This is a genomic window from Biostraticola tofi (genome assembly GCF_004343195.1).
Classification (GTDB): domain Bacteria; phylum Pseudomonadota; class Gammaproteobacteria; order Enterobacterales; family Enterobacteriaceae; genus Biostraticola; species Biostraticola tofi.
Window position 1 is genome coordinate 230,686 of sequence record NZ_SMCR01000001.1, and the last position, 461,373, is coordinate 692,058.

Annotated in this window: 398 protein-coding genes, 5 tRNA genes, 1 other RNA gene, 7 pseudogenes, 1 riboswitch and 2 other annotated features (2 of these 414 cut by a window edge); of the genes and pseudogenes, 177 read left to right on the top strand and 234 right to left on the bottom strand. The window is 54.3% G+C overall.

What is annotated here, in order from left to right; all coding sequences use genetic code 11:
- From sapA to fabI, 6 genes are all read left to right on the top strand, one after another.
- Positions 1 to 1,127, top strand: partial view of an ABC transporter substrate-binding protein SapA gene (sapA, locus tag EDC52_RS01025; protein ID WP_407924190.1) — the 3' portion only. It extends 493 nt beyond the left edge of the window; only the last 1,127 of its 1,620 coding nucleotides appear in the window; the start codon falls outside the window, past its left edge; the stop codon is at positions 1,125 to 1,127.
- The gene (gene sapB, locus EDC52_RS01030; RefSeq protein ID WP_131863406.1) at positions 1,124 to 2,089 is read left to right on the top strand and encodes a putrescine export ABC transporter permease SapB; all 966 of its coding nucleotides are present in this window, start codon (positions 1,124 to 1,126) and stop codon (positions 2,087 to 2,089) included. Before sapA ends, sapB begins: the two co-directional genes overlap by 4 nt.
- Complete coding sequence (gene sapC / locus EDC52_RS01035) at positions 2,076 to 2,966, top strand: putrescine export ABC transporter permease SapC (protein ID WP_131863407.1); 891 nt, start codon at positions 2,076 to 2,078, stop codon at positions 2,964 to 2,966. The genes sapB and sapC overlap by 14 nt, the downstream gene beginning before the upstream one ends.
- Positions 2,966 to 3,958, top strand: coding sequence for a putrescine export ABC transporter ATP-binding protein SapD (gene sapD / locus EDC52_RS01040; RefSeq protein ID WP_131863408.1), 993 nt, complete (start codon positions 2,966 to 2,968; stop codon positions 3,956 to 3,958). Before sapC ends, sapD begins: the two co-directional genes overlap by 1 nt.
- 2 nt (positions 3,959 to 3,960) lie before the next feature.
- Positions 3,961 to 4,773, top strand: coding sequence for a putrescine export ABC transporter ATP-binding protein SapF (sapF, locus tag EDC52_RS01045; protein ID WP_131863409.1), 813 nt, complete (start codon positions 3,961 to 3,963; stop codon positions 4,771 to 4,773).
- Between the two features lie 124 nt (positions 4,774 to 4,897).
- Positions 4,898 to 5,686, top strand: a complete 789-nt coding sequence (gene fabI, locus EDC52_RS01050; protein WP_131863410.1) for an enoyl-ACP reductase FabI — start codon at positions 4,898 to 4,900, stop codon at positions 5,684 to 5,686.
- A 95-nt stretch (positions 5,687 to 5,781) separates the two neighbouring features.
- On the opposite strand, the gene EDC52_RS01055 is transcribed toward fabI, so the two are convergent.
- Both EDC52_RS01055 and EDC52_RS01060 read right to left on the bottom strand, forming a co-directional pair.
- A complete protein-coding gene (locus EDC52_RS01055; RefSeq protein ID WP_131863411.1) occupies positions 5,782 to 6,696 on the bottom strand; it encodes a LysR family transcriptional regulator in 915 nt (304 codons plus the stop codon).
- Positions 6,697 to 6,788: 92 nt separating this feature from the next.
- Positions 6,789 to 8,384, bottom strand: coding sequence for a PTS transporter subunit EIIC (locus EDC52_RS01060; protein WP_131863412.1), 1,596 nt, complete (start codon positions 8,382 to 8,384; stop codon positions 6,789 to 6,791).
- Positions 8,385 to 8,636: 252 nt separating this feature from the next.
- Here EDC52_RS01060 and EDC52_RS01065 point away from each other — a divergent pair, with 252 nt between their 5' ends.
- Together EDC52_RS01065 and EDC52_RS01070 are read left to right on the top strand one after the other, a co-directional pair.
- Positions 8,637 to 10,943 carry an FdhF/YdeP family oxidoreductase gene (locus tag EDC52_RS01065; protein WP_131863413.1) on the top strand — a complete coding sequence of 769 codons (2,307 nt, stop codon included), beginning with the start codon at positions 8,637 to 8,639 and terminating at the stop codon, positions 10,941 to 10,943.
- Between the two features lie 135 nt (positions 10,944 to 11,078).
- A complete protein-coding gene (locus tag EDC52_RS01070; RefSeq protein ID WP_131863414.1) occupies positions 11,079 to 13,010 on the top strand; it encodes an exoribonuclease II in 1,932 nt (643 codons plus the stop codon).
- Positions 13,011 to 13,157: 147 nt separating this feature from the next.
- Here the strand turns inward: EDC52_RS01070 and kdgT are convergent, their stop codons facing one another.
- Both kdgT and araD read right to left on the bottom strand, forming a co-directional pair.
- Positions 13,158 to 14,177, bottom strand: a complete 1,020-nt coding sequence (gene kdgT / locus EDC52_RS01075; protein WP_230467923.1) for a 2-keto-3-deoxygluconate transporter — start codon at positions 14,175 to 14,177, stop codon at positions 13,158 to 13,160.
- Positions 14,178 to 14,638: 461 nt separating this feature from the next.
- Entirely contained in the window at positions 14,639 to 15,334 is a 696-nt protein-coding gene (araD, locus tag EDC52_RS01080) for an L-ribulose-5-phosphate 4-epimerase (protein WP_131864069.1), read from the bottom strand.
- Positions 15,335 to 15,653: 319 nt separating this feature from the next.
- On the opposite strand from araD, the gene osmB reads away from it, so the two are divergent.
- Positions 15,654 to 15,872, top strand: a complete 219-nt coding sequence (gene osmB / locus EDC52_RS01085) for an osmotically-inducible lipoprotein OsmB (RefSeq protein WP_131863415.1) — start codon at positions 15,654 to 15,656, stop codon at positions 15,870 to 15,872.
- An 82-nt stretch (positions 15,873 to 15,954) separates the two neighbouring features.
- On the opposite strand, the gene yciH is transcribed toward osmB, so the two are convergent.
- The 4 genes from yciH to EDC52_RS01105 form a co-directional block, all read right to left on the bottom strand.
- A complete protein-coding gene (yciH, locus tag EDC52_RS01090) occupies positions 15,955 to 16,278 on the bottom strand; it encodes a stress response translation initiation inhibitor YciH (protein ID WP_131863416.1) in 324 nt (107 codons plus the stop codon).
- Complete coding sequence (gene pyrF / locus EDC52_RS01095; protein ID WP_131863417.1) at positions 16,268 to 17,014, bottom strand: orotidine-5'-phosphate decarboxylase; 747 nt, start codon at positions 17,012 to 17,014, stop codon at positions 16,268 to 16,270. Before pyrF ends, yciH begins: the two co-directional genes overlap by 11 nt.
- A gap of 112 nt (positions 17,015 to 17,126) precedes the next feature.
- Positions 17,127 to 18,296, bottom strand: a complete 1,170-nt coding sequence (gene lapB, locus EDC52_RS01100; protein ID WP_131863418.1) for a lipopolysaccharide assembly protein LapB — start codon at positions 18,294 to 18,296, stop codon at positions 17,127 to 17,129.
- Positions 18,297 to 18,302: 6 nt separating this feature from the next.
- Positions 18,303 to 18,620: a LapA family protein gene (locus EDC52_RS01105; protein WP_131863419.1), complete on the bottom strand. Its 318-nt coding sequence runs from the start codon at positions 18,618 to 18,620 to the stop codon at positions 18,303 to 18,305.
- A gap of 293 nt (positions 18,621 to 18,913) precedes the next feature.
- On the opposite strand from EDC52_RS01105, the gene EDC52_RS01110 reads away from it, so the two are divergent.
- Entirely contained in the window at positions 18,914 to 19,873 is a 960-nt protein-coding gene (locus EDC52_RS01110; RefSeq protein ID WP_131863420.1) for a sugar-binding transcriptional regulator, read from the top strand.
- Between the two features lie 132 nt (positions 19,874 to 20,005).
- Here the strand turns inward: EDC52_RS01110 and EDC52_RS01115 are convergent, their stop codons facing one another.
- From EDC52_RS01115 to pgpB, 9 genes are all read right to left on the bottom strand, one after another.
- Positions 20,006 to 21,430 (bottom strand): L-fucose/L-arabinose isomerase family protein, encoded by a 1,425-nt coding sequence (locus tag EDC52_RS01115; RefSeq protein ID WP_131863421.1) that lies wholly within the window; start codon positions 21,428 to 21,430, stop codon positions 20,006 to 20,008.
- 18 nt (positions 21,431 to 21,448) lie between these two features.
- Entirely contained in the window at positions 21,449 to 22,936 is a 1,488-nt protein-coding gene (locus EDC52_RS01120) for an FGGY family carbohydrate kinase (protein WP_131864070.1), read from the bottom strand.
- Positions 22,937 to 22,940: 4 nt separating this feature from the next.
- Positions 22,941 to 23,885 (bottom strand): transketolase family protein, encoded by a 945-nt coding sequence (locus EDC52_RS01125; RefSeq protein ID WP_131863422.1) that lies wholly within the window; start codon positions 23,883 to 23,885, stop codon positions 22,941 to 22,943.
- On the bottom strand, positions 23,878 to 24,708 hold the full coding sequence (locus tag EDC52_RS01130) for a transketolase (protein ID WP_131863423.1): 831 nt from the start codon (positions 24,706 to 24,708) through the stop codon (positions 23,878 to 23,880). Before EDC52_RS01130 ends, EDC52_RS01125 begins: the two co-directional genes overlap by 8 nt.
- Before the next feature lie 91 nt (positions 24,709 to 24,799).
- Positions 24,800 to 25,885: an ABC transporter permease gene (locus tag EDC52_RS01135; RefSeq protein ID WP_131863424.1), complete on the bottom strand. Its 1,086-nt coding sequence runs from the start codon at positions 25,883 to 25,885 to the stop codon at positions 24,800 to 24,802.
- Position 25,886: 1 nt separating this feature from the next.
- On the bottom strand, positions 25,887 to 27,407 hold the full coding sequence (locus tag EDC52_RS01140) for a sugar ABC transporter ATP-binding protein (RefSeq protein ID WP_131863425.1): 1,521 nt from the start codon (positions 27,405 to 27,407) through the stop codon (positions 25,887 to 25,889).
- The gene (locus EDC52_RS01145; RefSeq protein ID WP_131863426.1) at positions 27,404 to 28,021 is read right to left on the bottom strand and encodes a DUF2291 family protein; all 618 of its coding nucleotides are present in this window, start codon (positions 28,019 to 28,021) and stop codon (positions 27,404 to 27,406) included. Before EDC52_RS01145 ends, EDC52_RS01140 begins: the two co-directional genes overlap by 4 nt.
- A gap of 51 nt (positions 28,022 to 28,072) precedes the next feature.
- Positions 28,073 to 29,017, bottom strand: a complete 945-nt coding sequence (locus EDC52_RS01150) for a D-ribose ABC transporter substrate-binding protein (RefSeq protein ID WP_131863427.1) — start codon at positions 29,015 to 29,017, stop codon at positions 28,073 to 28,075.
- Positions 29,018 to 29,350: 333 nt separating this feature from the next.
- The gene (pgpB, locus tag EDC52_RS01155) at positions 29,351 to 30,106 is read right to left on the bottom strand and encodes a phosphatidylglycerophosphatase B (protein ID WP_131863428.1); all 756 of its coding nucleotides are present in this window, start codon (positions 30,104 to 30,106) and stop codon (positions 29,351 to 29,353) included.
- Between the two features lie 270 nt (positions 30,107 to 30,376).
- On the opposite strand from pgpB, the gene ribA reads away from it, so the two are divergent.
- Positions 30,377 to 30,973, top strand: a complete 597-nt coding sequence (ribA, locus tag EDC52_RS01160) for a GTP cyclohydrolase II (RefSeq protein WP_131863429.1) — start codon at positions 30,377 to 30,379, stop codon at positions 30,971 to 30,973.
- A 52-nt stretch (positions 30,974 to 31,025) separates the two neighbouring features.
- On the opposite strand, the gene acnA is transcribed toward ribA, so the two are convergent.
- The 3 genes from acnA to topA form a co-directional block, all read right to left on the bottom strand.
- Positions 31,026 to 33,716: an aconitate hydratase AcnA gene (gene acnA, locus EDC52_RS01165; RefSeq protein ID WP_131863430.1), complete on the bottom strand. Its 2,691-nt coding sequence runs from the start codon at positions 33,714 to 33,716 to the stop codon at positions 31,026 to 31,028.
- A 445-nt stretch (positions 33,717 to 34,161) separates the two neighbouring features.
- Positions 34,162 to 35,136, bottom strand: a complete 975-nt coding sequence (gene cysB, locus EDC52_RS01170; protein WP_131863431.1) for an HTH-type transcriptional regulator CysB — start codon at positions 35,134 to 35,136, stop codon at positions 34,162 to 34,164.
- 136 nt (positions 35,137 to 35,272) lie between these two features.
- Complete coding sequence (topA, locus tag EDC52_RS01175) at positions 35,273 to 37,861, bottom strand: type I DNA topoisomerase (RefSeq protein ID WP_131863432.1); 2,589 nt, start codon at positions 37,859 to 37,861, stop codon at positions 35,273 to 35,275.
- Positions 37,862 to 38,277: 416 nt separating this feature from the next.
- Here topA and EDC52_RS01180 point away from each other — a divergent pair, with 416 nt between their 5' ends.
- The gene (locus EDC52_RS01180; protein WP_131863433.1) at positions 38,278 to 38,529 is read left to right on the top strand and encodes a YciN family protein; all 252 of its coding nucleotides are present in this window, start codon (positions 38,278 to 38,280) and stop codon (positions 38,527 to 38,529) included.
- A gap of 13 nt (positions 38,530 to 38,542) precedes the next feature.
- Here EDC52_RS01180 and sohB read toward each other — a convergent pair whose 3' ends face one another.
- Positions 38,543 to 39,589, bottom strand: coding sequence for a protease SohB (sohB, locus tag EDC52_RS01185; protein WP_131863434.1), 1,047 nt, complete (start codon positions 39,587 to 39,589; stop codon positions 38,543 to 38,545).
- Positions 39,590 to 39,868: 279 nt separating this feature from the next.
- Here sohB and EDC52_RS01190 point away from each other — a divergent pair, with 279 nt between their 5' ends.
- A complete protein-coding gene (locus EDC52_RS01190; protein WP_131863435.1) occupies positions 39,869 to 40,630 on the top strand; it encodes a YciK family oxidoreductase in 762 nt (253 codons plus the stop codon).
- Between the two features lie 11 nt (positions 40,631 to 40,641).
- A complete protein-coding gene (cobO, locus tag EDC52_RS01195) occupies positions 40,642 to 41,232 on the top strand; it encodes a cob(I)yrinic acid a,c-diamide adenosyltransferase (protein ID WP_131864071.1) in 591 nt (196 codons plus the stop codon).
- 23 nt (positions 41,233 to 41,255) lie between these two features.
- On the opposite strand, the gene rluB is transcribed toward cobO, so the two are convergent.
- The 3 genes from rluB to rnm form a co-directional block, all read right to left on the bottom strand.
- Positions 41,256 to 42,146, bottom strand: a complete 891-nt coding sequence (gene rluB, locus EDC52_RS01200) for a 23S rRNA pseudouridine(2605) synthase RluB (RefSeq protein WP_131863436.1) — start codon at positions 42,144 to 42,146, stop codon at positions 41,256 to 41,258.
- Positions 42,147 to 42,324: 178 nt separating this feature from the next.
- Positions 42,325 to 42,945: an L-threonylcarbamoyladenylate synthase gene (locus EDC52_RS01205; RefSeq protein ID WP_131863437.1), complete on the bottom strand. Its 621-nt coding sequence runs from the start codon at positions 42,943 to 42,945 to the stop codon at positions 42,325 to 42,327.
- 53 nt (positions 42,946 to 42,998) lie between these two features.
- Entirely contained in the window at positions 42,999 to 43,895 is an 897-nt protein-coding gene (rnm, locus tag EDC52_RS01210; protein WP_131863438.1) for an RNase RNM, read from the bottom strand.
- Between the two features lie 181 nt (positions 43,896 to 44,076).
- Positions 44,077 to 44,181 (top strand) — a sequence feature (Trp leader region).
- Between the two features lie 25 nt (positions 44,182 to 44,206).
- Between rnm and EDC52_RS01215 the strand changes: the two genes are divergently transcribed.
- The 7 genes from EDC52_RS01215 (at position 44,207) to EDC52_RS01245 (ending at position 51,172) form a co-directional block, all read left to right on the top strand.
- On the top strand, positions 44,207 to 45,769 hold the full coding sequence (locus EDC52_RS01215) for an anthranilate synthase component 1 (RefSeq protein ID WP_131863439.1): 1,563 nt from the start codon (positions 44,207 to 44,209) through the stop codon (positions 45,767 to 45,769).
- Positions 45,769 to 46,347 carry a glutamine amidotransferase-related protein gene (locus EDC52_RS01220; RefSeq protein ID WP_131863440.1) on the top strand — a complete coding sequence of 193 codons (579 nt, stop codon included), beginning with the start codon at positions 45,769 to 45,771 and terminating at the stop codon, positions 46,345 to 46,347. Before EDC52_RS01215 ends, EDC52_RS01220 begins: the two co-directional genes overlap by 1 nt.
- 13 nt (positions 46,348 to 46,360) lie before the next feature.
- The gene (trpD, locus tag EDC52_RS01225) at positions 46,361 to 47,359 is read left to right on the top strand and encodes an anthranilate phosphoribosyltransferase (RefSeq protein WP_131863441.1); all 999 of its coding nucleotides are present in this window, start codon (positions 46,361 to 46,363) and stop codon (positions 47,357 to 47,359) included.
- Between the two features lie 3 nt (positions 47,360 to 47,362).
- Positions 47,363 to 48,721 (top strand): bifunctional indole-3-glycerol-phosphate synthase TrpC/phosphoribosylanthranilate isomerase TrpF, encoded by a 1,359-nt coding sequence (gene trpCF / locus EDC52_RS01230; RefSeq protein ID WP_131863442.1) that lies wholly within the window; start codon positions 47,363 to 47,365, stop codon positions 48,719 to 48,721.
- 32 nt (positions 48,722 to 48,753) lie between these two features.
- A complete protein-coding gene (gene trpB / locus EDC52_RS01235) occupies positions 48,754 to 49,944 on the top strand; it encodes a tryptophan synthase subunit beta (RefSeq protein ID WP_131863443.1) in 1,191 nt (396 codons plus the stop codon).
- Entirely contained in the window at positions 49,944 to 50,750 is an 807-nt protein-coding gene (gene trpA / locus EDC52_RS01240) for a tryptophan synthase subunit alpha (RefSeq protein ID WP_131863444.1), read from the top strand. Before trpB ends, trpA begins: the two co-directional genes overlap by 1 nt.
- A gap of 107 nt (positions 50,751 to 50,857) precedes the next feature.
- Positions 50,858 to 51,172 (top strand): BON domain-containing protein, encoded by a 315-nt coding sequence (locus EDC52_RS01245; protein ID WP_131863445.1) that lies wholly within the window; start codon positions 50,858 to 50,860, stop codon positions 51,170 to 51,172.
- A 183-nt stretch (positions 51,173 to 51,355) separates the two neighbouring features.
- On the opposite strand, the gene EDC52_RS01250 is transcribed toward EDC52_RS01245, so the two are convergent.
- The 4 genes from EDC52_RS01250 to tkt all read right to left on the bottom strand — a co-directional run bounded on the left by EDC52_RS01250 (position 51,356) and on the right by tkt (position 55,594).
- The gene (locus EDC52_RS01250; RefSeq protein WP_131863446.1) at positions 51,356 to 52,729 is read right to left on the bottom strand and encodes a PTS ascorbate transporter subunit IIC; all 1,374 of its coding nucleotides are present in this window, start codon (positions 52,727 to 52,729) and stop codon (positions 51,356 to 51,358) included.
- Positions 52,730 to 52,759: 30 nt separating this feature from the next.
- The gene (locus EDC52_RS01255; RefSeq protein WP_131863447.1) at positions 52,760 to 53,032 is read right to left on the bottom strand and encodes a PTS sugar transporter subunit IIB; all 273 of its coding nucleotides are present in this window, start codon (positions 53,030 to 53,032) and stop codon (positions 52,760 to 52,762) included.
- 36 nt (positions 53,033 to 53,068) lie between these two features.
- Complete coding sequence (locus EDC52_RS01260; RefSeq protein WP_131863448.1) at positions 53,069 to 53,521, bottom strand: PTS sugar transporter subunit IIA; 453 nt, start codon at positions 53,519 to 53,521, stop codon at positions 53,069 to 53,071.
- 78 nt (positions 53,522 to 53,599) lie between these two features.
- Complete coding sequence (tkt, locus tag EDC52_RS01265; protein ID WP_131863449.1) at positions 53,600 to 55,594, bottom strand: transketolase; 1,995 nt, start codon at positions 55,592 to 55,594, stop codon at positions 53,600 to 53,602.
- 344 nt (positions 55,595 to 55,938) lie between these two features.
- Between tkt and EDC52_RS01270 the strand changes: the two genes are divergently transcribed.
- Positions 55,939 to 56,676 carry a GntR family transcriptional regulator gene (locus tag EDC52_RS01270; RefSeq protein ID WP_131863450.1) on the top strand — a complete coding sequence of 246 codons (738 nt, stop codon included), beginning with the start codon at positions 55,939 to 55,941 and terminating at the stop codon, positions 56,674 to 56,676.
- 140 nt (positions 56,677 to 56,816) lie between these two features.
- Here the strand turns inward: EDC52_RS01270 and ompW are convergent, their stop codons facing one another.
- On the bottom strand, positions 56,817 to 57,452 hold the full coding sequence (ompW, locus tag EDC52_RS01275; protein WP_131863451.1) for an outer membrane protein OmpW: 636 nt from the start codon (positions 57,450 to 57,452) through the stop codon (positions 56,817 to 56,819).
- 568 nt (positions 57,453 to 58,020) lie between these two features.
- Between ompW and EDC52_RS01285 the strand changes: the two genes are divergently transcribed.
- From EDC52_RS01285 to yciA, 3 genes are read left to right on the top strand one after another with little or no spacing between them, the layout of a single operon-like run.
- Positions 58,021 to 58,797, top strand: coding sequence for a YciC family protein (locus tag EDC52_RS01285; protein ID WP_131863452.1), 777 nt, complete (start codon positions 58,021 to 58,023; stop codon positions 58,795 to 58,797).
- An 18-nt stretch (positions 58,798 to 58,815) separates the two neighbouring features.
- Complete coding sequence (locus tag EDC52_RS01290; RefSeq protein WP_131863453.1) at positions 58,816 to 59,388, top strand: septation protein A; 573 nt, start codon at positions 58,816 to 58,818, stop codon at positions 59,386 to 59,388.
- A 23-nt stretch (positions 59,389 to 59,411) separates the two neighbouring features.
- Positions 59,412 to 59,837, top strand: a complete 426-nt coding sequence (yciA, locus tag EDC52_RS01295; protein ID WP_131863454.1) for an acyl-CoA thioester hydrolase YciA — start codon at positions 59,412 to 59,414, stop codon at positions 59,835 to 59,837.
- A gap of 232 nt (positions 59,838 to 60,069) precedes the next feature.
- Here yciA and EDC52_RS01300 read toward each other — a convergent pair whose 3' ends face one another.
- Positions 60,070 to 60,813 (bottom strand): energy transducer TonB, encoded by a 744-nt coding sequence (locus EDC52_RS01300; RefSeq protein ID WP_230467924.1) that lies wholly within the window; start codon positions 60,811 to 60,813, stop codon positions 60,070 to 60,072.
- A 228-nt stretch (positions 60,814 to 61,041) separates the two neighbouring features.
- Here EDC52_RS01300 and EDC52_RS01305 point away from each other — a divergent pair, with 228 nt between their 5' ends.
- Positions 61,042 to 61,338: a YciI family protein gene (locus tag EDC52_RS01305; RefSeq protein WP_131863456.1), complete on the top strand. Its 297-nt coding sequence runs from the start codon at positions 61,042 to 61,044 to the stop codon at positions 61,336 to 61,338.
- Between the two features lie 627 nt (positions 61,339 to 61,965).
- Here the strand turns inward: EDC52_RS01305 and EDC52_RS01310 are convergent.
- The gene (locus EDC52_RS01310) at positions 61,966 to 62,142 is read right to left on the bottom strand and encodes a YciY family protein (RefSeq protein ID WP_131863457.1); all 177 of its coding nucleotides are present in this window, start codon (positions 62,140 to 62,142) and stop codon (positions 61,966 to 61,968) included.
- Between the two features lie 180 nt (positions 62,143 to 62,322).
- On the opposite strand from EDC52_RS01310, the gene cls reads away from it, so the two are divergent.
- On the top strand, positions 62,323 to 63,783 hold the full coding sequence (cls, locus tag EDC52_RS01315; RefSeq protein ID WP_131863458.1) for a cardiolipin synthase: 1,461 nt from the start codon (positions 62,323 to 62,325) through the stop codon (positions 63,781 to 63,783).
- A gap of 49 nt (positions 63,784 to 63,832) precedes the next feature.
- Positions 63,833 to 64,162, top strand: coding sequence for an HI1450 family dsDNA-mimic protein (locus EDC52_RS01320; protein WP_196237735.1), 330 nt, complete (start codon positions 63,833 to 63,835; stop codon positions 64,160 to 64,162).
- A 117-nt stretch (positions 64,163 to 64,279) separates the two neighbouring features.
- Here the strand turns inward: EDC52_RS01320 and oppF are convergent, their stop codons facing one another.
- The 5 genes from oppF to oppA form a co-directional block, all read right to left on the bottom strand.
- Positions 64,280 to 65,296, bottom strand: coding sequence for a murein tripeptide/oligopeptide ABC transporter ATP binding protein OppF (gene oppF / locus EDC52_RS01325; RefSeq protein ID WP_131863460.1), 1,017 nt, complete (start codon positions 65,294 to 65,296; stop codon positions 64,280 to 64,282).
- On the bottom strand, positions 65,293 to 66,300 hold the full coding sequence (gene oppD / locus EDC52_RS01330) for an ABC transporter ATP-binding protein (RefSeq protein ID WP_131863461.1): 1,008 nt from the start codon (positions 66,298 to 66,300) through the stop codon (positions 65,293 to 65,295). The genes oppF and oppD overlap by 4 nt, the downstream gene beginning before the upstream one ends.
- 11 nt (positions 66,301 to 66,311) lie before the next feature.
- Positions 66,312 to 67,220, bottom strand: a complete 909-nt coding sequence (gene oppC, locus EDC52_RS01335; RefSeq protein WP_131863462.1) for an oligopeptide ABC transporter permease OppC — start codon at positions 67,218 to 67,220, stop codon at positions 66,312 to 66,314.
- Positions 67,221 to 67,236: 16 nt separating this feature from the next.
- A complete protein-coding gene (gene oppB / locus EDC52_RS01340) occupies positions 67,237 to 68,157 on the bottom strand; it encodes an oligopeptide ABC transporter permease OppB (protein WP_131863463.1) in 921 nt (306 codons plus the stop codon).
- Between the two features lie 98 nt (positions 68,158 to 68,255).
- Complete coding sequence (gene oppA / locus EDC52_RS01345; protein WP_131863464.1) at positions 68,256 to 69,893, bottom strand: oligopeptide ABC transporter substrate-binding protein OppA; 1,638 nt, start codon at positions 69,891 to 69,893, stop codon at positions 68,256 to 68,258.
- 1,368 nt (positions 69,894 to 71,261) lie between these two features.
- Between oppA and adhE the strand changes: the two genes are divergently transcribed.
- A complete protein-coding gene (adhE, locus tag EDC52_RS01350; protein ID WP_131863465.1) occupies positions 71,262 to 73,982 on the top strand; it encodes a bifunctional acetaldehyde-CoA/alcohol dehydrogenase in 2,721 nt (906 codons plus the stop codon).
- A 396-nt stretch (positions 73,983 to 74,378) separates the two neighbouring features.
- Here the strand turns inward: adhE and EDC52_RS01355 are convergent, their stop codons facing one another.
- On the bottom strand, positions 74,379 to 74,978 hold the full coding sequence (locus EDC52_RS01355; protein ID WP_131863466.1) for a thymidine kinase: 600 nt from the start codon (positions 74,976 to 74,978) through the stop codon (positions 74,379 to 74,381).
- A 622-nt stretch (positions 74,979 to 75,600) separates the two neighbouring features.
- On the opposite strand from EDC52_RS01355, the gene hns reads away from it, so the two are divergent.
- The gene (gene hns, locus EDC52_RS01360; protein WP_131863467.1) at positions 75,601 to 76,008 is read left to right on the top strand and encodes a histone-like nucleoid-structuring protein H-NS; all 408 of its coding nucleotides are present in this window, start codon (positions 75,601 to 75,603) and stop codon (positions 76,006 to 76,008) included.
- Between the two features lie 327 nt (positions 76,009 to 76,335).
- Here hns and EDC52_RS01365 read toward each other — a convergent pair whose 3' ends face one another.
- The 4 genes from EDC52_RS01365 to rssB all read right to left on the bottom strand — a co-directional run bounded on the left by EDC52_RS01365 (position 76,336) and on the right by rssB (position 80,856).
- Entirely contained in the window at positions 76,336 to 77,343 is a 1,008-nt protein-coding gene (locus EDC52_RS01365; RefSeq protein ID WP_131863468.1) for an NAD-dependent epimerase, read from the bottom strand.
- A 9-nt stretch (positions 77,344 to 77,352) separates the two neighbouring features.
- Entirely contained in the window at positions 77,353 to 78,699 is a 1,347-nt protein-coding gene (locus tag EDC52_RS01370; RefSeq protein WP_131863469.1) for a UDP-glucose dehydrogenase family protein, read from the bottom strand.
- Between the two features lie 46 nt (positions 78,700 to 78,745).
- Positions 78,746 to 79,648, bottom strand: coding sequence for a UTP--glucose-1-phosphate uridylyltransferase GalU (galU, locus tag EDC52_RS01375; RefSeq protein WP_131863470.1), 903 nt, complete (start codon positions 79,646 to 79,648; stop codon positions 78,746 to 78,748).
- A 194-nt stretch (positions 79,649 to 79,842) separates the two neighbouring features.
- Positions 79,843 to 80,856, bottom strand: coding sequence for a two-component system response regulator RssB (rssB, locus tag EDC52_RS01380; RefSeq protein ID WP_131863471.1), 1,014 nt, complete (start codon positions 80,854 to 80,856; stop codon positions 79,843 to 79,845).
- A 459-nt stretch (positions 80,857 to 81,315) separates the two neighbouring features.
- Here rssB and EDC52_RS01385 point away from each other — a divergent pair, with 459 nt between their 5' ends.
- The 6 genes from EDC52_RS01385 (at position 81,316) to EDC52_RS01410 (ending at position 84,498) form a co-directional block, all read left to right on the top strand.
- Positions 81,316 to 81,780, top strand: a complete 465-nt coding sequence (locus EDC52_RS01385) for a YchJ family protein (RefSeq protein WP_131863472.1) — start codon at positions 81,316 to 81,318, stop codon at positions 81,778 to 81,780.
- Between the two features lie 64 nt (positions 81,781 to 81,844).
- Positions 81,845 to 82,693, top strand: coding sequence for a formyltetrahydrofolate deformylase (purU, locus tag EDC52_RS01390; protein WP_131863473.1), 849 nt, complete (start codon positions 81,845 to 81,847; stop codon positions 82,691 to 82,693).
- Positions 82,694 to 82,830: 137 nt separating this feature from the next.
- Positions 82,831 to 82,915: transfer RNA gene (locus EDC52_RS01395), tRNA-Tyr, on the top strand.
- A 42-nt stretch (positions 82,916 to 82,957) separates the two neighbouring features.
- A non-coding RNA gene (locus EDC52_RS01400) (RtT sRNA) lies at positions 82,958 to 83,102 on the top strand.
- A gap of 182 nt (positions 83,103 to 83,284) precedes the next feature.
- Complete coding sequence (gene xthA, locus EDC52_RS01405; RefSeq protein ID WP_131863474.1) at positions 83,285 to 84,091, top strand: exodeoxyribonuclease III; 807 nt, start codon at positions 83,285 to 83,287, stop codon at positions 84,089 to 84,091.
- Positions 84,092 to 84,093: 2 nt separating this feature from the next.
- The gene (locus EDC52_RS01410; RefSeq protein WP_131864072.1) at positions 84,094 to 84,498 is read left to right on the top strand and encodes a pyrimidine (deoxy)nucleoside triphosphate diphosphatase; all 405 of its coding nucleotides are present in this window, start codon (positions 84,094 to 84,096) and stop codon (positions 84,496 to 84,498) included.
- 163 nt (positions 84,499 to 84,661) lie between these two features.
- Here EDC52_RS01410 and EDC52_RS01415 read toward each other — a convergent pair whose 3' ends face one another.
- Together EDC52_RS01415 and EDC52_RS01420 are read right to left on the bottom strand one after the other, a co-directional pair.
- On the bottom strand, positions 84,662 to 86,626 hold the full coding sequence (locus tag EDC52_RS01415; RefSeq protein ID WP_131863475.1) for a DNA topoisomerase III: 1,965 nt from the start codon (positions 86,624 to 86,626) through the stop codon (positions 84,662 to 84,664).
- Between the two features lie 84 nt (positions 86,627 to 86,710).
- Positions 86,711 to 87,262: an NAD(P)H nitroreductase gene (locus tag EDC52_RS01420; RefSeq protein WP_131863476.1), complete on the bottom strand. Its 552-nt coding sequence runs from the start codon at positions 87,260 to 87,262 to the stop codon at positions 86,711 to 86,713.
- 250 nt (positions 87,263 to 87,512) lie between these two features.
- On the opposite strand from EDC52_RS01420, the gene sppA reads away from it, so the two are divergent.
- Positions 87,513 to 89,363, top strand: a complete 1,851-nt coding sequence (gene sppA / locus EDC52_RS01425) for a signal peptide peptidase SppA (protein WP_131863477.1) — start codon at positions 87,513 to 87,515, stop codon at positions 89,361 to 89,363.
- Between the two features lie 131 nt (positions 89,364 to 89,494).
- Entirely contained in the window at positions 89,495 to 90,511 is a 1,017-nt protein-coding gene (gene ansA / locus EDC52_RS01430; protein ID WP_131863478.1) for an asparaginase, read from the top strand.
- Positions 90,512 to 90,554: 43 nt separating this feature from the next.
- Here the strand turns inward: ansA and EDC52_RS01435 are convergent, their stop codons facing one another.
- Together EDC52_RS01435 and msrB are read right to left on the bottom strand one after the other, a co-directional pair.
- Positions 90,555 to 90,830 carry a YeaC family protein gene (locus EDC52_RS01435; RefSeq protein ID WP_131863479.1) on the bottom strand — a complete coding sequence of 92 codons (276 nt, stop codon included), beginning with the start codon at positions 90,828 to 90,830 and terminating at the stop codon, positions 90,555 to 90,557.
- Between the two features lie 49 nt (positions 90,831 to 90,879).
- Positions 90,880 to 91,293 (bottom strand): peptide-methionine (R)-S-oxide reductase MsrB, encoded by a 414-nt coding sequence (gene msrB / locus EDC52_RS01440; RefSeq protein WP_131863480.1) that lies wholly within the window; start codon positions 91,291 to 91,293, stop codon positions 90,880 to 90,882.
- A 343-nt stretch (positions 91,294 to 91,636) separates the two neighbouring features.
- Between msrB and gapA the strand changes: the two genes are divergently transcribed.
- Together gapA and EDC52_RS01450 are read left to right on the top strand one after the other, a co-directional pair.
- Positions 91,637 to 92,635, top strand: a complete 999-nt coding sequence (gene gapA, locus EDC52_RS01445; protein ID WP_165911634.1) for a glyceraldehyde-3-phosphate dehydrogenase — start codon at positions 91,637 to 91,639, stop codon at positions 92,633 to 92,635.
- An 89-nt stretch (positions 92,636 to 92,724) separates the two neighbouring features.
- Complete coding sequence (locus EDC52_RS01450) at positions 92,725 to 93,597, top strand: D-hexose-6-phosphate mutarotase (protein WP_131863482.1); 873 nt, start codon at positions 92,725 to 92,727, stop codon at positions 93,595 to 93,597.
- Between the two features lie 146 nt (positions 93,598 to 93,743).
- Here the strand turns inward: EDC52_RS01450 and EDC52_RS01455 are convergent, their stop codons facing one another.
- Both EDC52_RS01455 and EDC52_RS01460 read right to left on the bottom strand, forming a co-directional pair.
- Complete coding sequence (locus EDC52_RS01455; protein WP_131863483.1) at positions 93,744 to 94,598, bottom strand: aldo/keto reductase; 855 nt, start codon at positions 94,596 to 94,598, stop codon at positions 93,744 to 93,746.
- A gap of 110 nt (positions 94,599 to 94,708) precedes the next feature.
- Positions 94,709 to 95,461, bottom strand: coding sequence for a MipA/OmpV family protein (locus EDC52_RS01460; protein ID WP_131863484.1), 753 nt, complete (start codon positions 95,459 to 95,461; stop codon positions 94,709 to 94,711).
- 426 nt (positions 95,462 to 95,887) lie between these two features.
- Between EDC52_RS01460 and yeaG the strand changes: the two genes are divergently transcribed.
- Together yeaG and EDC52_RS01470 are read left to right on the top strand one after the other, a co-directional pair.
- Positions 95,888 to 97,822, top strand: a complete 1,935-nt coding sequence (yeaG, locus tag EDC52_RS01465) for a protein kinase YeaG (protein WP_131863485.1) — start codon at positions 95,888 to 95,890, stop codon at positions 97,820 to 97,822.
- A gap of 33 nt (positions 97,823 to 97,855) precedes the next feature.
- Positions 97,856 to 99,127, top strand: coding sequence for a YeaH/YhbH family protein (locus EDC52_RS01470; protein ID WP_131863486.1), 1,272 nt, complete (start codon positions 97,856 to 97,858; stop codon positions 99,125 to 99,127).
- A 137-nt stretch (positions 99,128 to 99,264) separates the two neighbouring features.
- Here the strand turns inward: EDC52_RS01470 and EDC52_RS01475 are convergent, their stop codons facing one another.
- Positions 99,265 to 100,656 carry a diguanylate cyclase gene (locus EDC52_RS01475; RefSeq protein ID WP_131863487.1) on the bottom strand — a complete coding sequence of 464 codons (1,392 nt, stop codon included), beginning with the start codon at positions 100,654 to 100,656 and terminating at the stop codon, positions 99,265 to 99,267.
- A gap of 454 nt (positions 100,657 to 101,110) precedes the next feature.
- Here EDC52_RS01475 and EDC52_RS01480 point away from each other — a divergent pair, with 454 nt between their 5' ends.
- Positions 101,111 to 102,841 carry a potassium/proton antiporter gene (locus EDC52_RS01480; protein WP_131863488.1) on the top strand — a complete coding sequence of 577 codons (1,731 nt, stop codon included), beginning with the start codon at positions 101,111 to 101,113 and terminating at the stop codon, positions 102,839 to 102,841.
- A gap of 51 nt (positions 102,842 to 102,892) precedes the next feature.
- Here the strand turns inward: EDC52_RS01480 and EDC52_RS01485 are convergent, their stop codons facing one another.
- Positions 102,893 to 103,327: a MarR family winged helix-turn-helix transcriptional regulator gene (locus tag EDC52_RS01485; RefSeq protein WP_131863489.1), complete on the bottom strand. Its 435-nt coding sequence runs from the start codon at positions 103,325 to 103,327 to the stop codon at positions 102,893 to 102,895.
- 218 nt (positions 103,328 to 103,545) lie between these two features.
- Here EDC52_RS01485 and EDC52_RS01490 point away from each other — a divergent pair, with 218 nt between their 5' ends.
- Positions 103,546 to 104,742, top strand: a complete 1,197-nt coding sequence (locus EDC52_RS01490) for a multidrug effflux MFS transporter (protein WP_131863490.1) — start codon at positions 103,546 to 103,548, stop codon at positions 104,740 to 104,742.
- On the opposite strand, the gene dadX is transcribed toward EDC52_RS01490, so the two are convergent.
- Entirely contained in the window at positions 104,739 to 105,815 is a 1,077-nt protein-coding gene (gene dadX / locus EDC52_RS01495) for a catabolic alanine racemase DadX (protein ID WP_131863491.1), read from the bottom strand. The two genes, EDC52_RS01490 and dadX, sit on opposite strands and share 4 nt — an antisense overlap.
- A 48-nt stretch (positions 105,816 to 105,863) precedes the next feature.
- Positions 105,864 to 107,162, bottom strand: coding sequence for a D-amino acid dehydrogenase (locus tag EDC52_RS01500; RefSeq protein WP_131863492.1), 1,299 nt, complete (start codon positions 107,160 to 107,162; stop codon positions 105,864 to 105,866).
- Positions 107,163 to 107,459: 297 nt separating this feature from the next.
- On the opposite strand from EDC52_RS01500, the gene EDC52_RS01505 reads away from it, so the two are divergent.
- Positions 107,460 to 108,995, top strand: a complete 1,536-nt coding sequence (locus EDC52_RS01505; RefSeq protein WP_131863493.1) for a SpoVR family protein — start codon at positions 107,460 to 107,462, stop codon at positions 108,993 to 108,995.
- A 49-nt stretch (positions 108,996 to 109,044) separates the two neighbouring features.
- On the opposite strand, the gene fadR is transcribed toward EDC52_RS01505, so the two are convergent.
- Complete coding sequence (gene fadR / locus EDC52_RS01510; protein ID WP_131863494.1) at positions 109,045 to 109,764, bottom strand: fatty acid metabolism transcriptional regulator FadR; 720 nt, start codon at positions 109,762 to 109,764, stop codon at positions 109,045 to 109,047.
- Positions 109,765 to 109,945: 181 nt separating this feature from the next.
- Between fadR and dsbB the strand changes: the two genes are divergently transcribed.
- On the top strand, positions 109,946 to 110,476 hold the full coding sequence (gene dsbB / locus EDC52_RS01515) for a disulfide bond formation protein DsbB (protein ID WP_131863495.1): 531 nt from the start codon (positions 109,946 to 109,948) through the stop codon (positions 110,474 to 110,476).
- Between the two features lie 18 nt (positions 110,477 to 110,494).
- On the opposite strand, the gene EDC52_RS01520 is transcribed toward dsbB, so the two are convergent.
- The 4 genes and pseudogenes from EDC52_RS01520 to EDC52_RS01535 all read right to left on the bottom strand — a co-directional run bounded on the left by EDC52_RS01520 (position 110,495) and on the right by EDC52_RS01535 (position 113,196).
- Positions 110,495 to 110,947, bottom strand: a complete 453-nt coding sequence (locus EDC52_RS01520; protein WP_131863496.1) for a YcgN family cysteine cluster protein — start codon at positions 110,945 to 110,947, stop codon at positions 110,495 to 110,497.
- Between the two features lie 105 nt (positions 110,948 to 111,052).
- Positions 111,053 to 111,709 carry a fumarylacetoacetate hydrolase family protein gene (locus EDC52_RS01525; protein ID WP_131863497.1) on the bottom strand — a complete coding sequence of 219 codons (657 nt, stop codon included), beginning with the start codon at positions 111,707 to 111,709 and terminating at the stop codon, positions 111,053 to 111,055.
- 83 nt (positions 111,710 to 111,792) lie between these two features.
- Positions 111,793 to 112,836: pseudogene (locus EDC52_RS01530) on the bottom strand (lytic murein transglycosylase).
- Positions 112,837 to 112,932: 96 nt separating this feature from the next.
- Positions 112,933 to 113,196, bottom strand: coding sequence for a YcgL domain-containing protein (locus EDC52_RS01535; RefSeq protein ID WP_131863498.1), 264 nt, complete (start codon positions 113,194 to 113,196; stop codon positions 112,933 to 112,935).
- A gap of 135 nt (positions 113,197 to 113,331) precedes the next feature.
- Here EDC52_RS01535 and minC point away from each other — a divergent pair, with 135 nt between their 5' ends.
- From minC to minE, 3 genes are read left to right on the top strand one after another with little or no spacing between them, the layout of a single operon-like run.
- Positions 113,332 to 114,009 carry a septum site-determining protein MinC gene (gene minC, locus EDC52_RS01540; RefSeq protein ID WP_131863499.1) on the top strand — a complete coding sequence of 226 codons (678 nt, stop codon included), beginning with the start codon at positions 113,332 to 113,334 and terminating at the stop codon, positions 114,007 to 114,009.
- A 22-nt stretch (positions 114,010 to 114,031) separates the two neighbouring features.
- Entirely contained in the window at positions 114,032 to 114,844 is an 813-nt protein-coding gene (gene minD / locus EDC52_RS01545; protein ID WP_131863500.1) for a septum site-determining protein MinD, read from the top strand.
- Positions 114,845 to 114,850: 6 nt separating this feature from the next.
- The gene (gene minE / locus EDC52_RS01550) at positions 114,851 to 115,120 is read left to right on the top strand and encodes a cell division topological specificity factor MinE (protein ID WP_131863501.1); all 270 of its coding nucleotides are present in this window, start codon (positions 114,851 to 114,853) and stop codon (positions 115,118 to 115,120) included.
- A gap of 126 nt (positions 115,121 to 115,246) precedes the next feature.
- Here minE and rnd read toward each other — a convergent pair whose 3' ends face one another.
- From rnd to EDC52_RS01575, 5 genes are all read right to left on the bottom strand, one after another.
- Positions 115,247 to 116,392: a ribonuclease D gene (rnd, locus tag EDC52_RS01555; protein WP_131863502.1), complete on the bottom strand. Its 1,146-nt coding sequence runs from the start codon at positions 116,390 to 116,392 to the stop codon at positions 115,247 to 115,249.
- Positions 116,393 to 116,475: 83 nt separating this feature from the next.
- The gene (gene fadD, locus EDC52_RS01560) at positions 116,476 to 118,161 is read right to left on the bottom strand and encodes a long-chain-fatty-acid--CoA ligase FadD (RefSeq protein WP_131864073.1); all 1,686 of its coding nucleotides are present in this window, start codon (positions 118,159 to 118,161) and stop codon (positions 116,476 to 116,478) included.
- A 113-nt stretch (positions 118,162 to 118,274) separates the two neighbouring features.
- Positions 118,275 to 118,874, bottom strand: a complete 600-nt coding sequence (locus EDC52_RS01565) for a Slp family lipoprotein (protein WP_131863503.1) — start codon at positions 118,872 to 118,874, stop codon at positions 118,275 to 118,277.
- A gap of 59 nt (positions 118,875 to 118,933) precedes the next feature.
- A complete protein-coding gene (tsaB, locus tag EDC52_RS01570) occupies positions 118,934 to 119,635 on the bottom strand; it encodes a tRNA (adenosine(37)-N6)-threonylcarbamoyltransferase complex dimerization subunit type 1 TsaB (RefSeq protein WP_131863504.1) in 702 nt (233 codons plus the stop codon).
- Between the two features lie 82 nt (positions 119,636 to 119,717).
- Positions 119,718 to 121,619: an ATP-dependent DNA helicase gene (locus EDC52_RS01575; RefSeq protein WP_131863505.1), complete on the bottom strand. Its 1,902-nt coding sequence runs from the start codon at positions 121,617 to 121,619 to the stop codon at positions 119,718 to 119,720.
- Positions 121,620 to 121,744: 125 nt separating this feature from the next.
- Between EDC52_RS01575 and EDC52_RS01580 the strand changes: the two genes are divergently transcribed.
- Positions 121,745 to 122,095: a RidA family protein gene (locus tag EDC52_RS01580; RefSeq protein WP_131863506.1), complete on the top strand. Its 351-nt coding sequence runs from the start codon at positions 121,745 to 121,747 to the stop codon at positions 122,093 to 122,095.
- Positions 122,096 to 122,182: 87 nt separating this feature from the next.
- Here EDC52_RS01580 and EDC52_RS20305 read toward each other — a convergent pair.
- A pseudogene (locus EDC52_RS20305) lies at positions 122,183 to 122,413 on the bottom strand (YoaH family protein); the annotation flags it as partial.
- A gap of 149 nt (positions 122,414 to 122,562) precedes the next feature.
- Here EDC52_RS20305 and pabB point away from each other — a divergent pair.
- From pabB to EDC52_RS01600, 3 genes are all read left to right on the top strand, one after another.
- Complete coding sequence (gene pabB, locus EDC52_RS01590) at positions 122,563 to 123,942, top strand: aminodeoxychorismate synthase component 1 (RefSeq protein ID WP_131863508.1); 1,380 nt, start codon at positions 122,563 to 122,565, stop codon at positions 123,940 to 123,942.
- Positions 123,939 to 124,547: a CoA pyrophosphatase gene (locus tag EDC52_RS01595; RefSeq protein ID WP_131863509.1), complete on the top strand. Its 609-nt coding sequence runs from the start codon at positions 123,939 to 123,941 to the stop codon at positions 124,545 to 124,547. Before pabB ends, EDC52_RS01595 begins: the two co-directional genes overlap by 4 nt.
- Positions 124,548 to 125,083: 536 nt before the next feature.
- The gene (locus EDC52_RS01600; RefSeq protein WP_131863510.1) at positions 125,084 to 126,448 is read left to right on the top strand and encodes an L-serine ammonia-lyase; all 1,365 of its coding nucleotides are present in this window, start codon (positions 125,084 to 125,086) and stop codon (positions 126,446 to 126,448) included.
- A gap of 62 nt (positions 126,449 to 126,510) precedes the next feature.
- Here the strand turns inward: EDC52_RS01600 and EDC52_RS01605 are convergent, their stop codons facing one another.
- The gene (locus tag EDC52_RS01605; RefSeq protein WP_131863511.1) at positions 126,511 to 128,070 is read right to left on the bottom strand and encodes a TerC family protein; all 1,560 of its coding nucleotides are present in this window, start codon (positions 128,068 to 128,070) and stop codon (positions 126,511 to 126,513) included.
- Positions 128,071 to 128,592: 522 nt separating this feature from the next.
- Between EDC52_RS01605 and manX the strand changes: the two genes are divergently transcribed.
- From manX to EDC52_RS01625, 4 genes are all read left to right on the top strand, one after another.
- Positions 128,593 to 129,558 carry a PTS mannose transporter subunit IIAB gene (gene manX / locus EDC52_RS01610; RefSeq protein WP_131863512.1) on the top strand — a complete coding sequence of 322 codons (966 nt, stop codon included), beginning with the start codon at positions 128,593 to 128,595 and terminating at the stop codon, positions 129,556 to 129,558.
- A 95-nt stretch (positions 129,559 to 129,653) separates the two neighbouring features.
- A complete protein-coding gene (locus EDC52_RS01615) occupies positions 129,654 to 130,454 on the top strand; it encodes a PTS mannose/fructose/sorbose transporter subunit IIC (RefSeq protein WP_131863513.1) in 801 nt (266 codons plus the stop codon).
- A gap of 11 nt (positions 130,455 to 130,465) precedes the next feature.
- Positions 130,466 to 131,311: a PTS mannose transporter subunit IID gene (locus tag EDC52_RS01620; protein ID WP_131863514.1), complete on the top strand. Its 846-nt coding sequence runs from the start codon at positions 130,466 to 130,468 to the stop codon at positions 131,309 to 131,311.
- 93 nt (positions 131,312 to 131,404) lie between these two features.
- Positions 131,405 to 131,866: a DUF986 family protein gene (locus EDC52_RS01625; RefSeq protein WP_131863515.1), complete on the top strand. Its 462-nt coding sequence runs from the start codon at positions 131,405 to 131,407 to the stop codon at positions 131,864 to 131,866.
- A 233-nt stretch (positions 131,867 to 132,099) separates the two neighbouring features.
- Here EDC52_RS01625 and rlmA read toward each other — a convergent pair whose 3' ends face one another.
- Together rlmA and ftsI are read right to left on the bottom strand one after the other, a co-directional pair.
- The gene (rlmA, locus tag EDC52_RS01630) at positions 132,100 to 132,927 is read right to left on the bottom strand and encodes a 23S rRNA (guanine(745)-N(1))-methyltransferase (protein WP_131863516.1); all 828 of its coding nucleotides are present in this window, start codon (positions 132,925 to 132,927) and stop codon (positions 132,100 to 132,102) included.
- A gap of 78 nt (positions 132,928 to 133,005) precedes the next feature.
- Positions 133,006 to 134,736, bottom strand: a complete 1,731-nt coding sequence (gene ftsI, locus EDC52_RS01635; protein ID WP_131863517.1) for a peptidoglycan glycosyltransferase FtsI — start codon at positions 134,734 to 134,736, stop codon at positions 133,006 to 133,008.
- Between the two features lie 212 nt (positions 134,737 to 134,948).
- Here ftsI and EDC52_RS01640 point away from each other — a divergent pair, with 212 nt between their 5' ends.
- Positions 134,949 to 135,689 (top strand): polyphenol oxidase family protein, encoded by a 741-nt coding sequence (locus EDC52_RS01640; protein WP_131863518.1) that lies wholly within the window; start codon positions 134,949 to 134,951, stop codon positions 135,687 to 135,689.
- A gap of 192 nt (positions 135,690 to 135,881) precedes the next feature.
- Here EDC52_RS01640 and cspE read toward each other — a convergent pair whose 3' ends face one another.
- The 7 genes from cspE to kdgR all read right to left on the bottom strand — a co-directional run bounded on the left by cspE (position 135,882) and on the right by kdgR (position 139,748).
- A complete protein-coding gene (cspE, locus tag EDC52_RS01645; protein WP_005968829.1) occupies positions 135,882 to 136,091 on the bottom strand; it encodes a transcription antiterminator/RNA stability regulator CspE in 210 nt (69 codons plus the stop codon).
- Positions 136,092 to 136,114: 23 nt separating this feature from the next.
- Entirely contained in the window at positions 136,115 to 136,249 is a 135-nt protein-coding gene (locus EDC52_RS01650; protein WP_131863519.1) for a DUF2627 domain-containing protein, read from the bottom strand.
- A 616-nt stretch (positions 136,250 to 136,865) separates the two neighbouring features.
- Complete coding sequence (locus tag EDC52_RS01655) at positions 136,866 to 137,852, bottom strand: MBL fold metallo-hydrolase (RefSeq protein WP_131863520.1); 987 nt, start codon at positions 137,850 to 137,852, stop codon at positions 136,866 to 136,868.
- Between the two features lie 114 nt (positions 137,853 to 137,966).
- A complete protein-coding gene (locus EDC52_RS01660) occupies positions 137,967 to 138,245 on the bottom strand; it encodes a YebO family protein (protein ID WP_131863521.1) in 279 nt (92 codons plus the stop codon).
- Between the two features lie 82 nt (positions 138,246 to 138,327).
- On the bottom strand, positions 138,328 to 138,471 hold the full coding sequence (locus EDC52_RS20210; RefSeq protein ID WP_131863522.1) for a PhoP/PhoQ regulator MgrB: 144 nt from the start codon (positions 138,469 to 138,471) through the stop codon (positions 138,328 to 138,330).
- 166 nt (positions 138,472 to 138,637) lie between these two features.
- Positions 138,638 to 138,880 carry a DUF2766 family protein gene (locus tag EDC52_RS01670; protein WP_131863523.1) on the bottom strand — a complete coding sequence of 81 codons (243 nt, stop codon included), beginning with the start codon at positions 138,878 to 138,880 and terminating at the stop codon, positions 138,638 to 138,640.
- 76 nt (positions 138,881 to 138,956) lie between these two features.
- Entirely contained in the window at positions 138,957 to 139,748 is a 792-nt protein-coding gene (gene kdgR / locus EDC52_RS01675; RefSeq protein ID WP_131863524.1) for a DNA-binding transcriptional regulator KdgR, read from the bottom strand.
- A gap of 216 nt (positions 139,749 to 139,964) precedes the next feature.
- Between kdgR and EDC52_RS01680 the strand changes: the two genes are divergently transcribed.
- Positions 139,965 to 141,338, top strand: coding sequence for an MFS transporter (locus tag EDC52_RS01680; RefSeq protein WP_131864074.1), 1,374 nt, complete (start codon positions 139,965 to 139,967; stop codon positions 141,336 to 141,338).
- 108 nt (positions 141,339 to 141,446) lie between these two features.
- Here EDC52_RS01680 and htpX read toward each other — a convergent pair whose 3' ends face one another.
- The 4 genes from htpX to EDC52_RS01700 all read right to left on the bottom strand — a co-directional run bounded on the left by htpX (position 141,447) and on the right by EDC52_RS01700 (position 145,956).
- On the bottom strand, positions 141,447 to 142,328 hold the full coding sequence (htpX, locus tag EDC52_RS01685) for a protease HtpX (RefSeq protein WP_131863525.1): 882 nt from the start codon (positions 142,326 to 142,328) through the stop codon (positions 141,447 to 141,449).
- A 250-nt stretch (positions 142,329 to 142,578) separates the two neighbouring features.
- Complete coding sequence (prc, locus tag EDC52_RS01690) at positions 142,579 to 144,621, bottom strand: carboxy terminal-processing peptidase (RefSeq protein ID WP_131863526.1); 2,043 nt, start codon at positions 144,619 to 144,621, stop codon at positions 142,579 to 142,581.
- A gap of 19 nt (positions 144,622 to 144,640) precedes the next feature.
- Positions 144,641 to 145,363, bottom strand: a complete 723-nt coding sequence (gene proQ, locus EDC52_RS01695) for an RNA chaperone ProQ (protein WP_131863527.1) — start codon at positions 145,361 to 145,363, stop codon at positions 144,641 to 144,643.
- A 95-nt stretch (positions 145,364 to 145,458) separates the two neighbouring features.
- Positions 145,459 to 145,956, bottom strand: a complete 498-nt coding sequence (locus EDC52_RS01700) for a GAF domain-containing protein (RefSeq protein ID WP_131863528.1) — start codon at positions 145,954 to 145,956, stop codon at positions 145,459 to 145,461.
- A 230-nt stretch (positions 145,957 to 146,186) separates the two neighbouring features.
- On the opposite strand from EDC52_RS01700, the gene yebS reads away from it, so the two are divergent.
- From yebS to EDC52_RS01725, 5 genes are all read left to right on the top strand, one after another.
- On the top strand, positions 146,187 to 147,437 hold the full coding sequence (gene yebS, locus EDC52_RS01705; RefSeq protein WP_131863529.1) for a membrane integrity lipid transport subunit YebS: 1,251 nt from the start codon (positions 146,187 to 146,189) through the stop codon (positions 147,435 to 147,437).
- Positions 147,409 to 150,039, top strand: a complete 2,631-nt coding sequence (locus EDC52_RS01710; RefSeq protein WP_165911635.1) for a PqiB family protein — start codon at positions 147,409 to 147,411, stop codon at positions 150,037 to 150,039. The genes yebS and EDC52_RS01710 overlap by 29 nt, the downstream gene beginning before the upstream one ends.
- Before the next feature lie 210 nt (positions 150,040 to 150,249).
- Positions 150,250 to 150,495: a DUF1480 family protein gene (locus tag EDC52_RS01715; RefSeq protein WP_131863531.1), complete on the top strand. Its 246-nt coding sequence runs from the start codon at positions 150,250 to 150,252 to the stop codon at positions 150,493 to 150,495.
- Between the two features lie 248 nt (positions 150,496 to 150,743).
- The gene (locus tag EDC52_RS01720; protein ID WP_131863532.1) at positions 150,744 to 150,935 is read left to right on the top strand and encodes a YdfD/YebW family protein; all 192 of its coding nucleotides are present in this window, start codon (positions 150,744 to 150,746) and stop codon (positions 150,933 to 150,935) included.
- Positions 150,936 to 150,988: 53 nt separating this feature from the next.
- Positions 150,989 to 151,480, top strand: a complete 492-nt coding sequence (locus EDC52_RS01725) for a hypothetical protein (RefSeq protein WP_131863533.1) — start codon at positions 150,989 to 150,991, stop codon at positions 151,478 to 151,480.
- A 626-nt stretch (positions 151,481 to 152,106) separates the two neighbouring features.
- Here the strand turns inward: EDC52_RS01725 and EDC52_RS01735 are convergent.
- From EDC52_RS01735 to ftnA, 4 genes are all read right to left on the bottom strand, one after another.
- Positions 152,107 to 152,451, bottom strand: a complete 345-nt coding sequence (locus EDC52_RS01735; RefSeq protein WP_131863535.1) for a YebY family protein — start codon at positions 152,449 to 152,451, stop codon at positions 152,107 to 152,109.
- 37 nt (positions 152,452 to 152,488) lie between these two features.
- Positions 152,489 to 153,376 carry a copper homeostasis membrane protein CopD gene (gene copD / locus EDC52_RS01740; RefSeq protein WP_131863536.1) on the bottom strand — a complete coding sequence of 296 codons (888 nt, stop codon included), beginning with the start codon at positions 153,374 to 153,376 and terminating at the stop codon, positions 152,489 to 152,491.
- Entirely contained in the window at positions 153,377 to 153,757 is a 381-nt protein-coding gene (gene yobA, locus EDC52_RS01745) for a CopC domain-containing protein YobA (protein WP_131864075.1), read from the bottom strand. It lies immediately after the preceding gene.
- A gap of 238 nt (positions 153,758 to 153,995) precedes the next feature.
- The gene (ftnA, locus tag EDC52_RS01750) at positions 153,996 to 154,511 is read right to left on the bottom strand and encodes a non-heme ferritin (RefSeq protein ID WP_131863537.1); all 516 of its coding nucleotides are present in this window, start codon (positions 154,509 to 154,511) and stop codon (positions 153,996 to 153,998) included.
- A 376-nt stretch (positions 154,512 to 154,887) separates the two neighbouring features.
- Here ftnA and EDC52_RS01755 point away from each other — a divergent pair, with 376 nt between their 5' ends.
- Positions 154,888 to 155,115, top strand: coding sequence for a DNA polymerase III subunit theta (locus EDC52_RS01755; RefSeq protein WP_131863538.1), 228 nt, complete (start codon positions 154,888 to 154,890; stop codon positions 155,113 to 155,115).
- A gap of 344 nt (positions 155,116 to 155,459) precedes the next feature.
- Positions 155,460 to 156,128 (top strand): exodeoxyribonuclease X, encoded by a 669-nt coding sequence (gene exoX, locus EDC52_RS01760; protein ID WP_131863539.1) that lies wholly within the window; start codon positions 155,460 to 155,462, stop codon positions 156,126 to 156,128.
- Between the two features lie 36 nt (positions 156,129 to 156,164).
- Here the strand turns inward: exoX and EDC52_RS01765 are convergent, their stop codons facing one another.
- Positions 156,165 to 158,213 (bottom strand): S9 family peptidase, encoded by a 2,049-nt coding sequence (locus EDC52_RS01765; protein WP_131863540.1) that lies wholly within the window; start codon positions 158,211 to 158,213, stop codon positions 156,165 to 156,167.
- 119 nt (positions 158,214 to 158,332) lie between these two features.
- Positions 158,333 to 159,121 carry a YebF family protein gene (locus EDC52_RS01770; RefSeq protein WP_131863541.1) on the bottom strand — a complete coding sequence of 263 codons (789 nt, stop codon included), beginning with the start codon at positions 159,119 to 159,121 and terminating at the stop codon, positions 158,333 to 158,335.
- Between the two features lie 235 nt (positions 159,122 to 159,356).
- On the opposite strand from EDC52_RS01770, the gene purT reads away from it, so the two are divergent.
- The gene (purT, locus tag EDC52_RS01775) at positions 159,357 to 160,535 is read left to right on the top strand and encodes a formate-dependent phosphoribosylglycinamide formyltransferase (RefSeq protein WP_131863542.1); all 1,179 of its coding nucleotides are present in this window, start codon (positions 159,357 to 159,359) and stop codon (positions 160,533 to 160,535) included.
- A gap of 65 nt (positions 160,536 to 160,600) precedes the next feature.
- Here purT and EDC52_RS01780 read toward each other — a convergent pair whose 3' ends face one another.
- On the bottom strand, positions 160,601 to 161,242 hold the full coding sequence (locus tag EDC52_RS01780) for a bifunctional 4-hydroxy-2-oxoglutarate aldolase/2-dehydro-3-deoxy-phosphogluconate aldolase (RefSeq protein WP_131863543.1): 642 nt from the start codon (positions 161,240 to 161,242) through the stop codon (positions 160,601 to 160,603).
- Positions 161,243 to 161,429: 187 nt separating this feature from the next.
- Entirely contained in the window at positions 161,430 to 162,905 is a 1,476-nt protein-coding gene (zwf, locus tag EDC52_RS01785) for a glucose-6-phosphate dehydrogenase (RefSeq protein WP_131863544.1), read from the bottom strand.
- Positions 162,906 to 163,231: 326 nt separating this feature from the next.
- On the opposite strand from zwf, the gene EDC52_RS01790 reads away from it, so the two are divergent.
- Positions 163,232 to 164,101: a MurR/RpiR family transcriptional regulator gene (locus tag EDC52_RS01790; RefSeq protein WP_131864076.1), complete on the top strand. Its 870-nt coding sequence runs from the start codon at positions 163,232 to 163,234 to the stop codon at positions 164,099 to 164,101.
- 192 nt (positions 164,102 to 164,293) lie between these two features.
- Complete coding sequence (pyk, locus tag EDC52_RS01795) at positions 164,294 to 165,736, top strand: pyruvate kinase (protein ID WP_131863545.1); 1,443 nt, start codon at positions 164,294 to 164,296, stop codon at positions 165,734 to 165,736.
- A gap of 60 nt (positions 165,737 to 165,796) precedes the next feature.
- On the opposite strand, the gene lpxM is transcribed toward pyk, so the two are convergent.
- The 3 genes from lpxM to znuA form a co-directional block, all read right to left on the bottom strand.
- Entirely contained in the window at positions 165,797 to 166,756 is a 960-nt protein-coding gene (lpxM, locus tag EDC52_RS01800; RefSeq protein ID WP_131863546.1) for a lauroyl-Kdo(2)-lipid IV(A) myristoyltransferase, read from the bottom strand.
- A 115-nt stretch (positions 166,757 to 166,871) separates the two neighbouring features.
- Positions 166,872 to 168,197 (bottom strand): murein DD-endopeptidase MepM, encoded by a 1,326-nt coding sequence (gene mepM, locus EDC52_RS01805; protein WP_131863547.1) that lies wholly within the window; start codon positions 168,195 to 168,197, stop codon positions 166,872 to 166,874.
- 12 nt (positions 168,198 to 168,209) lie between these two features.
- A complete protein-coding gene (gene znuA / locus EDC52_RS01810) occupies positions 168,210 to 169,178 on the bottom strand; it encodes a zinc ABC transporter substrate-binding protein ZnuA (protein ID WP_407924192.1) in 969 nt (322 codons plus the stop codon).
- A gap of 115 nt (positions 169,179 to 169,293) precedes the next feature.
- Between znuA and znuC the strand changes: the two genes are divergently transcribed.
- Positions 169,294 to 170,052, top strand: coding sequence for a zinc ABC transporter ATP-binding protein ZnuC (gene znuC, locus EDC52_RS01815; RefSeq protein WP_131863549.1), 759 nt, complete (start codon positions 169,294 to 169,296; stop codon positions 170,050 to 170,052).
- Positions 170,045 to 170,830, top strand: a complete 786-nt coding sequence (gene znuB, locus EDC52_RS01820) for a zinc ABC transporter permease subunit ZnuB (protein WP_131863550.1) — start codon at positions 170,045 to 170,047, stop codon at positions 170,828 to 170,830. The genes znuC and znuB overlap by 8 nt, the downstream gene beginning before the upstream one ends.
- Positions 170,831 to 170,841: 11 nt before the next feature.
- Here the strand turns inward: znuB and ruvB are convergent, their stop codons facing one another.
- The 6 genes from ruvB to aspS form a co-directional block, all read right to left on the bottom strand.
- On the bottom strand, positions 170,842 to 171,840 hold the full coding sequence (ruvB, locus tag EDC52_RS01825; RefSeq protein ID WP_131863551.1) for a Holliday junction branch migration DNA helicase RuvB: 999 nt from the start codon (positions 171,838 to 171,840) through the stop codon (positions 170,842 to 170,844).
- An 8-nt stretch (positions 171,841 to 171,848) separates the two neighbouring features.
- Positions 171,849 to 172,466: a Holliday junction branch migration protein RuvA gene (gene ruvA, locus EDC52_RS01830; RefSeq protein WP_131863552.1), complete on the bottom strand. Its 618-nt coding sequence runs from the start codon at positions 172,464 to 172,466 to the stop codon at positions 171,849 to 171,851.
- Between the two features lie 94 nt (positions 172,467 to 172,560).
- The gene (ruvC, locus tag EDC52_RS01835; RefSeq protein WP_131863553.1) at positions 172,561 to 173,082 is read right to left on the bottom strand and encodes a crossover junction endodeoxyribonuclease RuvC; all 522 of its coding nucleotides are present in this window, start codon (positions 173,080 to 173,082) and stop codon (positions 172,561 to 172,563) included.
- A 40-nt stretch (positions 173,083 to 173,122) separates the two neighbouring features.
- The gene (locus tag EDC52_RS01840; protein WP_131863554.1) at positions 173,123 to 173,866 is read right to left on the bottom strand and encodes a YebC/PmpR family DNA-binding transcriptional regulator; all 744 of its coding nucleotides are present in this window, start codon (positions 173,864 to 173,866) and stop codon (positions 173,123 to 173,125) included.
- A gap of 23 nt (positions 173,867 to 173,889) precedes the next feature.
- A complete protein-coding gene (gene nudB, locus EDC52_RS01845; RefSeq protein ID WP_131863555.1) occupies positions 173,890 to 174,333 on the bottom strand; it encodes a dihydroneopterin triphosphate diphosphatase in 444 nt (147 codons plus the stop codon).
- On the bottom strand, positions 174,333 to 176,123 hold the full coding sequence (aspS, locus tag EDC52_RS01850) for an aspartate--tRNA ligase (RefSeq protein ID WP_131863556.1): 1,791 nt from the start codon (positions 176,121 to 176,123) through the stop codon (positions 174,333 to 174,335). Before aspS ends, nudB begins: the two co-directional genes overlap by 1 nt.
- A 286-nt stretch (positions 176,124 to 176,409) precedes the next feature.
- On the opposite strand from aspS, the gene EDC52_RS01855 reads away from it, so the two are divergent.
- From EDC52_RS01855 to EDC52_RS01885, 7 genes are all read left to right on the top strand, one after another.
- Positions 176,410 to 176,979 (top strand): hydrolase, encoded by a 570-nt coding sequence (locus EDC52_RS01855; protein WP_131863557.1) that lies wholly within the window; start codon positions 176,410 to 176,412, stop codon positions 176,977 to 176,979.
- Positions 176,980 to 177,009: 30 nt separating this feature from the next.
- On the top strand, positions 177,010 to 177,828 hold the full coding sequence (locus EDC52_RS01860; protein WP_131863558.1) for a DUF72 domain-containing protein: 819 nt from the start codon (positions 177,010 to 177,012) through the stop codon (positions 177,826 to 177,828).
- 101 nt (positions 177,829 to 177,929) lie between these two features.
- Complete coding sequence (locus tag EDC52_RS01865) at positions 177,930 to 178,325, top strand: MAPEG family protein (RefSeq protein WP_131863559.1); 396 nt, start codon at positions 177,930 to 177,932, stop codon at positions 178,323 to 178,325.
- 97 nt (positions 178,326 to 178,422) lie between these two features.
- Positions 178,423 to 179,166, top strand: coding sequence for a carboxy-S-adenosyl-L-methionine synthase CmoA (cmoA, locus tag EDC52_RS01870; protein WP_131864077.1), 744 nt, complete (start codon positions 178,423 to 178,425; stop codon positions 179,164 to 179,166).
- On the top strand, positions 179,163 to 180,134 hold the full coding sequence (gene cmoB / locus EDC52_RS01875; protein ID WP_131863560.1) for a tRNA 5-methoxyuridine(34)/uridine 5-oxyacetic acid(34) synthase CmoB: 972 nt from the start codon (positions 179,163 to 179,165) through the stop codon (positions 180,132 to 180,134). Before cmoA ends, cmoB begins: the two co-directional genes overlap by 4 nt.
- Positions 180,135 to 180,238: 104 nt before the next feature.
- Positions 180,239 to 181,189, top strand: coding sequence for an ROK family protein (locus EDC52_RS01880; RefSeq protein WP_131863561.1), 951 nt, complete (start codon positions 180,239 to 180,241; stop codon positions 181,187 to 181,189).
- Between the two features lie 442 nt (positions 181,190 to 181,631).
- Positions 181,632 to 182,357, top strand: coding sequence for a helix-turn-helix transcriptional regulator (locus EDC52_RS01885; RefSeq protein WP_131863562.1), 726 nt, complete (start codon positions 181,632 to 181,634; stop codon positions 182,355 to 182,357).
- 147 nt (positions 182,358 to 182,504) lie between these two features.
- On the opposite strand, the gene cutC is transcribed toward EDC52_RS01885, so the two are convergent.
- On the bottom strand, positions 182,505 to 183,251 hold the full coding sequence (gene cutC, locus EDC52_RS01890; protein ID WP_131864078.1) for a copper homeostasis protein CutC: 747 nt from the start codon (positions 183,249 to 183,251) through the stop codon (positions 182,505 to 182,507).
- A 97-nt stretch (positions 183,252 to 183,348) separates the two neighbouring features.
- On the opposite strand from cutC, the gene EDC52_RS01895 reads away from it, so the two are divergent.
- Complete coding sequence (locus tag EDC52_RS01895; protein WP_131863563.1) at positions 183,349 to 184,491, top strand: MalY/PatB family protein; 1,143 nt, start codon at positions 183,349 to 183,351, stop codon at positions 184,489 to 184,491.
- On the opposite strand, the gene EDC52_RS01900 is transcribed toward EDC52_RS01895, so the two are convergent.
- Positions 184,488 to 185,048, bottom strand: a complete 561-nt coding sequence (locus EDC52_RS01900; RefSeq protein WP_131863564.1) for a VOC family protein — start codon at positions 185,046 to 185,048, stop codon at positions 184,488 to 184,490. The two genes, EDC52_RS01895 and EDC52_RS01900, sit on opposite strands and share 4 nt — an antisense overlap.
- A gap of 371 nt (positions 185,049 to 185,419) precedes the next feature.
- Here EDC52_RS01900 and EDC52_RS20215 point away from each other — a divergent pair, with 371 nt between their 5' ends.
- Both EDC52_RS20215 and argS read left to right on the top strand, forming a co-directional pair.
- Positions 185,420 to 185,542, top strand: a complete 123-nt coding sequence (locus EDC52_RS20215) for a hypothetical protein (RefSeq protein WP_268990333.1) — start codon at positions 185,420 to 185,422, stop codon at positions 185,540 to 185,542.
- 231 nt (positions 185,543 to 185,773) lie between these two features.
- A complete protein-coding gene (gene argS / locus EDC52_RS01905) occupies positions 185,774 to 187,504 on the top strand; it encodes an arginine--tRNA ligase (RefSeq protein WP_131863565.1) in 1,731 nt (576 codons plus the stop codon).
- A gap of 169 nt (positions 187,505 to 187,673) precedes the next feature.
- On the opposite strand, the gene murJ (EDC52_RS01910) is transcribed toward argS, so the two are convergent.
- The 4 genes from murJ (EDC52_RS01910) to rimJ all read right to left on the bottom strand — a co-directional run bounded on the left by murJ (EDC52_RS01910) (position 187,674) and on the right by rimJ (position 199,914).
- On the bottom strand, positions 187,674 to 189,209 hold the full coding sequence (gene murJ / locus EDC52_RS01910) for a murein biosynthesis integral membrane protein MurJ (protein ID WP_131863566.1): 1,536 nt from the start codon (positions 189,207 to 189,209) through the stop codon (positions 187,674 to 187,676).
- A gap of 140 nt (positions 189,210 to 189,349) precedes the next feature.
- The gene (locus EDC52_RS01915) at positions 189,350 to 197,920 is read right to left on the bottom strand and encodes a GH36-type glycosyl hydrolase domain-containing protein (protein WP_131863567.1); all 8,571 of its coding nucleotides are present in this window, start codon (positions 197,918 to 197,920) and stop codon (positions 189,350 to 189,352) included.
- Positions 197,921 to 198,411: 491 nt separating this feature from the next.
- Positions 198,412 to 199,317, bottom strand: a complete 906-nt coding sequence (locus EDC52_RS01920; protein ID WP_131863568.1) for a Gfo/Idh/MocA family protein — start codon at positions 199,315 to 199,317, stop codon at positions 198,412 to 198,414.
- Positions 199,318 to 199,329: 12 nt separating this feature from the next.
- Positions 199,330 to 199,914 (bottom strand): ribosomal protein S5-alanine N-acetyltransferase, encoded by a 585-nt coding sequence (gene rimJ / locus EDC52_RS01925; protein WP_131863569.1) that lies wholly within the window; start codon positions 199,912 to 199,914, stop codon positions 199,330 to 199,332.
- Between the two features lie 171 nt (positions 199,915 to 200,085).
- Between rimJ and mdtH the strand changes: the two genes are divergently transcribed.
- The 3 genes from mdtH to EDC52_RS01940 all read left to right on the top strand — a co-directional run bounded on the left by mdtH (position 200,086) and on the right by EDC52_RS01940 (position 202,807).
- Entirely contained in the window at positions 200,086 to 201,291 is a 1,206-nt protein-coding gene (mdtH, locus tag EDC52_RS01930; protein ID WP_131863570.1) for a multidrug efflux MFS transporter MdtH, read from the top strand.
- Between the two features lie 100 nt (positions 201,292 to 201,391).
- Positions 201,392 to 202,039 carry a glutaredoxin 2 gene (gene grxB / locus EDC52_RS01935; protein ID WP_131863571.1) on the top strand — a complete coding sequence of 216 codons (648 nt, stop codon included), beginning with the start codon at positions 201,392 to 201,394 and terminating at the stop codon, positions 202,037 to 202,039.
- A 204-nt stretch (positions 202,040 to 202,243) separates the two neighbouring features.
- Positions 202,244 to 202,807, top strand: a complete 564-nt coding sequence (locus EDC52_RS01940) for a lipoprotein (RefSeq protein ID WP_131863572.1) — start codon at positions 202,244 to 202,246, stop codon at positions 202,805 to 202,807.
- A 12-nt stretch (positions 202,808 to 202,819) separates the two neighbouring features.
- On the opposite strand, the gene EDC52_RS01945 is transcribed toward EDC52_RS01940, so the two are convergent.
- The 3 genes from EDC52_RS01945 to ghrA are packed head-to-tail and all read right to left on the bottom strand — an operon-like array spanning position 202,820 to position 205,143.
- Complete coding sequence (locus tag EDC52_RS01945) at positions 202,820 to 203,368, bottom strand: TorD/DmsD family molecular chaperone (RefSeq protein ID WP_131863573.1); 549 nt, start codon at positions 203,366 to 203,368, stop codon at positions 202,820 to 202,822.
- A 43-nt stretch (positions 203,369 to 203,411) separates the two neighbouring features.
- Complete coding sequence (locus EDC52_RS01950) at positions 203,412 to 204,149, bottom strand: phosphatase (protein ID WP_131863574.1); 738 nt, start codon at positions 204,147 to 204,149, stop codon at positions 203,412 to 203,414.
- 52 nt (positions 204,150 to 204,201) lie between these two features.
- Positions 204,202 to 205,143, bottom strand: coding sequence for a glyoxylate/hydroxypyruvate reductase GhrA (gene ghrA / locus EDC52_RS01955; RefSeq protein ID WP_131863575.1), 942 nt, complete (start codon positions 205,141 to 205,143; stop codon positions 204,202 to 204,204).
- Positions 205,144 to 205,355: 212 nt separating this feature from the next.
- Between ghrA and EDC52_RS01960 the strand changes: the two genes are divergently transcribed.
- Positions 205,356 to 205,445 (top strand) — tRNA-Ser (locus tag EDC52_RS01960).
- Positions 205,446 to 205,535: 90 nt separating this feature from the next.
- Here the strand turns inward: EDC52_RS01960 and phoH are convergent.
- Positions 205,536 to 206,327: a phosphate starvation-inducible protein PhoH gene (phoH, locus tag EDC52_RS01965; RefSeq protein WP_196237736.1), complete on the bottom strand. Its 792-nt coding sequence runs from the start codon at positions 206,325 to 206,327 to the stop codon at positions 205,536 to 205,538.
- Between the two features lie 627 nt (positions 206,328 to 206,954).
- Between phoH and putA the strand changes: the two genes are divergently transcribed.
- Together putA and EDC52_RS01975 are read left to right on the top strand one after the other, a co-directional pair.
- Positions 206,955 to 210,917 carry a trifunctional transcriptional regulator/proline dehydrogenase/L-glutamate gamma-semialdehyde dehydrogenase gene (gene putA / locus EDC52_RS01970; protein ID WP_131863576.1) on the top strand — a complete coding sequence of 1,321 codons (3,963 nt, stop codon included), beginning with the start codon at positions 206,955 to 206,957 and terminating at the stop codon, positions 210,915 to 210,917.
- Positions 210,918 to 211,067: 150 nt separating this feature from the next.
- Complete coding sequence (locus EDC52_RS01975) at positions 211,068 to 211,316, top strand: CsbD family protein (RefSeq protein WP_131863577.1); 249 nt, start codon at positions 211,068 to 211,070, stop codon at positions 211,314 to 211,316.
- Positions 211,317 to 211,641: 325 nt separating this feature from the next.
- Here EDC52_RS01975 and otsA read toward each other — a convergent pair whose 3' ends face one another.
- Both otsA and otsB read right to left on the bottom strand, forming a co-directional pair.
- Positions 211,642 to 213,021, bottom strand: a complete 1,380-nt coding sequence (gene otsA / locus EDC52_RS01980; protein WP_131863578.1) for an alpha,alpha-trehalose-phosphate synthase — start codon at positions 213,019 to 213,021, stop codon at positions 211,642 to 211,644.
- Complete coding sequence (otsB, locus tag EDC52_RS01985; RefSeq protein ID WP_131863579.1) at positions 213,018 to 213,806, bottom strand: trehalose-phosphatase; 789 nt, start codon at positions 213,804 to 213,806, stop codon at positions 213,018 to 213,020. The genes otsA and otsB overlap by 4 nt, the downstream gene beginning before the upstream one ends.
- 1,086 nt (positions 213,807 to 214,892) lie before the next feature.
- On the opposite strand from otsB, the gene rcsA reads away from it, so the two are divergent.
- Positions 214,893 to 215,525 (top strand): transcriptional regulator RcsA, encoded by a 633-nt coding sequence (gene rcsA / locus EDC52_RS01990; RefSeq protein WP_131863580.1) that lies wholly within the window; start codon positions 214,893 to 214,895, stop codon positions 215,523 to 215,525.
- 68 nt (positions 215,526 to 215,593) lie between these two features.
- Here rcsA and dsrB read toward each other — a convergent pair whose 3' ends face one another.
- Positions 215,594 to 215,791: a protein DsrB gene (gene dsrB, locus EDC52_RS01995; protein ID WP_131863581.1), complete on the bottom strand. Its 198-nt coding sequence runs from the start codon at positions 215,789 to 215,791 to the stop codon at positions 215,594 to 215,596.
- Positions 215,792 to 215,950: 159 nt separating this feature from the next.
- Between dsrB and yodD the strand changes: the two genes are divergently transcribed.
- From yodD to EDC52_RS02015, 4 genes are all read left to right on the top strand, one after another.
- The gene (gene yodD / locus EDC52_RS02000; protein ID WP_131863582.1) at positions 215,951 to 216,184 is read left to right on the top strand and encodes a YodD family peroxide/acid resistance protein; all 234 of its coding nucleotides are present in this window, start codon (positions 215,951 to 215,953) and stop codon (positions 216,182 to 216,184) included.
- A gap of 539 nt (positions 216,185 to 216,723) precedes the next feature.
- Positions 216,724 to 217,539, top strand: a complete 816-nt coding sequence (locus tag EDC52_RS02005; RefSeq protein ID WP_131863583.1) for a mannosyl-3-phosphoglycerate phosphatase-related protein — start codon at positions 216,724 to 216,726, stop codon at positions 217,537 to 217,539.
- A gap of 53 nt (positions 217,540 to 217,592) precedes the next feature.
- On the top strand, positions 217,593 to 218,813 hold the full coding sequence (locus tag EDC52_RS02010; protein WP_131863584.1) for a glycosyltransferase family protein: 1,221 nt from the start codon (positions 217,593 to 217,595) through the stop codon (positions 218,811 to 218,813).
- A gap of 142 nt (positions 218,814 to 218,955) precedes the next feature.
- Positions 218,956 to 219,366 (top strand): helix-turn-helix domain-containing protein, encoded by a 411-nt coding sequence (locus EDC52_RS02015; protein WP_131863585.1) that lies wholly within the window; start codon positions 218,956 to 218,958, stop codon positions 219,364 to 219,366.
- 75 nt (positions 219,367 to 219,441) lie between these two features.
- Here EDC52_RS02015 and EDC52_RS20220 read toward each other — a convergent pair whose 3' ends face one another.
- The 9 genes from EDC52_RS20220 to EDC52_RS02055 form a co-directional block, all read right to left on the bottom strand.
- Positions 219,442 to 219,573, bottom strand: coding sequence for a hypothetical protein (locus EDC52_RS20220; protein ID WP_268990334.1), 132 nt, complete (start codon positions 219,571 to 219,573; stop codon positions 219,442 to 219,444).
- 349 nt (positions 219,574 to 219,922) lie between these two features.
- Positions 219,923 to 221,020 (bottom strand): FAD:protein FMN transferase ApbE, encoded by a 1,098-nt coding sequence (gene apbE / locus EDC52_RS02020; RefSeq protein ID WP_131863586.1) that lies wholly within the window; start codon positions 221,018 to 221,020, stop codon positions 219,923 to 219,925.
- 310 nt (positions 221,021 to 221,330) lie between these two features.
- Complete coding sequence (locus EDC52_RS02025) at positions 221,331 to 221,531, bottom strand: hypothetical protein (protein WP_230467926.1); 201 nt, start codon at positions 221,529 to 221,531, stop codon at positions 221,331 to 221,333.
- Between the two features lie 216 nt (positions 221,532 to 221,747).
- Positions 221,748 to 221,909 (bottom strand): YqaE/Pmp3 family membrane protein, encoded by a 162-nt coding sequence (locus EDC52_RS02030; RefSeq protein ID WP_131863587.1) that lies wholly within the window; start codon positions 221,907 to 221,909, stop codon positions 221,748 to 221,750.
- Between the two features lie 153 nt (positions 221,910 to 222,062).
- Complete coding sequence (locus EDC52_RS02035; RefSeq protein WP_131864080.1) at positions 222,063 to 222,260, bottom strand: con-10 family general stress protein; 198 nt, start codon at positions 222,258 to 222,260, stop codon at positions 222,063 to 222,065.
- A 599-nt stretch (positions 222,261 to 222,859) separates the two neighbouring features.
- Positions 222,860 to 223,126, bottom strand: coding sequence for a hypothetical protein (locus EDC52_RS02040; RefSeq protein ID WP_131863588.1), 267 nt, complete (start codon positions 223,124 to 223,126; stop codon positions 222,860 to 222,862).
- 242 nt (positions 223,127 to 223,368) lie between these two features.
- Positions 223,369 to 223,776, bottom strand: coding sequence for a hypothetical protein (locus EDC52_RS02045; protein ID WP_131863589.1), 408 nt, complete (start codon positions 223,774 to 223,776; stop codon positions 223,369 to 223,371).
- 277 nt (positions 223,777 to 224,053) lie between these two features.
- Complete coding sequence (locus EDC52_RS02050; RefSeq protein WP_131863590.1) at positions 224,054 to 224,278, bottom strand: YgdI/YgdR family lipoprotein; 225 nt, start codon at positions 224,276 to 224,278, stop codon at positions 224,054 to 224,056.
- 408 nt (positions 224,279 to 224,686) lie between these two features.
- Positions 224,687 to 224,983 carry a hypothetical protein gene (locus EDC52_RS02055; protein WP_131863591.1) on the bottom strand — a complete coding sequence of 99 codons (297 nt, stop codon included), beginning with the start codon at positions 224,981 to 224,983 and terminating at the stop codon, positions 224,687 to 224,689.
- Between the two features lie 211 nt (positions 224,984 to 225,194).
- Between EDC52_RS02055 and EDC52_RS19815 the strand changes: the two genes are divergently transcribed.
- Positions 225,195 to 225,341: a hypothetical protein gene (locus EDC52_RS19815; protein ID WP_165911636.1), complete on the top strand. Its 147-nt coding sequence runs from the start codon at positions 225,195 to 225,197 to the stop codon at positions 225,339 to 225,341.
- Positions 225,342 to 225,483: 142 nt separating this feature from the next.
- On the opposite strand, the gene EDC52_RS20010 is transcribed toward EDC52_RS19815, so the two are convergent.
- From EDC52_RS20010 to EDC52_RS02070, 4 genes are all read right to left on the bottom strand, one after another.
- Entirely contained in the window at positions 225,484 to 225,642 is a 159-nt protein-coding gene (locus EDC52_RS20010; RefSeq protein WP_230467927.1) for a YnfU family zinc-binding protein, read from the bottom strand.
- Between the two features lie 275 nt (positions 225,643 to 225,917).
- Positions 225,918 to 226,367 carry an ECs1072 family phage-associated protein gene (locus EDC52_RS02060; protein ID WP_165911637.1) on the bottom strand — a complete coding sequence of 150 codons (450 nt, stop codon included), beginning with the start codon at positions 226,365 to 226,367 and terminating at the stop codon, positions 225,918 to 225,920.
- A 267-nt stretch (positions 226,368 to 226,634) separates the two neighbouring features.
- Entirely contained in the window at positions 226,635 to 228,332 is a 1,698-nt protein-coding gene (cysI, locus tag EDC52_RS02065) for an assimilatory sulfite reductase (NADPH) hemoprotein subunit (RefSeq protein WP_131863593.1), read from the bottom strand.
- A 326-nt stretch (positions 228,333 to 228,658) separates the two neighbouring features.
- Complete coding sequence (locus EDC52_RS02070; protein ID WP_131863594.1) at positions 228,659 to 230,098, bottom strand: aminotransferase-like domain-containing protein; 1,440 nt, start codon at positions 230,096 to 230,098, stop codon at positions 228,659 to 228,661.
- A 401-nt stretch (positions 230,099 to 230,499) separates the two neighbouring features.
- Here EDC52_RS02070 and EDC52_RS02075 point away from each other — a divergent pair, with 401 nt between their 5' ends.
- The 3 genes from EDC52_RS02075 to EDC52_RS02085 are packed head-to-tail and all read left to right on the top strand — an operon-like array spanning position 230,500 to position 233,105.
- Positions 230,500 to 231,924, top strand: coding sequence for a cytochrome ubiquinol oxidase subunit I (locus EDC52_RS02075; protein ID WP_131863596.1), 1,425 nt, complete (start codon positions 230,500 to 230,502; stop codon positions 231,922 to 231,924).
- 1 nt (position 231,925) lies between these two features.
- A complete protein-coding gene (gene cydB, locus EDC52_RS02080; RefSeq protein WP_131863597.1) occupies positions 231,926 to 232,933 on the top strand; it encodes a cytochrome d ubiquinol oxidase subunit II in 1,008 nt (335 codons plus the stop codon).
- 19 nt (positions 232,934 to 232,952) lie between these two features.
- Positions 232,953 to 233,105, top strand: a complete 153-nt coding sequence (locus EDC52_RS02085) for a DUF2474 domain-containing protein (protein ID WP_131863599.1) — start codon at positions 232,953 to 232,955, stop codon at positions 233,103 to 233,105.
- 42 nt (positions 233,106 to 233,147) lie between these two features.
- Here EDC52_RS02085 and EDC52_RS02090 read toward each other — a convergent pair whose 3' ends face one another.
- Entirely contained in the window at positions 233,148 to 234,374 is a 1,227-nt protein-coding gene (locus tag EDC52_RS02090) for an MFS transporter (RefSeq protein ID WP_131863600.1), read from the bottom strand.
- Between the two features lie 1,126 nt (positions 234,375 to 235,500).
- On the opposite strand from EDC52_RS02090, the gene EDC52_RS20385 reads away from it, so the two are divergent.
- The 3 genes from EDC52_RS20385 to EDC52_RS02100 all read left to right on the top strand — a co-directional run bounded on the left by EDC52_RS20385 (position 235,501) and on the right by EDC52_RS02100 (position 236,473).
- Positions 235,501 to 235,671, top strand: a complete 171-nt coding sequence (locus EDC52_RS20385) for an endonuclease toxin domain-containing protein (protein ID WP_407924193.1) — start codon at positions 235,501 to 235,503, stop codon at positions 235,669 to 235,671.
- A gap of 46 nt (positions 235,672 to 235,717) precedes the next feature.
- Positions 235,718 to 236,032, top strand: a complete 315-nt coding sequence (locus EDC52_RS02095) for a contact-dependent growth inhibition system immunity protein (protein ID WP_131863601.1) — start codon at positions 235,718 to 235,720, stop codon at positions 236,030 to 236,032.
- 153 nt (positions 236,033 to 236,185) lie between these two features.
- Entirely contained in the window at positions 236,186 to 236,473 is a 288-nt protein-coding gene (locus tag EDC52_RS02100; RefSeq protein WP_131863603.1) for a site-specific integrase, read from the top strand.
- On the opposite strand, the gene EDC52_RS02105 is transcribed toward EDC52_RS02100, so the two are convergent.
- Positions 236,452 to 236,541 (bottom strand) — tRNA-Ser (locus EDC52_RS02105). The genes EDC52_RS02100 and EDC52_RS02105 overlap by 22 nt on opposite strands.
- A gap of 92 nt (positions 236,542 to 236,633) precedes the next feature.
- Here EDC52_RS02105 and mtfA point away from each other — a divergent pair.
- A complete protein-coding gene (gene mtfA, locus EDC52_RS02110; RefSeq protein WP_131864081.1) occupies positions 236,634 to 237,428 on the top strand; it encodes a DgsA anti-repressor MtfA in 795 nt (264 codons plus the stop codon).
- Positions 237,429 to 237,588: 160 nt separating this feature from the next.
- Positions 237,589 to 237,664 (top strand) — tRNA-Asn (locus EDC52_RS02115).
- Positions 237,665 to 238,002: 338 nt separating this feature from the next.
- Here EDC52_RS02115 and EDC52_RS02120 read toward each other — a convergent pair.
- The 3 genes and pseudogenes from EDC52_RS02120 to EDC52_RS02130 all read right to left on the bottom strand — a co-directional run bounded on the left by EDC52_RS02120 (position 238,003) and on the right by EDC52_RS02130 (position 239,594).
- On the bottom strand, positions 238,003 to 238,293 hold the full coding sequence (locus EDC52_RS02120) for a DUF1330 domain-containing protein (protein ID WP_131863605.1): 291 nt from the start codon (positions 238,291 to 238,293) through the stop codon (positions 238,003 to 238,005).
- 104 nt (positions 238,294 to 238,397) lie between these two features.
- Positions 238,398 to 239,018: pseudogene (locus tag EDC52_RS02125) on the bottom strand (aldo/keto reductase); the annotation flags it as partial.
- A 3-nt stretch (positions 239,019 to 239,021) separates the two neighbouring features.
- Positions 239,022 to 239,594, bottom strand: a complete 573-nt coding sequence (locus tag EDC52_RS02130) for a flavodoxin family protein (RefSeq protein ID WP_230467944.1) — start codon at positions 239,592 to 239,594, stop codon at positions 239,022 to 239,024.
- Between the two features lie 136 nt (positions 239,595 to 239,730).
- Here EDC52_RS02130 and EDC52_RS02135 point away from each other — a divergent pair, with 136 nt between their 5' ends.
- The 5 genes from EDC52_RS02135 to EDC52_RS02155 all read left to right on the top strand — a co-directional run bounded on the left by EDC52_RS02135 (position 239,731) and on the right by EDC52_RS02155 (position 244,004).
- Positions 239,731 to 240,636 (top strand): LysR family transcriptional regulator, encoded by a 906-nt coding sequence (locus tag EDC52_RS02135; protein WP_131863608.1) that lies wholly within the window; start codon positions 239,731 to 239,733, stop codon positions 240,634 to 240,636.
- 168 nt (positions 240,637 to 240,804) lie between these two features.
- Positions 240,805 to 240,912, top strand: a riboswitch (TPP riboswitch).
- Entirely contained in the window at positions 240,903 to 241,514 is a 612-nt protein-coding gene (locus tag EDC52_RS02140) for a YkoF family thiamine/hydroxymethylpyrimidine-binding protein (protein WP_131863609.1), read from the top strand. Its footprint overlaps the riboswitch before it by 10 nt.
- Positions 241,515 to 241,538: 24 nt before the next feature.
- Complete coding sequence (locus EDC52_RS02145) at positions 241,539 to 242,291, top strand: ABC transporter permease (protein WP_131863611.1); 753 nt, start codon at positions 241,539 to 241,541, stop codon at positions 242,289 to 242,291.
- Complete coding sequence (locus EDC52_RS02150) at positions 242,284 to 243,027, top strand: ABC transporter ATP-binding protein (protein WP_131863613.1); 744 nt, start codon at positions 242,284 to 242,286, stop codon at positions 243,025 to 243,027. Before EDC52_RS02145 ends, EDC52_RS02150 begins: the two co-directional genes overlap by 8 nt.
- Entirely contained in the window at positions 243,024 to 244,004 is a 981-nt protein-coding gene (locus EDC52_RS02155) for an ABC transporter substrate-binding protein (protein WP_131863614.1), read from the top strand. The genes EDC52_RS02150 and EDC52_RS02155 overlap by 4 nt, the downstream gene beginning before the upstream one ends.
- Before the next feature lie 82 nt (positions 244,005 to 244,086).
- Here EDC52_RS02155 and EDC52_RS02160 read toward each other — a convergent pair whose 3' ends face one another.
- Positions 244,087 to 244,701 (bottom strand): TetR/AcrR family transcriptional regulator, encoded by a 615-nt coding sequence (locus EDC52_RS02160; RefSeq protein ID WP_196237737.1) that lies wholly within the window; start codon positions 244,699 to 244,701, stop codon positions 244,087 to 244,089.
- Between the two features lie 104 nt (positions 244,702 to 244,805).
- Here EDC52_RS02160 and EDC52_RS02165 point away from each other — a divergent pair, with 104 nt between their 5' ends.
- The 7 genes and pseudogenes from EDC52_RS02165 to EDC52_RS02200 all read left to right on the top strand — a co-directional run bounded on the left by EDC52_RS02165 (position 244,806) and on the right by EDC52_RS02200 (position 251,637).
- Entirely contained in the window at positions 244,806 to 245,813 is a 1,008-nt protein-coding gene (locus EDC52_RS02165; protein WP_131863616.1) for an NAD(P)-dependent oxidoreductase, read from the top strand.
- Between the two features lie 511 nt (positions 245,814 to 246,324).
- On the top strand, positions 246,325 to 247,059 hold the full coding sequence (gene aztA, locus EDC52_RS02175; RefSeq protein WP_131863618.1) for a zinc ABC transporter ATP-binding protein AztA: 735 nt from the start codon (positions 246,325 to 246,327) through the stop codon (positions 247,057 to 247,059).
- On the top strand, positions 247,059 to 247,922 hold the full coding sequence (gene aztB, locus EDC52_RS02180; RefSeq protein WP_131864083.1) for a zinc ABC transporter permease AztB: 864 nt from the start codon (positions 247,059 to 247,061) through the stop codon (positions 247,920 to 247,922). Before aztA ends, aztB begins: the two co-directional genes overlap by 1 nt.
- Positions 247,923 to 247,954: 32 nt before the next feature.
- Positions 247,955 to 248,905: a zinc ABC transporter substrate-binding protein AztC gene (gene aztC, locus EDC52_RS02185; protein WP_131863619.1), complete on the top strand. Its 951-nt coding sequence runs from the start codon at positions 247,955 to 247,957 to the stop codon at positions 248,903 to 248,905.
- A gap of 37 nt (positions 248,906 to 248,942) precedes the next feature.
- Positions 248,943 to 250,193 (top strand): zinc metallochaperone AztD, encoded by a 1,251-nt coding sequence (gene aztD, locus EDC52_RS02190; RefSeq protein WP_131863621.1) that lies wholly within the window; start codon positions 248,943 to 248,945, stop codon positions 250,191 to 250,193.
- Positions 250,194 to 250,325: 132 nt separating this feature from the next.
- Positions 250,326 to 250,475 (top strand): annotated as a pseudogene (locus EDC52_RS02195) (oligogalacturonate-specific porin KdgM family protein); the annotation flags it as partial.
- A 193-nt stretch (positions 250,476 to 250,668) separates the two neighbouring features.
- Complete coding sequence (locus tag EDC52_RS02200) at positions 250,669 to 251,637, top strand: LysR family transcriptional regulator (protein WP_131863625.1); 969 nt, start codon at positions 250,669 to 250,671, stop codon at positions 251,635 to 251,637.
- Here the strand turns inward: EDC52_RS02200 and mdcH are convergent.
- The 8 genes from mdcH to mdcA form a co-directional block, all read right to left on the bottom strand.
- A complete protein-coding gene (gene mdcH / locus EDC52_RS02205) occupies positions 251,603 to 252,505 on the bottom strand; it encodes a malonate decarboxylase subunit epsilon (protein WP_131863626.1) in 903 nt (300 codons plus the stop codon). The two genes, EDC52_RS02200 and mdcH, sit on opposite strands and share 35 nt — an antisense overlap.
- A 20-nt stretch (positions 252,506 to 252,525) precedes the next feature.
- Complete coding sequence (locus EDC52_RS02210) at positions 252,526 to 253,134, bottom strand: malonate decarboxylase holo-ACP synthase (protein WP_131863627.1); 609 nt, start codon at positions 253,132 to 253,134, stop codon at positions 252,526 to 252,528.
- A gap of 2 nt (positions 253,135 to 253,136) precedes the next feature.
- Positions 253,137 to 254,099 carry an AEC family transporter gene (locus tag EDC52_RS02215; RefSeq protein WP_131863629.1) on the bottom strand — a complete coding sequence of 321 codons (963 nt, stop codon included), beginning with the start codon at positions 254,097 to 254,099 and terminating at the stop codon, positions 253,137 to 253,139.
- 132 nt (positions 254,100 to 254,231) lie between these two features.
- Complete coding sequence (gene mdcE / locus EDC52_RS02220; RefSeq protein WP_131863631.1) at positions 254,232 to 255,035, bottom strand: biotin-independent malonate decarboxylase subunit gamma; 804 nt, start codon at positions 255,033 to 255,035, stop codon at positions 254,232 to 254,234.
- Positions 255,032 to 255,865, bottom strand: a complete 834-nt coding sequence (locus EDC52_RS02225; protein ID WP_131863633.1) for a biotin-independent malonate decarboxylase subunit beta — start codon at positions 255,863 to 255,865, stop codon at positions 255,032 to 255,034. Before EDC52_RS02225 ends, mdcE begins: the two co-directional genes overlap by 4 nt.
- A complete protein-coding gene (gene mdcC, locus EDC52_RS02230; RefSeq protein WP_131863635.1) occupies positions 255,858 to 256,157 on the bottom strand; it encodes a malonate decarboxylase acyl carrier protein in 300 nt (99 codons plus the stop codon). Before mdcC ends, EDC52_RS02225 begins: the two co-directional genes overlap by 8 nt.
- Before the next feature lie 51 nt (positions 256,158 to 256,208).
- Positions 256,209 to 257,084: a triphosphoribosyl-dephospho-CoA synthase gene (locus EDC52_RS02235; RefSeq protein WP_131863637.1), complete on the bottom strand. Its 876-nt coding sequence runs from the start codon at positions 257,082 to 257,084 to the stop codon at positions 256,209 to 256,211.
- Positions 257,084 to 258,739 (bottom strand): malonate decarboxylase subunit alpha, encoded by a 1,656-nt coding sequence (gene mdcA / locus EDC52_RS02240; RefSeq protein WP_131863638.1) that lies wholly within the window; start codon positions 258,737 to 258,739, stop codon positions 257,084 to 257,086. Before mdcA ends, EDC52_RS02235 begins: the two co-directional genes overlap by 1 nt.
- Positions 258,740 to 259,115: 376 nt before the next feature.
- Between mdcA and EDC52_RS02245 the strand changes: the two genes are divergently transcribed.
- Complete coding sequence (locus tag EDC52_RS02245) at positions 259,116 to 260,714, top strand: ABC transporter substrate-binding protein (protein ID WP_131863640.1); 1,599 nt, start codon at positions 259,116 to 259,118, stop codon at positions 260,712 to 260,714.
- 155 nt (positions 260,715 to 260,869) lie between these two features.
- On the opposite strand, the gene EDC52_RS02250 is transcribed toward EDC52_RS02245, so the two are convergent.
- Together EDC52_RS02250 and EDC52_RS02255 are read right to left on the bottom strand one after the other, a co-directional pair.
- Positions 260,870 to 261,301 (bottom strand): OsmC family protein, encoded by a 432-nt coding sequence (locus EDC52_RS02250; protein WP_131863642.1) that lies wholly within the window; start codon positions 261,299 to 261,301, stop codon positions 260,870 to 260,872.
- A 116-nt stretch (positions 261,302 to 261,417) separates the two neighbouring features.
- Positions 261,418 to 262,602 carry a benzoate/H(+) symporter BenE family transporter gene (locus EDC52_RS02255; RefSeq protein WP_131863644.1) on the bottom strand — a complete coding sequence of 395 codons (1,185 nt, stop codon included), beginning with the start codon at positions 262,600 to 262,602 and terminating at the stop codon, positions 261,418 to 261,420.
- Positions 262,603 to 262,885: 283 nt separating this feature from the next.
- On the opposite strand from EDC52_RS02255, the gene ssuE reads away from it, so the two are divergent.
- On the top strand, positions 262,886 to 263,449 hold the full coding sequence (gene ssuE / locus EDC52_RS02260; RefSeq protein WP_131863645.1) for an NADPH-dependent FMN reductase: 564 nt from the start codon (positions 262,886 to 262,888) through the stop codon (positions 263,447 to 263,449).
- Between the two features lie 485 nt (positions 263,450 to 263,934).
- Here ssuE and EDC52_RS02265 read toward each other — a convergent pair whose 3' ends face one another.
- Both EDC52_RS02265 and EDC52_RS02270 read right to left on the bottom strand, forming a co-directional pair.
- The gene (locus EDC52_RS02265; RefSeq protein ID WP_131863647.1) at positions 263,935 to 265,041 is read right to left on the bottom strand and encodes an NADH:flavin oxidoreductase; all 1,107 of its coding nucleotides are present in this window, start codon (positions 265,039 to 265,041) and stop codon (positions 263,935 to 263,937) included.
- A 91-nt stretch (positions 265,042 to 265,132) separates the two neighbouring features.
- Entirely contained in the window at positions 265,133 to 265,939 is an 807-nt protein-coding gene (locus tag EDC52_RS02270; RefSeq protein WP_131863649.1) for an SDR family NAD(P)-dependent oxidoreductase, read from the bottom strand.
- Between the two features lie 188 nt (positions 265,940 to 266,127).
- Here EDC52_RS02270 and EDC52_RS02275 point away from each other — a divergent pair, with 188 nt between their 5' ends.
- The 4 genes from EDC52_RS02275 to EDC52_RS02290 all read left to right on the top strand — a co-directional run bounded on the left by EDC52_RS02275 (position 266,128) and on the right by EDC52_RS02290 (position 270,397).
- Positions 266,128 to 266,742, top strand: a complete 615-nt coding sequence (locus EDC52_RS02275) for a TetR/AcrR family transcriptional regulator (protein WP_131863651.1) — start codon at positions 266,128 to 266,130, stop codon at positions 266,740 to 266,742.
- Between the two features lie 232 nt (positions 266,743 to 266,974).
- Positions 266,975 to 267,778, top strand: a complete 804-nt coding sequence (locus EDC52_RS02280; RefSeq protein WP_230467929.1) for a DeoR/GlpR family DNA-binding transcription regulator — start codon at positions 266,975 to 266,977, stop codon at positions 267,776 to 267,778.
- A 534-nt stretch (positions 267,779 to 268,312) separates the two neighbouring features.
- Positions 268,313 to 269,104 carry a histidinol-phosphatase gene (gene hisN, locus EDC52_RS02285; protein WP_131864085.1) on the top strand — a complete coding sequence of 264 codons (792 nt, stop codon included), beginning with the start codon at positions 268,313 to 268,315 and terminating at the stop codon, positions 269,102 to 269,104.
- A 117-nt stretch (positions 269,105 to 269,221) separates the two neighbouring features.
- Complete coding sequence (locus tag EDC52_RS02290; protein ID WP_131863653.1) at positions 269,222 to 270,397, top strand: MFS transporter; 1,176 nt, start codon at positions 269,222 to 269,224, stop codon at positions 270,395 to 270,397.
- Positions 270,398 to 270,499: 102 nt separating this feature from the next.
- On the opposite strand, the gene EDC52_RS02295 is transcribed toward EDC52_RS02290, so the two are convergent.
- Positions 270,500 to 271,675: a serine hydrolase domain-containing protein gene (locus EDC52_RS02295; RefSeq protein WP_230467930.1), complete on the bottom strand. Its 1,176-nt coding sequence runs from the start codon at positions 271,673 to 271,675 to the stop codon at positions 270,500 to 270,502.
- A 369-nt stretch (positions 271,676 to 272,044) separates the two neighbouring features.
- Between EDC52_RS02295 and EDC52_RS02300 the strand changes: the two genes are divergently transcribed.
- From EDC52_RS02300 to EDC52_RS02325, 6 genes are all read left to right on the top strand, one after another.
- Positions 272,045 to 272,827, top strand: a complete 783-nt coding sequence (locus EDC52_RS02300) for a FadR/GntR family transcriptional regulator (protein WP_131863654.1) — start codon at positions 272,045 to 272,047, stop codon at positions 272,825 to 272,827.
- An 81-nt stretch (positions 272,828 to 272,908) separates the two neighbouring features.
- On the top strand, positions 272,909 to 274,420 hold the full coding sequence (locus EDC52_RS02305) for an ABC transporter substrate-binding protein (protein ID WP_131863655.1): 1,512 nt from the start codon (positions 272,909 to 272,911) through the stop codon (positions 274,418 to 274,420).
- Between the two features lie 81 nt (positions 274,421 to 274,501).
- Positions 274,502 to 275,449: an ABC transporter permease gene (locus tag EDC52_RS02310; RefSeq protein ID WP_131863656.1), complete on the top strand. Its 948-nt coding sequence runs from the start codon at positions 274,502 to 274,504 to the stop codon at positions 275,447 to 275,449.
- Positions 275,446 to 276,318, top strand: a complete 873-nt coding sequence (locus EDC52_RS02315) for an ABC transporter permease (protein ID WP_131863657.1) — start codon at positions 275,446 to 275,448, stop codon at positions 276,316 to 276,318. Before EDC52_RS02310 ends, EDC52_RS02315 begins: the two co-directional genes overlap by 4 nt.
- An 18-nt stretch (positions 276,319 to 276,336) precedes the next feature.
- On the top strand, positions 276,337 to 278,121 hold the full coding sequence (locus tag EDC52_RS02320) for a gamma-glutamyltransferase family protein (protein WP_131863658.1): 1,785 nt from the start codon (positions 276,337 to 276,339) through the stop codon (positions 278,119 to 278,121).
- 14 nt (positions 278,122 to 278,135) lie between these two features.
- Positions 278,136 to 279,974, top strand: a complete 1,839-nt coding sequence (locus EDC52_RS02325) for an ABC transporter ATP-binding protein (protein WP_131863659.1) — start codon at positions 278,136 to 278,138, stop codon at positions 279,972 to 279,974.
- A 176-nt stretch (positions 279,975 to 280,150) separates the two neighbouring features.
- Here the strand turns inward: EDC52_RS02325 and EDC52_RS02330 are convergent, their stop codons facing one another.
- The 11 genes from EDC52_RS02330 to mqo all read right to left on the bottom strand — a co-directional run bounded on the left by EDC52_RS02330 (position 280,151) and on the right by mqo (position 292,221).
- Positions 280,151 to 281,701, bottom strand: coding sequence for a class I adenylate-forming enzyme family protein (locus tag EDC52_RS02330; protein WP_131863660.1), 1,551 nt, complete (start codon positions 281,699 to 281,701; stop codon positions 280,151 to 280,153).
- Positions 281,698 to 282,483, bottom strand: coding sequence for a VOC family protein (locus tag EDC52_RS02335; protein ID WP_131863661.1), 786 nt, complete (start codon positions 282,481 to 282,483; stop codon positions 281,698 to 281,700). The genes EDC52_RS02330 and EDC52_RS02335 overlap by 4 nt, the downstream gene beginning before the upstream one ends.
- A gap of 9 nt (positions 282,484 to 282,492) precedes the next feature.
- Positions 282,493 to 282,909, bottom strand: a complete 417-nt coding sequence (locus EDC52_RS02340; RefSeq protein WP_131863662.1) for a PaaI family thioesterase — start codon at positions 282,907 to 282,909, stop codon at positions 282,493 to 282,495.
- Between the two features lie 65 nt (positions 282,910 to 282,974).
- Complete coding sequence (locus EDC52_RS02345; protein ID WP_131863663.1) at positions 282,975 to 283,991, bottom strand: quinone oxidoreductase family protein; 1,017 nt, start codon at positions 283,989 to 283,991, stop codon at positions 282,975 to 282,977.
- A gap of 13 nt (positions 283,992 to 284,004) precedes the next feature.
- On the bottom strand, positions 284,005 to 284,985 hold the full coding sequence (locus EDC52_RS02350) for an ABC transporter substrate-binding protein (protein WP_131863664.1): 981 nt from the start codon (positions 284,983 to 284,985) through the stop codon (positions 284,005 to 284,007).
- A gap of 11 nt (positions 284,986 to 284,996) precedes the next feature.
- Positions 284,997 to 285,758 (bottom strand): ABC transporter permease, encoded by a 762-nt coding sequence (locus tag EDC52_RS02355; protein WP_131863665.1) that lies wholly within the window; start codon positions 285,756 to 285,758, stop codon positions 284,997 to 284,999.
- Between the two features lies 1 nt (position 285,759).
- Positions 285,760 to 286,527, bottom strand: coding sequence for an ABC transporter ATP-binding protein (locus EDC52_RS02360; RefSeq protein WP_131863666.1), 768 nt, complete (start codon positions 286,525 to 286,527; stop codon positions 285,760 to 285,762).
- A 3-nt stretch (positions 286,528 to 286,530) separates the two neighbouring features.
- On the bottom strand, positions 286,531 to 287,244 hold the full coding sequence (locus tag EDC52_RS02365; protein WP_131863667.1) for a GntR family transcriptional regulator: 714 nt from the start codon (positions 287,242 to 287,244) through the stop codon (positions 286,531 to 286,533).
- A 419-nt stretch (positions 287,245 to 287,663) separates the two neighbouring features.
- A complete protein-coding gene (gene lpxL, locus EDC52_RS02370; protein ID WP_131863668.1) occupies positions 287,664 to 288,587 on the bottom strand; it encodes an LpxL/LpxP family Kdo(2)-lipid IV(A) lauroyl/palmitoleoyl acyltransferase in 924 nt (307 codons plus the stop codon).
- Between the two features lie 421 nt (positions 288,588 to 289,008).
- Positions 289,009 to 290,229, bottom strand: coding sequence for a zinc metallochaperone GTPase ZigA (gene zigA / locus EDC52_RS02375; RefSeq protein WP_131863669.1), 1,221 nt, complete (start codon positions 290,227 to 290,229; stop codon positions 289,009 to 289,011).
- Positions 290,230 to 290,556: 327 nt separating this feature from the next.
- Positions 290,557 to 292,221, bottom strand: coding sequence for a malate dehydrogenase (quinone) (gene mqo / locus EDC52_RS02380; RefSeq protein WP_131863670.1), 1,665 nt, complete (start codon positions 292,219 to 292,221; stop codon positions 290,557 to 290,559).
- 974 nt (positions 292,222 to 293,195) lie between these two features.
- Between mqo and frdA the strand changes: the two genes are divergently transcribed.
- The 5 genes from frdA (at position 293,196) to EDC52_RS02405 (ending at position 298,109) form a co-directional block, all read left to right on the top strand.
- Positions 293,196 to 295,010, top strand: coding sequence for a fumarate reductase (quinol) flavoprotein subunit (gene frdA, locus EDC52_RS02385; protein WP_131863671.1), 1,815 nt, complete (start codon positions 293,196 to 293,198; stop codon positions 295,008 to 295,010).
- Positions 295,003 to 295,737, top strand: a complete 735-nt coding sequence (locus EDC52_RS02390) for a succinate dehydrogenase/fumarate reductase iron-sulfur subunit (RefSeq protein ID WP_131863672.1) — start codon at positions 295,003 to 295,005, stop codon at positions 295,735 to 295,737. Before frdA ends, EDC52_RS02390 begins: the two co-directional genes overlap by 8 nt.
- Positions 295,738 to 295,753: 16 nt before the next feature.
- A complete protein-coding gene (frdC, locus tag EDC52_RS02395) occupies positions 295,754 to 296,149 on the top strand; it encodes a fumarate reductase subunit FrdC (protein WP_131863673.1) in 396 nt (131 codons plus the stop codon).
- Between the two features lie 14 nt (positions 296,150 to 296,163).
- The gene (gene frdD, locus EDC52_RS02400) at positions 296,164 to 296,523 is read left to right on the top strand and encodes a fumarate reductase subunit FrdD (protein WP_131863674.1); all 360 of its coding nucleotides are present in this window, start codon (positions 296,164 to 296,166) and stop codon (positions 296,521 to 296,523) included.
- A gap of 131 nt (positions 296,524 to 296,654) precedes the next feature.
- Complete coding sequence (locus EDC52_RS02405; RefSeq protein WP_131863675.1) at positions 296,655 to 298,109, top strand: DASS family sodium-coupled anion symporter; 1,455 nt, start codon at positions 296,655 to 296,657, stop codon at positions 298,107 to 298,109.
- 69 nt (positions 298,110 to 298,178) lie between these two features.
- On the opposite strand, the gene tssE is transcribed toward EDC52_RS02405, so the two are convergent.
- The 22 genes from tssE to EDC52_RS02515 all read right to left on the bottom strand — a co-directional run bounded on the left by tssE (position 298,179) and on the right by EDC52_RS02515 (position 331,257).
- Entirely contained in the window at positions 298,179 to 298,604 is a 426-nt protein-coding gene (gene tssE / locus EDC52_RS02410; protein WP_131863676.1) for a type VI secretion system baseplate subunit TssE, read from the bottom strand.
- Between the two features lie 7 nt (positions 298,605 to 298,611).
- On the bottom strand, positions 298,612 to 299,148 hold the full coding sequence (gene tssJ, locus EDC52_RS02415) for a type VI secretion system lipoprotein TssJ (protein ID WP_131863677.1): 537 nt from the start codon (positions 299,146 to 299,148) through the stop codon (positions 298,612 to 298,614).
- Positions 299,129 to 300,208, bottom strand: coding sequence for a type VI secretion system baseplate subunit TssG (gene tssG, locus EDC52_RS02420; protein WP_131863678.1), 1,080 nt, complete (start codon positions 300,206 to 300,208; stop codon positions 299,129 to 299,131). Before tssG ends, tssJ begins: the two co-directional genes overlap by 20 nt.
- Positions 300,172 to 301,938 carry a type VI secretion system baseplate subunit TssF gene (gene tssF, locus EDC52_RS02425; protein WP_131863679.1) on the bottom strand — a complete coding sequence of 589 codons (1,767 nt, stop codon included), beginning with the start codon at positions 301,936 to 301,938 and terminating at the stop codon, positions 300,172 to 300,174. The genes tssG and tssF overlap by 37 nt, the downstream gene beginning before the upstream one ends.
- A 201-nt stretch (positions 301,939 to 302,139) precedes the next feature.
- Positions 302,140 to 303,741 (bottom strand): type VI secretion system protein TssA, encoded by a 1,602-nt coding sequence (gene tssA / locus EDC52_RS02430; protein WP_131863680.1) that lies wholly within the window; start codon positions 303,739 to 303,741, stop codon positions 302,140 to 302,142.
- 54 nt (positions 303,742 to 303,795) lie between these two features.
- Entirely contained in the window at positions 303,796 to 307,071 is a 3,276-nt protein-coding gene (locus tag EDC52_RS02435) for an ImcF-related family protein (RefSeq protein WP_131863681.1), read from the bottom strand.
- On the bottom strand, positions 307,068 to 308,267 hold the full coding sequence (locus tag EDC52_RS02440) for a hypothetical protein (protein WP_131863682.1): 1,200 nt from the start codon (positions 308,265 to 308,267) through the stop codon (positions 307,068 to 307,070). Before EDC52_RS02440 ends, EDC52_RS02435 begins: the two co-directional genes overlap by 4 nt.
- Before the next feature lie 3 nt (positions 308,268 to 308,270).
- The gene (locus EDC52_RS02445) at positions 308,271 to 308,528 is read right to left on the bottom strand and encodes a PAAR domain-containing protein (protein ID WP_131863683.1); all 258 of its coding nucleotides are present in this window, start codon (positions 308,526 to 308,528) and stop codon (positions 308,271 to 308,273) included.
- A gap of 93 nt (positions 308,529 to 308,621) precedes the next feature.
- The gene (locus EDC52_RS02450) at positions 308,622 to 309,578 is read right to left on the bottom strand and encodes a formylglycine-generating enzyme family protein (protein ID WP_131863684.1); all 957 of its coding nucleotides are present in this window, start codon (positions 309,576 to 309,578) and stop codon (positions 308,622 to 308,624) included.
- 216 nt (positions 309,579 to 309,794) lie between these two features.
- Complete coding sequence (locus EDC52_RS02455) at positions 309,795 to 310,748, bottom strand: formylglycine-generating enzyme family protein (protein WP_230467931.1); 954 nt, start codon at positions 310,746 to 310,748, stop codon at positions 309,795 to 309,797.
- A 9-nt stretch (positions 310,749 to 310,757) separates the two neighbouring features.
- Entirely contained in the window at positions 310,758 to 313,169 is a 2,412-nt protein-coding gene (locus EDC52_RS02460) for an ATPase (RefSeq protein WP_131863685.1), read from the bottom strand.
- A 17-nt stretch (positions 313,170 to 313,186) separates the two neighbouring features.
- Positions 313,187 to 315,694, bottom strand: a complete 2,508-nt coding sequence (locus EDC52_RS02465) for a type VI secretion system Vgr family protein (protein WP_131863686.1) — start codon at positions 315,692 to 315,694, stop codon at positions 313,187 to 313,189.
- A 2-nt stretch (positions 315,695 to 315,696) separates the two neighbouring features.
- Positions 315,697 to 318,468 carry a type VI secretion system ATPase TssH gene (tssH, locus tag EDC52_RS02470; RefSeq protein WP_131863687.1) on the bottom strand — a complete coding sequence of 924 codons (2,772 nt, stop codon included), beginning with the start codon at positions 318,466 to 318,468 and terminating at the stop codon, positions 315,697 to 315,699.
- Positions 318,469 to 318,697: 229 nt separating this feature from the next.
- Complete coding sequence (locus EDC52_RS02475) at positions 318,698 to 319,189, bottom strand: Hcp family type VI secretion system effector (RefSeq protein ID WP_131863688.1); 492 nt, start codon at positions 319,187 to 319,189, stop codon at positions 318,698 to 318,700.
- Between the two features lie 12 nt (positions 319,190 to 319,201).
- A complete protein-coding gene (locus EDC52_RS02480; RefSeq protein WP_131863689.1) occupies positions 319,202 to 320,914 on the bottom strand; it encodes an OmpA family protein in 1,713 nt (570 codons plus the stop codon).
- Between the two features lie 11 nt (positions 320,915 to 320,925).
- Positions 320,926 to 321,591, bottom strand: a complete 666-nt coding sequence (tssL, locus tag EDC52_RS02485) for a type VI secretion system protein TssL, short form (protein ID WP_131863690.1) — start codon at positions 321,589 to 321,591, stop codon at positions 320,926 to 320,928.
- Positions 321,588 to 322,937, bottom strand: a complete 1,350-nt coding sequence (gene tssK, locus EDC52_RS02490) for a type VI secretion system baseplate subunit TssK (RefSeq protein ID WP_131863691.1) — start codon at positions 322,935 to 322,937, stop codon at positions 321,588 to 321,590. Before tssK ends, tssL begins: the two co-directional genes overlap by 4 nt.
- A gap of 35 nt (positions 322,938 to 322,972) precedes the next feature.
- Positions 322,973 to 324,517, bottom strand: coding sequence for a type VI secretion system contractile sheath large subunit (gene tssC / locus EDC52_RS02495; RefSeq protein WP_196237738.1), 1,545 nt, complete (start codon positions 324,515 to 324,517; stop codon positions 322,973 to 322,975).
- A gap of 16 nt (positions 324,518 to 324,533) precedes the next feature.
- Positions 324,534 to 325,031, bottom strand: a complete 498-nt coding sequence (tssB, locus tag EDC52_RS02500; protein WP_131863693.1) for a type VI secretion system contractile sheath small subunit — start codon at positions 325,029 to 325,031, stop codon at positions 324,534 to 324,536.
- A gap of 1,235 nt (positions 325,032 to 326,266) precedes the next feature.
- Complete coding sequence (locus EDC52_RS02505) at positions 326,267 to 327,688, bottom strand: DUF3999 family protein (protein ID WP_131863694.1); 1,422 nt, start codon at positions 327,686 to 327,688, stop codon at positions 326,267 to 326,269.
- Complete coding sequence (locus EDC52_RS02510) at positions 327,688 to 330,573, bottom strand: DUF2339 domain-containing protein (RefSeq protein ID WP_131863695.1); 2,886 nt, start codon at positions 330,571 to 330,573, stop codon at positions 327,688 to 327,690. The genes EDC52_RS02505 and EDC52_RS02510 overlap by 1 nt, the downstream gene beginning before the upstream one ends.
- A 261-nt stretch (positions 330,574 to 330,834) precedes the next feature.
- Positions 330,835 to 331,257, bottom strand: coding sequence for a TraR/DksA C4-type zinc finger protein (locus tag EDC52_RS02515; RefSeq protein ID WP_131863696.1), 423 nt, complete (start codon positions 331,255 to 331,257; stop codon positions 330,835 to 330,837).
- Positions 331,258 to 331,879: 622 nt separating this feature from the next.
- Between EDC52_RS02515 and EDC52_RS02520 the strand changes: the two genes are divergently transcribed.
- On the top strand, positions 331,880 to 333,175 hold the full coding sequence (locus EDC52_RS02520) for an NCS2 family permease (RefSeq protein WP_131863697.1): 1,296 nt from the start codon (positions 331,880 to 331,882) through the stop codon (positions 333,173 to 333,175).
- 68 nt (positions 333,176 to 333,243) lie between these two features.
- Here the strand turns inward: EDC52_RS02520 and EDC52_RS02525 are convergent, their stop codons facing one another.
- Positions 333,244 to 333,735, bottom strand: coding sequence for a GNAT family N-acetyltransferase (locus EDC52_RS02525; protein WP_131863698.1), 492 nt, complete (start codon positions 333,733 to 333,735; stop codon positions 333,244 to 333,246).
- An 831-nt stretch (positions 333,736 to 334,566) separates the two neighbouring features.
- Here EDC52_RS02525 and EDC52_RS02530 point away from each other — a divergent pair.
- The 3 genes from EDC52_RS02530 to EDC52_RS02540 are packed head-to-tail and all read left to right on the top strand — an operon-like array spanning position 334,567 to position 336,971.
- The gene (locus tag EDC52_RS02530; RefSeq protein WP_131863699.1) at positions 334,567 to 335,001 is read left to right on the top strand and encodes a GNAT family N-acetyltransferase; all 435 of its coding nucleotides are present in this window, start codon (positions 334,567 to 334,569) and stop codon (positions 334,999 to 335,001) included.
- Entirely contained in the window at positions 334,994 to 335,680 is a 687-nt protein-coding gene (locus EDC52_RS02535) for a helix-turn-helix transcriptional regulator (RefSeq protein WP_131863700.1), read from the top strand. The genes EDC52_RS02530 and EDC52_RS02535 overlap by 8 nt, the downstream gene beginning before the upstream one ends.
- A 10-nt stretch (positions 335,681 to 335,690) precedes the next feature.
- Positions 335,691 to 336,971 (top strand): cytosine permease, encoded by a 1,281-nt coding sequence (locus EDC52_RS02540; protein WP_131863701.1) that lies wholly within the window; start codon positions 335,691 to 335,693, stop codon positions 336,969 to 336,971.
- A 63-nt stretch (positions 336,972 to 337,034) separates the two neighbouring features.
- Here EDC52_RS02540 and EDC52_RS02545 read toward each other — a convergent pair whose 3' ends face one another.
- Positions 337,035 to 337,655: a DNA-3-methyladenine glycosylase family protein gene (locus EDC52_RS02545; RefSeq protein WP_131863702.1), complete on the bottom strand. Its 621-nt coding sequence runs from the start codon at positions 337,653 to 337,655 to the stop codon at positions 337,035 to 337,037.
- Positions 337,656 to 337,823: 168 nt separating this feature from the next.
- On the opposite strand from EDC52_RS02545, the gene EDC52_RS02550 reads away from it, so the two are divergent.
- Positions 337,824 to 338,774, top strand: a complete 951-nt coding sequence (locus EDC52_RS02550) for an L-lactate dehydrogenase (protein WP_131863703.1) — start codon at positions 337,824 to 337,826, stop codon at positions 338,772 to 338,774.
- An 813-nt stretch (positions 338,775 to 339,587) separates the two neighbouring features.
- On the opposite strand, the gene EDC52_RS02555 is transcribed toward EDC52_RS02550, so the two are convergent.
- Both EDC52_RS02555 and EDC52_RS02560 read right to left on the bottom strand, forming a co-directional pair.
- Complete coding sequence (locus EDC52_RS02555) at positions 339,588 to 339,947, bottom strand: DUF496 family protein (RefSeq protein WP_131863704.1); 360 nt, start codon at positions 339,945 to 339,947, stop codon at positions 339,588 to 339,590.
- Positions 339,948 to 340,071: 124 nt separating this feature from the next.
- Positions 340,072 to 341,151: an FUSC family protein gene (locus tag EDC52_RS02560; RefSeq protein WP_131863705.1), complete on the bottom strand. Its 1,080-nt coding sequence runs from the start codon at positions 341,149 to 341,151 to the stop codon at positions 340,072 to 340,074.
- A 661-nt stretch (positions 341,152 to 341,812) separates the two neighbouring features.
- On the opposite strand from EDC52_RS02560, the gene EDC52_RS02565 reads away from it, so the two are divergent.
- The 3 genes from EDC52_RS02565 to EDC52_RS02575 are packed head-to-tail and all read left to right on the top strand — an operon-like array spanning position 341,813 to position 345,558.
- Positions 341,813 to 342,562, top strand: coding sequence for a gluconate 2-dehydrogenase subunit 3 family protein (locus EDC52_RS02565; RefSeq protein ID WP_131863706.1), 750 nt, complete (start codon positions 341,813 to 341,815; stop codon positions 342,560 to 342,562).
- Between the two features lie 6 nt (positions 342,563 to 342,568).
- Positions 342,569 to 344,335, top strand: a complete 1,767-nt coding sequence (locus tag EDC52_RS02570) for a GMC family oxidoreductase (protein WP_131863707.1) — start codon at positions 342,569 to 342,571, stop codon at positions 344,333 to 344,335.
- Positions 344,332 to 345,558 (top strand): c-type cytochrome, encoded by a 1,227-nt coding sequence (locus tag EDC52_RS02575; protein WP_131863708.1) that lies wholly within the window; start codon positions 344,332 to 344,334, stop codon positions 345,556 to 345,558. Before EDC52_RS02570 ends, EDC52_RS02575 begins: the two co-directional genes overlap by 4 nt.
- Before the next feature lie 663 nt (positions 345,559 to 346,221).
- Here the strand turns inward: EDC52_RS02575 and EDC52_RS02580 are convergent.
- On the bottom strand, positions 346,222 to 348,282 hold the full coding sequence (locus EDC52_RS02580; protein WP_131863709.1) for a carbon starvation CstA family protein: 2,061 nt from the start codon (positions 348,280 to 348,282) through the stop codon (positions 346,222 to 346,224).
- Between the two features lie 952 nt (positions 348,283 to 349,234).
- On the opposite strand from EDC52_RS02580, the gene sbcB reads away from it, so the two are divergent.
- Positions 349,235 to 350,656: an exodeoxyribonuclease I gene (gene sbcB / locus EDC52_RS02585; protein WP_131863710.1), complete on the top strand. Its 1,422-nt coding sequence runs from the start codon at positions 349,235 to 349,237 to the stop codon at positions 350,654 to 350,656.
- A gap of 281 nt (positions 350,657 to 350,937) precedes the next feature.
- Here the strand turns inward: sbcB and EDC52_RS02590 are convergent, their stop codons facing one another.
- Together EDC52_RS02590 and EDC52_RS02595 are read right to left on the bottom strand one after the other, a co-directional pair.
- A complete protein-coding gene (locus EDC52_RS02590; protein WP_131863711.1) occupies positions 350,938 to 352,302 on the bottom strand; it encodes an APC family permease in 1,365 nt (454 codons plus the stop codon).
- Positions 352,303 to 352,566: 264 nt separating this feature from the next.
- Positions 352,567 to 353,397 carry an SDR family oxidoreductase gene (locus tag EDC52_RS02595; RefSeq protein WP_131863712.1) on the bottom strand — a complete coding sequence of 277 codons (831 nt, stop codon included), beginning with the start codon at positions 353,395 to 353,397 and terminating at the stop codon, positions 352,567 to 352,569.
- 185 nt (positions 353,398 to 353,582) lie between these two features.
- Positions 353,583 to 353,704, top strand: a sequence feature (His leader region).
- 37 nt (positions 353,705 to 353,741) lie between these two features.
- Between EDC52_RS02595 and hisG the strand changes: the two genes are divergently transcribed.
- The 8 genes from hisG to hisIE are packed head-to-tail and all read left to right on the top strand — an operon-like array spanning position 353,742 to position 360,817.
- Positions 353,742 to 354,641: an ATP phosphoribosyltransferase gene (gene hisG / locus EDC52_RS02605; RefSeq protein WP_131863713.1), complete on the top strand. Its 900-nt coding sequence runs from the start codon at positions 353,742 to 353,744 to the stop codon at positions 354,639 to 354,641.
- Positions 354,642 to 354,648: 7 nt separating this feature from the next.
- Positions 354,649 to 355,962: a histidinol dehydrogenase gene (gene hisD / locus EDC52_RS02610; RefSeq protein ID WP_131863714.1), complete on the top strand. Its 1,314-nt coding sequence runs from the start codon at positions 354,649 to 354,651 to the stop codon at positions 355,960 to 355,962.
- Positions 355,959 to 357,053, top strand: coding sequence for a histidinol-phosphate transaminase (gene hisC, locus EDC52_RS02615; protein ID WP_131863715.1), 1,095 nt, complete (start codon positions 355,959 to 355,961; stop codon positions 357,051 to 357,053). The genes hisD and hisC overlap by 4 nt, the downstream gene beginning before the upstream one ends.
- On the top strand, positions 357,050 to 358,117 hold the full coding sequence (hisB, locus tag EDC52_RS02620) for a bifunctional histidinol-phosphatase/imidazoleglycerol-phosphate dehydratase HisB (protein ID WP_131863716.1): 1,068 nt from the start codon (positions 357,050 to 357,052) through the stop codon (positions 358,115 to 358,117). Before hisC ends, hisB begins: the two co-directional genes overlap by 4 nt.
- A complete protein-coding gene (hisH, locus tag EDC52_RS02625) occupies positions 358,117 to 358,707 on the top strand; it encodes an imidazole glycerol phosphate synthase subunit HisH (protein WP_131863717.1) in 591 nt (196 codons plus the stop codon). Before hisB ends, hisH begins: the two co-directional genes overlap by 1 nt.
- A gap of 3 nt (positions 358,708 to 358,710) precedes the next feature.
- Positions 358,711 to 359,451: a 1-(5-phosphoribosyl)-5-[(5-phosphoribosylamino)methylideneamino]imidazole-4-carboxamide isomerase gene (hisA, locus tag EDC52_RS02630; protein WP_131863718.1), complete on the top strand. Its 741-nt coding sequence runs from the start codon at positions 358,711 to 358,713 to the stop codon at positions 359,449 to 359,451.
- Positions 359,433 to 360,209: an imidazole glycerol phosphate synthase subunit HisF gene (gene hisF, locus EDC52_RS02635; RefSeq protein ID WP_131863719.1), complete on the top strand. Its 777-nt coding sequence runs from the start codon at positions 359,433 to 359,435 to the stop codon at positions 360,207 to 360,209. Before hisA ends, hisF begins: the two co-directional genes overlap by 19 nt.
- On the top strand, positions 360,203 to 360,817 hold the full coding sequence (gene hisIE / locus EDC52_RS02640) for a bifunctional phosphoribosyl-AMP cyclohydrolase/phosphoribosyl-ATP diphosphatase HisIE (RefSeq protein WP_131863720.1): 615 nt from the start codon (positions 360,203 to 360,205) through the stop codon (positions 360,815 to 360,817). The genes hisF and hisIE overlap by 7 nt, the downstream gene beginning before the upstream one ends.
- A 186-nt stretch (positions 360,818 to 361,003) precedes the next feature.
- Here the strand turns inward: hisIE and EDC52_RS02645 are convergent, their stop codons facing one another.
- The 19 genes and pseudogenes from EDC52_RS02645 to EDC52_RS02740 all read right to left on the bottom strand — a co-directional run bounded on the left by EDC52_RS02645 (position 361,004) and on the right by EDC52_RS02740 (position 387,238).
- Positions 361,004 to 362,536: a hypothetical protein gene (locus EDC52_RS02645; RefSeq protein WP_131863722.1), complete on the bottom strand. Its 1,533-nt coding sequence runs from the start codon at positions 362,534 to 362,536 to the stop codon at positions 361,004 to 361,006.
- 448 nt (positions 362,537 to 362,984) lie between these two features.
- On the bottom strand, positions 362,985 to 364,391 hold the full coding sequence (gene gndA, locus EDC52_RS02650) for an NADP-dependent phosphogluconate dehydrogenase (RefSeq protein WP_131863724.1): 1,407 nt from the start codon (positions 364,389 to 364,391) through the stop codon (positions 362,985 to 362,987).
- Between the two features lie 138 nt (positions 364,392 to 364,529).
- Complete coding sequence (locus EDC52_RS02655) at positions 364,530 to 365,672, bottom strand: glycosyltransferase family 4 protein (protein WP_131863726.1); 1,143 nt, start codon at positions 365,670 to 365,672, stop codon at positions 364,530 to 364,532.
- 631 nt (positions 365,673 to 366,303) lie between these two features.
- Positions 366,304 to 367,320: a UDP-glucose 4-epimerase GalE gene (gene galE, locus EDC52_RS02660; RefSeq protein WP_131863728.1), complete on the bottom strand. Its 1,017-nt coding sequence runs from the start codon at positions 367,318 to 367,320 to the stop codon at positions 366,304 to 366,306.
- Between the two features lie 42 nt (positions 367,321 to 367,362).
- Positions 367,363 to 368,259 carry a sugar phosphate nucleotidyltransferase gene (locus tag EDC52_RS02665; RefSeq protein WP_131863730.1) on the bottom strand — a complete coding sequence of 299 codons (897 nt, stop codon included), beginning with the start codon at positions 368,257 to 368,259 and terminating at the stop codon, positions 367,363 to 367,365.
- Between the two features lie 317 nt (positions 368,260 to 368,576).
- On the bottom strand, positions 368,577 to 369,950 hold the full coding sequence (gene cpsG, locus EDC52_RS02670) for a phosphomannomutase CpsG (protein ID WP_131863731.1): 1,374 nt from the start codon (positions 369,948 to 369,950) through the stop codon (positions 368,577 to 368,579).
- A 12-nt stretch (positions 369,951 to 369,962) separates the two neighbouring features.
- The gene (locus EDC52_RS02675; protein WP_131863732.1) at positions 369,963 to 371,384 is read right to left on the bottom strand and encodes a mannose-1-phosphate guanylyltransferase/mannose-6-phosphate isomerase; all 1,422 of its coding nucleotides are present in this window, start codon (positions 371,382 to 371,384) and stop codon (positions 369,963 to 369,965) included.
- 65 nt (positions 371,385 to 371,449) lie between these two features.
- Positions 371,450 to 372,469, bottom strand: a complete 1,020-nt coding sequence (locus EDC52_RS02680) for an acyltransferase family protein (protein WP_131863734.1) — start codon at positions 372,467 to 372,469, stop codon at positions 371,450 to 371,452.
- A gap of 27 nt (positions 372,470 to 372,496) precedes the next feature.
- Entirely contained in the window at positions 372,497 to 373,921 is a 1,425-nt protein-coding gene (locus tag EDC52_RS02685; RefSeq protein WP_131863735.1) for a glycoside hydrolase family protein, read from the bottom strand.
- 28 nt (positions 373,922 to 373,949) lie between these two features.
- Entirely contained in the window at positions 373,950 to 375,383 is a 1,434-nt protein-coding gene (wbaP, locus tag EDC52_RS02690) for an undecaprenyl-phosphate galactose phosphotransferase WbaP (protein ID WP_131863737.1), read from the bottom strand.
- Positions 375,384 to 375,473: 90 nt separating this feature from the next.
- A complete protein-coding gene (locus EDC52_RS02695; protein ID WP_131863739.1) occupies positions 375,474 to 376,526 on the bottom strand; it encodes an acyltransferase in 1,053 nt (350 codons plus the stop codon).
- Between the two features lie 90 nt (positions 376,527 to 376,616).
- Positions 376,617 to 377,732 (bottom strand): glycosyltransferase family 4 protein, encoded by a 1,116-nt coding sequence (locus EDC52_RS02700; protein ID WP_131863740.1) that lies wholly within the window; start codon positions 377,730 to 377,732, stop codon positions 376,617 to 376,619.
- A gap of 7 nt (positions 377,733 to 377,739) precedes the next feature.
- Positions 377,740 to 378,903 carry a glycosyltransferase gene (locus EDC52_RS02705; RefSeq protein WP_131863741.1) on the bottom strand — a complete coding sequence of 388 codons (1,164 nt, stop codon included), beginning with the start codon at positions 378,901 to 378,903 and terminating at the stop codon, positions 377,740 to 377,742.
- A 569-nt stretch (positions 378,904 to 379,472) separates the two neighbouring features.
- Positions 379,473 to 380,939 (bottom strand): murein biosynthesis integral membrane protein MurJ, encoded by a 1,467-nt coding sequence (gene murJ, locus EDC52_RS02715; protein ID WP_131863745.1) that lies wholly within the window; start codon positions 380,937 to 380,939, stop codon positions 379,473 to 379,475.
- Between the two features lie 16 nt (positions 380,940 to 380,955).
- Positions 380,956 to 382,104 (bottom strand): glycosyltransferase family 4 protein, encoded by a 1,149-nt coding sequence (locus tag EDC52_RS02720; protein WP_131863747.1) that lies wholly within the window; start codon positions 382,102 to 382,104, stop codon positions 380,956 to 380,958.
- A gap of 34 nt (positions 382,105 to 382,138) precedes the next feature.
- Entirely contained in the window at positions 382,139 to 383,395 is a 1,257-nt protein-coding gene (locus EDC52_RS02725) for an O-antigen polymerase (RefSeq protein ID WP_131863748.1), read from the bottom strand.
- Positions 383,396 to 383,482: 87 nt separating this feature from the next.
- Entirely contained in the window at positions 383,483 to 385,654 is a 2,172-nt protein-coding gene (locus EDC52_RS02730) for a polysaccharide biosynthesis tyrosine autokinase (protein WP_131863750.1), read from the bottom strand.
- 15 nt (positions 385,655 to 385,669) lie between these two features.
- A pseudogene (locus tag EDC52_RS02735) lies at positions 385,670 to 386,100 on the bottom strand (arsenate reductase/protein-tyrosine-phosphatase family protein).
- Position 386,101: 1 nt separating this feature from the next.
- Positions 386,102 to 387,238, bottom strand: a complete 1,137-nt coding sequence (locus EDC52_RS02740; RefSeq protein WP_131864088.1) for a polysaccharide export protein — start codon at positions 387,236 to 387,238, stop codon at positions 386,102 to 386,104.
- Positions 387,239 to 388,287: 1,049 nt separating this feature from the next.
- Between EDC52_RS02740 and EDC52_RS02745 the strand changes: the two genes are divergently transcribed.
- Positions 388,288 to 389,871 carry a TerC family protein gene (locus EDC52_RS02745; RefSeq protein ID WP_131863751.1) on the top strand — a complete coding sequence of 528 codons (1,584 nt, stop codon included), beginning with the start codon at positions 388,288 to 388,290 and terminating at the stop codon, positions 389,869 to 389,871.
- 117 nt (positions 389,872 to 389,988) lie between these two features.
- Here EDC52_RS02745 and asmA read toward each other — a convergent pair whose 3' ends face one another.
- From asmA to udk, 3 genes are all read right to left on the bottom strand, one after another.
- Positions 389,989 to 391,824: an outer membrane assembly protein AsmA gene (asmA, locus tag EDC52_RS02750; protein WP_131863753.1), complete on the bottom strand. Its 1,836-nt coding sequence runs from the start codon at positions 391,822 to 391,824 to the stop codon at positions 389,989 to 389,991.
- A gap of 42 nt (positions 391,825 to 391,866) precedes the next feature.
- Positions 391,867 to 392,448, bottom strand: a complete 582-nt coding sequence (gene dcd / locus EDC52_RS02755) for a dCTP deaminase (protein WP_131863755.1) — start codon at positions 392,446 to 392,448, stop codon at positions 391,867 to 391,869.
- 99 nt (positions 392,449 to 392,547) lie between these two features.
- Positions 392,548 to 393,189 carry a uridine kinase gene (udk, locus tag EDC52_RS02760; RefSeq protein WP_131863757.1) on the bottom strand — a complete coding sequence of 214 codons (642 nt, stop codon included), beginning with the start codon at positions 393,187 to 393,189 and terminating at the stop codon, positions 392,548 to 392,550.
- Between the two features lie 252 nt (positions 393,190 to 393,441).
- Between udk and EDC52_RS02765 the strand changes: the two genes are divergently transcribed.
- The gene (locus tag EDC52_RS02765) at positions 393,442 to 394,119 is read left to right on the top strand and encodes a phosphatase PAP2 family protein (RefSeq protein ID WP_131863759.1); all 678 of its coding nucleotides are present in this window, start codon (positions 393,442 to 393,444) and stop codon (positions 394,117 to 394,119) included.
- On the opposite strand, the gene EDC52_RS02770 is transcribed toward EDC52_RS02765, so the two are convergent.
- Complete coding sequence (locus EDC52_RS02770; protein WP_131863761.1) at positions 394,116 to 394,298, bottom strand: hypothetical protein; 183 nt, start codon at positions 394,296 to 394,298, stop codon at positions 394,116 to 394,118. The two genes, EDC52_RS02765 and EDC52_RS02770, sit on opposite strands and share 4 nt — an antisense overlap.
- Before the next feature lie 32 nt (positions 394,299 to 394,330).
- A complete protein-coding gene (apbC, locus tag EDC52_RS02775; protein WP_131863763.1) occupies positions 394,331 to 395,443 on the bottom strand; it encodes an iron-sulfur cluster carrier protein ApbC in 1,113 nt (370 codons plus the stop codon).
- A gap of 141 nt (positions 395,444 to 395,584) precedes the next feature.
- Between apbC and metG the strand changes: the two genes are divergently transcribed.
- Together metG and EDC52_RS02785 are read left to right on the top strand one after the other, a co-directional pair.
- Entirely contained in the window at positions 395,585 to 397,621 is a 2,037-nt protein-coding gene (gene metG, locus EDC52_RS02780) for a methionine--tRNA ligase (protein ID WP_131863764.1), read from the top strand.
- A gap of 382 nt (positions 397,622 to 398,003) precedes the next feature.
- On the top strand, positions 398,004 to 399,206 hold the full coding sequence (locus tag EDC52_RS02785; protein WP_131863766.1) for an MFS transporter: 1,203 nt from the start codon (positions 398,004 to 398,006) through the stop codon (positions 399,204 to 399,206).
- Here EDC52_RS02785 and EDC52_RS02790 read toward each other — a convergent pair.
- The 6 genes from EDC52_RS02790 to EDC52_RS02815 form a co-directional block, all read right to left on the bottom strand.
- Positions 399,154 to 400,074: a dihydrodipicolinate synthase family protein gene (locus EDC52_RS02790; RefSeq protein WP_131863767.1), complete on the bottom strand. Its 921-nt coding sequence runs from the start codon at positions 400,072 to 400,074 to the stop codon at positions 399,154 to 399,156. The genes EDC52_RS02785 and EDC52_RS02790 overlap by 53 nt on opposite strands.
- Before the next feature lie 102 nt (positions 400,075 to 400,176).
- Positions 400,177 to 400,962 (bottom strand): dual specificity protein phosphatase family protein, encoded by a 786-nt coding sequence (locus EDC52_RS02795; protein ID WP_131863769.1) that lies wholly within the window; start codon positions 400,960 to 400,962, stop codon positions 400,177 to 400,179.
- A gap of 12 nt (positions 400,963 to 400,974) precedes the next feature.
- Positions 400,975 to 402,036: an MBL fold metallo-hydrolase gene (locus EDC52_RS02800; protein WP_131863771.1), complete on the bottom strand. Its 1,062-nt coding sequence runs from the start codon at positions 402,034 to 402,036 to the stop codon at positions 400,975 to 400,977.
- Positions 402,037 to 402,065: 29 nt separating this feature from the next.
- On the bottom strand, positions 402,066 to 403,802 hold the full coding sequence (locus EDC52_RS02805; protein ID WP_131864089.1) for an ABC transporter permease: 1,737 nt from the start codon (positions 403,800 to 403,802) through the stop codon (positions 402,066 to 402,068).
- 4 nt (positions 403,803 to 403,806) lie between these two features.
- Positions 403,807 to 404,799, bottom strand: a complete 993-nt coding sequence (locus EDC52_RS02810) for an ABC transporter substrate-binding protein (protein WP_131863772.1) — start codon at positions 404,797 to 404,799, stop codon at positions 403,807 to 403,809.
- Complete coding sequence (locus tag EDC52_RS02815) at positions 404,789 to 405,916, bottom strand: ABC transporter ATP-binding protein (protein ID WP_131863774.1); 1,128 nt, start codon at positions 405,914 to 405,916, stop codon at positions 404,789 to 404,791. The genes EDC52_RS02810 and EDC52_RS02815 overlap by 11 nt, the downstream gene beginning before the upstream one ends.
- Positions 405,917 to 406,083: 167 nt before the next feature.
- On the opposite strand from EDC52_RS02815, the gene EDC52_RS02820 reads away from it, so the two are divergent.
- From EDC52_RS02820 to sanA, 5 genes are all read left to right on the top strand, one after another.
- Positions 406,084 to 406,491, top strand: coding sequence for a CidA/LrgA family protein (locus EDC52_RS02820; RefSeq protein ID WP_131863776.1), 408 nt, complete (start codon positions 406,084 to 406,086; stop codon positions 406,489 to 406,491).
- Positions 406,488 to 407,183, top strand: coding sequence for a CidB/LrgB family autolysis modulator (locus EDC52_RS02825; RefSeq protein ID WP_131863777.1), 696 nt, complete (start codon positions 406,488 to 406,490; stop codon positions 407,181 to 407,183). Before EDC52_RS02820 ends, EDC52_RS02825 begins: the two co-directional genes overlap by 4 nt.
- Before the next feature lie 87 nt (positions 407,184 to 407,270).
- Complete coding sequence (cdd, locus tag EDC52_RS02830) at positions 407,271 to 408,263, top strand: cytidine deaminase (protein ID WP_131863779.1); 993 nt, start codon at positions 407,271 to 407,273, stop codon at positions 408,261 to 408,263.
- A gap of 95 nt (positions 408,264 to 408,358) precedes the next feature.
- Positions 408,359 to 410,056: an NAD-dependent malic enzyme gene (locus tag EDC52_RS02835; protein ID WP_131863780.1), complete on the top strand. Its 1,698-nt coding sequence runs from the start codon at positions 408,359 to 408,361 to the stop codon at positions 410,054 to 410,056.
- A gap of 181 nt (positions 410,057 to 410,237) precedes the next feature.
- A complete protein-coding gene (gene sanA, locus EDC52_RS02840; protein WP_131863781.1) occupies positions 410,238 to 411,134 on the top strand; it encodes an outer membrane permeability protein SanA in 897 nt (298 codons plus the stop codon).
- Positions 411,135 to 411,184: 50 nt separating this feature from the next.
- Here sanA and mglC read toward each other — a convergent pair whose 3' ends face one another.
- From mglC to EDC52_RS02875, 7 genes are all read right to left on the bottom strand, one after another.
- Positions 411,185 to 412,195, bottom strand: a complete 1,011-nt coding sequence (gene mglC, locus EDC52_RS02845) for a galactose/methyl galactoside ABC transporter permease MglC (protein WP_131863783.1) — start codon at positions 412,193 to 412,195, stop codon at positions 411,185 to 411,187.
- A 17-nt stretch (positions 412,196 to 412,212) separates the two neighbouring features.
- Positions 412,213 to 413,733, bottom strand: a complete 1,521-nt coding sequence (mglA, locus tag EDC52_RS02850) for a galactose/methyl galactoside ABC transporter ATP-binding protein MglA (RefSeq protein ID WP_131863785.1) — start codon at positions 413,731 to 413,733, stop codon at positions 412,213 to 412,215.
- A gap of 69 nt (positions 413,734 to 413,802) precedes the next feature.
- A complete protein-coding gene (mglB, locus tag EDC52_RS02855; RefSeq protein WP_131863787.1) occupies positions 413,803 to 414,801 on the bottom strand; it encodes a galactose/glucose ABC transporter substrate-binding protein MglB in 999 nt (332 codons plus the stop codon).
- Positions 414,802 to 415,005: 204 nt separating this feature from the next.
- Positions 415,006 to 416,046, bottom strand: coding sequence for an HTH-type transcriptional regulator GalS (gene galS, locus EDC52_RS02860; RefSeq protein WP_131863789.1), 1,041 nt, complete (start codon positions 416,044 to 416,046; stop codon positions 415,006 to 415,008).
- 526 nt (positions 416,047 to 416,572) lie between these two features.
- Positions 416,573 to 417,724: a DUF418 domain-containing protein YeiB gene (gene yeiB, locus EDC52_RS02865; RefSeq protein ID WP_131863790.1), complete on the bottom strand. Its 1,152-nt coding sequence runs from the start codon at positions 417,722 to 417,724 to the stop codon at positions 416,573 to 416,575.
- Between the two features lie 64 nt (positions 417,725 to 417,788).
- Positions 417,789 to 418,448, bottom strand: a complete 660-nt coding sequence (folE, locus tag EDC52_RS02870; RefSeq protein ID WP_131863792.1) for a GTP cyclohydrolase I FolE — start codon at positions 418,446 to 418,448, stop codon at positions 417,789 to 417,791.
- A 134-nt stretch (positions 418,449 to 418,582) separates the two neighbouring features.
- Entirely contained in the window at positions 418,583 to 419,707 is a 1,125-nt protein-coding gene (locus EDC52_RS02875; RefSeq protein WP_131863793.1) for a YbfB/YjiJ family MFS transporter, read from the bottom strand.
- Between the two features lie 103 nt (positions 419,708 to 419,810).
- Between EDC52_RS02875 and ptrR the strand changes: the two genes are divergently transcribed.
- From ptrR to fghA, 3 genes are read left to right on the top strand one after another with little or no spacing between them, the layout of a single operon-like run.
- Positions 419,811 to 420,761, top strand: a complete 951-nt coding sequence (ptrR, locus tag EDC52_RS02880; protein WP_131863795.1) for a putrescine utilization regulator PtrR — start codon at positions 419,811 to 419,813, stop codon at positions 420,759 to 420,761.
- A 27-nt stretch (positions 420,762 to 420,788) separates the two neighbouring features.
- Positions 420,789 to 421,913, top strand: coding sequence for an S-(hydroxymethyl)glutathione dehydrogenase/class III alcohol dehydrogenase (locus tag EDC52_RS02885; protein ID WP_131863796.1), 1,125 nt, complete (start codon positions 420,789 to 420,791; stop codon positions 421,911 to 421,913).
- Positions 421,914 to 421,931: 18 nt separating this feature from the next.
- On the top strand, positions 421,932 to 422,780 hold the full coding sequence (fghA, locus tag EDC52_RS02890) for an S-formylglutathione hydrolase (protein ID WP_131863798.1): 849 nt from the start codon (positions 421,932 to 421,934) through the stop codon (positions 422,778 to 422,780).
- A 72-nt stretch (positions 422,781 to 422,852) separates the two neighbouring features.
- On the opposite strand, the gene EDC52_RS02895 is transcribed toward fghA, so the two are convergent.
- The 4 genes and pseudogenes from EDC52_RS02895 to EDC52_RS02905 all read right to left on the bottom strand — a co-directional run.
- On the bottom strand, positions 422,853 to 423,962 hold the full coding sequence (locus EDC52_RS02895; protein WP_131863800.1) for an oxidoreductase: 1,110 nt from the start codon (positions 423,960 to 423,962) through the stop codon (positions 422,853 to 422,855).
- Positions 423,963 to 424,106: 144 nt separating this feature from the next.
- Positions 424,107 to 425,639: an amino acid permease gene (locus EDC52_RS02900; RefSeq protein ID WP_131863801.1), complete on the bottom strand. Its 1,533-nt coding sequence runs from the start codon at positions 425,637 to 425,639 to the stop codon at positions 424,107 to 424,109.
- Between the two features lie 147 nt (positions 425,640 to 425,786).
- Positions 425,787 to 425,933 (bottom strand): hypothetical protein, encoded by a 147-nt coding sequence (locus EDC52_RS19820; RefSeq protein ID WP_165911638.1) that lies wholly within the window; start codon positions 425,931 to 425,933, stop codon positions 425,787 to 425,789.
- Positions 425,934 to 425,935: 2 nt separating this feature from the next.
- A pseudogene (locus EDC52_RS02905) lies at positions 425,936 to 426,043 on the bottom strand (LysR family transcriptional regulator); the annotation flags it as partial.
- 89 nt (positions 426,044 to 426,132) lie between these two features.
- On the opposite strand from EDC52_RS02905, the gene nfo reads away from it, so the two are divergent.
- A complete protein-coding gene (gene nfo, locus EDC52_RS02910) occupies positions 426,133 to 426,978 on the top strand; it encodes a deoxyribonuclease IV (RefSeq protein ID WP_131863805.1) in 846 nt (281 codons plus the stop codon).
- A 505-nt stretch (positions 426,979 to 427,483) separates the two neighbouring features.
- On the opposite strand, the gene fruA is transcribed toward nfo, so the two are convergent.
- The 3 genes from fruA to fruB are packed head-to-tail and all read right to left on the bottom strand — an operon-like array spanning position 427,484 to position 431,295.
- Positions 427,484 to 429,214 carry a PTS fructose transporter subunit IIBC gene (fruA, locus tag EDC52_RS02915; RefSeq protein ID WP_131863807.1) on the bottom strand — a complete coding sequence of 577 codons (1,731 nt, stop codon included), beginning with the start codon at positions 429,212 to 429,214 and terminating at the stop codon, positions 427,484 to 427,486.
- A gap of 15 nt (positions 429,215 to 429,229) precedes the next feature.
- Positions 429,230 to 430,168 (bottom strand): 1-phosphofructokinase, encoded by a 939-nt coding sequence (fruK, locus tag EDC52_RS02920; RefSeq protein WP_131863808.1) that lies wholly within the window; start codon positions 430,166 to 430,168, stop codon positions 429,230 to 429,232.
- Positions 430,165 to 431,295 carry a fused PTS fructose transporter subunit IIA/HPr protein gene (fruB, locus tag EDC52_RS02925; RefSeq protein ID WP_131863810.1) on the bottom strand — a complete coding sequence of 377 codons (1,131 nt, stop codon included), beginning with the start codon at positions 431,293 to 431,295 and terminating at the stop codon, positions 430,165 to 430,167. Before fruB ends, fruK begins: the two co-directional genes overlap by 4 nt.
- A gap of 475 nt (positions 431,296 to 431,770) precedes the next feature.
- Between fruB and yeiP the strand changes: the two genes are divergently transcribed.
- From yeiP to yejF, 8 genes are all read left to right on the top strand, one after another.
- Complete coding sequence (gene yeiP / locus EDC52_RS02930; protein ID WP_131863811.1) at positions 431,771 to 432,343, top strand: elongation factor P-like protein YeiP; 573 nt, start codon at positions 431,771 to 431,773, stop codon at positions 432,341 to 432,343.
- Positions 432,344 to 432,346: 3 nt separating this feature from the next.
- Positions 432,347 to 433,327, top strand: a complete 981-nt coding sequence (locus EDC52_RS02935) for a CobW family GTP-binding protein (RefSeq protein ID WP_131863813.1) — start codon at positions 432,347 to 432,349, stop codon at positions 433,325 to 433,327.
- Positions 433,328 to 433,381: 54 nt separating this feature from the next.
- Positions 433,382 to 434,095: a phosphatase PAP2 family protein gene (locus EDC52_RS02940; RefSeq protein WP_131863815.1), complete on the top strand. Its 714-nt coding sequence runs from the start codon at positions 433,382 to 433,384 to the stop codon at positions 434,093 to 434,095.
- 407 nt (positions 434,096 to 434,502) lie between these two features.
- Complete coding sequence (gene mepS / locus EDC52_RS02945) at positions 434,503 to 435,090, top strand: bifunctional murein DD-endopeptidase/murein LD-carboxypeptidase (RefSeq protein ID WP_131863817.1); 588 nt, start codon at positions 434,503 to 434,505, stop codon at positions 435,088 to 435,090.
- A 602-nt stretch (positions 435,091 to 435,692) separates the two neighbouring features.
- On the top strand, positions 435,693 to 437,501 hold the full coding sequence (locus EDC52_RS02950) for an extracellular solute-binding protein (protein ID WP_131863818.1): 1,809 nt from the start codon (positions 435,693 to 435,695) through the stop codon (positions 437,499 to 437,501).
- 16 nt (positions 437,502 to 437,517) lie between these two features.
- Complete coding sequence (locus EDC52_RS02955) at positions 437,518 to 438,615, top strand: microcin C ABC transporter permease YejB (RefSeq protein WP_131863820.1); 1,098 nt, start codon at positions 437,518 to 437,520, stop codon at positions 438,613 to 438,615.
- The gene (locus tag EDC52_RS02960) at positions 438,612 to 439,637 is read left to right on the top strand and encodes an ABC transporter permease (protein WP_131863822.1); all 1,026 of its coding nucleotides are present in this window, start codon (positions 438,612 to 438,614) and stop codon (positions 439,635 to 439,637) included. Before EDC52_RS02955 ends, EDC52_RS02960 begins: the two co-directional genes overlap by 4 nt.
- A gap of 2 nt (positions 439,638 to 439,639) precedes the next feature.
- Positions 439,640 to 441,238, top strand: coding sequence for a microcin C ABC transporter ATP-binding protein YejF (gene yejF / locus EDC52_RS02965; protein WP_131863824.1), 1,599 nt, complete (start codon positions 439,640 to 439,642; stop codon positions 441,236 to 441,238).
- A gap of 4 nt (positions 441,239 to 441,242) precedes the next feature.
- Here yejF and EDC52_RS02970 read toward each other — a convergent pair whose 3' ends face one another.
- The 3 genes from EDC52_RS02970 to rsuA all read right to left on the bottom strand — a co-directional run bounded on the left by EDC52_RS02970 (position 441,243) and on the right by rsuA (position 444,085).
- Positions 441,243 to 441,587 (bottom strand): YejG family protein, encoded by a 345-nt coding sequence (locus EDC52_RS02970; RefSeq protein ID WP_131863826.1) that lies wholly within the window; start codon positions 441,585 to 441,587, stop codon positions 441,243 to 441,245.
- A gap of 540 nt (positions 441,588 to 442,127) precedes the next feature.
- Positions 442,128 to 443,330, bottom strand: coding sequence for a Bcr/CflA family multidrug efflux MFS transporter (locus EDC52_RS02975; RefSeq protein WP_131863828.1), 1,203 nt, complete (start codon positions 443,328 to 443,330; stop codon positions 442,128 to 442,130).
- A 35-nt stretch (positions 443,331 to 443,365) separates the two neighbouring features.
- Positions 443,366 to 444,085, bottom strand: a complete 720-nt coding sequence (rsuA, locus tag EDC52_RS02980; RefSeq protein ID WP_131863830.1) for a 16S rRNA pseudouridine(516) synthase RsuA — start codon at positions 444,083 to 444,085, stop codon at positions 443,366 to 443,368.
- Positions 444,086 to 444,385: 300 nt separating this feature from the next.
- On the opposite strand from rsuA, the gene EDC52_RS02985 reads away from it, so the two are divergent.
- A complete protein-coding gene (locus tag EDC52_RS02985; RefSeq protein ID WP_131863832.1) occupies positions 444,386 to 446,146 on the top strand; it encodes a DEAD/DEAH box helicase in 1,761 nt (586 codons plus the stop codon).
- A 212-nt stretch (positions 446,147 to 446,358) separates the two neighbouring features.
- On the top strand, positions 446,359 to 446,643 hold the full coding sequence (gene rplY / locus EDC52_RS02990) for a 50S ribosomal protein L25 (RefSeq protein WP_131863834.1): 285 nt from the start codon (positions 446,359 to 446,361) through the stop codon (positions 446,641 to 446,643).
- A 114-nt stretch (positions 446,644 to 446,757) separates the two neighbouring features.
- Here rplY and yejK read toward each other — a convergent pair whose 3' ends face one another.
- Positions 446,758 to 447,768 carry a nucleoid-associated protein YejK gene (gene yejK, locus EDC52_RS02995; RefSeq protein ID WP_131863836.1) on the bottom strand — a complete coding sequence of 337 codons (1,011 nt, stop codon included), beginning with the start codon at positions 447,766 to 447,768 and terminating at the stop codon, positions 446,758 to 446,760.
- Between the two features lie 184 nt (positions 447,769 to 447,952).
- Here yejK and EDC52_RS03000 point away from each other — a divergent pair, with 184 nt between their 5' ends.
- The 3 genes from EDC52_RS03000 to EDC52_RS03010 all read left to right on the top strand — a co-directional run bounded on the left by EDC52_RS03000 (position 447,953) and on the right by EDC52_RS03010 (position 450,139).
- Positions 447,953 to 448,180: a YejL family protein gene (locus tag EDC52_RS03000; RefSeq protein ID WP_131863838.1), complete on the top strand. Its 228-nt coding sequence runs from the start codon at positions 447,953 to 447,955 to the stop codon at positions 448,178 to 448,180.
- A 28-nt stretch (positions 448,181 to 448,208) separates the two neighbouring features.
- Positions 448,209 to 449,984 carry an LPS biosynthesis-modulating metalloenzyme YejM gene (yejM, locus tag EDC52_RS03005; protein ID WP_131863839.1) on the top strand — a complete coding sequence of 592 codons (1,776 nt, stop codon included), beginning with the start codon at positions 448,209 to 448,211 and terminating at the stop codon, positions 449,982 to 449,984.
- A gap of 78 nt (positions 449,985 to 450,062) precedes the next feature.
- A tRNA-Pro gene (locus EDC52_RS03010) sits at positions 450,063 to 450,139 on the top strand.
- A gap of 494 nt (positions 450,140 to 450,633) precedes the next feature.
- Here EDC52_RS03010 and leuE read toward each other — a convergent pair.
- Both leuE and pagP read right to left on the bottom strand, forming a co-directional pair.
- The gene (leuE, locus tag EDC52_RS03015; RefSeq protein WP_131863840.1) at positions 450,634 to 451,272 is read right to left on the bottom strand and encodes a leucine efflux protein LeuE; all 639 of its coding nucleotides are present in this window, start codon (positions 451,270 to 451,272) and stop codon (positions 450,634 to 450,636) included.
- 99 nt (positions 451,273 to 451,371) lie between these two features.
- A complete protein-coding gene (pagP, locus tag EDC52_RS03020; protein ID WP_407924194.1) occupies positions 451,372 to 451,971 on the bottom strand; it encodes a lipid IV(A) palmitoyltransferase PagP in 600 nt (199 codons plus the stop codon).
- Positions 451,972 to 452,285: 314 nt separating this feature from the next.
- Between pagP and EDC52_RS03025 the strand changes: the two genes are divergently transcribed.
- Complete coding sequence (locus tag EDC52_RS03025; RefSeq protein ID WP_131863842.1) at positions 452,286 to 453,464, top strand: alpha/beta hydrolase; 1,179 nt, start codon at positions 452,286 to 452,288, stop codon at positions 453,462 to 453,464.
- Positions 453,465 to 454,162: 698 nt separating this feature from the next.
- Here the strand turns inward: EDC52_RS03025 and EDC52_RS03030 are convergent.
- Entirely contained in the window at positions 454,163 to 454,495 is a 333-nt protein-coding gene (locus EDC52_RS03030; RefSeq protein WP_131863843.1) for a DUF202 domain-containing protein, read from the bottom strand.
- Positions 454,492 to 454,875, bottom strand: a complete 384-nt coding sequence (locus tag EDC52_RS03035) for a YidH family protein (protein WP_131863844.1) — start codon at positions 454,873 to 454,875, stop codon at positions 454,492 to 454,494. Before EDC52_RS03035 ends, EDC52_RS03030 begins: the two co-directional genes overlap by 4 nt.
- A gap of 254 nt (positions 454,876 to 455,129) precedes the next feature.
- Here EDC52_RS03035 and EDC52_RS03040 point away from each other — a divergent pair, with 254 nt between their 5' ends.
- Positions 455,130 to 455,981 carry an oxidoreductase gene (locus tag EDC52_RS03040; RefSeq protein ID WP_131863845.1) on the top strand — a complete coding sequence of 284 codons (852 nt, stop codon included), beginning with the start codon at positions 455,130 to 455,132 and terminating at the stop codon, positions 455,979 to 455,981.
- Positions 455,982 to 456,122: 141 nt separating this feature from the next.
- Here the strand turns inward: EDC52_RS03040 and cbl are convergent, their stop codons facing one another.
- The 4 genes and pseudogenes from cbl to EDC52_RS03060 form a co-directional block, all read right to left on the bottom strand.
- Complete coding sequence (cbl, locus tag EDC52_RS03045; RefSeq protein WP_131863846.1) at positions 456,123 to 457,079, bottom strand: HTH-type transcriptional regulator Cbl; 957 nt, start codon at positions 457,077 to 457,079, stop codon at positions 456,123 to 456,125.
- A gap of 175 nt (positions 457,080 to 457,254) precedes the next feature.
- A pseudogene (cuyB, locus tag EDC52_RS03050) lies at positions 457,255 to 457,978 on the bottom strand (cysteate racemase).
- A complete protein-coding gene (gene cuyA / locus EDC52_RS03055; protein ID WP_131863847.1) occupies positions 457,978 to 458,988 on the bottom strand; it encodes a D-cysteate sulfo-lyase in 1,011 nt (336 codons plus the stop codon). The pseudogene cuyB and the gene cuyA overlap by 1 nt, the downstream one beginning before the upstream one ends.
- A 20-nt stretch (positions 458,989 to 459,008) precedes the next feature.
- Positions 459,009 to 459,179 carry a hypothetical protein gene (locus EDC52_RS03060; RefSeq protein WP_131863848.1) on the bottom strand — a complete coding sequence of 57 codons (171 nt, stop codon included), beginning with the start codon at positions 459,177 to 459,179 and terminating at the stop codon, positions 459,009 to 459,011.
- A gap of 548 nt (positions 459,180 to 459,727) precedes the next feature.
- Between EDC52_RS03060 and EDC52_RS03065 the strand changes: the two genes are divergently transcribed.
- Both EDC52_RS03065 and EDC52_RS03070 read left to right on the top strand, forming a co-directional pair.
- On the top strand, positions 459,728 to 460,732 hold the full coding sequence (locus EDC52_RS03065) for an ABC transporter substrate-binding protein (RefSeq protein ID WP_131864090.1): 1,005 nt from the start codon (positions 459,728 to 459,730) through the stop codon (positions 460,730 to 460,732).
- A 23-nt stretch (positions 460,733 to 460,755) separates the two neighbouring features.
- On the top strand, positions 460,756 to 461,373 hold the 5' portion of the coding sequence (locus EDC52_RS03070; protein WP_131863849.1) for an ABC transporter ATP-binding protein. It continues 219 nt past the right edge of the window; the window shows 618 of its 837 coding nt (coding positions 1–618); it begins with the start codon at positions 460,756 to 460,758; its stop codon lies beyond the right edge, outside the window.

Here is a 461,373-nt window from a genome sequence, read left to right on the forward strand (position 1 = left end):
TCAAAGCGCCTGATGCCTCGTTCCTTTGGCATATCGCCACCCACTATGCGCCGGTGCTGTCGGCGGAATATGCCGCCCGGCTTGCGGCGGCGGACCATCAGGAAAAAATGGACCGCGAGCCGGTAGGCACCGGTCCATTCATGTTGAACGAATACCGGGCGGGCGAGTTTATCCGTCTGACACGCCATCCCCACTACTGGAAGGGAATTCCGCGAATGCATCAGGTGGTAGTGGATATGGGCAGCGGCGGCATCGGCCGGCTGTCCCGACTGCTGACCGGCGAATGCGATGTGCTGGCTTATCCCGCCGCCAGCCAGTTGTCAATATTACGCGATGATCCCCGCCTGCGGCTGACGCTGCGACCGGGCATGAACATTGCCTACCTGGCGTTCAATACCCGCAAGCCACCGCTGGACGATGTCCGGGTACGTCATGCCATCGCCCTGTCGATCAACAACCCGAGGCTGATGCAGTCAATCTATTACGGCACCGCCGAGACCGCGGCCTCTATCCTGCCGCGTGCTTCCTGGGCCTACGATAATGATGCCCAGGTAACCGAGTACAATCCGACCAAAGCCCGTGAGATCCTTCACTCTCTCGGCCAGGACAAGCTGCAGCTTACGCTGCTGGTGCCGACCGCATCGCAGTCCTATAATCCCAGCCCGCTCAAAACCGCTGAGCTGCTGCAGGCCGATCTGGCCCAGGTGGGGATTACGCTCACGATCCGCCCGGTGGAAGGCCGGTTTCAAGAGGCCCGGCTGACGGCGATGAACCACGATCTTACTCTGGCCGGCTGGTCGACGGACAGCAATGACCCGGACAGTTTTTTCCGGCCGCTGCTGAGCTGCGCGGCATTACGTTCGCAGACCAATTATGCCCATTGGTGCAATCCTGAGTTCGACCAACTGCTGCAAACTGCGCTGCTGTCCCAGCAATTGGCCGGCAGGATGGAAACCTATCGGCAGGCGCAGAACATGCTGGCCGATCAACTCCCGGTGCTGCCGCTGGCATCGTCTCTGCGTCTGCAGGCCTATCGCTACGATATCAAAGGCCTGGTGCTGAGCCCGTTCGGCAACGCGTCTTTCGCCGGGGTATCCCGCGATGCGAAACCGGAGTCCCAGCCATGATTATCTTTACTCTGCGCCGGCTACTGCTGCTGGTCATCACGCTTTTTGCCTTGACGCTGGTCGGTTTCAGCCTGAGCTACTTCACTCCCCACGCTCCGCTCGGCGGCGCCTCGCTCGGGGATGCCTATGCGTATTACCTGCAAAGCCTGATGCAGTGGAATTTCGGCGTGTCGAGCATTGATGGCCAGCCGATCAACCAGCAGTTGAAAGAGGTGTTCCCGGCCACCATGGAGCTTTGCGTACTGGCGTTTGTCCTGGCCCTTACCATCGGTATCCCGCTGGGTATCGTCGCCGGCATCATGCGCAACAAATGGCAGGACATCACCATTAGCTGGTTTGCCCTTATCGGTTTGTCGATGCCGGTATTCTGGTTGGCACTGCTGCTGACGCTTTATTTCGCCCTGCACCTGGGATGGCTACCGGTGGCCGGCCGTTTCGATTTGCTTTATCAGGTGAAACCGGTCACCGGGCTTGCCTTGATCGATGCCTGGCTTTCCGACTCAGCCTATCGTCAGGAGATGATTACCAGCGCCCTTAGCCATATGGTGCTGCCGATCACCGCCCTGGCGGTGGCACCGACCACCGAAGTGATTCGCCTGATGCGCGTCAGTACCAGCGACGTGGTGGGCCAGAACTATATCAAAGCCGCGGCGACCCGCGGCCTGTCGCCGCTGACGATCATTCGCCGCCATGTGCTGCATAATGCGCTGCCGCCGGTTATCCCCAAACTGGGGCTGCAGTTTTCCACGATGCTGACGCTTGCCATGATAACCGAAATGGTCTTTAGCTGGCCCGGTCTCGGCCGCTGGCTGGTTATCGCTATTCGCCAGCAGGATTATGCCGCTATTTCGGCCGGCGTCATGGTGGTCGGCGCCCTGGTGGTGTGCATCAATGTGCTGTCGGACATCATCGGCGCCCTGGCCAACCCACTGCGCCATAAGGAGTCATATGCCCTCAGATAATGTCTATGGCGAAAAGCGCATGCCCAGCCCGCTGCTGCACATCTGGCGAATTTTTTACCATGATGCGACGTCGATGATCGGCCTGTACGGTTTTCTCATCCTGGTGCTGCTGTGCCTGTTCGGCTCCTGGATTGCGCCCTATTCCCTGTCACAGCAATTTCTCGGCTACCAGCTGCTGCCGCCCTCCTGGTCACGCTATGGCGATGTGTCGTTTTTCCTCGGTACCGACGATCTGGGGCGGGACGTGTTAAGCCGGCTGCTGGCTGGGACCGCACCGACGTTTGGCTCCGCGCTGCTGGTCACCCTGGCCGCTGCCGCTCTCGGCCTGGCGCTGGGGGTGATAGCGGGCATCACCAAAGGCTTGCGTTCCGCGGCGCTAAATCACATTCTGGACACGCTGCTGTCGATCCCTTCATTGCTGCTGGCCATTGTCGTGGTGGCATTTCTCGGCCCCAAGCTTGAGCATGCGATGCTGGCGGTGTGGCTGGCGTTGTTGCCGCGCATTGTCCGCACCGTTTACACCGCCGTTCACCATGAACTGGAGAAGGAATATGTCCTGGCAGTGCGAATGGATGGTGCGACCATGCCGCACATTCTGCGCTATGCGGTGTTGCCCAACATCGCCAGTGTCCTGGTGGCCGAATTTACCCGTGCCCTGTCGATGGCGATTCTGGATATCGCCGCCCTGGGCTTTCTCAATTTGGGCGCCCAGTTGCCTTCACCTGAATGGGGCGCAATGATGGATGATACCTTGGAGTTGGTCTATGTCGCGCCCTGGACGGTGATGTTGCCCGGCGCCGCTATCATGATAAGTGTCCTTATCGTTAATTTACTGGGCGATGGTATCCGTCGCGCCATGATCTCGGGAATAGACTGATGCCGTTATTGGATATCCGTAACTTGACCATTGAGTTCATGACCGCCGAAGGGCCGGTCAAGGCAGTCGATCATGTCAGTATTACCTTGACTGAGGGGGAAGTGCGCGGGCTGGTCGGAGAATCGGGTTCAGGCAAGAGCCTTATTGCCAAGGCCATCTGCGGAGTAACCCGCGATAACTGGCGCGTCACCGCCGATCGTTTTCGCTTTAACGATATCGACCTGCTGAAACTGTCACCGCGCCAGCGACGGCGGGTGGTCGGCCACAATGTGTCGATGATCTTCCAAGAGCCCCAATCCTGTCTGGATCCTTCCGAGCGCATCGGTCGCCAATTATCGCAGGCCATCCCGGGGTGGACCTATAAAGGTAACTGGTGGCAGCGGCTGGGCTGGCGTAAGCGCCGCGCTATAGAATTGCTGCATCGTGTCGGCTTTAAAGACCACAAAAATATTATGCGCAGCTATCCTTATGAGCTGACCGAAGGGGAATGCCAGAAGGTCATGATCGCCATCGCCCTGGCCAATCAGCCCCGCCTGCTGATTGCCGATGAACCCACCAATGCGATGGAGCCCACCACCCAGGCGCAGATTTTCCGCCTGCTGGCCAAGCTTAACCAGAATAACAACACCACTATTCTGCTGATAAGTCATGACCTGCAGATGATGAGTAAATGGGCTGACCGCATCAATGTTCTTTACTGCGGGCAAACGGTGGAAAGCGCCCAGAGCGAGGATTTGATCGCCACCCCGCATCATCCCTATACCCAGGCGCTTATCCGGGCAATTCCGGATTTCGGCCGTTCGATGCCGCCAAAAAGCCGGTTGAATACCCTGCCCGGCGGTATCCCGTCTCTGGAGCATTTACCGATTGGCTGCCGGCTGGGACCCCGTTGCCCTTATGCTCAGAAGACCTGCATACAGATGCCGCCGCTGGAGCCTATCAAGAACCACTGGTTCGCCTGCCATTTCCCGCTCAACGTGCAGGAGCAATAACCGTGGATACGCTGCTTGAAGCCCGCAACCTGACCAAGACCTTCCGTTACCGCACCGGCCTGTTTCGACGCCAGCATGTTGAGGCGGTCAAGCCGGTTTCATTTACCCTGCGCGAAGGCCAGACGCTGGCCATCATCGGCGAAAACGGCTCGGGCAAATCGACGCTGGCCAAAATGATTGCCGGCACCATTGAGCCGACCGCCGGCGATCTGTTGATTGATGATCATCTGCTCACCTTCGGTGATTACCGCTATCGCAGCAAGCGGATCAGGATGATTTTCCAGGATGCCAGCAATTCGCTTAATCCCCGCCAGCAGGTGGGACAGCTGCTGGATGTCCCGCTGCGGCTCAATACCGACCTGACGCTGGCGGAACGCGGCAGCACTATCGATCTTACGCTGCGCCAGGTGGGCCTGCGCCCAGACCATGCCTTTTACTATCCCCATATGCTGGCCCCTGGCCAGAAACAACGTGTCGGCCTTGCCAGAGCGCTGATACTGCAGCCTAAAGTGATTGTCGCCGATGAAGCGCTGGCGTCACTGGATATGTCGATGCGTTCCCAGATCATTAATCTGATGCTTGAACTGCAGGCCAGGCACGGTATTTCCTATATTTATGTCACCCAGCATCTGGGGATGATGAAGCACGTTAGCGATCAGATCATGGTGATGCAGCACGGAGAAGTGGTCGAGCGCGGCAGCACCGCCGATGTGCTGGCGGCCCCGCTGCACGACTTGACCCGCCGGCTCATCACCAGCCACTTCGGCGAGGCGCTGACCGCTGACGCCTGGCGTCGTGACGGCTTACTCCCATGATACCGCATGCCCTACTCGCAGCGCTGCTTTTCATGGTATACTGCGGCGGTTTTCTAACGACGACGTTAGCGCATCACGATGACGTAAACAGTCGCATGTAATAATGACCACAAGGATTAATGCTATGGGTTTTCTTACCGGTAAACGCATTCTGGTTACGGGCGTCGCCAGCAACCGTTCAATTGCATTCGGTATTGCTCAGGCTATGCGCCGTGAGGGTGCGGAGCTGGCGTTCACTTATCAGAACGACAAACTGAAAACGCGGGTAGAAGGGTTTGCCGCCGAACTGGGATCCAGCATTGTGCTGCCCTGTGACGTCGCTGAAGATGCCAGCATCGAAGCACTGTTTACTGAACTGGCTAAAATCTGGCCGAACTATGACGGTTTTGTTCACGCCATCGCCTTTGCGCCGGGTGAACAGCTGGACGGCGATTATGTCGACGCCGTGACCCGTGAAGGATTCAGCATCGCTCATGACATCAGCTCTTACAGCTTTGTGGCCATGGCCAAAGCCAGCCGTAAGCTGCTCAATCCGGGCTCAGCCCTGGTAACGCTGAGCTATCTGGGTGCCGAGCGCGCTATCCCCAACTATAACGTCATGGGTCTGGCCAAAGCCTCCCTTGAAGCCAATACCCGTTATATGGCCAACGCCATGGGCCCGCAGGGGATCCGCGTCAATGCCATTTCCGCCGGCCCTATTCGTACCCTGGCGGCTTCCGGCATCAAAAACTTCAAGAAAATGCTGTCGCATTGCGAAGCGGTTACGCCGATTCGCCGCGTGGTCACCATTGAAGACGTGGGCAATACCGCTGCGTTCCTGTGTTCAGACCTGTCTTCCGGCATCACCGGTGAAGTGGTTCATGTCGACGGCGGTTTCAATATCGCCGCGATGAACGAACTGCATCTGGATTGATTGCCGATTAGCACAACGTCTTGATGGCGGCAACAAGCCCCCATCGTGGACTGCACCCCAAAAGTTGGGCATCCAACGGAGTAAGGTGCAGTTTTTTATGGCCGGTATTCGCTTTGGGATAGCAGCCATTGCCCGGCAAACTCAAACAGGGTTTTGGCCAGCGGCGTCGCCCGCCCGGCTTCAGCAATAACGATGGCGGTCTGGCGCTTCATCGGCGACAGCGCAATAGTGCGAAAACACAGATCCGGCGTCATGGCGTGCAGCAGGTGGCCTCTGGGTACCATGCCGCATCCCAGGCCGGTGTAAACCCCCTGCAGCAATTGAAAAATGGACGCGCTTTCAAGCTTGCAGTGCAATTGCAGGCCGGCGGTTCTGAACCCTTCATCGAGATGCCGACGGAAATAGCGGCTGGGCTCAGCCAGGCAGAGCGGGAGCTCGGCCACCGCCTCCAGGCTCAGTGCCGACCCACCGATAAGGTTGGGAAAATGCGCCGGGTTAAACACCAGGTCAATCCCTTGATCCGGCACCACCGCCGCCTGGTAATGCAGCTCCTTGAGCAGTGACAAGTCGAAAAATCCCAGCGCAAGATCAACGCTGTGGTTGATCAGGGCTTCCATTAGCGCATCGGCGCTCAGGGTGGATACCTGATAATCCACATCGGGATAATCCGCTTGTGCCGCCTGCAGCAACAGCGGCAGTGATATGGCGCACTGGGGGACGATGCCTATCCGCAGGGTGCCGACCATGCCCTGCTTAAGGGATTCAACTTCCAGCTTCAGCCCTTGGTAGACGGACACGATCTCGCGCGCCCAGGTCAGCACTCGCTCGCCCTCGGCGGTAAATCCCTGAAAACTGTTGCCTCGGTGTATCAAGCCAACGCCCAGCTCGCGCTCCAGGTTCTTGAGCCGCATCGACAGGGTCGGCTGACTGACGAAGCTGGCTTCGGCAGCGCGGCCAAAGTGGCGCTCCCGTTCCAGATTACACAAGTAAATTAACTGTTTTATATCCATTTATTTTTCTGCCCGACTGCCAGGGCTGCAGTATATCATGTCAATTCCCGCCTGCGGCCGCCAAGTCCCTGGCCGCAGGCTGATGGTGCTGATTAACTGACGCCGAGAGAAACTTTGACATCCTGGGCAATTTTCTCGACCTGGGGGCCGTAAATCACTTGAATATCATTATCACTTACCCGTTTGACGCCGCTGGCACCGGTCAGCATCAGCGTACGATCTATCACCTGTTTCATGTCCTTCACCTTAACCCGCAGTCGGGTAAAGCAGCAGTCCACCTCGCTGATATTGGACGCCCCGCCAAGGCCGGCGATAATGTGGCCGGTACGCTCATCGGCGGTCTGCGGTTGGCGTTCCGGCGCTTCCTGTTCGTCGCTTTCACGTCCCGGGGTTTCTACCCGCATCCGCAATATAATGAATTTAAAGCCGAAATAGTACACAGGTATATAAATTAAGCCGAGCAGCACCGCATACCACCAGTGGGTGCGCGTGCCGCCGAGAATGCCGAAGATTGCCAGATCAATTGCCCCGCCCTGGACGTTGCCGATCATCAGCTGCATCACATCCATCAGCATAAACGACAGACCGCTTAAAATGGCATGGAACAGATACAGCACCGGCGAGACAAATATAAAGCAGAACTCCAGAGGCTCGGTGATACCGGTGGTAAAGGAGGCCAGTCCGCCGGCCAATACCAGCGCCTTGACCCGTTCTTTGTGCTTGGGCCGGGCGCAATGGTACATTGCCAGCGCGGCGGCCGGCAGGCCAAACATCATTACCGGTATTTTGCCCTGGGCCAGGAAGCGGGTCGCTTCGCGAATCACCTCGTCGGTCAGCAGGCCGGGATGGGTCAGCGAGGTATTGAAAATGTTCAGCGCCCCTACCAGCGTCTGATTGTCGATGGTCACTACCCCGCCGATGGGGGTGAAACGCACGGTTTCATTGAGGATGTGATGCAGGCCGGTCGGTATAAGCAACCGTTCAAAGAAGCCATACAGAAAAGCGCCGTATTGACCGCTTTTACCAATCAGCTCTCCTACCCAGGCAATGGCGGCGCCAATTGACGGCCAAACCATCGACAGCGCGACCCCGACCAGCGGCAGCACCACCACCGTTACAATCGGCACAAAACGCCGGCCGCCGAAAAAGCTGATGGCGGTCGGCAGCACCTGGGTGTAGAAGCGGTTATGCACCATCACCGTGACCAGACCGGCAATCACCCCACCCAGCACGCTCATGTTATAGGTGAAAATGCCCAGTGTCTGGGTAAACTCAGCCGAGTACATCATTGCTTGAGTCTGGGGCATGCCGCCGGCAATCAGCGCGTTGGCCGCGGTGGTCACAGGCGTCAGATTTTGTGCCGCGAGACTGGCGCTGACGCCGACATGCATGGCGATAAAACCAATGACAGCGGCAAAAGCGGCAGTGGGTTTTTCCGCCTTGGCAAGGCCGATGGCGCTGGCTACGGCAAAGAACAGCGGCAGATTTGCAAATAGAGCGCCGGCTATCTGTCTGATAAATCCAATCACTAATTGCGGGTATTTCAGGCCGGCAAACGCGTCCCCGGTAATGGCCGGATTTTGCATTGCCGCCGCCAGTCCCAGGAATATCCCTGCCGCGGCGATCACTGAAATCGGCATCATTAATGCCTTACCAAACCCATGGATCTTGCTGGCAAAATCTTTCATAAGCGCGGGTCCCTTTAAAATATTGACCGGCTAAGTATGGGCCAGCCAGCGGCCTCAACAGGCAATGGCCGGGGGTAATACACAGGTTTATGAAGATGATCACAAATAATGTCGTCATAGTTGCCATCTATCTTGTGATAACAGCATTCGATTAGACGGTTTTGGCTTAACTGATTAGACTTAACGCAAATAGAGCAATGCGTTAAAAAATAATTAACATTTCACTGCATCATTCAGCTGCGAATCACTATCATGAAATTTAAACCTGCGATCAAACCCTATACTGGCGCGGCCGGTGGCTGGGGTTCCCTTGAAGCCACCACCCGTTATGTACTGGACAGCAAACAAGCCCTGAAGAATATCCGCAATTTACTTCGCGTTAACAAGTCCAAAGGGTTTGACTGCCCTGGCTGCGCCTGGGGCGATGACAACAGCAGCACCTTCAGCTTCTGCGAAAACGGCGCCAAAGCCGTCAGTTGGGAAGCCACCCGCAAGTCGGTCGACGAAGCCTTTTTCGCCCAAAACAGCGTGACCCGGCTGTATGCCCAGAGCGACTATTTCCTTGAGTACCAGGGCCGACTAACCCAGCCGCTGCGTTATAACCCTGAGACCGACCATTATGAAGTCGTCAGCTGGCAGCAGGCGTTCGCCCTGATAGCCCGCCATTTGAAAGCGCTGGATAACCCTGACCAGCTCGAACTGTATACGTCCGGACGCGCCAGCAACGAAGCCTCCTATCTGTATCAGCTTTTTGGCCGGATGTTCGGCACCAATAATTTCCCCGACTGTTCCAATATGTGCCACGAAGCCAGCGGTACCGGCCTTAAACAGAGCATCGGTATCGGCAAAGGCACCATCAGACTAAACGACTTCGAACAAGCCGATGCCATCCTGGTGTTCGGCCAGAATCCTGGCACCAACCATCCCCGGATGCTTCATAGCCTGCGTCATGCCGCCGATCGCGGCTGCCGTATCGTCACCTTCAACACGCTGCGTGAACGCGGCTTGGAACGCTTCGCCGATCCGCAGAATCCCCTGGAACTGCTGACGCCGAAATCCGGCCGAATCAGCTCCCGTTACCTGCAGCCTAACCTGGGCGGCGATATGGCGGCGGTGCGCGGCATTGTCAAAGCACTGCTTGAAACGCACCGTCAACGTCTGTCGCAAGGCGAACAAGGCCTGTTTGATGATCAGTTCATCGCCACGCACACCAACGGCATTGATGACTACCTGGCAGCGGTGGATGCCACCTCCTGGCAACAGATCGTCGACCAGTCGGGGCTTTTAGAGCAGCAACTGCGCGAAGTGGCGGATATCTATCGCCAGGCGGAACGCGTTATCTGCACCTGGGCGATGGGCATCACTCAGCACAAGCACTCTGTCTCCACCGTCAGAGAGATAACCAACCTGCAGTTGCTGTTCGGTCAGTTGGGTAAACCCGGCAGCGGCCTTTGTCCGGTACGCGGTCACAGCAACGTCCAGGGCAACCGCACTATGGGCATCGACGAGAAGCCATCGCAGGCGATGCTAGATCGTTTAGCCCGCCACTATGGCTTCAACCCGCCGCGCGAGGCAGGCCATAGCACCGTGCAGGCGCTGGAAGCCATGCTCAGGGGCGAAGTGAAAGTCCTGCTGGCGCTGGGTGGCAACCTGGCGGCGGCGGCGCCGGATACCTGGCGTACCGAACAGGCGCTGCGCTGCTGTGCGCTGACGGTGCACATCAGCACCAAGCTGAACCGCAGCCATCTGATTACCGGGCGGGAAGCGCTGATCCTGCCGACCCTGGGCCGTACCGAGCGCGATACCCAGGCCAGTGGCAATCAATATGTCACCGTAGAAGATTCATTCAGCATGGTTCACGCCTCCGAAGGGGTCAACCCGCCGATTTCTACCGAACAGCGTTCTGAAACCGCCATCGTGGCAGGTATCGCTTCCGCCGTTCTGGGCAACGACAAACTGGATTGGCAACAGTTGGCCGGCGATTATTCTTTGATTCGCGATCATATCGCCGCTACCGTACCCGGCTTCACTGATTTTAATCAACGCTGCGAACAACCGGGTGGGTTCTATCTTGGCAATGCGGCCGCTGAACTTCGTTTCGCAACCGCCAGCGGCAAGGCTGAGTTTTGCCATGCCGCTCTGCCTGAGGTCCTGTTCCCGCAGGTCGGCGATGAAGCCGCGCCATTTACCCTGCAGACGCTGCGTTCCCATGACCAGTACAATACCACTATCTATGGTCTGGATGATCGCTATCGCGGCGTTTATGGCCAGCGGGAAGTGGTGTTTGTCCATCCGGAAGATTTAGCGGCCCTTGGCCTGGCCGACGGTGATAAAGTGGATATCGAAACGCTGTGGAATGATGGCGTGACCCGCAGGGTCAGCGGATTTAAAGCCATCAGCTATGATATTCCACGAGGCAATCTGGCAGCTTATTATCCGGAAACCAATCCGCTGGTCCCGCTGTCCAGCTATGGCGATGAAACCCATACGCCGACCTCCAAATCGGTACCGGTCAAGCTGGTGCCCAGCCTTGCCGTTGAGGACAACCGCATAATGTAGTTTCCCCCGCCGCCCCGCTGTTGCCGGGGTGGCTTTTTCTTCCCCGAAAGACGGTTGATGCTTGCCGCAGCAGGCTGAATCGCGTAAAACTAACAGCCATTCTTCAGACCAAACACACTCTCATTTCTGGACATTATGTTTCAAGATAACCCGCTGCTTGCACAGCTAAAACAGCAACTTCACTCTCAGACCCCGCGCATTGAAGGCGTTGTCAAAGGCACGGAGAAAGGTTTTGGCTTTCTGGAAGTCGATGCTCAAAAGAGCTACTTTATTCCGCCGCCCTTTATGAAGAAAGTGATGCACGGCGATCGCATTTCCGCCGTGGTGCGTACTGATAAAGACCGGGAGATTGCCGAACCGGAAACCCTGCTTGAGCCCTTTCTGTCCCGCTTTGTCGGTCGGGTGCAGCAAAGAGAGGATCGGTTATCGATAATTCCTGACCATCCGCTGATCAAAGAGTCAATTGCGGTACGTCCAGAACATGGCGTAAGCCATGAATTTAAAACCGGTGACTGGGCGATTGCCGAAATGCGCCGCCATCCACTGAAAGGCGATCGCCAGTTTTATGCTGAAATCACCGCCGTTGTCACCACCGGCGACGATCACTTCGCCCCCTGGTGGGTCACCCTGGCGCGGCATAACCTGGAGCGCGAAGCGCCAGCGATGCCGGAAGAGTTGTCCCGACAGGACGAGCCGCTTGCGCGCGAAGATCTGACCGGGCTTGATTTTGTCACGATTGACAGTGCCAGCACTGAGGATATGGACGATGCCCTGTATGTGACGGCCGAAGGCGACGACCTGCTGTTGACCATCGCCATTGCCGACCCTACCGCCTGGGTGCCGGCGGGCAGCGCGTTGGACGCCACGGCGCGCGATCGGGCCTTTACCAACTATCTGCCGGGTTTCAACATCCCGATGCTGCCGCGTGACCTGTCTGATAACCTGTGTTCGCTGCGTCCCCATGAGCGCCGACCGGTGCTGGCATGCCGGGTGAAGATCGCCGCCGACGGGTCGCTATCATCTGCACCGCGCTTCTTTACCGCCTGGATCGAGTCGAAGGCGAAACTCGCCTATGACGATGTATCCGATTGGCTGGAGGGTCAAGGTCAATGGCTACCGACGAGCGACGCCATCGCCGAGCAAATCCGTCTGCTGAACCGTATGTGCCTGGCCCGCAGCACCTGGCGCCAGGCACATGCCCTGGTGTTCAAGGACCGCCCCGATTATCGTTTCGTGCTGGACGATAAAGGGGATGTGCTGGCTATTCAGGTTGAACCGCGCCGCATCGCCAACCGCATCGTCGAAGAAGCGATGATAACGGCGAACATTTGTGCCGCCGAAGTGCTGCGTGAGGGCCCGGGCTTTGGTGTCTATAATGTGCACAATGGCTTTGATCCCGCCATGGTCGAACAGGCAGTTACCGTACTGGATAATCACGGTATTAAAGTGGATGCCGCCGAATTGCTGACCCTGGAGGGTTTTTGCGCCCTACGCCGTCAGTTGGACGCCCTGCAGACGTCGTTCCTTGATAGTCGCATTCGCCGTTTTCAGACATTTGCTGAAATCAGCACCGAGCCCGGCCCGCATTTCGGCCTTGGGCTGAGCGCTTATGCCACCTGGACCTCGCCCATCCGTAAATACGGCGATATGGTCAACCATCGCCTGCTGAAGTCCATGCTGGGCGGCGAGGCGCCGGTCCGTCCTTCGGACGAGGTTACCCTCAGAATGTCGGAGCGTCGTCGCCTGAACCGTATGGCGGAACGGGATGTCGGTGACTGGCTGTATGCCCGTTTTCTTAAAGACAAAGCCGGCACCGATACCCGTTATGCCGCCGAAATCATTGATGTCTCCCGTGGCGGGATGCGGGTCCGTTTGTCTGAAAATGGCGCGGTCGCTTTTATCCCGGCCCCGTTTATCCACAGCGTGCGGGATGAACTGGTTTGCAGCCAGGACACCGGTACGGTGCAGGTCAAAGGGGAAGAACGCTACCGCCAGGGCGACGTCATCGAAGTCACTATCGCTGAAGTGCGTATGGAAAATCGTTCGGTTATAGCCCGCCCGGTCTAAATCACCAGGCTGGCAAGCCTCTACCGGGCCAGCCTTTTCACCCCCATAGGGTGTTCCGCACGTCGAGCAAAAAAAAGCCCCCCTGCATCGCTGCAGGGGGGCTTTTTTTGCAACCCGAATAGGTATTATTTGAATTCCGAATAGGTATTATTTGAATTCCTGTCTCTCAACAGTGGCCACCGTTTCCACAGGCGGGCTCAAAGGATCTTGCGGCAAACGGCCCTTCTTGACGCGCTTGGAGTAAAGGGCGGTAATGATCGGCACCAGAATCGAGGTAACGATAACCGAAGTCGCCACTAGAGACGTTGCTGCTGGCGCCATCGGTTTGAATGCCGGTACCATTTCTGCAATCAGCACTGGCGTCGCTACCGCCGCGCCGGCGGAACTGGAGGCAGCTATACCGGCGGTACCGTCCCCGCCGCCGATCACTTTGTCGGCGATAATCAACGGAATACCGGTAACGATGATAACCATCACACCCAACAGGATACCCAGCAGGCCGGTCTGGGCGATAACGCTCAGGTCAATGGTATTGCCCAGCGCAAAGGCGAAAAACGGAATCAGAGTTTGCACGGCACGGGTAAAATACTCACGCAGGTCCGGGTCAAGGTTGCCCAGGGTAAAGCCAATCAGGAATGGCAATACCGCGCCGACAAACACGTGAGGCTCAAATGAGGCGATTCCGGCGGTGCCCAAAATAATCATGGTCATCAACGGGCCGGATTCCAGCGACATCAGCACAAACGCGCCAGACTCTTCTTTGGTGCCGTATTGCTGCATAATCGACGCATACAGGCCACCATTGGTCATGTCCATTGCAGCAACCAACGCCAGCGTTGACAGGCCGGCGAAGAAGCCGATTTCAACGCCATTCTCAGGCAGGATACGTGAAGCTATCGCCGCGACCACCCAGGCCACAGCGATTTTGGTGACCACCAGCGTACCGGACTTGCGTAACACCGTCCCCGTGGCGCTGAGTTTGATTGAGGCTCCCATACAAAAAAACCAGACTGCCAGAATAGGCACAGTGCCGGTAATCAACCCATTGGTAAATGAGCCGAAATATTTTCCTGCTCCCGGTGCGAAAGTATGACAAATCGCACCGAGGAACAACGGCACGAGCATCATACCGCCAGGAATTTTGTCTATTGCACGTTTAATTCGCATGTTATTCCACCTGATAGCAAAAATATAACCCAGTAGCAGTAAGGCCGCCTGTCCCTGACGAAAACTGATTTACCTAAATCAACTGCGCGATAAAGTAACCGGTTACATGATTAAATAAAGTGATCTAACTCAATAAATGAAACAATGTTTCTTTTTATAAAAAATGTAATTTTAATTAATTTACAAAAACGGTTACATAAAGTTAATCAAGCCGGTGATCTCTGTTAATTAACCTGTCGCAGCGATAAAACGGCAGCGGCAGCAAAGGCGATTATCCGCAGACGGGCAGCCGATATCGGTGGGATAGGTAATAGCGTCAGTTTGACAAAAAGACGAGCAGCACTGTTCAGTAACCAGACCATGGTCACTAAAAATCTGGCTTTCGCAGTGAGATACTGAGAAAGCCCCGGTTGCAGTAGATGATTGCAGGAAGTGGGCAGCCCTAATGGCTGTTAAAGAGATTATTGGCCGTAATACGCATTTTTGCCGTGCTTGCGTAAATAATGCTTGTCGAGCAAGTTCGGCTGCATCGGCGGCAGCGCCGGCACCAGTTGTCGAGAGAACAGTCCCATGTAGGCCAGCTCTTCCAACACCACCGCGTTATGGACTGCATTTTCTGCATCCGCTCCCCAGGAGAAAGGACCATGGGAATTGACCAGCACCGCCGGCACAGCCGCAGGGGCAATACCGCGCCGTTCAAAGGTCTCGACAATGACGTTGCCGGTTTCCCATTCATAACGACCGGCGATTTCTTCGTTGGTCATCAGGCGGGTACAAGGCACTGGCCCATAGAAATAATCTGCATGGGTCGTGCCCCAGGCAGGGATATCCAACCCGGCCTGGGCCCAGATGGTCGCATGTCGGGAATGAGTATGAACAATACCGCCGGTCTGTGGGAAAGCCAGATACAGCACCCGGTGGGTATCGGTATCCGAAGAAGGCTTCCTGGCCCCTTCCACCACTTTTCCGGTTTCCAGTTCCACCACCACCATATCTTCGGTTTGCATATGGTCATAGCTGACCCCGGAGGGTTTGATAACCATAAGTCCCTGGCGGCGATCTACGCCGCTGACATTGCCCCAGGTAAATGTCACCAGGTGATGTCGGGGTAACGCCAGATTGGCGTTCAGTACTTGATGTTTCAGTTCTTCCAGCATGGCAGGTGTCCTCGTCAATCCATGAGGATATTGTCCGGTGAGGCACCCTGTCGGAGTATGGTCGAAATGGCTAAAGACCGGGCAGTGATCTGCTGTAGCGCGCGTTTCGTTGGCATTATCCGGCTTATCCAGGGTAAATATCCAGAATCTTCCACTGGCGATTCTGCCACTCGGCTGCCAGACTGACCACACCAAGTGGAAATTTTTGGCATTAACGGCAAAAATCAGCATTTATTGTGCTGGCGGCAGGTTAAACATTCAGTTAAATACTATAATTATTACCAAACGTTTCTTAATACCCTTAACGGAGAGAGTGACAATGACGACAATTAAAAGCAAACGTGTTGCCGCTGCCGGACTCGCCATAGTACTGGCGCTTTCGCTGACCGCCTGTTCAGGCATGTCTAAACGTGATCGCAATACCGCTATCGGCGCCGGCGCCGGTGCCGTAGGGGGTTCCATCCTCACCAACGGCAGTGGACTCGGTACCATCGGTGGTGCCGCTGTCGGCGGCATCATTGGCCATCAGGTTGATTAAAACCCAATAGCCTGGGGTGTGATATACACTTCCGGGCTGTACCCCACGCAGGTACAGCCCGGAAAATAACAGCCCAGCCGCTTCAGCCGCCGGCCAGTTTGACCTTCATGCCTTTGGCTTCAAGCCATTGTTTGATGAGATCGCGCTTATCACCCTGAATTTCAATTGTCCCGTCTTTAACCGACCCACCGCTGCCACATTTTTTCTTCAATTCTGACGTGAGTCGATTGAGAACATCTTCATCACCTGCAACACCGGTTATCACGCAGACCCCCTTTCCTTTACGACCGCTGGTTTCGCGCCGGATCCTGACGATACCATCACCCCGCGGGCGAAGGGCCGGCGCTGGTTCCGGCGCGATCCTGCCGACATCGGTAGCGTAAACCAGCCGGTTATCATCCGCCATGACGCGACTCCCGGAGCTGGTGATTGATAGCCCGCAGGCTGGAGGCCGGGTCGGCAGCTTGGGTAATCGGCCGCCCAATCACCAGGTAGTCGACCCCGGCGGCCAGGGCCTGCAGCGGGGTCATAATCCGGCGCTGATCGCCGGCATCGCTGCCCTCGGGCCGGATCCCAGGTGTAATAAGCCTGAAATCCTGACCAAAACGCGTTTTAAACCCCTCGGCCTCTTGGGCCGAGCAGACCACTCCATCCAAACCGCAAGCGCGGGTAAGCGCCGCCAAGCGCTCAGCATACGCCGCAGCGGTCATTGGAATGCCGAGACCGGCCAGACAGCTGTCATCCATGCTGGTCAGTACCGTGACGGCGATCAACAGTGGCACAGCACCGCTACGGGCCGCCAGCGCTTCTCTGGCGGCGGTCATCATGCGTTCTCCACCGCTGGCATGAACGTTGACCATCCACACCCCCAGATCAGCCGCCGCATTGACCGCTTTGGCAACGGTGTTGGGGATATCATGGAATTTCAGGTCCAGAAATACCTCGAAACCCCGCTGTTGCAAACTGTCGACCAGGCCAGGGCCAAAACGGGTGAACATTTCTTTGCCGACTTTCAAACGGCAGTCGGCGGGGGAAATACTGTCAGCAAAGCTCAGCGCCTGCTGCCGGTCGGCATAGTCCAGGGCGACCAGCACCGGAGACAGCGTTTTGCGAGCCGAGGCAGCCTGAGCATCTAAAGTCATCAGTTAAGCACCTTTTGGCAAGAAGCACCGGGGCAAATCAAGCCCGGTGTCGTCGGATCATTGAGCGGTATTTTAACCGGCCGCGAGGTAAAAGCCACGTCCGGCGATAAGATTATTGCCCGTCCAGGCCGCGAATCGGCTTGACCGACGCCCAAGATTTACAGGAAGGACAATGCCAGTAAAGGCTGTGAGAGGTGAAACCGCATTTCTGACAGCGATAGCGCGGTTTGGTCCGGATTTGTTCACCCACCATATCACTGAGCATCAGCAGGCTCTCACGGGCGCGGCCATCTTCGGCTTCGTTGAGATGGAAGTTCATCAGCCGATGAAACATCCGCATCGTCGGATGTTGGCGCAATTGCTGGTTGATGTAGGCCTGAGCCTCTTCGGCACCGGTATTCTGTTCGATGATGTCGGTTAACAGCAATTCCGCCGCCGAGCCAGTATTGCGTTCGACACAGCGTTTGAGAAATTCGGCCCAGGCGCCAGGCTGATTCAGATGGTGATAGCATTCCTCAAGCATCGGCAGGGTTTCGCTGACCATCTCCTGATCCTGCTCAAGCACGCGCTGCAGGGCCGTTACCGCCGCTGCATATTCATGTCGGCCCATGAAAATGCGCCCCATCATAATAGAGATACGGGCGCAGTTTCTGTCGGCCGATGCCCCTTTTTTCAACAGCGACATCGCCCGATCGGCATCATCCCCGGCCAGCGCTTGCAAGGCGAGTTCACAGTAAAAGTGGGCTATATCGACCCGGCATTGTTCTTTGCCGGCCTTGACCAGCTTTTCAGCCACGTCGATAGCTTTGACCCACTCACTGGTAGCCTGGTAAATCTGCAGTAGCTGACTGAGGGCCCCCAGCCGGAAATCCTGCTCATCCACCAGTTGGCTGAACATATCTTCAGCCCGGTCATAGAAACCGGCGGCCATATAGTCCCGCCCCAGTTGCTGGATAGCCAGCAGGCGCTGTTCAAAGGTCAGTGCGGTGCTTTCCATCAGAGCCTGATGGATGCGGATGGCGCGATCGACTTCACCGCGCGAGCGAAACAGATTGCCCAGCGTAAGATGAGCCTCGACGGCGTTACTGTCTTCCTTAAGCATATCCAGAAACAGATCAACCGCTTTATCCTGCTGGTTAGATAACAGGAAATTGACGCCCGCCACATACTCGCGGGACAGCCGGTTGGCTTCCTGCTGTTTATGCTGCTGTGCGCTCCTGCGACCCATGTACCAGCCGTAAGCGGCAGCCACGGGCAACAGCAGAAACAACAGTTCAAGCATAGCGGGTTATTCCTTTGGGACTACCGTAACCGGTGCCTGTGCCATGGGAGTCGTCTGCTCCGCCGGCGTAAGTTGCTGTTCCAGACGTTTGATTTTACGCTCTGCACGCATCAAGGCGATACGGATCCGCAGATAAAACAGTCCGCAGATGATCCAGCCGAGGATAAAGCCCAGCCCGAACAGGAAGGTCAGTAACGATGAGACCCGATATTGTCCTTGTGCCACCAGATAGTTAAAGGAAACTACCTGATCGTTATGCGCTCCAAAGGTGACGGAAGCAATAAATACCACGCCAACCAGCAAAAATATCAGAACATATTTCACATTGATTCCTGCAAGCCAAGTGTAGGTTGGATTCAGCCAAATGTTTGGCACCCAGAGTCTATAAATTAGCATTTCCCGCGTGGCTAAGGAAATTCTCCAGACAGTTTGATGATAAATCACGCATTGATGTCACTGTTGCGGCGATTTCTGCAGTACTGGGGCCTGCTCTGTTCAGCTTTCCTTAATTACTATAAGGGCGAACAGCATAAAACCCAACCGCTAACACCCGAGCTTGTTATTTATTCATCAATGAATAAAAATGAGACTTATCTAAGACTATCGGGATCGTCAGCATGTCAAAACAGGATGAACAGCGCCTCTTGGTAAAGATAGCGACGTTGTATTATAGCGAAAACAAGAAACAGGCCGATATTGCCCAGGCGCTTCATCTCTCCCAATCCTTTGTCTCCAGAGCCATCACCCGCTGCGTCAGAGAAGGGGTGGTTAAAATCAGTGTCGTTCAGCCGCCGAACATGTTCATCGGCCTGGAGTCGGCCATTCAGCAGCGCTATGGCATCGATCAGGCGATCATTGTCGATGTCGCCGATAATGCGGGCGCTTTGCAAATCAAGCAGGCCATTGGTTCGGCTGCCGCCCATTACCTGCAGACCAGTATCCGGCCCAACGATCTGGTCGGTATCTCATCCTGGAGCAGCACCCTCAGAGCGATGGTGGATAATCTGCATCCGCTGGCGGTCAAAGCGCGCGGCGTGATTCAACTGCTGGGCGGGGTCGGACCCAATGGCAATGTGCAGGCTACCCTGTTGACCCAGTTGCTGGCTGATAACCTCAACTGCCCTTGCTGGCTACTGCCGGCCCAAAGTATTGAACGCTCGGTTGAGGATCGGCGCAGACTTCTCAACAGCAGCGACGTGGCGGATGTGGTGGCTAAATTCAGCGAAGTCGAGGTTGCCCTGATAGGTATCGGCGCCCTGGAGCCGTCGCAGCTGCTGATGAACTCAGGCAACTATTATCATGAAGATATGCTGCAACTGCTGGCCAGCCGGGGGGCGGTTGGCGATATCTGCCTGCATTACTACAACGCCCAGGGCGAAGCGGTACTGACTGATGACGAAGATCCGGTGATCGGCATGCCGCTGCCGCAGGTGAAGGCCTGTTCCCGCGTGGTGGCCCTGGCGGGCGGCGAGCAGAAAGTGGCGGCCATCCAGGGTGCGCTGGCAGGCGGTTACATTGACGTATTGATAACCGACCGTCTTAGCGCCGAACGTCTGCCCCTGTCGGCGGGCGCCTGACAGTCGCCACGGCAAAACGGCAATCTGCCTGATGCGCCCCGCTGTTGGGCTTTTGCCTTCAAAGCCGCAGTGCCGCGGGGCTTCATGTCATCAGTGGCCGGCAAGACAGCGACCTGTCCGGTCGCTTGATAATCAATCCCGCTGGTGCCAGTAGCACTCAACGCCGAGGTATTTGGTAAAAGCCTCATGCAGTACACCGGCGGTTGCCGAATGATTCATCGCCACATGATGTTCAAAACCCTGTTCGCAGATATACCGCAGCAGAGGTTCGAGTTTGGGGACCTGTACTACCGCGCGGCAACCCACGGTGTCGAGCGGATCATCCAGCACCAGGCCCTCGCCGACATAGGCCTTGATTCGGCCGCTGAAATCATCGGTAGACAATCTGAAATAGGTCAGCGGACCGGCTTTCATTCGTCCGTGAACCGCTCCGCAGGTATTCTCGCACCCCACCGTGGTGCCGATGATATCCGCCGTACCCATGGTCGGGTTCTCCAGGCTTTCGCTGGCGAAGTTGCCACAGTGGAACAATACGCATTTATCGCCATCATCGCCGAAATTGTTGTTCCAGTCGGCAATCGATGCCGGGGCCAGCGAGCAGGAGGCCAGTGCATACATTGACAGCGCCCCCATGACATCCACTTCACACGCGCTGGGCATCAGTTGACCGGACATGACGCTCATGATTGAGCAGACATTGATGCCCAGATTTTCCTGCAGCGAAGTCCAGCACTGGATAGCGGTAGTATCAATATCATTGGCGATTACCCAGTCGCTGATCACCACGAACAACTTTGCCATGGTGTGCAGTTTTTCGGCCGGGATGGCGCTGGCATCGGCATTATTCTTCAGGATAGTCAGCTTTTCACCCACCCGCAGATCGTTATCGCTGAGGCGGGCTACGCGGGTAAAAATTTCCGACAGATCCAGTGTCTCGACCGATGCGCCCAGGCGTTCGAGCATTTTTTCACTGTAGCGCACGGTATTGAAACTGGTCGGGCGAGCACCGATAGCGCCGACGCGGACCCCTTTCATGGCGTAGACCAGTCGGCAGGTCTGGCTGAATTGCACCAGATCAGCGGCAAAGGTTTCGCCGCTCAACGCGCTGACGTGTTTTTGCGTCAGGGTATAGGGAATACCGTGCTGGCGCAGATTGTTGCACAGTGAGATCTTGCCGCAAAAACTGTCGCGTCGGGTCGCCAGGCCCATTTTATTCAGTGCATCGGGTTCTGCCTGGATAAGCACCGGTACCGTGAGACCGGAAAGGCGGATGGCATCGGCGACCGCCTTCTCATCGCCGAAGTTAGGCAGCAATACCACTACCCCGTGGATTTCGTCCCGATGGGCGCGAAACAGGTCAGCGCACACCTTGGCATCCTGCCAGGTTTCCACACCGCCCAGATGGGTCTGCTGTTCGTTAAGCATCAGGGTATTAATGCCCAGGCGGTCAAACACCACCGCCGCGTCCTGACGCGCCTCCGCCACCAGATAGCTGGGGAAAAATCCGCGATTGCCGATAATCACGGCAAAGGTTAACTGGTCCAGTATTTTCGACATGCTTCACTCCAGATAGGGTTATTCCGGCTGATAGCGGGCCCGTGCTACGGCCGCCTGCCAGTGTTTATAGTTATCCTGCAGTTGTTCGGTCAGCGGTCTTGGCTCAATCACTTCCACATTACGCGGCAACGCCGCAATCTGTTCATTATCCGGCCACCAGCCCAGGGTTTTCCCGGCCAGATAGGCGGCGCCCAGCGCTGAAACCTCGGCATTCAGGTTTCTTATCAGCCTGCGCTGCAGGAGATCGGCCTGAAATTGCATCAGCCAGCGGTTCTTGGTCGCCCCCCCGTCGACTCGCAAGGCAGGCAAACGTTGGCCGGCCGCCTGCTCCATGGCAAAAAACACATCCGCCACCTGATAGGCAACGGACTCAAGCCCCGCCCGGGCTAAACCCGCCGGAGTTGCCGCATCGGTCAGTCCGCAGATAATGCCGCGCGCCCGGCTGTCCCAGTATGGCGCCCCCAGGCCTGAGAGCGCCGGTACGAAATAGACCCCCTGGTTATCGGCCTGCCCCTGGGCCAGCTCGCATAACTGTGTCATGGAAGAGATCCCCAACAGTTGCCCGATCCACGACAGGCCTGAACCGGTATGGGTAATGTTGCCCTCCAGGGCGTAGCGCAAGGCGCCATCATGCCAGGCCAGCGTATGACTGAGCCCGAGACCTGAGCCTACCGTGCGGTCAATGGTCATCATTAGCGATGAGCCGGTGCCGTAAGTCGCTTTGATATCGCCGGTCTGATTGCTGCCCTGGCCGTAAAGCGCGGCGTGGGAATCGCCAATCAGCGCCGCCACCGGCACGCCGGCCGGCAAGGCTGGCACCGCGCCGGCAGCGGTATAGCCGTGGACCGCCGCCGACGGCAGAACCTCCGGCAGCGCCGCCGCCGGTATTGAAAACAAAGCCAGCATACGGCTATCCCAACAGCCGCGATGGATATTGAATAGCTGGGTTCGTGACGCATTGGCAAAATCGGTGCTGAACGCGCCACCGCCGGTCAATTGCCAGTTAAGCCAGCTATCAAGGGTACCGATACACAGCTCCCCGTTGGCGGCTCGACCCTGGCCATCCGCCAGGCCGGCCAGCAGACCGCGAATCTTGGCAGCGGGAAATAGCGGATCGATTGGCAGTCCGGTGGCGGCAAAAATCGCCGGGCCATGCCCGTCCTGGGCCAGTTGCCGGCAGAAGTCTTCTGAACGGCGGCATTGCCAACTGACCACCGGCGTCAGCGGCAGGCCGCTGGCCCGATCCCAGATAAGCACCGACTCACGCTGATTGCTGATGGCCACCGCTTCAACCTGCGGGGAGGCCAACTGCCGCAGACAGTCGGCCACCGCCTGGCTGACGCCCAGCCAGATAGCCGCGGGATCCTGCTCGGTCCAGCCCGGTTTGGGATGCAGCAGGGCCAACGGGATGGCGGCTTTGGCGATAATAACGCCATGCCGGTCGACCGCAATCGCCTTGGCATTGGTGGTACCTTCATCGATGGCCAGAATTATCGGCGTCGCCATGGTGTCAATCTCCCCGACATAACGTCCGTGCGGCACGGAACACGCCTGCTGCATCAAAGCCATGATGGGCGCGCATCGCTCCCCGGTCTGCGGCAATGGCATATTCACCGTCTCTGATGCCGAGGCGCAGTAAGGGAATGCCACAGCCGGCCTCGGCCAGCACTTCCGCCACCAGGCTGCCCAGGCCGCCATTGATGTTGTGTTCTTCGACCGAAATAACCTGCCTGCTATGGCGCAATACCGACAGCAGTTGCTGAGTATCACATGGACGGATGGAGGAAACGTTGACTACCGCAGCAGAAATACCTGCCTGTTCAAGCAGTACTGCCGCATCGACGATTTCATGAACGGTGGATCCCATCGCCACCAGGGCCACATCCGCCCCCTGACGCAGGACGTCAATCTGTCCGGGACTAAATTGGTAGCCATCACCGTGCAAGGCGGGTAAGGCTTTTCCGTCCAGCCTGATGTATACCGGGCCGATGGACGACAGGGCGTAATCGATGATCTGCCGGCACTCTTCCGGCGATGAGGGGGCATAAATTTCAATGTTGCCGAAGCCGCGCATAATGGCAATATCATCAATACTGTGATGGGTACTGGCGAGCGGACCATAGCTGGCGCCGGCATTGAGCCCAAACAGTTTTACGTTGCAGTTGTTATAACAAATGTCGATTTTGACCTGCTCGTTAGCGCGCGAAATCAGGAACGGCGCCGCATTGCAGGTCACTGCAATTTTACCGCCGATAGACAGACCCGCCGCCACGCCGACCATGGTCTGCTCAGCGATGCCCACGTTGACAATCCGATCGGGGAAACGGGCGGCGAAGGGGCTGATTTTTGCGGTTGAGGTCGAATCCGCGACGACCGGCACCAGATCCATGCCATTGTCCACCGCCTGAATAAACCGCTCAACCATTACGCTTGCCAAATGTTCAGCATTACTCATCTTTCAACTCCTCTAAAGCCAGGGCCAGTTCTTCGCCTTTAGGTACCCGGTGATGCCATTCCGCCCTGCCCTGGATAAACGACACGCCTGCACCTTTCAGGGTATTGGCGATGACCACATTGGGCTTGCCGTTAGCCGGCAGGTTTTCCAGTGTCTGCACCAGCGCTGCCATATCGTTGCCGGCGCATTCGCTGACGTTCATCCCGAAAGCCTGCCATTTTTCAGCCAAGGGGTCGGTATTCATGATGTCGCTGGTTGGGCCGGCCAGCTGGAGGTTATTTTTGTCATTGATAATGATCAGGTTATCCAGCCCGTAATGGGCGGCGGCCAGCGCAGCCTCCCAGTTACTGCCTTCGGCCAGTTCACCATCGCCGGTCAGTACATAGACCCGGCGCTGCCGCCGGTCCCGTTTAGCCGCCAGCGCAATGCCGACCGCGACCGGCAGACCATGTCCCAGGGCGCCGGTATTCAGTTCTATGCCCGGTGTTTTGTGACGTACCGGATGGCCGGGCAAATGGGAATTGGCATGCTGATAGGTCGGCAGCCAGTCCAGCGGGAAATAACCCGCTTCCGCCAGGCAGCAGTAATAGCCGCCGACCCCATGGCCTTTGGACTGGATATAGATATCTCTCTCTGGACTGTCCATGCGGTCAGGCGCGCAGTTCAGAATGCGAAAGTAGAGAGCGGTAAGAATATCGACCTCCGACAGATCGGCCCCGGTATGACCACCGGCCGGACTGTCGGCATTGAGTTTTACGATACGGCGGCGTATCTGCCGCGCCTTGGTTGTCAGTTCCGCTACCGACAATGAATATGGATTCATAGCTACACCTCAGGAATTTATACTCAGTGAAGAATATTTATTCATATCAAGCGTGAAAAAAGGGCCTCCCGGCCTCGTCACCTGGGAAGGCCTAACCTGCCGCTTTGTCGGCCTTTTGCGACACGATGGCGGCTTTATGCTGCATGCGGTTTTGCATCTGATCGATAATCACCGCAATGATAATGACCATGCCTTTGATCACCATTTGCCAAAATTCACTGACGCCCATCATCACCAGTCCATCTGCCAGAATGCCGATGACAAACGCACCGATAAGCGTTCCCAGAATCGTGCCGCGACCGCCGGCCAGCGAGGTTCCACCCAGCACCACCGCTGCGATGGCATTCATTTCAAAAGCTGTGCCGGTGGCCGGATGGCTGGCGACCAGTTGAGAGGAGACCACGATGCCGGCCAGGGCGGCACATAATCCCGACAGGGTATAGACCCAGACTTTGACCTGTTTGACTTTGATACCGGACAGTTCGGCCGCGCGTTCGTTATCGCCGATGGCGTAGACGTGACGGCCAAACGGTAAACGCCGTGCAATATAGGCAATCAGCAGCGCCAGCAGGAACATCAGCCAGATGCTGTAGGGAATCGCCAGCAAACTGCCTGAGCCAATCAGGTCGAAGCCGGTATTGCCCAGTCGCGGGTTACCGTCCAGGGCAGGAAAAGTTTCGCCGTTGGACAGCAGCATCGCCGCTCCACGCAGGATATACATGGTACCGAGGGTACAGATGAAGGGAGCGACGTTATATCGGGTGATTATCAAGCCGTTGGCCGCGCCGATAAGGCCGCCGACCACCAGCACCACCGGCACCACCACCCAGACGCTCGGAAAAATGGCGATGCCGAACATCGGCAGCACTATGCCCTGGGTTATCATCCAGCCGGCTATCATGCCGCACAGCCCGAGCGTTGCGCCGATCGACAGATCAATACCGGCGGTAATAATGACAAAGGTGATACCCAACGCCAGGAAGGCGTTGATGGCGATATGCTTCATCATAATGATCATGCTGCCGCCGGCCAGAAAACCGGGCACCATCACGGTGAAAAAGCCCAGGATAAGAATCAGCGCAATGAAGGTCCTGAGTTTAAGCAGCAACAGCAGCAGATTTTCTCTGGTACGCAGGCCAGCTGGCGCTGTTATCGCCGAAGAAGTTAACGTTTTCATGTCAGAATCCTTTTGCACTCGCCGAGACCAATGCCGCTTCTACCGCAGCTTCACGAGCAACATTGGCCGTGAGTTTGCCGTTCGACATCACCAGAATGCGGTCTGAAACCGCCATGATTTCCTTCAGATCAGAAGTGGAGAAAAGTATGCCGATCCCCTGTTCTGAAAGTTTGACCATCATTTCAAACACATCCGCCTTGGCGCCGACATCAATGCCGCGCGTCGGCTCATCCAGCAACAACAGCTTAGGATTGGTCAACAATGAGCGGCCTATCACCACTTTTTGCTGATTGCCACCACTGAGCGCCTGGATCTCGACCTCGGGGGAAGAGACTTTGATCGACAGCGCGCCAATGGTCGATGCCACCACCTGCTGCTCTTCACGGCGCATAATGGCCACGCCGTTTTTCAATCTGCGCCACAGGCTGGAAATAGTCAGATTGACCGCGACCGACGATATCGGGAAAATGCCGGCCTTCTTACGATCTTCCGGCACCAGACTCATGCCCATCCGAATGCGATTTGCGGTCGACATTCGGTTGGAAATCGGCATATCACCCAGCCAGATTTTGCCCAGATATTGCCGCTGGGTACCCAGCAGGCATTCAAACAGTTCAGTGCGTCCGGCCCCCATCAGTCCATAAATGCCGACGATTTCCCCGGAGCGGACCTCAAAAGACACATCATTGACCACGGTATTACCGGCATCATTGACACTGGTGATATGGTCAGCCTGCAGTACCGGCAGACCAAACATCCGGCCCGGTGACAGAAAATTTGTGACAGGGTCACCTCCGAGCATTTCGCGCACGATCCACGGCACGTCAATGTCGGCCACCGCCGCTTCCGCCTGGAACTTACCATCGCGCAAAATGGTAATGTAATCCCCAATCGCCATCAGTTCTTCCAGGCGGTGGGAAATATAGACAATCGATACCCCCTGGCGGGTCAGCTCACGGATAACCCGAAACAGGACATCTACCTCGGTTTTACTCAGTGCCGAAGTGGGCTCATCCAGAATGAGGATATCCGCCTGTTCTGCCAGGGCTTTGGCAATTTCAACCATCTGTTGCTGGCCGACCTTGAGTTGCGATACCAGCTGTTTGGGGGAAATAGGCTGGTCCAGACGCTGCATCAACTCCCCGGCAATGCGCTCCTGTTGATGTTGTTCGATTGGCCACAGACCCTTCTGTCGCTCGCGTCCGAGAAATATATTGTCCGCGACGGACAGATTTTCGGAAAGATTCAGTTCCTGGTGCACCATGCCGATGCCTTTAGCCACCGCCTGACGGGTATTGGCAAAACTGACCGGCTCGCCATTGAGCCACATTTCACCGGAGCTGGGTTGCTGCACGCCAGCCAGCACTTTCATCAACGTCGATTTGCCGGCGCCGTTTTCGCCAATAATGACGTTCACTTTGCCGCGATAGACGTTGTAATCCACCTGATCGAGCGCCAGCGTACCGGGGAACAGCATGCTGATAGCCTTGGCCTTGAGAATAATCTCGGGTTGATCGGTCATGGCCTTGCCTCCTCACTGATCTTAAGCGGCACTGCCTCACCGAGGGTTTGCGCCCGCAAGGTGAACGCCGCCAGTACCGCCACTTCCTTGCCCTGCCAACTGGCGTCTATCGGCGGCATTTGCTCCAGCGCCTTTTTATTCAAGGCCCTGGCCGCCTGGGCAAACTGCACCTGATTCTTGAAATCCTCAAAACGAATAAAACCGGCGGCATCGCGCAAGGCATTGCCTTTTACTATCGGTCCAAGCTGGATGACCACCTCTTCACCGTTAACCGTAAGGCGCATTTTTCGCTCCCGGCCATCGTTGTCCACACTGGCAACAGTGCCATTAAAGCGGCCGAATACGCTGATGCTGTCAGCGCCGGTAAGCCCATCGCGTTTTGCCAACAGCGCCGGCCAGGCCAGCGCCTGTTGCTCGGCGGCAGGCAGCAGCCTGGCCGACCAAAGACTTTCCGCCACCTGCTGCGGCGTCTGTTGAACAAAGCTGGGTGCGGCATTAGGGTCGGCGGGAATCACCGGTTTGCCGCTGCTGTCCAGATCAACTACCGTACAGGCGGATAAAAGGGTAATGACAGCGGCGGCCAGCGCCCATTTGCCCGATACTCTGAATTGCATAACATCTCCTGTTTAAGGGACGCCCGGCGCCCCTTATCACGTGGTTGACGATTATTGCTTCAGGTCGAAGGTTTTCAGGTTATGGGCATTGGTTTCATCGATCAGCACACAGTCCATCAGTTGCTTTTCATCATGGCTCGCCTTGCCGGTTTTCAAGTAGACATCGGCCTGCTCGACCGCCATTTCCGCCTGCGCCCAACCCGGCTGGAGCACCGTCGCCTTGATATTGCTCTTGGCGATGATCGCGTCCCGCACATAATCACTGCCGTCAAAACCGACCAGGATAACGTCCTTGCGCCCCGCCGCTTTGAGTGCCGCTTCAGCGCCAAGCGCCATAGTATCGTTGCCTGAGATCACTCCAGTAATATCCGGATTGGCCTGCAGAAGGGATTCCATACGGGTAAAGGCTTCGGTCTGGCTCCAGTTGGCGGTCTGCTGGGCGACCATTTTCATGTCCGGGTGTTCATCGATAACATCGTGGTAGCCCTGGGAACGCACATGGGCATTGGTGTCCGACTCTCGTCCCAGCAGTTCGACATATTTGCCTTTGCCGCCCATCAATTCGACAAATTTCTCAGCGCCCAGTTGAGCGCCCTGATAGTTGTTGGACACGATCTGCGCCACCGCAACGCCGGTGGCATTGATTTCGCGATCGATCAAAAACGCCGGGATACCGGCGGCTTTGGCCTTCTTCAAGGGCCCGATAGTGGCGTCTGAACCGGCATTATCCAATACAATGGCTTTGGCTTTGCGGGCAATAGCCGTTTCTATCAGTTGGTTCTGCTTGTTGACATCATCATCGTGCGAGGCGACCAGGGTGGTATAGCCCAGCGCTGTCGCCTTGGCTTTGGCGGCATCTGCCTCGGCCTTGAAAAAGGGATTGTCGTGAGACGGCGTAATGATCGCAATCAGTCCTTTGTCCGCCGCAGCGGCCCCTCCGGCGAACAGGGAAAGCATGATGGCGGCAACGCAGGATTTCGAGAGAATGGGTTTCATGTAGGGTACTCTCCATTGAATATTTATTCGGGTGTGATTTTATATTCATTCTGAGTGTGGCAATTTACCGGTTTTTTGTCCATAGCGATTGTCGGGAATAGCGAGATTAATCACAAAATAAGCAGACTGAAATGAGAGCGGCAATAGATAATTGCCGATAAAACAATAAATTAAGCTAAATCACCGACTGAAGTCTGGTCTGGACAGCAATCGTCTTCGGCCTGTGGGACAGTGAAACCCGCCAGGGATGGCCGATAGATAAGGGAGGGATATTCACCTGAGCCTCTGTCCGGCCTGCATCATTGCACGCCGGTTAACCACCCAACCAGCGGTTTAGCTGCGCTGGGAAATATCCCGGGCCTCATCGGCTTTTGGGGTCAGCGGCCCTACCCAACGCTGGACCAGCCAGCAGGCCAGGACGATAATCAGCCAGCTCAGACCCACGCCCACCACCAGGTCACGCGGCCAGTGCATGCCCAGCACCATGCGGCTGCTCATGACGGCAGTCGCCCACAACATGATGATACTCACCGAGATAAACCGGCGGCGCGGCCACAGCAGGCCAACCGCCAGCAGTGCCCAACTGGCGGCGAAGATGGTATGGCCGGAAGGGAAAGCAAAACCGGTCTCGTATTGCCAATGCTTGCGCAGCCAGGCAGGCACATGCTGATTATTTTCCAGCTGTTGTGCCACCAGGGCGCTGCGGGCTTTTCTCGGCAGGGCGTAAAACGCGCTGTCGTCAATATGGTATGACTTCTCCAGCCAGAGCACATAAGGACGGGATTCCTGGACCTGGTTTTTAATCAGCGTTTTTACGCCCTGGCCGAAAAGTAAAGCGCCTGCCAATATCAGCGCCAGTAGCAACGTGGCGCGCAGCCTGAAGCGCAGGCACCAGAGAAACCAGCCGAACAGGGCAACGCTCGTCAGGGCGCCCCAGGGTGAAGTCACTGTCTGCGTGGTCCAATACAGTGCCCTTAGCCATTGGGTTTCATTGCCAGGCTGCCATTGCCAGCCGCTGGCCCAGACCAGTAAAGGGATTAAGACGAGTAATAGCGCGCCCAGGGCGGTGCGTTTTGCAATATCTGGCATTATCTGACCTTTATCACTTAATTTCCTTATTCCGCAATGAGTTAACCTGCGAAAACACTGTTGGAGAATAGCACAATCACCGCTTTATTGAGTATTTGTGACAAATTAAGCATCATTTTGCTGCCGAATGTCACTTTCGCCCGGCAGTTATCGACTGTTTTATGGCAAAATAGGGGGATATTGAGGCATCTCTAGCCGGATAAGGCAGGGGTAATTTTACCCCATCCGGTTAGCGACTTTGCGTCCTGGTGAGAATTTTTGGAGAGTAACATGCAGCTTAAACGGGTGGCGGAAGCCAAATTGCCAACGCCCTGGGGAGACTTCCTGATGGTGGGATTCGAAGAAATCGCCACCGGCCAGGATCATCTGGGATTAATCTATGGTGATATCAGCGGCCCCGAGCCAGTACTGGCCCGCATTCATTCGGAGTGCCTGACCGGCGATGCGCTGTTCAGCCTGCGCTGTGATTGTGGTTTCCAACTTGAGGCCTCGCTTACCCATATTGCTGAAGAAGGCCGCGGCATTCTGCTTTACCATCGGCAAGAGGGTCGCGGCATTGGTCTGTTAAACAAGATCCGCGCCTATGCGCTGCAGGATAAAGGGGCTGATACCGTTGAGGCCAATCATGAGCTGGGTTTTGCCGCCGACGAACGTGATTTCACCCTGTGTGCAGATATGTTCAAACTGCTGGGTATAGACGCGATAAGACTGCTGACCAATAACCCGCAGAAGGTGGAAATATTAGCCGAGGCGGGGATTAACATTATTGAACGCGTACCGATCATCGTCGGCCGCAATCCGGAAAACGCGCGATACCTGGATACCAAAGCCAGCAAGATGGGACATTTGCTGGACGATACCCACTGACCCACTGCCGGCCTGCAGCGCGACCGCCGCAGACCGGACTGTTCGACTGCTGTCAGGCACCTAATGACTCATTCAGCATATTACGGATAACGTAATGCAGAATACCGTCATGGCGATAATAGGTCAGCTCGTTGCCGGTATCGATACGGCAGCGGGTGGAGATCACATGCTCTAGGCCATTTTCACGGGTAATCTTGACCTCAACCTGGCAGCCAGGCGACAAGCCTTCCAGTGACGCGATATCCAGCAATTCATCGCCGGTCAGTCCCAGGCTTTTGCGGCTGACGCCTGCCGGAAATTCCAGCGGCAATATCCCCATCCCGATCAGGTTGGAGCGGTGAATACGCTCGAAGGTTTCGGCAATCACCACCCGAATACCCAGCAGCCTAGGCCCTTTTGCCGCCCAGTCCCGGCTGGAGCCGGATCCGTATTCCTTACCGGCGATGATGGCCAGCGGCACCTGCTCGGCGGCGTAACGCATAGCGGCATCGTAAATGGCCAGCACATCGCCTGACGGAATATGTCGGGTGTAGCCCCCTTCAATGCCCGGCACCATTTCATTGCGGATGCGGATATTGGCGAAGGTACCGCGCATCATCACTTCATGATTGCCCCGTCGGGATCCGTAGGAGTTGAAATCACCGGTGGCGACGCCGTTCGCCTGCAGGTAACGCCCCGCCGGACTGTCGGTCTTGATATTACCGGCTGGTGAAATGTGGTCGGTGGTGACGGAATCACCAAGCATCGCCAGAATACGCGCCCGGTGGATGTTCTTGACCGGTCTGGGCTGATGCAGCATATCGTCGAAAAACGGCGTCAGCCGAATATAGGTCGAATCATCCTGCCAGTTATAAGTCGGAGTACGATTGACTTCAATCTGCTGCCAGTCCTGATTACCTTCAAATACCGCACTGTATTCTTTATGGAACATTTCACTGTTGACCAGGCCGACGGCCTTGGCTATTTCAGTGGAACTTGGCCAGATATCGCGCAGATACACCGGATTGCCATCGCTGCCAGGACCCAGGGGATCTTCGCTGAGATTGATTTGCATATTACCGGCCAGGGCATAGGCCACCACCAGTGGCGGCGACGCCAGCCAGTTGGTTTTAATCAGCGGATGGATACGACCTTCAAAATTACGGTTACCGGATAGCACCGCGCCGACCGTCAGATCGCCGGCTTTGATGGCGTCTTCAATGGCCGGTTTGAGCGGGCCTGAGTTACCGATACACGTCGTGCAACCATAGCCGACCAGGTTAAAGCCCAGCTTATCCAGATAGGCTGATAGTCCGGCAGCGTCCAGATAGTCGGTGACCACCTTGGAACCCGGCGCCAGCGATGTCTTGACCCAGGGTTGGGTTTTCAATCCCTTTAGTACCGCGTTGCGTGCCAGCAGGCCTGCGGCCATCAGCACATTGGCATTAGAGGTGTTGGTACAGGACGTAATGGCGGCTATGACTACCGCTCCCTGTTCCAACCGATGGCTCTGCCCATTAAGTTCAAACGGCTGCGGCAATGGCGGGTTGACGGGCTGATTAACCGCCAGTTCATCACTGGCCTTGAAGGCCGCCGGCACACCGGGCAGTGCCACGCGATCCTGCGGACGCTTCGGTCCGGCCAGGCTCGCCACCACTGTGCTCATATCCAGCGTCAGCGTACTGGTGAACACCGGCTCATCACCCGGATTGCGCCACATGCCCTGCACTTTGGTATAGGCTTCGACCAGAGCAATCTGCTGTTCACTGCGTCCGGTCAACCGCAGGTAATCCAGCGTGATGGCATCTACCGGGAAAAACCCGCAGGTGGCGCCGTATTCGGGTGCCATGTTGGCGATAGTCGCGCGATCCGCCAGCGGCAAAACATCCAGCCCATCGCCATAGAATTCTACGAATTTACCGACCACGCCATGTTTTCGCAGCATCTGGGTGACGGTCAGTACCAAGTCGGTTGCGGTGATACCCTCATTCAGTTTACCGGTCAGCTTGAAACCGACCACATCGGGAATCAGCATGGATACCGGCTGGCCAAGCATTGCGGCCTCGGCCTCAATACCACCGACTCCCCAGCCCAATACGCCCAGTCCATTGACCATGGTGGTATGCGAATCTGTGCCAACCAGGGTGTCCGGGTAGGCCAGTTCTACGCCATCCTGCTGTTCATGCCATACTGTCTGGGCAAGATATTCCAGGTTCACCTGATGGCAGATACCATTTTCCGGCGGGACGACCCTAAAACGACTGAAGGCGTTCTGCCCCCAGCGTAAAAATTTGTACCGCTCAAGGTTGCGGTCCATTTCCAGTCGATTGTTTTCTTCAAATGCCTCTGCATCGCCATAGTAATCGACGGTTACCGAGTGGTCGATGACCAAATCAACCGGCGACAGCGGGTTTACTTTGTTAACATCACCTCCCAGCCGTTTGACCGCTTCGCGCATGGCGGCCAGATCGACAACCGCCGGCACGCCGGTAAAATCCTGCATCAACACTCTGGCCGGGCGATAAGCGATTTCTCCTGAGGCATGGCCGCTGTGCTGCCAACCGGCCAACTCATGGAGATCCGCTTCGGTGACGATGGCGCCATCGTAATTGCGCAGCAGGTTTTCCAGCAACACTTTCAGGGATTTGGGCAGCGAGTCGAGCGGCCCCAATTGACGGGCTGCCAGCGGCAGACTGTAATAGTGATAGGTCAGATCGTAGGCTTTCAGCGAATCCCTGCTCGCTTCACGAATGTTCGACGGCATAATTCCTCCAGACTTTTATTTCATCATTGTCATAACCCGACATTAGTTATGGGCTTAATGTTATCCAATAAAGATAGTACAAACCTTGGCCAGCGTTTGATAACAGACTCAATTCAGTCAATTTCTTTGATTGCCGGTGCCGATTGACGGTGGGTAAAGCGTGACATGACCAAGCGAAGGCTTGCTGAATAAAGCACAATAAAGGATGAAACGTGCAAAGAGCGGCAGGGTATGATTGCCTGAGGGTTTGCGGGTTTGCGGGTTTGCGGGTTTGAGTATCGAATTGCTTGGGTGGTTTGAGCTGAATAGGGTTAATCAGCAGGGACAGTATCAAAAGTAACAGTATAAGGCTGAGGATAACCGGCCGCTGACTTGGCATAGCAGGCGGTTGGTCAATGCTTGCCCGGTGCCATTATGGCAGCCCGGGCAGCAAAATGTGACAAGGTCACTTAATCGGCAGCTTGATATCTTTGAACATGGTTTCGATATCTTCATTAGACCTTAACGCGATAGCGGTATCAACCACATCCCGGGTCAGGTGCGGCGCAAAGCGTTGGATAAAGTCATACATGTAACTGCGCAGGAAGGTGCTGCGCCGAAAACCGATTTTGGTGGTGCTCAGGGCAAACATCGGGTCGGCATTGATCTTGACCAGATCCGGGTCGGCCTCGCTACTGACCGCCATATTTGCGATAACACCCACGCCCAGGCCCATGCGAACATAGGTCTTTATCACATCCGCATCGGTGGCGGTGAAAACGATACGCGGCGTAAGGCCGGCACGGTTAAATGCGGTGTCCAGTTCTGACCGGCCGGTAAAGCCGAAGGTATACGTCACCAGCGGATAGGTAGCCAGTTCTTCGATACTGACCTGGGATTTGCCTGCCAGCGGGTGATTAGGCAGAACCACAATGGTGCGATTCCAGTGATAGCAAGGCAACATCACCAAATCGTCATAAAGGTGAAGCGCTTCAGTGGCGATAGCAAAGTCCGCAACCCCTTTCGACACCGCTTCGGCAATCTGGGTCGGCGATCCTTGATGCATATGCAGCGAAACCCGGGGATAGCGCTCGATAAAACCCTTGATCACTTCCGGCAGGGCATAACGCGCCTGGGTGTGAGTCGTCGCCACATAAAGTGAACCTTTATCGGGATAAGTATGTTCGCCGGCGACGGCTTTGATGGCATCGACCTTGGAGAGGACTTCCCGCGCGATGCGGATAATTTCCTGACCGGCCGGCGTGACCTGGGTAAGATGCTTGCCGCTGCGGGCAAATATCTGCACGCCCAGCTCATCTTCCAGCATCCGGACCTGCTTACTGATCCCCGGCTGCGAGGTATAGAGACCTTCGGCGGTAGAGGATACATTGAGATTATGGTTTACAACCTCAACGATATAACGAAGTTGCTGCAGTTTCATTTTTGGATCCCGGATGGTAATGCCACCAACAATTAATACTATTAAATCATAAAAAAGTTAACTTATATAACTTTTTTGTCAGCTACAAAAAAGCCAGCCGCATGGCTGACTTTTCGCTTAACTGTGCGGCTGGCGATTATTTTTTTGTCACCTGCCATTTGCCATCGATAAAGAAGGCCGTCCAGCCGGTGGCTTTGCCGTCTTTCTCAGAAGAGACATACTGCTGCTTGGTTTTGCGGCTGAATCGGACCAGAGCCTTGTTACCGGCATCATCAGCGGCAGGAGCATCGGCAAGATAACGCAGTTTTTCAGGCAGCCGGTCTTTAAAGCGGGCCAGTTCTTCCACCAGCGGAGCGCGGGTTTCCCGCGATTTCGGAAAGGTATTTGCCGCCAGGAATACCCCTGCAGCCCCATCACGCAGCACAAAGTAAGCATCGGATTTTTCACAAGGCAATTCAGGCAAAGGCACCGGATCTTCCTTTGGCGGCGCCACATCGCCGTTGCGCAGGATCTTACGGGTGTTTTTACACTCTTCGTTGGTACAGGCCATGTATTTACCGAAGCGTCCCAGTTTGAGGTGCATATCGGAACCGCACTTCTCACATTCCACCACCGGACCGTCATAGCCTTTGATGCGGAATTCGCCTTGTTCAATATCATAACCGTCGCACTGAGGATTGTTACCGCACACATGCAGTTTGCGGGTAGCATCAATCACATAGCTGTCCATCGCGGTGCCGCATTTGGCACAACGATGCCGGGCCCGCAGGGCATTGGTTTCGGCGTCCTCGCCTTCCAGTACGTTTAGCGTTTCGGATTCAGGGATAAGATTGATAGTGGTCTTGCAGCGCTCTTTAGGCGGCAAAGCGTAGCCTGAACATCCGAGAAAAACGCCGGTACTGGCGGTACGGATGCCCATTTTTCGGCCGCAGGTCGGACAATCGATGCTGGTCATGATCATCTGATTAGGGCGCATACCGCCCTCTTCGGGATCTTTTTCAGCTTTATCGAGCTGCTGGCTGAATTTTTCAAAGAAGGCGTCAAGCACTTCCCGCCATTCAGCCTGGTTAGTTGCTACCTGATCCAGCGTACTTTCCATACGGGCGGTGAAGTCGTAGTTCATTAGCTCGCGGAAGTTTTCTTCCAGACGCGCCGTGACGATTTCACCCATTTTTTCCGCATAGAAGCGCCGGTTTTCAACGTGTACATAGCCGCGATCCTGGATGGTCGAAATGATCGACACATAGGTGGAAGGGCGGCCGATGCCTCTTTTTTCCAGCTCTTTAACCAATGACGCTTCTGAATAACGCGCCGGCGGCTTGGTGAAGTGCTGGCTGGGCAATAGCTCTGCAAGCGTTAAGGTCTGGCCGACGGCAACCGGCGGCAGGATACGATCTTCATCACCCTTGCGCAGGGCCGGCATCACTTTGGTCCAGCCATCAAAGCGCAAGATGCGGCCTTTGGCGCGCAGTTGATAATCCGCCGCCCTGACCGTCAGGGTGGTGGAATCATATTGCGCCGGCGTCATCTGACAGGCGACGAACTGACGCCAGATAAGCTGATACAGCTTCTGGGCATCAGCTTCCATATCGCTTAGCTGCTCGGCAAGCCGGCTGATATCAGAAGGCCTGATAGCTTCATGGGCTTCCTGAGAATTATCTTTGCTGGCGTATTCATTGGGCTGCTTGGGCAGGTACTTTTCACCAAACTCTTCACTGATATAGCCGCGGGCCATATTCAGCGCATCCTGACTAAGGTTGGTAGAGTCGGTACGCATATAGGTGATATGGCCGGACTCATATAGCCGTTGTGCCAGCATCATGGTTTTCTTGACGCCATAGCCAAGCCGAGTGCTTGCAGCCTGCTGCAGTGTAGAGGTGGTAAAAGGTGCACCGGGTTTGCTGCTGGTCGGCCGATCCTCACGATCAGCTATCACATAGCTGGCGGTTTCAAGGGCAGCGACCGCCTGGTGAGCCTGCGCTTTATTGACTGGCTTAAAAGGCTTGTCATGCTCATGGGTGACCTGCATCAGCAGCGGTGTTTTGGCCGCTACATCCAAGTTGGCATGCAGTTCCCAGTACTCTTCGGGCACGAAGGCTTTAATTTCATGCTCACGCTCGACCACCAAACGCACCGCGACCGATTGCACCCGTCCGGCGGAAAGGCCGCGCGCAATTTTTTTCCACAGCAGGGGGGAAACCATGTAACCGACCACCCGGTCCATAAAACGCCGGGCCTGCTGGGCATTAACCCGATCGATATTCAATTCACCCGGCTTTTCAAACGCCTGAGTTATCGCATTGCGGGTGATTTCATTAAACACCACCCGGCTGAATCTGCTGTCATCGCCGCCTATCACTTCCCGCAGGTGCCACGCTATGGCTTCCCCTTCGCGGTCAAGGTCGGTGGCGAGATAAATATGGTCTGCATTTTCCGCCAGGGCTTTAAGCTCGGAAACGACTTTTTCCTTACCAGGCAGTATTTCATAGTGGGCTTTCCAGCCATGATAGGGATCAATCCCCATCCGGTTCACCAGCGCGGTTTGCGCATCAGCTTTGACTTTTTTCTTTTTGGCCGGATCCGTGCTCTTTTTACTGGCTGAACCACTGGTAGGCAAATCGCGGATGTGACCTACGCTTGATTTGACCACGTAGTCATTACCCAAATATTTATTAATCGTTTTGGCCTTAGCCGGTGATTCAACGATAACGAGAGCTTTACCCATTTTTACCTTTACCTGAGTGTTATCTTCTGAAAAGAAGTTTTAGTGCGCCAGACCCTGGCTGGGCATACCTCTATTTTTATATTGCGGCACAGCCACCAAAAATCAAACATTTTTTAACCGGCTTGCTTTCCCGTACTATCAAAGGGATACCAGGGTGTCAGTGGCGCTCGACGAAAATGACTGCCATAAGACCGCCAAACCGATTGGCTGAACGGTCATCTTAATCGTCGGGGTATAACAAAGGCCCACACTGTACATGATAAAAAACTTGGTGCAACTGATTAGCCGCTTTAAAAGAACACCTGACGGAAAGAGATAACGGATTAAGAATGCCAGACGAATAAACCATAGCCGGTTTGCGGTTAAACACAACCGGGGAGTACAATAAGGCAGTTATTTTGCGAGGAGTAGATAATATGTACGGCAATACCACCCCAATCGATCGTGAGACTTTACTGACCCAGGCTAATAAGATTATCCGGGAACATGAGGATTATATACACGGCATGAAGGCAACCGAGGTGGAACAAAAAGGTGAGGTGCTGGTTTTCCGCGGGGAGTTTTTTATGGATGAGGATGGGATCCCCACCCCAAAAACCACCGCGGTATTCAACATGTTTAAACACCTCGCCCATACCCTGTCGCCGAAATACCGTTTACAGGATTAACGGCTGCAGGATTTTACCGCAATGGCTGCTGTCCCTCGCGCCACCAGTGCAGCAGCCGCTGTTCCACGCTGAGCGTGGCGCTTTGGGTAAAACGATCCAACCAGCGCTTGCGACGGGCGTATTTAACGCTTATCACTTCATGGTTCGCCAGTTCGGCGATGATAAGATCATCGCTGGTGCCGATGGAATCGATCAGCCCCAATGTTTTAGCCTGGCTTCCGTACCAGTGTTCACCGGTCGCCACCGAGTCGATGTCCAGTGCCGGACGCATGGAATGGACAAAAGATTTGAACAGCTGATGGGTTTCATCCAGATCTTGGCGGAATTTCTCCCTGCCCTCTTCGGAATTCTCGCCGAACAGCGTCAGCGTACGTTTATAGGCGCCGGCCGTATGCAATTCTATATCGATATCATTGCGTTTTAACAGTCGATTAAAGTTCGGAATCTGCGCAACCACGCCGATGGAACCAATAATTGAAAACGGCGCAGCGACAATACGGTCTGCTACACAGGCCATCATATAGCCTCCGCTGGCGGCCACTTTGTCCACCGCTACCGTCAGCCGGATTCCCTTATCCCGCAGACGCTGCAGTTGGGACGCGGCCAGGCCGTAACCATGCACTACCCCGCCTGGGCTTTCAAGGCGCAGCAATACCTCGTCTTCCGCTTTGGCGACCGCCATTACCGCCGAGATTTCCTCGCGCAGCGACGCGACTTCACCCGCATCCATACTGCCGTGAAAATCCAGCACATAAAGGCAGGGTTTGCCAGGGGACTGCTCGCCACGCTTGGCGCGGTTACGCGCAGTTTTAGCCTGGGCTTTCTCATCTTTCTTGTGCTTTTTGTGCCACAGCTTCTGTTCGGCCTCCCCCATCCGCGCCAGTCGCATTTCATGCTGCATTTCGCGGTACTGTTTGGCCAGATCGGTAATCTGTATTTCACCCCTGCGTTGACGTTGTCGCTGCCGCAGCCCCATATACAGCATCAGCACGGCACCAATGGCCAGCACTACGGTCACAATTTTGGCCAGAAAAAGTCCGTACAGAGTAATAAATTCCACATTTCCGCCTTTCTTTATGATTTTAGATAACGCTATTCTAGCTAACCCTTGGGTGGTCGTCGCCCGAAAAATCAGAATATTGCGTCGACTCTGAGCATCATACAGCGTTCATTGCGCGCGTTGGCAGGTTAAACATGCCATTGGCAACGGCGACCGGAGAAGTCCGTCCCAGACATTGAATTAGCGCGGTTTTTCAGGCATAAAAACACCTTCACTCGGTAAAATACCGACCGAATGACCCCCACGCCGGCTTAGGTCTCGGCAGGCAAGGAGCGAGATGTGTACTATCAGCCAAAAACCGATTTACTCAACAACCGTATTATCATGGTGACCGGCGCTGGCGCCGGCATCGGACGCCAGGCGGCGCTGACCTATGCCAGCTATGGCGCTACCCTGGTGCTCTTGGGCCGCACGGAGGAAAAGCTTCGTCGCGTCAGCCGGGAGATAACCCATGCTGGCGGCGCAGAGCCGCTGGTGTTGGTCCTCGACTTACAGTCCTCTGTAGAAGCAGACTATCGTCGTCTGGCCGAACAGCTTTCAGAGCGATTACCCAGGCTGGATGGCCTGCTGAATAATGCCGGCCTGCTGGGCGAAATCGTCCCTATGGCCCGGCAGACGCCTTCTGTCTGGCGGCAAGTGATGGATGTCAATATTAACGGCACCTTTATGCTCACCCAGGCGCTGCTGCCGCTGCTGCTTCGCGCGCCCCATCCTTCACTGGTGTTCAGCAGTTCCAGCGTCGGGCGCGAGGGCCGTGCCAACTGGGGGGCCTATTCTGTCTCCAAATTTGCGACCGAAGGTATGATGCAGGTTCTGGCCGATGAATATCCGGCCCAGGTGCTCAGAGTAAACTGTATCAATCCAGGCGGTACCCGCACCGGTATGCGCGCTGATGCCTTTCCGGACGAGGATTCAATGAAGCTCAAGACTCCTGCCGACATCATGCCGATTTATTTGTTTCTGATGGGTGACGACAGCAAGCGTAAAACCGGCGTCAGTTATGATGCCCAGCCGGGCCGCAAAGCCGGACCGGCACAATGAATGAACACGCCATGAGCGATGAGGGACACCGCCGGCGCCAGCAGCGGCTAAAGGAAAAAGTCGAGGCCCGGGTGGCGGCGGCCATTGAGACGCGCGGCATTCTGATGGTGTTTACCGGTAATGGAAAAGGCAAAACGACCGCCGCCTTTGGCACGGTCACCCGCGCCGTGGGTCATGGATTGAAAGCGGGGGTCATTCAGTTTATCAAAGGGCAATGGGCCAACGGCGAAAAGCAGTTGCTGCAACAGCACGGCGTTGAGTTTCAGGTGATGGCGACCGGATTCACCTGGGATACCCAGGACCGGATCTCCGACAGCGCCGCGGCCAGAGATACCTGGCTGCATGCCAGGCGTATGCTGGAAGACGACAGCCTTGACCTGGTGGTGTTGGATGAACTGACCTATATGGTGACCTATGACTATCTGCCGCTTAAGGACATTATCGCGGCCCTTCATCAACGTCCCACCGGTCAGACGGTTATCATAACCGGCAGGGCCTGCCATCGTGAATTACGGGCTATGGCGGATACCGTCACTGAAATGAGACCGGTCAAACACGCCTTTGAGGCAGGTATCCAGGCCCAGCGCGGCATCGACTGGTAAAGATGCCGCTTGGTAACGATGACTCAGGCTCCGCCCGAGCTGCGTTTACTGCTCTGGCCACCACGACGCGTCGGTGCCGCGACCTGACTGTGGCGCTTGACGGCGCGGCGAATCTGATTAGCCTTGACCCGACGGCGTTCCCGCTCAACCGGCAGTTTGCTGACGGTTTCCTGCGGCAACTGCACCAACTGGCGAAGATAGTTGGTCTCAGCCAGCGGCAGTTCAGTCCAGCCGCCCCGCGGCAGGCCTTTTGGCAGAGTCACATCGCCGTAGCGCACGCGGATAAGCCGGCTGACCTGCACGCCGACCGCTTCCCAGAGACGACGCACTTCCCGGTTGCGGCCTTCGGTCAGGGTCACGTTATACCACTGGTTCAGCCCCTCGCCGCCTTGGAACTTCAGGCTGCGAAATGCCGCTGGGCCATCCTCCAGCTGCACGCCTTTGGTCAGGGTGCGGATTTTTTCTTCGTCAACCTGACCGAAGACCCGCACCGCATACTCACGTTCGACTTCGCAGCTTGGATGCATCAGGCGGTTGGCCAGTTCACCGTCGGTAGTAAACAGCAGCAGGCCGGAGGTGTTGATATCCAGGCGGCCGACCGCTACCCAACGTGAACCGTTGAGTTTTGGCAGTCGATCGAATACCGTCGGGCGCCCATCGGGATCGCGGCGGGTACATAATTCACCTTCGGGCTTGTAGTAGGCCAGCACGCGGCATACGGCTTCCGCCACCGCCTTGATCGATACCAGGCGGCCATCGACACGGATTTTAGTGGAATCAAGCACCTCGACGCGGTCGCCCAGTGTGGCAATTTTGCCATCAACGCTGACGCGGCCTTGTTCAATAATGGATTCGACTTCTCGGCGGGAACCATGCCCGGCGCGCGCCAGGACTTTCTGTAACTTTTCGCTCATTGAGCAACCTCAGCTGTCGCCTTCACAGGCGTCACTTTGATATGTTTTTACGCGGAGAACCCGTTAGGACAGGATTCTATGGACGATTATTATAGCGATTTATCACCTGAGTGTAACCACAATTATTATCGCGTCAAAACGAGGCCGACATCGCGTTGCCGGCCATCATCGGCAACCGTTAAAGAAAGGCGGAAATATCGCCAACCCCTTCGCGCACCACTTTGGGTTCCGCTTCGGTAAGGTCGATAACCGTGGTTGGCTGCTGGCCAAGGAAACCGCCATGAATGACCAAGTCCACCAGTTTGCCAAGATGGTCACGGATAGTTTCCGGATCCGACTCGGCGAAATCATTACCGGGCAGCATCAGCGTCGTCGACATCATCGGCTCGTTGATTTCTTCCAGCAGCGCCAGCGCAATCGGATTGGAGGGCACCCGCAGGCCGATGGTCTTCTTTTTGTCATTCATTAAACGACGGGGAACTTCTTTGGTGGCCTTGAGGATAAAGGTGTATTTACCCGGGGTGTTATTCTTGATAAGCCTAAAAGCCTGATTGTCCACCTGAGCATAGGTCGAGAGCTCAGAAAGATCACGGCATACCAGGGTGAAATTATGATTACCGTCAAGCTGGCGAATGCGGCAGATCCGCTCCATCGCATTTTTCTCTTCCAAACGGCAGCCGAGCGCATAGCCCGAATCGGTCGGGTAGACGATAACGCCGCCTTTACGCAGCAGATCGGCCGTTTGGGCAATCAAACGGGGCTGTGGATTTTCAGGATGAATAGTAAAAAACTGACTCATAAATTGAGACTCCTTATTGTGGCCTCTGGGAAGACGATACCGTTAAGCCGTGCTTATCCCTCAGACTTGTAACCCTGCTCGCTGGCCCGCGGATCGGGCCAATCGCGCCATACCGGTTCAACACCGCCAGGAAGCCAGAGCTTGCGTCCCAGTTCAATCCAGGCGCAGGGCTGATGAAAATCAGACCCCTGGGACGCCAGTAACTGATAATCGCGAGCGTAACCCGCCAACGTCGTTCGTTCCTGCGGTGACTGCTGGCATTGAGCCACCTCCATGGCGTCGCCGCCAGACTCGGCGAAATGGCTCAATAAGCGTTTCAGCCATTTAGCCGAGAGCTGGTAGCGTCCAGGATGAGCCACCACCGCCTGGCCGCCGGCGAGGTGGATGGCGTCAATTGCCTCTTCTATTGTACACCACTGTGGCGGCACATAGCCGGTTTTCCCCCTTGACAGGTACTTTTTGAATATCCCGGCCATATCGCTGGCCAGTCCCAGGCTGACCAGATAGCGGGCGAAATGCCCGCGGGTGACCAATTGATCCTGGGCATAACGGTTCGCCCCGGCCCAGGCATCGGGGATCCCGGCGTGAGCCAGGCGTTCGGCGATAGTGCGGGCCCTGACCAGCCGCTTTTCCCGCTGGGCCGCCAGCAGCGCCTCTATTGCCGGATGATCGGCAGTGATATTAAGCCCGACGATATGGATTTCGTGATTTTCCCAGTGGGTGGAAATTTCTGTACCGCAAATCACCGCCAGCGAGCTACCTTGGGCCGCTGCTTGGGCTTCGGCTACGCCGGCGACGGTATCATGATCGGTAATAGCCAGCACATTCACCCCCATGGCAATAGCGCGATCCACCAGCTCTGTCGGTGTCAGCGCCCCGTCCGATGCCGTCGTATGGCTGTGCAGATCATAGAGGGTGAGCAGTGAAGAAGTGGAATGTGAGCTGGTCAAAAGACGTTTACCTTCTGGTGGATAACCCCCATAGCATAACGTCAATTTCCTTCAGGACGTATCGGTTAAATTAATTACCCTTTTAATCGCCTATCTGTTGACAATCCATTGCCGAACTAGTTTACTAGTACACAGTTGAAACCGGGAGAGAACGATGATGGCATACCAAACTAAGAATTTGCTTCGCTGGTGGCGCACTTCCGTTTAGCGGGTGGTGTTATCATGCGTTGCTGTCATCAGACACGGCAAGATCCCAGAAGCCCGCTTAATCAGCGGGCTTTTTTAATGGGCGATAATCAGGGACATAAAAAATGAATACCAGGCAAAATTACGTTACTGTTCTCCAGGCACAGGCTCCTTATCGTGATGATCCGACAGCGATATTCAACCAGCTTTGCGGTGCACGGCCCGCTACCCTGCTGCTGGAATCGGCATTGGTCGACAATAAACAGAATCTGCAAAGCCTGATGGTGGTTGACAGCGCCCTGCGCATCACCGCCCTCGGACAGCGGGTTACCCTGCAGGCGCTGACCGGCAATGGCGCCGCGATGCTTGAATTGCTGGATGCCGCCCTGCCGCCGGAGGTAGACGTAACAGTCCACCCTTACGGTCGGGAACTGGTATTTCCCGACATCACTCAGCCGATGGACGAAGATGCCCGCTTGCGTTCATTGTCGGTATTTGATTGCCTGCGACTGATTCAAACCCTGCTTGTATCCCCTGAACATCAGCCTGAAGCGGTGTTTCTCGGCGGGCTGTTTGCCTATGATCTGGTCGACGGTTTTGAATCCCTGCCTGCGCTGTCCCAGGAAAGCCGTTGCCCCGACTATTGCTTTTACCTGGCTGAAACCTTGCTGGTACTCGATCATCAGCAACGTAGCTGCCGCCTTCAGGGCAGTCTTTTCAGTCAGAGCACCGCTGAACAACAGCGCCTGCAGTCCCGTCTTGAACAATTACAGCAGCAGTTGCAGCAGGCTCCGGGGCCAATCCCTCATCAGGTGATTGAATCCATGTCGCTGGAATGCAATCAAAGCGATGAAGAATATGGCGCGGTGGTTCGTCGCATGCAGCAGGCGATTCGTGAAGGAGAGATCTTCCAGGTGGTACCGTCACGGCGCTTCTCTCTGCCTTGCCCCTCTCCGCTGGCCGCTTATCATCAGTTGAAGGACAACAATCCTAGCCCATACATGTTTTTCATGCAGGATAACGACTTCACCCTGTTCGGCGCCTCGCCGGAAAGTTCGCTCAAATATGATAAGAACAATCGGCAGATCGAGATCTACCCCATCGCCGGTACCCGGCCGCGTGGTCGCCGGGCCGATGGTTCACTGGACCGCGATCTGGACAGTCGCATTGAATTGGAAATGCGTTCTGACCATAAAGAGATGGCCGAGCACCTGATGCTGGTCGATCTGGCGCGCAACGATCTGGCGCGCATCTGTGAACCGGGCAGCCGCTATGTGGCCGACCTGACCAAAGTCGACCGCTACTCTTTCGTCATGCATCTGGTTTCGCGGGTGGTCGGCACCCTGCGGTCGGATCTGGATGTACTGCACGCCTATCGCGCCTGCATGAATATGGGCACCCTGAGCGGCGCACCGAAAGTGCGGGCCATGCAGCTGATTGCCGAAGCCGAAGGCAGTCGGCGCGGCAGTTATGGCGGCGCCATCGGCTATTTTACCGGAGAAGGGGCGCTGGATACCTGCATCGTTATTCGTTCCGCCTATGTAGAGGACGGGATGGCTACCGTACAAGCCGGTGCGGGCGTCGTGCTTGACTCGGTCCCCCAGGCCGAAGCCGACGAAAGCCGTAATAAAGCCCGCGCCGTACTGCGGGCGATTGCTACCGCTCATCATGCCAGGGAGGTGTTCTGATGGCTGATATCCTGTTACTCGATAATATTGATTCATTTACCTATAACCTGGTTGACCAATTGCGCGCCAACCATCACCGGGTCATGATTTACCGTAATCAGTTGTCGGCCCACATCATTATCGGTGAGCTGCGCCAGCTGGAAAAACCGGTGCTGCTGCTTTCTCCCGGCCCCGGCGCCCCCGCCGATGCCGGCTGTATGCCGGAATTACTGCAACAATTGCGCGGCCAGTTGCCGATTATCGGTATCTGCCTTGGCCACCAAGCCATTGTGGAAGCCTACGGCGGCCATGTCGGTCAGGCCGGTGAAATACTGCACGGTAAAGCATCCCTGATAGAGCATGACAACCAGGGCATGTTCAGCGGCTTGCCTAATCCACTGCCGGTCGCGCGTTATCACTCTCTGGTCGGCAGCCGCATCCCCGATAGCCTGACGGTCAATGCCCATTTCAATCAGATGGTGATGGCGGTGCGCAATGACAGCGACCGTGTCTGTGGTTTCCAGTTCCACCCCGAGTCGATATTGACCATACAGGGCGGACATTTACTTAACCAAACCCTGGACTGGGCGCTGGCATAATAAGGAATATCCAATGCACGATGTATTAGAAGCACTTTATCAGGGGCAACATCTGACCCGCGAGCAGAGCCAGCAATTATTCAGCGCCATTATCCAGGGACAGCTTGAGCCGGTACAGCTGGCGGCGGCGTTAATCAGTATGAAAGTTCGCGGTGAGCAGCCGCAAGAAATCGCCGGGGCGGCCAGCGCCCTGCTGGCCGATGCCCAGCCTTTCCCCAGGCCGGATTACCGCTTTGCCGATATCGTCGGCACTGGCGGCGACGGCAGCAACAGTATCAATATCTCTACCGCCAGCGCTTTTGTGGCGGCTGCCTGTGGTGCGCCGGTAGCCAAGCACGGCAATCGCAGTGTCTCCAGCCGCTCGGGTTCATCCGATCTGCTGGCGGCCTTCGGCATCCGGCTGGACATGCCGGCCGAACAGTCTCGTCAGGCGCTGGATGAACTGGGGGTGTGCTTTTTGTTCGCCCCGCATTACCACACCGGTTTCCGTCATGCCATGCCGGTGCGTCAGCAGTTGAAGACCCGCACCCTCTTCAACGTACTCGGTCCGCTGATTAATCCCGCCAGACCGCCGCTGGCGTTGATTGGGGTCTACAGCCCGGAATTGGTGCTGCCGATAGCCAAAACGCTGCAGGTGCTCGGCTACGAGCGCGCGGCAGTGGTCCACGGCGGCGGCATGGACGAAGTCGCCCTGCATGCCCCGACCCATGTCGCCGAATTACACCACGACCGCATTGAAAGCTATACGCTTACGCCGTCTGATTTCGGTCTGGATCCACTGGCGGCAAACGCGCTGCAGGGCGGCTCACCGGAAGAAAATCGTGACATTCTGGCACGATTGTTACAAGGTAAAGGCGAACACGCTCATGAATCCGCTGTTGCGGCAAATGTCGCCCTGCTGCTCAGGCTTTTCGGTCAGGAAAATCTTCGAGACAATACCCAACAGGCTCTGGAAGTGATTCGCAGCGGTAGCGCTTATGACCGTGTCACCGCATTGGCAGCAAGAGGATAAAAAATGCCGGCTCAGGTACTTGCAAACATCGTTGCAGATAAAAAAGTGTGGCTGGAGGCGCGTAAACGTCAACAGCCTTTGGCTGAATTCCAGTCTTTGGTCGAACCCAGTCAACGCAGCTTCTACCATGCATTAAGCGGCTCACGAACCGTCTTTATCCTGGAGTGCAAAAAAGCATCGCCTTCGAAGGGTTTGATCCGGGAAGATTTTGACCCAGCGGCCATCGCCGGGGTTTATCAGGATTACGCTTCGGCGATTTCAGTATTAACCGATGAGAAGTATTTTCAGGGAGATTTTGACTTCCTGCGTCAGGTCAGCGCTGTGGTGACCCAGCCGGTGCTGTGTAAAGATTTTATTATCGACCCCTACCAGGTTTACCTGGCTCGGTTTCATCAGGCAGATGCGATACTGCTGATGCTTTCAGTGGTAGACGACGAACTTTATCGTCAGTTGGCTTCACTGGCCCACAGCCTGGGAATGGGCGTGCTGACTGAGGTGATCAGTGAGCAAGAGCGCGCCCGGGCCATCGCACTCGGCGCCCGGGTGGTCGGCATCAATAACCGCGATCTGCGTGACTTATCGATCGATCTCGACCGCACACGCCATCTGGCCTCTCAGTTGCCGGCAGGCGTGACCGTCATCAGCGAGTCGGGTATCAATCGCTATAGCCAGGTGCGCGAGCTCAGCCATTTTGCCAATGGCTTCCTGATAGGCAGTGCGCTGATGTCTGAGCCTGACCTGAAGATGGCGGTTCGGAAGGTACTGCTGGGCGAGAACAAAGTTTGCGGCTTGACCCGGGCTGAAGATGCCCGCGCCGCCTTTGAGGCCGGCGCTGTGTATGGCGGGATGATTTTTGTGGCTGAATCTCCGCGATTTGTGACGCCGTCACAAGCAGCCGACATCATGGCAGGTACGCCGCTTAATTATGTGGCCGTTTTTCGCAATGCGCCGGTCGCTGAAGTGGCTCATATTGCAGCTGATCTCGCGCTTTATGCCGTCCAGCTGCACGGCAACGAAGGTAACGACTATATCCGGGAGTTACGCGCCGCCCTGCCGGCCAGCTGTCAAATCTGGAAAGCGCTGGACATGCGCACCCATCTGCCTGCCCGGGATTTGGCGCTGGTTGATCGCTATCTGCTGGACAACGGCGGCGGCAGCGGCAAGACCTTCGATTGGTCTTTGCTGGACGGACAACCGCTGGACAATGTGATGCTGGCCGGCGGCCTGGCCGCCGATAACTGCGTTGCCGCCGCCCAGTTGGGCTGTCTGGGACTGGATTTCAATTCCGGCGTGGAAAGCGCACCCGGAGTGAAAGATCATCGTAAACTGGAGACGGTATTTCAGACGCTGCGCGCCTGGTAACTACCGCCCGGATACCATTAAGAGAGCAGAACATGACGTTACTCAATCCCTATTTCGGTGAATTTGGCGGGATGTATGTGCCGCAGATTCTGGTACCGGCCCTGACGCAGCTGGAAGAAGCCTTCGTCAGTGCGCAGAGCGACCCGCAATTCCAGGCTGAATTCAGTGATTTGCTGACTCATTACGCCGGTCGTCCGACGCCGTTGACCCTGTGCCGCAATCTGACCGCCGGTACCCGAACCAAACTGTATCTTAAGCGTGAAGACCTGCTGCATGGCGGCGCCCACAAAACCAATCAGGTTCTCGGACAGGCGCTACTGGCCAAGCGAATGGGCAAAACTGAAATTATTGCCGAAACCGGTGCCGGCCAGCACGGCGTGGCCTCGGCACTGGCATCTGCCCTGCTGGGATTGAAATGCCGCATTTATATGGGTGCCAAGGACGTAGAACGGCAGTCGCCAAACGTGTTCCGCATGCGCCTGATGGGCGCGGAAGTCATCCCGGTACACAGCGGTTCCTCAACGCTTAAAGATGCCTGTAACGAGGCGCTGCGCGATTGGTCAGGCAGTTATGAAACCGCGCATTACATGCTCGGCACCGCCGCCGGCCCACATCCATTCCCGACCATCGTGCGTGAGTTCCAGCGAATGATCGGCGAAGAGACCAAGGCACAGATGAAAGAACGGGAGCAATGCCTGCCTGACGCGGTGCTGGCCTGCGTCGGCGGTGGCTCCAACGCCATCGGCATGTTCGCTGATTTCATTGATGAAGCCGGCGTGCGACTTATTGGTGTCGAACCCGGCGGCTTGGGCATTGAGTCCGGCCAGCATGGCGCTTCGCTCAAGCACGGTCGCCTGGGGATTTATTTTGGTATGAAATCACCGATGATGCAGTCTTCGGATGGTCAGATTGAAGAATCCTATTCAATATCGGCCGGCCTGGATTTCCCCTCGGTGGGTCCGCAGCATGCCTATTTGGACAGTATCGGCCGGGCGGAATATGTGTCGGTCACCGATGAAGAGGCCTTGGAGGCGTTCAAAGCGCTGTCGCGCCATGAAGGCATTATCCCGGCGCTGGAATCTTCCCATGCCCTGGCCCATGCTCTTAAAATGATCAAGGCTGAACCCGATAAACAGCAAATCCTGGTGGTCAACCTGTCCGGGCGCGGAGACAAAGATATCTTCACCGTCCACGATATCCTGAAAGCGCGAGGAGAGATTTAATGGAACGCTATCAGCACCTTTTCAGCAGGCTGGCCGAGCGTAATGAAGGCGCGTTTGTACCGTTCGTCACTCTGGGGGATCCCAATCCCGCGCTTTCGCTACAGATTATCGATACGCTGGTAGCAGCGGGGGCTGATGCCCTGGAACTGGGCATTCCCTTTTCCGACCCGTTGGCGGATGGACCGACGATACAATCAGCCACCCTACGCGCATTTGCCTCCGGCGTTACCCCGGCTCACTGTTTTGAGATTTTGACCGCGGTACGCCAGAAATATCCTGCATTGCCGATTGGCCTGCTGATGTATGCCAACCTGGTGTTCACCAATGGCATTGACGATTTTTATGCACGCTGCCAGGCCGCGGGCGTCGACTCGGTATTGGTTGCTGACGTGCCAATTGAAGAAAGCGCGCCTTTTCGAACTGCAGCCATGCGCCATGGCGTGGCGCCGATTTTCATCTGTCCGCCGAACGCCTCGGATGATTTACTGCGCGAGATTGCCTCATTTGGCCGCGGTTATACCTATCTGCTGTCCCGGGCCGGTGTCACCGGCAGTGAAAACCGCGCGCAATTACCGCTGGGCCATCTGGTCAATACGCTTAAGGAATATCACGCTGCGCCCGCTTTGCAAGGATTTGGTATTTCCGAACCTTCCCAAGTGCGTGAGGCCCTGGCCGCCGGTGCCGCTGGCGCTATCTCCGGTTCAGCGATAGTCAAGATTATCGAACGGAATATCAATGATCCGGCTATCCTGCTCAGTGAGCTTGGGGATTTTGTCAGACAGATGAAAGCGGCCACGCGCAACTAGACTGGCAATATTGTACTTTATCATCAACACTTGGAATGCGGCGCGCTACAGGCCTGGCCGCATTCCGGGTTTGATAAAATGACAAGAATGAACATCAAGGAGAGAACATGAAGATGTTGAAGACCGTAGCTACCCTGGCAATATCAGCCTTGTTGACCCTGGCGATAACCGGTTGTGCGCCGACAGCCAAATCTGAAGGCACCGGCGGCTACATCGATGACACGGTAGTAACCACCAAAGTAAAAACTGAGCTATTGCGCGATGAAACGCTGAAATCCCGCGAAATCAATGTCGAGACCTTTAAAGGCCGCGTTCAGTTAAGCGGTTTCGTCGGTTCCCAGGCGGAAGCCAACCGCGCCGTGTCGGTAACTCGTACCGTGAAAGGCGTGAAATCGGTCGAGAACGATATCAGTATCAAATAAGCGCCTGGGCCCGTATCGGCAGGCCGCGCCCTGCGTTGTCAGAAGCTTTCGGCCGATGGTGTCCGATACCGGCATTAAAAAATCCGGAAATGAAACCCTTTCCGGATTTTTGCATCACTCCAGCCGTGTTGCCGCTATGCTCGATAGCTAAACCGAAACGGCATCACTTATCGCGAAGGGTCATCACGCCTCCGGTTCGTCAACCACCACCTTCTTTTTAGCGGTAAAGTTGTAAATCACCATCAGTGCAAATACACCGGTGATTGCCAGAGTAATCATGCCTTTATCCATGAAATGCGCCATATTGCCCAACACGATCCCCACCACGCCAAAATCGGTGTCAGAGAACGTGGTATTGCTTAAACCCATCGCGCCCAGTACCGGCAGCAACGCCACCGGCAAGAAGGTGATAAGCACCCCGTGTGCAAAGGCGCCCACCATGGCGCCGCGTCTGCCGCCGGTGGCATTGCCGAATACCCCAGCGGTTGCGCCGCAGAAGAAATGCGGCACTACGCCCGGCAATATCAGCACCCAGTGCAGTTGGCCGAGGATAAACAGCCCCACCAACCCACCGATGAAGCTGAATATAAATCCTAACAGCACGGCATTGGGCGCGTAAGGATAAATGATCGGGCAGTCCAGCGCCGGACGGGCGTTTGGCACCAGTTTCTCAGAAAATCCGGTAAAGGCAGGCACTATTTCGGCCAAGATCAAACGCACGCCCTGCAGGATGATAAAGACGCCGGCGGCAAAGGTGATGGCCTGAACGAACGAGTAAACCAGGTAGTTTTGTCCGTTGCTGAACTGGCTCTCTACATACTCTTTACCGGCCGAAATCGACAGGATGAGATAAATCACCATCATGGTGAGTGAAATCGAGATGGTGCTGTCGCGCAAAAAACTTAGGTTTTTTGGCATATTCATCTCTTCGGTGGATTTCGATCCCTTGCCCACCAGTGAGCCTATCCAGCCCGAAAGCACATAACCAATGGTGCCGGTATGGGCTAACGCCACCTGATCATTACCGATGATTTTGCGCATATACGGCTGGGCCAGCGCCGGAAAAATAGCCATAAGCATGCCCAGCACCAGGGAGCCGGTATAAATCAGCTGTACCCCTTCAAATCCCGCCACCGATAAAATAATAGCCACCATACAGGCCATATAAAAGGTGACATGCCCCGAAAGATAGATGTATTTCAGACGGGTGAAGCGGGCGACGACAATATTGGCTACCATGCCGAAAGCCATTATCAACGTGGTCGAGGCGCCATATTTTTCTAGGGCAATGGATACCATAGCTTCGTTGTTAGGGATGATTCCCTGCACATCGAATGCCTGCTTGAATATATCGCCAAGCGGCGTTAATGAGCCCACCAGAACGGTTGCACCGCCGGCCAGCACCAAAAACCCCAGGATCGTTTTCACCGTGCCTTTGACAACCTCGGGGAACGGTTTTTTCTGCGCGATAAGACCGAATAACGCCACAAGTCCGACTAAAATAGACGGTACTTTCAGCACGTCGACCACTACCAATAAAAGGTCTTGTATAAACATAGCAACCTCAGCGGCATGATTTATAGATTATTATTTGTTCTGAAAATATTCACTTAGTTTAGTTTCCAGCTCTTTGATATCGATGATGCTGTTGACAATAATAAGCTTACTTTCAGGTAGGTTTGCGCTATAGGCAATATCACGACCCATAACAAATACATCGGCCGCGTCCGGTGTTACCGAACCCAGATCGGAGTGCTCGACTTCAGCTGTAATGTTCAAATTTTTAATTACTTTCTTGATGTTCATTTCCATCATAAAGCTGCTGCCAAGGCCTGCGCCACACACCGCCATAATTTTCATACTTTTACCTCTCAAGTGATATTAAAAATAAATCGTTCAGTTAACGCTGTTTACTACCGTGATTAACTCGGATTGACTGTGAGATGCAAATACCTGGCTCATTACATCATCATCTGACAGGAATTCAGCCAGTGTGGAAATCAACTCCACATGGCTGTTTTTATCCGGAGCGGCAAACATCACGATGACATCAACCGGATCATTCTCCTGAGAGCCGAAACTGATGCCGTTCCTAAGCTTTAGCAACGACAGACCCAGCTTAAGCGCCCCCTGTTCAGGACGCGCATGAGGCATAGCGATGCGCGGTGCGATAACAAAATAGGGACCCAGATCCTGCTTCCCTTTGATGATGTTCGCCACATAGTCTGCGGTGATGGTGCCGTCTTTCAGTAAAGGCTCAGCCACCAGCGCAATGGCTTCCTGCCAATCGACGACGGTATTAACATACTGGATACGCTCTTTATTTAGCCATGTTGTCAGATTTGCCATATCTCTACCTTTTCTCTGATGGGTCATATCCTGTTGCACTTAAGACAATGCCCGCCGGTGCATAATCCTCGCTGTTGACTACGCCAATAACGACCGGGCCGCCGTCAGGGCATGCTCCTTTGAAAAACCAAAATGCCTAAACAGCACTGATGCCGGTGCGGACTCGCCAAAGCTGCTCATGCCCAGCACTTTACCGTCCAGCCCCGCATAGCCACGCCAGTAAGCGTCAATACTGGCTTCTATAACCAGGCGTTTACGCACCGCCCAGGGCAACACGCTCTCACGCCAGGCCGCCGACTGTTGCTCAAAACGCTCAACACAGGGCATGGAAACTACGCGTATCCGGTTGCCTGCCTGGGTAAGTTCCTCGGCGGCATACATCGCCAGCTCCATTTCTGAACCACTGGATATAATGATCAGCTCAGGAGCGCCGTCACAATCGCGCAGCACGTAACCGCCTTTGGCGATGTCGTCAAGCTGACGGGGAGAACGGGGCTGCTGTTCCAGCGGTTGGCGGGTAAAAATCAGCGCGCTGGGACCCTGTTCACGTTCAATCGCCTGTTGCCAGGACACGGCGGCTTCCACCTGATCGCAGCCGCGCCAGGTCTCCATATTCGGCGTCAGACGTAACGCGGCAAGCTGCTCGACCGGTTGGTGCGTCGGGCCATCCTCACCCAGACCGATGGAGTCATGGGTATAGACAAAGATAGTCCGTATCTTCATTAATGCCGCCATGCGCACGGCGTTGCGCGCATATTCCATGAACATAAGAAAAGTCCCGCCATAGGGGATAAAGCCGCCGTGGAGCGCCAGCCCGTTCATAATGGCTGACATGCCGAACTCCCTCACCCCATAGGAAATATAGTTTCCCGAGGCATCATTCGGCGTGATATCGCGCGCCGCACTGTGACGGGTTAAATTTGACGGCGACAGATCGGCCGAGCCGCCCAGCAATTCCGGTATCCATTGAATAAACTGATTCAGCGCTTTTTGACTGGCTTGGCGGGTGGCCAGGTTAGCCGGATTGTCCTGTAATTGGCGAATATAGGCTTGGCTGCGTTCCGGCCAGTCAGCCGGCAGTTTTTTCTCACTGCGGCGCAGTAATTCTGCCGCCTCAACGGGATAACGCGCCTGATATCGGTCAAACAGCCGTTGCCACTGCTCCTGGACCGCGGCGCCTTGGGCCCGGGCATCCCAGTGGGTGTAAATGTCTGCAGGAATATCGAAGGCCGCATGGGGCCAGCCCAGCGTTTCCCTGACCAAGGCAACTTCGTCTTCACCCAGTGCAGAGCCATGGCTATCGTGGCTGTTGGCCTTATTGGGCGAGCCAAAGCCAATGGTGGTTTTACAACAGATAAGCGTCGGCTTTTGCTGTTCAGATCTGGCCTGGGTCAATGCCGCCGCCACCTGCCGGCTATCGTGTCCATCCACATTATCGATAACATGCCAGCCATAGGCACGGAAGCGGGCCGGGGTATCGTCGCTGAACCAACCGTCCACATGGCCGTCAATGGAAATGTTGTTGTCATCCCACAGCGCGATAAGCTTGCCCAATTTCAAGGTACCGGCCAGGGAACAGGCCTCGTGTGAAATCCCCTCCATCAGGCAGCCATCGCCCATCACCACATAGGTGAAATGGTCAATTACCGGTAATGATTCCCGGTTGAACTGCGCGGCCAGGCTTTTTTCGGCCAATGCCATGCCCACTGCATTGGCAATGCCTTGCCCCAGCGGTCCGGAGGTGGTTTCCACGCCCGGGGTGTAGCCGTATTCAGGATGTCCGGGCGTTTTGGAATGCAATTGGCGGAAGTTTTTCACATCGTCAATGCTAACGTCGTAACCGGTCATGTGCAGCAGCGAGTACAGCAACATAGAGCTGTGCCCATTGGAAAGAACAAACCTGTCGCGGTTTATCCAGCCCGGGTCCGCCGGATTATGCTTCAGGAACTCCCGCCACACTACGGTCGCCATATCAGCCATGCCCAGCGGGGCGCCGGGATGCCCTGAATTCGCTTTTTGTACGGCGTCGATACTCAGCATACGAATGGCATTTGCGAGTTGCTGCTGTTCCACGGTTTTCCCCTGTCTGGCTGGTTATTGGCAACAATAAGCCTGTTTACCGTGAAAAGCAGGCTGCCGGCCTGGCTGAACACCGATAAAAAGACCCATTGTTAATAGTGGTATGTACATGTTAGATTTGTATAGTCATCTTTAGAATGCACCTAGACGTGACTATACACAAGAGGTAAGCTTGCAAAGATGAGCAGACAGGAATGCTTTACCTAAAAGCTGTTAACTCGATCACATTTTCACGTAGATCGTGCCGAACACGGGGATCGTGCTGAAAAGGATGACATCGCCCTGATGCGGTACGAATGCCTGGGTGGGCCTAACCTGATAGCGTGGCGAAAATAAAAATGACCGACAATATTACCGAAAAACAAAAAGACGTTATCAATTATCTTCTCGGCAAAATCAAACAGCAGAGCCTGCAGCCAGGAGATAAACTGGATACCGAAATCGGCATTGCCAAAGCGTTAGGCATGACGCGAGCGACGGTACGTGAAGCGACGCGTATTTTGATTGATCAGCGCCGGGTTTATCGAATCAAGGGGTCCGGACTCTACGTAGGTTCAATAGGAAAAAACAATCAATCAGGACGATTTCATGCCCTATCCCCTTTTGACTACCAGGCACAGCAAGGCGGTTATCGTGCCGGACGTAAGGTAATATCCGCCAGTATCGTCACCGTTCCCGACGCCGCTATGGCCCAGGCACTGCGCATTAAAAACAGCGATTCCGTCTATAAAATACTCAGGCTGATGAGTTTCGACGACCTACCGGTATCACTGGAATATATCCATTTCCCAGTATCCCTCTTTAATTCGATTGAATTCAGAGAACTGGAGATTTCCAAATATCTTTATATTGAGCGGATAACTGAAAAGAAGGTCTATAAGCGCGATCAGAACTTTCATGCCTTTAATGCCAAGGACGAGGAGATGATCCGTCATATGAACATCAAGCCTGATGATGCAATGATGGAATTATACGAAGTGGTCTATCTGGATGACGGCACACCCTTCGAGGTGAATATCGCCATCATTAATACCAATATGCTCCATCTAAGCCAGGTATCGGTGCGCACTGAATAACAGGCTTCCGGCGTCGAGTTGCGCACGTCGCGGTTGTCGAACGGATACGATTTATTAAGCATTGCCCGTCACCGACCTGCACAACACCTCTTAACGGCGCCACAACCCGGTGGTGCCGCTGTTATGATTACCCGCGCTGATTAAAAACGGTAACCGACGCCAAACATAAAGGTCCAAGGGTCGATATCGGTATGCACCGATTGCTGCTGACCACCCGCCTTGAAGCGAACATCAGTATCGATATCCATATACCAGACCGACAAGTTAATCAGCCAGTTTTCATCGATATTGTAATCAAGACCGGCTTGACCGGCGATACCCCATGAATGCTTGAGACTTAAATCGCTCAGCCCGGCGTCTCGACCGGTCTGGTTAAAATGCGTGTCATAGAAAGTGGTATAGTTGATACCAATGCCGACATAGGGGCGGAGTTTATCCGGCGCATCACCAAAATAATACTGGGCCATCAAACTTGGCGGTAAATGTTTTAATGAGGCAATATCACCGGTACTCTTTAAGCCAACATGATGTTTGAAGGGTGTGGCAGCCAACAGTTCGATACCAATATTATCGGTAAATAAATAACTGAAAGTCAGTCCCAGCTGCGTATCATTGTCGACATTGAATTTCCCCAATCCCAGCACATTCCCTGAATCTTCGGAGGGACGCACCGTGGCGCTACCTGCCCGTACGATGATATCCCCGGCCTGATGCGCCTGGATACCTGCCGAAAACAAAACCCCTGCTATCGCGGTACCGATAATAAGTGCTTTCATTCCCTACTCCATTTTTAAGATGTAATTTCCGAATGCCATTTATGTCCGGTTTTGGCAGACAGTGTAAATTTCGGTAATTTGATCTGGACACTTTATGGGTGTTTTATATCAATTGGACGTCATCAAGGGTGATGATCCACATCAATATTAAGCCAATGAAGTTAAAAAAAGCCTTAACCAATCCAGGCTATTGCTTTTGCTAAAGTGAATAGGTATTTTCATTCTCTGGTGCGTTCAGGTCCGATGCCGTGGCGTCGGCGGGTGATCATCATGAGCGAAAATACCCATCCCTGCATGACCTGTGGCGCCTGCTGTGCCTTTTGGTGAACTGCACCATCTACCCTTCACGCCCCTCCCGGTGCCGCGAGTTCCTGCGGTCAGGTGAAAATAATATCGCCAATCAAGCCTGCAGCCGGGCCAGGGCACACTATGGTCAACCGGCACTGCCGTTCGGGCAGCCCGGGCCGCCGACCTTTGCGTGACTAATGGGTCGGCGGGGTGCCAAGCGGCCAATTAACAGGGTAGAATAGCGGGCTATGTTTTTTGACTGTTTTGCCAAGGAGCCTCCATGCCAATTATGGCAAGTACCCTGTACCGTGACATGCTGAATTTTATGCGCAATCAGTTCGCCAGTATTATCCTGCTGGCGCTGTTAACCGCGTTGATTAGCGTTTTGATAGGCCATGCGCTGTCCCCGGACAGTGATCAGTTGGTTATACTGAATGGTGGCGCCAGCGAGATGGCAGACACCGCTGAGATGAGCCTGCAGGAGATGGTGCAGCAAATGTCCCCCGAGCAGCAGCAGGTACTGCTAAAAGCTTCCGCTGCCGGCACTTTCGCCGGACTGTTGGGCAATGTGCTGCTGGTCGGCGGCCTGCTTACCATGATCCGCATGGTATCTTCCCGTCAGCCGACCAGCGTGGTGCGTTCGCTGGGATTATCTTTGCCGATTCTGCCCAGGTTGCTGCTGCTGATTTTTTTGACCACGCTGCTGGTCCAGCTCGGCTTATTGTTGGTGTTAGTTCCCGGTATCCTGGTGGCCATTGCCCTTAGCCTGGCGCCGGTGATTACCACTAGCGAAAATCTGGGCGTGTTCAAATCAATGCGTCTGAGCAGCAAATTGGCCTTTGCCAATCTGCGCCTGATAGCGCCGGCGATAATGATCTGGCTGGCGGCAAAGGCTGCAGTGCTGTTACTGGCAACGGAGCTGACCATGGTGTCATCGCTGGTTGCGGCGGTACTGCTGAACGGCTTGAGCAATGTTATTTCTGCTCTGTTGCTGATTTATTTATATCGCCTCTATATGCTGCTGCGTGACACCGACGCTGAACCAGTCAACCCTTAACAAATACGGGTCTCATTTATGAAGCAGTTTCTGGATTTTATTCCGCTGGTGGTTTTTTTTGTCGTTTATAAGCTTTATGACATCTATATCGCCTCAGGTGCGCTGGTAGCCGCCTCGGCACTGGTGCTGGCCTTTACCTGGTTTCGGTACGGTAAAGTGGAAAAGATGACGCTCATCACCTTTCTTATGGTGGCGGTATTCGGTTCGCTCACCATGTACTATCACAATGCGGAATTTATCAAATGGAAGGTAACGCTGATTTACGGCTTATTTGCCATCGCCTTGCTGATAAGCCAGTTCGCCATGGGCAAGCCGCTGATCCAGCGCATGCTGGGCAAGGAACTGACGCTACCGGCACCGGTATGGGGACGGCTTAATCTGGCCTGGGCGCTGTTCTTTATCATTTGCGGTGCCGCTAATGTCTATATTGCTTTCTGGCTGCCGCAAAATGTCTGGGTTAATTTCAAGGTATTTGGCCTGACGGGATTAACCCTGGTCTTTACCCTACTCAGCGGGCTGTATATTTATCGGCATATGATCGACGACGAAAAACACACCAAAAAGCATGACCACCCGGATCGTCCGGCATAAAGGCTGTTCTGAGCGAAAATACCATGAGTGAAGTGACTGATTTACCTGCCGGGGAACTGGTGCTGCGTACGCTGGCGATGCCGGCGGATACCAATCCAAATGGTGACATTTTCGGCGGTTGGCTGATGTCGCAGATGGATCTGGGCGGGGCTATCCTCGCCAAGGAGATCGCCCATGGCCGGGTCGTGACGGTACGCGTTGATGGAATGACATTTATGAAACCGGTCGCAGTCGGCGATGTCGTCTGCTGCTATGCCCTGTGCACTCGCACCGGCAACAGTTCCTTAAGCATCAATATCGAAGTGTGGGTGAAGAAGGTCTCATCCGAACCCATTGGCCAGCGCTACCGGGCAACCGAAGCGCTGTTCACCTATGTCGCCGTTGATAAGGAAGGACAGGCTCGACCGCTTCCTGAAGACAAACGCAACTTCCTGCTGTCCACCCGTTAGCGCTGGCCTCTCTTCGCGCCGGCCCGGCGATTAAGCCGGGGCCGGCGATTAAGCCGGGGCCGGCGTCAAGCAACCTCATGCCGACCGGATCTGCTGTTTTATCCCCCACCGGCAATTGCACAGATAATTTCCCAGCGTCGGCCACAGTGACCGCCGCTTTCGCTTTGTCCGCGGCCTTTGGTCCGCGGACATTTGTCATCCGCAGGCTAGCCGTATCCTGTTCCCGCTATGATTAACCCTGACTGCTGCTGACGCCGCTCAACTTGAAGTAAATGGTCATGGTCAGGTCTTTGCCCGGGCGGCCTGCTTCATATCGCCAGCGGCGCATCGCCTGTCGAATATCGCGTTCGAACATATTGCGCGGTTCCGCAGACAAAATACGGATATTATCAGTTCGCCCATCAGCATTGACATCAAACTGTACCCTGACTTTCCCTTCTATGCGCAATGCCTGAGCGCGGGAAGAATAGGCCGGATTGGCGCGACTCAACGCCTTGGGACCGCCAGGAGCCGCTTTTTGACTCGGTGTCGCCTGCGGAGCTCGGCTGACCGGCGCCGTCGCCGCAGGGGTATCGCTACGCTCCTGAGGATCCGCCCTGGGACGCTCTACCGGCGTTGCTGGCTTCGGACGAGGCTTGACCACGGCTTTTTTCGGCACGGGTTTAGGCTTGGGCTTGGGTTGCTGGACCGGCGCGGGCGGTTCAGGCTCAGGCTCCGGTACCGGCTCGGGAGCGGGCGGCTCAGGCACCACTTCGGGCTCAGGCGGCATAGACTCTGGTTCGGGTTCTACCACCGGCTGTTCTGCGGGCGCTGCCTGCTCCGGTTCAGGCGCAACAAGCGTGACGCTCATCGGCGGCTCGCCGGCGGGCGGAGAAACAATCTCAGTCACTGAAGCATAAAGTAAACCGGCTACCAGAGATGTATGCAGACCGACCGAGAGAATGAACGGCCAGGAAAATCGACGAGTCGGTTTCAAAATTTTTTTGCGCCATTTCAAATAGGATGATAAATATGGGCTAAAGTTTAAATGCAAATAGCAATCATATTCAATAACCGTTATCAAACTCTCCGCTAACTTTGTCATTTAATGCCGATAGTGGCGCTGGTTTATGGCTGGACCGGGGCAAATAAGTCGTTGCGCTCTGGGTTTCATTATCATAACGTTAAGCACTTTACCAAACTTGACCCGCTGGGAGTAAGTACCGTGCTCTACGTAATCTATGCCGAAGATGTAAAAGACTCGTTGGAAAAACGTCTCTCCGTCCGACCCACCCACCTGGCAAGATTACAGGTGCTGCAGGATCAGGGACGACTGGTCACCGCCGGGCCGATGCCGGCCATAGACAGCAACGAGCCTGGGGCAGCAGGCTTTACCGGATCGACGGTTATTGCCGAATTTACCTCTTTGGAAGCAGCGCAGGCCTGGGCCGATGCGGATCCGTATGTGGCAGCCGGCGTCTATAAAACCGTAACGGTAAAACCTTTTCGCAAAGTGTTTTGATAAACGCATTATGTGACTGAATTATGACAAAAAATAAGCTGCCGGTGGTGGCTTTTTTTTGCTTTTACAGATTTACCGTGATGATAATCAACTGCACTGGCTGTTTAGGAATTTTCCCAGTATGTTTTTTAATCAACCTATAATCAATAACTTACAAGATAGATTATTGTAATATCTGGAATTTTACGCATTTTGTACGCCACCTCCGGTTTGTGCTGCCGCTTTATTTGGCTTACGGTAATAACGCTGTACTCCTGGTTCGCTCATATACAATCGGAGGTAATTATGTTGAAGAAAATACTTTTGGTATCAATGGTAATGGTTGCTGCTAGCAGTCCTGCGGCGTTCGCCGCCGGTGCGGCGGGCACGACAGAAGTGGCGTCTCAAAGCGCATCCGGTGCGGCGACCACGTCGGATCCGGGCTTCGTGTCAAGCTCCGTGGCCGCAGTGGCATCTGCAGGTGATCCTAACGGCACCGGCAGCTCTACGTCGACCTCCACCACTACTGCCACACAGTAAAACAGATTACTGGGGATTGGACGACCCAGATGAAAAGGTACGTGGAACGTTATCTACCTTAAACCGGCTTAAGCCGGTTTTTTTGCGCCGGTGACCAGGCAAAGAGTCTCAACAGCCAAAAGCGGTAGAGAACAGTAAACAGCGGCGCTGCTGCTTCGATTGCAGATGACTTATTCGGGTCAGGTGACGATAAGTACGGGATTGAGATTCAACCCACTGGCGACGGCGTCGCTGGGCTTGTCTCTGCATGCGCCATCGACTGACTTCATTTCTGCTTCTTTTCATAACCCTTTCCGGCCTGGTTTTCGTGGGCGTTATTATAAACATTTCACCCGTCGATCCAACCCTCGCAAGCGGCGGCCGGCCCGCTTTCGCTGCTATGGGGACAGCTAATTTCCTCTTCCTCTTTCAGGCGCTTATGCGTACACTCGACCCAATGCCTTGCAGACAGGATTTTTTGCCTTCATGACAACAGTTTATGCCATTATCAACTGGCTACTAATATTCGGCTACTGGCTGCTTATCGCAGGCGTCACGCTGCGAGTACTGATGAAACGCCGGGCGGTGCCTTCTGCGATGGCATGGCTTCTGGTTATCTATATCCTCCCCCTGGTCGGTATCATTACTTATCTGTTGTTCGGCGAACTCAATCTGGGTAAACGCCGGGCAGAACGCGCCAAAGCCATGTGGCCCTCCACCGCCAAATGGATGCAGGATTTAAAACAATACCAACGTATCTTTGCCACTGAAAACAGTGAAGTGGCCAGGTCCCTGTTTCAGCTGTGTGAACATCGCCAAGGCATGGGCGGATTGAAGGGTAATAAACTGCAGTTGCTCACCAGCGCCGACGACGCCATGAAAGCGCTGATCAAGGATATCGGGCTGGCGCAAAAAAGTATTGAGATGGTGTTTTATATCTGGCAGTCCGGCGGCCTGGTGGATCAGGTCGCCGAGGCGCTGATGGCCGCCGCCAGGCGCGGCGTCCACTGCCGGATGATGCTGGATGCCGCCGGCAGCGTGGCGTTTTTCAAAAGCCCTTACCCGGCCATCATGCGCACTGCCGGCGTTGAGGTGGTACAGTCATTGAATGTCAGCGTACTGCGTGTGTTCCTGCGGCGCATGGATCTGCGTCAGCACCGCAAGATGGTTTTGATCGATAACTATATTTCATATACCGGCAGCATGAATATGGTTGATCCGCGCTATTTCAAGCAAGATGCCGGCGTCGGCCAGTGGATTGATTTAATGGCCCGTATGGAAGGCCCGGTGGCCTCCGCCATGGGCATTATTTACTCCTGCGACTGGGAAATTGAAACCGGCCAGCGCTTGCAGCCACCTCCACCCGACGTCAACATCATGCCGTTCGAACAGGCAAGCGGCCATACCATTCAGGTGATTGCTTCCGGTCCCGGTTTCCCGGAAGGCGTTATTCATCAGGCGCTGCTGACGGCAATCTATTCGGCCCACCAGCAGCTTATCATGACCACTCCCTACCTGGTGCCAAGCGACGATTTGCTGCACGCCATCTGTACCGCCGCCCAGCGCGGCATAGATGTCCATATTGTGGTTCCGCGCGATAATGATTCGCTGCTGGTCGGCTGGGCCAGCCGCGCCTTTTTTGCCGAGTTGCTGGAGGCCGGTGTGCATATTCACCAGTTCGAAGATGGGCTCCTGCATACCAAAAGCGTGCTGGTTGATGGGCAGCTGAGCCTGGTAGGCACTGTCAATCTGGATATGCGCAGCCTGTGGCTGAATTTTGAAATCACTCTGGTGATTGATGATGATGATTTCGGCAGTGATCTCGCCCGGGTGCAGGAAGACTATATTGCCCGTTCACGGGTAATCGATCCCAAAGTCTGGGCCGCCAGGCCATATTGGCAGCGTATCGTCGAGCGACTGTTCTACTTTTTCAGTCCGTTGCTGTAATTCATGGCCGCATCATGGTGTAATAGTCGACAAGATAGGTCTGAGGACGATGATAATGGATTTGAATAACCGCCTGACAGATGACGAGACGCTCGAACAGGCCTACGACATCTTTCTTGAACTTGCCCAGGATAATCTGGATCCGGCGGATGTATTGCTTTTCAATCTGCAGTTTGAGCAACGGGGCGCGGCCGAACTGTTTGATCCTGCCGAAGAATGGCATGAACAAGTTGATTTTGATCTCAATCCGGACTTCTTTGCAGAAGTCGTGATTGGCCTGGCGGAAGCAGACGGCATGGAAGTGAATGACGTGTTTGCGCGCATTTTGATCTGCCGTGATAAAGCCGAGAAAATCTGCCACATTTTGTGGAAAGAATAACCGCCCTTCTCCAGTAGCCCTTTCCCCGACGCTCGGCAAACGCATCTCCAGCTCAGCGCTTATCCGCCCGTCAGATGACGCCCGCTACAGCATGCCGGGCGTCATGTTCACACCGAATTACTGCGCCAGCTGGCTGGCATCGACTTTGATGCAGGAGCAGGCATGGCGGAAACTGCCCTGCAAGATTGGCCGCGTTAGGGCACACTGCTCCGAGGCTATTGGACAGCGAGTTCGAAATACACAGCCAGACGGGGGGTTGATCGGCGAAGGCAGGTCCCCTTCGAGCAGTTGAATCACCTTATTTCGTTCTTTATCCGGATCTGGAATCGGTACTGCGGACATCAGCGCTTTAGTATAAGGGTGCTGAGGATTATGATAAACCTCGTCATAGGTGCCCAATTCGACCGCATGGCCCAAATACATGACCAATACCCGATCTGAAATATGTTTAACCACCGCCAGGTCATGGGCGATAAAAATCAATGACAATCCCATTTCACGCTGCAGTTGCTGAAGCAGGTTAACGACCTGTGCTTGAATAGACACATCCAGCGCCGACACCGGTTCATCGCAGATTACCAGTTTGGGTTCAAGAATAAGCGCCCGGGCGATGCCGATACGCTGGCATTGTCCACCGGAAAACTCATGAGGATAGCGATTAATCAAGTTAGGCAATAGCCCGACTTTCATCATCATGTTGCTGACTTTATCCTTAACTTCCTGGCGAGGCATCTTGGGATAATAGGTCTTGAGCGGTTCGGCAATGATATCGCCAATGGTCATGCGCGGATTCAGCGACGCCAGTGGATCCTGGAAAATCATCTGGATATCGCTGCGGGTTGAACGCCACTGGGCATTATCCATATCCTGCAGCTCTTTGCCCAACCAGGCGATGCGCCCGCTGGTCGCTTTGACCAGGCCAATCAAGGCGCGGGCAAAGGTGGATTTACCACAGCCGGACTCGCCCACCACACCGAGGGTTTCCCCTTCGTAAAGGCGCAGGGATACGCCATCGACTGCCTTCAGGCTTTTTGCCGGCTGCCAGAACCATTGCTTATCACCCTTGACGTCGAAATAGACTTTCAGATTCTCGACATCAAGGATCACTTTCTTGTTTTCGCCGGTGGCATTCATACCAGTTCCTCCAAAGGCTTGTAGCAGGCGCGCAGGCGCTGGTCGCCAAATCGTTCCAGTGGCGGCATGGTCGAGCATATGTCCATGGCATATTTACAGCGCGGCTGGAATGGACAGCCTGCGGGCAGGCGCAGCAAATTAGGCGGGTTACCCGGAATAGTCGCCATCAGCTCAGTACCTTCGGCGTCAAGACGAGGTACCGCACCGAGCAAACCGATGGAATAGGGGTGGCTGGGCCGGTAAAATACATCGGTGGCCTTGCCATATTCCATGGTCCTGCCGGCATACATCACCAACACCCGATCGCAAATGCCGGCGACCACGCCAAGATCATGCGTAATCATAATGATGGCCGTATTGAACTCACGCTTGAGTTCATTGAGCAGCGTCATGATCTGTGCCTGTACCGTGACATCGAGCGCCGTCGTCGGCTCATCGGCAATCAGCAGCTTGGGACGGCAGAGCAAAGCAATGGCAATCATCACCCGCTGGCGCATACCGCCTGAAAACTCATGGGGATACATGCGCATACGTTTACGGGCTTCCGGCATCTTAACCGCATCCAGCATGCGCACCGACTCTTCAAAAGCCTCGTGCTTGCTGATGTTTTTATGCAATCGAAGCACTTCCATCAACTGTTCGCCGACCCGCATATAGGGGTTAAGCGAGGTCATTGGATCCTGGAATATCATTGAAATTTGCTCTGAACGCAGCTTGTTCAACTCCTTCTCAGGCAGATTAAGGATTTCACGGCCATTGAATCTGGCTGAACCGCCAATACGGCCATTGGCGGCCAGCAGTCCCATCAAAGCAAAAGCGGTTTGCGACTTTCCTGAACCTGACTCGCCGACTATCCCTAAGGTTTCCCCGGCATTGAGCGAGAAGTTCAGGTCATTAACCGCGGTAACTTCGCCATCATTGGTTGAAAAAGTGACGCGCAGATCGCGAACGTCCAACAGCCCCGGAGCAGCTGTCGGCAATGGGAAATTATCAGGTATGCTCATCGCGGCACTCCTTATCGATCTTTCGGGTCGAGGGCATCACGCAGACCATCGCCGATAAAGTTGAAACAAAACAGGGTAACTACCAGGAATGACGCGGGAAACATCAGTAACCAGGGAGAGACTTCCATGGAGTTGGCACCATCAGACAGCAATGCACCCCAACTGCTCAAGGGTTCCTGAGTACCTAATCCCAGAAAACTGAGGAAAGATTCAAACAGGATCATACTTGGCACCAGTAAAGACGCATATACCACCACGACCCCGAGTACATTAGGCACGATATGGCGCAGGATAATGTGCCGGCTGGATACCCCGCTGACGATGGCAGCTTCAATAAATTCTTTTCGTTTCAGGCCTAGCGTCTGACCGCGAACAATTCGCGCCATATCGAGCCATGACACCATGCCGATAGCGATGAATATCAGGAAAATATTTTGACCGAAGAATGTCACCAGCAAGATGACGAAGAACATGAAAGGAAATGAGTTCAGTATCTCTAGTAAACGCATCATCACTGAATCAGTCTTGCCGCCCAGATAGCCTGACATCGCACCGTAAAGGGTTCCCAATACGACGGCGACCAGCGCTGCCGCCACACCGACCATCAAAGAAATACGTCCGCCGATGGCGACCCGCACCAGCAAATCGCGCCCTGATGAGTCAGTACCGAAATAGTGGGCAGACACCAAATCAGGCGCGCTCGACATCATTCCCCAGTCGGTATCGAAATAACTGAATTGCGACAGTGAAGGCGCTAATACCACGAACAGGGTAATCAGGAACAACACGAAAAGACTGATTAGGGCAGCCCGGTTATGAATGAAACGCTGACGGGCATCTTGCCACAGGCTCCGCCCCTCCACGTCCAGTTTCTCACTGAATTTTTCCAGAGCTTCGCTGTTTTTGTTTCCGACAATCATGAATGCGTGCTCCAGCTTAATAACGTATTTTGGGATCGATTACCGCATACAGGATATCGACCACCGCATTGAAAAGAATAGTCAGTGCGCCGACCAAAATGGTCAGGCTCAACACCAGGGAATAGTCACGATTCAAGGCACCGTTAACAAACAGCTGGCCAATACCCGGTAAGCCATAAATGGTTTCAATAACCATCGATCCGGTAATGATACCGACAAAAGCAGGTCCCATATAGGAAATCACCGGCAGCATGGCCGGTTTAAGTGCGTGGCTTAGAATAATACGGCGCATCGGCAGACCTTTGGCCCTGGCGGTACGAATAAAGTTAGAGTGCAGCACTTCAATCATTGAGCCGCGAGTAATACGCGCGATGCTGGCAATATAGGCCAGCGAAAGAGCGATCATCGGCAGTATGACAAATTGCGGTGAACCGCCATTCCAACCGCCGGCCGGCAACCATTTCAGACTGATGGCAAATAACAGCACCAATAAAGGCGCAACCACGAAACTGGGTATAACCACCCCGGTCATGGCAAAGCTCATCACCAGGTAGTCCCATTTGGTGTTCTGGCGCAGTGCGGCCATGACGCCAGCGCTCACGCCAAAAACCATGGCAACGATAAAGGCCGCTAGACCCAGTTTAAGGGAAACCGGGAATGAATTGGCTACCAGATCGTTTACCGTATAGTCCTTATATTTAAAAGAAGGACCAAGGTCACCTTTCGTTAATTGCAGCAGATAATTGCCGTATTGTTTCAGTATCGGATCATTTAAATGATACTTAGCCTCAATATTGGCCATGACTTCTGGCGGCAGATTTCGCTCACCGGTAAACGGGCTGCCCGGGGCCAGTCGCATCATAAAGAATGAGATAGTGATCAAAATGAACAGCGTCGGAATGGCTTCCAACAGCCGACGTAAAATAAACTTTAGCATTACCCAGACCTATAACTTGGCTTCTACAACATTGCTGATGAACAGGAAAAACAGGGCAAGGCGTGGTAACGCCCGGCCCTGTTACAAGATCAAGAATCTTAATGCTTGATGATATACAAGTTTTTCACGTAAAGGTTATCCAGCGGATCCTTACCGGTATAACCGCCGACATAAGGCTTAACCAGACGTGCGTTTACATAATAGTAGACCGGCACGATAGCCGAATCTTTATCAAGTTGTTGTTCGGCCTGGGCATAAATGGCAGCACGAGCATTGTCATCGCCAGCGTTAAGTGCATCGCTGATAAAGGCGTCAAAAGCCGGGCTCTTATAGTGAGCAGTATTATTAGAACTGCCTGAGAGCATGGTATTCAGGAAGGAAGTGGGTTCATTATAGTCAGCACACCAGCCAGCCCGCGCGACATCAAAGTTGCCCTGATGGCGGGTGTCCAGGAAGGTTTTCCATTCCTGATTCTCCAGCTTCACATTGACGCCCAGATTTTTCTTCCAAATGGATGAGACGGCAATGGCCAACTTTTTATGCAGATCCGAGGTGTTGTAAAGCAGGTCAAAGGTCAACGGCTTATCTTTGGTATATCCAGCCTGCTCCAGCAATTTACGGGCTTCTTCATTGCGCTTGTCCTGAGACCAGCCGAACCACTCCGGCGGCGTCAGCTTGGCGCCATCAGTATAAGGCGGCGTATAGCCGTAGGCCGGTAAATCGCCCTGCGCTTTCACTTTATTAACAATAATGTCGCGATCCAGGCCCAATTTCAGTGCGGTACGGACACGTACATCGTTAAACGGCGGCTTCTGGTTGTTGATTTCGTAGTAATAGGTGCAAAGATAAGGATCAACATGGACTTCGGTGGGAATTTCGCGCTTCAGTTTTTGGAATAACTCGATAGGCATGTTGTTATAGGTCATGTCGGTTTCGCCAGCACGATACCGGTTTATATCGGTGACTTCCGAAGAAATCGGCAGGTAGGTGACCTGATTGATGACGGTTTTGGCATTATCCCAATATTGTGGATTGCGTTCCAGCACCAGACGCTCGTTAATCACCCAGTCTTTAACTTTATAGGCGCCGTTTCCCACCCAGTTAGCCGGTTGGGTCCAGCGATCGCCAAATTTCTCGACGACTTTCTGTGGCACCGGCGACATCGATGGATGCGCCAGCAGTTTGATGAAATAGGGAACTGGCGCGGACAGGGTCACTTCCAGCGTATGCTCATCAATTGCCTTAACGCCCAGCGTATCCGGTTTCTTTTTGTTACTGATGATATCGTCGATATTTTCGATTTGAGCATATTGCAGGTAACTTTCATAAGGGGACGCGGTTTGCGGATCGGCCAGACGCTGCCAGCTGAAGACGAAATCCTGGGCAGTCACCGGAGAGCCGTCTGACCATTTGGCGTCGGGCCGCAGGTGGAAGGTCCAGATTTTAAAATCTTTTTGGTCCCAGCTTGCCGCCACACCCGGTACGGCATGGCCGTCAACGTCGTTGATAACCAGCCCTTCCAGTACGTCACGGTTAACGTTGGACTCGGGTACACCTTCTATTTTATGTGGGTCCAATGATTGCAGTTCGGCGCCATTACCCCTTACCAAAGTCTGCTTGTCGCTAAGCTGGACCCCGGCCGGTACATCAGCCGCATACACTGCGCCAGCCGACATAGTGCCCAAAGCGGCAATAATGCCCGCTGCCAATAAAGTTTTAGACGTGATGTTGGTCATTCGTGATGCACTCCAGTTTATTATTATTGCATTCCGCCCTTGGAGCGGCTGCAGGTTCCCGTCACACCGGGTGTGATGATTCCCTTGCCCGGGGTGAACGAAACCCGTGGGCCAGGAAGGTCAATTCCTCACAGCCTGATAATGGCCGGCTTGATACGCTACGGCCGCAGTGTAAAAAGCCGATTATCCTGCTTGTTATCACCATGATGACAGCGACATTATTCCTCTATCGTATTGAAAAAACGCATGATTCAATCATTAGGAAGGACTAATGTTCTTAACCTCGACCCACTTCGAAACAGATCCGGTCATTATATCGCCGTAATTAAGAATAAACGCCTGATCATTAATGAAATAACACTAATAACATCTGAATAGCACCATGACAAGTCACTTTGGCCGGCAAGGCAGAAAAAAAGTGCATCCATTATTTACACTTTTCTCATATTGCTGATTGGGATAGGTTTTTTCTTGCGTGAATCGATTAATTCAAGCTTTTGCCCGCTATCCCATCGTTGCTACATAATGGCGCATGTTTCGTCTATATTATCGTCAAATGCATTGTCATCGTGCATTAAGGGTATTCGATACGGTCAATGTGAGGCTTAGCTACGCCGCCTGCGGCGTGAATTCGCCGACTTGCGCAAATAAACGTTTGTGGCTTTATTAATAGTGCTGCTGCGGTATGAATACCTGGCGCGAAATCAAATTATTATTATTTTTTAAAAAATAATTTAAACCTTGGCCCAATAACGCGGAATGACGTTAATAGTCTGCTGCTGGATGGGTGCGATAAAACGTTGACTCAATACCCTGACAGGCCGGTAATTAAAAAATTGAAATTCCAATCAGCAACGCTACTGGCGGTATACCAGTATAACCGGCCGGATAAAAAGTAAAAAAGGGTAAACAAACTGGCACTGAGAATGGGTAAATGTTTCTAATCAGTTAATTGTCCATTTCGCGTTGATTACCTCACTAACCCCCTATTTTTCCTCGCGAATAATGCCGCGTTAAAGACAAAAGAGGAATAGAATTTAATCGGCTCTCTTTCCATTAACATTTTAGCATCTACCCGTTAACTTTTTGTTTTCAAAGCCCTTGCTGAATGGTGTCAGCATCAATGAATTGTGACTACGATCACATTATGAATAGACAATAGCTCGTAGACTTTCCATTAACGAAGAAAGCCAAGCAGGATGGGTTCTCGGTATAAACTCATTAGCTCAAAGCTCACCATAGGCCATCAACCAGAGCCTTAACTCACAAGTCCCGGATAATGCCTATAATGACTTATTCGCTGAGATGACCTTTTAGCTAAAGAGTTTAAAATTCAATCTAAAATTTAACATTTATTAGGAGAGCATTATGGCTGTTACTAATGTCGCTGAACTGAACGCCTTGGTTGACCGGGTCAAGAAGGCCCAGCGCGAATATGCCAATTTCAGTCAAGAGCAAGTGGATAAGATTTTCCGCGCCGCTGCCCTTGCCGCCGCCGATGCGCGTATCCCCCTGGCTAAAATGGCCGTCGCCGAATCAGGCATGGGTATCGTCGAAGATAAAGTGATTAAAAACCACTTCGCTTCTGAATATATTTATAATGCTTATAAAGATGAGAAAACCTGCGGTATTTTATCCCAGGATGACACCTTTGGCACCATCACTATTGCTGAACCGATCGGTATCATTTGTGGAATCGTCCCGACGACTAACCCGACATCCACCGCCATCTTCAAGGCGCTGATAAGCCTGAAGACACGTAACGGCATCATTTTCTCTCCACACCCACGGGCCAAGAATGCCACCAATAAAGCGGCCGATATTGTGCTTCAGGCAGCAATCGCCGCTGGTGCGCCTAAAGACATTGTTGGCTGGATCGATGAACCTTCGGTCGAATTATCTAATCAATTGATGCACCACCCCGATATCAATCTGATTCTCGCGACGGGTGGACCTGGCATGGTGAAAGCCGCTTACAGTTCGGGTAAACCTGCAATTGGCGTTGGCGCCGGTAACACGCCGGTCGTGGTGGATGAAACCGCTGATATCAAACGCGCCGTTGCGTCGATACTGATGTCTAAAACCTTCGACAATGGCGTTATCTGTGCGTCTGAGCAGTCGGTTATCGTTGTTGATTCCATTTATGATGCCGTACGCGAACGGTTCTCCAGCCATGGCGGCTATCTGCTGCAAGGCGACGAGCTGCACGCCGTTCAGGGAATTATCCTGAAAAATGGCGGACTGAATGCGGCCATTGTTGGCCAGCCTGCCGCACGTATCGCCGAAATGGCCGGTATCCGGGTCCCGGGCACCACCAAAGTGCTGATTGGTGAAGTGAAGGATGTGGATGAAAGCGAGCCTTTCGCCCACGAAAAGCTCTCGCCTACCCTTGCAATGTATCGGGCGAAGGATTTTGACGATGCGGTTGCCATAGCTGAAAAACTGGTAGCCATGGGCGGTATCGGTCATACATCTTGTCTTTATACCGATCAGGATAACCAGCCGGACCGGGTTAATTTCTTCGGCGATAAAATGAAGACCGCGCGTATTCTTATCAACACACCGGCTTCGCAAGGCGGTATCGGCGATCTTTACAACTTTAAGCTTGCGCCGTCACTGACACTGGGTTGTGGTTCATGGGGGGGCAACTCTATTTCCGAAAACGTCGGGCCCAAACACTTGATCAACACGAAAACCGTGGCTAAGCGAGCAGAAAATATGTTATGGCATAAGCTTCCTAAATCCATCTATTTCCGTCGCGGATCCCTGCCTATCGCCCTGGATGAAGTCGCGACTGATGGCGCCAAACGCGCCTTTATCGTCACTGACCGGTTCCTTTTCAACAACGGCTACGCAGACCAAATCATTTCAGTACTGAAAAAGCACAATATCGAAACCAAAGTGTTCTTTGAAGTTGAGGCTGATCCTACCCTGACCGTGGTGCGCGCCGGTGCTGAAGAGATGAACTCCTTTAAACCGGATGTCATTATTGCCCTGGGCGGCGGTTCGCCGATGGATGCAGCCAAGATCATGTGGGTCATGTATGAACATCCGGAAACCCATTTTGAAGAATTGGCGTTGCGTTTTATGGACATCCGTAAACGCATCTACAAGTTCCCGAAAATGGGTGTTAAGGCAAAACTGATTGCCATTACCACTACCTCAGGCACCGGTTCTGAAGTCACACCGTTTGCAGTGGTTACCGATGACGCAACTGGCCAGAAATACCCACTTGCCGACTACGCGCTGGTGCCGGATATGGCCATTGTCGATGCCAACCTGGTGATGAACATGCCTAAGTCGCTGTGCGCCTTTGGCGGGCTGGACGCGGTCACCCATGCGCTTGAAGCGTACGTTTCCATCATGGCGAGCGAGTTCTCAGACGGTCAGGCGCTGCAGGCGTTGAAACTGCTTAAAGAATACCTGCCGGCCAGCTATCGAGATGGCGCCACCAATCCGGTCGCCCGTGAACGCGTCCATAACGCCGCCACCATCGCCGGGATCGCCTTTGCCAACGCCTTCTTGGGCGTCTGTCACTCCATGGCGCATAAACTGGGCTCTGAATTCCATATCCCTCATGGCCTGGCGAATGCAATGCTTATATCCAACGTTATCCGCTACAACGCCAATGACAACCCGACCAAGCAGACGGCGTTCAGTCAGTACGACCGCCCGCAGGCGCGCCGTCGTTATGCTGAAGTGGCTGACCATCTGGGCCTCAGCGCGCCAGGCGATCGTACAGCACAAAAAATCGAGCGGTTGCTTACCTGGCTTGATGAAATCAAGACTGAATTGGGTATTCCAACCTCAATACGTGAAGCTGGCGTGCAGGAAGCTGATTTCCTGGCCAAGGTGGATAAACTGTCAGAAGATGCATTTGATGACCAGTGTACCGGCGCTAACCCACGTTACCCGCTGATCTCTGAGCTCAAACAGATTCTGATGGATACGTATTATGGCCGCAAGTTTGTAGAGCCTTACGAAAATGTGGTCGCGGCGGCCACGGCTCCGGCCCCGGTAGGCGATATCATTCAACAGACCTTGGCCGATAAAGGTAACACCAAGAAAGCGAAAAAGGTGACGAACTGACCCCAGCCACTGCGCCTGTTGAGGTTGTTCGTCAGGCGCCGTGAGTTTATTGGTTAACACCCCGCCTTCAGCCCTGAGTCCACTGCGTTGCAAGTCATCTGCACAAGCGTAGGGCCAGGGCTTTTTTATGTCCTGACATCATGCTCCCTGCAACAAGCATGACCGGCCTGACACGCCTTTGAGCATGAACGGCCTCACACGCCTTTCAGAAAGGTTTCTGCTAGAAGATTATCGGCAAAACGCGCCTTAACCGCACCAGCCGGCACTCAGCACGCTTCAATACATGCAATTGATATCATTTTACATCCTGACGGCATCACGCCTGCCAGTGCCGTTACAGGGCACCTAAAGGCACTGCAGTTGTACATTGCGCCCTTAGGCAAGCCCGATACCGCTTCATAAGCCTTTTACCGGTTCGCCGGTGGCCAGCGCATGCTTGTAATGCCGGCGGCATACTGAGATGTAGCGTTCATTGCCGCCAATCACCACCTGCTGTCCGCTTTGCACCGCCCTGCCTTCGGCATCTAGCCGCAGGGTATGATTCGCTTTACGCCCGCAAAAACAGACGGTTTTCAATTCAATGAGCTTATCAGCCCAGGCAAGCAGATATTGACTGCCTGGGAACAGCGTGGCTTTGAAATCGGTACGCAAGCCATAGCACAGCACCGGGATGCCAAGACTGTCGACCACTTCAGATAAGGCATAAACCTGCGCTTGCGTCAGGAACTGACATTCATCTACCAAGACGCAATGAACTCGGTGCCGTTGATGCTCCTCGGTTATCTGCGCCAGCAAATCGGTATCTCGGTTGTAGAGCGTCGCCGGTGATGACAGTCCGATACGCGAACTCACCCGACCGCTGGCAAAACGATCATCTATTTCTGCGGTGAAAACCATCGTGCGCATTCCGCGCTCATGGTAATTATAAGAAGACTGTAACAATGCGGTCGATTTACCAGCATTCATTGCGGAATAATAAAAATATAGTTGAGCCATATGCTCATCTCTCCGACCCAATACCAGGACATAATAAATTCGATGTGAGTGTATCATATTCTTGTCGAGTGCTGGCCCAGACTGGGGATTGCATCAGCCACACAGCGGATTTGCTTGCCGGCAGACGCGACAGATTTGTTTATGCACATGATATATAAATTGCAAACGCTTAAGCATGGCGAAGCCGTGTTAGCAATCCGAACTGTGCTCTCGCTCTAAAAAAAGAACAGGTTTTTCTAAGATGGCAGCCACTCATTGAAAGCTAAGGGGCAGTAAAACTATAAGGCTAAAGGCGGTTTTTACCTTTTTTAACAGGATATTTACCTATGTCGTTTGGATTAAGGATAGTTATAAATTCATCACATTCCGCTTGATATAAACTTGGCTTATAATGAAAACCCCATAGCAATGTGCCCGTCATATCTGGGTTCACCGCAAATCAGAGCCTTTAAAATCAATTTGCCACCCAGTGAACACATTATATTTAACCTCTTTTGCGCATTATAGGTTATAAAAAAAACCTTATTTTTTTAGCGAACTGACAAACTAGCTATTGCAGAATGGAAATAAGGGCTCTATTATTACTCAGACGCCCCCCATTATATTATTCGAGATTAGGTCAATGAGCGAAGCACTAAAAATTCTTAACAACATCCGTACTCTGCGCGCGCAGGCTAGAGAATGTACCCTCGAAACTCTGGAAGAAATGCTGGAGAAACTTGAGGTGGTAGTCAATGAGCGCCGTGAAGAAGATACTCAGGCACAAGCTGAAATTGAAGAACGCACGCGTAAATTACAGCAGTATCGCGAAATGCTGATTGCCGATGGCATTGATCCTAATGAACTGCTGCAGACAATGAGCGCTTCCAAGGCTACTGGCAAAGCTAAGCGTGCTGCACGTCCGGCTAAATATCAGTACACCGATGAAAATGGCGAAGTAAAAACCTGGACTGGCCAGGGTCGCACTCCTGCAGTAATCAAAAAATCTATTGAAGACGAAGGCAAATCACTGGATGATTTCCTGCTGTAATCTCAATAGTTATTTTTCAGTAAAAACCCCGTTGAGCATTCAGCGGGTTTTTTTTATCCCAATCGATCGACATGATACGCGCCTGATACCTCGCTTTCCTATGCCTTTCTTCCCCGGTTTAAAAAAAAGTGTTTCCACATTAGTAGCAGATTTCTAAAATGGACATGTATAATTTATAACCGCATTCATTAATGTTAGTTCTTTTTACTGAACTCTACCTGCACTGACAGTGCACCCTCGCTGGCGCATGGTTAGCCTGTCAGCGCAAAAATAAAAGGCGAACCCTGAGGCCGCCTTTGATATGAGCTGATTGAAATATCAACCGCGCTATTGTCGATAGTAATTACGATACCAGTCGACGAATTGTTGAATTCCAGTGTCGATGGAGGTTTCAGGTTTAAAATTGATGGCGCGGCTCAATGCTTCTGTATCCGCACTGGTCTCCAACACATCACCCGGCTGCATAGGCAAAAGATTCTTAACTGCCGTGATACCCAGGGCGTTCTCCAACGCTTGAATGTATGCCATCAATTTAACCGGCTGGCTGTTACCGATATTGTATACCGAATAGGGGGCGGAACTGCCTGCCGGCGATCCAGTCTCTACCGACCAGCTAATATTGGCGGTAGGAATGTGATCCTGCAGACGCACAATAGCTTCGACGATATCATCGATATAGGTAAAATCCCGGCGCATCTCGCCGCGGTTATATACATCGATAGGCTTACCCGCCAGCATCGCCTCAGTAAACTTGAACAGCGCCATATCCGGGCGCCCCCAAGGTCCATAGACGGTAAAGAAACGCAGACCGGTGGTAGGCAGCTGGTAAAGATGAGAGTAGGTATGGGACATCAGCTCGTTGGCTTTTTTGGTGGCCGCGTAGAGCGAAACAGGATGATCTACCGAATCCTCGGTAGAAAAAGGCATTTTGCGGTTCAAACCGTACACTGAACTTGATGACGCATACAGCAGGTGTTGTACCTGATGATGTCTGCATCCTTCCAGAATGTTCAGATGGCCGATCAAATTTGAATCGGCATAGGCCAAGGGGTTTTCCAGCGAGTAGCGCACCCCTGCCTGAGCGCCAAGATGTATCACCCGGTTAAAGCCAGCTTCGCTGAAAAGCGCTGCTATACCGGGGCGGTCAGCCAAATCAAGCAAGCGAAAATGGAAGTTGCTGTGAGTGTTAAGTCTATCCAGGCGGGATTGTTTCAACGTTACGTCATAATAGTCATTAAGGTTATCGATGCCGACAACCTCATGACCATCAGCGAGCAGACGCTCGCTGACATGGTAACCTATGAAACCTGCTGCCCCAGTTACCAAAAATTTCATCAGATCCTCTTATTTCTGATAAGACCTCAAAGAGGCTCCGCGACCAATGCCGTAGTAAGTAAAGCCTCGGCTGGCTAACCTGTCAGGATCGAACAGATTGCGTCCGTCAAAAATGACCGGCTCCTTTAAGGATGACTTGATGACATCAAAATCCGGTACTCTGAAATTCTGCCATTCAGTACAGATGATCAATGCATCGGCGCCCTGCAGAGCGGCTTCCTTGGTACCCATCAGTTTCAAGTCCGACCGGTTGCCGTAGATGCGTTGGGTTTCGTCCATCGCTTCCGGGTCGAAAGCCTGGACCTGCGCGCCGGCCTGCCACAGTCTTTCCATCAACACGCGGCTGGAGGCTTCACGCATATCATCGGTATTGGGTTTGAATGACAGCCCCCACAGCGCAAAGGTTTTACCCTGCAGATTATCGCCGAAATGGCGTTTGATAAACTGAGGCAGCTTGTCCTTTTGCTGGTAGTTGACATCTTCAACCGCCTGCAGCAGTTTTGGCTGGTAGCCAATGTGTTCAGCGGTACGAATAAGCGCCTGCACATCTTTCGGGAAGCACGAACCGCCATAGCCGCAGCCGGGGTAGATGAAGTGATAGCCAATGCGTGGATCAGAACCAATGCCCTGGCGGACTTTTTCAATATCGGCGCCCAGCAGCTCCGCCAGATTGGAAATCTCATTCATAAAGCTGATTTTAGTGGCCAGCATACAGTTAGCGGCATACTTGGTCAGCTCTGCACTGCGAATATCCATCAGGATCAGCCGATCATGGTTACGATTGAACGGCTCGTAAAGTTCGCGCAGCAGCTCAACCACATCGTCATTATCAGTCCCGACCACGATACGTTCAGGACGCATACAGTCAGCGACCGCCGCCCCCTCTTTAAGGAATTCAGGGTTGGAGACCACATCGAACGTCAGCGGGCTGTTGCGGCTTTTAAGCGTTTCCTGCATCACTGCGCGGACTTTGTCAGCCGTACCGACCGGTACAGTGGACTTATCCAGCACCACTTTATGATCGTCCATATACTGGGCGATAGTTCTGGCGACCGCAGTAACATATTTCAGATCAGCTGAGCCATCCTCATCGGGCGGCGTTCCGACCGCAATAAACTGCATAACACCATGAGCGACGCCGGCTTTAGCATCCGTGGTAAATTTAAGCCGGCCCGATTCATAATTTTGCTGCACGAGAGGGGTCAGGCCAGGCTCGTAAATAGGTATGTTGCCCTTTTTCAGGTTCTCGACCTTGGTCTCATCGACATCGACGCAAAGTACGTCATGCCCGACTTCGGCGAGCACTGCGGCCTGCACCAAACCAACATAACCGATACCAAAAACCGTTACTTTCATTTTGGAATATCCTGGTTGTTTAACGTTAACCCAAAAAATATACTGCTTAATCCACGATGGTTTCTTTTAGCCATTTTGTGAACTCGTCTCCCAGGCTTGGATGACGCAGACCGTACTCGACGAACGCCTGCATATAGCCCAGTTTGTTACCGCAGTCGTGGCTCAGCCCTTTCAGGTGATAAGCCTCAACCGTTTCTTTTTCCATCAGCATGGCGATGGCGTCGGTGAGCTGTATTTCATTACCTGCTCCCGGCGGTGTTTTTTCCAGCAGCGGCCAGATATCGGCAGACAGCACATAACGTCCAACGACAGCCAGATTTGACGGCGCTTCATCAGCTTCTGGCTTTTCAACCACGCCAACCATCGGGGCACTGTCGCCAGGCTGCAGTTCGCGTCCCTGACAATCAACCACGCCATAGTTGGTAACGTCTTCAACCGGCTCCACCATGATCTGGCTATGACCCGTTTCACTAAAGCGCTGAATCATTTCGCTCAGGTTATCAGTTTTAAGGTCAGACTCAAACTCATCAATAATGACGTCCGGCAGGATAACCGCGACAGGCTCGTCACCGACCAGCGGATGGGCACACATTACCGCATGGCCAAGGCCTTTGGCCAGCCCCTGACGTACTTGCATGATGGTGACGTGCGGCGGGCAGATCGCCTGGATTTCAGCCAGCAGCTGACGCTTAACGCGTTTTTCAAGCATCGCTTCCAGTTCAAAGCTGGTGTCGAAGTGATTTTCAATGGAATTTTTAGAGGAATGGGTAACCAGAATGATCTCATTGATACCAGCCGCAATACATTCATTGACGACATACTGGATCAACGGCTTATCTACCAGCGGCAGCATTTCCTTAGGAATGGCCTTTGTCGCCGGCAGCATCCGCGTGCCTAATCCAGCAACCGGGATCACCGCTTTTCTGATTTTGGTATTAACAGCAGACATGAACCACCTCACTTTAGTCTCAAGATTATATTTTGCGTTTCTAATATTTTTAACTTTTGGAGTATACCAGTTTAGCCTGGGGATGCCTGTTGAAAGACCCGCTTTGCGATAAAATAGGACTATTACCTATTTTTATAATAGCTTACCTGCTTATTCAAATATCGGTTGATATCTGGGGGAGATCGGATGATGAACTAATCAGCAGACACCATGAGCCGCAGTCTTCCACCCGCGCCCCATACCTGGCATTGCCAAGATTGGCAGTGCTGGCTGATTTGATTTAAATAAGCGCTGCCCATTGTGCCTAACGGGACGCCATTTTTGAGTTGGATAGTTTGATTATCAGTATTAAGAGTGGCATTCAGCCCTGCAGAGACCAATATCAGATTGTTATATTCGCGATGATAATAGCCCACAAGTAAAGGGAATTGTCCTTCCAGATTGGCTTTACGTAATAACTGATTCACCTGCTTGAGCAGGGTGGTCAATTCAGGCAGTCGATGTTCGCGATTAGCCAGGTGGGCTTGCAGCAACCCATTGAACAACGCCCGTAACAGTAGCGCAGCCAAGACGCCTTTCTCTTCGGCCCGCGTGACATCAAGACAATAAAATGCCAGGTCATCCTCTGACAATGCTGCGATATCAAGCACCAGGCCGGGCTGTTCGGCCATAGTCAACTGGCGGTAATTGACGCGACAGCCGGCGATAGTCTGCTGGACGGGGGGTTGTAGCTGTTTAAGTAATTTGGCTGCCGCGCCCGGATGCTGGCTCAACGCGTCCCAATCCTGGAACAACTGTTCTTCCTCATCCACTTTAGAGGTGAACATATCCGGATAGAGACAGCCTAGAATGGTTTCGCGTAAGCGAGGGAAATCATCAAGCGGCTTTAGCAGCACATCCTGCACGCCCAGACGCAACACTTTTGCGATATCGGTCATCTGATGCGTGCCAGAAATGACCAGCACCGGGGTGGTCGTATTCACCGCGCGAAAACGCTCAACAAATACCAGGCCGTTCATTTCCGGCATTTCAAGATCGCAGATAATCAGATCAGCCTGCAGAGATGATAGTATCTCAAGCGCCTGCCGACCATTGCTCGCTTCATGCACTGATGATCCCAGAGACTCGAGAAACTGCACCAATACAGACCTGAAAACAGCCTCATCTTCGACAATTAATATTTGTTTGTTCGCTAACGGCTTTGCCATTGAAAACCCCTTGCTCCACTTAGCTTAATAGCGGCTCATCAAGGCCGCTTTTGCTTCTACGAAATATCAGGGGCTGATTAATCTGACGCTTATCGTTCATTCGCTCACAAATTCAACCAAAATCCATTCCATGCTTTTCCAGACAGTCACTCCATCTCCCCCATTTATCAGCCTGTTTAACGTTTACACTGCTCAACAGGTTGTGCATATGTATGGAGCGTAGTAGTCATTACGGAAAAATGCACTTTATCCCGGCAAAATGATGGCGGTTAACACCCCGTTTTACAAGCATAAATGGCCATAACACCCTAAAATACACCGCTTTTTTCCAACAAGGACAATTTTTAAGCTTATTCGGTAAAGTATGTCACTTCAAAACCCGATGAGATAGAGTAACAGCCCGGACGTCAACAAAGACGTCCGATGATGCTGGTTTACTCCCCATACTGACGAGGAATCATGGAAATAACCTGTTTCTGTGGCAGCGGTATCAGGGCGGTTGAGTGCTGTCAGCCCTATCTTGAAGGCTGCCGGCAGCCCTCCAACCCTGAAAGCCTGATGCGCTCGCGCTACAGTGCTTATGTTACCGGGAATATCGACTATCTGACTGCCACCTGGCATCCTGATTGTCAGGCATCGCTCTGGCGGACTGAGCTTATCGCCGGCCAGGAAAACACCGATTGGCGCGATCTGCAAATCATTACTTCGGCGGCGGGTAAAAGCGCCGATGAAGGGTTCGTCGAGTTTATCGCTCGCTATTACGATCGGCAGAAACAGCACAGCGGATTTATCCATGAGCGGTCACGCTTTGTTCGTGCCGACAATCGCTGGTACTATATCGACGGTATTCACCTACGCCCCGGCAGAAACGATCTCTGTCCCTGCGGGTCGGGTAAAAAATATAAAAAATGTTGTGACGGCTGATCCGGCGAGTGTTTGCCCGGCGCTTCACAAAAATATCATCAGATTTGACAGGATCCGCAAGTCAATGCAGTCGCAAATTATTGAGAGAAAAGTGCTACGCACCATTTGCCCTGATGCCAAGGGATTGATTGCGCAAATAACCAGTATTTGCTTTCGGCATCAATTAAACATTATTCAGAACAACGAGTATGTAGATCATCGTACTGGACGTTTCTTTATGCGTACCGAACTTGAAGGCGTATTCAACGATGCATCATTGCTGGATGATTTGGATAGCGTGTTGCCGCAAGGCACTCAGCGCGAACTGAATCATGCAGGACGCCGCAGAATTGTTGTGCTGGTGACCAAAGAAGCGCATTGCCTTGGCGATCTGCTGATGAAAAGCGCCTACGGTGGTCTGGAAGTGGACATAGCCGCGGTCATTGGCAACCATGAGACATTGCGCACTCTGGTTGAGCGGTTTGACATCCCTTTTCATCTGGTGAGCCATGAAGGACTCAGCCGTGAGCAACACGACGCTAATATGGTGGCGCAGATTGACCGTTATTCACCGGATTATGTGGTCCTGGCGAAATACATGCGTGTTCTCACACCGGCATTCGTACAGCACTACCCGAATAAAGTGATAAACATCCATCATTCGTTTCTGCCTGCATTCATCGGCGCCCGCCCCTACCACCAGGCTTATGAGCGCGGCGTGAAAATTATCGGCGCCACAGCGCACTACGTGAATGACAATCTGGATGAAGGGCCGATTATCATGCAGGACGTCATTCACGTTGATCACACCTACACCGCCGACGATATGATGCGTGCGGGCCGAGATGTCGAAAAAAATGTCCTCAGCCGCGCACTTTATCGCGTATTGGCTCAGCGGGTATTTGTCTATGGCAACCGTACGATCATCTTCTAACGCTGCAGAGCAGCTCAGTTTGTCTCCAGGATGATGAAAAAAGGCGCACTCAGTTTTTTTTCATTCTCCTGACTCTTTACAGCAGCGCGTCATTTGATATGATGCGCCCCGCTTAACGAGATTATCGATTAAGGCCAGGTGGGGTTCCCGAGCGGCCAAAGGGAGCAGACTGTAAATCTGCCGTCACAGACTTCGAAGGTTCGAATCCTTCCCCCACCACCATCTTAACGACTTCCGCCCAATCAGCCGCAACCCCATAGCTTTTAGATACCCGTTGGGGGAAGGTGAGAACCTTCGCCAAGGTTCGAGTCGAGCAACGCGAGACAACGTCGCAAAGCGAGACAACGTCGCAAAGCGACGGCCCGCAGGGCGAGGAACGAAGTGACGAGTAATCCTTCCCCCACCACCATCTTAACGACTTCCGCCCAATCAGCCGCAATCCCATAGCTTTTAGATACCCGTTGGGGGAAGGTGAGAACCTTCGCCAAGGTTCGAGTCGAGCAACGCGAGATAACCGGCCTGGCTCCGGTCATTTCCTTGATTTTGTATATCTGCTAACATCAGCGCAAACTCATTACCATGGCGCTGAGCATGAAGTTTCTCTCTTTCAATATCAACGGGCTACGGGCCCGCCCTCATCAACTTGCCGCAATCATCGATGCCCATCGGCCGGATGTCATCGGCCTGCAGGAAACCAAGGTTCATGACGATATGTTCCCGCTGGAAGAAGTTTCCCGCCACGGCTATCACGTATATTACCATGGTCAGAAGGGTCATTACGGTGTCGCCCTGCTTTCCCGTGAGCAGCCCATTTCGGTGAGACGTGGCTTCTTCACCGATGACATCGAAGCCCAGCGCCGGATCATCATGGCGGATTTTGCTACTGATCATGGCATTCTTACGGTGGTAAACGGTTACTTTCCCCAAGGAGAGAGCCGGGATCACCCGATCAAGTTCCCCGCCAAGCAGCGTTTCTATCAAGATTTGCAAAATTATATTGAGCAAAATCATGATCCCGACGATCTGTTACTTATCATGGGGGATTTGAACATCAGTCCAACTGATCTGGATATCGGCATCGGCGAGGAGAGCCGCAAGCGCTGGCTACGAACCGGTAAATGCTCATTTCTGCCCGAAGAACGCGAGTGGCTGGATCGGCTAAAAAGCTGGGGTCTGGCAGATACCTTCCGCGATGCCCACCCAGCGATAGATGACCGTTTCTCTTGGTTTGATTACCGCTCTCGCGGCTTCGATGAGAACCGGGGACTGCGAATCGATTTGCTACTGGCCTCAACCGGTCTGGGCAAATACTATCAGGATTCCGGCATAGATTATAATATTCGCGCAATGGAGAAGCCTTCAGACCACGCGCCGGTATGGACGACCTTTGACCTGTGACAATGTCACTGGAAGCCGTCGATGTGGTAGCCGGCATTCTACAGCGTCAAGGACTGATATACCTCGCCCAGCGAGATGAGAACCGGGATCAGGCCGGCCTTTGGGAATTACCCGGCGGCAAAATCGAGGCGGGTGAGAGTCAGCAGGTTGCCTTATGCCGGGAATGGCGTGAAGAGTTCGGCGTTGATATCACACCTGGGAAGTATATCGCCAGCCATGATTTTGTCGTTTCTGGCCGCCGTATTTATCTGCATGCCTGGCATATCACCGCCTACCGCGGCGTGCTGGTCCCTACCTGCCACAGCCAATGCTGCTGGATCACGCCGGAGGATGCGCTAGCCTTGCCGCTGGCACCGGCAGATGTTCCGCTTATTGTCGCGTTTATGAAATTTACCGCTCATCAATAGCCGGTTAGGCAAAAAAACGCGCTCTGTCTACCCGCTAGCGAGCTAACCCGCTTGCCGGACAGCAGATGCAGGGCGCGCGTTTGAATCTGGCTGGCTGGCGTGAGTTGTCCCGCGCAAACACTGCACCGGTGGCCGCTGTTGAACCAGCGGCCACCGGTACTGGTTATCCCGCGGCCACCGGGACAGGTGCATCAGGTCCGGCTTTGCGGTAGCCGGATTTCTTCGCCGCCTTTCCACCGGTGCGGCCCTTTTTGAAGGCACCGGCCGCTGGCGGCAGCCCCCGCAGCGATGGCGGCGCCCTCAGTTGGCAGGCCTGCTGGATAAGCTCATGAAGCGTAGCAGTCAACGGCTGCATGAAGTCCTGATAGCGACAGTGCTTTTCGCTTATCTGGGTCAGGGAAGATTCCCATTGTGCCGTCATATCAGGACTGGCGGCACTGTCGGGCAAGGCATGTATCAGGCCACGCCCGGTAGGACTGGCATGAATGGCTCGCCCCTTCTTGAACAGAAACCCACGCTTGAACAGCAGCTCGATGATGCCGGCTCGGGTAGCTTCAGTTCCCAGGCCATCGGTGGCCCGCAGGATTTTCTTCAATTGTTTGTCCTGCACGAACCTGGCGATACCGGTCATCGCTGATAGCAGCGACGCATCGGTGAAAGGACGAGGCGGCTGAGTTTCACGCGCCACCACTTCACCGCGCTCGCACAGCAGAGAATAGCCCTTGGCGACGATCGGCAACGGGGTACCGTCGTTCTCCTCATCGCGCTCCTTGCTGCCCAGCAGGCTGCGCCAGCCCGCTTCAGCCAGAAAGCGCGCCTTGGCGACAAACTTGCCATTGGCAATATCCAGGTTGATGACGCAGCGACGAAACACCGCATCGGCACAAAACTGCATCAGGTACTGCCTGGCGACCAAACCATAAACCTTATGCTCATTTTCCGTCAGCTGGATGTTGCCGGCGCGGGCGGTCGGAATGATGGCGTGATGGGCATCGACCTTTTTATCATCCCAGCAGCGGTTTTTCTGATCCAGATTCAACGTCGCCTGGGTTAGCAGCTCCGGCTGATGGCTGCTGATGGCATTGAGCACCGCCTGTCTGCCGGCAAAATGTTCGGCGGGTAGATAGCGGCTGTCAGAGCGCGGGTAAGTGATCAGTTTATGGGTTTCATACAGTCGCTGGCAGACGTCCAGTACCTGCTGGGCACTGAGGCCGAACTTCTTGGCCGCCTCAATCTGCAGGGTAGATAATGAAAAAGGCAGCGGTGGCGCATCGGACTCCTGCTTGTCCTGATACAGCGTCACCAGCGCCGGCTGGCCGGCGATGCGGCTGACGACATGGTCAGCCAGCGGGCGGTGCAGCAGTCGCCCTTCCTCATCCTGCCAGGACTCACAGGCCTCGCTCGGCACCCACAGCGCGACAAAGCGTTCTTGAGCAGGTGTAATGATGTGCGCCTTCACATCGAAATAGGCTTTAGGGACGAAATTTTCGATATCTTCATCACGCCGGACCACCAATCCCAATACCGGGGTCTGCACGCGGCCCACTGACAAAACGCCCTGGTAACCGGCGTTACGGCCAAGCAGTGTATAAGCACGTGTCATATTTATTCCATAAAGCCAGTCGGCCCGGGCGCGGGCCAGCGCCGATACGCACAGTGGAATAAAATCGCTATTGTCACGCAGGCGGCTGATGGCTTTACTGACCGCCTGCGGATTGAGGTCGTTGACCAGAAGGCGCTTGGCATTGCGGCGTTTATTACCCTCCAGCGCCAGGTAATCCAGCACTTCATCCACCAGCAGTTGACCCTCACGATCCGGATCACCTGCGTGAATCACTTCCGCCGCCTGGGTCAGCAGCTGCTTGATGACCTGAAGCTGCTTTTGCACCGACGGGCGCGGCTGCAAACGCCACTTTTCCGGCACTATGGGTAGATCGGCCAGCGACCAGCGTGCAAAACGGTTATCATAAGCCTCGGGCTGCGCCTGTTCGAGCAGATGGCCGATGCACCAGGTGACCACGTGATCGGGCCCGCAGGCGATGTATCCCTCGCCCCGGCGATGGGGCTTAGGCAAGACATCGGCGATCGCTCGCGCCAAACTGGGTTTTTCAGCGATAAAAAGCTGCATGACTCGCCCTATTTCCAAGCGTTTGAACTGCATTTTCTGGCAGCATTCTACGCTGTTTTTCAGTTTCCTGCTTCAGACGCAGGCTTAAAAATGGCGAATAAACGGTTCGATGTTCACTGGAATAAAGGCAGTAGACGATTTCAGCGAGGGGGTGCCGAGATAGAGGAAACCGACGATTTCATCCTGCTCACGACAGCCAAATGCTTCCCTGACATCACCACGCGCCACCCAGGGCCCGGTGCGCCAGATGCCGTTGAATCCTTGAGCCAGGGCGGCCATTTGCATCGCCTGGACCGCACAGCCGGCGCTGACGACCTGCTCCCAGTGCGGCACTTTTGTCTGGGTATCGCAAAAGGCGATAACAGTAATGATAAGAGGTGCACGAAATGGACTCTGGGTGGCCTTATCAATACCTTTGGCATCCATTTCTGCCGCTGCTGCAGACCTTGCCAGTACATCGCTGAGCCTTTGCCGGCCTTCCCCTTCGATAATCACAAACCGCCAGGGTTGCAGAGCGCCATGATCCGGCGCGCGCATGCCCGCTCGAATAATATTTTCCAGAGCAATACCGGTCGGCGCTGGCTCGGCCAGACGAGAGGCAGAACGACGGTTTAACAATAGTTCTAGTGCATCCATTAATTGACTCCCCATGTTCCTGGTTTGTAATAAGCTAACATACGGTAGTGCTGACCACCAACATGGCAAACTTTCCTGACAATGATTGCGGTGATAATTACTGACTTTTCATCAAGAGAACATTAGCATACTGCCACTGGATGACTACAGTCATGCCGTTGTGCTGATATTCGACCTCATCAAGTGAAAATCACCTTCAGCGCGACATTATATTGTGATTGCTGCACCCCGCAATTTCTATGGAGAACACATGCGCACATTGTGGCGAATTATTTCCGGCCCGTTCAGATGGTGCTGGCGTTTATTAAATTTCATTCGTGAATTTATCCTTAACCTTTTCCTGGTACTGGTGATATTAGTTGCCGTCGGCTTTTACCTTCAATTGACCCGTTCCGCACCCGAACCGGGCAAAGGGGCTCTACTGGTTGACCTGACCGGTACGGTGGTGGACAAACCTTCTATCAACAATCGATTCCGCCAGCTCGGCAAAGAATTCCTCGGTGCGTCAAGCAACCGGCTGCAGGAAAACTCGGTTTTTGATGTGGTGCAGATGCTGCGCCAGGCGAAAGACGATGCCAATGTCACCGGCATCGTACTGTCACTCAAGGATTTTGCCGGCGCCGATCAAACCTCGCTGCAATATATGGGTAAAGCGCTGCATGAATTCCGCGATAGCGGTAAACCGGTGATTGCCGTAGGTGATAGCTATGATCAGACCCAATATTACCTGGCCAGCTTTGCCAATAATATTTATCTGACCCCGCAGGGTGCGGTTGATTTGCACGGTTTTGCCACCAACAATCTTTACTACAAATCGCTGCTTGAAAAGCTCAAGGTCAACAGCCATATTTTCCGTGTAGGCACCTATAAATCTGCCGTAGAGCCGTTTATTCGCGATGATATGTCGCCTGAAGCGCGAGAGGCTGATGGCCGCTGGCTCGGTCAGATGTGGCAGCATTATCTCGACCAGGTTGCCGCAAACAGGAAGATAACCCCAGAACAGCTGTTCCCCGGCGCAGCGCAGATGCTGGCGTCCTTGAAAGCCAGCGATGGCGATAGCGCGCGCTTCGCACTGGAAAACAAATGGGTTGATACCGTAGCGTCAAGGGCAGCCATTGAAGCCGTGTTGAGTAAAACGTTCGGCTGGAATAAGCAGAAGAATGATTTCAATGCCGTCAGCATGTATGACTACCCGTTGAAAACCCCGGCTCAGCAAGGCGGTCAGATTGCGGTAATTTTCGCCAGCGGCGCCATCATTGACGGACCGGAAACCCCGGGATCGGTGGGAGCAGATACCACTGCCAGTCAAATTCGCGATGCCCGACTGGATCCGGCGGTGAAGGCGATTGTGCTGCGTGTCAACAGCCCAGGCGGCAGTGTTAGCGCCTCAGAAATTATTCGTTCCGAACTGGCTGCTGCGCGCGAAAGTGGCAAACCGGTGGTGGTATCGATGGGTGGCATGGCGGCTTCCGGCGGCTACTGGATCTCGACACCGGCTAACTACATCATCGCCAGCCCCAGCACCCTGACCGGTTCGATCGGCATTTTTGGCGTAGTCAACACCTTTGAAAACTCACTAGACTCTATTGGCATACATACCGATGGCGTAGCGACATCGCCGCTGGCGGATATTGCGCTGACCAAAACGCTGCCGCCTGAATTCAAGGAAATGATGCAGATAAGTATCGAGAGCGGCTACCGCCACTTCCTGACGCTGGTCGCAAAGGCGCGCGGCAAAACGCCTGAAGAGATCGATAAAATTGCCCAAGGCCATGTCTGGCTGGGCAGTGATGCTAAAACCAACGGTCTGGTCGACGAATTGGGCGATTTTGATACTGCCGTCGCCAAAGCCGCCGCACTGGCCAAGCTGGACGACTTTTATCTGCAATGGTATATCGACCAGCCCGGTCTGATTGATATGCTGATGATGCAGGCTGGCATCTCCGTCTACGGACAGCTGCCAGCGATAATGCAGTCCTGGATCCCGGCACCGGCTTCGCAGCTCAGCAAAATGCTTTCCTCGCAGTCGGGTCCGTTCATGACGCTCAACGATCCGCAAAACCGTTATGTGTATTGCATGACCTGCGGTGACGTTAAGTAGTCTTCATCTAGACCGGCACGGGTTGCTGCGGATCCTTTCGCAGCAATCCTCACTTCCCTGTTCCGGCATCCAACTGGTGTTCCTTTAAGATACCCTTATACTGGGGGAAACTTAATTGATGCGCAAAAATTATGTCTAAAAAATCCATCTATGTCGCCTATACCGGCGGCACTATCGGCATGCAGCGGTCTGATGACGGCTTTATTCCGATATCAGGCCATCTTCAACGTCAACTGGCGCTGATGCCGGAGTTCTATCGCCCGGAAATGCCCGATTTTACGGTACATGAGTATCGGCCGTTAATTGATTCATCCGATATGACGCCTGAGGACTGGCAGCATATAGCCTCCGACATTCAACAAAATTATGACCGCTATGATGGGTTTGTGATCCTGCATGGTACCGATACCATGGCATTCACCGCATCGGCTCTGTCTTTTATGCTGGAGAATTTGGCCAAGCCGGTAATTGTAACCGGTTCACAAATCCCCCTGGAACAGTTGCGCTCAGATGGGCAGACCAATTTGCTGAATGCGTTATTTCTGGCAGCCCACCATCCGGTGAATGAAGTATGTCTGTTTTTTAATAACAAACTGTTCCGCGGCAATCGCACCACTAAAGCGCATGCCGATGGTTTCGATGCCTTCGCCTCACCCAATCTGGATGTATTGATGGAGGCGGGTATTCATATCAGGCCGGTTGCGGCACCGATCCCGGTCAAACCTGGGACAACTCTGCAAGTGCACCCGATAACCCCCCAGCCCATTGGGGTGGTAACGCTATATCCGGGGATCTCTGCCAGCGTGGTGGGGAATTTTTTACGCCAGCCGGTCAAAGCGCTTATTTTGCGCTCTTATGGTGTAGGCAATGCGCCGCAGCATCCGGACTTACTCCGCGAATTGCAGCAGGCCGGCGAACGCGGCATTGTGGTGGTTAACCTGACGCAATGCATATCCGGACGGGTCGATATGCGTGGCTATGCGACCGGCAATGCGCTGGCCCGGGCCGGGGTGATCAGCGGTTATGACATGACGGTGGAGGCGGCATTAACCAAACTGCATGTGCTGCTCAGTCAGTCATTGCCTGCCGAAGAAATCCGCCGGTTGATGCAGCAGGATTTACGGGGAGAACTCAGCGCCCAGGCATAGCCTATACCGCCGCCCTTTATCTGGTCGGGCGGCGAGGTCTGACTCAATCGCTCATCTTCAGGCGGATAACCGGCTGCTCACTCAGCTCCGCCAGCAACTCTCTTTTGCTCTTCATGGTGATGTGCCCATCGGTATTGATACTCATGTGCTCTGGGCTCTGGTTATGACGTGATTGCCACAGCATCACCATCTGCAGGCAGTTTTCTTTTTGTTCGGCTGATAGTGCAACGCCATCGGGCCACTTTCCCAATTCAACCGCGCTAACCAGGCGCTGATAAATCTCGGGGGTGAGACTGGCAATAACTGCCTCTAAATCCATACCATCGGTCTCCTAGCAGGAATAAAATGCTGAATCGTTTCCACTACTGCTATCCATCTATAACATCGCCATTTTCCTGGTCTTTGAAGCGCAGGGAAGCTGAGTTGACGCAATAACGCTCGCCGGTCGGCTGCGGCCCATCAGGGAACACATGGCCCAGATGGGCATCGCAATTACCGCAGCGGATTTCGATGCGTTGCATGCCATGGGATACGTCATCGAGAAAGCGGATCGCGCTGTCGCTGACCGGTTGGTAAAAACTGGGCCAGCCGCAGCCAGAGTCATATTTGCTGTCGGAAAAAAACAGCGGCGCGCTGCACACCAGACAATCATACTGTCCGGTACGCTTATTTTGCAGTAATTTTCCGCTGTACGGCGGTTCAGTGCCACGCTCTTGAGTAACGTAACGCTGCATATCGCTAAGCGACTGAATATCATTGTCTTTCACAGTTTTATTAGCCATGATGATGGTTCTCTGGCAAGGGTAATGAATATAAACAATCTATTATTATAACAAATAATTAACAACACGTTAGGGATTTTTGGCGTAAACTGTAGGACGACAAATAACCTCTGGGACAAGTGTGATGAACATCACAATAATTTCCCATAAGCGGTTTAAGTCGGGTCAGCGCGCCCGCATAGTATTCTACGTCACGCGAGCGGGGGAATGATCAGTAATCGTACAATTGGTGTGATTGAGTTGATTTGTCGCAACTATTGACACGATTCCGCTTGACGATGGACGAGGTTATTGTAAATTTACAAGTAACCTTTTATTCACTATTAAATAGCTGGTGGAATATATGACTATCAAAGTAGGTATCAACGGTTTTGGCCGTATCGGACGTATCGTTTTCCGTGCTGCGCAGGAACGTGACGATGTAGAAATCGTTGCAATCAACGACCTGTTAGATGCTGACTACATGGCTTATATGTTGAAATACGACTCAACACACGGTCGCTTCAACGGTGAAGTATCGGTGAAAGATGGCCATCTGGTTGTTAACGGTAAAACTATCCGCGTTACCGCAGAGAGAGACCCGGCTAACCTGAAATGGGGCGAAATCGGTGTTGACGTTGTTGCAGAAGCCACCGGTATCTTCCTGACTGACGAAACCGCACGTAAGCACATTACCGCCGGCGCAAAAAAAGTGGTCCTGACCGGACCCTCCAAGGATAATACCCCAATGTTCGTCATGGGCGTTAACCACAAATCCTATGATGGCCAGGACATCGTTTCCAATGCGTCCTGTACCACTAACTGCCTGGCACCGCTGGCTAAAGTCATCAACGACAAATTCGGCATCGTCGAAGCATTGATGACCACCGTTCACGCAACGACCGCTACGCAGAAAACCGTTGACGGCCCGTCTCACAAAGACTGGCGCGGCGGCCGCGGTGCTTCTCAGAACATCATCCCTTCTTCTACTGGCGCCGCTAAAGCAGTAGGTAAAGTGATTCCAGAACTGAACGGCAAACTGACCGGTATGTCTTTCCGTGTTCCGACGCCTAATGTTTCGGTCGTTGACCTGACTGCCCGTCTGGAAAAAGGCGCTACCTACGCTGAAATCTGTGCAGCTATCAAAGAAGCTGCCGCTGGCGAACTGAAAGGCGTTCTCGGCTATACCGAAGATGACGTGGTATCCACTGATTTCAACGGCGAAAAACTGACATCGGTATTTGATGCCAAAGCCGGCATCGCGCTGAACGACAATTTTGTAAAACTGGTAGCCTGGTACGATAACGAAACCGGCTATTCCAATAAAGTACTTGATCTGATCTCCCACATCGCTAATAAATAAGTGCGATACTGGATGAACAAGGGCGACAGCAATGTCGCCCTTTTTTTTGAGCTCATTCCCCGTCACTGACTCAAGAAGGCCAATCAATAATGTCTGAAAATCTTTTTGCGTTACCCATTAAAGAAACCCTGTCACCGTCGGTTACCCTGCGTCAGATTGATCAATTACCGGTGATCATCGTTAAAAATGACAGCGTACAGGCCGCCATTACCCTGCAGGGCGCACATTTGCTCGCCTGGCAGCCCAAAGGCGAGCAACCGGTGCTATGGCTGAGTGACAGCAGCGCATTTTGCGAAGGCGTGGCCATTCGCGGCGGCGTTCCCATCTGCTGGCCTTGGTTTGGCAAAGTGGCCAGCCCGAACCATGGATTTGCGCGTATTCTGCCGTGGGAACTGACTGCCCATCAGGAGCATGAGGGCGAAGTTAGCCTGACGCTCACACTGCGCGACAGCGCGCAGACCGAACAGTACTGGCCTAATTCTTTTACTCTGAATGCGCATTTCAAGCTGGGTAAAACCTGCACTGTCCAACTGGAAGCCGAAGGGGATTATCAGACCACCGCCGCCCTGCACTCATACTTTACCATCGGCAATATCAACCAGGTCAGCGTCAGCGGCCTGGGCGAAAACTACATTGATAAAGTCAATGGCGGCGCGACTGCCAGGCAGACGGGTCATGTCACATTCACAGGGGAAGTGGATCGGGTTTATACCCAGCCAGAGGACATCAGCGTTATCCATGATGAGGTTTTGGGACGCACTATCACCCTTCACCATGATCATATCAGCGATGTGGTGGCCTGGAACCCGGGTGCCGCCCTGGCGCGCACCATGACCGATGTGACGGACGAGGGCTATCTGACCTATGTCTGTGTGGAAACGGCGCGAGTCAGCCAGCCCCTGGTGGCAACACCGGGTGAAAAAGCCACACTTGCCGTTACGCTATCGGTATCGCCCAGCTAAATGCCACGCTTCCGGGCATGCCCGCTTTCGCTGCCCGGAAGCACCGGTTATCCCGGGAGTACTATACGATATCCAAATGAGTCTTGCGCTTAGGCGCAGGGAATGCCCGCTTTCGCTGCCCGGAAACACCGGTTATCCCGGGAGTACTATACGATATCCAAATGAGTCTTGCGCTTAGGCGCAGGGAATGCCCGGTCTAGCGCCTCCAGATGCTCTGGACTCAGCCGAACTGTCAAGGCAGCGGCGTTCTCTTGGACATGCGCCACCGTACCGGCTTTCGGAATAGCGATAACCCCCTGATGACGGATAACCCAGGCCAGCAGTACTTGGGCTACCGTGATGTTATTCTCTCTGGCGACCTGTTGAACCACCGGGCTTTCCATAAGTCCATTACGCAGTTTACCCGCTTGCGCCAATGGGCAATATGCCATGATCGGTATCTGCCGCTCCAGACACCAGGGAAGTAAATCATACTCGATGCCCCGAGAGGCCAGATGATATAGCACCTGATCGGTCATACACTGCCTGCCCGCGTCGAAGGATACCAGTTCCTCCATATCCGAGATATCCAGATTGGACACCCCCCAGCGCTTTATTTTGCCCGCTAGCTGCAACTGCTGCATCGCCTCAACCGTTTGTTCCAGCGGAATGCTACCGCGCCAATGAAGCAGATAGAGATCGATATGGTCGGTTTGCAATCGTCTGAGGCTGTTTTCACAGGCGGTCACCGCTTGCTTTCCTCCCGCGTTCTGGGGATAGACTTTAGAAACCAGAAATACCTCATCCCGGCGTTGGGCTATAGCTTTACCCACTACCGCCTCCGCCCCACCGTCGGCATACATCTCAGCGGTATCAATTAACGTCAAACCCATATCGAGCCCGGCTTGCAGGGCGCGGATTTCACTGGCGATGTCGCTGTTACGCTCGCCCATATACCAGGTTCCCTGTCCTATTGCCTCCACTCCCCGGCCATCAGGAAAGAACACCATTTTGTCGGTCATATTGCCTCCAGGAAATCGCCTCATTTTAGCGCATTACACTTGTGCAAACGGAGCGCAAGCGCTCCGTTGTTGTGCAGTCCCGCGAGTGATTCGCGAGCAATTGCAAATCATCAGAAGGTATAATTCATCCCAACGCCGACCAGCGTGGTCGATTTTCTATCGACCATCGGGCTGTCTTTTATTTCATCGCTAAGACGGCTGTAGCGTGCCATAGCGCTGGCGCTCCAATTATCGGTCAGCGCATAGACTGCACTCATTTCGACATACGGTGACCAGCCATCATCAGCATGATAACGTTTGAGTCCGCTACGACGTGATTCATCGCCGCTGACCCCGTAATAATAGGTATTTTGGTCTTCGCTGTCCCACGTAGCACCGATGCCCGGTACCAGGGTCAACCGGTCAAAGGTGAAGCGGTAGAGGTAAGCCAGATCGGCATTGAAGCCGCCGCTGTTATCGAGGATATCACCGGTATATTCTGCCCGGACAATGCCCCAGTCGGCGAAATGCTGATAGCGCAGACCCGCCATCACGGTAGATCGCCGTTTATCGAGCTGTTTCATATAACCATAATCGTTCTTGCTGGGCCGGAATGCCCAAGGCGAATAATATCCGGTCAGAGAAAGCTCATTCTGAGGATCTTTCCACAGATAGTAGCCAGCCCGCAAGCCGCTAAAATAGAAATTATCGCCTTTGTAATCGAGCAACGGAAACGGAACGGTACGGTCATCGGCGCCTTTATAAGGGGTAGTAGCATAGAATGCCTGAGCCCCAATGGTTAAGTCACTCTGGGCAATCGCTGGAGTGGCAATGCCATAAGCAAGGGCGAGACTCAGTATGGCAAGGGATGATTGTGATTTCATTGTATTTAATTCCCGTAACGTCACAAAAACACATGTATATTAATTAAATAGAAGTATACCTTAATGTTATAAAGTGCATACTATATTTACATTGCTATAAAATATAGTTAAATAAAATATATACTGCCTTTCTGGGTTGAATGGTCGCCGGTATCAACCCACAGGCCACGCCACAGGCGGCGAGGCCAAATATACCCCCTCAGTGAGTCTTTGATATAGCTTAAAAAATGAGTTATAGATGAATGACATTTTCTGTAAGTCCTCTAAACTTTGATTAGAGGAAGATCCAAACCTGAGCACATCGGCATTTTATAGCAACAAGTTGGCATAGTGGTTGCTGTGCTTAGGTGGACTCTTTTTTGGGGAGCCGCCAACGACCTACTTAGCTCCTTTCACCTGTGCTATAAACGAAGGACGGGCAACGCTATGAACATATTTGACCATTACCGTCAGCGCTACGAAGCTACCAAGGACGAAGAGTTCACTCTGCAGGAATTTCTGGCCATCTGCCATCAGGATCGAAGCGCCTTTGCTAATGCAGCTGAGCGTTTACTGATGGCGATCGGTGAGCCAGTTATGGTCGACACCGCTCAAGAACCCCCGCTTTCGCGCCTGTTTTCCAATCGCGTGATTGCGCGATACCCGGCGTTCGAAGAATTTTACGGCATGGAAGAGGCGATTGAGCAAATCGTGTCATATCTCAAACATGCCGCCCAGGGGCTGGAAGAAAAGAAACAGATACTGTATTTGCTCGGCCCGGTTGGCGGCGGCAAGTCGTCTTTGGCAGAGCGGCTCAAATCGCTGATGCAGCGCGTGCCTATTTATATCCTGAGCGCCAACGGTGAGCGCAGCCCGGTAAACGATCACCCGCTCTGCCTGTTTAATCCTCAGGAAGATGCCAATATCCTTGAAAAAGAATATGGCGTGCCGCGCCGTTACCTCGGCACTATCATGTCTCCCTGGGCCGCTAAGCGCCTACACGAATTCGGCGGCGATATCACCCGCTTCAAAGTGGTCAAGGTCTGGCCATCGATCCTTGAACAGATCGCCATCGCCAAAACTGAGCCTGGCGACGAAAACAATCAGGATATATCAGCCCTGGTTGGCAAGGTTGATATCCGCAAGCTGGAAGACCATGCCCAGAATGACCCTGATGCTTATGGCTATTCCGGCGCGCTTTGCCGAGCTAACCAGGGGATCATGGAATTTGTCGAAATGTTCAAAGCGCCGATCAAAGTGCTGCATCCGCTGCTGACGGCGACCCAGGAAGGTAACTATAACGGTACAGAGGGTATTGCCGCCCTGCCGTTCAGCGGTATCATTCTGGCGCATTCCAATGAATCGGAATGGGTACAATTTCGCAATAACAAGAATAATGAGGCCTTCCTGGACCGCGTCTATATCGTCAAGGTCCCTTATTGCCTGCGGGTTTCTAAAGAAATCAAAATCTATGACAAACTGCTCAGCAACAGTGAACTCGCCAACTCGCCTTGTGCGCCGGGGACCCTGGAAACATTGGCCCGTTTCTCGATTTTATCCCGACTTAAAGAACCGGAAAACTCCAGCATTTATTCAAAGATGCGGGTCTACGATGGTGAAAGTCTGAAAGACACCGATCCGAAAGCCAAATCCTATCAGGAATACCGGGACTATGCCGGCGTTGATGAAGGGATGAACGGCCTGTCTACTCGCTTTGCGTTCAAGATACTTTCACGGGTATTCAATTTTGATCATGCGGAAGTGGCTGCCAACCCGGTGCATTTGTTTTACGTGCTTGAACAGCAGATCGAGCGTGAACAATTCCCGCAGGATATTGCGGAAAAATATCTTGAACATTTAAAAGGCTATTTGATCCCAAAATACGCTGAGTTCATCGGTAAAGAAATCCAGACCGCTTATCTAGAATCCTATTCAGAGTACGGCCAAAATATATTTGACCGTTACGTGACCTATGCGGATTTCTGGATTCAGGATCAGGAATACCGTGATCCGGACACCGGACAATTATTCGACCGTGAATCCTTGAATGCTGAACTGGAAAAAATCGAGAAGCCTGCCGGTATCAGTAATCCGAAAGACTTCCGTAATGAGATAGTTAATTTTGTGCTGCGTGCCCGTGCACATAATAGCGGACATAATCCCAACTGGACCAGCTATGAAAAGCTGCGCACGGTAATTGAGAAAAAAATGTTCTCCAATACCGAGGAGCTGTTGCCGGTCATTTCATTCAATGCAAAAACGTCTACTGATGAGCAGAAAAAGCACGATGACTTTGTCGATCGCATGATGGAGAAAGGTTATACGCGCAAACAGGTCCGTCTGTTATGTGAATGGTATCTGCGGGTACGAAAATCATCCTGAGGATACCAGGACAATGTCGTCTGGAGGAAATAAATGGCCTATTTTATTGACCGACGACTTAATGGCAAGAATAAGAGCATGGTCAATCGCCAGCGCTTTCTTCGCCGTTATAAGTCACAAATCAAGCAGTCGATTGCCGGGGCCATCAATAAGCGTTCGGTTACCGATGTAGATAGCGGGGAATCGGTGTCGATTCCCAATACAGATATCAATGAACCCTTTTTCCATCAGGGCCGGGGAGGCACGCGTCATCGCGTCCACCCCGGGAATGATCACTTTATCCAAAATGATCGCATCGAGCGTCCCCCTTCAGGCGGGGGCGGCGGCGGCCAGGGCAACGCCAGCCAGGACGGGGAAGGTCAGGATGAATTTGTGTTCCAGATATCCAAAGATGAGTACCTGGATCTGCTGTTTGAGGATTTGGCCTTGCCTAATCTGCAAAAAAATCAGCATAAGCAGTTAAATGAATTCAAGACTCATCGCTCCGGCTATACCTCGACCGGTGTGCCGGCCAATATCAGTGTGGTGAGATCGCTGACCAACTCGCTGGTCCGACGTACCGCAATGACTGCCGGAAAGAGGCGAGCCATCCGCGAACTGGAGGATGATCTGGCGGCGCTGGGCAATAGCGAGCCGGCGCAATTGCTGGAAGAAGAACGTATTCGACGCGAAATTGCCGAACTGCGCCAGAAAATTGACCGGGTGCCGTTTATCGACACTTTTGATTTACGTTATAAAAACTTCGAGCGGCGTGCCGAGCCCTCCAGCCAGGCGGTTATGTTTTGCCTGATGGACGTATCGGGATCCATGGATCAGGCGACCAAGGATATGGCCAAGCGTTTTTATATCCTGCTCTACCTGTTCTTGAGTCGGACTTACAAAAATGTCGAGGTGGTCTATATCCGCCATCATACCCAGGCCAAGGAGGTGGATGAGCATGAGTTTTTCTATTCGCAGGAAACCGGCGGCACCATTGTTTCAAGCGCCTTGAAACTGATGGAGGAGGTCATCAAGGAGCGATATGACGCCGCTCAATGGAACATCTATGCCGCCCAGGCCTCAGACGGAGATAACTGGGCAGATGACTCACCGCTATGTCATCAATTGCTGTCTACCCGGCTGCTGCCGCTGGTGCGCTACTTCAGTTATATTGAAATCACCCGCCGGGCCCACCAGACCCTATGGCGCGAATATGAGAGCCTGCAGGCAAAATATGAAAATTTCGCCATGCAACATATTCGGGATCAGGAAGATATCTATCCGGTATTCAGAGAATTATTTCAAAAGCAAGTTAATGAACGATAGTTGATGTTTCGATCAGCCAGGTCGAGTCCCGTTCTGGCTGATTTACCCCCTCACCTGATATCGATGCCCCAGCCGCCGGATCTGTTATTTCCTGGTTTGCGCCCGGAGGTGAATAACCGGGATCGATGCTGGCGACTTTATTGCGGCTGGTCTTTGTGGATCTCTATCCGATTGCGCCCATTTTGTTTGGCATAATACAGCGCACTGTCGGCTTTTTTAATTAATCGCTCATAATCCGGATGGCCGTCAAAAGCGCAAAGCCCTGCGCTGATGGTCAGATTGATCGGCTGGCTGACGCCAGTCCTGATCGGCGTGGCACAGACTAGAGTACGTATCCGTTCAATCAGCATTAAAGCCTGGCTTTGAGTGGTTTCGACAAAAAGCAGCATGAATTCTTCCCCGCCAAACCGAAAAACATAATCACTGCTTCTGACGTTTTCCGCCAGAATGGCTGCCACGCTTTTCAACGCCGCGTCACCGATGTCATGGCCATAGGTATCATTGATCCGTTTGAAATAATCAATATCCACCATGACCACTACGAAAGGGGCATCAGAACGTATGGCAAGCCCGATCTCGCGTCGCAGGATAGTCGGCACGAACCGTCTGTTCAAAAGTTGAGTCAACGGATCCTTGCCGTTCTCGTAGCGGGATAGTTCGTCAAACAATCCAGAAACCAGTGTGCTGATAATGCGGATATTATTTCGCACCGTTCGTAACAGCAGGTTCCGCTGCTGCATATCCGCCGTTCCGTTTGCCTGAAAACCGATTATGAAAGTATCAGTCTCGGCCATCACGCTATCAATCTGACTGATTTCGGCCACCTGTTCAAACAGGTGTTTACCCTTGTGCTGAAACCAAAGGCCAAACTCAGCGCGCTGCAACGGCTCGACATCTTCCAGCGGCAGACCGGTGGCGATGGCATAAATGAACCGATTTTCCCAGTTGAGCAAGGAGGCAAGCTGACGTTCACGCTCCAGGCTGGCATTATCCAGTAAGGTATATAGCCGGTAATTTTCTTTATGCTTGGCGGCGCTGGCAAACGAACGGGAATAGGCAGTGGTCATGACTTCAATGGCGATATCCAGCGTCAGTGAACAGAACCGCATGGCATCATAGCAAAGCTTGCTATCCAGCATATCCTGCTGCAGACGTTGATAGAGCCGTTCTTTTAGCCGGCGGATGCCGCGGGCGACCAAATCGATGGGAATGCCGATGCGCGCATGCACTTCACCGACCCGACGCTGGGCAGCAATAAGGTCGGGCAGCACCGCGTCGGCGCTGGAAATCACCTGCTGTATCCACTGGCAGAGCGTGGCATGCAGGCGTTGTTTAACCTGCTGGCTGGAAAGAAATATCTGGGCATCCTTGTCGCTGAGCATGTACTGATAAAAATCATCTACCATCAAGCTGATATCTTCGCGTCCTATGCGCGCAACCACCTGATGGGCCGCGGCACTGGTCAGGGTAATCAATTGCTGCCATTCGCCGGCCACCAGCCTGTCGTAGTCCTCTTTACTGTTACTCACCGGAAATCAGCTCCAGAATACATAATTAACAATATATTATATTATCACGTAAATTTTCAGTCCGACTACTTGCCAGGTATAATTGCACTGTTTATCGCTGTTGCCCTTGCTGGCTGGCCGGTGAAGGTAATCCGGCTCAGCCTCAGGTTTTGGCCCTTTGCTGCTGATCCAGAGGTCAGAGCGTCAAAATTAGGAGTTTTAGTAATAAACGCCTTTTTTGTTGGCCTGAAAAAGGGTAGTTTGTTTATAGACCGGCTAGAATAATGTCGAACTAGGATTGCTCTCCTCCTACCCGCAGCGCGCGGACTCTGGCAGGCATCTGGGCCGGAAACCTCCGAATCTTTCATTATCGTCATCAGACACCACATTTTTATGCTCTACATTTATCCTCATCGGGAGGCGATTTGTTCAGGATGATTATGCTTAGGACATTCAGAACATAAGGAGTGCGAACTTGGATAGCGGCACCATTATCAGTTTATTCATCATCGGTTCGGTGCTTGTCGGGGGCAGCATCCTGTTAAGTTCATTTTCGTCACGCCTGGGCATTCCTATACTGGTCATTTTCCTCGCCATTGGCATGCTGGCAGGTGTAGACGGCCTGGGCGGCATCGCCTTTGATAATTATCCAGTGGCGTATCTGATCAGTAACCTGGCCCTGGCCGTTATCCTGCTTGATGGCGGCATGCGTACTCGTGCCGCTTCGTTTCGCGTCGCCCTGTGGCCCGCACTGTCGCTGGCCACCGTCGGCGTGATGATAACCGCAGGTCTGACCGGGGTGGCTGCGGCCTGGCTTTTCCACCTTGACTGGATTGAAGGTCTGCTTATCGGTGCTATCGTCGGTTCAACCGATGCGGCGGCGGTCTTTTCACTGCTGGGCGACAAAGGCTTGAATGAGCGCGTCAGCTCTACGCTGGAAATCGAGTCCGGCAGTAATGACCCAATGGCGGTATTTCTTACAATAACACTCATTTCGATGATCCAAGCCGGTGAAACCCATTTAAGCGGGATGTTCGTCGTCCATCTGATTCAGCAGTTCGGGCTGGGTGTGGTGTTTGGCCTGGGCGGCGGCTGGTTGCTGCAGCAGACCATCAACCGGATATCGCTGGCGAACGGCCTTTATCCGCTGTTGGCCGTCAGCGGCGGTATTATGGTGTTTGCGCTGACCACAGCACTTGAAGGCAGCGGTATTCTGGCGGTCTATCTGTGCGGTTTTTTGCTGGGTAACCGCCCTATCCGCAACCGCCACGGTATTTTACAGACCTTCGACGGCATGGCCTGGCTCAGTCAGATCTGCATGTTCCTGGTTCTGGGGCTGTTGGTGACCCCTAGCGATCTTTGGCTGATTGCCATCCCGGCGATGATGTTATCGTTGTGGCTGATGTTGGTGGCCCGGCCGCTTTCCATTTTTGTTGGACTGATGCCGTTCAAAAACTTTACCGGCCGGGAGCGGGTATTCCTTTCCTGGGTAGGGTTGCGCGGCGCGGTACCGATTATTCTTGCTGTATTCCCAATGATGGCAGGCCTGGATAATGCCAGCCTTTACTTCAACGTGGCCTTCTTCATTGTCTTGATCTCATTACTGTTCCAGGGCACCTCGCTGGGATTTGCCGCCCGGTTGGCAAAGGTGGTTGTTCCGCCGACCGCTTCGCCGATTTCACGGGTGGGCATGGATATCCATCCGGAAAACCCCTGGGAACAGTTTATTTATCAGCTAGGCGATGATAACTGGTGCGTCGGCGCAGCGCTGCGGGATATGAAAATGCCTAAGCATACCCGCATCGCCGCCCTGTTCCGCGATAATGTGCTGCTTACGCCGACCGGCAATACCAGGCTGAAGGAAGGCGATGTGCTGTGCGTCATCGGCAGGGAACGGGATTTGCCGGCGCTGGGCAGACTGTTCAGCCAGGCACCGCCGGTAGATCTGGATCAGCGCTTCTTTGGTGATTTTATCCTGCAGGCCGATGCCAAGCTCAGGGACGTGTCAGAAATATACGGGCTTGATTTTGATGAACAGGTCGATGGTCAGCTCACGTTGGGTGATTTTGTGATGCATCTGCTGGGAGGAGGCGAACCGGTTGTCGGCGACAATGTCGTGGCCGAGGGAGTGGTCTGGACTGTCGCCGAGAAGGACGAGCAGCAAGTGAGCAAAATCGGCATCAAGATTTCCGCTGAACAGGCCTGAACAGTATCCAGCCGGGCGGTCAGTTCGCTGCCCGGCGCTCGCTGGTCGGCCTCAAGACAGGGTTTCGCAGGCGCAGTACAGCTTCTCCAGCACCCGCATCGCTACCTTCATCTCTTGGGGGTCGATGTCGTCGATGATATCTTTGCCGAGCGAGTCGGCGACCGTCCGGACCTGCTCATAAAGCTGCTTGCCTGCAACGGTAACCACCAGCAGCTTCTTGCGACGGTCAGCCGGCGTGGCGATCCGTTCCACCAATTCGGCTTTGACCAGCCTATCGACCATGGTGACGATGGTCGCGCCCTCCACTCCCAGCCGCTGAGCCAGCTCACTTTGCGACAGGGGGGCAAGCGCCGCGGCAATTTCCGCCACCGCAACCCAGCTTGCCTGGCTAAGACCAAGGTCCTTGAGCCGTCGGTCTATTGCCAGGCGCATGGCCCGCGAGGTCAGGTGCAACAGATGGGAGAAATTTTTATATTCAGTACTCATGGCGTCGGCCGAAGTTGATTAATAAAGTTGGTTGGATTAATCATACCACGCTACCGGCGTGCTTAGCCCGGCAAATGCATGACCTTGGGCCGCGGCATCGACGGCGCTAGCCTCAGAGGTGCGTTAGGGACTGGAAGTTTTATCTGAAAGGCCTTTTGGTCTTTCAATGCGTCCCCACATTCACTATTCTAATCCTCTTTACTTTTATCTGGCTGTTAATGCGTAAGTTACTGCTGTTGCTATTGTTACTGGTCCTGTTAGGTCCACTGGGCATTGATCTTTATCTGCCGGTCATTCCCCATATTGCCCAAGGGCTGAACACTCAAGAGTCCCTGATCCAGTCAACTATCCCATTGTTTATACTGGTAATGGGCGTAGGCCAGCTGATTACCGGACCGCTGGTGGATTATTTTGGTCGGCGCCCGCTGGCGCTGGCTGGCGTGCTGCTTTACGGTTTGGGTGCGATAATGGCTGCAGTGGCCGAGTCTTCAGCCATGTTCGTCGGTTCGCGCGTACTGCAGGGCATGGCGGTGTGCTGCACCACAGTGGCATTATTCAGTTGCGTGCGTGATCGATTGAATGGCGATGAAGCCGCCCGAGCATTCAGTTTTCTTAATGGTACGCTTAATATCGTGCCAGCTCTTGCCCCACTGGCCGGCGGGCTGATGGCTGCGGCATTCGGCTGGCGAGCTCCCTTCTGGGCTTTGGCGGCATACGCATTTCTGGTTCTGCTGCTGATAGCCCTTGGACTACCTGAAACCCGGCCTACCGGGACCCGGCGTGCGTTGGGATTGCCGCTGGCAACCTATTGGCAAATTGTCTCCAAGCGGCGTTTCCTGGTATTTTCACTGGTCAATACCGGTGCCATGGCGATGGCGCTGACTTACGTATCGCTGTCATCGCAGGTACTGATGGGCGATGCCGGGCTGAGCTCGCTGCAGTTTTCATTCGCCTTCGGCGCCAATGGCTTCTGGATTATGTTTGTCAGTTGGATTGCCAATCGGATTATTCGCAAGGCCGGACGGCCGATTTGTCTCACGATAGGCACTTTGCTGATGGCGATCGGCGGTCTGTTGCTGACCGCCAGCGTGACAATGTCACCTTTAGCCTGGCAGGCGCAGTGGTGGAGCTATATGCTGCCGGTGGCGGCTGCTTGTGCCGGGCTGGCATTCCTGATGGGACCGGCCGCCAGTTATGCTCTGGAACCTTACGCCAACCAGGCCGGTGTGGCATCGGCCCTTAACGGCTTTGTCCAGATGGGCGGCGCCGCAGCGATCAGTTTGGCATTTATTGCCCTGCCGATCCCGCCACGCATTTCACTGGCGCTGGTGATGTTGCTGGGCGGGCTGTTCGCCATCACTGCCCGCTACCAGGTTTATCTGATTTCACAGCTGTCCAGCCGCCGGGTGCGCTAATACTGGCCGAATGATACCGGTACCCTTGGCGCCACGGCACACATCAGTTCATAACCCAGGGTGCCCGCCGAACGGGCTACCTCGTCGATTTTTACCTGATTGCCCCAAAGTTCGACCGGGCTGCCGATCCGTGCCAAGGGACAAGGGGTCAGGTCAACGGCCAGCATATCCATGGAAATCGCCCCCAGCGTACGGGTACGGACGCCGTCGACCACTATCGGCGTACCGGTAGGCGCATGGCGGGGATAGCCATCGGCATAGCCGCAGGCGACCACGCCGATCCGCTGTCGACCGCTCGCCTGAAAGCGACCGCCATAACCCACGCGGTCTCCGGCTTGAATATCCTGAATGGCAATCAGTTCACTTTTTAATGTCATGACCGGACGCAAACCGGTATTGGCAATGTCATTCCAGTCGCCGCTGGGCGAGGCGCCGTACAGGATGATGCCGGGCCTGACCCACTGATGATGCGTTTGGGGATAGAGCAGCGTGGCGGCAGAATTGGCCAGGCAGCGCGGCCCTTGCCAGTCTCGTCCCGCCTTTTCGACTACCGCTTCTTGTTGCGCCACGCCTTCGGGCATATCGGCATGGGCAAAATGGGTCATCAACGTGAGGTGGCCTGTCTGCTCCAGGCTTGCCAGAGCGGCGGCGGCGGCGGGCCAGTGTTCGGCGGCGAAACCCAGACGGTTCATGCCGCTATTCAGCTTAACGTAGATATCGACCGGCGCACTGAAACGGTGACGGCCAATAGCATCGATTTGCCAGTCACTGTGTACCGCAGTCGTCAGCCGGTAGGTATCGATGAGGGTTAAATCTTCCGGCTTGAAAAAACCTTCCAGCAACAGTATCGGTCCTTGCCAACCCTGCTCTCGCAGCATAACGGCTTCGTTGAGATCCAGCAGGGCAAAACCATCGGTACCGGCCAGTGACGACCAGATGCGCTGGAGGCCATGCCCATAGGCATTGGCCTTCACCACCGACCAGATATGGACCCCCGGGGCAAAACCACGGATAACAGTCAGGTTTGACGCCAAAGCAGATAAGTCGATGCTGGCGACAATCGGACGAGGCATGAAACAACTCCTTGATAAAGTTGGGGTATGGCTTGGGCAATACGTCGGCTATCGGCGGCCCTGAGCCCTTTTAGGCGTTGCTGCCGATTGAAACCCCGGCTGGTAACGCGCAATGGATAAATCGTCATAGGCTATGTCGGCGGTCCTGCCGCTGATGATATCTGCCAGCAGCCTGCCGGATCCGCAGGCCATGGTCCAGCCCAGGGTACCGTGCCCGGTATTGAGCCAGAGATTATCCAGTGGTGTGGCGCCGACCAGCGGCGTGCCGTCTGGCGTCATCGGACGCAGACCGCTCCAGAAGGTGGCTTGCTCGACATGTCCGCCGCCGGGGTAAAGATCTCTGACCACCATTTCAAGCGTATCGCGGCGCGCACGTACCAGGTCCGTGTTATAACCGACAATTTCAGCCATGCCGCCGACGCGGATACGCCGGTCAAAGCGAGTAATGGCAATTTTATAGCTTTCATCAAGAACGGTTGAGACGGGGGCCGCATCGGCATCAGCGATAGGAATCGTCAACGAATAGCCCTTCAGCGGATAGACCGGAATCGGGACCAGATCATTTAGCATGCCGGTAGACCATGAACCCAGCGCCATTACATAGGCATCGGCTTGCAACACCTGGTCACCACATGTGACGCCGGTAATCCGATCGCCGGTGCGAATCAGCCCTGTTATATCGCACTGGTAGCAAAACTCGACGCCGATATCCGCCGCCATAGCGGCAAGATGGCGGGTGAACAGCTGACAATCACCGGTCTCATCATTAGGCAGTTGGAGGCCACCGGTCAGTTTATGCGCCACCCCGCTTAACGCGGGCTCCACGTCTTTTAGCTGCTCAGCCGTCAGCAATCGATATGGCACACCTTCATCACGCAAAACGGCAATATCCCGGGACGCGTTCTGATATTGTTTTTCAGTCCGAAACAGTTGAAGGGTGCCGCCCTGACGGCCTTCATAGTTAATACCCGTTTCACCACGCAAGGCCTTCAGGCAATCCCGGCTGTATTCCGCCAGCCTGACCATCCGGCTTTTATTAATATAATAATGCGTGCTGTCACAGTTGCGCAGCATCTGCCACATCCAGCGAAATTGCTCCGGATTGCCATTTAGCCTGACCGCCAGCGGCGCATGGCGTTGGAACATCCATTTAATCGCTTTAAGGGGCACGCCCGGTGCTGCCCAGGGTGCCGCATAGCCCGGAGATATCTGGCCGGCATTGGCGGCGCTGGTTTCAAGGCCGGGGCCTGGCTGACGGTCAAGTACGGTGACCTGATGACCCGCCCGGGCCAGATACCAGGCACTGGCGACCCCAATCACCCCACTTCCCAAGATCATAACGTGCATACTTAAGCCAGCCTCTCCGGTAAAGGTATCCATAAGACAGAGGGCAAATCTTCCCCTGTCGATTATCAGGGCATTGAAGACAATGCATTAAATACTTTCAGACCGCATGATATCAATAGCAAACTGAAAAAACTGCCGCAATCAGCGGATCTGACTTTTCGTGCTGCAAAAAGCCCGCATTTACCGACGTTTACCACAGCCAAATCGCCTAGTGCCAGTCACATGATTTTAATATTGCACTACGATTAAATATAGGACAGCATGATCATGTACTGTCTGTAACGATGAGGTGCGCTGATGACGATTTCCATGAATGAAAAAGTAAAGGCTACAGCTTGTCTAAACGATGGACCCGATTGGACGTTTGAACTGCTCCAGGAATATCTGGCGGAAATAGACCGTGTAGCCAAGCATTACCGGCTCGATACCTATCCCCATCAGATTGAAGTCATCACCTCAGAACAGATGATGGACGCGTACTCAAGCGTTGGGATGCCGATTAACTATACCCATTGGTCGTTCGGCAAGAAATTCATAGAAACCGAGCAGCGTTATAAGCACGGACAGCAAGGTCTGGCTTATGAAATCGTCATAAATTCCAATCCCTGCATCGCTTACCTGATGGAGGAAAATACCATGACCATGCAGGCGCTGGTCATGGCGCATGCCTGCTACGGGCATAACTCGTTTTTCAAAAACAATTACCTGTTCCGCAGCTGGACCGATGCCAGTTCCATCGTCGACTACCTGATCTTCGCCCGAAATTATATCAGCCAGTGTGAAGAACGATTCGGTGTTGAACAGGTTGAACAGTTGCTGGATTCCTGCCACGCCCTGATGAATCACGGCGTTGACCGCTACAAGCGACCGCAGAAGATTTCACTGCAGGAAGAGAAGTCACGCCAGCAGAGCCGGGAAGCCTACCTGCAAAGCCAGGTCAATGAGCTATGGCGTACCTTGCCCCGGCGTGAAAAGGAGGAAGCGCCCTATCAGGCCAGCCGTTATCCCAGCGAGCCCCAGGAAAATCTGCTCTATTTCATGGAAAAAAACGCGCCGCTTCTGGAGTCCTGGCAGCGTGAAATTCTGCGTATCGTGCGCAAGGTAAGCCAATATTTTTATCCGCAGAAGCAGACTCAAGTGATGAACGAGGGTTGGGCGACCTTCTGGCACTACACTATCCTCAATCATCTTTATGACGAGAATAAAGTCAGCGATCGCTTTATACTGGAGTTTCTGCATAGCCATACCAATGTCATCTATCAGCCGGCCTATAACAGCCCATATTATAATGGCATCAATCCCTATGCCCTGGGATTTGCCATGTTCCAGGATATCAAGCGTATCTGTGAGTCGCCGACCGAAGAGGATCGCTACTGGTTCCCGGATATAGCGGGCAGTAACTGGCTGGATACCCTGCATTTCGCTATGCATAACTTCAAGGATGAAAGCTTCATCAGTCAGTTTTTATCGCCAAAAATCATGCGTGATTTCCGTCTTTTTACCGTGCTCGATGATGATCACAACAACTATCTGGAAATTTCGGCTATTCATGATGAGGCAGGCTATCGGGCAATCCGTCAGGAGCTATCGCAACAATATAATCTCAGTAACCTGGAGCCGGACATACAGATCTGGAATGTCGACCTGAGGGGCGATCGTTCACTGACCCTGCGCTATACCCCGCAAAACCGGGCGCCGCTGGCCAGCAGCCGTCGCGAAGTGATGAAGCATATTCATCGGCTGTGGAGCTTTGATGTTTATATGGAACAGGTTAATCAGGACGGCAGCGTGGAGCTGATAGAACGTTGTCCCCCCAGAACCATGCCGCTTTGAAAACCCATCGCGAGGGTCTGCAGCGGACAGGGAGGTCCACTGGGCAATATTATCGACCGCCTGCGGCCAAATCGCTGGGGAGGGTTGACTCCATGCTGCGCCACAGCGCCCCACTCTCAATGCCATAGCGGCGGACCAGTTCTATCACCTGTTCATAAAGCCCCTGCCGACAAAGCACCGCCAGATGAGCATAAAAATGGCGGGCCAGCTCACGCGCCTGCGGGTTGGAAAAATAATATCTTCCGGCGCGCAGATAGAGGCCTTTTAGACCATTGAGTATCAGGCCATAAATCGGGTTGCCTGACGCAAACGCCAGTCCGCGGAAAATGCGATAGTCCATCTCAGTGAACGCATCAGCTTCTTCTTCTGCCTGAACTGCCTGAGCCAGCACATCCTGAGCTTTTTCGGGGTATAGACGCACCGCCATACGAATGAAGATGGAAGCAATGCTGGTGCGAACAGATAATAAATTATCGATCAATTGCGACAAGTTAGCCTGATCAAGGCGGGCTACGGTTTCCAGGATATTCAGGCTGGAGGTTTCCCAGACATCATTGACCCGTGTGGGTTTGCCATGCTGTATTTTAAGCCAGCCATCGCGGGCCAGCCGCTGCAAAACTTCGCGCAGGGTGGTGCGGGTGACGCCGATAAGGTCGGACAGCTCACGCTCGGCGGGAAGGATGGAGCCCGGAGGAAAGCGGCTGTTCCAGATGCTTTCAATGATGTATTCTTCTGCGAAACCGGCAGGACTTTGCGCCTTGATGACCATAGTATGTTCCGTAGCGGGATTATTGAGCAGAAAACGGGTCAATCATAACAGAGAAGCCCTGAGGTATAAATAAATCTTAACGTATTCGTATCTTACTGTGCTCCCAGAAAAAAAGAGGATGGTATCTGAGAATAATTCATTTAAACTGCGGGTTTGAAAGCAACTGATATGGATAATAAGTATGTTGCAATTTTTCAATAGCTGCTCAAAAGGGCGAGGTGCCTGGCTACTGCTGGCATTGACCGCCTTCGCCCTTGAGTTGGTGGCTCTTTATTTTCAGCATGTCATGTTATTAAAGCCGTGTGTATTGTGCATTTATCAACGATGCGCACTGTTTGGCGTAATGGGCGCTGGCTTGGTAGGGGCTTTTGCGCCTTCAACACCGCTACGTTTCGCCGCCATCGGCATCTGGCTTTACAGCGCCTGGGAAGGCTTGAGACTGGCGATGCAGCACACGGATATCCAGCTCAATCCGTCTCCTTTCGTCACCTGTGATTTTTTTGTCAGCTTTCCAACCTGGCTGCCGCTGGATAAATGGCTGCCGTCAATCTTCAGCGCCGAAGGCGATTGCGCCCAGCGGCAGTGGAGTTTTATGTCGCTGGAAATGCCGCAATGGATGATCATCATCTTCGGCGCCTTCCTGCTCATCGGGGCCATCGTGCTTATCGCCCAACCTTTCACTCGCCCTAAGCGGGATTTGTTCAACCGTTGATTTTAGACCGACCGGTCGTCAGTTTTCCCAGACCCGGTCGGGATGATTCATGATATGGTCTTCCCAATCGACAACTTCACTTTCATGCACCGCTATATGGCGTACCGAGATACGTTTGCCGTGCATGGCCGCTTTCGAGCCCGTCAACAATGGATGCCAGTCCGGCAGCGGTTTACCTTCACCTTGCAAACGGTAAGCGCAGGTGGGCGGCAGCCAGTCGAAAGTGGTCAGATTTTCCCGCGTCAGTTTGATGCAGTCGGATTCGAATTCAAAACGCCGCTCATAGTGCCGGCATTGGCAGGTTTTGATATTGAGCTGATTGCAGGCAACGTTGGTGAAGTAAATCTGCTCGGTGTCTTCATCAATCAGTTTATTCAAGCAGCAGCGGCCACAGCCATCACATAATGACTCCCATTCCTGGTCAGTCATTTCTTCCAGCGTTTTCGTCTGCCAGAACGGCGGTTGGCTCATCAGCGTTTCCAGTTAAATAAAGTCGGGGGGACTATATAAATCGTTCGCCGCCAGGATGCAAATATTTTTGCCGCACTCAGACCAGTAGGCGGCAAAAAAACAGCTTCAAATCACCCGAGTCGTTATCTGCTGGGTATTCAGGGATAGCGTCAATGCATCGCCAGAGGTCAGTTTAGCCACACCCTCAGGCGTCCCGGTCAGAATGATGTCGCCGGGCCGCAGGGTGAAATAGCGGCTCATGTAGGCGATAAGCGGCAATATAGGCGTAATCATATCGCGGGTATTACCCTGCTGACGGAGTTCACCGTTTACCGTAAGCGATAGCTCGGCCTGCTGAGCATCGCCAAATTCCGACACCGGTATAAAGCCGGAAATCGGGCAGGAGCCATCAAAACCCTTGGCTTTTTCCCAGGGTTGACCCGCTTGCTTGAATTTGGCCTGCAGTTCACGCAGCGTCAGATCAAGGGCGACGCCATAACCGGCGATGGCTCGCGCCACGTGATCTTCATCCGCCTGTTTGAGCGGCAGACCGATCAATATCGCCAGCTCGACTTCGTGATGCACTTCGCCGTCATGCTGGGGAATCGCCAGCGGCTGGCGAATATCGCACAGGGCGGTTTCCGGTTTGATAAACAACACCGGCTCAGTAGGGGTGGCGCTGCCCATTTCTTTAATGTGATTACGATAATTGCTGCCGACGCACACCACTTTATTCACCGGAAAATCAAGTAAGGAACCTTGCCAATCTCTATGTTGATACATGCCCTGCTCTCCTGACAGTGAGTTATAAGACCGCGTGATAGAAATAGATCACCTTGCCATACAGTAGTCAGTGCGGCATTTGATTACAACGACAAAGAAGTAATTTCATCAGACATTAAACCAATGCTAAGTGCAAAATAGAGCGAACGATTCCAATGCATCAGGGTACGGAAATTGGCATTGACCATAAAAGCCCGCCCCTGAAGATCATCAGGGATAATAATCCACGTCGGATTATCGATTTCTTTAAGGGGAGTGCCGTCTGGCTGAGTGACGCCTCGTACTTTCCACTGATGAGCCGTTCTGGCCTGCGAGTCCTTGAGACCGGCGCTTTCCAGCGGAAAACCGGCCGGCAATTTAACTTCCCTTCCCCAGCCGATGCCGGGTTGCCAGCCCTCGGTGTGCAGGTAATTGGCGGTGGAGGCAAACACATCCGGCAACGACGCCCAGATATCAGCTTTACCGTCTTCGTCGCCATCGACGGCATATTTCAAATAGGACGATGGCATAAACTGCGTCTGCCCCATGGCACCGGCCCAGGAGCCTTTCAACTTATCAAGCTCAATATGACCACCATCGACTATCTTCAGGGCGGCAAACAGCTCTTGACGGAAGAAGGCTTCCCGACGCCCTTCAAAAGCCAGTGTAGCCAAAGCGGAGATCACATCTTCTCTGCCCTGTATCTTGCTGAAGCTGCTTTCCATGCCCCAAAGAGCAATGATGATGCTTGCCGGCACTCCTGTCTGCCGGCTTAACGGGCCGAGCGCTGACGCGTGCAACGCCAGCATCTCCCGGCCCTTCTGTATCCGCGGTTGGGGCAATACACGCTGCAGATAGTCATCCAGAGTTATTTTTTTTTCCGGCTGGTTTCGATCAGACAGCACCGCGTGCTCGATAAAATGGACCCCGGCGAACGCCTATTCAACCACCCGGGCTCTGATGCCGAGGGCCAGCGCCTGCGCCTTCAGTTGCTCGACATAAGCCGGAAACGCCGCCGCATCCGGATACTGCGGTTTATCCTGGTCCGGCGCTGTATTGCCAGGCGCGGCGGCAAGGGTAGTCGAAGACAGTAAGCCGGCCACTAGCAGGACACTACAAACCCTTAAAACAGAGCGGGATAATGTCACTGATAAACTCCTCTGAGCCCACGGTTATTTATTGGCGACACAATATGAAAGACAGCATAGCCGACAAAAGGCATAGTGGATTAATGATCAGTAATATTATCGATTATTATGCGCCGACAATAAATTGGTGATCGGGGGAGGTAATTGCAGATAAAAGCCTTGTTCAGTCAGCGCGTCTTTTACTTTGTTCACATCTGCCGAGGCTAATTTTTTACTGCCATCCAAAGGTAGCAGCATTGAAAGCACAGGTTTGCCGAAGTGTTTCAATAAATCAGGCGGGACGCGGGAAAAATCGTCCTTCTTTTCGATGAAAAGGTATGTCTGGTCCTGTTTGGTACTTCGATAGATCACACAAAACATATTTTTTACTCTTTTTACTTTAAATGGTGTCTTGCCTGTATATAGCTGTGACTATAACATGTTTGAAGTGCTTCGGAATATCGCCTCCCGGTAGCGTACCGGGAAAATACACGTGCTAAGACTGAGTCAGGATAGATGTCACAAACGCCCATTGAGTTGAAAGGCAGTAGTTTTACTTTATCGGTAATTCATGTTCATGACGCGAAACCTGAGGATATTCGTCAGGCATTACAGCAAAAAGTTGAACAGGCGCCGGCTTTTTTTAAAGACGCGCCGGTAGTTATCAATGCTTCAGCATTAACCCGTGATACTGACTGGTCTTCATTGACACTGGTATTCAGAACCGCAGGACTGCACGTTGTCGGCGTAAGCGGCTGCAAGGATGCCAACCTTAAAAAGGCGATTATCAAAAGCGGCCTGCCTTTGCTGTCGGAAGGCAAGGCGCAGGCTCATTCCGCCGCCGCGCCTGAAAAGCCGCTGGCGGCAAAAACGCGTCTGGTAGATAGCCCGGTGCGTTCCGGACAGCAGATTTATGCGCGAAACAGCGATTTGATTGTCACCAGCAGCGTCAGTGCCGGCGCTGAGCTCATTGCTGATGGCAATATACACGTTTATGGCATGATGCGCGGACGGGCGCTGGCGGGGGCATCAGGCGATGCACAATGCCAGATTTTCTGCACCCATCTGTCGCCGGAACTGGTTTCAATTGCCGGTCAGTACTGGCTAAGCGATCAGATTCCGGCAGAGTTTGCAGGTAAGGCAGCCAGGCTTACCCTGCTCGATAATATCCTGACCATTCAACCTTTAAATTAAGCCCTTGACAAGGAATCCTTTTATGGCACGCATCATAGTTGTTACTTCGGGTAAAGGGGGCGTAGGCAAGACCACATCAAGCGCAGCCATTGCCACCGGCTTAGCACGTAAGGGCAAAAAAACGGTGGTAATCGATTTTGATATCGGTCTACGTAACCTTGATCTTATCATGGGCTGCGAGCGCCGCGTCGTCTATGATTTCGTTAATGTCATCCAGGGCGATGCCACGCTTAATCAGGCGCTTATTAAAGATAAGCGCACCGATAACCTGTATATCCTGCCCGCTTCGCAGACCCGTGACAAAGATGCTCTCACCCGTGAAGGCGTCGAGAAAATCCTGGCCGATCTGGCCGAAATGAACTTTGATTTCATCGTCTGCGATTCCCCTGCGGGCATTGAAACCGGTGCGCTGATGGCGCTCTATTTTGCTGACGAAGCCATTATTACCACTAACCCGGAAGTCTCGTCGGTTCGTGACTCGGACCGTATCCTCGGCATTCTTTCATCCAAATCCCGCCGCGCTGAGAATGGCGAAGATCCGATTAAGGAGCATCTGTTGCTTACCCGCTACAACCCGGGTCGCGTTAACCGTGGCGATATGCTCAGCATGGAAGATGTGATAGAAATTCTTCGCATTCCTCTGGTAGGTGTGATCCCTGAAGATCAGTCAGTATTGCGTGCGTCCAACCAGGGCGAGCCAGTCATACTTGACGCGGAGTCTGATGCCGGCCAGGCCTATGCAGACATGGTCGATCGCCTGTTAGGAGAAGAACGCCCCTTCCGCTTCATTGAAGAAGAGAAGAAGGGATTCCTGAAACGCCTATTTGGGGGATAATAAACCATGGCCTTACTCGACTTTTTTCTCTCCCGTAAAAAAACGACAGCCAATATAGCCAAGGAACGGCTGCAGATTATCGTCGCAGAGCGTCGCCGGGGGGACAGCGAACCCCACTACCTGCCGCAGCTGAAGCGCGATATTCTTGAGGTAATCTGCCGCTATGTGCAAATAGATCCGGAAATGGTCTCGGTACAGCTTGAGCAGAAAGAGGGAGATATCTCGATACTTGAGCTTAATGTTACGCTGCCAGAAGCGGAAGAAAGCGCTAAATAAGCCCTAGCCAATAGCCTGCCCCTGCAGTCATGCAGTCATGCAGTCATGCAGTCATGCAGTCATGCAGTCATGCAGTCATGCAGTCATGCAGTCATGCAGTCATGCAGGGGCAGGCTACGGCAGGGCTTATTGCTGTTCCGGCGTCTTTACGGCTCCTTGCAGCAGTCCAGTGAGCATATCTCCCATCAATGCGCCCCGCCAGCCACTGACCAGTTCAGGTTCTCGCGCTGCCTCGGTCAGCCCCCAGTGATTGCTCAGCAGCTGATTTATCTGCCGGCGTGATGCCAGTAACTCAACCGACAGGCCGGTTTGCTGGCTGACCAGGGCTATCTGCTCTTTGATGCGCTTGAACACCTGACGATAGCCGGTGTGATCGACAAGATTCAACACCGGTTCCGGCAGAGCGTCATCGGCTAGCGCCTCGGCTTCCTGTACCAGGGCCACCAGAGTGTTGCCGTGATAGCGGATTTCAGGCCCGCTCAGGCCGAGTTTATCAAGCTCAGCCAGCGAGCCGGGCATGAAGCGCGCCACCTGCCACAGATTTTCCTCGCGCACGACGAAATTGACCGCCATATCCCGCTCGCGCGCTTTGCGCAACCGCCATGCGGCCAGCTTTTGCAGGCAGGCCAGCTGTCGGGTCCGCAATTGCCAGGCATGGGTGATATCCCGGTAGGCCAGCTCGGGACTGACCGTGTCCTGGCGGCGCAGGCAGATAGCGTCGCATTCCTGCCGGGCCGCCGTCATCCAGCCTGCCTGTTCTGTTTCAGCCAGCAGTTTTTCCGCCATCGGCAACAGCCAGTAAACGTCAGCGGCAGCGTAGCTGCACTGCTTCTCACTCAACGGACGCGCCAGCCAGTCAGTACGCGATTCACTTTTATCCAGCGCTACCTGGTGGTATTCCAGCACCATAGCCGCAAAGCCGCGGGATAATGGTTTCCCGGTAAAAGCCGCCAGGACCTGGGTATCGATCATCGGCACCGGCAACTGGGAAAAAGCATGCAGGAATACTTCCAGATCCTCGCTGCAGGCATGCAGGATCTTGACCACCGCGCTGTCAGCCAGCAAGTCGATAAACGGCTGCCAGTCGGTTATCGCCAGCGGATCGATTAAAGATAGATTGACCCCATCGAATAATTGAATCAGACCCAGTTGAGGATAGTAGGTTCGAGTACGAACAAATTCGGTGTCCAGCGCGATTCTGGGAAATTGACGAGCTTGCTCACAAAGCGTCTGTAATTGGCCGTCCTGAGTGATTAATTGATAATTTAGCACTGCATTCTCTTACGTGAGTCTATTAAAAATAACAACGTCGGCCTGTCCGGCGTTAAATAAATACTGCCCGCGGCAAGGGCGGTTTAAAGCGTTTTAAGACTTTGCTGTCCGACCGATTGGCTGCGCAATTGCTTGCGTAGTACTTTTCCCACCGCCGACAATGGCAGCGCATCGCAAAATACAATCATTCTGGGAACTTTATATCCGGTCAGGTAGCGTCGGCAGTAATTCACCAGTTCATCGCCGGTCAATGACGGGTCTTTTTTGACCACCACCAGCTTTATCGCTTCACCCGTATTATCGCAGGGAATACCAATCGCGGCAGCCTCGCTAACTTTAGGATGGCGATTGACAACCGCTTCGATTTCATTGGGATAAACATTGAAACCCGATACCAGAATGATATCTTTTTTGCGATCGACGATATGGAAAAAACCGTCCGAGTCCACTGTAACGACATCGCCGGTAGAAAGCCAGCCGTCTTTGAGCACCTCAGCGCTGGCCTCAGGCTGACGCCAGTAGCCGGCCATCACCTGCGGCCCACGCACCAGCAATTCGCCTGGCTGGCCCGCGGCAACGGCATTGCCCGCATCGTCGACCACCCGGATATCGGTAGAAGGGATCGGCAGGCCGATACTGCCGCTGTAGCACTGTAGATTATGGGGATTGCCGCTTACCAACGGCGAGGCTTCGGTAAGCCCATACCCCTCAAGCAGATGACTGCCGGTTAACGACTGCCAGCGTTCAGCCACCGTTTGCTGAATCGGCATACCGCCGGCGACCGAAAGCTTGAGCGATCTAAAATCAAGGCGGGTAAATGCCTGATTATTCAGCAGGGCCCGGTAAAGGGTATTGACGCCGGAAATAGCGGTAAAAGGCTGACGGCGAAGCGTCTTCACCAAGCCGGGAATGTCACGGCCGTTGGTAATCAGCAGGTTGCAGCCGCCCATTTCGACAAACAGCAGGCAATTCACTGCCAGCGCAAAAATATGGTAGAGCGGCAGCGCCGTTACCATGGTTTCATTGCCGGCCTGCAGCAAAGGACCATAGGCGGCTTTGATCTGGGCCACATTGGCCAGAATATTGCGATGGGTCAGCATGGCGCCTTTGGCCAGCCCGGTCGTTGCGCCGGTATATTGCAAAAACGCCAGATCGCTGCTTTTCACCGGCGGCGGCGCATATTTTAGCCGGCTGCCGATCGCCAGCGCCGTTTTCCAGGCGACGGCCGTTGGCAAATGATAGTCCGGCACCCCTTTTTTCAGGTATTTTACCACCGCCGACATCAGCAGGCCTTTAAGACCGGGCAGTTCATCGCCGATTTCAGTCACAACGATATGACGGACATCGCTCTGTTTGACCACCGCAGCCAAGGTATGCGCAAAGTTGGCATTGACGATAATTGCCGCCGCACCGCTGTCGTTCAGATGATGGGCCAGCTCGGCGGGCTTGTAGAGCGGATTGATGTTAACTACCGTCATACCGGCGCGCAGGATGCCGAACAGGGCCACCGGATACTGCAGCAGATTAGGCATCATAAGCGCTATCCGCGAGCCGGCCGGCAGCTTTAAGTGCTGAAGATAGGCGGCAAAAGCGCGGCTTTTGCTGTCCAACTGCCGATAAGTCAACACACGACCGAAATTGATAAATGCCGGTCGATCGGCAAAACGCCGCACGACATGATCAAATTGATCAACCAATGAACTGTAGGTATCAGGATTGATGTGGGCCGGCACATCCTCCGGGTAATGACTGAGCCAGTTTTTTTCCATCGGCAGAGTGCTTTGGGTGACCGGTAGTTTCATTATCCTTTCGCATCCAGGCCATGGTTGACTGCGCTAAAGCCTTCCCGATGGCCAATGCCAGCGGGAAGGCGATACCGGGATTATTCAGCAAGAATGGTTTCAACGTCAGCGGGGCCATAATAATTATTCCAGCCCGGTCCCCAGCCTGGGCCATAATGGCCGTTCCAGCCCCAGGGCGAAACGGGCGGCCCCATCGGCGGCATCACTTGCTGGGTCAGGCGCCAACGTTTAAAGGCATTGGCCTGAACCACCACATAATTGTAGTCCGCCTGGCCGATAGTGCCTTTTTCACTGCCGGTAATCGGGCCGACAACCGTCACCCATTGATTTGTAAAATCGACCGGGTCGAGAAATCCGTTTACGTAGGCCACCAGCCGCCCTATCGATCCCTGGTGCAGCAGGGGTCTGGCGCTCTGGTCAAGATTGGACGCGGCGATTTCCAGCCGGGTACGGCCGTTGAGGTTAGTCACCTTGACCACTTTCCCCCCCATGCGGGCCTCCTGGCCCATATATAACTGCGGGGCATTCATTACCCGGACCAGATCATCCTGCGGCGTGGGGGATGTCCCGCGAATAGATTCAGGGACCGTGACACAACCGGCTAACGCCAACGCCGACATCAGTGCCGAGGCCTGGACAAATTTACGCAAACTTCGGTACATAGCAAGATGGTTACTCATGTTGCGCTCTCTCAATACGTCGTTCTACTTTGACCCGAGGCTTTGCCTTTAGTTGCCGATTATTCCCGGCCAGGCAATTTTTTCCAGGTGACTTCATTACGAAGATAGGTAGGCTGCACCTGCTCTGCGGACTGAACATGGCCATCACGCCACTGCTGCACCGCCAGCGGCAGCATATCGCTGGCGGCGGGTAGCAGGGTTTCACTCCGCCGCAGGTCGACACCCGAGCGCACCAGCAGATCCGGATAGGTTTCCCAGCCGGTACCGGCACTCGCCCAGACGCCGGAAAAATCATCGGGCAGCAGGGCAAGCTGAGCCGGGGCAATCACTCTTTCGCTCTGGGCTCCTTGCCAGCAACCCTCCGCTTGCCGTTGCCAGGATGCCCAGTAGACTTCGCCCATGCGTGCATCGATAGCGGTAAACACCTGTTCAATGCCGGTGTTGCGCCAGGCGCCCTGTGCCAGGGCAGCAAGCGTTGAGACGCCGATAAGCGGCAAGTCTGCGCCCAGCGCCAGCCCTTGGGCTATGCCGATACCGATACGCACGCCGGTGAAGCTGCCCGGACCACGGCCGAACGCCAGAGCATCCAGCTGGTTCAGTTCGATACCGGCACCGGCCAGCAGGCTGTCGACCATCGGCAGAATGCGCTGGGTGTGTTCACGGGGACAGATATCGAAGCATTCGGTAATAGTGCCATCAATCCACAATGCAGCGGAGCAGGCTTCAGTTGCGGTATCAAGGGCTAAAATTCGCGTAGACATGCCAAACCTCAGGCGGGAGTAAAAGGATAATCAAACGGGCATGGATCATAGCACAGGATGCCATGCCCCGGGTTGATGGGATTCAGCGCCTGGCCAGAAAATCAATCGCCCGCTGCAGACTCCGGGTACGCGGCGCCGGCGGCAGGCTCTTCAAAAAGGTGGCGCCGTAGGGACGGGTTACCAGGCGCTGATCACAGATAATCAGCACCCCCCGATCGGTTGTATCGCGAATAAGCCGGCCAACACCCTGCTTCAAGGCAATGACCGCTTCCGGGATCTGCACTTCGGCAAAGGGATCACCGCCGCGCAGTTGGCAATCCTCACTGCGCGCCTTTAGCAGCGGATCATCCGGCGAGGTAAACGGTAGTTTGTCGATAATGACGCAGCTCAGCGTGTCGCCGCGGACATCCACCCCCTCCCAGAAACTGCTGGTAGCCACCAGCACGGCATTGCCGGCGCTGACAAATTGCTGCAGCAGCTGGCGTTTGCCGGTTTCACCTTGCAGAAGCACCGGCAGCGTCAGGGAGGCGCGGAATTCGGCCGCCAGGTCACGCATCATCTGATGGGAGGTGCACAAAAAGAAGCATCGTCCTTTATTAGCGATGATTACCGGCATCAGCATTCGCGCCAATTGCACTGCCGCCCCACGCTGGCCGGGCTCGGGCAGGAATCGCGGCACACACAGCAATGATTGGGTAGCATAGTCAAATGGACTTTGCAGCATCAGCGTCTGGGCATCATCCAGCCCCATGCGCCGGGTAAAATGGTCCATCCGGTCATCCACCGACAGGGTGGCGGAGGTAAATACCCAGGTACCGGCTTTCTCGGCCATCACTTCATGAAAGCGGTCTGAGACGGACAGTGGCGTCAGCGCCAGGACAAATTGCCGGGCATTGCATTCATACCAATAGCTGAAGCCTGTTTCCTGGGTATTTTTCAGCCTTTTCAACCGCGCGCGGTAAAGCGCCGCCCGTTCATAGGCGGCGTCAAGCAGCGCCGAGCGGCCAAGGGCCATTTTGGCCACGTCATGGCACAGCTCAAGCGCATCGTCCAGCAGTACCAGTGATCGCTGTACTGCCGGCTGGGACAGAGCATCGCGCAGATTACCGCGAAAACCGGGCTCGCCGAGGGCCAGACGAAAATCCTGGGTACGAAAAGACAATTGATCGGCGCTTTTCTGCAACTGCGCCATATCCCTGACATCGGTACGGTAAGCCAGCGTCATATCCCTGGCCAGATCCAACAAGTGTCGACCAGTCAATTGCTGGCCAAAGTATTGGCTGGCAATATCAGGCATCTGATGGGCTTCATCAAATATCATTACATCTCCGGCAGGTATCAGTTCGCCGAACCCGCCTTCTTTGACCACCATGTCGGCCAGGAACAGGTGATGGTTAACTACCACAATATCCGCATCCATTGCTTTGCGGCGGGCTTTAACCACAAAGCAATCTTTATACAGCGGGCAATCGCTGCCCAGGCAGTTATCATTGGTGCTGGTCACCAGCGGCCAGACCGGGCTTTCCTCGGCGATGCCGCTACAGTTGGCGATATCGCCATCGGTGGTTTCTGACGACCAATGACGAACGGTGGCCAGCTGTGACTGCGTTTCGACCGGGATGCCGGCTGCCCCCAGCGTCTGCTGTTCCAATCTCTCCAGACAGAGATAGTTCGAACGCCCTTTCAACAAGGCGGTTTTACCCTGGTATTTGAGGGCGGCGGCCACCTTCGGCAGGTCTCGCGTATACAGCTGATCCTGCAGCGCCTTGGAGCCGGTGGAAATGATCACCTTGGCATCAGCGCGCAGGGCAGGAACCAGATAGGCGTAGGTCTTGCCTGTTCCGGTCCCTGCTTCTACGACCAATGGCTTTTTATCGGCAATGGCAGTGCGGATAGCCTGCGCCATCTGCCGCTGTGACTCTCGGGGATTAAAGCCGGTAATCGCTTTGGCCAGTGCCCCACCGGGGGCAAAATCATCGGTCAATGTCCTTCTCCTGGCGAAGTGACGTGCGGATGATGCCCATCCCGGCAAGGAGGGCACACACCGCTGGCGGCAAAAAAAAGTATGATATCATTGCCGGACGTTTTCCCTATTATCAGGAACCTGTGATGTCAATTCAACGTATCGATGCGGGTCAGCGCATGTCTGACGCCGTCATTCATAATCACACCCTCTATTACACCAGCGTGCCCGACGACCCGCATCTCGAGGCGGATATCGCCGGCCAGACCGCCAGCGCCCTCGCCGCCATCGACGCGATACTGTCCAGGGTCGGCGCCGACAGAACCTGCTTGCTGGATGTGACGATTTTCCTGACCGACGTGGCGGATTTTGCCGCCATGAACAAGGTGTGGGATGAGTGGGTGCCCGCAGGCAGCGCCCCGGTCCGCTGCACCGTACAGGCGGCGCTGATGGACCCGCGTTATAAAGTGGAACTCAAGGTGGTGGCCGCCGTCTGAGCCGGCTCAGCGCCGGGGTCCCTGGTGACTACGGTCTTCAGGCTGCTCGTCGTCGGCGTCATCATCAGTATCTTCGCCAGGGTAACTTTCCTGGCTTCCATCATCATAATCATGGGTATATTCGGTGGCGGACTCGGCTTCTTCGTCTTCATCGTCCCAGCGAACCGTCACCCGTTCACCGGTATGGTTTTCACGAATTTCACGAGATACCAGAGCTATAGCCTCGCCGCTGCTCATTCCCTCGGCCATCAGTGCCTGGATGCGCTCAACCGCCACCTGCTGCTGCTCATGGGTTAATGCGGGCATATTGTTAAGCATAATGGGTACCTGTAAGGGGCTTCATTCCGGCTATTATCTCATGCCCAGCCTACCGAAGCCATCCAATGCGCTTTATGATAATATTCAAAGGGATTGTTCTTGAAGGTGTAATCAGCACGATGTGCTGCCCGCTACTACGTGTGGAATCTATGTCTCAGAATTCGCCCCATTTTACCGCATTGCCTTATCAGCCTGGTGCCATAACCGCCCTGTTTGCGCCTTTATCGGCTGCCCCCTGGTCCGCGCTGCTGCATTCAGGCCACGCCTGCCATCAGGACAGCCGGTTTGATATTATGGTGGCCGATCCCCGGGTCACCCTGACCACGCGGGGCAATGTTACCGAACTCTGTCGGGACGGACAGACCAGCCTCTTTGCCGGCGACCCTTTTGAACTGTTGCAACAGCAATTGGAGCTGAGCGGCATCACCCCTGCTCCTCATGGGGTATTGCCTTTCCTCGGCGGGGCGCTGGGTCTGTTCGGCTACGATCTGGCGCGTCGGCTGGAAACACTGCCATGGGTCGCCAGCGCCGATGTGGGCCTGCCGGATATGGCGGTCGGCATCTATCACTGGGCGCTGATTGCCGATAATCAGTTGCAGGAGCTCACGCTAGTCAGCTACGGCGATCCCGCTCCATTGCTGCGTCGCCTGACGGCGGCGCCAATCAGCCAGCCCATTGGCCCATTCCGCTTGACCTGCGACTGGCGGTCCAATATGTCCCGATCCGAGTATGGCCGGAAATTTCGTCGCATCCAGCAGCATCTCGACGCCGGGGATTGTTATCAGGTCTGCCTGGCCCAGCGCTTTAGCGCCCTATACCAAGGGTCGGAATGGCAGGCCTTTCTCCATTTGCTGGCCCATAACAAGGCGCCATTCTCGGCCTTTATTCGCATCGGTAACGAAGCGGTAATCAGCCTGTCGCCGGAACGGTTTCTCAGCATAAAGACCGGGCAGATAGAGACCAGACCGATCAAAGGTACCCTGCCGAGACTTGCCGATCCATTGGCCGATGAGCGGCAGAAAGCCACCCTGGCCCAGTCAGCCAAAGATCGGGCGGAGAATCTGATGATTGTCGACCTGCTGCGTAATGACATCGGCCGAATTGCGGCGCCGGGCAGCGTCAGGGTCCCGGCGCTGTTTGCAATCGAAAGCTTCACCGCGGTACATCATATGGTCAGCACCATCACGGCGACCTTGCCCGCTGACAGACATCCGTGCGAATTGATACGCGCCTGCTTTCCCGGCGGTTCAATCACCGGTGCGCCCAAGGTGAGCGCCATGAAAGTTATTGAACAGCTTGAGCCATCCCGACGCAATGCCTGGTGCGGCAGCATAGGCTATATCAGTTTCTGCGGCGCATTGGACTGCAATATTGCCATTCGCACTCTGCTGACAGACCAGGGCACCATCCACTGTTGGGCCGGTGGGGGTATTGTCGCCGACAGTACCGAACAGGCCGAATATCAGGAAACGCTGGCCAAAGTGGCCAGTATTCTGCCGCTACTGACGCAACTGAATGGGCAACCATGAACAGGACCGATGCCGACATCACCCTGCAGGATTTTATCACTCGCTTCCAGCTGCAACTGCCTGGCTTACCTGTCCGCTTAAGCCCTCAACGCCAGGCTGCCTCAAGCCCCCAACGCCAGGCTGCGGTGCTGATACCGATTGTCTGTCACCCGCAGCCGACGCTGCTATTGACCGAGCGAGCGAAAACCCTGCGTAAGCATGCCGGGCAAGTTGCCTTTCCCGGCGGCGCCGCCGATCCGGGGGACGCTTCGCTGATCATGACCGCCCTGCGCGAGGCCCATGAAGAGGTCGCGTTGTCTCCGACTGAGGTCACCGTGCTGGGAACCCTGCCACCGGTGGACAGCAGCAGCGGCTTTCGCGTTACGCCGGTCGTCGGGCTGGTGGCGCCCGGCCTGCAGCTGGATGCGAACCGGCAAGAGGTGGATCAGATATTTGAAATACCACTGCATGCCGCCATGCAGCTGTCCAATTACAGTGCCCTGGATATCCAGCATCGTTCGCGTAACCTGCGGGTCTATTTTTCCTGGTATCAGCAGCATATGGTCTGGGGAATGACTGCCCAGATATTGTATCGATTGGGACAACAAATCCGCCGTTCCGGTTGATAGCCGCTTTCCGACACCCCGCTGTCATTGCGATGGGCTGCGACGGCAGGTTATGCTGCCGAAGATCGCATCATCGGCCTGCGCCCCACTTTCATCACTGCAATTAACAGATTTGCGGCTTATATCGTTTATTTTATCCTCCAGACAAAAAAAACCTTCCAATCCTAATGGGGATCGATAAAATCTGCTTCGACGAAAAATATATAGAATATATGACTACGTATAACTTATTTATTGGTTGATTATATAACCTGTAGCCCTATTACCCAGTCTTAACCTGCTCTAGGTACATTTTTCGCTCTTGGACGTAAGCCGGGGGCCTCGACCAGGTTGCAGCCGGGTCCGTTTCCGGCAGCTGCGATTGCAAGCGTTGCGCAGCGGAGGGCAGGCCGTAAAGGCAGGCCACACAGTAAGATGATCATTTGTTAAACATTATTTAATTTCATGTGAAATAATAAGCCTAAGCCGGACTCAGCCAGTACACTTTAGGTATAGCCGTCCGTCGAAGCATTAGCTGCGTTTTAAGGAGAGTTTCGGTGATAAGCGTTTTCGATATGTTTAAAATTGGTATCGGCCCGTCAAGTTCCCATACCGTGGGTCCGATGAAAGCCGGTAAACAATTTGCAGACGACCTTGTCAGCAAAGGGCTTCTGGCCTCGGTGACCGCCGTTGTGGTTGATGTATATGGTTCACTCTCCCTTACCGGCAAGGGCCACCACACCGATATCGCCATCATACTGGGTTTGGCCGGTATGGCGCCTGACACGGTGGATATCGATGGCGTACCTGCCTTTATCCGTGACGTGCAACAGCGCGAACGCCTGATGCTGGCCGGCGGACCCCATGAAGTCGATTTCCCCCGCGAAGGCGGCATGGTGTTCCATAATGACAATCTCTCGCTGCATGAAAATGGCCTGACCCTTCATGCGATGAATGGCGATGAGTGCCTATACAGCCAGACGTATTATTCCGTCGGCGGCGGCTTTATCATTGAGGAATCCCAGTTCGGCCAGCCGGTGCTCAATCAGGTCGCTGTGCCCTACAGCTACGAAAATGCCCAGCAGATGCTGGACAACTGCAAGCAGACCGGGCTGTCATTATCTGGTCTGCAGCTGGCCAATGAACTCGCCCTGCACAGCCGCGATGAAATTGATCACTATTTCGCCGCCATCTGGCAAACCATGCGGGCCTGTATCGATCGAGGCCTGAATACCGAGGGTGTGCTGCCCGGCCCCCTGCGCGTGCCGCGCCGTGCCGCGGCCCTACGCCGAATGCTGGTATCGACCGATAAGCATTCAAGCGATCCTATGGTGGTCGTCGACTGGATAAATATGTATGCCCTGGCCGTCAATGAAGAGAACGCAGCCGGCGGCAGGGTGGTCACCGCGCCGACCAATGGCGCCTGCGGTATCGTTCCGGCGGTACTGGCCTATTATGATCATTTCATCGAGCCGGTGACCCCGGAAATTGCCTTACGCTATTTTCTGTCTTCCGGCGCGATAGGTATTCTTTACAAAATGAACGCTTCCATCTCCGGGGCCGAAGTGGGTTGCCAGGGTGAAGTGGGCGTGGCGTGTTCAATGGCGGCGGCAGGCCTGACGGAATTGATGGGCGGCAGTCCTGAACAAGTGTGCGTGGCGGCTGAAATCGGCATGGAACACAACCTTGGGCTGACCTGTGATCCGGTTGCCGGCCAGGTGCAGGTGCCCTGTATCGAGCGTAACGCTATTGCTTCGGTCAAAGCGATCAACGCCTCTCGCATGGCGCTTCGCCGTACCAGCGCCCCCCGGGTGTCGCTGGACAAGGTGATCGAAACCATGTACGAAACCGGTAAGGATATGAACGCCAAATATCGGGAAACGTCACGCGGCGGACTGGCCATCAAGGTTCAGTGTGACTGAATAACTCACGCGGGCCGCTGTGTTACAGCGGCCCGCTTTTTTGACTTGGCCTAGTATCGGCCTCAGGCGTTTTCAGCCAGTTCCTGCCCTTCCCGCTCAACACGCGCTATGCGCACCAGTTCAATACGGTACTCCAGCATTTGCACGATGGTAAAACGCCAATCGGCAATATCAATGACTTCACCCTCGGTAGGCATCTGATCACATTCCGCCAGCAGCATGCCGGCAAGAGATGCCACCGCCTCACGGCCCTTAACCAACTCATGGCTGTCCAGCGCCTGCTGCAGTGCGTGCAGATCGGTACTGCCTTTCGCCAGCCAGCCGGCTTCATCGACAATAATTTCCGGCGTTTCATCCTCATCGGGAAATTCGCCGGCAATCGCCTCCAGCACATCTACCGGCGTCACCAGTCCCTGAATAACGCCGAATTCGTTGGTAACGATTACCATGCTGCCTTTGGCGCGTCGCAGTTCACCCAGCAGGTTAAGCACATCCAGGGTGTCCGGCACCATAATGGCCGGATTGGCAATCGCATAGGCTTTGACCTGTTCACCGTTTTCCAGCGCCACCAGCAGGTCCTTGGCGCGAACAATGCCCAGCACGTTATCCAGTTCGCCATCGCAGACCGGGAACATACTGTGTGGTGTTTCCATCAGCGCGGCGCGTAATTCCGTCACCGGCCGGCAGCAGTCTACCCAGGAAATTTCGTTGCGCGGTGTCATTACACTCCTGAGCGAGCGGGAAGCCAGCGACAACACGCCGGTTATCATATAGCGCTCTTCAGCGGCAAAATGCTCCTGCTGCGGTTTCTCTGCGGTTTCTTCGTCTTCCTGATGATTGCGCGCCCTGCCCCCCATCATGCGCAGAATCGCCTCGGCCGTACGTTCGCGCATTGGCTTGCGCGACTGGTTCTTGATGAAGTTTCGACGGGCGATCTGATTGAAAAGCTCAATAAGGATCGAGAAGCCGATTGCCGCGTACAGGTACCCCTTGGGAATATGGAAGCCAAAACCTTCGGCGACCAGACTCAGGCCGATCATCAGCAGGAAGCTCAGGCACAGCACCACCACCGTTGGATGATTATTGACGAACCGGGTCAAGGGCTTGGATGCCAGCAGCATCATCGCCATGGCGATAACCACCGCAGTCATCATTACCGGCAGGTTGTTGACCATGCCGATGGCCGTAATCACCGCATCGAGCGAGAATACCGCGTCCAGAATGACAATCTGGATAACCACCGCCCAAAAACCGGCATAGCCGCGATTACCATTCCCCTCGTGTTCCTTATTTTCCAGCCGTTCGTGCAACTCCGTGGTTGCTTTAAACAACAGGAAAAACCCTCCTGCCAGCAGGATAAGATCCCGCCCGGAGAAGGTAAATTCGCCGACTGAGAACAAGGGCCGGGTCAGCGTCACTATCCAGGATATCAGTGACAGCAGGCCGAGCCGCATCAGCAATGCCAGGGACAAACCGATGATCCTGGCTTTGTCACGCTGATGGGGCGGCAGTTTATCCGCCAGGATGGCGATAAATACCAGGTTGTCGATCCCCAGAACTATCTCGAGTACCACCAGCGTAAGCAGACCCACCCAAATTGAAGGGTCCATCAAAAATTCCATCGTAGGCTCCGTAAATGTATTCGGGCAGTCAGTTGATTATGAGAGGGGTAAAAAACAGGGGCAAAAAAAAGGGTTCCGGCATTAAACGCCGGGATAAACCGCGGGTACGCCGTTACTGCAGGCGAGACAGTTGAGAAACTTGATCGGTGACAGTCCATCGGAAGGGCTGCGTGCTCCTTATATAATGAAAACAACTCACTTTATCAGTTAAACCTGTCTTCTCATAAATTTTTTTAACACCACCCCGGCGCTGTACTTTTCTTCATCAAAAACGCGGAGTTAATCGCTGCTGTTAAGCCAAATAGCCGAGTCAGGTCACAATTTTTATTTTTTTACACACTAAAATAAATCGCGAATCACTATTAGCATTAAAGAGTTATTAATAAGCTCATTAAATCTTAGTGTAAAAAGAGATTAGTAGTATAGATAGTGTTATGCCATGACGCCCTGTGCATGACGGCGCCTACCAACACGCCGACCGATTTTACTGCAACACCATTAAGTCAACAGAGGAGGTATCCAGTGAGTATTGCTATAGTCATTGGCACTCACGGGTCTGCGGCCGAGCAACTGCTCAAGACGGCTGAAATGATTCTCGGCGAGCAGGATAACGTTGCCTGGATTGATTTCGTACCTGGTGAAAACGCTGAAACGTTAATTGAGAAATACACCGCCAAGCTTTCCGAACTCGACACCCAGCAGGGAGTCCTTTTCCTGGTAGATACCTGGGGGGGCAGTCCCTTCAACGCGGCTAGCCGCATGGTGACTGATAAAGAAAACCATGATGTGGTGACCGGCGTTAATATTCCGATGCTGGCAGAGACCTTTATGGCGCGGGATGATAATCCGTCTTTTGCTGAACTGGTCGGCATTGCCCTGGAAACCGGCCGAGCCGGGGTCAGAGCGCTGAATACCCAGGAAGCTCAAGCGGTTGCAGCCCCGGCTGCGGCGGTAGCCGCCCCATCAGTGGCGCCTCGTGCCATCGGCGAAGGCGGTAACATGACTATCGGGCTGGCCCGCATTGATGACCGTTTAATCCACGGTCAGGTGGCGACCCGCTGGACCAAGGAAACCAATGTAAAACGCATTATTGTGGTCAGTGATGAAGTGGCCGCCGATCACGTGCGTAAAACCCTACTGACCCAGGTCGCCCCACCGGGCGTTACCGCTCATGTGGTGGATGTGGCCAAGGCGATCCGTGTTTATGACAACCCCAAATATGCCAAAGACCGCGTGATGCTGCTGTTCACCAACCCCACCGACGTGGAACGAGTCGTTGAAGGCGGCGTCAAGCTTACCTCGGTGAATATTGGCGGTATGGCGTTTCGTCAGGGCAAAACCCAGGTCAATAATGCGGTGTCGGTTGATGAAAAAGATATCGACGCGTTTAAAAAACTGAATGCCCGCGGTATCGAACTCGAAGTACGAAAAGTGTCATCAGATACACCATTGAAGATGATGGATTTGATAAAAAAACTTGGCAGCTGAGTCCGCAGCCAACATAAATGCGAAACCCGCAGCCAAGCCGTTTTCTGTAAAGCAAACGCGTGAAAGCTGATTACGTTTGTCAGAGGAGAAGTGCAATGGAGATTACAACGCTTCAGATTGTACTGATATTTATAGTGGCCTGCATCGCAGGTATGGGTTCTATTCTGGATGAGTTTCAATTCCATCGTCCCCTGGTCGCTTGTACCTTGATAGGTATCGTATTGGGCGACATGAAAACCGGCATCATCATCGGCGGTACGCTGGAAATGATTGCCCTGGGCTGGATGAATATTGGTGCCGCGGTTGCGCCGGATGCCGCGTTGGCATCAATAATTTCGACCATTCTGGTTATCGCCGGTAATCAGAGCGTCGGGGCGGGTATTGCGCTGGCCATTCCGCTGGCCGCTGCCGGCCAGGTACTGACCATCATTGTCCGTACCATCACCGTCGCCTTCCAGCATGCCGCTGACAGTGCCGCGGAACGCGGCAATCTCAGCGCCATAAGCTGGATACACGTATCGGCCCTGATACTGCAGGCCATGCGTATTGCCATCCCGGCGGTTATTGTCGGCATTTCGGTAGGCACCGATGCGGTTCATAACATGCTGGCTTCCATACCGGAAGTAGTCACCAATGGTCTTAATATCGCCGGCGGCATGATTGTCGTTGTCGGTTATGCCATGGTTATCAATATGATGCGTGCCGGCTATCTGATGCCTTTCTTTTATCTGGGCTTTGTTACTGCTGCTTTTACCAATTTCAACCTGGTTGCGCTCGGCGTCATCGGCGTGGTCATGGCCATCCTTTACATCCAGCTGAGCCCGAAATACAACCGGAGCCAGGGTGGGCAGGCGTCTGCCCCGGGTGCAAATGATCTTGATAACGAACTGGATTAAAGGTGAAAGAAATGGTCGATATTACCAAAATTGAAAAAAAACTGACCCCGGGTGATGTGCGTGCAGTGTTCCTTCGCTCAAACCTTTTCCAGGGCTCGTGGAACTTCGAACGTATGCAGGCGCTGGGATTCTGTTACTCCATGGTGCCCGTTATTCGCCGTCTTTATCCGGAAAATAACGACGATCGCAAGCAGGCGATCAAACGCCATCTCGAGTTTTTCAATACCCATCCGTACGTTGCAGCTCCGGTACTGGGCGTCACCATGGCGATGGAAGAACAGCGTGCCAATGGAGCGCCGATTGACGATGCGGCGATAAACGGCCTCAAAGTGGGTCTGATGGGACCGTTGGCTGGCGTCGGTGACCCGATCTTCTGGGGTACCGTGCGTCCGGTATTTGCCGCCTTAGGGGCCGGCATCGCCATGAGCGGCAGCCTACTGGGTCCGCTGCTGTTTTTTATCCTGTTTAACCTGGTCCGTTTGGTCACGCGCTACTACGGCGTGGCTTACGGTTACCGCAAAGGGGTCGATATCGTCAGTGATATGGGTGGCGGCTTCTTGCAAAAACTGACCGAAGGGGCATCGATATTGGGCCTGTTCGTGATGGGGGCGCTGGTCAATAAGTGGACCCATGTCAATATTCCGTTCGTGGTATCCCGCATCACTAACCAGGAAGGCCAGACTACCGTCACCACCGTGCAAACCATACTGGATCAGTTAATGCCAGGCCTGGTTCCGCTGCTGCTGACGTTTGGCTGTATGTGGCTGCTACGACGCAAAGTCAATGCTCTATGGATCATCATGGGCTTCTTCGTGATTGGTATTTTTGGCTACTGGATAGGTGCTCTGGGTCTCTGACCCGGCTGAATGCCCGATGTCAGCCATGACTGACCATGTCATTACCCGGGGGAACACCCCCGGTTTTTTTATGCTTTTTATCAGGTGGGAATAATGACCATTACCGATATCGGCGTAGTGATATGCATTGCCGCAGGGCTGTTGTTCGCCGTGTATGACGTGTTTATCGTTGATCATTTTCGCCAAGGAGAGACCCGACTGAAGGTGGAACTGAAACGTCAAAGCCGCCTGGATGGGCTGATTTTTATTGGCCTAATATTCATTCTTATTTACCAGAATATCAGCAGCAAGGGCACGGTCATGACAACCACTTTGCTAATGATCCTGGCGTTCGTGGCGTATTATTTATCCTATATCAGAAGACCAAAATTAGTGTTCAAACCCCAGGGATTCTTTTTTGGCAATATCTTTATCCGCTATGAGCGCATCCAAAACATGAATCTGTCTGAGGACGGCGCCTTGGTCATCGATTTGGAGAAGCGGCGGTTACTGATTCAGGTCATAGAGATGGATGATCTGGACAAGATTTACCATTTTATGATTGAAAATCAATAAGATAAATACAATACATCGAGCTATGCATTAAACGATTGTCTATATTTAAAAAATTAGAGAGGGAAAAGGCTTATTTTAAATCAAGCACTGCTTGATATAATTTGTATATTAGCGCTGTTGTTACCGCTATTAATTATGTGTTAAGGATGCCCGGTCGTTGGGGAGTAGCCGACCCGCTTAGATAATCAAACGTGGTGCGCGCCACCCGCAGGCCCTGATAGCCGGTTAACGAATTACTGCGCCGACGGCGCTATGCGCTGCCAGGCGCGGATAATGAAATCAGTTTCGCACGCGAAATGGGCCAGTTGACCAAGCGATGCCAACTGACTTTCATTGGCGCGCCAGGCAAACGGCGTCATCTGCAGTAAATGCTTGGCCATGTCGCCGGTAAGCGTCATCGTATAAGCCAGGCTTTCCTCCAAGACTGGCTCAAAACCCTCGAACTGATCTTCCCTGAGCGGATGCAGCATAACGTCCTCATACATCATTGCTTTAAGCTGGTACAGGTGGCGTGGCCCAGGCGTGACGGTAATGACCAGCCCCTGAGGCTGGACAGTCCTGAGCATTTCGCTGACGCGACAGGGAGCATAAATACGCAGGATACCGGCCAATGATTGGTCTTGAAACGGCAGTCTCTGGCTGGAAGCCACGCTGAACTGCACTTGCGGATAGCGTTTTGCCCCCTGCAGAACGGCGTTCTTGGATATGTCCAGGCCATATACCTGACCCTTGTCGCCCAGCGCTTGTGCCAGCGATGCGGTGTAGTACCCCTCGCCGCAGCCAATATCCAGCCAGTTACCCATTATCCCGGCGCCCTGGCCGGCAATGACCGCCAGAACCCGATCGCGCAGCGGCTGGTAATAACCGGCATCCAGAAACAACCGCCGCGAATGCATCATTTCCTGGTTATCGCCAGGTTCCTTACTGCGCTTAAACTGCACCGGCAGCAAATTGACATATCCTTCCCTGGCGCAGTCAAAGCGATGCCGGCCTTCACACTCCCACCCCTGATGAGAAAAAGCGAGCGGTAGCTGGCACAGCGGACACTGGTAACAGGACATAACGGTTCCCGGACAATTGAAATGACTGGTGCGCATAGTATGCGATTCCCCGCTCAAAATCATCGTTACCGGCAAAATTCAACCATGAGCGTGCGCTGTAGACAATGCAGTGCCGGCCTGACGCGTATCCGAGGTCAGCGCATCGGGCGCCACATTCATGATACGTAGCACTTCAGCCATAATGGTACTGAACACCGGCGCGGATACTGCGCCGCCGTAGTATTGCCCCGCCTGGGGATTATCTATCACCACCACCAGGGCAAATCGAGGACGGCTGGCCGGGGCGATTCCGGCGGTATAGGCCACGTATTTATCCACATAGCGCCCATCCGGGCCAATTTTTTTGGCGGTGCCGGTCTTCACCGCCACCCGGTAATCCCTGACCGCCGCTTTGATACCGCCACCGCCCGGCAAGGCGACACTTTCCATCATGTGTTTGACTTCATGGACTATCCGCCCGTTCATGATTTGCTGCCCAATGACCGGCGGATCCACCCGGACAATCGACAACGGCCGATAAAGTCCATCATTGGCGATAGCGGCATAGACCCGGGCAAGCTGCACGGGTGTCACCATCAGGCCATAGCCGAAGGAAAACGTCGCCCGATCCAGCGCGCCCCAGCGCTGCCGGTCTGGCATCAGCCCGCTGCTTTCTCCGGTCAGGCCCAGTTCAGTCGGTTTACCCAGGCCAAAACGCTGATAGGTTTGCTGCAAAGCCGATATCGGCATGGCCAGCGACAGTCTTGAGACGCCGACATCACTGGATTTTTGCAAAATCCCGGCCATGGACAGCCGCGGATAGAACGCTACATCGCGTATTTGATGTCCATTCAGCACATAGGGACGCGTGTCCAGCACGCTGTCCGGGCGGACGATTCCCTGCGCCAAAGCGGTCATAACCACCATCGGCTTGACCGTCGAACCCGGCTCAAAAATATCGCTAATGGCGTGATTGCGGAAATCCGCTTCCCCGGCGCCGCTGCGGTTATTGGGATTGAACGTTGGATAGTTGGCCATCGCCAGTAATTCGCCGGTGGCCGTATCGACCAACACCGCCGCTCCCGAATCCGCTTTATTGAAGGCGACCGCATTGCCCAGGGCAGCCTCAGTCTGACGCTGCAAGCGCAGATCGATACTCAAGGCCAGGTCATGGGCCGGACGACTGTCAGTGGCGCGCAGCGTTTCTATAACTCGGCCAAAGCGGTCTTTTCTTACCACGCGTTGTCCCGATGTGCCGTTTAACAAGGAATTGAAACTTTTCTCTACACCTTCTATTCCCTGATCATCGATATTGGTGAACCCCAGTAGATTAGCTGCCGCCTCACCGGCAGGATAAAAGCGCCTGGACTCCTGTTTCAGGTAAATGCCGTGAAGTTTTAGCTGTTTGACGTATTGCGCTGCATCCGGTTCAACCTGCCGGGCCAGGTAAAGGAAGCGCAGGTGCGGGTGTTGCGCCATCCTGCCGGTCAACTCGGTAAACGGTATATTCAAAACCTGCGCCAGCGCCTGCCAGCCGTCGCTGGCGCTCACGCCGCCGCTCTGGGCCACTTCCTGGGGATCGGCCCAGATGGCGTCTACCGGCACGCTTACCGCCAGCGGCAGTCCCTGTCGATCGGTTATCATGCCGCGGGCTATCGGCGTTTGCTCAACCCGCAGCGAGCGCTTATCTTCCTGGGCAACCAGCTTATCAGGCGCAATGACCTGCAGCCAGGCGATACGGACCAGCAGCACTGCCAATATCAGAAAGATGCCCAGACACAAGCTGCCAAAACGCCATTGAATAAATCCTTTCTCGTTATGCGTACTCATTTTCACGGCGATTCACGTCTTCATGGCTAACAGATTGAATCGATTAAACCTGATAACCGAGACTCTTGGTGTCAAAACTGTGCTACAAGGGTTAGTCATTTGCAACAAGGCGCGAGTAATGGTGATTTTTATCCTTTATCCGACCGGCACGCTTTCGTCATGTCAGATAATACGGATACACTGTTTTTATTTGATTGACAGGCGACGTAAAAATGACCGTTTATTCTTCTTTATTGCAATCCCTCCCCGGCATCGCCCATGGATTTGGTGATAAATCCGCACTGATGCCTGACAATCTTGCCGCCTGGCAAAGCACGCTGCCGCAAAAAAAACAGGTCCATGGTAGCGAAATTGGTTTGGTCAGCCATGCCGGGCAAGCCTGCGGGGAAGTGGACGGGCTGATAACCTTTACACCGGGCGTACTGCTCACGGTGCTGACGGCCGATTGCCTGCCGCTGCTATTCTGCCGGCGCGATGGCCAGGCCATCGGTGTGGTACATGCGGGCTGGCGGGGTTTGCTGGCCGGGATTATCGAGCAATTCGCCAGGCTGATAGCCGCCCAGGGAAACCATCCCGCCGATTGGCTGGCGGTAGTTGGACCCGCCGCGGGCCCCTGCTGCTACGAAGTTGGCCACCCCCTGGTGGCGGACTTTTGCCGGCAGTTGACTGTACCGACCAACATCATCACCCCCGGCAATGGCTATCTGGATCTGCCCGCTATCGCGGCCTATAAATTACAGCAAGCCGGCTTCGGTCAGAGTGAACGGTTAAATGAATGTACTATCTGCAGCCAGCCATCGACCGCTTCAGCCAGCCAGGCCGGCCCGGCCTGCTTCAGCTACACCAGTTTCCGTCGCAACAGCAAAAAACGGGCTACAGACCGGTCATATCCGTCGATTAAAGGCCGCAACCAGCATTCTGGTCTGATTATGTTGCCTAAAACGTCAGATTGACCGATCCCGGTTGGGTCGACAGTGATGAGGTGTAGCGTCAGTTGGGATTGCTGATATGACGTTAAATAAGATAAATGCGGGTATTATCTGGGGAAGTGTCTATGAGGTGAACACCCTGCCGGCACGTAACCGGCAGGGGAAGCAACTTGTGATCCATCAGCCAAATGGCTGATTGTTGATTATCAACGTGGATTACAGAGCAGTTACGTTAACTGCTGAAGGACCTTTCTGGCCATCCTGGATTTCGAATTCTACGTTCTGGCCTTCAGCCAGAGTTTTGAAGCCGTTACCCTGAATTGCGGAGAAGTGTACGAACACGTCTTTGCTGCCATCGGCCGGAGTGATGAAACCAAAACCTTTAGACTCGTTGAACCACTTCACTTGACCTTTAATCTTTGCCATCTTGCATATTTCCTTTGGAGTGTTTAAATCGCCTTGAGGCGAGACAGAGACAAACTGGAGTCGTTACTGCTTGAGGCACTAAGATAAGGATCGGCAGAGAAGCGGTATGCAACGATATCGTCTTTACGCAATACTTCTTTACTGAAAATGCCATTCATATACAGAACTGTACCTCGTTTTACCCAAATGCGTTATCACATACTCTGTAATCAATGGCAAGCCATTTTTATTCAGTGTAGGAGATCTCGCACATAATCAAATCATTCTCTACATTGCTTAGGTCAGTAACATTAGGAAAGTACGTATAACCTCATCCTGCGTACTGATAGCAACATAGATTCCTGCATCAATTGATGAATACCTTATCGCAAAGATTTGCCAACGTCCAATCTATTATTCAGGAATAACTATTCATTTACTCGCGCAAGAAAACAAGAGGTTCAGCTCACAAATTTCAGCTCTGCTTATAACGTGTTTTGATAAACATCTATTAAATATGTCTGATAAAAATACCGCTTTGGTTATTAAATCGGCATATGCGGTTGAGGCAGTTTGGCATCGGCATCCGCCACTGCGGCCGGCCGTATGCCGGTGCAGTCAGCCCTGCCCCGTCAAGAGGATGCTGCGCCAATAAGGCTCACCAATAATGTGCAAGATGGGCAGTTAGCGGCAGCATTACAGCTCTGCGAGAAAATGACAGATAAAAGATCGTCGGTTTTTAACCATTGTGCCTATATAGATCTCATACCTCTTTACATATATATGAAAATCTTACTACAGGATTATTCTTTCACCTATTTTTAGCGGGCTGAACTTATTGTTATCAATACCCGCCTGTTGTAAAGCGCGCTTTAATTCCCTGGGCGGTTCATCGAGTGACTCATCGGCCAACTCAAATACACCCCAGTGAATCGGTATTACTCTTGGGGAACCCAGTTCAGTGAATAAGGTGACGGCGCTGGCTGGACTCATATGGCTGTCGCCCATGAACCATTCTGGTGCATAAGCGCCGATCGGCAGCGCTGCGATGTCGAAGGGACCGAGTCGCTGGCCGATTTCGGTGAGCGTAGGCGAATATCCGCTGTCACCTGAAAAATAGAATCGCCAGGCTGCAGTCTCCAGCACCCAGCCGCACCACAGGCTCTGATTGCGATCCCATAGGCTGCGCATACTCCAATGACGGGCCGGTACAGCATGGAGCCGCATACCGGCGATCGCCAGGCTGTCCCACCAATCGCACTGCTTGATATCCCTGGCGCCCATCCGTATCAGAGAGCGAGACATCCCCAGCGGCGCTATGACCGGTACCTGGGGGAAGCGCCTGAGCAACTGTTTTAAACTGCGCTTATCGAGATGGTCGTAATGATTATGGGAATAGATAATCGCATCCAGGCTTGGCAGGCTATCCAAATTTATTGGCGAGGGGGTCTTGCGGGCCGGGCCGATAAACGATAAGGGAGAAGCGCGCTGCGCCAGCGCCGGGTCTACCAGCAAATACCGGCCTTGAGCTCTGACCAGGATACATGCATGGCCTAGCCACCAGATGGCATCTTCGCTGCCGGCCAGATCCGCCGGTTGCCACCAGCGCTGGATAAAACGGCGGTAACCGCCTTCAGGCGGGCGAGGCAATCCTTCAGCCTTACGCTGCTTTTGCCATTGCTTGTAGGCATCGGGACGATGTGTGGTTGGTTCGGTGTTGCGAAAGCCATCCGGGGTGTGGTGGGGTTTCAGTGGGTCAAACCAGGGATTTTTTATAGCCATCGACCTAGGTAAGCTCTCAATATAATCAGCACGCGTATGGCGGGACGAAAAACAGCCTCTGTTGCGCAAAGGGGCTCAACGCCGTAAACGCTGTTTCGTCCATACCGTCCGGCCTCAACGCTCTGCGATGAAGTCCTTGAACATAATGGGTTCAGCACCGGCCAGCGGAACATCGAGGTCATTGACTTCCGGGGTAGCCTTGGGCTGCAGGGCCTTCAACAGCGCCGTCTGTTTTTTCTGCTGTTCAAGGAGTTCGGTCAGCAGCGCAATCTGCTGGTTAGCCCTTACGCTTGCCCGATTAAGGAAAAACCACACCCCCAGCCCGATGATGGTTACCGCCAATGAAAACGCCATAGAGGCGATACCCATATTATCAACACTCATTGCATTCATGTTACTGACCTTGCCACAGATAAAGATGCTGCCGTTTTCTCATCGCGTGAACCTGATAGCATCTGCAGCATCACGTTCATCACTACCATGGCATCCATTTTGTCACCCGGCATACTCCTGCGAAAAAATCGCCGCCCTGATCACAAAAACTATTGAGTGCCGATAGCCATAGTATCAGACAAAGCGAGAGTATGACGACTATTGATAGAGTTAGACTTTTTTTCAAAACACTGTCCTGTTCTTACCGGTTGCATAATAGTAAGCAGTCAAACTTAAACAAAGGTTAACTGCATAGCAATTAGTTGCTTTAGCAATAATGATTCAATGACATTATGCTACACACTCCGATATGACGGCCGGGTAAGAACAGCTGCGCCTGAGAATGGCCTGAGTTACGAGGAATGATTGAATTTCAGATCTATCAATGCAATGGCTTTCTCAATCGCCCGCCGGGTGATCGGGTCCTGTGCCGCGGGATGGGTTGCGAAATCGATGGCTTTAAGCTGGTGGGACATTTTATCGCGCACTTCCACCGGGGCAATAACATCAATAACGTCCAGGATCTGTTTGATGACCAACTGACAGGCAACCAGGTCGGAAACCAGTTCCTGGTTTTCCGAAAATGAAACCGACATATTCTTTTCCTTTTCTTTATTCGGTACCTGACGGAGGCAGGACAGCAAGCCCCGCTCCGGCATGAAACGGCATCCGTCAGAACGGATACTCTTGATAGCCAATCTGGCGAGAGATGGTACGCGCCGCATCGTGCAGCATACTGACATAATCGTTCTTGCTGCCTTCGGAAAAGCGTATGGTCGGGAAGGAAATGCTCAGGCCTGCGATCACTACGCCAAAACGATCGAAGATCGGTACGGCGATGCAGCGCAGCCCTTCTTCCTGCTCTTCATTGTCTTCACCAAAGCCTTGCTGTTTTACCCGCGCCAGCTCGGGCATCAGGGTATCTACGTCTGCTGCGGTACGGGAGGTACTGCGGGTGAATACCACTTCAGACAGGATCTCGCGCACTTCGTTGCTTTCGCGCCAGGCCAGCAATACCTTGCCGATAGCAGTACTGTAAAGAGGGTTGCGGCGCCCGACACGAGAGTGCATCCGCAGGTTGTACATTGAATCAATCTTATGGATATAGACGATACTGTCTTCATCTAGCGAGCCCAGATGAATGGTTTCACGCGTCAGGTCGGACAGCACCCGCATCTGAATATCGGCAATACGGATAAGATCGACGTTCTGCAATGCCTTGGCACCGAGTTCAAACAGTTTGAGCGTCAGGGAATATTTTTCAGACTCGCCTTCCTGAGCGACATATCCCAGGGACTTCATTGTTTGTAAAAAGCGATACACCGTGCTTTTGGACATCATCACACGCTGAGACAGCTCGGTGATGCCGATTTCGCGCTCTTCGCCCAACGCCTGCAGAATGCCAAAAACCTTAAGTACCGACGAAACTGAATCGGGTTGCCTGTCTAAGTCTGCTATCGCCATTATGTGTTATTTCCTGAGTCGCGCGATGTTTTAAAAAATTCAGAACATGATTTTTAGTATAATGTTAACGCCATATTCATTGCAATCCTAACACCACTAATAACCGCACCCCCAGCGGGGATAACGCGATTATTTAGTTGTTACGTTTATTTGATTATCTGCCCATGCTAATACTAATGTGGGCACATTTAATTTAGGTAATAGCGCACTTTGACCATGTTGACTTCCTATGCCGATGGCATCCCCACCCCCCGGCGTTACGGCGCCATCCTGACCATTATTCTCAGCATCTCGATAGCCGTTCTGGATGGGGCGATCGCCAATGTAGCGCTTCCGACCATTGCCCGCGAGCTGCAGGCAAGTCCGGCCGCCTCTATCTGGGTGGTCAATGCCTATCAGCTATCGATTATCATGACGCTGCTTTCCTTCGCCAGCCTGGGGGATATCTATGGCTATCGCCGGGTCTACCAGTGCGGGCTGGCGCTGTTCAGCCTCATGTCGCTGGCCTGCGCCTTATCTGACAGTCTGTGGATGCTTATCGGCGCCAGGATATTGCAGGGACTGGGCGCGGCGGCTGTTATGAGTATCAATACCGCCCTCATCAGAATTATTTATCCGCAGTCCAAACTCGGCAGGGGTATTGCGTTGAACACGCTAGTGGTCGCCGTCTCCACGGCCGCCGGCCCGACCATCGCCGCCGCTATCCTATCGGTGGCATCGTGGCAGTGGCTGTTCGCGGTCAATGTCCCCATCGGCGCGGTGGCTTTGTTTTTGGGACACCGTTTTTTACCCGCTAATAATCAGAAAAATGGCGGCCAGCAATTCAATATCTTCAGTGCCCTGATGAACGCGCTTACCTTTGGGCTGCTGCTGCTCGGCCTGGGGGGATTCGCACAGGGAGTGGATGTCGGCTGGGTTCTGCTGGATCTCATCCTGGCGCTGCTGGCTTTAGGGATATACGTACGTCATCAATTGAATCAGCCCTGGCCGCTGCTGCCGGTGGACTTACTTAAACTGCCGTTATTTTCACTGTCCATCGGCACCTCCATCTGCTCTTTCAGCGCCCAGATGCTGGCGATGGTGTCACTGCCGTTCTATTTGCAGACCGTTCTGGGCCGGGACGAGGTTGCCACCGGGCTGCTGCTCACACCCTGGCCGCTGGCCACTATGTTGTTCGCCATGCTGGCAGGCAGATTGATCGGGCGGGTAAACGGTGGCTTGCTGGGCGCCGTGGGATTGAGTTTTTTTGCGCTGGGTCTGTTTTCCCTGGCATGGCTGCCGGCAGCCCCCGACGACGGACAGATCATCTGGCGCATGATGCTGTGCGGCGCCGGCTTCGGCCTGTTTCAGTCGCCGAACAACCATATCATCATTACTGCCGCTCCCCGTCACCGCAGCGGCGGCGCCAGCGGCATGCTCAGCACCGCCAGATTGTTTGGGCAGACGCTGGGCGCAGCACTGGTGGCGATGATGTTTAATCTGTTTGGTGATACCGGCACCCATGCAGCGCTGTTGCTGGCCGGAGGGTTTGCCGCTGCCGCTGCCCTGGTGAGCGCATTGCGCATTAGCCAGCGCAATCAGGCAGGTTAGCCTGCCCGGCTACGGAAGAAAGAGTGGCAGTTCGACGTTGAATCGAACTGCCCTTTCATTAACAACCGACAACGACCGACCTACCCTATCCACTGTGACCGGCTGTAATTATTTCAGATACTCACCAGATCGCAGCGCTTCGATACGCTTGTCCAGCGGCGGGTGGGACATGAACAGTTCGCTGATCCCCGTTTTCTTGCCATTGATGCAAAAGGCCAGCAGGCTTCCCTCTTCTTGCGGTTCATGACTGGTTTTCAGCCGCTGCAGGGCGGCAATCATTTTCTCTTTACCCACCAGCCGGGCTGAACCGGCGTCGGCATGAAACTCGCGATGGCGCGAGAACCACAGGGTGATGATGCTGGCCAGTACGCCAAACACCAGCTCAAGCACCATGGACACCGCAAAATAAATCAGCGGATTGCCGTTACCGCTTTCGCCTTCATCTCGGTTGGACGACATGAAGCCAGCGGCAATCTGCGCCAGGATACGTGAAATGAAGATAACAAAGGTGTTTACCACACCCTGAATCAGGGTCATGGTGACCATATCGCCATTAGCCACATGGCTGACTTCATGGGCGATCACCGCCTCAGCCTCATCCCGGCTCATGTTGGCCAGTAGACCGCTGCTCACCGCTACCAGTGAAGCATCGCGCCGAGCCCCGGTCGCAAAGGCATTGATATCCGGCGCATGATAGATAGCCACCTGCGGCATGACAATCCCCGCCTGTTCGGACTGGCGGCGGACAATGTCAAGCAGCCAACGCTCGGTTTCGTTACGCGGTTGTTGGATCACTTCGCCGCCAACTGATCGCAGCGCCATCGATTTTGACATGAGCAACGAAACAAAGGCGCCGCCAAAACCGAATAAACCGGCCATAATCAATAACCCGGTGGCACTTGAACCCTGAATTCCCGTCAGGCTCAGCACCAGACCGAAAACCAGCATCACCGCCAGGTTAGTGAGTAAAAAGAGAGCGATACGCATCATAGTTTGTCTGGTTCCTCAAAATAGTCGCGCTTATTGCGCTATGAAGATCGTATGGGTATCCGGCGCGTTTTCAAGGTGTGAAGCCGCTTAAGTGGCTAAATAAAGCTAACTTTACACTTCTAGAGGAGAGTGGCACCGACCAGGGCATACCCAGGCTGACGCGACGTGGGGAACATAATGACAAAGGCGTCCTATTGGACGCCTTTGTCGTCTGACCGCGTTATGCATCAAGCCCGCAGGGGCCTGAATTTCATTGAGCGGCTGTGGCAGGTTTGGCCACTTTGCTCAGGGCCTTGGACAAGTCCAGCGCAATGTTGACTGCTTCATCGAGGTAGGCATCCGGCTCATGGAAATCCTTGGGAATGGCATCCAGCGTTTTTACCGGTTTCTTACCTGCTCGGGTTAAGCGCTCATTGGTACGCTTGAGCCGGACGGCGTCATCTTCGTGACTTTCCTTTTCCCGCTGCGCCAGGTTAAGCGTGACCGTATTGCGCTTATCTTTCAAGGCATGGTAACGGGCAATATCCTCAGCGATATACTGAAACTCGGGATCCTTGGCAATACGCGCATTATAAGCATTCAGCAGCGAAGCCGAGAAAGGTTTCAAATCACCGCTCTTGATAAAGGTGGCCGCATTGATACTGTCCCAGGGCAGCGCGTTATCTTCGAACTTCTCGCCGGTTTCGATGGTTTCATTGCCGGTAGGCATAATGATGTCAGGTACTACGCCTTTGCGCTGGGTACTGCCCCCATTGACCCGGTAGAACTTCTGAATGGTGTACTGGATAGATCCTAGCGCCGGCCATTCGGGACGCAGCATCTGATCATATATCCGGTTGAGCGACCGATACTGCTGCACCGTGCCTTTGCCGAATGTCGGTTCCCCTACTATCAGCGCCCGGCCATAGTCCTGCATGGCGGCGGCGAATATTTCAGATGCCGAGGCGCTGAACCTATCGACCAGTACCACCAGCGGGCCTTTATAGTAAACGATGCCGTCTGTATCGCTGTCTTCACGGATTTTACCGTTGTTGTCCCTTACCTGCACGACCGGGCCAGAAGGAATAAACAGGCCGGACAGGGAGACCGCTTCGGTCAGTGCGCCGCCGCCGTTGGAGCGCAAATCAATCACTACGCTTGTCACGTTTTGCTTCTCCAGCTTCTGCAGCTGGATTTTGACATCGTCCGTCAAGCCGACGTAGAAACCCGGAATATCGAGGACACCGACTTTCTGCTGACCCACGTTCTTGACCGTCAATTTGACCGCCCGGTCTTCCAGGCGAATACGTTCACGGGTAACGGTAACGATACGGGTTTTGGTGCCCTTGCCAGCCGGCAGGATCTCAAGTCGGACCTTGCTGCCTTTAGGGCCTTTGATTTGCGAAACCACATCATCCAGACGCCAGCCGATAACATCCACCATCGGTTTTCCTGCCTGGCCGATACCGACCACCCGGTCTCCAACGCTGATGTTTTTGGTTTTAGCCGCCGGACCGCCGGGAACCAAAGAATTGATGACGGTATAATCGTCGTCCATCTGCAATACCGCGCCAATGCCTTCAAGAGACAGACTCATCTCGGTGTTGAATTGTTCGGTGTTGCGGGGGGAAAGATAATTGGTGTGGGGATCTATCTCATGAGCGAAAGCATTCATGATGAGCTGAAAAACGTCTTCGCTGTTGCTCTGCGCCAGGCGCCTAATGGCGAACTGATAGCGCTTAGTCAGGATCTCGCGTATCTCTTTTTCGTCTTTGCCGGTCAGTTTGAGGTTGAGTTCATCATACTTGACCTTGGCATCCCACAGCGTGTCGAGTTCAGCTTTACTTTGTGGCCAGGGGGCCTTGCTGCGATCCAGTTCAATCTGTTCATTGCCGGTAAAATCCATCGGCTTGTCCACCAGCGTAAGCGCATATGCCAAACGCTCGAAGCGTCTTTTCTGCGCCAGATTGTAAAGCGCAAACGGCACCTCCAGCTTGCCGCTTTTCAACTCGTCATCCAGCTGGTTTTTTTTAGCCGCGAACTGCGCGATATCCTGGGCCAGCAGAACATTATGGCTGTAATCCAGCATATTAAGATAACGGTCAAATATCTTGGCCGAGAATTGATCGTCTAAATCGAACTGGCGATAATGTGAGCGGTTAAAACGCGCTGTTACACGCTCACTGACCGTTTCCTGTTGAGCTTCCTGCCTGAGCGGGGGGATTTGATCGGCACGCGTAATTTTATCATTCGCAGCCGCCACTCCCGTCAATAGAATCCCTGCAACGACGGTTACTTTGACAAAATTGTTCATGCCCTGGTAGGCCTCCGTATCAGAACTGCAGATGTTCTGCGCGTACTATCAAAGCCATGCCGGAGGAGAGTTGCACACGCACTCCTTCCTTGGCTATTTCCATTACCGTCGCTTCCATGGGATCTTTACCCACTTTCACTTTGATAGCCTGACCAATGTGCAGGGCGGAGATATCGGTTACCGGTACCTGTGGAGCAGGAGCCGGTTTTTTCACCGCCGGGGCGGATGAAGGCGCTTGAGGATGACGCTCGGTTTTCGCGCGGTTGGCGGGGCGCGGTTTGCGAGCAGCGGGGGCAGCGCCTGTACGCGGGCGCGCCTGAGCATCTTCGCCTGACTTGGCCGGACGCCGCGCTGCCGGAGCGGCTTCGCCGTTCTCGCGTTTCTTGGCCTGCTGGGCGGCACGCTGCTGCTGTACACGGGCTTTGGCTTCTTCAAGCTGTTTGCGCGCATGTTCTACATGCTGAGCTTCCAGTTCACCACAGGGATTGCCGTCAAGATCGACACGTTGAGCACCGAGCTTGATACCGTACAGATAACGCCAGCTGGATGTGTAGAGGCGCAGTGCAGAACGCAGTTGCGTTTTGCTCAGATTATCTTCCCCTTGAACCCGCTCGACGAGGTCCTGAAATATGCCAATCTTCAATGGCCTGGCTTCACCTTCAGCGGTAAAGCAAAGCGGAAAACGTTCCGCCAGAAAGGCAATGACTTCTTTATTACTGTTCAACTTGGGTTGATTTTCCATGAAATTTCCTGATTACAACGGGTTTGCCAACCAGCGCAGGCATGAACAGGCGTCATTATAATGACGCCATCGGTAAATGCCACGATATCCGTATATCAATATGAAGTATTATTGATAAATCTTCGTATATCCGTTTTTGCCAACTGCAGGCAAAGCCGTTCCACCAAGGCGTGAAGCCCTTCTTCGTCTTCCTTACCGAAGCAGCTATAAATTGTGCTGTCTATATCCAGCACACCAATTACGCGTCCATCCAGGGTGATCGGCAGAACGATTTCCGCATTGCTGCTGGCGTCACAGGCGATATGACCAGGGAATGCATGGACATCGTCCACCCGCACTATCCGGTTTTCAGCAACCGCCGTACCGCATACCCCTTTTCCTACAGGAATGCGCACGCACGCCACTCTCCCCTGAAAAGGACCGAGCACCAGTATATCATCGTCAAGCAGATAAAATCCCGCCCAGTTAACACCCTCCATCCGCTCAAACAGCAACGCGCTAAAATTTGCCATCGCAGCGATAAAGTGCGTCTCGCCATCGATAAGCGCCGACACATCCTGTAATAACTCGGCATAAAATTCTTTTTTATTCATATAAAAACCATTAAATGAGCTAATCTCTCTGATAGTAGCCGGTGACTACCTTTATAAAATAAGCAATAAATGCCCATGGTCACAAGATCAATCCGTAATCACTTCACAAATACCCCTCCCCCGGGTATGTTTGCGCCTCCAGCTACAGCCTGTCGTTCTGGACGCACCCGTTCGTTAAGCTGCAGCGGGAATATCATCATAGCGGGTATATGGGTTCATACTTACGGAATATGAAAATACAGCATCTTCAACCCGCCTTTCCTGTGGCGCGCCATCAGCGTTGCTCGCAGTGCGATGCCTTGTTTGTCATCCCGCAGCTGCATGCCAATCAGGATGCCTTATGCCCGCGCTGTAAAGCCAAAGTCAGTGGCGGGCGGGAGTGGTCGATAACGCGTCTGGCGGCCATTGCGGTCACCATGCTGGTACTGATGCCGTTTGCCTTTACCGAATCTCTGATCAATATTCGCCTGCTGGGAACACCGATCTCCGCCAGCCTGCTGCAGGGTATTTGGCAGATGGCTCGGCAAGGGGACGCCATTACCGCCAGCATGGTGGCTTTCTGTACCGTCGGCGCCCCCGCGACCCTGGTCGGTTCGCTGTTGTATCTGTATTTCGGCCAGCGCATTGGGCTCAATCTGCGGCCGGTCCTGCATTTGCTTGACCGGCTCAAAGAGTGGGTGATGCTGGATATCTATCTCATTGGTATGGGCGTGGCGGCGATCAAGGTGTCTGATTATGCCAGCCTCAGCACCGGCCTTGCGCTACCGGCCTATGTAGCATTGACCCTGTTGAGCTTGATTACTCTGATTCATCTCAATGTGGAGCAGCTGTGGGAGCACTTTTACCCACAACCGATAACCTCGCCCCAACCGCATGATCCGGCGGTGCTCAGGGTCTGTCTGGCCTGTAATTTCACCGGCATGCAAGATGAGCGCGGGCGCTGTCGACGTTGTCATGTGCCGCTGCGCACCCGCCGACGCCACAGCCTGCAGAAATCCTGGGCAGCGCTGCTCGCCGCCATCGTTATGCTGGTACCGGCCAATGTACTGCCGATTTCCATTATTTACGTCAATGGCGCACGCACCGATGACACTATCCTTTCCGGCATAGCCTCCCTGGCCTCAAGTAACGTACCGGTGGCGGCTATTGTTTTTATTGCCAGTATTCTGGTGCCGGTGATTAAAATCCTGGTGCTGCTGGGGCTTTTGGTTTCAATACACTTCAAGCTGCGCCACGGACTGAAAACCCGTATTCGCCTGCTTCGTTTCGTTATCTGGATTGGACGTTGGTCGATGCTCGACCTGTTCGTTATTTCCATCACCATGTCTCTGGTTGATCGTGACCAGCTGCTGGCCTTTACTATGGGACCTGCTGCTTTCTATTTCGGCAGCGCCGTAATTTTGACAATTCTTGCTGTCGGTTGGTTAGACAGCCGATTGATATGGGATGCACATGCCGCAAACGCCGACTACGCCGACTGAAACTGCTGAAGTCAAAATCAAGCGCCGGATATCGCCTTTCTGGCTGTTACCGCTGATTGCGCTGATGATCGCCGGCTGGCTGGTCTACAGCACGATTCAAGAGCGCGGATCAACTGTCACCATCGATTTTGCCTCGGCCGATGGAATTGTCGCCGGCAGAACGCCGGTGCGCTATCAAGGGGTAGAAGTCGGTACGGTCCAGCACCTCAAGCTCAGTGATGATCTGCGCAGCATCAAGGTTGAAGTCAGCATCAAGCGCGATATGCGCGATGCCCTTCGCTCCGGTACCCAATTCTGGCTAGTGACGCCGAAAGCCTCTTTAGCCGGCATCTCGGGCTTGGATGCCCTGGTCGGGGGCAATTATATCGGCATGATGCCCGGCAAAGGCGAGGAAGAGAGTCATTTTACCGCTCTGGATACTCAACCAAAATTCCGGTTGAATACCGGTGAATTGCTGATTCATCTGCACGCTGAAAACCTGGGATCGCTCAGCAGCGGTTCGCTGGTGTATTACCGTAAGCTGCCGGTTGGTAAAGTATATGACTATGACATCGCCCGCGATAAAAATGGCGTCACTATCGATGTGTTGATCGATAGACGTTTTACCGACCTGGTGAAGGCCGACAGCCGGTTCTGGAATGTCTCCGGTCTCAAGGCAGACGTCAGTCTGCAAGGGGCCAAAGTGCAAATGGAAAGCGTGGCGGCGCTGGTCAATGGCGCTATAGCCTTCGACTCGCCGGATGACAGTCCCCAGGCCAAGTCGGAACAGCATTATGCGCTTTATCCAGACCTGGCCCACAGTCAGCGGGGGGTAGTGATTACCCTTGACCTGCCTGATGGGCAGGATCTGCGTGAAGGTCAGACACCGCTTATCTATCAGGGACTCGACGTGGGCACGCTGACCAAACTGACGCTTGGCCCGAATAAACGCGTTATCGGAGAGCTGACGCTGAATCCTTCGGTAGCGGATTTAATGGTCAGCGGTACCCGCATTGAGATGAATACGCCGCATCTGTCGTTAAATAACGCCAGCGTCACCCGTCTGCTGGGTGGTACCTACCTGGAGCTTATTCCCGGCAGCGGCGATCCCCAGCAGCGCTTTACCGTGCTGCAAAGTCATCAGAAACTGCTGCAGGATCCCGGCGCCAAAACCGTCACTCTGACGGCCCCGCAAACCTATGGTATCGACAGCGGTCAGCCGCTGACGCTGCTGGGGATTGAAGTCGGCAAAGTGGTGAGCCGCAAGCTCTCGGACCGGGGGGTGGAATTTGTGGTGGCGTTCGAGCCTGATTATGTCGGGCTGCTGCATAAAGATACCCGCTTTATCGTCAACAGTCGGGTAGATGTGAAATTCGGCCTGGACGGGGTCAGGGTCTTAGGCACCAGCGCCCAGGAATGGTTGGATGGCGGGATTGAAGTGGTGCCCGGCGGCAAAGGCGAGCCGGGGGAACGCTATCCTTTATACGGCAACCGGGAGATGGCCGATCAGGGCATCCAGGGTGATAAACCGGCAGCCACGCTTAAGCTGACGGCCGAGAGCCTGCCGGATATTCAGACCGGCTCTATTGTGCTCTATCGAAAATTTCAGGTGGGTGAAATCATTGACGTGCGGCCGACCCGCGGGTCTTTTGATGTCGATGTCTACATCCAGCCCCAGTATCGTAAGCTACTGACCCCTCAAAGCGTGTTCTGGGCCGAAGGCGGCGCAAAGGTATCAATCAATTCTGGTGGCCTATCGGTACAGGCTTCTCCTCTGGGACGCGCCCTGAAAGGCGCAATCAGTTTTGATAATCTGGATGGCGTGTCGATTAAAACCTCCGCCGAGCGCAAGCTCTACGCCACTGAGAATGCGGCTAAAGCGGTCGGAAGCCAGATTGTGCTGCGCACATATGATGCCAGTAAGCTGTCGCCAGGAATGCCAATCCGCTATCTGGGTATTGATATCGGCCAGATTGAAACCATGAAGCTTTCGAAGGAAAACAGTCAGGTGCTGGCTCAGGGTGTTCTTTATCCCGAATACGTCGATACTTTCGCCCGCGCCGGTACGCATTTTTCGGTGGTCACGCCGGAGATTTCCGCCGCCGGCGTTAATCATCTCGAGACGCTGCTGCAGCCCTATATTAATGTCGAGCCGGGTAACGGGAAAACTAGCCGCAATTTTGAACTGCAAGAGGCAACGATAACCGATTCCCGTTATCTGAACGGCCTCAATATCGTGGTCGATACTCCAGAAGCCGGTTCGCTGCAGGTTGGCACCCCGGTGCTTTATCGCGGTATCGAAGTGGGTACGGTAACCGGAATGGCTTTAGGTGCCATGGCAGACCGGGTCTACGTGTCACTGCGGGTCAGTACCCAGTATCAACATTTGGTACGTAACAACTCGGTGTTCTGGCTGGCCTCCGGTTATGATCTTAAATTCGGCCTGACCGGCGGTTCAGTCAAGAGCGGCACCTTCCAGCAATTCATCCGCGGCGGTATCGCATTTGCTACCCCACCCACTACGCCATTGGCGCCGCGCGCCACCGCCGGTAAACATTTCTTGCTAAATCAGGACGAGGTCAAAGATTGGCAGCAATGGGGAACCGCTGTTCCCAGGAACTGATGAAGGGTGACATCCCGGCCGGGTGATGTGACCGGTAGAGACATACCGGCCGGATCAGGTTGATTTAACGTCATGCTAAATCAGCAATGAATGAAAAATGCGAAAGCAGCGTAGGGCTACGCATTTTTAGCAATTCCTCTGCGATTGACTATGCTTTAAGAGACATTTGCCTGCAGGGCTCCATTCAGACTCTTTTTGTGAGGTTAATCTATGACGACAACCACGGTCCAGATAGGAAGTTTCTCGGTAAATGATGCCGAATTATCAAATGCTCCCGGCCAGAGCAACCAGAATCTGATCAGCATCCCCTGTGGATCCGATCCGGATCTGTGCAAGCAGCTAGATGGCTGGGATGACAATACCAGCGTACCCGCTTTTCTTGACGGCAAAGAGCATTTGCTGTTCAAACAGCATTACGATAAATCTGCCGATGCCTGGATCTTGCGTCTCGAATAATCTTTCAGGTCCGTTACTCAGGTAGCGGACGCTTTAACGACTCGCAGTTATACTGCGGCCTAGCATAACCCACTGTTTTTTAACTGCTTTATTTTCCCTCTTTCCGCTTTAAGTTGATTTATCGGCATAAACACCTATCATTATCTGAAGAGTTCAATTTGGTTTTCAAAGGGCGAAGATCCGGTCTTTTATCCGTTCCCCGTCGTTGATACAGGGTGGTGAACCCGATAGTCGATAAAGGATTGAGTATGTATGCACTGGTTTTGTTTATTTGCTACCTGGGCCAGGATTGCGATGACTTATTGATTGATGCATATCGCACTGAGGATGCCTGCCTGGCGTCGATGAAAGAACAGCGACTGCGTCATGCCGGTTGCTATCCTATCGAAGACTTTATCGACGGGCTTTGGCGGCCGGCCCAGGACTACGCTGATTTTTAATGCCGGTAATGCCTGCCAAGGCATGCAGGCTGTTTTGATAAGGACTGGATAACATGATACAGACCCGCGAAGAATTGGATAAGGTCAGGGCCGAATGCCGGAGAATGGTCACGCGCCGCGCCGGGCTTTCGGCCGGTGCCGCCGTTATTCCGATACCGGGCCTGGATATCGGTGCCGATGTTTCCCTACTGCTGGCGCTGCTGCCATCGATTAATGAAAAATTCGGCCTGACGCCCGAACAGATAAACCGGTTGCACCCGAACCGTAAAAAGTACACTTTTGTGGCGATCACCGGCGTCGGCAGCAGGCTTATCGGCAAAACCATCACGCGTGAGCTGGTGACCCTGGTGCTAAAAAAGGTCGGGGTAAAGGTCGCTACCAAGTCGGTCGCCAAATATGTGCCGTTTATCGGTCAGGCTGCTGCTGCCGGCTTAAGTTTCAGCGCCATGAGGATCCTGGGCAATGCCCATATCGAGGACTGCTATAAGGTGGTTGAGCAAGTACTGGCCGATACGGAATTGCCTACCGGAGGCCATGCGGCATAACGTGCTGGTTATGGCTACCAATAGCACTACGCTGTTGAAGTACTTTTGTTTCCTTCGAATGAAAACCGTATTTATAAACCTCGAATGAGCCTGTACTTGGCACATGAAGAGATAATAGGTTGTTAATTGCTTTAATCAACTGATCCTTAACTTTCATCTTATTAAAACCTGACTACCTACCACATTTTTAATCTCATCCGATATTACCAACCACGACCGACCTCATGTGGTGCCTTATCGCCACGAGCACCAATGGCGCGGTAGTCCGCTTAGCAGGCATCCAATAACAAAGGGGGCAAAAAAAAGACCGAATACGATTCCTATATTCGGTCCAGGGAAATGGCTCCTGGGAGAGAGCCGTGCGCTAAAAGTTGGCATTTTTTGCAGGCTGGATAAGCCTTACATGACTAAGAATAGAATAAAGGCACGAAACTTCCACCGTTGACGCAGCATACCTGACCCATAACGGTAACTTATTGCTCACTATGTGATAACAACCACAGTTCAGCAGTTATCCCAATGCCGCTGGCGGCCATACTGCGTCCTAGTCTCAGTGAAAACCCCTGCTATTTCCCCTTCCGGCTCAGCCAGTGTCCATTCCCGGTTACATTAATCACACGCCACCGCTATTTGGCATCACATAGCCGTTCTGCGCGCGCCACAAAGGGATCCAAACTCATTTTATGCCCCGGGTTGGCCGGATCGTCCAGCAATATGACCGATATGGGTTGGGCCTTGACCTGCCCTGATTCCATCTGCCGGGTGGCCTTTTCGTTCAGGGGATACTGAACCAGCGTGCTGATATTGAGCGCATACAGCGAACGATCGGCCCGGCATAGCAGCTGAATCTCTTCTTTGGCAAAGGCCCATTGTTTACCGAACTGAAAGCGGCTTACGGTCACAATCTGAGCAGCGCTGGCGGCCTGGGTGGCGGCCAATGCCAGCATAAGCAGAACAAGGTGTTTTTTCATAAATAGCCTATCGGTAGATTAATGTGGATCGGGTAAATCAAACCGGCTCCAGCATGGCAAAAACACTCACCAACAACAGCACCAGGCTGGCCAGCCCAATTTCACCAACGGTAAATCTTATCAGCAGTCGTAACGCCCTAGTCTCGTCCCGGCCCATCGCCGGCACCAGTAGATAACGGTTGCTAATGGCCAGCACCAGCATCAATAGCACCAGCAGCGTTTTGGCGATAAGCAGGCTCTGATACCAGGATGACCCAACCGTTGGCCATTGACCCAGGATAAACGCGTTATTGATAATGCCGGTTAGAATAACCAACGCTACCGCCACATGGCCGCTTTGGGAATAGCGAACCAGAGCTTGCATTGCCAGGGGACGTTCAGCGCCCGTCAGCAGCCGCATACAGTAAGCCAGAGGTAGCAGGCCCCCTACCCACCAAGCGGCGGATAACAGGTGGACCATATGATTAATCCGCTGAATGATGCCGGGTAATCCGCTGTTGATAGCCGCGTGTCCGACCAGCCCGAGGGTCAGCAGCAGGCAGCCCACGGCCATCAATTGGCTGCGATGTCTTAAACCCGGCGTCGTGAGCAGATAAGCTGCCGCCACTGCCATCAGCGCTAAAGCACTATGCCAAAGCCATATCTGACCGAAGGCGGTGCGCATCACCGCCAGCCAGATCGGCGGACGCAGCGTATCTGACCAGCCCTCGCCCATTTGCCCGGCCTGAAGACAGAGCATAAGCAATGCCGTGACCAAAGTTGCCCAGGCAAGTAACAGCACAGCGCGGTGGAAAACAAGGCGCAGAGAACAACGTAAGCCTGCGGGGGCCAGGTATTCGCTGAACAGCAATAAACCAAACAGTTGGATAATCGCTGCAAAATGAACAAAGCGGCAGGCCGCATACAGTGCTGCCAAATCATTCATTTACTTAACGCTGAAGCTATAGTCGCCTTGGGTTTTATGACCATCCACGGACAATACATGCCATTTAACCTGGTAACTACCTGAAGTCAGTGGTTTTTCGAGAGGGACAATAATTTGCAACCCATTGGCCGGATCACGTTTGATTGGACCGGTTGCAACAGCAGTATTATCAGGCCCCGTCAGGGTCAAGCCGCTGAATTCAGTTTCGATTTTTTCGCTGAAAGTCAGCGTCAAGGCTTGAGGAGCGGCAGTCATTTGTGCCGAGGCCGCCGGATACTGGGATTTGAGGTGAGCGTGGGCCAGAGCCGATGGGGCTACCATTGCCGACATCGCCACCATGGCCGTGGCGATAACCTGAGATGCGATGCGTTGAACAGACATCATGGTCAATTCCTTGATGAGGTCAGGACATGTCGGCGCACGGTGCCGACGCTAAGCAGTCCGTTAAGCCAGCAATCAAAGAGGGGAATGATAAGGGTAAGGAACCGTCTTTTGCTGCGCACGGCAAATCGGATGCAGGCAGATGATAGCGATTCAGCGGAGTGAAGTCGAGCGGCCCCCGCCATGGCGACAGGGGCAAAGGATGACCAGGCGGTGGTCACCGGAGGTTGATAAATGCTCAGACCGGAGACGGGGCCGGATTATCCCCATTCATTTTCTTCAGATCCTGATCGATAAAGAACAGGCCGCTGCTGTCGGTATCGACCAGAGACAATTTATCAAGGATGGATTTGAACAGTTTTTCTTCTTCGTGCTGCTCTGCGACATACCATTGCAGAAAATTGAAGGTTGAATAGTCCTGCAGAGTAAAGGCGGCATGTGCCAGCTCGTTAATTTTCTGCGTAATCATCTGTTCGTGCTCATACGTCTGCTTGAACACTTCTGCCAGTGAGGCAAAACCTACCGGCGGCGCTGCAATAGTGCCTAGTACGGGCATAGTGCCGGTGTCATTCAGATAGTCAAACAAACGGCGCATATGGTCCATTTCTTCCTGCGACTGACTTTTGAGAAAGGCCGACGCTCCTTCGAATCCTTTGTCACTACACCAGGCGCTCATCTGAAGATAAAGATTGGCGGAAAAAAATTCCAGATTCAATTGTTCATTCAGCTTTAAAGCCATTTCTTGTTTTAACATAGCATAAGTCCCGAAAAGAGGTGTTGGCGATACGTTATATAGCATTATGCATACAAATTAGAGATAAATAAAACACTATATTGCTCTCAATCAATGTTTTAATTTTAGTTTATAAATATCAACGAGATATAATAAGATTAAATCGATTCGGTTCTTTATGGAATATTTTTCACAGCGTAGTACTGATAGAGATTCTTATTTAGATTTACGTTTTATCGAAGCCGTTATTAATTATGCCGACTATTTAAAATGTAAAAGTAAAAGCAAATACAAACCATTCCTATTATAAGTACTGGCTGATCGCGCGACTATTGCCTTTTTTGGAGGGGTGCATTACTTTAGCCCGGTTGATGGATGATGAGGTATCGGAGGCATTATGGGTTTCAATCTGGCACTGCTTGATAAACAGGCAATGGACAAAATCAATGTTGATTTGGCGGCTTCTGGCGTGGCGTTCAAGGAACGCTACAACATGCCGGTCGTGCCTGAACTGGTGGAGCGTGAACAACCCGATGCATTGCGCGATTATTTTCGTGAACGGGTAGCTTTTTATCGCCAGGCATCGCTGAATTTTTCTCGCCTGCCTTTCGAGCCCAAAAAATAACTTAATCCAGGCTGCCCGCTATCTAACCTGTTATCCGTTCAAATAAGCTATAGCTAAAACAGCACGATTTGATTTGCTTATTCCTCGCAACAGGCAGTTAATCATCTGTACATTCCAGTTAAGTCTAGAGAGGCAAATGATGAGTAAGGGAATGGATCGTAAGAAAGACGCAAAGAAAAAACCGCTGAAAAGCCCGGAAGAAAAACGCGCTGACAAGCGCGCCAGGAAACCCCAGCCTGATATTGTGTAAGGCTAACCGATGAAACCCGCACCCGTTGCGGGTTTTTTGTTTTATCCCCATAGCTGCTATCCTGTATGCCTTATTGGCCTTTACAGGACATACCATGACTTTTCGCGTCATTGATACCGAGACCTGCGGACTTGAGGGCGGTGTGGTAGAAGTCGCCTCCGTAGACCTTATCGGCAACGACATCGTTAATCCCATGAGCGATCTGGTTTGTCCTGATCGCCCTATCAGTTATGAAGCCATGGCCATCCATCACATTACTGAGGAGATGGTCGAAGACAGGCCGAGGATTGCCCGGGTGATTGGACGTTATCACGGCAGCCCTTGGTATGTGGCGCATAATGCGGCCTTTGATCGACGGATGCTGCCGGAAATGCACGGGGAATGGATCTGTACCGTCAAGCTCGCACGACGGCTTTATCCAGGCATCAAATACAGTAATCAATATCTACGCTACGCATTGAATTTGCAGGTCAGCACACCCGAAGGATTATATCCGCACCGGGCGCTGTATGACTGCTATGTCACCGCCGCATTGCTAAAAAAAATCATCAGCGACTCAGGCTGGAGCGGGACTGAGATGGCGGCTATCAGCAACGAGGCCACGCTTCTGACCACGCTTAAGTTCGGTAAATATCGCGGACAGTCCTTTGAGCGCATCGCCCGTGATGACCCCGCCTATCTGCAGTGGATGCTGAATAACCTGAAAGATCTGTCATCCGACATGCGCCACAGCATCAGGCATTATCTGAACCTGTCCGCGTAACCGGCGGGCGCCGCCTAAGCGCCCTTCACCCCGTCATCAGGGGTTTTCACCGGCCAGGGAAAGCAGAAAGGTATATTCCATGGAAACGCCTTCATATCCCTTGAAACGGCCTGACTTACCGCCATGGCCCGCATCCATATCGGTGCACAGCAGCAGCAGGTTGTCGTTGGTTTTGCTGGCGCGCAGTCGAGCCACCCATTTGGCAGGCTCCCAATACTGTACCTGGGAATCATGCAAGCCAGTGGTGACCAGCAGGTGAGGATAGGCCTGGGCGGTGACCTGATCATAAGGGCTGTATTGTTTGATATAGTGGTAATAATCCTTGTGGTTGGGATTACCCCACTCTTCATATTCCCCCGTGGTCAGCGGGATCGACTCATCAAGCATGGTCGTCACCACATCAACAAAGGGCACCTGTGCCACCACCGCTTTAAACAGACCAGGTTCCATATTGATCACCGCGCCCATTAACAGTCCACCGGCACTGCCGCCCATGGCGAAGGTACGGTCAGCAGCGCCATAGCCCTTGCTGAGCAAATCATGGGTGACATCAATAAAATCATGAAAGGTGTGAAGTTTATTAAACAGTTTGCCGTCTTCATACCATTGCTGGCCTAATTCACCGCCACCGCGAATGTGGGCCAGTGCAAAAACAAAGCCCCGATCAAGCAGGCTGAGGCGGCTGGCGCTGAAGTCAGGATCTATGCTGCTACCATAAGAACCATAACCGTATACCAGCAGTGGATTGTGTCCTGGCCGGTAGAGGTCTTTGCGATATACCAACGAAACCGGCACTTCCGCCCCATCTCGGGCAGTGACCCAGACCCGTTCACTGCGGTAATCCGCAGCATTGAAATGACCGATCCTGGACTGCTTGAGCAATACACGCTCGCCGGTGTCCAGGTTGAGTTCGAACAGCGTGGTCGGCGTAGTCATGGAAGAATAACCGTAACGCACCAGTTCAGTATTGGGATCCGGGTTGTAGGCGAGCCAGGTGACATAGGCCGGGTCATCGAAGGCGATACCCTTTTCAACGCCGGTCTGCCAATGAATCTGCCTGATGCTGGTCAGGCCCAGATGCCGCTCTTCCAGCACCAGCCAATCGCGAAATAAAGTAAAACTTTCCAGTACCACATCATCTCGCGCGGGGATCAGCGCCTGCCACTTGGTTTCATCGGCAACCGGACTGCTGTAAAGCGCAAAATTGATTCCATCGCGGTTGGAACGCAGATAGAACGTATCGCGATAATGGTCCAGTGAATATTCATGGTCATGGCGCCTGGCCAGGAATAACTGCGGACTGGCGTTGGGATCATCCGCATCCAGCAGCAAGATCTCACCGGAGGTGCTGCTGCCCAAGGCAATAATAAGGTAGCGCTCGGAGGTGGTTTTATGCACGCTGACGTAAAAAGTATCGTCCCGCTCTTCATACACCAACTGATCATCCTCAGGCGGCGTACCGACGATATGGCGATAGACCTGATAAGGCAGCAGGGTTTTCTTATGCTTGCGCACGTAGTAAAGAGTACGTGAATCGTTAGCCCATTCAAAACCGGATGAGGCGTTTTCAATCACCTCCGGATACCACGAATCCCTGGAGAGATCCTTGAAACGGATGCCGTACAAACGACGGGACAGGAAGTCCTCCGCCACCGCCATTATGCCGTTATCTGGGCTCAGCTCCAGTGCGCCCATGGTATAAAATTCGCTCTGGGCTGCGCGCTTATTACCGTCAAGCAGTATTTCCCATTCGCCGTCCTCTTCACGCTCTGCCGGCTGGCGGGTGTAGATGGCGTACTCGTTGCCTTCCTCATAGCGACTCTGGTAGCGATAGCCTTTGCGCACATAGGGCACTGAACGGTCCTGGGGAGGTATTCGGTCGACCATCTCAGTGAACAGGGCATGACGCAATTCTTCGTGGTCAGCCATCATGGCCTCGCCATAGGTATTTTCGTCAGCCAGGTAGTTGATCACTGCCGGATCTTCACGGGAGTCATCTCGCAGCCAGTAGTATTCGTCTATGCGGGTTTCGCCATGCGCAGACAGCGGATGGGGACGTTTTTCAGCAATCGGTGGAAATATCATACGCTCTGTTCCTTATCAACTCACCGAAACAGAGTGGCACGAATATGCAGGGTTGCCAAGCGGAGCGGGGATTGTGCGGCCCGCAAATGCCCGATATCTTGGTCTGCGGGCCGCTTAATTTATTGGTTCAGGGAATAGGTAATTTCACCCTTCTGACAATCCAGGGTAACGCCGTAATTTCTGTCGGCGGTTTGACCACGAATATGCAGTATGGCTTGCCAGACATCGCCAATCCCGGTTATTTCTTCAGGGTTGATAGAGGTGATGATATTGGCGCCGCCGAGCGCGGTTTTATCTTCGTCAGAACGCTGGAAACGGTTCTGGGTGTAATCCTGCTTGATAAGTTCCGCTACTTGAGGCGCATTCAGATCCGGGCATGCCGCCACTTTAGAGGTTTTCGGCAACGGGGCTTTGGTGTTTTTTACCGCCGTCTTGGCTGTGCCCTTTTCCTTGCCGCCTGCTGACTGAGCGGGTTTGGCGGGAGCCCCCTTGCCTTCAGCTTGAGCCGGTTGAGCGGACGTGCTGTTGCCATCGGTCTGCGAGGACTTGACTGGCGACTGAGCCGGTTTAGGCTGGGTGCCGCCCCCTTCAGTCTGAGCCGGTTTAGGCTGGCTGCCGCCCCCTTCAGTCTGAGCAGGTTTGGCTGGGGCGTCAGCTTTATCCTTAGCTGGCGAAGTTTTGCCGGCGTCGCTGTTATTCTGCCCCGCCGGCGTTTGAGTCTGACGATTATCTGCAGTGCCGGCTGGAGCTTGCTCCTGATCATTGTCAGAGGGAACTAGCGCGGTCGAGGACTGACCGGTAGCGGACTGGGCGGCATGGGTTGCCGTTCCGTCGGCGGCATTCACCGCCGTGGATAACAATAAACCCGCCATCATGGCGCCTAAAAGACCGGTTCCTGTTTGTTGCATAGATCCTCCTGTTAGTCATTTTTGTCCGTTTTACCGGATATTAGATGATCATAGCCGCATAAAAATTCCCTGCCTGCTCGAAATAATTTAACTCAGGTAAATAACAGCGATGTTTAGCTCGCCACGGCGCCGGTAGCGGCAAGTTTGTCGGCATTCACTCGGCTAGCCATCCAGATGCACACGCAAACGTTTTCGTTTATACTGCGCGCACTATTCACAGGTCAGGTACAGGCAGATGGTAACCATAGGAACAGCGTTGCGCGTCAGCGCGACAAAAGTCATGTTGTTGGGGTCGGGTGAGTTAGGTAAGGAAGTGGCCATTGAGTGTCAGCGCCTGGGTGTTGAGGTGATTGCGGTTGACCGCTATGCCGATGCGCCGGCAATGCATGTAGCCCACCGTTCGCATGTGATCAATATGCTGGATGGTCAGGCGCTTAAAGCGGTTATCGAATTGGAAAACCCCGATTTTATCGTGCCTGAAATCGAAGCCATAGCCACCGATATGCTGGTAATGCTGGAGCAGCTTGGACACCATGTGGTCCCCTGCGCCCAGGCGACCCGCCTGACCATGAACCGTGAGGGGATTCGCCGTTTAGCGGCGGAAACTCTGGCGCTGCCCACCTCAAGCTACCGTTTTGCCGAAGATCGGGCCGGTTTCGAACAGGCGGTAAACCACATTGGCTTCCCGTTTATCATTAAGCCGGTAATGAGTTCCTCGGGCAAGGGGCAGAGCCTGGTGCGTGACGCCGCCGGGCTGGATACCGCCTGGGATTACGCCCAGCAAGGCGGCCGCGCCGGCGGCGGTAAAGTTATCGTTGAGGGGCTGGTCAGCTTTGACTTTGAAATCACTCTGCTGACCATCAGCGCCGTCGATGGCATGCATTTTTGTGAACCCATAGGTCATCGCCAGGAAGACGGCGATTACCGCGAGTCCTGGCAGCCGCAGCACATGAGTCCATTGGCCCTGCAGCGGGCGCGCGACATTGCCGAGAAGGTGGTCAGTGCCTTGGGTGGCTGGGGACTGTTTGGTGTAGAGCTATTTGTGTGTGGCGATGAGGTTATCTTCAGTGAGGTATCCCCTCGCCCCCATGACACCGGCATGGTGACGCTCATTTCCCAGGATCTGTCGGAATTCGCCCTGCATGTTCGCGCCTTTCTCGGCCTGCCGGTTGGCGGCATCCGCCAGTTCGGTCCATCGGCCTCAGCAGTGATTCTGCCGGAACTCGAAAGTGATAATGTTCAGTTCTCAGGTTTGGAAGATGCACTGATCGCCAATACCCAGCTTCGCCTGTTCGGCAAGCCCTCGATAAGCGGCACGCGGCGGCTGGGTGTGGCCCTGGCCACAGCTGATAGCATAGATCACGCGGTTGAGCAGGCTAAGCGCAGTGCGCGCGCCATCAACGTTACAGGCTGACATCGCATTAGCCGGCAAGTAAAAAGGCCCCAATGGGGCCTTTATTCATCGGATAAGGCTGAATATCAGCGCTTAGCGCCGGCAACCGCTTCTTTAGCCAGTTCGGTAATGCGCGCATAATCGCCTTTTTCCAACGCATCAGCCGGCACCAGCCAGGAACCGCCGATGCACAGCACGCTTTTCAGCGCCAGGTAATCACGGTAGTTGCTCAACGAAATGCCACCGGTCGGGCAGAACCTGACCTGAGAGAACGGACCGGCAATCGCCTGCAGGGCTTTAACGCCGCCGTTAGCCTCGGCCGGGAAAAATTTGAACTCTCGCAGGCCATGATCCATGCCCAGCATCAATTCAGACACGGTGCTGATACCTGGAATAAGCGGTATGGTGCCTTCCGTTGCTGCTTTGAGCAGCGGCTCGGTCAGGCCCGGGCTGATGGCGAACTGCGCGCCGGCGGCAGTCACTTCGGCCAGTTGCTGCGGATTGATAACGGTACCGGCACCAATAATAGCTTCAGGCACTTCCTTAGCGATGGCGCGAATGGCATCCATCGCGCATTCGGTACGCAGAGTCACTTCCAGTACTCTCACGCCGCCGGCCACCAGAGCCTTGGCCAGGGGTACTGCAGTTTCCAGTTTGTTGATAACGATAACCGGTACGACCGGACCCGATGTCAGGATGGTTTCCGCGCTAGTTTTCCAGTTGTTCATTGCTTACTGTCTCCTGTCTTGCCCTACAGGCAAGGATAATGAAATGGCAGATCCGCCAGGGATCCGATAGAGGGCGTCAGACTGTACTGCCGCACCTGTGGCCATGTTTAAGTCTACGGGGCGCGTGTCATAGGACATGCGCGGTAAAACGCGCTGAAACCCTCGCTGTCATCCCGGCTGACGCCCGTTATTCGAACTCGTTCCAGGAACGGCCGTCGCGGGTTATCATCGCCACAGAGGCTATTGGCCCCCAGGTGCCCGCCTGATAAGGCTTAGGCGCGTCATTGTCGCTTTCCCAGGCTTCCATGATGGAGTCTACCCATTTCCAGGCTTCTTCAACTTCATCACGACGAACGAACAGCGCCTGGATACCGCGCATGGTTTCCAGCAGCAGACGCTCATAGGCGTCCGCCAGATGTTCCTGGTTAAAGGTTTCAGTAAAGCTCAAATCAAGCTTGGTGGTCTGCAAGCGATGTTTATGATCAAGACCGGGCACTTTATTGAGGATTTCAATATCCATGCCTTCATCCGGCTGCAGGCGAATGGTCAGCTTGTTCTGAGGCAGTTCCTGATAAGAATCGCGGAACAGGTTCATTGCCGGATTCTTGAAATACACCACCACTTCGGAACATTTAGACGGCAGGCGTTTACCGGTACGCAGGTAGAATGGCACGCCAGCCCAGCGCCAGTTGTCGATATCGACCCGGATGGCCACAAAGGTTTCAGTACGGCTGGCTTTGTTGGCCCCTTCTTCATCCAGGTAGCCCGGGACTTTTTTGCCCTGCACGAAGCCACCGGTGTACTGGCCGCGCACGGTGGTTTCACGGACATTACTGTGATTGATCGGCCGAAGAGAGCGCAGCACTTTCACTTTTTCATCGCGGATCCGATCGGTGGTCAAATCGGAAGGCGGCGACATAGCGATCATGGTCAATATCTGCAGCAGATGACTTTGGATCATGTCACGCATCTGGCCGGCTTTGTCAAAATATCCCCAGCGGCCTTCGATACCCACTTCCTCGGCTACGGTTATCTGCACATGATCAATGGTGCGGTTATCCCAATTGGTGGCGAACAGGGAGTTGGCGAAGCGCAACGCCAGCAGGTTGAGCACGGTCTCTTTGCCCAGGTAGTGGTCAATGCGATACACCTGGCTCTCATCGAAGTATTCAGCGACCTGGTTGTTGATCACTCGGGAAGATTCAAGATCGGTGCCCAGCGGCTTTTCCATGACCACACGGCTGGGATCTTTATTCAGGCCAGCCTCACCCAGCCCTTTGCAAATAGCGCCAAAGGTATTTGGCGGCATGGCAAAATAGTTCACCGTTGCCCGGGATTTCTGATCCAGTTTTTCAGCAAGTTTGGAGAAATTCTTGGTTTCGTTGACATCCAGATTACAAAAATCGAAGCGACCGCTCAGCGCCTTCCACAACGTTTCATCGATCTTTTCTTTCATAAAGGTTTCGAGCGCTTCACGCACCACTTTGGTATAGGCTTTTACATCCCAGTCTGCGCGACCCACGCCGATGATCCGGGTTTCCGGGTGGATAGAACCGGCCTTTTCCAACTGATAGAGCGAAGGCAACAGCTTCCTTCTCGCCAGATCGCCTTTTGCGCCGAATATGACCAGATCACAGGCCTGGGCTATGGATGTTACCGCCATGTCTTTCTCCTCATGCAGGATGATTGTAATTTTATTACATTTAAAATGTACTTTTTTGACACCATCCGATATGTGATCAGAAAAACCGCTGTTCATTCCACTTCAACGTCTAATGAGAACTGTGAAGGAGAGGGAATATGTAATTTATTGACATTATTGTCCTTCAATTACAACTTTGAAAATTAGACACAGGTCATGTTCTGGTAAAAAACCTGATCCCTGTCGCGGTTTAACTGCCTTTGCATACCGGCTCGTAGTATATTTCATTAAATCGGTAATGGTTTCACCTTTATGTGAAATCGGCAAATTCCATGAGCTATTCATCTATGAACATGCTGGAAAAAATCACTACCCACCTTGAATTGCTCAGCAAGTCCGAGCGTAAAGTCGCAGAAGTCATCCTGCTGTCGCCACAGACCGCTATTCACGCCAGTATCGCCATATTGGCGCGAACCGCAGACGTCAGCGAACCCACAGTAAACAGGTTCTGCCGCCGGCTTGGCACCAAAGGATACCCTGACTTCAAACTCCATCTGGCCCAGAGTTTGGCGAATGGTACACCCTATGTAAACCGTAATGTCGATGAAAATGACAGTGTTGATTCATATACGCACAAAATATTCGAATCGACCATGGCGAGCCTTGAGCATGTCAAGGCCAGCCTGGATATAGCCGCCATCAACCGGGCGGTTGATTTGCTGACGCAAGCGAAAAAAATATCTTTCTTCGGCCTGGGCGCTTCCGCAGCGGTGGCCCATGATGCCATGAACAAATTCTTTCGCTTCAACATTCCCATCGTCTATTCGGAAGACATTGTGCTGCAGCGGATGAGCTGTATGAACTCAACTGAAGGTGACGTGGTGGTATTGATATCCCATACCGGCCGAACCAAGATGCTGGTCGACCTGGCGCAATTGGCCAGAGAAAACGATGCCACGGTCATTGCCATCACCTCGGAAGCTTCGCCACTGGCGCGCGAAGCCTCGCTGACTCTGGCGCTGGATGTGCCTGAGGATACCGATGTCTTTATGCCGATGATCTCGCGCATTGCGCAGTTGACCCTGGTCGATGTGCTGGCAACCGGTTTTACCCTGCGCAGAGGGGCAAAATTTAGAGATAACTTGAAGCGGGTCAAGGAAGCGTTGAAAGAATCGCGCTTTGATAAAACTAATTCATCGATATCCAGAATCGATTAATACCGTATTATACGAGCATAACCTCTCCTGAAGGACGCGGACCATCCAATCCGCCAGCGCCAGTTCAGAGATGAGGACGCAGTGTACAGAGCATTATCGGGTGCCGAAGGTCATTGACTATCGACTGACGCCGATTTCAGGCATATCCGATGTTTCGCAACGCCAATAATATCCAAGTCAACGGAGTTATCGATGTCCAGACGGCTAAGAAGAACCAAGATAGTGACGACCCTCGGCCCAGCAACCGATCGCGATAATAATCTGGAAAAGGTTATTGCCGCCGGTGCCAACGTCGTTCGCCTCAACTTTTCCCACGGCACCGCCGAAGATCACCAGATAAGAGCCAACAAAGTGCGTGAAATAGCCGCCAGGCTGGGTCGGCATGTGGCTATCCTTGGCGATCTGCAGGGTCCTAAAATACGCGTTTCAACCTTTAGGGAAGGCAAGATATTTTTAAGCGTGGGCGATAAGTTCGTCCTGGATGCCGACCTGGCTAAAGGCGAAGGCAACAGCGAACGGGTCGGCATCGACTATAAAGGCCTGCCGGGTGATGTGGTGTCGGGTGATATCCTGCTGCTGGATGATGGCCGGGTACAGTTGAAGGTGCTGCAGGTTGAGGGCATGAGCGTGTTCACCGAAGTAACGGTCGGTGGTCCATTATCCAATAATAAAGGGATCAACAAATTGGGCGGTGGCCTTTCGGCCCAGGCCCTGACCGAGAAAGACAAGGCTGATATTATTACCGCCGCAAAGATTGGCGTTGATTACCTGGCGGTATCCTTCCCGCGCACCGGCGAAGATCTGAATCTGGCCCGCCGATTGGCGCGCGATGCCGGCTGTAACGCAAAGATCGTCTCCAAGGTCGAGCGTGCGGAAGCGGTAGCCACCGACGAGGCGATGGACGATATTATCCTGGCCTCGGACGTCGTCATGGTTGCTCGTGGCGATTTGGGGGTCGAAATCGGCGATCCGGAACTGGTCGGCATCCAGAAAAAACTGATTCGCCGGGCGCGTCAGCTTAATCGTTCAGTGATTACCGCTACCCAGATGATGGAATCGATGATCACCAATCCGATGCCGACCCGGGCCGAGGTGATGGATGTGGCCAATGCGGTACTGGATGGCACCGATGCAGTGATGCTGTCTGCTGAAACCGCCGCCGGCCAGTATCCGGCAGAGACCGTGGCCGCCATGGCCCGCGTCTGTCTTGGGGCAGAAAAAATTCCCAGCATTAATGTGTCCAAGCACCGTCTCGACGCCCAATTCGATAACATCGAAGAGGCCATTGCCATGTCCACCATGTACGCGGCCAATCACCTCAAGGGCGTAAGCGCGATCATTTCGATGACCGAATCCGGACGCACCGCACTTATCATGTCGCGTATCAGCTCCGGACTGCCAATCTTTGCCCTGTCGCGTCATGAGCACACGCTGAACCTGACCGCGTTATATCGCGGGGTTACGCCGGTATATTTCGACAGTAATGGTGATGGCGTGGAGGCGGCGACCTATGCCGCCAATCTGCTGCGCGACAAAGGTTACCTGATGTCTGGAGACCTGGTTATTATCACGCAAGGTGATGTGATGAGTATGGTCGGCACCACCAATACCAGCCGCATCCTGCGGGTAGAGTAAGCCAATCCCGGCCCTGCGGCGCCCGTAAGGGCGCACAGGGCTTAATCCCTCTCTGCCGGTTCAGATATCCTTGCGCTTATAAGGCTGGATTTCACCGGGTTTGCGGGTTTTCAGCAGTTTCAAAATCCAGGTGTATTGCTCAGGATTCGGCCCCACCAGCTTTTCCACTTCCTCGTTCATCCGACGCGCCACCTGCGCACTGTCGGCCTCGGCCAGATCGTCCATTGATGGCAGCACGTTGATTGTTAAACGGCCGGTTTTGGCATTGTAGACCGGAAATAGCGGTACTACGGTGGCGCGGCAGATTTTCATCATCCGGCCGATAGCGGGCAGCGTTGCTTTGTAAGTGGCGAAGAACTCCACAAACTCACTGTGCTCAGGACCGTGGTCCTGATCGGGCAGATAATAGCCGCAGTAGCCCTGACGCACTGAGCTGATAAATGATTTTATGCCGTTTTCACGGGAATGGAGCCGGCCGCCGTAGCGTCGCCGGGCGCGATTCCAGAAATAATCCACCAAATCATTGCGTTGATGATGGAAAAAGGCCGCCAGCTGGTAGCCACGTGAGGCCAGCAGCATCGCCGGCACATCAACCGCCCAGCCATGGGGCACCAGGAAGATGATTTTTTTCTGTTCTGCCAGCAGCTGATTGAGCTGCTGGTCACCGTTCCAATCAATGCGGCCTTCAACTTTATGCGGATCGCGGCAGGCCAGCTCGGCCATCAGCGCAATGGATTGCGGCGCACAGGCGAACATGTCGTCAATGATTTTTTCACGCTGCCGGCGAGACAAGGCGGGCATGCAATAGAGCAGGTTGATCCTGGCGCGGCGGCGGGCGCCGGTGGCAAATTTACCGACCAGACGGCCCAGGCCGCCGAGGACCGGATCCCGAAGGCGCGGCGGCACATAGGCAAATCCGGCCAGCAATCCCAGACCACACCAGGCGCCCCAATAACGGGGGTGATAAAACGTTTTTTTAAATACCGGTATAAATTCAGTTTGGCTGTTGTTTTGTTCCATGCCACTCTCTGTGCTGTTAACTGTACAGGGCTCTGAATCCTGTATGGATGAGGCTCCCCGCGCGGGGAGGTCCAGGACAACGCCAGTTTTCACTGGCTGTCCTGAAGAGAAACCATCAGTTGAATTGTAGCTGAGGCATGGCCTGCTTGACCTGAACCAGATAGTCGTTACGTTCTTTGCCAGTCAGACCTTCGGTACGCGGCAATTTGGCGGTTAACGGGTTAACCGCCTGCTGGTTTATCCAGATCTCGTAATGCAGGTGAGGTCCGGTGGAGCGGCCGGTATTGCCGGAGAGGGCTATGCGATCGCCTCGTTTCACTTTCTGGCCCGGTTTGACCAGCAGCTTCTTCAGATGCATGTAACGGGTCATATATTGGCGGCCATGGCGTATAGCGACATACAGGCCGGCGCCACCCCCATTTTTGCTGACGACCACTTCTCCGTCACCCACCGCCAGCACCGGTGTGCCTACCGGCATGGCAAAATCCACGCCGCGATGGGGAGCGATCCGCCCGGTCACTGGATTCACCCGGCGTGGGTTGAAGTTCGAGGATACGCGGAACTGCTTGGTGGTGGGGAAGCGCAGGAAACCACGGGCCAGACCCGCCGCATCGCGATTATAGAATTTGCCGTCATCGGCGCGGAAAGCGTAATAATCCTTGCCGCCGGTGCGCAGGCGCACCCCGACCAGTTCGCTCTGTTCACTGCGGCCATCCAGCATTTCACGGGACATAAGCACGGCGAACTGATCGCCTTTACGAAGCTTCCGAAAATCCAGCTGCCACTGCAACGCCTTGATAACTGAGGCAACTTCAGCGGATGACAGCCCAGCTGCCCTGGCGCTGGTGACAAAACTGCCGTTCAGCTCGCCGGCAATCGTGGTATTGCGCCATTCACCTACCTGATTGGCAATGCTTTCCTTGAACCCGCCGTCGATGCGATCGTACGTACGGGTTTCACGCCGTGAAGATTCCCAGGTCATGCGCTGTAAATCGCCGGCCTCGGTCAGCGTCCAGGAGATTTGCTGGCCGATTTTCAGGTTACGCAGTTCAGGAAACTGGGTGGCGAGCTGGTTCACATCTGCGATATCGATTCCATACTGGGTCAGAATCGAACTCAGCGTATCGCCCGTCGAGACCACATATTCATGGACACCGGTCTCTCCGGCTACTTTTTCGTCAAGTTCGTCCTGAGGAATATCGTCGTCGTTATCGGGGGCGGTTTGTTCTAAAGGTTCGCTGGCTTCTGGGACCAGGGTGCGTAATTGGTTATTTTCAAGCGGGATAATTCTGCTGGTAGGTTCGTCCATCACTGGGGAATAAACATAGGGCCGCCAAACGGCGACCGCCAGTGTAACCAAAGATAACGACCCTAGCATTACGCGGTGTGGCCGCGGCAGATTGTTGAATGCTAGGGCGATAGATCGAGCTATCTGCTGCACAGATTCCTATCCTCATATGTTCTTTTCCAGGCAGCTCACGTACTGGTTCGACAGGCTTAACAGAAAGTTTGCGTAACTTCCCTTATCCAATGCGATACCCATTCCCAAAGGGTCCAAAGTGCCTGTATGCACGGAGGTACCCTTGGCTACGGCGTTGATAACGGCTGGCCTGAATTGTGGCTCAGCAAAAATGCATGTGGCTTTTTGCTCAACCAACTGTGTTCTGATTTTGTGTAATGCCTGAGCACCAGGCTGTATTTCGGGATTAACGGTAAAATAACCCAGTGGCGTAAGACCATAGTGCGTCTCAAAATAGCCATAGGCGTCATGAAATACGAAATACCCTTTGCCGCTGACCGGCGCTAGCATTGTAGCGATATTTTTGTCATTTTTTGTCAGCGACTGGTCGAAAAAGCGTAGATTATCGTCTAATTGCCGCTTTTTCTCTGGCATAAGATCCAACAATCTGTCGTGAATAGCAATAGCGGATTGCCTGGCGATGTCTGGCGATAGCCAGATATGCATGTTGTATTCACCATGATGGTGATGCTCCTCACCGCTTTCATGATCATCATGAGCCTGATTCTCATCCTGATGCGGGTGCCCTTGGTTCTGGGGCTGATGCGGGTCTTCATGCTGGTGATGGCCTTCGCTGCCTTTCATCAGCAGCGGTGTGACAGTCGGCAGCTCCGCCAGGCTTATCACTTTGCCCGGCGCCATCCCAGCCAGGGGCTTGGTCAGAAAGGCCTCCATTTCCGGCCCGACCCAGATGACCAGATCGGCGCTTTTCAGCCGCTGTACATCAGAAGGACGCAGGGCAAAATCGTGGGGAGAAGCGCCATCGGGTAGCAACACTTCCGTCGACGTCACGCCGTCAGCGATTGCGGCGGCGATAAATCCCAGTGGTCGCACCGATGTCACCACATTGCCCCAAGCCTGTCCCCCCAGACTGGCAAGCGTTAATCCGGTCAGGGCAAGCAGGCGCAGTTTATTTCTAGCTAACGGTGGGCACGGTTTCATCGGTCTGATTCTCATTAAGCAACTCTAGGGAGTGTTATGTTATAATAATCCAGTCTTTTCACAACCGTAATTAATAATGAGCAATCTCGTCGAGTTACTTCAGGTGTCGGTTTCCTTTGGACAAAAACAGGTGCTGACCGACATTTCGTTTACCTTACGCCCCGGTCAGATCCTGACGTTGCTTGGCCCAAATGGCGCAGGCAAGTCAACGCTGGTCAGGGTGGTGCTGGGCTTAATCGCCCCTGATGCCGGCAAACTGCTGCGGGACAGCAGATTGCGCATCGGTTATGTTCCGCAGAAAATTCACCTGGACACCACCCTGCCCTTGACCGTCGAACGATTCATGCGTCTGCGCCCCGGCGTCAGTAAAGTGGAGATCGTACCGGCCCTGGAGCGGGTGCAGGCAGCGCATTTATTGCTGCAGCCCATGCAGAAGCTGTCCGGCGGCGAAATGCAGCGGGTGCTGCTCGCGCGGGCTCTGCTGAGTAAGCCTCAGTTGCTGGTGCTGGATGAACCGACTCAGGGGGTTGACGTCAGCGGTCAGGTGGCGCTTTACGACCTGATTGATAATTTGCGCCATACGCTGGGATGCGGCGTGCTGATGGTGTCCCACGATTTACACCTGGTGATGGCCAAGACCGATGAAGTCCTGTGCCTCAATCAACACATCTGCTGCTCAGGCACTCCGGACACCGTTTCAGCCCATCCTGAATTTATCGCCATGTTCGGTTACCAGGATGCCCAGCAGTTGGCTATCTATCGGCACCAGCATAACCATCGCCATGATCTGCAGGGATCGATTGTTAACGGACATCAGGGATGCAGTCATGATTGAACTTCTTTTACCCGGCTGGCTGGCCGGTGTTTTACTGGCTATGGCCTCCGGCCCGCTGGGTTCTTTTGTGGTATGGCGCAAGATGTCCTACTTCGGCGATACCCTGGCCCATGCTTCGCTGCTGGGCGTCGCTTTCGGCCTACTGCTTAATATCAACCCCTTTTATGCCATTATCGCGGTTACCCTGGCGCTGGCCATAGGGCTGGTATGGCTTGAGCGCTATCCTCAGTTGGCGATTGATACCCTGCTGGGCATCATGGCTCACAGCGCGTTGTCGCTGGGGTTGGTGGTGGTGAGTCTGATGTCGAATGTACGGGTGGATTTGATGGCATACCTGTTTGGCGATCTGCTGTCGGTGACCCTGGACGATATCGAGCTGATTGCCTGTGGCGTAGCGGTAGTGCTGGCTTTACTGGCCTGGCAATGGCGTGCGCTGCTGTCGATGACCATCAGTCCGGAGCTGGCGCATGTCGACGGCATAAACCTGCCGCGGGTGAAATTGCTGCTGATGCTGGTAACCGCCCTGACCATTGGTCTGGCGATGAAGTTTGTCGGCGCCCTTATCATTACTTCCTTGTTGATAATACCGGCAGCAGCGGCCCGGCGTTTTTCCCGCACTCCGGAGCAGATGGCAGGACTGGCGGTGATAGCAGGGATAATTGCCGTCACCGGTGGACTGACCTTCTCGGCATTATATGATACGCCCGCCGGCCCATCGGTGGTGCTATGCGCCTCAGCGCTGTTCTTGCTAAGCTTGACCTGCCGCCAGAAAGTCTGAGCCCTGGTCGTTTAGCGATCAATGCCGAAATGACGATAGGCATGGGCGGTGGCGATGCGCCCCCTGGGGGTACGCTGGATAAAGCCTTGCTGAATCAGGTAGGGCTCCAGCACATCTTCAATCGTTTCCTTCTCCTCGCCAATGGCGGCCGCCAGGTTTTCCAGCCCCACCGGTCCGCCGACAAACTTGTCGATAATGGCCAGCAGCAGTTTGCGGTCCATAAAGTCAAACCCCTCGGAATCGACATTGAGCATGTCCAGGGCACTGACCGCCACCTCGTCGCTTATCATGCCCGAGGCACATACCTCGGCAAAATCCCTGACCCGCCTCAGCAGGCGGTTGGCAATGCGCGGCGTGCCGCGTGAGCGGCGGGCAATTTCACGCGAGCCGGACTCGGTAATACTGAGATTGAGGCATTGGGCGCTGCGCGATACGATATGCTGCAGGTCAGCCACCTGATAGAATTCCAGCCGCTGAGTAATGCCGAAACGATCGCGCAGCGGGGACGTCAGAGAGCCGGCGCGGGTGGTCGCCCCGACCAGGGTAAACGGCGGTAATTCGATTTTAATCGACCGGGCCGCCGGCCCGTCGCCAATCATGATATCCAGCTGATAGTCTTCCATGGCTGGGTATAACACTTCTTCCACTACCGGCGACAGCCGGTGTATCTCATCGATAAACAGCACATCATGGGGTTCAAGATTGGTCAGCATGGCCGCCAGATCGCCCGCTTTCTCAAGCACCGGCCCGGACGTGGTGCGCAGATTGACGCCCATTTCATTGGCGACGATATTGGCCAGGGTGGTTTTCCCCAGTCCCGGCGGGCCAAATATCAACAAGTGATCCAGGGCATCGCCGCGCAGTTTCGCCGCTTTGATGAAGATTTCCATCTGCTCGCGCACCTTGGGCTGCCCGACATAGTCGTCCAGCGTTTTGGGGCGTATCGCCCGGTCGATAACTTCTTCTTCGACGACCACCTCGGCGGACAATAAACGGTCTGCTTCAATCATCCTCTACCTCACAGGGCTGCGCGCAGGGCTTCGCGAATCAGCGTTTCAGAATCCGCATCCGGTCGAGCGACTTTATTCACCAGCCGACTGGCCTCCTGAGGTTTATAACCTAAGGATACCAAGGCTTCAACCGCTTCGTTTTCCGGCGAAATATCGGTATCGGCGGCGCTAGGCGCGCTCAAAGCAAAATCGGTTGCGCCGACGGCGAACATATCGCCGCTCATACCCTTGAAGCGGTCTTTCATTTCGACCACCAGCCGTTCAGCCGTTTTCTTACCCACGCCGGGCAGTTTTACCAGGGCGTTGATCTCCTGATGCTCAACGGCGCTGACGAACTGTGAGGCAGACATACCAGAAAGGATAGCCAGGGCCAACTTGGGTCCAACGCCATTGACCTTAATCAGCTCCCGAAACAGCGCACGCTCCTGCTTATGGGTAAAGCCAAACAGCAGTTGCGCATCTTCACGCACGACGAAATGGATATAGATTATCGCTTCCTGTCCGATGTTGGGCAGCGCATAAAAACAGGTCATCGGCATATGGATTTCATAGCCAACCCCTTGGGTTTCAAGCAACACCAGCGGTGGCTGCTTTTCCAGTATGATGCCTCTGAGACGACCGATCACCTTGACCTTCCTTTTCAATCAACAGACAGTGCTTATAGCATAAAAAAGGCTGGATGAATATCCAGCCCGAACGATATCCCACTCACCACATTCATTAACTCATGCGACCCCGCGCAAGGTTTAGCCGGTCATCGCCGATCCGGGTGGCATTCTGATTGATATGGCAATGGGTAATGGCGATAGCCAGCGCATCGGCGGCGTCAGCCTGGGGGCTGGCCGGCAATTTCAGCAGTGCGCGAACCATGTGCTGAACCTGGCTTTTATCGGCTGAGCCGGTGCCTACCACCGTTTGTTTAACCTGGCGCGCCGCATATTCAAACACCGGCAGGTCCTGGTTGACCGCTGCGACAATAGCCACCCCGCGTGCCTGCCCCAGTTTAAGCGCGGAGTCCGCATTTTTCGCCATGAAGACTTGCTCGATGGCAAAAAAATCCGGCTGGAACTGGGTAATGATTTCACTGACGCCGGCATAAATCAGCTTGAGCCGGCTGGGTAAATCATCCACCTTGGTACGAATGCAGCCACTGCCCAGATAGACAAGCTGCCTGCCCTGCTGGCGGATAACGCCGTAACCGGTTATCCGCGAGCCAGGGTCGATACCGAGGATGATGCTCATGACACCCGGCCGGCTATCAGGCTATCGCGCCCTGAAATTGTCACAGGGTGGCCGCCACCTCGTCGGAAATCTCGCCATTATGGTAGACCTCCTGCACGTCGTCGGAATCTTCGAGCATATCAATCAGCCGCAGCAGCTTGGGGGCGGTTTCTTCATCCAGATCAGCGCGGGTCGACGGCACCAGAGCGACTTCCGCAGATTCCGCCTGCAGACCGGCAGCATCGAGCGCATCTTTCACCTCGCCGAAGGCTTCTGGCGTGGTATAAACATCGATAGCGCCATCGTCATAAGTGACCACGTCATCAGCACCGGCGTCCAACGCCGCATCCATTACCTGATCTTCATCCAGTCCCGGCGCATAGGAAATCACGCCTTTTTTGGTGAAAAGGTAAGAGACCGAGCCGTCCGTGCCCAGGTTGCCGCCGGTTTTGGTAAAGGCATGGCGCACTTCAGAAACGGTACGGTTACGGTTATCACTCAAGCATTCCACCATGACGGCGGTGCCGCCCGGGCCGTAGCCTTCATAAATAATGGTTTCCATCTGGCTATCGTCATCACCGCCAACGCCGCGGGCAATCGCCCGGTTCAGCGTGTCGCGCGTCATGTTGTTCGACAGTGCCTTGTCCACCGCTGCGCGCAGGCGCGGGTTGGAGCTGACGTCTGCACCGCCGAGCCGGGCGGCGGTGACCAGTTCACGTATAATTTTGGTAAAAATCTTGCCCCGCTTGGAATCCTGTGCCGCTTTGCGGTGCTTGGTATTGGCCCACTTACTATGACCTGCCATATCTCTCTCCGAAAAAAGCCTTTTCAGGCCGGATAAATAACGAATTCTTCAATCGCCTGCCGATTGCTCCAGGATTTTGTCAGCGCTGCGGCATCGACGATCGGCAGCCACCGATATGCCAAATGCTCACTGATACGCGGCGCTATCTCTGAGGGTAACGGTAAACAGAACCAGTATTCTGTATTGCGCGTCACTCCCGGCGCATATCGATGGCGAAAATGACTGAATATTTCAAATTGTATACAGCGATGGCAGTCCAGCAGTTGCAGTCCCAGGTTATCAATATCATAACCGGTCTCTTCGCGGACTTCGCGAGCAGCCGCCTGGGCCGGCGTTTCGCCAGGCTCCAGACTGCCGGTCACCGACTGCCAGAAAGCAGCGTCATCACGTCGCTGCAGCATTAACACCCGGCCGGTATCCTGCGCATAGATCACCACCAGCACCGAAAACGGGTGTTTCCATGCCATTACTTCTGCTCGCGCTCAAAGGCTTCTTTGCCTTTACCCACCACAGCGATAGACAGATCGGCCAACGCCGCGGTATTGCCGAAACTCGGCGCTTCGGTCATCAGGTCTGCCGCCGCGGTCGTTTTCGGGAAGGCGATGACATCTCGGATGTTATCGGTGCCGGTAAGCAGCATCACCAAGCGGTCCAGACCGAAGGCCAGACCGGCGTGAGGCGGCGTACCGTATTTCAGTGCATCCAGCAGGAAGCCAAACTTCTCACGCTGTTCCTGCGGGTTGATACCGAGGATACCAAACACTGTCTGCTGCATTTCTGTTTTGTGTATACGCACCGAACCACCGCCGACTTCGTAACCATTGACCACCATGTCATAGGCATTGGCGATAGCGGTCAGCGGCTCTGCGCCCAGTTGTTCGGCAGACATATCGCGCGGGGCGGTGAATGGATGATGCATCGCCGCCAGGCCGCCTTCTTCGTCCTCTTCAAACATCGGGAAGTCGATGACCCACAGCGGTGCCCAGCCATTGTCGTCGGTGAGCTTCAGGTCACGGCCGAGTTTCAAGCGCAAGGCGCCCAAGGCATCGGTAACCACTTTGGCGCGGTCAGCGCCGAAAAACACGATATCGCCATCTTCGGCGCTGGTGCGCGACAAAATGGACTCAAGCACCTGGGCATCCAGGAATTTAGCCACTGGGCTCTGAATACCGTCAAGGCCGGCTGACCGCTGGTTAACCTTGATATAAGCCAGGCCACGGGCGCCATAGATTTCGATATATTTGCCGTATTCGTCAATCTGCTTGCGGCTGAGCTGCGAACCGCCGGGAACGCGGATCGCCGCCACGCGGCCGCGCGCATCGTTAGCCGGGCCGGAGAACACCTTGAAGTCGATATCCTTGACCAGATCGGCCAGATCGACGATTTCCAGCGGATTGCGCAGGTCCGGCTTATCAGAGCCAAAACGACGCATTGCTTCGGCGAAGGTCATTACCGGGAATGCACCTAAATCGACCCCTTTGATCTCCAGCCACAGCTCGCGGATCAACTGTTCCATCTTTTCACGCACCTGGGCGGCGGACATGAAAGAGGTTTCCACATCGATTTGGGTGAATTCCGGCTGGCGATCGGCGCGCAAGTCCTCATCGCGAAAACACTTGACGATTTGATAGTAGCGGTCAAACCCCGACATCATCAGCAACTGCTTGAACAGCTGAGGCGATTGGGGCAGCGCATAAAATTTCCCTTTGTGCACCCGGCTGGGCACCAGGTAATCACGGGCCCCTTCCGGCGTGGCCTTGGTCAGCATTGGCGTTTCTATATCCAGGAAGCCGGCATCGTCCATAAAGCGGCGCACGAAAGCGGTTATTTTGGCGCGGGCCTTCAGGCGCTGGGCCATCTCAGGACGACGGAGATCCAGATAGCGATATTTGAGGCGCTGTTCTTCCGTGTTGGTCTGGTTGGGATCCAGCGGCAGCGGATCGGCCCGGTTGATGATAGTCAGCGATTTCGCCAGCAGTTCAACTTCGCCAGTGGCCATATCGCGGTTAATCTGGCTGTCGGGCCGTGCTCTGACGATACCGGTCAGTTGCAGGCAGAATTCGTTGCGCAACTCAGCGGCTTGAGTGAATACCTCTGTAGCATCAGGGTCAAAGAAGACCTGCACCAGTCCTTCACGATCACGCATGTCGATAAAAATCAGCCCGCCGAGATCACGGCGACGGTTGACCCAACCGCACAAGGTGACTTCCTGGCCGACATGAGACAGGTTGAGCTGTCCACAATAATGAGTTCGCATAACGATATCCTTAATATTCAGCGAGGGCCGGCCGGAACGGCGCGGCGGGTCACGGCTGCAGATGCAATAATGGGGTCACGTCCCGGCAAAATGCCGACGTTAAAAAGGCGGCCATTATAAAGTAAATTCGCCCGGAGCATAAGTCCACTGGCGCGCCGCGCATGCCAGTTGACCAAATAATTATCCCCCCACATATTTATTAACAACTTTAGCCGCCCACGCCCTGTTCGAACTATGCGTATTTATCCTACTCTGGGGTTCGATTATCTGTTTCGGGAGAAAAGCCATGACGACACTGAATACTACGCGTACTGCGCTGGTACTGATTGATTTACAACAGGGAATACTGCCTTTTGCCGGCGGACCTCATTCTGCTCAGCAGGTAGTGGCTAATGCCCGTCGGCTGGCCGATGCGTTTCGCCGCAGGCAGGCGCCGGTTTTTCTGGTGCGGGTCGGCTGGTCGCCGGATTTTGCCGAAGCGCTGAAGCAGCCGGTAGACGCGCCGGTGGGCGGTAAAGGTTTACCGGAAAACTGGTGGGATTTTCCGGCCGAGCTTGGTGTCCAGGACAGCGATATCCGCATTATAAAACGCCAGTGGGGCGCATTTTACGGTACCGATCTGGAAATGCAGCTGCGTCGACGCGGTATCACGGGTATGGTGCTGGCCGGTATTTCGACCAACATCGGGGTGGAGTCTACCGCTCGCAACGCGTGGGAGCTGGGCTTTGAGCTGACCTTGGTGGAGGATGCCTGCAGCGCCCACGACAAGGCCCAGCATGATGCCAGCTTCACCCATATTTTTCCGCGCATTGGTCGGGTGCGGCATTGTGAACAAATTTTGGCGACTGTAGAATAACCGTCATCCATTGCCGAGAGAAAAGCATCGATGAGGTATATCGGACTGCCTCAATGGCAGCACAACGGCTGGGGAAGGTTCGGTATGCGCACCCTGGCCGATTATGCCCGCCAGTTCAACTGCGTCGAAGGAAATACCACCTTCTATGCCCTGCCCGACCGGGGCCGGGTCATGGAATGGCGCGCCATGACGCCTGATCATTTCCGTTTTTGTTTCAAATTCCCGGCCAGCATCAGTCACCAGGCGGCGCTGCTTGATACCGACGCGCTACAGGCAGACTTTTTCCAGGCGCTGTCGCCGCTGGCCGATCGTATCGGCCAGTACTGGCTGCAGTTGCCGGCCACCTTTGGACCTGAGGGATTGGAACGGCTGTGGACCTTTCTCGATGGCTTGCCTCAGGGCTTCAGCTATGGCGTGGAGGTACGGCATCCGCTGTTCTTCGCCAAACAGGAGGATGAACGCCGGCTGAACCAGGGTCTGCATCAGCGTAAAATCAACCGGGTGGTCATGGACAGCCGTCCGGTGCATGCCGCGATGCCGACGTCAGCCGCGCTACTGGCGGCGAAAAAGCAAAAACCTAACGTGCCGGTCCATGCGCTGTTGACCGCCGACCGGCCCCTGGTGCGTTTCATCGGCGCTGATTCGCTGGACGATAACCTCACTCTTTTTTCCCCCTGGCTTGACACGCTTGACGGTTGGCGTTCCAAGGCGTGTCCCTTCCTGTTTATTCATACGCCTGATATCGCCCAGGCACCTGAACTGGCACAGGCATTATGGCCGCTGCTGGCGGAGAAATTCACTGATATGCCGGCTGCCCCCGACTGGCCTCAGCAGAATCTGTTGTTTTAACGCTAAAAAAATCCAGGCTTTATTGAGCTTGATCGACGACAGCGCCATGAACTCAGGTTATTATTCCGCTCGCTGGTCTGAATGAAAGAACGGAGTTTGAGATGGTTAGCGCGCTCTATGTCGTGTTTGGCGCCATGTTGTTGATTAAATTGTCCTATGATGTGATGAAATTGCGCACCCAGTATCAGGTAGCCTATGGCGATGGCGGGTTTTATGAGCTGCAGACCGCGATTCGTGTTCATGGTAATACGGTTGAATATATTCCCATTGGCCTTATTCTGCTCATCGTTATGGAAATGGATGGCGCATCAACCTGGTCTCTCCATTTATGTGGTTTACTGTTGATGGTGGGACGCCTGCTGCATTATGCCGGATTACGGCAGCGGGAATACCGCTGGCGACGTTCCGGTATGAGCGCGACGTTCGTCTCGCTCATCCTGATGACCCTGTTTAATCTCTGGTATATGCCTTGGGAACTGGTATTCGACTTCGATTGACTGCACCGGTTTATTTGGCCACAAAGCATGTACAGGCATGCTTTGTGGCCGCTATCTGTTAGAATACTGGCTTTCCATAACTCACTACCCTATTTCAATGATAAACCGCGATATCCTTTTCTCTGCCCCGATAGCAAAATTGGGCGACTGGACCTTCGATGAACGGGTTGCAGAAGTTTTTCCCGATATGATTCAACGCTCGGTCCCCGGCTACTCCAATATAGTGTCGATGATTGGCATGCTGGCGGGACGCTTTGTCCGCCCCGGTTCCCGAGTTTATGATCTCGGCTGCTCGCTGGGTGCAGCCACCCTTTCCATGCGTCGTGCCATCGATGTCGAAGGCTGTCGGATTATCGCGGTAGATAATTCACCGGCCATGGTGGATCGCTGTCGCCGTCATATCGACGCCTTTCGAGCCCCTACGCCGGTGGATGTGATTGAGGCGGATATCCGGGATATTCCTATCGAAAATGCCTCAATGATAGTGCTCAATTTTACCCTCCAGTTCCTTGAACCCGCTGACCGTCAGCAATTGCTGAATCGCGTTTATCAGGGATTGAATCCTGGCGGCGCGGTGGTGCTTTCTGAGAAATTCAGTTTCGAGAATGCCCAGATAGGTGAGTTGCTCTACAACATGCACCATGACTTCAAACGGGCCAATGGTTACAGCGAACTGGAAATCAGCCAGAAGCGCAGCATGCTGGAAAATGTGATGATGACCGACTCGGTGGAAACCCACAAAAAGCGCCTGGAACAGGCAGGATTCGGCCATGCCGAACTCTGGTTCCAGTGTTTCAATTTCGGATCGCTGGTGGCGCTTAAGCCAGAGGCGGACCAATGACCGATTTCGGCGATTTTTACCAGTTGATTGCCAAGGGGCCCCTGAGCCATTGGCTCAATACCTTGCCCCCACAGCTCAGCGCCTGGCGGCAACACAGTCGTCACGGGAAATTCAGCCAGTGGTTCAATGCGGTCGAGCGGTTGCCGGCCCTGACCCCGTACAGCGTCGATTTGCTCCATGGGGTTACGGCGGCGGCTGGAACGCCTCTGCCGAATGGCCAGCAGCAGGGCATCGAATCACTGCTGCGTCAACTGATGCCGTGGCGCAAAGGCCCGTTCTCGCTGTATGGCATCGATATTGATACCGAATGGCGCTCTGACTGGAAATGGGAGCGAGTGCTGCCCCATATCAGTCCGCTGGCCGGTCGCACCATACTGGATGTGGGCTGCGGCAGTGGCTATCACCTCTGGAGGATGATTGGCGCCGGAGCGCAACTGGCGGTTGGCATAGATCCGATGCAGTTGTTTTTCTGCCAGTTTGAAGCGGTAAGGAAACTGCTGGGCGGCGACCAGCGCGCCCATCTGCTGCCGCTCGGCATTGAGCAGTTGCCTGAGCTGGCCGCGTTTGACAGCGTCTTTTCCATGGGTGTGCTTTATCATCGCCGATCCCCGCTCGATCATCTGCTGCAGTTAAGGAATCAGCTGGTTGCCGACGGCGAACTGGTGCTTGAGACGTTGGTTATCGAAGGGGATGAAAACCAGGTTCTGGTGCCCGGCGAACGTTATGCCCAGATGCGTAACGTGTATTTTATTCCATCGGCGGCGGCCCTGATGCGCTGGCTGGAAAAGTGCGGCTTCAATGACATCCGGCTGGCGGACCTGTGCGCCACCAGCATTGAAGAGCAACGCCGCACCGACTGGATGACCAGTGAATCACTGGCCGACTTCCTGCATCCGGACGATCCCAGACTCACAGTAGAAGGGTACCCCGCGCCCCTGCGGGCGGTAATAGTGGCGCGTAAATCCTGACGCAGCCTCTACAGATTATCGGTTACCTCCGGTGAAGACGTTTTAAGTGACCGACAGCCACCCCATTGCGGTGTGTGGGTCTGGCCAGATAAAGGCGATAATTCATGAATGCAGTCGTTACCCCTAGCCCGGTGCTGTGTGCTGATATCGGCGGCTCGTATATTAAATTCGGCCTCTCACCCCAGCCCTCCGACGTTGTCGGCCTGGATAAAATCGCCATGCCAGCCCACTGCTGGGATGAATTTGTCGGTGCTCTGAAGAAACTGGTCTCGGCGCATCAGGCCCATTATGCGGCCGACACGCCGCTGGCTATTTCCGCGGCCGGCATTGTTTCGCCAACCGGCGAAGTATTCGCCAGCAACATCCCGGCCTTCAGCGGGCATTTACTGGTCACAGAGCTGACGCAATGTCTCAATCGGCAGGTGTGGTTGGCCAATGATGCCGACTGCTTCGCCCTGGCCGAGGCCACCCAAGGCCGAGGCAAAGGCCTGCCAATCGTTTTCGCCGCCATTCTGGGTACCGGTGTAGGCGGCGGACTGGTGATCAACGGCCAGACAGTTTCTGGTGCTGATGGCCTGACCGGGGAATGGGGTCACGGCCCGATTACCCGGACCGAATTGCAGCTTGATGGCGCCCGCTATTCCTTGCCCAGGCAGCCTTGCAGCTGTGGACAGAGCGGCTGCCTTGACACCTATGGCGGCGCGCGCGGCCTGGAAAAAATACATCTGCTGCTGCATGGGCAGTCTGCCGACAGCCGGACCATCATCGGGCACTGGCAACGGGATGAACCCCACGCCAGATTAACCGTCGCGGCCTGGCTGCAAGTGGTGAGCGAACCTCTGGCCTATTGCCTGAATATGACCGGTGCCTCGCTGATTGTCGTCGGCGGCGGGCTGGCCGCTGTCGAACCGTTGATAGAGGCGCTTGATAGGTTGGTTCGCCAACTGATACTGAGACGCAGCCCTGACCCGGTGGTAGTAGCAGGCCGTTTTTCCCAGCAAGGCGGTCTGGTCGGGGCATCGGTGCTGGGACATATGCGGGCCGCCGGGCGGTGACCCAACCGGCGAAGCCACAGGTGACCCAACCGGCGAAGCCACAGGTGAGCGACTTCCCGCCGCAAGAATCAATGACTGACGCTGCCGGCCGGTTCGACAAAACGCGACCTACTCCCACGGCGTGCCTGGATATTTATTCTGTCTATTAACCAAGACCGGCTGGATAATACCGTAAAGAGGCCCAAGCCGGTTAATTCAATCCTTTTTTCGCCGTTAATCCCTCATTGGAAAATAAGCGCGTTACGCCCCCAATATCATAATTAATTATTGCGTAGCTGATAATATATTAATGAATTCCCCATTCATCGGCTTTTATTTTTCTGCTCGATATTTCTTTGGCTATTGTAACGTAAAAAAAGCAGTGCTAATGTGGAAAACTTATCTTTCATATGTTCAAGATGAAATCCATCTCTCATCACTATTCTTTAACGAAGGGATAACTATGGAAACTGAAATCATGAGTTTTTCTGTCAATAATGAGCTCGATGTCCATTCCACCAGTTTTGACGCCTTCATCTCCTATATGGACACCAGCACTGATTTCTGGGTAATAAAAGATGCCGAATCCCGTTTTGTCTATGGCAACGACGTCATGCTGCATTACAGCGGCCTGCCAAAGGGTTTTGATATAAAAGGAAAATTGGACAGCGAATGCCCGGCGCCCTGGTCTGAGCATGAGGAGATCATCCAGGCTAATGATAAAAACGTGATGGCGCGAAAGCAGACCATACCGGTCTTGAATACCTTCACTTTCGGCGGCAAAGAAAAAAGAATTCAACCTTTTCTGCTGGAAATAACACCGTTGATAAAAGAAGGCCGAAGTATCGGCATCGTGGGTCGGGGGAAGAAACTGGAAATTTATTCAATGTATCATTTCGAGAATGGATTTCATCCAGAAACGCTGAGCTTTGGCCCTCCTGATAAATTATTTACCGATCAAGAATTCAATGTGATATTTTTTACCTTGCAATCCATGAGCGCGAAAGAGATTGCGAAAAAATTGAATCTGTCTCATCGAACCATTGAAAATAAATTGGCAATAATATATCAGAAAATAGATGTTAATTCGTTGGTACAATTAAAAGAATATTGCCGGGCGCATGGATATTACAATTACGCACCTACCTTGTATATCAACCCAAACTCCTATATTCCGTTGGTCAGTTAGGCACCGTCGGGGGTAAGGGAAGCCATGCATATCGTGTCTAAGCCAGGCGGCATAAAAAAAAGCCCCAAGAAAATGTTGGGGCTGGGTACTTGCAAGCATCACGGGGGTTAGTTCGTGTGCGCGGCAAAATCTGCTGTCATTACTTCGCTAAGCGGTATGGCTGGCTGCCAACGCATGCTTCATAGCGGCAACCATATCTCCATCTACGCAATAATGGGTAAATTCATCGGCTTCATTGTCAGCGCTCATGCTGACGCCTGCTTTGCGATAACGCATCATCGACGGAACAAAACGCCCGGCGGAACTGTGAAGTTCCTTGATGCCGCATTGCTGGAACTTGTGAACATTGGTCATTCTGACGCCCGCCCCAGCCATAATAATTGGACCGCGGCTCAGGCTGTTAAGTTCCCGTAATAATGCTAATCCCGCTTCAGCGGTTTGCTGCTGCCCAGAGCTGAGAATACGGGCGACACCTAAAGAGGTTAACTGCTCCAGGGCCTGGCGGGGATTAATGCACATGTCAAATGCACGGTGAAAAGTCACCGCCATCGAGCGGCAGATTTCCATCACCTGCTGCATACGCTGAATCTCGACATGCCCTTCTGCATCCAATAGTCCGACGACTACCCCGGGGAAGCCCAGTTTGCGTATCAGCTCCAGCTCAGTAAGAATGGTGTCGAATTCGACGTCGCTGTAAAAAAAGTCTCCGCCGCGCGGGCGCACGATCGGATGGACCGGAATGTTCACTCTGTCAAGCGCCAACGTTAAGCTGCCATATGATGGCGTAAGTCCCCCTTCCCTCGGTGCCGAGCAAAGCTCGATCCGGTCTGCACCCGCCTGTTCAGCCGCCATAGCGCATTCTACGCTATAGCAGCAGACTTCGAGTTTTGGCATCATGTCACTCCTTCCTGTAGGCTCGGCCTTGCCGGTTGCGGGTGAATTCATTTTACGGCAAAAGCATTATCCTTTTTAATTTCATAAGGAATTAACTATGGCATTCAACTTTGATGAATGTATCGACCGCCGTCACAGCGACAGTCACAAATGGCAAAAATATGCTAACAAAGATGTGATTCCCTTATGGGTTGCCGACACCGATTTTCGCTCGCCGCCTTGCGTTATCGATGCTTTACATCAGCGAGTAAGCCATGGGGTGTTTGGTTACGGTGTCGTGCCCCAGAAACTCGGCACCCTGCTGTGCGAAAGAATGCGTGATCGCTACCAATGGCATATTAAACCGGATTGGCTGGTATTTTTACCGGGTTTGGTTAGTGGCCTGAATATATCCACCCGCGCCCTGACCGAGCGTGAACAGCGTATCGTCTTACCGGCACCGCTTTACCCGCAGTTTGGCAAGGCCGCTAAAAGCGCCGGCCGGCAGCAGTTGCCGGTGTCAATGCACTTGGTGAATGACCGCTGGTTGCCCGATATTGATGGCGTGATCCAGCAGATAGAGGGCAATGAAAAATTATTGATGTTGTGTAATCCACATAACCCGGGCGGCACCGTTTACACCCGTCAGGAGTTGGAAAAATGGCATGAGCTGGCCAAAGCCCATGACTGGTGGGTCTGTTCAGACGAAATCCACTGTGATCTGATTCTGGAGCCCGGCGCCCGGCATATTCCCTTCGCATCGCTTAACGAGGATGCCGCCCAGCGAACGGTGACGCTATTATCCCCTTCCAAGACCTTCAACCTGGCCGGGCTGGGCGCTTCGGTTGCGATAATCGCCAATCCCCGACTACGGCAGCGGTTTGTCGCTCAATGCGCCGGCATAGTACCAAGCGTGGGTGTATTACCGCTGATTGCGGCTACTGCAGCCTGGCGGGACGGCGATCCCTGGCTGGTCGAATTACTGGACTACCTGCGGGCCAACAGGAATTGGCTAACGACACAGATCAACGCCCTGCCAGGGCTGAAGATGGTGGCACCCGAGGCCACTTACCTGGCATGGATCGATGCTGCCGGACTTGATGTCGAAGATCCCTTCCGATTCTTTGAACAGGCAGGAGTGGGATTGTCGCCAGGCAGGGATTTCGGTGATCCTCGCTTTGTCAGGCTCAATTTCGGTTGCTCAAGGCAATTACTTGCGCAGGCTATTGAACGCATGTCACGGGCTATCAGCGAAGGCTAACCCTTTTCGCTGGCGACAATCAGCGTGAGCGGGTAGGGATGAAACTTGATTGTCACTTGCCCGTCGGTCACCGCCAGCGTCGGGTTGGAAAGGGTTTCTCCCATCGCTTTGGGGGCGCTTTGCTTTATTTTTATATCAGGTGCCCGCAGCGCCTCGTCGCTCAGTAATGCTATCGCCCGGTGGTGCAACTGCAACGGTTCGACTGGCAGCACAATTTCAATATGCTCCCAACCTTCATGGGGATAAAGCCGTTTTCCCGGCCAGGGCAACTCAACGCAGTCGACGCTAAATTCACCGCAATCAATCCGTTGGTCCAGGGTAAATAAAGCGATTGGCCTGCCGTTTATTTCTTTTTCATTGAAACAGTGCCCTGCCTTTTCAAATCCTTGGTACCACCTATTAGCAGTACTTACCTGATGGCAGCGCAGCGCAATATGATCAATACCATATTCGTTCAGTTTAATGCCGCAGCGGTCAGCCAGAAACTTCACCTGACGGCTGAATCTGAGCATGTCTGAGTGTAAATCCTGAAGCAATTCTATGTCAAACCATGTCATTTTCTTATATCTCGCAGAGATTTAATTCAGAAATACCCTTACCAACACCATGAATTATAATAACTTTAACTATAAACAGGAATTTATAAACCGCTGTGTTTTTAATTAAAAAATAGATGAATTATCATTAATAATTATTATGCATGTTTATATGATAAAAACAACAAAATACATGTCATAACATTTTCAAAAGAAACTGCCGGTGTCAATTAGCCCGCCAACGTAATATTAACATTACTATTGCTTGTTATTCACCCCGAATTGGTCTTTAGCCTTTAATGCTCAGTATTGTCTTAAACATCATTTGCCAGATTGTATATAGAATAAAAATAAGATAGTTTCGAGGAAATAAATAAACTAGGAATTTAATTATGATGCTATTAACTTTATGCGCCATTCTGGTTATTATTGCGATCTTCTCTATCCTGCAGCATCTGCGTACTCGCAACCGTAACCAGCTGGGCGCTTCGCGTAAATCGTCACGCCGCCGCTAGCGCCAATCTCCCCCGAGCGCTGGTCGCCTTCCCTTCCCTTTTCCCCTTGATACTTTGCCCATCGCCGCTGTTGTCATACTGACGCAAGCCGCTGATTATGGTATAAGCATGTTTTATTTTTTACAGCGTGCTCCGACATCTGGATGGATGTCCGGGTCATGACAGTCATATTAAGATGCCGTTAACAGGAAGGCCGTCTTTCCGTCCGGCATGGGTGATAAAGGTATCCAGGTGAACATTCACACACTGCTCTCCACAAAAATCAGTCAGGCAATGGTTGCCGCCGGCGCGCCCGCCGATTGTGAGGCACAGGTTCGCCAATCTGCAAAAGCGCAGTTCGGCGATTATCAAGCCAATGGCATCATGGCTATAGCAAAGCGTCTCGGTATGCCGCCTCGGCAACTGGCCGAAAAAGTCGTAAGCCTGCTGGAGCTTGATGGCATCGCTGAAATGATAGACGTCGCCGGACCAGGATTCATCAACCTGTTCCTGGATAAATCCTGGCTGGCTGAACAGGTTGAATCGGCCATTGCCAGCGATCGTCTGAACATCAGCCGAGCCGATCCCCAGACCATCGTGGTTGACTACTCTGCGCCCAACGTGGCGAAAGAAATGCACGTAGGTCATGTGCGCTCAACCATCATTGGCGATGCTGCGGTCCGCACCCTAGAATTCCTCGGTCATAACGTTATTCGCGCCAATCATGTCGGCGACTGGGGCACGCAGTTCGGCATGCTTATCGCCTACCTGGAAAAGATCCAGAATGATGAAGGCGAAGAGCTGCAGCTCGCCAGCCTGGAAGAATTTTATCGCGCCGCCAAGAAAAACTACGATGAAGACGAAGGATTCGCCGAACGCGCGCGCAGCTATGTCGTCAAGCTGCAGGGGGGTGATGACTATTGCCGACGCATGTGGCGCAAGCTGGTTGATATCACCATGGCGCAAAATCAGAAGGTGTATGACCGCCTGAATGTGACGCTCAGTCGGAACGACGTGATGGGCGAGAGCCTTTATAACGATATGCTGCCCGGCATCGTGGCCGACCTGAAACAAAAAGGCCTGGCGGTGAGCAGTGAGGGGGCGACCGTCGTCTATCTTGATGAGTTCAAGAATAAAGAAGGCGAGCCGATGGGCGTTATCATCCAGAAAAAGGACGGTGCCTACCTGTATACCACCACCGACATCGCCTGTGCCAAATACCGCTACGACGTACTGAAAGCCGACCGGGTTATCTATTATATCGATTCTCGCCAGCATCAGCATCTGGCCCAAGCCTGGACCATTGTGCGCAAAGCCGGTTATGTGCCTGAAAGCGTGCCCCTTGAGCACCATATGTTCGGTATGATGCTCGGCAAGGATGGCAAGCCGTTCAAAACCCGGGCCGGTGGAACCATCAAACTGACCGATTTGCTGGATGAAGCGCTTGAGCGCGCCCGTCAGCTTATCGCTGCCAAAAATCCCGATCTGCCCGCCGACGAACTGGAAACCCTGGCTGGCGTCGTCGGCATTGGTGCAGTCAAGTATGCTGATTTGTCCAAGAGCCGCACCACGGATTATATTTTTGACTGGGACAATATGCTGGCGTTCGAAGGCAACACCGCCCCTTATATGCAGTATGCCTACACCCGTGTGGCTTCGGTATTCAAGCGTAGCGGCGCCGGACTCGAGCAATTGACCGGGCCGGTCGTGCTTAATGCCCCTGAAGAATCCCTGCTGGCAGCACGACTGCTGCAGTTCGAAGAAGCGGTCACCACCGTTGCTCGCGATGGCACTCCCCATGTGATGTGCGCTTATCTCTACGATCTGGCGGTACTGTTTTCTTCTTTCTATGAGCACTGTCCCATCCTCAACGCCGACAGCGAACCGGTGCGCCAGAGCCGTCTAAAACTGGCTCTGCTAACCTCTCGGACCCTGAAGCAGGGTTTGGATTTGCTGGGTATTCAGACGGTAGAACGGATGTAACCCACCGGGCGCGCAAGGCTTTGAGGCTGGGTGATGGCCAAGGCTTTGAGGCTGGGTGATGGCAAGGCTTTGAGGCTGGGTGATAGCAAAGCTTTGAAGCTGTGTAATGAATAATGCCGGGGTGGTCGCCAGCCCCGGCATTTTTTCGTTTTGCTCTCGCTACCGTGGCTCAGTGGGCAGTTCGGGCAAAATCCTTCAGGCGGAATCCCAACAGCGCCAGGATGGCAAAGTAACTGCCTGCGCCGGCGATGACCACCCCCATCAATCTGAGCAGGCGCGCCAGCATATTTCCCTGATCCCAGTCAGGCATAAACCACAGCAGAGCCACCAAAACGGCGGCCATTACCGCGACCGCTATCACCAGGCGGACAAAAAAACCCAGCCATCCCGGCTGCGGCACAAACAGCTTTTTCTTGCGCAACTGCCAATACAGCAGACCGGCATTGATGCAGGCTCCCAGACCGATGGACAGCGACAGCCCCGCATGCTTGAGCGGCCCGATAAACACCAGGTTCATCAATTGGGTCAGGACAAGTGTGATGATGGCGACCTTTACCGGGGTTTTAATGTCCTGCCGGGAATAAAATCCAGGCGCCAGCACCTTGACCAGTATCAGGCCGAGGAGACCAACCGAATAAGCCACCAGCGCTCGCTGGGTCATCAGGGCATCGAATGCGCTGAACTTTCCGTACTGGAAAAGGGCCACCGTCAAGGGTTTGGCCAGAATACCGAGCGCGACGGCACTGGGCAAAGCCAGCACAAAACACAGTCTCAAACCCCAGTCCATCAGCCGGGAATACTCCTGATGATCCCCGCTGGAGAAGCTTCGTGCCAGCGAAGGCAGCAGGATAGTCCCCAGCGCCACCCCCAGCACACCGGAAGGAAACTCCATCAAGCGGTCGGCGTAGTACATCCAGGACACTGAGCCTGAGACCAGGAACGAGGCAAAGATAGTATTGATAATCAGCGAGATCTGACTGACCGAGACCCCGAGGATCGCCGGCCCCATCAGCCTGAGCACCCGCCAGACGCCAGCATCCCTGAACTGAATGCGCGGCATGACCAGCATGCCGATTTTTTTCAGATGCGGTAGCTGGTAACCCAGCTGCAGCACCCCACCGACCACCACCGCCCAGGCCAGGGCCATCACCGGCGGGTCGAACAGTGGAGCGGCAAACAGCGCAAAGCCGATCATGCTGACATTGAGCAACGTCGGTGCGAAAGCCGGTACGGAAAAACGATTCCAGGTATTCAGTATCGCCCCGACCAGCGAGGCCAAGGAAATCAGCAGAATATAGGGGAAGGTGATCCGCAGCAAGGCTGAGGTCAGTTGGAACTTGTCGTGGGTATCGGCAAAACCCGGGGCGGTTATCATGATAACCCAAGGCGCCGCCAGCATGCCGGCCACGGTGACCATGGCCAGCGCCAGGGTCAGTAAGCCCGATACATAGGCGATAAATGTCCGAGTAGCTTCCTCGCCCTGCTGGGTTTTATATTCCGCCAGAATCGGCACAAAAGCCTGGGAAAAAGCGCCTTCAGCAAAAATCCGTCGCAGCAAATTGGGTAATTTGAAGGCGACAAAAAAAGCATCTGTCGCCATGCCGGCACCGAACACCCTGGCGACGATGGCATCGCGGGCAAATCCCAGCACCCGTGAAAACATGGTCATGGAGCTGACGGCCGCCAGCGATTTCAATAAATTCATGGTATGGTTTTTCTGCTGTCCGCGGCTGCCGATATCAAACACATCTGATAGCGGCCCCCGCTGGCCAATTATAGGTGGGCATAGTCTACCCTGACTTCAGGAAATCGCTAGCCGGAGTTGTTACCTCCGGTAAGAGCGATCTAAAGCACAATATTCAGGCGATGGCTTCCTCCCGCAAGCACCATTTCAGTCCGATTGCCCTGCATGTCCACAGGGTTATCGTCAAGCCAGGCACCGATTTTTGCGTCAGGATCGTCGGTCGACCGGGCCACGACCAGTGTTACCAGCGTATCCCGGACCTGAATTTCCGCTTCATAGCCGGGCCACTCCAGCGGCAGGCACGGCTCGATAATCAGTCGCTCGCCCTCACGGCGAATACCCAGAATGCCTTCAATACCGGCACGGTACATCCAGCCGGCCGAGCCGGTGTACCATGTCCAGCCGCCCCGTCCGGCATGGGGCTCAACCGAATAAACATCGGCGGCAATCACATAGGGCTCCACTTTATACACCATGACGTCGCTGGCCTTCAGCGCATGATTGACGGGATTGAGCAGGCTGAACATTTCATGGGCCTTGTCGCCCTCTTTCAGGCCGGCGAATGCCAGGATAACCCACATGGCGGCATGAGTATATTGGCCGCCATTTTCACGCAACCCGGGCGGGTAACCCTTGATATAGCCGGGATCATGAGGCGTCTGGTCAAAAGGAGGAGAGAACAACAACGCCAGTTTCTCGGCGCGTTGGATGAGCATTGATTCCATCGAGTCCATGGCTATCCGGGCGCGTTCAGGTTCAGCCGCACCGGACAGTACCGCCCACGACTGGGCGATGGAATCGATTCGGCACTCATCGCTTTCACGGCTGCCAAGCCAGGTGCCATCATCAAAGGTGGCTCTGCGATACCATTCCCCGTCCCAGGCTTCACGCTCGATCGATTGCCTGACCGACTCGGCATGGGCTTGCCAGCGTTCTGCCCTGTCCGGTTCTCTGGCCAGCACATAAGGCATAAAATCATGCAGGGTGTTTATCAACAACCAGCCCAGCCAGACGCTTTCCCCCTTCCCTTTCTCACCCACCCGGTTCATGCCGTCATTCCAGTCGCCGGTTCCCATCAGCGGCAGGCCGTGTTCCCCGGTCAGCTCAATGACCTGTTCGATGCCCTGCACACAGTGCTGATACAGGGGTGCTGTTTGTGTTGCGGTCATCGGCTGGAAGAAAGCGTCATGCTGCCCTGGGGCCAGCTGGGGCCCTTCAAGCCAGGCCAGTGGCTCATCAAGGACGCTACTGTCACCGCTGACACGGATATAACTGGCGGTGGCATAGGACAGCCAGACCCGATCGTCGGAAATCCGCGTTCTGACGCCCTGACCGGAATGGGGCAGCCACCAGTGCTGCACATCGCCTTCGGCAAATTGTCGGCCGGCGGCACGCAGCAGGTGCGCCCGGGTCTGGTCAGGCTGGGCAAAGGTCAAGGACATGCCATCCTGCAGCTGATCGCGGAATCCATAAGCGCCGCTGGCCTGGTAAAAGCCGCTTCGCGCCTGGATACGGCAGGCCTGGGTCTGGTAGAGCAGCCAGCCGTTGAGCATGATATCCATTGATCGGTCAGGCGTTTTCACCTTAATCGCGCCCAGGCGCTGTTGCCAATGCTGCCGGACCTGTTGCAGCAAGCGATTCAGATCTTGCGCCCGGTAGCGTTCAATCAACTGGCGGGCATGTTCAGCACCATCACTCTGGCCCAACAGCCATACCACCTCAATCGTCTGATAAGGAGCCAGAGTAAAAGTCGTCTGCAATACGGTACAGGGATCGATGCCGGCGCCGGTCAGGCCGCTCAAACGGTTACCGTTAATCAGCGCCAGCGGCGCAGACAGACTGCCGTTGCGGCCGATAAACTCACTGCGGTCAGTGGTAAAAGCATCCTGCCGGCCGTCCAGATCGGCGAAGCCTACCCGGCCGGGGAAAGCCGTTCCCCAGGGATTGGTGACCATTAGCGCACCGGTGACATCATCCTTCTGGGTAATGATTTTCGAGGCGCTGGCGCTGCGTGAGGTGCCCATAACCCATTCGGCATAGACGGTTACTCGCAGTACCAGCTCACGATCGCCCCGATTGGTCAGGGTCAGCCGCGAGATTTTGATCGGATCGGTCAAAGGCACCATCTGCAACAGCTCACTGCTTATTTCCGCGGTCTGGTGACTGAAGCGGCTGTAGCCAAAACCATGGGACGCCAGATAGCGTCCGCCGTCATCGATCGGATGCTGAGTCGGGCTCCATAGGGTGCCGGTATCGAGATTCTGCAGGTAGATAGCTTCACCGCCGCTGTCGGCTACCGGATCATTTAACCAAGGCGTAAGCTGATTATCGCGGCTGTTCTCGGCCCAGGTATAGCCGCCGCCCCGAGCGGAGACCTGAAAGCCGAAGTGCGGATTGGCAATGACATTTATCCAGGGCGCCGGAGGGCGGCTCCCCTGTTCCAGCACGATACTGTATTCATCCCCCTGCGCGCTGAACCCGCCGGTGCCGTTAAAGAATTGCAGCCCACTGGGCAATGGAATGTCGGCCGGCGATGGCAGGCGAAGTTTCCCCTGCGGCAACAGACTGACCGGCGGTGAGTCCTTGGTTGAGAGCTGTGCGCTCAAGTTGCCTTTGCGGGCAATCAATACCACCTGGGCGACCGACAACAACAGCATTCTGGACTCGTGACTGATAAGATCGGCCCTGAGGGTATAGACGTTGCCGCGGCCGGATTGGGCCGAGTAGCGTGGTCTGGACTGGCTGCTGCGCACCACTGTTTCGATGGCAATCTGCAATTCTTGCAGATAAGACGCCGGATGCTCGTTAATGATCACCAAATCGACATCTAGCAATTTCAGGTGCCAGTACTCATGCGCATTGAGCAATTGTTTGACCAGGGCAATATCCTCCCGATCTTCGATGCGCAGCAACACTATCGGTACATCCCCGGAGATAGACATCGGCCAGAGGGCGGACTGAGGGCCGGCGCCGCGAATGATACTGGCTGAGGGTGAACGGAAACGGGCATCGCTGTACAGCAGCGGCGCCGCCAGCCGCTGGTATTCGGCAGCGTGCTCGGCATTGATATCCAGATGACGCAGCTGTACCTGCGCCTGCGTCCAGGCCAGGGTCTTGGCGCGCTTGTAGGCGCTTCTGTCGTGATGCTTATCAATGAGGTCCATCAATTCAGCTTCGGATGCCGCTACCAGTGTCCAGTAAGCGATACGCACAGATTTCCCCGGCGCTATCCGCACCCGGCAGCGCAGCGAAAAGATAGCGTCCAGCACCGTGCCGGTAGTGCCGGACAACGGCTGACGATCGATTATCGCATCGGCGCGGATCGCAGAGCCGCCGTTGCCGATGAAACGCGCCCGGTCGGTTTCGTATTCAATCTCGCCCAGCGTTTCGCCTTCAACAACGATAAGCTGAGCCGCCCAGACCGGTTGTTCGTCCGGGCTGCGGGGCCGACGAGTGGCAATAAGCGCGTTAAACTCAGGGATATAGCGAGTCTGCACAAACATTTTTGCAAAAGCCGGATGCGCTTTATCGGTGCTCATTGGCGCCAGCACCAGCTCGGTATACGACGTCAGTTCTACTTCGCGAATCCGATGGCCGCTGTTGGACAGCATCATTCGCCTGACTTCGGCGTCATCTTCCCCAGACACCAGGATAGTCAGGGTAGTGGTCAGCGTACGGTCATGGCGGATATAGGCGGCATGGTCTTCGCCAAAGATCACTTCATTGAAGGCCTTGCCTTTCAATGCCCGGATCCGGCGCTCGCTCAGGGCCGTCACACCCTGGGTCTGGAAGCCGGCCGACCAGATTTTACCGCTGCGCATGTCCCTCAGTCTCAGGAATGACCGCCAGTCATCGCAGGTAGAATCTTCGCTCCAGCGGGAAATGGCGATATCCTTCCAGCGGCTGTATCCGCCGCCGGCGACGGTGACCATCACCGCGTAGCGGCTATTGGACAGAATATGGGTTACCGGCGCGCCCTGCGGCAGTGCGGTAAACCGCCGCTGGGTCACCAGATTGCTGCTGGGTTTACCCGCGAGAATCTTGACTTCTTCCGCATGGGGCCGGGTCAGCGCCACTTCTCTGGGCATGCGTTCCTGCAGCAGCAGCTCGCTGGCCTTAATCATCGGTTCCCGATGGAACCAGCTGCGAATGCGCCCCTCCAGCAGGGCATTGCCCATTGCGACGATCGTCATGCCCTGATGGTGGGCCATAAAGCTGCGCACGATGGCCATCTTCTGGGCTTCAGGCACGCGGCTGGGGGTGAAGTCCAGGGCTTCATAAAAACCGTATTTGCCCATGGCGCCCATCCGCTCAAGCGCGCGGTAGTTGGCCAGGGCGCCACGGGTATCGACCATGGCGGCGAGGCCAGTCGCATAGGGCGCAATAACCTGGTTCTGGGCCAGGCCTCGCTGTAATCCCAGGCCGGGTACACCAAAATTGGAATACTGATAGGTAAACTCCCTGTCCCGGGCATTGAACGCCGACTCAGAAACGCCCCAGGGAATACCCAGTGCCTGGCCATAGGCCTGCTGATGAGCCACAATCACCCGGTTGGTCTGTTCCAGGATTGTTCCGGCCGCGGCGCGCATGACCAGCGAAGGCATCAGGTATTCGAACATCGAACCCGACCAGGACACCAGTGCCGCGCCTTTACCGGAACGCACCGCCGCCCTGCTCAATCTGAACCAGTGACGGGTCGGCACATCGCCCTTGGCAATGGCGAACAGGCTGGCCAGCCTGGCTTCGGAAGCCAGCAGGTCATAGCAACTGCCGTCCAGCTGATTCTCAGTGAACGAATATCCAATCGACAGCAGTTTCCGCTCGGGATCCACCAGAAAACGGAAATCCATGGCCATGGCGAACTCACGGGCTTTATCGGCCACGCGCTGCAGGCGGGATTGATAGCCTTCGGCATCCTCCGCCCTGGCCTGACGGTCACGAATCTGTTCACCAATAGCGTTACCCAGCGCTGAAAGCCAGTAAACCCGATCAGCGGCGTGATCGTCGGTATCGGCAACCATGCCGGCAACAGGGCCAGAAACCGTGCCTGAGTCAATTTCTGTCTGTGGACTTCCAGCAAGCCCGATCGCCTCAGCGGCCAGCTGCCGCAGCTGTTCCAGATGATCGGCCGGCGGGTGGCGCAGCAGCAGTTGCCGGTCAAGCTCGCGCAGCGCAACCTGCAGGGGTTGGTTTTTTGATGCACAACTGTGGCTGAATGTTTGCCTCACCAGCAATAAATGATCCCTGGCTCCGGCGCGCCAGGCCAGGTTTTCGCCTTCGTCCTTCCAGGATTCCAGCGCATTGGCCAATGCTATCAAATGGCCTGCCAGGTTGCCGCTGTCGACAGACGAAACATAAGCCGGCAACAGTGCAGCCAAATCGCGCGTGCCGTACCAGTTGAGAAAATGACCGCGATAACGCTGCATTTGGTCAAGCGAAGCAAAAGTCGACTCTAGACGATCCAGCACCGCTTGCGTACCGATCCAGCCTAATTCACGGGAGGTAACCGCCGATAGCAGGTAAAGGCCGATATTGGTAGGCGAAGTGCGATGAGCGATCACCGGTTTGGGCTGTTCCTGGAAATTATCGGGCGGCAACATGCTCTGGTCGGCCGTGACGAACGTTTCAAAGAACCGCCAGGTCCGCCGGGTAATAAGCCTCAGCGCCTGAACTTCTGAGGCATTGAGCCGTGACTGCGGCTCCTGTCGGGGCGCACGGCTTGACCACCAGGCTATGGCTGGCCCAGCAAGCCAGAACAGCGTCAGCGGTATGATCAGCGGCGCGTTTGTCGGTGCCAGTACCAGGGCGGCTACTGCCAGCGCCAGGCTGAGGAATACGCCGCCCGACATCCGGCGATAAGAGCCGACAAGATCAACCGCCGAGGCAGCGCCGCTGCCTGCCCAGGGGGTCCATTCCAGCATTTTACGGTGGCTGCGGATCATCCGGTAGCAGGCACGGATAATCGCATCGGCCAGGGTCCAGGCGGCATCGGGGATGAATGACCACTGCATGACCAGCTGTAATACCGCATTGCGCAGATCGCTCGCCACATTCAGCAGGTGCCGGGATAGCGGAATTCGCCGCTGGCGCGGCAGCAGATCAAACAGGGTCGGAATCAGTGCCGGGACTGCGCCGGCCGCGAAAATGAGCAGTGTGCCGGCTGCTGCCATCGGCAGCGGCAACAGCCAGGTAAGCCCGCAGGCCAGCATCGTCATCGGCGCCACCAGCGAACGGCGCAGGTTGTCGATCATTTTCCAGCGTCCTACCGCCGGCACTGGGCTGCTGCCGTTTCTGCCGTTGAGGATCCACGGCAGCAATTGCCAGTCTCCACGCGTCCATCGATGCAGGCGCTTCATGACCTGATCGTAACGCGCCGGTGCCTCTTCGACCAGTTCGACATCGGAGGCCAGACCGGCACGCGCATAAATCCCTTCAAACAAATCATGACTGAGCAACAGATTTTCAGGCACCCGTCCATGCTGGGACGCAGTGAAAGCATCGACATCATAGATGCCTTTACCGGTAAATGACCCCTCGCCGAACAAGTCCTGGTACACGTCGGACACTGCCGCGGCATACGGATCCATACCGCTGGGGCTGGAGAAAATGCGTTGATAGAGCGAACCTTCACGGCCCATGGGCAAGGCGCCGGTAATGCGCGGCTGCAGAATGCCATAGCCGCTGACGATACGCCGCTGTTGATCATCGAATCTGGGTCGGTTCAGCGGATGCGCCATCTTGCCTATCAGACGCAAGGCGGTATCGCGCGGCAGCCGGGTATCGGCATCCAGCGTAATGACGAAACGGACGTTTTGCGGTATGGCAAACAGCGGCATAAAACTGGTATCGGTCGCCCCGCGCAGCAGCCGATTAAGCTCGTCCAGTTTGCCACGCTTGCGCTCCCAGCCCATCCAGCAGGATTCGCTGGCGTTAAAGCGTCTGTGACGGTGTAACAGTAAAAAGCGTTCGCCGGCAGGTCCGGGGCCATAACGGGTGTTAAGCTGCCTAACGGCGAAGACGGCGGCATCCAGCAAGGCTTGATCCTGGGCTGAGCATTCCACTTCGCCGTCCGGCCAGTCGGTCAGCAGCGCCAGAGTCACATCGCCCGGGGCCGACGCCAGGTAATGAATTTCTAACGTTTCGCTCAGGCTGGCAATATCCTGTTGGTCATTGAGCAGCGCCGGTACCACCAGTAATGTGCGCATCGAGGGAGGTACGCCCTGCTCCAGCGCCAGACCGGGCAACGGCGCCGCCCCGAGACGCCAGGTCACCAGCCGGTTGACCAAGGCGGTAGCCGCTTCACTGACCGGCAATAGCGCCAACAGCAAAAAAACCAGACTCCAGAGCCATCCCGCCTGCCCATCCTCATTGAGCCCGCCCGCCATCAGGGCCGCACCCAGCACCGTCAGCGTAATGATCGAGCCGGCATAGCCACGGATGCCGGGATGGATGAACTGCCGGCTGATACGCAGATGCCAGGGGGGGCGGAAAGCGATTTTACGCTCCAGCGCCAGCCTGCCCTCATCGATCAGGAAATAGCCGGGATCGCCGACCCTGTCGGCTTCTACCGACGACGTTTGCTCCACCGCAGCCTGGCGGGCCATTTCAAGCGCCATGCCGGCAATGCTCAGCTCGCTGGCAGACGACCCCCGGGCCAGTTGTTCTATTTCGGTGCGATAGCTGTTGCGTGTGGAAAAATCCATTTCCTGATACAGCGGATAACCCTTCAGGCATTCATCCACCAGACTGACGCTTTCGAACAGCGTAGCCCAGTCAATATCGGATATCAGCCGCATACTGGTGATGATATTACGCACGGTAACATTGGAGGCCCCCAGACGCTGCTGGGCGTCGCGTACAATATCCTCAACCGAACTGCCCTGCTGGCGCAGGCGTTCTTCCAGCCAGACCACGCTTGGGGTGGTGCGGGGATCGTGATTGCGCAGGCGCTTGGCGAGCTGAGCGGCAAAATGAACATTCAACGGGGTATCGTCGCGCGGCAGGTTTGCCAGCGCCAGGGCGGCCTGGGCGCGATCCGATGCCAGCAGACTATTGGCAAGCGCTTCGGCTTCGTTACGATTATCGCGGCCGGCGGCCATGCCATCGGCCAGGCGTCTGAGATTCTCTATCAGTACAATGCGCAGGGTAATCGCCACCGCCCACAATTCACCGATGGTCAGCGGCTCGACCCGCTGGTAGGCGCGAATAAAACGCCGCAGGTTTTCCGGGTCAAAATGGCTGTCGGTATGGGCGATAAAAGCCCAGGCGATGCCGAATACCCGCGGGTAGCCGCGAAAAGGACCCTCCGCCAGCTTGGGCAGCAGCCGGTAGTAGCTCGGCGGCAGATCTTCGCGTATTTCGCGGATCTGGGCTTCAACCAAATGATAGTTATCCAGCAGCCATTCGGCCGCCGGTACCACTGTATTGCCTTTTTCCAGTTCCCTGGCGCTCGCCCGATAGGCGGCAAGCAGCGTGGCGGCGTTATCGTCCAGCCGCAAATGCAAAGACGGCACCCTGAGCGGCCGATGGCTAATCGGCTGTTCCTGGGCCAGCGTCTGTGCATGTTGCTCGAGGCGTTCAATACCGAACAGTTCGCTTCTGATCGGTAAATTGTCACGCCATGGAGACGCGGATAACCTGAACTGCAAAAATTTTGCACGCCATTTTTTCATAGAAAACCTGTACCCAGGGCGAGAAAACCCGCAGCAGGTAATAAAAGAAATATATAATGATATGCATCAGGCAGCGTCATGAGATGTGCCTGAACCGGTACATGCTTGGAAAGGCGGAGTGGTCACAGGGATAGGCGAAAGCATTCACCTTCCGGTAAACGTGTTCCGTTGAAGTGACTATGGGATAAGTTATGAAATTTAGCCAGCGAGAATGTTGAAATTGCGGTCAATCTCTTATTTGCTGATGAGATAACGTGATACAGCCAGCTAAAATGCGCGATTACGCTGACTGTTAACCCTAGCAGGGGGAATGGCTCACCGCATGCCGCTGATGGGAAAAGCCTTATTATCCAGGGTCAATGGGGCAAGACTATCCAAGGTCAACGGAGCAAGCCTTATTTCAGACTGCCCCTCCATACTGAATGCTGCCAGCCGACACTGACAGTTAGGCATATGATGATCACCGCTTGCGATTGATTATCTGTCGCCGTTCAGCGCAGCAGGCGTTCAATCCATGCCTGCGCCTTCAGCGCTTCCTCGCCGCTGACTGACGGGGGAGTCTGGTTAGCAACGGAATTGAGAAAATGATCGACCGCGCCGGTAAAGCCGCGCTGCGCCAGGATAGTTTGCCAAGCAGGCACCGGCCGCTCACTGATAATGCCGGCCGCAGCCTTGCGCAGCTGGCGCATATCATCTATATGCCATATCGCCCCTTCGGTCACGGCACTGATCGTTTCGCACTGGCTGCCCGCCTGGCGATGCATACTGGTGGTTACCAGACAATCCCCTACCTGGAAATGGTGCTCGGCATAGATCATCTGACCGGCCTGATTAGTCTGCAGCGCACCGCCTGAGAGACGTGGTTCGCCATCGACCAGCCACAAGGCGGTATCAACCACATGCAAATAGTCATCCAGTAGGGTGAAGCGAAGATCATGGGGACCGATGTCCGCGGCACGGTGTTTATCCATACGTACCGAGGCCGGAGCGACCATGTCTTGTTTAAGCTCGAGATAGCGGGGTGCGAATCGCCGATTGAAGCCGACCATCAGGGCTTTGTTGCGCCGCTCAGCCAGGCTGACCAACCGCTCGGCCTGCTCCAGTGTCTCAGCCAGCGGTTTATCCACATAGACATGGACGCCTCGCTCGAGCAGTAGACTGACCAGGCTGAAATGCATGGCGGTGCTGGCATGGACAAACACTGCGTCACACTGGTCTGCCAGACTTTCGACAGAATTGAAACATTCAATACGATAACTTTCACCCAGCGCGCGGGCCTTTTGCTGATTCGGCGAAAAGGCCCCGATCACTTGCCAATCACCGGACTGACACAACAGCGGTAAGTATACTTTCTGGGCTATGCTCCCCAGGCCGACAATCCCGATGCGTAATTTCATAGCCTTCCTCTGTTATCGACCTGCCGTCCAGGACGGGTTAACCAGCGCTGTCAGTACATGGTCACGCCATATGCCATCAATCAGCAAATATTCTTTGGCATAACCTTCACGTTCGAAGCCCAGCCGCGCCAATAAATTACCGCTGCGCTGATTGTGCGGCATGTAATTGGCCATTATCCGGTGCATATGCTGTTGCCGCTGCATATAACGGATGGCCGTCTGCAAGGCTTCAAACATCAATCCCTGCCCTTGCCATTTTTCTCCGATCGAATAACCCAGAAAACAGGCATGGAACGAGCCGCGCAATACATTGCTGAAATTGGCCACGCCATACACTTCATTTTCCTGCGGATCCAGCAGCAGAAAATAATAGGCGCTGCCTTGCCGGTGCAGTTCGCTGATGAGTCCCAGGCGCGACTGCCAACCGGACGGATGGCAATGGCTGTCATCACGTATTGGTTCCCAGGGCTTTAAATACTCACGGTTATCGGTGTAGTAATCGGCCAAGCGCCATGCATCCCGCTCATGGGCCAGACGCACCACCAGCCTGTCGGTAACCAGTCGCACCTTAGGCGACGCTGAGTGGTAGCCAAACATCTTTCCCTCCGCTGACAAGACCAGAAAAATAGCCCAAAGGACCCCGGATAAATTAACGCCTTTAATACAATAATACGATATAAAAATATATTGCAGCCTTGACTATCGTATCTTCGCCATAACGTTCAGAATGTAGGCTCTATTCACCCCTTTTTTTTAACATGGTGCGGCATGTCATCGGTTACGCAGGCCAGAAGTCTAGGGAAGTATTTTCTATTATTGGACAATATGCTGGTGGTCTTGGGTTTTTTCGTGGTTTTTCCGCTTATTTCGATTCATTTTGTCGAAGAGCTGGGATGGGCGGCACTGCTGGTGGGCACCGCGCTGGGCCTGCGACAGTTTATTCAGCAGGGACTGGGCATCTTCGGTGGTGCTATCGCCGACAAACTCGGCGCCAAGCCGATGATTATCGTCGGCATGCTGATGCGGGCCGCCGGATTCGCGCTAATGGCGATAGCTGATAAGCCCTGGCTGCTGCTATTGTCCTGCGCATTATCCGGGCTGGGCGGCACGTTGTTCGATCCACCCCGCACGGCGCTGGTCATAAAATTGACCCGTCCCCATGAGCGGGGGCGCTTTTTTTCGATCCTGATGATGCAGGACAGCGCCTGTGCGGTCATTGGCGCGCTGATCGGCAGTTGGCTGCTGAGATATGACTTTCACCTGGTCTGCTGGGCCGGGGCGCTGATATTTATCATCGCCGCCATAGTCAATGCCTGGCTGCTCCCGGCCTATCGTATTTCAACCGTGCGCGCGCCGATGCTCGACGGCATGCGTCGGGTACTGCGTGACAAACGGTTTGTCAAATATGTGCTGACGCTGACCGGCTATTACATGCTGGCAGTCCAGGTGATGCTGATGCTGCCAATCAGGGTTAACGAAATTGCCGGTCAGCCGGCGGCGGTAAAATGGATGTACGCCATCGAAGCGGCCCTGTCGCTGACGTTGCTTTATCCTATCGCCCGCTGGAGTGAAAAACGGTTCAGTCTGGAAACCCGGCTGATGGCCGGCCTGGTGGTCATGACCATCAGCCTGTTTCCGATTGGTATGGTGGTAAATCTGCAAGGACTGTTTACCCTGATCGGACTGTTTTACGTCGGATCGGTCATTGCAGAACCGGCGCGAGAAACCCTCGGCGCTTCGCTGGCCGATAGCCGCGCACGGGGCAGCTATATGGGCTTTAGCCGACTGGGTTTGGCACTGGGCGGCGCCATCGGCTACAGCGGTGGCGGCTGGCTTTATGATGTCGGCCAACGGCTGGAAATCCCGCAGTTACCCTGGCTGATGCTTGGCCTGATTGGTCTGGCTACCCTGGCCGGCCTCTACCGCCAGTTTCATCATCGGGCGATTGAACCGGAGATGCTGCAGGGACGATAGCGGGTTTGCATTACCTCTGCTGCTTGACCATACTGATTAAAGCACCCTGCGTCACCGCGCTTGCTGCGCTCTGATGAAATGACGGGAGGACACCGAAAGCATGAAACTTTATATTTATGAACATTGCCCTTTTTGTGTCAAAGCCAGGATGATATTCGGCCTGAAAAATGTGCCGATTGGGTTGGAAGTCCTGCTTAATGACGATGAAGCCAGGCCGGTTTCCATGGTCGGCAAGAAAGTGGTGCCGATTTTGCAAAAGGAAGATGGCGGCTTCATGCCTGAAAGCATGGATATCGTTCACTATATCGATAACAAGTATGGTGAGCCGTTATTAACCGGACCGCTGAATGCCGCCATGGGCAAATGGCTGGATGCCAATGGTGAGATAAGCTACCGGGCGATTACTCCGCGCGTGGCCCGCGCCCGCTTTGAGGAATTCGCTACCCCGGAGGCTCGGCAGTATTTCGTCAACAAGAAACAAGCGGCTATCGGCAGTTTTGATGAGCATCTTTCCCATTCCGAAGGCATCATCAAGAAAATCAGCCAGCAACTGCGCGATCTGGCGCCGCTGATTAAGCAACCCAATGCCTGCAATGGCGAACTGTCTGAAGACGACATTCACCTATTCGCCCGCTTGCGCTCCCTGTCGTTAGTGGCCGGTATCGAATGGCCGACCCAGGTGGCGGAGTATCGCGATAATATGGCCAAGCAGACGCAGATAAACCTGCTGAGCAGCGTGGCGCAGTAGTTCACCGCTGCCGCGCCGGACCGCTTGTCGGTCTGGCGTGGTATCCGCTGTTTTCCGGCCTGACCGATCTGCTTCCTCCGGCCGAGTATCGGTATCGCTTCAATCATCTGATTTCAATACTTTACATATGCCGACGCCCCACTGCGGGGCCATGTGATATCCTTGCGGCAAAAGTCGTTGGCATAACGGAAGCGTATAAATCACATGAGAAAAAGCCTGGTCCTACCACTGATGATTGCTATCGGTCTGCTGCTGGCCGGCTGTAGCAAGCTGACGCAGTACACCGTCAGTGAGCAGGAAGTCAATGAGTATCTACAGCAGCATAATGAATTTGAACGTTCTTTAGGGGTACCCGGACTGGTGAATGCCAATATGGCGCTGACCCAGCTGAAAAGCGACATCGGCCGTGCCGAGTCCGGTAAAGTGCGGCTGATGGGCAACGCCCTGGTCGATATCTCGTCATTGCTGGGCCGAGAAAAGGCATCAATGACGCTGACGCTGCAGGCTCAGCCCTGGTATGACGCCGACCAGGGCGCCATTTACCTGAAAAACATGAAAGTCATTGATTACCAGATTGCCCCTGAACACCTGCAAAGCGCCTTCGCCGTATTCGCCCCTTATCTGGATAATACCCTGAAGTCTTATTTCGATAACCGCCCGGCTTACGTGCTCGACGCGGCCAACAACAAAGATGAGGCGATGGCCAAGCGGTTGGCCAAAGGGCTGGAGGTCAGGCCAGGTCAGATAGTCATTCCGTTCACGCGATGATAACGCCGGGCTTCAGCCCAGGGTTTCATCCAGTTCTTCGCGCATTGCCTCCAGTGCTCCACGGCAAATCAACGCCAGGGTGCGATAGAATTCGGTGGCGGCAAAGCTTTCCACATTGCCGAGGAATTTCCCGCTCCAGGGCAGAATAAACTGATCAAACAGCTGGCGCTGGCCTGCAGTTTCATCTTCTGTCGCTTGGTCTTCCAGCCAGGAGGCGGCCAGAACCAGGCTGCCGAAATGATCGGCGGGTCCCGCGTTAGGCGGCATGCCACGCTGGTGTAAAAACGACCGGACCTGTTCCTCGGTGCCGGTGACCCAGTCGCTCCGCAGTGCCGGTACCTTGGGCGCCTCACCGTCAAACAGCGCGGCATAATCGGCGCCGAGATCTTCGGTCTGGGCGCTCAGGCTCAGCCGTTCAAGCAATTCATCCTGCTCTAGAGGCCAATGCTGGCCCAGTTTACCGTCGGAGATAAGGGTCATCAGGCCGCTCAACAGCATATCGCCGGGCTGCCGGTAAAACAGGTTGCCGAGCACGCGGCAAACCAGGGAAAAATCATTCATTGTATTGGCGCTTTCCGTCTTATAAAAACCGGCGCAGACATTCTCACAGATCGGCCAATTCCGCAATCGCCGGTTTGCCTTTTTGCTGCAGGAAATCCAGTACCCGCCGCGGACTGGCGTTCAGGATCCGCTCGGCTGGAAATCCCTCCTGATCGAGAATGCGCTGGCAGTGCTCGAAATTACCCAGCGACCAGGCAATATGGGAGTCTGAACCCAGGCTGAGCCAGCCGCCGGCATCTCGCACCGCTGCCACTATGGCGCGGCAGTTGGGCTCGCTGCCAGGGCGAGAATGGATAAAAGAAGAATTGTTCAGCTCCAGCGCTACCTGATAGCGGGCAGCAGCAGCAGCGATGGCCGGAATGTCCACCGGGTATTTGGGATTGCCGGGATGGCTGATGATATGCACCTGGCCTTGGGCCATGGCGGCAATCATGGCCGCGGTATGGGTGTTGATATCGGACGGTGGGTACACCGGTTCATGAAAACCGGCGATGATCAGATCCATTTCGTTCAGCATCGGTCCGGTGCAGTCAATATCGCCGTCGATATTTTTGATATTGGCTTCAATACCGCGCAGTATGCCGACCCCATCAACCCTCCTCGGCCAGACGCGCATGTTCATAAAATGCCAGTAATGGGGCGCATCGGCCATATCCGGTCCATGATCGGTAATGGCAAACAGTCGAATACCCTTTTGGCGGGCCTCGGCAATGTAATCATGCAGCGTGCTGTAGGCATGGGTGCTGGCGACGGTATGCATATGAAGGTCTACCGGATACATAGTTTCTCCTGTTGAAAAAAGTGTGGCTGACAGCGCGACAGTCTGCTTTGCGCTAATACCCTTTTACCCTATCAACCTTACCAAATGGTGGCAGCCCGTTTTCGATACGGCGTATATTTTCGGCAATATTGTCCATCGCCAGCACAGGGAGAGTAGCGGCTGCGATATGCGGTGTAAGCGTTACCCGGGGAGAGTGCCAGAGCGCATCCGCTGCCGGCAACGGTTCCTCGGCACAGACATCCAGGGTCGCGGCTGCTATCTGACCGCTGTCAATGGCGGCCAGTAGGTCAGGCTGGTTCAAATGGGCCCCACGGCCAACATTAATGATATAGGCGCCCCGCACCAATTGCCTGAACAGGCTTGCATCGAGAATGCCGCGGGTCGCAGGCGTATTGGGCAGCAGATTGACCAGCAGTCGAGTGCCGCTAAGGAAGTCGGCCAACTGCTGCTCGCCGGCAAAGCTTGTGACCTGGGGAATCGCTTTTGGGCTCTGACTCCAACAACGTACCGGAAATCCCAACGTCACCAGCGCTTGGGCCACTTGCTGGCCCAGCACCCCTGCCCCGGCAACGCCGATGGTAAAATCCTGTTTATCGGCCAGGGGTAGCTCACACCATTGCTGTCGAGCCTGTAACAGCCGGTACTCATCGAAACGCCGATAATAGCCCAGCACTGCAAACACCACGTATTCGATCATCTGAGCAGCCATGCCGGTGTCTTCCAGGCGCAGCAGCGGCACGCCGGCCGGCAGCATTTGCGGATGCTGCCGCAACTGATTCAACAACGCATCAACGCCGGCGCCCAGAATAAATACGCCGCGTAAATCATCCCGTCCGGCCAGCATGGCGGTCGGCGGATGCCATACCAGGGCATAATCGGCCGGCTGCCGATCCGCCGGCTGCCAGGCTCGCACGCGGGCAGTTGGCAAGCGTTGCTCCAGACCGTGAATCCACTGCCTGGCTTCATTCTCGGGATGAAAAAAAATGATCTTCATGGCTGTCGGTGAACCCCAATTCTTCATACAAAATCAATGCGCTATTTGATTATCATATCGCCATAACGGTTATCCTCCCACCACTGTTGGCGCTGGCTGCCTATGGGGTGCTCAAGGGATGAGCAAACAGGGATGCTGAATGAAATTATACTTGACCAGAATCGGTCGACTCCCTATAGTAGCGCCCCGTTAGCCCAGACGGTTAACAACGTGGTGAGGTGTCCGAGAGGCTTAAGGAGCACGCCTGGAAAGTGTGTATACGCGAAAGCGTATCGAGGGTTCGAATCCCTCCCTCACCGCCATCATTCCAAAGAAAAGCCCGGCTATCGCCGGGCTTTTTTTATGTCCGAACTCACCGAATAAGTGATAAACCCTGCGTTGCCGCTGTTCGGTCAATCATAGGCATTCAGCGTTCTTTGACACAAAGCTGAACGCACGCAGTCCTGCTTGCCAAAGCGGATGACGCTTATCATGTCGTCATCGGTCTGGAAGCGCTCCAGGGCATCGGCCAGACCGGATTTCACGCCGCGCGGCAAATCGCACTGGGTCACATCACCATTGACGATAACCGTGACATTTTCACCCAAACGGGTCAGAAACATCTTCATCTGGTTAACCGTCACGTTTTGCGCCTCATCCAGAATGACGACGGCATTCTCGAATGTTCTGCCGCGCATATAGGCAAAAGGCGCAATCTCTACTTTGCCGATTTCAGGTCGCAGGCAATATTGCATAAAGGATGACCCCAGCCGACGCAACAGAATGTCGTAGACCGGGCGGAAGTACGGCGCGAATTTTTCAGCAATGTCGCCGGGCAGAAAGCCAAGATCCTCATCGGCCTGCAGCACCGGGCGGGTGACGATAATACGTTCAACTTCTTTGTGAATTAACGCATCTGCCGCTTTCGCAGCGCTCAGGAAGGTCTTGCCGCAACCTGCCTCTCCGGTAGCAAAGATCAACTGCTTGGTTTCGATAGCCGTCAGATACTGTTCTTGAGCTTCATTTCGCGCTTCGATTAACGACGAATCGCGACAATCGCGAGCCATGCCAATCGACTCTATGCCGCTCATATGAACCAGCGAAGTGACCGAATCTTCTTCACGCATTTTATAATTGCGTGATTCACGCCGGATAACACGTTTAGCTTCACGACGAGCTTTGATCACTGCTTTTTGTCTTCCCATTAGTGGCACCTTACAGTTTGTTTCACCCTTCACACGACCGGGATCGTGCGATTACGCTTCACACACATGAGGTTGTGGCTTCCTTTGAGCCCTTATAGCCAAGAGAGGTGATATCCAGAGCCCATTCTCCGCGCCAGGAACCGGCATAGTCGACGGGAAAGATATCGGGGAGGAATGCATTGACGAGAAGGCGGTTTTTTACCAGAGCGTTAACAACATAATCGGGTTTCAACCGGGGGTAGCAATGTTTACCGCCTAGGGGATAGCGGATGATTGTTAAAGATGGGTGTTGTTTCTTCAGTCCGTCACAGGACACTGCCATCAGCGATCCCCCCTATGATGATTACGACACCGGGTATACTTCACCACTTACGCCTTGAGTATAATGACATTGCTACAGATTAGTTAGTGGATGCAACTTTTTTTTACTTCAACTGTAAAAAAATGTTGTTGCAAACAGTTCATCTTTTCTTCACATCCAGATGCTACTACGCGCTGCTTAAACCCGGCTTTTATCGCCGCGCCAGTTGCCTTTTTAACCCTAATATCATCCTCTGTTAACCGGGTTGCACTGAGTTGCAACATTAGCGATAGTACGCATTACCAATGCTGCTCAGGATATGAATAATGGGTACAACCACTATGGGCGTCAAACTGGATGACGCCGCCCGGGAAAGAATCAAGCTGGCTGCGCTTAATATCAATCGCACCCCTCACTGGCTGATAAAACAGGCCATTTTTCATTATCTTGATGAGCTGGATAAAGGTTTGCCGGTACCGGGCAATATCAACGCCTGCATACCGACGGAAGACGAAGACGCCCTGCCTGCACCGGAACTCCGCCAGCCGTTCCTTGAGTTTGCTGAACACATTTTGCCACAGTCGGTCACACGCGCGGCCATTACCGCCGCCTGGCGCCGACCGGAAACCGAAGCGGTCCCGTTACTCCTGGAACAGGCCAAAATGGACTCGCCGCTGGCCGGCAAGGTAGATGCGCTGGCGCGCCGTCTGGCCGAAAACGTGCGTAATCAGAAAAAAAGCGCCGGTCGCGCCGGTATGGTCCAGAGCCTGCTGCAAGAGTTCTCCCTGTCGTCCCAGGAAGGCGTGGCCTTGATGTGTCTGGCTGAAGCGCTATTGCGTATCCCGGACAAGGCCACCCGCGATGCCCTTATCCGCGATAAAATAAGCAGTGGCAACTGGCAGACCCATTTGGGTCGCAGCCAGTCAGTGTTTGTCAATGCCGCCACCTGGGGGCTGCTGTTCACCGGCAAGCTGACCGCAACCCACAGTGAGGCCAGTCTGTCCAGCTCGTTGAACCGCATCATTGGCAAGAGCGGAGAACCGCTCATTCGTAAAGGGGTGGATATGGCGATGCGCCTGATGGGCGAACAATTCGTCACCGGTGAACATATCGGCGAAGCCCTGGCTAATGCACACCGACTTGAACAGCGGGGCTTCCGTTATTCCTACGATATGCTGGGCGAGGCGGCGCTCACCGACCAAGACGCTCAAGCTTACCTGCGGTCCTATCGACAGGCGATCCATGCCATCGGCAAAGCATCCAACGGGCGTGGTATCTATGAAGGCCCGGGCATTTCCATCAAACTTTCGGCCCTGCACCCGCGCTATTGCCGTGCCCAGTATGATCGCATTATGCAGCAGTTGTATCCGCGCCTGCTGGAATTGACGTTGCTGGCCCGGCAGTATGATGTCGGCATCAATATCGATGCCGAGGAGGCCGATCGGTTGGAAATCTCGCTCGACCTGCTGCAGAGGCTGTGTTTTGAACCGGCACTGGCCGGCTGGAACGGTATAGGCTTTGTTATCCAGGCCTATCAGAAGCGCTGCCCTTTCGTGATAGACGAGCTTATCGAACTTGCCCGCAAGAGCCAACGGCGGTTAATGATAAGGCTGGTAAAAGGCGCTTACTGGGACAGCGAAATCAAACGAGCCCAGATGGACGGCCTGGAAGGCTACCCGGTTTATACCCGCAAGGCCTATACCGATATTGCCTATCTGGCCTGCGCACGCAAACTGCTGGCCGTCCCACACTGCATCTATCCGCAATTTGCGACTCATAACGCCCATACCGTGGCGGCCATCTATCATTTCGCCGGCCAGAACTACTACCCGGGCCAATATGAATTCCAATGCCTGCATGGTATGGGTGAACCGCTTTATGAGCAGGTGGTAGGTAAAACGGCCGAAGGCAGATTGAATCGCCCTTGCCGTATTTATGCGCCGGTCGGTACTCACGAGACCCTGCTGGCCTATCTGGTCAGACGCTTATTGGAAAATGGCGCCAATACCTCGTTCGTCAACCGGATTGCGGATCCTACCCTTTCAATTGATTCCCTGATCGCCAACCCGGCAAATGACGTGCTGGCAATGGGTGAAAAAGAATCGCAGGTGGGCATGCCCCATCCGCGTATTCCGCTGCCGCGTCAACTTTATGGCCCGGCAAGGCGCAATTCCGCCGGTCTGGATTTAGCCAACGAACACCGGTTGGCGTCGTTGTCCAGCGCACTGCTCAACAGCGTCAATCCAGGCTGGCGGGCCGCGCCGGTGATCGCCGCCGAGTGCGATACCGCCCCTTTTGCACCGATACTCAATCCGGCCGATCATCAGGATTGCGTGGGCGAGTGCCGTATGGCCACCCTGAACGAGGTTGAACGCGCTCTGAACGCCGCTACGCTTAACATGCCGCTATGGTCTGCCACACCGGTCACTGAACGGGCGACAATACTTTCAAGAGCCGCGGATATCATGGAATCGCGCCTGGAAACGCTTATCGGGCTCCTGGTGCGCGAAGCGGGTAAAAGCTATGCCAACGCGGTAGCTGAAGTGCGCGAAGCGGTGGATTTCCTGCGTTACTATGCCAGCTTGATTGGCGATGACCACCCCGACAATGATTTTAGCCATGATCATTGCCGACCACTCGGCCCGATCGTCTGCATCAGCCCGTGGAATTTCCCTCTGGCCATTTTTACCGGCCAGATTGCCGCTGCCTTGGCGGCCGGCAACCCAGTACTGGCCAAACCTGCAGAACAAACCCCGCTCATTGCCATGCAAGGGGTAAAAATTCTACTGGCAGCCGGGGTGCCCGAGGGAGTACTGCAGTTGCTGCCGGGCGAAGGCGAAACGGTAGGCGCTGCCCTGGTGGCCAGTCACCACGTGCGCGGCGTGATGTTTACCGGTTCAACCGATGTGGCGCGTATTGTGCAAAAATCCCTCTCCTCCCGACTGGATCCGGCCGGTAAACCGATTGCCTTCATCGCCGAAACCGGCGGTTTGAACGCGATGATTGTCGATTCTTCAGCCCTGACGGAGCAAGTGGTGACCGATGTGCTAGCTTCAGCGTTTGATAGTGCTGGCCAACGCTGCTCGGCCTTGCGCCTGTTGTGCATCCAGGAAGATGTGGCTTGTCGGACGCTGCGCATGCTGAAGGGGGCTATGGCGGAGTGTGTTCTGGGCAACCCGGAGCGCCTGGCTACCGATATCGGGCCGGTAATCGACCTGGAAGCGAAACAGGCGATAGAACAGCACATTGACCGTATGCGCGAACAAGGGCATCAAGTATGGCAAAGCCTGGTGCCGGATACGGCTGAATTGGCAGCCGGTACCTTTGTCCCCCCTACCCTGATAGAGTTGGACCAAGTGGCATCGCTGGATCGGGAAATCTTCGGCCCGGTGCTGCATGTGGTTCGCTTTAATCGCCGGCAGTTGCCAGCGCTTATCGACAGTATCAATGCCAAGGGTTACGGACTGACACTTGGCCTACACACACGCATAGATGAAACCATTAACCGAGTCATTACCGGCGCGCAGGTAGGCAACTGTTATATCAACCGCAATATTGTCGGCGCGGTGGTTGGGGTGCAACCCTTTGGCGGCGAAGGATTATCCGGTACCGGACCAAAAGCCGGCGGGCCGCTGTACCTGTATCGCCTGATGAACCGCCGACACCCGACACAAAAACTGTCGTCGCTCAGCATGCTGGATGATATGGCAATCGCGGATCACAGCGGCAAAGCCCAGTGGCAGGCGGTACTCGCAACACTTATCGACTGGGCAGATCAACGTTCGGATAACCTCCTGGCTGACAGCGGTCGGATGTTTGCCGAGCTTTCGCAATCCGGCAGCCTCAGGGTGCTGAAGGGGCCGACCGGTGAGCATAACAGCTATCGCCTGTTGGGACGGCAACATATCCTTTGCCTGGCCGATGAGGAAAGCGATCTGCTGGTACAGCTCGCTGCGGTATTAAGCACCGGCGCCGGCGTATTATGGCTGGAAGCGCCCTCCTCCCGTTCGCTGTTTGCCGACTTGCCACAGGCGGTACAGCAGAAAATAGATTTTGTCGCCGACATTGGCGCCATTACCTCGGTGGACGCGGTTTTGTTCCATGGAGACGCTGACCAGCTTCTGGGGCTGTGCCAGACCATGGCCGAGCGTCCCGGCCCGATTATTCTGGTTCAGGGCTATGAGCGCGGTGATCGTCATATTCTGCTGGAGCGCTTGCTGCTGGAACGAGCCGTCAGTGTCAACACCGCCGCCGCTGGCGGCAATGCCAGTCTGATGACCATCGGCTAACCTTCCGGCCGGGCGTTAACCGCCCGGCCGGTTGGCATGATACAGCCGGTCAGGAATAATCCCAAAACCTGAAATAAAACGGTCATAACCTCGCTAACCGTTGTTTTTGGACTATCTTTAAGGGGTTTCCAACGAAAAAGGATGAATAATATGTTTGATAAAGCCAAAGATAAAGCGGAAGAATTGGCGGGCAAAGGTCAGGAAGAATTTGGCCGCGCATCAGGCGATCGTTCAACTCAAGTTGAAGGCAAATTGCGTAAACGCGCGGCGCAGGCGTCATACAGCGTGAACGACTGCATCGACACTATCAAAGATAAAACCGCCAGCGATCCCGTCCCTGCGCTGTTGATTGCCGGTGGTATCGGTTTCCTGCTGGCCAAGATCATCGGCCGCAGATGACGCGTAATCAGCGGCGCTGAAGATGACTTCCCTCAAATCTGGCTGACTATCGATCCTGTGTCTGAATCTGATGTCATCCAGTGAATTGCCGGAATGTGGCTATTTGCCCATTCCGGTTTTTTCTGCGCCTGATGCCGCGTCAGACCTTCTCTCAATTAACCTGCTCCCGCCGGTAATCCTCGCCTGTAGTGATCTGCGCTAATCCTCGCCTCTAGAGATCTACAGTGGGATACCGCCGGTCTGCGCTAAAAAAAACGCTTTGCCCGGCAGGCAAAGCGCGGGTCGGTCTGGCAATAGCAGTAACCTTATGGCCAAAGCGCTGGGGTCAATCGCGTGCAGCGACGCTGACCTGGTTCAGATCACTCAGGAAGCTTTGACGCCAGTGGGCGATATCATTTTTGGTAATAGAATCCATCATTTCGTTATAGCGCGCCTTACGCTCATCCAGCGGCATGCGCAACGCTTTATCCATAGCGGCTGCAACACCATCCCGATCATAGGGATTTACCAGCAGCGCAGATGTCAGCTCATTGGCGGCACCGGCAAAGCGGGACAGGATCAACACCCCAGGGTTTTGGGGATCCTGCGAGGCCACATACTCTTTCGCCACCAGATTCATACCATCGCGCAGCGGCGTGACCAGACCCACTTCACAGTGACGGAATATTTTCATCAGCAGGCTGCGCTCGTAATGCTGATTGAGATAAAACAGCGGTGTCCATTCCAGGGTAGAATAATGACCATTGATACGACCGGCATGGGTTTCAAGCTCATGCCGGATATCTTGATAAGCCTGCACATCGCCTCGTGACGTCGGGGCAATCTGGAAGTAACGAATATGTCCTCGATGCTGAGGATAATTTTCCAGCAGGTTCTCATAGGCCTGGAAACGCTCAGGCAAGCCTTTGGAGTAATCCAGACGGTCTACGCTGATAATCAGCTGGCCGTTCATTTTATCACGCAAATGGGCAAGCTTGGGCGGCAACCGGCCTTCAGCCAATTCACGAATGCTGTCGGGCTCAACGCCGATGGGATACACCCGCACAGTCAGCGTTTTACCGTATGCCTCGATTCGGTCATCGCCCACCTCTCTTACGTCAGTAACCAGGGCGAGATTTTCCAGAAATGCCTGGCGATCGCTTTCCGCCTGGAATCCGACCAAATCATATTCACAAAGTTTTTCGAGGATTTCTTTACGTGGCGGCAAGGCGTTGAAAATTTCTGAGGTAGGGAATGGAATGTGCAGGAAAAAACCGATTCGATTCTTCATGCCCATTCGGCGACATGCGGAGGCCAGCGGTAACAGATGATAATCATGAATCCACACAATATCATCATCTGCTACCAGTGGTTTCAATCGCTCTGCCAAGGTCTCATTAACCCGGCAGTAACCATCGTAGTCTTCCTGCTGATAGTTAACCAGATCCAGACGATAGTGAAAGGCTGGCCAGATGACCGTGTTAGAAAAATTCAGATAATATTGGTCATACTCACTTTGCTTCAGGCTGAACGCAGCAAAGGTGATATTGTCCTGCTGGTTAATCTCTAACGGTTGTTGTTCTTCGCTTATCTTACCATTCCAGCCAAACCATAATCCCCCGGCATCTTTTAATGAGTCCATGATGCCGACTGCCAGACCACCAGCACTTTCTTTTTTACCTTCCATGGCCGCAATGCGGTTCGAAACGACAACTAGGCGACTCATAACCCCTCCCGAACTGAATTATTAGTATTCATTGTATGATTTTCTTTTTGTTCTAGTAATGATAACAGCCAGGCATGTACCTGGCCCACATCGTCCAGCCGATAGCCTGCGGCAGTTTCACCCGGCCCGACTTTGATGGATACGCCGCCCAAGTCATTAACCGCGTTGAAACCGGCTTCATCGGTGACATCATCGCCGATAAACAAGGGTGTCCGCCCGGAAAAAGGGGCCTCAGTCATGAATGCTTCAATAGCCGCCCCCTTATTAACCCCTGCCGGCTTTAATTCAACCACACACTTGCCGGGCTGACGGGTTAATTCGGGATAGCGAGCGCTGAAAGCGGCCGCTACTGCTTCAATATCAGCTTTATGATGGGCCGCTTCGCGATAATGCAGGGCAAATGCCATGCCCTTGGCTTCTACATGACAGCCGGTAAAAGGAGCGATTGCCTCCCTGAGCTCCTGTCCCAGGGTGGCCGCCAGCGATGGTGGAAGATCAATTTGGTGAATATGACCTTGTGCATCACGGCGAACTGCACCATGAACTCCAGCTGCCGGACTGTGCAAAGGCGCGCTCAACGCATCGAGCTCATTGAGAGTCCTGCCAGAGACCAGAGCCAGGGCACCCCCGGTCAATAGATAGAGCTGACACAGGGCAAGCCTGACGTTTTCCGGAATAGATACCCAGTCAGGCCTGGTCTCGATGGCGGCAAGGCAGCCGTCCACATCGAAAAAGCAGGCAAATCGGCTCAGGTCTATCGGCGGAACTGAATCACTTTGTGTCATAGCTGAATCCTCGTTTATCACACGTGCATTGTTTGGCTTCGCCATGGTGGCGAGAGACGTTCACGCGTTGTGTTCACCGACCGAGTAAGCGCGTGGTCAAAGCGAGGTTGAAAAAGGAGTGACAGGAAGGAAGTAAATGGTAACGATCGTCTTTCTCCATGAAACTGCGTCATCAGTGGCGCAAAGCTATCAATAGTCCCGCTTTTAGACCCGCGTGTATTCTGAGGACGGTGAAGGTCCCATTAGTTAGTATAGACAATAATTTTTCATATGTCATAAATGGACTTAACGCATTGACCTCTGCCTGCAATACCGCTTAAACACATCCTGGTAACCTTCCAGCAACATTTAGATAAGTAATTGATATGCCTATTTTTTTAATAACAGATATCATACCGAGCTGGAATTAGTAACCATGGTTACCATATTCAATTTAAACTATTAGCAATATTGTAGAGTATCCACCGGATCGGCGGCGATAGCCTTCGATTTTCGCTCGCTCTTCAGGCAAATGCCCAAACACCGCCGCCTGATATTCTCAAAACGTGAACGAAATTTGACATAACAATGTACAGCAAATAATCATTTGGGTGCTTTTTGTACATATGTAAATGATAACCGTTAACCTTACCGGCTGACATAGGAATAACTTATTGATAAATGTTGCTATTTTCTGACGATTGGAATGAGTAACAACTCTTTTCGAGTGTCAAGATTTGTTTAAAGCCAGCGAAAAAAAATGAATGAATTTTTCTTATGTATAGTTAGGTAAATATGTATTAGAATAGTATCACTTACCTGCCCTGTTCCGGTCATTGACTGGCAAATATATGCATCCCGCGAGCCAACAACAGGCCGAAATCATGTTATCCGTTTATTACACGGAAGAACGTCAGGGGTTGTCAGACATAAGTTCCATTTACCGATCTCGCTTTTAGGATAGGTCTTAAAAAAAATGTCATTGAACCTGATCACAGATTGTTGTTAAAACAACACTTATCTGTGAAGCCTACGGCTTTTTCCAGGCACGTAATATGCATTTTATCGTTGATTAAAACGGATAACGATTTTCAGTGAGGGTACGCTATGCCAACGATTATTATGGACTCATGCAGCTACACCAGGCTAGGACTTACCGGTTTCCTAACGGAAGCCGGGATTAAGCGTCGTAATATCAATACGGTTAACGACATTGGTCAGCTTCAAGCGAAATGCGCCCGGATTAAGCCCACCGTGGTTTTTATCAATGAAGAGTGTTTTATCAATGAGCCTGACGCAACAGAAAGAATAAAGCGGGTAATTACCCAACATCCCGACACGTTATTCTTTATTTTCATGGCGATGACTAATATTCATTTTGAAGACTATCTGTTCGTTCGCAGCAACTTGATTATCACATCCAAATCCATCAAGCCTGAAACGCTTAACACACTTTTGACCGGCTGCAGCAAGGCGAAATCGCCAGAGCATAATCACAAATGTCCCCTGGATCTCAGCCCAATCAGGCTCAGCCAGACTGAGTCTAATATGCTGCGGATGTGGATGTCAGGTCATGACACTATACAGATTTCAGACAGCATGCAGATTAAAGCGAAAACGGTTTCGTCCCATAAAGGCAATATCAAACGCAAAATCAAAACGCACAACAAGCAGGTTATCTACCATGTCGTGCGTTTAACCGATACCGTTACTAGTGGCATATATGTTAACGCACGCTGAGTAATGAACTCAGCCTCATGCTGTCGCCCGGACGGTAACAGCATGAGGCGTTGTTTTATGGTTGACGACTACTGGTCATCGGATATCGGTTGTACAAATACCCCGTCAGGATTATTGACCTCGTTGAAAAACCAGATTCCGGTTGGGTAATCATCCAGGGATACCAGATACATAACACCTTCGCTGAACTCTTCCACCGCCAGGATTGAGCCTTGTCGGCGCGGTCCACCGTCAGTTTTAACCGTGACGCGATCATTTAATTTCATCAGTTGCCCCCTAATTTGCCCTGTCGCTAGTGTAGTATAAAGTTCCCTTTGAGGAAGCCCCCTCCGATGCTTAATCAATGAAAAATACCGCGTTGTTAACGCTGGTGGCTATACTAAGGAAACAGTAGGACTAGCGAATGACCAGTAAGAGGAAACAAAATGGGCTTTGCAAAAGAATACAGTGATAATTTGCAGCGTGAGATTAATATTGATGTTGATGCATTGCTGGAAGCGGTGCAGTCCGCAACCGACAGTGAGGTAAAACGGAGCCAGGATAATGAAAGTCGGCATACTGTTACCGTCGGTGATAAGCAATACCCCAGTTTCGGCGAATTGGCCTCTGCCTATGATCTGGACATTCGTGATTATGCGGTGACCGAAGTCAATCGTTAGCGCGGTGAGAGCACTGATCCCAGACTGGGATGACGGGATACCCTCTCGCTGAGTGAGATCGGAAGCGCCTGAAAAAATCCCCCGGACTGCGCCGGGGAAAGGCAACATCCCTTATAAATGGAATGATGCTGAAAGTTCGTTACACTAGGAAATCATATTACGCAGTAATATTATACACATCCTTGTATTTCGCAAGTAACGTTACGCTTGTTACTCAATTCACTTCGTCATGATTGTACATGCTCCGCAGTCACCCGGATGATAATGTAGGCTTATTACCATTTATTTCAAGTAGATGACACGACTTACCCGCAACGAAAGAAGCGATTCCCTCACGCTAGGTCGTCTCTTTTTTTAGGATTTTTCGCAAAAAACGTAAGGGGATCAACAGTGTTTATCCTATCGCTTCAGGCCGCTACAAGCGCCAATGATTAGGTTTATTAAATCCTAATTGTTAGGTAGTCATCGTATATACTCAAATAAATCAATGTTCCTGATTCCCCACGCTACCGACGCGCGCGGGTAACTTGGAGAAAGCAATGCCCCATATCACTGACCCTTTGTTAATAGTTACCGATCTCGACGGTTCACTGCTGGACCACCATACCTATAGTTGGCAACCTGCAGCCGACTGGCTGGCCCTACTACGCCAAAACACCATTCCGGTGGTGATATGTTCCAGCAAAACCGCGGCTGAAATACAGGTGTTGCAAAAAAGCCTCGCGCTGGAAGGCTTGCCTTTTATCGCCGAGAACGGGGCGGTACTGCACCTTGACGTTCAGCAGCACAGTGACTCGCCAGCCTTATCCTCGCAAGTGCTGGGCAAGGATTACAGCACTATTCGGCAAGCCATGGAGCAATTGCGTAGCCTTAAAGGATACAAATTTTTTGGTTTTGGCGACGTCAGCGAAAAAGAAATTATCGAATGGACCGGTCTCAGCGCCAGTGATGCCTTGCTGGCAAAACAGCGCGAAGCCTCTGAAGCGTTTATCTGGCGTGATACCGATGAGCGGCTGGCAGAATTCGCCACTGATCTGGCCCTAGACGATCTGACCATTACCCAGGGAGGCCGTTTTTACCATGTCATGTCGGCAGGCAGCGGTAAAGGGCCGGCCATCAAGTGGCTGCTGGACAAGTATCGCCAACTGGACGGACGTGAATGGAAAACAATTGGACTTGGCGATGGTCCCAATGACGTCTCAATGCTCGAAGCAGTTGATTATGCGGTGGTAATTCGCGGATACAGCAACATTCCAGTGGAACTTTCCCCACTTCAGCACTATGTTTATCGCACCCAATCATACGGCCCTGAAGGTTGGAGCGAAGGGCTTTCCCACTTTATTACTGCTGTTTGATGGTCAGGCACAATAAGTATTAAAAAATAATCATAGCATTTAGGGAGTGTTTTATGAGCGATTTTCATCAGAACGGGATTATTGCCAACTTTCATAATCTGTCCAACCGGAAAGTTGAAGAATTGGAAACTCAGTTAGCCGGGTTTGCAAAAAAGCGCAAAATGGGGCTGATTTTACCGTCACTGTTTTCCGAACTTGAAGGACCCGCACTTGAGAACATCATTGATGAAATCGCCAAAGTGCCCTACCTGGAAGAGATCGTTATCGGCCTGGACCGTGCCGACCGGGATCAATTTCTGTTTGCCCGGGAGTTCTTCTCCCGACTGCCCCAACATCATCGCATCCTGTGGAATGATGGCCCCAGGCTTAAGTCGATCGACGCTGAGCTGGAAAAAGAGGGCTTGTCCCCCAGTGAGCCTGGCAAAGGCCGCAATGTGTGGTTTTGTACCGGCTACACTCTGGCGTCTGATCGCACCTTGGCGGTAGCGCTGCATGACTGTGACATTGTCACTTATGAGCGCGGTATGCTTGCTCGCTTGATGTATCCGGTGGTCCATCCAAAGTTTAACTATGAATTCTGTAAAGGTTTCTATGCGCGCGTCGCCAATGGAAAAATGAATGGTCGGGTGGTCAGACTGCTGGTGGGCCCGCTGTTGCGATCGCTGGAAAATGTCTATGGTCAATCCGACTACCTTGATTACCTGAACAGCTTCCGTTATCCGCTGTCCGGGGAGTTCGCCATGCGAACTCGGGTAATGCACGACATGAAAATTCCAGGAGACTGGGGCTTGGAAATTGGGCTGCTTTCGGAAATTTATCGAAATTATTCACCTAACCATATTTGCCAGGTGGAAATTGCCGATAATTATGACCACAAGCATCAACCGCTGGCTGAAGAAGATGGTTCTGGCGGCCTGAAGCGAATGAGTAATGATATCATCCAGTCGCTGTACCGTAAGCTGGCGACCATGGGGGTCAATCTGACCAGTGATTCGTTCCGGGTTCTGAAAGCGACTTATTATCGGAATGCCCTCGATATCCTGGAATTCTATCATCATGATGCCATAATGAACGGCCTGAAATTTGATCAGCACAGCGAAGAGGCGGCTGTCGAACTGTTTATGCAGTGCATCCTTGATGCCGGGCAAGCCTTTATCGAACGTCCAAACGATAAGCCATTTATCCCCAGTTGGAGCCGGGTACAGTCGGCCTTCCCAGATATCATGCAACGTATCTATGATGCGGTTGAAGAAGATAATAAAGGCAACGTGTAGCGCAGACCGGCCTACGCTTCGGAGGCACATCACTTGCCCTGTTGTATCTGCAGGGCAGGGTTTTAGCTTGCCCTGAGTCGATTGATGCTTAGAATGGCTCCCTTTCAACGCTCAGCCCTCAACCGACGGAACTAGCATCTGCATGCGAGACATAAAGCCAAATGAACCACTGGTCGCCGCTTTGATCGACTGGATAGAGGATCATTTGAACCGGGATATTGCGTTGCCGGCAGTGGCAGCCCGTTCAGGCTATTCGGTATGGCACATGCAGACGGTCTTCAGGGCAACTACCGGTATCGCCATTGGCCGTTACATTCGACAGAGGAAACTGACTGAGGCGGTTCATCGCTTGCGCAGCTCTGACGAACGTATCATCGATATCGCTATCGAATATGGCTTTAACTCGCAATCGCAGTTCACTACCCTGTTTAAAAAATATTTCGGCATCACGCCCCAGCAGTGCCGCAATCATCCCGGTCAGGTTCTAATGCTCACCCCCCCTGCAGTACCCGGAGTGAAACTGACGGCGGGCAGTACAGAACGGGCAACATGATGGACACTGGAAAAATAAGAAAGTCATACTAGGGGAGGAGCATTGCCCGGTCAGTGACCGGACTCGGGTTGGGTATCAGATTTTGCAGCCTTCGCAATCATCTTCATCCGCCACGGTTTCCGGCAGCGCACCGGCTTTTTTATCGGCATTTGCTTCTGCCTGGGCCAATTCTGCATCAATATCAAATTCAAAAACATCATCGTTCATTTGGTTATCTCCTGTTGGCTATGGGTGGCAGTATAGCGCATCCCGGACAGAATAAAAAAACCCGGGCAATGCCGGGTTGGGGATGCAGACCAGCACAGGGATTAGATTTCCAGACCCTTCTTGCTCTTTTTGTCCGCGCGCTTTTCCTTCAGTGTTTTTTCCGGCTTCTTCTTGGCTGACTTGTCCTTACCTCTACTCATAAACGCCTCGCTTATTTGTCAGATTGGGGTGGGTTTACCAAAAGACGCCCCTCAACACTGGGGCAACTTAGTGTTATCAAATTTGCAGCGTCATTGCAAGGCCGCGGCATGGCAATCGGGCTATTCCTAGTGTCACGCCGGGCTTTACGCTAGGGATGTTCTAAAGCCTGGACTGAATTATCCGACAGCAAAAAAGAGCGGAACTGCGGCGACATCCATGATCTGAAACCCTGATCGGTTTTGGTTATCATATACACCGCCAGACTTTGCTCAAGCGCCAGTTTTTGGGCTTTTTCGGTGCCTAGCACCATCAGGCCAGTATCCCAACCATCCGCTTCCAGCGCAGTTGGCGAGATGACCGTCACCGAAACCAGTTTATGTTCAATTGGCCTGCCGGTCTCGGGATTGATGATATGGGACAGCCGTTTACCATCCATTTCGTAATAATTTCGGTAACTGCCTGAGGTGCTGATGCCGTGGCCTTTCAGATCGACGATCGCCTGGGCGTCAAGTTTCTCATCGGTGGGTTTTTGGATAGCAACGCGCCAGGGTACGCCGCCTGGAGACATCCCCTGCACTTTCACCGCACCGCCGACCGACACCAGGTAGCGCGTAATACCCTGTTTTTCCATTAAGCTCGCTAAATGGTCAGCCGCGTATCCTTCCCCCATGGTCGACAGATCGACATACAAGTCGGGGAGATCTTTTTGCAACCATTGTCCTTCAGCAGTCTGTATAACCTTGAGATGGCGCAACCCGATACGTCGGCGAGCCTCATCAATCTGCTGCTGTGCCGGCATGGTGCCAGGCTGCTTGTCAGGGCCAAATCCCCACAGGTTTACCAATGGTCCGACAGTGATATCCATCGCCCCGCCGGTCAGATGGCCAATACGCAGTGCCAGCGTAATGATATCTGCCATACCGGTGGTAATTGCCTGGGGAGTATTCCCCTGGTAACGGTTGAATTGGGAAATCAGCGTGTCGTGCTGATAGGTGGAAAGCTCAAAGTTATCCTGGGCCAGTTGCTGTTCTATTTTCTGTTTAAGGCCGATCAACGCCTGCTGGGGGGGCCCCGCCAGTTTTACCCGATAAAAGGTGCCCATGGTTTTTCCTTCCGCCAACCAGGTATCATCGGTTTTTTGACTCGGGGTTTCATCACAACCTGAAATCAACAATGCAATGCAGGCCAATATCGCTAATGGTTTACTCAATTTTATGTCCTCTTCCCTGCCGAATCCGGTCGGCATGGGCAGCACAGAGCCAGTACATGAAGCCTGGACAATATCAGTGCCAAGATAAGCAAAAACGCAAACGCCGTCTGCCTAAGAGTGCAGGACCTTAGGCTGGCGGACCGCAAATAGGAAAGTCCGCACGAGGCGTTGCATAATATCCAACCGAGGTGGGCGTTCATCAGGGGAAGTACGTCGACAATCGCTCAATCACCACAGCCCAGCCGGTATATTATCCTAAACAGGATTTTTATTATCCAGATAAACGGATCGTGAAAGGGAAAAAGGTTTTAGAGGGGATAAATGGCGGCGCTGCCCTGAACACGGGCTATAAATGGTCGGGATTCATCCCGCCTTGGGCATAATTAAAGATTCTCTGTACCACTTCATCAGCACCATTTATCACCGCCGAAAGGGTTTTGTCTTGTCGACTGACCGCCTGCGCATAAGCGATTTCATGCGCTTCATCCACCATGGTGATAATACGCGCTCGGGCAGCGGGATCCAGGTTTCCCAACAGCGTGGTCAATATCACCTGATAAGCATGAGAGGCAATAACCCGTTACCGCTCCTGAACTTCGAGGGATTCAATTCGTGCCAGCAGCGATTGATGATCAGCGTTGTCTTGCATAATAGGCCCTCTTTAGTGGATACAGTTGCGGCAGGGAATCAGACCAAAGCCGGCAACAGAGAGGATACCGGCTGAGGCTACAAACGTCTTCGGACCGGACGCTGTCCTGGAACATCAACGACGTTTGGCGATAACCCACACCGCATGTACGATACCGGGAATATAGCCCAGTAAGGTGAGAAGGATATTCAGCCAGAAAGCACCCCGCAGGCCGACTTCAAGAAACACGCCAAGGGGCGGAAGAATAATTGCGATTATTATTTTCAGTAAATCCATAGTATCTCCCTGATAAAAAGTGTTTTCCCCCTAAGCATAGGCTAAATGGCGCTATCGTCAATCGAACCACAGCGCTTATGCCTGGCAAAAAAACTGCCGCTACGTGAGCGGCAGGGGTCGTACAGTCAGAGTAGTGCAGATAAGCCGGCGGGATCAGCTGTTGCTCTTACCACCGCTATGGCTTTTCTGTCCACCCTTCTTGCCCGCTTCAGAGGCTTTTTCAGGGTTGTCTTTAAAATTGCTGCCACTGCCGGTACCACTTTTACTGGACTGGCCGCCCTTTTTACCTGCCTCGGATGCTTTTTGTTTATCATCAGCGAAGTTGCCTGATTTACCACGTTGTTCTGCCATGTAAACCTCCAAAAGAGCAATAATTAAATTGCCAAGGGATAATAATGAAATCACAATGATAAATTGAACAGGCAAGATAATGTCGTTCAACAGGACTGAGTGTAGGAGCAGATATAAATAAGATCTATTTATGTAAATCATTTAAAATTTCATGAAATACAGGCAGATATGAAGCTAATCGCTATTTCAATTGCGTATGGTTGAGTTAACAAGCTGATTACATTAGATAAATTAACCAATCGGCTTACGTGATATCTATCACAAATTCAGCATATTAATATGCAAATCACCTTTGTAAGGTTAAATTATTAACAAGCAAAGCGGCTAGAGATATTTAAAAACAAAAAGAAATAATATACATACCGATATATATCAAGCTGCAAATCAGCTCGGCTACAGACGCCGATACGGGACGAGAGCAAATGACAACATAGCGTCCTGCCAATGCCCTGGCGGGCTTCCCCCAGCACTGCTCGCCATCTGCCTTAACCGCGCGGCCTACGTCGTCTTAGGCGCGGTGAAGTCAAACCCTCCTCGAACAAGACGTAAGTGGTGTTTTGACCCTGCCGCCGGCATACCCTCGGCCAGAGCGGTTAAGATTATTGCGTTTCCTTAAACTGTTTCTCCATCATTACCCATTTGATACAGCCTCTCAGGAAGCTGATGAGCAAATAGACAAATAAAGTCATCAGCGCAGAGAAATTGGTAATCGGTGTATCGAAAAAGAAAAACATGGCCAGCAATAGCCCAGCCGCGCTGCTTACGCCCCAGCCTAACAGGCCCCTTATCAGCACATAGTGCCAAAAACCCTTCTGCCGCGTTTTTTTCCAGCGCTCCAGCCGATAATGCCTGAATGATTTGCGCATATTACCCCATCACTTTTCAAATCCAATAGTACCTCTGAGTTCGGCACCGTAAGCGCGAACTCTATCTGTGTTACCCGGTTTATCATCAGCCGGTGATGAGGCAGAGGCCGACATTTTTCTGACACACTCAGTCACTACTATGCAATTTATAATAAAATTATAGGTTACATTTTTAGACATGCGCCCCGTTTACCGGGGCATTTTTTTTGCAGCAAAGCGTAGCGAGGGACTTGGTTCAGCCATTAACTGATCTTGTCAAAGCTAAGGTCATGTTCGGTCGGCGGGGTGTAATTGTAGGCGTGGGTTACCGGCAATGCCGCGATAGCGGATAAGTGGGGCGCTGCTTCGGCTTTAACGGGTGACATACTTTTGGCTGCTGCCAGCGATCTGGCGTTGTGCTGCAGGGAGCAACAGCCCAAATTGGCCGACGGGTTAAATGGATCAACGGTGCCAAGGGCCGGGGAGCGGTCGTAAGAATAATCATTAGCACCGAAACTTGGCTCGTGAGTAAGCAACAGGTTAGCGGCAGGGATTATCAATTTCAGCCCGCTGACCCGTTTGCGCTTTGCCAGCGACAAAGCTGCCTGCTTTACTGGAACTTCGTCAGCCGTATTTACCGCCCGCAGGCAATGCTGAGCGATAACCTGCATACCCCGCGGCTGTTGGCCTTTCAGCATAGGGGGTGAGGATGGCGATGCTACGGACGGGGCCCGATGCTCAGCAGTAAGAGGTCGGCTTGTGGGGTTCATATGATTCCACCTATTGGTTATCGATACCCATTGGGTCTACGGGGAAAGGGGAACAGTAAATAATAGAATAGTGTCGGCGGGAGAAGTTGCTGTAATATTAGTGTTAAAGAGTTCATTCTATAAAATAACCCCGCCGAAGCGGGGCCACCAAGGAGATAGAATCAAAGAAACGCTCTGTTTATTTAATTTCAACCATTTCCTTAATGTCATTTCTATTGATTTGCTGTTTGGTGCCATTGGCATCTTTATAGCTAATCATACCGGTATGATCATCAACTTTGGGCTTGCCTTCACTGACAATGGTTCGCCCATCATTGGTGTGCATTGCATAATTGTTGCCAGCACAGCCGGCCAGAGAAACAGATAAAACCACCGCAGATAAAACGTAGAGTACTTTCTTCATAATGAACTCCTTTTTTTGTCTAGCCTGCTTTAAGGTTTAGCACATAAAGATGAAATCGGTATATTTTTAGCAATATTCTTGGCTTTAAAATGAGGCAGTATCAGGTTTATCTTGACGGCCGGTGAGTACAGCTTCAGCTATATCGGCGGCCTGCTGGCGCTGAAGTCAGTTTTAAGTTAGGCATTGAAAAATAATGTAACAGTATAATAAGTATGAATATTTAAAAGCGGATGATTAGGGATTGTGATTTGCCCGGCGGCTCTGCAGATGTTATTTTCAACCGTCATCTCACTCCAGAGCTGGCCTATGTGATGTTACGCACCCACAATGATCTTTGGTGGGTGTTTTTTTTCATTGCTGAACTCGCGGCTTGGCGGATGTTAGGCTGGCTGCCAGATCACTGATGAGTTACCTCTGCGCTGCCAGCGTTTTGATTTTAGAAAAACCGTACGAATAAACCTGATCGCCCGCACAAATAAACACCAGCACATCTCCCGCAGCGGCATTTGCGACCAGCTCTGCATAATCCTTGTCCAGACGGCCGTTAGTCTCCGGCAAGGACAGATGCATTTCACCGGGATAGTCCTGATTCTCATCACTGGGCATATCTTCTATTCGGGTTCCCTTTACTACATAAACCAACAGTGATTTTCCTTCACTGAAGATTGGGGTCATCAGATATTTACCGGTTGGATATTTGGCCATGGTGATTACTCTTGGTGTAATGAAGATAATGTAATGAAGATAAGCTATTGAAGGTGATGGTAGCGGCAGTTGGCCAGATTATCTCGGCATAAAAAACATCAGTTTTTTTGAATGATTAGGGCAAATTATTTCGATTTCTGATTTTATTAATGAACGTTATTATAAATCCATCGAAAGCGAAAGGCTTTCTCTTACATCAAAGGATATCATCATGAAAAAATCAATCGCCGCTGTTGCCCTTATTGCATCACTTATTGTTCCTGCCGTTTCGATGGCAGCCGGTGGTGACTATCAAAGCTATACCAACACCTACCCGGTAAGCCAGAGCTCAAGCCATCAGGTTAATACGGCCAAATAAGTCTCTCGTTCCAAGGTCCGGCTTAACCCATCCATCGCACCGCCTCGATAATTCGGGGCGGTGCGCTTTTTGTCAGTCAATCAGATCGATCAGTCGCACTGCAATCGCCACTGCCAATGAGAATCCTGCTTCGTAACCGCGATCATGGCTTAACAAACAGTGCATGGCAATGAGGACACAGCATCGCCAACCCTTTAGCGACCTTATGAGCATCTTGGCGGGCAAACTTATGACAAATAGGGCACTGGGTGTTCTTCTGATTACTGGTTACTTTACTGAGAATATCAGAGAAATAGGACACGGGATTCGACCTGGTAGGTGAATGTGCCTCAGTATACTACAGTTCTCGCCTACTCATTCAACCCTTTGAATATTATGGTATATCTCCATATCGTCAGTCAATTCCATGAATTTACCACGGTTAATCACCGCAATCAACGCTGCTCACTGAGGTCAGGAAGTATATTGAGGATTGCCTTGACCACTGATGCTGAATCTAGCGACTTCATTTGCAACAACGCTTGCAGGCTGCGCCTGTTCCTCAACCAGCGCTGAAAAGCATCGGTCCCGACAACATTATGCTTGCGTAAGGTAGCTTTGATTTTCGCGCGGATCCCAGTCAGCATCCAATATCAGATCAAGTTCCGGCACATAGACCGGTAGCCCCCGGTTAGTCAAAAACGGCTGGGCATCTGGTGATAAATATTCACGGCGCAAATCATCCTGAATAACCAACAGGCTTTCACACAGCGGCATCGCTTCGATATAAGCGAGTTTCCAATGGGTTTGGGTGAGGATCTTATGATGCAGCGCATCCTTGCCAAGCAGCGGTTCAAACAGCGTGGCGTGCTCTTCTCTGTGGCGATGCAGCGACAGTTCCAGGCAGAATATCTGCAAAGACTTGAGGAAAACCTCAATATGATCGCTGTTATTTCTGTTCCATTGATCATCCGCCGGGAAATCAATATGACGATTTGCTGCGATTCGATTGGTTATCAGATGCCATAAGACGCGGTAATTATGCATATCAAACTTCCTCCGCTGCATCGGGGGTAATTCAGGTACTGATTACTGCCGACGCGTTTGTTTATTCGGCTGATCCTCAAAGGGATCATAGCCTCGCGGCGGCAGTAAAGCTGCAACAGAATATCCGGCCGGATCTGCGTGTGCGGGCCGCCTTACTATCAAGCATAGACCGTAAGGCAAAGCTTGGCGATGCCGGGATGATACGGAGAAGGCAGCGCCCGCAGCGACTAGCGACTAGCGACTAGCGACTAGCGACTAGCGCCAGGATCAGGCGGTGGGCAGGTGGAAATCCAGCGCCGCATTTATCACGGGAGCCACAATACCGGTCCTAATAAGAAAATCGCCAAAACCTTCATTCGGTTGTTTTGAGTTTCCCCAGGAAAGTATCAATGGGTCCAGTTGATTAAAAATGGTATCCACATCAATATTGTCGCGATATAAACGCGGTATTCGGGTGCCTTCTCGATTGCCTCCCAGATAAAGGTTGTAACGCCCCGGGCCACGCCCTACCAGCCCGACTTCGGCTAACATCGCCCGGCCGCAACCGTTTGGACACCCCGTAACGCGAAAGATAAAGGCTTCATGGCCAAGCTTATATTTCTCCAGAATAGCTTCGATTCTTTGCACAAAATCCGGCAATACCCGCTCGGCTTCAGCCATCGCCAGCGGACAGGTCGGAAATGATACACAGGCCATTGCGCTTTTGCGCTGTTCGGTCAGGGAATCTTGGATAAGACCATATTCACGCGCCAGGGCATCAATTTGGTCCCGCATGCCGGATTCTACACCGGCAATGATGATATTCTGATTCGGCGTTAAGCGGAAATCACCACGGTGCACGCGGGCAATAGCGGCAACACCGCTCTTTAATCGATCATCAGCTTTATCCAGCAAGCGACCACTGGGAATAAACAATGTCAGGTGATATTTCCCATCAATACCCTCTACCCAACCGATTCGATCGCCGCGCTGGTCGAAAGAATAGGGTCTGGCGGGCTCAAACTGCTGCCCAGCACGTTTTTCAACTTCGGCTTTGAATACCTCTACGCCGACCTTTTCGAGGGTATATTTCGTTCTGGCATTTTTTCTGTTTGATCGGTTGCCCCAATCCCGCTGTACCGATACCACGGCTTCGGCAATCGCCAAGGTCGCGTTCAGGGGTATAAAACCGAATTCACTGGCCAAACGCGGATAGGTACTGGTATCACCCTGGGTCATGGCCAAACCGCCGCCCACCAGCACATTGAAGCCCGTCAACTGGCCCGCTTCGCCGATGGCCACAAAGCTGAGATCATTCGCATGGATATCGACATCATTCTGCGGCGGAATAACCACTGCCGTTTTGAACTTGCGCGGCAGATAACTTTTACCCAGGATAGGCTCATCTTCAGACTTGGAAATTTTCTCTTTATCCAGCCATATTTCGGCATAGGCATTAGTGCGCGGTAACAAATGTTCTGAAATATGTTTCGCCCACTCATAAGCCTGTTGATGCAATAATGATTCAACCGGATTTGCAGTACATAAGACATTACGATTGACATCACCCGCGGTCGCTCTTGAATCTAGCCCCAGTCGTGACAGCAGTTGGTGAACCGGTTTGATATCCTGCTTCAGCACGCCATGGCATTGCACGGTTTGTCGATTGGTTATGCGGATACTGCCATACAAGGTATGTTGACCGGCAAATTCATCAATACCTAACCACTGCTCGGGGGTAATGATTCCACCCGGCAGGCGTATGCGCAGCATGACTGTATGGCGGGGTTCAAGCTTTTGTTCCATGCGCTCGGCGCGAATGTCCCGATCATCTTGCTGATACATGCCATGAAAGCGGATCAGTTGGAAATTGTCGCCATTAAATCCACCGGTCAGATTATCCGTAAGATCGTCTGAAATGGTGCCGCGCAATAAGCTGCTTTTGCTTTTAAGACGCTCATTATCTGATAATTTATCATTGCTCATTGATATGTCCCCTGCTTTCACTTTTACGTCACTTCGGCATCTAGCGCCATCACATCGAGGCTACGCCCCACCTGCCCATCGACCTGAGCTCAGGATTGAGATGGCGCGATAATGCCGGCAGCGGTTGTCGTTTTTTTATGTGCAGGGGTAGTCAAACACGGGTATCACTGATTAAACAGAAACAATTTGTTGATTCTAGGCTATAACAGTACCATCACACTTTCGGCACAGCCCTATTAATAATTTATCAAGGTTTTTCATGCAGTTAATTAATCGCCTACCCTGAGATCTCTTACTGGCTATCAAAAACGGATAATAATAAAAAGTTATTTGTTATAGCCAAAAATATTTTCTGGGTTCTCCAGCCGGCGTATTTCTGAAGACAATCTCATCACCGCCTCCTCCTCTCGGCTATTCCACGGGTATGAAACATTTATTCTAAAGTAATTATTATAATCGCCCCCAGTGGTGAACATATTACCCGGCGCGATACTCACATGATGGTCCAGCATGATTGCACACAGCCTGCTGGCATCCACCGCGGCCGGCAATTCAATCCACAAAAAATAGCCGCTGGCTGAATAGTTTATTATTACATTTTCAGGGAGGTGTTTTTTCAAACATTGCCAGGCAAGATTTTTACGTTGCTCCAACGTCTTTCTGATCCCGCGCAGATGCCGGTCATAATTTTGCGTAGACAGGTATTTTGCCAGGGCTAACTGCATTGGCACACTGGTGGACAACGTGCTCATCAACTGCAGTTTTTTCACTTCTTCGGCATAGTTCCCCGCCGCCACCCAACCAATTCTGAATCCGGCGACCAGGCTCTTCGAGAAGGAACCACAGTGCAGACTGTTGCGTTGCGGCATATATGCCATCGCCGGCTTAGGTTTTTCCTGGCCAAAATAAAGCTCGCTGTAGACATCATCCTCTATAAGCACCACGTTATGCTGCTCCAGCATTGCCGCCAACTGCCGCTTCTTTTCAATGCTGAGGGTATAACCCAATGGATTCTGGCTATTGGTCATCAGCCAGCAGGCTTTGATCTCGGTAGAGGCCAGTACGTCTGCCAGCGCGGCCAAATCAATGCTGGATTGCGGATCAGAGGTTACCGAAACCGCATTCAGGCCTAATTTTTCTACCGCCTGCAGTGCACCATAAAAGCAGGGATCCTCAATAACCACCCAGTCGCCAGGTTTGGTTACCGCCTGCAAACTGAGGTTTAATGACTCTAATGCACCTGCGGTAATAACTATCTCATCGGGGGAGACATTAACGCCGGCCTGGGCATATCTTTTGGCAATCGCGCTGCGCAGCGAAAAATTTCCCGGCGGCAGATAATCAAGCAACTCTGCCGTGGTAATCTCCCGCGCCACGGCCGCCAGGGCGCGGGTGACCTGAGAGAGCGGCGACAGACTGGGATCAGGAAATGCGGATCCGAAGGGAACAATGTCAGGATCACTGATGGTCTGTAATATGTCGAAAATATAGGCGTTCATGTCAACTTTGCCGATATGCGCCATGCGGTTCTGCGCTTTGGGTACTGACAGGAACTCGGCTTTGGGCGCGACATAATAACCGGATTGTGGCCGTGATATTATCCAGCCCTGACCTTCTAAAATTTGATAGGAGTGCATTACCGTCATCAGACTCATGCCTGACTGAAAGGTCTGTTCACGGAGCGAGGGCAATTTTTCCCCCACCTGCCAGACACCTGCGGTGATCTGCTGCCTGATGGTCGCCGCCAGCTCTTCAAATTTTGCCATTGCCATAATATGCCATTGTCATACAGGGGGGCCCCTGCACAGTGAAAGACCATCCAGGATACTTAACAATCATGATAAAAACCATTTTTTTATTAACTGTTATAGGCCAACTTCCTGCTACTGTCCCTACTCTATCGACTCAATTAGTTTTAACATCCCCCGGTTAACGCCGCCCATTGCCTGATAAGGCTTGTTACCAAGCCCGGCCATCAGCTACCAAGCCCGGCCATCAGCCGACGTTATCGCTTTAAAAGCCTCTCCCTGGCAGCCCCCTTATCCGTGGCCGGCGGGTGATGGCGATGTGATTAACCCTACCTTGGCATCAAGCGTCCTAATGACGGGTTTTAAAAAAAACAAAACCGGCGCCCTAGGTGGATATATAAAGCAGTCAGAGGTCAGCAATGTTCGGATTAGATGCCTTTCATCTCGCAAGGATCCAGTTTGCGTTTACCGTGTCCTTTCACATTATTTTCCCGGCGATCACCATCGGACTGGCCAGCTTTCTGGCGGTGCTCGAAGGTCTGTGGCTTAAAACCAAAAACCCGGCATATCAGGATCTTTATCATTTCTGGTCAAAGGTGTTTGCCGTTAACTTTGGCATGGGCGTGGTTTCAGGCCTGGTCATGGCTTATCAATTCGGCACTAACTGGAGTGGTTTTTCAGAGTTTGCCGGCAGCATTACCGGTCCGCTATTAACCTATGAAGTCCTTACCGCTTTCTTTCTTGAGGCCGGTTTTCTGGGGGTAATGCTGTTTGGCCTAAACCGCGTTGGCCAGGGGCTGCATTTTTTCGCCACCTGCATGGTCGCGCTGGGCACGTTGATGTCGACTTTCTGGATCCTGGCGTCCAATAGCTGGATGCAGACCCCCCAGGGATTTGAAATTCAACACGGCGTCGTCGTACCGGTTGATTGGTTGGCGGTGATTTTCAATCCTTCCTTTGGCTATCGACTACTGCACATGACCACCGCCGCCTTCTTGGCATCGGCGCTGTTCGTCGGTGCCTCCGCTGCCTGGCATCTACTGCATAAAAACGATACCCCGGCGATCCGCAAAATGCTGTCCATGGCGCTGTGGATGGCATTGATCGTCGCACCGATACAGGCATTTCTGGGGGACATGCACGGTCTTAACACGCTAGAACATCAGCCGGCGAAAATTGCCGCCATTGAAGGTCATTGGGAAAATAATCCTGGCGAAGCGACGCCGCTGCTGTTGTTCGGCATACCGGATATGGATGAGGAGAAAACCCGATATGCGCTCAAAATCCCGTATCTCGGCAGCCTGATTCTGACGCATAGCCTGGATAAACAGGTGCCGGCACTGAAAAGTTTTCCTAAGGAGGACCGTCCCAATTCGACGATTATTTTCTGGTCATTCCGCATCATGGTGGCCCTGGGCATGCTGATGATTCTGTTGGGAGCCATCAGCCTAAGGTTACGGATCAAAAAACGCCTCTATCACAGCCGCCCTTTCCTGTGGTTCCAACTGTTGATGGGCCCGTCAGGCCTGGTGGCCATTCTGGCCGGTTGGTTTACCACCGAGATAGGTCGCCAGCCTTGGGTAGTCTACGGTTTGCAGCGCACCTCAGACGCCGTATCGGCACATGGCGACCTGCATATGAGCATCAGTTTGATCACGTTTATCGTTGTCTATCTGTCGGTGTTCGGCGTCGGTTACCTCTATATGATGCATTTGATCAAAAAAGGTCCCCGGCAAGGCGAGGGAAACCATACCGCCGAGGGTGGCCCGGGCCGGGCTCATACTCCAGCCCGCCCACTATCGGCAATCCAGGAACCGTTAGATTTTTCAAACAAGAGGCAGTAACGTGAGTATCGATTTATCAATCACCTGGTTCGCCATCATCGTCTTTGCCACCCTGATGTACATCGTGATGGATGGCTTTGACCTGGGGATTGGCATCCTTTTCCCCTTTAACAAGGATGCCACTGAACGCGATATGATGGTCAATACCGTCGCCCCGGTATGGGATGGAAATGAAACCTGGCTGGTGCTGGGAGGCGCTTCGCTGTTCGGCGCTTTTCCTCTGGCATATGCGGTGATTATCGATGCGCTTGCCATTCCGTTGACCGTCATGCTAATCGGACTGATTTTTCGTGGCGTCGCCTTCGAATTTCGTTTTAAGGCCACGCCGGCCCACCGCCCCTTCTGGGACAAATCCTTTATCGTTGGTTCCATTGTTGCCACCTTTTGTCAGGGGGTAACCGTTGGGGCGGTGATCAATGGCTTTCAGGTAACCGGCCGAGCATACAGCGGTCCGGCATTCGGCTGGCTAGCGCCCTTCCCTTTATTCTGCGGCATCGGGCTGGTTATCGCCTATGCGCTGCTCGGCTGCACCTGGCTAATTATGAAAACCGAGCATGGACTGCAGGGTAAAATGTCTGCCCTGGCAGCGCGGCTGTTGATTGCGCTGCTGGCGGTCGTCGCCATTATCAGTATCTGGACCCCTCTGGCACACCCGGCGATTGCCCAACGCTGGTTTTCACTGCCTAATCTGTTTTATCTGCTGCCGGTGCCGCTGCTGGTACTGGCCTCTGCCTTGGGCATCATTCACGCCATCAAGCGCCGGGCCCATTACTCGCCTTTTTTACTCACCCTGCTGCTGATATTCCTTGGTTTTGCCGGGTTAGGCATCAGCATCTGGCCGACGATAATCCCACCGGAGATTTCTATCTGGCAGGCCGCCGCACCCCGTCAGAGTCAGGCGTTTATGCTGGTTGGCGCGCTGTTGATTATTCCCGTTATTCTTATTTATACCTTCTGGAGTTATTACGTGTTTCGCGGCAAGGTCACGCCTGACCAGGGTTATCACTGATAGGTGACAGGAGAACGACATGGCAGAAATCAGGCACATCACTGGCCCTTCCCCTCTGTGGAAACGGCTGTTGTGGATGGTGGTCATCTGGTCCGCCAGTATTCTGGCGTTGGCAGTGGTTGCACAGTTGTTTCGGCTGATGATGACAGCAGCCGGCATGAAAAGCCATTAAGTGAAAAATCATGCCAGCAGTGATAGCGGTGAGTAAAAAAAGTTATCTGGCCGTAAGATGAAAATGCCGGATGGCGGGAATAGCAGCGACGATAAAGGTCGCTATCAAGATAGCGCATGCAGCAGCCAGGAATACCGTTGTGGTGCCATACTGCATGGCAAGAGGCCCGGCGGCCAGCTCGCCAACTGGGATGGCAACAAATGATCCCATGGCGTCATAGGCATAGACCCGGGCCAGTTTTTCTGGCGGAATGTGGGTTTGCAGCGAATGAGCCCAGACCACACCAAACTGGCCAAAGCAGGCCCCGGCCAGCAAAAAGGCTGCCATCAGCAGGGGCACTGAAGGGGCTACAGCCAGCATCACAATCGGCACAGCGCAAAACGCCACCAGCATGACCCCGATAAACAGATCTCTGAGCGGTCGCCAGCGTAAGGCGATAAAAGAACCGACAATCAGTCCAATACTTTCAGCCGCGACCACCATCCCCCAGTGGGTCCGGCCAAATGTCGCATCGGCAATGACCGGGCCCAGGATCATCACCATCCCACTAAATGCCGCATTCACTATCGTGAATTGGGCCACGATCGACCACACCCAGACGCGGCTGATAAATTCCCGCCAGCCGTCGCGCAGATCCTGCAGCACATTGGTCTGGGAGGTAACCCGTTGGGCAGCATCAATACGGATTAAAAAATAGAGCGGTGCCGATGCCCCAAAGCCCAGCGCATCGACAGCCAGACCCCAGCCAGGCCCGACCGCACCGGTTAACACGCCGCCCAATGATGCGCCAATGACCGTGCCGGCATAGATGCCCAATTGGATAAAACCGTTTGCTTGTCTGAGGTGATGCGTCGGCACCGTTTGCGGCACCATTGCCGAAGAGGCGGGCAGCGCGACCCCTGCCGCCGCTCCGTTAACCGTCCCCAGTAAGGCAAGCCACAGCAGGGTGGCGCTGCCATCAAGCACTAGCCAGGCAACCAGTCCCTGCGATAGCGCAGCGGTCACCGATGAGCCTAGCAGCACGGCGCTTCTGGAGTATCGATCCGCCAGCACGCCACCGATCAGCAAAAATGCGACATTAAAGATGGAACGCGCCGCGACAACCATGCCTAAATCCGCTGCGGAACCCCCGATATCCAGCACCGCGAACGCCAGGGCAATAGGTGCAATACCATTGCCTAATACCGTCAGGAATCGCGCACAGAACAGATTTCTGAACGCAGCGGAGTGAAACACATGCCGGTGCCGGGCGGTACTTTTTACACTCACTGACTTAGCTCCCTGTCTATGGTTGAGGTGAACAATGTGTCTAATTAACACTGCATCAAGCAAAGCATTATTCACCGAGTTCCCAAAAACCCATCAATATACAGAAAAAACGCGGTTAAATAACTGCCTATGGTCAATGTCAGCGCATTGACTTTATTTGTCATTGGGGGACGGTTCGAGAACCAGGCGATGAGGCGGGTTAGCAAGGCTTTGCTGGCTAGGCGTTGAATTAAATGATCGCTTAGGGGTATCTGCCTGATGCTTTATATAGGGATCGGTCTTGAGCATACTCTACAAAACCGCCCGGAAGCACTGCGCGCTAACGCGTTACCTTTCCAAGTGTTATGCAACAGTTCATCCCAGCGGCAATGGGGTTATCTGGCGATTATTCGCAGCCCATCATGAGTGTCAGGTGCAAAATGGCTATCACCTTATCCATTGAGTCACAACCCCACTTTTGTCAAACCAGATCATCAGAGAATGGGTATCTTTATGAGTTTTACTGGTAGCGACTTGCGCAGCTGACGACGCTCCGGCTACCGGTATCAAATTTGCTGCTGCGCCGACTCAATCAAAGCCACTGTCTACCGGATAATACCCGTTTTCTTCTCCATCCGACCTGATACTTAATGCCTTAATGCCTTAATGCCTTAATGCCTTAATGCCTTAATGGCTTAATGGCTTAATGGCTTAATGGCTTAATGGCTTAATGGCTTAATGCTATAATATATAATCTAAAGGATATAATATATAATTATAAAACCGCCCGAAGGCGGTTAATTGACATTCAAGCGGGTTGCTTATCGCCTGATTCAGGGGCCGATCCCGGATCATCACGCTGTTTCTCAGGTTTTTCTGCACCGTCTGACTTTTTTTTGTCTGGTGGGGTATGTTGCCCAGTCATAGCGTCTCCTCTTGATTAAGGGACTTTAAGTATAGATGAAAAATAATATTTTCACTTACTTGCACCCAATTCATTTAATAAACAACGATTAAGACTGCAATGCACCTACGCCCAATGCCTGTTATACCGTAATCGCCCCTCTATTTACCGTTAGGCGTTTGCGGCTCGATATCATAGGATTTCTGCACCAGTGGGTCGCGCTCGGTTTGCTGATGAACTGAAATTTACCAGAAAACAAAAGCTTATATCGATGAAATGTTAAAATTCAAAGCGTATGAACGTGGCCTCGATTACCTTCATACTGAAATGATAACTGAACGTCAATTACATTTAGCCATACCAAAAAACACTACGCCAGAACAGATATTGCAATTGGAACGTGGAGTCCAATAGGGTAGATCAGTCGGTGTTAACGTATTCGTAACGTTGGTGGAATAGGATGAAAAACCCAATAAAGACGGCATTCGCAACCGCAAAGATGAACAATGATTTTATCTGTCTTGATACACATTCAGGCTACAGAAATACAAAGCTTGATCCCAAGGGTGTCCAGCATCTTTTAAGGCCTGATATTGATGACGAAGAGCTTGGTAAGTTAATTATTGATACGCTATCACATAGCCGCTTCGTACTTCCAGAGCCGCGTGATAACGTATGGACTCACCCTGAAGTTACATTTGACCCCGATTTATATGATAGAGAAAAAACTTTAGCTAATTATAATAAATGTTTAGCTTTCAGTCGCTGCAAATAATGATCAAATGTTCCGGCCTCGGTCGGGACGTTCATATCATTGACCATTATCGAACGCTATTCACGGGCGCGTTTATTATCATGTCGCATTTCTATTTCTACGGTAAACTGAATTCTGAGGCAGCACCATACTTATGCTGCATCTTACAAGAAAATGAAATTTAATTTCCACGACCTCATTGCCAACGGCATATTAAAACCTGAAGGCTCGATCCAGCAAAAACAGATGCTCAGCGGGCATAAGACCGAGTCGCAGGTCGTGGCATATGATCGCCTGATCAAAGTGACCCGTTCTCTGGACAGTCACGCAAAAGTGAATAGCTCTGCCAATCTGCGGTTGTATTTTTCTCAGCGGGTTTTCTCAGGTTTTCTTAATGCAGAATTTTTGATGAGGATGAAGGGTTGTAACTCATTGAAAAATGGCGGAGAGACAGGGATTTGAACCCTGGGAAGGATTGCTCCTTCAACGGTTTTCGAGACCGTCCCGTTCAGCCGCTCCGGCATCTCTCCTTTTAGCGGTTGCTATGATGCCCTGTTTTACGGCATTTTAATAGCCTTAAGCCACATCTGACCATTCAATTGATGAGTAATCGAGCAAAATGATGATGAAATGGCCATGGCAAAACACCACTCCCCCTGCCCAGGCGCACGCTATCTGGTCGGAAGCCCTCGCCGTGCCCCTGTTTTCTCCCCTTAGCCAAGAGGAGCAACGCCAATTGCAGCAGCTGGCGCAAAAATTCCTGCAGAGTAAAAAGTTGCTCCCCCTGCAGGATTTGGTGCTGACAGAGGTTATGGAAGCCAGGATAGCGCTAATGTTTTCACTCCCGATATTAGGTTTGGGAATAGAATGGCTGGATGGGTTTCATGAAGTGCTGATTTATCCTGAGCCATTTCTGGTAGAGGATCAGTGGGAAGATGAATTTGGCCTGGTGCACAGTGGCCAAATGGTGCATTCGGGGCAGAGCTGGGATCAGGGTCCAGTCGTGCTTAACTGGCAGGAAATCGAGGATTCATTCGACTTGTGCGGTTTTAATCTGGTCATCCATGAAACCGCCCATAAACTGGATCTGCGCAATGCCGGGGTGGTAAACGGCGTGCCGTTGATCCCGATGCGCGATGTGGCCCAGTGGGAAAGACTGATCCACCAAGCCATGGAGTCACTGCAGGATGAAATCGATTCAGTCGGTGAAGACGCCGCCAGCATGGATGCTTATGCGGCCAGCGATCCGGCCGAGTGCTTTGCGGTGCTGTCAGAGTACTTTTTCAGTTCTCCGATGTTGCTGCACGAGCGATTTCCTGAGGTTTATCTCAATTTTGTGCAGTTTTATCGGCAAGATCCGCTGACTCGACTGCAGGCAGCGCCAGATTGCGGAAAAACCGACGATCAGTGTTACTGAAAGCCTGACATCATCATTAACCAGCAAATCAATGAAAAACCGTACTTTTGGCTGTTCTCTTCGCCAATCTGGCGAAGGGTTAGTCAATCGCGCTCAACTGGCGGCTATAACCGTTGACAGTTGGCAGGTAGGTCGATATGATTCGCCCCGTTCAAACGATTCCTCTGTAGTTCAGTCGGTAGAACGGCGGACTGTTAATCCGTATGTCACTGGTTCGAGTCCAGTCAGAGGAGCCAAGATTCTGGAAAAGCCCGCTTAAGGAAACTTAAGCGGGCTTTTTGCTTTTAGCGGTTTCTGACTGTCGGTTGAACTCACAGCGAAGAACGGACGTTCTGGTTCAACGCATAATAGTTGGTGCGATTCAAAATCATCCCAAATGTTTTTGTCTGCCTAAACGAAGTTCGTCGCTTAATTCAGGCTTCATCCACAGCAGGCAGCAAATACTGGGGCTGTTTCCTTTCATAACATTCCCATGATGCCCCAATGAACATCATATCTGGCACGAAGGTCAGTCTGATGACAGACCTTCGTGCCAAAGAAGTGTTAACTTTTTTATCAAGCATTACGCCGAAAATCAAGCTCCCCCTTCAACCAGCACAAAAGTTCCGCTCGCAGCACCTGCACGTAGTGCTTTGGCTGCCTGATATTGAGGACTCTCATAAAAACGTTTGGCCTCGGCAAAAGAAGCAAACTCAAAAACAACATGCCTTTCATGGGATTCTCCCTCAAGGTTTTCATACTGCCCGGACCAGGCAATAATCTTTGGACTGAACGCCCGCATTGCTTCTCCGGCAGCCTTAACATAGTCGGCGTAGACAACAGCGTTCGATACAGTGACATGCGCGATTAAATAACCTTTGTTCATTTCTTTATCTCTTTTGCAAGACGTGATTTATTCCAGCGCAATACCGTTCTGTAGGCAAACATGCAAACAGCGGGAACGGGGATTTTACAACGTTTTAATTTGATTCAGTTTTGAGAACGGGAGAATGCCTGGCGGCGAGCGGCGTTCTGATGCTCAATCATCCATCCTGGATAATAAGGTGGCAAAGCGCTTACCTCATCCAATCGCACCAGTTCCTCTGCTGTCAGAATGATATCGACTGCGCCGAGGTTGTCGTCGAGTTGCTCGATACGCTTTACGCCGATGATGACGCTGGTGACATAGGGTCTGGCCAGTAGCCACGCAAGCGCTATCTGACTGACCGATACGCCGTGTTCTTCTGCAATGGCGCGCATTGCGGCAACGCATTGCCAGGCATGATCGCGATCGACGGGTGGGAAATCGAATTTACTACGTCGTGCATCGGACTGTGCTGATGAATCGGGTCCGAATTTTCCGGAAAGTAAACCGCCGGCAAGCGGCGACCAGACAAGGAGGCCCATCTTTTCCTCCCGGATCAGGGGCACTGATTCCCGCTCCACATCACGCCCGGCAATAGAGTAATAAGCCTGAAGTGTCTCAAAACGTGTTGTATTACGCGCCTCACTCAGGCCAAGTGCTTTACCGAGCTTACCTGCGGCCCAGTTCGACACGCCAACATAACGAACCAGCCCTTGCCGGGTGAGATCGTCAAGTGTAGGTGAGGTAATTCAACGACTCTTTGAATTCATAGGTTGAAACTGGGAGGCAATATTTACGACACGTGCGCCATACAGGCGTGCTGTTTCAAGATCACCTGTTGACATTTCTTCAGGGGAAGCATCGGCAGGGGTTTGAGCCATGGCACCGATATTTGAGCCCATCCGATTCAGATCATCACGTAAAGAGGCCTTGGTATTCGAGGACTTAATATCCATGTTGACCCAGATACCACCATGCTGACCGGCCAGCAAAAAGAAATAGGCCAGCGTATTCAGCTTGTCGCCATTAATGCTCGCGCTGTTAGTAAAGCCACCGAAAATCTTGTTAACCCATTTGCCCTCAAACCAGGGTTTTGACGAGGCGTCCGCAAATTTTTTGAACTGCCAGCTCGGTCCTCCCATGTAGGTTGGCGAACCGAACAAAATCACGTCTGCCGCGTTGAGCTTTGCCCATTCGTCTTCAGAAATGTTTCCTTCTGAATCGATAGCCACGAGTGTGGCGCTGGCACCTTCAGCGACAGCGGCCGCCATCCGCTCTGTATGCCCATAGCCAGAGTGATAGACGACTACAGATTGAATCATTGAAAGGGGTTGAGTCATGAGAATTGCCTTCAGCAAGTGTCTGCGCTGGATAACGCGGTGTGAAGACAGTCTATTAAGTATTACAGTAGTCATAAATAACCTAAAAATTAACACACTGTTATCTGAGCGAGGAACAATGAAAAATCTTGAGGCACTTATTATTTTCGCGCGAGTGGCAGAAATGAAGAGCTTTACCCAGGCAGCTGAAAGCCTTGGTATTCAGAAAGGACGTGCTTCAATAGTGGTGCGCGAGCTCGAGCATGACGTAGGCGCCACGCTTTTGCACCGCACGACTCGGACTGTGCAGTTGACCGAAGATGGCCGCATCTTTTATTCGCGTGCACGAGACTTGCTGGCGGAAGCAGACGAACTACAGTCAATATTTTCACCTGGCGGAATGTCACTTCGAGGGCGTTTACGCGTTGATATGCCGGCTATTCTGGCACAGAGCGTGGTTATTCCCGCACTACCACAACTACTGGACGCTCACCCGGAATTCGAACTTGAGCTTTCGAGTACTGACCGTCGAGTTGATCTGGTATTGGAAGGATTTGATTGCGTAATTCGTCTGGGACCTATTGTTGATGAATCCCTGATTGCCCGGCCGCTAGGAAAATTACGGATGATCAATGCGGCGAGTCCTGGCTATCTGAAACGCTTCGGTGTGCCGCAGACGATTGATGATCTTCGTAATCAGGGGCACCGGATGGTTCATTACATGCGGAATTTTGGCGCCAAACCTGACGGATGGGAATATCCGTCAGGTGATGGCTACAAGTCACTGATGTTACCCGGCACGATGACGGTCAATAGCGTACCAGCCTACCATGAAGCAGGACTGGCGGGATTGGGGTTAATTCAGGGAGGTTATTCCGCACTCCTGCCCCATATCCAACGTGGAACATTGGTTGAAATCCTTCCCAATCTGCGGCCCATGCCGCTAAATGCATCTTTCGTTGTCGCGCACAGGCGCAATCTATCGCAACGAGTCAGGGCTTTTATGAATTGGACTGAAGAAGTGTTGAAACCTTATTTTGACTAATTCAAGGGATAACCCCATCTTGGTGCCAACATGCCGCCTCTCCATTATACCAATGAAAAAACGTGACGAATGGGGGTATTTTTACCGCATAGCCATGTCAGCTCCGTTTGAAGATCACCGCCTCGCCGCCACCCGCTTGACGGGGTCAGCTTATGAACGCATAATCCCCGCCTACATCAGGGGCGCTCCGTTCGGGGCTGAGATGCGCAATGCCGCGCAAACCCTTCACAGCTGATCCGGATAATGCCGGCGTAGCGAGGATAATCATGTTTATTGGCGCTCAGGTGTCGCTCTACCCCATGACGTCGGATTTCGTCCGAGTCATACTTTCTGGGCTTGACGCCCTGGCCCCCTATCGCAGTCATCTCAGAATCGAGACCGACGATATGTCGACCCTGATGGTTGGCGCGCCTGAGCCGCTGTTTGATGCGATCCGCGATCTTATCACCCGGGCGGCGCGGGATCCGGCGCATGTGACTCTGCACGCCACCATTTCGCGCGGCTGCCCCGGAGAACCGGACGAACCGTCCTGTCGCTGCGAGGTGCTGACCGTAGGGCAACATCTGCCCCTCGCCGAACGGCAGTCATTAGCATTGGCCGCCGTCAACGGCGCGCCGGTCATGAACCTGGAACTCGATATACAGTTCTCGCTGTATGTACTTGGGCAAGATCGGCATATGGATGAAATCTATGGCTGCATCGACTTCCTCAAAGCCTCCGGCACCTTTTTGCGTTCCAAGAACTTTTGCACCCGACTGCGAGGCGATGCGGGCGCCGTGTTTGAAACGCTGCGACAGGCGTTTCTAAGATTCGGACCGGCCGAGGGCCATGTCACCATTGACTTGACCGCCTCTGCGAACAGCCCTTCCGCTCGCTAAGCCATCTTTCTTGAGGGCTGGCACGTGCTGCGCATTTTTCCGACCTTAGTGGTGTTTACCGTGCTGTTGGCCTGTTGGGAGGCCTATTGCAGCTTGTCTGGTGTGTCGTCGCTGATATTGCCGGCACCGTCCGGCGTGCTGAGTGCGCTGGTGATCAATCGAGCCGAGATCGGCAGTCACGCGCTGGCGACGCTTAGGGTGGCTGGGCTGGGCTTTGGCCTGTCGATAGGCTTCGCTTTCGTCACCTCCGTCGCGCTTCACTTCCTGCCCTGGGCCAAGCGCGGGCTGATGCCGCTGTTCGTCGCCAGCCAGACGGTGCCGCTGGTCGCCTTGGCCCCACTGATGATCTTGTGGTTCGGCTTCGGGCTGTTACCCAAGGTGCTGCTGGTGGTGCTGGTGACCTTCTTCCCGATCCTGCTAAGCCTGTTGTCAGGCTACCGCCAAACGCCGCGCGCCTATTCTGACTTGTTAGTCTCCATGGGCGCCGGGCGCTGGCGGGTGTTTTGCAGCGCCACGCTACCCTCGGCCCGGGCCGCTTTGCTGGCCGGTCTCAGGATTTCCGCAACCTATTCAATCGTCGCAACAATCTTTGCCGAATACGCCGGCGCCCGGCTGGGGCTTGGCATTTACATCTTGTCGGCGAAGAATAATTTCCGCGCCGATCTGGTACTGGCCGCCGTCGTGGTCTCGGCCGCGCTGACGTTGACCTTACTTGGGGGACTACGGATTATCGACCGGCTTACCGCCAGGGGACCGGAGGCGCAAGGCGATGCTTGAGATCCAGGATCTGACCATTAGCACAGCGACCCGCCGACTGGTCAACGATCTCTCTTTGACGCTGCCGAGCAACGGCATCACCGCCTTGATTGGGCCCTCTGGCTGTGGCAAGACGTCAGTGCTGAAATGGCTGGCCGGCATCCCGACCACGGCATTGCAGGCAGCAGGCAGCTTGTTGCTTGACGGCGTTCCGTGCCCGCGCCCTCATCCGCTGTTGAGCTATCAGCCGCAGCATGATGCGCTTTTTCCCTGGCTGACTATCGCTGAAAATGCGGCTCTTGGCCTTCAGGTTTCTGGCATGGCGCGGCGGGCGGCCATGACCAAGGCGTTATCGCTGTTCCCCTCGTTCGACCTGGTCGGGTGTGAGGGGCAATATCCCTCGCAGCTGTCGGGGGGGATGCGGCAACGCGCTGCGTTCTTGCGCACCATGGTGCAGGAGAGCCGCTTTGTTCTGCTGGATGAACCGTTTTCGGCGCTGGATGCGGTGACGCGAATCAAAATGCAAATATGGCTGCTCGACCGATTGGCTGAGCGCCCGCGCAGCGTGCTTATGGTGACCCACGACCTGCATGAGGCCTCGCTGCTCGCCGACCGCATTTTGGTCATGGCGGCCGCTCCTGGCCGAATTATCGCCGACATACCGGTTACCCTACCCCATGGTCAACGCGGCGAAGTCGACATGGCCCCCTTGCGTGATACCCTGAAATCCCTGCTACTGGAGCAACCCTGCCGATGATACGTCAATTTCTGCTTACCGCCTGCCTGCTATTGCCCCTCCAGGTCCTGGCGCAAACCCCGGTTACTCTAGCGCTCGACTGGACGCTGAATACCAATCACATTGGCCTGGTCGTGGCGCGCGAGAAAGGTTTTTACGCCAAAGCCGGGCTCGATGTGGATATTCTGCCTTATTCCGATACCAGTCCGGCCGCGCTGCTGGCGGCGGGTAAGGCAGATTTCGGCTATTTGACCTCGCTCGGATTCGTTAGCGCCAAGGCCAGCGGCGCCGATATCACGGCACTCTGGGCGACGATGCAGCATGAGACGGGGAGAGTGGTCTACAACGCCGACAACCCCGCCATCAAGCGCCCTGCCGATCTGTCGGGCAAGACCTATGCAGGGTTTGGCAGCGCGTGGGAAGCGGCGCTCATCGAAACGATGATACGTCATGACGGCGGTGATCCACTGTGGAATACGGTTACGCTCGGCACCGGCGCCTATGAAGCACTGGCCATGGGCCGGGTAGATTTCACTCTGGAGGTATCGACCTGGGAAGGGGTAAACAGCGCATTGCTTGGACGGCGGCAGGCCTCCTTCACCTATGCGGATTACGGTATCCCCGATCAACAAAACGGCTTTATCGCCACGCGGAGTGACATGTTGGCCGCGCAGCCGGATCGGGTAGCGGCCTTTATGCACGCGACCCAACAGGGCTATGAATGGGCAGCAGCACACCCTGACGAAGCGGCCGAGATGCTGATAGCCGTTGGGGGATTTTCGAACGCCAAACTGGTTCACGGTTCAATGCATGCGATTGTTGACGGGGGCTATCTGCGCGATGGCGACACCCCGGTCGGCCAGATCGACCCGGTTCGGTTCGCCGCCATGGCGCAGTTTCTGTTCGAGAAAGGCGTGCTAAAAGGCCCGGACGGCGCACCGCTGGCCTGGCCCGGCGAGGTCTCGGACTGGTTCGATCAGCGCTGGATGACAAAATAATTCTGAACGCCGTGTAAAGAAAATTCCAGAGCGCAACCGCGTGGCGGGGGGGTGACCTAAGCGAGCCCCCCCTATAGATCTTTCAACTATCGCCCGCCTGCACCACCCCTTTAATCAGTGCAGCAAAGGCAGTAACCGCGTCAGTCTGCTTCAACCGTCCACGTGCTAGAGCCGCGGACAACGCTTCTCCCGCGCCAACCAGGCCAATGCAGCAGTGCAGCAACGCTCCCGGCGACAGGTTTACGTGTGGCGTCAGCACTGTGACGAACATCGCGACACAGTTGTCCAAAAGTTCTTGTAACACCTCCGCCTTCTCTTCACTTCCCGCCAGTGCCGCACCCACCGAATGGAACTCGTCAGTGGTGTCTTCGGCGCAATCGATGTAGGCGCTGGCGAGCACCTGTATGGTTTCCGGCGTACTTTTGCACTGGGTGGCCATCGCCTCAGCGAAGGCACTGACTCGCTCCATATCAATCCAGCGGTAAAGCGCGATCAGCAACGCCGATCGGGTGGCGAAATGATCATAGACCACCGGTTTGGAGACCCCGGCACGCTCGGCCAGGCGCCCCAGAGTCAGTCGATCCGCATCTTCCTCTCGCACCATCAGCAGCGCAGTGTCGAGCAATTGCTGCCGCCGTTCTGCCTTCGATAATCTCTTCGAGGGCGCTGCGGCTCCCGGGACGTTCTTTTCTTTCATAATACCTCGCTCGAAAAAAAACCTACTAAAAGTAGCTTACTGTTATCATCAGTGCTACCATTCCTACTAATAGTAGATTAACCACCTTACAAGGATACACGTTTATGTCATTTGATCCCATACTCCTCCTGGGCGGGTCCGGTGCTATTGGCCGCCAGACCGCGCGGGCCATACGCGCCACTTATCCCGCTATGCCCCTGCTGATTGGCGGTCGTGATCTGACCAAGGCCCAGGCGGCAGCTGCGGAAATCGGTACAGCACAAGGTGTGGCGATCGATACGGCCTGTGCCGATCTGGGCCTCGGCGCGAGAAAAATCAGTGCGGTGGTGGTCCTCTATAAGGACCACTCGCTGGCCGCACTCCGCTTCGCCCAATCCCGTGGCGTGCCCCATCTGAGCATCTCCTCGGGGGTGTTCGAAATAGCGCCGGAAATCGCCAGTTACATGAATGATCCGGGTGCGGCGGCGATAGTGCTTGGCTACGAGTGGCTGGTCGGCGCCACCACGGTGTCTGCGCTCCATCTGGCCACGTCGTTCAGCCAGGTAGATGAAATTCGCATTGGTGCCCTGGTGGATGAAGACGATGCCGGCGGTCCGGCGGTTGCCGCTGATTTTGAACATTTGAACCATCTGATGCCCAGGGCGCTCACCCGCCGGGCTGGCGATTATCTATGGCGTGAGGGTCATGATGCCAAGGCGGTGTTCAACGCAGTCGACGGAACTGCAATCAATGCCTCCGGCTTCTCGTCAATCGATGTGGTTGGGCTGGCATCGTCAACCGGCGCGCAGAGCGTGCAGTTCGACCTGGGCGTGGGCATTAGTTCGAGCCGACGCCAAGGCGGAACATTCTCGACCGAAATCATCCTCGATATTACTGGCCTGGACCACGAGGGAAAGGCACTTCACACCCGACATGCGGTAGTCCATCCGGGCGGTGCAGCCCCGCTGACCGGCATGGGGATAGCCTTGCTGCTTGAACGACTGACTGGGCTGGATGGAAAGCCGCCGGTCACGCCGGGCCTTTACTTTCCCTATCAAATCCTGGATGCCTCGCATTATCTGGCCCGTCTGGCGGCGGAGGAAGGACAACTACTGGAACTGCCGTTAATATAAGTCTCACGACCCGGTGACACCGGCAGGCTTGCTTTCTCCTGCCGGGTTCGACGCCAGCAGTGCCGGTTAAGCCAGGCTGAAACGCTGGCTAAGCCTGGCTGCATCACTGATAATAAAACCGCCGTAGCTATGCCCTACCAACAATGAGCGCCCCTGTTGAAGTTGCAGAATACGGCCAGTAGCGGCCACATCATCAGCCAGGGAAGTTTGAGGTTCCTGAACAATGGAAACCTGATAACCCGCCTTATCAAGAATCAGGGCTTGAAACCTGCACGCTGACGCCGCTGCTCAAGCGACTGGCAGCAAACAGACGCTAATAGCCGCAGCCGCTCTTTTTTATTCATCGCATTACCGCAGAGACCAGATTGCTGCTGCGCGGGCAGTGGCAACACACCCGGTTAGACATCCGCCAAGCCAGGGCCGGCGTGTTGGTCAAGCCACTCAATCATTTACATTTCATTTGATATGTTATAACGTATCTATCAGTAACTTTTTGTGTGGAATCTTGGTGATGCGTAACACCGCTGTACAGTTGACTGACCTGACGTTGGGCTATGAGCGCGTCCCGGCGATAAAAAATATCAATGGAGAATTACTAACAGGATCGTTGACTGCCCTGATTGGCCCCAATGGTTCAGGTAAATCGACACTGCTGAAAGGCATTGCCGGTATTTTACCGCCGTTATGCGGATCATGCTGCGTGAACTCAGCACAGCGTGTCGCTTATCTGCCGCAGAGTTCAGCATTGGACTGCACCTTTCCGGCCAATGTCCTCGATCTGGTCTCCCTTGGCCTGTGGCCGCAGAGAGGATTACGCCTGCGCCATCGGGCTGAAGACCGGCAACGTGTCGCTAACGCGTTGCAGGCGGTGGGTTTGGATGGGTTTGGCAACAGGTCCCTCAGCGCCTTATCAGGGGGTCAGCTACAGCGTGCGCTCTTCGCCCGGGTCATCTTGCAGGATGCGGGCATTATTCTGCTAGATGAACCATTTAATGCCATCGACGGATCCACCAGGCTGGATTTGTTACGGCTGATTAAGCAGTGGCATGCACAACAGCGCACGATATTAGTGGTTATCCATGATATTGCCCTGGTAAGCGACCATTTTCCGCAAACGATTTTTGTCAATGGAGAGCTGATGGCCTGGGGTGAAACCCAGACGGTACTGCAGGGGGATTTACCGCTGCCGTCTGCTGCTCTGGCTAACGCCGGCCGGTTTACCCTACAAAGGGTGGCTGAACAATGATGGCGTGGCTTCACGATGGGTTACTGGCACCCTTCATCGACTTTGGTTTTATGCGCCGGGCACTGTATGGCTCATGGCTGCTCTGCTTAAGCGCCTGTCCGGTCGGGGTGTTTTTGACCTTACGCCGCATGAGCCTGGTGGGTGATGCCATGTCACACGCTATTTTGCCGGGTGCCGCTGTGGGTTTTCTGTTTTATGGGCTGAATATTTTACCCATGACGATCGGTGGTTTGGTTGCCGGTCTGATGGTTGCTGTGTTCGCCGGCGCGGTTTCCCGCTTGACGATACAAAAAGAAGATGCCTCGATGGCGGCTTTTTACCTGATCTCGCTGGCGCTCGGCGTGCTGCTGGTATCGCTGCGCGGTTCAAGTGTCGATTTGATGCATGTGCTGTTTGGTACGGTACTCGCGCTCAATCATGATGCGCTGGCGCTAATTGCCGGCGTCGCCCTGCTGTCGCTCGTGACGGTAGTGATATTTTGGCGCGCCCTGATAGCCGAATGTCTAGACCCTTTATTTCTACGTTCGGTCTCACGTCTGGGATCGGTAGTGCATTTCCTGTTTTTAGCGCTGGTGGTATTGAATCTGGTGGCGGGGTTCCAGGCACTGGGAACGCTATTATCGGTTGGCGTAATGGTGTTGCCTGCAGTAACAGCCCGTTTTTGGCTCAAGCGTGTCTGGTCTATGTGTATCCTGGCCATATTATTAGGAATGCTGGCCTGCGCGAGCGGTCTGTTATTTTCATATCACTGCTCGCTGCCCTCAGGTCCGGCCATTATTTTATCCAGTGGCGCACTCTATCTTGGCTCAGCGGCCATTATCATGCTGAAGAATACTCGGCGATTAAAGCATTATTCACATTAAAATCAAATGAACAGACCCAGGGAAAAATACTGATGAAAAACTCAGGATCTATACCGTTATATCTATTGATTACCGGCGTTTTATCGGTATTTCCCGTATTTCAGGCCAATGCAAAAATCAATGTTATTGCCAGCTTTTCTATCATTGGCGATCTGGCTAAAAATATCGGCCAGGATCGGATAGCATTACGTACTCTTGTCGGGCCGAATGGCGATGCACACGTCTATGAGCCCTCGCCTTCCGATGCCATCGCCATGGCTAAAGCCGATGTGATCCTGATCAATGGCTTGCAGCTTGAAGGGTTTATATCGCGATTAATCGAAGCCAGTGAATCCTCAGCACCGGTAATTGAGACCACCAAGGGAGCAAATATCATTCGCGATCCTGCCGGAGGACATTATCACTTCTATGACGGTAAAGCGGTGTTCCATGCAGCGCCATTTGACCCCCATGCCTGGCAATCGGTCGCCAATGCCAAAATAGCTGTCAATAATATTGCCAATGCTTTTTGTTCGGTAGACCAGGCCGGCTGTGAAATCTTTCAGAAAAATGCCCTGACTTATAACGCTAAGCTTTTACAGCTAGAAAAGAAAATCATTAAGGCCGTAGATGAAATACCACCAAATAAACGGACTGTGGTCGTGGGTCACAATGCCTTTACGTATTTTGAACAGGCTTACGGCATTCGTTTCCTTTCCCCTCAGGGTATTTCCACCGAGTCTGAGGCTTCTGCGGCTGATGTCGCCGGCATCCTGAAACAGATAAAGGATAATAAAGCCTCGGCGGTATTTTCGGAAAATATTTCAAACCCACGACTGGTTGAGCAAATAGCCTCTGAAGCCGGTCTGGAGGTTGCAGGCATCCTTTACTCAGATGCCTTGTCTGACGCCACCGGTCCTGCAGCCACCTATCTGGATATGATGGCGCATAACGCCACAACCATTGCCGCCGCTGCCGCAAAGCGTCCTGACCCGCTTCCCTGATAACAATCTATTCATACAATGATTAATGGAGATAACTGTGAAAAAACGTTTATTATCAGCTTCGATTTCAGCACTGCTTATGGGCCTGGCCGGCGCACCGTCATGGGCAGATGAAGAGGTCAGCGCATGGCGTTTATTTGTCGCCGATCATGACAAACCCGTGGTAAATGTGTTTGATGCGCTGGATGGCGACCGGTTGGCCAGCTTCAAACTGCACGGGCCGGCAAATTTAAACCGCAGTGAGAGTGGCGCCACTGTATTCGCTACTCAAGGCAGCGCCGGGGTGGTGTCGACCATAGCCAGCGGCATTGCGTTTCACGATCACGGTGATCATGCGGACATTGATATCGATGATGCCACGCTATTAAAACGGGAATTACTCGGTAACCAGCCGGGTCACTTTTTCGAGCGCCAGGGAAAGATCGCCCAATGGTTTGACGGTGAAGACAGCGCGAAGATCCTGGCTGAAAGCGCGGTGCTGGCAGATAATAAAGACGTTACCAAGGTCAATGTCGTCGCACCTCATCACGGCGTTGCCGTTCCGTTTGATAATTACGCAGTGGTATCAATACCTAACCCTGATGATGGCTCTAAACGACCTATCGGCGCCCGGGTGGTCGATCTGGACGGTAAAAAAGTTGGCGATGACGCCCTGTGTCCGGGCCTGCACGGCTCGGCAACATCAGGTGATATCGTGGCCCTCTCCTGTGAGACCGGGCTGTTGCTGATCAACCAAAAAGGCGGTGCGCCAGTGATAAAGCCTCTGCCTTATGCAAAATCACTTCCTGCAGGCAGTACCTCCACGCTGATTGGCGGCAAAGGGATGCAGTATTTCATCGGTAATTACGGGCCGGACCGCATTATCCTGGTAGACCCTACCGAAGCCGATAGCTTCCGTTTGATCCAGCTCCCCACCCGTCGCGTTCACTTTGCCGTTGACCCGATCCGCTCCAAATTTGCTTATGTGTTTACTGAAGACGGTAAACTGCACCAGATTGATGTACTGAAAGGAGCAATTACCCAATCCCTGCGTTTAACCGACCCTTACTCAATGGACGGCCACTGGAACGATCCGCGGCCGCGCATTGCTGTAGCCGATAATAAAATTTTTGTCACCGACCCTCTAAACAGCAAGATCGCGGTTGTCGATGCGGTGTCATTCAAGAAAACGGCAGAGATTAACGTTGATGGCCAGCCGTTTAATATCGTCGCGGTTGGCGGTTCCGGTAAGGTCCATGGTGACGGCCATGGTCATGACGCACACCATCATGAAAGTAAAGTCCAATAATTATCCTCAGTGCCAAGGACCTAGTTATCTGCAGATCTGCCTTTATGCAGATCTGCAGATAACTGTATTCACTGAGTAACTGTTCCTGGTGTTAACTGATCACCCGATTGATGGGTCAATAATGCCGATGATAAAAGCTATCAATGGACGCATGATATGAAACGGGCTTACTCAGTAAATAAAAACGGGCAGCCTTATATCGCCATAGGTAACGTTGCCGGCAGCAAATACACTGATGAGCGCCAGAGCCGGTTTCAGGCCGGGGTAACCTATAATGTCTAACCTCAGACCGGGAAACCATTTCACGTCATGGCCCCCCGCTTGGCCTACGTCATTGCCCGTCCAGCATCCCCTGTTGGTCAGCCGCTCTTCGGCCATCAGGGCAGAACGGGCCTGTGCTATACTGACGCTCCTGTTATTCCTTGCCTTGCGCTGGCGATGAGTCCGCAAGCACCTGTATGTCTCCTGGCCGCTTATGAAAATCGATGTTGACCTGACCTTCCGCAAGCTGGAAATTTTTATTGCCTTTATGGGCAATGGTAATATCGCCCGCACTGCGGAGTTGCTGGGGTTGAGCAGTGTCAGCGTGCATCGGGCGCTGCATACGCTGGAAGAAAGCGTCCGTTGCCCGCTGTTCATTCATAAAGGACGCAATCTGCTGCCGCTACAGGCCGCCAAGGTATTGCTCGAGTACAGTCTGGATGCGCTGGATGTGATGGCGCGCGGCATTGATGAAGCGCGTAAAACCGCCGGCGTCGGCCAGGGACGCATGCGCATCGGTACCCTGTATTCGCTGACGCTCGAAACCGTGCCGCAACTGATCATGGGCATGAAGCTGCGTCGTCCCGATCTGGAGATGAATTTGACCATGGGCTCCAACCAGATTCTGTTGCAAATGCTGGAAGAAGGAGGCCTGGACGCCATTTTACTGTCGATAACAGACAGCCAGATTGACCGTAATCGCCATGAAATCCTGCCGCTGTTTGAAGACGATATTTTTCTGGCGGCACCGGCAGGTTTTACGCTGGACCATCACCCTGCCCTTGACGATCCCGCTACCGCTAACCTGCGCGATTATCATGAGCAGAAATTCGTGTCCCTGGCTGAAGGGTTCGCCACCTATCATGGTTTTCAGGAGGCCTTTCATGTGGCCGGTTTTGAGCCGAATATCGTCATGCGGGTCAACGATATTTTTTCCATGCTCAGCTTGGTACAGGCGGGTGTTGGCCTGACGCTGGTGCCTGGACGGATGAAAAAGCTTTACCAAAACACCGTGAAGTTCATTCCGCTGGCCGAGCCTTTCCAAATGCGGCAAACCATTGCCATCGTTTTTGACAAGAACCGTGAACGCGATCCCAATCTGCTGGCGCTGGCCGCCGAAGGCCGTATGTACGCCCGCAAAACCCCGCTTATCGACGCGCCCGCGCCCGCTCAGCCAGAGTAAGCGCCAGCGCATCGCCGCTCTGCTCCAGTGAAATGGCCTCGCCGTGGTCAAAGGCTTGGCGGGTCAAGCCGCTGAGCACCGCTCCCGGCGGCATTTCGATGGCTAATCCTACCTCGCGTTCACTGGCTGCCAACATCGCTTCGTGCCAGCGTACGGTACGTGCCATATTGTTGGCCAAATCATCGGCGATTGCCTCGGGTTGCCACAGCACCCGTCCAGTGCTGCCGCTCAGATAGCTGCACTGCGGGCGGGAAAGCCTGACCGCAGCGAAGGCGTGGGCCAGTTTCCGCGCCGGTTCATCCAATAAGGCACAGTGCGAAGGCACGCTTACCGCCAATTGTTGCGCTTTTTGCGCCCCTTTTGCCAGCGCGCGCGCTGCCGTCTCACGCATCGCCTGTTCACTGCCGGCGATAACGATCTGTTGTTCGGCATTAAGATTTGCCAGATAGCATTCCCCCAGCAGCGGCTCGAGCTGGGTCTGGGTCAGGCCGACGATTGCCGTCAGGCCATATCCCGACGGATAGGCCTGCTCCATCCATTCGCCGCGCAGGGCAACCAGGCGTACCGCATCGGCAAACGCCAGCGCGCCGGCCACCACCGCCGCCGGAAAGGCGCCAATCGACAGGCCGCTGACCATATCGGGCTGCAAGCCCTGGTGAATCAGCGCGCGCGCATGGGCTACGCCGCTTATCAGCAGGCAAAGCTGCACCGCTCGCGTATGGCGCAGTGCTTCGGCATTGTCCAGCCGGCCGGCGTCCTCGCCGAGGATATCGCTGGCCTCGGCCAGCAGATTGCCGCCCCGGGGCAACGCCTGCAGCATGCCCGGCCGCTGTGGCCCCTGCCCGGGGAAGGTAAACAGGATTTTCATGGTCTGCTCCGTGTCAAAGATTACGCTGATGCCCACGGGTTGTCTGTCAGTCGCGGGCCCAGCGACGTTTTCAGCAAGGTCCGGCCATCGCGCAGCCATTCGTTGAGGGCAAAGGCGCCGTAGGGGGTTTCGACCTGGGTATCGGCGCGGCAGGGCAATTCCGCCAGGTGGCGCTGCCAGCGCAGCAGCGCCGCTGCAGCGATAGCATGGGGCGCGCGAATCACTAGATCGAGATCGCTGTCGTCATGCAGCACCGGCCGATCGGTTGCCAGCGCATATCCGCAACTGCCGGTGATGCCCCACGCCCAGTCCCAGTGCTGTTGCACCAGGCTGAGCGCGCCCTGTACCGGCGGCCGGGCAAGGAACGGCGAACGCAGCAGAGAGGCTTGTTGCGCCAGGGATTCAGGCGTCACCTGGCGCACCACCGCCTCTGCCGCCGCCCAGCCGGCGGCCCGTTGTCCGCGCTGCAGGCCGCGCACGCCGACGGCGATAAGCCCGAGCGGGTGGGTGTCGCGCCGCACCACCAGCGGCATATCCGCCCGCCATTGGCCGCTTACCCAATCGGGCAGCGTACCTTGCAGATGGGCGGCGGTGCGCAGCCACAGCAGATCGTGCGGACGGGCCGACATCTTCACATCCCCGCCGTCAGCGCGATAAACAGCGGCAGCGTGACGATACACAACACCGAGCTGATAAGCAGTGCAGCTTCGGCATCCGGCGACTGGACGCCGAAACGGTTACCGAACACTACACCAAAGAAGCCTGCGGACAGCGCAATCATCAGGATAGCGGTTACCGCGACCGAACCGTGCAGGCCGAACATGACCACCAACGCCCAGGCGATTAACGGTTGGATAATCAGCTTGGTGGCGGTGGCGACGATAACCGTGCGGTTGATCTTCAACTGGCGGGCGGAAAGAATCAGACCGGTCAAAAACAGCGCGGCGGCGGTCGCGGCCAGGCCCAGTGGCTTGATGGCGGCCAGCAACATTTCCGGCATGCTAATGCCGATAGCCGAGAGAATTACTCCCAATAACGGGCCGACAACGATCGGTTTTTTCACCGAGCGCCACATCAGTACCGGCAGCATCGATAACGACGATCCGCCATTGCCGCCGGTGGCGGCGCGATTCTTTTCACGCTCCAGAATAAGCAGGCAAAATGGCGTCAGCAGTACCGAGCCGCAGGCAATGGATACTGCAACTGAAAGGGAGGTTGATGGAGAGTCGCCCAGCACACTGCCCAGAATCGGCAGCCCCAGCGCGGCATAGTTCGGCAATGCCACGGTCAGCGTCAGTACCGCCGCATCCTGGGGTGATTTATGGAAAACGCGAGTGCAGAGAAAATAGATGGCGGCGTAAATAAGCCACATGGCCAGTACCAGTACCACTATCAGCGGCATTTGCTGCAGGATACCGGCCCAGGGGGTCTGCACCGTGGCGCTAAACAGCGCGGCGGGCAGTGCGAAATCCATCACAAAAATATTCAGTAAAGCGACGTTGTTATTGTCGACCATTTTTGCCTTACCGGCAAAAAAACCCAGCAGCATAATGACAAAAATCGGCGCCAGAGCATGCAAAATTACGTAAGTCATAAATCACCTGTATAGAATCAATTATTAGAACAGATGCGATGGTGTTACTTTTATTATCAGACCAGGGGGCAAACAGGTCGTTATCACGCCCGTTGCTCCCCTGGCCCGGCAGGTGTTATTTACCGTCGGCTTTTACCAGGCGGCGCGCATTTTTTCGCGCACCCGTACAGAGCTTTGGCGATTGGCGGCACCCAAACGACTCTTGAGCGAGCGGTCGCTGGCGCGGGCATCATTGATGGCGTGGATCAGGGCGGCCTCGGTCTGCTGCCGATCGCCGGCGGTAGGCGCATCGGGCTCAGCAATATCCAAAAGCTTATCCAGCAACCCCAGCGAGCGGTAATTGCCGATATCGTAGGCCATCGGTGGGATGGTAGCGGCCAGTTTTTCCAGCGCTTCGACACTGCGCAGGGTAATACGGGCGGCTGAATCCTTGCCCATGGCATGGATCATCACGCTGTCGTCATTAAAGGCTATCAACCGGTTGGCCTGGTAGCCATGCGCCAGAAATGCGCCTGACATGGCTTTACCGACAATCAGGCCCACCACCGGGTGGCCCGCCAGACGCGCATTGGCATAGGCTGCTGCGGCGGCGGCCAGCGCCTGATGAATACCGAAGGCTTCCTCACGGCGACCGTAAGCCTGGCTCGGCACATCGATAACCGCCACGATAGCGCGTTTATGCTCGCGCTGGGCATCCTGCGCCACCGTGTCATTAACCACCTGCGCCAGAGTCCAGCCCTCCAGCAGACCGACTTCGCCGCCGGCGGCACGCGGATAATGATTATCAGCATCCGCTACCACCGCAATGAAGCGCACCGGTTGTCCATCAAGTTCGCCATCGGCCGCCTGCACCGACGGACACAGTCCAGCCAGGCGCGGGCTGTTGTTGCTGAGCAGCGCTAACCAGCGGGCGCCGCGACTCATGATCATGCTCATGAACGATCCTCCTCAAAAAGCTGTTTGATTTGCTCACTGTCGGCTTGCCGGCGCGTATCGAAGTCGCGCAGACGCGGCAGGTAGTGGCTCACCTGGTCAGAACGATGCTGGGCCGGCACACCCTGCGCCAAGCCGGCATTGACCGCTTGCTGTACCGCCTGGATGCCGTCATCGACCAGCGCATCCACCAGGCCGCTCCGGTAGCGGATTTCGCCGCCGGTCATACTCCAGATAAAGGGCCGATCACGGGAGTCATACTCTTCAATGCCGGCTTCCTGTTCGATGACTTGGGGACCATTAAGGCCCAGTCGGGCTTCGCGGGTCACAATCAGGTAACTGCACAGGGCCGCCGCAATCGACATACCGCCGAAGCAGCCGACCGTGCCGGCGATAATCGCGATGACCGGCGTATAGCGGCGCAAATCCACAATGGCGGCATGAATATCGGCAATCGCCGCCAGTCCCAGATTGGCCTCCTGCAGGCGCACTCCGCCGGTTTCCAGGCACAGTACCGCCTGGGTTGCAATACCGTTGCGGTTATCTTCCGCCGCCAGCTCCAGCGCCGCCGCCATTTTGGCCCCGGACACCTCCCCCATGCTGCCGCCCTGGAACGCCCCTTCAATGGCAATCACCACCGTCGGTTTGCCGTTCAGTGTTCCTTTGGCCACCACCATGCCGTCATCGGCCTGAGGGACGATATCCTGGGCCACCAGCCACGGTGAAACAATACCGTCGAACGGGTCGAGCAGTTCGCGGTAGCTGCCCTCATCAAGCAATTTGCGGGCGCGCTCACGGGCGCGCAGTTCAATAAAACTCGGATCATTACGCATGCTGTGCCTCCTCGAACACCTGCTCGATACGGATACGCGCTACGCCGGGGGTGGCGCCAAAATCATGAATGGTCAAGGTTCCGCCAGGCAGGCTGCCCAGTTCACTGATTCGTTCAAACAGCCGCTGCCAGCGCACTTGGCTGTTATCAATCGAGGTGGTGATCGTCACCTCCAATGTGGCTGCCGTACTGGCGACATACAGCGCTTCCATATCGCCGGATCCGACGACGCCCGCCAGCGCTCTGCCTTGCAGGGTGCGCGTGGCCGGGAGTGATAAGCTAATCTTTTCCATAACATCCTCTCTCTTGATGTTCTGTGTCAGGCAAGCTGGCTTGCCCTGGGGTTATTGGTGGTCATCGGCGAAGGCGCGGGTGCTGATTCGGTCGATGAACAGCGTCGCGGCCAACAGGTCGGCGGCACCGCCCGGCGAGGCGTTCTGCGCCAGCATCAGCCCATCCAGCCGGGCCAGCGCGGCGCGGCCGGCGGGCTGGGCGCAGCCGCCGGCCGCCAATACCAGTCGCGCCCCCAGTTGCATGCTTTGCAGGCCGGCAAGGCCGGCGCGAGACAGTACGCAGGTATCGCTGAGCGACGCCATGATCGCCATCAGTGCATCCAGCTGAGCCAGGTGGTCATCCGCTCCGTTACGGCGGCTGCGGCGCAGTTGCGGCAGCGCGCACTGCATAATGTGCGGGAAACCCTGCTGGGCCTCCTCCCTGGCGCCGGGCAACTTGTAGCGCTGAGTAGCGCGTAATCCTTTGCTGAAAGATTTAGGCGCATCCACATCCGGCAAGCACGCCAACGCCGCCGCCTGGGCGGTGATCTGGGCGGCGCTGCCTTGGCCGCCGAGCATCGCCGCCGCACTGACCAGCAATCCCAGCGCCCAGATGGCGCCGCGATGGGTATTGACGCCCTGGGTGGCCGCCATCATTTGCCGTTCGCCATCACGGCCCAGTTTTCCCACCCGCTGGCGCAGCGCCACATCCACCGGTCGGCACCAACTGTGCAGCGCCAGGGCATGGAATGTCGGCTGCAAACTGCGGGCCGAGCGTTCCATCAGCGCCAGCGTCAAGTCCTGGTGAGCGCCGCTGCCGCGGCTGTCCACCAGGCCCGGCTTCGGGCTGAGTCGCGCTTCATCGATCAATGCTGCGGTGGCGAGCTCGGATAATGCCGTGGCGCAACGCGCTGCTTCGGTTGAGGAAAAACCGGGACGTATCTGCATTACCAGCTCCGGAATTTAGCCGGTGGGTTATATAAACCGCCGGACCATTCAACCAAGTCCGCCACGCTGCCGGCCGCCAGTAATGAACGGCTGGCCTCGCTGCGACGAATATTCAGGTCTTCCGGCAGCGCCACTTTGCCTTCTTTACGAAGCGAAGCGACGCGAGCGGCATCGACGCCCAGACCGATATCGGTAATGCCGGCCACCGCCGCTACCATGGCCCGCCGCTCTTCCATCGACTGGGCACGGTACAGATAGGCAATCCCTTCTTCGGTAAGCACATGGGTGACGTCATCGCCATAAATCATTACCGGCGCCAGCGGCATGGCGGTGGCTTTGGCCACATCGACAGCGTCGAGTTTTTCGACAAACGTCGGTTTCACCCCTGCCTGGAACGTTTCTACCATCTGCACCACCAGTTTGCGGCCGCGCACCATCGGATCGGGTTTATCGATCATCGCCAGCCAGGCCGGTGTGGCATGACGCCGTCCATGGGGATCGTGGCCCATATTCGGCGCGCCGCCAAACCCGGACAGACGTCCGCGGGTAACGGTCGAGGAGTTGGCATCACCGTCTACCTGCAGGGTAGAGCCGATAAACATATCAACCGCATACTGGCCGGCCAGCTGACAGAAGGCCCGATTGGAACGCATAGAGCCGTCTGCGCCGGTAAAGAACACATCCGGGCGGGCTGCGATATATTGTTCCATTCCCAGCTCACTGCCGAAGCTGTGAATGCTCTCTACCCAGCCGCTTTCAATGGCCGGAATCAGCGTGGGGTGCGGATTTAGCGTCCAGTGTTTACAGATTTTGCCTTTCAGGCCCAGGCGTTCACCATAGGTCGGCAGCAGCAGTTCTATGGCGGCGGTATTAAAACCGATACCGTGGTTCAGAGACTGCACCTGATGTTCGGCGTAGATACCTTTGATGGCCATCATCGCCATCAGCACGTGTTCCTGCTTGATAAGCCGCGGATCGCGGGTAAACAGCGGTTCGATAAAGAACGGCTGGTCCGCCAGCACCACGAAATCTATCCAGGAACCGGGAATATCCACCCGCGGCAAATCGCACTCATCATCCACCAGTTCGTTGACCTGGGCGATGACGATACCGTCATGGAAAGCGGCCGCTTCGACCAGGGCCGGGGTGTCTTCAGTACTGGCACCGGTATAAAGGTTGCCCTTGCGGTCAGCTTTGAAACCGGCAATCAATGCGACGTTCGGTGAGAGATCGACATACAGCCGCGCATAGAGTTCGATGTAAGTGTGGATAGCGCCGATTTCCAGTACGCCATCTTCCAGCAACTGGGAGATACGAACGCTTTGGGTACCGGAAAAAGAGAAATCGAGTTTGCGGGCGATGCCCTTTTCAAAGATATCCAGGTGTTCGCTGCGCCCTACGCTAGGCATGATCATATGCAGATCGTGGACTTTGGCCGGGGAAACTTCCGCCAACATGCGGGATAGAAAATCCGCCTGCTTTTGGTTATTGCCTTCCAGTACCACGCGATCGCCGGGGGCGATAAGCTTTTCAAGGATCTGGGGCAGAGAGTCGGTAGGTAAAACTTTATCGGGTAAATTGAGCGATGCGATACGACGTCTTTTTTCACTGCGGCGTGTATCCCAGACGCGTCCTGACGTTGGTCCAGGCAACATGGGTAACCTCCTGATTCATTAGCACTTCAGTCTATTGCTAAGGAAACAGTCTCCGCTTAACCGTCTGGAGCATCAATCAAGCCTGGCGTCCGACTATTAGCCTAAGAGTAATGATTAGCGAGGAATTCATTTTACGGGCGCTAACGGCTGCTCACTGCCGCCTCGGTTATCCGGCCTTACCCTGAGACCTTCCCGGCCGCATCGATTACAGGCCTGACGGTATAGCTGATTACCCTTGGTCAGCACGTCTGAACAGGGCTTATAGCTAAAACAAAGGGCCTCATAAGCAGAAGATTTTTCACTTTCCTCCTTGGCCGCTTATACTTGGCTGACAAAAATTGACACTCTTCTTCTTTTTCAGGTTAAGGCAAGCAAAATGGACTGCATGAAATCTTCTCTGGTGTTACTGATAAGCGCGTTGCTGCCAGCCGGCACTGCGCTTGCCGCCGCCAATAACGTCTTGGTGTATTGCTCTGAAGCGTCGCCGGAATCATTCAACCCGCAAATAGCCAGTTCCGGTCCGTCGTTTGTCGCCAGTTCCCAGACGCTGTACAACCGGCTGATTACTTTTAGAGAAAGCGACAATGAACCGGCGCCGTCCCTGGCCACCGACTGGACCATCAGCCCGGACGGAAAAACCTATACTTTTACCCTGCGCCAAGGGGTAAAATTCAATAGCAACAAATACTTTACCCCGACGCGGGATTTCAACGCCGATGATGTGCTGTTCTCGGTATTGCGTCAAAAAGACGATAGCCATCCCTACCATAAGGTGTCTCAGGCCAGCTATGAATATTTCAACGATGTCGGCCTGGGCAAGCTGATAACAGAGGTCAAGAAGCTGGATGATTATCATGTCCAGTTCACCCTTAACCAACCGGACGCGACCTTTCTGGCGGTCTGGGGTATGGATTTCACCTCGATCCTGTCCGCGGAATATGCCGATGCCATGTTGAAAAGCGGCACGCCGGAACGGGTAGATACCGACCCCATCGGCACCGGCCCTTATAATCTGAAAGACTATAAAGTCGATTCCATTATTCGGTATGAGGCTAATCCGCATTATTGGCAGGGCGCAGTGCCTACCCAGCGGCTGATTTTCTCTATTACCCCCAACGTGACCACCCGGCTGGCGAAACTTGAAAAAAATGAGTGCCAGATTATTCCGGCGCCAAATCCGGTCAACTTTGCTGAAATCAAACGCCATAAAGAATTGACCCTGCACAGCATCGATGGCATGAATGTCGGCTATCTGGCGTTTAATACCGCTAAAAAGCCGTTCGATAATACGCTGGTGCGCCAGGCGCTGAATTACGCGGTGGATAAGAAAGCCATTGTGAATGCGGTATTCCTTGGCTCCGGTTCAGTCGCCAAGTCCCCTATCCCGCCCAATATGCTCGGCTTTGATAAGGCATTGGCGGATTATCCTTACGATCCGGCCAAAGCCAAGGCGTTACTGAAACAGGCTGGGCTGGAAAACGGCTTTACCACCGATATCTGGTCTATGCCGGTACAGCGTCCTTATAACCCAAACTCTCGGCGTATTGCTGAAATGATCCAGAGTGATTGGGCCAAAGTCGGTGTGAACGCGAAAATCGTTAGTTTTGAATGGGGCGAATATCTCAGCGGCATTCGCAAAGGCGAGCATGCCACCGCGCTGTTTGGCTGGGTGTCGGACAATGGCGATCCGGACAACTTTGCCAACACCCTGCTGGGATGCACCAGCATAGAAAGCGGATCCAACGCCGCGTTCTGGTGCAATAAAGCCTATGAAGGCTTTATCCAGCAGGCCAAAGTCAGCAGTGACCCGAAAAAACGCGCTGCCCTGTACCAGCAAGCGCAGCAGGTATTCCATGAGCAGGCGCCTTGGGTGCCGCTGGCTAACGGTAAAACTTTTTATGCTACACGCAGTAATGTGTCCGGCTACAGCGTCAGCCTGAACGGCAGCGATTTCTCCAAAGCCAAGTTGGATTAAGGCCTGCGGATGTTGAACTGAGAACAGGCGACGCTTGCGGTGCTGTTAACTGAGGGATAGCACGATAACCGGCACCGCATGACTGAAAAAACCAAAGGGCCGTGCCTCAAGCACAGCCCTTTTTAGCGCGAAGTCTATCAGCCGCTGTTAAAACATCAATTTTCCAGCTGATAGGTTAACGTGATCTCAGCATTAAATAGTTTGGACACCGGGCAGCCCGCTTTGGCCTGCTGGATGATACCGTCGAAGGTGTCTTTATCAATGCCGGGCAGTTTCACTTTACTGTCCAGCGCAATGCCGGTAATGGCAAAACCGCCGTCAGCTTTATCAAGTGCGACAGTGGCTACGGTGTCGATGCTTTCAGGTGGGTGTCCGGCTTCGCCGAGCATCAGCGATAGCGCCATGGAGAAACAGGCGGCATGGGCCGCGCCGATAAGTTCTTCCGGGTTGGTGCCGGCTTGGCCTTCGAAGCGGGTATTAAAACCATAGGGCTGTTCTTTCAGGGCACCGCTTTCAGTCGAAATAGTGCCTTTGCCCTGCTTGATGTCGCCTTCCCAATGGGCCTGTCCTTTCTTATGGATAGTCATTATTTCCTCCAGTTTTTCTGACACAGGCATTAAGTATAGTTTGCCCTGGCGGTTTTGCGAGGCGACGACCGGCTACGGTGTCCTGCCGCTTGCTCGCCGATGGGCCGCGGCCCCTGTTATCTGCCGATCCGACGGCGGTTGCTGAGGACCAGGTGGGCGATAACACCGCCGACCAGCCCCCAGAATGCCGAGCCGATACCCAGCAAGGTGACGCCGGAGGCAGTAACCAGAAAGGTGATCATCGCCGCATCGCGCTGATGCTCATTTTCCAGCGCCCGATAGACACTGCCAGCGATAGTGCCGAGCAGTGCCAGCCCGGCGATGGTGTGGACGACTGCTTGCGGCAACGCGGTAAACAGCATGCCGATAGAACCGCCAAATACACCGGCCAGCACATAAAAAACACCGGCAGCCACGGCGGCAAAATAGCGCTTTTTCGCATCAGGGTGAATATCTTCGCCCATACAGATGGCGGCGGTGATCGCCGCAATACAGACGCTAAAGCCGCCCAATGGCGCCAGCACCAAGGCCGTCAGCGCCGTCCAGCTTATCAGCGGAGAGACCGGCACAGCGTAGCCATGGGCTCTGAGCGTGGCGATACCGGGCGCATTTTGCGATGCCATGGTCACTACAAAGAACGGAATGCCAATGCCGATAAGCGAAGACAGGGTGAAGTGCGGCATCACCCATTCGGGAACGACAAAACGCAGCGCCTGGTCAGCCAGTACGATTTCCCCGCGCAGTGCGGCCACCGCCAGCCCAGCCGTCAGCGCCAGCAGGACGGCATAACGCGGGCATAGCCGTTTAGCCAACAGATAAGCCAGACACATGGCTCCGGTCAAAACAAAATTGCTTTCCAGCGCGGTAAAGGCGCTGAGCCCGAAACTCAGCAGGATGCCGGCCAGCATAGCGGACGAAAGTGCCTGGGGAATATGATCCATCAGCCTGGCAAACAGGCCGGTGACGCCGCACAGCAGCATCAGGCCGGCGGCAAAGACAAACACGCCGATGGCTTCATTGATTGACGTCCCCGGCAGGCTGGTGACCAGCAATGCCGCGCCAGGGGTAGACCAGGCAGTGACCACCGGCGTCCGGTAATACAGCGACAAGCCGATACTGGTGATGCCCATCCCCAGGCCCAGCATGGTCAGCCAACCGCCAATCTGCAGTAGGCTGGCGCCCGCCGCCTGTGCGGCCTGGAAAATGATGGCCGCAGAGCTGGTGTAACCGACTAACACTGCGACAAATCCTGCGGTGACGGCTGAAAAAGTCACCTGTTTGAAATTCAAACCCAACGGCATGGCGGCTCATCCTTCTGTTACGGCGGCCTGGAGTTATGTTTTACTGCGTAAAAATCGATAGAACGGATGTTAAATTTTACCCAACGTTATTTTAAATACATCCTTTTACGCCATTCAGCTATATAAAGCTGAAAATAATATTTAACCATTGCCCGGTCGATGAATATCATAACTCCCGGATATATCGTCCCTGCTGGGGCAAGGGTACTAAGGCAGACAGGCCGCCGCGTCAAGCCCGCCCCATTTACACCGTTCTCAACAAGATCCTCTTAAAGGAATCCCGATGAATGTTATTACCCTGGCCGGCAGCCCTCGCTTGCCCTCACGTTCTTCATCACTGCTTACCCTGTCACAGCGCTGGCTAGAACAACAAGGTTTTACCGTCACTCCGTGGGATCTGTTCAATTTCAAGGCGGAAGATCTGCTGTATGCCCGCTTTGACAGCCCGGCACTGCAAGCCTTCAATGAACAACTGGCCCAAGCGGATGGCGTCATTATCAGTACGCCTATCTATAAAGCGTCCTTTAGCGGCGCATTGAAAACATTACTGGATTTACTGCCCGAGCGGGCGTTCGAGCATAAAGTTATTTTGCCGATGGCCACCGGCGGGTCGGTTGGCCATATGCTGGCGCTGGATTACGCCCTAAAGCCGGTGCTTAACGCGCTTAAATCCCAGGAAATACTGCATGGGGTGTTTGCCGATGACAGCCAGATCACCCAGTATGACCGCAATCCACTGCTCAGCCCCGCCCTGGAAACCCGGTTGTTCGATTCATTGGAAACCTTTACCCGGGCGCTGGCAAGGCAAAGCCAGTTCAATCTGGCCGGCGTTTCGTCACTCGCCTAATACATGGCTTTCACCGGGCCAGCGAATCACTGGCATCCTCTGCTCAGTGATTCACCGCCATCACCCCGTGGATGAATTCATCCCCCCGCCGGAGCCCATTGCTCGTCAGCCCGGCCAAAATTTTATCCAGCCGATAGCCGATGGCGGCGACTGATGCCAGTCCAACCCCTTAACTAGCCTTCGACAGATGGCGGCAACTGATGGCGATTAAGGGTTATAGATATTGCCGAATCACCTCGCGTTGCTGAGGGTGCAGATACGCGGTTTCACTTTTGCTCATTACCCTGCCTACCCTTTCCGAAAATATGACAAAAGCCATCATCAGAAGATGAGCAAAACAGGGGTAAACAACAACGAATTTAAATGGCAATGCTATCCCTAAAACAGGCATAAAAAATCCGGCCACCCGGTGCCGGATTATCTTGTTTTAAGCGCTATGCTGAGCACTTCCCCCAAAAACAGCGCAAATGCTTAGCCGGTGGCGGCTACGCCAGTATCGCCAGATCGGCTGCGTTAAAGCCGCGCAGCTCCTGGCGCTTATCATTCCGCACTTTTTCCGGCCATTGGGCGTCGGAGATCAACGCCCGGCCGACGGCAATCAGATCAAATTCTTCCCGCTCAAGGCGCTGATACAGACTGTCCAGAGCTGCGGCGCCAGAGCCCTGCCCGCCAAAAGCGGCAAAGAAGTCCGAGTCCAGCCCGACCGAGCCGACGCTGATGGTGGCGGCGCCGGTCAGTTTTTTTGCCCAGCCGGCAAAGTTCATACCGCCGGTTCCGTCTATTTCAGGGAACTCGGGCTCCCAGAAACGGCGCTGGGAACAGTGAAGAATATCCACCCCAGCCTCGACCAGCGGCATCAGCCATTGGGTCATTTTCTCAGGAGATTGCGCCAGACGAGCCTGGTAGTCCTGCTGTTTCCACTGGCTTACCCGCAGGATCAATGGGAAGTCCGGCCCGACGGCGGTGCGGACCGCGCTGACCACTTCGGCGGCGAAACGCGCGCGTTCCGCAATGGTCGCGCCGCCGTAAGCATCGGTACGTTTATTGGTGCCTGACCAGAAGAACTGGTCAATCAGATAGCCATGGGCACCATGCAGTTCCAGGGTATCAAACCCCAGCCGCTTGGCATCGGCGGCGGCGCTGGCAAAGGCGGCTACGGTGTCGGCAATATCCTCTTCAGTCATCACGTTGCCGCGCGGTTCATCAGGCCCGACCAGGCCTGACGGACTTTCCACCGGAGCGTCCGGCTCCCAGTCCGGCATGCGGGTTGAACCGGTATGCCATAGCTGCGGGCCAATCAGGCCACCGGCCTGATGCACCGCCTTGGCGACCGCCTGCCAGCCTGTCAGTGCGGCCTGGCCATGGAAGAATGGGATCCCGGGCATATTGCGCGATGCCGGACGATCAACAACCGTGCCCTCGGTCAGAATCAGCCCTACTCCACCCTCGGCGCGGCGGCGATAATACTGTGCATTGGCCGCGCCGGGGATCCCCTGCTCGGTCATGCCCCGGGTCATAGGCGCCATCACGATTCGGTTGGGAAGCGTCAGGCCTTTCAGTGTGATAGGGCTAAACAGGATATCGTCAGTCATGAATTTTTCCTTTGTGAACATTTGCGCCACCGGAGAAGTGCGGAAACCTGGAAGTTGAAAACATAAGCTAACCGCTCTGCCGTTGGCCAGCTTAACAGTATGAGCCCTTTATCGGGTCGCTTCGATAACGCGCGGCGGCCCGGGATTGGCGGAATCCGGGCAGCATGCCCTGGCGTGCCTCCTGATATGCCTGCCACTGTTCAATATCATGCAGCGGCGGGATGGTCACTGCCTCACGACGGTCAAAACCGACCAGCGCGGCATCCACCAGTTCTTCCACCTCCATTACCGCCGGCAGGGTATTGATATCGGTACCGGAACGTTGCCAGATCTCCGTGCGCGTGGCCGCCGGTAGTACCGCCTGGACATAGACCCCTTTGCTTGCCAATTCCAGGTTGAGTCCCTGAGAGAGGTACAGTACAAACGCCTTGGTGGCGCCATATACCGACATGCCGAACTCCGGCGCCAGGCCGACCACTGAACCGATATTGATGATTGCCCCCTCACCCGCTGCCGCCAGACGCGGCGCTGCCGCACTGGCAAGCCGCACCAGGGCGGTGGTATTCAGGCTAACCAGCCTGCCGATATCGTCGGTAGACTGTTCGGTAAAGCGGCCGCCCAGGCTGATGCCGGCATTGTTGACCAGGATACCGATCTGCACATCATTGCGCAGCCGTGCTTCTACCTTTGCCAGGTCGGCGGCAGCGGTCAAATCCGCCTTGATGATATCAATCTCTACCTGATGCCGATGACGAAGGCCGGAAGCCAATGCCGCCATGCGGCAAGCATCGCGGGCCACCAGCACCAGGTTATGACCGCGTTGGGCAAAACGCTCGGCATAGGTGGCGCCAATGCCGGTTGAGGCGCCGGTGATAAGAACGGTAGGACACGTATTCATAGTGATGTTCTCAGAGGATAGTGGGGCAACAGCCCATAAAGGATCGCTATTTATAAATGATATACGTCATGTATAAATTATATTATGACGACCATCATCTAAGTGTCAATCCCTACCGTATGATTAGATGATAAGTGACATTTATGAGAATTATCGACTATCATAAATAATCATCGTGAGGAGAAATTATGGCCCGAGCATCAAAACAACAGATGGCGCTGAATCGCCATGCGATAGTAGCTACCTCGTCCAGGCTGTTTCGAGCCCAGGGATTGAACGGCGTCAGCGTTAATGATCTGATGGCGGCGGTCGGCCTGACCCACGGCGGATTCTACGGCCATTTTGCGTCCAAAGATCAGCTGGCGGCAATCGCCTGCCGCCAGGCACTGGACGATTCTCGCGCTCGCTGGCAGAGTGCCTGTCGCCAGCCTGACCAGGATAATCTCGGTAACTTGGCCGCGTTTTATCTGTCTGCCGCCCATCGCGACAATATTGATGATGGCTGCGCTATTACCGCATTAGCCAGCGATGTGGCCCGCGAGAGCGAGGATAAGCCGGTACGTGCAGTCTATATCGACGGGGTAAAATCGATGCTGGCCAGGCTGGAATCATTTTCGAATAATGATAATCAGCCTGAAGAACGCCAGCAGGCACTGGCTCGGTTGGCCCTGCTGGTCGGATCGCTGACCCTTGCCAGGGCCACGGCCGGCGACCCGTTATCAGATGCATTTCTTGCAGCGGCCAGGCAAAGCCTGCTCAAGGAACAAGCCAAGCCAGGGGATACGCCCCGGCATCAGGAGTAAGACGCGATGCTGATAGCTCAGTTTACCGAGTGACGGTCTAAAGCAGCCTTCCGGCATCATTAGCGGCTACCTTAACGACATTTATCAGCCCCTCCGTTTTAGGGCCGGGTTTCAGATCGGCTGCTTTTCGCCCTCAAGCCTGGCCGCTGGGCTGGCGTGTTCAATCTCGGTGAACGCGCCGCCAATGGCCAATGATTGACATGACCGGCACTTTGTCTAATGATGCTTGATTATGCGCGATTCTGATAATTCTAAGGCTACCATGGTCGACTACGCCGCCTTTCCGCCACAACGGCAGTGCAAAATAAAACAGTTGCTCAGTGAACAGGGCCGCGTGGTCTGTGCTGAGCTGTCGCGCGCGTTGAACGTCTCCGAGCATACCATCCGACGGGATCTGAAAGAGCTGGCTCGGGCCGGAGCCTGCAAGCGGGTGTACGGCGGTGCGGTGAATATGCTGGCGCCGGCCGGCAATTTCAACGAACGTCTGACCGAGGATGATAGCGTCAAAGCGGACATCGCCCGCGCCGCCGTGGGCGTATTGAAGCCCGATACCTGTGTGTTTATCGATGCCGGCACCACCAACCTGGCAGTGGCGAGGCTTATTCCGGATACGATGAAACTGACGGTAGTCTGTAATTCGCCGCTTATCGCGGCAGAGCTGCTGCGGCATCCCGAACTGGAGGTGATATTGATCGGCGGCAAGATTAACCGTGAGACCGGCGGCGCGGTGAGCATTGATACCCTGCGGCAACTGGAGACCATGTATTTCGATCAATGCCTGCTCGGCGGATGCGCTTTTGACGTCCATCATGGCCTGACGGTGTTTGGCTATGAAGAGGCCGAGTTTAAAAAAACCTTGCTCAGGCGCAGCAATGAAATTTTCGTCGCCCTGACGGCCAATAAACTCTCCGCCCTGGCGCGCTATCGGGTATGCGACAGTGATGATATTACCACCCTGTTCACCGACAAAGGGTTATCCGACGCCAGTCTCAACCTGCTCCAGCAACATAAGCTCAATGTCATCGTAGCCCGGTAACCTTGCGAGCCAGTCCCTGCAATGACCCCTTTCCTCCTCAGTTCCTCTGCGGATACCGGTACTGCGCGCTTGGGTTATACGGGTCATGTTGCTCGGCATCCCAGCCCGGCCGGCATTACGCCACGACAGACGTTCATGCTGACGTCATACCGCGTTGATAATTTATAGCGTCATGGTCAAGAGCCGTCGGATGCGCCTATTAGCTCGTTTATGCGCGGTATGCCGGCGAGCGCTGAGTGTATCGGGCGTCGCCAAAAATATTGCCTGCGTCGAAGCAGACTTACACTCACAGCCAATATCCTTATATTTAACTGATAAATAATCGAAATATTACGTTCACACCCTGCCAGGTGAGTAATCATCGCGGGCAATGCTACCCATGACAGTGTCACTTTTTTACAAATACAGCGTCATTACGGTTGAAAAACTGCAGTTAAAAAAGCACAATCAAGCACAATCGAGCAATGAATTACCCTCAGCTGCCGGCAAGGCATCGCTCAGGTCGCGTCTTTCAATATCACTAAAGGAACAATGATGAACTACAACATCCCTGATATCGATTTTTTCCATAAGCTCGCCGATGCGGCCGACCTGCAGACCCTGCCCCGCTACCGAAGCCAGAACGACTTGCATGTGGGCTCCAAGCCCAAAGAAGGCTACCGCTTTGATCCGGTCACCGATGCCGATAGGGAAGCGGAACGGGTGATGCGGGCGTTGATTGATGCAACGTTTCCTGAGCACGCCATTATGGGAGAAGAATTCGGCACCACCGGCAGCGGCCCAATCCAATGGGTGCTGGATCCGGTCGATGGCACTCGGCCTTTTCTGTGCGGCTTGCCGGTATGGGCAACCCTGATAGGTTTGAATGTTGATGGACGGGCGCGGATGGGCATGATGGATCAGCCTTTTACCGGTGAACGGTTCTGGGCCGATGGGCAGCAGGCATGGTATCAGCGCCAAGGGGTAACAACGCCGCTCAGCACCCGCAAAAATGTATCGCTGGCCCAGGCGATACTCCATACCACCTCGCCGGAACCGCTTGCCCGTCACCCCAAAGTCAATTTTGCCGCCCTGTCCGCAGCGACCCTGATGACCCGCTACGGCGGCGAATGCTATGCGATGGCAATGCTGGCCGCCGGCCGAATTGATATCTGCCTGGAATATGATCTCCAGCCCTATGATATTGTGGCGCTGATTCCGATTATTGAGCAGGCAGGCGGTCGGATTACTACCCTTCAGGGGGAACGCCCGGAATCAGGCGGACAGATCCTGGCCTGCGGCTGCCCGCGATTGCATGAACAGGCCCTCAGTATCCTTAATGGCTAAACTTAATTTCCAACACCTGCATGAGCAAGCTCTCAATAGCATTAATGGCTAAACTGAATCTCTATCGCCTTATTTTCCAGCCCCTGCGGGGCCCTTTGCAGTAAGGATTTCTGTTTTATGAGTCAACCCTCAACGCTAAATGCCGCCGCTACCCGCGCAGAGCGGCGGGATACGCCCGCTAAACGCGAGCGAACCGCCACCAGAACGGTTTTTTTTATGGCCGGCTTCGCCACCGCCGCCTGGGCTGCGCTGGTGCCGTTTGCCAAACTGAATACCGGTGTCGGCGACGGCACGCTGGGGATGCTGTTGCTCTGCCTGGGGATGGGTGCGCTGGTGGCGATGCCGCTGACCGGGGTGCTCACCACCCGCTTCGGCTGCCGCAAGGTGATGCTGTTTGCCGTGGTCCTTTTTAGCCTCATGCTGCCGCTGCTGTCGATTATTCCCTCCCCCTGGCTGCTGGCCGTTGCCCTGGTGGCCTTCGGCATCGGTATCGGCACCACCGATTGTGCGATGAATGTGCAGGCGATCATTGTCGAGAAAGCGGCTCCCCGACCGCTGATGTCGGGGTTCCATGGTTTTTACAGCATCGGCGGCATTGCCGGCGCCGGCGCCATGAGCGCCATGATGTCGCTGGGGCTCAGCGCCCTGCTGGCCAGTCTTATCGCCAGCGGCCTGGTGCTGGTGTTACTGGCCGCCAGCCTGCGCGGTTTTCTGCCTTATGCCAACCCGGCCGAAGGGCCGGCGTTCGCCGTGCCGCGCGGAACGGTGCTGGTGCTGGGCGTGATCTGTTTCGCGGTATTTCTGGCCGAGGGGACGGTTTTGGACTGGAGCGCGATTTTCCTCACCGAATACCGTCAATTACCTGACGCCCAGGGCGGATTGGGTTTTGCCTGCTTTGCCGCCGCCATGACGCTGGGCAGACTGACCGGCGACAGCATCGTCGCCCGGTTAGGACAGCATCGGGTGGTGGTGGTTGGCGCGCTGTTGGCGGCGGCGGGCCTGTTTCTCACCCTGTGGCTGCCTTCCTGGACCGCGGCGCTGGTCGGCTATGCCCTGATAGGCATTGGCTGCGCCAATATCGTACCGGTGGTGTTCTCGGCCATCGGCCGTCAGAACAGTATGCCCCAGGCGGTGGCAGTACCTGCGGTGACGACGCTTGGCTATCTCGGCGTACTGGCAGGCCCGGCCAGTATCGGTTTTATCGCCCATCACAGCAGTCTGGCCATCGCATTTGGTTTCGTCGCCGTACTGATGCTGATGGTGGTGCTGCTGGCCAAGGTGGTGAAAAACTAGCGATTTAACATCAGCCGCAACATAAAAGCCCGCGCCAGCGGGTGTTGTCTTGCACCGGGCTGCGGTCATTCATCTGCAGCCCATTGCCGCAACAACGCCGGGTTACCCATTATCGTATGCACGGTGCATGTCCGGTTTCCCGGCCGCATTATCGGCGCCATGAGCCGTTATCAGGTTGATTATCTCGCCCAGCAATTGATACAGCCGGTAGCGATGGCCGGAGCGAGCAGCGGAAGTGGTGCCGTCCGACGTCATCACCACCGTCAGCTTGAGGCTGGGGACGATATAAAGCATCTGGCCGCCAAAGCCCCAGGCATAATGCACATCACGGTCGGCAATTCGGGTGTGAAACCAGCCGTAACCATAGCCATCGCCGGTATATACTGAATGGGTGCGCGTCTGCCAGGATGACCTGATCCACTGCTCAGACAGCAGCCGCTGCCCCTGAGGGGTGACGCCGCCGCTGCGATAAAGCTCGCCGAACGCCAGCAAAGAGCGCGGACTCATCGCCATTTCGTTACCGCCCAGGTAGATACCCTGCGGGTCCCGCGCCCAGTTGGCGATGGTGAATCCGCTGAGCGGCCCCAGCCAGTCCCTGGCAAGCGCAAGGGTGCTTTTGCCGGTCCGGCGAGTAAGAATGGCCGACAGCAGGTGGGTAGAGCCGGTAGAGTAAATCATTGCGCCACCCGGCTGGTCCTGAAACGGTCGAGCCAGCGCTGCGCGGACCCAGTTCCGGCTGCTGACCCATGCGCCATAGCCGGGGCCGGAGGTCGACCCCAGCCCGGCCTGCATCGAAAGCAGATGACCGAGGGTCAGCCGGCCGAAACGGGGGTCAGGATTGGCCGGCAACTCTTTTTCCAGCAGCCCGGCCACTTTTTGGTCGCTGCCGGTCAATATGCCTTTGTCGATAGCGATACCGACCAAGGCCGATATCACCGTTTTGGATGCTGATTTGATATTGGTGGCTGAGGTGGTCCGGTGGCCGCGATAGCCACGCTCGGCCAGTATCTGGCCATCGCGGGCGATAATCAGCGTTTCCAGCGGCTGGATAGCGCCGGCCTGGTCGGCCAGTTGACTGATGGCGAGCGGCGGCGCGGCGCTCGCCTGGGGCAGCAGCGGCAGTAGCGGCAGCACAATAATCGGTATCAGCAAAGCGCGCATCAGCGGCCCTGGCAGCCGTGTAATCCCACTCTTCGGCCATACTACTGCGGCCAGCCCCACCACGCTGAAGATCTTCCTCGCGCTGAGCGCCCCTTTCGCCGCTGCTGACTGCTGCATCCGTTTTCCCCTTCAAAGCGCCTGGCAATAGTATGAGTGTAAGACCAAATCCGGCACGCTGTCTGGACTATGGCGCGACGATAGCCGTTTCCCCGCTTGATCAGATCAATATTTCATTTATATGTGACTTTTTTTTCTTTTATTTGAACAATATTTATCGCCTGAAAAATGCCGTTAGGAAACATCTCTGACCTGCTAAAAAAGCCGATAACCGAATAATGCCGCCTTCCACCCGCCCCCGGCCAGTGTTTCATTTAACGCCGCTCTGGCCAGCCGGAAAGGCGCGCTATTGACTGCATCGTACCAACATGGTTTGTTGAACCAATTGAAGATTGGAACGAACCAATGGGCAAATCATTAGAAAATAATATGATAAAAAATTCCGATATTGCGCCAGAGTATTCCTCAATCGGCCAGGAGAATTCCAATTATGCTCTTGGCCGGTTACGCGAACTGCTGAGCCACAGCGCCATTGAACCCAACGGCAAATTACCTACCGAACGGGCACTCTCAGAGCGTTGGGGCGTCGGCCGGCGGGAGGTGCGCCGAGCGCTGGAAGTGGTCGAAGCCGAAGGGCTTATCTGGCGCAAACAGGGAGCGGGGACCTTTCTTGGCCAAAAGCCCGATGATTGGGGCAATCATGCGGCCAATCTGATCGATGGAACCAATTTTATGGAGATCATGGAAGTCCGGCTGCGTCTTGAGCCGCAGTTAGCCCAGTTAGCGGCGCTGCGCGCCAAGCCGCGCGATATTGAAAAGATGCGCACCCTGCTCGACAAGATTGGCGAGCGTGACGATGCCGACTGGGGTGAGCTGTGGGATGGCGCGCTGCACCGGGTGATTGCCCAAAGCGCCGGCAATCAGTTGTTCCTATCGCTGTTCGATATCGTCAACCGCGTCCGGCAAGACCCCGCCTGGCAAGCGCTGCGTGAACGAGCGCGTAAACAGCCGCCGTCGATGGGCTCCCATGATCACCACACCGAGATCATCGAGGCCATAGCCGCCAGGGATCCGCAACGAGCAGGAGACGCGATGCGCCTGCATCTGCTGACCCTGCAGGAGCGGCTGATACGCCAGACCTCCATGAGCCATCTGGTCCCGAACGTCGATGGCAGCGTAACGGTCGATAGCACCGATTTAGACAGATCCTAGACAGACCACCTTAAAGAGACCTTGGACACACTTGGGGCAGGCCCAGTCCTGCCTGCCCCCCCCCACCAGAGGAATGACAAAATGACTCGATTTACCCTACAGGCCGGGCTGTTGCTGGCCGGGACTATGCTAGCCTCCACGGCCTATGCCAGCGAAATGCGCATTGGCCTGATGGACGATGCCGACGTACTGGATCCGGCCCAGTCACGGTCATTTGTCGGCCGTCTGGTCTATACCAGCCTGTGCGATAAACTGGTGGATGTGGATAATCAGCTGACGGTTATCCCTCAGCTCGCCACAAAATGGGCATGGGGCAATGAAGGACGCACCCTGACCATGGATCTGCGCCAGGGGGTAAAATTCCACGATGGCACGCCGTTTAACGCTGACGCGGTGGTCTATAACATCAACCGTAACCTGACCCTGCCCGAATCCCGCCGCAAGAGTGAGCTGTCCTCGGTGGCCAAGGTGGAAGCCAGCGGCGAATACCAGGTGACCTTCACGCTGAAAAGCCCGGATGTCAGTCTGCTGGCGCAGCTGTCCGACCGCGCCGGCATGATGATTTCCCCGACCGCCGGCAAGGCGCTGGGCGCCAATTTCGGTTCCAACCCGGTCTGCTCAGGCGCCTTCAAATTTGTGCAGCGCGTTCAGCAGGACCGCATTGTACTGGAAAAATTTGCCGACTACTGGAACGCGGATAAGGTGTATCTCGATAAAGTGACCTTCCTGCCGATACCGGACACCACCGTGCGCCTGGCCAACCTGCAATCGGGCGAGCTCGATCTGGCTGAACGTATTTCCGCCTCCGACGTTGAGGCGGTCAAGAAAGACGCCAACCTGGTCTACGGCAAAGTGGTCGGCCCGGGCTATCTGTCGCTGTATGTCAATGTCGGCAATGGCGCCAAGGCGGATAATCCTTTTGGCAAGGATAAGCGCCTGCGCCAGGCCTTCTCTTTGTCAATCGATCGCGACGCCATCAATCAGGTGGTTTATGAAGGCACCGCCCTGCCCGGCAACCAGCCCTGGCCGTCGACCAGCCCTTGGTATAACAAGGACCTGCCGGTACCGACGCGGGATGTGGCCAAAGCCAAGGCGTTGATGAAAGCCGCCGGCTATGATCGTTTTACCCTTGAACTGCAGCATGCCAATAACACCACCCAGACCCAGATGATGCAGGTCATCCAGTCGATGGCCGCCGAAGCCGGTTTTGACGTCAAACTGAAGTCGACCGAGTTTGCCACCCTGCTGTCCGAACAGTCTGCCGGCAACTACCAGCTGTCACGTTCCGACTGGTCTGGCCGCTCTGATCCAGACGGCAATGTGCATCAGTTTGTCACCTGCAAGGGCGGTCTTAATGACACCAAGTATTGCAACCCCGAAGTAGATAAGCTGCTTAATGAAGCCCGTGAGACCAGCGACGTCGCGGTACGCAAGGCCAAATATGATGCCGCAACGCGTATTCTGAATGACGATTTGCCGATGATCTATCTGGGCCACCAGGCTTATCTTTATGCCTATTCCAAGAAAATCAGCGGTTTTACCCCCTCGACTGACGGCATGATCCGCCTGACCGGCGTCAAAAAAGCCGACTGAATCCAGCAGCACTCCCCGGGCTCGAATGGCGTGCCCGGGGCGATGAGGTTCAGGTAGTCGAATTATTGAGGAGTTGCCTGCATGTACAGTTATATCGGCAAACGGTTGCTGGTCGCCATACCCACCCTGTTGATCATTTCCATCTTTGTCTTTTCACTGCAAAAGCTGCTGCCGGGCGATCCGATCCTCGCCATGGCCGGAGAAGAGCGCGATCCGGCGGTGATAGAACTGCTGCGGGAGAAATACCGGATGAACGATCCGGTGGTCTATCAGTATTTCTACTGGCTCGGTTCAGTGGCCCAGGGCGATTTCGGCGTCTCGCTGCGCACCAACCAGCCGGTGCTTGATCTTATCGGCGAGAAGCTGCCGGTCACTGTCCAGCTGGCATTGATGTCGATGTTGTTTGCTCTGATTATCGGCGTACCGGCCGGCATTCTGGCGGCGGTCAAGCAGAATACCGCCATCGATTATATCGCCAACATCTTTGCCCTTTCCGGCCTGTCGATCCCCAATTTCTGGCTGGGCATCATGCTGATTCTGCTGGTATCGGTACAGCTGGGCTGGCTGCCCGCCTCGGGTTATGAATCGATATTCGTCGACCCGCTACGCTCACTGCAGACCACCCTGATGCCGGCTTTTGTGCTCGGCACCGCGCTGGCGGCCACCCTGATGCGCCACACCCGCTCGGCCATGATCTCGGTGATGAAGTCGGACTATATCCGTACCGCCCGCGCCAAAGGGTTGACCAACCGGCAGGTGGTGCTGAGTCATTCATTTCGAAACGCCCTGTCGCCGGTGATTACCCTGACCGCCCTGCTGTTCGGCGAACTGCTGGCCGGCGCGGTACTGACCGAACAGATCTTCACCATTCCCGGCTTCGGCAAACTGATTGTCGATGCGGTATTCAACCGCGATTACGCGGTGGTACAGGGGGTGGTGCTGTGTACTGCGGTGGGCTTTATTATCATGAATCTGTTGGCTGATGTTATCGCCGTACTGCTCAACCCCAGGATGAGGAGCGCCCTGTGACCTTGACCGCTACCCCCCTTCCGGCGCCGCAGGCGACTCAAGAAAATCGTGCCTGGAAGAAAATGAAACGCAATCGCAGCTCGATTGCCGGGCTGATTATCATCCTGTTTTTCGTGCTGCTGGCGATACTGGCCCCGCTGCTGCCGCTGGCGGATCCCTATGCCACCAGTTGGAGCGCTATCCGTAAAGCGCCTTCAGTTGCCCATTGGTTCGGTACCGATGAAATCGGCCGTGATGTGTTGTCCAGAATGGTATGGGGCGCGCAGGCCTCGCTGATGGCCGGCGTCATTTCAGTGGCGATCGCCGTACTGACCGGGGTGCCGTTCGGCCTGATTTCCGGCTACTTCGGCGGCTGGGTCGATCAGGTTATCTCGCGTATCACCGAGGCGTTCCTGGCCATGCCATTCCTTATCATGGCCATTGCGCTGGCGGCATTCCTCGGCCCCAGCCTGACCAATGCGATGATTGCCATCGGTCTGTCGGCCATGCCGATTTTTGTCCGCCTGACCCGCTCCCAGGTATTGGCGGTTAAAACCGAGGATTATATCGAAGGCGCGCGCTCGATTGGACTGGGTCATGGCGATATCCTGCTGCGCTATATCCTGCCCAATATCCTGCCGCCGATTATCGTGCAGGCGACGTTGACCGTCGCCACCGCCATTATCGCCGAAGCCAGTCTGTCATTCCTCGGACTGGGCCAGCAGGCGCCGGCCGCCAGTTGGGGATCGATGCTCAATGTGGCGAAAAACTTCCTGAGCCAGGCGCCGTGGATGGCGATGTGGCCCGGTGCAGCCATCTTCCTGGTGGTTATCGGTTTCAATTTGCTCGGCGACGGTCTGCGCGATGCGCTGGACCCGCGCGAACACTAAACAGATAAGGATAGCGTAATGAGTGAATTCACCACCCGTCCCGAAATACTCGGGACCTTCGGGGTCGTCACGTCGACCCACTGGATTGCATCGGCCGTCGGTATGAGCATACTGGAAAAGGGCGGCAATGCGTTTGATGCCGCCGTCGCCACCGGTTTTGTGCTGCAGGTGGTCGAGCCCCATCTGAACGGCCCGGGCGGCGATATGCCGGCGCTTATCTATTCCAGCAATAAAGATAAAGTGGAAGTCATCTGCGCCCAGGGCACTGCGCCGGCGGCGGCCACTATTGAGCATTATACCGCTGAAGGCCTGGATCTGATTCCCGGCGATGGCCTGCTGGCGACGGTTATCCCCGGCGCGTTCGATGGCTGGATGCTGATGCTGCGCGACTACGGCACCATGACGGTGCGCCAGGTGCTGGAGCCCGCCATTCACTATCTGGAAAATGGCCATCCGCTGCTGCCGCGCGTGGCCGCCACCATCCAAAGCCTAGCAGAATTTTTCAAACAAGAATGGCCCACGTCCTATGAAACCTGGCTGCCGGGCGGTGTGGCTCCCCAAGCGCTGTCGAATTTCAAAAACCCGGCGCTGGCCGCCACCTGGCGACGGATTATCGCTGAAGCTGAAGCCCGGGGCGGCCGCGAAGCCGGCATCGATGCAGCCAGGGACGCCTTTTACCGCGGCTTTGTCGCCGAGGCTATTGGTGACTATCTGCAAACCGCTGAAGTGATGGATGCCAGCGGCCGACGTCATAAAGGGGTGCTGAGCCTGGATGACCTGGCCAACTGGACCGCCACTATCGAACAGCCGACCACTTACGATTACCATGGCTGGACCGTCGCCAAAACCGGCCCCTGGGGACAGGGTCCGGTGCTACTCCAATCGCTGGCACTGCTGAAAGATATCGATATCGCCGCCATGGACCCGGTAGGGGAAGAATTCGTTCATACGCTGGTGGAGGCGATGAAGCTGGCCTATGCCGACCGGGAGGTCTATTACGGCGACCCGGATGGTGCTCCGGTACCGATGCAGACGCTGCTGTCTGATGCCTATAACCAGGAGCGCCGCAAGCTTATCGGCGCCGAGGCGTCGATGGACCTGCGCCCGGGCCGCCTGCCTGGCTTCGAAGACCAGCATGACCTGACCATGGCGATGCTCAATGGCATGGGCGGCACCGGTGCGGTGTATGAACCCACCATGTCCCACCTGACCGAAAAGCGCGGCGATACCGTGCATGTCGATGTTATCGACAACCAGGGCAATATGGTGTCGGTGACCCCCTCTGGCGGCTGGCTGCAATCATCACCGATCATCCCCGGCCTCGGTTTTTGTCTCAATACCCGGGCCCAGATGTTCTGGCTCAAACCCGGTCTGCCCACTTCGCTGGCCCCGGGCAAAAGGCCGCGCACCACCCTTACCCCTTCTATGGCCCTGTATCAGGGCAAACCGCGGCTGGCATTCGGCACCCCGGGCGGCGATCAACAGGATCAGTGGCAGTTGGCGTTCTTTCTGCGCTATGTGCATTTTGGCCTCAACCTGCAGCAGGCCATTGATCTGCCTCTGTTCCATACCGCCCACTTCCCGGGCTCGTTCTACCCACGCACCTGCCAGCCGGGCAACGTAATGATTGAAAGCAGCATCGGCGATCCGGTCCTGGCCGCCCTGAAGGCGCGCGGACACGACATTAGCGCCGCCGATCCCTGGACGGTCGGACGATTGACCGCCGCCCAACGCGATGACGACGGCCTGCTCCATGCCGCCGCGACGCCCAGGCTGATGCAGGCTTATGCCATCGGCCGATAATCAAGGGACCCATTATGACGATAGTTGACACCACGCCTGCTGAAACAGTGCTTTCCGTTAGCCACCTGACGACCTCTTTTCGGGTGGACGGGGAATGGAAAACGGTAGTGCGTGATATTTCATTTGAAGTGAAAGCCGGCGAGACGGTGGCGGTGGTCGGCGAAAGCGGTTCGGGCAAAAGCGTCACCTCACTGTCGGTAATGCGCCTGCTGGATCCTAGGGCCAGCCGTATCGAAGGCCAGATCATCATCAATGGCCAGGATATCCTGGCGCTACCGGAAAAAGAGATGCGCCGGGTGCGCGGCAATGATGTGGCGATGATTTTCCAGGAACCGATGACCTCGCTCAATCCGGTATTTACCATTGGCCGGCAGATCTCAGAGGTGTTGATACGGCACAAAGGCCTTGGCAAGGCGCAGGCCAGGGCCGAAACCCTGCGCCTGCTGGAAAAAGTCCGCATTCCCAATGCCGCCAGCCGCTTTGATGAATACCCCCACCAGTTTTCCGGCGGCATGCGCCAGCGGGTGATGATCGCCATGGCCCTTGCCTCCAGGCCCAAACTGCTGATCGCCGATGAACCGACCACCGCGCTGGATGTTACCATCCAGGGCCAGATACTGGATCTGATTAAACAGCTGCAGCAGGAAGAAGGCATGGCAGTGCTGTTTATCACCCATGATATGGGCGTAGTCGCCGAAATTGCCGACCGTACCATTGTGATGTTTCGGGGTGATCAGGTCGAGACCGGCGCGACCGCCGAGGTGTTTCATCATGGCAAGCATCCCTATACCCGGGCACTGCTGGCGGCGGTGCCCAGGCTGGGATCAATGGCAGGACAGGCCTGGCCGCTGCGCTTCCCCCGGGTGGATATGGCCAGCGGTACCCTCACCGCGGCCGACAGCGTGCCGGACACCGTCGAAGGCGGCAAGACCCCAGTGCTGTCGGTCAAGAACCTGGTCACCCGTTTTGCTATCCGATCCGGCCTGTTGGGGCGCACCAGCGGCGCGGTGCATGCGGTGGAAAATGTGTCTTTCGATCTGTTTCAGGGCGAAACCCTGTCGCTGGTGGGCGAGTCCGGCTGCGGCAAATCAACCACCGGTCGCTCGATCGCCCGGCTGATAGAGCCTCTCGGCGGCAGCATTACCCTGGATGGTTTTGATGTGCTCAATCTGGATAGCATGGGGGTACGCAGCATGCGCCGCAGCGTACAGATGATATTCCAGGACCCGTTCTCCAGTCTGAACCCGCGCATGACGGTCGGTGCCGCGGTCGCCGAACCGATGATCAAACACCGGTTGGCCAATCATAAAGCCGCCCGGCAGAAGGCGGCCGAACTGCTCGACCGGGTCGGGCTCTCCCCTGAGATGATGGATCGTTATCCCCATGAGTTTTCCGGCGGCCAGCGCCAGCGCGTGGCGATAGCCCGGGCGTTGGCGCTGAATCCCAAGGTGATTATCGCCGATGAAAGCGTCTCGGCGCTGGATGTGTCGATCAAGGCCCAGGTCTGCAATCTGCTGCTGGACTTGCAGCAGCAATACAAGATTGCCTTCCTGTTTATCTCTCATGATATGGCGGTGGTGGAACGCGTTAGCCATCGGGTGGCGGTCATGTGCCTGGGTGAAATCGTCGAAATAGGTCCGCGGGCGGCTATCTTTGCCAATCCGCAGCACCCCTATACCCAAAAGCTGATTGCCGCCGTGCCGGTGCCGGATCCAGCCCGGCGCGGACTGCGGCGCAATGCGGTTATCGATGAGCTGAAAAGCCCGGTCAGGCCGCTGGGCTATGCCCATCCTGAACGGGTCTATACCGAGGTCAGCCCCGGCCATCTGGTGATGGCGGCGGACCAAACCTGAACGGGGCATTACTGCGCCTGATGGCCACGCAGGCCGCAAGGCAAGTGGGGCCAGGCTCAGACGCCGGTAGCTGCCGCTGGACAGACTGTCAGGGTGTAATGCCGGTAGATGCCGGTAGATGCCGATGGACAGACTGTCGGGTGTTGATGCCGGCGTATAGCGGTTGATCTCTCCGGTCAGCCGTTGATGCCGGCAGTGTCACCGCCTGGTGTTTTATCCTCCTGGGCCACCCGCTCCTGGGCCGCCCGCGTCAGCGCCCGCCGGTCGATTTTATTGGTGCTGGCAAGCGTAAAGTTTTCGACAAACCAGATATGCCGGGGATGCAGATAGGCCGGCCCATGCGCCAGGGCAAAGGCCTTCAATGCATCGGCCGTCAACCGGTGGCCCTGGTGCAGCCGCACCCAGGCTACCGGTTTGGTGCCCTTGATATCATCATTTATCGCCACCACGCAGGCCTGCTGTACCGCCGGATGGCGCTCCAGCAGGTGCTCCACCTCGCTGGGATAGATATTCTCCGCGCCGCTGACGAACATATCGTCCTGCCGGCCGACAAAACTGAAAAACCCCTGCTCATCGCGCTCAAACACGTCGCCGGTGATATAGAATCCCTCTTCGGTGAAAGGCGGCCTGATATCCGGACGCTGGTGGTAGCCCTGCATCAGCCCCGGGCTTTTCATTTCCAGAATGCCCCGCTCTGCGCTTTCCCGACCCTCGGCATCCCGCAGCCGGACCTGCACCTGCGGATGGGGATAACCGGGTGAACCCAGCGGCGGCGCCAGCCCATGGGGATGGGGACCGAATACCACCGGCCCGCCCTCGGTGGTGCCGTAGGCATTGATGATGGTGGCCTCAGGCAGCAACTGATGGATCTGTTGATACAGGCTCTGATTGACCGGCGCCGATCCCATCCGCACCACCTTGACGCTTGCCAGGCTGCTTTGGGCCAGCAGCGCCGGCTGCTGCAGCATCATGGCGATCATCGGCGGTACCGCCGACAGCCAGCTGCAGCGGTAGCGGTCAATCGCACGGATATACTCGGCTGCACTGAACTGAGGCAGCAGCACGGCAGTGATATGACTGGCCAGCGCCAGTAGCGACAACGCCAGCGCATTCATATGGTATAGCGGGGCGGCAATCAGTATCCGCTGGTTATCCAGTTCGTGCTGCTGCAGCCGGGTCTCTACCGTCCAGCGCTGGCTGGCATGGGTTAGGCGTACTCCTTTGGGCATGCCGGTCGAACCGGAGGTATACAGCAGCAGCGCCAGACTGTCGGCGCCGGGCGGCCAGGCGTCGAGCGGCCCTTCATCCACAAAGCGATCCAGCCCCTGCTCGGCGTCGGGATCAAAAGACACTGTCGGCACCGGGCTTTCAATACGTGCCAACTGTGCTGCCTCACCGAAAATAAGCCTGGCATCGCTGTCGGCCAGGATCTTTTCCAGCGTGTCGGCCGGAAATTTATGGTTTAACGGGACCGCGACCAGACCGGCGCGCAAAATGCCCAGCAGGCAGGCGATACTGTCGATGCTGTTGCGCCCGATGATCGCTACCCGGCAGCCGGTGGCAAGTCCTCGCGCCAGGAGTCCGCGGCCGATGGCGTCTGCCCGGCGGTCCAGCTGGCTGAAGGTTATCTGTCGCTGGCGTTGGTCATCAACCGGGCTGATAAAAGCCAGCTGATCGCCCGGCAGGTCTGAGCGGATGATCGCCCCAAGATTGATTAAGCGGCTCATGATATAAACTCGAGTAAGGTGGTCATGCCCGGCAGCGCCACCCGCACGCTGTCCGGTTGCTTCGCCAGCGGCAGTCCCAGGCGTGTTGCCGCCTCGGCAATCCAGTCAAGCCGACCGCCCTGAAAATGAATAACGGCAAAATAGCTGGCACGCCCTGCCGGCAGTTGCAGGACATCGCCATAGCGCTGCCGGGCCTGGTCCGGGGTTATCAACTGCAGGTTGAACTGTCTCTGATCCAGGCCAAGCCGGCGATAATGCACGTTCAGGGCCTCAGGATCATCGGCCACCACCGTCAGGCCGGTAATCCGGCTGACGCCATTATCCTGCCCCAGCCATTCCGGCCGCCAGACCCATTCCGGCGTATGGTGCTGGCAAAAATAGACCCGCCCGGCGCTAAATTCGCCGGGGGCTAATCTGACGGTGGTAAACCGCGCCACCCCCTGCTGCTGGCCGCTGACCACCTGGCGGCTAAAATTCTGCAGCGGTTGCAGCGAAAAGCCGGCCTGGGACAGTTGCTGCCGGGTCTGCTCGGCATCCTGGCTGGCCAATACCAGCCCGTCGATGCCGACCGGGCTTGCCAGCAACTCCTGACGCACCTTGCCTTGGCGCGGCAGGCCGACGATTTCGAGATAATGGCCGTCAAACATCATCAAGTGGTTAAGCGACCCCAGAGAATGCACGCCCCGGGGAGTGAGCCTAAATCCCAGTCCGCTAAACCAGGCCGCCAGTTGATCAATGTCGTAATGGCCATTAATGACCAGATGGTCGAGGGAATGCGTCACGTGCCGTCCTTACGCCTGTGCGGTAGCGTAAAGACCGCGCCCGCTGGCCACCAGGCGACCTTCGCTGTCCAGAATCCGGGCTTCGGCGCTGGAGAACTGTTTACCGATTTTGATCACCCGGCCCTCAGCGCGTAAATCGCCTTTGGCCGGCCGGTGATAATCGACCCGCAAATCCAACGTCGGCACCCCTTTGCCGGTCCAGGCGACCAGCGCCCAGTCAGCGGTCAAGTCAATCAGGGTAGCCAGGATGCCGCCGTGGATATAGCCACCGGCCGGATTAACGATCCATTCATCCCGGAAGCGGGCCTGCAGGGTTATCTCGCCTTTGCCCACCGCCAGCACTTCCAGTCCCAGCCATTGATGGAAAGGGCCGTTCAGCAATTTGGCCTGCACCTCCGCGGCGCTCGGCAGGGTAATGTCGCTCATGGATACTCCTCAATCGATGAATGCCGCAGGCCAGCGCCTGAGGCGGATTAACTGTTTTTGCCCGCTTAAGGGGTGACGATGACTTTGCCCAGCACTTCCCGGTCCTGGATAAGACGCAGCCCTTCGGCCGCCTGCTCCAGCGGCAGTACCCGGTCAATCAGCGGATCAATCCGGCCCTCGGCCACCATCTGTAGCAACGCGGACAGATCGTCCTGGTAGAAACTGTTCGATCCTTTCACCGTCAGTTCAAAGCTCCAGATATAGCGCAGGTCTTCCTGCGGGTCATAGCCGGCGGTCGCGCCGCACACCAGCAAGGTACCGCCGCGCTTCAGGCACTTAAGCGATGGACGCCAGGTGTCGCCGCCGGTGAAATTGATAACCACATCCACGCCGCCTTCATAATTGCGGCGCTGGGGTTTGCCGTATTCGCCAATCGCCCACGTTGAAAAGTCGGTTTCGCGATAATTCACCACCTGGTCGGCGCCCAGCGCCTTGAGGGCGTTGGCTTTTTGTTCGCTGCCGGCACAGGCAATCACTTCTGCCCCCAGATGTTTGGCTAAAATCACACAGGCGGTCCCTACCCCGCCGCTGGCGCCTAATATCAATACCCGGTCACCTTTTTTAACGGTGTTGTGGGTAATCAGCATCCGGTGAGCGGTGCCATAAGCCACCGGCAGCGCCGCCGCCTGTTCTGCGCTGACGTTATCAGGCAAGGCTATCAACTGGGCAGCATCGGCCTGGGCATATTCCGCCATGCCGCCGTCGGTCATTTCACCCATCAGACCTACGCCCGGCTTCAGGGGATTGACCAGCACCCGGTCGCCGACCTTCCACTCGGTGACATCCGCCGCCACCGCACTGATGGTGCCGGCCAGATCCAGGCCGATCACCACCGGAAACGGCACTTTGATGCCCGGCATGCCTTTGACGGTAAACACATCGTGATAGTTAAACGAAGAGGCACCGACCCGTATCACCACATGCCCGGCCGCAGGCGCAGGTATGGCTTTATCAGTGACCACCTTCAGTTGGCTGAGGTCGCCATGCTGGTCCAGGACCAGCGCTTTCATGGTATTGCTCACAAGGTTCTCCTGCTTATCGAATGGATTTGGCGGCCAGGTAAGGCCCGGTATCAAACAGGGCGTCATCGAGGGTGCCTTTTATGGCGCCGCTGTCGAGAAACACCCGGTGCTGGCGTTTAAGGGTGTCGATATCAGCCGGCTCAAACACCAGCCGGTTCATGCTGTCCCAGCGGCTGACGTACACCTCGGCATCATGCTTGGGCAAATTGGCCTGTTTTTGCAAAATAGCCACTACCTCAGCTGGATGGGATTTCCCCCAGGCCAGGGTGTCGCGCAGGGCGGCAATCACCTTGGCGATGGCCTGCGGGTTTTCCTGTGCCAGTTTGCCACTGACCGCGCCGACGCCGATATAAGGCACCGCTGCGGAATGGGTCAGCTTTTGCCATTCCTCGGCAAAGCTGCCGATGGACTTCACTTTCAACTCGGTGAGCTGGCTGATGGTGACCGATCTCAAGGCCGCGCCGTCAACCTGCTTTTGCGCCAGGAACTGCGCCAGGCGCGATTCATTCCCCCCCACCAGCGAGAAATCGCTCGGCTGGATACCGGCGTTCTGCTGCAAAATAGTGCTGGCGATCACCGCCACCGAAGAACCGGCCGGCGACATGCCGATTTTTTTGCCTTTCAGTTGGGAAAGCTGGCTGATGGGCGAGTCGGCCGGCACCACGAACTGGACATCCGCCGGCTGGGTGGCGGCAAATATCTTCAGCGGCACCCCTTCGGAGGCCGAACTGAACACGCCGGCCAGCGGTGCGCCGAATGCCAGATCAATCGAACCTGATGCCAGGGCGCTTAACGGCCCATTGACGTTGGGAAAGTGGACAAATTCAGCCTCTATGCCGCGCTTGGCCAGGAAATCCTGGCTTTCCAGTACTGCCCCATAGCCGAGACTGACGCCGCTGGTCCAATAGCCTATTCTTACTTTATCCGCCGCCGCCGCCGACAGGGAAAGCAACATACCGGCCGCCAATGTGGCCGCTATCATTCGTTTTTTCATCGATTTCTCTCTCAGATTTTCCAGCGGAACAGATGCCGCTCCAGGGGTTTAAGCAGGCCGCCCTCAAGCAGAAGCATCAGCGCGACCAACAATAGGGTCCAGGCGAATACCTGATCCGTTTGCACCAGATCACCGGCCTGGCGCAGCCGATAGCCGATGCCGTCCGATGCCCCCAGCGTTTCCGCCACCAGGGACACCCGCCAGCCAAAACCGAACGCCAGCCGGGCACCGGAGAAAAAGTAAGGCAGGATGGTCGGTAAGAATATTTTTTGCAGGGTCTGCAGTTTGCCCATGCGGAAGCTGCGGGCCAGCTCGACATACTGGGCCTCCACCGTTTTGGCCCCTTGCCAGACGTTGGTCAATATCAACGGTAGCGCAGTCATAAACACCACAAACACCGTGGTCACATCGGAAATACCAAACCAGATAATGGCGAAGATGGCCCAAATGGCTGAAGAGACGCTGTTAAACACCGCCAGCAATGGTTCAAAAAACTGCGCCAGCCAGCGACTGGCCCCTAACGCCAGCCCTAACGGGGTGCCGATAAGCGTTGCCAGCAGGAATCCCGACAGCACCCGTGAAAAGGTGATACCCACATCCTGGAAGAACGTGTCGCTCTGCCACAATTGCAGCACCGCCTGCCAGGTTTTTGCCGGACCGGGGAACACAAAGGCCGGCAGGTGCCGGGATGCCAGCCACCAGCCGATAATAAATACCGCCAGCAGCGTCAGGCGCTGGGCGATGATGGCTAACCAAGGACCGGATTTATTCATTTCACACCTCCAACCGCAGCAGACGGACCTGCTCGGTCACCGTTTTGCCGGTCGGCACGCGCGGACGAGGCAAATCGACGGCGCTAATCTGATGGATACGCCCGGGATGCGGCTTGAGGATCACCACCCGATCGGCCAGCACCACCGCCTCTTCCACGTCATGAGTGACCATCACCACCGTCATATTGGTCAGTTGCTGGATCCGCAGCAGTTCGTCATGCATGGTGCTGCGAATCTGTGGGTCAAGCTTGGAGAATGGCTCATCCATCAGCAGGATTTCCGGCTCCACCACCAGACTGCGCGCCAGCGCCACCCGGCTGCGCATGCCGCCGGAAAGCTGGTGAGGCCAGGCATCGCCGAACCCCTCCAAGCCAACCAGCTTGAGTACCCGTTCGACCCGCTGACGTCGTTCTTCCCGGCCGAGGTTGCCTGCTTCGAGGCCAAAATTGACGTTTTGACGCACGTTGCGCCAGGGCAGCAGTCGGTCTTCCTGAAACAGATAACCCAGCTTGTGCCAGCGGCGAAAACGCTCAATCGGCTCGCCCTGCAGGGTGATAACGCCATTCTCAGGCGGCAGCAGCCCAGAGATAATGTTCAGCAGCGTGCTTTTTCCGCAGCCCGATGCGCCGAGCAGCGCAACGATTTCGCCCTGATACACCTTCAGGGAAATGTCATTCAGCACCGGCAGGCTGCCAAACCGTTTTTCTACGCCGGACAGTTCAATGACCGCTGCGGATATCGCCGGTTCGGCAAAGGCTAACTGGCTCATCGGCTAGGCCCTCCTTGCCAGGATCGGCAGCAATACGCCGTCCCGGGTCAGGGTGGCGTAGACCTTTTCCAAGGTCATCGCCTGGAAAGTCTCGATATGACGGCGGGCAATCAACTCAACCCGTTTGGCATCCTGGTCGATAAACGCCTGGATCATGGCGTTATGATCGTTTTTGATTTCGGGCTTGGTTTTCTGCACATTAAAGCCGAGCGCCACCAGCCTGGACATTTCGTCCATCAGGCCGGACAGGGTACGAATAAGATGGGTATTGCCCGATGCCACCGCTATTGCCAGATGAAAGCGCTTATTGGCATTCATAAAGACGTCAATTCGCTCTGGCAACGGGGCGGGTAACTCTACCCGGCAGGCAGCCTCCAGCAGCCGCAGCTGTTCAATATCAACCCGACCGACCGCCAGCCGTGCCGCCAGCGGCTCCAGTTGCGCCCGCAGGGTGAAGATTTCTTCCACGTCCTGTACGGTAACCGGCGCAATGTGATAGCCCTTGCGTGGACGGGAAACCACCAGATGTTCATGGCAGAGCCGCGCCAGCGCGACCCGGCAACTGCTTTTACCGATCCGATAGCTCTCCATCAGCTCCGCTTCGGTAATCATCGAGCCAGGCATCAAACGGCAACTCAGAATATCCCGCCGTAGCTGGTTATAAGCAATATCCGCCAGCGGCAGCTGGGCCGTGGCAACTGATTCATCTGATGACATGTACTATCCTCAACGCGCCTCTGTGAGCAGCTCACAGTGATTTTCTAGGATGCTTAATAAGGCGAGTGTATCCAGTAGACTGCGCTTTGAATAATAAGAAAATCAGCTAGCGTTAGCACAAAATTGGCATAGCTGAGCAGCTTAAGAAAAAGCGAATATTGCCTGGAGAAGCGCCAGATAGCGGCTGAAGCTGCTATATCAACCCTAAAACCAAAGGCAGTCGTAGGGCGTCAGCGCGGCAATCTGCAGGCTAATATTTATAGTTAAACAGTCGAATTAAAGCCCGCGATATTATGGAATCAGATCAAACGGGTTTTTAAGACAGGGCGAGCGGCAGGCCAGTATAGAGACCAAAGAGGAATGGGGATCTTTATCAATCAGCAGCACTGGATATGCTAGACAGTGCTGGCTCAAAACCATCAAATATACAGCGACTGCTCACCTACCGGCCGGGTTTTAAAACGGCGATGAAGCCAAAGATATTGTTCGGGCGCCTTCATAATCTCGCCTTCAATGACCTGATTAATGTAATGGGCGGCCGCCAGACTGTCATCATAAGGATAGTGGGTAAGGGTCGGCGAAATGGTTAACTGATAGCCCTGACCATCGGGTTTACGAATAACCACCGCACAGACTAGCTTTGGCTTGGCCAGCTTGGCGATCACAAAGGTGCCATTGGTGGTCGCGGTCAGGTCAACACCGAAGAAAGGCACGAAAACGCTGCCTTTAGGGCCATTATCCTGATCGGGGGCGAACCACACCACGCCGCCTTGCTTTAGGGTATGTACCATGCTCACCAGTTTCTTGCGATTGACCAGCAGATTACCAGAGCGGGAACGTCCCCACTTCTGCACCAGCTCCATGATTTTACTGTTATGTGGCCGATACATGACGGTCATCGGTTTACAGTGGCCCAGAATACGGAAATGCAGCTCCAGCGTCATAAAATGAATACCGATAACGATAATGCCGCTGCGGTTATTCTCGACTGCCTGCAGATGCTCCAGGCCGGTCACCTTCACCCATTTTTTTATTCTCTCATCAGACCAAAACCAGGCCATGCCGGTTTCCATCAGCCCAATGCCCAATGAAGTAAAATTATCAATTATGCGATCATGAATTTGCCGGGCATCGTCTTGGGGGAAACACAGTTCCAGATTACGGCGCGTTATTCCCACGCGTCTTTTTAAAAAATGCATTGAGCGCCGGCCAAGCCAGCCGCCTGATTTCACCAGGGCCGGATAAGGAAGTTGTACTAAAAGAAACAGCAGTCCCAGACCAAACCATAACAGCCAATGTCTGGGGTGGCCATAGTGCAGGAAAATTTTAGAATGATTAATCATGACGTATTATCTCGAATGCGTCCTGCGATAAGCGTTAATGCATTAGATGAGCGGTAAAGCGTTGAATGCACTAAATGCACTGAATGCTCTGAATGCACTGAATGCTCTAAATGCTCTGAATGCACTCATAGTGCCTCTTCCTACTACAGAGTAAAGGGGCAGACTGACGACTGCTCAAATAGGCCATGTTAGCGGGTTTATTGAGTATTCATTAGACAGATGACAATTGCATTAATTCACTATCATCATTTAATCATATAGACGGTACTGCCCCACGGCTACCGGCCCGCACCGGCAGCCGTGGGGCAGCCGGCATAAAGGCGGGGCAGCCGGCATAAAGGCGGGGCAGCCGGCATTAATGCTAAGCAGCCGGGCTTACTGGCCGGCTGCAATGCGCCTGCTTGCGCGAGGATAAATTGACTTAGGCGCTAAACCAGTCTGAAAAGGGATCGGTAAACTGTCGCCAGCCCTCTGGACCCATCGTCATCTCATCCTCCTGCAGCAGGGCAGCATCCAATTGGCGGCGAAGCACATCCTCAGCCATATTCTGGCCGATAAACACCAGTTCCTGACGGGCATCGCCAACCTCGTCGTGCCATTGGGAATGAATACATTCAAGCGACTCCGCATCCTGCGGCCAGCGTTCTTTGGGCACGCTTACCCACCAGCGGCCGGCCAGTCCTTCCCTGGATACCTGCCCTGCCTGTGACCAGGATCCGGCAAATTGCGGCCGGCTGGCCAGCCAGAAAAAACCTTTTGAACGGATAACCCCGGTCATGTGCTGCTTTATTACCTGCCAGAAACGCTGCGGATGAAACGGCCGTCTAGCGCGATAGACAAAGTGACTGATGCCGTATTCCAGGGTTTCAGGTGAATGCGTTCCCCGCAGTTCCTGCAGCCAGCCCGGTGCGGCGGCGGCGGCCTCAAAATCAAACAGTCCGGTATTCAGCAGGCGATCAAGGCTGACCTGGCCAAACTCGGCGAATTCAATGTTGGCCCGCGGGTTGAGACGGGCCAGTATGGCTACCAGTCTTTCCCGCTGCGCCTGGTCGATAAGATCGGTTTTATTCAGCACCAACACATCGCAAAACTCGACCTGATCAATCAGCAAGTCGACCACACTGCGCTCATACTGTTCTCCAAGCGATTCCCCTCGCGAAGCGATGCTGTCGCTGGACGCATAGTCATTGAGGAAATTACAGGCATCCACCACGGTGACCAGGGTATCCAGACGGGCAAAATCAGCCAGACTTTCACCGGCTTCATCGGCAAAAGTAAAAGTCTCCGCTACCGGCAAAGGTTCGGAAATGCCGGTCGATTCAATCACCAGTTGATCGAAACGCCCCGCTTGGGCCAGCTTTTTCACCTCAATCAGCAAATCTTCGCGCAGGGTGCAGCAGATGCAGCCATTACTCATTTCAACCAGCTTCTCGTCGGTGCGGGACAGTTGGGCCCCACCCTGCCTCACCAGGGCCGCGTCGATATTGACCTCAGACATATCATTGACAATGACCGCTACCCGCAGACCCTGACGATTATTCAAGATATGGTTCAACAACGTGGTTTTACCGGCACCGAGAAACCCGGAAAGCACGGTCACCGGTAAACGCTGATCCGCATGATGTGATCTGACTAACGACATGATGATGCTCCTTACTCCATCGGGGAGATGTTGCCTAAGCGAAGGCCACTCGCCACCCAAACGGAAAATCTGTTATGTTGAATGATATGTTATAACATAACAAATAACAGCGAGTCTTCCCCTTTTTACTGATGCAAAAACATGCTGGCTAAAATAGGCTTAACATTGACCAATCACGGAGTAAGCCTGTGTTCATTAAACCTTTCTGCAGGCCAAAAAAAACCCGCCATTTGGCGGGTTTTGAGGGTATTGTGGGCATTGCGGGCATTGCGGGCATTGCGGCCATTGCGGCCATTGCGGCCATTGGCTGCAGATAACCGCCGCTTATCAAATCGCCAGATCGGCCGGTTGTGGCTGGTGTTTGCCTGCCGGTGCGGCCTGCTTTTCAGCTTCCACCGCCTTGGCGGCGTGAGGGGCTACCGTGCCGGGATCGACATGGGGGTTTTCCAGCTGCAACACTCGGCTGGTGGCTTCAAGCTCATTCTCAGTGGCTTCAACGTTACCGTTAAGCTTTTGACCATAGGAAGGAATGATCGCCTTCAGTTTAGCCTGCCACTCGGGGGTCGCGTATTTATCCTTGAACACCGTTTCCATCAGTTGCAGCATGATCGGTGCCGCAGTAGACGCGCCCGGTGAAGCACCCAGCAGAGCGGCGATGGTGCCCTGCTTATCGATGACCATTTCAGTGCCCAGACGCAGCTCTCCGCTGACGGCGCCCTCTTTCTTGATGATCTGCACACGCTGGCCGGCAATCACCAGACGCCAGTCTTCTTTACGGGCCTCGGGGACATATTCTTTCAGCGCATTGAAGCGATCGTCATCGTTCAGCATCATCTGGCTTATCAGATACCTGACCAGACCAAAGTTTTCCACGCCCACATCGGTCATCGGCAGGATATTGGAGAACGTTACCGATCCGAACAGGTCCCACAGCGATCCCTGTTTGAGGAATTTGCTGGAAAAGGTGGCGAACGGCCCGAACAGCAGCACTTGCTTGCCGTCCAGCATGCGGGTGTCCAGATGCGGTACCGACATCGGCGGCGAGCCAACCGAGGCCTTGCCATAGACTTTCGCCAGATGGCGTTTGACGACCTGTTGATTGTCGGTCACCAGGAACTCACCGCCGACCGGGAAACCACCATAGCCTTTCGCTTCCGGAATACCGGATTTTTGCAGCAGGGTCAGTGACGCGCCGCCGGCACCGATAAATACGAAGCGGGCGTTGATGTTACGTTCTTTTTTACCGTTTTTCAGATCGGCAACCGTCACGTTCCAGCTACCGTCATCAGCGCGCTTCAGGTCACGAACCTCGGTATTCAGATCAAGACGGAAGGTGTCATGGCTTTTCAGCGAGTCCACCAATTGATGGGTAATTTCGCCAAAGTTCACATCAGTACCGATATGAATACGGGTAGCGGCCACCTTCTGCGCCGGATCGCGTCCTTCCATGATCAGCGGAACCCATTTTTTTATTTGTTCCGGATCTTCGGAGTAATCCATGCCGCGAAACAGGGTGCTCTGCTGCAGGGCCGCATGGCGTTTACGCAAGAAGTCGACGTTATCATCGCCCCAGACAAAGCTCATGTGCGGCACGCTATTGATAAAAGAATGCGGATTGCGCAGGACGTTATTTTCTACCTGATAGGACCAGAACTGACGAGAAATCTGGAAACTTTCGTTCACTTCTACCGCTTTGGAAATGTCGATGGAACCATCGTTTTTTTCCGGCGTATAGTTCATTTCCGCCAGCGCCGAGTGGCCGGTACCCGCATTGTTCCAGCCATTGGAACTCTCTTCGGCGACGCCGCTCTGACGTTCGACCATATTGATGGTCCACTCAGGTTCCAATTCTTGCAGATAGGTCCCAAGCGTGGCGCTCATGATTCCACCGCCTATCAATAGCACATCTACTGGCTTCTGTTCTTCAGCCACGGCAGGATTGGTCAGCACCAATGCGTTCAGACAAAGGGCGAGGACAACTAGCTTTTTCATTACATTACGTCTCTATGATGTCGTAAAACAAGGGCATTAATGACCCATTACATGTCAAAGATCGTCATGTTGCCGTAGGCAACTTGACGTTCCCACGGTGTAAATTCATCGGCGATTTTCAATCATTAATATAACATCATAATTATTAATTTTAAAAAAAATTTAACTTTATATATTATAAAAGTTATAATTGGTAACTCACGGGTATCATGGGGTTTACGCTGTTTTTGACGCCAAATGGCGTTTTTAACCGGAATATGCCTGATGATCAGGCGTTCGCCGTAGGAAAAAATACAACGATCCAGTGGCTGTGCTACGCTAGCCGATAGCGAGAATAAATATATTAGATGTCCATTGTGATACCGATCATAATTTTCATGTTATCTACAAACTTTCACTAATATATTTACCTGACTAATTTCTATGAAATTGTTATATTTTCTGTCTAATAACGCCTGTTCCAACTGTACCCACCGTTTATTACCACCGCGTTATCCCAGAGATTCAGCAACAAACTAGACGAACTACCTCATTGATTTTATAATACTTATTGCTAAAAATTCATTACGTCATACGGGCTATGCTTCTTTTTATCGTGATGCACATAGGTCTATATCGATTCAACAGAAAAAACGCATTCCTTTTCATTGATCCATATCAAGCCGATATTTATCCCTAATCGCATACTATAGAGACATGACAATTTTAATGTTAACGGCCGTCGTTCTGTTGAATAATTTGAAATATTCACCCTGTGGCCGTCGTGATAATGTTTAAAGCCAATTCTAATTTATTTAGTTTTTTTAATTTTTTTAATTACAAAACTGGATGCAATGTCTGAGATGCGCGGGAATAGTCGTTTGCCCCGATGGCAAACAGCAACCCCCTCGATAAGCAGGCATGCGTTAACCCTTTACCTGACCGGCCAGAAAGCACAGATATATAGCCGGCTCAGCGGACACTGGAGAAATGCAGTGCACACATTCAATGCTGATATTGCTATTATCGGCGCCGGGGGAGCCGGATTGCGCGCGGCCATCGCTGCGGCTGAAAAAAATCCCCTGCTGACGATAGCCCTGGTATCAAAAGTCTATCCGATGCGCAGCCACACCGTGGCGGCAGAAGGCGGTTCAGCGGCGGTCACCCAGTCCACCGATTCTTTTGATTCCCATTTCCATGACACCGTATCCGGCGGCGACTGGCTTTGCGAGCAGGACGTCGTTGATCATTTTGTCCGCCACTGTCCTGCAGAGATGACCCAACTGGAACTCTGGGGCTGTCCATGGAGTCGCAAGCCCGACGGCAGCATCAATGTCAGGCGCTTCGGCGGCATGAAAATCGAGCGAACCTGGTTCGCTGCCGACAAAACCGGTTTCCATATCCTGCATACGCTGTTTCAGACCTCGCTCAAGTATCCCAATATCAAACGCTTCGACGAGCACTTTGTACTGGATATCCTGGTCGACGAGGGTCAGGCCCGCGGACTGGTGGCGATGAATATGATGGAAGGCAGCCTGGTCCAGATCCGTGCCAAGGCGGTGATCATGGCCACCGGCGGTGCCGGTCGGGTCTATCGCTATAATACCAACGGCGGCATCGTCACCGGCGACGGCATGGGTATCGCCCTGAAGCACGGTATTCCACTGCGGGATATGGAGTTTGTTCAATACCACCCTACCGGCCTGCCCGGCTCCGGCATCCTGATTACCGAAGGCTGTCGCGGCGAAGGCGGCATCATGGTCAATAAGGACGGCTATCGCTACCTGCAGGATTACGGCATGGGCCCTGAAACGCCACTGGGCAAACCGGAAAACAAATATATGGAGCTGGGGCCGCGGGACAAACTGTCCCAGGCATTCTGGCATGAATGGCGCGCCGGTCGGACGGTGGCCACGCCGCGCGGCGACGTGGTGTATCTGGACCTGCGCCATTTGGGTGAAGAGAAATTGCTGGAACGGTTGCCGTTTATCTGTGAACTGGCCAAAGCCTATGTCGGTGTCGATCCGGTTAAACAGCCGATTCCGGTGCGCCCTACCGCCCATTACACCATGGGCGGGATTGAAACCGATGCCCGCTGTGAAACCCGCATCGCCGGGCTTTATGCGGTTGGCGAATGTTCTTCGGTCGGTCTGCACGGCGCCAACCGGCTGGGTTCAAACTCGTTGGCTGAACTGGTGGTGTTCGGCCGCCTGGCCGGTGAACAGGCAGCCGAGCGCGCGCAGGGGGCCAGCGCCGCCAGCAGCACCGTGGTGGACAGCCAGGCGCGGGATGTCGAAACGCGTCTGCACAGTCTGATGAATCAGGAGGGCACTGAAAAGTGGTCAACCCTGCGTGATGCCATGGGCCTGTCGATGGAGGAAGGCTGCGGCATCTACCGCACGCCGGAACTGATGCAGCAGACCATGGATACCTTGGCGGAACTGAAGGAACGCTTTAAGCGGGTAAAAATCACTGACCACGCCAGCGTATTCAATACTGATTTACTGTACGCCATCGAACTGGGCCATGGTCTGGAGGTGGCCGAGTGCATGGCCCATGCCGCGTTTCATCGCCGGGAGTCCCGCGGGGCCCACCAGCGGCTGGACGAGGGCTGTACCGCCCGTGACGATGTGAATTACCTGAAACATACCCTGACCTTTCGCGCCAGCGACGGCGGCGCCCCGCGTATCGACTATACGCCGGTGAATATCACTACCCTGCCGCCCGCCAAACGGGTCTATGGCGCCGAGTCCACCGCGCAGGATAACCACGCCCGGCAGCAAAAGCATGAGGAGTCGGCTAATGGCTGAGCAAACAACCCTGACAATTCAGGTCATGCGCTATAACCCAGAACAGGATCCGGCGCCGTACCTGCAAGATTTCCAGGTGCCCTGGGATGCCCAGACCTCGCTACTGGACGCGCTGGGCTATATCAAAGATAACCTGGCGCCGGACCTGAGCTATCGCTGGTCATGCCGCATGGCGATCTGCGGCTCCTGCGGCATGATGGTCAATGGCGTGCCGAAGCTGGCCTGCAAAACATTTTTGCGGGATTACACCGCGGGGATGCAGGTGGAAGCGCTGGGGCATTTCCCGATCGAACGCGATCTGGTGGTTGATATGACCCACTTTATCGAAAGCCTGATGGCAATCAAACCCTATATCATCGGCAACGATCGCCAGCCCGCCCAAGGCAATAACCGTCAGACCCCGGCCCAGATGGCCAAGTACCACCAGTTCTCGGGCTGCATCAACTGTGGGCTGTGCTATGCCGCCTGCCCGCAGTTCGGCCTCAATCCCGAGTTTATCGGACCGGCGGCGATTACGCTTGCCCAGCGTTACAATCTGGATAACCGCGATCGCGGCAAAAAGCAGCGTATGCCGCAGTTGAACGGCGAAAACGGCGTCTGGAGCTGTACTTTTGTCGGCTACTGCTCCGAAGTATGCCCCAAACATGTGGATCCGGCCGCCGCCATCCAGCTCGGTAAAATCGAGAGCAGCAAGGATTACCTGATAGCCATGCTGAAACCCCACTGAGCGGAGATCAATAACAATGACCACACAACGTAAACCTTATGTGCGCACTATGGATAGCCGCTGGTGGACCCGTCTGGGATTCTACCGTTTCTATATGCTGCGCGAGGGCACCGCCGTGCCGGCGGTGTGGTTCAGCCTGGAGCTGCTGTATGGTTTGTTTGCGCTCAAGCACGGACCTGAGAACTGGGCCGGATTTGTCGACTGGCTGGCAAACCCGCTGGTGCTGGCCCTGAACCTCATCGCCCTGGCGGCGGCGCTGCTGCACAGCAAAACCTGGTTCGACCTGGTGCCCAAAGCGGCGATTGTGGTAGTGAAGGACGAAAAACTGCCGCCGGCACCGATCATTACCGCCATGTGGGCGGTGTTTATCGTGGCGTCGGTGGGCATCCTGTCCATCGCCTTTTTTTATTAACGTAAGGGATAAAAATGATGAATAGCCAGCCTGAGCGTTCAAGCGAGCCGGTATTCTGGGGGCTGTTCGGTGCCGGCGGCATGTGGGGGGCGGTCTTTACGCCGGTGATGATTTTGCTGGTGGGGTTTTTACTGCCGCTGGGCGCCTTTCCCGGCGATGCACTGAGCTATGAGCGGGTGCTGGCCTTTGGTCAGAGCCTGCCCGGGCGACTGTTCCTGCTGTTGATGATCAGTCTGCCGCTGTGGTGCGGACTGCACCGCATCTATCACTGCATGCATGACCTGAAAGTGCATGTGCCCGCCGGCAACTGGGTATGTTACGGCCTGGCGGCCATCCTGAGCCTGGTTACGCTGGTCGGCATCGTCACCCTGTAACAACTGCCTTTTCCTCCGGCCCGGTCTACTGTCCCGGGCCGGGGAGCATTGCCGTTTTTTCAGTGATAGCGGCGATGATGTTGCATCCGGGCGTAGCCGACGCTGCCGCTACGCCACGGGAGGAAAAATCGATGAAACTGAAAACCGCCTATGGCCTTAACTGGCTGCCATTGGTATTAATCACCGCTATCGCTACCGTCCTGTGGCAGTTGACCCCGCCGACCGGCCTGACCCAGCCGGCCTGGCATACCGCCGTGCTGTTTGTCGCCACCATCGTGGCCATCGTCGCCAATGTGCTGCCGATTGGCGCTATCGGTATCATCAGTATCACCCTGTTCGCCCTGACCTATGCCGCCGGCGATAAAACCGCCGCCGGGGCCATTGCCACCGCGCTTGGCGATCTGAACAGTTCCCTTATCTGGCTGATTGTAGTGGCGTTCCTTATCGCACGCGGCTTTATCAAGACCGGCCTGGGCCGACGGGTTTCGCTTATCATGATCCGGCTGCTGGGCAAGCGTACGCTGGGCCTGGCCTACGGCCTGGCGTTTGCCGATCTGCTGCTGTCGCCGGCAATGCCCAGCAATACCGCCCGCTGCGGCGGGGTCATCTATCCGATTGCCGATTCTCTGGCGCGCAGCTTTGGCTCTAAACCCGACGACGCCTCGCGCAGCAAGATAGGCACCTTCCTGATTGTCTGTATCGGCAACGTGAACGACATTACCGCCGCCCTGTTCATGACCGCTTACACCGGCAACCTGCTGGCGGTTAAATTGGCGGCCAATGCCGGCGTGACCATTACCTGGTTCGGCTGGTTTCTGGCGGCGCTGCTGCCCTGCCTGGTGTCGCTGGTGGTGGTGCCGCCCTGCATATACTGGCTGGTGCGCCCTGAGATAAAAAAAACCCCCGATGCGCCCCGATTTGCCGCGGCAGAGCTGGCCAAAATCGGCCCGATGAGCAAGTCCGAGTGGCTGATGTTTGCCACGGTGCTGCTGTTGCTGGTGCTGTGGATCTTCGGCGGCAGCCTGGGGGTTGATCCGACCACCGCGTCGTTTGTCGGCCTGTCGTTCCTGCTGCTGACCGGGGTGCTGAGCTGGGATGATGTGAAGAGTGAAAAAGGCGCCTGGGATACGCTTATCTGGTTCGCTGCGCTGTTGATGATGGCCAATCAGCTGAAAAACCTGGGCTTTACCACCTGGTTCGGTACGCTTATCGGCGATAATATCGGCCATCTGATGCAGGGCACCAGTTGGGTCTGGGTTCTGCTGTTGTTGAATGCCGCCTATTTCTATACCCACTACTTCTTTGCCAGCGGCAATGCCCAGATTGCCGCCCTGTATGCGGTGTTCCTGACGGTCGGCGTAAACCTGGGCATTCCGGCCATGCCGATGGCCTTTATGCTGGCGTTTACCAGCAGCCTCTACTGCTCGCTGACCCAATATACGCACGCCCGCGGACCGATACTGTTCGGCGCCGGCTATGTGCCGACCGGCGTCTGGTGGCGCACCGGCTTTGTCGTCAGCCTGATTAACCAGGCGATTTTCCTCGGGGTTGGCCTGGTGTGGTGGCGGCTGCTGGGGCTTTACTGAGGCCGGACGCCCTCAGACAGCGGTCAAACACCGCCCGCCCAGCGGTTACCCCGCACGGCGAGCGGTGTGCTATTCAGCCTTGCCCTGCTGACGCAGATGACGCACCAGTACACGCCCTTCAGGGATGAACTCGGTGCCAAAACGTACCAGCCCGACCTCTTTAAGCTCTGCCTCAAGGGTATAGCGTAAATGGCCAGGGGCGATTTCGGGCAATAGCGTCAGGGTCACTTGCTTAATGCGCGGTTCGTACTTAAGCAGGGTGGCCCGCATAGTGGCCATCAGCAGATGCGAAGTGGCCGGCAGGCCCTGCAAAATCTGGTTCATGTCCGGCAGGCCGTAGTCCGGCAGGTGGGCCAGCGAGCCGGCGCGGCTGTTCAGGATACGCTGCATATTATCCAGCACCGAGATTACCACCTGCTGGCGTTCACTGACCTGATGCAGGTCCAGCTCGCCGGTAAAATTGAATGTCAGCATTTCATACAGCGACGGATTCATCAGCGACTCAGTCCTCTGCCAGCAGTTTAAGGCCGGTGCTTTCCAGTTGCAGGGTGCGCGCTTTATCCGGGTCCAGATCTTCTCGCTCAATCACCACCCGCCAGCTGTTGCCCTGGATATCCGGCGAACGAAACAGCCCGACCACCGCAACATAGCTGGCATCGGCTTCCAGCGGCATATCCAGCGAAGCGGAACCGCCAGGCATCACCGTCACATCCCGCTGGGCCACCAGATCATGTTGCAACACCTCGGCGGCATGGGTCAGCAGGGTCTGATAATCGGCCTTATCAAACGCCGCCCGATCTTTAAGTTGATAGACCCGCACCAGGGTCGCCAGCGGCGCATTACTGTCGTCGGTATTGACCGTACTGCGGGTGGTGAAGTCCAGGTGCAGGGTTTTTATCGTTTTGTAGAACAGTGACTTTGTCATCGACACCGTGCCGTCCGACACGCTCTGCGTCAGTCCGCAGCCGCTCAGCAATGACACCAGTAACAGCGGTGCCGCCGTTTTACCCAGAGTGGATTTAGAAATGATAACCGCCATCAATGGCCTCGCGTTTGGATGGATTGGGCTTAAGGCCCCGATAAATACCCAGAGTGACCGAGATGTCCTCCGGGCATGCCGAATGAGCGTTCCCGGCGCCGGGGCCGAGAATACCGTTGCGTCCAAGCTGCACCTGACGACCGAGCCGCGCCGCCGGTAGCAAGTGCCGGGGCAGGCGCAACTGCAGCCGGGCAGTACAGCGCCAGCCCAGGTAGACCCTGAGCAGCACCAGCAGATCGCTATGCAACTGGCCGTTTTCCATCCATGACATTGCCTCGTCATGGCTGTCGGTATAGAGAATAAGCAGCAGCTGGCTGTTGGCATCGCTGGCGCTCCGGCCCAGCACCTGGCGCTGGGACAGGCTGACCGGGTTGCCTTTGCCGAGCCTGGCCGGGGCGGCCACCGCCACCCGTTGGGGATAGTGGGCGCGTACCTCTGCCCGGGTAGCCGGCGCCAGCAGCTTGACCAGCGCCGTTACCCCTTCGGCGGTGCGCGTCGGCAAGCGCATGGTGCTGAGCAGCGCCAGGAAACGTGAAACCGGAGTGGAAATTTGTCTGGCCGCGCCCGGCACCCCCAGGCCGATAAGCCCCAGCAGGCACTGGGAGGTGTTGTCGGTGCCGCCGGCGGCAAACGAGGCCGGATAAGAGTATTTGCGCCAGATGCGGTAAAACTGGGTCATGACCCGGTGGTTGAAGATATCCAGAAACTGCTCCACCGCTTCATGGCCCTCCCGGCGCTGGGCAATATCATCCAGATAGCCGGTCGGCAGCGGCGAGTCTACCCCGTACAGGCCAAGGAAGGTGGTGCGCACCGTCGGCGGCAGGGCCGGGTTGACCGCATCCCACTCTACCCCTTTGATTTCACTGGCCGGGAATCCCATCCCCGGATGAGGGCGGAAACGCACCGGATCGTCCTCGGGCGACAAGGTAGTACCAAGACCAGGTCGGTCAGGGCTGACATCCTCCAGCAACTGGCAGAAACGGTAAAAATTGGCCTGGGACAGCCGGGGCGCCAGGGTGTTAATCAGCCGGGTATGCGCTGACTGTGATTCTCTTTCCATCGCAGGCATTTCCCCGTTGGTTGTAAAATAAGCGTCAGTTGCGTGAACAGATGAATATCGGCATACAGAGCGAAGAAGCGGTTCAGTAGCTCACCAAACAGGCAGATATCCCCTTCCCCGCTGAAACCGTCGCTGGCCAGGGTCACTTCGATATCGACGCCGCGCAGCATAAATCCCCGTTCGAAGCGCTGCACCAGATGATGCTTAACCTCGACGATCGCCTCCAGCCGGCGCCGGTTCATCTCGCTGTCGGTCCAGTCGTAGAGCGCCAGGGTACCGCGCAGCACTTCGGCGTTATCCATCATGCTGAGAAAATTCGAGCCCAGATGGCTCAGTACCCGCCAATGGAACCGGTCTTCAGCCGGCGGATAGCAAGGCAGAGTCGGCGCGCACAGATTCTGCACCCGCAGCGGCACTTGGGCGGTTTGCGGGGCGCTGTCAAGCAAGGTGCTGCGCAACGCCTTGCGCGGCAACTGGCCATTGGTGCCGGTCATGCGCAGCGACAGGGTTTCGTCAGGAAACTGCTTATCGGCTTCAAACGCGTCGCCGCCGAGAATCAGCCAGGTATCGTGCAAACCGGAGGGCCCGCGCTTCACCCGGGTGTGGTAATAGCGTTCCGGCGCGCTGTGCCTGAGCATGCCGCCCCGGTGGCGAAAACTGGTAAAGGGAACATACTCCTGCTCCCTGACCCGTTTGGAGGAGCGAACAGCATCCACCGAATAAATTTCAGTGTGCCCGTCCTGCACCCGTAACGGCCTGAGCAGGTATTCATTTTCCAGGCCAGAAATGGTCAGCGGATCCGCATCCAGGCTGAACAGGTTAATCACCGGCACGCAATGCAGCCGGATATGGCTGTGGCTGAACGGCAGTTCATGGGGCCATACCTCGCTCAAGACCACATCCAGCTCAAACCACGGCAGGTTGTCCGGCAAGGCAACCTGCTCCAGTCCGTTCAGTTCAATAAACATGAACTTCTCACGGAAGGTGAAATACTCCAGCAGCAGTTGATAGCCGCTGAATGCGGCATCCCCTTTCGGCCACAGCACATCCTGCTCGCCAAAACCCTGCGGCGAGAAATAGCCGTCCAGCAAACGCCGCTCGCCCTGCATGCCGGGATGACGCAGGTAAATCGTCTGCGCTTGCCGGGTAAAGGCCAGATGCAGCGCCGAGCTGACCGGGCCGTCGGCGTTCAGGTACAGCGGCAGGCGGCTCAAATCTTCCCGCCGCCAATCGGCCAGCGGGCTCAGTTCAAAGCGCAGGCGGATAATCGACCGGCCATCGGCTTCACTGTGCAGACTCGCCTGGGAGAGGTTCAGCGGACGCAGGGTCATCGGCCGGGTGGTGCGGTAGCGGCAGCGGGTGCCCCGGGAACCGACCGGCCGGGAGACCACCTCGAACCCTTCGGCCACCACATCGCTGACTTTCATGTCCCGAAATTCAGGGTTCAGCTCCACCACCGACAGCGACGGAATGGTGCGCAGATAATGGGGCCACAGCAGACTGACCAGGCCTTCGGTAAGCTCAGGCAAATCATCGTCCAGCTTTTCCCGCAGCCGGCCCATCATAAAAGCAAAGCCTTCGAACAGGCGTTCAACATAAGGGTCCCGGTCGCCGACTTTATCCAGGTTCAGCATTGCCGCCCGGTCTGGATGTGCCTGGGCGAATTCTTTTGCCGCTTCTTTGAGATAGCGCATTTCCGCCTCAAAATAGCGAAGGGTCAAATCATCCATGCGGTCCTCAGCAAAGGGTCTACAGATTCAGTTAAAGGAGGGGTAAAGCTTCAGCTAAACAGATTGTCATCTTAAAAAAAGAAATAGAATCATCAGGTAATGGGAAATAACATCTCAAACCATAGGAAATTTTTATTCACGAACAAGGAAATTAATAACCGCAAATTGGGAACTCAGATACAGATGAAGGGAGTATCCGTTTCAGGAGCACAGCGACGAGGCCTTGACCGGATCAATGGCCACCAGACCCGCGGTCAGTTCATCGATATGTCGGGCCAGCAGGGCTTTGTCGCCCTCGCTGCGCTGCATTTTAAGCCGCAGTATTTTCAGCAGCCTGGCCCGCACTTCAAACATAAGTTCCGGTTCCCAGTGCTGCAGCGCCAGGGGAACTGACGGCGCATTAAGCTCCTGCAGCAGGTGCAAGGCCAGGTCGCTTTTGCCGCCCTGCTCGGCCACCCGGGCCATCAGCAGCCGCTGGAGCCAGCGGCTGCGGGCGGTAGTGATATCGGGCAGTTGGCTAATCCAGGCCATGGCGCTGTCCACCCCGCTGCTGGCGGCAATCGCCAAGGCTTCGCTTTCCATGACCAGCACGTCGTTGGCCTCGACGGTAGCCGACGCCTGTACATCCGGCTGCGCTTCCGCCTGGTTGCCGCGCACATGCAGTTCAATCCACTGGCGGGTGGTTTCATCGGCGAACGGCGTACCGTCGTTATAGCACTGCAGCGAGAGCTCCGGCAGGCGTTCCAGGAACATGCCCACATCACGCTTGATAATATCGGCCCACAGCTCTTGAGGATGGCCGGCTTTGCTTAACGCCTGGCAGGCATACCACTGCAGATCAAGCCAGAAATGGTTCACCCCTTCGGCGAACATCCGCTCCACCTGCTCCAAGAGCTCGGTCCAGCGCTGCTGCAAATGCAGCCGCTTCAGCTGGGCGCGCAGCTCGCTGCGCGGCGGCACCAGCCGGGTACGCCCGGCCGCATCCTGCGACGGCAGCTGATGCAGGGTATCCCAGCGCAGGCTGCGCATCAGCCGGGCGCTGGCCAGCCAGCCTTGCGGCTCGTCGCGCAGATAGCGAGACAGCTCCCGCGCCTGGTCCAGCAAGTCACGGTCGGACTGGATGCGCTGGGCCGGCGGCAGCGCCGCATGCCCTTGGGCGGCAGCGGGTGTCGTGGCAGCGGTGGGCGCTGCCGCCGGCGCCGGCGTTACCGCCGCTCGGCCGCCCGACTGCGACAGACGCGCCTGCAGCGCCCCGGTCAGCCCCTGCAGATTCGGCCGTTTGGCGACGTCCCAGTCGGCAAATAGCGACTCCAGCAGCGCCAGGGCGCCGACGCTGTGCTCAAATGCCGGCAGCGACACCTCCGGATACCGATAGAGGCTGTCCAGCACTTTGCCGCCGCACAGCCATTCGAGCGCCAGCCGGCGGCTGTTTTTACGATCCGGCAGCAGCGATTCGCCAAACCGCTGCACCAGCCCGGCCAACAGCAGCAACCCCTCCGCCAGCCCGTTTTCGCCATCCCGGTGCAGCCGGGCCCACAGGTAATAAGTGGCGACCCGCACATCTTTACAGCGGCTGGTCAGCAGTTTTTCCGCCAGGGCGCATACCAGGTCGGTATCACTGCCGGTAAGCTTATTGACCTCCTCGCGCATGCGCTGGAAATCATCGTCATAAGCCGGGTCTTCACCTACCGGCGCATCGGCGCTTATCGGTTGCAGCCAGCTGTCGAACCGGCCAAGCCATTGCCGGGTTTCGGTCAGGACGTCGCGGTGAGAAAAACAGCCGGCAATCAATTGCTGCAGCATCGGTTCAGGTACTCCTAAAAACGCCGGTAATCATTGTCACTGGCCACTGGCGCATTATTCAAGAAAAATGGTATCCGGCAGGCGGAATCCTTTTAGCTCCAGCAGCGCCAGCGGTCCCTTGCCCAGTTCGGTACGCAGGATGTAATTGAGCGGCAGGCCGTCCTGGGCGCGCCATACCAGTTGGTAACGACTGGAGTCAATCGGCGTTACCTGCGCTTTATCCAGCAGACGAATCAGCCCCCAGCTGCCCTGGAAGTTGGCATATTCCCGGCTACCGGCAGTGGTACTGGCCCAGGTCAGCATAACGCCGGGTTTGAAACTGTTCCCCGGCCAGTTAATTGCCTGCCAGCTCTCCATCTGGTTGAAGTATTTGATTTCCTGGCCATCAATCATCAGGTTGGTCTGGACCACATCCCGCGCCGGACGGGCCATCAGTTCGAACTGCATCCCGGCATCGCCGTCAGCGAACACCATGTCCGCCAGTTGGCTCAGCTGATTGATGCTGCGGATAAATTCAGGGTTGATGGGCATTCCCTGGGTATTCATCGCATCCGGCACCCATTGGTTGCCTTCTTTATGCAACACGCCGGAAAGACGGGTGCTGAGGAAGCGCGAGATGCGGCCGCTGTCGCTGCGCAGATATTGCGCCAGCAGCGGTAATGAGGCATCGCTTGAGGTTTGCCTGAACGGGTAGCGGCCGTCAAACGCCAGGTTCCATTCATCAACGATGGCGTGCTGCCACTGGGCATTGAGGCTGGACGCGGTCGGGGTCAGCACTTGGTGCCAGGCCTGCTCTACCGGCTGGACAAACAACGCCTCGCCGAAATTGCTCCACTCCTGGCCCAGGCTTGCCGCCAGCAGGCTGCCGTAATCACGGGTATCGGTCAGATCGACGGTTTTGCCCTGGAATACCGTCTGCGCCAGCGCCTGGGCCATGGCTTTCGGATCGGGCGCATTAGTGATTTGCTGCATTTTCAGGCGTATGCGGGTCATCCGGGTCAGGTAGGTCTGCAGATTAAGGGCGTTATTGCCCTGCCCGCCGGCCTGAGGATCCATCAGCGCCAGCAGCGGACCAAACGTACTGTCCAGCGGTCCTGGCTGCCGCTCGGTCGATGCTCTTTCATTGATGTCACTGCCGCCGAACAGTCCGCGGGTGCGGCGCTCGACGCTACCGGAGATATCCAGGTCATTCTGGCCGGCCCTGGCCTGGCGGGCCACTGATTTCATCAGGGCGGTAAGCGGCGATTGCCTGACATCGGCCATCAGGGTCAGTTGGTCGATAGAGTCGGACAGCGAACCGGCCGGCTGCCACTGGATGCTGTTGAGGAATTCCAGCCAGACGCTGGCAAAATCACTGAAATAGCGCTCGCGCAGGCGGGCCTTGAGGTCATCAGACGTCAGCTCCTGCTGGCGAGCCTGGTTATCGCTCAGCACCCAATCCGCCTCGGCGCCGCGCTGATTGACCATCTCATCGATGGTGCCACGGATTTTTTGCTGCCAGGCCTCAAGGGTAAACATGCCCGGCACCGTGCTGTCGGTGGTGAATAACAGCGAGGCATCGGTTGCGCCGGTCAACTGATCGAGGGTCATTTCCGGGAAGCTATTGACCACCCGCGCCAGCAGTTTCTGATAGAGATCGATTTCCAGATCTTGCCGGGCCGATTGGCGCAACAGCACGCTACGGGCCTGATTAATCAGGCTGGCGTCAGGCTGGATACGCCAGTCGGCATGGGCCGGCAGGTTGCCGGCGTAAAAGGCCAACAGCGCCGGGGCGGTGGCCTGCCAGACGCCGTCAGGCACCCCTTCACGGTGCGGCCAGACCCGCGCCAGGCTTTGCGCCAGGAAAGCCGGCTCGACTTTTTCCGCCCTGGCCATCATCAAATAGGCTTTCAAGTGATTATACAGCTGGCGGGCATGCTGTTTGGCGGCGGCATCGGTGCTTGTCGAGGCGCTCAGTTGCCGGATGGCCTGCTGCAGTTGGCCGGCGGCGGCGTCCCGCATCAGTTGCTGATTAAGGCGGCCATAACGCGGCCACAGCGCCGCCAATTGCTGTTCAGTGGTATCCAGGCCAAACCGAACATGCCAGGGTGTGCTTGCGGCGGCATTGTGCTGCAAACGGCCGATTTCCAGCTGCAGTGCCTGCTGCTGCTGCAGTCGGTCAGCCAAAGGCGTTGCCCGATTGCCGGCGGCGTCCGCCAGACGGCGGTTTTCGTTTATCTGGCTACGGTTATTGAGGAAGGACAGTACCGAACCGGTGCCCCACAGTACCGCCAGCCCAATCACGCCCCATTGGGCTACGCGGTGCCAGCGTACGCCCAACCGCCGGGCCGGCAGGGTGCCGGCATCATTGATGATGCCCTGCCAGCCGGCATCCGGCAGCCAGCCATGGGGCGTCACGCCGTCACGGGCAGCCAGCGGCAGACTGAACATCATCCCGGCCAGACATACCGATTGCGGACCGGCGATAAGCGGCGCCAGCGCGATGCGGATTCTGTCGATACCGCCGGTTGACCACGACTGCGCCAGGCGCAGCAGATAATCGTGGCGTTCATTATTCATCACCTGGGCCATTCCCTGTCGGGTCAGGCCGGGAGTGAGCCCGGCCAGCGCGCCGGCGACTCGCTCCGGCGTACAGTTGACCGGCAACAGACAGCCCACGGTTTGGCTGGGGCTATCCTGCTGGTTCCATTGACTGTGCCCGACCTCCCACAGGTAAAGCGGCACCTGCCATCCCAGCGCCCGAAAGCCGATATGCAACCGACGCGCCATGGCATCGGCGCGGGCGGTGGTGGTTTCCCCGGTGGTCCAGATCACGGCATCCAGCGGACGGCGGCGCAGACGGCGCAGGCCGCTTAAGTTATCTATCCCACCCTGGGAGAAGATATCGCCGGCCCACAGCAGCACCGTACCCTCGCTTTCAAGCCATTGCTGGTGCGTAAGGCCAGGCGCGACCTGCTCGACGGTGGCCACATCCCCCAGCAGCAGCAGCAGCCGAGTCCGGGAGCGCCATCTGCGGCCATAGCGATAGCGAAGATGCTCGGTAAGCGAAAGCCAGCACCGGGTGTTATCCGCCGTTACAGCGGCCGGTTTAGCGCCGCCATGGCCGAAACGACGGAAAAAATCCAGCGAGGCCAGCTTGGCCAGCCCGAAGGTATTCATGCCGTCAGCCACGATAAGAAACAGACAGGCCACCACCAGGCCGAGCGTGGCTTTCATTTTTACCGTCTCGTTCGGCAACACCCAGAACGGGTTCTTCAGCCAGATCAGCGCATTACCTATCGCCAATAGGCAAAGGATAATAATCCAGGTACTTAAGCGTCTTTTATTCATTGTTTATCCTGCGGTAACTCTGGAATAGCCCGCACCAGGCAGCCCTGTAGGCTAAGGTCGGTGAGCAAAATCAACTGCGCCAGTGAAGAAGAGCGTAAATGCTCGACCGCGCAAGCGAGGGTAAGGTTGCCGGTGCCATTAGCCAGCAGCCCCAGCGAGCTGTCCAGCCGATGCTGGCGGGCGGCGACGTCAAAACCCCGGGCATCCAGGGCCGAAATGGCCTCGACATAGGGGGGTTGTTCACAGCGGGTCTGCCATAAAAACAGCGGCTCGGGCCCTGTCGCCGCTGAACAGACCAGCAGCTCATCCACCTGCGCGGCCACACTGGACAACGCGACCGGCCGGTGCACCAGGGCCAGCGGCGTGACAGCATGCCGGCGGCACCAGCTGCTTTTGGCGAGCAACACCGCCGAAACCGATTCGGCGATATCGGCAACCGGCAGTTGATTAAGCTGGATTTCAATAGACAGGACGAGCGGATTAGCGGCGTCGTTATCCAGCCAGTCATCCAACCACAGCAGCCCATCGGCCTGGTTATCCAGGCTGACTTCGCCAAAGGGCAACTGCTGCTCGGCCAGCCATGCGCACAGCCGTTCCAGCAGCGCATCGTCAGACAGCGTCTGATCATGCCTTACCCGCAGTGCGCATGGCTGAATCAGATATTCATGGTCCAGCGCCGACAGCACCTGTTGCAGGTGCAGACTAAGCCGGGAGACATACTCCTCTTGGGTTTGCTTGACCGGTGGCGGCGCAAGCTGGCTGAAATGGGCGACCCGTTCATCAGTCGGGAAATAGACCGGCTGCAGACCGACCGCCCCCTGCAGCAAGGCATCGGCCAGTTTATTGTTGGCGACGGCGGTATGGTAAGACAGGCTCAGTACCCCCAGCGTGCGCTGTCCCTGGGCGATAAGTTTGGCTTCGGTGTCCTGCCGGGTTTCATTCCATTGCAGGACATATTCCCGTCGGTTCTCATAGATCCAAAGCCGGATGCCGTAGAAAACCAGCCCTATCAGCAGCGGAAAAACCACCGTCAGCAGCAGAAACCAGGCCTCGCCAACCGCCTGCCTGAGCGGGAACCATCGCCCCAGGCCAAACAACACCAGCAGCAGGACAGCCGATAAACCTAGCCAGCGGCTTTTCAGCGGCCTTGCCGGCTCCGCCAAGGGCTCCGGCAGGGAAGAAAAATGTACCGGCATGATTCAGTTTTTTCCCGCTATCGGCAATGATGAGATAAGCGTACAGCCACAGCCACAGCGATGGCCATGCAGCGCTATCGCCTTGCCGTTGATATTGGCGCTACTGTCGCCCTCGATAATGGTGGTTTTTTTATGCTTCGGGCACGACACGCTGTCGCCGACGCAGGCGACGGGAATACCGCCGAATACCACGCCCGATGAGCCGGTTAACACCGTGCCGCCATGAGTGGTTTTGTCACCTATTCGTATGATTCCCTGCATTGATAGCTCCGCAAAAATAGGGGGAGAGGCATGAAGGCCATTCCCGGTAGTCACTGTGATAGCGGGGAAAATCCCCTTAAGATAGGATGTTGATTACTGCGTATTCACCACGCAGCGAAAGGTTTTATCCGTCGGCGCATGTCCATCACCTTCCGGTGGGCTGAAGCTGCGATCGATAGTTAAGCCTCTACCAGGGCCGCTTAAATCCTGGCCTCTCAGGACCCTGACCGTTTTACCGTCGTGGTTTTTAAACGTCGGGGCAGCTGGCCCCTGGGGATCGTTAAGTGGCGAGCGCTGGTAATACGCTGGATCATACCAGTCCTTGACCCATTCAAAGCCGTTGCCGGCCATATCATAAATGCCCAGTGGATTCGGCGGAAAAGCATCCCCCGGTAAGGCAGAGAAAGAGTCTAGGCCGTTATTCATTTTTTCAGAATAGGCGCTGCGATCGGCCTCGCCCGCCACATTGATCCCTTCGGTACCATAGCTGTCTTTAAAGCGTAGCGTGCCGTCATCGGTCGGCACAATATTAAACTGGCCTTTGCTGCGGGCCGCATACTCCCATTGGGCTTCGGTTGGCAAAGCCACCTTGTCACCGGTCATTTTGGCCATCCAGGCGCAATATTTTTCGGCCTCAGGCCAAAGGGCATGGGCGGGGGTGTTGGGCATCTTGTTATTGGCATCCCAATACCGTTTCAACACTATTCCAGAGTACTCAGGCAACGGCAGTTGGTTTTGTTTCAGGTAAAACTGATACTGCTCATTATCAATCTTGAACCGGGTTATCTTGAAGGGACTGAGCTGGACGCGGTGCAGCGGCTTGCTGTCGGCATCGCTTTCATAGGACAGCTTTTCCTTGCCATGCTCACGGCCGAAATCGCCCATTAAAAATTCACCGCCCTCTACGCTCACCAGGGAAGCGTTGAATTTTTCTATCTGTTTTTTTACCTCTGGGTTGCTGTCATTTTGCTGTACTGAGCTGGCCTCATCACACCCGGCGAGTAATCCCAGCGCAAGTGCCAAGGCGGTACGGTTGGGATGAAATGTCATTTTTTTCCTTAACTCACACATACCTGGATCTGACTTTGATGCAGCATCATTGCCGTTACTGATAGACAGCCATGCCAAAAATCCTGAGTCTGGCTCAAATCAGTGGCGCGCTGGTCACTTCGGTTTCAGATCACGATTTATAGACATGTCCGTTTCTTTCAAATAACGGGATCATCACGCCAATGGCCAATGAAAGCATCTGGCGAAACGGATTTGTTACTCGTTCACCACGCAGCGGAAAGTTTTATCAAGCGGCAGAAAACTATCATTATCCGGTGTGCTGAATTCACGATTAATGGTGAGTCCTCTACCGGGACCGCTGTAGTCCTGTCCTCTGATGACTTTGACACTTTTACCATCGTAATTTTTGAAGGTCGGTGTTTCAGGCCCCTGGGGATCTTTGAGCGGTGAATGCTGATAATATCCAGGATCATACCAGTCCTTGACCCATTCAAACCCGTTGCCGGCCATATCATAAATCCCCAGTGGGTTAGGCGGGAAAACATCCCCCGGTAAGGCAGAGAAAGACTCAAGGCCGTTATTCATTTTTTCAGAATAGGCGCTGCGGTCGGCCTCGCCCGCCACATTGATCCCTTCAGTGCCATAGCTGTCCTTGAAGCGTAGCGTGCCGTCATCGGTCGGCACAATATTAAATTTCCCTTTACTGCGGGCCGCATATTCCCACTGGGCCTCGGTAGGTAGGGCCACCTTTTTACCAGTCATTTTAGACAGCCAGGCGCAGTATTTTTCGGCCTCAGGCCAAAGGGCATGAGCAGGAGTATTGGGCGTTTTATTTTTGGCATCCCATGATTTTTTCGTTATCGGACCGGACCCTTCCGGCAAAGTTAGTTGGTTCTGCTTCAGATAAAACTGATACTGTTCATTATCAATTTTGAACCGCGTTATTTTAAAGGGACTAAGCTGAACACGATGCAGCGGCTTGCTATCATCGTCGCTGTCATAATACAGTTTTTCCTTGCCATGCTCACGGCCGAAATCGCCCATCAAAAATTCACCGCCCTCTACACTTACCAGGGAAGCATTGAACTTTTCTATCTGTTTTTTTACCTCTGGGCTGCTGTCATTCTGCTGCACGGACGTGGCGTCATCGCAGCCAATCAGTAATCCAAGAACAAGCATGTAGGCGCTACGGTATGGATACATCGTCATGTGCTTCCCTTAGCTCATCATAGTTTTCTGACCATCACTCAGAGGACCAAAAGATCCTCCCACTGGATAATGTTGGTTCGTGGTGTCATTTAACCGATAATAAAGTGTATCGTTCATTGCCATTGCGTAGCCCCAAGATACCTTGGTCTTTAGCCGCCGTTTAATACTGGAAATATCATCCTGATCATCAAGTGTTACCGATGCAATATCACGGGTAACGTTATCAAAAGTATCTTGACTCACTGCACGGCCATCTAATAGCGCTCGTTGCTTATCCATTTCATCATCGCGGTCAAAGCCGGTCTGCAGAAAGTTTCGTAATTCCTGCTCTTTGACGCTAACGCTGACATTCAGAGGATTTCCGTTGAAAGAAATGCGGCGAAATACCAGATCCCATTCTCGGCGGGTTTGAATCGATCTTAATATCGTAATGATTGCGCTCTTGCGATTGGCATTCAAATCCGGCAACGGGCCATTGCCATAGTTATCCCAATCCAATTTATCCATTTTGCCATGGCGAGTGAGCAGATAAATGAGAATGCCCTTTGACTCAGGTGTGAACTTGAGCAATTCAGCATCCATGGCAATCACCCGGCTGGCTAACTGGTTTCGTCTTTCAGAAGCGCTTATCTGTTCTTTCAAATCGTCTATAAATCCACTCATTGCTTTTTCATACTCTTCTACGACTCTTTCTACCGCCATGCCCTTTTTGATAAATTCACCATAGGTTTCCTGGATTGTATCCAGCGTGCCCATCACGCACAACATACTGAATGATTTGAACGCATCCGTTGAAATCAACTTAAGATGATGATAATCCAGCGAATACAGCTGATAAACCATCCAGGCGCCAAAGTTGATGATATTCTCATAACCCACTTCACACTTAAACGCCCCTTTGACGCCGGGTCCGCAACACAGGCTGGCGGCTATCTTGAAGCAAAATTTACCCTTGATGAAATCGCACTTGAACTGACCGCCGATACCCAGGCCGTACATAGCCGAAATATCTTCGCTTATCGTGCAGAAGGTGACGAACTCAGCCGCGTCTTTCTGGCCGTCTTCATCCAGATTACGTAAATCAGCCGAGCCTTTAGGCTCCAGCCACTCTACGCCGCCGGAAATCCCCAGGGTTGCCCGGCCACCGGCAAACAGTTCCACATTGGCATCTATCCCTTCGTCGCTTTTGTCCATGCGATCATAGAATTCCCGGCCGCTGCGCCTCTGACTGAACGGCACCGGATTGCTTTCCCGCCTGCCGGCCAGCGCCTGGCGCAACTTGCCCTCTTTTTCATAGGTCACAATCTGAATCTGGGCTTCAGCCTGGGCGGAGGCGCCAATAAATCCACTCAGCGCGCAGCTGACATAGGCGCGCAGCTGGCCCATATTCAAGATTTCAGCTGCATCTGCGGCAAGCTTTTGTTCGCCCGGTACCGATGCGTCAATCAGGCCGTTGGCCGTTTCGGCCTTGAACTTGAGATCCCAGCCCAGCCGGTCGGGGAAGTAATATTTACCTTCGGCCACGCCTTCGGCCACCGACAGCACCGCGCTGGCCTCGCCTTTGTAGCTCAGATTGCCTTTGTAAGGGTCAAACTCCCCTTTGGAACTGACATTAGAGACAAAGCGCAGGAACTGCGCCCCGGCAGAAACATCCAGACTGGAACCAAACTCTTTATTGGGCAACAGCAGGCTCTGGTTCCACGACTCGGCGAAATCGGTCAGGGTTTCTTCGATATCGACAATGTCCTCGTATTTCAGAAACTCCATCGCCAGGTCGGGTTTTTCAACCTTGAACTTAAGCAGCTGCTTGCCCAGCTTATCGAAGTCATAGTGCCGATTACCGTGACGGTCATAGGAGATGATGCTGTCAGCGGCCGACTGGCGATCCTCGGCGGAGGCCTGCACCGAATGCAGGTTATAGCTTTCGGTTTTGCGGCCCTGCTGCAGCCGGTCGAAATAGCCTTTTTTGACGTAAACGTAATGCTTGCCGCCGCTTTCGCCGCGCCGGCGCTTGCGCGCCATCACTGGAATCAGCTCGACCACCGATTCATAACCGGTGCCGGCAGCCGAAAATTCACCGATTTTATCGGCCAGCGCTTTTTTATCTGCCAGCATCTTTTGCTCAGCGTCAGTCACCTGCTTTTCCAGCGGCTTCAGCCCTGCCTGGTTGCTGTTCTGCTTATATAGCTGGCCATACTGTTCAAGCAGCGACGAATAGGCTTCGCTGCTTTTGGACTGGCTATCCACCAGTCGCATCATCAGGCGCCACTCATTTTCGAATTCAGCCGAGGCTTCAGGTTTGATGCAGATAACATCCCCGGTTTCCGGCCGGTAAAACAGGTTATTTGAGGCATGGGCCGCCTGGGTGACGTTATTTTCTCTTTTGTCCAGCTGGGACTGTGCTGCAGGATTGGCGCTCATCGTATCTCCAACCTTACTTATTCAAAGAACAACTTGATGTTTTGCTTATCCATACCGTAATGCGCTTCGGTATAGCCATTTTCGTCGCTCACCCCCTTGATGCTGCTGCCGTCATCGGTTTCGATGCGGTAAGGGACAAAGCATTTCGGCAGCTGGGTGATGTGATCGACGATTTGAAAACGCCCGTTCATCGGATTCTGATAAGCGGGGTCGGCCACCGTCATCGGCTGTAGCGCACTGTCCAGCGACGCGCTGCCGCCCCAATTGATGGTGCCGCTCTTCAGGCTGATGGCGCCGGGAGCGCCGATTTCAATCGCCCCGCCCTGCAGTTTGATATAGGCCCCCTGGCTGACCAGGGTGATACCGCTCGCCGCATCCAGCCTGATTTCACCGTTGATGCTGTTGATGCTCATCGCCTTATCGGACTGCAGCGTCATGCTGTTGGTCTGCGCCTGGATAGACACCGGTCCCTGGGCGGCGAAAATCTTCAGGCCCAGCTTCTGGGCAAACAGGCTTATCGCCTCGCCGGCCGCCAGGGTAAAACGCTTGAACACACTCAGATCCAGATTATTACCGGCGGTGGCGGTCAACGATTGGCCTGCCGCCAGTTGGATATTCTTTGGCGTAGCGACCGCTACCCCGGCGGGCGCTGAAGCGACCAGGCCCGCCTGCTGCAGCTTGCTTAATGCCGCTTGGAGGGCGTTCTGGCCGGCGATATCCGGCTGTTCCGCACCGGAGGTAGCGGCACTCTGGGCCAGCGCCCTGACCAGGGCCAGGGAGTTTTCCAACTGGCCAAGGGCGGATTGCATATCCAACTGCCCGCCGCCGGCTTTAGGCTGGGCATCGGCGGTCAGAAATAATCCTTTACCGGCGCGCACCGTACCCCACTGATCGGTGCGCAGCTCAAAGCCTTCGCCGCGCTGCTGACGGCGGCCGTCCACCAGATGGCCCAGGTTCAGCTGCGATTTGCCGCCATACTCGGTCGAAAGCTTGATATGTTCCCGGCCGCGCTCGTCTTCCATACGCAGCTTGTTATTGGCCGGGGTGCGAATCACATTTCGCTTATTGTTTTCCTGGGTAACGTGGTCGCGGTTGCGCGAGTCATGCAGCGCATAGGCGATATAAGGCCGGTCCGGATTACCCTGCTCAAAGGCTACCGCCACCTCGGTACTGTCGATAAGCGGCAGGTGCATGCCGTAGCTGTCGCCGCTGTAAGGCTTGGCCAGGCGGACCCACAGGCTTTCATAGCCGGTTTTCCAGCTGTCCAGGTCGAAATCGAACTTGACCCGATAGCGTCCCATCTTATCCAGATGCGCGTAGCTGTCGCCCTGGGTAATGCTGGTCACCCTGGCCGGCAAGGTGCCGGCTATCGTCGGCCGGGGCATGAGCGGCGGACGAAATCCGACCACTTCGCTGTAAGGAATGCCGGTAAACAGCAGGGCAAAACTGCTGTCGCGCCGGGCGCTGGCGGTGATGGCGGTAATCACCACGCCCTTGGCAAAGGTTTCGGGCACCGCACCGCTGATTTCAAGCATCTGACCCGGCAGCAGGCCAGAGGCGTTAGACTCGCCGCCAAGTTGATGCTGGCCGTTGAGCAGCCGCTCATGATGCAGCCTGGCGTAAAACGTGCCGGCCTCAGCGTCCGGCTGGTCTTCCTTGCCCAGCATCTGGAAATTATCGGCATACTGGTACACCTGGCCATAGGTGCCCTCTGCGCCCCGCGTCACGTCTGTCTCGGTCTTGAGATTGCCGCCGGCCTGGCGATAGTTATAATCCTTGACCCTGACCGACTGGCTGACCACCTGGTGCAGCGAGCTGAGGTTCCATACCGACTCAACGCCGTTGTCGTTCATCCCGGAAGGACTGCCGAGCGGCAGGCTGACATCGAACTGGTAGAACTGCTGATCGTCCGCGAACACCACCACTTCTTTTTTCAGCCGTTCGCTCATTTCAAACCGATACCAGATGCCCACTTCGCTCAGCAGACGTTCGATAAACGCCAGATCGCTTTCTTGCCACTGCATCACCTGCTCGCGGCGCGGGTACTCGTTGCGCAGGCGGAACTCGAACTGCCAGCCTTCAAACTGATGCTGGCTGCGCAGGATGTGTTCGACTATTTCCGGTACCGACTGATTTTGGTAAATCGCCGGACGGCTGGCGTTGGCCAGCAGCGCCAGCCGCGGCTCCAGCGTCAGCTCGTAGCGGGCCTCGTCTCGGGACGCGGACAACCGGCTGAACTGCGTGACCACACCGTGCACCGTACGCTGTTCACTGGCCGGCATGGCGATATCCGCCAGCGTGAAGCCGGGGGCGGTCAAGCTGAAGGTCGCGTCCTTGAGCAACATCGATGCCGGGCTTAGGCTGTGGCTGCCGGTAAACACGATCCGATAGCAGAATGTCTGGCTCAGGGCTTCGGTGGCGCTGAACGACTCCACATCAAGGAGGCTGCCGCCCCCTGCCACCTGGAGTTGGTAACGGTTAAGGCTGCCGGCAAGCGTGGCGGCCAGTTCAGATACAGGCAACATGCTCACACCTCCTGGGGATTATCGATAACAGCGGTTTCAGACACCGGCGCATCAGCCGCCGGACGCAGCGGTTCGGCGTCATCAAATGCCAGGGTAATGCCTTCATCGGCCTCAAAGCCCAGCGTAACGCCTGTCGGCTTGTTATGTGCGGCCAGGCGCTCAAGCAGGCCATTGGACAGCACCGGCAAGATTTGCTGATTGAGCAGGCTGTCGATATTGCGCGCACCGCTGTCCGGCAGCAGGCAGGCCGACGCCAGGGCATCATACAGGCTGTCTTCCACCCGGCATTCCAGCGCGTAATGACGCTGCAGGCGTCGAGATACCTGGCCGAGCTTAATGGCCACAATGTGGCGCAGCGCCTGTTTCGCCAGCGGCCGGTAAATCAAAGTCTGGAAACGCGCCAGCAGCGCCGGCTGGAAATGATCACGCAGAATCGGTCTCATCAGCTCATGCAGCTCGCCTGCCGTTGCCTCCGGCTGCTGCTCCAGCAGCTCGGTCAGGGGATCGCTGCCCAGATTGGAGGTCATGATAATCACCGTATTGCGAAAATCGATTTCCCGCCCCTCGCCATCGCGCATCATGCCGCGGTCAAACACCTGATAGAACAGGTTAAGCACGTCCCGATGGGCCTTTTCCACTTCATCCAGCAACACCACGCTATACGGGCGTTTCCGCACCGCTTCGGTCAGGATGCCGCCCTGGCCGTAGCCGACATAGCCCGGCGGCGAGCCTTTAAGCTGGGAAACGGTATGGGATTCCTGGTATTCGGAAAGATTAATGGTAATCAGCGCCTGTTCGCCGCCAAACAGCGTATCGGCCAGCGCCAGCGCGGTTTCGGTTTTACCCACGCCGCTCGGCCCGGCCAGCAGGAATACCCCCAGCGGCCCGTTTTCACTGGCCAGCCCGGTTTTGGCGGCCCGCAGTCGCTGCGCCAGCTCAGCCAGCGCGGCGTCCTGGCCGATGACCCGCTGCCCCAGTTGCTGCTCCAGGGCCAGCAGATTGGTCTGTTCATCCTTTAACAGGCTGCCCAGCGGTACCCCGGTCCAGTCGGCCACCACCGTCGCCACGCTTCTGACATCCACATCCAGCGACAATAGCGGGCCATCATCCTGCAGCTGTTCCAACTGCTGCTCAAGCAGGCTCAGTTCGGCGACCGGCGCCTGCTGCAGCCTGGCCGCCAGCAGGCGGTCGGCGGCGGCTTTTTCAGCGGCAAAGCGCTGCTCCAGCGACTCGGCCTTTGCCGCAAGCTCGGCCTGCTGGGCGGCTATCTGTGCAAGCCTGGCGGTATCGGTGCGCGGCAGTACCGCCAGGTCCTCCTCAATCGCCTGCTGCTCCATGGCGAGCGCTGCCCGTCGGGCATCCAGTTGATTAAGCGATTCCGGCCGGGTATCCAGCCCCATGCGCACCCGTGCGCTGGCGGTGTCCAGTAAATCCACCGCCTTATCGGGCAATTGGCGGCCGGTCAGATAGCGGCGGGACAGCGTCACCGCCGCCTGCACCGCGCTGTCCTGGATATGCACGCCGTGATGGGCGGCATAGCGGGATTTGAGGCCGCGCAGCATCAGGCAAGCGCGGTCATCGTCAGGTTCATCGACCTTAATCAGCTGGAAGCGACGCTCCAGGGCGGCATCGCGTTCGAAGTATTGTTTGTATTCTGACCAGGTGGTGGCGGCAATGGTGCGCAGTTCGCCGCGCGCCAGCGCCGGCTTGAGCAGGTTGGCCGCATCGGCGCCGCCGGCCTGGTTGCCGGCGCCAATCAGCGTATGGGCCTCATCGATAAACAGCAGCACCGGTTGCGCGGCCTGCTGTACCCCTTCGATTACCTGTTTAAGCCGCTGTTCAAACTCGCCTTTGACGCCGGCGCCCGCCTGCAGCTGGCCCAGGTCCAGGGTTCGCAGGCTGACGGTTTTCAGACTGGCGGGAACGGTGCCCTGGGCAATGCGCAGCGCCAGCCCTTCCACCAGGGCGGTTTTACCGACGCCGGGTTCACCCACCAGCACCGGGTTGTTTTTGCGCCTGCGCGAGAGGATATCGATCATCTGACGGATTTCATTGTCGCGCCCCAGCACCGGGTCGATAGCGCCGCGTCGCGCGCTTTCGGTCACATCCTGGGTAAATTTTTCCAACGCGGCCTGCCCGGCGGTCAAGGCTCTTGGCGTAGCGTCGGTCAGTGAGCCCGCCGCCCGGTCGATACCGGCGGCGCTTGTTGTCACCGCGCCTTCCGCAGCGAGGCTGCCTGTTTCAGCGCGGTCATCCGCTGACGAAAGCGGCTGTGCCGCCATCGCCAACTGCTGTACTTCAGGGCGTTCTTCGGACTGCTGATTCAAAAGCGGGCGCAGACGTTCAAGCTGAACCGCGCTCAGGCTGAGCAGGGGCCAGGCCTGGGTCGCCTGCAGCCAGGCAGGCTGATTCATCAGCGCCTGCAGTAAATGCACGGAACGGATCTGGCTGTCATTGTCTTCAAGTGAGGCGATAAGCCAGGCGGCCTGCAGCAGCGCCAGCAAGGGCCGGGACAGGCTCGGCCGGCGCGTGACGCTGTGCGCCAGGCCATCCAGCTGGCCTAGCAGCGCCTGCCATAATTGATCCATATCCCACTCATAGCGACGGGCAATGACCGTGATATCGCCTTCGCCGCCTTCGAGCAATTTCAGCAGCCAGTGTTCAACGGTCACTTCCCGATGCGCCCGGGTCTGGCAAAGTGCCGCCGCTGCATCCAGAGCCACGGCACAATAAGGGTTCAGTCGACGCAATAAAGAGGTAGAAGCAGTATCCATAAATGTCCCGTATAGCCATAGCTACCGCACGGCCTGGTGAAGTCCGTCTGGCATGGCTCAGATTGGTTTTATTCATCCCCTGATGAGTCTCGGGCATCACCGTAAGTCACCTATCGGCGATAACGTCCCGGGGTCATTTTCAGCTGTTTCTGTTAGCGGCGGATAGCCCCCGGGCTTGCTACGGCCCGGGGGCGGCCGGTTGCCGACAGACAACCGGCCTTAACGCGCATCAGGCCTGAGCGCGTTCGTTCCAGGCATCGGAATGAATGATGTTGCCGTCTTTATAGGTCCAGACGATTTTTTCATAACGCAGCTCGACCACTTCCAGGTGGTTATGCTTTTCTTTGGCAGGATCTTTGATGTCATGCATCAGCGGAGCCACTTTAACCACCTTCACGTTTTCGAGCAGGGTGTTGAAGTACTCTTTTTCCTGGCCGGCATCATCGATTTTGTACCATTTGAACTCAGCAGCCTTCAGCGTCTGGCCTGAAGTGACCGCTTTGTACAGATACGGGGTTGAAGAATCGACTTCTTTAGTGAACACTAACGGAGCGTGCACGCGGGTACCGGTAAGTTTACCCGTGTTGTTATCCGTCGGGATGTGCAGGGAATGGTCCAGCGCGACGACTTCGATGCTGCCTTCACGGTTTTGTACGTTTACAGAACCTTTGATGTCCGCACCGCCGTCGTCTTTCAACCAAAGATAGGCTGGAATTGCCATAGTATTGCTCCTTTATTTGCTATGTGATGTCGCCTTGTCCGGCGACGTTAGTGTGGTGTCCGTCCCGGTTGCCGCTGGCTGGCAGGCCATGGCATCGGGAACCAGACTTAACTCAACCCTGCGGTTGGCAGCCCGCCCCGCAGGCGTCGAGTTAGTAGCGACTGGCCGTGTTGCACCATATCCCTGCACCGCAAAACACGAGGCTGAGATGTCGCTGGTTTTTATCATCCAGTCGCGGACCGCTTCCGCTCTGGCCAGTGACAGCGCCATATTGGCCTTGGCGTCACCGGTGGCATCGGTATGGCCGGTAATCAGCACTATCCATCCCGGCCGGCCTTTGATATTGATAAGCGCATCCACCAGCACTTTGGTCGACCCCGCTTTCAGCTCGGATTTTCCTACCTCAAACAGCGACATACTGTCGAGCCTGACGGTCTCGGGCGCCTTGACGGCTTCCTTTACCGGCTCCGGCGCCGGCTGATAGCCGCGGATTAGCGCCATCAGCGGCGGATAAATCTGCTCGCCCGGATAAAGCCACAGTCCCAGCCTTACCGGTACGCCGTTGCGGTGATACCGTTCCAGCAACGCCGCATCCGTTTTCAGCTGTGCCAGGGCCTCGGCCTTGGACGGGTAGTTGTCCATGGCGATGGCCTGATAGCGCTCCATATCGCTGGCGATTTCCCTGAGCAGTTGCCGGTTGTTCCACGATGAACCGGCCAGCGCCGCCACCATAAACACCATCAGCATGATGATGACGTAGCCGATCGCCCGCAGACGCGGGGTATAGCCGCTGCGTCCGGGCAGCAGGCTCAGCAGCGGATCCGGAAAGCGCACCGCTTCGCCATCGGCGCTTTCGTTGATGGTCACCGGGCGCAGCGTGGTTTTGCCGGCTATCCAACGGTGCCATAAATTGCTGTCCTTCGGCGGCCTGGCGACAAAGGCCAGCCCTGCCGCCAGCGGACGCAGGGGCGCGCAGGGCTGATCGGCGGTTTCGCACTGCGGCAGCACCGTCTCTGACATCCAGCGCACCCAGGCCTCCACCCGTACCGCTTCGCGCAGTCGGGCATCCTGCTGTTGCGTACTGCCGCCTTCCAGCCACTCATCCAATGCCTGGGAAGACTGGGGGCTGCTCCACACACGGGTCTGCCGATTGCCGGCGCTGCAGGCAAACCACGGCGCATGCCGGCCGTTCAGGTAACAGGCCAGCAAGGCCTGGCAGCGATGGCCGCTTAATTGGCGGATCCGCGACAGCTGATAGCGAAACTCGCCAATCTGTGCCGCCAGCACCGGCTGGTCATCCTGCTGCTCGGGAAACAGCACCAGCAGCCCGCTTAACTGGCTGGCCCATTCAGGCCGCGCCGACAGCAGCATTTCGGCCATCGATGCCAGGTCGGCCAGCGTTGGCACCAGGATGTAGCAGCCCTGCGGCGTTTCACGCAGCGGCGCACCTGCAAATAGCCACTGGTGTCCCTCGCCCGCCGTCAGCACCACCGGCTGACGCCAGCTATCCGCCGGCAATGCCGCCAGCAGCGCATCCATATTGTGATGGGCGCGCAAAGCGCGGACCCCGTGTCCGATACGAAACCAGGCGGTCGCCGCCGCCAGCAGGATAACCAGCGAACAGGCCGTCTTGGCCCCCATGCCGACCGGAAACCACAGCAGGCAGAGGATCCACGCCAGAGCGCAGCCGGCCAGCCATAACGCCCGCTTTAATGCGATACTCAACGGGGTACTCCTTAGCCTTGATGAGCCGGTAACCACAGATTGAGTAATTGCTGCAGCTGATAGTGCAGACCAAACCAGACGGCGGCGACCACCAATACCGCCATGGCGCTCCAGAACCACAGTGATTTGAAGTATCTCAACCGCCGCTGGCTGCTGCGGGCATTGAACAGCAACGGCGCATCCGCCGGTTGCGCTTCGAACGAGGGCACCTGCTGCGCCAGCGCCTCAAGCAGTGACCGGCGTTCCGGCTGGGACTGGTTGCGATAGCGGCCTTCAAAGCCCATCATCAGTACCCGGTGAAAACAGGTCAGCACCGCTTTATCGGCAACCGGCTGCTGCAGCGCCGCCTGGATCCGCTCGTAAAGCACTTCGCCGGCCTGCAGCGTATTGAAAAACCGTGCCTGCAGCGGGGTGCGCATCCAGATGTCATAGCCGTTATCCAGTTGAGGACGGTTAAGCACAGTTTCATCGAGCAGCGCACACTGGGCGTAGCTGATATTATCTATCTGAATGTCGGTGTAGCCGGCGTCACTCAGGCGGCGGCCGGTGTTCTCCACCAGGGCGATCCCTTTTTCATACAATGCTTCGCCTTTATCGGCGGCGGCGCCGTTACGCAATGCCACTACCATCAGCCAGGTATCACGCAGCAGTTCATCTATCGACAGTTCATTTTTCATGATCGCAATACCGCAAAAAGCTCCAGCTGAATATCGGTCAGGATGCCGGGCACGTAAAAGGCGCAGCTGCCTGCTGCCAGCATGGCTTTGGCCGCCGGATGGTTAAGATCAAAGGCGAAATACTGGTTCTCCAGCCGCAGTGGGATGGCGGCCGGAACATGGCTCAGCGGAATAAGCGGAATACCGTTCAGTGCCACGTTGATGATGTTATTGACCTCATCGGGGGCGCCGACTTTGCACAGCAGCGGAAAACGGCTCTGCAGTTCATGGGCCGGCAGCGAAGAGCGCACCGACAGATAAAAATCGGCATCTTCCTTGAGCCGGCTGTCATGCAACTGCGCCCGCCACTGGTTCTCGCGGACATTTTCAAGCTCGATGGCGATAACCCGTGAAGGCAGACTGGCCTCCAGCAAGGTGCCAATCAGGCTGAACAGCGGCGTGAAAACATCGGTAAGTTGCCTATGCTGGTAACGCGGGATGGCGTCGACATCATGCTCAAGGGAAAACGTCAGCAGCGCGCCGGCAAGCCTGACCAGCTCGCGATACACCAGTTCAGGATGCAGCGCCGGCGATTCGATAAAGTCCGCCAGCACCGGCTCATAGGTATTAAGCGCATTCAGCAGCCAGAACAGCGACACATCGGCCACGGCAAAATCCGCCATCCGTTGGTTGCTTTCACGCCGCATTCCCATCAGCCGGGTACGCTTGGCGCGCAGCTGGGTCAGGCGCAGGCTCAACTGATCGGTAAGCGTAGCGCTGGCGCCAAATGACAGCAGCGGCGGAATAAACTGCACGTCCCTGACCCAACCGCCCTGCCCGTCCCGCTGAATCCGCGCCAGCGGACAGGTGATGAATTCATCATTGTTATCACAGCCAAAACGCAGGCTAAGGGCATAGCGTTCCACCGCCATCGACTCGGTTTCAGTGCCGAACATATCCTGCACGCTGGCGTATTCCTGCTGATAGCGCAGCGGACGTTCCTGGGGATGGTTGCCCTGGCGGCAATTGCCGCCGTTGGCGTGCTCAAGCGGCAGCGCCAGCACTACCTCGACGACGGTCAGGCCGTCGGGGATTGAACGCTGTAAATCGCAGGCCGGCGGAAGGTTATCGGCCCGGTCGGTATCGACCAGCGTACCGTCCGGCAGCCGCACGATAAGATGCTGGGCATTAAGCCGATTCAGGCGCAAGGCGTCATCATCGAACTCGGCGCTCAGCACTCCCCAGGGATTCACCAAGCCCAACCGGGCGATACACTGATTGGTTAAGGCTTCCCACCGGGCCTGTTGCTGAAATTGCTGCGGAGCCAAAAAGGCTCCCTCCATCCAGAGCGGTCGTAAAACCTTCATAGTGACCTCAAATCAACGACTTATTTTTATTATCTTTATACTTTTGCTTTGGGCATCTGCGAGACGAGAGACAGATTCACATCCATACCCTCAACCTGGAAATGCGGCACCGCATACAGCTTGACCCTGAAGAAACCGGGATTATCTTCGATATCTTCGACCGTCACCCGCGCTTCGCGCAGCGGATGGGAAGCCTGCAGATCGTCAGACGGATCGGTCATCTCGGTCACCAGGGTGTTGATCCAGTTATTGAGCTCCAGCTCAAGCATCCGGCGGTCCTTGGTGGTACCGATATTTTCCCGCTGCAGCAGTTTCAGATAATGGGCAATGCGCGACAGCAGGAAGATATACGGCAGACGCGCATTAATACGGCTATTGGCGGTCGCTTCCTGGGTATCGTACAGCGCCGGTTTCTGCGCCGAGTTGGCAGAGAAGAAGCAGGCATAGTCGCGGTTTTTATAATAAGACAGCGGGATAAAGCCCAGACCGGCAAACTCAAATTCGCGCGTTTCAGGGATCATCACCTCAGAAGGAATTTTAACCTGATTGCCAACGCCCAAATCATAAAGGTGGATCGGCAAATCGGTCACCGCGCCCCCGGCCTGAGGCCCGCGGATTTGTACGCACCAGCCATTCTTGATAAAGCTGCGCACCATGTTGGCGGCAAACGCAAAAGACGCGTTGCTCCACAGGTAGCTGTCATGGTCCGGGCCTTTGACCTGCTCGACATAGTTGAAGCTGCGCACCGGTACGGTATCCGGACCATAAGGCAACCGTCCCAACACCCGCGGCAGGGTCAGGCCGATATAGCGGGCATCGTCGCTCTCGCGAAAGGCTTTCCATTTGATATATTCAGCCCGGTCAAAGTAGCTGGCGATATCTTTGATGCCCGCCACTTCTTCCATGGTTTCCTTGCCGAAAAACGCCGGCCCGACCGAGGCGATAAACGGCATATGCGCCGACGCCGCCACCCGGGAAATATTACGCAGCAGGGCAATATCCTGTGGGCTGCGGTCAAATTCATAATTGGCGATGGTAGATCCAATCGGTTCGCCGCCGGGCGTATCGTATTCCTGGATATAGGTGTGATGGTAAAAACCGCTCTGGACAATTTCCGGCGCGTCTTCAAAATCTTCGCGCAATGCGTCTTTACTGACGTCCAGTACTTCAATTTTGACGTTCTGGCGAAAATCGGTCCGATCCACCAGGAACTTTAGCCCGCGCCAGGCGGATTCCACCTTCTGGAATTCCGGATGATGCATCACCTCATCCAGTTGACGGCTTATTTGGCTGTCCAGCGCGCTGATATGGTTGTCCAGCAGCGTCTTGTCCAGCCGGTCGATTTGCTGGGCGGAGTCCTTGAGCAAATTGAGGAACACGCTGACTGCGGCGGTGACGCGCTCATCAGCCGACGTATCGGCCAGGGCATCGTTGTCCTGGAAACTCTCGATAGGGTTCAGGCTGTCAATCGGCTTGAGGTTGATTTTTTCAAACAGGTTCTGGTAAACGCCGCCGGTCGCCGCTGCTTGGCTAACGGTGGTTGCCGCCGCTGCAGCGGCTGAATTTTTTTGCTGTGCCATAATCAATCCCGATTCCTTAAAGATCTTTCGGTGCCAGCGCGGCCAGTTCAGCGCGCAATTCATTACTGAGCGCCTCATCCTTCAGGATGTTTTCCAGTTCACGGCGAAAGGTACTGTTATCCAGCAGGTTCGATTTCAGATCCCGCAGCAGGTTACGCATCGACAGCAGCGCCCGCAGTTGCGGGATCTGCTTGGCAACCTGTTCCGGCTCAAAATCCTTCATATCCTTAAAGCTGAGCGTTACGTCATCCTCTGCCTCATTTCCCGCCAGAGTGTTTTTGACCCCCACCGTGACCTGAGGGTGGTACTCAGCCAGCACGTTATTGAAGTTGTTTTTATCGACAGAGATTTTTTCTCGCTCAGATAAGGGTCGGTCATCCTGCCCGTTACTGTAATCACCCATTACCAGCATCTTCAGAGGTAATTCGACTTTCTTTTTTGAGCCGCCGGTATGCAGATCAAGTTTAATATTTACGCGTGCAGCGGGAACTTCGTCCTGAAAGCTATTAGCCATATAAATACCTTTAACTCCCTGTCGGGATAGTTAATCACGGAGTGAGGATCGGATATTAAAATTATTAACGCGCCTTAGCGCCAAATATTATCTGAACAGATATTGGCGAAATAAGGGCGGGAATAAAAGTGCTAAAACATTACCTTCATGAAACAGTTATGTCACAGTTAAATATTTGTGAAACGTAACATAATGTAACAGCCAAATTTATTTATCACACAAATAGGATAAACGATTAAGCTTATTTTAAAACAGTCACTTAAAACCCATCAGGTCACAGTAAAATCCTAGGCTGCCTTGTTACACAATCTTACATTTAACGAAAAATAAATCAGCCTCCGGCGCCTATGAATCCTTGGTCAGAAATGTCAAAGAACCCAGTGAAAATGCGGCTTGCAGATCATTTTTGCCGTCAGAGGGATTCCTGCCGTTGTGAAAGAAAGCATCAATTTCATGCATATGAACCCGTTTAGGAATCCTCTTATGCCACGGCGAAAAATTACCGGCTAAAGTAATTCGCCGGCATTACAACCCATTTCTACTATTGATTATTATTTAACCCATTTTCACCTAGCCTCAATTAACAAATCTGTTTTCCCTCACCATTAATTTGCTGATTCATTTACTGCAATATCTTGGTCGGTATCCTTAATACTCGATTATTCAAAATTACCTGGATCGATTAAAAAATATTTATTCATTGTCATAAATAATCCCTTTATTTGTAATTAAACACCCCAGCCATCCCTGTAATTCGATGTTATTTCCCGCTATTAAGTAAGGAAATTCCTAATATCATCCGCCTATTCATGATGAAATTGATCATTATTTGATCAATTTTATTTCCTATCCAGAGCTATATTTGATAAATATCACCTCAAGAAACAGGAATAATGAGTTTCATTTATTTTGCATAATAAATACGTTAAAGGTGAAACGTCTAGAAATAATAAATATTTTAGATTAATATTCTTAATTATTAGAGATAGTCAGTGAGTTTTATGATCGCAAGATCATCTTTCCAGATGAAATGCTGTTAGCTGCAATAACAAATAATAAATGAGATCAACCCCCCCATGGAGGGGTTGCAGCAAGTCAATCCATATCGTTGAGGGCCCGGCGCGGTACGCTATAACAGAACTCTGGGCCGCAGACCGTTGGGGCGGGAGACGTGGCGCAGGCAGGCTACTCGCGCGATACGGCAGCCTGCCGTTAATAGGATAGGAGGATGGCCGCTAGCTGTCTTGCGGCGGCCGCTTAAGATCCCTGCCCAGCCGCCAGGCCATCAGTGCCAGGCCGCCTGCGCCGGCCACCAGCAGCACCCACAGCGCGATCTTCATCCACTGGGAGCGCTGCTCGGCGGGCGCCAGAGCGGTAAGACGCTGTTCGCCGCCAAGCGTAAGGGATTTGCCGGGGTAGGCGGCAGGCAAATTATAGGTTGCGACGGTGGCGCCAGGCATCAAGGACGCAATCGGCAGCGCCGCCGGCTGTGCCGCCCTGGATCCCCAGGCCAGCAGCCAGGGGCCCTTACCGCTGGCGTTGAATATCATCTGGGTGCTGACGCGAGAGGCGCGGACCAACGGCAGCTGCTCGCCCCACTGACTGCTGATTGCCGTCAGCCTGATGGCCTGCACGACCGGCCGCTCACTGAGCTTCAGCGCCGCAGTGGTTCCCTGGTTATCCAGCTGGTAAAACACCTGCCGGGTCAGCGGCGTCCAGCTATCGTCGGCGCTTGGTCTTATCTCGACCGTCATCGGCTGCACGGTATTGACGGTGCTCGGCCATATTTCCAGCGCGGCCAGCGGCTGGGGTGAACGCAGGGTATATACCGCCTGCTGCTTACCCTCAGCCCGGGCCTCGAGCGGCAGACTCACCATTTCGGCATCAGGCACTGTTTCTTGCTCTACCGCTTCGACAGCGCTCAGGTCCGGCAGCAGTTGGTTGGTGTCGGCTTTGATCACCACCAACCACCAGCGGGTGCTGTTATAGCTATTCAATGTCACCTTGTTCTGCACCAGCCGGTCATTTTCAGCAGCCAGCTCCAGTAAGGGCACATCCTCTACTTGAGTAACCCATTCACGTAAATCGGTACTGTTCAGTACCGACACCGTCGCCCGCCGCAGTTTGCCGGCCGGCCATTCCAGATTAAGATGGGAGATAAGCCTGTTTTCAAATTCAGGCCCGGCCGACAGCAGCCAGGATTTTTTCACCTGCTTATCTTCCGCCGGTGAAGTCATGGTCAGCGACATGCCGTCCGGCGCTTTCAGGATGACAGATTTTTCGCCGTTCTCCCGGGTAGCCGCCGCGTTCTCCTGCATCGGGAACAGCTTGAACTTCATCCTGCGCGCCGAACCCTCCTGCCCTTCCTGCTCCTCAAGCGCGAAAGGTACCGCCTGGCCATCGCTGCCGAATACCCGTACATCGCGCAGATCCGGCCAGGCGGTCTGCTGGTAGATGGCCTCCGGCAGCAGCAGGCGATAAAAGGGGTCATCGCCTTCAACGCGGATGTCCTGACCATAGGCGAAATCCTGCGGCCCCAGCAATTCCGCCGAGTCTGCCGCACCGGTAGCGAACGACGTCACGGCTAAGAGCAACGTGGCGGACAGCAGCGCGCCTATCAACGCCGGACGCCGGTAATTGTTCGGTCTTTTATCCATTATTGCGGCTCCTTGCCGTTGGTTTGCCTGGGCGGCAGCGGTACAAAATAGCCAATCAACAGCACCAGTACCGCCACCCCCAGGAAGGCGATTGCCCGGCCCAGTCCACCGCCGGAGGCACTGTCGATAATAAAGAGTTTCACGATCGTCACAGCGAGAATGCCGATGCCGCAGAACCATAGCGGGCGCGACCCGCGCCGATTGGCAAACAGCATGGCAAGCAAGGCCGACAGGGTCCACACCAGCGCAAAGGTGGTCTGTACCAGCCTGGAAGCCCATAACGGTTCGGCTGACCAGGCAAGCTCGCCGTACCAGGCCAGGCCGCGCAGCAGCACGCCATTCAGCCACCAGGCCAGCAGCACCGCCAGCAGGATGCCCGCCTTGGGCAGCAGTAGCTGCTGTATCCTCGGACCCAGGTTTCGCAGCCACACATACAGGGTCATCAGCATCAGCAGCGCCCCCTCTTCCAACGGGTTGATGATGGGCAGATAACGCCATCGGTACAGTTGTCCATCCAGCAGGTTACCGGCTGCGAGCAGCCACAGCAGACCCGGCAGCAGCGGTAATAATCCGGCCTGCCAGTATAGTTGCGGGTGTCGTGTAAGCGGCCAGCGTCCGCTGTTGTCCAGCCATTTCACTGCCAGCACCGGCAGCGACAGGCCAACGGCCAAAGCGGCAAACTGCCACGCGGTATTGCCCCAGGGCAGGTCAGCCACCTGCCAGACCAGTTCAATAGCGATAAGCATCAGCACCAGCCAGAACCCCGCCAGGTGCAGCGCCTGCCCCAACCCCGATGGATAACGGTGGTCGGCTAACACCGGTAGCCGGGATTCTTCGCGCTTAAGGATAACCATGCCGGAAACCAGAGCCAGCGGCCAGGCCAGCGCCCAGTACCCCGCCGATAGCGGATGCCCACTTTGCAGCCATTGCAGTGCGGCCAGCGCCACCGCCACCGGCCACAGCAGCCAGCTGGCCTGGCGCAGCAACAGCCATTGCAGTCGGCTGCCCAGCAACAGCCATAGCCAGACCGACAGGGTCATCAGCAGCAGCATCAGCATGGCGCCGGCTGAATTCAGCCCCAGCAGATCCCGGGCGACGCCCGCCAGGGTCCATAGCCAGAACACCAGCGACAGCCCGAGGAATCCTTGGCTGAACATCGGTTGCAGCCGAGGGGATTTATCCCCCTGGCGATGCCAGAGCACGCCGGCCGCCATCAGCGCCGCTGACACCAGAACGAATACCGTGGTAAATGAGACGAAGGTCATTCCAAGCGTCCAGGCCCGTACCGCCGCCCCGGCCCCCAGCAGCATCACCGCGGTGCCGCTCCACCACAGGCGACGTTGGTCCTGGTTAAGGCCCAGCCATACCATGGCCAGCCCTTCCAAGGTCCAGGCCATGGCGGTCCAGCGGGCCGACAGCGCCAGCGGGATGGCCAGGGTCGCAAAGGCCACGCCCAGCACCAGCCCGGACAGGCTCAGCATCCGCCCCATGCCCGGCCAGCGGGTAAAAGCGATGCGGGCCGCCAGTAAATAGAACAGGCCAAAACCGAGCGCGGAAAACGCCGGCCCGAATTCCCAGTGCCGGGTCAGCGCATACTGATAACCAAAGCCTAGCAGCGGCGCGCCAAACAGTAGCGAGCCATCGACCGCCCACTGGCCCTTGATAAGATTCCTGGCGCCGAACATCACGCTTAACAGCCCGAACAGCAGAATATTGGCAAGCAAAAACAGCTCACTGCTGACAAACAGCGCCGGCTGGTAATGCTGGTAACCCCAGAGTCCGCCAATGCCAAATGTGAAAACAAATCCCAGCAGGTTAAGCTGTCGCCAGGATTGCCAACGGCTGACCGCCAGGATCCCCGCCGACAGCAGCAGGTAATAGCTGAACAGCGCCAGGTGATTGCCGCTGCCGGTAGACAGCAGCAACGGCGCCAGATAACCGCCCAGGCTTGCCAGCATCGCCAGACTCAGCGATGACTGCAGCACCGCCAGACCGACGCTTGCCGCACATATCACCAGCATCAGGCCGAACGCCAGGGTGAAGGGTAACTGGTGATACAGTTTAAAGGCGCCAAACACCGTAATGTAGAAAGCGCCCACTGCGCCGCCCTGGACGATGAGGGCGAAAATCGGTTGTTTCAGCCGCAAGCGCCAGCCGAATGCCAGCAAACCGAGGCTTATCACTGCCGCGCCCAGCAGGCGCATTTCGATCGTCAGGATGCCACGTTCGACGCTCTCACGCAGCAGATAGGCCAGTCCGAAAAACAACAGGATAATGCCCAGCTTGGCCAGCGGATTGCCGCGCATAAACCAGGAAACCAGCCCGGCGAACAGCTGCTCACCCCGATTATTTACCCGCCCGCCGCCTCGCTGGCCGGCAGCGCCCTGCCCCCCCTCGGCGCTGGCGGCCCTGCCGGCCCTTTTGCCGAATACCGATTTAACGGCCGTTTGCCAGGGATCGTCGCTCCGACCGTCAGGCGCTTCGCCTTCGATGCCAGCATGGGCACTGGAGCTGCTGCTGGAACTGGACATTGAACGGCGGCTGGATGTGACCGGGATAGCGTGATGAGCATCATTATCATCAGCCAATGGGACCCGCTCTACCTGGGATGCAGGCGTCAGGCTGGCGGCCCGGGAGGCGGGAGAGTCAGCGGGAGCGGTGGTAGCACTAACCGATGGCTCATCAATCAGACCCGGCGATCGCGGGTTAACCGCCGTCTGGGCAGCTCCCACTCCCTGCCGCCGCAGCGCTTCCAGCTCCAGGGTAAGCGTGCGTATTCGGTCATCCGTGGTACGCAAGCGGAAAAATATCCGCACTATCAGCAACGGCACAATGAAGGCGACGAACAGCACCAGGCCCGCCGCTATTATCCATATTTCATCCATTCACACCGCTCCTCAGAAACCCGCCCAGCAACCCGATAGTCGCCAAAGTATCCCCCCTTTGGCGGTTGTTACCGTTAGGTTAACCATCCATGGTCTATTAATAGCAGGGTTATGAGTCTTACGGCAAATGTGGGCGCGCCAATCTGCGATCCGTTGACGGAAGTCATACGGTAAATCAAGGCGGATCAATCTGATATCCGATGACGGCAGTCACCGGAATAGTGTGCGGGCAATACCGTTAAAGGGTGCGAAACAGCCGCCTCAGGCTTTACGGTACATCGGTTCCCGCTGCTCCTGAGTCATTTTTGCGTCAATACTGCGTTCAGCGGTAGGACGCAGTAAAAGCCGCGGCAGGCCAATGGGCTCATCGGTTTCGATGCAATAGCCATAGCGACCGGTCTTGATCCTGAGTAGCGCGGCATCGATCTTCGGCAGCAATCGGCTTTCCCGGTCTATCTGCCTGAACAGCATCCGCAAGTCTTCTTCACGCATCGCTTTATCGGCCTCATCGCCGCTGGCATCGCTGCGGGATATTTCCCCTTTGAGCTCATCCAGATGCAACAGTACCCGCTGCCGTTCAGACTCAAGACGCAGCTTGAAGAAAGTGAGCTGTTCAGCATTCATGTAATCATCGTCGGGCATCGCCAGCAAATCGGCTTCGGCCGGAAGGTGTTTAACCGTCATGTTTATTCCTCTGATAACTGACACCAACACAATGTCAGAGTGATGATGAGCAAATAGCGCTTTTTCATCGAGCACCACAATCGGATTTATCCCGGATGTGTTCCACTGCCCACTCCTTTCTTTTACGTCTCTACGCCTCTACGCCTCTACGCCTCTACGCCTCTACGCCTCTACGCCTCTACGCCTCTACGCCTCTACGCCTCTACGCCTCTACGCCTCCACCGTATACGATACGTTATAACATATGATACCATTTTTTGCTTCTGCGGGTAACGGAGAAATGCGCGAGCGGGTGAATTGAAAAGGTGAATATGCAGATAATTCCTATCCGGGTAAGATTTACCGTTCAGGCTTTGATAAAGTATGCCCGCCAGGCTGCCGCTGGTTCGGCAGTCACGCTGCCGAGCAATTGCGACAAAATGGTGCAAAAGCCCCAATTTGGGCAAGCTGATGCGTCATTTTAGTGCAAGGCAATGATCGATAAATCCCCTTATCGCCGATTGGGAATGCAGGCAGCCCCTCAGCGCCTCAGGGAACCGGCATCGGCCACCGCCGCTGCCAGGCCCAATAGTGGCATAGCTATTGCTTTGGCAGTGCTGACAACTTCTATGAGACACCTAACATGTTAGAAAAATTGTTCCAGTTAAAGGCCCATCGTACTAACGTGCGCACCGAGATCCTCGCGGGCCTGACCACTTTTTTGGCTATGGCATATATTCTCTTCGTTAACCCGTCCATTCTCAGCGCCACCGGCATGGACAAAGAATCGGTATTCGTCGCCACCTGCCTGGCGGCCGCTATCGGTTCAGCCCTGATGGGCTTTATTGCCAACTACCCGATCGCCCTGGCGCCCGGCATGGGCCTCAACGCCTTTTTCACCTACACCGTCGTACTGCACATGGGCTATACCTGGCAGATAGCCCTCGGTGCGGTATTCCTTTCGGCGCTTATTTTCTTTGCCTTGTCGATCTTCAAAATCCGTGAATGGATCATCACCAGCATCCCGCTGCCGCTGCGATCCGGCATTGCCGCCGGCATCGGCCTGTTCCTGGCAATCATCGCCCTGGAAGGGGCGGGCGTGGTCGTCGCAAACCCGGCTACCCTGGTAGGCCTGGGCGACTTGACCAAGCCTGGCCCGCTGCTGGCCATGCTGGGTTTCATCGTCATCGTGGTACTGGAAGCGCGTCGGGTCACCGGAGCGGTATTGATTGGCATCCTGGCCATTACGCTGCTCTCGATACTGCTGGGGATTTCGCCGTTTGCCGGTGTTGTCTCCATGCCGCCATCGATAGCGCCGACCTTCATGCAACTGGATATCCGCGGCGCGCTGGATGTATCGCTTATCAGCGTCATCTTCGCCTTCCTGTTTGTCGACGTATTCGACAACTCCGGCACCCTGATTGGCGTCACCAAACGCGCCGGCCTGGCTGATGAACAAGGCAATATCCCCAAAATGGGCAAAGCCCTCATCGCCGACAGCGCCGCAGCCCTGTTTGGCTCCCTCCTCGGCACCTCCACCACCACCAGCTACATCGAGTCCGCGGCAGGCGTCAGCGCCGGTGGCCGTACCGGCCTTACCGCCATCGTGGTCGGCATCCTGTTTCTGGCCAGCCTGTTCTTCGCCCCTCTGGCGTCCAGCGTCCCGGCCTTCGCCACCGCACCGGCCCTGCTGTTTATCGCCGTGCTGATGACCTCTGGCCTGGCTGAAATCGACTGGAAAGACATTACCGTCGCCGCCCCGGTCACCGTCACCGCCCTCACCATGCCGCTGACCTACTCCATCGCCAACGGCATCGCCTTCGGCTTTATCACCTGGACCCTGGTCAAACTTCTCAGCGGCCGCTTCCGCGATTTGAACGCAGCCCTGGTGATCCTCTCTATCCTGTTTGTCATCAAACTCGGCTGGCTCAGCGCTTAACCCTCTATCGCCGCCGTTCTATCGCAGCCCCGGCTGCGATAGCTGCGCTGCCAAAGCAGCCACAGTCCTCACAACATTTTGGTCATTGCAGCGCAGGCCAGCGAGAATCCTGCTGGATGATGCCAGGTGTCCATTTTCATTATTTTATAATCCAACGCCTGGTAGAAAGGAATGGCATTAAGCGAAGACAGTAACGACAAATTTATGCTTCCCGCAGCAGAGGCCTGTCGTTCCAGATAGATCATAAGCAACCTGCCAATGCCATGTCGTTGAAAACGTGGATCCACAAAACAGCCATCTACCGCGTTTTTACCCTTATCCATAAAAGCAAATCCAATAGCCTTATCGTCAATGCTATACATGAGAGCGCCGGCCGTTAACAATTGAACTTCAAACGACGCGGGCTGGGTGGTATAAGCCCAGGCATTGGTGTCTTCCTCGGTATAGTCTGCAGAGCACGATGACAGGATGGCTTCAGTTCGGATATGCCAAAGTGCTGTCAGATCGGCTTTTTTGACCTGCCTAAATGCAGCACTGCTGACAATTTTAGCGTTTTTCATAAAGTACCTTAAATGTCATTTTTCGAGTTTGAAACTTCATTAGCGCGTAGTCGATGGCGCGATGGCTATTTATTTCATTGATTAATATGAATTTATAGACTCATGCGTTAACGAGTGGACCAGAGCCGCCAACGCTTTAATTAAATAATAGTTGCGTTTCATGAAGGCATAGAGAAATTCTTATATCGTTAAATATTCAAGTGACTCATTAGCGTAGTTTTTCTGGACGTAGTTATCCCGCATAATTTTTGATTTCAGTAAATGTCCCCGCTCTTCTAAAATATTTCAGATAGTGCGTTATTTTCGATGTTACTGGCTTAACCAATTTTCCTAACGTAATATATACGTACAGGGTTTTCGGCAACATATATATCGCAGTAGGAATGGGGTAATTTAATTCTCGCAGTTCTAAACTGTTTTGATAGGAATATCCTTTGTTGAAACCGGTTCACTTTCATTATTAATGAATAGCTAACCAACTAAAATCGGAACATTGCAAGATAAACATCCACATTAACACAAAGATTTTTTCAACTTAAAAAATATTACTAAAATTAGTCGTTATCATATTTAAAACTAGGGTAATCAATTAATCTTCAAGCGTGCTTTCGTTATATAAAAACCACTGAGACATCGGAGAATACGATTATTTACCGAATAATAAATGGCCTATTACACATCTTGACAAAAAGATTGAGGTGTGGTTTATCACTACTATGGCCAATCAATGTTAATATTCGACATAACCCTCCTTAGCATTATAGTGTTAACGCACTAATAAAATAAACTAAGGTTAGCTATATCTTGAACTATTAACAGAGGTAATCCAATATGGATGTAAATATTACTGATAATCCCACTCTTGAAGAAAAAAATGAAATTATCGATGAACTTTGGAAACATAACCAGATTTTTCACCCAGTCGATATAAACACGTTTATAGTAAGTTTAACCAACAGTAATGAAAAAATTATTGCTGGTCTAATTGCTCAAACCTGGTGGGGGGCCCTTGATATAAAATATCTGTGGGTAAATGAAAGCTACAGGTATAAAGGTTACGGAAGTCAAATGATGAATGCGGCCGAGGTCGAGGCCGAAGATCGAGGGTGTCACATGGCTTATGTTGATACTTTTGATTTCCAGGCAAAGCAATTCTATGAAAAACTTGGATATAGTGAATATGGTTCACTGGGTGGTTTCGCACGCAAATTCAAGCGCCATTATCTGGCTAAAGTCTTTACCAAGGCCCGGGATAAGCATGGATAACATTTTAAATAATCAAAATGTAGTATCAACAATGATTTCAATCATAGAGAATCTTAATGAGCCTTGGGGGATAAAAGATGCGGCTTCCCGACATGTTTATATGAATAACGCGGCTCGTTTATATACCAGCACCCCGCAAAACTTCGCTATTGAAGGCAAGTCTGACCGTGATTTCCCGGCCGCCTGGTCAGAACTGGCTGCAGGTTTTATAGAGCACGATAAACTGGCAGAGCAAGCAGATAAATCCGTTTCAGTTATTGAAACTGATTTCTGGTATGGAAAAAACGAACTGCAACCCTACCTCAGTGAAAAGATACCGCTCAAAACCTTCACAGGTGATTGCATGGGAACATTATGGAATGCCCGAGAGATTCGGCTGCTCTCGCCAATGGTGTGCATTGGACGAAAAAAATCCAGCATTTTGCATACCCGAACCGACCTCAAGATTTTCACCAAGTGTGAATTGGACGTCATTTTTTTAATGTTGAAAAGGTTGAGCAGTAAAGAGATATCCAAACTTCTGGAAAAGTCGGTTAATACCATTACCAATAGAATAAGCATCATATACCAGAAAGCGGATGTACATTCCATTATTCAACTTGAGGAATACTGCAAGACCAACAATTTGGATAATTACATTCCCCCTTCACTGCTTAATAAAGGCATTAGTTTTATCTGAGAACAATCACATGAAATTGACAGAAAAATACAGCGTTGATCGTGTGCCGGCAGACGCACGCCAGCCCTTCTTTGGTATTGCGCTGGTCCATATGGGAATGCTGACAGCGCTTGACCAGTTTATGTTGGGTGCCGTTCTTGGCCATGCCATGAGCTATAGCGACGCATTTATAGCCATTACGGTAGGAAGCTGCATTTTCTTTATGGCGACAGCCGGCTTAGGCTATGCGGGCATGCGAGAGGGCGTATCCGGCAGCCTTCTGGCTCGATGGAGCGGGTTTGGCAACAATGGGTCAATGCTGGTTGGGCTCGTGATTGCAGTAAGCTTATTGGGCTGGTTTGGGGTGCAAAATTCCGTGTTTGCCAACGCGTTGGACTACGCATCAGGCCACAAACTCGGATTCCAGACTGCAGCGGCCCTATCAGGACTGACTCTGACGTTAATTGTGGCCTTTGGTTTTAAAGCATTACGACTTTTGGCAAAAATAGCCGTACCGACGTTTGCTATCGGCATCATCTACAGTGTGACGACACTTATCAATGGCCATAACAGCGGTGTCGTTATAGCAGCACCCTCTGCGGCAAACCCGCTCTTCCTCAGTGACGCTATCACCATGGTGGTGGGAGGCAGCATCGTTGCCAGCCTCATCACTCCGGACCTGACGCGTTATTACCGCAATGGACGTCAAGTCACCCTGATGACTTTACTGACTATTTTGGTCGGGGAGTATATGGTCAACGGGGCAGCCATCGTGCTTGCCATCATGTTCAACACCGCCGATATCGTGATCATCATGTCACAGGCAATCGGCGGTGTCGGACTTGTCGTGGTCGTATTATCAACAATGCGTATCAACGATATCAATCTCTATTCCTCGTCATTGGGTATTGCAAACGCCATTCAAGCATTTTCTGGTCGCAGACTACCTTACGTCATAATCACTGTGACAATAGGAGTGCTCGGTACCACATTATCAATCATGGGGATCCTTGACCGCTTCGTGGATTTACTTAACCTGCTTGGCATCCTGTTCCCGCCTATCATCAGCGTAATGCTGGTTGACTATTTTATTCTCAAGACCGACAGGGCAGTACTCGATGACAGTAGAGCCCTCAATAGGCTGCCCCTTGATAGCCAGACGAGAAAAACCGGCTGGAAGGCCATCGTCGCAAGCCTGGTAGGGGCCTTGACGGGTTATTATTTCACAATGGGCATACCCGCGATCAACGCCATTATCGCGGCGAGTGTGGCTTACCTGATGCTTGAGCGTTTTCGCTCGCCGTGCAGATAAAAAGCCTGATGAGGGTCAATACGGTAAGTAATAACCCCCGGCCCATGCCCAAACGATCACGCCTCACTTGCCCCGGGCGAACTCCGCCGCCGAATAGGCCCACAGATACAGCGACGCTGTCGAACCAAACGGCGAATAGCGCCGCCGATAGCGTTCAAATCGTTCCCTGGGCAGTTCCTTGTGCCGATACAGATTCATCATGCCGCGCCGAATCGCCAAATCCCCCCAGCTCAGTACATCCGGCCGTCCCAGCGAAAACATCATCAGCATCTCAGCGGTCCACACCCCGACCCCCGGCAAACGAGACAATGCCGTCACCACCTCCTGATCGCTATACCCGCCGATGGCCGGCAAATCCAGCTCGCCGCTCATCGCCGCGCTGGCCGCGCCCTTGATATACAGCGCCTTTTTCATCGACATCCCGCACGCCTGAATCTGCTCGGCAGTCAACGCCTCCAACCGCGCCGGCGACACCTGCCCCGCTAATGCCCGCAAACGCCCGTTAACCGTCAGTCCCGCCTTGGTAGAAATCTGCTGATCAACAATATTTCTTATCAGCGCGGCAAACAAATCCGGCATCAGCGGACGTTCAATCATCCCCACTCGCTCAATGGCCTCAGCCATACGTTTATCCCTGCGACAGAGCCAGGCCAGCTCTCTTTCCCCATACTCGAAAATCGGCATTACTCCCCCTCCCCTAACCTGCCATCGGTCCCAGCATGCCACGAGGGCTGGATAAAAGAACAGTTATTTGTTAGTTAGGACATTACTAATTAAAATATTAATATCTCATATCATTAATGCACGACCACTTCCCTCGTGCCCGCTCCAACATCAATCAAGGACCTCGTTATGCACCCTCGCAAGGTGATGATCATCGGCGCCGGCAATGTCGGTTCTTCAGCCGCCTATGCGCTGCTTAACCAGCAAATCTGCCAAGAACTGGTGCTGGTAGACCTCAATCGCGATCGGGTCGAAGGTCACCGCCAGGACCTGGCCGATGCCGCCGCCTACATGCCCGGCAGAATGATCATCAGTACTCGACCGGCCAGCAACTGCAGCGATATCGACATCGCGGTGATCACCGTCTCTGGCGGTCCGCTCAAACCCGGCCAGACGCGGCTCGACGAACTGAAGGCCACGGCTTCAATCGTCAATAAAATCGTCCCCGACATGATGCGCAACGGATTTAACGGCATCTTCCTTATCGCGACCAACCCCTGCGATATCATCACTTATCACGTATGGAAGCTGTCAGGCCTGCCGCGTAGCCAGGTACTTGGCACCGGTGTTTGGCTGGATACCACCCGACTGCGACGCATCCTGGCCGATAGGCTGGATATCGCCGCCCAGAGCATTGATGCATTTATCATGGGCGAGCATGGCGATACCCAGTTCCCGGTATGGTCGCATTCATCGGTTTATGGCATGACCCTGAACGAATATAGCCGTTGGAAAACGCAGCAAGACCTTGATTTGCCCGCGCTGGCTGAACAGACCCGCCAAACCGGTATGGACATCTATGCCAGCAAAGGCTGTACCGAATACGGCGTCGCCGGGACCATCGCTGAAATCTGCCGTAATCTGTTTACCAGCAGCCACCGCGCCCTGGCGGTTTCCTGTGTATTAGACGGAGAATACGGTCATTACGGCCTGGCGATAGGCGTACCGGCGGTGCTGGCCCAGAAGGGTATTGAGCAGATTATCGAGCTGGATTTGAACGACACCGAACAGCGTCAGTTTGCAGCATCGGCCCAGGTCATACTGCAGAACATCCGGACGCTGGCGGTGGTCCATCACTGAACGGGGCGGCGGCAGGGGATAGGACCATCAGATCATGAAGACTGGCGTGAAATGATGACGCATTTCACCCAGTGCTTCAGGGCCTTCCTGCCGCTGAATTTAGGGCTGAATATCGTCTTGCAGGGGTCGAACAGAGGATGCCAGCGTGGTGTCTGCTGATAGTGGGTCAGCAGCAGATGGATGCTGTGAGGGGTCGGCTGCGTGTTACTGACCGGGCAGTGCAAGGGACGTGGGTTATTATCATGCTTGGGGCTGTAGCAGCAGGTCAATTCGTCAGCATGCTGAACCGGTATGATCGGTGAATATTGGGCAGGCAAAGCACGCGGAAGCGGCAGAAATGAAACCCGCAATTTCCCCAAGAAATAAAATAAAATTACTACCGTAAATAATAATAAAACCTGGCAAAAGAATACACCTGGATCATATTTCTTTATGGTCATGTAAAAATTTACCCACTATTACCTATAGGTTGTAGATGCCTGTTCATCAAGAGACTGACACCGCTTGCGCAGGCGCGCAGCTATCCCATTGAACTATAGTAAAATATAATCTTATAAATACCTTAAGTATCAATTAATATATATGTAGCTTGCTATTATTAATTGCACCTGATTGATGAGTTGATTGCCTAAGAATCAAACATAGTGATTATGCTATCATCATTCTGTGCCCGGACGATATTTTTATTTAAGAGAGTTATTTTATTATGACAATTCAGATTAATTATCACATTAAAACATTGATGCAGTTATTATAAAAAAACCAGACTTTTTGAGTCTGGTTTTCATGATAATAAAACGGGTAGCAATGGGTTCAGAGAGACCTGCTGCCTATTGTCGAGGACGCGGCGGTGGTTAATTCTTTGACCTCGCCCAGGCTCTTGAGCTTTTTAGACAAATCACGGCGCTCTTTGGAAAGCTCAGCATTCTTGATGATGTAATCATCTACCCGGTCTTCATAATCAGTGCGCATGCTGGCAATGATCGCCTGGATTTCTTCGATGGTCATGCCGGGCTTGATATAGTCACTCAGGTTGTCAAGCAACAGTACGCGCTTCTGGTTATCGCGGATTTTTTTCTCGTTATCGGCGATCTCGCGCTGCAATTTGTTTTTGCGGCGGAACATGCGGACAAACTCCAATACGTTTTGGAAAGAGGGCTTAGTGTGATCCATTTCTGTTTCCTTACTTAAGTCAACCAGTGAATTCGTTAAACCGAGAACCATTACCTGCTTACAGGATAGCAGTTATCGCTGGCGAACACATCTACCGCGCGCTGCCGGCCATCAATGCCGCAATTCAGCTTTCCTTCGGCTCCAAGGGCTTGCGCAGCGCCAGGCAAAGAAGCTGCGCCAATTGCTCAAGCTGCTCGGTCAGCCGCAGACTCAGCCAGACATACCCATAAATAGCCGCTTCAGCCTGTCCCCGCTCCGTCGCCTGCTGCATAAGTTGCGTCAGTTCACTGGCGATACCGGCCAGCTCAGTGCGCTCGGCAACGATAGGCTCGGGATTGCCCTCGCGCAGCGCCTCGGCAAGCGTCATCAGCGTCCTGAGGGTAGCGCGCTGAGTAATGCGCAAGGTGGTGGCATTGAGCAAAATAAAATGACTCTCCCTGGAGGCCCACCAGGCATCAATCTGCAATTCCAGTACGCAGACGATATTTCTGTTCAGCGTCTGGATCGCGTCAAAAACCTCTTTGCCGACCCGGCTCTCTTTACTGGCGGGTGTAAGCAGGGCTCGCCTTTTGACCACCTCGTTGAGGATTTTTTTCAGCCGGCCTTCCAGACGCGGTCGATCAATGACATTGGGCGACAGGTAGGCGGCATAGATTTTACTCAGTGAAGCCAGTTCCAGACCCATCTGCCTGCGCCAGTGAATAAAAGCCCGCTGGGGATAAATGCTGGTAAACAGCAGCGCCAGCAAAGATCCGATAATCACATCGCCGCTGCGCCACAGCGCGGTTTCCATATCGCCGGCGGTCCCGCCGCACACCACCGCCAGGGTGATTCCAATCAGCAACGCCATATACGGCCGTTTGCCCAATGTCAGATAGCCGCAGATAAACATCACCCCCCCACACCACAGCAGCATCAGCGGCAGCGAATAAAGCTCCAGGCGTAGTGCAATCAGCCCCGATAGCGCACCGAACAGGGTACCGGCGATGCGCTGCATGGCCCGCTGCAGCACATTACCCCAAAAGGATATCGGCCCCATGACCACCACCAGGGTAATCAGCGGCCAGGAGCCTTCCGGGATCTGCAGTAATCTGACAATCAGAAACGTCAGCACAAACGCCAGGCTGATGCGCAGGCCATGGGCTAGCTGATAGTGCTGGTATATAACGTGTTCAAGGGAGGATATTTTACGATCCAGACGCACTGCTCGTTACCTGATGAATGAAAGCCAGCAGGCATTCTAATTAAATTGAATAGCATTCTCATAATTAATTGATTCAACATTTATCAGTCCCAGCGCGCTATCCGGCCAACGAAAGCAGGCCATGAGGACTCCGACCCGCTGGTCAAAGCGGGCCAGGGGCAGTTTGCCGCTCGCCGTTCAGGGTTAAACACTGTTTTCTCCGATTCATCAGCCAGGGCTGACTATAGTTATCCTTACTGGTCATACGGGTTTAGCCAGCCTGACGATTACCGCTGAATAGTTAGGGACCATATTTCCCCCCTCGGCAGGCATGGCCCTGGCTGCAGCAACCTCATCAGCCCGGTTTTGCCCGCGGGTCTGATTTGCTTACAACATGTAACACAATGACTTCTTTAACTTCTGTGACGGTAACCCCGCGATTTGCAGGGGTTCTGGCCGCCAATTGCGTTGAATTAACACCGGGCTTCACTTTGTAAAGAACATCAAAGGAATCGGTACCATTGCAAAGTGCGCCGTTTGTTAGCAACATAATAATTAGTTGCAAAAATGTAAAATAATCTGCCGCTCAGGTGTTCTGTTTTTCGACATCTGGAGACCGCAGCCAGCAATGTGAACAGCGCTGTTTCGGCAGTGCAAAGCAATGTCATAACGGGAAGCTGATATGCCCAAAAGAAAAAAAACGCTGCCCGGCGTTACGCGCCGGCAGCTCCTGACGTTTTCAGCCGCATCATTAGCCATTGGCGGCACCGCGAAGGCGGCCACCCTTACCGGCACCCCCGGCTGGCAGCCTTTTGCTCATAATCCCACAGCAACCTATGAAAACACGGGCTGGCAGTTTTTTACCGACAGCGAAGTCGCCACGCTTGAGGCCATGGTTGAGCGTCTGCTGCCTGCCGATGAATTTAGCGTCAGCGGCAAAGACGCAGGCTGTGTGGTGTTTATCGATCGGCAGATGAAGAGCTTTTACGGCAACTTCGATCGGCTGTATATGCAGGGTCCATTCCTGGTAGGGACGCCCGAACAGGGGGATCAATCCCCGCTGGTGCCTACCCAGCGCTATCGCCTCGGCCTGGCCTCGCTAGAGAAATACTGCCAGCAGACCCATCAGAAAGCCTTTAACCAGCTGACGACGGACCAACAGGACCAGATCCTGACCGGCCTCGATAAAGGTGACATCACGCTGGCCGACATCGATGCCCAATTGTTTATGACCCAGGTGCTGAATAACACCATGGAGGGCTTCTTCGCCGATCCGATGTATGGCGGCAACCGCGATATGGCCTCCTGGAAAATGATTGGTTTCCCCGGTGCGCGCTACGATTACCGCGACATGATAGAACAACATAATCAGGATTTACATTTGACGCCGGTCAGTATTCGCGGCAGTGAGCAATGGAACACTAAGGGTTAAATACGCATGGCAAAGAAACTCCCTAAAACCGATGTCGTCGTCATCGGCCTGGGCTGGGCGGGTGCGATTATCGCCAACGAACTGACCGACGCCGGACTTGAGGTCATCGCAATAGAACGAGGTCCCTGGCGCGACACTGCCCGGGATTTCAACGTCGCCTCGGTAACCGATGAACTTCGCTACAACCGCAGCCAGGAACTGATGCTGCGTACCAAGCAGAACACCGTTACCGTGCGCAACAACCCAGGACAGACCGCCCTGCCGATGCGTAACTGGGGGTCTTTCCATCCCGGTAACGGTACCGGCGGCGCCGGCAACCATTGGGCCGGCATCACCTTTCGTTTCCAGCCGGAAGAATTTCGTCTCAAAAGCCATCTGACAGAACGCTATGGCGCGAAAGAGATACCCTCTGAGCTGGTGCTGCAGGACTGGGGAACCGACTGGGAAGAAATGGAGCCCTTTTATATGCAGTTTGAGCGTCTGGCCGGTACCTCAGGCTATGCGTCCAATCTGAACGGCCAGCGCCGGGACGGCGGCAATCCCTATGAAGGCATGCGCTCGGGCGAATACCCTACCGCGCCGCTTAAACAGCCTTACGGACCGACACTGTTCGCCGACGCCGCAGGAAAGATGGGCTTTAAGGCGTTCCCGGTGCCCTCCTCGCTGGTTTCCGAAGCCTATACCAACCCGCTGGGCGTCACCATGGGCCCCTGTACCTTTTGCGGATTTTGCACCAATTATGGCTGCGCCAACTATTCCAAAGCCAGCGCGATTACTACGGTGTTGCCGGTTTTGATGCGTAAGGATAACTTCTCCGCCCTGACCAACAGCGAAGTGCTGAAAGTCACTATGGACTCCAGCGGCAAACGCGCCACCGGCGTGGTCTATATCGACTCAAGCGGTGACGAATGGGAACAGCCGGCCGACCTGGTGATCGTCACGGCCTTTACCTTTGAAAATGTCCGGCTGATGCTGCTGTCGGGTATCGGCAAACCCTATGACCCGCTGACCAACACCGGCACCACCGGGCGTAATTACGCCTACCAGACCGCCAACTCGGTCCAGCTGTTCTTTGATGATAAAAATTTCAATCCGTTTATCGGCGCTGGTGCGGTCGGCATGGGGATTGATGACTTTAATAATGACAACTTCGATCATAGCGGCCTGGGTTTTATGGGCGGCGGCAGCATTCGTGTCACGCCTATCGGCTCAGCGCCTATCGGTTATCATCCGACCCCACCTGGAACGCCCAAATGGGGTACTGAATTCAAGCGCCAGGTACAGAAAAACTACCTCAGCAGCATGAGCATCGGCTGTGAGGCCAGCAGCTATACCACCCGCACCAATTATCTGTCACTGGATCCCAATTACCAAGATCCGCTGGGCAGGCCACTGCTGCGCATTACTTTTGATTTCCCGGAAAATGACCTGAAGATGGCGAAGTACTGTACTGATCGGGTAGGCGAAATAGCCAAAGTAATGAACCCGCGCGAATACTATCTGCGACCGATGAAAGGTCATTGGAACTCCCAGCCTTATCAATCGTCCCATATCGTCGGCGGCTTTGTGATGGGCGCGGATCCCGCCACCAGCTCGGTAAACAAACATCTGCAGGTTTGGGATGTGCCGAATCTGTTCGTGGTCGGGGCATCGGCATTTCCTCAGAACCCGGGCTACAACCCGACCGGTACCGTCGGCGCGCTGGCATTTAAAGCGGCCTATGCCATTCGTCAATATTACATGAAGCGTCCCGGGGAGATGATTACCGCATGAACAAGCTGACTTCATTATCCTTGGGGCTGGTCGCCCTGGCGGCCGGCGCCGGGCACGCTCTGGCCCAGCCGGAATACGATCAGGTTGAGAAAGGACGCTATCTGGCGGTGGTCGGTGACTGTACCGCTTGCCACTCGACTGCGCCGGACAAACCCTTCTCAGGCGGTTTCAGGATCGATACGCCTTTTGGCGCGCTGCTTGGCGCCAATATTACCCCTGATAAAGAAACCGGTATCGGCAACTGGACCTTCGACGATTTCCAACGGGCGATGTCCGAAGGCATTGGTCATGGCGGCAAGCGGCTTTATGGCGCCATGCCATTTACCGCCTATACCAAGATGACCCGCGAGGATAACCAGGCGCTGTGGGCTTACCTGCAAACCCTGCAACCGATCCACAACCCGGTTGAAACCAACCAGTTGCCCTTCCCGTTCAATATCCGGCTCAGTCTGATAGGCTGGAACTGGCTCAACTTCAACCAAGGCGCATTCACGCCTAATTTGCAGAAATCGGCCCAATGGAACCGGGGCGCTTATCTGGTGGAAGGTCCCGGGCATTGCGGCACCTGCCATACGCCGAAAAACCTGACCGGTGGCGATAAAGAGGGACAGTTCCTGGCCGGTGGACAACTGGGTGCCTGGTGGGCACCAGATATCACCGCCAATGAGCACACCGGCATCGGTAAATGGACCGAAGAGGATCTGATTGCCTACCTGCGCACCGGCGTTAACCACTATGACATCGCCTCAGGGCCGATGGCGGAAGAAGTGGAGCATTCCTCCCAACATTGGAAAGCAGAGGATCTCCAAGCGGTAGCGGTTTACCTGAAAGATTCTGGCCACCGCAGTGATACAAAAGCCCCTCAGCCGCTGGCGGTCGATGACCCTAGAATGGTAACGGGCAAGGCGATTTACTTCGACCGCTGCTCCGCCTGCCATAATTCCTCCGGCAGCGGTGAGAAAAATATCTTCCCCCGGCTGGCGGACAATCCGCTGATACGCGCGTCCCAGCCGACCTCGCTTATCAATGTGGTGCTGGCCGGCAGCCGCGGCGGCTCGACCGACGCGCGCCCGACCGGACCGGCAATGCCGAGCTTTGCCTGGAACCTGGACGATCAACAGGTGGCTAATGTGTTGACTTATATCAGAAACAGCTGGGGAAATGCAGCTGCGCCGGTCGACCCGGGCGATGTGAAAGCGTTGCGCCAGGCGCTGAAACCCTGAGAGGACATAGCCGGGCGATAATGTGGCCGCCATTTCCTGGCGGTCGCATTCACCCAGGTGAAAGGTAATAATGACTCAGGGAAGGGCGGCATTGGTTGCCTTTCCCTGACATTAAATATCCCCCCCCGGCACAAAATAACCCGCTTACATCATCTTATTTCCAATCGATTAAAAAATACCGCCGGTAATTAAATTTTTTTTATGAAACCCACTCCATTTGAATAAATAACCTGTTTCAACTAATTCATTAGCTACATATATTCATATTAACTATGTTTATTAAATGCACGTCATTCACTTGTTATTTACACTGCAGCTACCCTCGGTTGCTACTTTTTTATTCAAGCCTGCTATATACTATTAATATTGCAATTCAATCCAAAGTAATCAATGCACCTATTGATTAATACGCTACGTATATATTATTAAGCAGAAATAAATATGATCGCAATGAAAGAAGTCAGCCCGGCAGTCGCCTGGAGATTAATGTTTCTGTTCTGTTTTATTTTCTGGGCGGTGGTGATTGGCTTTATCGTCTGGTTATAAACGGACACGCTGCATTGCCCAACACGTCCAGTAACGGTAAAACAGCCATCCCTTCCTCCTATCCCGCATCCTGCGTCCCACATAGCCCTACCGGCTATCCGGGACGCAGGCACTGCTTTATTTTACGGGATTCATCGGCTGATAAGGCACTTCCGCGTCGCTAGGCCGATCCAGCTGCCAGGCCACCCAGGCGCTACGCAGTCCAAACAGCACGATGCTGACCATAACAAAAATAAACAGTGCCGTCAGCCCGGCATTCAGCTGGTTATTAAAGACCAGCCTGGACATTTCCTCCATTGATTTGGCGGGCCCGATCAGCTGATTCTGGTCGATACCGGCCTGGTACTTGTTCGCCAGCGCCAGGAAGCCGACCCGCGGATCCGCTGACAGGATTTTAATCAGCCCGGCGCTACCGGTGAAAATCAGCAGCAACAACATCGGCACACCGGCGACCCAGGCATAGGCCTGGCGTTTCATCTTGAACAACACCACAAAGCACAGCGTCAGCGCCATGGTGGCCAGCATCTGGTTGGCGATGCCGAACAGCGGCCACAGGGTGTTGATGCCCCCCAGCGGATCAACCACCCCCTGATAAAGAAAATAACCCCAAGCCGCCACACACAGAGCGGTCGCGATGATATTGGCCGGCAGTGAATCCGTGCGGCGGAACGAGGGCACAAACGTCCCCAGCAGGTCCTGCAGCATAAAACGGCCTGCGCGCGTGCCGGCATCGACTGCCGTCAGGATAAACAGCGCCTCGAACAGTATGGCGAAGTGATACCAGAATGCCATGCTGATGCTGCTTATCGCCTGGCTGAGGATATGCGCCATTCCTACCGCAAGCGTCGGTGCGCCGCCCGCTCGGGAAACGATGGTGGTTTCACCCACATCCTTGGCATATTGCGTCAGCATTTCAGGGGTAATTTCAAAGCCCCAGCCGCTGATGGTCGCCGCGGCGGCTTCAACCGTACTGCCGCCCAATGCGGCGGCTGGACTGTTCATGGCAAAGTAAACGCCGGGATCGATAACCGATGCGGCAATCAGCGCCATGATAGCGACGAATGATTCCATCAACATGCCGCCATAGCCGATCAGCGCCGCCTGGTTTTCATTCTCCAGCATTTTCGGCGTGGTCCCGGACGCAATCAGCGCATGGAATCCGGACACCGCGCCACAGGCAATGGTGATGAACAGGAACGGGAACAAGGTCCCCGACCAGACCGGCCCGCTGCCGTCGATAAAGCGGGTCATCGCTGGCATATGCAGCGTAGGGGCAATGAAGACAATCCCCACCGCCAGGCCGAAAATGGTCCCTATCTTTAGGAAAGTGGACAAATAATCGCGAGGCGCCAGCAGCAACCATACCGGCAAAATGGAAGCAATGCCGCCGTAAATCACCAGCGTCCAGGTCAGTTGCTTGCCATCCAATGTAAAGAAGGGAGCCCAGGTTGGACTCTGGGCGATATCGCCGCCGTAGATAATCGCTGCCATCAGGCAGATAAAGCCGATGACCGAGATCTCGCCTATCTTGCCCGGCCGGATATAGCGCAGGTAGATGCCCATGAATATCGCCAGCGGAATGGTGCAGGCGACGGTGAAAGCGCCCCAGGGGCTGTTAGTCAGCGCCTTGACCACAATAAGCGCCAGCACTGCCAGGATGATAATCATGATCATAAAGGTGCCGAACAGCGCTATCACACCGGGCACTACGCCAAGCTCCTGCTTAATCAGATCGCCCAGGGAGCGTCCATCGCGCCGCGTCGAAATGAACAGCACCATGAAATCCTGTACCGCTCCTGCCAGCACCACCCCCGCCAGGATCCATATCATGCCGGGCAGGTAGCCCATCTGCGCCGCCAATACCGGGCCGACCAACGGACCTGCCCCGGCGATAGCGGCAAAATGATGGCCAAACAGCACATATTTATTGGTCGGGACATAATCCAGTCCGTCATTGTGGCGATACGCCGGCGTCATGCGGGTCGGATCGACCTGTAATACCCGATTAGCGATATAACGACTGTAATAGCGATAAGCGATCAAATAAACCGAAACAGCCACTATCAGAATCCATAGGGCATTTATTTTTTCGCCATTGTGCAGGGCGATCACCCCCAGCGCAAAGGCACCTGCCAGCGCAATTACTAGCCAGATCAAATGGGATGCCACGTTTTTCATTTATGCCTCTCCGTGTCCGTTTTAGTTGGTATAACCGGAACTATCGACAAGCCGTTTGCGGTTTTAATCCTGTTTCTATTAGCATTGGTTTTACGGCTTGGATAGCGAATCTTTTGGTATTTGTGATCCAGGAAATGGGGTTGAATATTCTCTTTCTGAAACTGTGGCTTTGGCTATGATTTCTCGCTGGGGGGCAGCAGCAGGCCTACCTTAGCCCAGGAGGTTCGAGCCGACCGCCGTCTACGCCGGTAACGTCCTACGCCTTACTGTTATTCGGCTGGATCAGTGCCCGGTTACCGGTAAAAAAGAGCAATATGCGCGCGAGATAAGCCTGGACCTCGGCTTACCTATTTCCCCCCAGACGCGCTTGGCTACCCTTTCCTTTTATTCCGATGATATAAAAAACGCGGTAAACCGCTTATGAATAGACTATTGATGATAACTAATAGAATGCCCTTGGTTCCGTAAATTAATGACACTTGACTCCAATATTATGAAATTAATTAAATAGGCATTATATAGCACGGTAAATTGTCACTGGTTATCCCTAAATCGGTCGGTAAACATAAATGGTTTCAAGAACAGTAAAACTTATTAACAATGATGTTATTTTGCAAAACAGATCACAGTTTACACACCCCAATACAACATCGACTCATCTCAGTTTAATTGCGGCTGGGGTTTAGCCGCGGTCTTGTCTGACGGCACTTACCCCGCTCAAAAAATGCGCGTCGGAGGTCAATTGGTTCGACGCCGTGATGGCAGCAAAACGGCTGTAAGCAACCCGCAGCGGCATTCATCCGGTCGATGCAATTTACCGGGCGAGGATCATATCCGGCCTGACTGGTTGGATAACCACTGGCATTACGGGCCGGGCACAGGTAATTTAACCGGCATCCCGTGGTGGAATCCCCACTGAAAACTCATTTTACGTAATGGATAACTGCCGACCGTGCGCACTAGCGATAAACAGCCCACTTTCCTGGTTCATGACTACGAAACTTTTGGCAAACACCCCGCCCTGGACAAACCCGCCCAGTTCGCCGGCATCCGCGCCAATGCCGAATTCGAGCCTATCAGCGAACCGGACGTCTTTTTCTGCCGGCCGCCCGACGACTATCTGCCGGATCCGGAAGCGGTACTGATAACCGGGATTACGCCCCAGCAATGCCTGCGTGACGGTGTCACAGAAGACGAATTTGCCGCTAAGATCCATCAGCTCTTTACCGCGCCTGATACCTGCATTCTGGGTTATAACAATGTCCGTTTTGACGATGAAGTCACCCGCAATATCTTCTACCGCAACTTTTATGACCCTTATGCCTGGAGCTGGCAGCAAGGCAACTCGCGCTGGGATTTGCTGGACGTCATGCGCGCCTGCTATGCCCTGCGCCCCGACGGCATCAACTGGCCGACCAACGACAGCGGCCTGCCCAGCTTTCGCCTTGAGCACCTGACCCAAGCCAACGGCATTGAGCACGCCAATGCCCATGATGCCATGGCCGACGTTTACGCCACCCTGGCGATGGCCAGACTGGTGCGCCAGGCTCAACCCAAACTGTTTGACTACCTCTACCAGCACCGAGGCAAAAACAAACTCAAAACCCTGATCGACATTGCCGCCATGAAACCGCTGGTGCATGTCTCGGGCATGTTTGGCGCCGAGCGGGGTAACACCGCCTGGATAGTCCCGCTGGCCTGGCATCCGACAAACTCCAATGCGCTTATCGTCTGCGATCTTGCCGGCGACATGCAGCTGCTGGCCGATCTGAGTAGCGACCAACTGCGCCAGCGGCTCTATACTCCCCGCAGCCAGTTGGGATCACTGCCGCCAGTACCGATAAAACTGGTCCATATCAATAAATGCCCGGTACTGGCGCCGGCCAGCACCCTGCGGCCGGAAGATGCAGCCCGGCTCGGTATCGATCGCCAGCAATGCCTGCAAAACCTCAAACACCTCAGACACCTGGCGGACCTAAGAGATAAAGTCGTCGCCCTGTTCGCCGACGCCGAACCCTTTGCCCCCACAGACAATGTCGATGCCCAACTGTATGACGGTTTCTTCGGCGATGCCGACCGGGCGGCCATGGACATTATTCGTAAAACCCCGCCGGTCAACCTGCCGGCCCTCGATATCACGTTTGTCGACCGCCGCCTGGAACCGCTGCTGTTCCGCTATCGGGCACGCAACTTCTCCCATACCCTGACAGACCAGGAGCAACAGCGCTGGCACAACCACAGGCAAGACGTCCTGGCACCGGAGAAATTACACGCCTACGTCCAAACGCTGGAAGGACTGTATGAACAGCACCAGGCAGACAAAAGCAAAGCCCGCCTGCTCAAAGCACTGTTTGACTATTTACAGCAACTCTAAAACGAAAATCGGCCGCCGCTACCCACCACGCCACGACACTGCCGCCAAACTGAACGCGTGTTAAAGGGAGACCAGCCCGAATGGGTTGAATTGGCGTAAGCCAAGGAGCGCCCATCGGGGTGGTAGGCCCGCCATCACGGCTTCCACCCACCACGCCACGACACTGCCGCCAAACTGAACGCGTGCTAAAGGGAGACCCGCCCGAATGGGTTGAATTGGCGTAAGCCAAGGAGCGCCCATCGGGGTGGTAGGCCCGCCATCACCGGCCCCGCAGACGCCCCTTACACCAGCTCCTCACGATACTGCGGCACCGGATCCCGGAACCGACGCGTCACCCAGGCCAGATACACCAACCCTATCGCGCCCCACACCAGACCCAGCTTCATCGAACTGGCTTCCAGATTCAGCCACAGCGCCCCCACCGTCAACGTCCCAATCAACGGCAGCAGCAAATACTGCACATGATCCTTCATCGAACGATTACGCCCCTCGCGCACCCAGAACTGGGCAATCACCGACAAATTGACAAAGGTAAACGCCACCAGCGCGCCAAAGTTAATCAGCGCCGTTGCCGTCACCAAATCAAATGAAATCGCCGACAGCGCAATCGCCCCGACCAACAGCACATTAAGCGACGGAATCCGCCACTTGGGATCCACATAACCGAAGAAACGCACCGGGAAGACGCCGTCGCGCCCCATCACATACAGCAGACGTGACACCCCGGCATGAGCCGCCATCCCCGATGCCAGCACCGTGACACAGGAAAAACACAGAATGACCGCCTGGAAAAACGTCCCGGCCACATACAGCATAATCTCAGGCTGCGACGCATCCGGATCCTTGAACCGAGAAATATCCGGAAAATACAGCTGCAGCATATAAGACACCACAATAAAGATAATTCCGCCAATAAGCGCCGTCAGAAATATCGCCCGCGGAATCACCCTACCGGCATCCGGCGTCTCTTCCGACAACGAACTGATGCCGTCAAAGCCTAAAAATGAAAAACAGAGAATCGTCGCGCCGGTCATCATCGGAATCAGATGGGCATTCTCGGACCAGAAAGGCGCAGTACTTACCAAAGTACCCGCCCCCTCGCCGTCATAAACCCCCTTCATCACCAACCCGACAAATACAATCATGATAGCCACCTGCACCACCACAATCACCGTATTCAGATTGGCCACCAGCTTGATGCCGCGCAGATTGAACAGCGTCATCATCCCGACCAGCGCCACCACGAATATCCATGACGGCACCCCGGGGAAAATCGCTTCCAGATAGATTTTTGCCAGCAAAATATTGATCATCGGCATAAACAGATAATCAAGCAGCGAAGACCAGCCAACCATAAAACCGATATGCGGATTAATGGCCTGGCGGGCATAGGTATAAGCAGAACCAGCGGACGGGAAACGACGCACCAGCTTACCGTAGCTGACGGCGGTAAACAGCACGGCAATCAGCGCCAGCGCATAGGCGGTCGCCACATGGCCATCCGTCAGTCCGGAAACAATACCGAAGGTATCGAAAATGGTCATCGGCTGCAGGTAAGCCAGCCCCATCATCACTACCTGGCATAACGTGAGGGTCTTCTTTAACTGAACACGAGAAGGATTCACGGCAGCAATATCAATCGACATAGACGCCTCCTTCATTATGATCCGAAGTCATACCGGCGGGCACCGGCCTTAGGTAAAAATGCTGGCCCATTTCGTGTTCCTTATCGCGCCGCATCGCGTGCGCCAAATCGATTATCTATCCGGACTGGGGTCCGGCCTCTTGGAAAAAAACAGTTCATCAAACGAAAAAAATAACCGACGCCAGATGACGTCGGTTATTTAATCGGCCGGTATTCTGCCAAAGCTTAGGGTAGAAGACAAGAAATAGTGCAACGCTGGCACGATTCACGCAAACGGCATGCGGGCCGGATCGGGGTACCGGTATTCAAATCCCAGCTCATGGCAGATGCGGCTGCCATCCACAATTTTGCCGCCGGCGGCGGTCTGGTCTTCGGCCAGATACGCGGGCGGCGTCAGTCCCATCTGCCGGGCTTTTTCGGGATAAAAATCCCGCTTGGCCGGATGCTCGGGGGCGCACAAATTATAGCGATGACCGCCGCGCGGCAGTTTCAGCAACAGCATAATGGCATCGGTCACATCGTCCAGATGCACCAGATTCACCCCCTGTGCCCCGCCGGTCAAGCCGGTGCGGCCGGCCAGGAAGCGCCCCGGATGCCGATCGGGCCCCACCAGCCCTGCCAGCCGCAGGATATCAACCGAGGTATTGGGTAACTGATGCAGCCACTCTTCCAGGCGCAGCAGGCTCTGGCCGGCAGGCGTCACCGGCCGGCAGGGACTGCCCTCCCTGACCTGCCCGGCGGTGTCACCATAAACCGAAACAGAAGAGGTAAAGATAATGCGCGGCACCGAGAATGCCAGCGCAGTGTCTACCACCTGCTGAACCGCCAGGCAGTAATTCTCGGCCCCGTCCACCGTCCGGCTGGCCGGCAAGGTAATCACCAGCGCATCAACCTGAAACAGCGCCTGCAGATCTTCCGGGTCAGCGTCGAGCTGTGGATTGACCTGCAGCGGATAACATTCCACGCCACACATCCGCGCCGCATCCACCCCGTCAGGCGTGGTCTTGCTGCCGGCTACCTGATACCCCCGTCCCTGCAACGCCAGCGCCAGCGGCATACCCAGCCAGCCCAACCCGATTATCGCGACTTTTTTCATCCTGCTTTCCGCCTCTGATGATGGGATCGTCCCCCAGAGCCACTGGCCCCGGCAATTAACGCCAGTATACCGTAAAAAGGAGTTGCGCTGAGTGTCAAACTTGGGGTAGGTTATTTAACCAGAGAGCACCCGCTTCACTTATTATTATTTTACGAGATGACTATGAACAACGTTCTGTTTAACCACCATCATCACCATCATCCTGACTAGTCTTTCAGGCGATGTGTGCTGGAAGACGGTTTATTCTTCCAGTGGCGCAGAACGTTAGAGAGAGCCCTCGGAAGAATTCTTCCGAGGGTTTTTTTTTTGGCTGGGTAAATCATTCATTTTAGGGTAGAGAGAATATGCAGGATAAATCACGTTTACGCATTGCCATGCAGAAATCGGGCAGGCTGAGCAAGGAATCCCAGCAGTTGCTGGAGCGCTGCGGCATTAAAATCAATCTTCAGCAGCAGCGTTTGCTGGCGTTTGCCGAAAACATGCCCATCGACATCATGCGGGTCCGTGACGACGATATTCCCGGACTGGTCATGGATGGTGTAGTGGATATCGGCATTATCGGCGAAAACGTGCTGGAAGAGGAGTTGCTTAATCGCCGCGCCCAGGGCGAAGACCCACGCTATTTTACCCTGCGTCGACTGGATTTCGGCGGCTGTCGCCTGTCGCTGGCGGTGCCGATGGATGAGCCGTTCGCCGGGCCTCACTCCCTGCAGGGCAAACGCATCGCCACCTCCTACCCGCACTTGCTCAAGCAATATCTCGACAAACTGGCTATCAATTTCAAGTCATGCCTGCTTAACGGTTCCGTGGAAGTCGCGCCTCGCGCCGGACTGGCGGATGCCATCTGCGACCTGGTCTCCACCGGCGCCACCCTCGAGGCCAATGGTCTGCGAGAAGTCGAAGTGATTTACCGCTCCAAAGCCTGCCTGATTCAACGCGATGGTGAAATGCCGGCCGCCAAGCAGGCCCTGATCGACAGACTGCTGGTGCGTATCCAGGGCGTTATCCAGGCACGGGAGTCCAAATACATCATGATGCACGCGCCCAGCAACCGGCTGGATGACATCATTGCCCTGCTGCCGGGTGCTGAACGACCGACCGTATTGCCACTGGCCGGCGATCGTAATCGCGTGGCCATGCACATGGTCAGCAGCGAAACCCTGTTCTGGGAAACGATGGAAAAGCTCAAAGAGCTCGGCGCCAGTTCAATCCTGGTATTGCCTATTGAGAAAATGATGGAGTAATGGGCTTATGACGACCTCCCCTTTTTCCAAACCGGTACGCTGGAATGACTGTACGCCGGCTGAGCAGGACCAGTTGCTGACCCGGCCAGCGGTCACGGCATCGGGCAATATCAGCAGCACGGTGAGCGACATCCTTGACCAGGTACGCCAGGGCGGCGACAGTGCCGTCAGGGAATTCAACCGCCGCTTTGATCGGGTGGACACCCCGGTACTGCGGGTCTCAGCCCAGGCTATACTCGACGCCGGTGCACGCCTGTCGTCCGAGGTCAAACAGGCCATGGCCCATGCGGTAACCAATATCGACTGCTTCCATCAGGCGCAAGTATTACCGCCGGTGGATGTGGAAACCCAGCCCGGCGTGCGCTGCCGGCAGGTGACCCGCCCGGTGGCGTCGGTCGGACTGTATATTCCCGGCGGCTCGGCGCCGTTACCCTCTACGGTGCTGATGCTGGCTACCCCGGCGAGGATTGCCGGCTGCGGCCGGGTCATCCTCTGTTCGCCACCGCCGATTGCCGATGAAATTCTCTATGCGGCCTCGCTGTGCGGCGTAGCCGAGGTCTATCAGGTGGGTGGCGCCCAGGCTATCGCCGCCATGGGTTTCGGCACCGAGTCCATCGCCGCGGTCGATAAAATTTTCGGTCCCGGCAACGGCTGGGTTACCGAAGCCAAACGTCAAATAAGCCAGCGGCTGGATGGCGCCGCCATTGATATGCCGGCCGGCCCGTCTGAAGTGCTGGTGATTGCCGACAGCGGCGCCACCCCGGCATTTATTGCCGCCGACCTGCTGTCACAGGCTGAGCACGGTCCTGACTCCCAGGTGCTATTGCTGACGCCGGATGAAGATCTGGCCCTGGCGGTAGCGGGCGAAATCGAAACCCAGCTGGCAACGCTTTCCCGTGCCGGGATTGCCCGCCAGGCGCTCAGCGCCAGCCGGCTCATTATCGCCGGCGATCTGGACCAGTGTATTGCCATCAGCAACCGCTACGGTCCCGAGCATCTGATTATCCAGACCCGGGATGCCGAAAGCCGAGTCGACCAGATAACCAGCGCCGGTTCGGTATTCCTCGGCGACTGGTCGCCGGAGTCGGCAGGCGACTATGCCTCCGGCACCAACCACGTATTGCCGACCTACGGCTATACCGCCACCTACTCAAGCCTGGGGCTGGCCGATTTCCAAAAGCGCATGACGGTACAGCTGCTGACGCCCCAGGGCTTGCTGTTACTTGCTCCGACCGTGGAAATCCTGGCCGAGGCCGAGCAACTGACCGCCCATAAGCATGCCGTTACCCTGCGCGTTCGCGCCTTAAAGGAGCAGCAATGAGCATTTCCCAACTGGCCCGCGCCAATGTGCTGGCCCTGGAGCCCTATTTGTCGGCCCGCCGCCTGGGCGGTAAAGGCGATGTCTGGCTGAATGCCAATGAATATCCCTTACCGCCGGAATTTACCCTGCGACCGGGCAACCTCAATCGCTATCCGGCCTGTCAGCCGGAGGGGGTAATCAATCATTACGCCGCCTATGCCGGACTGGCACCGGAACAGGTGCTGGTCAGCCGCGGGGCGGATGAAGGCATTGAGCTGTTGATCCGCGCCTTCTGCGAGCCTGGTCGCGATGCGATTCTGTTCTGCCCGCCGACCTACGGCATGTACAGCGTCAGCGCAGAAACCTATAACGTGGAGCGCCGCACGGTGCAGGCGCTGGACGACTGGCAGCTCAACCTGCCGGCAATCGCCCAGTCCCTCGACGGGGTCAAACTGGTGTATGTCTGCAGCCCCAATAATCCGACCGGCAATCTCCTCAGTGCTGATTCACTGAAGGCCTTGCTGGAGCTGACCCGCGGCCGGGCGATGGTGGTGGCGGACGAGGCCTATATCGAATTTTGTCCCGCGGCCACACTGGCCGGCTGGCTGGCGGATTACCCCCACCTGGTTATCCTCAGGACCCTGTCTAAGGCCTTTGCGCTGGCCGGGCTGCGCTGCGGTTTCACCTTGGCCAATGCCGAGGTCATCCAACTGCTGCTCAAGGTCATCGCCCCCTACCCGCTGTCGCTGCCGGTGGCGGATATTGCCGAGCAGGCGCTCAGCGAAGCCGGTATCGCCCTGATGCGTCGCCGGGTGGCCGAGATAAGCGACAATCGCCGCTGGCTGGCCGACGCGCTGGCCGCCTGCGACTGCGTAACCCAGGTCTATCCCAGCGAAAGCAACTACCTGCTGGCCCGCTTCAACCCTGACAGCCAGGCATTCAAAACCCTCTGGGATCAGGGCATTATTCTGCGCAACCAAAGTAAGCAACCGGGCCTGGCCGAATGCCTGCGCATTACTATCGGCACCCGCCGGGAATGCGAACGAGTTATTACTTCCCTGCTCGCGATTGACCACAGCCGTACTGATACTGCCGACCAGGAGCCCCAGTGAAACAGAAAATCCTTTTTATCGACCGCGACGGTACCCTGATAAGCGAACCAGCTGACGATTGCCAAGTTGACCGGCTGGATAAACTGCAGTTCGAGCCTGGGGTGATTCCGGCGCTGCTGGCGCTTAAGAGCGCCGGCTTCACGCTGGTCATGATCACCAACCAGGACGGTCTGGGCACCCGCAGTTTCCCCCAGGCGGATTTTGACGGCCCGCATCAGCTGATGATGCAGGTATTCAATTCCCAGGGCATCGAGTTTGAGCAGGTGCTGATTTGTCCCCACCTGCCGACAGACCAGTGCGATTGCCGCAAGCCCAAACTCAAGCTGGTCGCCAGCTGGCTGGAAAGCGGCCGGCTGGATGAGACCGCAAGCTATGTGATTGGCGATCGGGAAACCGATATCCAGCTGGCAGCCAATATGGGCATCCGCGGCCTGCGCTATCAGCGTGATACCCTTAACTGGCAGGCGCTGGCGGACCAGTTGACCCGCCGCGACCGTCATGCCCAGGTCCATCGCGTCACTCGGGAAACCGATATTGACGTTGAGGTCTGGCTGGACCGGGAAGGCGGCAGCAAGATCAATACCGGCATCGGTTTTTTTGATCATATGCTGGATCAGATCTCGACCCACGGCGGTTTTCGCATGAATATCGGCGTGCGCGGCGACCTGCACATTGATGATCATCATACGGTGGAAGATACCGCCCTGGCGCTCGGCGAGGCGATCAATACCGCTCTGGGCGACAAACGGGGCATTGGCCGTTTCGGCTTTGTGCTGCCGATGGACGAATGCTTGGCCCGCTGCGCATTGGATATTTCCGGCCGCCCGCACCTGGAATACAAAGCTGAATACAGTTATCAGCGCGTCGGTGACCTGAGCACCGAAATGGTGGAACACTTTTTCCGATCCCTTTCCTATGCCATGGCCTGCACCCTGCATCTGAAAACCAAAGGCAAGAACGACCATCACCGGGTTGAAAGCCTGTTCAAAGTGTTCGGCCGCACCTTGCGCCAGGCGATTAAAGTTGAAGGCAACACTCTGCCCAGCTCCAAAGGAGTGTTGTGATGAAGGTGGTTATCATCGATACCGGCTGCGCCAACCTGCTGTCGGTTAGCGCGGCCGTCAGGCGTTTGGGCTACCTACCTGCCATCAGCCGCGATCCCGGCGTGGTGCTGGACGCGGATAAGCTGTTTTTGCCCGGCGTCGGCACCGCCCGCGCCGCCATGGCGGCGCTTGAGAATCGCCAGTTGATTGAGCTGGTCAAAGCCTGTACCCGCCCGGTGCTGGGCATCTGCCTCGGCATGCAGTTGCTGGGCAGCGCCAGCGATGAAAACGGCGGCATTCAAACCCTGGGCATCATTGATACCCCGGTCAGACAGATGACCGACAGCGGCCTGCCGCTGCCGCATATGGGCTGGAACCAGGTATCGCCGCAGGCCGGCCATCGGTTGTTCAACGGCATTGCCGAAGGCAGCTATTTTTATTTCGTCCACAGCTATGCCATGCCGGTCTGTGCCGCCACCATCGCCCGCTGCAGCTATGGCAGCCCGTTTAGCGCGGCGGTCGAGCAGGATAATTTCTTTGGCGTGCAGTTCCATCCGGAGCGTTCGGGTGCAGCCGGCGCCCAGCTGATAAAAAACTTTCTGGAGATGTAAACGGTGATCATTCCCGCATTGGATTTGATTGAAGGAACCGTGGTGCGCCTGCATCAGGGCGATTACGGCCAGCAACGTTGCTACGGCAGCGACCCGCTGCTGCGCCTGCAGGCGTATCGCCAGCAGGGTGCCGACGTGTTGCATCTGGTCGACTTGACCGGCGCCAAAGATCCCGCCGCCCGCCAGATTGACCTGCTGCAAAGGCTGCTGGCCGGTATTGCTCCGGCGCCGGTACAGATAGGCGGCGGCATTCGCCACCAGGACGATGTCGAAGCCTTGCTGGCCGCCGGCGCTACCCGGGTGGTCGTCGGTTCTACCGCCGTGCGTGAGCCGCACCAAGTCCAGCGCTGGTTTGAACGTTTTGGCGCCGATGCGCTGGTGCTGGCGCTGGACGTACGGATCGATGATGCCGGCAACCGCCAGGTGGCCGTCAGCGGCTGGCAAGAAAATTCCGGCCTCACCCTGGAGCAGGTTATCGGCCAATACCAGCCCTATGGGCTAAAACATGTGCTCTGTACCGATATTTCCCGTGACGGTACACTTAACGGCGCCAATGTCGAGCTCTATCGGGATATCTGCGCCCGCTTTGGGGCGATTGATTTTCAGGCCTCAGGCGGCATCGGCAGCCTGGACGATATCGCCAGCCTCAAGGGCAGCGGGGTGAAAGGCGTTATCGTCGGCCGCGCGCTGCTGGAAGACAAATTCAGCGTAACGGAGGCCATCCAATGCTGGCAAAACGGATAATACCCTGCCTGGATGTGCGCGATGGCCAGGTGGTCAAAGGCGTACAGTTCCGTAACCATGAAATTATCGGCGATATCGTGCCGCTGGCGCGGCGCTATGCCGAGGAAGGGGCGGATGAACTGGTATTTTATGATATCACCGCCTCAAGCGATGGCCGGGTGGTCGATAAAAGCTGGATTTCCCGGGTAGCGGAAGTGATTGATATTCCCTTCTGCGTGGCCGGAGGCATCAAAAGCGTCGAACAGGCGGGAGAAATACTGACCTTCGGCGCGGACAAAATCTCGATCAATTCCCCGGCCCTGGCGGACCCGGAATTGATTACCCGTCTGGCGGATCGCTATGGCGTGCAGTGCATAGTGGTCGGCATCGATAGCTGGTTTGATGTCGACAGCGGCAAATACCAGGTTAATCAATATACCGGCGATGAAGCCCGCACCCGCGTCACCCAATGGCAAACGCTGGACTGGGTACGGGAAGTCCAACAGCGCGGCGCCGGTGAAATTGTGCTGAATATGATGAATCAGGATGGGGTACGCAACGGCTACGATCTGGAGCAACTGCGCCAGGTCAGAACGGTCTGCCGGTTGCCGTTGATTGCCTCTGGGGGGGCCGGCACCCCTCGGCATTTCCTGGAAGCGTTCCAGGAGGCAGGCGTGGATGGCGCCCTGGCCGCATCGGTATTCCATAAGCAGATTATTAATATAGGTGAGCTGAAAACCTTTCTCTCACAACAGGGAGTGGAAATAAGATTATGTTAACCGAACAACAGCGCGCTGCGCTGGACTGGCAAAAGACCGGCGATATGATGCCGGCGATTATCCAGCATGCCGTATCAGGCGAAGTGCTGATGATGGGCTATATGAACCCTGAAGCGCTGGCGGTGACCGAACAGACCGGCCGGGCAACCTTTTACTCGCGCAGCAAACAGCGGTTATGGACTAAAGGCGAAAGCTCAGGCCATTTTCTCCAGGTGGTCAGTATCCAGCCGGACTGCGATAACGACACCCTGCTGCTGCTGGCTCATCCGACCGGCCCCAGCTGCCACCGGGGCACCAGCAGCTGCTTCTCGCCGGCCGCCAGCGATTGGGGCTTCCTCTATCAGTTGGAAAGCCTGCTGGCCGAAAGGAAACATGCCGACCCCGCCAGTTCCTACACCGCCAGCCTGTACGCCAGCGGTACCAAGCGCATTGCCCAGAAAGTCGGGGAAGAAGGCGTAGAGACCGCACTGGCGGCCACGGTGCATGACCGGGAAGAGCTGACCAATGAAGCGGCCGATCTGGTTTTCCATCTGCTGGTGCTGCTGCAGGCAGAGGATTTGGACTTGAGCCGGGTCATCGGCCGCCTGCGCGAGCGCCACAACCGATAATCCCCCCGAGCGGAATCGATGGCAGCGGGCCGGGCTGTTTGCCAATAACCTCAGGCGGAATCGTTGGCAGCAGGCCGGGCTGTTTGCCGGTACCGCGGTTTAATGAGTCGAGGTGAAGCATCGCTGTGGTCAGCCTGCACAGCGATAAGACATCAGATTAATGAACAACCGCTCGGCCGCGAGCCGTTATTGCGGTGTTGCCAGTGTCGCGACGAACTGGCTTTGATAGGTCTTCAGCAGTTCTTTGCCCATCCGGTTCAGTGGGTGCTCAAATCTATTTACCACCGTCTTTATCTGCGCAAACAACATGGCGGATTTTTGACAATCCAGCAGCGGATTTACCGGGTTGTCGGCAAGGATTGCCACCAGGATAATCAGTTGATCCCCCGGGTCACACCCTTCACTGAATTTGGCTGATGACAGCAGACTCAGTGTCAAATAGCTCATTTCGTCATATTTACTCCGGCCAGGCTGTCTCAGTTTGTGCAGGATGGTCAGCATCATCACCACCCAGCGATCGCTGATGTTCTGGGTGGGTAAAAAAGCGGCGGTTAACAGATCGACGCTGCTCAGGAAGTTTTCTGGTTTAAAATAGTAGGTCGTTTTCAACGCTCTGAAAAACGCCAGGCTTTGACTGAGCTGCTTGTCAAATTTTGCGTAGCCCGCGTCCACCGTGGCTAATGCTGTTGATGCTGCCAACGAACAGGGGGCATTGCCCTGGCCTGTATAGGCTATAGCATGTCCCTGCATCTGTTCCAGCCTGGCGCTGAAGAGGTCATTGATAGCCTCAGCGTGTTCCACGTCAATCCGTGTCTGAATCAACTTGATGATATTGTGAATTTCCTTTACCTGTTGTTTGAATGAAGCATCCGGGGGCGTAGTCAGATCCAACGGCTGACGGAAGATCGCCAGTTCGCGCGCTATCGCGCGGTGAGCATGGCTATCAACCGCATGGCGGTTGCTGTTAATTAAGGGCAGCGGCCGGTCGCCGTGGTTGCTGTTAACCAAGGGTAACGGCCGGTCGCCGTTGCGGTGACCATCGCCCTGGACTGAGGCGTCGCCATTTCGCCCTGTGTCCGGTTGATGACTTGCCGCCCAGGGTGGGACATTGTGCACGTTGGCCATATTATTTAACAGCCAACCTAGCCTGACATAACCCGGCTTGTTATCCAATGGCAAAGCCATTCTATCATCAGCAGGGGGAGTCGCCGGTAGGTCGAGCGGTGCGGTATCAGCGACAGGCTTTGGCTGCAATGCCGACATAGCGACATAGTGGGAAGCCCTAGCCGGCAATGCTGCCATATCCAGATACACAGAAGGCGTGACCGCCAACCGGGGCAGATTGACATACACCGGCTGGCCGGCCGGAGTTCGGCGTACGACAGTGGGCGCGGCAAACTCGGCTGCTGTGTTTACCACTGAACCGGATTCTGCTGCGGCGGGTAATTCGGCACTGGGTACAATGGGGGTTGCTACCGCTGAAGCGGTTGATTTCGCCGAGGTCAACCTGGCGGAACGGATTGCCGGTACGGTTGCGGCAAGGCCAGCCGCCTGTCGGTCGCTAACGTTCAGACTGTCGGGAGTAGAGGTCTTTTTTACAGAAGCCGAAATACTGCTGGATGAACTATCGCTGCCGATGCTGGGTTGCGTTGATATGAGATAGACTTGGGGGGTGTTATGAATACTGCCGAGATCGAGCGGGCCGCCTATCGCGCTCATACTGCCATGACCCCATAGTTGGTAACATCTTATCGATATTGGAGATAACGCATTGCTCCCGCTTGCCGTTGCGGAATTGACACCGGCCACCCCGCTGCGATCCACCGGGGAAGATGAAAAAAAACCACAACAGCATATTCGATCCATCCTTGCACCTTTTTTCGCGATAAGTCATTTATTGTTAAACCATTATAACCTGGCCGAGTGTACACAGTGCCCATGTCGCCGCCAATGGCTGTTTTCGCTTGTGAAACACCGGGTTGAAGTTTCTATCGCTGAATCGCACCCATAAAAAAACCGGCCCTGAGGCCGGTCTGGCAATCACTTATTTACTCATCACTGCAGCGACTGATGAGAGTCCGACGGACCGGCTTCATCACCTGCAGCGAACAATGCGGGTCCGATGAAACGACCGCGATCATCACCTGCCGGCAACCGCCGGGGCGGTTCAGTCAAGCCATTCGGTATGGAACACGCCGTCTTTGTCGGTACGCTTATAGGTATGGGCGCCAAAATAGTCGCGCTGGGCCTGGATAAGGTTGGCCGGCAGCACGGCTGCGCGGTAGCTGTCATAGTAGGCGATAGCGGCAGAGAAGGTCGGCGTCGGGATACCGTTCTGGACCGCATAGGACACCACGTCACGCAGCGCCTGCTGGTAATCGTCGGCCACTTGCTTGAAGTACGGCGCCAGCAGCAGGTTGGCGATAGCAGCATTGTCTGCATAGGCATCGGTGATCTTCTGCAGGAACTGGGCGCGGATGATGCAGCCGGCGCGGAAAATCTTGGCGATTTCGCCGTAATTAAGATCCCAATTGTTTTCCTCTGAGGCGGCTTTCAGCTGCGAGAAGCCCTGAGCATAGGAAACAATTTTACCCAGATACAGCGCACGGCGCACTTTTTCGATAAATTCGGACGCATCACCGGTAACCGGCGTTGCCGTCGGGCCGGAAAGCACCTTGGAGGCCGCCACGCGCTGTGCTTTCAACGATGACAGGTAACGGGCAAATACCGACTCGGTAATCAGGCTCAGCGGTTCACCCAGGTCCAGGGAACTCTGGCTGGTCCATTTACCGGTACCTTTATTGGCGGCTTCATCCAGAATCACGTCTACCAGGTAAGTACCCTGTGGGTCTTTCTTGGTGAAGATGTCCTTGGTGATATCGATAAGGTAGCTGCTGAGTTCACCTTCATTCCATTCGCTAAAGGTCGCCGCCAGCTGTTCGTTGCTCAGATTCAAGGCATTTTTCAACAGCGAATAGGCTTCGGCAATCAGCTGCATATCGCCGTATTCGATACCGTTGTGCACCATCTTAACGTAATGGCCGGCACCGTCAGGACCGATATAGGTGACACAGGCTTCGCCTTCGGCGCGGGCCGCGATCTTTTCCAGGATCGGCGCGACCAGCTCGTAAGCCGCCTTCTGTCCACCCGGCATGATAGACGGGCCTTTCAAGGCGCCCTCTTCACCGCCGGAAACCCCGGTGCCGATGAAATTGAACCCTTCCGCCGACAGCTCACGGTTGCGGCGGATGGTATCTTTATAGAAGGTATTGCCGCCATCGATCAGGATATCGCCTTTTTCCAGATAAGGTTTCAGCGATTCAATGGTCTGGTCAGTGCCTTCGCCGGCTTTGACCATCAGCAGGATGCGGCGCGGTTTTTCCAGGGAATTGACAAATTCTTCGAGCGAATAATAGGGAACCAGTTTTTTGTCGGCATTCTCGGCGATGACCTCTTCGGTCTTTTCGCGCGAGCGATTGAAAATGGAGACACTGTAACCCCGGCTTTCGATGTTCAGGGCCAGATTCCGTCCCATTACCGCCATTCCGACAACGCCGATTTGTTGTGTGGACATTAAGCAACTCCCTTACGTTATAGATACTTACCCCGCCCGGATTGATCGCGGCCAGGGACTGAGTGTGGCGATTATGTTAACTCAGGTCAGCCTGAGCAGGTAGTAATTGATTTGATAGATATCATTTAATGAAAAGAATTAAAATCCATCGGCGCTCAATGCGCGCTGATAAAGCTTCAGAGTGTCATTGATAATCAGCGAAGACGCGAACTTGGTGACTACGCGCTCCCGGCTATGGACGCCCATCTGCATTCTTTTAGTCGGGCTTATCAGCAATGATTCCAGCTTATCGGTCAATGAGGCGATATTGCTTCGTTCCACCAGCGTTCCGCTGTAGTCATCAATTATCAGGCTCTGGCAGCCGCCGACATCATAGGCAATGCAGGCGCGGCCTACCGAAGCGGCCTCCAGCAGAATGCGCGGTATCCCTTCAGAATAGACCGAGGGCAACGCAACCACATTGGCATGTTCAATAAGGTTGCAGACATCGCTGCGTTTACCCAGCCAGTTGATAAGTGCTTCCTTTTGCCACTGCTCTATCTGCGCCATCGGGATCCCATCCGGGTCATCAGCGACCGAAATACCGGCGACATTAAGTTCGAATTCGATTCCACGGGCCTTAAGACGCCGTTTGGCCTCGATCAAATCCCCCAGTCCTTTACTCCACAATAACCGGCTGGCAAACAGCACCACTGGCTTGTCATGCAGCGTTTCAATGGAGTAGCGATAGATATCCGGATTGATGCCGGCGCCATCAATCACCACCGTCTGGGCAGGACTCACGCCGGTGAGGGAAATGAGCGTATTCCGATCGTGCTCATGCTCAAACGCCAGCAGACACTTTTTATTGCGAAAGATGGTCTTGTAGCAATGCAGCGTCAGCCAACGGATGATTTTCATGTGCAGTTTTTGCTCCATGAATACCCGGCCCAGCCCGACAAAGCTCAAGATGATCGGTTTTTTATACCAGCGAGCGAACAGGCCACCCATCAGACAGGGTTTAATGGTAATACAATGCAGCGCCTCAGGATTAATACGCTTGAGGACACGCCAAATACTGAACAGAGAACCGATGAACACCAGTGGATTCATCGATTGTTCCGAAACCGAGGAATTATGGCAAATCATGCCTAATGCGCTAAGCCGGTCTTTGATTTCCTCGCCGACAAAATGACTGACCACGTGAATTTCATATCCGGCACTCTTCGCCGCCAATGCTCGCTCAACCCAGTGAAGGTCAAAATACCAATCTGAATTTATAAAATAGCAAATTTTGTTCATGCAACTCTTACCGGCTAGTGTCGTCGCCCAACTCCAGGCAAAACCGTCATAAATTCCGTCATATACCTATCCTGGCTTTTATCTTTCTTGGTTTGCAAAGAAAGTAACCAGTTGATTATCCTTATCTTTATCGCAATAATGCTCAACGGACTCTTGTTTGATAAAGCAGGGGGCAGATTCAATGTCTGACCCGATGAAACATGTCCACGCCGGCCAAAGGCCTGAATGGTCCCAGACGCATCATGGGTAATCATTATTGCCGGGCAGAGTCTGATACGACTCACGCCTAACTGCAATCTATAAGAATATTATAAGTCAGCGAAAAGCATAAAAAGTTCAGCCACTCTCCAGCCCGCAACGGCATCAGTAGCAAGGTCAGCGTTATCTTGTCTCGGCGGTAAACGCCGGCATAGCATGAAACGCGTCACCGCCCGGGCGCTACGACACCCAGAGCATCCATCAAGCCGTCAGTAGCTTCAGCGCCGCCGCTGCCTGGAAACTGTAGTCAAACATTGCACCGGCGAGCTCATCGTCAGCACATGCATGCCGATTGAACAGTCCTCATAAAAAAGCCCGGCAATACCGCATTGCCGGGCTATGACAGTCTTAGGGTTGCTCGGGCAACGACGGTTTATTCCTTATAGCCGTTAGGATTGTTCTTCTGCCAGTGCCAGGTATCACGCATCATGCATTCCAGATCGCGCTGGGTTTTCCAGCCGAGCTCCTTCTCGGCCAGGCGCGCATCGGCCCAGAACGCCGCCAGATCGCCCTCGCGGCGGGGGGCAATCTCATAAGGAATGGTCCGGCCCGATACTTTTTCGAATGCTTTAATCATCTGCAGCACCGAAGATCCTACCCCGGCGCCGAGATTATAGGCCTGGTAACCTTTGATCGCGGCCAGATGGTCCATCGCTTTCAAATGGCCCTCGGCCAGGTCCATCACGTGAATATAGTCACGCACGCAGGTGCCGTCTTCGGTAGGATAGTCATCGCCGAACACCTTGAGCTTTTCCTGGCGGCCTACCGCCACCTGAGCGATAAACGGCAGCAGGTTGTTGGGGATGCCGTGCGGATCTTCGCCAATGCGGCCGGACTCATGTGCGCCCACCGGATTGAAATAACGCAGGGCAATGATCGAGAATTGCGGTTCAGCCTTGGCAAAATCCGCCAGGATCTGTTCCACCATCAGCTTGGAGGTGCCATAGGGACTGGCGGTGCCGCCAATCGGCGTGGTTTCGACAAACGGCACCGGCGCATTGACGCCATACACCGTCGCCGATGAACTGAAGATGAAATTATGCACGCCGGCCCGGCGCATTTCTTCCAGCAATATAAGCGTGCCGCTGACGTTATTCTGATAATACTCCAGCGGCAGCCGGGCAGACTCACCGACCGCCTTGAGACCGGCGAAGTGAATCACGGCAGAAATGTCATGATCATCAAAGATGCGCTGCAGGCACTCAGGGTCCTGCACATCGCCCTGATAGAAGATGATATCTTTATCGGCCATCTCGGATACGCGGTCTAACGACACTTCAGAGGCGTTAGACAGATTATCCAGCACCACCACCTCATCGCCACGTTCAAGCAACGACAGTACGGTATGAGAGCCGATGTAGCCCGCGCCACCGGTGACGAGAATCGCCATAGAAACTCCTTGTAAAACGATGAATTATGCCTTAAGCATCGGTTATTTAGCCAGCAAGGCTTTAACTTGTTTGCGGAATTCAGCGCCCTGCTTTTCATTGCGCAGACCGTAGCTGACAAAGGCCTGCATATAGCCCAGTTTACGACCGCAGTTAAAGCTTTGGCCGGTCAGGTACAGGGCATCCACCGGCTCATGATTTACCAGCGACGCAATGGCGTCAGTCAGCTGGATCCTGCCCCAGGCGCCGGGCTCGGTTTTCTCCAGCAGCGGCCAGATATCGGCAGACAGTACATAGCGCCCCACCGCCGCCAGGTCTGAATCAATGGTACTCAAATCCTGCGGCTTCTCAATAAAAGATTCGATATGGCCGCGGTCGCCGGCGGTGGTCACATCAGCCTTGCAGCTGATAACCGAATACTCGGGCAATTCATCTTTCGGCAGCGACTGCACCAGCACCTGGCTATGGCCGGTCTCCTCAAAACGCTTGACCATCTCGGCCAGGTTCTGGCTGCGGTTATCATAGGTTGAGTTATCCAGCAGTACGTCCGGCAAGACCACCACAAACGGCGCATCGCCGAGCATCGGCTTGGCCGAAAGAATGGCATGGCCCAGGCCCAGCGGTTCACCCTGGCGCACGTTCATAATCGTGACGCCCTTGGGACAGATGGCCTGGACTTCGGCCAGCAGGGTATTTTTTACCCGCGCTTCCAGCAACGCTTCCAGTTCAAAAGAAGTATCGAAATGGTTTTCCACCGCGTTTTTAGACGCATGGGTGACTAACACAATCTCTTTGATACCGGCGGCGGCGATTTCTTCAACGATATACTGAATCATCGGTTTATCGACAATCGGCAGCATTTCTTTAGGAATGGCTTTGGTCGCGGGGAGTAAATGCATGCCCAGACCGGCGACGGGAATGACTGCCTTAAGATTTTTCATAGCATTAGCACCAGTGAATGAAAGAAAAGGGATAAATCAACCTAATCAGCATAGAGCAGTATTCAGCATAGCACGTTCAGATTGCCCTGAAACGGCGCATAAGCCGCTGGCTGCATACGCTTTTTATGATGTAAAGCATCGAATTAGCGCCAATGCCGGACCCAGGATATGCAAATAAAGGCCTAACTCAGCACTCAAGTACCGCGGCCACCCCATGGGCGGCCGTTATAGGGGTGGCCGCTATATAGGTGGCCGCTATATGGGCGGCCGCTATATAGGTGGCCGCTATAGGTATGGATGGCCGCTATAGTGGCTGATTAGCTGCGCAGCAGCGTCAGCAGTTCCTGGGTTTTCTGTTGCATCAACCCTTCGTTGCCTTTGCTTTCAACGTTTAACCTGACCACAGGCTCCGTATTGGAGCTGCGCAGGTTGAAACGCCATGCGGCAAACTCCAGGCTGATACCATCGGTATGATCGATGGCCAGCGCTTCGGCCGCGTAGGTATCCAGCACCCGCTGGATAGCCGCTTTAGGATCTGCCAGGGAGCTATTGATCTCACCTGAGGCCGGATAGGCGCTCATCCGATCGGCAACCATTTCACCCAGGGTTTTATTTTTGATATTCAAAAGCTCAGTGACCAGCAGCCACGGGATCATACCGCTGTCGCAATAGGCGAAATCACGGAAATAATGGTGGGCACTCATCTCGCCGCCATAAATAGCGTCTTCTTTACGCATACGCTCTTTGATAAAGGCATGACCGGTCTTGGACATTACCGGCGTGCCCCCGGCCTGGTTGACCATCGCCACGGTATTCCAGGATAGACGCGGGTCGTGAATAATCTTGGCGCCAGGATGTTTTTCCAGGAAGGCGGCCGCCAGCAGGCCGACAATATAATAGCCTTCAATAAAGTTACCGGTTTCGTCAAACAGGAAGCAGCGGTCAAAATCACCATCAAAGGCAATGCCGATATCCGCGCCTGAGGCAGTGACCGCATCAGTGGTATCCTGGCGGCATTCAGGCAGCAAAGGATTAGGGATGCCATTAGGGAAATTGCCATCCGGCTGATGATGCAGCTTGATAAATTCCACCGGCGCGCCAGCCTGCTTAAAACGGGCCTCAATGGCATCCACAACGTGGCCTGCCGCGCCGTTGCCGGAGTTGATGACCAGTTTCATCGGCCGCGTATAGTTGGCGACATCGATATAGCCCATCAGATGATCGACATAGGCATCGAGGATGCTGATGTGCTTATAGCTGCCCTTGTTGGCCGGTAGAGCTGGCGGGAACGCATTCTCTTCCGCCAGGCGCTGGATATCACGCAACCCGGTGTCGCCGCTTATCGGGCGTGAGTGCTGTTTGACCAGCTTCATGCCGTTGTAGTTCATCGGGTTATGGCTGGCGGTCACTTCTATGCCACCATCCACTCCCAGATGGAAGGTGGCAAAATAGATCTCTTCGGTGCCGCTGACGCCGATATCAAGCACATCGGTGCCGGCGTCACGAAGACCCTCAGCCAGGGCCAGTTTCAATGACTCACTGGTCAGGCGCACATCGCCCCCCACCACCATGGTTTTGGGCTTTAGAAATTCGCCATAGGCCCGACCGATGCGATAGGCGATATCCTCGTTAAGCTCTTCGCCGAGTTTGCCGCGAATATCGTACGCTTTAAAACAAGAAAGTGCAGACATGGTATCCCTCAATTAAACACGGCCATAATGGTCTTTTATACGTATGATATCGTCATCACCCAGATAGGATCCGGATTGAATTTCCAGCAACTCCAGCGGGATCTTGCCTGGGTTTTCCAGCATATGGACAGATCCCACCGGAATAAAGGTCGATTGATTCTCGGTAATCAGATAGATCTTGTCATCCTGGGTCACCTTGGCGGTGCCGGCCAATACCACCCAGTGTTCCGCCCGGTGGTGATGCATCTGCAGCGAGAAAATGCCGCCCGGTTTGACGGTGATACGGTTGACGTTAAAACGCGGCTCATTGACCACGATATCGGTACGGCCCCAGGGACGATACGATTCCCGGTGGCGACGATGCTCGGTACGGGCGTGGGACTTCAGGTATTCAACCACCTTCTTGACGTCCTGCACTTTGGACTTATCGATGATAAGAACCGCATCCTTGGTATTGACGATCACCAGGTTCTCTACCCCTACCGCCGCCACCATTTTCTCATCAGTATTGATGTAGCAGTTTTCCGCATTATGCAAAAACACATCCCCGGTCAGGGCATTGTTATTGTCGTCTTTCTCACTCACTTCCCACAGGGCTGACCAGCTGCCGACATCATTCCAGCCGGCATCCAATGGCACCACCATGGCATCAGCGGTTTTTTCCATTACCGCGTAATCAACCGAGTCATCCGGGCAGGCAATAAACTCGGCTTTATTGACGCGGATAAATTCCTGGCTGGCATCGGTCTGCGTGGAAGCAATAGCCTTCTGGCAGGCTGCCAAAATATCAGGGCGGTATTTGCCCAGTTCAGTTAAATATTTCTGGGCCCGGAACATAAACATGCCGCTGTTCCAATAATATTCGCCGCTGGCGATATAGGTCTCGGCGGTTTCTTTATTGGGCTTTTCAACAAAGCGATGCACGGTAAATGCGCCCGCGGTACCCTGCTCCAATGCATCACCGCGCTGAATATAGCCATAGCCGGTTTCAGGGCCGGTAGGCACGATACCGAAAGTCACCAGGTTGCCGGCCTCGGCATAAGGCTGCGCATGTTGGATGGCGGCATGGAAGGCCGGGTTGTTTTCTATAACGTGATCGGCGGCTAAGACCAGGAGGATCGGGTCTTCGCCATTGGCAATAGCGCTAAGGGCCGCCAGGGCGATGGCCGGAGCGGTATTACGGCCAACCGGTTCAAGGATGATGTTTTTGGACAGGTGATCGATTTGGCGCAGCTGTTCAGCGACCAGAAAGCGGTGTTCTTCATTGCAGATAACTAATGGTGATTCAATTGACAGGCCGTCCAGGCGAGTGATGGTTTCCTGAAGCATGGAATAATCGCCATGGAGGCGAAGGAATTGCTTAGGGTAAAGCTCGCGGGACATAGGCCATAGGCGGCTGCCGGTACCGCCGGCCATGATGACAGGAAGTAGCATAATTATTAATAACCTCGAAGAACGCGAAATGTTAGGAAACTACATACAGGTTTTATTATTTATTATTAACAGCCAACTAAAACCTTACTTTTTTTGTTAAATATAAGTTTGAATATAAGGATGAATCCAATTGATAGAGAGAATATAATGACATCAACAAAAAATATAGTTGCATAAACATTGCCATGAAAAAGATCTATCTTAGTAATTATCAGTCGGCCTATGCCTGCAAAATAGCCATGCACAAAATATAGACCAAAGCTGATTAAACCAATGAAATCTACAGCCGATGCAAGAACTGGATTCCTCTGTATAATAAGACTTTCATAACGTCTAAGTATCAAATAAATAATAATAAAAAATGCTACTTTTTGTAGACCCCATAAGTTATCGTACTGAAATGAAACCAAGGACAAGACAAAGTATATGAATAAAGAAATGGTTACAGATATCGCAAACCTTAAATAAAAAAAATCTCTATATCGGCTTATGAACATTCCAGTCACATAGATGGGCAAAAAATGCAGTGCTGCGAGAATGGGATTAGAGTCACCAGAAGGCCTAGTAGTGATTGCAAAAAAGATAATGAGACAAGGCAAAGCAATAAAATAACAATTTCTTTTATCTAAAAAATATAATATTGGCGACATTAAATAGATAACTGTTACTGCAGGAATAAACCATAATGGCCCTAAGTGGCTACCGGTTAGCAAAAAAAACATGACTTGGTATGGAATTGAATGTTGTTTTAGTTGATGCAAATCAATCCAATTATGATCTGTTTTAAATGACAATACGTAGATAAGGATTGCGGGAATGGAGATTAAAACATAAGGAATTATAACATTTTTTAATTTAGACTTAATATATTTTGTAAAAGTATACTTATGAATCAAATGCTGAAATAAAAAACCAGAAATCAGCATAAATAGGCATGTCGCTTCTCTAAAAAATATTTTTATCGAATAGTCAATGGTAGGAGCAAAATCTGATGGTTGATACAGCATTCTACCAACTCCATCAGAATGAATAAAAATGATCATAAATATTGCTATTGCACGAATCCATGTTATATGGTTTAACATAATCCACCATTTAAAAGTATAATAATATTATTTAAAGTCAAAGCTCAAGCTGTCGAAATTGGTGTTATCCAAAATTCGATTTTGACGCTTGGTTATAATTGAGGAATTTTTAGTGAGAACATTATTGTCAATTGAAATAGCCAACCTTGAATTTACAGCCTGTAGATTATTGAACTTTGTATCTAATAATATAGGTTTATAAGCGACGCTTTCAAATTTGTTGTTTATAATTTTCAGAAAGCCATCACATTGAACTATACGAATTATGTAAGGTAATACTTGAGTTTTGGAGTCATTGAGGGAAAATATATTGCTATCGATTGTTATATTTTTAAAACGTTTATTTTCTGAATAAGAAACAGTCGAAACACAAAGGTTTGAGTTTATAATTTCATTATTGGAAAAAACTATGTTTTCAATAATAGATTTTGAATTTTTTTTAGGCCAAAACCTCATCCTCAAAGCAGCACCTTCTAACCTATTAATTTTAGATCCTATGAATGAGAACTTGTTATTAGTAATACAAATATTTTTTATGAGAGAATCATCAGGTGAATTATGATCGTCCGTCAAATAAACCCCACCCTCACGTGAGGAAATAACGCTATTATTCATAATTAATACATCGCTTGCATAAGAATAAAGCTTCAAGCATCCCTTACAGCATTTTATGATATTATCAATATATTTAACATCATTGACAGGATAGTTTATATCAAAAGAACCTGACGAAATGGCATCATCACCAACATTATAAATTATATTTTCAGAAGCAATAATTTTTTTTGAACGGTAAAAATGAATGCCATCGGTTCCACTTAAACCGTTCATTCCGCCCTTATGGTCTCGTACAATACAACGGTGAACTTTTACATTTTCCGAATAATCAATATGTATACCGAAACCAATTCCGTATGCTTCCTCAACATAGCCTACATTGACAGGATTACCATTTGAGATATAGATCCCTTTAGGCCCAGCCTTTCCTGTATATGCGGCAATATTTAATCTTTTTAGGGAAAAATCATTTAGAGTCAAAGAAAGTTTAGTATCGGATGATTTTGCGTTACCAAACCGGAATCCATCGTGAAAATGATCTAACAAAAATATGGACTTACCAATACCTGCACCTTTGAAAAAGTATTGGTTATTAGGCAAATTTACAGACCTCGTCAAACGGTAATTACCAGGTTTATCTTGAAAAATTGGTATACCTGAAGAAAAAGCTTCAATCACAGCATCGGTGTCGTCAGTAAATCCATCTCCTGAAGCGCCAAAATCTTCTAGACTGTATTTTCTTATTGATTTAGGATTTATTTTTGATTGATTACTATCAGTAATTGTTGATGATGCTTTGGCATTACCTACGTCTAGAAGAAGTAATCTTAATACAAAATTACTTACACTACCAAATATAAATGATTTTAGAAAAAAACGCTTAGAGATGACCATAACTACCCTCAATTATAAATATTAAACATCAGTAAGCGCCATCCTTGTGTAATACAACATTAATTGTTTTGAAAAGAATAGCAATATCGTTCCACAATGACCAATTTTTAACATACCAAGCGTCGAAATAAACACGTGTGTCGTAATCCACGTCATTACGCCCACTAACTTGCCAAAGCCCTGTCATCCCAGGTTTGGCCATAAGATAATAATCAACATCACCTGCATACCTTTCTAATTCAGCTTCAATAATTGGCCTAGGTCCGACTAAACTCATATCACCGCGAACAACATTCCAGAGCTGTGGTAATTCATCAAGGCTAGTCTTGCGAATAAATCTACCTACTTTCGTTATTCGAGGGTCATTTTTGAGCTTAAAATCGCGATCCCATTCAGCTTTAGCATTAGCATCATTAGCAAGCAAATTGTCTAGTAATTCTTTTGAGTTAACAACCATTGAACGAAATTTAAGGCATTTAAATTTTTTACCGTCAAATCCAATCCGTTCATGTCCATAAATAGCACTTCCGCCATCTTTACTCACAAGATACATCAAGATTAAGAAAAACGGGAACAAAAATAGCAGTATTGTTAAGGCACCAAAAATATCGAATGACCTTTTTAAAATCCTTGAAGTTCGCTTAGCTAAATTATTGTTTACCCGCAAAATCATAACTTCATGACTAAAAATGAAAGACATGTCAGTTCCATACAGCGGAACTCCACGCAAAGTAGGGATAACAGACACTGAACGACATTGGTTTTTATTCAAAGTCTTAAGCCAATGATCTCGCAACAATTGCTGTTCAAATTCTAAAGCAACAATGAATTGAGTTTCATTAGGCTCAGCTAAATCCCAGAGCTCGGATTGATTAGACAGAACTTTTACGCCATTTATGAATTCATCACCGCCTTCATGTACTGCAAAAAAAGCGACCACATCGAATCCAAGAACTTCTTCGCTTTGCAATGCAGCATAAGCCTCGCGTGCATTCCTTCCATTGCCAATGATAATGGTTTGTTTTTTCCATAACCCCATTACATTCAGAATCTTTTTGACGAATGAACGCATCAAAGGGACTGTGATTAAGCAAAATATCCAAGTCAGGGACCATACGAACCGGGATATATCCCATTTGTAAAATCCAAATAAAGCTAGACTCATAACTGAGAATATCAAAAGTGTCCTTAACACCTCTTTTAATTCAAACCAAAAAGGCTTCCGATAAGTATAATGGCGGAGTCTGATCCAGAACCATCCTATGCATACGAACGACAAAATAAAATGAGATATGTAAAAAGAAGACATTTCATCTTTTGAAATGAATTTATAGATGTCTCCAGAAATTTTATTAACGCAATAGACAGATAAAAATAAAGATGCATTAAAAAAAACAAAATCAGATAAAGCAAGAGAAAGCTTGACCCATATATTCTTAAGGTTAGCGATTGTATTTTTCATGAGTTATTTTAAACCTGAGTGTTGTATATATTGAAAATTCATGAATTGATTTTTATAAATGTGGTTAAAAAATTAAGCTTATAAGAGTTATTAAGGAATATATAATTTATATTTTTCACTGCTGTAATATCTAATTATTTCAAGAACACGGCAAATCAATAGTGAAACTAAAAAAACAACGGTAAAACCAATAATTAAATATAACGCATAACTTACGTAGCTAAATTTCAAACCTTTACTACTAATTCCTATCAATATAAAATACGTATCAATCACTGCAGCGTGACAAAAATATATCCTAAACGAATTATTAGATATAAAAGTCACATATTTATTGGCAACAGGCTTTATTCTGATTAAATAGGAAAAAACCAACACAGAAGCCAGGATAACAGTTGGGCTGTAGTTTTTATAAAAGTAAAATTCGTCCGAAAACACATGAAAATATTGAGTTAATAAAGCCGTAAGCAAACTAAATACGATATATGCAACCAAACTATAATAGCCATTAGTTTTATTTAATTGAATTGATTTTAAACAATAAGCACCCCAAAAATAATATCCTAAATAATCTACAAAACTAAACATCCAAAAACCAGACTCTTCATTAGCAGCTTTCCAAATTCCATCGCATAAGGAAAGGATAAATAATACAATAGCAATACATTTTAGATGGTTTATGCTCAACGACCCCAGAGATTTTGATAACATTGGGATTATTAAATATAGGGGAATAATCATATACATATACCACATATGATAGTAGGGAGCCCCAGATAATATCAAGGTTATAGGCTTAATAAAGTCTATATTTGAAAAATTACCATCAGCCTGTATAACTGATTTTATTATATTAAATATAAAATAAATTGCTGTCCAAATTAAAGTCGGCAAAATTATATTACGCGTGATTTTTAATGTGTAAAGATTATAGGGAGACTCGCGATAGCTAATAGTCAAATAACCAGTTATCATTACAAATAGCGGTACGCAGATCCGACTAAAACTATTCAGAATATTCGATACAAAAAATTCATGTAGTGGTTCAGCAGCAAACATAAATTTTCCACACAAATGGAGAAGTATAACTAGCAAGCAAGCTACAACTCTTAAATAATCAATTGATAATATTCGATTATTCATTTTTCACGCTCAAGAATAAAAAACTAATGACATAAGAATCAAGCAAAAAAATAGCATGGAAAGCAACTTTGTAAGTATGTATCAGTAGCCTTAGATGGTAGATTTAAATGATTCATATCGTTTATATACAAATTCAGTAATTTCTGCCCTGAATCTTTCTTCCGAAAACCTCATTGCATTTGCTCTGCAGTCTTGAGGATTTATTGAAGAATTGTTTTCGAAACGGGATATGGCATCAATCAAAGACTCACAAGATTGCTCACTAAAAAAAATCCCCGTTCTACCATCAACGATGGTTTCAAGCGCTCCCCCCCTCCCAAAAGCAATAATCGGGGTACCGCATGCTTGGGCTTCTACTGGTGCAATGCCGAAATCCTCTTCAGCAGCAAATACAAACGCTTTAGCTTTTTGCATCATTTCCTTAAGTTTTGAAAATTTTTGATATCCCATCAATTCAATGTTTGGAGTAGCTATTTTCTTAATCTTATCAAAGTCTGGGCCTGTGCCTATTACAACTAATTTTTTATTAGGCATTTTAGAGAAAGCTTCAACGATTAAGTCAATTTTTTTATAAGGCACCATTCTCGAAGCAGTCAGATAAAAATCTTCCTTCTTTTCAGTCAACTCAAAATCATTTACAGCAACTGGTGGATAAATTATGTCAGAAGTTCTTCCATATATTTTCTTGATTCGTTTTCCGATAAATCTTGAGTTGCTAATGAAATAATCGACACCAAAAGACGTACGATAGTCCCAAATTCTTATTCGGTGAAGGAAATATCGAACCATGAATGCTTTCATTCCCGTTATAAGATTTGACTCTCTAAGATATTGATGTTGTAAGTCCCAAGCATAACGAATTGGCGAATGCACATATGAAATATGTAATTGATTAGGACCAGTGAGAACACCTTTGGCTACAGCGTGACTGCTTGAAATAATCAAATCATAACTAGATAAATCAAGCTGTTCAATAGCAAGTGGCATTAACGGTAAGTAGTTACGATATTTGCTTTTAGAGAATGGTAATTTTTGAATGAAAGTTGTTTTAACAGCCTTACCTTGCAAAAAAAATCTATCATCATCACTAAGATTTTCGCAAACAGCAAATAGATCAGCTTCTGGAAAGCATTTAATTAATTGTTCAAGGACTCTTTCTGAGCCAGCATATACAGATAACCATTCATTTACAATTGCAATTCTCATATTTTTCCTACTTAATCATGTTTAACATTTTGTTGCTTCTACTTTCGTAGGTATACTTACTTGCCAAGCTAATCCTATCCTCTAGATTTGCCACTTTTCCCTGGAGAGTTTCTTCGATAGCTTCCAGAAATAGCTCTTTATTTTTACCTATCTTAACAATTCCTTCAAATTCCATAATGGCTTTCAACTCAACACTGACTACTGGCTTGCCCGCGGCCAAATACTCAAAAAACTTCATAGGAAACATGTTATCTGTATACTCATTTATATTGTTAGGTAAAAGAGCAACATCAAATCCTTTCAAATAACACGGCAGATCTTTATAAGGTCTAGGGCCTAAAATATATATATTGCTCATGCTTTCTAATTTTGCCACATCAGTCGAAGGATCCCCTTCACCTACCTGACCAATTATAACTATATTCCACTCGGGGCGTTGCTCTGCGATATAGATCAACAATTCAAAATTGACTTTATAGCTACTTACTGCACCAATAAAGCCTAATATAGGTCCTTTGATTTCTAGCAAATCTGTTGGGACTAAAGTATCGGCTTTCATTGCTTTTGAGAAATGATTAAAATCGGCCACATTTGAAAAATAATAAGTATTATCATTCAATTTCTTTCTTGATATTAGTAAATTAGGCGCTGTTACAAATACTATGTCAGCTCCTGAAACAAGATCTTTCTCGGCACGTTCCAGAATATTAACAGGCATTCCTGGTTGAGCTTTTATTTCATCAACGCAATGGTAGATAACTTTATTATACTTTTTTAAGTCAATGAATTCCGTAGTTAATGGATTATAAGTCCAAAGCCAAGGATTAAGTAAACTTAACTTCTTGGACCAGAAAGTAATAGCCAGCTTCAAAAAAATTCTATTGAACTGTCTAACTAACTTATAATTGTTCCAAGGGAGTGTGATCGGTGACCAAACCCAGATATTATCACTCACCTGGCGCGGTGGCTTGATTGCTTTAATTATTCGTTTAATTATTCTAGTGAAGTCTTTTTTGTTCAAGCCGGGACTGCGAAGGCCAAGCGAATCGATATAAAGAATCTTATTTCCACGTTTAGCAAGGTCTACTGCGACATGCTGTTTATTGGTCCAAAAAGGATTATCCCAATCTGCGGTAGATAGTAAAATAATATTCCTACACTCTTGCTTCATTCAATTGTCCTCAGGAATTTCATTGGATTACCTGCATATAAACTATTTGATTTCAAAGTACCTCGAACTACCGTATTAGCCCCAACAACTGTATGACAACCAACAATAGAACCCTTAGTTATTACGCATCCAGCGCATACCCAAGTATCATTGTCGATAAATGTCTCTTTTTTAATATAGCCTTGGTTTCTAATTAGGTTATTCAAATCATTATAACGATGATCGGAATCATAGATACATACATTTGGACCAAATAGACAGTTATCACCTATGTAAATATATTTATGACAAACTATATTAGTATTCGTGTTAAAAAAAACACCATTTCCGATTTCTAAATGCCCTCCGGAACTAACAATAGTCGTGTTTTCAGATATAAAAACTCTGTTAGATGAGCCTTTTATTGTAATTTTTCCATTATTGCGAATTTGAATTTTTACACCAGAAGAGATATATGTTCGAAACAGATTTAACTGCAGTGATCTCCTATATTTTAACTTAAGAAACAGACACCTGCAAAATGACACAAAAAATCTCGGATGCAAATATTTTAATATCATAGTACTCTTCTATTTACTAAACAAAGTTTTTAAAATTCTTCGAGTATGAGGGGTACCTACTAGAATAATAAACCAGAAAGATAAAAATACTATTCCATCAACGATTAGTGTAATCAAATCATTTACGACCCTGAAATTAATCAAGGTTATAAAATTATATAACACTGCTCCTAATGTCATAATTATTGCTATTTTTGCTATTTGCGGCCAAATATTAATAGCAATCAGACAACCTAATAATAATACTAAACCGTATACCGTATAGCCCAAACCTAATGCATAAGCACCAATATGTTTATAGAAAATTATGTTTATAATGATATTTAGGCATAATCCAATGCTCATTATCATCATCACATAATTATTTTTTAGCTGCGCGTTTAAAGCCTTTATATATACATATCCAATAGCTTGTGCCCATAAACCAAGTGACATACCAAACAATATGATGCTCGTTACATGGATAGACTCAGCATCAAATCTACCTCTAGCAAACAGCACAGTCACAATTTCAGTAGAATGGGTCCATATAAATGCAGATATTGGAAGTGACACCATCAACATGATATTGAATACATTCACCATCTTAATTTTCATTTCTTTTTTTTGTACCCCCCCCCAACTCGCCAATCCAGCTAAAGCAACAGGTGCTGATACTATTAGGAGTAATGTTTCCGTTATAAACTTTGCATAATCAATTGCGGAAACAGCATTAATACTTATTAAGGTTGCTATTGCTCGTTCAACAGCAATATTTCCTTGATAAATTACTGGAAGGAGAATTAATGGACGTAATGTCACCCAAAATTTTTTTATGACTTCCTTTAGAATTTTAAATTCATAATTTTGAGGAAATAACAGTAAATTAGCTTTAATACCTCTACATAAAACCCAAACAAAAAATAAAACATAGCTTAATGTAAATCCCCAAGCTAGATATAATGGATTGTGAAACCAATAAGCAAAAATCGCTCCGCATAGCATCCCTAAATTTTGTAAGGATGGTCTAACTGACATTGGAAAAAAATCATCATGGGCCATTTCAACATAATTAATAAGAGCCGAAGTTAAATAAAAAGGAATACCAATGGCCATAATTATTAGCATTTCCGCTGCGAGTCTTTTTGTATTAACATCCAATCCAGGCGCTATAATATTCAGCCATTTATCTACAAAAATATAACTGAAAAGTGTTAATACCAGGGAAAATATAATAAATAAAATTAGCATACCCCAAAAGAAAAGTTGCCCTTTGTTTATAGACTCTTTTTTAAACATCTTATACAAAGGGATAAAAGCAGTTAAACTATCACTAATCAAAAAGTTGACTGGAACTAACGTTCCAGTTTGGGCAACTCTATAAGCACCATTAATATAACCTGTACCAAATAACGCAGCAACAATAACCTCGCGCACTAATCCGAGGATTTTAGATAGCAAATTACCGCCTATCAGAGATGCTATGGCTTTTCTCAACTTGTTATCCTTTAAATCAGTCTAATAATTTTTTATATTTTTTACCTGAATAAGTTAATGTGAATTCTTCAGGAATATAAGATTGTCGATCAGCGATATCAGTACTTAAAAGACGATTGAGAATACCAACATTAGATTCATTATTTATTTGGTCGACTAGGTAAATGTGCTCGGAGGAAAAGAGATTAACGTGCTTGGATAGCAGTATTGGTACACCCACAGATGCTGCTTCCAAAGTATTTAATGGTAGCCCTTCAATTCTATTGGTAAGAAATATAAAGGCATGCGATATAGATAAAAAGTCAGCTAATTCTTGATGCGTTAAGGAACCTAAAAATGTCACCTTATCTTTTAATTTTAATTCATCACACAACTTCAGCAATCGCTCTTTATCAGGACCATCGCCAGCTATATAATAGTGACAATTCTCTTTAGGACTAATTTCATTGAATAATCTTATGCCATTTTCCACACCTTTTTGAGGATGTAATCGGCATGCTGTTAATAGTACTTTAGTATTCTCATGAATATTATACTTTTGACGAATATCTACTAAATTCTTATTTTTACTATTAAACAAGTCACTATCTATTCCGTTACTGATGAGTTTTACATTATCACTTGATACAAATTTACTGTAAGGCTTGCTTATTAAGTCTTTGTAGACACCTTCTCCAATAGCAATAACACTATCAAATTTAGGATAATTTACGAAATCCTTTAAGAACCAATACAAATTCTTTGGAGAAGTAAGTATACTTTTTAAAGTTCGAGTTTTGATTTTCGAATTGAACTCACCCAGCGCGGTGCCATGTACTTGGATTACAAATTTTATCTTATTATCTTTTAAGGGCAATAATCCATACGCTCCAGTGCTTACGCTAAGAACGGTCTTGCATGATTGTTGATGATTTCTCTGAAAGTAATCTCTAGATTTTAACCACCATTTGCTCGAATATTTTCCAGACTTTACATTTTCAATAAAATATACATCAATACCATCTATCTTATGTAGCCCCTTATAGCGACCTGTGTGTGTGGTAATTACCTTAACTTTACATTCTTGTAAATGCAAAGATTTTGCAACATCCCATGCTACAACTTCCATCCCCCCTAATCCGTGCATTGGGAGAGATCTACTTATAATGACTATTTCGTCACGCATATGAATCTCATTTATAATTCAAATGAAAGATGAGCTAAATTTTTATTCGTATCCGGCTCACTGAATAGACTATTAAAGATGACATCATTCCAAGTATAATCATGGGCGCAACTGCACCAAATGATCCTCTAAATATTATAAATGAAAATGCTGCCAACCACATGCCAACAAAGTAATAATATGAAATATTACCAGCTCTTAAGAATGAGTCCGCTTTTCCGGCTAACAACCCTGTAACAAACCCACCTATAATTACACCTACTAAGTCAGCGGTATAATAAAACTCTCCAACAAGTGGTGCACTTAAATTTGTATACACATAACCCATATGTTCAGCAGATAGGACGCCTAGATTAGTGGGTTTATCCGTCCATAAGGATCGAGGAACGAAAAATGATACTCCACCAAGAAAATTCATACCCCAAGAATATCCAACATCATTTACATAACGTAGTATATTTACAAGTTGCTGGAATGAATCAAAATCTACCCCTTGTACAATATATTGCGCTAACTCGTAAGTTCTGTACTTTCCACTATCCTCGCCCAAATGTTTTGTTAATGGGAAAAGGACATATAGTAAAGTTGGTGATAATACAAAAAGTGCTAGATAAGATTTTCGACTTATCATCTTCCCTATAATAGTCGCTATAACAATCGCCATGCTTAAAAAATGAAATCTTGGGCTCGATAATGGATTATTTATAATGAAATTTATGCTTATAACAATGAAAAAAACGACTAAAGCTATCGTCCCAAATTTTCTATTTTTGTCTCTATTTATCCAAAAGCAGAAATAGACCACAAATACACCAAATGCTGTGAATTTAGACAAGGCGTAAACCATAGGCAAAAATGAATTTGTGTCCATTATTTCACCTACGAAAGATCGGCCCATAAAGAATGAACCAATACCGGTTATACCTATGAAGATTATCGCTGGCATCAATAATAATAATGATACGATATTAGTTTTTAAATCTATTCTTACATTTTTGATGGCGATCTGCTTCGCAGTTATTAACCTTTTGTACCCAAATATATAACCAACAAACAATGTCATGCAAAATAGAGCGGTAATTAAATTTACAGATACTATCTCCTGGCTCTTAGGGAAAAACGGCCATGGATAGATGTTGTTAATATATTCGAGGTATGACGGGAATGAAAAAAACCAAACTATATATATAACCCATTGCACATAGAATATACCAATAGTGTTGCGGCACATCAGATATGAAAAAGAAATTATTGTTATCGAAATTAATAAAATCGTAGATAATTCAACCATTCCATTATCTCTTTTAGTCATCCTGCTAAGTCAAGGAAGAACTTAGCAGGTTAATTTATTACAAATGCTTCCTAAAGGATGGTTGGCTTATTTTTTCTCATAGCTATAGTACTGATGTCCATAACTATAATAATTTGATGCTTTTTTCACCATGCCGTTTATAATGCAACCATTTATTTCAATTCCATTCTGATTAAAGCGCTTATAGCAGAGCTCAATTTCTTTAATAGTGTTAATTTCAAATCCTGCAACTAAAAATGTAGTTCCAGCATTTTTTCCAATAATAGCCGCATCTGTAACAGCTAAAATTGGTGGTGTATCTATCAAAACCATATCATATTTGCTCGATGCCCAGTCCAATAATGTTTGGAACCTATCATGCATTAATAATTCAGCTGGATTAGGTGCAATATCACCCCTTGCAATGTAATGTAAATCATTAACGCTTGTTACCGATACAATATCATCAATAGCTAATTGTCCTGATAAATAATTTGACAAGCCTTTGGAGGCATCATTATCGCCAAACACTTTATGAATATATCCTCGGCGTATGTCTCCATCTATGACTAAAATATTTTTTCCAGATTGAGCTATAACAGCTGCTAGATTCAAGCTTACGAACGTTTTACCAATCGTTGGACTCACACCAGTGATCATCAAAACATTATTTTTGGCTTCTAGCATAGCAAAATGCAAGCTCGTTCTTAGGCTGCGTATCGCTTCTATTGCGAGGTCAGATGGATTAGTGTCAGCTAATAAAGTTTTTGTTGTTATAAAACGTTTTCCACTTTTCCTATTTTCACCGATAGTCTGGTCTTGCTTCCGTTGCCAATCCGAGATGGGGATACTTGCGTATACGTTTATACCCATCTCTTCTAAATCCGTAGCATTCTCGATACCTTTATGGAAAATAACTTTGATTGTCACATAGCATATTGATAAGAAGGCGCCTAATATTGTCATTACCAATACTATTAAAATTTTGTTTGGTTCAACTGGCTTAGGTTGAGTTATTGGTTCATCAACAATTCTGACGTTACCTACCGTACTGGCTTTAGTAATATTCAATTCTTGTTGTTTACTTAATAACTGCATGTAAACTTCTTGATTAGCCTGTACGTCTCTAGTAAGACTCAAAATCTCTTGTTGAGTTTTAGGCATTGATGATATTTTTTTATTAAGTTTCACCTTTTCTTCAAGAAGAGTATCTCGTTTTTCTAATAGTGACCGGTATGCAGGGTGGTCTTTGGTGTACAATTTAGAAATTTCAGCTTCTTTAAATGTTAATTCATTCAGCTGAGTATCAATAGCTACCATCGTTTCTAATGCAGATTTAGCTTCTAGTGAAAGATCTACCGAATCGCTTTGTTGACGGTATATATTCAAAGCATTTTCAGCTATATCGAGTTTAGAACGAATTGATGGTAGTTGTTCTTTTAAAAACTCAAGGCTTTTAGCAGCTTCCGCTGATTTCCTCTCAATATTTTGCTCAAGGTAATTCCGTGCAATACTCTTTAAGGATTCTTTGACATTCAGCGGATCTTCACCCAATAAAGTTAAAAGTAAAACACCAGTATCTTTACCTTTATCAGAAACATTCAATCGATTGGATAGATTATTTATTGCCTGTATTTCACTAATTTTTTGTATTTTGAATTTCGTGCCTTCTTTAGCTTTGATGTGCTTTATTTTTAATGATATCCCGTTTTCATTTATAGCTTGACCAACTTCACCCGGAATATTAATGCCATCCGCAGATTCAATGACAAATTTATTTTCACCTAATACTGTCAATATGAATTTACTTTCATAATATGATTCGGGGACATCAAAATATTCGAAATTTAGCTTCGCATTTTGATTATTCCCCGTAATTCTTGCTACTCCTGCTCCAATTAATGGAATGTATTTTTCTTCAGAAAGAATATCTAGGCCCAATTGTTCTACAGTTTTACCCAAAATCATTCTAGAGCGTATAAGTTCAATCTCAGCAGCAGACGCGGGCTGACTTGTAGGAAGTATTTGAGAAATATCATTTAGCAAAGAATTGCCAACATTTTGTTCAACCTGAACTAATGCATCTGCACGATATATCGGCGTAGCAAGTAAGGAATAGGCAACACTAAGTGCACAAAACAAAACAGTCACAGCTATTACTAGCCACCGGTTATCTACTACTGCACCAGCCAATCTAGTAAACTCCAGCTCAGTTCCTTTTTGGTCATCATAATTGTTACTTACTGATTTATCGGTCATTATTTTGCCCATTCATCATTTCAGTTTGTCAGCCCATAGCTTCGTTGAATTATTAAGCTTATGATTTACTAATTCAAATACTTCATTACTACGACGGTAAGGGTCAGAAATTTCAGAGTTACTGAGCCATTTCCCTCTTAGCATTGTCTTGCCCTCGCTTCAGGGACAAAACGGCATACAGCTTTTATGTGGGTATTTTCCATAACTAATATCATGTCAAAAGAACGACACATTTCACTGGTCAACTGTTTTGCAACATGTCCTTCAAAAGACGATCCGTTGCGTAGAGCGATATTGAGAGCATTTGAATCAGCACTTGTGCCTACCAGGGCTGAAAGACCAGCCAAATCTATTTTCTTATGCGGTAACAATTGTTTAAGTTGTCGTTCTGCAGGCGGAGATCGACAAATATTACCCACACATACTACTAAAATAGAGTCAAACATTTCAATTCCATTGTCTTATGTAACGTGTAGTTTCCGTAAGGTCGTGAATACCTGATATTGTTGGTATTAACTGGCTTATCACTCTATTCCAGCGCACAACTGGTGCAGTTGTAACATACACGATATCATAAGGTTGCAATTGGAATTCAGTGCCCATTACCAAGGAGGACGCATCAGAGGCATCAAGTTGATAAATATTTGCTAGTTTTCCATCTTGTGCACTACGAACTGATCTAATAACAAATATCCCAGTGGTATCTGATGCCGACTGATTTACACCTTCAGCATTTCCTAAGGCTTCAGTTAAAGTCATACCACTTCTATCCATACGTAAAGTCGTTTGTTTTGTAACTTCTCCCATTACAAAAATTTTCAGATCATCATTTCTTGGAATAAATAATATATCACCTGGATATAATAAACGGTTTTGCTTCAAATCTCCTTTTTGCATAAGTGCTTGTAAAGATATGAGTGTATCTTTGCCTTGATGGGTTAACACAACATTGCGCCAATCGGCATTTTCTGTTAATCCCCCTCCAGCATTTATCGCATCAAGTATGGTCAATGGCACGTTGGTTATTGGTTGCTGGCCAGATTTTGCAATCTCTCCTGAAATGTACGCTTTTTGTGATCTGAAAGAAGCTACATTCACATCAACTTGTGGGCTTTCGATGTATTGAGCTAATCTCGATGCTATCTCACGCCGGATTTCACTAACGGTGCGACTCACAACTTTTACATTTCCTATATAAGGATAGTAAATAGTTCCATCAGCTTGCACCCAACTACCCGTATCGCTTGCACTTCGGTATTGGCCTGCTGGCGTGGTAAGTTCTGGGTGATCCCAAACAGTGATATTGAGAACATCGCCAACTCCTACGCGGTACTGGTAGTTACTCAGTTCTTGTTCAAGCTCCAAATTCCCTCGTGAAATCACAGGTTTAACTCTCATTGAGTCCACAAGTCTAGGAGTTAAAGGGAAAACATTGACATATTTGCTTATATCAAAATTAGCATCTTCTTGTTTAATAACATTTTTCCCACTGTTAGACATATTAGAGCCAGGAAAAACTGTACAACCACTTAGTAATGCTATAGATACGCAAAAGGGTATCAATTGTAATTTTTTGTTAATCATCATCGATTGTCATCACTATCGCTAATTTAAGATAAAAGCTCTTTATGTCTCGTCAAACTCAACTTTTTCACATTTAACATTCAGGCAATTCGTAACCGCGGCCATATCTTAAACACGGCTTTTGGATTGGTTACTTTCGGCTCATTTTTCATTATCCAACTCATTGTGAGTACATATACTATAAAAGATAATGACTAAGTTATCAGCTTGGAAATATTCTTCCAAATCAGTGAATTATGAATACTTTAAATGACTCAAATTTTTTTTGGCTATCACAAGGTATAATTAAATTCAGTCTGGCAATATAATTGTGTAAATTTCGTACAGATGGTTGATTTTTGCACTCTTGCAGTGGGAACTTAGCAAAGCTCTGCTAAGGGGGTTTTGATACCCAGGGCTAGGGGTTTATTCACGAATTCCACACGGTTTTTATTTAAAAAGCAGTTTAAAATCACTCTTGCCCACGCTACCGCCCTTGGCTTGCAGATATCATTGCAACCAAAGCTACTGTTATCGAGAGTTCTGTTGGTAGTTGTTAACAAGCCCCATGTAAGCTTTTCATGTTAAGCAACTCTCAAAATCATTTTTTTTGCGCGCCTCAGAAAAGAAAAAATCTGCAAGAGATTCAATATGTGCTAGTTCGTTGTTATACTAATTATTAATTAAGTCTTTACAAGTTTTGCATGTGAACATGCTGATGTTTTAGGAAAAAGACTAGTCATGACGCTTATCGAACACGATAATGCAACTTGTTTTTAGGAAAAATTATTCTCATTTAAAACTATATTTATGTAGTTTACACACAGTATACATAACCATAACTATCTGAATTACAACACTTTTACTGGACCCACTTGGCTTTAGCATCCGCAAACGATCAGACCAATTACATCAATCTCAAGATCTATTAGTCTTCGTTGAACCGAAGATATAATAGCTAGCCCGGTTCTGCTGGATATGCTTCACTTTTACTGTTTTCTTGAATTCCCTCCCCAGATCTCCCATCATTCCCCCCACAAGCACACATTCATACAAGGTCAATAATTAGCATGGAATGGATCGCCGATCCAACAATTTGGGCAGGTCTGGCAACACTCATCGTGCTGGAACTGGTGTTAGGCATTGATAATCTTGTCTTTATCGCCATCCTGGCCGAAAAACTCCCTCCCAAAGAACGAGACCGCGCCCGCATCGTCGGCCTGACATTAGCGCTGGTAATGCGTCTGCTGCTGCTGGCCTCGATGTCCTGGCTGGCCTCTCTCACCGCTCCGCTGTTTACCGCCCTGGGGCATGCCTTTAGCGCCCGGGATGTGATTATGCTGGTAGGAGGGGTATTCCTGCTGTTCAAGGCCACCATGGAGCTTAACGAGCGCCTGGAGGGCAAGGATGAACAGCAGCAAAACCAGCGCAAGGGGGCGCGTTTCTGGCCGGTGGTGGCGCAGATTGTGATCCTGGATGCGGTGTTCTCGCTGGATTCGGTGGTGACCGCCGTCGGTATGGTCGATCACCTGGCGGTGATGATGGCGGCGGTGATTATCGCCATTGCGCTGATGATGCTGTCCAGCAAGCCGCTGACGCGATTTGTTAATGCCCACCCGACCATTGTCATTCTGTGCCTGAGCTTCCTGCTGATGATTGGCTTCAGTCTGGTGGCCGACAGCTTTGGCTATCATATTCCCAAAGGCTATCTGTATGCGGCCATCGGCTTCTCGGTAGCGATAGAAGCGCTTAACCAGCTGGCCCAGTTCAATCGCAAGCGGTTCCTGTCGTCATCGGTGCCGCTGCGTCAGCGCACCGCCGCCGCGGTGCTTAAGCTTCTAAGCGGCAAACACGAAGATGCCGAGCTGGATAGCCAGACGGCGTCGCTGGTTGCCGACAGTACCGACCGCCAGGATGTGTTCAATGATCAGGAACGGCGGATGATCGAGCGGGTGCTGGGCATGGCCCAGCGTACCGTCAGCAGCGTGATGACCTCACGCCATGATATCGAGCATATTGATCTTGGCGACCCGTTGGAGGACATCCTGCCGTTGCTGGAGAACAACAAGCACACCCGGCTGGTGGTGACCGATGATCCCACCAGCAATGAGCCGTTAGGCGTGGTGCATGTTATTGACTTGCTGGCCCAGCAGTTGCGGAACCAGCCGCTGGATATCCGCAGCCTGATTCGTCAGCCGCTGGTGTTCCCTGAGCAGCTGTCGCTGCTGTTGGCCCTGGAACAGTTCAGAGAGGCCCGCACCCATTTTGCCTTTATCGTCGATGAGTTTGGTTCCATTGAAGGGATCATGACCCTCAGTGATGTGATGGAGACCATTGCCGGCAATCTGCCGCTGGAGAATGAAGAGGTCGATGCCCGCCATGATATCCAGCAGAATGATGACGGCACCCTGACGGTCAACGGCTATATGCCGCTGGAAGACCTGGTAAGCTATATCGATATCCCGCTGGATGACCGCCGTGAATATCATACCCTGGCCGGCCTGCTGATGGAGCACTCCCAGGCGGTTCCCGAACAGGGGTCGATACTGAAAATCAGCGATTATCTGTTTGAGATCCTGGAAGTGGAAAGCCACCGCATCCTCAAGGTGCTGGTAAAACCCCTTGAAGAGCCGGAAGCAAGCTACGATAGCTAGGCGATGATAGCTAAGTGACGATAGCTAGGCGGCGATAGCTAGGCGGCGGTAGCTGAACGGCGATACCCGAACGACGATCGCTGAACGCGACGATAGCTGACGGTCAGAAGCTGACGGTCAGAGTTTCTCGATCAGCTCGCCGACGTTTTTGTTCTGCGACGAATCCGGGTTCTTCCGCTTCCATTCGTTCAGCCGGCGTTTAAGTTCATCCTGCAGCCGGTTGCGCAGCACCTGGTCTACCCGCAGCTGATAGCTGAGGCTGGCCCAGGGGCCATAGATCTTCAGCGGAATGTCGGTGCTGGTCAGCGCCTCAATCAGCGCCGCATCGCCCTTCCAGCCTTTGAGCACCCGGATATTCAGGCTCACCTCGCACTGGCGGCCGAGTAAGTCCAAGTCCCCGCTGCCGTTAAGCGACAGCAGATCGGAGCTGCCGGCCAGGTTGGCCAATGTCAGCTTGCCGTTCTGCAGGGTGGCGGCAGCGGTAAGCTGCTCGACCTCGGTGTAGCGCTCGGTTCGCTGGTCGGCGTCGATATTGCCGCTGTTGCGGGCCACGGCGCGTTGGATAAGCTGCTGGATATTGAGACCATCCAGCCGGGCACGGTCCAGCGCCAGGTCGGCCTTGCCCTGCCAATGCTGTCTGAAGTCTGCTGCCGTCAGCCTGTGGCCGCTCAGCGTCCCTTGGGCCGACAGCAGGCCGGTCAGGGTCTGGGGCAGCGCAAAAGCCTGCAGCAGCGGCGCCAGGGCGATGCGCTTGAGCGTGGCCTGCAGCTGGAACCAGGGCTGGCTGCCGGTGAGGTCTATGACGCCCGGCAGGCTGAATTCCCCCTCCCCCAGCTTGCCGTGTAGGGTAGTGAGCGCCAGGCGGCCGCCCTGGTTGTCTGCCTGCAGCTGGAGGCCGCTTATCGCCAGGCCGCGATAGATAACGTTATCGGCCGCCAGGGTCAGTTGACCGTTGAATTCATGTAGGGCCGGGGGCGGATTTATCCGTTCGGCAATCACCGGCCGGGCAGTGGCCGGACGCGGTGCGGACGGCGTGTCATCGTCGTCGGTGACCGCCGTGAAGCCGGTCAGCGCATCCAGATTCAAGGTTTGGGCATGCAGGTCCAACCGGTATTGCGGCCGATCATTACCGAGATCGGCGCTGGCTGAACCGGTCAGGCTGCTGTCATTGGCGCTCAGGCGCAATTGGCTGATGGCCAGTTGCTGGTCGGCGCGGGAATAGGCGACGCTCAGGCTGCCCTCGCCACTGATACCGCTTTCCGGCAGTCCAACCCCGTGCAGCTGATAACTGAATTTATCCAGTTCAGCGGAAAGCTGGCGCGGGAACTGGCTGATATCCGCTTTGCCGCTCACTGCCAATTGCACATCGCGCTGATCCCGGCTGATGCGGCTGGAGAAGTCGATATTGGCCTGGCTGTTGCCATGCTGTTCCATGCTGAGATTGACGTCGCGCAGGTTAATCTGCTCATTGGCATCCCGCTGCCAGATAACCAGGCTGTCGGCCACCTGCAGATTGGCGATATCCCACGACCATTCGCTGTCGTTTACCGATTCAGGCTGGCCGGCCGGCGCGATGGGCGCATTCTTCGGCCGCTGCTTTTCGCTGTCCGGCGTCAGGTTGATTACCGCCCCTTTGAGCATTACCTGCTTGACCAAGAGTTGATGGGACAGCAGCGGCAGCAGGGCCACATCCAGGCGCATATTCTCGGCGCTGACCACCGCGGTCTTGGCGCCCGGTGCGGTCAGCGTCATGCGGCCGGCCAGGATGCTCAGCTGCGGCCAGGCGTGCCAGCGCAGCGGGCCATCGATACGCAGTTGATAACCGCTTCGTTGTTCTACCTTGGTCACCATGTAGTTGCGAAAATCATTCGGGTTAATCAGCGCCACCAATGCGGCTACCCCGGCAACCAGTACCACCAGCAAAATAAACAACGTTGTCAGTAATCTTCTCATGCGATCCTCATCTGCGCCGATCTGTCACGCTTGACAGACAGGTTAGTCCTTATCGATGCGGCTGGCGACCGCACCCTGCTGATTACGGTATTTGGCATCTTCGCGGCGATTATACGGCCTGGCGGCCGGCCCGCTCAGCGGCTCGAAGCTCAACGCGCCGATAAGCATGCCCGGACGCAGCGCCAGCGGCAGCTTACCGGAATTATAGAACTCCAGCACAATCCTGCCCTGCCAGCCAGGATCGATACGGTGGGCGGTGACGTGTACCATCAGTCCCAGCCTTGCCAGCGAGGAGCGGCCGTCGAGCCATCCGACCAGGTTGTCGGGCAGCGTAACCGACTCCAGGGTTACCGCCAGCGCCAGTTCGGCCGGGTGCAGGTAGAAGGCTTCGCCTTCGGGCAGCACGATTTCGTCGCTCATCACCCGGTCGAGTGAGGCGGCGACTTCTTCCTTGGGACCGCTCAAGTCGATAAAGGCCGCGGTGTGGCCACGGAACACCCGGAACTGGTTGCCCAGGCGCACGTCGACCGTTGCCCCATTGATCCTTTCCACCGGTGGGCGGGGGGTAATGTCCAGCTTGCCTTGGTCCAGCCAGCGTTCAATGTCGCGGTCGCATAATCTCATCTGAGGTTCCTCCCTTTAAATTATTATAGGCCCTGCCGTCCAAACCCTTACTCATCATCGCCGGCACTGATGCGGCCATCATCGCCGGCACCGGGGCGGTCATTCAAAAAACTGGCTTATCTTGGCCTTGAGAATATCAATGGCGATGCGGTTCTTGCCGCCTCGGGGAACGATTATGTCGGCATATTGCTTGGAAGGCTCGATAAATTGCAGAAACATCGGCCGGACGGTTTTCTGATACTGGGCCATTACCGAGTCCATGGAGCGACCGCGCTCGTTGACATCACGCTTCATCCGTCGCATCAGGCAGATATCCAGCGGGGTATCGACGAAGATCGAGAAGTGCATTGCCTCGCGCAGGCGGATATCGGTCAGCAGCAGGATGCCCTCGAGGATAATCACTTTTTTGGGTTCGATATGCACGGTTTCACTGCGCCGGGTATGTTCTACATAACTATAGACCGGCATTTCGATGGCCTGACCGGCTTTTAACTGCTCAATGTGGGCAAACAGCAGGCTGTGATCCATGGCGCTGGGATGATCATAGTTGGTTTTGATCCGCTCGCTCATGGTCAGGTGGCTTTGATCCTGGTAATAACTGTCTTCCGGGATAATACCGATATGCTCGTCGCCGACCTGTTCGCATAATTCTTTGTAGAGGGTACTGGCAATCAGGCTTTTACCTGAGGCAGAGGCGCCGGCAATACCGATAATGACACACTGGTGGGGTTTATCACTCATACTATCAATGGCCTGGGATAGAGGGGGAAAGGTGTGCGCGCAGCGCAGAGTTGGCGGCGATTATAAAGGCCCGGCGCTGATGACACCAGCATTAGCACATAATGTTGTCGTACTTAGTGTCTGAATCCGCTGATTGCAGCGACTTAGATCACATTTTTAAGACGATTCACGCTGGAGCTGAAGCGGGTAATTGCGTAAGGTGAAGCATAATTCCCGGTATTTTCCTGTCCCTTGGTAGACGAGCGAGAGTGAATGGATTGGCATTGGCTGACTTTTTTTGGCGACAGTATGTTGCTGCTGCCCTGCGCAGTATTGATTGTCATTTTGTTATTATGGAAAGCGGATACCCGTCGCGCCTGCTGGCAGTGGCTGCTGCTGTTCGCCGCCGCCGGCGCAATGGTCAGCGTGTCCAAACTGGCGTTCATGGGCTGGGGTATCGGCAGCCGGCATTATGATTTCACCGGCTTCAGCGGGCATTCGGCGCTGTCGGCCAGTATCTGGCCGGTGCTTATCTGGATCCTGTGCAGCCGGGCCTCGTTCGGCTGGCGTCTGACGGCGGTGGCCGGCGGCTACCTGCTGGCGCTGGTGATTGGTTTTTCCAGGCTGGTGCTGCATGCCCATTCGGTTTCGGAAGTGATCGCCGGCCTGACGCTGGGCTACACCATCAGCACTTCATTCCTGCTGATGCAGTACACCCGCCACACCCCTATCCGCCCGCTTACCTACTCGCAGATGAGCGCCATTCTGGTCTTGCCGCTGCTGCTTATCGTGCAGGGCAAGAAAGCCCCTACCCAAGGCCTGCTGGAACAGATTGCGGTGGCGGTAGCCCAGGTTAAACGGCCCTATACCCGGGCCGATCTGCACCGTAACCTACCGGCCAAGCATCTGGCGGTGCAGCCGGCAACTGATGCCCGGCCCGTCCAGCATTAAATCTGCCCCGATGAGCAGCTGACTGAGCCGCTGACGATGGTCAGCGAGCAGCTGACTGAGCCGCTGGCGATGGTCAGCGAGTAGCTGACTGAGCCGCTGGCGATGGTCAGCCAGGCGGCCCGCGGTGTGGCTCCGGCCGGGCGTGCAGGGCCGTTGACCGCGCCAGCAGGACCCTGCATGGTCTCACGGTGACGCTTACCGGCTGCGGGTGTTACAGCGCCTTGATGGCGATCCCGGTCGGGATCACTTCGCCTTGCCAGTAAAGCTGGGCCGCGACCTGACCGGCCAGTTGGCGGTAGATATCGGTAAATTCACTGTCCGGCCGGCTGACTACCGTCGGTTCGCCGCGGTCCAGATCTTCGCGCAGGCTGATATGCAGCGGCAGCTGTCCCAGTAGCGCGCAGCCGAACTGGGCCGCCAGCTTCTCGGCGCCGCCGCTGCCGAAGATTTCTTCCAAATGGCCGCAGTGGCTGCAGATATGCACGCTCATGTTCTCGACAATGCCCAGCACCGGCACACCGACCTTTTCAAACATCACAATGCCTTTGCGGGCATCGGCGAGGGCGATGTCCTGCGGGGTGGTGACCACCAGCGCACCGGTTACCGGGATGCTCTGGGCCAGCGTCAGCTGGATATCACCGGTACCCGGGGGCATATCCAGCACCAGATAATCCAGTTCTGGCCACAGGGTGTCCTGCAGCAGCTGCAGCAGCGCTTTGCTGGCCATCGGGCCACGCCAGACCATGGCATTGTCTTCGGTGACCATATAGCCGATGGAGTTGGTCGCCAGGCCATGGGCCATGATCGGCGCCATATGCTGGCCGTCCGGCGAGGTGGGCCGCTCATGGGTGGTGCCGAGCATGGTCGGGATCGACGGGCCATAGATATCGGCATCCAGCAGCCCTACCCGGCCGCCTTCTGCCGCCAGCGCCAGCGCCAGATTGACCGCGGTGCTGGACTTGCCGACCCCGCCCTTGCCGGAGCTGACCGCAATCAGGTTGCGTACCCCGTTAATGCCGGGCAGGTCTTTGACCCTTTTCAGGGTGGCGATATTGTGGTTCAGCGACCAGTTGATGGCGTTGGCGCCGGTGAGGCGCAGCAGTTCGGCGCTCTGGCTTTCCTTAAGTTCGGAAAACGCGCTCTGCCAGGCGAAGGGCAGGGTCAGTTCAATATACAGCGTGCCATCCAGCAGGGCGCAGTGGTGCAGGGCCTTCAGCACCACCAGGTCGCGTTTCAGCGTGGGGTGTTTGAAGCCCGCCAGCACCCGGGTCACCTGGGCGCTGAGTTTATCTGGGGTGGTATTTTCAGGGGAGGAAGCAGTCATCCCGGCTCCTTAAAAGTGGTCTAATCGCGTGCTTACCGTTTGGCATAGCATAACAGAACTCCCTGAGCTTGTTTACGTAAGGTAGCCCTATCGGTTAACATCGGCATTCCTTTATCCCATCAACAAAAGCAAATTCCTACCATGACTCAAGTCGCGAAGAAAATGTTGGTAACCTGTGCGTTACCTTACGCTAACGGTCCTATCCATCTCGGTCATATGCTGGAGCATATCCAGGCAGATATCTGGGTCCGTTATCAGCGAATGCGCGGCAATCAGGCTTATTTCATTTGTGCCGATGACGCCCACGGCACCCCGATCATGCTTAAAGCGCAGCAGTTGGGCGTGGCGCCGGAGGCAATGATTGCTGAAATAAATCTGGAGCATCAGCAGGATTTTGCCGGTTTCGGCGTCAGCTACGATAACTATCATTCCACGCACGGTGAAGAAAACCGCCAACTGTCGACGCTGATTTACCGTCGGTTGAAAGAGAACGGCTTTATCAAGAACCGCACCATTTCCCAGCTTTACGATCCGGAAAAAGGCATGTTCCTGCCGGACCGTTTTGTCAAAGGCAGCTGTCCGAAGTGTAAATCTCCGGACCAGTACGGCGATAACTGTGAAGTGTGCGGCGCCACCTACAACCCGACCGATCTGCTGGACCCGAAATCAGCGGTATCGGGCGCCACGCCAGTGTTGCGTGATTCAGAGCATTTCTTCTTCGATCTGCCGGCGTTCAGCGACATGCTGCGCGCCTGGACCCGGTCCGGCGCCCTGCAGGAACAGGTTGCCAATAAAATGCAGGAATGGTTCGAGTCCGGTCTGCAGCAGTGGGATATCTCACGCGATGCGCCGTATTTCGGTTTTGAGGTGCCTGATGCGCCGGGCAAGTATTTTTATGTCTGGCTGGATGCGCCTATCGGCTATATGGGGTCGTTTAAAAACCTGTGCGACAAGCGGGGCGATCTGAACTTCGACGATTTCTGGTCGGTTGATTCCACAGCCGACCTGTATCACTTTATCGGCAAGGACATCGTCTATTTCCACAGCCTGTTCTGGCCGGCGATGCTTGAAGGCAGCAACTTCCGTAAACCGACCAATCTGTTTGTCCACGGTTATGTGACGGTGAACGGCGCCAAGATGTCCAAGTCGCGCGGCACCTTTATCAAGGCCAGCACCTACCTGAAACACCTGGATGCGGATTGCCTGCGTTACTACTATGCCGCCAAGCTGTCCTCGCGGATCGATGATATCGACTTGAATCTGGAAGATTTCCTGCAGCGGGTCAATGCCGATATCGTCAACAAGGTGGTCAACCTGGCGTCGCGCAATGCCGGCTTTATCGCCAAGCGCTTTGAAGGACGCCTGGCCACCGAGATTGCGGATCCAGCGCTGTATCAGACCTTTGTCGATGCCGGGGTATCGATTGGCGAAGCCTATACTGCCCGTGAGTCCGGCCGCGCCATCCGTGAAATCATGGCATTGGCGGATCTGGCCAATCGCTATGTGGATGAGCAAGCACCCTGGGTGGTGGCCAAACAGGAAGGGCGCGAGCAGGATCTGCAGGCCATCTGCTCGATGGGCATCAATCTGTTCCGCGTGCTGATGACCTACCTCAAGCCGGTGCTGCCGTCACTGACCGAACGGGCTGAAGCCTTCCTTGGCTTGACCCTGGCCTGGGATGGTATCGCCACACCGCTGCGCGACCAGCCGATCAATGCCTTTAAATCCCTGTTCAGTCGCATTGAAATGAGCCAGATTGACGCCATGGTCAATGCGTCCAAAGAAGAAGCGGCCGCCGCCAATGCCAAACCGGCGGCGGTCGGCGCCCTGGCCGAGGCACCGATTCAGGAGACCATCAGCTTTGATGATTTCGCCAAAGTCGATATGCGGGTGGCGCTGATTAAACGCGCTGAGCGGGTTGAGGGGTCGGATAAACTGCTTAAGCTGACGCTGGACTTGGGCGGCGAAACCCGCCAGGTGTTCTCCGGTATCCGCGCCGCTTATCCGGATCCGGAAGCGCTGGAAGGACGCCTGACCATTATGGTCGCCAACCTGGCGGCGCGTAAAATGCGTTTCGGTATCTCTGAAGGCATGGTGATGGCCGCCGGCCCCGGCGGCAGTGATATCTTCCTGCTGAGCCCGGATGCCGGCGCCCTGCCCGGCATGCAGGTGAAATAACACCGGCCTGGTCCTTGCGCTTCTGGCGCAGGGACGGGTCAGGCTGCCGTCGCTTGCTCGCGCTTACAGCTGGCTGCAGTTGTCGTTTTGCCACCTCACGCTTACAGCTGGCTACAGTTGTCGTTTTGCCGCCTCACGCTTACAGCTGGCTACAGTTCGTTTTGCCACCTCACGCTTACAGCTAGCTGCAGTTGTCGTTTTGCCACCCCCTTATTTTTGACTGTACAACGCCACGTTGTCCCCTGCTGGCCCTGTTATTCAACGGTAAACGCAACAGTTGCCACATTTTGGCCTTTTCATGGCGATGGCCTACCTTTTGGCCAATAAATACTTTATGGTGAATTAACTTCACTCTTTTTTTCAGGCATAACATTTTCCCGGTATGAAAGGATTCCCACCGTTTATCAGCGCATTACTGCTTACCTCACTGGTATTGACCATCTGCCGCGGGCTGACCTTGCCGTTCCTGGCAATCTATCTCTCGCAAAGCCGCGGCATGGCCCCGGACAGCATCGGGCTGCTGCTGGGCGTCAGCCTGGCATTGGGCCTGGCATTCAGCCTGTATGGCGGCTATCTGGTCGACAGGTTCAGCAAGAAAACGCTGATCGTCTGCTCGATGAGTGTTTTTTCCCTGAGCTTCTTTCTGCTGCCACTCGGCAAGACGGTGCCGGAACTGATTATTCTGATGGCGCTGGTGAATTCCGCCTATGCGCTGTTCAGCATCACCCTCAAGGCCTGCATCGCCGACTGGCTGCCGCTGCACCAACGCATCCGGGCGTTCTCGCTGAACTATACCCTGGTAAATGTCGGCTGGGCGGTGGGCCCGCCGCTGAGCGTATTGCTGTCAGCGCATAATCCGGCAGCGCCATTCTATCTGGCCGGGGCGGTCGGCGTGGCGGCGACCCTGGGGCTGGGGTTGCGGCTGGCGAGCTATGGCCAGCCGCCCCGGCACCAGGACGCCCCGGCACCGGCGGTCTCCCATCAGCCGAATTTCCGTCAGACCCTCGGCATCCTGGGGCGCGATCGCTGCCTGGTGTATTTTACGCTGGGAGGAACGCTGGGGTGCCTGGTCTATGGGCAGTTTGCCGCCTGCATATCGCAGTTTTTGATGGTGGCATTCGATGCGGACTATGCCTACCGGGTGGTCGGCATCATTTTGCCGGTTAATGCCGGCATTGTCATCACGCTACAGTATCTGGTAAGCCGGCACATTACCCGGGCCAACCTGATGCCCTGGCTGGTGGTGGGCAGCCTGTTCTTCCTGCTGGGCCTGGCCGGCTTCACCGTGGCCGGCCACAGCCTGCCGGTATGGGTGCTGGCCGTCGCCATCTTCTCGCTGGGTGAAATTATCGTTACGCCGGTCGAGTATCTGTTTATCGATTATATTGCCCCGGCCCACCTGAAAGGCAGCTATTACGGCATGCAGAATCTGGCCAATCTGGGCGGCGCAGTCAACCCGGTGCTTACCGGGTTGCTGCTGACCTGGACGGCGTCAGTCACCCTGTTTCCAGTGCTGATGCTGGCGACGCTGCTCAGCCTTGGTCTGTTTTGGCGAGGCTACCGCACTGTTGCAACACCGCGGTGATGCGCTGTTTCAGATCCTCGGTCAACCCGCCCGCCGGCCACAGCGAGTTGACCTGGATATCGACGCCGGTTTGCTGGATGGCGTATTTAATCACGTTATAAAACGGCAAATCGTAATTATACAGCGCAGGAATCAACGACAGGCGCTGCTGCAGCTCGATAATGCGGGCATAATCCTGTTGCTGCCAGGCCCGATAGATGCCGCAGGTCAGTTCAGGGGCAAAATTGGCGCTGGCCGGAATGCAGCCGTCGCCCCCGAGGATAAGCGTGCCGAACAGATATTCATCATAACCGGCGAATACCGCAAAATCGGGCCTGACCGGTTTGACCGCATGCAGGGTTTCGCGGATATGGCTCAGCGTGTCTACCGTGTCTTTCAGGCCGACGATAGTGGGGCAATCCTCCGCCAGGCGGCGAATGATGCCGACCGGGATCGACTGGCCGGTCAACGCCGGGAAATTATACAGCAGTACCGGCAGCTCCAGGGCTTCGGCCAGATGGCGATAGTGCAGGTACAGGTTCTCATCGCTCAGCGGGTTATAAAACGGATTCACCGCCACTACCCCGTCGGCGCCGATGCTCTGTGCATGCAGCCCGTAACGAATAGTCTCCCGGGTGCCGGAGTGGGCGATGCCTATCAGCACCGGTTTGCGCCCGTCGACATACTTGACGCAGAATTCGGCGGTGCGAAAGCGCAGGGCTTCGGACATATGGGCGAATTCGCCGGCGCTGCCGAGGAAAAACAGGCCGTCGACATCGGAAGCGATCAGGCTGTCGAGCAGATTGGCCATACTCTGCTCATCCAGCCGTTCATTTTCATCAACCAGCGTCGGAACCGGGGGAATAATACCTTTGAAACGTACCGCCATGACGGTCTCCTTGGAGGGCTAGCAAGATTGCTGACATTATAGTTCTCTTGTTAACTCATTCCCCGCGTTATTAATGCCGCGGTAACAACTCCGTGCGGCGGTTCAAAGTTTTGCCGCCGTCAGCAGTCGGGCGTAGTCATTATTCAGGCAGGCCATCATCAATTGCCATAGCGGTCCGCAGGGCTGCTCCGGACCGGTACCGCGAATCAGGCGCAGATGATCCAGGGCGCTCTTCAGGGTAGGATAGCGATTGCCGACCGCCAGATGCAGGTACAGCGCCAGTACCGCGACCGATCGGCTGCGCCCACCGCGACAATGCACCAGGATATTGCCCGGCCGATGGGCCGGATAGCTGGCTTTGCCCGGGCTGTCCTGGGTCAGCATGCCGGCCAGGGCCAGCACCGCCGACATCAGGTGCACCGCGCTGTTGCCGCTGCCGTCGATAAGCCCGATATGATGGCGCCGCAGCTCAATGCCGTCCGGCAGGGTCAGCGGCGACAGCGGCAGATTGACCGCCAGGTTCAGCGTGGAGGTAATGCCGTGGGCCGCGAGCAGCGGCCCGTCATTGGCCGCGATGCCGTTGCCCAGGTACAGCGTAAGATCATACGGACCGATATGCGGCTCAACCGGCCACAGCAGAGGCTGGCGATCCTCGACAAGTTCGGCCCGGAGCAAGGAATGGCGTTCCCCGTCAAGTTCGGTCTGGGGCGGGGAATGGTTATCCCCGGCAAGCTCCGCCTGGGGCGGGGAATGGTTATCCCCGGCAAGCTCTGCCTGGGGCGGGGAATGGCGTTCACCGGCAAGTTCGGTCTGTGGCTGCGTCTGGCGACTCAGCTGCCCCGCTGCCGGCTCCGGTTGTCTGCCGGGGTTTTGATCTGACGTAAGCATGTGCTCTCCTCATCAAAAACTCAGTTCGGCTTGCCAGCAGGCTCTGCCGCCCAACCGGGCTTCCAGGCGAGCACACTGCTGACGATTGACAAACAGCGGCACCACCCGGCGAGCGGCGGTCAGGTCCGCCAGCATCACCACCTGGGTCAGGCGCGGATGCACATTCCACGGCAACCAGGTCGCCTGCTCGGCGCCAAGCAGAGCGGCAGCCGGCGTGCCGGGCGCCACATGGCTGCTGAAAATAAAGCGAAAACCAGGCTGGGTCATCAGCTCAGCGGCCAGCCCGCGCTGGCCGCTGGCGTCACAGCAGAGGATCACCTGATCGCTGCGCCAGTCGGTGCCGGGCGGCTGCATCGCCAGCAGCGAAGCCAGCAGCGGACGCAGCGCCCGATCGGCAGTATCCCGCTGCAGCCGGATATCCTCGCGCACCTCAGGACACAGCCTGGGACGCAGGCCTTTTTCCAGCAGGAACAGCGCCACATCCGCCGCCCTGCCGCCGGCCGGCAGCGGAACGACCGCCCCCCGGTCCAGCGCCGCCAGAAAATGCTGCTGCTGGCTGGCAAGGCATTCATCCCGGTCGCCATAGGAGGCATCGGTCAACAATATCGCCGCCGCCGGCGGATAGTCAAAGGGAATCAACCTGGACTCCAGGCTCCAGTCGCCGGTATAGGTCAGCCCCTGGCCGTGGGGAAAATGCAGCCAGATACCGCCAGGCGCATGGCCGCTGCGCCCGGTGATGATCGGCAGCGGGCCGATATGGCCATTGCCGGACTCGGCCAAGCGGCGTCGGTCCTGCTGCGGGACCGCGGAAAACGAGATCCGCGACCAGGTGGCCGCGCTGGCATAGACCGGCGGATGGCCCCAGCGGGCGCGTAGCGACAGACCGCCGATATGGTCCTCATGGGCATGGCTTAAAAAGATCGCATCCGGCGCGGGGATCCCGGCGACATCGGGCAACTCCCCGGGCGTCGGCCCCATGCCCAGATCCAGCAGGATGCGATATCCCCGGATCTCCACCAGCACGGCGGCCGGCGTTTTACCGTTTAACCCGCTGACTATCGTTACCCTAGTCATGTGTGTTGTTCCTGGATGGCTGATATCAATTACGGCTGCCAGGGAAGTACCCCGGCAGGCAGGCGTTTGCGGGCAGCGGACAGCAGCAGCATCATCAGCAACACCGCCAGCACCATCAGGCAGCCGACCGCTGCGGACAGGGTCGGCGCGCCACCCTCCTCAAGAAAAATGATCATCGGCCCTATGGTTTGTACCCGGGCGGAGACCAGCAGGATAGAGATTTGAATTTCATTGAAGGCGCTGAGAAACACCATGATGGCGCCGGCCGCTACTGCGGGCGCGGCCAGTGGGCCGATGATATCGCGCAGCCGGGCCATAAAGCCGGCCCCGCACACCCGCGCCGCTTCATCCAGCGAAGGCTCCAGCTGCGCATAGCCGGACAGGGCCGGCCTCAGCACCAGCGCCAGATAATTGGCCAGATAAGCCGCCAGGATGACCCACACCGATCCGTAAAGACTGATGGTGGTCCAGGGCAGCGGCGGCAGAAAGAACAGCATCGCGGCGATGCCGATAACAATCCCCGGCAAGGCATAGGCCAGCTCGGTGGAAAACTGCATGAACCGCATCCAGGGACGGCGACGCCAGGTCAGGAAGTAGCCCAGCAGCAACGCCATGACCATCAGCACCAGCGCGGTGCCGGCGCTCAGCCCCAGGCTGGTGATAAACGCCTGGCGTATCGCCTGATGATGCAGTAGCGCCTGAAGATAGTTATCAATCGTCAGGCTATGCCAGTTCAGCGGCTGGCCGTAGCCGCGCGTCAGGGAACTGACCAGCAGCGCCGACAGGGGCAGCAGCAGCGTCGCCAGCATCAGCAGCCAGGCCAGGCTTTCCGACAGCAGCCGCCAGCGGCCCAGCGGCATCAGCGACTGACCGGCACCCTTGCCGCCGCCGACCCGCACATCCAGGCGCTGACCAAGCCAACCGGCAATCATCAGCCCCGACAGGGTAATCAGCGCCATCAGCAGCGACAGTACCGCCATATCCGGCAAAGCCTGGGGACCGCTGCCGTTCAGGCGCTGGTAAATCAGCGTGATAAGCGTCGGCATGCGCGCCGGAATACCCAGCATCGCCTGGATGCCGAAATTACCCGCCGCCGCCACGAAGGATAACGCGCCGCCGGCATACAGCGCACTGCGGGCCAACGGCAGAATAATGGTAAACACCAGCCGCCAGGGCCCGGCCCCGCCGGCGCGGGCCGCTTCCAGCAGATCGGCCGGGATACGCCTTAAGGCGGCGCGCACCGTCAGAAATACCAGCGGCGCATTATGCAGTCCCAACAGCAGAATGATACCCCCAGCGGAATACAGCGGATGACGGCCGCTGCCCGCCGGGCTGATGCCGATCAGATTCAGCAGCGGACTGCCGGGAGACCAGGCCTGCAGCCAGGCCAGGGCGCTGACCTGCGGCGGGATCATCAGCGGCAGGATAAAGACAAACACCCAGGCCGGCTTGTGCCGCATATCGCTAAGCTGCACCAGCACGGCCGCCAGGGTGCCGAGCAACAGCGCCAGTGCGGTAGATCCCAGCGCCAGCCACAGCGTATTGAAGGTGGCCTGCACCACCCGCGGCTGGGCCAGCAACCGGTCAAGGCGGGACAGGTCCAACTGTCCCTGGGGTGCCAGCGCAGTCCAGACAAGCCGTCCCAGCGGCGCCAGCGATAGCAGGAAAATCATCACCGCCAGAGCGATAAGCAGCCATTTTTCCGTCCCGCCGCCCCGGGCAGCGGGCGGCGGAGGCCTGCGCCAGTTTCCGTCCAGTACCGTCATCGGCTCAGCCGCCGAAGATGTCGACAAAACGGTCGCGAACCGCCTGGTCATCGGCCAGGGCCTGGTCGACATCCAGCGGCAGCAGCTTGATGTCGCTCAGCGGCGCAAAGCCCTCAGGCGCCGGCACCTGTGAATCTATCGGCCGGTTGCCTTGCCGGGCCACCAGTTCCTGTCCCTGACGGGAAATCACAAAACGGACAAAGGCTTTGGCGGCCGCCAGATTGTGCGCGTCCTTCAGGATCGCCACCGGTTCAGTGATAAACGATACCCCTTCTTTCGGGTAGCTGATATCCACCGGCGATCCCTGCTGTTTGGCCCGGAGAATATCGGCATCGGCAATCATGCCGTATTTGGCCAGGCCGCCGGCCACCGCCTGCAGCGCCGGCCCGTTACCGCCCTGTGGAGCGATATCGTTATCTGCCAGCTGCTGATAAAATGTCCAGCCCAGCGACGGGGTATGGATAAGGGTATGCAAGTGATTTAACGCCGCCCCGGAATACAGCGGGCTCGGCACAGCGACCTGGCCGCGATTTTCCGGTTTCGTCAGCGCCTGCCAGCTGTCCACCGCCGTGGCCCGGGCGGTATTGCGCGCAATGACGGTGGCAATCACTTTGGTGCCGAACCAGGTTTTCTGTGGATCATAGAAACGCGGGTCCAGCTGGCCGACCGGCGCTTCGGCCCAGGGCAGCAGGTGGCCCTCTTTTTTTAACTGTCCCAGGTTGATGTTATCGGCCACCAGCAGGACGTCTGCCTTCATGCCGCCGGCCAGCATTTCGGTGCGCAATATATTCATCAGTTGGCTGGTGCCATTGCGCGACCATTCAACCTTGATATTCGGATAAGCCTGGTTAAAGGCGCTGACCGTCTGCTGGGCAATGTCCGGCGCCTGGGAGGTATACAGTACCAGCCTGCCGGCAGGACTTTCGGCGGCCAGGGCCTGCATACTCAGCAAACCGGCAATCAACACTGTTTTGATAGGCAAGGTCTTAATACGCATGTTCCATTCCTGTGGAGGTAAGTGCTTTCGCAAAAGGCGGTAATGAGGAGGAGGATGGGCCGATGATCCAGCCATCGGCCAGCGCCAGGCTGAGAGCGGCGCCCACCGCCGGTGCCTGGCCCGGCGGGCAGTACAGCGACAGCAGCGCCGCGGGATATTGAGGTATCTGGCAATCAATCTGGACATCGGCGCCCCGGTAGCTGACGCGCCTGACAATGGCGGCGATGCCCGGGGCTTCCGGCGGCGCCAATCGCAGGTCTTCCCGGTGAAAAGCCAGCTGGGCTTCGGCCACCGGCCGGTCGCCATGGCAACGGACCCGTACCTGCTGATGACACAGCCGCGCCGTCGCCCGACCGCGTCCGTCCGGCACCACATCGGCTACCGGCATCACCATGCCATCGCCGATAAAGCGGGCGACCATGGCATTGGCCGGCTGGCGGTAGAGCTGTTCAGGCGAGCAGAACTGCATCACTCGGCCTTGGTCCATGACCACGACCCGATCGGCCAGCGCCATCGCTTCACGCTGATCGTGGGTGATGTACAGCAGAGTGGCCTGGGTGTGACGATGAAATTTCTCGAACTCGGCCTCCATGGCGGCGCGCAGATGCACATCCAGGTTAGCCAGTGGTTCATCCAGTAGCACCACCTGCGGCCGCGACACCATGCAGCGCGCCAGCGCCACCCGCTGACGCTGGCCACCGGAAAGATCCGCCGGACGGCGTTGGCCATAGCCCTGCAGACCGACCAGCTCCAGAGCGGAATCAATCCGCTGCCGCCGTTCGCCGTCGGCCACCTTGGCGATTTTAAGGCTGTAACCGACATTTTCGGCGACCGTCATATGGGGCCACAGCGCATAGTTCTGAAAGACGATGCCCAGTTGCCGCTGCTCTGGCGGCAGATGACGACCGGTGGACGACATCAGCCGGTCGCCCAGATAAATTTCGCCGCCGTCTACCGGCTCAAAACCGGCCAGAGTGCGCAGCAAGGTGGTTTTACCACTGCCGGAGGGGCCCAGCACCGCGACGAACTCCCCGCTGCCGATCTGCAGGCAGATATCATCCAGCACCTGTTGGCCGGCATAAGACTTGCTAAGATGGCTGATACGGATTTCTGACATAACCTTTGAACATCCTGACGCAGGGCCTATGGAAATTAAACGTTCCCACCCTAGCGACCGATTGTTGCAATGAAGTGACAGCCTAGGCTGGGCAGAAATTTCGTGATCTGTAGCAGGTTTTCATTTTTAATTGTATGATGAATGCATGACGCATTGAGGTGGATATAATGAGCCGCTTATTATCTGACTGTTGGGCATTGCTGCGCGCCTTTGCCATGATTTATCTGTGCCTGTTTATCGGCAATCTGCTGTCGAGCCTGCTGCCGATGACCATTCCGGGCAGCATCATCGGTATGCTGGTGCTGTTCTTGCTGCTCTCATTGCAAATCATGCCCGCCGCCTGGCTCAAACCCGGCTGTCATCTGCTGATCCGCTATATGGCGCTGCTGTTTGTGCCTATCGGCGTCGGGGTGATGAACTACTACAGCCAGATTTCCGCTCAGCTCGGGCCGCTGGTGGTCTCTTGCGTGGTCAGTACCCTTATCGTGATGCTGGTGGTCGGATTCAGCTCCCATTATGTCCATCGGGAACGTCCGGTGGTCGCCGCGCCGGCGAAAAAAGGAGATCGAGGATGATAGCCAATATCTGGTGGTCGCTGCCGCTGACGCTTATGGTTTTTTTTGGCTCTCGTCGGCTGGCGGCCCGTTTTCGCATGGCGCTGCTTAATCCTTTGCTTATCTCGATGGTGGTGATTATCCCGCTGCTGCTGGCCACCGGTATTCCCTATGAGCGCTATTTTGCCGGCAGCAAGCTGCTCAATGACCTGCTGCAGCCGGCGGTAGTGGCGCTGGCGTTTCCGCTGTATGAACAGCTACACCAGATCCGGGCGCGCTGGAAATCGATCATCAGCATCTGTTTTATCGGCAGCGTCACCGCCATGGTGACCGGCACCGCCATCGCTCTGTGGATGGGCGCCAGCCCGCAGATGGCAGCCTCGATACTGCCCAAATCGGTGACCACGCCGATTGCCATGGCGGTAGCCGATTCGATTAACGGTATTCCGGCCATCAGCGCCGCCTGCGTGATTTTCGTCGGTATACTGGGGGCGGTATTCGGCCATACGCTGTTCAATCTGCTGCGCATCACCACCAAAGCCTCGCGCGGGCTGGCGATGGGCACTGCCGCCCATGCCCTGGGCACCGCCCGCTGCGCCGAAATGGATTATCAGGAAGGGGCATTCAGCTCTCTGGCGCTGGTGATATGCGGCATCATTACCTCATTGATTGCACCGTTTCTGTTTCCGGTCATGCTGCAATTATTTGGTTAAAATTCGCCTTGATAAGGGATTGATCGTATTTATCCTCGCCTCGAGCGTTTAGAATAGGCCGGTGTCCAGCCGCTGTGAGAACACGCTATGCAATCACGTTTTACTTTACCGCTGTCTGCCCTGGATCCGGCGCTTAAGACTGCGCTGACGCCGCTGCTCGCCTCGCCGGACTTTGCCGGGGTGATCGACGCCGAACAGGTCAGCCGTCTGCTGCAGGCCACCGGCCTGGAGGTGGACCGGTTATGCTTTGCCCTGCTGCCGGTGGCCGCCGCCTGCGCCCTGGCGCCCATTTCCCGGTTTACTGTCGGCGCGGTCGCCCACGGCGTCAGCGGTACGCTCTATCTGGGCGCCAATATGGAATTCATCGGCGCGCCGCTGGCGCAGACGGTGCACGCCGAACAAAGCGCCATCAGCCATGCCTGGCTGTGCGGCGAAAGCCGACTGGCCGGCATCACCGTCAACTACACGCCCTGCGGCCACTGTCGGCAGTTTATGAATGAACTTAACAGCGGCACTGATCTACGGATATCGCTGCCTGGCCGCGCGTCCCAAACGCTGGGGCACTATCTGCCCGATGCCTTTGGTCCGCGTGATCTGGCGATCGACGCGCTGCTGCTTGATGAAGTGCATCATGATTACCGGATTGGTCCGGCCGAGGGTGCCCGGTGCGCAACGCCGGGCGACGTGGTACCCCGCCGGCAGGTGACCTCGGCCGCTGCGGCTGAGGCCGCAGGCCCGGCTTCGCTGCCGGCCGGGGATCCGCTATCCCAGTTGGCGTTGGCGGCGATGAACCGCAGTCACGCCCCTTACAGCCAGGCGCACAGCGGGATGGCGCTGGAGCTGGTCGATGGGCGGATCTTTGCCGGCCGCTATGCTGAAAATGCCGCGTTCAATCCCAGCCTGCCGCCGCTGCAGTCCGCCCTTATCATGATGAACCTGGCTGGCGGCCAGACCGGCGAAATTCGCCGGGCGGTGCTGGCCGAGCGTGAAAACGCCGCGTTTAGCCAATGGGACGCTACCCGCGCCACCCTGGCGGCGCTGGGCGTCAAGCAATGCTATCGCCTGGGCGTGGTGGACTGATGCCCGCCTGTTTGCCAGCCATCCGCTAACGGGTTTTTCGCCGATGCGCCCTGGCCCTTGGCCTGTTTTTTTTTGCATAAAAAAGAGTCATTGCGATGGAATTAGAACATGAAAACAAACGTCCGCTGTATATCCCTCATGCGGGCCCTATCCTGCTGGAATTCCCGCTGCTGAACAAAGGCAGCGCCTTTTCCCAGGAAGAACGAGACGACTTCAACCTTCATGGCCTGCTGCCCGAGACGGTCGAGAATATCGAAGAGCAGGCTGAGCGCGCCTGGCGCCAGTATCAGGAATTCAACCACGACATCGAAAAACACGTCTACCTGCGCAATATCCAGGACACCAACGAGACGCTGTTTTACCGTTTGCTGGACGGGCACCTGAGCGAAATGCTGCCGATTATCTATACCCCGACGGTCGGACAGGCCTGCGAGCATTTCTCCGATATCTACCGGCGGGCGCGCGGGCTGTTTATCTCCTATAACAACCGCGACAAAATCGACGACATGCTGCAGAACGCCACCAAGCAGCATGTGAAAGTGATTGTCGTCACCGATGGCGAACGCATCCTCGGCCTGGGCGATCAGGGCATCGGCGGTATGGGTATTCCTATTGGCAAGCTGTCTCTTTATACCTCCTGCGGCGGCATCAGCCCGGCCTATACCCTGCCGGTAGTGCTGGATGCCGGCACCAACAATCCCCAGCGGCTGAACGATCCGCTGTATATGGGCTGGCGGCACGAACGGGTAACCGGCGAAGAGTACCGTGATTTCGTCGATGCGTTTATCCAGGCGGTCAAACGCCGCTGGCCTGACGTGCTGCTGCAGTTCGAAGATTTCGCCCAGAAAAACGCCACGCCGCTGCTGGACCGCTACCGCGATGAGTTGTGCTGTTTTAACGATGATATCCAGGGCACCGCCGCCGTGACGCTGGGCTGCCTGCTGGCCGCCAGCCGTGCCGCCGGCAAACGTCTGCGCGACCAGACCGTGGTGTTCCTCGGCGCCGGCTCCGCCGGTTGCGGCATCGCCGAGCAGATCGTCGCCGAGATGCGCGCCGAAGGGCTCAGCGAAGACCAGGCTCGCGCCCGGGTGCTGATGGTCGACCGCTACGGCCTGCTGACCGACAAAATGACCAATCTGCTGGATTTCCAGCAGCGCCTGGTGCAGCGCAGCGACGAGGTGACCGGCTGGGCAGCCGAGGGGGATTCGATTTCTCTGCTCGATGTGGTGCGCAATGCCCATCCGACGGTGCTTATCGGCGTCTCAGGCCAGCCGGGTCTGTTTACCGAAGCCATTATCCGCGAGATGCATGCCCACTGCGACCGTCCGATTGTCATGCCGCTGTCCAACCCGACCTCGCGCGTGGAAGCGACGCCGGAAGATATCATTACCTGGACCGGGGGCGCGGCGCTGGTGGCCACCGGCAGCCCGTTTGCGCCGGTGAAATTCCGCGATAACACCTATCCGATAGCCCAATGCAATAATGCCTATATCTTCCCGGGCATCGGCCTGGGCGTATTGGCGACGAAAGCCAGCCGGGTCACAGAGACCATGCTTATCGCCGCCAGCCGGGCATTGGCCGACTGTTCGCCGCTGGCCAACGGCAGCGACGGCGCGCTCTTGCCGGATATCAACGATATCCAGGGTGTCTCCAAAGTGATTGCCATGGAAGTCGGTAAAGCCGCCCAGGTGCACGGCGTAGCGACCGTGACCTCTGAGCAGGCGTTGTCGGTAGCCATCGAGCATAACTTCTGGCGTCCGCAGTATCGCAACTATAAACGGACCTCGTTCTGATCGACTCCGGCACCGGCCCCGCTTCGGCGGGGCTGACGCGTGATATGCCGCGCATACGCTATATTCCGCGCATAATTGCAACGATAGCCGCAGGATGGACACTGCACGCCTTGCGTCGGCCTGAGAGGTAAAGTAGCCTTGGTGCTATGACATTCCAGCAGGAACCGGTTAAGGCTACAGTATGTGGAAGCGCCTGATTTATACCCTGATCATTATTGCAGGCGTACCTTTATTGATCGCTATCGGCCTCGACCGCTGGATCAGTTGGAAAACCGCCCCCTTTATCTATGAAGATCTGAAAAGCCTGCCCCACCGCCAGGTCGGCGTGGTCTTGGGCACGGCCAAGTATTTTCGCACCGGCGGCATCAATCAGTATTATCTTTATCGTATGCAGGGCGCCCTGAATGTGTATAACAGCGGCAAGGTCAACTATCTGCTGCTGAGCGGCGATAATGCCCAGCAGAGCTACAATGAACCGGTCACCATGCGCCGCGACCTGCTGGCCCACGGCATGCCCTCCAGTGATATCTGGCTGGACTTTGCCGGGTTTCGCACCCTCGACTCGATTATTCGCACCCGTAAAGTGTTCGATACTAACGATTTCACTATCATCACCCAGCGTTTTCATTGTGAACGGGCCTTGTTCATCGCCATGAATATGGGCATCCAGGCGCAGTGTTACGCAGTACCTTCGCCCAAAAACATGCTGTCCATCCGGCTGCGCGAAATTGTCGCCCGCCTGGGGGCGCTAACGGATTTATATATCCTCAAGCGTGAGCCGCGCTTTCTCGGGCCGATGATCCCGATCCCCGCCCGCCACGACGTGCCCGCCGGCGCTCAGGGTTACCCGGCGGTATCACCGGAACAACTGCTGGAGCTGCAGCCCCGCCCTGGCGTCACGGTGCCGGCAGGCACTGTGCCAGCGGGTAATCCGTCGCCTGCTGCCGGCACTGCTCCATCTGACCCGGCATCGGCGCCAGTTACCGCCCCTGAATCTCTCGACCCGGCATCTGCTGACCCAGCGCCGGTCCCGGTGCCAACCGCGCCTGCCCCGCTGCCGGATGTGCACACCGGGTAAAAAAAATGCCCGCATAGCGGGCATTCAGCCGTGGCTTCCAGCCGGTAGGCTTATTTTTTCTTGGCGTATTTCAGCGAGTCCAGGGCGACGGCGAAAATAATGATCGACCCCTTGATGATGTACTGCCAGTAAGGGTTAACGCCGATATAGGTCAGGCCGTAGTTGATAACGGTAAAGATGATGACCCCGGTCACGACCCCCGCCACGGTGCCGACGCCGCCGGCGAACGATACCCCACCCACCACGCAGGCCGCTATCGCATCCAGTTCATACATAAAGCCCAGGTTGTTGGTGGCGCTGCCGATACGGCCGGCTTCCAGCATCCCGCCGAAGGCATAGAACACCCCTGACAGGGCATAGATCATGATAAGGTTCAGCGGGACATTCACGCCGGAGACTTTGGCGGCTTCCGGGTTGCCGCCGATAGCGAAGATGTTTTTACCAAAGCGGGTTTTGTTCCACAGCACCCAGACAAACAGGATAGCAATCACCGCATAGAAGGTAATATACGACAGTTTGAAATCGCCGATGCGCAGGAAGCCCTGGGCAAAGGTCGAGAAGTGGGATTCAAAACCGGCAATCGGCGATGCCCCCACCACATCGTAATACAGCGAGTTGATGCCATAGACGATGATCATGGTGCCGAGGGTGGTAATAAACGGCGTCACATTCAGATACGCAATAACAATACCGTTAATCAGGCCAATCAGCGCGCCAATGATACAAACGGTCAGGATCACTACCGGAATAGGCAGGCTCTGCATATCAGGAAAGACTTTATTGACGTTGTCCATCGACTGCAAAAGCGTTGCCGCCACCACCGCGGCCAGGCCAACCTGGCGACCGGCCGACAGGTCGGTCCCTTGGGTGACAATCAGCCCGGCCACGCCGAGGGCGATAATAATACGCACCGAGGACTGGGTCAGGATATTACTCAGGTTCATCAGACTGAGGAAGGTCGGATCCTGGAAAATAATGATCGCCAGCAGCACCAGCAACACCACATAAATACCGCCCTCTTTTAAATAAGTGAGCAGGCTTTTTTTATTTAACGCATTCATGATAACGACCCTTAAAATTAGAGGTGCAGGGAAGCAAGACGTAAAATTTCATTCTGGGAGGTTTCCTTGGTATTCACGATGCCCGAAACCAACCCATTGCTCATCACCAGGATCCGGTCGGTAATACCCAGTAATTCTGGCATTTCAGATGAAATGATGATGATGCCCTTGCCACGTTTGGCCAGTTCGGTAATCAACTGATAGATTTCAAACTTGGCCCCTACATCAATACCGCGCGTGGGTTCGTCCAGCATCAGTATTTCCGGTTGGGTGAGCAGCCAGCGACCAATAATCACTTTTTGCTGATTGCCGCCCGATAATGATCCGATATTTGTGTGATGGCCAGGGGTCTTTACCCGCATTGAATCGATAACCCACTGGATATCACTCTTCATGCGGCGGTTATCCAGCAGACCGATTTTGTTTTTGTAGTTACGTATATTGGAAATAAGCGAATTAAAGCCAACGTCGAGAAAAGCATAAATACCGGTTGCCCGGCGTTCTTCGGTCACCAGGGCAAAGCCATGGTTTATCGCTTCGTTGGCGGAATTATTATTGATGCTTTTGCCATGCAGCTTAAGCGTGCCGCTGACTTTCTCCCTGACGCCAAAAATAGTTTCAACGATATCGGTACGACGCGCCCCCACCAGACCGGCGATACCGAGAATTTCACCCTGGTGCAAATCAAATGAAACATCGCGAATCGACGGCTGGCGCAATGACGTCAGGTTTCTGACCTCGAATATCACTTCACCCGGTTTGCCTTCACGGTCAGGGAAGCGCTGGCTCAGCGAGCGTCCGACCATCATCGAAATGATCTGATCCATGGTCAGCCCCTGGACCGGCTGGGTAGCAATCCACTGGCCGTCGCGCAGGATGGTGATTTCATCACACAGCTGGAATATTTCTTCCATCTTATGGGAAATATAGACAATGCCGCAGCCGCGCTCCTTCAGCTTACGGATAATACTGAACAGATGGTTGACCTCTTTTTCGGTCAGCGACGAGGTTGGCTCATCCATAATGACAATTTTGGCGTCATAGGAAAAAGCCTTGGCAATTTCAATCATCTGCATCTGGGAAACGGATAACGTGGAAACTTTATCCCTCGGGTCGATATTGATATCCAGTTCTTCAAATATGGCTTTGGTATCGCGATACATTTTGCTCTGATCAACAAACAACCCCTTGCGCGGATAGCGCCCGAGCCACATGTTGTCCATTACCGTACGCTGTAATACCAGGTTCAGTTCCTGATGCACCATTGAAACGCCGTGCTCCAGCGCCTCCTTGGTACTTTTGAAATTAACCTCTTCGCCTTTAAAAATAATGCTGCCGGCATCCTTGCTGTAAATACCAAACAGGCATTTTAATAATGTGGACTTGCCCGCACCGTTTTCGCCCATTAAGGCGTGAATGGAGTGAGCCTTTACATTCAGGTTCACATCATCCAGCGCTTTAACCCCTGGAAATGATTTTGAGATATGCTTCATTTCCAGCAGCCACTGACTGGGCTGTTCGGTTGTTATGTCGGCCATAAATTGTACCCGGCTAAGATAGGCAAAAAAAATCCCCCCGGCGGGAAATAGCGACCGGGGGAATCAGGATTATTTTTTGAATTGCGCCAGGTTATCTTTATCGATACCGACGTAAGGAATACGCACCACTTTATTTTCCAGTTTCCACTGAGTGCCGTCTGCCGCTCCTTTACCTTCAGCCAAGTTTTTTGCCAGATCAAAGGTGGCTTTAGCCTGATTGTCGGCATCGTTCAGTACCGTACCGGCCATCGCGCCGGACTTGACCATGGCAAGGGCTTCAGGCAACCCATCGACGCCGAACACCGGAATAGCAGACTTGTTATGGGCCTTGAGCGCTTCTACCGCTCCCATCGCCATGGCATCATTGTTGGCGATAACCACTTCGATTTTGTCGGCATTAGGGCCGGACAGCCAGGCGTCAACCTTGTCTTTGGCCTGGGCGGTATCCCACATGGCGGTATCCAGCTGCAGCTGCTGGGTTTTCAGTTTTTCCTGCTGGTCCAGTGTCTTGATGGCATAGCTGGTACGGGCTTCGGCATCCGGATGGCCCGGCTCGCCTTTGATCATCACATACTGGATAACGCCATCTTTGTTCAAGTCCCAATCTGGATGCGCTTTCCAGTGTTTGGCAATCAGCTCGCCCTGGATAATACCGGACTCTTTAGAATCAGTACCGACATAATAAGCTTTGTCGTAGCTGTCCAGATCTTTACGGCTGGGTTCTTTGTTATAGAAAACGATGGGTATTTCATTGCCGCGGGCTTTATCGATGACCACTTGCGCCGCCGCCGGATCGACCAGGTTGATGGCCAGCGCTTTCACGCCTTTGGCAATCAGCACGTCGATCTGGTCGTTTTGCTTGGACTGATCGTTTTGCGAATCATTCATCAGCAATTGGACGCCTTTGGCTTCTTTAGCGTCTTTTTCGATGGCTTTGCGCACCACCGACATAAAGTTGTCGTCATATTTGTAAATCGTCACGCCGATACGGGTATCAGCCGCCTGCACGGCTGCACTGAACAGCACGCCGGCTGCCAGAGCAGTCAGGGTAAACGCCTTTTTATTCATTAGTTTCTCCGGATTACAATAGGGTAAAGCTCTGCATCGGGTTAAACCCATACCTGGCAATACCAGACACTCCGCTTTGAGGTCCTACAGCCACGGCAGGGAAACAGTCAACGGCCCCGCAGGGCCTGGTCTGGCAACAAAACGCCTACAGCATATAGTTAGGGATGTTAATATTCTGTGAATAGACTCACAGTTTGGAAACGGTTACATCTCGTCAGGTAAAGTTGAGATGACTGCCGCATTATTTTGACAAGGTGCCACCGAATGGCGGCGCACCAGGGTAGGCATGAACAAATGGGTCTGGCCGGCATCAAGCTTACCGGCAGTGCCGGCCAGGGCCAGTTCGGTAGCGGCTTCGGCCATGGTGGCTATCGGATAGCGCACGGTGGTCAGGTTCGGACTGGTGAAGCGAGAGATCGGAATATCGTCAAAGCCGACCAGCGAGAATGTCGAAGGCACCTGGATGCTGTTTTCCTTAAGGGTTGCCAGCGCACCGACCGCCATGCTGTCGTTATAGACCACGACCGCCGTGAGCTGCTGGTTACGGCCCAGCAGTTCGACCATCGCCTTTTCCCCGCCGTGCAGGTCCGGCGACGCCGTCGCCTGGAAACTCTGCGGCACGATAATACCGACCTCGCGCATCGCCTGTAGATAGCCGCGCCAGCGCTGGCGCTGATCTTCAATACTGTGATTGGAACCGATATAGCCGATGCGGCGGTGGCCGTTGGCCAACAGCATCCGGGTCGACATCAGCGCGCCGCTGACATTGTCCAGCCCGACGCAGCGATGCTCATAGCCGCGGATGATACGGTTTATCAGCACCATGCCCGGTTCCCGTTCCAGGAACGGTATCAATTCTTCATCGGTAAGCATTTTGGCGTGCACCACCAGCGCGCTGCAGCGCTGGCGCAGCAGCACTTCTATCGCGTGGCGCTCCTTATCGGCTTGATGATAACTGTTGCTGATAAGCAGATGCTTTTTATGCCGCTGGGCCACATCATCAACCGCTTTCACCAGCGCGCCGAAGAAGGGATCAGAGACATCCATCACCACCACGCCGATGGTGTCGCTGGACTGGGTCGCCAGCGCCTGCGCATTGGCGTTGGGCCGGTAGCCCAGTTCGTTGACGGCTTTCAGTACGCTGTCACGCGCCTGCTTACTGGCGACGGCGCTGTCGTTGAGCACCCGTGAAACCGTCGCCACCGATACTCCCGCCAACCTGGCCACATCCCGAATGGTAATCATTATTTCCCCTGCTTGCTGCTGTCTACACCGTCAGGTGCCGCCTGTCCCTGTTCCAAGACAGATTTACCGGGTGAACATCAGGCATCATCGAGATTCATGATCCGCATCCGCTGGCTTGAATAAGCGGTTATCGTAACCGATTTGTTATCAATGAGGCGTGAATCAGCTCACAGGACAGGAAACGCTTACATTTTTGTTAACAATTGGCGGGGGATGCAGCAGAACTGCGGCGAGTGAACAGCAGCGATCAACGTGACAGACCGAACCGGGATGGGTGAACAACAGCGGTCAGCGCGACAGACTGAGCCGTGGGGGGAAAGGATATCAGCGTAGCAGTCTGCCTGGAGCGACTGGGCATAGTGCGCAGGCCCGGTAAGCTGAGCCGGAACTGGGCATAGTGCGCAGGCTCGGTAAGCTGCGCCGGAACTGGGCATAGTGCGCAGGCTCGGTAAGCTGCGCCGGAACTGGGCATAGTGCGCAGGCCCGGTAAGCTGCGCCGGACTGGCGATATCGTTATAGGCGGCGGTTACGAAGCGTGGGGCCCTGCGGTCAGCCGAGTCAGTTGCCGCCACATCCACTCGAACGGGCCCTGCTGGAAAAAGTGCAGCCACAACGTTGACACCAGCAGGTTGACCAGCCAGATAACAGGCACCAACGCCAGCAGCTCGAAGCGGCCGTAAGCCATAAACTGCGCCATCTGGTTAAAGATAAGGGTGCAGAGAAGGGTCTGCAGCAGATAATTGGTCAACGCCATGCGGCCGACATTGCCGACCCAGCGGGTAAGGCGCAGTCCGGACAGGCGCGACCAGCAGCCATACAGCAGCGCCACATAGCCCAGTACCTGGAACGGGGCGCTGATATCGCGGGGAATTTGCAGCAAAAACGCGCACCAGCGATACTCCCAGCCCAACTGCCACTGCAGGATTATCGACGGCACATTGACCAGCAGCCCCAACGGAATCAACAGCAGGGCCATTTTGCGGTAATGGGCCTCGGACCAGGTTCCGCTTAACCAGCCGGACCGCATCAGTCCGGCACCGACCAGCATCGCGCCCGCCAACTGCCAGCCGTACTGCGAGGCCATGGCGATAAGACTGCCCTCCAGCAGATCCAGCCGATTCTGCCAGGCTTCCGCGCCGCCGACCGTCAGCCAGTAATGCTCATAAATCTGCTCGGCAATGCCCGGCAACCAATAACGGCCTGGGGTTTGACTGGCCATCATGACCTGGAACAACACCAGTACCAAAACGCCGACCATATAAAGCACCGCACCGGTTGAAATCAGCGCCCTGCTGCTGTCGGCCTGGCGAACCACCCCCAGGCAGATAAGGCCGACCAGGCCATAATCCAGCAGAATATCGCCGTCCCAGAAAAAAATTGCATGGATGATACCGAACACCATCAGCCAGCCGAGGCGAGAAGCAATCCAGCGATTGCCGCGCGCCAGCAGCATTTGCAGCCCGGCACCGAACAGGATAGCGAACAGCGTCAGGAACTTGACCTGGGCAAAACCGTCCATAATAGCCCAGGTCCAGGCATCGGCCGCTGAGGGGGCGCCGTTATAGGCCGGGTTGAGATAAGCCGCCTTGGGTAAGGCGAAAGCGGTGATATTCATCAGCAGGATGCCCAAAATGGCCATCCCCCGCGCGCAGTCCAGTTTCGCGATGCGCTCGCGCATGGGCACCCTCTTCTGTCAGGCGCCGCAGCGCCATAATGCCTACTTCATACTGCCGGGCGCAGGATTACAGATGGCGCACGGCACGCAAAAATTCTTGCCGGGTATTCTGGCTGGATTTAAACAGGCCGCCCAGAGACGTGGTGGTGGTGGCGCTGGTGGCATCGCGGATACCGCGGGCTTTGACACAGTAATGGACTGCGTCGATGCACACCGCCACGTTGTTGGTCCCGAGCAGAGTCTGCAAGGCAATCAGGATCTGCTGGGTCAGCCTTTCCTGCACCTGGGGGCGCTGGGCAAAAAACTGCACAATCCGGTTAATCTTCGACAGACCGATAACGCAATCCTTGGGAATATAGGCAACGGTGGCCTTGCCGTCGATAATGACAAAATGATGCTCGCAGGTGCTGGTCAGGGTAATGTCGCGCACCGTGACCATTTCATCCACTTTCATTTTATTCTGGATAACGGTTATTTTCGGAAAGTTGGCGTAATCCAGTCCGGCAAAAATTTCATCTACATACATTTTTGCGATGCGATGCGGCGTCTCTGCCAGACTGTCATCCTCCAGATCGAGGTTTAACAGATTCATGATTTCGGTCATATGCCCGGCAATCCGCGCTTTGCGGACCTCCGCGTCAAGCATTTCACCGCGCAGCGGGGTTTCTAATCCACGGGCCAACAGGGCCTGGTGAACCAGCGCGGCTTCTTTCGTCAGCGATAACATAGGTATTATTTCTCCAGCAGGCGTTTGCGCATCCGCTCGCTTTCATGGCGGAATGCGCTCCACTCTAGTTGAGACTGAAACGATTATCCAGTGATTATGCCCGCTCTGGATGATGAAATACTTGCATCTAACCGCTAGGGTTGACGCCAGGCCAGCACACCGGCCAGCGCCAGCGCCACCATGGAGACAAACAGCGCCGGCTCAAGCCTGCCGACCAGCGCGCTGGCCAGCGCCGACAGTAGCGGGCCAATCAGTTGACCGACCGCATAGCCACAGGTCAGCAGCCCGGCCATATAGCGCATATGATCCGGTGCCTGGCGGCGGCTGCATTCAAAGGTCAACTGTACCACCGATAAGAAGCCGCCGCCGGTCAGCAGCGCGCCGAACAGTAATCCTGCCGCGCCATCAAGGCTTATCATCAGCGCCACTCCCAGCGCCTGGGCCAGCAGGGTCAGGCCGAGGCGTTTACCGGCGGTCAGGCAATGACGGGTCAGAATGCCGATGCCGATCCCGGCCATGCTCCCGGCGCCGAATACCGGCCAGACCCACAGGCCCAGGCCGCTGCCGGCCAGCCGTTCGGCAGCCATCTGCGACAGAAAGGTCGCCGGCAGGATATAGCCGAATCCGGCCAGGGAGTAACTCCAAAGCAGTTTTTTCAGTGACGGCGTCAGGCTGAGCGGCTGGGCATCCGGCTTTCTCGCCGCCAGCGCCCCGCGTTTGGGCAGATTGTGACTGATAGCGGCGGTCAACACCAGCGCGGTGAGGCCATAGACCAGCCAGGCCGGGCCGGCGGTCAATGGCAGATGGTGCATAGCCAGCGCCAGCAGTCCGCTGACCAGGATGCCGGCCCCCGGGCCGGCAAATACCGCCGCGCTCAGTGCCGGACGGCCCAGCTGGATCAATTTATCATTAGTCCAGGCGGCCACCAGTACCATCGCCCAGCCGCTGGCTACGCCAATCGCCAATCTGAGCAGGCTGTGGCTGAAGGGACTGGCGGTCAGCGCTGACAGCAGCGTCAGCCCGACCACGCCCCAGAGGCCAATCCACAGCCGTTTCTCCAGGTGGTTGGCGGCGCGCATTGCATCCCAGGCGCCCAGCAAATAACCCAGGTAATTAAAGGCGGCGACCACGCCGGCGCTGGTCAGGGTCATCTGCCCGGCAGTGATCATCAGCGGCACCTGAGGGGTAAAGGCAAATCGCCCGATACCCATCGCCACCAACAGGGCCAGGAACCCGCTTAATGCCACTTTTATCGCCATATCTTATTTCCGCTAGTAATAAATGATTGCTAATAGAATGCATGATCAATACAATCACGGAAAGTGAATAATATACACCAAGTTCATTACAAATAGAGAACACATGGATCTTACTCAACTGAAAATGTTTTGCTGCGTGGCCGAAACCGGTTCTTTGGCGCGCGCCGCCGAGCAGCTGCATCGCGTTCCGTCAAACCTGACCACCCGCTTGCGCCAGTTGGAACAGGAATTGGGCGTTGACTTGTTTATTCGCGAAAAGCAGCGCTTGCGGCTGTCGCCGATCGGCCATAACTTTTTATGTTATGCCAGCCGCATCCTGGCGCTAAGCGAGGAAGCCATCAATATGACACGCGCCGGTGAACCGACCGGTAATTTTCCGCTCGGGTCGATGGAGAGCACTGCGGCTACCCGCTTGCCGGCATTGCTGGCGGCTTACCATCAGCGCTTTGGCCAGGTCGCCCTTTCGCTGGTGACCGGTACCTCGGGCGAGATGATCGACGGGGTACGTGCCGGCACGCTGGCGGCCGCCCTGGTAGATGGACCGGTTCATTATCCTGAAATCCATGGCTGCGTCAGTTTTAATGAAACCCTGGTGATGATATCCAGCCTGGAACAGCCGGCGATAGGTTCAGCTCATGATATTGCCGGCCAGACGCTGTTTGCCTTCAGGCCCAGCTGTTCTTATCGGCTGCGACTGGAGAGCTGGTTCCATCAGGGGGGCGCTCTGCCCGGCCCGATAATGGAAATCCAGTCTTACCACGGTATGCAGGCCTGCGTGGCCAGCGGTGCCGGATTGGCGCTGCTGCCGCGTTCAGTACTGGAACAGCTGCCCGGCCAGGAACGGGTACGGGTGCACCCGCTGCCGCGCGATATCGCCGATGCATCGACCTGGCTGATTTGGCGCCGGGATGCGTTTGGTCCTAATGTTGAAGCACTGAAAAAATTGATAATAGAATTACATGACCGGACAGACGGGACATTGGCCTTGTCTGATTCGGCTTCCGCCATTGAAACCCCGGCCGCGTCGGGGTCGAAAGATATTCACCTTGCCTGAACAAAAAGAGTTTAAAGGAGCTACTGCATGCAAATGATTAAAACCCGCGCCGCCATCGCCTGGGGCCCGAACCAGCCGTTATCGGTGGAAGAAGTGGATCTGATGCCGCCGCAAAAGGGAGAAGTGCTGGTGCGCATCGTCGCCACCGGTGTATGCCATACCGATGCCTATACCTTGTCGGGCAAGGATCCTGAAGGGGTATTTCCGGCCATTCTCGGTCATGAGGGCGGCGGCGTGGTTGAGGCGCTGGGCGAAGGCGTGACCGGGCTTGAAGTCGGCGATCATGTCATCCCACTGTATACCCCCGAGTGCGGCGAGTGTAAATTCTGCCGTTCCGGCAAGACCAACCTTTGTCAGTCAATCCGCACCACCCAGGGCAAGGGTCTGATGCCGGACGGCACCACCCGTTTCTTTAAGGACGGCAAACCGATTTTCCATTACATGGGCACCTCGACGTTTTCCGAATATACCGTGGTGCCGGAAATCTCCCTGGCGAAGATCAGTAAAGAAGCGCCGCTGGAAGAAGTCTGCCTGCTCGGCTGTGGGGTAACTACCGGCATGGGCGCAGTGTTGAATACCGCCAAAGTGAAGCCCGGTGATACGGTGGCGATTTTCGGTCTGGGCGGCATTGGGCTGTCGGCGATTATCGGTGCGCAAATGGCGGGGGCCGGCCGGATTATCGGTATCGATCTGAATACCAGTAAGTTTGATCTGGCCCGGAAACTGGGCGCGACCGACCTGCTCAATCCCAAGGACTATGATCGCCCGATCCAGGAGGTGATTGTTGAGCTGACCGATGGCGGGGTCGATTTTTCTTTCGAATGCATCGGTAATGTCAATGTGATGCGTTCCGCCCTGGAATGTTGTCATAAAGGCTGGGGTGAGTCGGTTATCATCGGCGTGGCCGGTGCCGGCGAAGAAATTTCCACCCGTCCATTCCAATTGGTAACCGGTCGAGTATGGCGCGGTTCCGCTTTTGGCGGCGTCAAAGGTCGCAGCCAGTTGCCGGGTATCGTCGATCGTTATCTGCAGGGCGAGTTCAAGCTGGATGATTTTATTACCCATACCATGGGGCTTGACGAGATCAATCATGCTTTCGATTTGATGCATGAAGGCAAGTCTATTCGTTCCGTTATCCATTTCCGTCCTTGACCGGGAGCGCATCGAGCTATGAAAGCCTTGCCTGAGCGTATTGATGCCCACCGCATGCACGGTGGTTGGCAGTATCGTTATCGTCACCCCTCGGCATCAACCGGTACCCTGATGACGTACAGTGTGTTTGTGCCGCCGGCGGCCAAGGATGGCCGTGCGCCGCATGTGGTGTATTTCCTGGCCGGCCTGACCTGCAATGATCTGAATTTTACCCAGAAGTCGGGGGCCCAGCGTGTGGCGGCCGAGCTGAATCTGCTGCTGGTGATGCCGGATACCAGTCCGCGCGGCGATGAGGTGGCCGATGATGAGGGATACGATTTAGGCCAGGGCGCGGGATTTTATCTCAATGCGTCCCAGGCGCCATGGTCATCGCATTTTCGGATGTATGATTATCTGAGCCAAGAATTACCCGGTATTATCAATGCCCAGTTTGCCGTGAGCGGACGCGAGTCGGTGATGGGGCATTCGATGGGCGGCCATGGGGCACTGGTGATGGCGTTGCGGCAGCCGGGCCGTTTTCGCAGCGTGTCGGCATTTGCGCCGATAGTGAGCCCTTCAACGGTGCCCTGGGGTAAAAAGGCGTTTACCGCCTACCTGGGAGCAGATGAGGCATCATGGGCGGCGTGGGACAGCTGTGCTTTACTGCGCGACGGATCCGCGCGGCCATTGCCGGTGTTGATCGATCAAGGCGAGGATGATGAGTTCCTCGACAGTCAGCTGCAGCCTGAGCGGTTGGCCCAGGAGGCGAAGGCCCGGCATTGGCCGCTGACGCTGCGCCGGCATGCCGGCTATGATCACAGCTATTTTTTCATCGCCAGTTTCGTTGAGGATCATCTGCGGTTTCACGCCGGATATTTAAACGCGTAGCGGATGAGAGCAAGCGAGAAACCGTTCTTTGCCTTTATAGCGGTCTCCCTTCAATAGCTGTTTGGCGGGTCCTCAGTGTAGTGTGATGTGAGCAGAAGCCAAGGCGATGTGCTCGACCTGGTGCAGGGCGGCGAGCAGGATCTCTTCATTGAGTTTAACCGGTACGGCGTGGATCGATTCGCCGGCTTGCAGGGTGCGGGTAAGCATCGGCTGCAGGGTCTGGCGGTCGTTGATGTCGACGTTGAGCGCACGCAGGGAGGTCGGCAGGCCAAAGGCTGTCCAGGCATGGCTGAGCTGGCGCAGGATGTCGGTCTGCCCCATCAGGGCGCACTGCACCAGGATGCCGTAGGCGACTTTGGTGCCGTGCAGAAACGGTGCGGTGGCGGGGATGGCCGTCAGCCCATTGTGTACCGCGTGGGCGGCCGCAACCCGGGTATGGCGTTCGCCCAGTCCGCCAACCATGCCGCCGCCGGCGATGATGGCATCGACGACATCGAGGAAATCCTGGCTGGCTTCTCCCTGTTGATGGGCCTCAAGGGCGGCGGTGCTTTGATTGAGCAACACGTCGCGGATCGACGCGGCGGTCTCAATACCCAGACGCACGGTAAGCGGCAGGGTTTTCGGCTGCGGGCACAGCACCACCGCCTCATACCATTTGGCGAGGGTGTCACCGATGCCGGCCAGCAGGTATTCCCTGGGGGCGTTCAGGATGATGCGCGGTTCCACCAGCACCAGGAAGTTGGCTTCATTGAAGATTTCAAAGCGCAGGGCTTCACCGGCGTCGTTATACCACACCGACAGCGGCGTCCAGGCGGCACAGGTGGCGGCAATGGTCGGGATGGCCACCAGCGGCAGGCCGAGTCGTCGGGCGACCACTTTGGCGGTATCCAGTACGGCGCCCCCGCCGATGCCGATAACCACGCTGCGATCACCGCCGGCTTCGGCTACCAGCCGGCTGACCTGGCTTTCGCTGCAGTGGGAGCCAAACGGAATGCGCACGGCGCCGGCATCGTCGAACGAGGGCGGCAGCCAGTTTCTGGCCCCGGCCAGGGCGCGTTCGCCATAGATCCAGACAGCTCGCGAGAGCATCTCGGGCGGGTAGAAGTCGGTTAATTTTTCGATAGCGCCGGGATAGGAGTAGTAATTGTCAGGGGAAACCTGTACGCGGATGGCATATGACATGGATGATGTTTACCTTGAAAAAGGGCGGCCCGGGCCGGGGCCGGGCCGGGGCCGGGCCAGTAGCAGTTATGCCTTATCATAGGCATTTAGTCCGCTGGAATTAAACCCTTTTTTGCGCTGGTTTGAGACTGTTTTCGCACTTGCTTAGGCGGATATATCGTCACGGCCACCGATTTCCCTGCCATCCGCCGGTTTGCCTTGCGCGGTTTTCTGCGCGAGTTGGTCAGGAAACACCATATCCTCATAGCGCACAATGCGGGTTTTACGGCACCATTTATAGCCAAACCAGATAGCCAGGAACAACGGAATACCTATATAGGTGGCAACCACCCCATACCAGTCGATGGTCTGCTCCAGGAAGGCCTGATAATTCTGCCCCAGGGTGATAAGCAGGCAGAGGGCAAAGGCAAACATCGGCCCGAGCGGGAAGAAGCTGGAGACATAGGGCAGGCTGCTGAGCTTACGGCCCTGCAGGATATAGCCACGGCGAAAACGGTAATGGCTGACGGCGATGCCGAGCCAGGCAATAAAGCCGGTCATGCCCGAGGTATTCAGCAGCCACAAATAGACCGTCTGGTTGCCATAAAGCGAAGTCAGAAAACACAGGCCGGCCACCACGGTGGTGGCATAGAGCGCCATACGCGGCACGCCGCCTTTCGACAGGCGGGCAAAGATCCTTGGCGCCTTACCGTCTACCGCCAGGGTGTAGAGCATCCGGGTTGAGGCGTACATGCCGGAGTTGCCGGCCGACAGCACCGCCGTCAGGATCACCGCATTCATCACCGCCGCCGCCGATAGCAGCCCGGCGTTACGGAATACCAGGGTGAACGGGCTGACGGTAATGTCCGTCACATCGTTGCGCAGTAGATCAGGACTGGTGTAAGGAATTATCAGGCTGATGACCAGGATCGCCAGCACATAGAACAGCAGGATGCGCCAGAACACCTGACGCACCGCACGGGGAATATTTTTCGCCGGATCGTCCGATTCGCCGGCGGCAATGCCGATAAGCTCGGTACCCTGGAATGAAAATCCGACAATCATCGCCACGCCTATCATGGCGGCAAATCCGCCGGCAAACGGCGCTTCGCCCACCTGCCAGTTATGCCAGCCGCTGCCCTCGCCGCCGCGCAGAATGCCGAATATCATCAGGGTGCCGACAGCAATAAAAATAATGACCGTCACCACTTTAATCAGTGAAAACCAGTATTCCGCCTCGCCAAAACCTTTAACCGATATCACATTGAGCGCAAAAATCACCGCCAGGAACAGCGCGCTCCAGATACAGCCGGGCGTGTCGGGAAACCAGTAACTCATGACCAGCTGCGACGCCACCAAATCCACCGCAATAGTGACCGCCCAGTTATACCAGTAGTTCCAGCCCAGCGCGAAACCAAACCCTTCATCCACATAACGCGCGCCGTAGGTGGAGAACGATCCTGATACCGGCATATAGGCCGCCAGCTCGCCCAGACTGGTCATCAGGAAATACACCATCAGGCCAATAAGCATATAGGAAAGTAAAGCCCCGCCGGGACCGGCCTGGGAAATGGTCGCGCCGGAAGCGACAAATAAACCGGTACCGATCGAACCGCCAATGGCGATCATGGTTAAATGGCGTGCCTTAAGCACGCGGCGCAGCGTGGGCGCCACTGCATCATGAGTAGGTTGCTGCATGTTTTCAGTCTGTCCGTGCAAAATTCGAGGCCGGATTGTAACAAATCAACCCGGGGGGTATAGCGCCACGCGCCTGATATAAGACACGTTCATGATCGGCAGGAAGTTATAAGCGCCAGTAAAACTCATTGACGACTTTTGCTGCAATCAAAGCGGCATCTCATGGTGAGTACAGTAGTCCATAAAACCGCTCAGGGCATGGGAAAGGTGTTTTTGACGGTGATGGACCCAGTAAAGCGACCGCATCAACGACGGCAGCGGCAGCGGCAAATGGGCCAGCAACAGGGAATCCACTATGCGCTTACCGCCGACTGGGACAACCCCAGCAATGCGGTGGCGCGCGACGTCGATCCGCTCTTTACGATTTCGGCAAAAATTTCCATCTGACGCAAGGTTATCGACATAGGGACTTCATATCCAACACATCATCGGCATAACACACTATAATCATTCCTTTTTGAATGCCAACACCCAGTCAATCAAGGATAACACCATGAAGTTTGTCGGAGCCCATGTCAGTGCAGCGGGCGGCGTAGACAAAGCCGCCGAACGCGCCCACCAACTCCAGGCCACCGCTTTCGCGCTATTTACCAAAAACCAGCGCCAATGGAAAGCCGCTCCGCTCTCTGAAAAGGACTGCGAACAGTTCAAAGCCGCCTGCGAAAAATTTCACTACACGTCGGCGCAAATTCTTCCTCACGACAGCTACCTTATCAACCTCGGCCACCCGGTGCAGGAAGCGCTCGATAAATCACGCGACGCCTTTATCGACGAAATGGCCCGCTGCCAGCAGTTGGGCCTCAGCCTGCTCAACTTCCACCCCGGCAGCCACCTGCGCCAAATCGACGAAGCCGACTGCCTGGCGCTTATCGCCGAATCCATCAACCTGGCCCTCGACCAAACTCAGGGCGTTACCGCGGTGATTGAAAACACCGCCGGCCAGGGCAGCAATCTCGGCTTTCGCTTCGAACACCTGGCCGCCATCATCGACAAAGTCGAAGACAAAAGCCGGGTCGGCGTCTGTATCGACACCTGCCACGCCTTTGCCGCCGGTTACGATCTGCGCACCGAACAAGATTGCCGGCAGACCTTCAGCCAGTTCGACGACATCGTTGGCTTCAACTACCTGCGCGGCATGCACCTTAACGATGCCAAAAGCGAATTCGCCAGCCGCGTCGACCGCCACCACAGCCTCGGCGAAGGCAACATCGGCAACGCCGCCTTTGCCTGGATCATGGCCGATCCCCGTTTCGACCACATTCCGCTTATCCTCGAAACCGTCAACCCCGACCACTGGCCCCAGGAAATCGCCTGGCTCAAAGCCCACGCCAACCCTTAACCACCACCCGGCTCTCATCCACCACGCCAAAGCACCACCGCCAAACTGAACGCGTGTTAAAGGAAGACCAGCCCGAATGGGTTGAATTGCCGTAAGCCAAGGAGCGCCCATCGGGCTGGTAGGCCCGCCATCACGGTCTCCACCGAAGACGCCACAGCACCACCGCCAAACTGAACGCGTGTTAAAGGGAGACCAGCCCGAATGGGTTGAATTGGCGTAAGCCAAGGAGCGCCCATCGGGCTGGTAGGCCCGCCATCACGGTCTCCACCGAAGACGCCACAGCACCACCGCCAAACTGAACGCGTGTTAAAGGGAGACCAGCCCGAATGGGTTGAATTGGCGTAAGCCAAGGAGCGCCCATCGGGCTGGTAGGCCCGCCATCACGGCCGGNACCGCCAAACTGAACGCGTGTTAAAGGGAGACCAGCCCGAATGGGTTGAATTGGCGTAAGCCAAGGAGCGCCCATCGGGCTGGTAGGCCCGCCATCACGGCCGGCCAGAAACGCTTACTTCACAAGCATCGTTGCCGGCACCGCCAGCTCCGCATCCGAACGCTTCAGCACCGAATACATCACCCCTAGCAACAGCGTCCCCGCCGCGATGGAAATCACATACCCCAGCACCGGCGTAATCGCCCCTGGAATCAACAGCACAAACAGTCCACCGTGCGGCGCCATCAGCTTCGCGCCAAACCACATCGACAGCGCACCGGTCACCGCCCCGGCCACCATACTGCAAGGAATAACCCGCATCGGATCACGGGCAGCAAACGGAATCGCCCCCTCGGAAATAAAGCAGAATCCCAACACCATCGCCGCCTTACCCGCCTCACGCTGGGTATGATCGAACTTGCGCCGCGCAAGCATCGTCGCCACCGCAATACCCAGCGGAGGCACCATGCCCGCCGCCATAATCGCCGCCATCGGCCCGTAGGTCTGCGCACTCAGCAACGCCACCCCGAACGCATAGGCCGCCTTATTAATCGGACCGCCCATATCGCTGCACATCATCGCGCCCAGAATCGCTCCCAGCACCACCGCATTAGTGGTTCCCATCGCCTGCAGCCACTGGGTCAGGCCAGTCAGGATCTTTGCCACCGGCGTCCCAATAACGTAAATCATCACCAACCCGGTGATTAACGTGGCAATCAGCGGAATGATCAATATAGGCTTTAACGCCGCCATACTTTGCGGCAACGGCAGCTTGTTACTGATAAACCTCGCCACGTAACCGGCCAGGAAACCGGCGATAATGCCGCCGATAAACCCAGCGCCGGTACTGACCGCCAGCATCCCGCCCACCAGGCCCGGCGTCAGTCCTGGACGATCGGCGATGGAAAACGCAATAAAACCGGCCAGCACCGGCACCATCAGCGCCAGGGCCGACTTACCGCCAATCTCCATTAACGCCGCCGCCAGCGAACCCGGCTGCTCAAACGCCTTGATGCCAAACACAAACGACAGCGCAATACAAAGCCCGCCCGCCACCACCATCGGCAGCATATAAGACACCCCGGTCAGCAAATGACGATAAGGACCGGCAGCTGCCGTCTTATTCTCCTCCGGTGAACCGCTTGCCTGGCCGGCAGGGGTAAACACCCTGGCCTCGGCTTCGGCTTTATCCAGCTCCTGCGCCGTCTTCTTCAAGGCCAGCCCAGTACTGGTCCGATACATCGGTTTACCGGCAAACTTCGCCAAATCCACTTCGATATCGGCGGCCACCACCACCAAATCAGCCGCCGCCACTTCCTCAGCGGTAATCGCATTGCCCGCACCGACCGATCCGCGTGTTTCTACTTTTACCCACCAGCCGCGTTTCTTGGCTTCGGCCTCAATGGCCTCGGCCGCCATAAAGGTATGGGCCACCCCAGTCGGACAGGCGGTAATCGCCACCAGGCGCTTGGGACCGGCCGCGCTGCCGGGCGCACTGGTGGTATCAACCGACCGGTCTCCCGCCTGCGCTACGCTCGGCTGATATACCACCGCTTCCGTCTTGGCGCGGTTGAGAAAGGCCTCAGGATTGACGGCGGCATCAGCGATATCGCCGATAAACACCTGCTTGCCATTGAGCGATGCATCGGCCTGCAGCGCAGCACCCAGTTGAATCACCAGTTCGGCATCGGTGCCGTTCTCAACCAGGGACAGCCCGGCCTTGGGCGCGGCGTCGGCCAGCAGCGACTTTACCAAGCTGCCACGGGCCGGACCCAGTGAACTCTCTATAATCAGCAACGTTTTCATGTAGCTCCCCGCAGATCAGTTAAATGGTTTCAGGTCAACGCGCGCCATCATCGCCGCCAATTGCGGACGATCGGTCACGCCGACATTACTCTGGCTTACCGCCAGCGCCGCGACGGCAGTGGCCAAACGCAGGGTATGTTCACTCGACTCGCGCATCAGCAAGCCGTATATCAGTCCGCCGACCATCGAGTCACCGGCACCGACGGTGCTGACCACCTCGCAAGACGGCGGTTTGGCAAGCCAGGCGCCGGAGGCGTTGACCCACAGCGCCCCTTCAGCCCCCAAGGAAATCACCACATGCGCGATACCCTGGTCACGCAGCGCATGCGCGGCCTCCACCACATCGGCCAGCGTCGGCAGCTTACGGCCGGCCCAGATTTCCAGCTCACGACGATTGGGCTTCACCAGCCAGGGGGCGGCTTTCAGGCCGGCGACCAGCGCTTCGCGACTGCTGTCGAAAATGATGCACGGGCACTGGCTGCGCAGCTTTATCATCCAATCGGTAAACGCATCAGGCGCTACGCCAGCCGGCAGACTGCCGCTCACCGCCACCATATCGAACTGGCCCAGCCAGGTCAGCGAATCGGTCACGAAGCGATCCCAGTCCTGCGGCGTCACATTGAAACCGGAAAAATTGAAGTCGGTGACATCGCCGTCTTTTTCCGTCAGCTTGACGTTAATACGTGTACGGCCCTGCACCACCTGAAAACGGTTGGCAATGCCCAAATCGCTAAATAGCAATTGAAAGCCGTCCTGGTTCTCTTTGCCCAGGAAACCGCCCACCGTCACATCAATGCCCAGATCCTTGAGTACCTTGGCGACATTGATACCCTTACCCGCCGCGTGCAGGCCGGTGGTCTGAACCAGGTTGACTTCACCGCGCTCTATCTCAGGACAAAAACCCACCAGATCGTAGGCCGGGTTCAGGGTGATTGTTGCTACTCTTCTGCTCATGCCGCTCCCTCTCCCAAACCTTGGGCAATCGCCTCGCCGATGGCCTTCAGCGCCTGTTCAGCATCAGCGCCCTCAGCGGTAAAACGCAATTTATGGCCTTTCTTCACGCCCAGGGCGACGACTTTCATCAGACTGCGTCCGTTAGCCGGCTTGCCGCTGCCGTCCAGATTGGTCACGGTAATGGCGCTGTCGAACCGCTTTATCACATTGACCAGCGCCGTACCCGGCCGGGCATGCAGACCGTGTTCGTTACGCACCACAAATTCAGCGGTCAACTGGGCGCTTTGGGCGGCGACGTCGCCGGTCAGCAACGCCAGCAGGCCAGGGACATCCGCCTCCAGCAGGCGTCCGGCGCTACCAGAGGTCAACAGTTTACCCAAGTAGTTCAGCACCGGCTGCACGGTATCATCGACCATAGCGACGGTCACCAGCAGTTTAACTGCCGACTCTGCGGCCAGCAGCGCGGTCGGGCGGCTCAGGGCCACTGCGCTCAGCAGGTTGCCGTGCGGACTGTCGTTTAACCAGATACCCTGGCCCAGGTTCAGCGGACTGCTGCTGATGACATGGCTGACGAAATCGGTATCAACGGCACCGGCCTGCTGCAAGCGGCCGGCGTTCAGCGCCTTCAGCGTGGTCAAATCGGCGGTCGCCACCTCTACCGACACCAGCGACGCATCGAACAACAGCGAGGGAGACTGCTGCTCACCCATCAGCAGACTGCGCAGTTCTTCAGCCGTCGGTGTGCCGTTCAGCTGCGCCGCCACGGCATCATCGCTTAACACATGAGTCAATTGGCGCAGCAGCGCCAGATGCTCATCCGAGCGGGCGGCAATACCCATCACCACATAGGCGGTCTGGCCCTCGCCCCAGTCAATCCCCTGTGGGTACTGGAAAACCTGGACGCCGGTATTGATCACCAGATCCCGGGTATCGGTGGTGCCGTGGGGGATAGCGATCCCATTACCTAAAAAAGTGGAGGTCTGCAGCTCGCGCGCGCGCATGCCATCGACATAGCCTGCGCTTACACAGCCGGCCTCGGTTAAGGCCGCCGCAACCTGGCCAATCGCCTGATCTTTGCTCTCGGCGCTGGCGCCGGGATGGATATCTTTTACTGACAGCTCAAACATAGCTCTCCTCGATCGCCGGAACATGAATCGTTTCAGCTTTAGTTGGCATTAACAGCGTCACGGTGCATTTCACCTGAAAAATATGACGCTGAAACGTTTCAACTTAGTGTCTGCGTCACCAGGTTGGAATGCAAGATTAGACGGTACTTTTGTGTATGAATTTTGAAGCAACGCACAAAATTCCACCCAGGGATGTTAACTATAGAATGCAATCAGTTAAAAGCTGAAATGAAGCTGAAGCGAGAGGTTATTTCTGTTTGACGGCTAAACCGGCTTCAGCCGCGCCTTCCCATCGCCGGCCGCCGACCGCTTTTTTCAGTCACAGTGCAGGATAGCGGGCGGCGGATATTGCATGTAGCGCAGCCGTGATGTAGATTCGCCCGGTCCCCGCGACAACGAACAGTTTCCCTTGCCCATCAGTAATGGCTACGATTCGTGTCGCCATGAATGATGATAAATATACAGGTCAACACTGATGGCTAGAGCAAACGAAATCAAACGCGGTATGGCGGTGAATTACAACGGTAAACTGCTGCTGGTAAAAGATATCGATATCCAGAGCCCGAGCGCGCGCGGGGCAAGCACCCTTTATAAAATGCGCTTTTCGGACGTGCGCACCGGAATGAAGGTAGAAGAGCGTTTCAAAGGTGATGATATTCTGGATACCATTACCCTGACCCGGCGCTGGGTAAGCTTTTCCTATATTGATGGCGATGAATATATCTTTATGGATGACGAAGACTACACGCCGTATATCTTTAAAAAAGAGCAAATTGAAGACGAACTGATGTTTATACCCGAAGGCGGCATTCCGGGCATGCAGGTATTGACGATGGACAGCGAAGTGCTGGCCCTGGAACTGCCGCAGACGGTTGACCTGGAAATTGTCGAAACCACCCCCGGCATCAAAGGCGCTTCTGCCAGCGCCCGCACCAAGCCGGCGGTAATGAGTACCGGCCTGGTCATTTCGGTCCCTGAATATCTCGGCAGCGGCGAGAAGATCCAGATCCATGTGGCTGAACGCCGCTATATGGGCCGCGCGGATTAATCAATGCTTACCCAGACCACTCTGGTTACCGGTTTTCTCGGCAGCGGCAAAACCACTACCCTCAGACATCTGCTGGCCCATAAGCCGGCCGATGAAAACTGGGCGATACTGGTGAACGAATTTGGCGATATCGGCGTTGACGGCGCCCTGCTGGCCGACAGCGGCGCGGTGCTCAAGGAAATCCCCGGCGGCTGTATGTGTTGCGTCAATGGCCTGCCGATGCAGGTCGGGCTCAATACCCTGCTGCAGCGTAATCGTCCGGATCGCCTGCTGATAGAGCCCACCGGCCTTGGCCATCCGCGCCAGATCCTGGCCATGCTCAGGGCGGAAACCTATCGTCCCTGGCTGACCCTGCAGGCAACGCTTTGTCTGCTTGATGCCCGCCAACTGCTGCTGCCGCGCTACCGGGAAAATGAAAATTTCATCTCCCAACTGGCGGCGGCCGATATCATCATTGCCAATAAGCAGGATGTCTATGATCCCTCCGCCCTGGCAAGTCTGGCGGCCTGGCAGCAACAGCATGCCCGCGGACGCCGGGTTATCCCTGCTACTCAGGGAGACATCCCCCTGACTTTACTGGATGAGCCTAATGACAATCTGGCTGAACTGCCCCAGGCCCAGCATCACCATGCCCGGCCAGGACCAGGCGTCGGACTGGCGGCGTTGACGCCGGCGGGCAGCAGCGGCTGGCGCAGGGCATTAAATCAAGGTCAGGGGTGGTACGCATGCGGCTGGGTATTTAACGCCGACACCCGCTTTGATACCGTTGGTCTGCTGGAGTGGATGCGGCTGGCGCCGGTAGAAAGAATAAAAGGCGTAATGCGTATCCCGGAGGGCACCGTGACCTTCAATCGCCAGAATAATGATTTACGTATCGAAACCCATGCCTCGCCACCGCCTGACAGCCGGGTGGAATTGATTACGCCCACTTCGGTCGACTGGAATCAATTGCAAAGCGATTTGTTGAAACTACGTTTAAATTGATGCAATTACTATATTCACTTCAATCATTATAATATTGTGAATAAGGTCCCCTTCATGCATCGCCTGCCGTTAATCATTGCCCTCAACCTGCTGGGAGCAGGGCTATTTTTTTCCTGGTATCTTCCCATCAACCACGGCATCTGGTCGGCAGTCGATACGCAAATTTTCTTCTTTTTCAATCATCTGGCGGTTACCCATCCTGGATTTGCCACCGTGCTTGCCATCACCAACCAGCGTTTATTCGACCTGATTTCGCTGCTGGCGATGGGCATGCTGTTCGCCCAGGTCTTTCTGCGCCAGCGCCGTTTAGGGCTGCATGAGGCGGTCGCCCTAGGGCTGGTGATGCTGGTCAGCGCCGTAGTGCTCAATCAATTAGGTCATCTGCTGCCGGTAAGCCACGCCAGTCCCTCGCTGTTTTATCGCGATAATCCGGCCATCATGCGCATCAGCCTGCTTTCCGGCATTCCGACCAAAGATGCTTCCGCGGACAGCTTCCCCGGCGATCATGGAATGATGCTGATGGTATTCACCGCCTATATGCTTAAATATGCCGGCCGGAAAGCGTTTTTCATCGCGTTGGCCATTACGGTGCTATTCAGCCTGCCGCGGGTAATGATCGGCGCCCATTGGCTGAGCGATATCATGGTCGGTTCGCTGGCCATGGTGCTGATGGGTATGAGCTGGTGGCTAATGACCAGCACTGTCGATCAATTGATTGCCAGAGTTATTCTGTTGATGCCGCCCAGGCTCAGACGCGTTAATCAATAAGATTTTACAATATTGTCGGGCGGGAAAAGGGACGGTAACCGGCCGATATTTGCCGGCGCGACAGCGGACAATAGCCCAGGGCTCGGCAGCAACCCGCGCCGGCTGCCGGTCGTCGTCAGGATAGTGAGATTTCAGCGCATGAAAGCGATTTACCGTTAGACCTTTTTCACATCAACAAAAGTTATAATTTTAAGACTAAAAAACCTCGCTTTCCCTTATTCATTACGGTAATCTCAAATCCGTCAGCACGCCTTGACCCATTATTTTCCCTGTAAAATAAAATGTGTGATTAATAACACACTATTACCGGCGAACATATGTTCAATTAGTGCTCGCAAATAACTCTCGCTTCGTTTGGCATTTTTTAACGACATTGTCGGTAAGGACTTCAAGGGATAACACTAATAATGGTCAAATCTCAACCTATTTTGAGATATGTGCTGCGGGTCATTCCTGCAGTGGCGATAGCGATGGTGCTTTCCGCCTGTGGTACTTCTCATACGGCTAAAAACGCGACCGAGATGCATGCAGTCAACGATACAAATCATTTTTTACTGCAGGCCTCTCAGGATGAGTTTGAACAGATGGTTCAGACCGGCGATATTAAAACGCGCATTCTTGATCAATATGCTGACTGGAAAGGCGTTCGCTATCGTTTAGGGGGTGATTCCAAGCGCGGCATTGACTGTTCCGCCTTTGTTCAGAAGACGTTTCATGAACAGTTCGGCCTTGAACTGCCCCGCTCCACCAGCGAACAGCAGGGTATGGGGTCGAAAATTCAGCGAGCCAAGCTGAAGGCGGGCGACCTGGTCCTGTTTCGTGCCGGCTCTACCGGCCGTCACGTTGGCATCTATCTGGGTAATGGCCAGTTTGTCCACGCCTCTACCAGCAATGGCGTGATGATATCAAGTCTCAGCGACGATTATTGGAACAAGCGCTATCGTGAAGCGCGTAGAGTATTGTCCAACCCGTTAGCAAGCGGCGCTGAGAGTTAATATCGGTTATTCCTTGAACGAATTAAGCCAAGCGATACACAAAGGCTGCCCTTATCGGCAGCCTTTTGTTTTTTAATCGAGGCTATTCATTAATTACATTTTGCATTAAATATATATAAAACTCATCTAACGTTGGCACTTCTTTACAGAGAAACAATTGCAGCAAGCCATTCGAATATGACTGATTGATGACTTATTAATTAGTAGAAATACATATTAACCGCATCGTTGTAACAATTAATGATCATTTATCCGTCCGGCACCGTCACCGATCCTCAGTTGGGCTCACTGGCTACTGTCTGCTGTTCCAACCACTGCCATGCAGCAAAATCTTCCGCCGCCAATTACTGACTATCCTGCTGCTGGTATTGAGCAGCACTTATTTCCAGCGACCCTATTACCTGATCGCCCATGGCCTGAACTGAGGCGGTAGCGAGTGCTTTTTGCATCGCTACTCCAGACCGAATCAGTGGCCGCTGTCCGGTACCATTGAATATGTTACGAATACCGACCAAAAAAAGTTATAGTGACCATCATAGTCGAATCTCAAGGTGCAATAGCCGATTGCCCACTTACCACATTCCCGGCAGGAGCGTTACCTGATGTTGAAACGCCTTGGTGTCGCGCTGTGGCTTGCCGCGCTGAGCCCGCTTACGCAGGCCGCCACCGTCAAAGAGAGCACCTCGTTTGCCATTATCGGCGCACCCCGGTACCCGCCGGACTTCCGGCATTTTGATTACGTGTTCCCCGCCGCGCCGAAGGGGGGACAGGTGACCATGGCCACGCTGGGTACGTTTGATAACTTTAACCGCTTTGCCCTGCGCGGCGCGGCCGCCATTCGCACCGAACAGCTTTATGACTCGCTGTTTACCACCTCGGATGATGAAATAGGCAGCTATTATCCGTTGGTCGGCCAGTCGGTACGTTACGCCGCTGATTACCGTTGGGCGGAAGTCACGCTAAATCCGGCCGCTCGTTTTCATAACCATCAACCGGTCACGGCTGAAGATGTGGCCTTCACCTTCCAGAAATTCATGACCGAAGGGGTGCCGCAGTTTCGCCTGTTCTATAAAGACGTCAAGGTCATCGCCCTGTCCCGCTCGGTGGTGCGCTATGAATTCAAGCAACCGTCAAAAGACGGACTGCTGGGGTTGTTTACCCTGCCTATCATGCCGAAAAGCTTCTGGTCACAGCATAAGCTCAGCGATCCGCTGAGTTTCCCGCCGCCCGCAGGCGGCCCCTATCGGATCACCGCCTGGAAGAGCGGGCAGTATGTGACCTACTCCCGGGTGAAGGATTACTGGGCGGCTACCCTGCCGGTCAATGTGGGCCAGTTTAACTTTGATAGCCTGCGCTATGACTATTACCTGGACGATAATGTAGCGCTGGAGGCCTTTATGGCCGGCGCCTATGATGTTCGGGTTGAGTCCTCGCCCAAAAACTGGGCCACCTATTACCGGGGCGGCAATATTGCGCGCGGCTTCATTAAGCTGAAAACGATGGAAGATCATATACCGGTCGACACCCGCTGGCTGGCATTTAATCTTCAGCGCCCGCTGTTTGCCGACCGCCGGGTCAGGCAGGCGCTGACCCTGGCGCTGGATTTTGAATGGATCAACAGGGCGCTGTTCTACCAGGGATACCAGCGCGCCAGCACCTATTTCCAAAATACCGATTATGCCGCTAGCGGCCGTCCGGATGCGGCTGAACTCGCGTTGCTCACCCCGCTAAAGCAGCATATTCCCGCAGAGGCGTTTGGTCCCGCCTGGCGTCCGCCGGTATCGGACGGCAGCGGCTATGACCGACGCAACCGCCTGCAGGCGCTGGAACTGCTGCGCCAGGCCGGCTGGGAATTGAACCAGCGGCAGTTGGTCAACAGCAAGACCGGACAGCGATTCAGCTTTGAGCTGTTAATGCCCAGCGGCGGCAATAATCAGTATGTTCTGCCGTTTCAGCACAGCCTCCAGCGATTGGGCATCAACCTGCGTATCCGTGAAGTCGACAACTCCCAGTTTACCAATCGCCTGCGCAGCCGCGATTTTGATATGCTGCCGACGCAATATCGGGCGGTCCCCTGGCCGGGGACTGACCTGCCGATCAGTTGGGGTACCGCCTATCTGAATTCGACCCATAATACCCCCGGCGTCAGCAATCCGGCGGTGGACGCGTTGCTCGATCAGATAATCCAACACCAGGATGATGAGAAAGCGCTGGTGCCGCTCGGGCGGGCGCTGGATCGGGTACTGACCTGGAATGCCTACATGATCCCGTTATGGTACAGCAACCAGACCCGGGTGGCCTGGTGGAATAAATTTGCCATGCCCGCGACACGCCCGGCCTATACGCTGGGCTTTAACGGCTGGTGGCTGGATACGACGCAGGCGGCCACCCTGCCGGCCGAGCGGCGCTGACCGATGAGGGAATGATATGAGCTCTTACCTGTCAAGGCGGCTGTTGCTGATTATCCCGACCCTTTGGGCGATCATTACCCTGAACTTTTTTATTGTTCAGGTGGCACCCGGCGGTCCGGTTGATCAGGCTATCGCCGCCATCGAATTTGGCCAGCAGAGCGGCTTTGCGGTCAGCAGCCAGGGCGATCCTACCGCCAGGGCGCAATCGCTGCGGGGCGGCCAGATCGGCGACAGCCAGTATCGCGGCGCCCGCGGGCTGGATCCGGAAGTGATTGCGGAAATTACCCGCCGCTACGGCTTTGATAAGCCGCTGCATGAACGCTATTTCACCCTGCTGTGGCAATATATCAGGCTGGATTTTGGCGACAGCCTGTTCAAGGGTTCGTCGGTGATTACGCTGGTCAAGGAGAGCCTACCGGTATCCGCCAGCCTTGGCCTTTGGAGCACGCTTATCATTTATCTGGTCTCGATACCGCTGGGCATCCGCAAAGCGGTGCGCAGCGGCAGCGCCTTCGATACCTGGAGCAGTTCGCTGATTATTATCGGCTATGCCATTCCGGCGTTTTTATTCGGCATCCTGCTTATCGTGCTGTTTGCCGGCGGCGGTTACCTGGACTGGTTCCCGTTACGCGGCCTGGTCTCGGGCAATTTCGCTACCCTGCCGTGGTATCAGAAAATCACCGATTACCTGTGGCATATCACCCTGCCGGTGCTGGCGACGGTGGTCAGCGGCTTTGCCGCGTTAACCATGCTGACCAAAAATGCCTTTATGGATGAAATTGGCAAACAATATGTCATCACTGCCCGCGCCAAGGGACTGGATGAAAAACGCATTCTGTACCGCCATGTGTTTCGCAACGCCATGCTGCTGGTGATCGCCGGATTCCCGGCCACCTTTATCAGCATGTTTTTTACCGGCTCGCTGCTGATAGAAGTCATGTTTTCCCTTAATGGCCTGGGTCTGCTGGGCTATGACGCCACCCTGCAACGAGACTACCCGGTGATGTTCGGCACCCTGTATATGTTTACCCTGATCGGGCTGTTACTCAATATTCTCAGTGACATCACCTATATGCTGGTCGATCCGCGCATTGATTTTGAGGAACGCCAATGAGCAGATTAAGTCCGGCCAACCAGGCAAGGTGGGCCCGCTTTCGCCACAACCGGCGCGGGTTCTGGTCGCTATGGCTGTTTTTAGTGCTGTTCGGCCTGTGCCTGGGCGCGGAGTTGATTGCCAATGATAAACCGCTGCTGGTCCGCTATCAGGGGCAGCTTTATTATCCGCTGCTGAAAACCTATGACGAAACCACCTTCGGCGGCGATGTGGCGGTCGCCGTCGATTACCGTGATCCTTATATCATCAATCGGTTGCAGCAGCATGGCTGGGTGAGGTGGGCACCGATACGTTTTGATTATCGCACCATCAATTTTGCCACCCAGACACCCTTCCCCTCGCCTCCCAGCGCCCAAAACTGGCTTGGCACCGACAGCCGCGGCAAAGATGTGCTGGCAAATTTAATCTATGGCTTCCGCCTGTCGATGCTGTTTGGGCTGGCGCTGACATTGCTGTCGAGCCTTATCGGTATTATCGTCGGTGCCAGCCAGGGCTATTATGGCGGCCGGCTGGATCTGTGGGGCCAGCGATTGATTGAAGTCTGGTCCGGCATGCCTACCCTGTTTCTGATTATTCTGCTGTCAAGCGTGGTGCCGCCGGACTTCTGGTGGCTGCTGACCATTACCGTACTGTTCGGCTGGATGACCCTGGTGGGCGTGGTGCGGGCCGAGTTTCTGCGTACCCGTAACTTCGACTATGTCCGCGCCGCTCAGGCGATGGGCGTCAGTGACCGCATGATCATGTTCAGGCACATCCTGCCCAATGCAATGGTGGCGATGCTGACCTTTATGCCGTTCATTCTCTGCGGCTCCATTACCACCCTGACTTCGCTGGATTTCCTCGGCTTTGGCTTGCCGCTGGGCTCGCCGTCGCTGGGCAATCTGCTGCTGGAAGGCAAAAATAACCTGCAGGCGCCGTGGCTGGGCATTACCGCCTTTGTTACCCTGGCCCTGATACTGTCACTGTTGATTTTTATCGGTGAAGCGGTGCGGGACGCATTTGATCCCGGCAAGGCGGTCTGACCATGAATACTCCTTTGCTTGAAATCCGGCAATTAAGCATCGCCTTTAAACAGGGCGATCAACAACGTCAGGTGGTTAACCGGGTCTCGCTGTCGCTCAGCGCCGGCGAGACCCTGGCGCTGGTCGGTGAATCCGGTTCCGGTAAAAGCCTGACCGCATTATCGGTGCTGCGTCTGCTGCCTGCGCCTGGGGTCATCTATCCCGAAGGTGATATTCTGTTTCTGGGGCAAAGCCTGCTGCACGCCGGTGAACGTCATCTCAGGCAACTGCGCGGCAACGATATCGCCATGATTTTCCAGGAGCCGATGTCGTCGCTCAACCCATTGCATACCCTGGAGAAACAGCTGGCTGAAGTGCTGATACTGCATGGGGACAAACGCCCGGCAGCGGCCCGGCGTCAGTCAATCATAGAGAGCCTTGAGCGGGTCGGTATCCGCCAGCCTGGCGCTCGGCTGAAGGATTTTCCACATCAACTGTCCGGCGGAGAACGCCAGCGGGTGATGATTGCGATGGCGCTGCTGATGCGCCCCAAACTGCTGATTGCCGATGAGCCGACCACCGCGCTGGATGTGACGGTGCAGGCGCAAATCCTGCAGTTGCTCGACCAGCTGCGGCGCGAGCTGGGCATGGCGATGCTGTTCATCACGCATGATCTTAATATTGTCCGCCGGCTGGCCGACAGGGTCGCGGTGATGCAGAACGGTCATTGCGTCGAGACCAATCAAACCCAGGCGCTGTTTACCCATCCGCAGCACGACTACACCCGCCGGCTGCTGGCTTCTGCTCCGCGAGGCGAACCGATGCCGCTGGCGCCAGACAGTCCGGTGCTGCTTGAACTGAAACGGTTACGAGTCGATTTTGCGCTGCGCCGCGGCTGGTTGCGCCGAGGGCCGGCGCATAAAAGCGTGGTGCGCGATATCAGTTTTACCCTGCGGCGCGGCGAATGCCTGGGGCTGGTGGGCGAGTCTGGTTCCGGCAAGAGTACCACGGCGCTGGCTCTGCTGCGGCTGCTCAAGTCAAGCGGTGAAATATGGTTCGATGGCTTGGCGCTGCACCGCTATCGCCGCCGGGAACTGCTGCCGGTACGTCGTCGGGTCCAGGTGATATTTCAGGATCCCCATTCGGCGCTCAATCCCCGTCTGACCATGACGCAAATCGTCGCCGAAGGCCTGCTGGTGCAGGGTCATCTGACCGCCCAACAGCGGGATGAAAAGGTGAAACGGGTATTGGTCGATGTCGGGCTGGATCCTGAATCCCGCCACCGCTATCCGGCCGAATTTTCAGGCGGACAGCGCCAGCGGATAGCGATTGCCCGGGCGCTGATCCTGGAACCGGAACTGCTTATTCTCGATGAACCCACATCCTCGCTGGATTACTCTGTACAGTCCCAGATCCTGTCGCTGCTCAAATCCCTGTCGCGAAAACATGGCCTAACTTATCTGTTCATTAGCCATGATCTCAGCGTAGTCAGGACCATGTGCCATCGGGTGATGGTGCTGCGAGAGGGTGAAATAGTGGAATATGGCGATTGCGGGCAGGTGTTTGACCACCCTTCTGAGCCTTATACCCGTCAATTGCTGCAGTCGGCGGTGCTACGCTGATGCGTCAGGCAATGTGGGGGGCCAGTGCAGGTTCAGCGATGGCCACACCGATATTCTTGAGCCGGCAAAGCGTGGTGCACTCATCGTCCCGTTCGAGGAACAGGCAGGGTTGGCCTTCTATCTCAACCACCGAACAGGGCACCTGAATATCCGCCAGCGAACTGGCCAGCTCACGCATTACCTGCCAGGCGGACTCACCATCGTGGCTGAGCAGGGTCAGGCCGACCAGATCATTCTCATCATTCAGGGCCGTAGCGGCAAGCGGCTCGACTTTAACGCCATTAAAGCCGTCCAGCCAGCGATAGTGCTGCGGCAGACGATGTACCACGGATAGTCGAACGCTGGTCACGGTCATCCCCCAGAAGCGGCAAAGCAAATTAATAACAATTTTATCACAATAACGCAAAGTCAGGCATGTTACCGATTTTATTTGTGCGCATGCCCGATAAATTAAAATGCAAAATGCGATGCAGATCTCTATTTTAACTCATTTTGTACCAAATACGCTATGTAGAGCAACTTTTTTCTATCAACCTACAACTCGATTGTTGCTTTTTTGTTACAATTTTTAAACATCACTTCATCGGTGCCTGCACGGGGCGCTGCCCAAGACCCGCGGATTCAGGCTGATGAGGGAGTGGTATGGGACTCGATAACAGGGATCCAGGCCGAAACCCCTGCTGGGTAGGAACCGCCGTCTGAAAAAGCATCGGGATGAAAGAGGGAGCGACATGCTACCCTGAAGCAACGATCAACGAGCGAGCGACAGCAGAATTAAGCTGGCCGGCAGCAGCAGATGCCGGCATGGCATGGATGACATCAGGACGCAGCCGCGATTTCAGCGGGCGGCTGCCCGGCAGTTGCTGATGCCGGTATGGCTTAGGTTACATCAGGACTCAGGCTGCGATTTCAGCGGGCGGCTGGCATACAGATAGCACAGCATGGCGCTGACCGTGCAGAACGCCATCGACAATACCATCGGCCAGGCGCTGGCGAAGGTCGCCAGCGACAACAGCCCGCTGATAATGGCCCCGACGCCGAAGCGCAACGTGCCGGCCAGGGACGAAGCGGTGCCCGCCATATGGGGAAATTCATCCAGGATGACCGCCATGCCGTTGGAGGTGACCATTGCCACACAGCCGACAAACAGCGCCACGCCGAATACCAGCGGCAGAAAACCCAGATCCAACGCACAGACCGCCAACAGCCAGACGCCGGTTGCCAGCTGGATAAATAACCCCAGGCGGAACATGATCAGTGCACCGAATCTGGCTACGCTGCGGCTGTTTATCAAGGTGATGATAAACAGGAAAATCACGTTAAGCGCAAAGTAGTAGCCGAAGTTCTGCGGTGACACACCGTTAAGATCGATATAGACAAAGGGACCGGCGCTGAGATACGAGAACATGCCGGCAAAGGAAAATCCGCTGGCCAGCATATAGCTGAACACCCGCTTATGGCGAAACAGGGTAGCGAAGTTACCGATAGTGGTGCGCAGGCTGAAGGCGTGGCGGCGCTCCTTGGGCAGAGTTTCACGGATATACAGCATCACCAGCACCGTTGCCACCAGAGCGGCAGCGCCGATAGTCCAGAAAATGGCATGCCAGCTGAAAAACACCAGCAGCCAGCCGCCGATAATCGGCGCCAGCAGCGGCGCCACCGTCATCACCAGCACCACAAACGACATCATGCGCGAAAAATCGTCTTTCTTGAACATATCGCGCATCAAGGCATTGATGACCACACTGGCGGCGGCCGCCGAAAGACCGTGCAGGAAGCGCATGTTAATCAACTGCTCTACCGATTGGGACAGCGCACAGGCACCGGCGGCAATCGCAAAAAAGAAGGTGCCGAACATGATGACCGGTTTACGTCCCAGTGAATCCGCCAGCGGGCCATAGAACATCTGCCCGACCGCGAACCCCAGTACATATGCGCTGAGCGTCATCTGCACGCTGCCTGCGCTTACCGCGAACTCATCGGCGATGATCGGCAGCGCCGGCAGATACATATCAATCGCCAGCGGCATCAGCATCGACAGCAGGCCAAGAATGATAATTAAACCGATGTGAGACTTACGGTCAGGTTGCACTTTCCACTACTCCTTCAGGCCGCCGGCAAGGGCGGTCAGCTTGCCTGCGACGTCGACTGGCCGCCAATACCGGCGACCTCTTCTGCGGTCAGGGCCCGATACTCTCCCGGTTGCAGATCCTCATCCAGAATAATATGGCCTACCCGCTCGCGGTGCAGCCCTACTACCCGGTTTCCCACCGCGGCGAACATCCGTTTGACCTGGTGATAGCGGCCTTCGCTTATCGTCAGGCGCACCTCCAGTTCGGTAATAACCTCAAGCACTGCCGGCCGGGTCGGATGCTTTTCATTGTGCAGCATCACGCCTTCGGTAAACCGGGCGGCGGTGTCCTCTGCCAACGGCTGCTCCAGAGTGACCCGGTAGGTTTTCTCGCAGTGATGCTTGGGAGAGGTAATACGGTGGGACCATTGGCCGTCATCGGTCATCAGCACCAGGCCGGTGGTGTCGATATCCAGCCGACCGGCGGCATGCAGTTTGTCTGGCACCGGCTCGTCGATGAAATACAGTACCGTTGGATGATCCGGGTCATCTGTCGAGCAGACATAGCCTTGCGGCTTATGCAGCATGAAATAGCGAGGTCCGGTAATCTGTACCAGCAGGTTGTCATCAAAACGGACCTGATGTTCCGGCTTTAATTGGAAAGAACCCTGCCTGATGATGTCGCCGTCAACGGTAACCCGTTTGGCACGAAGTTCCCTTAACACCAGGGCCCGGCTGATACCCAGCTGTTGGGATAGAAATTTGTCCAGTCGCATTAACTCAGTTTTGCCTGTAATCTTGGATAGCGCCTGACGATGGCTGCTGGTCAGCCGGAAATAGCTCCGGTCGGCACCGGCTCGAAAGCCTGCCGTCAGCAGGATCGCCCAGGAAGGTCAGCCAGTGCTTGATGAAAAACCTTCAGCACCGGCCGTATGTAGATGGCAGTATAACGATGCTTGCGCCTGGCGCATAGCCGCCATCGAAACTCATTTTCCAATACGTTCTGCATAACTGATGAAAAAAGCGTTTACGCCCTCCATTGATGCTGTTTTATCCCGCTCAGGCCGGTGTCGCTGATGGCCTATACCCTGCGCCCCTATCAGCGCGACGCGGTCGATGCTACCGTCAGCCACTTTCGCCGTCATAACGAACCGGCGGTGGTGGTACTGCCCACCGGCGCCGGCAAAAGCCTGGTGATTGCCGAGCTGGCAAGACTGGCCCGCGGCCGGGTGTTGGTGCTGGCCCACGTCAAGGAGCTGGTGGTGCAGAATCATGAAAAATACTGCGCCCTCGGCCAGCAGGCGGATATCTTCGCCGCCGGTCTGGGCCTGCGCCAGAGCCAGGGCAAGGTGGTGTTCGGCAGCATCCAGTCGGTGGCGCGTAATCTGGATAAATTTACCACCGCCTTTTCCCTGCTGATCATTGATGAGTGCCACCGGCTCAGCGACGACGAGAACAGCCAATACCAGCAGGTGATTAATCATCTGCGCAACGCCCAGCCGACGCTGCGCATTCTGGGCCTGACCGCGACGCCTTATCGCCTTGGCAAGGGCTGGATCTATCACTATCACCATCACGGTATGGTGCGCGGCGATGAAAACTGCTTTTTTCGGGATTGCGTATTTGAGCTGCCGCTGCATTACATGATCAAGCATGGCTTTCTGGTGCCGCCGCGTTTACTGGATATGCCGGTCATGCATTATGATTTCAGTCGCCTGTCGCCCAATGCGCTCGGTTACTATGCCGGCGATGACCTTAATCGGGAGCTTCATCGCCAGCGCCGCATTACGCCGCTCATCGTCAGCCAGATCGAGCATTATGCCGCCCGGATGCGCGGGGTGATGATTTTTGCCGCGACCGTCGACCATGCCGAGGAAATCCTCGGCTTACTGCCCAATGGCGAAGCCGCCCTTATCAGCGCCCAAACGGCCGGGGCCGAGCGAGACCGGATAATCGGCGATTTCCGCCGGCAGGCATTGCGTTATGTGGTCAACGTATCGGTGCTGACCACCGGCTTTGATGCACCGCATGTGGATATGATCGCTATTTTGCGTCCCACCGAATCGGTCAGTCTTTACCAGCAGATTGTCGGCCGCGGCCTGAGATTATCTGACGGCAAAACCGACTGTATGGTGCTCGACTATGCCGGCAACGGCCATGACCTGTTCTCGCCAGAGGTCGGCCAGCCAAAGCCTGCCGCCGACAGCCAGCCGGTACAGGTGTTCTGCCCGCAATGCGGTTTTGCCAATATGTTCTGGGGCAAGACAGATGCCGACGGCGCAGTGATGGAACATTTTGGCCGTCGCTGCCAGGGGATCATCGAAGATGGACCGGGTGAACGGCATCAGTGCAGTTTCCGGTTTCGCTTCAAGGTCTGTCCCGACTGCGGCGCCCAAAACGATATCGCCGCCCGCCGCTGCCATGACTGCGACAAAATACTGGTCGATCCGGATGACATGCTCAAGGCGGCGCTGCGACTTAAAGACGCCCTGGTACTGCGCTGCACCGGCATGAGCCTGGACAGCGGCCAGGATGGTAAAGGCCAATGGCTGAAAATCACCTACTATGACGAAGACGGCGCCGATGTCAGCGAGCGGTTCAGGCTTGCCACCCCGCCCCAACGCCGCCTGTTCGAACAGCGTTTCCTCAAACTGCATCAGCGGGCGCCGGGTGTCCCTTTCCGCTGGCAGACCGCCGGCGATATCTGCGCCGCCGCAGACGCCCTGCGGGCGCCTGATTTTGTGGTGGCCAGGCGGCATAATAATTTCTGGCAAGTGCGGGAAAAGATCTTCGATTATAAAGGGCGCTATCGGCTGGCCAATGAACTGCGCGGCTGAGTCAAGCGCAATGACATCCAGGCCAGTATCAGACGCTGCCCGAAGGGTATTAACGGCCATGTCAGCTAGCCAAAAGGTCGGACTGCGTCGGCTTTTGTTTGCCCCGCCGGGCATATTGGGCTAAAATGCGCCCGCTTTCATTGAAAGCATGTTTATCCTACCTGCTGCTGGGTCGCCTGCAGCAGGGTACATTCTGAGTTCCAGGAATATTTATGTTAACTATTAATGCTGAAGTGCGTAAAGACCAGGGTAAGGGTGCGAGCCGCCGTCTGCGTCTTGCGAACAAATTTCCGGCCATCGTTTACGGTGGTGAAGAAGCGCCGGTTGCTATCGAGCTGGATCATGACATCGTCATGAACACCCAGACCAAAGAAGGCTTCTACACCGACGTACTTTCACTGGTTATCGACGGAAAAGAAACCAAAGTCAAAGTACAGGCCGTACAGCGTCACCCGTTCAAGCCTAAACTGGCTCACGTCGACTTCGTTCGCGCTTGATTGCCAACGGGTTGAGACAAAAAAACGCCGCTTATGCGGCGTTTTTTTTTGCCTGAGCACCCTGCCAGCCTGAATATTCCTGCCGTCATTGTTGCGTCAGACCGCCGCCGCGGTTTACTGCGAGTTACCGCCGGTACGTCGCGAAAGCTGATCGCGCAGGTTGGGCGGCGTGCCTTTGATGGTCAGGGTATCGGTCGCCGGATCCCAGAATATCCGCTCCCCCAGCAACAGCGCATCGAAATTGAGGGTGATGCCACCGCCGCTGCCGGCAAACTTGGTCAACTGCCGCAGGGTACCGCGATCGGCAGGGAAACTGTCTGCCAAATCGTAGCCTTGCGATGCGGAAAAATCCTGAAAGCTCTGTTCGCCCAACGGCGGCAGCGCGCCCGACAGTTCGGCTACGGCGATCTCTTCGCCGGCATCCAGCTGCTCTTTGCAGTAAGAATAAACCTGCTGCCTATATTCCTGGCGCTCGTTTTTATCCAGTTGTGCATCCACGCAATAATCATCAACCGCTTTCAGCAAACCGCGGTTTTGCGCTTTGGTATCCAGCCCTTCGGCCGCCCCCAGGAAGTCCATAAAGAAATCGGACACCTTGCGCCCTACCCGTCCTTTGAGAAACGTCAGATAACGGGATGACTGCGGATTGGTTTCCCATTCGGTGAGATCGATGCGCGCAACGATATCCGCATGGTTTATATCCAGATAATGGGTGCTGCTGATATCCAGCTGTTCATTGACCCGCATACTGCTCAGGCTGTTCAGCACGGTAACCAATAAATATTCTACCGCCAGATGGCGATATTGGCAGAACAGCACGATACCGCCTTCGGCAAACGGATATTTGGCCAACTCATCACGCAACCGGCCAGTGGCCGCTCGGCTGAAAGCCAGAAAATCTTCTTCACCCCGGCGACATTGCTGCAAGGCCGCCGCCAACTCGCTGCCTTCATTAAAAAGGCCATAGGCTTTGCTCTTGGCGCTGTATACCCGATGCAGTTCGGCCATCATGTCGGCAACCGCCGCCGTCGGCTCAAGCAGTGAATCCCTCAGCACCAGCTCCAGGGTTTGCTCATCGCGTTTAATCAACTGATGCAGCGCAATCCGGTCAATATCCAGACTCATGTTGTGTTCTCCTTCCGGTCAGGGGCGTATTCAAACACTGATAAGCCATCTCCTGCAACCGCCATCATCAGAACCTGCGGTCTAAAGGGGCGCAAAGCAAAGGAGGCGCCCACGATAAAAGTGCGGAAAAAATGGTGTTGATACGGTAAGATATCGGACTTTAACCGGTTATAAAGAATAAACCATGCCACAATCATCCCGTTATAGTGACGAACAGGTCGAAACGCTGCTCGCCGAACTTGCCGCCGTACTTGAAAAACACCGTACTCCGACGGATTTGTCGCTGATGGTATTGGGTAATATGATAACTCATGTCATTAATACCAGCGTCGCGGCAGAACAGCGCAAGACCCTGGCCCGCTCATTCGGCGAGGCATTGCTCTCCTCGGTCCGCGAGCCGGATACCCATTAATTTTCTAGCCAAGAATGATTGACTGATTATGGTAACAAATAGTCAGCGGTACGGTGACAAAGTCTCCCAAATGATCAGCTGGGGTCACTGGTTCGCGCTTTTTAATATCCTGCTCAGCCTGGCGCTGGGCAGCCGCTATTTGTTTGTCTCCGACTGGCCAGGATCCCTCGCCGGGCGCGTTTACGCGTTTGTCAGCTGGATCGGCCACTTTGGCTTTCTTGGCTTTACGCTTTACCTGCTGTTAATTTTCCCACTGACCTTTGTGGTGATGTCCCAGCGGCTGCTACGATTTATCTCGGCCATTATCGCCACCAGCGCGCTGACGCTGCTGCTGGTGGATACCGAGGTGTTTACCCGCTTCCATCTCCACCTCAATCCGGTAGTGTGGGAGCTGGTGGTCAATCCCGAGCAGGGTGAACTGGCCCGCGACTGGCAATTGATGTTCATCAGCATCCCGGTGCTGTTCCTGGTAGAAATGCTGTTCGGCACCTGGTGCTGGCAAAAGCTGCGCAGCTTGAGCCGGCGTAAAATGGGGAAACCCATTACCACTGTGTTTATCACCGCTTTCCTGGCATCACACCTTATCTATATCTGGGCCGATGCCAATTTTTACCGGCCGATTACCATGCAGCGCGCCAACCTGCCGCTTTCCTACCCGATGACCGCCCGGCGTTTCCTGGAACGTCACGGCCTGCTCGATGCCCAGGCCTATGAGCGACGGCTGACGCAACAGGGTAGCCCGGACGCTGCCGCCGTGGAATATCCGCTTAGCAGCCTGGCTTTTAGCAATAAAGGCGCTGGCTATAATCTGCTGGTGGTGACCACCGGGACATTGCGCAACGATACCGTCAACCAGTCCATGCCCCGGCTGCGCGACTTTGCGGCCGAGAATGTCAGGTTCAATCATCACTTCAGCACCGGTAACCAGGCCGATACCGGTCTGTTCGGCCTGTTCTACGGGATTTCATCATCCTATATGCAGGGTATTCTGGCGGCGCGGAAATCCTCGGTGCTGTTTGAAGCCCTGGCCCGCCAGGATTACCAGATGAGCCTGTTCTCATCCAATGGTTTTGCTGACCCGCTTTATCGTCAGGCGCTATTGACCGACTTCAGCTTGCCGCCGGCGAAAAAGCAGGACGATGCCCAGACCGTTCAGCAATGGAAACAGTGGCGGCAGTCCTATGCCGGCGGTTCGCCATGGTTCTCTTATATTGCCCTCAATGGTACCGATGTCAGCGCCAGCGAGAATAACAGCCCCACTATCACCCGCCGCTATCGCGACAATGCCCAGCGGCTGGATAATCAGCTAGGCCAACTGCTGGACGCCCTGCGGGAAAAAGGCGATCTGGACAATACCGTGGTGGTCATTACCGCCGCCAACGGGCTGGAGCTTGATGACAACGACAGCGGCCGGCACGAAACCGGCACGCAGTTCAACCGGGTGCAGCTGCAGGTGCCGCTTGTCTTGCATTGGCCCGCTACCCCGGCCCAGTCGGTGGATAAACTGACCTATCACAATGATGTTACGGTCACGCTGATGCAGCGCCTGCTGCATACCAGCACCCGAGCAAGCGATTATTCCCAGGGAGAAGACCTGTTTGCTCCCGCACGCCGTAATAACTGGGTAACCAGCGGCGATGACGGCGTGCTGGTCATTACCACCTCGACCCAGACTATTTTGCTGCAGAATAACGGCGATTACCGCACCTATGACCTGCAGGGCAAAGAAATTCGCCATGCAAAACCGCAGTTGGCCCTGCTGCTACAGGTGTTGACCGATGAAAAACGCTTTATTGCCAACTAACTGCTTAAATCTAAAGCAGTCGTTTCAATGTGCTATTGCATTAAGCCCAGGAAACGGTAGTATAGGCGCCCATGAAGTCGGCATGTAGCGCAGCCTGGTAGCGCACCGTCATGGGGTGTCGGGGGTCGGAGGTTCGAATCCTCTCATGCCGACCAATACATCCTGAAGAAAACCAACCACTTGTGGTTGGTTTTTTTTCGCCTGTGATATGGCGGAGGGTAAAAGAAGGGTAATATCGCCTTAATCCAGATGTACAGCAAACTGTTAGCAGTAACGGATGGCATGCCTATTTTTATGTCGCTATGCAGGGTGGTAAATTCGTGGTTCAGGGCGTTGTACTCGTTATTCTATTATTCCTCATACTATTAACTATATCCTTTACAGCGAATATATTGAGCTATATCTGGCCTGCACTTCATATAAATCTTTATGCTTGGCTGATTTTCTTAAGCTGATGTCATAGCCGCTTTTCTTTATTATGTCGTTAGCTATAGCCATTTGCATCGCTGTTGTAGCCGGCAATAATGCAAAGAAAATGCTTGAGAATGAAAATTCCCGCCACAAGGCCTATCGGGAAGTCGCCGCTAAAGACGGTATAGCATCTCTGCTGGTTCAGGCCTGCGAGCCTGAAACCGAATCACCGTTGCCGTTACAAGACCGCCGCCGCCAGCCGGGCGGCAAACCCCAGGAAAACCATCCCGACCAGGCTGTTGCCTATCTTGGCCAAGCCGCGTTTACGCTGGAAGAACCGCGCCAGCAGGGTGCCGGAAAAGATAATAAGCGTCAGGTAGGAAAAACTGACCCCTTCCAGTATCAGCGCTAATACGGTGAACGACAGCCAGGTATGGGCATAACCAAAATCAATGAACTGCACAAAAAAGGAGACATAGAACAGGATGGCTTTCGGATTGGTCAGGCTAAGCGTCAGTGACTTGCTGATGATGTTTTCCCGGGGAGCGACAACGGCTGCCGATGGCGCTGGTGTTGTACGCAGGCTTTGGTAAATCAGCCCGGCACCGAGATAAAACAGATAAAGCGCGCCCAGTGAGCGCACCAGTGTAAACAGCAACGGCGTGGTATTAATGAGGGAGGCCACGCCGATATAGGCGCAGAAAATCAGCATCGCATCACCGAGGAACACCCCTGATGCAGCGATATAACCGGCTTTTACCCCTCGGGCGGCGGCGGTGCGCAGCACATACAGCGAATTAGGCCCCGGCAAAATAATGATAAACACCAGGCCGGCCAGATAGGTCCAAACATTTATCACCCCCACGCTTTCAAACATGTGCTTCCCTGCTATGCGCTAATTATCGACACCTCAGCATCATACCCATTAGGGGAAGTGACCGCCAGACGCCGCCAGTGCCAGCTGGCCAGATGAAGTCTAGAAAGACCAGCGCAACCAGCCAAAAAACACGTTACCGTTATTGTAACTGCCTGGGATATAGGTTGCCTGGAAGGTCAGATCGCCGTAACTGACGGAGGCCAGCGGCAGCACCGCGGGCACCGGTAGGTATTTCCAGTTTTCGCGCAGGGTGAAACCCGCCGTATAACCGGCTCCGAGCCGAAATTTCTTATTCGCTGATGGATACCATTGTTTTTCCCAGGCGTAGCCGCCAAATGGCTCCCAATGGTTGAAAGAATCCTTGAAAGCCATCAGGTAGATGCCGTGCCAGTCGCCGTTCTCATCATGGCGGGATATGCCATAGCCCGCGCCCCACGGGCGCTCATTGTAGCGCTTGATATGGTCGTTATCGTACGTAAAACGGTTATGCCAGGTAATGACCGGCAGATAAAGATCCCTTTGCGGCGAGTGTTGCCAGGTCTCCTGAACATTACTGACCAGGCTTTGCCAAATTCCGCCGGGTGTAGGCCGTGAGGCCGCTGAGGGTTGATCGATTTTTCCGATTGGCTGATGCGCAGCCACCGGAGCAGATTCAAGAGCCTGAGCATCACATAAAGCAAAAAATGCCGTAAACACCAAGCACTGCCAAAACCGACACAACTGCACTACTTAACTCCTGATGAGGCCGGCAGGTATATTTCGCGCCAACAATTAGCAATACTAAGGTAAATAACTTAATGAATAGTTATAATTATGCCAAAAACAAACCAAACGGACATTAAACAACCTAAGACATTATTGACGGCATACACCCGATAGCCTGTTGCACTTAGGACTGATCGGGAAAAGTGAAGCTCGCCGGTAACGTTATTGCCGTAAATTAAGTCTGGACTGGACAGATAATGGCGATGGCGACTGTTCAATGTTCACCCATCCTGACCAACAGAGGGTTCATGACCGTTCTATGCCTGAAGATGCGCTGGGCGATACTGCCTTTTCTCTTGCTGTTGACCGCCTGCCGCGCCGCCGCGCCGACTTGGCCGTCACCGGATGCCGACAGTTTTGTCCAGTATCAGCAGCAATCCCGGCAGCAGTTGGAGAGCCACCGACGATTCCAGACCCCTGATCGACAGGCTGAAATCGGCTACAACCAACCCCGGGAATGGCGCCCGCAAGGTCAGCCCAAAGGCGGTATGCTGTTGATCCACGGTCTGGGCGACTCACCCTATTCCTTCAGCGATATCGGTCCGGTGCTGGCGGCCAAGGGCTATCTGGTGAGAACGCTGCTGCTACCGGGGCATGGCACCAAGCCGGAGGATTTGATGGCAGTCAGCCTGGAAGATTGGCACCAATTGATCCAGCGCCAAACCGACATCATGCGCCGAGAGGTGCCGCATGTTTGGCTGGGCGGTTTTTCTACCGGTGCCAATCTGGCAACGAAGTATGCCGTCCAACATCATGAAATTGCGGGCTTAATACTGTTTTCGCCTGCTTTCAGCGCCAGAAACCAGCTGGTTTGGCTTACGCCGTGGCTCCGCCCCTTCAAAGACTGGCTACGCAAGCCCGATGGTTCGCGGCCCCTGCAGACCTCGGTGCGTTATATGAATACCCCTACTAACGGGTTCGCGCTGTTTTATCGCACCAGCCGGCAGGCGAAATCTCAGCTGCGGCATGCCGGCCATTATGCTAAGCCGGTCATGATCATCACGGTGGCCCATGATTCCGTCCTGGACACCGCCTACACGCTGGCTGCCTTTCAACGCTATTTTACCCATCCCGGCAGTCGACTTTACTGGTATGGCGATTTACCCGCGGGGGTGCCGCCCTCGCCGCGGATCAGGGTGAAGCCCGATGCGCTGCCCCGGTTACGTATTAGCCAGTTCTCACATATGGGCATTCTGTTTGCACCGGACAATCCGCTGTACGGTGAATCGGCGCGGGAAAAATTTTGCTGGAACGGCCAGGAAGAAAGCGCTCTCAAGGCATGCCTTGCCGGGCAGGAAGTGTGGTATTCAGACTGGGGCTATCAGGAACGCGATAAGGTTCATGCACGGTTAACGTTTAATCCTTACTGGGATGAGCAGAATCTGGCCATATCGGCGTTTCTGTCGCAAGGCACCCCCCTGGAATAACGCCCGGCGGCCCAGCCCGGTTTAGAGTAAATATGATAATGCCATCACAGCCGGCGCCCTTCGGCCGCGAGATGATAATCCCACACACCGGGAGGTCATCATGCACATTAACGATATGGCATTTGTGGTAGCCCTGCTGTTAACCATTATCAGCTTTGTCTCGTTTATTTATGCCTGAGACGACGGCCTGACGCAAAGCAAAAAAAAGCCCCGTCCTGCGACGGGGCCAACCTGTTCTCAAAGAAGCGCACCGACAACCTTTGCTGTACTCCCTCGCTCAGAGGAGGTAAGTAGCCGATGCGCTTTTGTGAGCGAAATACGCCTAAACACCCGGGCCGGGTTGTTGAAACAACTCGCTTTACCGGGCTGCGGCGGCGCTGGCGGTTCTCGGTAAACCGGTACAATTTAGGGCCAAGGCACATTAAGATTGTTCCTAATTTACTTCAGTGATAACTGTCACAATTCAGAAATACTTATGTTAATAACGGCAGCAGGCTCCACGGTTTAACAAAAACGGTAGTCGACCACGGCCTTACCAGCACGAACGAAGATGAATGACGTTATTTGCAGCATTGCCCTTACCCCGGCGGCAAGAGTAACGCAGACAGCTGCGTTAACCGTCCCAGTATAGGGCAGTTTGAAAAAACGCGGTGCACGCAGATAAAATGATAAAATCGACCGGCCTTGGGCCGCATACTTCAATCGGTGGCGATAGCGGTCAAAAAAGCGGCCAACGTCAGCATTACCACGGTCGCCGCCATTGCCCAGCGCGTAAGCCGGATGTGTTCAGGCGTGGCGGTATTGACGAACGTGAGACGATAGTTGCCCCACAGCGTCATGGCTAAAGACATCAGCACCAGTGTGATGCAGGCAGCCAGTTTCAGGATATCACCATGGGCAAAGCCGGTTCGCAGTTGTAATAGTCCCAGAACCAGGGCGACAAAGGCGGTTCGATACCAGGCAAGACCGGTTCTTTCAGGTTGCAGGCCCGGATCGCGGGGCGGCCGAGGCGACGAAAGGCCGGCGCTCATGACAGTAGCATCATGGCGATGACCGCCAGCGCAATAGCCGAAATAAAAACGGCCAGCGCCAGCAGCATCGGCGTGGCGGGCAATGAGGCATCGGTGCGCATCGCCAGCTCGTTGGCCGCCCAGCGGCGATAGGCCATCAACCCCAGCAGGGCGGCAACCGTCGCCAGCGCAACCGCTAGCCCTACCCTGAACAGCGGCGACCCCAGTCGATCGGCAAACTGATCAATGGCGATGGCACCGGCCAGAAAAGCCAGGGCCGTACGGATCCAGGCCAGGAACGTACGCTCATTGGCCAGTGAGAAGCGATAATCAGGCGTTTTCCCCTTCAGCCACCAGGGAGTGCGCCGGTTATTACCAGAAGACTCAGTCGGATTATTCATAACAGGTTATGCTGCCTCACAAGGTAAAATAGCGACGTTTTTACGGATAAAGCACAGCGTGTACGGTGATAAGGCACAGCGAGTGCGGAAATAAGGCACAGCATATGCGGAGATAAAGCACCACGCTTTCAGGGAAAAGCACCACGTAGCTCCGGCCATCCTGGTTGATAATGGCAACTTCTGCGTATAAATACTACCTGAACCGGCTACACTCTTCATATTCCAGCAGTACGTCATTTCATGGGAGAACAGACATGACACAATCACACAAACCGGTATGGTTCATCACCGGTTGCTCTACCGGCTTTGGCCGAGAACTGGCAATCCACACCCTGTCGCTGGGATATCCGACCGTCGTTACCGCCCGTAATCCCGACAAGATCGCCGATATCGTGGCCGGCCATGAGGATCATGCATTGGTGCTGGCGCTGGACGTCACGCGCCAGGACCAGGTGGAGGCGGCATTAAAGGCAGCCGACGATCGATTTGGCGGTATTGATGTACTGGTCAACAATGCCGGCGTCGGTTACTTCGGCTCTTTTGAAGAGAGCGCCCTCGACGCGGTGCAGCGGATGTTTGATATCAACGTCTGGGGCTTGACCGCTATGACCAGAGCAGCCCTGCCGGTGATGCGGCGTCAGCGCAGCGGCACTATCGTCAATATTTCGTCGATAGGCGGCATTACCACCTTCCCGGCGCTGAGTTTTTATCATGCCACCAAGTTTGCTGTGGAAGCGCTCTCCGAATCCCTGTCGCAGGAAGTGGAGCCGCTGGGTATCAAGGTGCTGATTGTTGAGCCGGGTCCGTTTCGCACCGATTGGGCGGGACGCTCAGCCGATGAAGCACCGCAAACTATCGCCGATTACGCCGATACCGCCCATAAGCGTCAGAATGCCAGCCGGGAAAACAGCGGCAGGCAACCGGGAGATCCGGTACGCGCGGTGCAGGCTATCGTGAAAGCGGTTGAAGCCGAAAATCCGCCGCTACGGCTGGTGCTGGGCAATCCGGCAATGGATAATGCCTACAAAAAAATCGCCTTGTTGCAAAGGGATTTCAATGCCTGGGAAGAGGTCTCGCGCGGAGCGGATTTTCCAGAAGGGCAGTAACTCGCGTTCGAAATGCGGGCTGGCCCCCACCGGAACAGCGTTTGACCGATGCGGGCTGGCCCGCACTGGTGCAGCGTTTGACCGATGCGGGCTGACCCGCACTGGTGCAGCGTTTGACCGATGCGGGCTGACCGGCATCGGTCAGATCTGGTAATCCAGTGCCGGCTCGTTCGCCTGGGCAGTCAACACTTTTTCCTCAATCTCGGTCAGCGACAGTTCCGGGTTGCAGAGCTGGATAAAGCGCCAGGCATATTTGCGCTGCAGCTGTCCTCGTTTCACCCCCAGCCAAACGGTGTTGGCTTCAAACAAATGCTCCACGTTAATACTGACCAGGCCTGGGTCTCGTTCCCTGCTATAGGACATATCCGCCAGCAAGCCGACGCCGAGTCCCAGCTCGACATAGGTTTTTATCACATCCGAATCCTGGGCGCTCAACACCACCTCCGGCTTGAGCCCGGCGGCTTTAAAGGCCACATCCAGCCTTGACCGGCCGGTAATACCTCGCCTGTAGGTCACCAGTGGATACTGGCTGAGGGCTTCCAGGCTGAGATGCGCTTCCCTGGTCAGCGGATGCCCTTCCGGTACCAGCACCGTATGATGCCAGCGATAGTATGGAAAGGCCGCCAGCTGATCTTCGGTCATCAGTTTTTCACTGGCAATGCCGACATCCGCCTCACCGGACTGCAGCATGGACACAATCTCTTCCGGGCTGCCCTGATTCAGGATCAGCCTGACCCGGGGAAACAGTTCCCTGAACTGTTTGATGACGCCCGGCAGGCTGTAGCGGGCCTGGGTATGGGTGGTTACGATTGATAATTCGCCTGAGTCTTTATTGGCAAAAACATCGGCAATGCGGCGAATGTTATTGGCATCATTGAGGATCCGCTCAGCGACGGTAAGCAGGGTCTTTCCTGGCTCGGTCATGCCAATAAGACGCTTGCCACGGCGAATGAAAATTTCAACGCCCAATTCTTCTTCCAGCTCGCGAATATGTCGACTGACGCCAGATTGCGAAGTAAACAACATGCCGGCCACATCAGTCAGATTATAATTACACCGGGCTGATTCCCGGATAATACGCAATTGCTGAAAGTTCACGTGCCCTACCCCCTAGAGTGTCCTGATAGACTATAGATACAGAGGAAGTATGCGGCGAGCAAATATGAAAACAGGTTAACTTATAGTTTTTTATAATAAGGAAAAAAATGGCTAAGCCTATGCTTTTTTCACCTATACCGCTGCCGGCACCGCTGGCCGGTGCTCCCGCTTAGACCTAAAGAGATGCCGCCACCGCTGGCCGGTGCTCCAGCCACAGCCGCACTCCGGCCTGGGCCAGCGCCAAAGTGGTGTCCAGGCTCAAGGGCTGATAGCGGGATTGCACCGCCGCCAAGGCCGGGGCCACTTCCGTACAGGCCAATATAAGCCGCTCAGCCCCGCGTCCATTCAGACGGGCGCACAGCTCAGAGAGCAACTCTCCGCCCTGCGCCAGCCGGCCCTGTTTGACCGCATAACAGCCAGGCACAAACAGCTCGGTCATTTCTTTGGCGGTGGGCAATAGCGGCTCGATACCCACATCCGTAAGACGCTGTTGATACCAGCCGGCGTCCAGCGTGCCCTGAGTGGCAATCAGACCCGCCTGCCGCACGCCCGAGGCCGCCTGCAGCAAAGGCAATATCGCATCTGCGATATGCACAATCGGCGCCCGGCTTTCCTCTACCAGCGCCAGATACCAGTGGTGAGCGGTATTGCAGGCGATCAGAATATGGCTCGCGCGCCCCGTTCAGCCGGGCGATACCTTCCCTGAGCGCCGGCAGCGGTGAAGGGCCGGTACCCGCCAACGCCCGCTGCCGGTCGGCTATCTGCGGCACGTTCCATATCACCACCGGCGCATGCTGCTGATCGCTGTCGGCCGGTGTCTGGCTGATGATTTTATCGAGCAGATCGACCGTCGCCAGGGGTCCCATACCGCCCAGCACCCCGAGGAGGAAGCCGCTCATCAGCGCGCCTGCTGTTCCAGCAATTGGCGATAGCCCCAAAGCCCCGCTGAACCGCCGGTATGGATAAACACCAGGTTTTCACCTTGGCCAAAACGACCTTTGCGAATCAGATCGATAAGCCCCGCCATACCTTTAGCTGAATACACCGGATCCAGCAGGATCCCTTCAAGTTCGGCCAGCAGTTTTATTGCCTCAAGGGTGCCGGCGGTAGGCAAACCATAACCTTCACCCACATAGTCGCTGTTGACGACCACCGCGTCATGATCCAGCTCACCCCGAGCGCCAAGCAACTGCCAAGTACGGGAGGCCAGCGAATAGACATTTTCTTCCTGCTTCTCGCGCGGGGCCCGCACGCTGATACCCAGTACCGGTATGTGGCTATTGGTGGCGGCAAGCCCGGCCACCAGCCCCGCCTGGGTGCCGGTGCTGCCGGTGGCATGTATCACATGGTCGATACGCAGTCGCTGCTGGCTGGATTGATATAGCAGCTCTTCGGCACAGGCCACATAGCCCAAGGCGCCAATGGGGTTGGAGCCGCCGCCGGGAATCACATAGGGGGTATGGCCGCCGGCACGCAGCTGGTCTGCCAGAGCTTCCATTGCCTGCTGCATATCGCTGCCGGCCGGCAGGTGTTCAACGATGGTGCCACCCAACAGGTTATCCAGCAGGATATTGCCGGAATGCTGGTAATCGTCACCAAACTTGTCGACTCGTTGTTCCAGCAGTACCTGGGTCTGCAGACCTAGCTTGTTGGCGGCGGCAATGGTTTGGCGTACATGGTTGGACTGGGTCGCGCCCTGGGTGATGATGATGTCGGCCCGTTGTTTTAGGGCATCGGCCAGCAGGAACTCCAACTTGCGCGTCTTGTTGCCGCCGGTCGCAAGACCGGTGCTGTCATCTCGTTTGATATAGAGAGTCGGTCCCCCCAGGAAGCGGGACAGGTTGGGCAACGCCTCCAGAGGCGTTGGGAAATGGCCTAAGGACAGGCGCGGAAAACGAGCCAAATGCATGATGTAACTCCCTTGAATTGTCAGATGTCTGCTGCCCGCGACAGCATGGTGACCCCGTGGGAGTCATGGCCTTTCAGACATGACTCGACCAGATTATTTGCCACCTGCTCGGCTATGGCCGGATTAACCGGGTGTTCAACCAACCGGGCGGTACAATATTCCCGGAGGAACCGATGTTGAAAAAGCGGCATAAAGGGCTCCAGTATTTATGCCGGCACTATATCTTTATTGTGGCGATTAACAGAACAACAAGAATTAACTATATAAAGCTGAAAAAAAACTAAAGAGAATATAAACAACCATGCAACATTGGCGTAAAATAGAAGTATCATAGTCAATCCTAATCAGTAATAACTCTACGCGTTCAAACTGCATACGACATCCGTTTTTTCCCGGTTTCGGCCGAGCCTGGACTGATGCCGGGCTGGGTACTATAAAAATGATGGCGCTATTAAAAAGACCCCAAATTTTAATGAGTTGAGATAACTCCCACTCACATCACAGCGCAAATGATTCCGCCCCCTGAGGCCGATTCCCGACATGTTTATCTGCCACGTTCAACCACCGCTTTATTCGGTTTTTGCCTTTGTATATTCGGCTGGCGCATAATTATTAATTTCAATTTGCTTCTAAATTATTCCAAAAAACACTTTACCCTGCAGCTAACGATAATTTTATGATGGACGTCCTCCCCCCGGCTTGGGAACCTGGGATTGATTTCTTATTCAGGATAATAATGATGAAACAATTATTTAATCCATTACACTCTGTGGTTGCGCTAAGCATATTATTGGCTACCGGGACGGCAGCTGCTGAAGGAAAAATCAGTATCGCCCAGCAGTTCGGCATCGGCTATTTGATTCTGGACGTGGTGCGCGAAAAACAGCTGATTGAAAAACAGGGCAAGGCTGAAGGCCTGGCTATCGAGGTCGAATGGCGTAATATTTCCGGCGCAACGGCAATGAATGAAGCGTTACTGACCGGCGCGCTGGATGTCGCCTCAGCCGGGGCCCCACCGGTATTGACGCTGTGGGACCGTACCCGCGGCAAGCAGAATGTAAAGGCTATCGCCGCGCTGGGCTCAATGCCGAATTACCTGCTGAGCAATAACCCGGCGGTGAAAACCCTCCAGGACCTGAGCGACAAGGACCGGATCGCTGTTCCTGCGGCGGGCGTGGGCTTCCAGTCCCGCACCCTGCAAATTGAAACCGCTCGACTGTACGGTAAGGATGAGTATAAGAAATTTGACCGCATCAGCCTGAGCCTGCCCCATCCTGACGCCACGGCAGCGCTGATTTCAGGAGGATCGGAAATTACCGCCCATTTTTCCAGCCCGCCATTCCAATACCAGGCCCTGGAACATCCGGGAATACATAAGGTCCTCAGTTCCTATGATGTACTGGGCGGTAAAGGCACTTTCAACCTGCTTTACACCACTGAAAAATTCCATGATCAAAACCCTAAAACCTACCGGGCGTTTTTCAATGCCCTGGCTGAAGCGGAAAAGATCATTAAAGCAGATAAAAATGCCGCAGCCCAGACCTATATCAGAACGGAGAAATCCCGCTTGCCGCTGGCGCTGATTGAGAAAATCATTAACGATCCGGAAAATGATTTCACCATCACCCCGCAAAAAACCTATGTCTATGCTGAAAAACTGCATGACCTCGGTGTACTGAAAAACAAAGCCGACAGCTGGAAAGACTATTTCTTCGAAGACGCCTATACCTTGCCGGGCGACTAAGCATTCACTAATGGGACAACGCTATGAGCTCCAGCATTCATCGTCAGTCTTCGGCGTCACCGCTGCTGCAGGTTGACGCCGTCAATCTGGAATATCGCACCCCGCAAAGGACCGTGCGCGCCACCCAGGACGTCAGTTTTGACGTATACCCCTCGGACCGTTTTATCCTGCTGGGTCCCTCCGGCTGCGGTAAGTCCAGCCTGCTTAAGGCGGTGGGCGGCTTTTTACCGATCGCCGGTGGGCAAATCCTGCTGGAGGGAACCACCATCACCCAACCCAGTCCTGATCGGGTGATGGTGTTTCAGGAGTTCGATCAATTGCCGCCCTGGAAAACGGTATTGGAAAACGTCATGTTCGGTCTGGTTGCCAGCCGCAAGGCGGGTCGCAAGCAAGCCCGGGAAACAGCGAAATATTATCTCAATAAAGTGGGGTTGGACGGTTTTGCCGATGCCTATCCCCACCAACTTTCCGGCGGCATGAAACAACGGGTCGCCATCGCCCGCGCCCTGGCGATGCAGCCTAAAATTTTGCTGATGGATGAACCTTTTGCCGCGCTGGACGCCCTGACCAGACGAAAAATGCAGCAGGAGCTGCTGAGCCTATGGCGAGACGCGCCTTTTACGCTGCTGTTTGTGACCCAC

What these genes read in the sequence shown, in the direction of transcription:
- sapB (WP_131863406.1), top strand. Translation starts at nt 1,124, where the DNA reads ATGATTATCTTTACTCTGCGCCGGCTACTGCTGCTGGTCATCACGCTT.
- sapC (WP_131863407.1), top strand. Translation starts at nt 2,076, where the DNA reads ATGCCCTCAGATAATGTCTATGGCGAAAAGCGCATGCCCAGCCCGCTG.
- sapD (WP_131863408.1), top strand. Translation starts at nt 2,966, where the DNA reads ATGCCGTTATTGGATATCCGTAACTTGACCATTGAGTTCATGACCGCC.
- fabI (WP_131863410.1), top strand. Translation starts at nt 4,898, where the DNA reads ATGGGTTTTCTTACCGGTAAACGCATTCTGGTTACGGGCGTCGCCAGC.
- EDC52_RS01055 (WP_131863411.1), bottom strand. Translation starts at nt 6,696, where the DNA reads ATGGATATAAAACAGTTAATTTACTTGTGTAATCTGGAACGGGAGCGC.
- EDC52_RS01060 (WP_131863412.1), bottom strand. Translation starts at nt 8,384, where the DNA reads ATGAAAGATTTTGCCAGCAAGATCCATGGGTTTGGTAAGGCATTAATG.
- EDC52_RS01065 (WP_131863413.1), top strand. Translation starts at nt 8,637, where the DNA reads ATGAAATTTAAACCTGCGATCAAACCCTATACTGGCGCGGCCGGTGGC.
- EDC52_RS01070 (WP_131863414.1), top strand. Translation starts at nt 11,079, where the DNA reads ATGTTTCAAGATAACCCGCTGCTTGCACAGCTAAAACAGCAACTTCAC.
- kdgT (WP_230467923.1), bottom strand. Translation starts at nt 14,177, where the DNA reads ATGCGAATTAAACGTGCAATAGACAAAATTCCTGGCGGTATGATGCTC.
- araD (WP_131864069.1), bottom strand. Translation starts at nt 15,334, where the DNA reads ATGCTGGAAGAACTGAAACATCAAGTACTGAACGCCAATCTGGCGTTA.
- osmB (WP_131863415.1), top strand. Translation starts at nt 15,654, where the DNA reads ATGACGACAATTAAAAGCAAACGTGTTGCCGCTGCCGGACTCGCCATA.
- yciH (WP_131863416.1), bottom strand. Translation starts at nt 16,278, where the DNA reads ATGGCGGATGATAACCGGCTGGTTTACGCTACCGATGTCGGCAGGATC.
- pyrF (WP_131863417.1), bottom strand. Translation starts at nt 17,014, where the DNA reads ATGACTTTAGATGCTCAGGCTGCCTCGGCTCGCAAAACGCTGTCTCCG.
- lapB (WP_131863418.1), bottom strand. Translation starts at nt 18,296, where the DNA reads ATGCTTGAACTGTTGTTTCTGCTGTTGCCCGTGGCTGCCGCTTACGGC.
- EDC52_RS01110 (WP_131863420.1), top strand. Translation starts at nt 18,914, where the DNA reads ATGTCAAAACAGGATGAACAGCGCCTCTTGGTAAAGATAGCGACGTTG.
- EDC52_RS01115 (WP_131863421.1), bottom strand. Translation starts at nt 21,430, where the DNA reads ATGTCGAAAATACTGGACCAGTTAACCTTTGCCGTGATTATCGGCAAT.
- EDC52_RS01120 (WP_131864070.1), bottom strand. Translation starts at nt 22,936, where the DNA reads ATGGCGACGCCGATAATTCTGGCCATCGATGAAGGTACCACCAATGCC.
- EDC52_RS01125 (WP_131863422.1), bottom strand. Translation starts at nt 23,885, where the DNA reads ATGAGTAATGCTGAACATTTGGCAAGCGTAATGGTTGAGCGGTTTATT.
- EDC52_RS01130 (WP_131863423.1), bottom strand. Translation starts at nt 24,708, where the DNA reads ATGAATCCATATTCATTGTCGGTAGCGGAACTGACAACCAAGGCGCGG.
- EDC52_RS01135 (WP_131863424.1), bottom strand. Translation starts at nt 25,885, where the DNA reads ATGAAAACGTTAACTTCTTCGGCGATAACAGCGCCAGCTGGCCTGCGT.
- EDC52_RS01140 (WP_131863425.1), bottom strand. Translation starts at nt 27,407, where the DNA reads ATGACCGATCAACCCGAGATTATTCTCAAGGCCAAGGCTATCAGCATG.
- EDC52_RS01145 (WP_131863426.1), bottom strand. Translation starts at nt 28,021, where the DNA reads ATGCAATTCAGAGTATCGGGCAAATGGGCGCTGGCCGCCGCTGTCATT.
- EDC52_RS01150 (WP_131863427.1), bottom strand. Translation starts at nt 29,017, where the DNA reads ATGAAACCCATTCTCTCGAAATCCTGCGTTGCCGCCATCATGCTTTCC.
- pgpB (WP_131863428.1), bottom strand. Translation starts at nt 30,106, where the DNA reads ATGCCAGATATTGCAAAACGCACCGCCCTGGGCGCGCTATTACTCGTC.
- ribA (WP_131863429.1), top strand. Translation starts at nt 30,377, where the DNA reads ATGCAGCTTAAACGGGTGGCGGAAGCCAAATTGCCAACGCCCTGGGGA.
- acnA (WP_131863430.1), bottom strand. Translation starts at nt 33,716, where the DNA reads ATGCCGTCGAACATTCGTGAAGCGAGCAGGGATTCGCTGAAAGCCTAC.
- cysB (WP_131863431.1), bottom strand. Translation starts at nt 35,136, where the DNA reads ATGAAACTGCAGCAACTTCGTTATATCGTTGAGGTTGTAAACCATAAT.
- topA (WP_131863432.1), bottom strand. Translation starts at nt 37,861, where the DNA reads ATGGGTAAAGCTCTCGTTATCGTTGAATCACCGGCTAAGGCCAAAACG.
- EDC52_RS01180 (WP_131863433.1), top strand. Translation starts at nt 38,278, where the DNA reads ATGTACGGCAATACCACCCCAATCGATCGTGAGACTTTACTGACCCAG.
- cobO (WP_131864071.1), top strand. Translation starts at nt 40,642, where the DNA reads ATGAGCGATGAGGGACACCGCCGGCGCCAGCAGCGGCTAAAGGAAAAA.
- rluB (WP_131863436.1), bottom strand. Translation starts at nt 42,146, where the DNA reads ATGAGCGAAAAGTTACAGAAAGTCCTGGCGCGCGCCGGGCATGGTTCC.
- EDC52_RS01205 (WP_131863437.1), bottom strand. Translation starts at nt 42,945, where the DNA reads ATGAGTCAGTTTTTTACTATTCATCCTGAAAATCCACAGCCCCGTTTG.
- EDC52_RS01215 (WP_131863439.1), top strand. Translation starts at nt 44,207, where the DNA reads ATGAATACCAGGCAAAATTACGTTACTGTTCTCCAGGCACAGGCTCCT.
- EDC52_RS01220 (WP_131863440.1), top strand. Translation starts at nt 45,769, where the DNA reads ATGGCTGATATCCTGTTACTCGATAATATTGATTCATTTACCTATAAC.
- trpD (WP_131863441.1), top strand. Translation starts at nt 46,361, where the DNA reads ATGCACGATGTATTAGAAGCACTTTATCAGGGGCAACATCTGACCCGC.
- trpCF (WP_131863442.1), top strand. Translation starts at nt 47,363, where the DNA reads ATGCCGGCTCAGGTACTTGCAAACATCGTTGCAGATAAAAAAGTGTGG.
- trpB (WP_131863443.1), top strand. Translation starts at nt 48,754, where the DNA reads ATGACGTTACTCAATCCCTATTTCGGTGAATTTGGCGGGATGTATGTG.
- trpA (WP_131863444.1), top strand. Translation starts at nt 49,944, where the DNA reads ATGGAACGCTATCAGCACCTTTTCAGCAGGCTGGCCGAGCGTAATGAA.
- EDC52_RS01245 (WP_131863445.1), top strand. Translation starts at nt 50,858, where the DNA reads ATGAAGATGTTGAAGACCGTAGCTACCCTGGCAATATCAGCCTTGTTG.
- EDC52_RS01250 (WP_131863446.1), bottom strand. Translation starts at nt 52,729, where the DNA reads ATGTTTATACAAGACCTTTTATTGGTAGTGGTCGACGTGCTGAAAGTA.
- EDC52_RS01255 (WP_131863447.1), bottom strand. Translation starts at nt 53,032, where the DNA reads ATGAAAATTATGGCGGTGTGTGGCGCAGGCCTTGGCAGCAGCTTTATG.
- EDC52_RS01260 (WP_131863448.1), bottom strand. Translation starts at nt 53,521, where the DNA reads ATGGCAAATCTGACAACATGGCTAAATAAAGAGCGTATCCAGTATGTT.
- EDC52_RS01270 (WP_131863450.1), top strand. Translation starts at nt 55,939, where the DNA reads ATGACCGACAATATTACCGAAAAACAAAAAGACGTTATCAATTATCTT.
- ompW (WP_131863451.1), bottom strand. Translation starts at nt 57,452, where the DNA reads ATGAAAGCACTTATTATCGGTACCGCGATAGCAGGGGTTTTGTTTTCG.
- EDC52_RS01285 (WP_131863452.1), top strand. Translation starts at nt 58,021, where the DNA reads ATGCCAATTATGGCAAGTACCCTGTACCGTGACATGCTGAATTTTATG.
- EDC52_RS01290 (WP_131863453.1), top strand. Translation starts at nt 58,816, where the DNA reads ATGAAGCAGTTTCTGGATTTTATTCCGCTGGTGGTTTTTTTTGTCGTT.
- yciA (WP_131863454.1), top strand. Translation starts at nt 59,412, where the DNA reads ATGAGTGAAGTGACTGATTTACCTGCCGGGGAACTGGTGCTGCGTACG.
- EDC52_RS01310 (WP_131863457.1), bottom strand. Translation starts at nt 62,142, where the DNA reads ATGAAAAGAAGCAGAAATGAAGTCAGTCGATGGCGCATGCAGAGACAA.
- cls (WP_131863458.1), top strand. Translation starts at nt 62,323, where the DNA reads ATGACAACAGTTTATGCCATTATCAACTGGCTACTAATATTCGGCTAC.
- EDC52_RS01320 (WP_196237735.1), top strand. Translation starts at nt 63,833, where the DNA reads ATGATAATGGATTTGAATAACCGCCTGACAGATGACGAGACGCTCGAA.
- oppF (WP_131863460.1), bottom strand. Translation starts at nt 65,296, where the DNA reads ATGAATGCCACCGGCGAAAACAAGAAAGTGATCCTTGATGTCGAGAAT.
- oppD (WP_131863461.1), bottom strand. Translation starts at nt 66,300, where the DNA reads ATGAGCATACCTGATAATTTCCCATTGCCGACAGCTGCTCCGGGGCTG.
- oppC (WP_131863462.1), bottom strand. Translation starts at nt 67,220, where the DNA reads ATGATTGTCGGAAACAAAAACAGCGAAGCTCTGGAAAAATTCAGTGAG.
- oppB (WP_131863463.1), bottom strand. Translation starts at nt 68,157, where the DNA reads ATGCTAAAGTTTATTTTACGTCGGCTGTTGGAAGCCATTCCGACGCTG.
- oppA (WP_131863464.1), bottom strand. Translation starts at nt 69,893, where the DNA reads ATGACCAACATCACGTCTAAAACTTTATTGGCAGCGGGCATTATTGCC.
- adhE (WP_131863465.1), top strand. Translation starts at nt 71,262, where the DNA reads ATGGCTGTTACTAATGTCGCTGAACTGAACGCCTTGGTTGACCGGGTC.
- EDC52_RS01355 (WP_131863466.1), bottom strand. Translation starts at nt 74,978, where the DNA reads ATGGCTCAACTATATTTTTATTATTCCGCAATGAATGCTGGTAAATCG.
- hns (WP_131863467.1), top strand. Translation starts at nt 75,601, where the DNA reads ATGAGCGAAGCACTAAAAATTCTTAACAACATCCGTACTCTGCGCGCG.
- EDC52_RS01365 (WP_131863468.1), bottom strand. Translation starts at nt 77,343, where the DNA reads ATGAAATTTTTGGTAACTGGGGCAGCAGGTTTCATAGGTTACCATGTC.
- EDC52_RS01370 (WP_131863469.1), bottom strand. Translation starts at nt 78,699, where the DNA reads ATGAAAGTAACGGTTTTTGGTATCGGTTATGTTGGTTTGGTGCAGGCC.
- galU (WP_131863470.1), bottom strand. Translation starts at nt 79,648, where the DNA reads ATGTCTGCTGTTAATACCAAAATCAGAAAAGCGGTGATCCCGGTTGCT.
- rssB (WP_131863471.1), bottom strand. Translation starts at nt 80,856, where the DNA reads ATGGCAAAGCCGTTAGCGAACAAACAAATATTAATTGTCGAAGATGAG.
- EDC52_RS01385 (WP_131863472.1), top strand. Translation starts at nt 81,316, where the DNA reads ATGGAAATAACCTGTTTCTGTGGCAGCGGTATCAGGGCGGTTGAGTGC.
- purU (WP_131863473.1), top strand. Translation starts at nt 81,845, where the DNA reads ATGCAGTCGCAAATTATTGAGAGAAAAGTGCTACGCACCATTTGCCCT.
- xthA (WP_131863474.1), top strand. Translation starts at nt 83,285, where the DNA reads ATGAAGTTTCTCTCTTTCAATATCAACGGGCTACGGGCCCGCCCTCAT.
- EDC52_RS01410 (WP_131864072.1), top strand. Translation starts at nt 84,094, where the DNA reads ATGTCACTGGAAGCCGTCGATGTGGTAGCCGGCATTCTACAGCGTCAA.
- EDC52_RS01415 (WP_131863475.1), bottom strand. Translation starts at nt 86,626, where the DNA reads ATGCAGCTTTTTATCGCTGAAAAACCCAGTTTGGCGCGAGCGATCGCC.
- EDC52_RS01420 (WP_131863476.1), bottom strand. Translation starts at nt 87,262, where the DNA reads ATGGATGCACTAGAACTATTGTTAAACCGTCGTTCTGCCTCTCGTCTG.
- sppA (WP_131863477.1), top strand. Translation starts at nt 87,513, where the DNA reads ATGCGCACATTGTGGCGAATTATTTCCGGCCCGTTCAGATGGTGCTGG.
- ansA (WP_131863478.1), top strand. Translation starts at nt 89,495, where the DNA reads ATGTCTAAAAAATCCATCTATGTCGCCTATACCGGCGGCACTATCGGC.
- EDC52_RS01435 (WP_131863479.1), bottom strand. Translation starts at nt 90,830, where the DNA reads ATGGATTTAGAGGCAGTTATTGCCAGTCTCACCCCCGAGATTTATCAG.
- msrB (WP_131863480.1), bottom strand. Translation starts at nt 91,293, where the DNA reads ATGGCTAATAAAACTGTGAAAGACAATGATATTCAGTCGCTTAGCGAT.
- gapA (WP_165911634.1), top strand. Translation starts at nt 91,637, where the DNA reads ATGACTATCAAAGTAGGTATCAACGGTTTTGGCCGTATCGGACGTATC.
- EDC52_RS01450 (WP_131863482.1), top strand. Translation starts at nt 92,725, where the DNA reads ATGTCTGAAAATCTTTTTGCGTTACCCATTAAAGAAACCCTGTCACCG.
- EDC52_RS01455 (WP_131863483.1), bottom strand. Translation starts at nt 94,598, where the DNA reads ATGACCGACAAAATGGTGTTCTTTCCTGATGGCCGGGGAGTGGAGGCA.
- EDC52_RS01460 (WP_131863484.1), bottom strand. Translation starts at nt 95,461, where the DNA reads ATGAAATCACAATCATCCCTTGCCATACTGAGTCTCGCCCTTGCTTAT.
- yeaG (WP_131863485.1), top strand. Translation starts at nt 95,888, where the DNA reads ATGAACATATTTGACCATTACCGTCAGCGCTACGAAGCTACCAAGGAC.
- EDC52_RS01470 (WP_131863486.1), top strand. Translation starts at nt 97,856, where the DNA reads ATGGCCTATTTTATTGACCGACGACTTAATGGCAAGAATAAGAGCATG.
- EDC52_RS01485 (WP_131863489.1), bottom strand. Translation starts at nt 103,327, where the DNA reads ATGAGTACTGAATATAAAAATTTCTCCCATCTGTTGCACCTGACCTCG.
- EDC52_RS01490 (WP_131863490.1), top strand. Translation starts at nt 103,546, where the DNA reads ATGCGTAAGTTACTGCTGTTGCTATTGTTACTGGTCCTGTTAGGTCCA.
- dadX (WP_131863491.1), bottom strand. Translation starts at nt 105,815, where the DNA reads ATGCCTCGTCCGATTGTCGCCAGCATCGACTTATCTGCTTTGGCGTCA.
- EDC52_RS01500 (WP_131863492.1), bottom strand. Translation starts at nt 107,162, where the DNA reads ATGCACGTTATGATCTTGGGAAGTGGGGTGATTGGGGTCGCCAGTGCC.
- EDC52_RS01505 (WP_131863493.1), top strand. Translation starts at nt 107,460, where the DNA reads ATGACGATTTCCATGAATGAAAAAGTAAAGGCTACAGCTTGTCTAAAC.
- fadR (WP_131863494.1), bottom strand. Translation starts at nt 109,764, where the DNA reads ATGGTCATCAAGGCGCAAAGTCCTGCCGGTTTCGCAGAAGAATACATC.
- dsbB (WP_131863495.1), top strand. Translation starts at nt 109,946, where the DNA reads ATGTTGCAATTTTTCAATAGCTGCTCAAAAGGGCGAGGTGCCTGGCTA.
- EDC52_RS01520 (WP_131863496.1), bottom strand. Translation starts at nt 110,947, where the DNA reads ATGAGCCAACCGCCGTTCTGGCAGACGAAAACGCTGGAAGAAATGACT.
- EDC52_RS01525 (WP_131863497.1), bottom strand. Translation starts at nt 111,709, where the DNA reads ATGTATCAACATAGAGATTGGCAAGGTTCCTTACTTGATTTTCCGGTG.
- EDC52_RS01535 (WP_131863498.1), bottom strand. Translation starts at nt 113,196, where the DNA reads ATGTTTTGTGTGATCTATCGAAGTACCAAACAGGACCAGACATACCTT.
- minC (WP_131863499.1), top strand. Translation starts at nt 113,332, where the DNA reads ATGTCACAAACGCCCATTGAGTTGAAAGGCAGTAGTTTTACTTTATCG.
- minD (WP_131863500.1), top strand. Translation starts at nt 114,032, where the DNA reads ATGGCACGCATCATAGTTGTTACTTCGGGTAAAGGGGGCGTAGGCAAG.
- minE (WP_131863501.1), top strand. Translation starts at nt 114,851, where the DNA reads ATGGCCTTACTCGACTTTTTTCTCTCCCGTAAAAAAACGACAGCCAAT.
- fadD (WP_131864073.1), bottom strand. Translation starts at nt 118,161, where the DNA reads ATGGAAAAAAACTGGCTCAGTCATTACCCGGAGGATGTGCCGGCCCAC.
- EDC52_RS01565 (WP_131863503.1), bottom strand. Translation starts at nt 118,874, where the DNA reads ATGAGTAACCATCTTGCTATGTACCGAAGTTTGCGTAAATTTGTCCAG.
- tsaB (WP_131863504.1), bottom strand. Translation starts at nt 119,635, where the DNA reads ATGTCTACGCGAATTTTAGCCCTTGATACCGCAACTGAAGCCTGCTCC.
- EDC52_RS01580 (WP_131863506.1), top strand. Translation starts at nt 121,745, where the DNA reads ATGTCAATTCAACGTATCGATGCGGGTCAGCGCATGTCTGACGCCGTC.
- pabB (WP_131863508.1), top strand. Translation starts at nt 122,563, where the DNA reads ATGTCTCAGAATTCGCCCCATTTTACCGCATTGCCTTATCAGCCTGGT.
- EDC52_RS01595 (WP_131863509.1), top strand. Translation starts at nt 123,939, where the DNA reads ATGAACAGGACCGATGCCGACATCACCCTGCAGGATTTTATCACTCGC.
- EDC52_RS01605 (WP_131863511.1), bottom strand. Translation starts at nt 128,070, where the DNA reads ATGGAATTTTTGATGGACCCTTCAATTTGGGTGGGTCTGCTTACGCTG.
- EDC52_RS01615 (WP_131863513.1), top strand. Translation starts at nt 129,654, where the DNA reads ATGGAGATTACAACGCTTCAGATTGTACTGATATTTATAGTGGCCTGC.
- EDC52_RS01620 (WP_131863514.1), top strand. Translation starts at nt 130,466, where the DNA reads ATGGTCGATATTACCAAAATTGAAAAAAAACTGACCCCGGGTGATGTG.
- EDC52_RS01625 (WP_131863515.1), top strand. Translation starts at nt 131,405, where the DNA reads ATGACCATTACCGATATCGGCGTAGTGATATGCATTGCCGCAGGGCTG.
- rlmA (WP_131863516.1), bottom strand. Translation starts at nt 132,927, where the DNA reads ATGTCCTGTTACCAGTGTCCGCTGTGCCAGCTACCGCTCGCTTTTTCT.
- ftsI (WP_131863517.1), bottom strand. Translation starts at nt 134,736, where the DNA reads ATGAGTACGCATAACGAGAAAGGATTTATTCAATGGCGTTTTGGCAGC.
- EDC52_RS01640 (WP_131863518.1), top strand. Translation starts at nt 134,949, where the DNA reads ATGACCGTTTATTCTTCTTTATTGCAATCCCTCCCCGGCATCGCCCAT.
- cspE (WP_005968829.1), bottom strand. Translation starts at nt 136,091, where the DNA reads ATGGCAAAGATTAAAGGTCAAGTGAAGTGGTTCAACGAGTCTAAAGGT.
- EDC52_RS01650 (WP_131863519.1), bottom strand. Translation starts at nt 136,249, where the DNA reads ATGAATGGCATTTTCAGTAAAGAAGTATTGCGTAAAGACGATATCGTT.
- EDC52_RS01655 (WP_131863520.1), bottom strand. Translation starts at nt 137,852, where the DNA reads ATGGCTATAAAAAATCCCTGGTTTGACCCACTGAAACCCCACCACACC.
- EDC52_RS01660 (WP_131863521.1), bottom strand. Translation starts at nt 138,245, where the DNA reads ATGAATGCAATGAGTGTTGATAATATGGGTATCGCCTCTATGGCGTTT.
- EDC52_RS01670 (WP_131863523.1), bottom strand. Translation starts at nt 138,880, where the DNA reads ATGTCGGTTTCATTTTCGGAAAACCAGGAACTGGTTTCCGACCTGGTT.
- kdgR (WP_131863524.1), bottom strand. Translation starts at nt 139,748, where the DNA reads ATGGCGATAGCAGACTTAGACAGGCAACCCGATTCAGTTTCGTCGGTA.
- EDC52_RS01680 (WP_131864074.1), top strand. Translation starts at nt 139,965, where the DNA reads ATGTTGACTTCCTATGCCGATGGCATCCCCACCCCCCGGCGTTACGGC.
- htpX (WP_131863525.1), bottom strand. Translation starts at nt 142,328, where the DNA reads ATGATGCGTATCGCTCTCTTTTTACTCACTAACCTGGCGGTGATGCTG.
- prc (WP_131863526.1), bottom strand. Translation starts at nt 144,621, where the DNA reads ATGAACAATTTTGTCAAAGTAACCGTCGTTGCAGGGATTCTATTGACG.
- proQ (WP_131863527.1), bottom strand. Translation starts at nt 145,363, where the DNA reads ATGGAAAATCAACCCAAGTTGAACAGTAATAAAGAAGTCATTGCCTTT.
- EDC52_RS01700 (WP_131863528.1), bottom strand. Translation starts at nt 145,956, where the DNA reads ATGAATAAAAAAGAATTTTATGCCGAGTTATTACAGGATGTGTCGGCG.
- yebS (WP_131863529.1), top strand. Translation starts at nt 146,187, where the DNA reads ATGAAAATACAGCATCTTCAACCCGCCTTTCCTGTGGCGCGCCATCAG.
- EDC52_RS01710 (WP_165911635.1), top strand. Translation starts at nt 147,409, where the DNA reads ATGCCGCAAACGCCGACTACGCCGACTGAAACTGCTGAAGTCAAAATC.
- EDC52_RS01715 (WP_131863531.1), top strand. Translation starts at nt 150,250, where the DNA reads ATGACGACAACCACGGTCCAGATAGGAAGTTTCTCGGTAAATGATGCC.
- EDC52_RS01720 (WP_131863532.1), top strand. Translation starts at nt 150,744, where the DNA reads ATGTATGCACTGGTTTTGTTTATTTGCTACCTGGGCCAGGATTGCGAT.
- EDC52_RS01725 (WP_131863533.1), top strand. Translation starts at nt 150,989, where the DNA reads ATGATACAGACCCGCGAAGAATTGGATAAGGTCAGGGCCGAATGCCGG.
- EDC52_RS01735 (WP_131863535.1), bottom strand. Translation starts at nt 152,451, where the DNA reads ATGAAAAAACACCTTGTTCTGCTTATGCTGGCATTGGCCGCCACCCAG.
- copD (WP_131863536.1), bottom strand. Translation starts at nt 153,376, where the DNA reads ATGAATGATTTGGCAGCACTGTATGCGGCCTGCCGCTTTGTTCATTTT.
- yobA (WP_131864075.1), bottom strand. Translation starts at nt 153,757, where the DNA reads ATGTCTGTTCAACGCATCGCATCTCAGGTTATCGCCACGGCCATGGTG.
- ftnA (WP_131863537.1), bottom strand. Translation starts at nt 154,511, where the DNA reads ATGTTAAAACAAGAAATGGCTTTAAAGCTGAATGAACAATTGAATCTG.
- EDC52_RS01755 (WP_131863538.1), top strand. Translation starts at nt 154,888, where the DNA reads ATGGGTTTCAATCTGGCACTGCTTGATAAACAGGCAATGGACAAAATC.
- exoX (WP_131863539.1), top strand. Translation starts at nt 155,460, where the DNA reads ATGACTTTTCGCGTCATTGATACCGAGACCTGCGGACTTGAGGGCGGT.
- EDC52_RS01765 (WP_131863540.1), bottom strand. Translation starts at nt 158,213, where the DNA reads ATGATATTTCCACCGATTGCTGAAAAACGTCCCCATCCGCTGTCTGCG.
- EDC52_RS01770 (WP_131863541.1), bottom strand. Translation starts at nt 159,121, where the DNA reads ATGCAACAAACAGGAACCGGTCTTTTAGGCGCCATGATGGCGGGTTTA.
- purT (WP_131863542.1), top strand. Translation starts at nt 159,357, where the DNA reads ATGGTAACCATAGGAACAGCGTTGCGCGTCAGCGCGACAAAAGTCATG.
- EDC52_RS01780 (WP_131863543.1), bottom strand. Translation starts at nt 161,242, where the DNA reads ATGAACAACTGGAAAACTAGCGCGGAAACCATCCTGACATCGGGTCCG.
- zwf (WP_131863544.1), bottom strand. Translation starts at nt 162,905, where the DNA reads ATGGCGGTAACATCCATAGCCCAGGCCTGTGATCTGGTCATATTCGGC.
- EDC52_RS01790 (WP_131864076.1), top strand. Translation starts at nt 163,232, where the DNA reads ATGAACATGCTGGAAAAAATCACTACCCACCTTGAATTGCTCAGCAAG.
- pyk (WP_131863545.1), top strand. Translation starts at nt 164,294, where the DNA reads ATGTCCAGACGGCTAAGAAGAACCAAGATAGTGACGACCCTCGGCCCA.
- lpxM (WP_131863546.1), bottom strand. Translation starts at nt 166,756, where the DNA reads ATGGAACAAAACAACAGCCAAACTGAATTTATACCGGTATTTAAAAAA.
- znuC (WP_131863549.1), top strand. Translation starts at nt 169,294, where the DNA reads ATGAGCAATCTCGTCGAGTTACTTCAGGTGTCGGTTTCCTTTGGACAA.
- znuB (WP_131863550.1), top strand. Translation starts at nt 170,045, where the DNA reads ATGATTGAACTTCTTTTACCCGGCTGGCTGGCCGGTGTTTTACTGGCT.
- ruvB (WP_131863551.1), bottom strand. Translation starts at nt 171,840, where the DNA reads ATGATTGAAGCAGACCGTTTATTGTCCGCCGAGGTGGTCGTCGAAGAA.
- ruvC (WP_131863553.1), bottom strand. Translation starts at nt 173,082, where the DNA reads ATGAGCATCATCCTCGGTATCGACCCTGGCTCGCGGATAACCGGTTAC.
- EDC52_RS01840 (WP_131863554.1), bottom strand. Translation starts at nt 173,866, where the DNA reads ATGGCAGGTCATAGTAAGTGGGCCAATACCAAGCACCGCAAAGCGGCA.
- nudB (WP_131863555.1), bottom strand. Translation starts at nt 174,333, where the DNA reads ATGGCATGGAAACACCCGTTTTCGGTGCTGGTGGTGATCTATGCGCAG.
- aspS (WP_131863556.1), bottom strand. Translation starts at nt 176,123, where the DNA reads ATGCGAACTCATTATTGTGGACAGCTCAACCTGTCTCATGTCGGCCAG.
- EDC52_RS01855 (WP_131863557.1), top strand. Translation starts at nt 176,410, where the DNA reads ATGACGACACTGAATACTACGCGTACTGCGCTGGTACTGATTGATTTA.
- EDC52_RS01860 (WP_131863558.1), top strand. Translation starts at nt 177,010, where the DNA reads ATGAGGTATATCGGACTGCCTCAATGGCAGCACAACGGCTGGGGAAGG.
- EDC52_RS01865 (WP_131863559.1), top strand. Translation starts at nt 177,930, where the DNA reads ATGGTTAGCGCGCTCTATGTCGTGTTTGGCGCCATGTTGTTGATTAAA.
- cmoA (WP_131864077.1), top strand. Translation starts at nt 178,423, where the DNA reads ATGATAAACCGCGATATCCTTTTCTCTGCCCCGATAGCAAAATTGGGC.
- cmoB (WP_131863560.1), top strand. Translation starts at nt 179,163, where the DNA reads ATGACCGATTTCGGCGATTTTTACCAGTTGATTGCCAAGGGGCCCCTG.
- EDC52_RS01880 (WP_131863561.1), top strand. Translation starts at nt 180,239, where the DNA reads ATGAATGCAGTCGTTACCCCTAGCCCGGTGCTGTGTGCTGATATCGGC.
- EDC52_RS01885 (WP_131863562.1), top strand. Translation starts at nt 181,632, where the DNA reads ATGGAAACTGAAATCATGAGTTTTTCTGTCAATAATGAGCTCGATGTC.
- cutC (WP_131864078.1), bottom strand. Translation starts at nt 183,251, where the DNA reads ATGCCAAAACTCGAAGTCTGCTGCTATAGCGTAGAATGCGCTATGGCG.
- EDC52_RS01895 (WP_131863563.1), top strand. Translation starts at nt 183,349, where the DNA reads ATGGCATTCAACTTTGATGAATGTATCGACCGCCGTCACAGCGACAGT.
- EDC52_RS01900 (WP_131863564.1), bottom strand. Translation starts at nt 185,048, where the DNA reads ATGACATGGTTTGACATAGAATTGCTTCAGGATTTACACTCAGACATG.
- EDC52_RS20215 (WP_268990333.1), top strand. Translation starts at nt 185,420, where the DNA reads ATGATGCTATTAACTTTATGCGCCATTCTGGTTATTATTGCGATCTTC.
- murJ (WP_131863566.1), bottom strand. Translation starts at nt 189,209, where the DNA reads ATGAATTTATTGAAATCGCTGGCGGCCGTCAGCTCCATGACCATGTTT.
- EDC52_RS01915 (WP_131863567.1), bottom strand. Translation starts at nt 197,920, where the DNA reads ATGAAAAAATGGCGTGCAAAATTTTTGCAGTTCAGGTTATCCGCGTCT.
- EDC52_RS01920 (WP_131863568.1), bottom strand. Translation starts at nt 199,317, where the DNA reads ATGAAATTACGCATCGGGATTGTCGGCCTGGGGAGCATAGCCCAGAAA.
- rimJ (WP_131863569.1), bottom strand. Translation starts at nt 199,914, where the DNA reads ATGTTTGGCTACCACTCAGCGTCGCCTAAGGTGCGACTGGTTACCGAC.
- mdtH (WP_131863570.1), top strand. Translation starts at nt 200,086, where the DNA reads ATGTCATCGGTTACGCAGGCCAGAAGTCTAGGGAAGTATTTTCTATTA.
- grxB (WP_131863571.1), top strand. Translation starts at nt 201,392, where the DNA reads ATGAAACTTTATATTTATGAACATTGCCCTTTTTGTGTCAAAGCCAGG.
- EDC52_RS01940 (WP_131863572.1), top strand. Translation starts at nt 202,244, where the DNA reads ATGAGAAAAAGCCTGGTCCTACCACTGATGATTGCTATCGGTCTGCTG.
- EDC52_RS01945 (WP_131863573.1), bottom strand. Translation starts at nt 203,368, where the DNA reads ATGAATGATTTTTCCCTGGTTTGCCGCGTGCTCGGCAACCTGTTTTAC.
- EDC52_RS01950 (WP_131863574.1), bottom strand. Translation starts at nt 204,149, where the DNA reads ATGTATCCGGTAGACCTTCATATGCATACCGTCGCCAGCACCCATGCC.
- ghrA (WP_131863575.1), bottom strand. Translation starts at nt 205,143, where the DNA reads ATGAAGATCATTTTTTTTCATCCCGAGAATGAAGCCAGGCAGTGGATT.
- phoH (WP_196237736.1), bottom strand. Translation starts at nt 206,327, where the DNA reads ATGGGAAGACAAAAAGCAGTGATCAAAGCTCGTCGTGAAGCTAAACGT.
- putA (WP_131863576.1), top strand. Translation starts at nt 206,955, where the DNA reads ATGGGTACAACCACTATGGGCGTCAAACTGGATGACGCCGCCCGGGAA.
- EDC52_RS01975 (WP_131863577.1), top strand. Translation starts at nt 211,068, where the DNA reads ATGTTTGATAAAGCCAAAGATAAAGCGGAAGAATTGGCGGGCAAAGGT.
- otsA (WP_131863578.1), bottom strand. Translation starts at nt 213,021, where the DNA reads ATGAGTCGCCTAGTTGTCGTTTCGAACCGCATTGCGGCCATGGAAGGT.
- otsB (WP_131863579.1), bottom strand. Translation starts at nt 213,806, where the DNA reads ATGACACAAAGTGATTCAGTTCCGCCGATAGACCTGAGCCGATTTGCC.
- rcsA (WP_131863580.1), top strand. Translation starts at nt 214,893, where the DNA reads ATGCCAACGATTATTATGGACTCATGCAGCTACACCAGGCTAGGACTT.
- dsrB (WP_131863581.1), bottom strand. Translation starts at nt 215,791, where the DNA reads ATGAAATTAAATGATCGCGTCACGGTTAAAACTGACGGTGGACCGCGC.
- yodD (WP_131863582.1), top strand. Translation starts at nt 215,951, where the DNA reads ATGGGCTTTGCAAAAGAATACAGTGATAATTTGCAGCGTGAGATTAAT.
- EDC52_RS02005 (WP_131863583.1), top strand. Translation starts at nt 216,724, where the DNA reads ATGCCCCATATCACTGACCCTTTGTTAATAGTTACCGATCTCGACGGT.
- EDC52_RS02010 (WP_131863584.1), top strand. Translation starts at nt 217,593, where the DNA reads ATGAGCGATTTTCATCAGAACGGGATTATTGCCAACTTTCATAATCTG.
- EDC52_RS02015 (WP_131863585.1), top strand. Translation starts at nt 218,956, where the DNA reads ATGCGAGACATAAAGCCAAATGAACCACTGGTCGCCGCTTTGATCGAC.
- EDC52_RS20220 (WP_268990334.1), bottom strand. Translation starts at nt 219,573, where the DNA reads ATGAACGATGATGTTTTTGAATTTGATATTGATGCAGAATTGGCCCAG.
- apbE (WP_131863586.1), bottom strand. Translation starts at nt 221,020, where the DNA reads ATGCCGACCGGATTCGGCAGGGAAGAGGACATAAAATTGAGTAAACCA.
- EDC52_RS02030 (WP_131863587.1), bottom strand. Translation starts at nt 221,909, where the DNA reads ATGGATTTACTGAAAATAATAATCGCAATTATTCTTCCGCCCCTTGGC.
- EDC52_RS02035 (WP_131864080.1), bottom strand. Translation starts at nt 222,260, where the DNA reads ATGGCAGAACAACGTGGTAAATCAGGCAACTTCGCTGATGATAAACAA.
- EDC52_RS02040 (WP_131863588.1), bottom strand. Translation starts at nt 223,126, where the DNA reads ATGCGCAAATCATTCAGGCATTATCGGCTGGAGCGCTGGAAAAAAACG.
- EDC52_RS02045 (WP_131863589.1), bottom strand. Translation starts at nt 223,776, where the DNA reads ATGCAGGTTATCGCTCAGCATTGCCTGCGGGCGGTAAATACGGCTGAC.
- EDC52_RS02050 (WP_131863590.1), bottom strand. Translation starts at nt 224,278, where the DNA reads ATGAAGAAAGTACTCTACGTTTTATCTGCGGTGGTTTTATCTGTTTCT.
- EDC52_RS02055 (WP_131863591.1), bottom strand. Translation starts at nt 224,983, where the DNA reads ATGGCCAAATATCCAACCGGTAAATATCTGATGACCCCAATCTTCAGT.
- EDC52_RS19815 (WP_165911636.1), top strand. Translation starts at nt 225,195, where the DNA reads ATGAAAAAATCAATCGCCGCTGTTGCCCTTATTGCATCACTTATTGTT.
- EDC52_RS02060 (WP_165911637.1), bottom strand. Translation starts at nt 226,367, where the DNA reads ATGCATAATTACCGCGTCTTATGGCATCTGATAACCAATCGAATCGCA.
- cysI (WP_131863593.1), bottom strand. Translation starts at nt 228,332, where the DNA reads ATGAGCAATGATAAATTATCAGATAATGAGCGTCTTAAAAGCAAAAGC.
- EDC52_RS02070 (WP_131863594.1), bottom strand. Translation starts at nt 230,098, where the DNA reads ATGGCAAAATTTGAAGAGCTGGCGGCGACCATCAGGCAGCAGATCACC.
- EDC52_RS02075 (WP_131863596.1), top strand. Translation starts at nt 230,500, where the DNA reads ATGTTCGGATTAGATGCCTTTCATCTCGCAAGGATCCAGTTTGCGTTT.
- EDC52_RS02085 (WP_131863599.1), top strand. Translation starts at nt 232,953, where the DNA reads ATGGCAGAAATCAGGCACATCACTGGCCCTTCCCCTCTGTGGAAACGG.
- EDC52_RS02095 (WP_131863601.1), top strand. Translation starts at nt 235,718, where the DNA reads ATGAAAAACCCAATAAAGACGGCATTCGCAACCGCAAAGATGAACAAT.
- EDC52_RS02100 (WP_131863603.1), top strand. Translation starts at nt 236,186, where the DNA reads ATGAAATTTAATTTCCACGACCTCATTGCCAACGGCATATTAAAACCT.
- mtfA (WP_131864081.1), top strand. Translation starts at nt 236,634, where the DNA reads ATGATGAAATGGCCATGGCAAAACACCACTCCCCCTGCCCAGGCGCAC.
- EDC52_RS02120 (WP_131863605.1), bottom strand. Translation starts at nt 238,293, where the DNA reads ATGAACAAAGGTTATTTAATCGCGCATGTCACTGTATCGAACGCTGTT.
- EDC52_RS02130 (WP_230467944.1), bottom strand. Translation starts at nt 239,594, where the DNA reads ATGATTCAATCTGTAGTCGTCTATCACTCTGGCTATGGGCATACAGAG.
- EDC52_RS02135 (WP_131863608.1), top strand. Translation starts at nt 239,731, where the DNA reads ATGAAAAATCTTGAGGCACTTATTATTTTCGCGCGAGTGGCAGAAATG.
- EDC52_RS02140 (WP_131863609.1), top strand. Translation starts at nt 240,903, where the DNA reads ATGTTTATTGGCGCTCAGGTGTCGCTCTACCCCATGACGTCGGATTTC.
- EDC52_RS02150 (WP_131863613.1), top strand. Translation starts at nt 242,284, where the DNA reads ATGCTTGAGATCCAGGATCTGACCATTAGCACAGCGACCCGCCGACTG.
- EDC52_RS02155 (WP_131863614.1), top strand. Translation starts at nt 243,024, where the DNA reads ATGATACGTCAATTTCTGCTTACCGCCTGCCTGCTATTGCCCCTCCAG.
- EDC52_RS02160 (WP_196237737.1), bottom strand. Translation starts at nt 244,701, where the DNA reads ATGAAAGAAAAGAACGTCCCGGGAGCCGCAGCGCCCTCGAAGAGATTA.
- EDC52_RS02165 (WP_131863616.1), top strand. Translation starts at nt 244,806, where the DNA reads ATGTCATTTGATCCCATACTCCTCCTGGGCGGGTCCGGTGCTATTGGC.
- aztA (WP_131863618.1), top strand. Translation starts at nt 246,325, where the DNA reads ATGCGTAACACCGCTGTACAGTTGACTGACCTGACGTTGGGCTATGAG.
- aztB (WP_131864083.1), top strand. Translation starts at nt 247,059, where the DNA reads ATGGCGTGGCTTCACGATGGGTTACTGGCACCCTTCATCGACTTTGGT.
- aztC (WP_131863619.1), top strand. Translation starts at nt 247,955, where the DNA reads ATGAAAAACTCAGGATCTATACCGTTATATCTATTGATTACCGGCGTT.
- EDC52_RS02200 (WP_131863625.1), top strand. Translation starts at nt 250,669, where the DNA reads ATGAAAATCGATGTTGACCTGACCTTCCGCAAGCTGGAAATTTTTATT.
- mdcH (WP_131863626.1), bottom strand. Translation starts at nt 252,505, where the DNA reads ATGAAAATCCTGTTTACCTTCCCCGGGCAGGGGCCACAGCGGCCGGGC.
- EDC52_RS02210 (WP_131863627.1), bottom strand. Translation starts at nt 253,134, where the DNA reads ATGTCGGCCCGTCCGCACGATCTGCTGTGGCTGCGCACCGCCGCCCAT.
- EDC52_RS02215 (WP_131863629.1), bottom strand. Translation starts at nt 254,099, where the DNA reads ATGACTTACGTAATTTTGCATGCTCTGGCGCCGATTTTTGTCATTATG.
- mdcE (WP_131863631.1), bottom strand. Translation starts at nt 255,035, where the DNA reads ATGAGCATGATCATGAGTCGCGGCGCCCGCTGGTTAGCGCTGCTCAGC.
- EDC52_RS02225 (WP_131863633.1), bottom strand. Translation starts at nt 255,865, where the DNA reads ATGCGTAATGATCCGAGTTTTATTGAACTGCGCGCCCGTGAGCGCGCC.
- mdcC (WP_131863635.1), bottom strand. Translation starts at nt 256,157, where the DNA reads ATGGAAAAGATTAGCTTATCACTCCCGGCCACGCGCACCCTGCAAGGC.
- EDC52_RS02235 (WP_131863637.1), bottom strand. Translation starts at nt 257,084, where the DNA reads ATGCAGATACGTCCCGGTTTTTCCTCAACCGAAGCAGCGCGTTGCGCC.
- mdcA (WP_131863638.1), bottom strand. Translation starts at nt 258,739, where the DNA reads ATGTTGCCTGGACCAACGTCAGGACGCGTCTGGGATACACGCCGCAGT.
- EDC52_RS02245 (WP_131863640.1), top strand. Translation starts at nt 259,116, where the DNA reads ATGGACTGCATGAAATCTTCTCTGGTGTTACTGATAAGCGCGTTGCTG.
- EDC52_RS02250 (WP_131863642.1), bottom strand. Translation starts at nt 261,301, where the DNA reads ATGACTATCCATAAGAAAGGACAGGCCCATTGGGAAGGCGACATCAAG.
- EDC52_RS02255 (WP_131863644.1), bottom strand. Translation starts at nt 262,602, where the DNA reads ATGCCGTTGGGTTTGAATTTCAAACAGGTGACTTTTTCAGCCGTCACC.
- ssuE (WP_131863645.1), top strand. Translation starts at nt 262,886, where the DNA reads ATGAATGTTATTACCCTGGCCGGCAGCCCTCGCTTGCCCTCACGTTCT.
- EDC52_RS02265 (WP_131863647.1), bottom strand. Translation starts at nt 265,041, where the DNA reads ATGACTGACGATATCCTGTTTAGCCCTATCACACTGAAAGGCCTGACG.
- EDC52_RS02270 (WP_131863649.1), bottom strand. Translation starts at nt 265,939, where the DNA reads ATGAATACGTGTCCTACCGTTCTTATCACCGGCGCCTCAACCGGCATT.
- EDC52_RS02275 (WP_131863651.1), top strand. Translation starts at nt 266,128, where the DNA reads ATGGCCCGAGCATCAAAACAACAGATGGCGCTGAATCGCCATGCGATA.
- EDC52_RS02280 (WP_230467929.1), top strand. Translation starts at nt 266,975, where the DNA reads ATGCGCGATTCTGATAATTCTAAGGCTACCATGGTCGACTACGCCGCC.
- hisN (WP_131864085.1), top strand. Translation starts at nt 268,313, where the DNA reads ATGAACTACAACATCCCTGATATCGATTTTTTCCATAAGCTCGCCGAT.
- EDC52_RS02290 (WP_131863653.1), top strand. Translation starts at nt 269,222, where the DNA reads ATGAGTCAACCCTCAACGCTAAATGCCGCCGCTACCCGCGCAGAGCGG.
- EDC52_RS02295 (WP_230467930.1), bottom strand. Translation starts at nt 271,675, where the DNA reads ATGCAGCAGTCAGCAGCGGCGAAAGGGGCGCTCAGCGCGAGGAAGATC.
- EDC52_RS02300 (WP_131863654.1), top strand. Translation starts at nt 272,045, where the DNA reads ATGATAAAAAATTCCGATATTGCGCCAGAGTATTCCTCAATCGGCCAG.
- EDC52_RS02305 (WP_131863655.1), top strand. Translation starts at nt 272,909, where the DNA reads ATGACTCGATTTACCCTACAGGCCGGGCTGTTGCTGGCCGGGACTATG.
- EDC52_RS02310 (WP_131863656.1), top strand. Translation starts at nt 274,502, where the DNA reads ATGTACAGTTATATCGGCAAACGGTTGCTGGTCGCCATACCCACCCTG.
- EDC52_RS02320 (WP_131863658.1), top strand. Translation starts at nt 276,337, where the DNA reads ATGAGTGAATTCACCACCCGTCCCGAAATACTCGGGACCTTCGGGGTC.
- EDC52_RS02325 (WP_131863659.1), top strand. Translation starts at nt 278,136, where the DNA reads ATGACGATAGTTGACACCACGCCTGCTGAAACAGTGCTTTCCGTTAGC.
- EDC52_RS02330 (WP_131863660.1), bottom strand. Translation starts at nt 281,701, where the DNA reads ATGAGCCGCTTAATCAATCTTGGGGCGATCATCCGCTCAGACCTGCCG.
- EDC52_RS02340 (WP_131863662.1), bottom strand. Translation starts at nt 282,909, where the DNA reads ATGAGCGACATTACCCTGCCGAGCGCCGCGGAGGTGCAGGCCAAATTG.
- EDC52_RS02350 (WP_131863664.1), bottom strand. Translation starts at nt 284,985, where the DNA reads ATGAAAAAACGAATGATAGCGGCCACATTGGCGGCCGGTATGTTGCTT.
- EDC52_RS02355 (WP_131863665.1), bottom strand. Translation starts at nt 285,758, where the DNA reads ATGAATAAATCCGGTCCTTGGTTAGCCATCATCGCCCAGCGCCTGACG.
- EDC52_RS02360 (WP_131863666.1), bottom strand. Translation starts at nt 286,527, where the DNA reads ATGAGCCAGTTAGCCTTTGCCGAACCGGCGATATCCGCAGCGGTCATT.
- EDC52_RS02365 (WP_131863667.1), bottom strand. Translation starts at nt 287,244, where the DNA reads ATGTCATCAGATGAATCAGTTGCCACGGCCCAGCTGCCGCTGGCGGAT.
- lpxL (WP_131863668.1), bottom strand. Translation starts at nt 288,587, where the DNA reads ATGATTAATCATTCTAAAATTTTCCTGCACTATGGCCACCCCAGACAT.
- zigA (WP_131863669.1), bottom strand. Translation starts at nt 290,229, where the DNA reads ATGTCGTTAGTCAGATCACATCATGCGGATCAGCGTTTACCGGTGACC.
- mqo (WP_131863670.1), bottom strand. Translation starts at nt 292,221, where the DNA reads ATGAAAAAGCTAGTTGTCCTCGCCCTTTGTCTGAACGCATTGGTGCTG.
- EDC52_RS02390 (WP_131863672.1), top strand. Translation starts at nt 295,003, where the DNA reads ATGGCTGAGCAAACAACCCTGACAATTCAGGTCATGCGCTATAACCCA.
- frdC (WP_131863673.1), top strand. Translation starts at nt 295,754, where the DNA reads ATGACCACACAACGTAAACCTTATGTGCGCACTATGGATAGCCGCTGG.
- frdD (WP_131863674.1), top strand. Translation starts at nt 296,164, where the DNA reads ATGATGAATAGCCAGCCTGAGCGTTCAAGCGAGCCGGTATTCTGGGGG.
- EDC52_RS02405 (WP_131863675.1), top strand. Translation starts at nt 296,655, where the DNA reads ATGAAACTGAAAACCGCCTATGGCCTTAACTGGCTGCCATTGGTATTA.
- tssE (WP_131863676.1), bottom strand. Translation starts at nt 298,604, where the DNA reads ATGAATCCGTCGCTGTATGAAATGCTGACATTCAATTTTACCGGCGAG.
- tssJ (WP_131863677.1), bottom strand. Translation starts at nt 299,148, where the DNA reads ATGGCGGTTATCATTTCTAAATCCACTCTGGGTAAAACGGCGGCACCG.
- tssG (WP_131863678.1), bottom strand. Translation starts at nt 300,208, where the DNA reads ATGGAAAGAGAATCACAGTCAGCGCATACCCGGCTGATTAACACCCTG.
- tssF (WP_131863679.1), bottom strand. Translation starts at nt 301,938, where the DNA reads ATGGATGATTTGACCCTTCGCTATTTTGAGGCGGAAATGCGCTATCTC.
- tssA (WP_131863680.1), bottom strand. Translation starts at nt 303,741, where the DNA reads ATGCTGCAGCAATTGATTGCCGGCTGTTTTTCTCACCGCGACGTCCTG.
- EDC52_RS02435 (WP_131863681.1), bottom strand. Translation starts at nt 307,071, where the DNA reads ATGAATAAAAGACGCTTAAGTACCTGGATTATTATCCTTTGCCTATTG.
- EDC52_RS02440 (WP_131863682.1), bottom strand. Translation starts at nt 308,267, where the DNA reads ATGCCGGTACATTTTTCTTCCCTGCCGGAGCCCTTGGCGGAGCCGGCA.
- EDC52_RS02445 (WP_131863683.1), bottom strand. Translation starts at nt 308,528, where the DNA reads ATGCAGGGAATCATACGAATAGGTGACAAAACCACTCATGGCGGCACG.
- EDC52_RS02450 (WP_131863684.1), bottom strand. Translation starts at nt 309,578, where the DNA reads ATGACATTTCATCCCAACCGTACCGCCTTGGCACTTGCGCTGGGATTA.
- EDC52_RS02455 (WP_230467931.1), bottom strand. Translation starts at nt 310,748, where the DNA reads ATGACGATGTATCCATACCGTAGCGCCTACATGCTTGTTCTTGGATTA.
- EDC52_RS02460 (WP_131863685.1), bottom strand. Translation starts at nt 313,169, where the DNA reads ATGAGCGCCAATCCTGCAGCACAGTCCCAGCTGGACAAAAGAGAAAAT.
- EDC52_RS02465 (WP_131863686.1), bottom strand. Translation starts at nt 315,694, where the DNA reads ATGTTGCCTGTATCTGAACTGGCCGCCACGCTTGCCGGCAGCCTTAAC.
- tssH (WP_131863687.1), bottom strand. Translation starts at nt 318,468, where the DNA reads ATGGATACTGCTTCTACCTCTTTATTGCGTCGACTGAACCCTTATTGT.
- EDC52_RS02475 (WP_131863688.1), bottom strand. Translation starts at nt 319,189, where the DNA reads ATGGCAATTCCAGCCTATCTTTGGTTGAAAGACGACGGCGGTGCGGAC.
- tssL (WP_131863690.1), bottom strand. Translation starts at nt 321,591, where the DNA reads ATGAAAAATGAACTGTCGATAGATGAACTGCTGCGTGATACCTGGCTG.
- tssK (WP_131863691.1), bottom strand. Translation starts at nt 322,937, where the DNA reads ATGAAGGTTTTACGACCGCTCTGGATGGAGGGAGCCTTTTTGGCTCCG.
- tssC (WP_196237738.1), bottom strand. Translation starts at nt 324,517, where the DNA reads ATGGCACAGCAAAAAAATTCAGCCGCTGCAGCGGCGGCAACCACCGTT.
- tssB (WP_131863693.1), bottom strand. Translation starts at nt 325,031, where the DNA reads ATGGCTAATAGCTTTCAGGACGAAGTTCCCGCTGCACGCGTAAATATT.
- EDC52_RS02505 (WP_131863694.1), bottom strand. Translation starts at nt 327,688, where the DNA reads ATGGATAAAAGACCGAACAATTACCGGCGTCCGGCGTTGATAGGCGCG.
- EDC52_RS02510 (WP_131863695.1), bottom strand. Translation starts at nt 330,573, where the DNA reads ATGGATGAAATATGGATAATAGCGGCGGGCCTGGTGCTGTTCGTCGCC.
- EDC52_RS02515 (WP_131863696.1), bottom strand. Translation starts at nt 331,257, where the DNA reads ATGACGGTTAAACACCTTCCGGCCGAAGCCGATTTGCTGGCGATGCCC.
- EDC52_RS02520 (WP_131863697.1), top strand. Translation starts at nt 331,880, where the DNA reads ATGTTAGAAAAATTGTTCCAGTTAAAGGCCCATCGTACTAACGTGCGC.
- EDC52_RS02525 (WP_131863698.1), bottom strand. Translation starts at nt 333,735, where the DNA reads ATGAAAAACGCTAAAATTGTCAGCAGTGCTGCATTTAGGCAGGTCAAA.
- EDC52_RS02530 (WP_131863699.1), top strand. Translation starts at nt 334,567, where the DNA reads ATGGATGTAAATATTACTGATAATCCCACTCTTGAAGAAAAAAATGAA.
- EDC52_RS02535 (WP_131863700.1), top strand. Translation starts at nt 334,994, where the DNA reads ATGGATAACATTTTAAATAATCAAAATGTAGTATCAACAATGATTTCA.
- EDC52_RS02540 (WP_131863701.1), top strand. Translation starts at nt 335,691, where the DNA reads ATGAAATTGACAGAAAAATACAGCGTTGATCGTGTGCCGGCAGACGCA.
- EDC52_RS02545 (WP_131863702.1), bottom strand. Translation starts at nt 337,655, where the DNA reads ATGCCGATTTTCGAGTATGGGGAAAGAGAGCTGGCCTGGCTCTGTCGC.
- EDC52_RS02550 (WP_131863703.1), top strand. Translation starts at nt 337,824, where the DNA reads ATGCACCCTCGCAAGGTGATGATCATCGGCGCCGGCAATGTCGGTTCT.
- EDC52_RS02555 (WP_131863704.1), bottom strand. Translation starts at nt 339,947, where the DNA reads ATGGATCACACTAAGCCCTCTTTCCAAAACGTATTGGAGTTTGTCCGC.
- EDC52_RS02565 (WP_131863706.1), top strand. Translation starts at nt 341,813, where the DNA reads ATGCCCAAAAGAAAAAAAACGCTGCCCGGCGTTACGCGCCGGCAGCTC.
- EDC52_RS02570 (WP_131863707.1), top strand. Translation starts at nt 342,569, where the DNA reads ATGGCAAAGAAACTCCCTAAAACCGATGTCGTCGTCATCGGCCTGGGC.
- EDC52_RS02575 (WP_131863708.1), top strand. Translation starts at nt 344,332, where the DNA reads ATGAACAAGCTGACTTCATTATCCTTGGGGCTGGTCGCCCTGGCGGCC.
- EDC52_RS02580 (WP_131863709.1), bottom strand. Translation starts at nt 348,282, where the DNA reads ATGAAAAACGTGGCATCCCATTTGATCTGGCTAGTAATTGCGCTGGCA.
- EDC52_RS02590 (WP_131863711.1), bottom strand. Translation starts at nt 352,302, where the DNA reads ATGTCGATTGATATTGCTGCCGTGAATCCTTCTCGTGTTCAGTTAAAG.
- EDC52_RS02595 (WP_131863712.1), bottom strand. Translation starts at nt 353,397, where the DNA reads ATGAAAAAAGTCGCGATAATCGGGTTGGGCTGGCTGGGTATGCCGCTG.
- hisG (WP_131863713.1), top strand. Translation starts at nt 353,742, where the DNA reads ATGCAGGATAAATCACGTTTACGCATTGCCATGCAGAAATCGGGCAGG.
- hisD (WP_131863714.1), top strand. Translation starts at nt 354,649, where the DNA reads ATGACGACCTCCCCTTTTTCCAAACCGGTACGCTGGAATGACTGTACG.
- hisC (WP_131863715.1), top strand. Translation starts at nt 355,959, where the DNA reads ATGAGCATTTCCCAACTGGCCCGCGCCAATGTGCTGGCCCTGGAGCCC.
- hisH (WP_131863717.1), top strand. Translation starts at nt 358,117, where the DNA reads ATGAAGGTGGTTATCATCGATACCGGCTGCGCCAACCTGCTGTCGGTT.
- hisF (WP_131863719.1), top strand. Translation starts at nt 359,433, where the DNA reads ATGCTGGCAAAACGGATAATACCCTGCCTGGATGTGCGCGATGGCCAG.
- hisIE (WP_131863720.1), top strand. Translation starts at nt 360,203, where the DNA reads ATGTTAACCGAACAACAGCGCGCTGCGCTGGACTGGCAAAAGACCGGC.
- EDC52_RS02645 (WP_131863722.1), bottom strand. Translation starts at nt 362,536, where the DNA reads ATGAGCGCGATAGGCGGCCCGCTCGATCTCGGCAGTATTCATAACACC.
- gndA (WP_131863724.1), bottom strand. Translation starts at nt 364,391, where the DNA reads ATGTCCACACAACAAATCGGCGTTGTCGGAATGGCGGTAATGGGACGG.
- EDC52_RS02655 (WP_131863726.1), bottom strand. Translation starts at nt 365,672, where the DNA reads ATGAACAAAATTTGCTATTTTATAAATTCAGATTGGTATTTTGACCTT.
- galE (WP_131863728.1), bottom strand. Translation starts at nt 367,320, where the DNA reads ATGGCGATTCTCGTCACCGGTGGCGCGGGCTACATCGGCTCTCATACC.
- EDC52_RS02665 (WP_131863730.1), bottom strand. Translation starts at nt 368,259, where the DNA reads ATGAAAAATCTTAAGGCAGTCATTCCCGTCGCCGGTCTGGGCATGCAT.
- cpsG (WP_131863731.1), bottom strand. Translation starts at nt 369,950, where the DNA reads ATGTCTGCACTTTCTTGTTTTAAAGCGTACGATATTCGCGGCAAACTC.
- EDC52_RS02675 (WP_131863732.1), bottom strand. Translation starts at nt 371,384, where the DNA reads ATGCTACTTCCTGTCATCATGGCCGGCGGTACCGGCAGCCGCCTATGG.
- EDC52_RS02680 (WP_131863734.1), bottom strand. Translation starts at nt 372,469, where the DNA reads ATGTTAAACCATATAACATGGATTCGTGCAATAGCAATATTTATGATC.
- EDC52_RS02685 (WP_131863735.1), bottom strand. Translation starts at nt 373,921, where the DNA reads ATGGTCATCTCTAAGCGTTTTTTTCTAAAATCATTTATATTTGGTAGT.
- wbaP (WP_131863737.1), bottom strand. Translation starts at nt 375,383, where the DNA reads ATGAAAAATACAATCGCTAACCTTAAGAATATATGGGTCAAGCTTTCT.
- EDC52_RS02695 (WP_131863739.1), bottom strand. Translation starts at nt 376,526, where the DNA reads ATGAATAATCGAATATTATCAATTGATTATTTAAGAGTTGTAGCTTGC.
- EDC52_RS02700 (WP_131863740.1), bottom strand. Translation starts at nt 377,732, where the DNA reads ATGAGAATTGCAATTGTAAATGAATGGTTATCTGTATATGCTGGCTCA.
- EDC52_RS02705 (WP_131863741.1), bottom strand. Translation starts at nt 378,903, where the DNA reads ATGAAGCAAGAGTGTAGGAATATTATTTTACTATCTACCGCAGATTGG.
- EDC52_RS02720 (WP_131863747.1), bottom strand. Translation starts at nt 382,104, where the DNA reads ATGCGTGACGAAATAGTCATTATAAGTAGATCTCTCCCAATGCACGGA.
- EDC52_RS02725 (WP_131863748.1), bottom strand. Translation starts at nt 383,395, where the DNA reads ATGGTTGAATTATCTACGATTTTATTAATTTCGATAACAATAATTTCT.
- EDC52_RS02730 (WP_131863750.1), bottom strand. Translation starts at nt 385,654, where the DNA reads ATGACCGATAAATCAGTAAGTAACAATTATGATGACCAAAAAGGAACT.
- EDC52_RS02740 (WP_131864088.1), bottom strand. Translation starts at nt 387,238, where the DNA reads ATGATTAACAAAAAATTACAATTGATACCCTTTTGCGTATCTATAGCA.
- EDC52_RS02745 (WP_131863751.1), top strand. Translation starts at nt 388,288, where the DNA reads ATGGAATGGATCGCCGATCCAACAATTTGGGCAGGTCTGGCAACACTC.
- asmA (WP_131863753.1), bottom strand. Translation starts at nt 391,824, where the DNA reads ATGAGAAGATTACTGACAACGTTGTTTATTTTGCTGGTGGTACTGGTT.
- dcd (WP_131863755.1), bottom strand. Translation starts at nt 392,448, where the DNA reads ATGAGATTATGCGACCGCGACATTGAACGCTGGCTGGACCAAGGCAAG.
- udk (WP_131863757.1), bottom strand. Translation starts at nt 393,189, where the DNA reads ATGAGTGATAAACCCCACCAGTGTGTCATTATCGGTATTGCCGGCGCC.
- EDC52_RS02765 (WP_131863759.1), top strand. Translation starts at nt 393,442, where the DNA reads ATGGATTGGCATTGGCTGACTTTTTTTGGCGACAGTATGTTGCTGCTG.
- EDC52_RS02770 (WP_131863761.1), bottom strand. Translation starts at nt 394,298, where the DNA reads ATGCAGGGTCCTGCTGGCGCGGTCAACGGCCCTGCACGCCCGGCCGGA.
- apbC (WP_131863763.1), bottom strand. Translation starts at nt 395,443, where the DNA reads ATGACTGCTTCCTCCCCTGAAAATACCACCCCAGATAAACTCAGCGCC.
- metG (WP_131863764.1), top strand. Translation starts at nt 395,585, where the DNA reads ATGACTCAAGTCGCGAAGAAAATGTTGGTAACCTGTGCGTTACCTTAC.
- EDC52_RS02785 (WP_131863766.1), top strand. Translation starts at nt 398,004, where the DNA reads ATGAAAGGATTCCCACCGTTTATCAGCGCATTACTGCTTACCTCACTG.
- EDC52_RS02790 (WP_131863767.1), bottom strand. Translation starts at nt 400,074, where the DNA reads ATGGCGGTACGTTTCAAAGGTATTATTCCCCCGGTTCCGACGCTGGTT.
- EDC52_RS02795 (WP_131863769.1), bottom strand. Translation starts at nt 400,962, where the DNA reads ATGCTTACGTCAGATCAAAACCCCGGCAGACAACCGGAGCCGGCAGCG.
- EDC52_RS02800 (WP_131863771.1), bottom strand. Translation starts at nt 402,036, where the DNA reads ATGACTAGGGTAACGATAGTCAGCGGGTTAAACGGTAAAACGCCGGCC.
- EDC52_RS02805 (WP_131864089.1), bottom strand. Translation starts at nt 403,802, where the DNA reads ATGACGGTACTGGACGGAAACTGGCGCAGGCCTCCGCCGCCCGCTGCC.
- EDC52_RS02810 (WP_131863772.1), bottom strand. Translation starts at nt 404,799, where the DNA reads ATGCGTATTAAGACCTTGCCTATCAAAACAGTGTTGATTGCCGGTTTG.
- EDC52_RS02815 (WP_131863774.1), bottom strand. Translation starts at nt 405,916, where the DNA reads ATGTCAGAAATCCGTATCAGCCATCTTAGCAAGTCTTATGCCGGCCAA.
- EDC52_RS02820 (WP_131863776.1), top strand. Translation starts at nt 406,084, where the DNA reads ATGAGCCGCTTATTATCTGACTGTTGGGCATTGCTGCGCGCCTTTGCC.
- EDC52_RS02825 (WP_131863777.1), top strand. Translation starts at nt 406,488, where the DNA reads ATGATAGCCAATATCTGGTGGTCGCTGCCGCTGACGCTTATGGTTTTT.
- cdd (WP_131863779.1), top strand. Translation starts at nt 407,271, where the DNA reads ATGCAATCACGTTTTACTTTACCGCTGTCTGCCCTGGATCCGGCGCTT.
- EDC52_RS02835 (WP_131863780.1), top strand. Translation starts at nt 408,359, where the DNA reads ATGGAATTAGAACATGAAAACAAACGTCCGCTGTATATCCCTCATGCG.
- sanA (WP_131863781.1), top strand. Translation starts at nt 410,238, where the DNA reads ATGTGGAAGCGCCTGATTTATACCCTGATCATTATTGCAGGCGTACCT.
- mglC (WP_131863783.1), bottom strand. Translation starts at nt 412,195, where the DNA reads ATGAATGCGTTAAATAAAAAAAGCCTGCTCACTTATTTAAAAGAGGGC.
- mglA (WP_131863785.1), bottom strand. Translation starts at nt 413,733, where the DNA reads ATGGCCGACATAACAACCGAACAGCCCAGTCAGTGGCTGCTGGAAATG.
- mglB (WP_131863787.1), bottom strand. Translation starts at nt 414,801, where the DNA reads ATGAATAAAAAGGCGTTTACCCTGACTGCTCTGGCAGCCGGCGTGCTG.
- galS (WP_131863789.1), bottom strand. Translation starts at nt 416,046, where the DNA reads ATGATTACCATTCGGGATGTGGCCAGGTTGGCGGGAGTATCGGTGGCG.
- yeiB (WP_131863790.1), bottom strand. Translation starts at nt 417,724, where the DNA reads ATGCGCGAGCGCATCGCGAAACTGGACTGCGCGCGGGGGATGGCCATT.
- folE (WP_131863792.1), bottom strand. Translation starts at nt 418,448, where the DNA reads ATGTTATCGCTGACGAAAGAAGCCGCGCTGGTTCACCAGGCCCTGTTG.
- EDC52_RS02875 (WP_131863793.1), bottom strand. Translation starts at nt 419,707, where the DNA reads ATGGCGATAAAAGTGGCATTAAGCGGGTTCCTGGCCCTGTTGGTGGCG.
- ptrR (WP_131863795.1), top strand. Translation starts at nt 419,811, where the DNA reads ATGGATCTTACTCAACTGAAAATGTTTTGCTGCGTGGCCGAAACCGGT.
- EDC52_RS02885 (WP_131863796.1), top strand. Translation starts at nt 420,789, where the DNA reads ATGCAAATGATTAAAACCCGCGCCGCCATCGCCTGGGGCCCGAACCAG.
- fghA (WP_131863798.1), top strand. Translation starts at nt 421,932, where the DNA reads ATGAAAGCCTTGCCTGAGCGTATTGATGCCCACCGCATGCACGGTGGT.
- EDC52_RS02895 (WP_131863800.1), bottom strand. Translation starts at nt 423,962, where the DNA reads ATGTCATATGCCATCCGCGTACAGGTTTCCCCTGACAATTACTACTCC.
- EDC52_RS02900 (WP_131863801.1), bottom strand. Translation starts at nt 425,639, where the DNA reads ATGCAGCAACCTACTCATGATGCAGTGGCGCCCACGCTGCGCCGCGTG.
- nfo (WP_131863805.1), top strand. Translation starts at nt 426,133, where the DNA reads ATGAAGTTTGTCGGAGCCCATGTCAGTGCAGCGGGCGGCGTAGACAAA.
- fruA (WP_131863807.1), bottom strand. Translation starts at nt 429,214, where the DNA reads ATGAAAACGTTGCTGATTATAGAGAGTTCACTGGGTCCGGCCCGTGGC.
- fruK (WP_131863808.1), bottom strand. Translation starts at nt 430,168, where the DNA reads ATGAGCAGAAGAGTAGCAACAATCACCCTGAACCCGGCCTACGATCTG.
- fruB (WP_131863810.1), bottom strand. Translation starts at nt 431,295, where the DNA reads ATGTTTGAGCTGTCAGTAAAAGATATCCATCCCGGCGCCAGCGCCGAG.
- yeiP (WP_131863811.1), top strand. Translation starts at nt 431,771, where the DNA reads ATGGCTAGAGCAAACGAAATCAAACGCGGTATGGCGGTGAATTACAAC.
- EDC52_RS02935 (WP_131863813.1), top strand. Translation starts at nt 432,347, where the DNA reads ATGCTTACCCAGACCACTCTGGTTACCGGTTTTCTCGGCAGCGGCAAA.
- EDC52_RS02940 (WP_131863815.1), top strand. Translation starts at nt 433,382, where the DNA reads ATGCATCGCCTGCCGTTAATCATTGCCCTCAACCTGCTGGGAGCAGGG.
- mepS (WP_131863817.1), top strand. Translation starts at nt 434,503, where the DNA reads ATGGTCAAATCTCAACCTATTTTGAGATATGTGCTGCGGGTCATTCCT.
- EDC52_RS02950 (WP_131863818.1), top strand. Translation starts at nt 435,693, where the DNA reads ATGTTGAAACGCCTTGGTGTCGCGCTGTGGCTTGCCGCGCTGAGCCCG.
- EDC52_RS02955 (WP_131863820.1), top strand. Translation starts at nt 437,518, where the DNA reads ATGAGCTCTTACCTGTCAAGGCGGCTGTTGCTGATTATCCCGACCCTT.
- EDC52_RS02960 (WP_131863822.1), top strand. Translation starts at nt 438,612, where the DNA reads ATGAGCAGATTAAGTCCGGCCAACCAGGCAAGGTGGGCCCGCTTTCGC.
- yejF (WP_131863824.1), top strand. Translation starts at nt 439,640, where the DNA reads ATGAATACTCCTTTGCTTGAAATCCGGCAATTAAGCATCGCCTTTAAA.
- rsuA (WP_131863830.1), bottom strand. Translation starts at nt 444,085, where the DNA reads ATGCGACTGGACAAATTTCTATCCCAACAGCTGGGTATCAGCCGGGCC.
- EDC52_RS02985 (WP_131863832.1), top strand. Translation starts at nt 444,386, where the DNA reads ATGGCCTATACCCTGCGCCCCTATCAGCGCGACGCGGTCGATGCTACC.
- rplY (WP_131863834.1), top strand. Translation starts at nt 446,359, where the DNA reads ATGTTAACTATTAATGCTGAAGTGCGTAAAGACCAGGGTAAGGGTGCG.
- yejK (WP_131863836.1), bottom strand. Translation starts at nt 447,768, where the DNA reads ATGAGTCTGGATATTGACCGGATTGCGCTGCATCAGTTGATTAAACGC.
- EDC52_RS03000 (WP_131863838.1), top strand. Translation starts at nt 447,953, where the DNA reads ATGCCACAATCATCCCGTTATAGTGACGAACAGGTCGAAACGCTGCTC.
- yejM (WP_131863839.1), top strand. Translation starts at nt 448,209, where the DNA reads ATGGTAACAAATAGTCAGCGGTACGGTGACAAAGTCTCCCAAATGATC.
- leuE (WP_131863840.1), bottom strand. Translation starts at nt 451,272, where the DNA reads ATGTTTGAAAGCGTGGGGGTGATAAATGTTTGGACCTATCTGGCCGGC.
- EDC52_RS03025 (WP_131863842.1), top strand. Translation starts at nt 452,286, where the DNA reads ATGACCGTTCTATGCCTGAAGATGCGCTGGGCGATACTGCCTTTTCTC.
- EDC52_RS03030 (WP_131863843.1), bottom strand. Translation starts at nt 454,495, where the DNA reads ATGAGCGCCGGCCTTTCGTCGCCTCGGCCGCCCCGCGATCCGGGCCTG.
- EDC52_RS03035 (WP_131863844.1), bottom strand. Translation starts at nt 454,875, where the DNA reads ATGAATAATCCGACTGAGTCTTCTGGTAATAACCGGCGCACTCCCTGG.
- EDC52_RS03040 (WP_131863845.1), top strand. Translation starts at nt 455,130, where the DNA reads ATGACACAATCACACAAACCGGTATGGTTCATCACCGGTTGCTCTACC.
- cuyA (WP_131863847.1), bottom strand. Translation starts at nt 458,988, where the DNA reads ATGCATTTGGCTCGTTTTCCGCGCCTGTCCTTAGGCCATTTCCCAACG.
- EDC52_RS03060 (WP_131863848.1), bottom strand. Translation starts at nt 459,179, where the DNA reads ATGCCGCTTTTTCAACATCGGTTCCTCCGGGAATATTGTACCGCCCGG.
- EDC52_RS03065 (WP_131864090.1), top strand. Translation starts at nt 459,728, where the DNA reads ATGAAACAATTATTTAATCCATTACACTCTGTGGTTGCGCTAAGCATA.